Origin of the sequence: Staphylococcus felis, from assembly GCF_003012915.1 — a bacterium.
Classification (GTDB): domain Bacteria; phylum Bacillota; class Bacilli; order Staphylococcales; family Staphylococcaceae; genus Staphylococcus; species Staphylococcus felis.
Genome location: NZ_CP027770.1, coordinates 57672 through 519044 on the forward strand (window position 1 = coordinate 57672; position 461373 = coordinate 519044).

Genomic DNA, 461373 nt, shown 5'->3' on the forward strand with positions numbered 1-461373 from the left:
TAATCAGTCGTTCATTAAACGCTTCAATAGCAATAAATCCAACCTTTTCACCATCTAAAGATAAATTGACGATATCAATTGAACTCCCATCAGAATGTGCACTATATTCCAATTTTAAGGATGAAACGTATTTTGAGTCCAAGTCTAAATAATATAAGCGCTCTTTCCCGAGTGGCCCTTCTTCTTTAGTTGCCGTATGCATAAACCCAGCCCGTTCGTATACATTCCATGCCGCTTCATTTTCAGCATCGACTACTAAAAATAAATGATTAAAGTCTGGGAAAATCGTTTGAACATAAGCAGGTAAATTCATCATAATTTTTGTACCATATCCATTACCTTGATAAGCTTCATTAATCGATAATGAGCGTACATAGACGACCTCTTTAGGTGTATCGTAACCTTCATGTTGATAATGTTTATGCAATACAAAAAAACCAACTACCTCATCTTTGTCGTTAATGACAACATTTGCAACTCTATCACTATCGTCGAGTGCATCATCTAATACATCTTTGGGTAAAGAGGAATAAATCATCTGACGTTCACTTAATTTAAATTGATTTAAGGCATCGCGGTATTGCTCTTCGAATAATTGTATAGTAATATCATCAAAGCGTTCACTTTTTTTCATTGTAGTGTTAGCCATTCCTTTGCTTAATTATTTCTTTTTAATTTTTACACCCTTTGACGTTTTTTAAACACTATTTGATGAATTATATTGTAATAATTAGAATAAATGATGAAGCATTGAAAGTTGACATGATATTAAAATAAATAAAGAAGGGGACTATATGAAAAAAGAAACAAAGCAAAAAAAGAAAAATCGGAATATTGTTTACACTGTATCATTTGCAATTATTTTAATTTTAACGTTATTAGCTGCAGCATTTCCAAAACGCTTCGGCGCATACGCACAATCAATATATGACCTTATTGCTTTAAATTTTGGATGGCTTTTCCTAATGATTGTCTTTGTACTTGATGTGTTTTTAATATTGTTAGCAGCCTCACGCTACGGTCGATTCAAACTAGGCCGTGACCATGAAGAGCCGGAATTTTCATTTATTTCTTGGGTAGGTATGTTGTTTTCGGCCGGATTAGGTGTCGGAATTGTATTTTGGGGTGTTGCAGAGCCACTTACACACTACTTGCACTCGCCATTCCCAAATTCAATAGAAGGACAAACACCTGAAGCCGCTCGCTTAGCAATGGGGTACACTTTCTTCCATTGGGGCATTTCACAATGGTCCATTTTTGCTATGAGTGGTTTAATCGTTGCATATTTCCAATTTAGAAAAGATCGTGACGGTTTAATTTCCACCGCTATGGAACCTGTTTTTGGAGAAACTTATCGTCGTCCATTTCGAAATATTATTGATATTTTAGCTATTATCGCAACAGTGATGGGGATTGCGACTTCAATTGGACTAGGGATTTTACAAATCGCTGGTGGATTAAATCATGTTTTTAAAGTACCTAACAATGCATGGACATTAATCATTATCACTTTACTGATGACATTTATCTTTTTAGGATCCGCTTTGACAGGCATTAATCGTGGAGTCAAATGGTTAAGTAACTTAAATATTTTGATTGGTTCATTGCTTTTAATCTTTATCTTTATATTTGGTGATCTACGCTTTATTGTTGAAACCTTTACAGTTTCAATTAGTGAGTACTTATCTCATTTTATCCAGTATAGTTTGCGGGTTGATCCTTATACAGGTAATAATGCATGGATTCAGCAATGGACTGTATTCTATTGGGCTTGGGTGATTTCATGGTCTCCATTTATAGGTGGCTTTGTTGCCAGAGTTTCAAGAGGACGTACGATTCGCGAATTTGTAATTGGTGTACTTATCATTCCACCCTGTATCTCGTTTGCATGGATTGCTGGATTTGGTGGCACTGCCATCAATTGGGCTCTCAACCATAACGATGGTATTGAAAAAATCGTCGACAAAGATTATACGGTGGCTCTATTCGAACTTTTAAGTAAGTTTCCGTTACATGAAGTGACTAGCGCTTTAGCCATTATTTTAATCTTTACTTTTATTATCACGAGTGCAGATTCTACAACCCACATTGTTTCAGGTATGGCGACAGGTGGCGTTGAAAATCCTAAGCGTAAACACAAAATGGTATGGGGGATATTAATTGGTGCTATTTCTGTATCTTTAACAGTAGCAGGCGGGCTTACAAGTTTACAAACTGCTTCGGTTGTAACGGGATTACCTTTTTCGATTATCCTATTACTGATGGTCTTTTCACTGATGAACGCTTTACGACGTGAACATATCAAACATTTTAAAATGACACACATTGATGATGAAAAAGATTTCTCAAAAACGATTGAAGAACGAGAAAGTGACAACGAAATGTAACACAGTTCACTAAGGTGTCGGGACAAAAACGATTAGAATTTGAGGAGAATCGAGTTTATCGCTTGTTCAGACTAAACATTGTCATACCCTAGTCCCCTCACTGTTTACAATCTTATCTCATTTTTATATTTAACTGATATGCTGTATCCATCTATCTATCACGGTAAATTTTATCTTGTAATTTAATATGTAATCGATATACTAAGGTTGGCAAATTATTTTTTGAGGTGACAAGTCATGCGAATTGGAATCGATGCTGGAGGAACACTTATTAAAGTCGCAATAGAAGATCAAGGCAAACGTCAGTATCACACATATCTTACTACTGAAATTGAACAAGTGGCATCTTGGCTAAATGCGCAACCGTGCCAAGACATTCATATTACTGGAGGAAATGCAAAAGTACTCTCAGATCACCTAAATTGCACGCCTTATTTATACATTGAATTTGATGCAGCAGATAAAGGTATCAACGTATTATTAAAAGAGCAAGGCATTCACATTTCACGTTATATCTTTACGAATGTAGGAACTGGAACGTCGCTTCATTTATCCGATAAAGATGGACAACGTCGCGTTGGTGGTATTGGTACTGGTGGTGGCATGATCCGTGGTCTTGGCTATTTATTAACTGGAATTACAGATTACCAAACTTTAACTCAATTAGCATTAGACGGAAACCGAGACATCATTGACTTAAAAGTAAAGCATATATATAAAAATGATACACCTCCCATCTCTGGAGAATTAACAGCTGCCAACTTTGGCCATGTCCTTCTCAACTTAGACCAAACATTTACAGATGCAGATAAACTGGCCTCTTTAATGGGCGTTGTTGGCGAAAGTTTAACAACCGTTTCTATTCATGTTGCACGTGAACATCAGGTTGAGGATGTTGTATATATTGGTTCATCATTTAATCACAATCCCCTTTTACAAGAGATTGTTACAAACTATACGATTTTAAGAGGATTTAAACCGCACTACCTACAAAATGGTGCTTTTGCTGGTGCGTTAGGAACGCTTTATTTATAATCCATTCTATTTTATAACCTATAGATCACATAAAAGCGAGGAAGCTGGGACATCAATCCCAAAATAATAGCGTAGAGATGGTTCATGATTGAATCACCTCTATGCTATTCTTTTATCAATCATTCGTATTGTTTGGCTCACATTTCCTAGGGGAGATGGGGCGAGCCCCGGTCTCGACGCTCATCCTATTCCCTCAGGCGTCTCGCCAACAATACGACGTGATATACATGTAATTTACACTAAAATACTTTAAAAAAATAAGACACTTTCGTATCATTCAAAAATAAATAAAAAATCAGTAGAACCATTTGGGGATTCAATCGCATATCGGTGCGAGGATTAAGCAAAGTAAAATGAGAACTCGTCTTTGCACTTATGACATTAAATATAAAGAAATGAGTTGTATGTCGCGCGACTAAACATATCATTAAAAGAAAAACTTCGAGATTTTTCGTAATTTCTTACGAAACCCTCGAAGTTTTTCGATTACTGAGGTATTTATGTCACAACCCCACTTATGTTAAATCGTTAATTCATTTGCTAGTTTTTGTGCAGATACAATGGTGCCAATAACACCAGGCTTAACATCAATTGCAACATAGCGGTTGTCGTCTCGTAATTCATCTAACCACTCTGAAAAAACTTCTCCTTCGACATCAATCAGTTCAAATGTTTCAAAATCTTCTTTTGCCACTTTATCCGCACGTTGGCTCAAGCTCCATACAGGTACAAAATGAGATTGCTCAAAATTATCATTCTCATCATATACAACCATAAACTGCTTGTAACCCTTTTTTGTCAGACCATACACTGTATCTGTCTTTGCAATATCTTGAACAAATTCACGAATTCGAATACGATCGAGATCAGACATTAGCTCATTAATAGCGTCAACAATTCTAATTTCGTGACCCTCGATATCTTTCGTTACATTGACTAGTGCTTCATCTTCATCATCAAACATATCATCTAATTCATAAGTCGCGAAACGGTCGATATCCATCGTCTTAATCTTATCATAATCAACATTTAAGTTTTCTAAATACTCTTTTGCTAATGATTCTCTCGTCCAAAAACAAAATAAGTCTTTACCATTATGGCTATGCTTGATAATCTTTTTATCTTTAACAGCCAAAAAGAATTGTTCATTTGTCAAAATGTCTTTGTAAAAGCGTTCATTTTTGTATGACATGGCTAAACTCCTTTTCATTATCAACCTATCTGTGAATATAAACTAGATTGAGTCATTCGTCAATCTCATCACTATTTACAGCTATTCACTTTGCCTAATTTAGTCCTTCAACAAACCTGCTTTCACTTCAAATTCGTGCTCAAGTAATGCAATGTCCTCTTCGTGATCAGCATGCCAAATACCAGCAAATCTTGAATTAACCTGCTCATCTTGGTACCAATCACCATCATAATAAGATAATGGATATAAGACCCCTTTCTCGACATACTCAACGATTGTTTTGAAAAAGCGTTCATTATCTCCGTCAGCGAAATAGCTATAAAACTTGTGATATTTTCCTTTCAATAAAGGGGCTAATAACAACATACTTGTAGAGCCATTTTGTCTGTAATTAAGATCAATTGCATACACATCCCCTTTTGCATCCACTAACAAATCAAAACCAGCAATACCAATAAAACCATGGTCAACACCTATTTGCATAAGTTCTCGACCTGCTTCAATGACTTTGTCGGGTACATCAATAGCATTGATATTTCCATTATAAAACCCGTATGCATTCGTCAATTGTTTTGCTGACCCTATATATACAATACCATGATCAGGATGTAGCGCGTACTGCACGCAATAATTTTCAACTGCATCAATACACTCCTCTATAATCAGTGTGTCTGTTTGATGTTTTGCACGTGCAATTCGTTTCTTAGCTGCTTCTAAGTCTTCACTTGTATAACAAATCATCACACCATATCCGCCTGCAGTCGGTAGTTCATCTCCTGGTTTAATCACAACCGGTAAATCCCATTCTTCAATAACCTCATTGAATGCTTCAATAGGTACGACTTGACGCCTCGGTAAGTATTTACCATTTGTCCATTCAGGAATTTTAGATTTATTATTTAATTTTGTAAAGATATCTTTGTCCATCGCATATTTATCACCTGTAACAATGTCTTCACCGTGTACATATTGAAAGTAAATGTGACGATTTTCCTCGTATGCCAGCTTTTTCAGCAAATTCTCATACGTTTCTTGATTTTTAAATGTATATACATTTTTAGGGATGGTACGCCCAATTAATTGAAATAACGTTTCAAGACGATGCGTCACACTCGCTTCATGTACAATGACTGGAAGATTTGAAATGAGTAGTTCTCTACCAGTTAAAAAGTTTGATTGGTGTTCATTAGTTTCTAGCCATGGATTTGAGACATATGATGGTCTTGAAGTGTAGACTACATTTGTATCGTAAAGATCCCCCATTGTCATTTTCAGATACTTCGTCATTTATAATTTCTCCCTTAATATTTGATGGTGTGATTGAATTGATTTTAATAAATTTTCATCTTGAATCAATGTTGCGCCCATCAATGCAATAATTTTAGCGCCTTTAACAAGTGCTTTATCCCCCATAGGACTTACAGCTGCTTCACGAAAGCGATGTGTATGTCCGACTAAACTTCGTGGTCCTATTTTAATATGTGGATGTATCGTGGGTACGACGTGACTTACATTCCCCGTATCTGTAGATCCAAAACCAAAGTCATCATGGCTGACTTCTTCTCCTAATTCAACGGCATGACGTTCGAATAATGCATCCAGCTCCGGCGTACGTAAAAACTCATTGACACCGTTTTGGATAGGACCAAATTCATAATTACAGCCCGTTTGGATTGCCGCACCTTTTGCAATTTGATGGACACGTTCAGTTAATATATCAAGCTCTTTACGTGTAGACGCTCTAGTATAAAAACGCGCATGGGTAAAGTCAGGAATAATATTAGCTGCGCGACCACCGTCTAAGATCACACCATGCACACGTTCAGATTTTCGGATATGCTGACGTATTTGCGCAACGCCATTGAAGAAACTTAACATAGCATCAAGGGCGTTACGGGCTTCATCCGCATTTTCAGAAGCATGTGCACTTTTGCCAAAAAATTTAATATCGAGTACATCAACAGCTAAAGTCGGAATTGTTGGATAGGTTTCATTCCCCGGATGAATCATGAGTGCTACATCCACATCATCAATAATGCCTTCTTTGACATAAGATGCCTTGGCACTGCCGTTTTCACCACCTTCTTCAGCTGGACATCCAAATACAACCACACTCCCACCAATGTCATCAACGACTTGCTTTAAAGCTATACCTGCTAAAACACTTGCTGTTCCAATAATATTATGACCACACGCATGTCCTAACCCTGGAAGCGCATCATATTCAGCTAAGTAACTGATAGTTGCGCCATCTTTTTCAGATTGATACTCAGCGATAAACCCCGTTGAATGACCTGCAATATCCTTTTTTACTTTGAATCCATTCTCCTTCAAATGATCTATTAATAAGCGTGATGCAAATATTTCTTCATTGCCAATTTCTGGCCGTTCATGTATTTGATGACTCATATCTAAATAAGAAAGCCGATGATTATCGATATAGTCTAAAATTTGTTGTCTCACTGAAACCATGTTTAATATCCCTCCAAAAAGAAAAAAGTTATCCCTCAATGCACCTATGCGCTGAATCAATCAAGCGTGATGATGATGCAAAGTTGATAACCTTAGTTCATGTCATTTATCTTTCAGCATACGTACTGTTGGAATTAGCACCTTTATCGTATCACGATGAGGTTGCAGGGTTTCATAGGGCCAAGTCCCTCCACCACTCTTGATAAATTATATATTAAGTTAGTAATCATTTTAGCTTATTTTAAGCTATTTGTCATTTTAATTTCTAAATTTTCTTAAATTTACTTTTAAACCTTAGTTTTTAACTCATATATCATTCATTTCATCCCTCTTAAAATGTGTTAAAATATAAATAAACATGTGAAGGAGGACTATGATAAATGCCTAAAATGAACGTCGAAAGTTTTAATTTAGATCATACTAAGGTCGTTGCACCTTATATCCGCTTAGCTGGAAAAATGAAAGGGCTAAATGGAGATGAAATATATAAATATGATATTCGTTTCAAACAGCCGAACCAAGAGCATATGGAGATGCCTGGATTACATTCATTAGAACATCTTATGGCTGAAAATATTCGTAACCATTCTGACAAAGTCGTCGATTTAAGTCCTATGGGATGCCAAACTGGTTTTTATGTTTCTTTCATAAATCATGATCATTATGAAGATGTTCTAAATATTGTTGAGAAGACAATCCACGATGTTCTGGCTGCAAAAGAAGTGCCCGCGTGTAATGAAGTTCAATGCGGATGGGCTGCTTCTCACTCATTAGAAGATGCTAAACAAATTGCACAAACCTTTTTAGATAAACGTAGTGAATGGCATGATGTTTTTGGTCATGGCAAAGCATAAATAGACATCAAAAAACGGTTGAAATCCTTATTATGGTTCAACCGTTTTTTAATATATTATAGTTTGCGTATTACATACATCAATACGAATTGCATCGGTAATCTCGCATATAGAACAGGTTTGGATAATTGTTTATCTCCTAATGGAAGCCCTTTTCGAGCCATATATATATTAGCCGGTAAAACAGACCACAAAAAGGCAATAATCCAATGCTTAAGTTGATAAGAAGGTCGCTTTATAAACAGGTTTATTCCAATTACCATTTCACAAATACCAGTCACTAATACCGCTGTTTTACGAAGCGGTAAGTAATGCGGGACGATATTTCGAAATTGACGCTCCTTAATGAAGTGTAAAACACCAATCATCAAAAAGGCAATGCCTAAAACTCGTCTTAATCGCAATTTCATCTTCTCACCCTTTTCGCTTTATTTCGTAATAACTTTATAAATCAATTGTGGTGAATCGGCAGTTTCTGAAATCGTAATGTTTTCATATAATTTTTGTTTGACTTGTTCAACGTCATTTTGGTTGGCATATATCGTTAATAACGATTCACCCGCTTCAACAGCATCGCCTACTTTTTTATGCAATACAAGTCCAACAGCTAAATCAATTTCATCCTCTTTTGTTTGACGTCCTGCGCCTAACATCATAGACGCAATACCTATTTCATTCGCAACCATATCTGAAACTACGCCTGATTTTTTAGCCGGCAATTCATACTGATATTCAGCAGATGGCAATTTCGATGGCTCATCAACAATCGAAGCATCCCCACCTTGATTAGCTAAAAATGTTTTAAATTTCTCAAGAGCTTGACCATTATCGATAACACTTTGTAACATTGCACGAGCGTCTTCTAATGTGTCTGCTTTTTGGGCTAATACAACCATTTGTGCACCTAATGACAGTACTAATTCTGTTAAATCTTCAGGCCCTTCTCCTTTTAAGGTGTCAATAGCTTCTCTCAGTTCGAGTGCATTACCGATTGCATTGCCTAGTGGCTGACTCATATCTGAAATAATCGCCATCGTTTTACGGCCAACTTGATTTCCAATTTTTACCATTGCTTCTGCCAAAGCTTCTGCTTCTTCAACTGTTTTCATAAATGCACCATTTCCTGTTTTAACGTCGAGCACGATAGCATCTGCACCTGCTGCAATTTTTTTACTCATAATTGAAGATGCAATCAGAGGAATAGAATTAACTGTACCTGTCACATCACGTAACGCATAGATTTTCTTGTCAGCTGGAGTTAAGTTACCCGTTTGACCAATTACTGCAATATGGTTTTCATTGACTAGCCGAACGAATTCCTCTTCAGAAATCTCTACATGAAAACCATCAACTGCCTCAAGCTTATCAATTGTTCCACCAGTATGGCCTAACCCTCGACCACTCATCTTAGCTACCGGAATATCAAGTGCCGCTACTAAAGGTGCTAAAACAAGTGTTGTCGTATCACCCACGCCACCTGTAGAATGCTTATCGACTTTGATACCATTAATGTTAGACAAATCAATCTGATCACCAGACTCAACCATAGCCATTGTTAAAGCCGCACGCTCTTCATCTGACATATCTTGGAAAAATATCGCCATCGCTAAACTAGACATTTGATAATCTGGAATATCTCCTTTAGTATATCCGTCAACTACAAATTTAATTTCTTCTTGCGATAGTTCGCCACCATCACGTTTTTTTGATATGATATCTACCATTCTCATAGTTGTCCCTCTTCTCTCATTTTTAATTTTTTGATATTGTTTTCAATTCTATTATAACGATTTATAAAATAGTGGTAAATCAAAACCAATCCGATACACTGTTACAATTAGATGTATCTCTTTAAATATTCCCTAATACACTTTGGCATATCCTATTCGTCGACAATTATACTGTCTTCTGTTATCTTTAGAATGGTTAAATAAATGTAAATATAAAGGAGATGTTATGATGACTCAAGGTACACCACATATCCAACCTAATGGAACAAAAATTGCAAAAACAGTATTGATGCCTGGAGATCCGCTTCGTGCTAAATTTATTGCAGATAACTTTTTAGAAAATGTTGAACAATTTAACGAAGTCCGTAATATGTTTGGCTATACTGGTACATATAAAGGCAAAGAAGTATCTGTTATGGGTTCAGGTATGGGAATTCCGAGTATCGGTATTTACTCATATGAACTTTATAACTTCTTTGATGTTGATACCATTATTCGTATCGGTTCATGTGGGGCAATGCAAGAAGATGTTAACTTGTACGACATTATTATTGCTCAAGGTGCCTCAACAAACTCAAATTATGTGGATCAATTCCAAATTCCAGGACATTTTGCACCATTAGCTGACTTCGATTTAGTCGTTAAAGCTAAAGCAAAATCTGACGAAATTGGCGCACGTACACATGTCGGTAATATCCTATCGTCAGATACGTTTTATAATGCAAATCCTGACTTTAATCAAAAATGGATTGATATGGGCATATTAGGTGTTGAGATGGAGTCAGCAGGTTTATACTTAAATGCAACAAAAGCTGGTAAAAAAGCGCTCGGTATTTTTACTGTCAGCGATCATTTACTACGTGATGAAGCCACAACTGCTGAAGAAAGACAAAATTCGTTTACACAAATGATGGAAGTGGCATTAGAAATCGCTGAATAAAACTATTAAAAATAGTCATGCTATCAACATCATTCAAAATGATTATTTAAAACATATCCAAACATAAAACTGACTAGATTGAAAATGAGCTAGGGGCAAAAGCACTTTGACTTCAAGTAGACTCAAACAGCGCGCAATTCAACAAATAGTTTTTTACATTTTGAAGAATTGTGGCGTTATAGTGAAATGCTACAATTGCAAAGCCACTGTATTTGTCCAGATGAAAAAGTTGCCATGTCCTTGTCACGTTATTCAATCTAGTCAATTTTTTTTATTTTTTAACATATCTGTTTAAAGTACTAAGACTCCTCGTTTGAGTCAATAAAAAATGTTTTTTCATATGCTGTCGGTTTTGCCCATGTCGCATGCCACATTTTATCACGATTGTTAGCAAACAGCCGGTAACCTGTATTACGAATAGGCTTTGGTACTAGCCAAACTAATCCTGCTAGCCATCTATAACCATTCAACGTACTTATTAATTTAATAATTGCTGTAGATTCAAAGGATAAATGTTCACCCTCTTGCAGTACCACACTATTATAGGATTGAACTTCTGGATAATGTTGCTTTAAGTACGTACCAGGTTTACTCTTAAGTGGTACAAATTCATAATTTCTCGGTAATCCATTGCGAATGAGCCAAATCGCATAATTATAGCAATATACACATCGATCATCATAATATATAATTGGCATCTTTTTTCACCTCACATTCATTATACCCACCTATCTTACTTTCTAAATCAAATAAGAGATAGCATAACATACATTGATTTTTACAATAACATGCCTTCTATCCCTTATTTAAACATAATGCTATTAATCTAATGCTTCTTGCTGTTTGAAATATTGCTTTTCTGATTGTGATAGTTTGATAACCTTAAATCCTGTATAACCATAAATAAGTGAAATAATAGGTACAACAAAGTTCAGTATAGCAAATGGTGCATATTGACTGACAGACACACTTAATGTTGAGGCAATAAAAACACCACACGTATTCCACGGCACAAACACAGAGGTTAAAGTACCGCCATCTTCCAATGCTCTTGATAAATTTTTAGGGTGTAAATCATGATCAATAAAAGTTGAAACATACATACGTGCCGGTACAATAATAGAAATATATTGTTCAGAACATGTAACATTTGTCCCTATACATGAAACAATGACAGAGGCTATCAACGATCCTGTATTTTTAGCTACTCTTAACACAATATTAATCATGGCTTTAAGCATACCTGAATATTCCAGTAAACCACCAAAAGTCATGGCCACTAAAGTTAATGAAATGGTATAAAACATTGACTCTAATCCACCTCGGTTAAAAAGTTTATCAATAATTTTATTACCAGATTCCAACTTATATCCCGTTTGTAGTGCTTTAACAGCCTCTAACAATGTATCACCTTGAAAGAAAATTTGTGTTAAAAATCCCAGTACAATTCCAATGACTATCGCTGGTATAGCTGGCACTTTTAATGCCACAATGACAATGACAATCAGAGGCACGAGTAAGAGCCAAGGTGTTATGATAAATGATTGATCAATCGCATTCATAATCGAGTCAATTCTGGATTGGTTTAAATGATCACTTCCATACATTTGGCCTAAAATAAAAAATACAATTAAACTAATTATAAGACCTGGGATCGTTGTGAAGAACATATGTCGTATATGTTCAAACAAATCAACATTCGTTAACCCAGATGCCAAATTGGTCGTATCCGATAATGGACTCATTTTATCGCCAAAATAAGCACCTGAAATAACTGCTCCTGCAACCATACCTGGAGATAGCCCCATACTTATCCCGATTCCCATTGATGCTACACCGACTGTAGCCATCGTGGACCAACTACTACCAATTGCTAAGGCAACGATACCACAAATAATGACAACCACTGACAAAAAGTATGTAGGCGATATGAGTTTTAGCCCATAATAAATCATAGCGGCAACGACACCACTTCCAATCCATGCACCTATGATTAATCCCACAAGCATGATAATAACGACAGCAGGTAACGCATGTCGTATACCTTTGTACATCATTTCTTCTACTTCATCCCATTTATATCCATGACATAATGTAATAATAATTGCCACTGAAGTTCCGATTAGTAATGGAATATGTGGCGCTTGTTGAAGTTTTACAACAGTATATAACATTGTTCCTATCATAACTGCTAAAGTTAACAATGCATACCAAACATTGATTTCTTTCTTTTGACGTTTTGACTTATTCACATTTATTCACTCCCTTTGTCTAACCCCAATGAAAACGGTTACAACCATCATACTATGTATTAATATGCGCATCAAGTCGTTATCGAAAGCGCCTACCGATTCATTTTGTTGTTTATCATGTTCGGAGTTATATTTTTTGCTAATTAATATTATATAAAATTTCATCATTAAGTTAAAATTTTTAATCATATCAAAAAGACAGGGTTGGGACGTAAGTGTTAAAATTTGAGCCTAATTGGATGTCTCAAACGTATAACTTTGAATGTCCCATCCCTGTCTCTTGTTGTAGTATCAGTGCTTTACTTGGATGATACGTGCATATTTTAAAAATTGATTTGAATATTTTTCTTTTACTTCAAGCGGTGTTAAATAAGTCACACCAACGATGCGCCAATTAGGATTGAATCGATAGAACGAATCTTTTTCACGACTCCATTTGATCATACTACCATCTTTATTATAGCGTGGTAATGTGACCTCGTATCCTTCAAGCACATTAATATAGGCTTGAAAAATATCTGCATCAATCCGATTAAATTGATCAATAACTAAAAACTGACGCTCACTTTTCGGCATTAAATCTGTGATAAAGCCTTCTCTATAGTAGAGTGCACCTGCTTCATTCGGTAAATATCGACCGTATAACATCTCCTCTGAAAAATCAGGATGACCTGTCGTAATCACTGATGAGGCATTAGCTTTCTCAACTAATGATTCTGCCGCTTTAAGTCCCTCTTCTTTTTCTTGTACCAATAATAAAATAAAGGGTTTAATATCATCTGATGATTGTTCTGAACTATCATTAGTAATTGACTCAAATTGTTCTTTCATACCACCATTTTGACTCATTTCCATAATCGCATCATATTGAGTGGGTGTAAGGCTAGCGATAGCTTGTTTAGCATTTTCTTGTAGAAAGTATAAATTTTTAAGTTTCGTATGTTTATTCAAGGTCATCAATGAAACAGGATTAATGTCTTCAATATACTTCATTTTTATCGCTGTACTATTTGTACGTCCAGGTTGTGGCGGCAACGTATGAATATGATGTGCCACTTCGGCGCGTCCAATCACAGACTGATTTGTATTTTTATTATAAATAACAATTTGGTCTCCCACTTCAAGTTGTGTATAGTGGTGATACCCATTCCGCTTTATACCATTAATCGTATGGGTAAAAATAGTGTACGTCTCCCCAGGTTCGAATGTTTCTGTTTCAGACATAAAGAAGTATCGTGGTATATTTACTTCACCACTTCCTAATCCTTTTATCAATTCAAATTCCTCATAAGATATTTTGTTGAATAATGTTTCTTTCATATTATTCATACGAAATTCTAATGTTTCACTACGCTTTAAATAATCTGTTGTTAATGGTTTAAATGTTTGGTTGAATTTGAATTGGACGTGAATTTTATTTTGTGCACCAGTCATTACACTCGTGATTTCGCCCCATCCTAACAGTCCTGCATCTGTTTGTACTTGGTAAAAGATGACCTTATCACCAACTTGCGCATTTTTGAAGGCACGAAACCCTTGTGTAGGATTGAACTGTGCCCCCGACTCAAATACAGTAGTTTGACCAACTAATGGTTCATTGTGATTCCATCTATTGTAACCACAGTTCAACCAAAAATAATTTGTTTCTAACGACATGATGTACTTTATCTCCTTCATAAGTTTTATTTTTAGTAAAATTCAATCAAATCATTGCGATATCACTTGAAATAAACCTGCGAGAACTGGAAAAATATTGATAAGTAAACCACCTAATTTTAACATTTTGCTAATGTTAGTATTAGGTAATGTCCATAATACTGCAATAATGCCAATCATTCCTATTATAATTGGGAAAAATAATGATGGAAATAAAGGCACTTGAAAGAAAATAACCATCCCCGATATAACACCACAAACAAGTGCGATATATAGACCTATTTTCATTAAAAACCTCCTCAGTTAAATTTAAACATAGCTAATGATTAAGTTCATTTCACCCTCAAAAACATTGTCTAAGTCTTCAGCAGTTAAAATAAAATGACTTCCTTTTTGGATATGATGTATCTCTCCATCTGTAATAACTTGGCCGTGACCATCTATGACAGAAACTAAAATGAACTCTCTCGGTTTCATATAATTTAAGGTTCCTTTAATTTCCCATTTTACAACTGTAAAGAAGTGATTTTTAACAAAAGTTGTACATTTGTGATTTTCAATAATCTCAGTATGTGGCAAGACATTAGGACTTTCGTCACCAATATTAATAACATCTTTACTTTTTTCGATATGTAAGGGTCTATGTTTTCCTAATTTATCTTTACGATCATAATCATAAATTCGATAGTTCGTATCCGAAGATTGTTGTGTCTCCAAAATTATAATACCGTCACCTATACCATGCACTGTTCCAGATGGTAGAAAAAAGAAATCACCTTTTTTAACTTTGATACGTCTAAATAAGGTATCAAAATGTTTATGATCTAGCTTGTAATCAAGCTCTTCTTTAGAACGAGCTGTCGTCCCATATATGATTTCTGCATCTTCTTTAGCATCTAAAATGTACCAACATTCTGTTTTGCCATATTCCCCATTTTCATGCTCGTACGCATATGTATCGTCCGGGTGTACTTGAACAGATAGTTTTTCAGTAGCGTCTAATAGTTTTGTCAGTAATGGAAACTTATGGGTCGGAAATTCACCAAATAACTTTGGCTGAGATGTCCAAACTTCATCAAGGGTCATATTCGCATATGGACCATTTTTGATACGATTCGCACCATTTTGATGTGCAGATATTCCCCATACTTCTCCAATATGTTCACTTGGTAAATGATAATTATATGCTGCTAAATTGGTACCGCCCCAGATTCTCTCTTTGAAGACAGGTTCTAACATTAGTGGCACTGGAGAATCACCTCTCAATCTTTACTTATAGGTAATGATTACCTATATATCCAACAATCATCTTAATGTGGTTTAATCTATTGTGATTGTATCATATCTCAAATTGTAATGGGTGATATTTCTGGTCGCATTATGACCTTACTATAGAATCCATGATACTTAAACTACTTTTCCACAATAAAATTATCCACTAACGTTTGTCTAATTTCTGCTAAATGTATTGTCATTGTTGAAGTTGCTTCTATTTCATCTTGCGCTTTTATCGCATCTAATATCTGAACGTGTTCATCTAATAATTTTTTCATCGTTTTTTGACGACTGTATATATAGATTTTTCGTGTGCCTTTCATCGTCTGTTGAATTAAATCCGCAATATTATTAAGCAGTTCATAAAGTAATTGATTACGCGATGCTTTTGCAATTGCTAGGTGAAATTTCAAATCTGCCTCTTCACCTGATTCACCTGCTTTTATCGCCTTTTCCATTTCGCATAGAGCTTCTTCCATCGTTTGGATATCTTGATAAGTCCTCCTCATGGATGCAAATTGAGCTGTTGAAACTTCCACAACTTCTCTAAGCTCTAATATTTCTTGAACACGCTTTTTTGTAAGTGTTTGAGAAGAATAGTCAAACAATTGAGGATGCTGTGACTTAATAAACGTTCCAAAACCATGCTTAATCTCCACTAATCCAATCATTCTAAGTGCATTGAGGGCTTCTCGAATTGATGCATTTCTCACACCATATTCCTCAGCCAATTTTTGGATAGATGGCAATTTATCACCCGTATTTAATTCTCCAGATTCAATTTTTTCTATCAGAATATCAGCAATTTGTTCATATATCTTTTGATTTGAAATTTTCATTCTAAATGTGCCCCCTACTCGCCAATACATATACATTCTAACAAATTCAAGTGCATTATAAATACGTTTCAGTTAAAATTTGATTCAGATTCCTAAAAACCATGACCTTTGACTTCCATACCCCTTTTGTATCAGATTTTATTTCACTTTGTGATATATTTAAAAAATTGACTTTATTATGTATTCAACATCACCTTTTTGATTTTCAAATAGGCAACTTTTTGATAATGTAAATGATATGTTGAAAGGAGTGCTCACATTTGTTTAATTTTACAAAATTATTTTGGCACAATTCAAAACCACAAACTGGAAAACTACTTGGTGCTAACTTGATTAACTTAGTTATTATTTTATTGTTATTTTCAATTGCTTTATTGCCCATTCAATTGATCATGAATATGTGGCTCATGTATATGTTTACGGGTCAAGGTAATATGGTTTCAATTGTTTTAGCAACTTTAGGCTCTGTTTTATTGATTTTACTCGTATATCTTTTCGTTGTTTTTCCATTATATACTGGATCAACGCGATCATATCGTAATACTTTATTATCCAATAAGTCTATGACATTGAAAGACTTCTTTGCCAGTTTCAAAGGTCGTATTTGGCGCAAAGCTGTTTTGATTGCGTTATTTACAATTCTGGTACTTTTCATCACTCAGCTGATTAATTTCTTTTTAATTTCAGGAATTTCTAAAGTAGCAGAGCTTATAATTCAAAATGCAGGTATATCCAGTGCCGATCAATCAACAATGATGGTCGTACAAACAATCATTGCAGTTATTACAGGCCTTGTAACGAGCATATTCACTTGGCTTGCTGTGATATACATTACAAATGCAGCCACATCACTTGTACATGACCCAGATTCTAAAGTCAAAGTACATTTGAAAAACGCTTGGTTAAGCATGCGAAACAAAAACAAGACTTTTCTTAAATTTTTCATCAGTATCATCGTATTAAACTTCATCATTATACTCTTATACGGTCCTATTTATACGTGGATTCAGTTAGGACTTTCGGGTATATCTCAAAATGTGGCATCTATCGTAACAGTGGTTTTAAATATTGTATTTTTCATTATTCGATATCTCATTTTCTTTGTGATTATCGGAACAATTGTTCAATACTTCTTAAATCATGGTGAAAAAGATCAACACCTTCACTAAATTAAATAAAATCATACTTAAAAAGGTTTCTAAGCAAGGCCTAGGATACAACAAAAATATCGAGCGAACTCGATCCCCTTTGTACCTACCTCGTTTAGAAACCTTTTGATATTCATAAAAATTAACTTAAAAGATGGGTTTCCATAAATAACGCGGCACCGTCAGCATTGTTATCTTTTGATGTTTCATATTCCGTCAATGACTTAATATGAGGTGCAGCATTTTTCATCGCAACTGTGATCGCACCTACTTCAAACATTGTACGATCATTATCACTATCGCCGATGACCATTGTTTCAGATTGATCAATTTTGAAGTGTTCACACATTTCAAGGATGCCTGTCCCTTTATTAATACGATAAGCCATTGTCTCAACATTATTTGGCGTTGAATTAGAAACTTCAATTTTCAATGTCTCTGATTGTGCCTCCATCTGACTTCTAAAATTTTGAATTACTTGTAGATCAGGATGAAATAAATACATTTTTGAATAACCCAAGTTTGATGGTATACGCGATTGCCATGTTAACTTTTGATCGACCGCTTCCTGACGCGAGAGCCACTCACTCTCGTTTACCGTATCCGGTTTATCCCCTTCTATCATACTTAACATCCACTTTTGATCTTCTATTAATGCAAATCGCTCTTCTGTAAATGGAAAAATTTCATAATAGATGCCTGCCTTTTTCGCTTGAGACACAATTTCAGAAACAGCAGTCACACTTAAATCGTGTTCGAATAGTATTTCACCGTCAATATGACCTCGCGTTCCATTAGACGATATCACACCGTCAAATTTCAAATCATCAGGAATAAGCATTTGTATTTCCTCATATGCTCGACCTGTCGCTAGAAATACTTTGTAGCCCATTCCTCTCAAACGCTTAATCGTCTGAGAAGTATAAGCTGAAGCACGATTATTTTCATGTAAAATTGTACCGTCCATATCTAAGAATATCGCTTTAACTTTGTTCATTTGTTAACTAATCCTTTCCAATTCCTATAACACTAGTTTGTCACTAATAGCTCAAATTAGCAATCTTTCACCTTAGATTCGGACAATTTGAAATCGTCGGTGATGTTGATAAAGCTTGATAGGCATATTAAACAATCTAGATAGATGATGACTTGTCAATACATCTTCAATATGGCCACTACACTGTACTGTTCCTTCTGTCAGCAATAATGCATGTGTAAAGTCAGACGTGACTTCTTCTATAAAATGAGTCACATAAATCACTGCTGTTTGCGGAAAATTCCTATACAGTTGTTTTAAAGTATCTATAAATGACTCTCTTGATACAAAATCTAATCCGTTACACGGCTCATCCAAAATAAGTAACCTCGGAAACCCCATCATTGCACGTGCAATTAAGACTCTTTGTTGTTCGCCCGTAGATAAAAGTCCAAAGTGTTGATGCGCAAATTTTTCAATATTCAATGTAGTTAACATATGATTCGCAGCCTTAATATCTGCTTCAGTGGGTTTTTGGTACAAACCGACTGACTTGTATAAACCGCTCAAAACAATATCAATGACATATTCACCTTCTGCAAACCGTTCTCTAAGGCCACCTGATACAAATCCGATGCGCTCTCGAACAGCATGTGCCGAATACCCTTGTTGACCAGGAATCATTCCAAATAGAGACACTTCTCCTGATGTTGCAAAATCATATGCGTTAATAATGTTAAGTAGTGTTGACTTTCCAGCACCATTTAATCCATACACAAGCCAGCGTTCTCCTTCATTGACCTCCCAGGTGACATCAGAAAGAATCTGTCGCCCAGCCTTTTGTTTCTCTAGCGCTTTAACAGAAAATAACATTGGTATCACCTCCCCTTTGATCATGCATATTAAACTTATCATAACATAAATTGTCTGAAATTTTTAAAATGTAAAAAGAGACAGTGATGGGACGTAAATAGCTCAGTAATCAAAAAACTTCGAGGTTTCGTAAGAATTTACGAAAAATCTCGAAGCTTTTCCTTTCATTAGATGATTCATTCAATGATACGAAAGTGTCTTTTTTAAAAGATTTTTATGTAAAATGACATGTATATCACGTCGTATTGTTGACGAGACTTCTGAGGGAATAGGATGACGACCCATCCCCTAGGAAATGCGAGCCAAACAATACGAATGATTGATAAAATCGAGTAGGAGAGTAGCCATTAATTGACTACTCGTCCTCTCACACCACCGAGCGTACGGTTCCGTACTCGGCGGTTCAATATCTTGCGTAAGCCAACTCTGCAAGCTGGGTTAATGGTATCAGTCCCCACTTGTAGAGTTGTTTTGTTGTAAGTGCACGATGAACCTCGTGCGTGTTTGATAGTCGCCAGTACTTTTTTCGAGACTGTGCGATTTTCATCGCACTTCTATGGTCAAGACCATATTGGCGCAACATCTTATACTTAGTTCTTACTCTTTTCCACCGTTTAAGTATGAGTTGTCTAAGTCGGCGGTTTAACCAAGATTGCGTGTTTTCAATAAATTCTCTGATAAAACCTCTACCAAAGTAATTTATCCAGCCTCTCGTCACTTGGTTAATTTCAGTGATAATGTCTTTAAAGGTACCGGGTCTATTTCGTTTCGTTATTTTCCTTAAGACGCGTATTAAATTTCTTTTTGCTTCCGTAGTCGGTCTGAAACGACAAACCCCATTTACCTTGGTTATTAGACAACTCAAGAACTTTAAACGTGTGACTGCTCCTATTCTGCTTTTATCTTCATTGACAGCCAACTTCAGTTGCTTTTCAATGAATTTCGTTACACTCATCATTACGCGTTCACCTGCACGTTTTGTCCGTACAAAGATGACAAAGTCATCTGCATAGCGTACAAACCGGTGTCCACGCTTTTCGAGTTCTTTATCCAGTTCATGTAGATAGATATTACATAGTAAAGGAGAGATAACGCCCCCTTGTGGTGCACCTATCTTTCTTTCTGCGACTTCGCCAGATAGGTCAATGGCACCTACTTGTAAACTTCTACGGATAAATGTTGAAATTGACTTATCTTGAACATGGCGTTCGAACAAATACATCAGCTTATCATGATTTAACATGTCAAAGCACTGTTTCAAATCACAATCCACGGCTATTTTATAGCCCTCTTCGTAGTAAATAGCGCATTGCTTAAGTGCTGTTCCTGTGCTACGATTAGGTCTGAAACCATGGCTATGATTCGAAAATGTTCGGTCGATGCTGGGTTCAATCACTTGTTTAATCGCTTGTTGTATTACCCTGTCTCTAGCGACAGGGATACCAAGCACACGCATTTTCCCATTTGGTTTGGGAATTTGCACTTTTCGAACTGCTTGAGGTTGGTATGTGCCTTCAAGCAGTTTTTTCGTTATCTGTGAAAAGTACTGCGCAAAGTGAGCACGAAGTTCACTGACTTTCATGCCGTCAATTCCAGGAGCACCTTTGTTTTTCTTAACTTTCTTGATAGCTTTTTCTATGTTGTCTGGTCTTACAACAAGCTCCATCAATGATGGAGACTTACGATACATTTCTTTCATTTCACCTAAGATTTACTGTACACACTTATGTATTCTTTTTTTTCGTTCCACTACTTATCCTTCCATAAGCTGCCGATTAAACCGTATTCTGTACGTCGTAAATCTATAACCTCCAATCTTTACTTTGTATTGAATATTGTTCAGTCCTTCGGTACATTTTCCCTACTATGACTTCTGCTGACTTCTCATCATTCGTTGTTACTACGGTAGAGTACCGCTGATGAGACCTCCCCGGGTAAGATGTAACCTCTTTCCACTCATGTCACCGCATCATTTACTATATAGAACTCGGGTAGTATTGGACTTTATCTTGTTCCGCAGATTCATCCATTCTACATAGCCTTGTATGATGTTTCTGTTCGTCAGTGCGAGTGTTTGCGTCCGACTTCCTTCAGATTCCACTTCGCAATGGACACCCTTGTCTTTCGCTAACAGTTCCTACTACCAAGCCTGTAACGGACTTTCACCGTCAAGATGTTACCCATGCCGGGCGCACGGAAAAGCGTAGAGATGATTCAATCATGAACCATCTCTACGCTATTATTTTGGGATTGATGTCCCAATCCCGTCCCTTAAAAGACTAATTTTATTCAACTGTAACTGATTTCGCTAAGTTACGTGGTTTGTCTACATCTAAATCACGGTGAAGTGCAGCATAGTACGAGATAAGTTGTAATGTTACAACAGAAACGAGCGGCGTTAATAACGCATGAACATGTGGAATGACATAAGTATCGCCCTCTTTTTCTAAACCTTCCATAGCAATGATACAAGGGTTAGCCCCACGTGCTACAACTTCTTTTACATTACCGCGAATAGATAAGTTAACATTTTCTTGAGTTGCTAAGGCAATAACAGGTGTACCATCCTCAATTAAAGCAATCGTACCGTGCTTTAATTCGCCACCAGCAAATCCTTCAGCTTGAATGTATGAGATTTCTTTTAATTTCAATGCACCTTCAAGACTGACATTGTAATCAATCGTACGTCCGATAAAGAACGCATTACGTGTTGTTTCAAGGAAATCTTTGGCAATTTGTTCCATTTTTGGTGCATCATCCACAATGGTTTCAATCGCAGTCGTAACTTTGGCAAGTTCACGAAGTAAATCAATATCTGCTTCACGACCACGTGCTTTTGCTACAACTTGAGATAAAATAGATAAAACGGCAATTTGAGCAGTGTATGCTTTTGTCGATGCAACCGCAATCTCAGGTCCTGCATGTAATAATAACGTATGATCTGCTTCGCGAGATAAAGTAGAGCCTGCTACATTCGTAATTGTAAGTGATTTGTATCCTAACTTAGTTGTTTCAACTAATACTGCACGACTATCCGCCGTTTCACCAGATTGTGAAATATAAATAAATAATGGATTTTCTGATAATAACGGCATATTATAAACAAATTCAGAAGCCACGTGTACTTCTGTTGGAACACCTGCCCATTTCTCAATAAATTCTTTACCTACTAAGCCAGCATGATAGCTTGTACCCGCTGCAATAACATAAATGCGATCAGCAGCTTGCACATCTTTAATAATCGCAGGGTCTATTTTTAAATCTCCATTCTCATCTTGATACTCTTGGATAATACGACGCATCACAGCAGGCTGTTCATGAATTTCTTTTAACATGTAATGGTCATAAACTCCTTTTTCAGCATCTGATGCATCGATTTCCGCAATATAGCTTTCTCTTTCAATGATTTCACCATTTAAATTTTTAATGACAACCCCATCACGCTTTACCAATACGACTTCTTGGTCTTTTAATTCTTTATATTCTTTTGTCACTTGAATCATTGCAAGCGCATCTGAAGCTATCACATTGAAGTTATCGCCAATTCCGACTAATAATGGTGATTTATTTTTAGCTACGTATATCGTATCATTGTCTTCACGATCTAGTAGTCCTAAAGCATAAGACCCGTGAAGTAAGCTCACAACTTTTGTAAAAGCTTCTTCAGTCGAAAGTCCCTCATCTGTAAAATGTTCTACGAGTTGTACAATCACTTCAGTATCAGTATCAGATACTAAATCTACATTAGGAATGTAAGTAGACTTTAATTCTTCATAGTTTTCAATCACACCATTATGAACTAATGTAAAACGTTCACTTGTTGATTGATGTGGGTGAGCATTTTCATAACTTGGGACACCGTGTGTTGCCCAACGTGTATGACCAATACCTGCTGTTCCATCGATGTCATTGTTGGCTTCTTCACGTAAGTCAGCAATACGGCCTTTAGCTTTTGTCACTGTAATTTCATTGTCATCACGTGTTGCAATACCTGCTGAATCATAACCACGATATTCTAGTTTCTCTAATCCTTTTAATAGTAATTCTTTAGCATTTTGATACCCAATGTATCCTACGATTCCGCACATTAATAAATTCCTCCATATTAAAATAACGGTGCTAAAAATCGATTAAAACGTCCATTTAACATTCTGCTATAATGTCAAAATATGACTTCGAATCGCTAGCATCGCTTTATTTTTTTATCTTGGCTATCTTATTAACTTTGTCCGATAAGTCACCTTACCGATTTGATTAATAAGCTAACGAATGAGCCACATCCGGGATAGCATCCGCCGAATGAATTCGATCACTATCCTCCTCGTCTACAAGCCACTCACTTAACCGTCCATATTTTCTCATATTAAAATATCACGTTGATGTTAAGAGATGTACTTGTGCTGGCGCTTTGAATGTTGTTTTATCTATCCTCCTTTTTTCCAACATAACTTATTTTACCCTTTTTGAAACAACGAATGCAAACAAAACTAAAAATGATTCGTTCAACTTCAATTCAAAAGTTAATAACTTTAATTTTGTCACTTTATATGTGACAAAGCTGCATTTTCTTTGCATTGATAATGCTTATTCCCCACCTTAACATAAAGTAAGTAACACAATTTAACTTTAAGGGGGTTATTATCATGTCACAAAAAAACACAAATGAACGTATCCAACGTGGCATTCAATCATTTGGATCATTTCTAAGTAGCATGATTATGCCGAATATTGGTGCTTTCATAGCATGGGGATTAATAACTGCATTATTTATTCCTGATGGATGGTTACCAAACAAAGAACTCGCATCAATGGTTGATCCAATGATTAAGTATCTTATACCATTACTTATTGCTTTTAGTGGGGGACGATTAGTCCATGACCTACGTGGTGGTATGGTTGGTGCTACAGCAACTATGGGCGTTATCTCAGCATTTCCTGATACGCCAATGTTAATTGGTGCGATGGTAATGGGGCCTTTAGCTGGATGGCTCATGAAAAAAGTTGATCAATTTTTACAACCTCGTACGCCAAATGGTTTAGAGATGTTATTTAACAATTTTTCAGCAGGATTTTTAGCATTTTTCATGACACTTTTTGGATATAAACTTTTATCTCCACTTGTTGAAGGTCTGATGAATGTACTGAGCGCTGGTGTAGATGCATTAGTATCTTTACATTTATTACCACTCGTAAGTTTATTAATTGAGCCGGGTAAAATCGTATTTTTAAACAATGCAATTAATCATGGTGTTCTCACGCCTCTTGCTACTGAACAAGTAAGTACAGCAGGGCGCTCAATATTATACACACTAGAGTCAAACCCTGGACCAGGTCTAGGTATTTTACTCGCTTACATGATTTTTGGAAGAGGAACTGAAAAAGCAACGTCTTACGGTGCAGCATTTATTCACTTTATAGGCGGAATCCATGAAATTTATTTCCCATATGTTTTAGCACGTCCTTTGCTCATACTTGCAGCTATTGCAGGTGGTATGACAGGAGTTGCGACATTTAGTGTATTCCATTTTGGCTTGACAGGTCCAGCATCACCAGGGTCAATACTTGCATATTTTGCAGTCACACCTAAAGGATCATACTTGATTATGCTTTTAGGAATTATATTATCCACTTTGGTCAGTTTTATAGTTGCTTCTATTATTTTAAAAGTAACCAGAAACCCTAAAAGAAGTCTAGAAGAAGCTACAACGCATATGGAATCAACAAAAGGTAAAAAATCAAAAATTCGAGATACCGTTATTTTAGAAGAAAAGTCTAAAGAAAATCAAAATAATATTCCCAATCATCAATCTGAAGAATCAACAATTCATCAAGAAGATGCTGAAGAACTCTTACATCGCTACGATACAGAAAATGTGAATGCACATGATTATAGCAATATACAGCAGATTATCTTTGCTTGTGACGCTGGAATGGGTTCAAGCGCTATGGGAGCAAGTATGCTACGTAAAAAATTCCAAAAAGCTGGGCTTCAAAACATGGAGGTGACTAACAAAGCAATTAATCAATTGACTAATGAGGCTCAACTGGTTATTACGCAAAAAAAATTAACAGACCGTGCAATTAAACATGTTCCTAATGCCATTCATATTTCAGTAGACAACTTTTTAAATTCTCCAAGATATGAGTCATTAATCGAAAAAATTAAATCTGATACCAAATAGCAACACATTGATGTCTAAAACTAAAGGGAGTGTGAGACATCATGTATTTAAAAAATCGCGAACGACAGATTATAAATATGATGTTGAAAAATCAAAGCGTACCTTTACGTATATATGATATCGCTCAGCAATTAGGCGTGTCATCAAGAACCGTCCACCGCGAGTTGAAATCAATTGAAAAAAGTCTATCAACTTTGAATATCTCTTTAATACGTCAAAAAAATAAAGGCATATCAATTCAAGGTCCATCATCTTCTATCAGCCATTTACAACAAAGCATTCATTCAAATGGACCAATAGATTTATCAATAGAGGAACAAAAAGTGATACTACTTTATGCCTTAATACAATCTTCAGAACCTTTAAAGCAATTAGGGCTAGCTAGCGAAATAGGTACGTCGTTACAACAACTATCAAAAATATTAGACGAACTCGAAAAAGATTTAGAACAATTTCGAATTCAATTAGTACGCAAACGAGGAAGTGGTGTTTCAATTCAAGGGAGTGAAATGAAAAAAAGAGAATTATTAAGTCAACTCATGATGGAAAGACTCAATAGTTTAAGTGTTTATTCAGTGATTGAAAACCACTTTGTATTTCAATCATTAACACATGAACGCCTACCTATGATGGATGTTAAAGAAATATTTCAAATTGAACGTTTATTAATGGATGATCTAGATAGCCTTCCATATTTATTAACTGAATCCAGCTATTTGAATTTAATTATTCACATTGCGCTCAGTGTTGATCGCATGAAAAAGAAACAATATGTTTCAATCGATTTAAATATTGTAGAAAACATGAAAACTACTCTTGAATTTCAAGTTGCTACATCTATCGCAACACAGTTATCTAAAATGTATCATATTGAATTTAATACAGCTGAAATAAGCTTCATTGCAATTCATCTTCAAAGTTCTAAAAGAAAGCACGAAAAATCAGGCGATCTATCAATTGACATTCATCAATCTATTCAAAAATTAGTTCATTTAGTCGAGTCATCACTCAATATAACATTCAAAAATAGAAGAGAATTAATTGAAGGACTTCAACTTCATATTACGCCAGCACTTAATCGAATTCAATTCAACATTGGAACATATAACCCAATGACACAACGAATTCAAGCAAGTTATCCAAAGTTATTTATTGCTATCGAAAAAAGTGTTCATGTCATTTGGCCTACATTATCGTTTTCAAAACATGAAATTGCTTTTTTAGTCTTGCACTTTGGGGGCGTGATGAAAGCAAATTCTACTCATAGACGTGTATTGGTCGTATGCAGTAGCGGTGTAGGGACAAGTCGTATTTTAACCAATCGGCTTTATGAAGCATTTTCAAATATAGATTCAATTCAACAAGTTTCTGTTGGTGAATTGAAATCATTGTCACTCGACAACTATGACGCTATTATCTCAACAGTCGATTTAGACATTCAGCATCCCTATTTAACTGTCAACCCACTTTTACCTAATTATGAAGTTGAACGCACTTCTCGTTTTTTACAGCAACAATTTTCAAAACATCAAAGTGATTCATTTCAATCCTATAAACAAAATAAATTATCAACTGATGCAAATCATACAATTAATAAGATGCGTGAAAGTTTAAAACTATTAGATGATTTTCAAATTTATGATCTGAATTTTAAAAACAACTGGGCAAGAGAGCTCGCTTATCTATTAAGAAATGATGGCGTCATTAAAGAGTCTGATATCTCTTTATTTGAAGATCAATTAAGAACAAAACATGACACACAGTCATTTGCTTTAAGCCCTTACCCTATTGCAATTCCACATTTTGTGAGCGATATCATTCAAAAGCCATATATCATAGTGATTCATCTTGATTCTCCTATTGATATGAAATCAGATAATGATATTTCAACACTGATTTGTGCTTTTCTACCTTCAAATTCTTTACTTAGTAATTTAATAAGCAATATTTACAGCGAATTAGCATTAAAAATTGAAGATTTGTCATTCATTCACGATGAACATCAGTTATATCAATTTATACAATTACAAATCATCTATTTTAATCAATAATTTAAAAGGAGTAACTCACATGGAAAATTTATTAAGAGACGAAAATGTTTTATTGAATACATCTATTTCTTCAAAAGAAGAAGCAATTGAACAAGTTGGTGCATTATTAGTTAAAAGCGGTGCTGTAACTGAAAAATATATTCAAGCTATGAAAGACCGTGAACAAATCGTATCTACTTATATGGGTAATGCGCTTGCTATTCCCCATGGCACAGATGAAGCAAAGAACGAGGTACTCACATCTGCTTTATCTTTATTGCAAATACCAGAAGGATTAGAATGGGATGGCGAAGAAATCAAAATTGTAATCGGTATTGCTGGTAAAGATGGCGAACACTTAGAATTACTGTCCAAAATAGCGATGACATTTAGTGAGGAAGAAAATGTCGATAAAATTGTAAGGGCAAATGATGCTCAAACCATTCGTCGCTTATTTGAGGAGGCTGATGCGTGATGAAAGCACTCCATTTTGGTGCAGGTAACATTGGCCGAGGATTTATAGGGCTGATACTCTCTGAAAATGGCTACGAAATAACGTTTGCAGATGTAAACGCCCAAATTGTAAAGGCATTGAAGCAAGAAAAATCCTATCATGTCACACTTGCAAACGATGACCAAACTATAAAGAAAGTCAAAAATGTAGATGCTATTCACTCAAATAACGAAAAAGAAAAATTGGAACAAGCTATTTTAGAAGCCGATATCATTACAACAGCTGTAGGTTTAAATGTCCTTAAATTGATTGCACCTTCCATCGCACCTATTTTAAAGAAACGTCAAAAACCAGTCAATATCATTGCGTGCGAAAATGCTATTAACGCAACAGATCAATTGAAAGATGCTTTAGAGTCTGAAGTAGGTCGCTTTGATAAACATATTCATTTTTCAAATGCCGCCGTTGATCGAATTGTTCCGATCCAAACACATCATAATATTTTAGATGTGACCGTAGAACCATTTTATGAATGGGTTATAGACTCTACCAATTGGCACGGACCAAATTTAACTGGAGTGAAATATGTTGATACATTAATACCTTTTATTGAACGTAAATTATTAACAGTTAACACTGGCCATGCTTTCCTTGCCTATGCAGGCCATCATTACAAATATAATACAATTTTAGAAGCTGTACATGATGAATCTATTTTAAATAACTTGAAGGATGTATTAAAAGAAACAAGCAACTATCTTTTATACAAATACGCTTTTAATGAAATAGAATTAAAAGCGTATCGCGAGTCAATCATTGAGCGTTTTAAAAATCCTTATTTATCAGATGATATTACTCGTGTAGGCCGAGGGGTACTGAGAAAATTAGGCCCTAACGATCGAATTATGAAGCCTTTAAACTTTTTGTATAAACATCAAAAAAAATATGATATGTTATTATTGCTTGCCGCTTATGCGTTACAGTATCACGATTCAGACGACAAAGAAGCTATAAAAAAAGATGAACTAATCAAATCTAAAGGCATGCAAACATTCCTAAAAGATTACACTGGTATTGATGAAAAGCTTGTTATTGAACTTACCTCAAAATATCAGTCTATATCTTAATTATAATTGAATGAGGCTAAGACATAAATATCTCAGTAATCGAAAAGCTTCGAGGTTTTCGTAAGAATTTACGAAAAATCTCGAAGTTTTTCCTTTAATTAAAGGATAGTAAAGTGCCTTATTTTTAAAGTATTTAATGTAAACTTACATGTATATCACGTCGTATTGTTGGCGAGACTCCTGAGGAATAGGATGAGCGTCGAGACCGCGGCTCGACCCATCCCCCTAGGAAATGCGAGCCAAACAATACGAATTATTGACAAAAGAAAAGCATAGAGGTGATTCAATGATGTGCACCCCAAAAGTTGGACTAAAAAATCTAACTTTATGGGGTGCATTTTTATGGGTAAACATTATAAATTTGAAATCAAGTTAAAAATAGTTCAGGAATATTTAAATAGTAGTTTAGGATATGAGAGATTAGCTAAAAAATATAGTCTATCTCATTATTCTATACTTCAAAGATGGGTTAACCAGTATTTGGAATTTGGACCAAAAGGATTAGATAAAAAATTGCAGAATAAAGAATATACTAGAGATTTTAAAGTATCTGTTTTAAGATTTAGACAAGAAAATAAATTGTCTTATCGAGAAACAGCCAATCACTTTAAAATTTCTAATCCAGCTATGTTAGCCGTTTGGCAGCGTAAATTTAATGAAGAAGGTATTCTCGGTTTAGACAATAAACAGAGAGGACGTCCTTCTAAAATGAAAAGAAAGCAGACAAAAGTTAAACCAGATAATCATTTACCATTAAAAGAAGATGAACGCGAAGAATTAGAAAGACTTAGAAATGAAAATGAAATGTTGAAAGCAGGTATCGCTTATCAAAAAAAGTTACAACGCTTGACCCAACATTACGGAAGCAAACATCCGAAAAAGTAAAGGTCATTAAAGAATTACATGAAATGTATCAATTTGGGTTAAGCCTTCTGTTTGAAGTTACAGAAATAGCTAAATCCGTGTACTACTACTGGCTTGAACGTTTCAAAAAACCTAAAAAAGATATAGATATAGTTGAATCTATTAAGCAAATTTGTAAAGAAAGTGATTATACTTATGGTTATCGTCGAGTTACTCAAGCATTGGCTAATAAAGGAATGACAGTCAATCATAAGAAAGTAAGACGAATTATGAAAGAACACCATTTAACATGTACGAAATTTAAGCATAAAACAAGAAAATACAATTCTTATAGAGGAACTATAGGTAAAGTAGCTAAAAATATATTAAAACGTCGTTTTAATACAGATCGACCTTATCAAAAAGTGGTTACAGACATTACAGAATTTAAATTACGCGATGGAACAAAGGCCTATTTATCACCTTTTATGGACTTATATAACTTGGAAATCTTAAGTTATCGTATATCAAAGCGTCCTACTATAGATATTGTTATTGAACCTTTAACTGAATTACTAGCAATGAGACCGCAACTTTTTTATCGAATGACAATTCATTCAGATCAAGGATGGCATTATCAAAATAGAAACTATATTGAGTCATTAAAAGAACATGATGTATTTCAAAGTATGTCTAGAAAAGGCAATTGCTTAGATAATGCCTCAATGGAAAACTTCTTTGGGTTATTAAAACAAGAAATGTATTATGGACAATCATTTGAAACATTCCAAGAATTAGAACAATCAATTCATAAATATATCAATTTTTATAACAATACAAGAATTAAAGCAAAATTAAAAGGCTTGTCTCCTACACAATATAGGAAACAAACCTTTGAAATCGTATACTAAACCAAAGTACAACTTTTGGGGTTCAGTACACAATCATCTCTACGCTATTATTTTGAGATTTATCTCCCAGATTCACTTTTATTTTCTATAAAGGAATAAACTATTTAAATGCTCTAAACTTAAAATTTTTAGAGCTTCAAAAATCTATCCTGCTAATGCTTATTAAGACTATAATCCCATTTTCGCTTCAACGACTTTTGCAATTGTTTCTGCATAACGATGTGCATCTTCGTCTGTTTTTGCTTCAACCATAACACGCACAAGTGGCTCTGTTCCAGATGGACGAACGAGAATACGTCCCTCTCCATTCATTTCGCGCTCAACAGCCTCCATGACTGTTTTTACCTCTTGATTTTGCTCAACACCATATTTATCCGTAACACGTACATTAATTAAAGATTGCGGATATTTTTTCATTTGTGCTGCAAGTTCACTTAATTTTTTACCAGAACGTTTGACAACTGCCGCAAGATGAATACCTGTTAACAATCCATCACCTGTCGTATTATAATCCATTAACACGATATGACCAGATTGCTCGCCCCCTAGGTTATAATGACCTCGACGCATTTCCTCAACTACATAACGATCTCCAACTTTTGTTTTGTTAGAGGCAATGCCTTCAGCTTCTAATGCTTTATAAAAACCAAGATTACTCATAACAGTGGAAACAATCATATCATCATTTAATTCTTGATTTTTCTTCATTTCTTGGCCAATGATAAACATGATTTGGTCACCATCGACAATTTGGCCTTTTTCATCTACAGCGATTAAACGATCACCATCTCCATCAAAGGCTAATCCAAAATCACTTTCAGATTCTAACACTTTTTCAGCCAGTGCTTCTGGATGAGTAGATCCAACTTGATCATTAATATTGTAGCCATCTGGACTACATCCAATTGTTTCAGTGTCTGCTTCTAAATCTCCAAATAAAAACGGTGCTAAAGAAGCCGTGGAACCATGCGCACCATCAAGTGAAATTTTGAGTCCTTCTAGATTCACATCTACAGTAGATTTTAAATAACTTAAGTATTTTTGCGTGCCTTCGAAATAATCTGAAGTATGCACAAGTTCGGTGCCTGTTGGTCGAGGTAAATCAGGACTGTCTTGATCTAATAAAGCTTCTATTTCTTTTTCTTGATCATCTGATAATTTAAAGCCATCTGAACCGAAAAATTTGATACCGTTATCAGCTACTGGATTATGTGATGCTGAAATCATAACACCTAATTCCGCTTCCATTTCCCGTGTTAAATATGCTACACCAGGTGTAGATATCACACCTAAACGCATCACTTCTGCTCCAATAGATACAAGGCCGGCAATTAATGCATTCTCTAGCATTTCCCCAGATACACGTGTGTCTTTACCAACAAGAACACGTGGATGTGCTTTATCTTGATTATGTGCTAAAACATAACCACCATATCGTCCTAATTTAAATGCTAATTCAGGTGTTAACTCTTGGTTTGCAATGCCTCTTACACCGTCTGTACCAAAATATTTACCCATAAAATAAATTCTCCTTTACTCCATTCATTATTGCAATGAAATATTTGCTTCTATTTTTTTTGGTTTAATACGTTCTACTTTTTCAGGTATGTTTAATTGTATTTCCCTTTTTGTATTTGTTGTAACCCCATTTAAATCAACGACACCTTTTATTGAATCAATCTCTTTTAAATCATCACGATTTCCGTAGATTACAATTTCTTTTTCACTCGGTTTAACATCAGCCACAGATAACCCATTTTGTGGTTTACCTTTAGTCGTTAAATCCAATTTAACTTTTTTAGAATAAGGTTTGACGCTAATTTTTAGCTTAACTTGTGCAGGGTTAACTTGAACATCCAATTTATTCATGTTTTTATCAAATACAGCTACTGTCGCATTGCCTGTGACTTGATCAGTGATTTGAAAATCATCACTAAAACTTGCTTTGGCATATGCAATACGGTCAAGTTGTTCCTTTCCACCAGTCACTTTTACAGTTGTTGGTGTTACTGTCGCTTCATCTATTTGTTTATCTGGAGCAACAGAATAGCGACTAATATTAGGATCAATCGTCACTTCCCGTGTTTCTTTCTTTTCAATTGATAGGGTCGCTTCTTTAGGATAAACACGATAATTGATATCTTTATCCAAACCATTCACTTGAAAATCTACCGTACGTTCACCAGGTTGTAGATCTGTTGTGTTCAATGTGACTTTGAAATCTTCAATTTTTTGTGCTTGTAACACTTTCGATTGCGGCCCATTGAGCTCAATATCAACACTATCTGGTGCGCCTGATACATATAAATCGTTACTTTTATTAATCACCTGAACTGGTACATTTTTAATTGTTTTATTTCCATTACTTGCAATGTTATCAGTGCTAAATGTTTTGCCAAAAACATTATTAACCGATAAAAATAACAGCAATGCTAAAATCAACGCAAAAAAACGTAATCCCCATTTAGATTCAAACATTTAATTCACACCCTTCTTTGAAAAGTGCGTACCGAACCAATGCTCGGTCAATAATTCCTCAAATACATCTGTACTAATATCTTTTCTAAGTTTTCCATCAAAAGTGACAGATACAGACCCCGTTTCTTCAGATACAATAACTGTAAAAGCATCTGAAACTTCTGAAATCCCAACAGCAGCACGATGTCGTGTTCCTAAACTTTTAGCAATTTTAGGGCTATCAGATAACGGCAAATAACTTGCTGCTGTTGCAATTTTGTCGCCTTGTATAATCATAGCGCCATCGTGTAGAGGGGTATTAGGTATAAATACATTTGTTAATAACTCTTGGGAAATATCTGAATGCATGGGTATGCCGGTTTCAATATAATCCTGTAATCCTGTCTCTTTTTCAAAAACAATCAGTGCTCCAATACGGCGCTTAGCCATATATTGTACTGCTTTAGAAACTGCCTCAACCAGTTTCGGAGCTTCCACTGAAGACGTCATTGAATAGCGCTTAAACAAACTCCCTCTTCCAAGCTGTTCTAACGCTCGCCGTATTTCAGGTTGGAAAATGACGATAATTGCTAAAAATCCCCATTGCATCACTAGATCAAATAACCTTGATGTCGTCGTTAACTGTAAATATTCACTAATCGCTTTACCTACTAATATAAACAAAATCCCTTTTAAAAGTTGTATCGCTTTAGTCCCTTTAAACACAGTAATGAGTAGGTAAATAACATACCATACAATTAATAAATCTAGAATACCAGTTATAATCTCAAGTGTGCTTAAATTTTGAAAGAGGTTTGAAATTCGCATAGCATCTCCTCCGGTAATCTATTCCCATAACGTTTATTATACCAATCATTCTAGTCAGTTGTCATATCCCATTTGAAATTATTTTAAAAATTTAACCTTTTTAAATATCAATGAGTTATTCATTTTGAGATTGACTTGAATACTCAAACCAAAACTTAACTATCGCAATTTTTAAGTGGCTTAAAGAAATGGTTATTTGGGGTTTAATGCAAAAATGTACAGTCATGATGTGTTTGTTGCATCAATCGTTAAAAATATACAACCAAAAAAACCTTATCCCAGTGAAGGAATAAGGTTTTAAAAATGAGCCATAGAGGATTCGAACCTCTGACCCTCTGATTAAAAGTCAGATGCTCTACCAACTGAGCTAATGGCTCTTATGGCTGGGCTAGCTGGATTCGAACCAGCGAGTGACGGAGTCAAAGTCCGTTGCCTTACCGCTTGGCTATAGCCCAAAAATGGTGGAGGGGGGCAGATTCGAACTGCCGAACCCGAAGGAGCGGATTTACAGTCCGCCGCGTTTAGCCACTTCGCTACCCCTCCGTATGTATTCATTTTTTAAAAATGGTGGAGAATGACGGGTTCGAACCGCCGACCCTCTGCTTGTAAGGCAGATGCTCTCCCAGCTGAGCTAATTCTCCAATATAGTAGTGACCCCTACGGGACTCGAACCCGTGTTACCGCCGTGAAAGGGCGGTGTCTTAACCGCTTGACCAAGGGGCCATGGCTCCACAGGTAGGACTCGAACCTACGACCGATCGGTTAACAGCCGATAGCTCTACCACTGAGCTACTGTGGAATAATTGTATACCTGGCACCGTCCTACTCTTGCGGAACGTAAGTCCGACTACCATCGGCGCTAAAGAGCTTAACTTCTGTGTTCGGCATGGGAACAGGTGTGACCTCTTTGCCATTGGCACCAGATAAACATTTGAATGCTTATACATTCAAAACTAGATAGTAAGTAATATCTCACAAGCAAACCTTGTTATGAATTTGATTAAGTCTTCGATCGATTAGTATTCGTCAGCTCCACGTATCGCTACGCTTCCACCTCGAACCTATTTACCTCATCATCTTTGAGGGATCTTATAACCGAAGTTGGGAAATCTCATCTCGAGGGGGGCTTCATGCTTAGATGCTTTCAGCACTTATCCCGTCCATACATAGCTACCCAGCTATGCCGTTGGCACGACAACTGGTACACCAGAGGTATGTCCATCCCGGTCCTCTCGTACTAAGGACAGCTCCTCTCAAATTTCCTACGCCCACGACGGATAGGGACCGAACTGTCTCACGACGTTCTGAACCCAGCTCGCGTACCGCTTTAATGGGCGAACAGCCCAACCCTTGGGACCGACTACAGCCCCAGGATGCGATGAGCCGACATCGAGGTGCCAAACCTCCCCGTCGATGTGAACTCTTGGGGGAGATAAGCCTGTTATCCCCGGGGTAGCTTTTATCCGTTGAGCGATGGCCCTTCCATGCGGAACCACCGGATCACTAAGTCCGTCTTTCGACCCTGCTCGACTTGTAGGTCTCGCAGTCAAGCTCCCTTATGCCTTTACACTCTATGAATGATTTCCAACCATTCTGAGGGAACCTTTGAGCGCCTCCGTTACACTTTAGGAGGCGACCGCCCCAGTCAAACTGCCCGCCTGACACTGTCTTCCAGCACGATAAGTGCTGCGAGTTAGAAATCCAATACAATTAGGGTAGTATCCCACCAATGCCTCCACGTAAGCTAGCGCTCACGCTTCAATGGCTCCTACCTATCCTGTACAAACTGTACCGAATTTCAATATCAGGCTACAGTAAAGCTCCACGGGGTCTTTCCGTCCTGTCGCGGGTAACCGGCATCTTCACCGGTACTATGATTTCACCGAGTCTCTCGTTGAGACAGTGCCCAAATCGTTACGCCTTTCGTGCGGGTCGGAACTTACCCGACAAGGAATTTCGCTACCTTAGGACCGTTATAGTTACGGCCGCCGTTTACTGGGGCTTCGATTCGTAGCTTCGCTGAAGCTAACCACTCCTCTTAACCTTCCAGCACCGGGCAGGCGTCAGCCCCTATACGTCACCTTACGGTTTAGCAGAGACCTGTGTTTTTGATAAACAGTCGCTTGGGCCTATTCACTGCGGCTCTTCAGAGCGTGAACCCTAAAGAGCACCCCTTCTCCCGAAGTTACGGGGTCATTTTGCCGAGTTCCTTAACGAGAGTTCGCTCGCTCACCTTAGAATTCTCATCTTGACTACCTGTGTCGGTTTGCGGTACGGGCACCAACTTTCTAGCTAGAGGCTTTTCTCGGCAGTGTGAAATCAACGACTCGAGGAAGCAATTTCCTCTCCCCATCACAGCTTGACCTTTTGAGTGCCGGATTTGCCTAACACTCAGTCTCACTGCTTGGACGTGCACTCCAACAGCACGCTTCGCCTATCCTACTGCGTCCCCCCATCGCTTAAAACGATTGTTGGTGGTACAGGAATATCAACCTGTTATCCATCGCCTACGCCTGTCGGCCTCAGCTTAGGACCCGACTAACCCAGAGCGGACGAGCCTTCCTCTGGAAACCTTAGTCAATCGGTGGACGGGATTCTCACCCGTCTTTCGCTACTCACACCGGCATTCTCACTTCTAAGCGCTCCACATGTCCTTGCGATCATGCTTCAACGCCCTTAGAACGCTCTCCTACCATTGTCCAAAGGACAATCCACAGCTTCGGTAATATGTTTAGCCCCGGTACATTTTCGGCGCAGTGTCACTCGACTAGTGAGCTATTACGCACTCTTTAAATGATGGCTGCTTCTAAGCCAACATCCTAGTTGTCTGGGCAACGCCACATCCTTTTCCACTTAACATATATTTTGGGACCTTAGCTGGTGGTCTGGGCTGTTTCCCTTTCGAACATGGACCTTATCACCCACGTTCTGACTCCCAAGTTAAATTATTTGGCATTCGGAGTTTGTCTGAATTCGGTAACCCGAGAGGGGCCCCTCGTCCAAACAGTGCTCTACCTCCAATAATCATCACTTGAGGCTAGCCCTAAAGCTATTTCGGAGAGAACCAGCTATCTCCAAGTTCGATTGGAATTTCTCCGCTACCCTCAGTTCATCCGCTCACTTTTCAACGTAAGTCGGTTCGGTCCTCCATTCAGTGTTACCTGAACTTCAACCTGACCAAGGGTAGATCACCTGGTTTCGGGTCTACGACCAAATACTCATTCGCCCTATTCAGACTCGCTTTCGCTACGGCTCCACATTTCCTGCTTAACCTTGCATCAGATCGTAACTCGCCGGTTCATTCTACAAAAGGCACGCCATCACCCCTTAACGGGCTCTGACTACTTGTAAGCACACGGTTTCAAGTTCTCTTTCACTCCCCTTCCGGGGTACTTTTCACCTTTCCCTCACGGTACTGGTTCACTATCGGTCACTAGAGAGTATTTAGCCTTAGGAGATGGTCCTCCCAGATTCCGACGGAATTTCACGTGCTCCGTCGTACTCAGGATCCACTCAAGAGAGAATCAGTTTTCGACTACAGGATTATTACCTTCTCTGATTAACCTTTCCAGGTTATTCGTCTAACTCATTCTTTTGTAACTCCATAAGAGTGTCCTACAACCCCAACAAGCAAGCTTGTTGGTTTGGGCTCTTCCCGTTTCGCTCGCCGCTACTCAGGGAATCGATTTTTCTTTCTCTTCCTCCGGGTACTAAGATGTTTCAGTTCTCCGGGTCTACCTTCTCACATGCTATGTATTCACATGCGGATAACACGACATAACTCGTGCTGGGTTCCCCCATTCGGAAATCTCTGGATCAAAGCTTACTTACAGCTCCCCAAAGCATATCGTCGTTAGTAACGTCCTTCATCGGCTTCTAGTGCCAAGGCATCCACCGTGCGCCCTTAATAACTTAATCTAGACGTGCTAATAAGCGCTCGCATTCTATCTCATTTCTTTCTTCGCTTGCTCATTTACAAAACGTAATCTTCGCTGCACTCATCAAGAAATTCTCTGACTGACAAACGCTTTCATCACGTCAATGACGCAATCACATTTGTCTTGTCAATGCTTTCACACTTATCATCACCAGTTATTAATTATGTGAGTCGTCTGTTGACGACTAGCGATAATTGTTTGTTTCAAGCTTTTCGCTTGTTACTCGGTTTTGCTTGGTAAAATCTATTACTTACTTATCTAGTTTTCAATGTACAATGTTGAATCCTCAATGAATGAGCATTCAAAACTGAATACAATATGTCACGTTAATCCGTCTATCACCTATGGTGATATTCCGTATATTATCCTTAGAAAGGAGGTGATCCAGCCGCACCTTCCGATACGGCTACCTTGTTACGACTTCACCCCAATCATTTGTCCCACCTTCGACGGCTAGCTCCAAATGGTTACTCCACCGGCTTCGGGTGTTACAAACTCTCGTGGTGTGACGGGCGGTGTGTACAAGACCCGGGAACGTATTCACCGTAGCATGCTGATCTACGATTACTAGCGATTCCAGCTTCATGTAGTCGAGTTGCAGACTACAATCCGAACTGAGAACAACTTTATGGGATTGGCTTGACCTCACGGTTTCGCTGCCCTTTGTATTGTCCATTGTAGCACGTGTGTAGCCCAAATCATAAGGGGCATGATGATTTGACGTCATCCCCACCTTCCTCCGGTTTGTCACCGGCAGTCAGCCTAGAGTGCCCAACTTAATGATGGCAACTAAGCTTAAGGGTTGCGCTCGTTGCGGGACTTAACCCAACATCTCACGACACGAGCTGACGACAACCATGCACCACCTGTCACTTTGTCCTCCGAAGAGGAAAACTCTATCTCTAGAGCGGTCAAAGGATGTCAAGATTTGGTAAGGTTCTTCGCGTTGCTTCGAATTAAACCACATGCTCCACCGCTTGTGCGGGTCCCCGTCAATTCCTTTGAGTTTCAGTCTTGCGACCGTACTCCCCAGGCGGAGTGCTTAATGCGTTAGCTGCAGCACTAAGGGGCGGAAACCCCCTAACACTTAGCACTCATCGTTTACGGCGTGGACTACCAGGGTATCTAATCCTGTTTGATCCCCACGCTTTCGCACATCAGCGTCAGTTGCAGACCAGAAAGCCGCCTTCGCCACTGGTGTTCCTCCATATCTCTGCGCATTTCACCGCTACACATGGAATTCCACTTTCCTCTTCTGCACTCAAGTTTTCCAGTTTCCAATGACCCTCCACGGTTGAGCCGTGGGCTTTCACATCAGACTTAAAAAACCGCCTACGCGCGCTTTACGCCCAATAATTCCGGATAACGCTTGCCACCTACGTATTACCGCGGCTGCTGGCACGTAGTTAGCCGTGGCTTTCTGGTTAGGTACCGTCAAGATGTGCACAGTTACTTACACATTTGTTCTTCCCTAACAACAGAGCTTTACGATCCGAAGACCTTCATCACTCACGCGGCGTTGCTCCGTCAGACTTTCGTCCATTGCGGAAGATTCCCTACTGCTGCCTCCCGTAGGAGTCTGGACCGTGTCTCAGTTCCAGTGTGGCCGATCACCCTCTCAGGTCGGCTACGCATCGTCGCCTTGGTGAGCCGTTACCTCACCAACTAGCTAATGCGGCGCGGGTCCATCTATAAGTGACAGCAAAACCGTCTTTCACTGTTGAACCATGCGGTTCAACATATTATCCGGCATTAGCCCCGGTTTCCCGGAGTTATTCCAGTCTTATAGGTAGGTTACCCACGTGTTACTCACCCGTTCGCCGCTAACGTCAAAGGAGCAAGCTCCTCTTCAGTTCGCTCGACTTGCATGTATTAGGCACGCCGCCAGCGTTCATCCTGAGCCAGGATCAAACTCTCCATATTAGAGTAAGCTTGATATAGCTCTTTGATTGTTTAAGTCAATCACTCTATCAGTACGCTAGTACTGTGTTTTATCGGAATTAACGTTGACATATTGTCATTCAGTTTTCAATGTTCATATATTCTTCAAACAACTTAACATAACTTAAAAGTCTTAACAAGTAATCAAAATACTTTTACTATTTTAAATGACTCTTTACAAACAATCAATAGTCATTTTTACACTTTCAAGAAGCTGTTTTGGAATGTCTTGTCGTTTTTCAGCGACTTTTATATCTTATCAAGTCAGCTTAACATTGTCAACAAAAATTTTAATTTTTTTAAAGTTTTTGTTGAGGTCGTGATTTCTTTCGCTCACAAGAATATATTTTAACCAATCTCATTTTAAAAAGCAACCCCTAATTTGATTATTTTTTCATTCTTTGATATTTCTTGTTTTTAGATTACTTTCATGATTCATTTTGAGGTGTGTCCTTTTTATTAATGGTAAATGTAAGTTGCTTTTTAAAAACTAGATTTTATAATTACGGTTTAATGATATGCCTCTTTGGTAACTTTTATTCATGTACTCACTTTTCACCAAATAAAAAAAGCCCCATAGATGGGACAGAATGGGATTCCTCAAATACATTGCTAAAATATGTTTTGACTTCGAGCGGAATAATACAGCAAACAAAGCTTTCATCAATTGATATTAAGTTGTGTTGTTTCATTGGAAAGCCAATATGTGCAGTACCGCTTATTAATATTTTATAAATATACGATGTACTGGCACTGTTCAGTTTATTATCATTTTCAAACTTTTTATACTCGTCGACATTTTAATATTTCTTTTATAGTCTAATCCCTATTTGCTCCATCCCAACTATGCATTGCTTAGATAAATCTGGGCTTCTCTTAATAATTTATACATTGACTTAACACTTTTCTATATAGTGTTAGCTTAGTTAATCATTATTGATTCGTTTTATTGATAATTTTTTGTGCCATTGATTGATATATTTTACCAATTTGGTCTTCTGGTTGATAAACAGATGGTGAAAAATCAGCTGGCTCCCAAGTTGGCTGACCCAGTGGCAGTTGACCTAATAAATCGACTCCAAGCTCTTCAGCTAGTTTTTGGCCTCCACCTTGACCGAATACATATTCTTTATTACCTGTTTCTTTACTCTCAAAGTAAGACATATTTTCAATAACACCTAATATAGAGTGATCAGTGTGTTTAGCCATTGCCCCAGCTCGTGCTGCAACAAATGCTGCTGTTGGATGTGGTGTTGTCACTATAATCTCTTTACTTGAAGGCAACATAGTGTGTACATCTAAAGCAACATCCCCTGTACCTGGTGGTAAGTCTAACACTAAATAATCAAGGTCTCCCCATTTCACTTCAGTAAAAAAGTTCGTTAGCATTTTCCCTAACATCGGTCCACGCCATATGACTGGGGCATTTTCTTCAACAAAAAATGCCATTGAAATCACTTTTACACCGTGACGTTCAACGGGTATAACTGTTTTCCCTTCAATTCCTGGCTTTTCATCTATGCCCATCATATCTGGAACACTAAAACCATAAATATCTGCATCAATCAATCCTACACGTTTCCCTTCACGTGCTAATGATACTGCTAAGTTAACCGCAACCGTCGATTTACCGACGCCGCCTTTACCAGATGCTATTGCAATAAACTCTAAATCGTTCCCACCTGAAAGATGAGATTCTATCGTTTGCTGTTCATTTTGTTGCTGACTACCAAATTGCTCTACTTGTTCTTTCGGTAATTCTTCAAATCGAATGCCGACTGTCTTAGCTCCATTTTCTTTCAGTTTCTCTACTATTGCCATTTGTGTATCAAGTTGTGTTTGCCCACCTAATTGTGCGATAGCCACTTTTACACTCACATGTTCTTTTTCCTCTTTAATAGAAACATTAAGAATCCCCTTCGTTTCTTTCAATGGTACATTTAAAATTGGATCATTAATTTCTCCCACAAGTTGTTCCACTTGTTCTACTGTTAACACTATAGACATCTCCTTTAATTACACATTTGTCTTTAGTTTATCAAAAGAATAAGCGCTTGCATAAGGTAAAACTCAAAATTATGCAAAAGGTAGATACCCGTTTATTCAAATATTATAAAACTCCCTCCAAAATCATTTGATATTTTGAAGGGAATTAATGTGATCTATTTCAATTTTAGCTTAACTTTCTAACATGTTTATGCTTTTTCTCTTTCGTCCGATCGTGTATAAAGAAACTAATCACGAGTCCTAATACTAAAAATCCTGAAGTAACCCAAAACGCGAGGTTAATACCAGATGCCATCGCTTCCCGACTCATAAGATCACTTGACAATTTTTCTGACGGACTATACATCAGTGCCCCAAGTGACATTAATGTAACCATAAGTGCTGTCCCTATTGATCCTGAAATAGTCCGTAGCGTATTCATAATTGCTGTGCCATGAGAGACCATATGATTCGGTAATGAATTGATGCCCGCTGTGTTGAGTGGCATCATAAGTAATGAAATTGCAAATAATCGTACTGTATACATGATTAACACATACAAATATGGTGTATGTGCTGTTAATTGGGTCATCATTACAGTAGCGCCTAATAGAATGATAAAGCCTGGTATGACTAATATTCTCGCACCTACTTTGTCATAAATACGTCCTGTAATGACTGACATCACACCGTTAATAATAGCGCCTGGTAAAATAACAAGTCCTGATAGCATCGCTGATAGTGCTAAAGAATTTTGAATATAGATTGGAATTAATAAAGCTGGTCCGACCATCGAGGTGAAAACAATCATTGACGAAACAGAAGTTAATGTAAAGGTACGTATCCGAAATGCATATAAGTTTAATATCGGATTATCGATACGTAGTTGTCTCTTAATAAAGAAAGCAACAATTACAGCACCTACTAAAATACTAATAATGACTAAAATATCATCAAAACCTCGAGTTCCTGCAATACTGAAGCCATAAAGCATAACACCAAAACCTAAAGTCGATAAGACAACTGATGTTTTATCAAGGACAACTTCCTTAATTTGACTATAGTCACGCATATAAATAAAGCCAAAGATAAATCCAATAATTGCGACAACTACAACTACGATTAAAGGCGCTCTCCAAGAGTAATTGTCAACTAAAATCCCCGATAAAGTCGGTCCAATTGCAGGGGCAAATTGAATGACCAAACCAGAGAGTCCCATCGCAAAACCACGTTGATTTTTAGGAAATAATGTAAAAAGTGTAAATTGCGTTAAAGGCATAATAACCCCCGCGCCCATAGCTTGAATGACTCGAGCTAACATAAGGACGCCAAAGTGTGTCGCAACTGTGGCTACAATAGATCCTATTAAAAATGTCCCCATCGCTGTTAAATATAATCTTCGCGACGGAATGCGATCCATAAAATAAGCTGTTAAGGGAATCATAATACCGTTTACAAGCATAAAGCCTGTTACGAGCCATTGCGATGTACTTTCATGAATATTTAACCCTTTCATAATACTAGGGAGTGCTGTATTTAATAATGTTTGATTTAAAATCGCTATAAATGCACTAATCAACATTACGGCGACTATGATATTACGCTGCTTTTTGTCTATTACATCGTTATAATCCATACGCATCCTCCTATACATTTATTTTCTCTTTATCACAGTCATTTATTGTACGACTATGTAGTTAGCTTAGCAAAATATATGTTTCAAAATGCTCACTTTATTTTATAAACTGCTTTAAACGAAAGTGATTACGAAGGAGGAGGACATACAGTTATTTTTTTTTATTTAAGTTTTCAGAGTCTGGATAAAAAATCTCTTTACATATATATAAGAAACCGATAATCACCATCAAAACCCATAAATGAATATGAATTTTTTCATAGTGAATGTGAACAATGAAGTAAAACATAATAACAATGGTAGTATACGTCATGAGATGAAATGTAACACCTTGAACGTATGGATTGTGAGGCAACTTTTTGCGTATTAAATCCATCACATATTCAACGATAAATGTGACAAAATATCCAAGTACAATATAACTACCATAATATATCAAATTATCGTAAAAGCCTTGATTGTACGTAAAAGTGCCTAGACCGAAGTAAATTAGCAAACGACTTAAACCATAAAGTCCAAAAGCAAGCGCTATTAGAAACGTAGTACCCGAAATAATAAAAATGGAGAGTATGATTAATAAAGATACTAAGTTAAATACATTGAACTTACCCTTCATCATTCACCCCTCCTTCTTTACATATTATTATTTTACCCAATTCAAAATATATATTCATCGATAATGCTATTCCAATCCTTTTTGAGATTGCCTCATCCATATTATAAATAAGACAATAACAACGCCGATACAAAATAACATAATGTTTTGTATTGGCACTTGTGTGATACGCATTTGAAGTGCATAAACATATCCAATCACAGCTGAGCCAATGGAATTCCCTAAATTACGCGTTAATGTAAAAAGTGACATCATTTTTTTCATACTTTCTGGCGATACATGCTCTTGTACTAAAACACTGTCTTTTGTGTAAGCAGTCCCAAAACTCATTCCAGCAAAGAATAAAGTTATTGCAATAATAATAGGATGGAATGCGTTAAATATTAAATTGAGTCCACCGAATACAAGAATGCTGAACGCGACGATGTACAACAGTTTAATAGATAGTTTTGATTCAATTTTATTTAAATTAAAGTTTATGAAGAGCCATCCAATCGATAGTGGAAAAATAATTAAACCGCTTTGTAACGGTGTCAATCCTAATACATCTTGTAGATATGTCGGTATAAATACATTAAAGGCAATTAAAACAACAGCTACTAAAAAGTCAGTTAAAAATGCTAAACGTATCAACGATTTAAATTCTTTAATCGGCAAAAATGTAACTCGCTGTCGTTTCGAATAACGAATGAGATATACCAATCCAATGAAAAACAGGCCTAAAGCTACGATATTCATCCACAAATAATGTGTGTATAATACAGCAAACATTAATAAAGCAATTAATATATAAAACAGAGCCATACCTATATAATCAATAGCCGGCCTCGATATTGTTTCAGAGTCAAATTGGTACGCGTATAGCACAAATGCCATCGCAATAAGTCCAATTGGAATATTGATAAAGAAAAGCCAGTGCCAAGTTGAAACCTCTAATATAAAGCCTCCTAAAAACGGACCTAAAATACTCGAAATCCCCCATACACTACCAACAATTCCCATCACTTTATAACGAAATGGGATTTCAAATGCAAGCTTTGGCACTATTTGAGCAAGAGACATATTTACGCCTGCCCCAACACCTTGAATCAATCTTGCAAACACTAACATCTCAAAACTTGTACTTAATCCTGATAATAAACTAGCACCAATAAATAAGATTAGCCCTAACATCGTCACGTAAATGATTTTCACTCGTGACATCAGCTCACTTAAAATCGGAATAGCTAACACAATCCCCACAAAATAAACTGTAAAGACTAATGAAATAGGTAACTTTGCATTAAGATCATCCCGCATCGTTGGCAATGCTAAAGATACTATCGATGTCTCAATCGCAGACATAAACATGATAAGCACGAGTGAAACGATCACGCTAAGCTGTTTAAACCCCATATATATCGACCTTTCCTTTTTACTTATTTTCACTATACATAATTTTCATCTAAAAATGAAAAAATCGAATTATTATTCACTTAGACCGCGTATAATAATCCGTATTTTTACATTTTATGTTATTTGAAAAAGTTCACCTTGCTATTGCAATGTTGAACAGGGTTATGTCGCACTGTACTTTTTCAGTAAAACAGTCAACCTACGCCAAATAGAAACGACATGACATCAATATCAACGCGCTATCATTCACTTACATAAAATAGAGAATACCTACAAAATGAAACATAGATGCAACTAATATAAAAATATGCCAAATCATATGAAAATAGGGTCTATCTTTTTGAGCATAAAACCATGCGCCGATCGTGTAAGCCACTCCACCTAAAAATATAAAAAGTAAAAATAGCCATAAGCCGTGATGAATAATAATAGGCAAATAAATAACACCTACCCATCCCATCATTAAATAGATGAAGAGGCTTAACTTTGGATTGACGTTAGCGGCTATTGCTTTGTATAAAATGCCCCAAATTGTTGTTGCCCATAATATCACCATAATTGTCCATCCAAGCCATCCACCTACTAATACTATAGAAACAGGTGTGTACGTTCCAGCGATAGCAACGTATATCATACTATGATCGATAATGCGCATAACATATTTATGTGGTGAAGCTTGTTGCATCGAGTGATAAACTGTTGATGATATAAACATCATAAAAATACTGATAACAAAAATTGAAACACTTATGGATAATAACACACCTGAGTGTACATAGCTGTATACTGCTGCATAAGGCAACAAAAAAAGCATGAGTAACGCAGCCACACCATGTGAAACTGCGTTACCGACTTCCTCACCAAAAGTAAGAGGGGCTATATCTTTAAAAGCCTGTCTTTTTTTAGGTCTATTTGTTTTAGCGACTGACATTGTGCCACCCCTATTCAATAATATTCAAACGCTTTAAATCTTGAGTTGCTGTCTCTACGCTATCTTTACCTTCCTTATTTTTCAATGGGCTAAACTCTTCTTCACGAGGAACTTGTAGCGTCATAAATGAGGTTGCATATTGAAATATATCAAAATAAAATAATTCAAATTTTAATGTAGGCAACTTCACGATACCAAAATCTTCATCTAATTGTTCAAGTTCTTTAACTGCCAAATGATAAGGCAAAGGTTTATCAACTGCAGCTTGAATAAATGGCACTCTAAACGCATGGATACCGATATTAGCATTATGCAAATCGTTAGCTACTTCAGGCGTTAACTCTGAATATTCAAGTACCTTATCTTTACCATCATTAACGACAAGACGCCCTACACTTTCAAAAGCCTTAGGTTCAATTGATTTTGTCGTCACGTCCCTATGGTGATGAACTGTAAACCCTGCAAAAACTGGGTCTAGCACACGCACAAGGACATTATCAATATTATTCATAAAAATATATTCATTTTGACGCTCAATCATCTGCTGCAAATAACCTGCGCGTTTTAATGATTTAAAAACACCACCATTCCCATTTGGCGTTTCCATAATTAAGCCTTCCTTATTAAAGATGAGTTGACCATCAGTATTCAGCGCAATGATGTTATCTTGCTTGAAGAAAAAGATGTGCTCTGGGTCGTAGCCAAAATATTGATGCCTTTCAAAATATTGACGTGTGGCCTCATCATTGATTTCACTTGTCATAATATACCAATCAATGTAACGACCTGCGTTATCTGAAAGCGCTCGTAATTGACGTGCTTGTAATTCAAATAAACTCACACCTTCAATTTCGAACGAACCTTTTGGCCCTTTATACCCCAACCGTGTACCTTGACCACCAGCTAATAAAAGCACTGCAAATTGTCCTTCTTTAATAGCTGCCAAGCCTTTTTCATAGTACATGTCATAATCCTCTTGAGATAAACGCGCTTTACGTTCAAAGTGGATTTCTTGAATATCGGAAACATCGTCTATCTTTGTTTGATTGACATATACCTCTTCGTACAAGCTCTTAATTTCAGCCAAATCAAGTTCGTCTAATTTGGATTTTAAACGTTCTTTTTCGTTAGTGCACATCATTTTTTCATATTCTGCTAAATGTGCCTGATTATATTTTTCAAGTTTATTTTTATCTAACATATTTTGATATTCTCTCCTTTAGTTAAAAACTAGGACAAGTCAATCGTTATATTCCTTAATTATATACCTTGATAACGTTATAACATGAATTATAAGAAATAACGTATCAGTTGTTTCATTGTTGATTCGAATAATACAAACATCGTCATGATACTAAACGTTGAGGCTAATGACAAATCCAATATACCACCCGTTTTAAATTGGATTGGAAACCTCACACGAATCGGAAGCGGAAAAAATAATTTTACGCCACGAGGTGTTAACATATCTAATATCACATGTGAAAGCATACCACAAATTACGCCAATCATATAGTAAATTGGTATTTGGAGCATATGTAAAAGAAAAAATATCAATCCCATAAAAATTAAGGAATGCGTTAAGGTACGATGACCAAACATATGTTTTATGAATAAACTTAAAATACGAAAATGTTTCCCAATCTTACTTTGTGTATGACATATGTCAGGAAAAATTGAAGCAACACCGGATATGACAAGGCATGTTACCGCTTCGATTAAATCCAGTTCAAAATGTCTCGCAACTACAGCGCCAATGAGCAAACCAGCTGCAGAATGTGTTTTACCAGTCATTGTGGCCCCCTTTCTTACATAAAAGCATTATAGCATAATCATCCAATAAATGCGAACATGTTTTCGTATACTATTATTTCTATTAGTATGACACATTTATTTATTTAGTATCACATATTACTTGTCAAAACGATTTCAATCAGTTATACTATGAGTAACAAAAAGTTAAAGGAAGTGTCGTATAAATGGCAATGACAGTAAAAAAGAATGATCAAGAAGTTCAAATTCAATGGAGAGTTGCAGATATTCGCATTCCTAACGATAAAATTGTAAATGTAAGTGAAGATAGAGATATTCATGCGGTACCTGAAAAAGATAAAACGGTATCTCGTATCGGCTCTACATTTGGTAAAACGAATCGCGTTATCATTGATACTGATGACCACCAATATATTATTTATACATTTAATGATAAAAAAGTTTATAATGAAGTTACTAAATAGTTGACCTAATCATTAACCCCCACATGCCTCTTTTATGAGCCATGCGGGGGTTAGTTTTGTTTGTTATTAAACTGACTAAAATATGATATGTGCAACCAGTACAATAATAGGCAACGTAATCAATGTTCTAATTAGAAATATCGCGAACAATTTCCACAAACTTACGGGAATTTTCGATCCTAAAATCACACCACCTACTTCAGATAAATAAATTAATTGACATACACTTAATACTCCTACTACAAAGCGGGTCATTTCACTTTCAACCCCTTGTATTAAAATAGATGGTAAAAACATATCTGCAAAACCGATAATCATCGTTTCAGATGCTTGTGTTGCTTCTGGCAAATGCATCCATTCTAAAATAGGTACGAAAGGCATTCCAATAATGGTAAAGATAGGTGTATAGGTTGCTAAAATTGTAGCTAATGTGCCAATCGTCATCACAACCGGAATAACAGCTAGCCACATATCCAGTACCGTCTTGATTGCAGTAATGACATAATCTTTGAAATGTGGCGCATGGTATCCTGTTTGAATGGCGTCGTGATATCCTTCTTTAATTGCTGATTGATATGAAAGCGACTGTTCTTGACTGTTACCAGGCTTATGACCATCAATATAATGATCTTCTACATGTCTCAACGGCCATATTCTTGGCATAATCAACGCTGCTACAAAACAAGCAACAATCACTGTACCATAAAAATACATAAAATAATCCATTAACCCTAATGTATCCACAATTACAATCGCAAACGTAAGTGATACAACACTAAAAGTAGTCGAAATTACAGTTGCTTCTCTTCGTGTATAAAAGCCTCGTTCGTATTGCTTGCTCGTAATCATCACACCTACTGTTCCATCTCCAATAAAAGATGCTAAATTATCAACAGCGGATCGCCCCGGTAACGTAAACAGCGGACGCATAATAGGTCTAAAAATAGGCCCTAAAAACTCTAATAACCCATATTCTAATAGCAATGGTAAAAATAGCGCTGCAAAGAAAAAAACAGCCACAAGCGTAGGCAATAAATCTGAAAAAATGAGATTCCCTGTATCATCAGAATATATCCATTCTGAGCCTACTTTAAAAAATGTTAACCATACTATCAAAACTGCACCGATTCTGACAAGTGCCCAAGGCCAAGTCACTTTAAAAGTATGTGTCATAAAATTTGACTTCATTCGAGATGGTGTAATCAAAAAACTATATACAAATGTCAGTATCCCCGACAATGTTATAATCGCGATAATCATCCAAGGCATCATTGCTCCCACTGTATCTTTAAAAATAGAAGCTAAGTATGCTATAGGTAATGTCGTCATCTTTTCACCATTCTCTGTAACAGGAATAGGAATTAAAAATAAAACAATACCTAATAATGAGAGTAAAACAAATTTTGCTTTACCAATATTTCGTTGCTTTTGAGTTAAATTTTCCATTAAGTGCCTCACCTTTCACTAGGGCCATCGCTATATACATCAAAACGCCTCTTTCTTTTGTCTCATCATTATACAAAGGAAAGAGGCGTTATGCAATATCAAATTGAATTTTTATTCACTTTTACGCATATTAAAAAATCACATTTTACGTAATACATATAAGAAATACGGTGCACCTATGATTGCAATTAAGACGCCAACTGGAATATCAATAGGTGGGGCAATCACACGTGCTAAACCATCTGCAAATACCATGAGTAATCCACCAATCAATCCGGACATGATAATAATATGCAAATGTTTATGACCAACAATACTCCGTGCAATATGAGGGGCAATCAAACCTAAGAAACTCAATCCACCAACAACAGATATAGCCGCCCCTGCTAACATAACAGCAGCTAAAAGCAAGATCATCTTTGTGCGATTGACATGTGTTCCGATAGCCGTCGCAACATCTTCACCCAAATGTAAAACATCTAACTTTCGGCTATTTGCAATAATTAATGGGATTGCAATGATAAGCCACGGTAAAATAGTATAAACATGTTGCATAGAACGCCCAAATAGACTTCCTGTTAACCACACTAATGCAATGTTCGCCTCCATTGGATTTCGAATTAATAAGTATTGAACGAGTGCCATCGCGATTGCACCGATTGCCATACCTATAAGCGCTAATTGTGAGCCTTTAACCCCTTTATAGCTAATGAGTAAGGACAAAATAATACTAATGATAATCGCACCGACAAATGAGGCAACTGGTAGCACAAAAAGAGGCGCTGTTGGAAATACGATAATAACAATGACAGCTGTTAAACTCGCACCTTTAGTAATCCCTATTACGTCAGGAGAAGCAAGTGGATTACGAATAATCCCTTGTATCACCGCTCCCGAAATAGATAAAGCTGCTCCTACTAAAATACCTAAAAACATCCTAGGCAATCGATACTCTTGCAAGATAAAGTTTTGACCAGTCAACACTTCTGACAACACGTCTTGGGGCGAAATATATACCGCACCAGCACCTAGGCTTAAAATCGAACAAACAATGAGCAACAAAATAACGATGATATAGCGCTTTGCATAATTAATATTCATCGTGATTTCACTCCTCTCATTGTAATGAATAAGAAGTACAATGCACCGACAAATGACGTTACAATGCCTATTGGTGATTCAAACGGATATGCAATCAACCGACTCATGACATCCGAAATTAACAAGAGATTCGCACCCATAATCATAGATAATAAAATGATTAAAAAGTAATTTCGACTCACATAGTATTTTACGATATGAGGCACTATTAAACCTACAAATCCTATAGGTCCTGCTACTGCAACACTTGAGCCTGCTAACACAACTACAATAAGGCCAGACAGTGCACGAATTAACTTTGTATTTTGACCTAAACCTGTTGCCATTTGGTCACCTAAATCAAGTATTGCCAATTGTCGGGATAACAATAATGCCGCAGTGAGTCCTCCTATTATCCATGGCAGTATTTGTATAATATTTGGCCATTTAATAGTGTGGATTGCTCCTACTAACCAAAACATAACTGTCGTTGTCGCATCCTCATTCAACAAAATAATACCTTGTGTTAAACTTGTAAAAAATAAATGAATCGTCATCCCTGCTAAAGCAAGCTTAACGGGCGTCATGCCTTTCGTTGCATCCGCTAAGACATACACTGCCAAACCACCCAAGAAGGCGCCTATAAAAGCGTAAATGACAGAATTTGCAGCCAAACCAGGTAGTAAAACTGTAATTAAAACAACCATAAACGACGCACCCGCATTCACACCAAAAATTTGTGGCGATGCGAGAGGATTACGTGTAATAGCCTGCATCAAAACACCTGCAACTGCAAGCGCAGCACCAAGTAGTAAAGCACCAAGCATACGCGGCATACGTACATTATGTATTAAAAATGTTTGTTGTGTCTCTTGAAGGTGAAACACATAATCCACAAGTGACTTAAAATTAATATCTGACGAACCCATTGCAAGATTTAAATACACTGCAAAAATAAGAAAACATACGCTCACAATAAATGTGAGCGTATTACGTTTTCTTTGGTGATGTCCGTCTTGAATTGATGAAGTTGATTTTGACATAAGATATCACCTTTATTTAAACGACGAAACGATTAGTTCTTATTGCTTTCTTCTTTAGAAATTTCAGCAAGCTCTTTTGCAATCTCTTCAGATGAAATTAAACCACGTGACTTCGCCCATGTTAAACGATCAACAACGTGTACACGATTATTTTTGACCGCATCAATATTATTCCACACAGAATCTTCTTTCATTTTAGCATAAAATGGATCATCTTCTCCATTCACCATGATAAACATGCGCTCAGGATTAACTTCTGCTAATTGCTCTGAGTTCATATTTAAATATGGTGCATTTAAATATTCTGGGAGTTGATCTGATACTTCTTTTGTTAATGCTTCTTTAAAACCAAGCTCGTGTAAAAATTGGCCGACATATGATTTGTCTGCATGTGCAAGAAAACCTGATTGAGAAATAACTGCCGGAAGCACTTTTAAGTCTTTATTCATCGTAATATCTTTTTTATAGCTATCTATCTTTTCTTGATGTTCTTTCAAACGTTTGTCAGCTTGATCTTCTTTAGATAAAGCTTTTGCGATTGTTTTGAAAGCTTCGATATTCTCGTTGTAGTCAGAATCTAAACTTGGTAATAAAATAGTTGGTGCGATTTTGTTCAATTGATCGTAAGTCCCTTTATGACGATTGTTATCAGCTATAATTAAATCTGGTTTTAATTCACTAATAACCTCTAAATTAGGTTGTTTACGCGCACCTACTGATTTATAATCTCCTAAATTTTTACGAATTGGCTCAATAATATTATTTTTATCGCCATCATCTGCTATACCAACTGGTTTTACACCTAATGCGACAAGTGAATCAACAAATGAGTACTCAAGTGCTACAACACGTTTAGGTTCTTTCGTAATCTTTGTTGTACCACCATCATGCTGAATTGTCACACCTTTATCTGAACTATTTGAGCTTTCTTTTTTGTCAGAATTTCCTGAATCACTGACACTACCACATGCAGCTACAATAAGCATCACTGCAAGTAATAATGCTAAACCTATAAACTTTTTACCTCTCACTGTGCGTCTCTCCTTTATTATGTATTGAACACTATACACCTATATTAATTGATAACGATTCTCATTGTCAACATTGTTTTGAAAAGTTATTAACTTTTGATCGATAAAATCCTTTCAGTAAGGCTTCTATCCCTTCATCTTTGTGATAACACTTTTTTAACTGAGGCACATGCATACTATGGGCAATGGCATTGTAGCTCATTTTAAATGTAATACGATCTCCTAATTGATAATAATCCGCTATGCCAATATCAATTAACATAATATCACTCGTACTTCCGACTATTTTCAGTTTAGAATCAGTAAGCGCCAATCCTTCGATATGTGTGTCGAGCTGACCAATGTCTACTAATGCTTGCATATAGGACTGATGCGTCTCAATGTTCAGACGAGGTTTAATCTCAATGATACGTCCTTCTAGTAAAAAAGCGTCTTCATAAAGTTGTGATACACGCATACCATAAGAAGTTTCATAACCTCTAAGCCATGTTTCACCAATTCTCAATTGATTAATTCGCCCTAAGTCACTATACATTGCTAAAGTTAACATACTTGAATTACCACCAGAAATAGTGTTAAGACGATATCCCATTCTTTTCTCGATATTATCGATAAAGTGATGTATATACGGCAAATCATCTTCTGATGGTGGTAGCGGACGAAAACACATAAAGTTGAATGCAACCCCTTTTAAATAAATGCCTTTTAGAGGTACAATTTCCTTAATCATTTGCGCTACTTCATATGTCAATACACCTTCTCGACCATCTTTCCAATCAATCATTAATAAAATATGATGCGTGACTCCTTTTGATATCGCAATCTTATTGAGTGCCTTAATCGTCGAAAGTTCAGTTTGAATACTGACCTTACTTTTATCAACGATTTCCTCTAGTTCATCTTGATGTGCTCCTTTTATAATCATATACTTCAAATCATCTCGTTGTTTAATAAGATTGACCCTTGATTCTGCAACACACTCAAACCCTGCATCATGCAACATCGAAACGATAACACTATCACCAGCAACACCTTTAGTTACTGGAATCATTTCGATACCACGTTCACTTAACAATCGCTGTAACATGAGCGCATTGTATTTTAACTTGCTTAAATTAATATGCAGTTGAGCCATCCACTACACCTCACCTTTTAATGGATTATCAAGCTGGATTTGTACATATTTTTTCACCTTTTGTTGCATGCGCATATTTAAAAGTGCTTTCACTGTAATCCTATGCCCAAACAATACCTCTCGTAATGCATCAGCGTGTCTCAAGTGATTTCGAATTGCTCGTTCAGTCGTTTCTTTAACGATTTGATATAAAGCTTCTTCAGAGACATCATACTTATGGTGAAAATGATGGATTAACGTACCAAGTTGATTTTGAATAACGGCGTGTTGGAACTTAGCAATAACATCTTCAATACAATCAGCAACAAGACTTTGATTCGTCACTTCGATATTAGGTACTGTTTGGCTTAATGTGTCTATATCAATACGCGCTCCCCCTAAGTCCCTCACAATGAATGAAAATTCATGTGTATCTTTGTCTAGCTGTAATATTGTATTTTGTTGATGCGCCTCAAGTGCAATACCATATGTTTGAATGTAACCGATAAGCGGTGTAATCAGGCGCTCAGCATAGTGTCGAATAAAGGTTTGAATCGTCGACGAATTCACTTCCCCGTAGATATGTTCAATTAAACTATCTACCGTCACTTGATGATCTACTGGATTATATTGTGTTAACGCCGCTGTTACAATTTGAATGTCCTCTTCTATTTGATGAGACGGTGCATAACGTACAATCATTGCAAATTGACGTGCCAAATCTTTTTCAACATCAACATATGCACCATATGGTTCTGCTGCTACTTTTAATGATGGATATATTTCAAGCATATCTTGAAGCTGATGACTTAACTTCGGACCATCTACCGTCGTCACAGTTGAAACCGTTCTGACTGCACTCGTTGCTTGGATATTGACGGGTAGTTTAATGTGATACGGTTTATGGACAAGTGCCATCGTTCTAAATGATAATGTCGCCTTACTCTCTACAGTATGGGGCGTAGGGATGACAAGATGCTTTTCAATTTCATCTTCAAACTGTTTGACAATCACATTTTCGTATTGCCATGGATGTACAAACATGACTTTATACACCTCTAATGGATAATCGAATGATGCCATAAAATGATGAAGCTGGGTTTTTAACTCTGGTATAATTCGATTTAATACGAAGTCGCTCTCTTCATTCATTGACGTTTCATTCAAGAAAGATTGATGAACGAGTACTACTCTAAGCGGGATGATCTTCATAAATTCAGGTGCATAACGTTTCATCTCATCCTTAGTCAATGGCAATTTCGTTTTAGTAAGAGGATGTGATGGATGACCTTCCCAGACCATTCCTTCTGTATACCCTAAACCAGAAAAGTGTTCATCGTCATTCATATGCAACAACCACGATAAGAAATTGAGCGTATTCGGCATCCTTGAAAACTTCAATGAATGTTGTATCGCTGTTTGACGTTGTGCATATTGTTCATAACTCAACGTTAAGCCGAGACAACTCGAATGAAGCTCATCCATTAGGCGTTCGTGGAAATGAATGTCAAAATGCATTTTGAGCACATCCATCAGTTCATCTAATGACGTGATAGCTTGACTATGTTGACCACATGTATACGTTATGGGTCCATTCAATTCAAATTGATAAAATGCACTTCTTGTTTCATATTCAACATGAATACAATGTTGATGTCTTTGGATTTTGATACTGCCATTTTGAATCGTCGTTCGTGTATCATCAGGGAATAAGGATTCCTTAACACATGCTAATAATACACGATATTGAATATTTTGCTCTGCTTTTTTTTGATGATTAACGCTCATGTTTCACGCCTCCATTAAAACTAATATGAATGATATATCCTACTGTCGCAATCACAATTGTCGCAATACCCATTAATAAAAATGTTTGAATAATGCCTATCGCTTCAGAGATTAAACTCATCAGCATCGCCCCTAACGGAATCATTCCTCTATCCATCATGACCACACTTAATATTTTACCTCTATGTTCAGGATCACTATCATTTTGAAAATAAATACGGTTAGATGTTCTTGCAAGTTGGCCACATAAGCCGACTAAAAATATCACTAAAAATAATGCATACACACCAGCTGGATCGATGAGCACAAGTCCAACACCAAATAGAATCGAGCTGATATAGTAAAGTTGTGTTACCTTAACATGCTTCAACACAGTTGGGATACAGAGTGTCGCCACAATTCCACCCACTGCACTAAACGTCATAGCCGTTCCAAACACTGTAGCATCATTAGGAAATCGAAAATCTGTCAGAATCGGCATTAGTGTCGTATATGAATAACCTGTCGCCATAATTAAAAATGATGTCATCATCAAGCGCCGACCTGAATGATGTTGCTTAAAATAGCGCCATGCAATTGATAATGAAAACTTTGATTTTTCAACGACTTGTTTTGTTTTGATATCAAGGGGCATACTCATGATAAGAGATGCCACATAACAGAGTGACTGTGCGATAAATGCAGCCTTCACTCCAGAAAATGCGATTAGAAATCCGGCGATTGCAGGACCAATTGAACGGCAAATGTTCAAAATAAACGAATGATACGCTACCGCCTTAGAAATCGTTAAACGCTTTGATATATCAGGTAGAATCGCTTGACGAACAGGTGTCTCAATCGCGCTAATCACACCTCGCATTAAAGCATAAATATAAAGTATGTACATTGATACATCGCCTGTTATAATCATTACTGTAAGCGCAGTTGTCGTTACTAATGAACACGTAACACTCACTTTAATTAATGTACTTCGTGAATAACGATCTGCAATAGCACCTGCCCATAAACTTAGAACAAAGATAGGTGCTAACCTAAAAAAGTTAATAAAGGCAAGATCTAAAGCGTTATGATTCACTTGATACGCGTACCAATTTAAAGCAATTTGTCCAGTCCAATTCCCTAAAAATAAGAAAAAAGAACTTGGAAAAAACCACTTTGCCAAAATCAATCACTCCTCTTTAATTGATAATCATTCTCATTTCCGATATTATGGATTATACGAATCATCGTTGCATTTGTAAAATAAAAAGAACGAGGTGCTCTAATGTATTCAAAGGAAAATGTATTAAAAGATGATTTAATAAAATTAACCAAAGATGAAAAAGAATGTTATGATACCTTGATTGAACAAAATGAAGAATGGGCTAACGCCTTTCTCAATCACGTTCAAATCGGTCGCGATAAAATTACCGCTCGACTTGTGAGCTCGATTTATCGCGAAAATTTAGTTCAAGGGTTTGATCACGCGCGCATTATGGGAGCGCATCAAATGACACATTCACCTATTCATTCTGGAGAGGTTTTAACAATTCATTTTACATATACCGATCAAACGATTTGTACACAAATCACTGGACGTCATGCTTTTAACCGCATTGATGTTCAAGGTCCATTTTATTGGAAAAAAGGAAATGCGTATGAACGTATCGCACATCCGAATGACGTTTTAGATATCATTATTCAAGAAGATAAAGCATTGGGTGGAGAAGCGGCAGAACAATTTCAAGATGACCTAGAAAATAGCGCCGCGCATATGATTATGGCAATGAGTTATCAACAATTAAACCGCCGTCCCCATTCTTTAATTGAATATATAGAATCACAAGCTGATCCATACCTTACTTCAGAACAGCTTGTCACTGAAGGACATCCGCTTCACCCAGGCGCTAAATTGCGTAAAGGGATGACAACAAATGAAACCATTCAATATGCGTCAGAGTACGGCCATCCTATTGAGCTCAAATTTATTCTTGTACATCAAGATATTGTTCGTGTGCAAGGCGTACACCAAGCCTACTCAAATACAGTATTCGATATGTTTCAAGGACTTTTGGAATCAGCAGAGCAAGCATTAACAGATAAAGAAAATCTCGATGATTATCAGGTGATGATTGTCCACCCTTGGCAGTATCATCACGTGATGCATAAAGATTATTCAAACGCATTGGCATCGCGACGCATCATACCTATTGATTTGACGCGTACGTATTATGCCGGCTTATCATTCCGCACGTTAATGCCTGAATTACCAGATGTTTCACCACACATTAAGTTATCAACCAATGTGCATATTACAGGTGAAATTCGTACATTGTCTGAACAAACGACACATAACGGTCCACTCGTCAGTCATATTTTGGATGATATTGTTTATCAAGATTGTTGGTTTGATACCGTTGCAGCCACACATGTATCAGAAGTTGCGGGGGCTCACTTTTATGAGTCACAAGCAGACAAAGATGAACAAGAGCGACTCAGCGAGCAATTAGGCACATTGTACCGTAAGAATATATATCACTATGTTGATCAAGATGAATTGCCTTTCATTGCATCAAGTCTAGTAGCATCAAACATCAAGACCCAAACACCACTTGTCATTGACTTGATTCAACGTTATATGCAACAGCACACTGATTTAGATGAAATAGAAGCTATCTGTCAATGGTTTAACACTTATGCGACAGCACTGATTGATTTTGTCGTACCGTTACTCGTCAAATACGGTATCGGTCTTGAAGCACACCTTCAAAATACGATAGCTGTTATCGATCAAAACAATGGCTCGCTTAAAAAAATGCTCGTTCGTGACTTTGAAGGTTTACGAATCGATACAGCTCAACTCGAAAAAGCTGGCTACACAACAAAGGCTTTTCATGAGAAATCACGTATCCTAACAGATAGTCAAACATCTGTATTTAATAAAGCTTTTTATTCAACTGTTCAAAACCACCTTGGAGAACTCGTTGCAGCAATTGTCAAACACTACGTTCACCCAGACTTAGAACAGTTATTATGGAATCAAGTAAGTACACGAATCAAAGCGCTATTTACTGTCTTTTACGATAGTTCACTTGACCCATCACGCATAAAAGAAATAGAGCGCGTTTTCTTTAGCGAAACGATTGATTATAAATGCGTAACTACAATGCGACTCCTTGATGAAGCACATGAATACACGTATATTAAAGTGCAAAATCCATTGCAAATGACGATGCAAACAAACGACTAGTAATATGCCATTTCAATGATTTCAAGTAACGTATTTTATACTTTTGAGTAATGTAACAATAGAGGCTTGGATTTTGATGTATATATCAATAGCATCCAAGTCTCTATTTTGCGTTATTTTTTATTTCAAAACTTCGACACATCAATTTCATTGTGATAAACTTTGTAAGTATGGATTCAATGCGACTCTTATTGATACAGATATTGAATCATGATACGATATTCATCTTTTCTTATTAATAGGTTTTAAAAACCTTTAGCGACATACAAAGGAGTGCAACTTATGACAATCATGCGTACAATTACTTTTATGCTGAGTATTTTTATTGTCGGAATGGTTGAATTGGTTGTAGCAGGGATTATGAATCTGATGAGTGCAGATTTGAATGTATCGGAAGCTTGGATAGGTCAACTCGTAACCATATATGCCTTTACCTTTGCATTAACAGGCCCTATCCTCGTTAAACTCACGTCCAGATATTCACCTAAGGTCGTCTTACTAAGTGCTATCGTCTTTTTTGTCATTGGCAATTTAATGATTGCACTCTCTCCAAACTTTGTCATTTTAATTATTGGCCGCATCATTTCATCAGCCGCTGCAGCATTAATCGTAGTCAAAATACTAGCTGTCACTGTTGTTTTATCAAGACCTGAACATCGAGGTAAAATGTTAGGTATTGTTTACACTGGTTTTAGTGGCTCAAATGTATTTGGCGTACCGATAGGAACATTGATTGGAGACTGGTTAGGCTGGCGTTTTACATTTGGAATGATTATTGCAGTTGGTGTATTAGCAGGGATTTTACTTGCTGTCTATTTACCTAAACAATTAACTACACATCACGAAGAACCTGTTACATCTACAAAACAACCATTGCATCACAAAAGGGAAATTTTCAAGCTGCTCTCCATTACATTTATCGTTTTAACAGCGAATTCTGCAGCCTATATTTATATTAATCCATTGATTTTATCAGGCGATCATACAATTCAATTTGTGTCATTGGCTCTATTAGTGATTGGTATTGCAGGTATGCTTGGAACATCGATGGGTGGCTATCTCACCGATCGACTTTCACCTAAAAAATGGCTATTGATCAGCGTATCTTGCTTTATTGCGATTATGCTTATACTTAATCAGTTGTGGTCTACAAGTATCTGGTTACTCCTCTTTTTATTTATTTGGCACATCATTCAATGGAGTACCAACCCCGCAATACAATCAGGACTTATTGATCAAGCACAAGGCGATCACAGCCACGTAATGAGCTGGAATATGTCCGCTCTTAATGCAGGTATTGGCTTTGGCGCTTTACTTGGTGGTATTATCGTATCACACATCAGTTTATTTGCGACACTTTATATCGCTTCATTATTAGGCGTTATGGCATTAGTAATTGTGATTTCACTTAAATCACCCAAAACACATCGACACTCAGCATAAATTATTTCACAAAAAGGAACTGGGATATAAATATCGGTTCTATAGTAAATCGGACTGGTGTATAAATAATTTCATTTATTTGATTGTTCCATAAAGCCTCGCTTTTCTAGGCACCTCAGAAGTCTCGGCTTAGGAATCAATCAAATGTGCTATATTTATTCACATCCCTAAGTTATAAAATATGACTTACCAACTCAATTTTACTGATTTATGTCGTATTAAAAGAGGCATTAATGTTCAAGACTTTATGATCACACAACGAAAAGGAGTTAAACAATCCATTATTGCATAACGCCTTAATTTAATGCTCTCAGTCCAATTTGACTGAGAGCCAAAATATCTCAGTAATTGAAAAACTTCGAGGTTTTCGTAAGAAATTACGAAAAATCTCGAAGTTTTTTCTTTAATTCAATGATACGAAAGTGTCTTTTTTAAAAGTATTTTAATGTAAAATTATACGTATATCACGTCGTATTGTTGGCGAGACGCCTGAGGGAATAGGATGAGCGTCGAGACCGGGCCCCGACCCGTCCCCTAGAAAATGCGAGCCAAACAATACGAATGATTGATAAAATCGAGTAGGAGAGTAGCCATTAATTGACTACTCGTCCTCTCACACCACCGAGCGTACGGTTCCGTACTCGGCGGTTCAATATCTTGCGTAAGCCAACTCTGCAAGCTGGGTTAATGGTATCAGTCCCCACTTGTAGAGTTGTTTTGTTGTAAGTGCACGATGAACCTCGTGCGTGTTTGATAGTCGCCAGTACTTTTTTCGAGACTGTGCGATTTTCATCGCACTTCTATGGTCAAGACCATATTGGCGCAACATCTTATACTTAGTTCTTACTCTTTTCCACCGTTTAAGTATGAGTTGTCTAAGTCGGCGGTTTAACCAAGATTGCGTGTTTTCAATATGAATCGTCTACACTTAGTTGGACAAATTCTATGAGAATAGATATTGTTAAATTAAGAAAGTAGGCGATTTTTATGACAAGAGAAAGAAGAACTTTTAGTCCTGAATTTAAATTACAAATGGTAAAGCTTTATGAAAATGGTAAGCCTAGAAATGAAATTGCTCGTGAATATGATTTAACACCTTCGGCGTTAGGGAAATGGATTAAGCAACATCAAAATACTGGTTCATTTAACCATCAAGATAACTTAACTAATGAAGAAAAAGAACTAAGAAAATTACGTAAAGAAAATCAACAATTGAAAATGGAAAATGATATTTTAAAGCAAGCAGCGCTGATCATGGGACGAAAATAGATGTCATTCGAAAGAATGCCAATAAATATTCAGTATCAGCAATGTGCAAAGTCCTGCAAATCTCTAGAAGTAGTTACTATTACGAAATTAACAAATCACCCAACGTTGAAAAAGATGATCGAGATAAGGAAATTAGCGATAAAATTATCGAGATTTTCAATTCTAATCGCAAATGTTTTGGAACAAGAAGGATTAAAAATGAACTTATCAAAAATGGTTTAAATGTCTCAAGACGACGTATAGGACGCATTATGAAAGCAAATAAATTAGTATCTTCTTATACGACATCGAAGTATAAATCATTTCCTTCTCGCTCAAGTGAACGCGAAATCAATAATGAATTAAATCAAAGTTTCAATAGAAAAGAACCATTGGAAGTTCTTGTCAGTGATTTGACATATGTAAAAGTGGCTGGAAAATGGCATTACATATGTTTATTTATTGATCTTTTTAACCGTGAGATTGTTGGGCATAGCGCAGGCTCAAAGAAAGATAGCACGCTTGTATCCAAGGCACTTAGTAGCATTAGACACGATTTAAGAGACGTACAAATGTTTCACACTGACAGAGGAAAAGAGTTTGATAATCACATGATTGATGATGTACTAGATACCTTTGGTATCAAAAGATCTTTAAGCATGAAAGGATGTCCATATGACAACGCAGTAGCTGAAAGTACATTTAAAGCGTTAAAAACTGAATTCATTAAACAGTATGATTTTAAATCTATTAATCACTTAAAACTCGAATTGTTTGATTATGTTAATTGGTATAACAACATTCGACCTCATAGTGCATTAAATTATCTGACGCCGAAAGCGTACAAAGATAGTTTCTATAAAAACTGTCTAGAAATCTGTTGACATACCAATAAATTCTCTGATAAAACCTCTACCAAAGTAATTTATCCAGCCTCTCGTCACTTGGTTAATTTCAGTGATAATGTCTTTAAAGGTACCGGGTCTATTTCGTTTCGTTATTTTCCTTAAGACGCGTATTAAATTTCTTTTTGCTTCCGTAGTCGGTCTGAAACGACAAACCCCATTTACCTTGGTTATTAGACAACTCAAGAACTTTAAACGTGTGACTGCTCCTATTCTGCTTTTATCTTCATTGACAGCCAACTTCAGTTGCTTTTCAATGAATTTCGTTACACTCATCATTACGCGTTCACCTGCACGTTTTGTCCGTACAAAGATGACAAAGTCATCTGCATAGCGTACAAACCGGTGTCCACGCTTTTCGAGTTCTTTATCCAGTTCATGTAGATAGATATTACATAGTAAAGGAGAGATAACGCCCCCTTGTGGTGCACCTATCTTTCTTTCTGCGACTTCGCCAGATAGGTCAATGGCACCTACTTGTAAACTTCTACGGATAAATGTTGAAATTGACTTATCTTGAACATGGCGTTCGAACAAATACATCAGCTTATCATGATTTAACATGTCAAAGCACTGTTTCAAATCACAATCCACGGCTATTTTATAGCCCTCTTCGTAGTAAATAGCGCATTGCTTAAGTGCTGTTCCTGTGCTACGATTAGGTCTGAAACCATGGCTATGATTCGAAAATGTTCGGTCGATGCTGGGTTCAATCACTTGTTTAATCGCTTGTTGTATTACCCTGTCTCTAGCGACAGGGATACCAAGCACACGCATTTTCCCATTTGGTTTGGGAATTTGCACTTTTCGAACTGCTTGAGGTTGGTATGTGCCTTCAAGCAGTTTTTTCGTTATCTGTGAAAAGTACTGCGCAAAGTGAGCACGAAGTTCACTGACTTTCATGCCGTCAATTCCAGGAGCACCTTTGTTTTTCTTAACTTTCTTGATAGCTTTTTCTATGTTGTCTGGTCTTACAACAAGCTCCATCAATGATGGAGACTTACGATACATTTCTTTCATTTCACCTAAGATTTACTGTACACACTTATGTATTCTTTTTTTTCGTTCCACTACTTATCCTTCCATAAGCTGCCGATTAAACCGTATTCTGTACGTCGTAAATCTATAACCTCCAATCTTTACTTTGTATTGAATATTGTTCAGTCCTTCGGTACATTTTCCCTACTATGACTTCTGCTGACTTCTCATCATTCGTTGTTACTACGGTAGAGTACCGCTGATGAGACCTCCCCGGGTAAGATGTAACCTCTTTCCACTCATGCCACCGCATCATTTACTATATAGAACTCGGGTAGTATTGGACTTTATCTTGTTCTGCAGATTCATCCATTCTACATAGCCTTGTATGATGTTTCTGTTCGTCAGTGCGAGTGTTTGCGTCCGACTTCCTTCAGATTCCACTTCGCAATGGACACCCTTGTCTTTCGCTAACAGTTCCTACTACCAAGCCTGTAACGGACTTTCACCGTCAAGATGTTACCCATGCCGGGCGCACGGAAAAGCGTAGAGGTGATTCAATCATGAACCATCTCTACGCTATATTTTGGGATTGATATCCCAAACTCTTTTAGAATTATTGTAATCCTTTATTTTCGTTATTGTCTTTATTTTTTTGATTTTTTTGTTGCCATTCTTTAAGTGTCATCACGTCATCAACTTGCATGTTCACTTCAACAACTTCTAAACCAGTAATGTGCTTCACTTGTTCTTTAATAAGTTCAGTGACTTTACGGAAGATTTTTGGTGCTGATTCACCATATTCTAAGATCACTTTTAAGTCGATTGCAGCTTGTTTTTCACCAACTTCAGCGCTTACACCTTGTGTTACATTGTTACCACTAGTGAATGAACCGCTAATGCTATCTACAAAGCCGCCTTTCATATCAAGAATACCTTTAACTTCGCGAGCTGCGATACCTGCGATTTTTTCAACGACTTCATCAGAGAATGTTAAGCTGTTTTTGAACTCAGGTTGTTGAGATTCACGTTCTTGACGTTCTTTCTCATTTACACCTGTTTGATTGTTGTATGATTCTTTCACGTTATTGTTTTCAGTTGCCATAGTCAAAAACTCCTTTTAAATAATTTTAGATCGCAAAACTTAATATATTTTCAAATCTGTCAACTCAATCGATTTAGAAAATTTAAAAAATCTTGTGTACGGTCTTTAATATACCCTACACCAATGCCGATTAAACATAATACGATAATTAAAATGGTTTTCCAAAAGCCAAGTGTTAAAAACAAAATTGCAATAATCAAGAAAAAGAAGAAGCCGATGATACGCCATTTATAGTTATTGAACTTAACTGCAAATTGTTCAACAGCATCTTGACTAGTTTGATTATGTTCATGATTAGCCATAAGACCCCTCCTTTACACAACGCGTGGTGCATTTGGATTTTTTTTCTGATCGCGTACATTAATTTCAAGCTTTCTTACTGGTAGTTCAGCAAAACGTTCGACACTTTCTTTAATATCGGCACGTACTTGTTCATTTAATGTTTGGATATTTGTCGTACTCGTTGGTACTAGATAATCCGCTTTTACATCAATAAAACTATTGTTTTTCTTGTTATATAATTTAGAAACAACATTAGGCTGACGAATATCGTCATATTTTTTGATCGTATCATATACAGTATTTTCGATGGATTTACGAGATACATATATATGACCATCACTATACACTTTGTACAGTCCCGGCTTACGATGGGTCGGTTTAAATGTACTAAAAAATAAAATCAAGCCAATTAAGATTAAAAAAGCAGCTAATCCAATTAACAGTGGTTCAAACCAATTGAATTGATAAAAGTAATCTTGATATTGTGTTATAGGCTTATAATCTATGTACATGAATAATAAGAAGCCCACAATTACAACAATCAATAAGCCTAAAATAAAATTCTTAAGTCTTTTCATCTTTTCTGTCACCTCACATTCTACGTTACACTTAAAAATACCCAATCTTATCAAATAAAAACATATCAAAGATTATTTTTCTGTATGACAACAATATTTTTGTATTGTGCCAAATTGATAAAAAAAGATGAGACATCATAGATATAGGCTTATCTCACTTATGACCTAGTGCGTTTTAAACCTCAATCTTTATATCTCATCCTCATGTATTATGAATCTTTTTTAAGACGTGGTCTTTCAACCGCGAGTGCTTTGAATAACGACCATACCATCAATATAATCACAAAAGAAAATGGTAACGCCGCTATAATCAGCAAGTTTTGGATAGCTTGTGTCCCACCAGTGAGCAACATAATTAATGCAAATAATGCAAGCATTATGCCCCAGCTCACCTTAACTATACTTTTTGGGAAATGATCACCTTTTGTACTCAACATCCCAAGTACATATGTTGCTGAATCAGCAGAAGTGACAAAAAATATCATGACCACAATCAATGTTAATATACTAATAACGTAGCCAAGTGGGAAGTGAGACAACATCGCAAATGTCGCTGTTTCTGTTGCTTCATGCGCGATGTCTGCAATACCATTCGCTTGTAGATAAATTGCTGACGCACCAAATACCGCAAAAAAGATAAAGCATACAAATGCTGGGACAAATAATACACCCACAATAAACTCTTTAATCGTACGTCCTTTTGAAACACGCGCAATAAATATTCCTACAAATGGCGCCCAAGAGATCCACCACGCCCAGTAGAAAACTGTCCAACTTTTCATCCAATTCAACTTTTCATCATTGTCAATCGGCATACGTAAACTCATATCAAAAAAGTTTGCGATATAGTTACCGAGACCATTCGTAAATGTATTTAAAATATATAATGTTGGTCCTACGATAAATACAGTCACTAACACGATAAATGCAATCAACATATTGAGATTACTTAAAATCTTAATTCCTTTACTAATACCTGACCATGTCGACCACGTAAAAAGAATCGTCGCAACAACGATAATCACAACTTGTGTCGTAAAGTTAGATGGCATATTGAATAAAAAATTCAAACCTTCGCCAATTTGGAGTGCCCCAAATCCTAACGTTGCAGCAACACCTGTCACCGTCGCAATAATCGCCAGAATATCAAGCACGTAACCAAACGTCCCAGCCATACGCTTATACCCAAACAAAGGTGTCAACGTCGCACTGACTAAACCAGGATAACCTTTATGATAGTTAAAATAAGCAAACACGAGAGCGACTATCCCATATACCGCCCACGCATGTATACCCCAATGAAAAAAAGCAAATTGAAAACTATCATTAATCGCTTCTTGCGTCCCCAATGGATGGATAGGGGCTGACTTAAAAGCGTGCGAAATGGGTTCAGCTGTTGTCCAAAAAACTAAGCCAATCCCCATCCCAGCACTAAATAACATCGCAAACCAAGATTTTAAAGAAAATTCCGGTTCTTCTCCTTCTTTACCTAGCGTAATCTGACTATATCTTGAAAATAATAAGTAAAGACACACTAAAAAGAGCGCCAAAACTAAAAGTAAATAATACCAACTAAAATATTTGGAAATCCACGCCGTCACCTTCTGCGTCATATTTTCCATATCATTAGGGAAAAGTGCGCCACTTAATACAAAAACGGTACACAATATTAAAGAAACCCAAAAAACGGCACCTACTCGGCTTGTTTTCATAAATTAAAACACCTCTGTATTTGTTTTCCTTCTTTTTCCCTAAATCCTGATCACTAACCTAAAATTTTATGACTAACTTACCAACGTGCGATTGATGCTCCATCTTTTCATGTGCTCGATATACATTCTCAGTTGTTAAGCCTTCTAAGACCTCTGTTAGCGTCGCTTGATACGTGCCATCCTGTAATTTTAAAGCCAAATCATCAAGATACTTTTGATAATATTGCGTTTCAATCTCATAAGTCAATCGTGTAAACATAGATTCGTGCGTTAATGTCACACTTTTTTGTTTCAACGCATTTAAATCTTGTTTTTCTTTAAATGTCACAAGTGTCATAATATGTCCGCGTGGCTTAATCAAATCGATCATCACATCGTAATACATATCTGTATCATACGTACAGAAAATATAATCTGGTTGCGGTAAGTGTTGTGCATCAAATTGTGAAACTAAATCTTCACGATGATTTAACACTATATCAGCTCCCATTTTTCGAGACCACGTCATCGTTTCATCTCTAGAAGCTGTCGTTATGACTTGTAACCCATACGCTTTCGCAATTTGCGTTGCGATGGATCCCACACCGCCTGCACCATTAATAATGAGCAATGTCTTACCTTTATTTTGCTCTGGATTTTCTGAAATACCAAAAACATCAAATAGCGTCTCATATGCTGTAAACGCCGTTAAAGGTAAACTAGCACCTTCTTCAAATGTCAATTGTTCAGGTAAATGCGTCATATACGCTTCATCTAATACTTGATAAGTTTGATTCGACCCTTCCCATTTAGGTGCACCGACAAACATCACACAATCCCCTACTTTAAAACGTGTCACATCTTCACCTACTGCTTCAACAACACCTGCCCCTTCATATCCTAATACACGTGCTTCAGTCTGAAGTGGTGTTTGACGCGTCTTTGTATCAATCGGATTCACACCTGATGCATGAACAGCTATTCCTACTTCATGAGCATTCACTATTGGTTTTTCACGTGTCACTTTTTCAAATAAATTCCCATCTGACAATTTAAAAGCGTGTTTTGCAATAATAGACTTCATCGAACTTCCCCTTTCTTAATAAAATAAAACAATCTTCTCTAAAAAATATTTGACTATATCATTTCATTATATCAATGAAAAGAAAAGACATGTATCATTAAGATTTCTCGATTATTGATTATCAATTGGTCATTCCAGTATTATCATTATATCTAAAAATTCAGAAAAAAATGGTATACTTCATTCTAAATAAACATAGTTCTAAAACTGCGTAGCTTCTTGAGTTTTTCTAAATTCGTTTTACTTCTTTCTAAATAATCATAGTTCTAAAATTATTCCTCTTTTCTTAGTCACATGCTTATGTTTTACTTCTTTCTATATAATCGTAGTTCTAAAACATACTCGACAATTTCATAATTTGCAGAGTTGTTTTACTTCTTTCTAAATAATCATAGCTCTAAAACAACACTTTCCACATTAGCCCAATTTTATCGTTTTACTTCCTTCTAAATAATCATAGCTCTAAAACCCAACTAATTTGTCAGTGATAGGGTCGTCAGTTTTACTGCTTTCTAAATAATCATAGTTCTAAAACGGAAGACCAGTTGAGCAAGAAGTAGTTAAGTTTTACTTCTTTCTAAATAATCATAGTTCTAAAACTTTTCGTCATAAGCTGTACGTGTAATATCGTTTTACTTCTTTCTAAATAATCGTAGTTCTAAAACAAACGTTCTAAAATGAATCGACACGTACTGTTTTACTTCTTTCTAAATAATCGTAGTTCTAAAACTAAGTGGCGCATCAAACAAAACTGGCTCATGTTTTACTTCCTTCTAAATAATCATAGCTCTAAAACGTAATTCGAGAATAAGTATCGAATAAAAATGTTTTACTTCTTTCTAAATAATCGTGGTTCTAAAACACGATCTAACTCTTTTAATTCGTAAGGTAGTTTTACTTCTTTCTAAATAATCGTAGTTCTAAAACGCGCCCATTTTAAGATGCAATTTGCATATGTTTTACTTCCTTCTAAATAACCATAGTTCTAAAACAAGGCGGTGCATTAGAAGGAAAAACAAAAAGTTTTACTTCTTTCTAAATAATCATAGTTCTAAAACTTGTCATAAGTTGACCTAACCAAAAATCAGTTTTACTTCTTTCTAAATAATCATAGTTCTAAAACCGTACCCTTTTTTTGTGTTACATGTTTATGTTTTACTTCTTTCTAAATAATCATAGTTCTAAAACATGTACTCACCAGGTTTTTCAAATTCAACGGTTTTACTTCTTTCTAAATAATCATAGTTCTAAAACTCACCTAATTTCTTTTTGTAATCTTCAATGTTTTACTTCTTTCTAAATAATCATAGCTCTAAAACTTAACTAACGTGATACATGTTTCTTCTAAGTTTTACTTCTTTCTAAATAATCATAGTTCTAAAATTATTCCTCTTTTCTTAGTCACATACTTATGTTTTACTTCTTTCTATATAATCACAGTTCTAGAACAAAGTTTCAGATTTATCTTTTATGAAACGTGTTTTACTTCCTTCTAAATAATCATAGTTCTAAAACTTAAACTTCTAGTTTGTTTAACTTCGACACGTTTTACTTCCTTCTAAATAATCATAGTTCTAAAACTTTATAATACAGCGGTTGCATTAGCACCTGTGTTTTACTTCCTTCTAAATAATCATAGTTCTAAAACTTTACACACCTCACTTATTAAAAAACAACGGTTTTACTTCCTTCTAAATAATCATAGTTCTAAAACATGTTCCGGGTGGTCTGGGTTGGTATCAACGTTTTACTTCCTTCTAAATAATCATAGTTCTAAAACACAACAGTAGTAAAGAATTAATACAAAATAGTTTTACTTCCTTCTAAATAATCATAGTTCTAAAACCTCAATCAACTCTGGTAACGTCATTTCTTGTTTTACTTCTTTCTAAATAATCATAGTTCTAAAACATCATATCAGTTATAACAGCTTTTAGCGAAGTTTTACTTCTTTCTAAATAATCATAGTTCTAAAACCTGTGACGACCATTTAAACAAGGGCATAAGTTTTACTTCTTTCTAAATAATCATAGTTCTAAAACTCAACTTCTGCAGGCATAAATTCAGCTGTAGTTTTACTTCTTTCTAAATAATCATAGTTCTAAAACGACGTAGCCGTTGTATTCGAACGTACAAATGTTTTACTTCCTTCTAAATAATCATAGCTCTAAAACAATAACCCTATACTTTTAATAAGCGCGTATGTTTTACTTCCTTCTAAATAATCATAGTTCTAAAACATTCAACATCTTCAGCAATTAGTCCGGCATGTTTTACTTCTTTTTAAATAATCATAGCTCTAAAACCCGCTAATGTTGTAGTGCATTCCACATTGTTTTACTTCCTTCTAAATAATCATAGTTCTAAAATTATTCCTCTTTTCTTAGTCACATGCTTATGTTTTACTTCTTTCTATATAATCGCGGTTCTAAAACAATTCAAAAATACACACTATAGTTTTTACCATTTTTGAGGTTTTAGCTTTTTAGTTAAGAAGTTAAACATTGAATAAAGCTTGTTGTTTTTAATTTATCATAGTAAATTCAATTATATCTTAATTGTAATCATTAATAAACTCAAAGTATCGTGCTAGTTCTTTTAAATCTGTACCTATGAATTCATGATAAGCAATCATTCTAACCGTTTTGTCATTAATTGTTTCTTGTGGCATAAGAATTTCTAGATCTTCCCTTATATCTTTGATTGAGTGACACTCTTTATTGCTTTTGCATAAATAAACATTTTCTTCCTCAATGATAATAGATGGATGATTTGTAATTATAATGGTTGTGAGTTGATAACTTTTAATCAATTGTAGAAATCTTTGAATATCTTTGAGCCCCAAAAATGCTTCTGGGTACAATATAAGTAATACATTTTCTTTATCATCGTCTTTAAGTAAATCGATAAATAATTTCCTTTTGTTAATTTCACTTAAACTTTCTAAATTATGATGAAATTCAAGACCAAAAACCTTTAGCAATCTTTTTAACTTAAATGATGTGTCTTGTATTTCAATCTGATAAAACGGATCTTTTATTTCTAAAGCATACTTAAATGTATTTAGACTTTGTTCAAACTTTTGAAAAACCATATGCGTATGTTCATCATACATTATTTGATCTTCAAACCTTTTGAAAACTTGGTCCTCAATTACTTTTTCGCTTAAAATATTGAGGATCCCACAATTCAAGATAATAGGTTTGAAATTTTTCGCATTAATCGTATCGTAATGATCTGTGATAAAATGTGCAAAATGATGATCCACTAATGGTTTACGGTTAAGATAATTTAAAAAGCTTTCAATAAATGTTTCACAAAGTGACGTATTAGAAAAACTGATTACATGTGTTTGACCTTCATAAATCTCTAAAACTTCTGTGACATCACTAGCTATTTTCATAGTTCAATCATTCTTTCTGAACTTAATCCTACACGTCCTTTAGGTTGTTCTCCTACTAAATAGTTCATATTTGAGAATTGGTTTTCTGTAACTACGAGCGTTTGCACCATACCACTTGATGGGACATGCGCTTTAAGCTTTTCAATTTGATATTTTAAAGTGTTACTATTGAAGATTAATTTACTATAAATTGAGTATTGCATTCTGACGTAACCTTCATGCGTTAAAAATTTAACAAACTGTCGATAGGCGCGTTTCTCAAGTGACGTTTCTACAGGTAAATCGAACATAATGATTAGCCTCAAAAATCTCACCTCATCACACTTCCTTTAATAGGTCCAAGTTGGAATTCGAATCACTTCAATATCTCCACTTGATAAATATTTGAATAAACTGTCTAGATAAATTTCGATAGCATTTACTAAATAGTATTGTTTAGGTCCTATTTTTAATTTTTTATTTAATATATTAAGTATGGCTCTTTTTTCTTTGGTTTCAAACTTTTCTTTAATATTTTTTAAAACATAATAATCAACAAGTGGTCTAAAAATCTCCATAAAGTCGGATGCTAAGTTATACATGTTAAATTCATTTTTATGCTTTATTCCTAATTCAGTTAAGTAGCCTTTGCTCACTATTGTCCTAGCAAGAATTGCTAATAAGACTTGATATCCATAGTCTAGTGCTGCATTTTGTGCATTATCATATCCTCTATGAAAACCTTCTTCTAATATTTTATTAAAGTGAATCGTCTACACTTAGTTGGACAAATTCTATGAGAATAGATATTGTTAAATTAAGAAAGTAGGCGATTTTTATGACAAGAGAAAGAAGAACTTTTAGTCCTGAATTTAAATTACAAATGGTAAAGCTTTATGAAAATGGTAAGCCTAGAAATGAAATTGCTCGTGAATATGATTTAACACCTTCGGCGTTAGGGAAATGGATTAAGCAACATCAAAATACTGGTTCATTTAACCATCAAGATAACTTAACTAATGAAGAAAAAGAACTAAGAAAATTACGTAAAGAAAATCAACAATTGAAAATGGAAAATGATATTTTAAAGCAAGCAGCGCTGATCATGGGACGAAAATAGATGTCATTCGAAAGAATGCCAATAAATATTCAGTATCAGCAATGTGCAAAGTCCTGCAAATCTCTAGAAGTAGTTACTATTACGAAATTAACAAATCACCCAACGTTGAAAAAGATGATCGAGATAAGGAAATTAGCGATAAAATTATCGAGATTTTCAATTCTAATCGCAAATGTTTTGGAACAAGAAGGATTAAAAATGAACTTATCAAAAATGGTTTAAATGTCTCAAGACGACGTATAGGACGCATTATGAAAGCAAATAAATTAGTATCTTCTTATACGACATCGAAGTATAAATCATTTCCTTCTCGCTCAAGTGAACGCGAAATCAATAATGAATTAAATCAAAGTTTCAATAGAAAAGAACCATTGGAAGTTCTTGTCAGTGATTTGACATATGTAAAAGTGGCTGGAAAATGGCATTACATATGTTTATTTATTGATCTTTTTAACCGTGAGATTGTTGGGCATAGCGCAGGCTCAAAGAAAGATAGCACGCTTGTATCCAAGGCACTTAGTAGCATTAGACACGATTTAAGAGACGTACAAATGTTTCACACTGACAGAGGAAAAGAGTTTGATAATCACATGATTGATGATGTACTAGATACCTTTGGTATCAAAAGATCTTTAAGCATGAAAGGATGTCCATATGACAACGCAGTAGCTGAAAGTACATTTAAAGCGTTAAAAACTGAATTCATTAAACAGTATGATTTTAAATCTATTAATCACTTAAAACTCGAATTGTTTGATTATGTTAATTGGTATAACAACATTCGACCTCATAGTGCATTAAATTATCTGACGCCGAAAGCGTACAAAGATAGTTTCTATAAAAACTGTCTAGAAATCTGTTGACATACCATGCCTTTAAAATGTCTTTATAGAAAGTTATGGAGTGTTTAGTATTTGATACTGAATAAGTAACATGATTTATAGATTGAATCATGAGATAGTCACTCCTTGCTTACAATTTCTAATTTTATCCTATTTGGATCTTCAAAGTAAACAGCATAATGATTCTCACCACCAGCATATGGGTGTTTATCTTCGTACAAAATATTTATGCCGTTATCTAATAAAATATTACTTATGTAATCTACTTTATTTCTATCAGAAACACTGAAAGCTATGTGATTTAATCCAATTCTTTTCCTATGATATCCATACTTTTTATACTCCTCTTCGACTTCTACAAAAACAATATAAGTTTTATCTAATTTGAAACTAAAACCATTTTTCCAATCTTGGTAAAGCATATAACCTAGCTTAGGTAATAACCATTCATAAAAATTTCTAGTTTTATTTATATCTTCTACATATATTTCTAAATGATGTATAGCCCCATTCATTACAATCCCTCACTATTTTTATTAAATTTATCAATTTATAATTCACAGAATATTCTAACATAAATGCGCATAAAAATAACCACCCCGAAGAGTGGCTAAAATAATAAATATTTATTCGTGTTCACTAAAATTAAAAAAGGCTTTAGATATTTTATCAGGTTCTTTGTCAACGTCGCTTGGTAAGACGATAACGCATTAAGCAACGCTATTTTGTTGTTTAATGCTTTTTTATATTCACTTACAAATATCTTAGAAATCGGTAAGAAAATACAATATGGTATTTAATCCATCCATTTTATATGTGCTAAACTCTTGGCTTTATTAACCATAAGAAACCTCTGCTTTCGTTATTAATTTGGCTTGAACACCTTAATTATAACGGTAAACAGGGATTTGTTTAGTATACTTTTATTGCCACTCGCATAGCAGGTGGTTTATTGTTTTGCACGTTTTACGTGCTCAACTGAGTGAAGACATTTATAAAAAGCCCATAATCACGTGGATTATAGGTTCTGTAGTTGTAAATGTAATAATTTGGTATATTTTACTATATAAAGGAGTTAAGAACTTGAAGAAATGGATTTTCACATTTATTTAATAACCTTCATCTCTTTGTATTTTATAATTGTCCAAAATGATTAAGAGATTAATGTTGCAATTCTAGATAGTGGTATAAGTTCCGAGTATATAAAACAGAATATAACCATAATAAACTTTTCTACTGAGAAGCATTCAAAAGATAACCATAATCATGGAACTGCAATCAGTAATTTAGTAACCCAGAACAGAACTAAAGCTAATTACTATCATTTAAAAGTATTGAATACTAATGGTGAAACTACAAAAAGGCTATTGATTGGTGCATCGAGAACAACGTAGACATCGTAAATATGAGCTTTGGTTTTACAAATTATGACCATACACTTTCTAAGAAATTAGACGAATTAGTTAAATCAGGAACTATTGTTATAGCATCTTCAGGAAACAATTTAGGTGGTAAAAGTGATTTCCCAGCAACAAAATCAAACATTGTATCTGTCGGCGGCTTAGATAAAGATTTAAAAATATCAAAGCATTGAAGCTAAATCATCTGCATGCCCATTAATAATATTAGCAGCTGTAGCTAGATATGGTGTGAAATACGCTGTAAAAAATATGGAAAGAAAGCAACTCAAAACGCTATTAAAACTAAAAGCTTTGGTAAAGTTTTACCTTCAATAGCCAATTTAGGAGCTAATAAAAGAAAACACATTCTTACTAGTAAACATAATTGGAGCAAAGTAACTAAAAACAATTGGAGTGACGTTTCTAAAGTAATGTCACATGTTATGAGACATGGAAAGCAAAGCAGATATAAGAAAACTGCATATCAAAAAACACTTACCATGAGTGGTAGAACTGTAGTCGTAACCTATACACGAAAAAACGGTAAAATATATATCGAATGGGTGAGTCAAATAAATGAAGAGTACTAACATTATATTAAATTTATTACCAACTGAATTGCAAAGAATGTTAGAAAACAAAGACTTGGATAATGTTTTAACATACTTTATGTCAAACGACATTTCAGACGAAAAATTAGCATATTATTTATCAAATCTTGCTAATCAAATTAACACGATTGAATATCATGAAATGGTCGCAAACATCTATCATTTTCATTTTAATTATGTGGATAGTGCTTATAATTTAGCTTATTATCATTATTGGCAATCGCTAGAGATTTCACAATTTAAAGATCAAAGTTTGTTGAATGAATTTTTAGAGATTCTGGATGAACCAGGTTTTGATATGATCAGTAAAGAGAATATTGAAATGGTTGCAAATAAAATACTTGAAAAAGACCCTAAAAATGATACAGCAATTAAATATGCTAAATCATAATCAAAACCACCCGTGTGAATGAAGTACACCCCTAAAGTTGAACCTTAAAAACTCAACTTTAGGGGTGCCACTTCAGAATGGCGAGACTCTCACGCTTCATTACTTGTGAATGCTGGGGATAGTGTAATGATTATAGTCCAAAGATTAGGGCATAGCGATACAACAGAAGTGTATAGCCGATACGGTCACTTATATCCTAGTACGCAAAAAGAAGTAGTAAAATATTTGTAAGGAGTAGATATATGATTATTAACGATTGGAAACTTTATCATAATTCGAATCTAAACTTAATTTTTATAAATACTAAAAATAGTATCCTAGCTACTAGTGAAATGACACCAGCTTTTTGGGTTTACTTTGAATATGATTTACAAAAAGAAGAAATAATAGAAATTAATCCAGAGTTATACGCAGAAATAAATAAAGATAATAAAACCTTACTAGCCAAACTTAGAAAGGTAGAAAAAGGGCCATGGAAAAAAGTATATAAAGATGGATACATTGGAAAGAAAAAAGTTTCAGTTCATTATTTCCAAAGTAAATCAGGTTTAGTGTACGATGTAAAAACTAAGTCAGGATGGAGTAATAAATAATGCTAATATTTGAAAACAAAGAACAACTTGAAAAATTCACTTTAATAACTATTCATGGTTTATTTTATCAACTTAAGCACAATCTTATTTCAATAGAAAATGCAGAACATATAATTTTCACCCCCTATATGATGGAGGAACTTTCTTCTTTAAACGTAAATTCAGAAATAATCGATTTAATTCATAAAGGTACAGAACTGGAAGATTTAGAAGCATTTGATTTATCTGTTCAAGAAACTGTTTCTGAATTTATGAAAAAAACAGAAAAGCTATTAAAAAACTATCAGCATGTAGATTTTAATGAAAAGATACTGAAAGATTGGAATATAGAAAGAAATATTTAAGATGCTATACTAACATTTTAAATACAGGTAGCACATCTACCCTTTAATAACAACATATTGCAGATTCCTGATATAAGATGATATAATATAAATATATTAAAGGGTTACCCTTTAAAACACGTATATATTTGTTACCTTTTCGGTAATTAACCATGTAATCTTATAATTATAAGTGGCGTCTGTAGTTTATACAGGCGTCTTTTTTTTATGCAGTTTCATGGGTACTCCTGTACCCTTATTATTTTTTATCTTTTTTGAGGAGGAATGAATAAAATGGCATCATTTACAGTAACAAAACGTAAAAAGAAAGCTTCAACTTCATGGCAATATGACGTTAAACACCCCTCTTTTAAATAAGGCAAGAAACGTAAGTCAGGCTTTAAAACGAAAGCGGAAGCAACTAACGCAGCGCAGCAACTCATACGTGATTTAGAAGATGGTAATGCAATTGACGATAAGACATTTAAAGAATATTATAATGACTGGCTTGTAATAAAAAGAAAGTCGCTAAAAGTCATTTTTACTGGTATAAGCGATCGTTAAACTTATTTTGTGAATATTTTTGGGAAGGTATACTTATTAAAAATATTACACGTTCTGAATATCAAAAATTTTTAAATAATTTTGGAGAAGGCAGAGCAGATGAAACTGTACGTAAAGTGAATGGCTGTTTATCTCAATGTTTTAGAGATGCTGTATATGACGATTATTTAAAGAAAGACCCTTCTTACAATGTGTGGACATTAAAGGTACTAATAAAGCTAAAAATGAGTCTACTAAATTCATGACAATTAAACAATATATAGATATGATTGAATACTTTAAATCACGTAATGAAATGAGTTATATATTTTTGTATATACTAGCAATTACAGGTGCTAGATATAGCGATGTCATTAATATGATTGAATTAGATTTAAATGAAAAAGATGGATTGATTCACCTTAGAGGAACTAATACAGCTAATGCTGACAGATTTGTAGAAGTGACACAAAAAGACGTACAGCTCATTAAATACAAAATATCAAAATTACCTAAACGCCTTGATGGCAAAATTTTTTCTTTAAGTCATAACGCGGTTAAGAAATCTTTTAATCACACTAAAAAACAAATAGGTTTAAAAGATGATGGTATAACACCTTACGCATTACGACACACGCACACATCTTACTTGCTTTCAAAGGGAATACCTATTGAGTATATTAGCAAAAGGTTAGGTTACTACAATGTATCTATCACACTTGATGTTTATTCGCATTTATTAGACGAACATAAAAAAGAGCAAGGTCAACGTGTCAGAGAATTATTTTCTTGACACATATTTGACACTCACTCCTTAAAAACGCTGTCATATCAACGTTTTCCAACTATAAAATATGGAGACGGCGGGATTTGAACCCGCGTCCAGAGGTCCTGATACAAATGTTTCTACGTGCGTAGTCTATCTATTCATTTCACGTCATGCAAGGTGATAGACAACCAACATGACGCTAGTTTGGTTTATCTCTTCTCGTCAGACTTCAAACGGCAGTGACGAGCGTATCCTACTATAGGTTGAATCACGTTAACAGCACATAGGCGATGCTGTTAGGTGATGCAGAGCGCGATTAGGCAGCTACTGCTAAATTATTGTTTGTTTTGCCAGTTATTATAAACTGTGTGTGTTGATACGGAGACAACCCTCCGACACGCTTCATGAGCTCGGGGGACCCCTGTCGAATCCATAAACGCCCCCTTAATTCTAATGTGCCTTCTCTTCAAAGTGAAAGCACATTTAATAATATCAAAACTTTACATTTTTAGCAATGCGTTAATACTTTTGTTTCATCGCACGATCCATATCTCGCTTCACTGCTTTTTCTTTTAATGCTTGACGTTTATCATATTTTTTCTTACCACGTGCTACACCTAATAGAACTTTACAATTACCATGTTTAAGATATAACTTTAATGGAATAATTGAATAGCCTACTTCACGTGTTTGATCGCCTAGCTTTAAAATTTCACGTTTATGCAATAATAATTTTCGCACTCGTCTAGGGTCGTGATTAAAACGATTCCCTTCTTCATAAGGTGCAATATGCATATTGTGAAGAAAGATTTCGCCACGTTTAACTTGTGCGTAACTATCTTTTAAGTTCGCACTTCCACGACGTATCGACTTGATTTCGGTACCTTGTAACGCAATGCCCGCTTCAATCGTATCTTCAATGTTATAATCATGGCTTGCCTTACGATTGACTGCTAAGGTGCCTTTTCCTGTTTTGGGTTTTGGCATTGTGTTTCACCTCGATTTATTTTTTCTTTTTACGTGCTTTATTTTTAACTTTTTTACTTTTATAAAAAGGCTTGTAATCTGTGTTGCCTGATTTTTCACGTTTTCTTGCATTTTTGCCTTTACGCTGCTTACGCTTCTTTTTATCCTTTTTCTTGTTGTCAAACTGTTTGCCTTTTGTTTTCGCTTGAATGGTTGTACCTCTCGCTTTGCGATCACGATGACCACCTAAATCAATTGGCATACCTACAATTTGAAAATCAATTTGTCTCTCATCTATATCAACATGGATGACCTTCACTTTGACTGTATCACCAATGCGATAAACTTGAGCTTTTCGTTCCCCGATTAATGCCATTTGACGCTCATCAAAACGATAATAATCATCTGTCATATTTTGCATATTAACAAGGCCTTCTATAGTGTTTGGCAATTCCACAAACATGCCAAAATTCGCAACAGAGCTAATGATACCTTCAAACTCATCACCAATATGTTGAATCATATATTCAGCCTTTTTAAGATCATCTGTATCTCGTTCAGCATCAATTGCGCGACGTTCTCGGTTTGACGTGTGTTCAGCCATTTCAGGCAATCGATCTTCCCACTGTTGACGTGCCTTACTATCCATCGACTGTTCAATAAGATACTTCCGAATTAATCGATGTACAATCAAATCTGGATAACGACGTATCGGTGATGTGAAATGCGTATAATAGTCAGCAGCTAAGCCAAAATGTCCTAAATTATCGGCATCGTAGTGCGCTTGTTGCATTGATCTCAACATCATTGTCGAAATGACCATATCTTCAGGACGTCCTGCTATTTCTTCACTGATGTTTTGTAAAGTACGCGGATGAATATCTTCACCCGTACCTTTGACCATAATGCCAAAATTAGTAATAAAATCAAAGAACTGCGCCAAACGGTCTGACTTAGGTTGCTCATGTACACGATAAATAAATGGGACTTCCTTTTTATAAAAATGCTCTGCCACTGTTTCGTTCGCTGCTAACATAAAGGATTCAATTAATCGTTCCCCTTCACCACGTTCACGTGTTAACACATCTTGAGGAATGCCTTCATCATTGACAACAACTTTAGCTTCCTTAATATCAAAATCAATTTCACCACGTTGTTTACGCATATCAATCAAACGTTGTGATAAGTCTTTGGCTAAATCCAACATAGGAACGATCTCTTGATATTGTTTACGAACGTTTGGATCTTGATCCGTAATTATTTGATTCACTGCTCGATACGTCATACGTGTGTTAGAATGAATCACGCTATCGAAAATCTCATAATCCACGACTTTAGCTTGCGCATCAAACTCCATACGACAACTTAAAGTCAGTCGATCAACATTTGGATTTAATGAGCAAATACCGTTACTTAAACGATGCGGTATCATTGGAATAACACGATCTACTAAATATACACTTGTAGCTCGATTATACGCTTCTTGGTCTAATGCTGAGCCTTCTTTGACATAGTAACTTACATCGGCAATGCTAACTGTTAGTTCTGTATTCCCATTAGGTAACTTTTTTAGAGCAATCGCATCATCTAAATCTTTAGCATCCGCACCATCGATAGTGATTGTTAAGTCATTACGTAAGTCGCGTCGGCCTTCAATTTCCTCAGGTGCTATTGTTTCTGGAACTGCTTCAGCTTCTTTCATAACAGCTTCAGGAAATTCTATCTCAATACCGTGCTGATAAATAATCGATAAAATATCGACACCCGGATCATTTTTATGTCCTAAAATGGCCGATATGTGACCTTCTGGGTTATTTGTCCCATCTGAATATTTGGATATTTGAACTAGCACTTTATGACCTTCAACAGCACCTAAATCTTGTCCTTTTGGAATAAAAATATCCTGCATAATACGCTTATCATCAGGAATGACAAATCCGAAGTGACGCGCTTCAGAAAACGTTCCTACTACTTGTTTGACAGAGTGGTTTTCAATTGATTTAACTTCGCCTTCCACTTTGCCACTGCGAAAATCACCGCGAGACTTCTTCACTTCTACAATGACCGTATCCCCGTCCATAGCACGGTTAATTTTTGTTGGGGGGATAAATATGTCTTCCATCTCTTTATCGTCAGGTCTCAAAAATGCAAAACCTTTTTTATTTTGGCTGAGCGTTCCTCTGATTAATCCTTTTTTCGACGTTTTCTTTTGATAACGGTCTTGTTTCGTTCTTGTTAATATTCCTGCCTGTTCTAATTCGACGAGCACTTTGATTAAATCACGAAATGAATCAGCACTACTCAGTCCGAGTTCATCTTGAAAGTCTGATACAGACAGTGGCTCATAATCTGAACGTTGGATAATGGCTTTGACATCTTCTTTTAAATTCATTATGCTCCTCCTTTCTATCTATTCTTTCGATTTGTATATCGTTTAATTTGACCAATCTAATGTTTCTAAAAATTGAAATACCTCTTCAAACACTTTTTCCTTTTCTTTATCAATGGTAATCACATGACCTGAGTCATGATACCACGATAAATGTTTGTCATCTGACAACGCTTCATCGTAAATGATATTTGCAGAATCAGGATTGATCATGTCGTCCTTTTCAGATTGTATAACAAGTAAAGGCTCGACGACTTCATCTACTGCTTCACGCACACTTTGAATGGTTTGTTGAAGCTCTTTCAATGTATTTGTCGGATGAAACTGTTCCATTTCTTGATCAATGATTGCATCCGCCTTACCTTCGTATTTTTTGAAGTTTCGTGCATATTCCAATACACCTTCGTACATCGATCCTTCTGTCTTAATGTACATGGGTGTACACATAGTTACAATACCCTTTACACTGCGATTTAAGCTTAATTTAAGTGCAAAGACACCCCCTAATGATAGTCCAGCAACCGCAATTTCATCATAACCTTGTTCTACAAGATAATCATAGCCATCTAGAGCATCTTTGTACCACACGTGTGGGCTAGATTGTAGTATATTTTCAGGTGGTTCTGCATGCCCTTCATAATGTGGTGCATACGATGTGTAACCCTTTTTTTGGAGATAGCGCCCAAGTTGACGCACGTCTGAACTATTTCCAGTAAATCCATGCAATAGCAATACTGCACGACGTCCTTCTTCAAAAAAGAATGGTTTTGGTAGTTGTATTTTCATAACCTTAGTACGTCCTTTCAAAAAGCATATGGTTTCATTTTACCGATTTATTTCACACGTCACAAATAAAAAAGTCCGACTATAATATCGTCGGACTCTTACATGTTAAAATAACTAATACCTAACATTAATACAAAGAAAATAATCGATAGTACAATTGTCAATCTATGCAAAAATAAATCTACACCACGTTGCTTTTGTTTACCGAATAACTGTTCAGCGCCACCACTGATAGCACCTGATAAACCATTACTCTTACCTTCTTGTAGTAAAACAACCGTGATGAGTGCGATACAGTCAATAATCAGTAATACAACAAAAAATGTATGCATCAGATTGTCCTCCATTCATCATATACGAAAGATATTCTACCATAAGTTGTTTGATTTCTCAACAAACCGTTATCGATTAAATGTCGATTTTCGTTTAATACTCACTGTAACCATAAATATAACCATTACTAATGAGCCGATAACGACAAAGAAATAAGGAATAAGTGCAAAAAAGCTTTTAACATTAAAAATAGCTGCATATAAAATAGGTGGATATAATAAAGCGTTAAATATTTGCGAAATAAACACTGCCACTAAAAACCACCACAAATAAGGATGTTGAAATTTCATTGCGACAACACCTGAAGCGTAAGCTAAAATATACAGTATACCTGTATAACGAATACTATTGCTTATAGCGTTGATGGCACTTTCTGTTACGTTATTGCCTGAGTGCTTTAACATATAACTCACGACTTGATCATCTACAATAATCACTTGATGTATCACAAGTGCAACCGCAAATAAAAATGTCATAATGCCCAACAACTTACCTGTTTTTTCTGCTCTTATATCCGCTGTTAATTTTTGAGACATATTGGTTCTCCTTTTTACATAATCATTTCTTATTATAGCAGTTTCCTCGTTCGAATAAAATGAACATTAAATAGACACTTCAAACTTCTGGGCATCCTTTTATTACGAAAAACTATATTGTTGATAAAAAAACTCTCAGTCAAATTGAACTGGTCGCATTAAATTAAGAAGTTATGCAATAATGGATTGCTTAACGCCTTTTTCTGTGAATAAATATAGCACATTTGATTGTTTCCTAAGCCGAGACTTCTGGGGCGCCTAGAAAAGCGAGGCTTTATGGAACAATCAAATAAATGAAATTATTTATACACCAGTCCGATTTACTATAGAACCTAAAAAAATCGAGATAGAAATCTAATACATGCATTAGACTTCATATCTCGATTCCAATTCAAAGCTCACTTGAATGAATTCCAAACTTTAATTATAGCGATTTATTTTTCTAAGTTATAGAAAGATTTTAAACCTTCGTATTTAGCAGTTTCATATAATTCATCTTCAATACGTAACAATTGATTGTATTTCGCAATACGGTCTGTACGTGATAATGAACCTGTTTTAATTTGGCCTGCATTTGTTGCAACAGCAATGTCAGCGATTGTTGTATCTTCTGTTTCACCTGAACGGTGTGATACAACAGCAGTATAGCCCGCTTTTTGAGCCATTTCAATTGCTTCAAATGTTTCTGTCAATGTACCGATTTGGTTCACTTTAATTAAGATAGAGTTACCGATGTTTTCTTTGATACCTCTTGATAAAATTTCAGTATTTGTAACAAATAAGTCGTCACCTACTAATTGAACACGGTCACCGATACGATCCGTTAATAATTTCCAACCTTCCCAATCATTTTCATCCATACCATCTTCAATTGAAATAATTGGATATTTGTTTACAAGTTGCTCTAAGTAGTCAACTTGTTCTTCAGCTGAACGTTTCGCACCATTTTCGCCTTCAAATTTAGTGTAGTCATAAACACCATCTTCGTAAAATTCTGAAGCTGCACAGTCAAAACCAAGGAATACGTCTTTACCTGGTTCTAAGCCTGCTGCTTTAATTGCTTCGATGATTGTTTCAACACCATCTTCAGTACCTTCGAATTTTGGTGCAAAACCACCTTCGTCACCAACTGCTGTCACTAATCCGCGAGATTTTAAGATTTTAGCTAACGCATGGAATACTTCTGCACCCCAACGTAATGCCTCTTTAAATGTTTCTGCACCAACTGGTAAAATCATAAACTCTTGGAATGCAATCGGCGCATCTGAGTGTGAACCACCATTTACAATGTTCATCATTGGTGTTGGTAATACAGTTGAATTAAACCCACCTAAATATTTGTATAATGGTTGGTCTAATAAATCGGCTGCTGCACGCGCAACTGCAATCGATACGCCTAAAATCGCATTTGCACCTAATTTACCTTTGTTGTCTGTGCCATCTAATTGAATCATCATTTTATCGATTGATACTTGTTCTAAAACTGAGAACTCACCTTCAATTAATTCAGGCGCAATGATTTCATTAACATTCTCAACAGCTTTTTCGACACCTTTACCTAAGTAGCGTGATTTGTCACCATCACGTAACTCAACTGCTTCATGCTCCCCAGTTGAAGCGCCAGAAGGTACTAAAGCACGACCAAACGCGCCGCTTTCTGTTAATACTTCAACTTCTACAGTTGGGTTTCCACGTGAATCTAGTACTTCGCGAGCGTATACATCAGTAATAATTGGCATAATTTAAAATCTCCTTTTTAATTAAGATAATACCCTGCATATTGTGTATCAAGGTTAGCGCACTAGCATGCGCACTTTTATTTAAACCTTTTTACACAAGTTTCTTTCACTAATTATTATAACGAGTTTTTGTATTATCTGAAAGTTTTTTAATGTTTGATTAATGATTCGCCTGTCATATCTTCAGGCTGTTTAACACCTAGCAAATCGATTAGTGTTGGTGCTAAGTCACCTAGTCGTCCAGTTTCTCTCAATTCGATATTAGGCTTAGTTACGATAACTGGAACTGGGTTTGTCGTGTGTGTAGTCATCGGTTGATCATCCGCTGTTAAAACTTCATCTGAGTTACCATGATCAGCTGTAATAATGGCATGACCATCCATCTCAAGAATCTTATCAACAACTGCACCTAAGCACTCATCCACCGCTTCAATCGCTTTGATTGTTGGTTCTAACATTCCACTATGACCTACCATGTCTGGGTTCGCAAAGTTTAAGATAATAAGGTCTAAGTCACCTTTATTAAGCTCTTCTAACAATGCATCACGGACTTCGTAGGCACTCATTTCGGGCTTTAAGTCATATGTTGCTACTTTAGGTGAATCAATTAAACGACGACGCTCACCTTCAAATAGCTCATTACGTCCACCACTCATAAAATAAGTCACGTGTGGGTATTTTTCAGTTTCTGCAATTCTAAGTTGTGTCAGGTTATTATCTTGTGCTACTTCACCAATTGTATTTGTTAAGTCTACTTTTTCAAACACAATGTGTGCATCAACTTGATCGTTGTATTTTGTAAATGTCGCGTAGAATAAATCATCCACTTGCTCCACTTCAAAGCCGTCGAATGCTTTATTCGTAAAAATTTCTGATAATTGTGCAGCACGGTCTGGTCGGAAATTATAGAAAATGACTGCATCCCCGTCACTGACACCATTATTTTGACCTTGTACTACGAACGGTTCAACAAATTCATCTGTTAAACCTGCTTCATAGTTCGCTTCCACACCAGCTCGAGCAGAAGTATATTTCACATCACTAAAGTTGCGAATCGCATCATATGCTTTGTGCTCACGATCCCAGCGTTTATCACGGTCCATTGCATAGTAACGACCAGCAACAGAGGCAAATTGACCAACACCAATAGCTTCAAATTGTTGTTCAGTCTCATCAATGTACGTCAATGCCGATTTTTGATCCACATCACGACCGTCTAAAAATGCATGAACATACACCTTTTCCAAGCCTTTTTGTTTAGCTAATTTTAAAATAGCAAATAGGTGTTTGTAGTGACTGTGTACACCGCCATCAGATAAAAGACCGAAAACATGCAATGCTGAATGATTTTTTAAAGCATGGTCTATGGATTGATTTAAAACGTTGTTATCAAAGAAATCTCCATCTTCAATTGCTTTGTTAATGCGCGTTAAACTTTGATAAACAATGCGTCCAGCGCCAATATTCATATGTCCAACTTCTGAGTTACCCATTTGTCCCTCTGGAAGTCCGACATCTAAGCCACTTGCCTCTATTTGAGTCGTCGGATACATCTCATAATAACGATCAAAATTAGGCTTATGTGCTAATTTAACAGCATTCCCGTGAGTCTCTTCACGATTTGCAAAACCATCTAGAATAATAAGTGCTGTCGGTTTTTTTGCCATAATTATTTTGCACCTTCTAACAATTGAACATAATCTTCCACTTTAAGTGATGCGCCACCTACTAATGCACCATCGATATGCTCTTTTGCCATGTATTCTTTAATATTGTTAGGTTTTACGCTACCACCGTACTGAATTCGAACTGCTTGAGATACTTCGTCACTTGTTAATTGAGCAATAGTTTGGCGTACTGCTTGGCACATCTCATTAGCATCTTTAGCTGTTGATGATTTACCAGTACCGATTGCCCAAATTGGTTCATAAGCAATAACAACACGCTTAATTTGGTCGTCTGATAACCCTTCTAGTGCTTTTTGAACTTGACCTTCAACGATTTCATTTGCTTTACCATTTTCACGTTCTTCATCTGTTTCACCAACGCAAATAATAGGCGTCATGTTATGATTAAACACTGCATGTGCTTTCTTATTAATGTCTTCGTCTGTTTCATGGAAAAGTTCACGTCGTTCTGAGTGCCCAATCACAACATATTGAACCCCAAGATCTTCTAACGCGACCGGTGATGTTTCACCTGTAAATGCACCACTGTCTTCAAAGTACGTATTTTGTGCTCCGATTTTCAAACCAGACGCTACACCTTCTTTTGTCAGTGAAATCAACGCATCTAATTGAATTGTAGGCGCACAAATTACTGACTCCACCTCTTCTGTATCTGGCAACGCTGGTAAAGATTGAACAAATTCTTTCGCTTCTTTAACAGTTTTATTCATTTTCCAGTTACCTGCAATAATTGGTTTTCTCAATCCAAACACTCCTTATTTATACTCATACGTATACTTGCAATTTTTTATTCCTAGTTTTAACACATTGACTTTATTGATTTGCGATGGCTTTAATACCTGGTAATGCTTTACCCTCTAAGTACTCTAATGATGCACCACCACCAGTAGAAATATGTGTAAAGTCTTCTTCAAAACCGAGTTGCATAGCCGCTGCAGCTGAATCTCCTCCGCCAATAATCGTAGTGGCATCTTTAAGATCTGCAATTGCTTCACATACACCGATTGTACCTTGGGCAAAATTACTGAATTCAAATACACCCATCGGTCCATTCCATACGACTGTGTTTGCGCCTTCAAGTTGCTTTTTAAATAATGCAACTGTTTCAGGTCCAATGTCCATTGCTTCCTCATCTTCTGGAATTGCATCAATTGAAACAGTAGAGATATCTGCATCATTTGAAAATTCTTTCGCAACCTTTGCATCAACTGGTAAGACAATTTGATCTCCAGCTCTCTCTAATAAATCTTTTGCAAAGTCAATCTTATCCGCTTCTAATAATGACAGACCAATTTCTTTGCCTTGCGCTTTTAAGAATGTATATGCCATTCCGCCACCGATTAATACTTTGTCTGCAATTTTAAGTAAGTTTTCAATCACACCGATTTTGTCTGATACTTTTGCACCACCCAAAATGGCAACAACCGGTTTGTTTGGATTGTCAACAACACCACCGATAAACTTGATTTCTTTTTCCATTAAAAAGCCAGCAACAGCTTCAACATTTGATGCGATACCAACGTTTGATGCATGCTCACGGTGAGCCGTACCGAACGCGTCATTTACAAAAATATCTCCAAGTGACGCCCAGTATTGTCCTAATTCTTTATCATTTTTAGACTCTTTTTTACCATCTACATCTTCAAAACGCGTATTTTCAAACATGAGCACATCGCCTTCATTTAAACCTTTAATGGCGTTTTCTAATTTTTCACCGCGCGTTTCAGGAATAAATGTTACATCTTGTCCTAGTTTTTCTGATAAACGCTTTGCAACGGGTGCTAAAGTTAATTTCTCTTTATCACTTTCTTCTTTCACTTTACCTAAGTGTGAGAATACAACAACTTTACCACCTTGCTCAATAATATACTGTAAAGTTGGTAATGCTTGAACAATACGGTTATCATTTGTGATTTCGCCGTCTTTCATCGGGACGTTAAAGTCAGCACGTACAAGCACGACTTTCCCTTTTAATTCAACATCTGTTACATCTTTTTTTGACATGATAAAGCCCCCTTAAAATCGTAGTGTCTAAAAAAGGCGGAGAAGCGATTGTGCCCCTCCGCCTACTACAAGCTACTAGTTAGTTAGAAGCACATATAGTACTTTCATAACTTATTATAAATGATATTACTTAGCGTGACTTGCTAAATATTCTAAAGTACGAACTAATTGTGCAGTATATGACATTTCATTGTCATACCAAGAAGCAACTTTAACGAGTTGACGATCGCCTACTGTCATAACACGCGTTTGTGTCGCATCAAATAATGCACCGAATGTCATACCAATAACGTCTGATGATACAATTTCATCTTCAGTGTAACCAAATGATTCGTTTGTCGCATCTTTCATAGCTTGGTTTACTTCTTCTACTGAAACTTCTTTATCTAATACAACTGTTAATTCTGTTAAAGAACCTGTTGCAACTGGAACACGTTGTGCACCACCATCTAATTTACCAGCAATTTCAGGAATAACAAGGCCGATTGCTTTAGCTGCACCAGTTGAGTTAGGAATAATATTTTCAGCAGCAGCACGTGCACGACGTTTGTCACCTTTTCTGTGTGGTGAGTCTTGCGTATTTTGGTCACCTGTATAAGCGTGAATTGTAGTCATTAAACCTTCAACGATACCAAATTGATCGTGTAATGTTTTAGCTACTGGTGCTAAAGAGTTTGTTGTACATGATGCACCAGAAACAACTGTTTCAGATCCGTCTAATTCTTCGTGGTTTACGTTGAATACGATTGTTTTAAGATCACCTTTAGCTGGTGCTGAAATTAATACTTTTTTAGCACCTGCTTCGATATGTGCTTCAGCTTTATCTTTATCAGTGAAGAAACCTGTACATTCTAATACAACATCTACACCAAGTTCTTTCCAAGGTAAGTTTTTAGGTTCTGGTTCTGAGAATGATTTCACTTCTTTACCATTTACTCGGAAACCACCATCAATTACCTCAACTTCTTCAGTAAAACGTCCTTGCATAGTGTCATATTTTAAAAGGTGTGCAAGCATGTCGTCGTCAGTTAAGTCGTTAACAGCAACTACCTCGATATTTTCAGATTCTTGAATTCTTCTAAATGCTAAACGTCCTATTCTTCCAAATCCGTTAATTGCTACTTTTACTGCCATGTTAATGGCCTCCTTTAAATGATATTTAAAAAGTGAAGTCACTTTTTATATAATATTTTTTATTTCTCGGTTATCATTTTTGCTGCTGCTTCATCTGTAATTAAGATGGTATTTTTAGGTGCTATCTGCAAGTATGCTTTAATTGCACAACCTTTAGATGAACCACCTGCTACAGCAAAAATATGTGGTTTTGATTGGACTTCTTCAAGTTGAATCCCAATCGTTTTTACTTTGTGAACAATATTACCTTCTTGATCAAAATAATATCCAAAGGCTTCACCTGTTGCATGATGATGTTGAATTTTATCAATCACTTCTTTTGACGATTGTCTTCTTTTCGCCATTTTCAGCGCATCACCAATACCGTGAATAATAAACTGTGACTCTCTAATTCGATTCAATGTTTGAACGACAGACGGTTCACTTAACAAGTTATCATATGTTTTGTCACTCACTTGCTCTGGTACGTAAAGTGTCGTGTAGCTTCCATTTGTATGTTTCGCCATAGACGAGCATATCGTATTGGCTTGAAAAACAACATTTTCACCTAAACCGCCACGTGCTGGAACGAATAAGACCTCATATGGTAACGGAGACATCGATTCACTCACTGATGCCATTGTAGATCCTCCTGTTACAGAGACAATAGCATGCTTGTGTAATCTCTTCTCAAGCGATTGTCCAGCAACTCGTCCAATTTCAACTTTAACATTCGAATCTATATCACTATCACCAGGCACAACATATACTTCTTTAATATCGTATTGATGTTTAATTAATTGTGCTAAATGATGGTAATCAGAATACTGATTAAAATATTCATTGAGTTGATGCACGATATCAATACCTTCTGAAGTAAGTGTCATACCAGTTGATTTGACTAGTATGAGTCCTTGTGTTTTGAGCAAATCTGTTTCAGAACGCAACACCCGTTCTGTCAGTTTCAAAACATCACTTAAAGTACGTCTTCCGACAGGTTGAAGTTGTTGGATAGTCGTCAAAATCGAGTAACGACGATACATTTTGTCTATCAAGTCAGGCACGATTTTTTGTTGTACTTGAATCATATATTTCAAGTTGCAGGCCTCCTTAATAGTGAACAAGATGGTCATCATTAAGCCAAGGTGTGACATTTTAAGTCCCAATGACTTTAAAAAAATTTAACTTGCTTACAAATACATCATACAACCTTTAACGTTAAAATGCAAGTCAAAAACTACCCCACTTTAAATCGTCGCTGGTCATTTAATGTCCAACTTAACACGATGACGCGTCTCTGAAATGACACTTGTAACTGTTCACTATTATTATACACTTGATTACCTTTTTTTAAACATTTCAAATCAAATATTTGATTAACACTTATAACTACTATAAATTGAATTTAACATGTTCAAATGAGGTGATACTATGCGAAATCAAGACCCTGAAGTCATCACTCCTGATGACCCAAGATACCGAAATCCAGATGATTTTAAACACTCACATTCAAATCGCGAGCAATTTCAAAATAGACCAGGTCAATTTCATTATAAAGCTGTCGGATGTGCCCCTATAGGCTGCTTTCCTGGTTGCTTACTGTCTATCTTATTATCCATTATACTTACGATACTACTCAATCTATGGTTATGGTGAACCTCAAAATACAAAAATGACAAGAAGTTAGGAGAATCATTTACTCATATGAAAATTCTCAACTTCTTGTCTAACCCCTCGCACAGCACAAGTGAATTTTGATAAAAATCCAACCTACATATATTTATGACAAAAATGCTTTATTCCATTTTACATTTTAAACACAGTCCACTTTTATCGATTGTTTTCACCTGATTGATTTCGTTGTTGTGATTCCGCTGTACGATTGGATTGCGGTTGTTGTCCAGTTTGATTTTGAGGTGTTGGTACTTCTTGTGTTACTTGAGATGATGATTGATTCTGTTCAGTTGAGGGTGCCGGTCTCTGCTCAGTTGCTTGATCTGTTTGCGCCCTATTTCTTCCCTCTTCTGAACTCGACTCATTTGAAGGCTTTTCTACACTTTTTTCTTCAGTCGATGTTTCCTCTTCTTTAGCACGCTCTTCAGTCCGCTCTCGTGGCTCATTCGATTGTTGTGTATTATTTTGATTTGTATTCATTTGACGGCGTTGTTGATTGATTCTATTCGCTTCTTCTGCTTGAATAGAGGCTTCTTGTGAGCGCTTTGCTTCTTCAATACTCTGAATTCTTTCTCTTTCTTCACGTGCTTTTCTCTCTTTTTCTTTTTGAATTTGCTCATCACGCTTTTTTTGTTGCTCTTCTATAGATTTATCTCTAAGTCTTTCTTCACTTTTATGGGATTGATCTACAAATGAGAAAATAGCAAACACTAAACCACCTAGCAATATGATTAACACCACTATACTTAGACAACCTGTTAGTTTTTTCTTGCTTTTTGAGTCACCATCTCCTCTATAATTAGGACCTTGGTTATTTCTATTTGGGTACGCCATAACTTCCCCCCACTTTAATGTATATATTAATTTATTATAACAACACTTCTACTCGAAAGTGTCATAAAATGTTTCAGATTCATTGTTAAACTACCCTTTTTTCTATATAAACAATCTTATTTTATCTCATTCTCATAGTTTAAAATCACGTCTATAAAGGAATATATAGTCATAATGAAAATTTAAAGGAGAGATTAACTTGAAGCGTATTGTAAATATGATTGTTCGTTTACTCATTTATAGGGGGATTGGCAAATTGATTCGTCGCTTTCTAAATCAACGTGAAAATAAAAATTCAAATTCTTAAGTGGTTATACAAAAAGATAAGGTCTGAATGCTGCATCATTCAGACCTTTACTAAAGGGAGTCAAAATAACCTTCGTTGTGTATTATGGGGTATACTTTTTAATTAAGAGATGTTTTATCTATTTCGAAGGTACTTATATTATAACGCAGTTTGTGAAAAAATAAACATAATAAATCTATTTTATATTGACTATTTATTGACCGTTTTATGTCAAAATATTGAACTGAAAGAGAGGCATCAGATACATGACAAATTATTTAATAAGCGGCGGAACTGGAATGGTAGGACGCCATCTCGTTAACACATTAATTCAAAACAATACGAATCACGTTTATATTCTTTCACGTCAATCTCATCAGTCTGATAATACTCAAGTGTCCTATATCAACTGGCACGAAACGAACTGGGAAACAAAAGTCCCTAACATTGATGTTGTCATCAACTTAGCCGGCGCTACACTTAATAAACGATGGACGAAAGAACATAAACAACTCATGATGACAAGTCGCCTTCAGTCTACTAGAGCACTTTATGAATTATTTAAAAATAGAACACAAAAACCTTCTATTTTATTTAACGCAAGTGCCATGGGGTATTATCCACCCTCTCATACGACTGTGTATACAGAACAGTTTAAAACGTTACCTCATGATATCTTGTCAGAAATTGTATATCAGTGGGAAAGACAAGCAAGTTATTTTGAAAGTTTAGGAACACGTGTTATTTACGGTCGATTTGGTCTTATTTTGTCCCAAGAAGGGGGTGCTTTACCTATGATTCAAATGCCATATCAATTCATGGTCGGTGGCAAAATAGGTAGTGGTAAGCAACCTTATTCATGGATTCATATCGACGATTTAGTACGTGCTATCCTCTTTTTAATTGACAATCCGAATGCATCAGGACCATATAATTTGACTGCGCCTTTACCAGAAGCGCAAAATCAATTTGGTAAAATTTTAGGAAAAGTACTAAATAAGCCTCATTATACTTATGTACCAGCGCTTATAATGCGATTAACACTTGGAGAAATGTCAAAACTTGTTTTAGATACTCAACATGTATTACCCGAACGTTTAACACACGAAGGATTCCGATTTGAATATCCAACTTTAGAAAGTGCTCTGAACAATTTATACCATTCATAGAAAGCCATTTAAAACTAGACCTTGACTGATTCTGTTACAAAGTCAGAAACATATAGCTAAGTATTAAATTAACATATGTTATGTTCTTAATTGGACAACTTGTAACTCATTTCATGGCATGGTGAAAAGCCATAGATCTGAAGAGACCTACGTTTTTATAAACTCTTTGTCAAATAGTACTATGTGTAAAAATATAGAGGCTAAAACATAAATCTTAAAATAAACAGCGCTAAGATGATTTTAACCAAAATGCGTCTTAGCGCTTCCTTTTATGATAAAACTTTATATGATATGACTTTGCTTTCCGAGGGGACAGCAACTAAAAAAGACCCTCTGTATCAGTTTGATTTTAGTATTTATTCCTTCAAGTGCACCATTAGTCAAATGACTATATACAAAAGTGTCTTTTTTTTAAAGTATTTTAATGCAAAATTACATGTATATCACGTCGTATTGTTGGCGAGATGCCTGAGGGAATAGGATGAGCGTCGAGACCGCGGCTCGACCCATCCCCTAGGAAATGCGAGCCAAACAATACGAATGATTGATAAAAGAAAAACTTTTGGCTCTTCATATGGTTGGTATGTCAACAGATTTCTAGACAGTTTTTATAGAAACTATCTTTGTACGCTTTCGGCGTCAGATAATTTAATGCACTATGAGGTCGAATGTTGTTATACCAATTAACATAATCAAACAATTCGAGTTTTAAGTGATTAATAGATTTAAAATCATACTGTTTAATGAATTCAGTTTTTAACGCTTTAAATGTACTTTCAGCTACTGCGTTGTCATATGGACATCCTTTCATGCTTAAAGATCTTTTGATACCAAAGGTATCTAGTACATCATCAATCATGTGATTATCAAACTCTTTTCCTCTGTCAGTGTGAAACATTTGTACGTCTCTTAAATCGTGTCTAATGCTACTAAGTGCCTTGGATACAAGCGTGCTATCTTTCTTTGAGCCTGCGCTATGCCCAACAATCTCACGGTTAAAAAGATCAATAAATAAACATATGTAATGCCATTTTCCAGCCACTTTTACATATGTCAAATCACTGACAAGAACTTCCAATGGTTCTTTTCTATTGAAACTTTGATTTAATTCATTATTGATTTCGCGTTCACTTGAGCGAGAAGGAAATGATTTATACTTCGATGTCGTATAAGAAGATACTAATTTATTTGCTTTCATAATGCGTCCTATACGTCGTCTTGAGACATTTAAACCATTTTTGATAAGTTCATTTTTAATCCTTCTTGTTCCAAAACATTTGCGATTAGAATTGAAAATCTCGATAATTTTATCGCTAATTTCCTTATCTCGATCATCTTTTTCAACGTTGGGTGATTTGTTAATTTCGTAATAGTAACTACTTCTAGAGATTTGCAGGACTTTGCACATTGCTGATACTGAATATTTATTGGCATTCTTTCGAATGACATCTATTTTCGTCCCATGATCAGCGCTGCTTGCTTTAAAATATCATTTTCCATTTTCAATTGTTGATTTTCTTTACGTAATTTTCTTAGTTCTTTTTCTTCATTAGTTAAGTTATCTTGATGGTTAAATGAACCAGTATTTTGATGTTGCTTAATCCATTTCCCTAACGCCGAAGGTGTTAAATCATATTCACGAGCAATTTCATTTCTAGGCTTACCATTTTCATAAAGCTTTACCATTTGTAATTTAAATTCAGGACTAAAAGTTCTTCTTTCTCTTGTCATAAAAATCGCCTACTTTCTTAATTTAACAATATCTATTCTCATAGAATTTGTCCAACTAAGTGTAGACGATTCATGGTTTTAAAAGGAGTTTCCAGTAACGCTTATACTTATTGTACAGACGCTTTTCAATCACTTTGAAACTGTTCATAACTATCACGCGAGTCATACTTAAGGCTTAATTTAAATCCTAAATAATATAGAGCCTATAATAATGTTAGTTTAATACATTACCTATTATAACTAGACCTATTCCACAAATGATGAATAATAATATACAAATAACAGGAGCTACAAATGATCGAGAATCAGCAGCTTTAGTCAACTCATATACTAACAAACTTATTGCCGCTAAAGGAAATACTACTATGCCGATACCAAATAAAGTACCTAAGATTTCTAAAATTTTCATGAAAATCACCTCGCTTTAATACTAATATATAGTGATAGTATACTTCTTTGATTATTTATATCTGAAATAGTCCATATAATATTTCTTTTTGTCACTTTGTTTTTAATGCTTACAAAAATTTTTGAAGGAATACAAGATCTAACCATCGATCAAATTTATGTGCCACTTCCTTTATTACACCAACTTCAACAAAGCCATACTTTTGATGTAACGCAAAACTACCTGAATTGCTAGAATCAATACCTGCGATTAATGTATGATAGCCTTTTTCTTTTGCCTCTTTAATCAAGCGCTCTAATAGTTGTGATGCAATCCCTTTTTGTCTATCTGAAGCACGTACGTATATGGAATGCTCAACTGTGTATTTATATAGTGGCCACGCTCTAAATGGACCATACGTTGCAAATCCGGCAACACGCCCTTCCTCTTCATAAACAAAGATAGGTATCTGCTGAACCTCTTTTTGCCTCATCCATGACCGTCTTTCTTCCATTGTACTGAGCTCATCTGTATAGACTGCTGTAGTATTGGCAATAGCGTCATTATAAATATCCAAAATCTCCGGTAAATCCTGTTCCTTTATTAAACGTATCATAGGCCTCTCCTTTTTAGTTACTGAATATCACTTTATTTACAACTTACTAATTGTGAATTTAAATCATTATGTTATATTACGCTATTTATTTATTTTGTTATATTTAATATATTTCTCTTATAATTATGATATATTTAATTAAATATTATTAGGAGGTTTTTTAATGTTCAAAAAATTATGTTTAAGCTCATTAGTATTAAGTTCTATTATCATTTTCAAAACACCTTCATCTTTTGCGAGTTCTATCACACCTCAAGAAGACTTACATGTTCGTAACCATAGCGATGTTATTAAAGTAGTTAAACAAGTTGTATCACAGCAACAAACAAAAAGTAAATCCCCTTCTTTTAGTATTGAAAACATTGAGACAGACCCACTGAATTACACACACTACACACTTTACCCAAAATATGATAAACATCTTGCAACAGATAAAGAAATCAAAGTACATGTCAATCCTAAAGGAAAAGTTATCCTTATTAATGGTGACTTTGAAGTCTCAACAGTTCGTCCAAGCAATCAAATCAAACTCTCCAAAGAAGAAGCATTAAATCGGGCATTCAAAAGTATCAAAATGAATCGTAAACAAGCTTCAAACGGAGAGAACCAAGTCGTTCAATCTAACCAAGCAGTCATTAATACAGATCAAGAAAAATATATTTATGACATTGAGTTAATTACACTTCACCCAAGTCCAAGTCATTGGCACATTCAAGTCAATGCTGATAATGGCGCTATCATTGAAAAAACCAACCTCATACAATCAGCTGATACAATTGGAACAGGCGTTGGTGTTCGTGGGGATGAAAAACCAATTCATATCAATAAAACAAGCGATGGTTATCGTCTGGAAGATATCTCACGACCATCTACTTTATCCGCTTATCGTCTTGACACATCAACAGGTATCGCTAAAATCATTAAAGATACTGATACACGTTTTGATGCCCCAACTCAACGTGCTGGCGTAGATGCTAATGTATATGCAGGACAAGTCTATGATTATTTTAAAAATACGTTTAACCGCAATTCTTACGATGATAACGGGAGTCCTATTATTTCTATAACACATGTCAATCAATTTCAAGGGGTTAATACGACTAACAATGCCGCATGGATTGGCGACAAGATGATATATGGTGATGGTGACAATTCGACTTATCTTGGTTTTTCAGGCGCCAATGATATTATTGCACATGAATTAACGCATGGTATTACACAAGAAACAGCAAATCTTGATTATAATAATCAACCAGGTGCACTCAATGAGAGCTTCTCTGATGTATTCGCGTATTTTATTGACTTTGAGGATACTTTGATTGGAGAAGATATTTATAAATATCCATCTCCAAAAAAAGCGCTCAGAAGTATGGAAAATCCAACGTTATATAACCAGCCCGCACATATGAATCAATACGTACGAACAAATCAAGATTCAGGCGGCGTTCATGCCAATTCAGGTATTCCTAACAAAGCCGCATACTTAACAACTCAAAAATTAGGCAAATCCAAGGCGGAGCAGATATACTACCGTGCACTTACAAATTATATTACCTCAAACGCACAGTTTATTGATGCTAAGCATGCCTTGGAACAATCAGCGCTTGATTTATATGGTCAAGAAGCAAAACAAGCTGTTACAGCTTCATGGGATGCAGTCGGTGTTAAATAGTCAGTATAATGTTATGTCTTAATTTCCTTTAAACATAATCGTCTGTCATAATAATCGAGCAGATATATGACCGTTATTTGACCATTCTATCACTCGGTATACTTACACTTCCTTATACGAGAGCCCATGCGTAAACAAAACAAACGCTACAAGGTGGATTCATAATGTAGTCCATACTTGTAGCGTCTTTTTGTTGCGATAACGCTATCATTCTTTCTTAACTTCTTGAATGATGACGATACTTCTTGCGAGTCTAATCATCGCGTTGCACTATCGTAGCCTATTATTGAACATTTTATATTTTGTTCCAAGCTTTATCCAATGTTTAAAGATAAGCTGTCTGGTTCTAATTATGTGGTCACGTCCTTTAATTAAGTCACTAATCCTCGATGGTTGCTGTAATTTTTATATTTCTCATTTTTAACACTATCTAACAATATTTGAATGACCTTATAAACATCTATATATGAGTTGTATAGGGCTACTGGCGCCATTCTTATGATATTGGGTTCTCTAAAATCTACTGTAACTTTTGAGTCCTTAAGTACTTGAGAAATTCTATAGGCCTCTTCATGTATTAGACAAACGTGTCCTCCACGATTTTCTGATTCTCTTGGATTGCCTATAGTAAACCCGTACTTTGATAGTGTTTCATCGGTTAAATACATCATATAATCAGTCATTTTTAAGGATTTTTTTCTTATCTCTTCAATTCCAACTTTTTCAAATATACTTAACGCCCCTTCTAAAGGAGCCATCGAGAGTAGACTAGGCGTTCCTATTTGCCAACCTGATGCATTTTTTTCATGCTCGAATTGATTTTTGAGTTGAAATTGCGTTTCATTTTTATTTCCAAACCAACCTGACAATCCCGGTGTTTTATCAAAGTGTCGTTGATTGATATATAGTCCTGCTATCGATCCAGGGCCACCATTTAAATACTTATATGTACACCATACTGCAAAGTCTGGAGATATGGATTCAAAATTGATTGGTATCGCACCTATAGCATGACAAAGATCCCATCCTATTAAAATATTTCTTTTCTTAGCTTCTTTTGTCACCTTATTAATATCTAAAATTTGCGAATTACTATAAAGTACCAATGGCAAAAACACAAGTGCAACATCATCTGTCATGGCATCAATGATATCATCTTCATAAATAAATTGACCATCACGACTTTTGACTAATTTAACTGCATCTTTAGGATCCAGTCCTTTTAATTGAACTTGACTATCAATGGCATATTTATCTGTTGGAAAATTAAGATCATCAATTAATATCTTATATTTAGAATGCGTAGGTTTATACAGCGTGCTAATGGCTTGATGTATATTAGATGTTGTACTTCCAACTATCGCTACCTCTTCAGGCATAGCACCAACTAGCGGAGCCATTTTTGCAGCTAGATTGTTCGAATAGTTGAAATACTTATTATTTTTTATATTCCATAACCCTACACATTCCTTTTTCCATATTTCAAGTATTTCATCTAAAGTTTCACTAGCTTCCTTTGATTTAAGACCTAGAGAGTTGCCACACATATATATTTCTTCTTCATTTATAAAAAAATGCTCTCTCCATTTACCTAATGGATCTATTTTGTCTAGATGAATTGCATATAGCTCATTTTTCTCAAATTTATAGTGCATCGTTATAGCTCCTCAAAAAACTTTTATATTAGTAAAGCGTTATAATAAATCAAAATGTTTATTTTAAATGGGTTTAATATCATAAATATTTGTAAATACCACCTACCATTCTACAATAACTATCGCTCCGAACAATACTAAACGATCCATTTCTCTCCAATTGAAGTATATTAATATTTATATATCAACTTCCTTCGCATTATTTTGCAAGTGATTTTTATTATTATACGCGAGGGTTTTCATTTTTTGAAATAATATATAAAAAGAATCGATTAAGTAAAATGATTTTACTTAACCGATTCTTTGTTTTAGCTAGTCATTATGTCCTAGCTTCATCTATATAGTTATATATTCAGTACGTTTTTAAATTACATTTTAACAACGTTAGACGCTTGATCACCACGGTCACCTTGAACGATGTCAAAGTCAACGTTTTGACCTTCTTCTAAAGTTTTGTATCCATCGCCAACGATAGCTGAGAAGTGCACGAATACATCGTCCCCATCTTGACGCTCGATAAATCCAAAACCTTTTTCTGCGTTAAACCATTTTACTGTTCCACTATACATAAGAATACCTCCATGTGCGAATTGCACGTTATATTTGTAAATAAATGCTTTAATCAAAAGGAGTTATTCTTAAAATAAACTACAATTTAATTCTCGAGCTTTAAATACTATAACCATCACTATACGCTCATATGGGTCTTTTGTAAAGTAAAATCTGTCGTTTATAAACATTCAACTTATTTATTGCCTCATCTTTGCTAAAAAAAATTGCGTGTTGTCCCATTAAAAACATCACACAATAAAGTTCTAATCAATTCGAAACATTTTTAAACACACTAAAAAACTAAATAGCCCCCTCGAGAGGAATCGAACCTCTATTATAAGAACCGGAATCTTACGTGTTATCCATTACACTACGAGGGGTGAATTTAAAAACTAACATTTATTTTATCGCGCAATTTATCATTGGTCAAATATTGAAATAATCTTTATTTGTAAGCATAATTTTTTGACCATTTTTGACTTTTAAGTTAAAATAAACTCATACAAAAGATATTTAGGAGGAAATCTAATATGAATTTAATTCCTACAGTTATTGAAACAACTAATCGCGGAGAGCGCGCATATGATATTTATTCACGTTTATTAAAAGACCGTATTATTATGTTAGGCTCTGCAATTGATGACAACGTTGCAAATTCTATCGTATCACAACTTTTATTTTTACAAGCACAAGATGCCGAGAAAGACATCTATCTCTACATTAACTCACCAGGTGGCAGTGTCACGGCAGGCTTTGCAATTTATGATACGATTCAACATATTAAACCTGATGTTCAAACCATCTGTATTGGAATGGCCGCTTCAATGGGATCATTCTTATTAGCTGCTGGTACTAAAGGTAAACGTTTTGCTTTACCAAATGCTGAAGTTATGATTCACCAACCACTTGGTGGCGCTCAAGGGCAAGCAACTGAAATTGAAATTGCTGCAAACCACATCCTAAAAACACGTGCGAAATTAAACAAAATTTTATCTGAACGTACAGGTCAACCGATTGAAAAAATCGAAAAGGACACAGATCGTGATAACTTCTTAACAGCAGAAGAAGCCAAAGAATATGGCTTAATCGATGAAGTGATGGAACCCGAACATTTATCATAATGATAGATAAAGCGTCTGGGACATCAATCCCAAAATAACAGCGTAGAGATGATTCATGATTGAATCTGATGTGCACCCCAAAAGTTGGACTAAAAAATCTAACTTTATGGGGTGCATTTTTATGGGTAAACATTATAAATTTGAAATCAAGTTAAAAATAGTTCAGGAATATTTAAATAGTAGTTTAGGATATGAGAAATTAGCTAAAAAATATAGTATATCTCATTATTCTATACTTCAAAGATGGGTTAACCAGTATTTGGAATTTGGACCAAAAGGATTAGATAAAAAATTGCAGAATAAAGAATATACTAGAGATTTTAAAGTATCTGTTTTAAGATTTAGACAAGAAAATAAATTGTCTTATCGAGAAACAGCCAATCACTTTAAAATTTCTAATCCAGCTATGTTAGCCGTTTGGCAGCGTAAATTTAATGAAGAAGGTATTCTCGGTTTAGACAATAAACAGAGAGGACGTCCTTCTAAAATGAAAAGAAAGCAGACAAAAGTTAAACCAGATAATCATTTACCATTAAAAGAAGATGAACGCGAAGAATTAGAAAGACTTAGAAATGAAAATGAAATGTTGAAAGCAGGTATCGCTTATCAAAAAAAGTTACAACGCTTGACCCAACATTACGGAAGCAAACATCCGAAAAAGTAAAGGTCATTAAAGAATTACATGAAATGTATCAATTTGGGTTAAGCCTTCTGTTTGAAGTTACAGAAATAGCTAAATCCGTGTACTACTACTGGCTTGAACGTTTCAAAAAACCTAAAAAAGATATAGATATAGTTGAATCTATTAAGCAAATTTGTAAAGAAAGTGATTATACTTATGGTTATCGTCGAGTTACTCAAGCATTGGCTAATAAAGGAATGACAGTCAATCATAAGAAAGTAAGACGAATTATGAAAGAACACCATTTAACATGTACGAAATTTAAGCATAAAACAAGAAAATACAATTCTTATAGAGGAACTATAGGTAAAGTAGCTAAAAATATATTAAAACGTCGTTTTAATACAGATCGACCTTATCAAAAAGTGGTTACAGACATTACAGAATTTAAATTACGCGATGGAACAAAGGCCTATTTATCACCTTTTATGGACTTATATAACTTGGAAATCTTAAGTTATCGTATATCAAAGCGTCCTACTATAGATATTGTTATTGAACCTTTAACTGAATTACTAGCAATGAGACCGCAACTTTTTTATCGAATGACAATTCATTCAGATCAAGGATGGCATTATCAAAATAGAAACTATATTGAGTCATTAAAAGAACATGATGTATTTCAAAGTATGTCTAGAAAAGGCAATTGCTTAGATAATGCCTCAATGGAAAACTTCTTTGGGTTATTAAAGCAAGAAATGTATTATGGACAATCATTTGAAACATTCCAAGAATTAGAACAATCAATTCAAAAATATATCAATTTTTATAACAATACAAGAATTAAAGCAAAATTAAAAGGCTTGTCTCCTACACAATATAGGAAACAAACCTTTGAAATTGTATACTAAACCAAAGTACAACTTTTGGGGTTCAGTACAATCATCTCTACGCTTTTCTTTTATCAATCATTCGTATTGTTTGGGCTCTCAGTCAAATTGGACTGGTCGCATTAAATTAAGGCGTTATGCAATAATGGATTGCTTAACGCCTTTTTCGTTGTGTGATCATAAAGTCTTGAACATTAATTGAATCGTCTACACTTAGTTGGACAAATTCTATGAGAATAGATATTGTTAAATTAAGAAAGTAGGCGATTTTTATGACAAGAGAAAGAAGAACTTTTAGTCCTGAATTTAAATTACAAATGGTAAAGCTTTATGAAAATGGTAAGCCTAGAAATGAAATTGCTCGTGAATATGATTTAACACCTTCGGCGTTAGGGAAATGGATTAAGCAACATCAAAATACTGGTTCATTTAACCATCAAGATAACTTAACTAATGAAGAAAAAGAACTAAGAAAATTACGTAAAGAAAATCAACAATTGAAAATGGAAAATGATATTTTAAAGCAAGCAGCGCTGATCATGGGACGAAAATAGATGTCATTCGAAAGAATGCCAATAAATATTCAGTATCAGCAATGTGCAAAGTCCTGCAAATCTCTAGAAGTAGTTACTATTACGAAATTAACAAATCACCCAACGTTGAAAAAGATGATCGAGATAAGGAAATTAGCGATAAAATTATCGAGATTTTCAATTCTAATCGCAAATGTTTTGGAACAAGAAGGATTAAAAATGAACTTATCAAAAATGGTTTAAATGTCTCAAGACGACGTATAGGACGCATTATGAAAGCAAATAAATTAGTATCTTCTTATACGACATCGAAGTATAAATCATTTCCTTCTCGCTCAAGTGAACGCGAAATCAATAATGAATTAAATCAAAGTTTCAATAGAAAAGAACCATTGGAAGTTCTTGTCAGTGATTTGACATATGTAAAAGTGGCTGGAAAATGGCATTACATATGTTTATTTATTGATCTTTTTAACCGTGAGATTGTTGGGCATAGCGCAGGCTCAAAGAAAGATAGCACGCTTGTATCCAAGGCACTTAGTAGCATTAGACACGATTTAAGAGACGTACAAATGTTTCACACTGACAGAGGAAAAGAGTTTGATAATCACATGATTGATGATGTACTAGATACCTTTGGTATCAAAAGATCTTTAAGCATGAAAGGATGTCCATATGACAACGCAGTAGCTGAAAGTACATTTAAAGCGTTAAAAACTGAATTCATTAAACAGTATGATTTTAAATCTATTAATCACTTAAAACTCGAATTGTTTGATTATGTTAATTGGTATAACAACATTCGACCTCATAGTGCATTAAATTATCTGACGCCGAAAGCGTACAAAGATAGTTTCTATAAAAACTGTCTAGAAATCTGTTGACATACCAATAAATTCTCTGATAAAACCTCTACCAAAGTAATTTATCCAGCCTCTCGTCACTTGGTTAATTTCAGTGATAATGTCTTTAAAGGTACCGGGTCTATTTCGTTTCGTTATTTTCCTTAAGACGCGTATTAAATTTCTTTTTGCTTCCGTAGTCGGTCTGAAACGACAAACCCCATTTACCTTGGTTATTAGACAACTCAAGAACTTTAAACGTGTGACTGCTCCTATTCTGCTTTTATCTTCATTGACAGCCAACTTCAGTTGCTTTTCAATGAATTTCGTTACACTCATCATTACGCGTTCACCTGCACGTTTTGTCCGTACAAAGATGACAAAGTCATCTGCATAGCGTACAAACCGGTGTCCACGCTTTTCGAGTTCTTTATCCAGTTCATGTAGATAGATATTACATAGTAAAGGAGAGATAACGCCCCCTTGTGGTGCACCTATCTTTCTTTCTGCGACTTCGCCAGATAGGTCAATGGCACCTACTTGTAAACTTCTACGGATAAATGTTGAAATTGACTTATCTTGAACATGGCGTTCGAACAAATACATCAGCTTATCATGATTTAACATGTCAAAGCACTGTTTCAAATCACAATCCACGGCTATTTTATAGCCCTCTTCGTAGTAAATAGCGCATTGCTTAAGTGCTGTTCCTGTGCTACGATTAGGTCTGAAACCATGGCTATGATTCGAAAATGTTCGGTCGATGCTGGGTTCAATCACTTGTTTAATCGCTTGTTGTATTACCCTGTCTCTAGCGACAGGGATACCAAGCACACGCATTTTCCCATTTGGTTTGGGAATTTGCACTTTTCGAACTGCTTGAGGTTGGTATGTGCCTTCAAGCAGTTTTTTCGTTATCTGTGAAAAGTACTGCGCAAAGTGAGCACGAAGTTCACTGACTTTCATGCCGTCAATTCCAGGAGCACCTTTGTTTTTCTTAACTTTCTTGATAGCTTTTTCTATGTTGTCTGGTCTTACAACAAGCTCCATCAATGATGGAGACTTACGATACATTTCTTTCATTTCACCTAAGATTTACTGTACACACTTATGTATTCTTTTTTTTCGTTCCACTACTTATCCTTCCATAAGCTGCCGATTAAACCGTATTCTGTACGTCGTAAATCTATAACCTCCAATCTTTACTTTGTATTGAATATTGTTCAGTCCTTCGGTACATTTTCCCTACTATGACTTCTGCTGACTTCTCATCATTCGTTGTTACTACGGTAGAGTACCGCTGATGAGACCTCCCCGGGTAAGATGTAACCTCTTTCCACTCATGCCACCGCATCATTTACTATATAGAACTCGGGTAGTATTGGACTTTATCTTGTTCTGCAGATTCATCCATTCTACATAGCCTTGTATGATGTTTCTGTTCGTCAGTGCGAGTGTTTGCGTCCGACTTCCTTCAGATTCCACTTCGCAATGGACACCCTTGTCTTTCGCTAACAGTTCCTACTACCAAGCCTGTAACGGACTTTCACCGTCAAGATGTTACCCATGCCGGGCGCACGGAAAAGCGTAGAGGTGATTCAATCATGAACCATCTCTACGCTATATTTTGGGATTGATATCCCAAACTCTTTTAGAATTATTGTAATCCTTTATTTTCGTTATTGTCTTTATTTTTTTGATTTTTTTGTTGCCATTCTTTAAGTGTCATCACGTCATCAACTTGCATGTTCACTTCAACAACTTCTAAACCAGTAATGTGCTTCACTTGTTCTTTAATAAGTTCAGTGACTTTACGGAAGATTTTTGGTGCTGATTCACCATATTCTAAGATCACTTTTAAGTCGATTGCAGCTTGTTTTTCACCAACTTCAGCGCTTACACCTTGTGTTACATTGTTACCACTAGTGAATGAACCGCTAATGCTATCTACAAAGCCGCCTTTCATATCAAGAATACCTTTAACTTCGCGAGCTGCGATACCTGCGATTTTTTCAACGACTTCATCAGAGAATGTTAAGCTGTTTTTGAACTCAGGTTGTTGAGATTCACGTTCTTGACGTTCTTTCTCATTTACACCTGTTTGATTGTTGTATGATTCTTTCACGTTATTGTTTTCAGTTGCCATAGTCAAAAACTCCTTTTAAATAATTTTAGATCGCAAAACTTAATATATTTTCAAATCTGTCAACTCAATCGATTTAGAAAATTTAAAAAATCTTGTGTACGGTCTTTAATATACCCTACACCAATGCCGATTAAACATAATACGATAATTAAAATGGTTTTCCAAAAGCCAAGTGTTAAAAACAAAATTGCAATAATCAAGAAAAAGAAGAAGCCGATGATACGCCATTTATAGTTATTGAACTTAACTGCAAATTGTTCAACAGCATCTTGACTAGTTTGATTATGTTCATGATTAGCCATAAGACCCCTCCTTTACACAACGCGTGGTGCATTTGGATTTTTTTTCTGATCGCGTACATTAATTTCAAGCTTTCTTACTGGTAGTTCAGCAAAACGTTCGACACTTTCTTTAATATCGGCACGTACTTGTTCATTTAATGTTTGGATATTTGTCGTACTCGTTGGTACTAGATAATCCGCTTTTACATCAATAAAACTATTGTTTTTCTTGTTATATAATTTAGAAACAACATTAGGCTGACGAATATCGTCATATTTTTTGATCGTATCATATACAGTATTTTCGATGGATTTACGAGATACATATATATGACCATCACTATACACTTTGTACAGTCCCGGCTTACGATGGGTCGGTTTAAATGTACTAAAAAATAAAATCAAGCCAATTAAGATTAAAAAAGCAGCTAATCCAATTAACAGTGGTTCAAACCAATTGAATTGATAAAAGTAATCTTGATATTGTGTTATAGGCTTATAATCTATGTACATGAATAATAAGAAGCCCACAATTACAACAATCAATAAGCCTAAAATAAAATTCTTAAGTCTTTTCATCTTTTCTGTCACCTCACATTCTACGTTACACTTAAAAATACCCAATCTTATCAAATAAAAACATATCAAAGATTATTTTTCTGTATGACAACAATATTTTTGTATTGTGCCAAATTGATAAAAAAAGATGAGACATCATAGATATAGGCTTATCTCACTTATGACCTAGTGCGTTTTAAACCTCAATCTTTATATCTCATCCTCATGTATTATGAATCTTTTTTAAGACGTGGTCTTTCAACCGCGAGTGCTTTGAATAACGACCATACCATCAATATAATCACAAAAGAAAATGGTAACGCCGCTATAATCAGCAAGTTTTGGATAGCTTGTGTCCCACCAGTGAGCAACATAATTAATGCAAATAATGCAAGCATTATGCCCCAGCTCACCTTAACTATACTTTTTGGGAAATGATCACCTTTTGTACTCAACATCCCAAGTACATATGTTGCTGAATCAGCAGAAGTGACAAAAAATATCATGACCACAATCAATGTTAATATACTAATAACGTAGCCAAGTGGGAAGTGAGACAACATCGCAAATGTCGCTGTTTCTGTTGCTTCATGCGCGATGTCTGCAATACCATTCGCTTGTAGATAAATTGCTGACGCACCAAATACCGCAAAAAAGATAAAGCATACAAATGCTGGGACAAATAATACACCCACAATAAACTCTTTAATCGTACGTCCTTTTGAAACACGCGCAATAAATATTCCTACAAATGGCGCCCAAGAGATCCACCACGCCCAGTAGAAAACTGTCCAACTTTTCATCCAATTCAACTTTTCATCATTGTCAATCGGCATACGTAAACTCATATCAAAAAAGTTTGCGATATAGTTACCGAGACCATTCGTAAATGTATTTAAAATATATAATGTTGGTCCTACGATAAATACAGTCACTAACACGATAAATGCAATCAACATATTGAGATTACTTAAAATCTTAATTCCTTTACTAATACCTGACCATGTCGACCACGTAAAAAGAATCGTCGCAACAACGATAATCACAACTTGTGTCGTAAAGTTAGATGGCATATTGAATAAAAAATTCAAACCTTCGCCAATTTGGAGTGCCCCAAATCCTAACGTTGCAGCAACACCTGTCACCGTCGCAATAATCGCCAGAATATCAAGCACGTAACCAAACGTCCCAGCCATACGCTTATACCCAAACAAAGGTGTCAACGTCGCACTGACTAAACCAGGATAACCTTTATGATAGTTAAAATAAGCAAACACGAGAGCGACTATCCCATATACCGCCCACGCATGTATACCCCAATGAAAAAAAGCAAATTGAAAACTATCATTAATCGCTTCTTGCGTCCCCAATGGATGGATAGGGGCTGACTTAAAAGCGTGCGAAATGGGTTCAGCTGTTGTCCAAAAAACTAAGCCAATCCCCATCCCAGCACTAAATAACATCGCAAACCAAGATTTTAAAGAAAATTCCGGTTCTTCTCCTTCTTTACCTAGCGTAATCTGACTATATCTTGAAAATAATAAGTAAAGACACACTAAAAAGAGCGCCAAAACTAAAAGTAAATAATACCAACTAAAATATTTGGAAATCCACGCCGTCACCTTCTGCGTCATATTTTCCATATCATTAGGGAAAAGTGCGCCACTTAATACAAAAACGGTACACAATATTAAAGAAACCCAAAAAACGGCACCTACTCGGCTTGTTTTCATAAATTAAAACACCTCTGTATTTGTTTTCCTTCTTTTTCCCTAAATCCTGATCACTAACCTAAAATTTTATGACTAACTTACCAACGTGCGATTGATGCTCCATCTTTTCATGTGCTCGATATACATTCTCAGTTGTTAAGCCTTCTAAGACCTCTGTTAGCGTCGCTTGATACGTGCCATCCTGTAATTTTAAAGCCAAATCATCAAGATACTTTTGATAATATTGCGTTTCAATCTCATAAGTCAATCGTGTAAACATAGATTCGTGCGTTAATGTCACACTTTTTTGTTTCAACGCATTTAAATCTTGTTTTTCTTTAAATGTCACAAGTGTCATAATATGTCCGCGTGGCTTAATCAAATCGATCATCACATCGTAATACATATCTGTATCATACGTACAGAAAATATAATCTGGTTGCGGTAAGTGTTGTGCATCAAATTGTGAAACTAAATCTTCACGATGATTTAACACTATATCAGCTCCCATTTTTCGAGACCACGTCATCGTTTCATCTCTAGAAGCTGTCGTTATGACTTGTAACCCATACGCTTTCGCAATTTGCGTTGCGATGGATCCCACACCGCCTGCACCATTAATAATGAGCAATGTCTTACCTTTATTTTGCTCTGGATTTTCTGAAATACCAAAAACATCAAATAGCGTCTCATATGCTGTAAACGCCGTTAAAGGTAAACTAGCACCTTCTTCAAATGTCAATTGTTCAGGTAAATGCGTCATATACGCTTCATCTAATACTTGATAAGTTTGATTCGACCCTTCCCATTTAGGTGCACCGACAAACATCACACAATCCCCTACTTTAAAACGTGTCACATCTTCACCTACTGCTTCAACAACACCTGCCCCTTCATATCCTAATACACGTGCTTCAGTCTGAAGTGGTGTTTGACGCGTCTTTGTATCAATCGGATTCACACCTGATGCATGAACAGCTATTCCTACTTCATGAGCATTCACTATTGGTTTTTCACGTGTCACTTTTTCAAATAAATTCCCATCTGACAATTTAAAAGCGTGTTTTGCAATAATAGACTTCATCGAACTTCCCCTTTCTTAATAAAATAAAACAATCTTCTCTAAAAAATATTTGACTATATCATTTCATTATATCAATGAAAAGAAAAGACATGTATCATTAAGATTTCTCGATTATTGATTATCAATTGGTCATTCCAGTATTATCATTATATCTAAAAATTCAGAAAAAAATGGTATACTTCATTCTAAATAAACATAGTTCTAAAACTGCGTAGCTTCTTGAGTTTTTCTAAATTCGTTTTACTTCTTTCTAAATAATCATAGTTCTAAAATTATTCCTCTTTTCTTAGTCACATGCTTATGTTTTACTTCTTTCTATATAATCGTAGTTCTAAAACATACTCGACAATTTCATAATTTGCAGAGTTGTTTTACTTCTTTCTAAATAATCATAGCTCTAAAACAACACTTTCCACATTAGCCCAATTTTATCGTTTTACTTCCTTCTAAATAATCATAGCTCTAAAACCCAACTAATTTGTCAGTGATAGGGTCGTCAGTTTTACTGCTTTCTAAATAATCATAGTTCTAAAACGGAAGACCAGTTGAGCAAGAAGTAGTTAAGTTTTACTTCTTTCTAAATAATCATAGTTCTAAAACTTTTCGTCATAAGCTGTACGTGTAATATCGTTTTACTTCTTTCTAAATAATCGTAGTTCTAAAACAAACGTTCTAAAATGAATCGACACGTACTGTTTTACTTCTTTCTAAATAATCGTAGTTCTAAAACTAAGTGGCGCATCAAACAAAACTGGCTCATGTTTTACTTCCTTCTAAATAATCATAGCTCTAAAACGTAATTCGAGAATAAGTATCGAATAAAAATGTTTTACTTCTTTCTAAATAATCGTGGTTCTAAAACACGATCTAACTCTTTTAATTCGTAAGGTAGTTTTACTTCTTTCTAAATAATCGTAGTTCTAAAACGCGCCCATTTTAAGATGCAATTTGCATATGTTTTACTTCCTTCTAAATAACCATAGTTCTAAAACAAGGCGGTGCATTAGAAGGAAAAACAAAAAGTTTTACTTCTTTCTAAATAATCATAGTTCTAAAACTTGTCATAAGTTGACCTAACCAAAAATCAGTTTTACTTCTTTCTAAATAATCATAGTTCTAAAACCGTACCCTTTTTTTGTGTTACATGTTTATGTTTTACTTCTTTCTAAATAATCATAGTTCTAAAACATGTACTCACCAGGTTTTTCAAATTCAACGGTTTTACTTCTTTCTAAATAATCATAGTTCTAAAACTCACCTAATTTCTTTTTGTAATCTTCAATGTTTTACTTCTTTCTAAATAATCATAGCTCTAAAACTTAACTAACGTGATACATGTTTCTTCTAAGTTTTACTTCTTTCTAAATAATCATAGTTCTAAAATTATTCCTCTTTTCTTAGTCACATACTTATGTTTTACTTCTTTCTATATAATCACAGTTCTAGAACAAAGTTTCAGATTTATCTTTTATGAAACGTGTTTTACTTCCTTCTAAATAATCATAGTTCTAAAACTTAAACTTCTAGTTTGTTTAACTTCGACACGTTTTACTTCCTTCTAAATAATCATAGTTCTAAAACTTTATAATACAGCGGTTGCATTAGCACCTGTGTTTTACTTCCTTCTAAATAATCATAGTTCTAAAACTTTACACACCTCACTTATTAAAAAACAACGGTTTTACTTCCTTCTAAATAATCATAGTTCTAAAACATGTTCCGGGTGGTCTGGGTTGGTATCAACGTTTTACTTCCTTCTAAATAATCATAGTTCTAAAACACAACAGTAGTAAAGAATTAATACAAAATAGTTTTACTTCCTTCTAAATAATCATAGTTCTAAAACCTCAATCAACTCTGGTAACGTCATTTCTTGTTTTACTTCTTTCTAAATAATCATAGTTCTAAAACATCATATCAGTTATAACAGCTTTTAGCGAAGTTTTACTTCTTTCTAAATAATCATAGTTCTAAAACCTGTGACGACCATTTAAACAAGGGCATAAGTTTTACTTCTTTCTAAATAATCATAGTTCTAAAACTCAACTTCTGCAGGCATAAATTCAGCTGTAGTTTTACTTCTTTCTAAATAATCATAGTTCTAAAACGACGTAGCCGTTGTATTCGAACGTACAAATGTTTTACTTCCTTCTAAATAATCATAGCTCTAAAACAATAACCCTATACTTTTAATAAGCGCGTATGTTTTACTTCCTTCTAAATAATCATAGTTCTAAAACATTCAACATCTTCAGCAATTAGTCCGGCATGTTTTACTTCTTTTTAAATAATCATAGCTCTAAAACCCGCTAATGTTGTAGTGCATTCCACATTGTTTTACTTCCTTCTAAATAATCATAGTTCTAAAATTATTCCTCTTTTCTTAGTCACATGCTTATGTTTTACTTCTTTCTATATAATCGCGGTTCTAAAACAATTCAAAAATACACACTATAGTTTTTACCATTTTTGAGGTTTTAGCTTTTTAGTTAAGAAGTTAAACATTGAATAAAGCTTGTTGTTTTTAATTTATCATAGTAAATTCAATTATATCTTAATTGTAATCATTAATAAACTCAAAGTATCGTGCTAGTTCTTTTAAATCTGTACCTATGAATTCATGATAAGCAATCATTCTAACCGTTTTGTCATTAATTGTTTCTTGTGGCATAAGAATTTCTAGATCTTCCCTTATATCTTTGATTGAGTGACACTCTTTATTGCTTTTGCATAAATAAACATTTTCTTCCTCAATGATAATAGATGGATGATTTGTAATTATAATGGTTGTGAGTTGATAACTTTTAATCAATTGTAGAAATCTTTGAATATCTTTGAGCCCCAAAAATGTGAATCGTCTACACTTAGTTGGACAAATTCTATGAGAATAGATATTGTTAAATTAAGAAAGTAGGCGATTTTTATGACAAGAGAAAGAAGAACTTTTAGTCCTGAATTTAAATTACAAATGGTAAAGCTTTATGAAAATGGTAAGCCTAGAAATGAAATTGCTCGTGAATATGATTTAACACCTTCGGCGTTAGGGAAATGGATTAAGCAACATCAAAATACTGGTTCATTTAACCATCAAGATAACTTAACTAATGAAGAAAAAGAACTAAGAAAATTACGTAAAGAAAATCAACAATTGAAAATGGAAAATGATATTTTAAAGCAAGCAGCGCTGATCATGGGACGAAAATAGATGTCATTCGAAAGAATGCCAATAAATATTCAGTATCAGCAATGTGCAAAGTCCTGCAAATCTCTAGAAGTAGTTACTATTACGAAATTAACAAATCACCCAACGTTGAAAAAGATGATCGAGATAAGGAAATTAGCGATAAAATTATCGAGATTTTCAATTCTAATCGCAAATGTTTTGGAACAAGAAGGATTAAAAATGAACTTATCAAAAATGGTTTAAATGTCTCAAGACGACGTATAGGACGCATTATGAAAGCAAATAAATTAGTATCTTCTTATACGACATCGAAGTATAAATCATTTCCTTCTCGCTCAAGTGAACGCGAAATCAATAATGAATTAAATCAAAGTTTCAATAGAAAAGAACCATTGGAAGTTCTTGTCAGTGATTTGACATATGTAAAAGTGGCTGGAAAATGGCATTACATATGTTTATTTATTGATCTTTTTAACCGTGAGATTGTTGGGCATAGCGCAGGCTCAAAGAAAGATAGCACGCTTGTATCCAAGGCACTTAGTAGCATTAGACACGATTTAAGAGACGTACAAATGTTTCACACTGACAGAGGAAAAGAGTTTGATAATCACATGATTGATGATGTACTAGATACCTTTGGTATCAAAAGATCTTTAAGCATGAAAGGATGTCCATATGACAACGCAGTAGCTGAAAGTACATTTAAAGCGTTAAAAACTGAATTCATTAAACAGTATGATTTTAAATCTATTAATCACTTAAAACTCGAATTGTTTGATTATGTTAATTGGTATAACAACATTCGACCTCATAGTGCATTAAATTATCTGACGCCGAAAGCGTACAAAGATAGTTTCTATAAAAACTGTCTAGAAATCTGTTGACATACCAATGCTTCTGGGTACAATATAAGTAATACATTTTCTTTATCATCGTCTTTAAGTAAATCGATAAATAATTTCCTTTTGTTAATTTCACTTAAACTTTCTAAATTATGATGAAATTCAAGACCAAAAACCTTTAGCAATCTTTTTAACTTAAATGATGTGTCTTGTATTTCAATCTGATAAAACGGATCTTTTATTTCTAAAGCATACTTAAATGTATTTAGACTTTGTTCAAACTTTTGAAAAACCATATGCGTATGTTCATCATACATTATTTGATCTTCAAACCTTTTGAAAACTTGGTCCTCAATTACTTTTTCTCTTAAAATATTGAGGATCCCACAATTCAAGATAATAGGTTTGAAATTTTTCGCATTAATCGTATCGTAATGATCTGTGATAAAATGTGCAAAATGATGATCCACTAATGGTTTACGGTTAAGATAATTTAAAAAGCTTTCAATAAATGTTTCACAAAGTGACGTATTAGAAAAACTGATTACATGTGTTTGACCTTCATAAATCTCTAAAACTTCTGTGACATCACTAGCTATTTTCATAGTTCAATCATTCTTTCTGAACTTAATCCTACACGTCCTTTAGGTTGTTCTCCTACTAAATAGTTCATATTTGAGAATTGGTTTTCTGTAACTACGAGCGTTTGCACCATACCACTTGATGGGACATGCGCTTTAAGCTTTTCAATTTGATATTTTAAAGTGTTACTATTGAAGATTAATTTACTATAAATTGAGTATTGCATTCTGACGTAACCTTCATGCGTTAAAAATTTAACAAACTGTCGATAGGCGCGTTTCTCAAGTGACGTTTCTACAGGTAAATCGAACATAATGATTAGCCTCAAAAATCTCACCTCATCACACTTCCTTTAATAGGTCCAAGTTGGAATTCGAATCACTTCAATATCTCCACTTGATAAATATTTGAATAAACTGTCTAGATAAATTTCGATAGCATTTACTAAATAGTATTGTTTAGGTCCTATTTTTAATTTTTTATTTAATATATTAAGTATGGCTCTTTTTTCTTTGGTTTCAAACTTTTCTTTAATATTTTTTAAAACATAATAATCAACAAGTGGTCTAAAAATCTCCATAAAGTCGGATGCTAAGTTATACATGTTAAATTCATTTTTATGCTTTATTCCTAATTCAGTTAAGTAGCCTTTGCTCACTATTGTCCTAGCAAGAATTGCTAATAAGACTTGATATCCATAGTCTAGTGCTGCATTTTGTGCATTATCATATCCTCTATGAAAACCTTCTTCTAATATTTTATTAAAGTGAATCGTCTACACTTAGTTGGACAAATTCTATGAGAATAGATATTGTTAAATTAAGAAAGTAGGCGATTTTTATGACAAGAGAAAGAAGAACTTTTAGTCCTGAATTTAAATTACAAATGGTAAAGCTTTATGAAAATGGTAAGCCTAGAAATGAAATTGCTCGTGAATATGATTTAACACCTTCGGCGTTAGGGAAATGGATTAAGCAACATCAAAATACTGGTTCATTTAACCATCAAGATAACTTAACTAATGAAGAAAAAGAACTAAGAAAATTACGTAAAGAAAATCAACAATTGAAAATGGAAAATGATATTTTAAAGCAAGCAGCGCTGATCATGGGACGAAAATAGATGTCATTCGAAAGAATGCCAATAAATATTCAGTATCAGCAATGTGCAAAGTCCTGCAAATCTCTAGAAGTAGTTACTATTACGAAATTAACAAATCACCCAACGTTGAAAAAGATGATCGAGATAAGGAAATTAGCGATAAAATTATCGAGATTTTCAATTCTAATCGCAAATGTTTTGGAACAAGAAGGATTAAAAATGAACTTATCAAAAATGGTTTAAATGTCTCAAGACGACGTATAGGACGCATTATGAAAGCAAATAAATTAGTATCTTCTTATACGACATCGAAGTATAAATCATTTCCTTCTCGCTCAAGTGAACGCGAAATCAATAATGAATTAAATCAAAGTTTCAATAGAAAAGAACCATTGGAAGTTCTTGTCAGTGATTTGACATATGTAAAAGTGGCTGGAAAATGGCATTACATATGTTTATTTATTGATCTTTTTAACCGTGAGATTGTTGGGCATAGCGCAGGCTCAAAGAAAGATAGCACGCTTGTATCCAAGGCACTTAGTAGCATTAGACACGATTTAAGAGACGTACAAATGTTTCACACTGACAGAGGAAAAGAGTTTGATAATCACATGATTGATGATGTACTAGATACCTTTGGTATCAAAAGATCTTTAAGCATGAAAGGATGTCCATATGACAACGCAGTAGCTGAAAGTACATTTAAAGCGTTAAAAACTGAATTCATTAAACAGTATGATTTTAAATCTATTAATCACTTAAAACTCGAATTGTTTGATTATGTTAATTGGTATAACAACATTCGACCTCATAGTGCATTAAATTATCTGACGCCGAAAGCGTACAAAGATAGTTTCTATAAAAACTGTCTAGAAATCTGTTGACATACCAAATGCCTCTTTTAATACAACATAAATCAGTAAAATTGAGTTGGTAAAACATACTTTATAACTTAGGGGTGTAAATAAATATAGCAAATTTGATCGATTCCTAAGCCGAGACTTCTGAGGCATCTTGCCGTAACCGAAAATCCATTTTAAGATTGGGTAGGTTCAATCTTAAAATGAGGTGAGGTGAGGCGTCTAGAAAAGCGAGGCTTTATGGAACAATCAAATAAATGAAATTATTTATATACCAGTCCGATTTACTATAGAACCATTGTTTGGCTCGCATTTCCTAGGGGGATGGGTCGAGCCTTGGTCTCGACGCTCATCCTATTCCCTCAGGCGTCTCGCCAACAATACGACGTGATATACATGTCATTTTACATTAAAATACTTTTAAAAAAAGCCACTTTCGTATCATTGAATGAATCATCTCATTATAAGAAAACTTCGAGATATTTATGTCCCAGCCTTATTTTATAGCTCAAATTGTTCACCATTCTTAATTTTGGTTGCAATTTCATTAAGCTTTCTCAGTCGATGATTAACGCCTGATTTCGAAATGGTGCCTGTACTAACCATTTCCCCTAGTTCTTTTAATGATACATCTTGGTGTTCAATTCTTAACTTAGCCACTTCTCTTAAACGATCCGGCAATTGATCCAAACCTATTTCATCATCAATGATTTGAATATTTTCGACTTGCTTCATCGCAGCACTTACGGTTTTGTTAAGGTTTGCTGTTTCACAATTAACTAGTCGATTGACTGAATTGCGCATGTCCCTTACAATTCTGACATCTTCAAATTTTAATAAAGCTTGATATCCACCAATGAGACTCAAAAATTCCGCAATACGTTCTGCCTCTTTAAGATAGGTGATCCAACCTTTTTTACGCTCTAAATTTTTAGCATTTAGTTCATAACTATTCATCAACTGTGTTAGGCCTTTAGAGTGACTCTCATATAATGAGAAAATCTCTAAATGATACGACGATGTTTCTGGATTATTGACTGATCCACCTGCTAGAAATGCACCACGCAAATAACTCCGTCTCATCTCATCATCTTTGACCATTGATTCGTCAATCGCATGTGTAAAAATACCGTCTTTTAAAATTCCTAACTCATCTAATATTGCCTGAGCTTTTGATTTAATACGACAAATGTAAATATTATTCTTTTTCAATTTCATTTTCTTTCGTACTAATATTTCAACTTCTACGCGAAAAACGTGCTTGATTAATGAATAGATACGTCTTGCTGTTGTTGCATTTTCTGTTTGAATGTTAATGACAAATTGTTGATTAGACAAACTAAGCGCTCCATTCATTCGTATCAATGCACTGAGCTCTGCTTTGGCATTGTCATTATCAATTTCAATTCGCGTTAGCTCGTTTTTCATGTCAGATGCAAAGCTCATGATTCACCGATTCCTTTCTATATATCTATTTTTTGTTTTTCGGATTAAATTGGATAGTACTAACCTCTTGTAATGCAATTTCATATATTAATGTCGCTAACATCTCAGTATCATGACGCACATAATCATCTTGAGAGATAAGTGCAAGATTTTTGCCCGTTACCACTTTAACACCTTCACGACTTAATTCAGCTTCATCACAGTAAACAGGCTTAGCTCCTTTTGCTTGATATCGATTTAAAATCTTTTGATCAAAATCAATTTGATTCGCAATCACAAAATCTAATGATTTATCACCAAGTTGAGAATGAATCGCTTTGACATGATCGGTTACAGTATAATCATCTGTTTCTCCTGGTTGGGTCATAATATTTGAGACATACAACTTTTTAGCCTCGCTTTGAACGATAGCTTGTGCGATACCTTGCACACATAAATTAGAAATAACACTTGTATATAATGAACCTGGTCCCATTACAATTAGGTCTGCTTCAAGTAATGCTTCAAGCGCCTCATCCATAGGCTCAACATTTGGTGGCTCTAAAAAGACCCGTTTTATTTTTTTATTTTTCATCGGAATATTCGATTCACCAGACACAATTTCTCCATCTTCCATTTCAGCATTTAATGATACACTTGAAATAGTAGACGGAATTACACGTCCTTTTATATTTAAAATTCTACTCAATTCTTTTATAGCATGTCCAAAATCATGTGTTATATTTGTCATCGCTGCAATCAATAGGTTTCCTAGCGAATGTCCACTGATTTTGTCTTCATCAAATCGATATTGAAATAACGCTTCAAGAGTAGGTTCAATATCACTTAGAGCTGCTAAAACATTCCGTACATCTCCAGGCGCAGGCATATCCATTTCATCTCGAATCTTCCCTGTACTTCCGCCATCATCAGCAACAGTTACGATAGCTGTAATATCAATCGGGTAACTTTTTAAACCTCTTGCCAAGACAGACAGACCAGTGCCACCGCCTATCAGTACAATTTTGAGTTGTTTCATTTTTTCTCGCCACTTTCAATATGTGCATCGCGATGATGGACATATATATTATAATCGTATGTTTGTTTAAGTTCTTCTGATAAACGTTGTGCTAGTGCAACTGAGCGATGTTGTCCTCCCGTACATCCGATAGCAATCACAAGTTGAGACTTTCCTTCTTTTTTATAACCGGGAATCATAAATAAAAGTAAATCCAACAATTTTTCATAAAATGTATTCGTTTCCTTCCATTTCATGACATACTTATAAACATCTTCATCCATACCTGTCAATGGCCTTAACTCTTCCACATAATAAGGGTTAGGTAAAAATCGCACATCAAATACGAGATCCGCATCGATTTGTATCCCGTGCTTAAACCCAAAACTAGATACATTTATTGTAAATGTTGATTTATTCGCTGTATTAAAATAGGCGTTCACACGTTTTCGCAATGCTTTAGGTGTTAATTCTGTTGTATCTATAGTATAGTTTGCCAAACTACGCACTTCTGATAACAAATTACGTTCTTCATGAATTGCTTCGACTAATGTTAAGTCTGATTGTTCTTGAAGTGGATGTTTACGTCTTGTTTCTTTATATCTTGAAATGAGTTTACTCGTTTTTGCATCTACAAATATTACATCAACTATAACGTCTTTACGGCTCTGTATTGCATCGATTTCACGTACGAGATATCTGAAAAATTCACGTCCTCGTAAGTCTATCCCCACTGCGACCTTTTGCATTGATGGGTTGCCTTGTTCCATTAATTCAACAAACTTAGGGAGTAAGATAGGCGGTAAATTATCTACACAAAAATATCCTAAATCTTCCAAACTTTGAATCACTAATGATTTTCCGGCACCAGAAAGACCTGTCACAATAAGGAGTTCACTTTTTACGATTTCATTTTTTTCTTCATGTTGCATGTTTATCACCATCCAATATATTCTCTTTTAGTGTACATGAAAACCGTCTCAAGTAGTAGACTCGTATTCCATATTTTATAATTTTAACTTTTGTTCATTTTATCGTTAACACGAAAAGAAATCTATGCATAAAAAAAGAGTGGTTGAGAAATCTTCGGTCGTAAAAATTTCGTCACACCACACTACAAAGGACTTCGAGATCAGGAAGAACGTCTTTTGTTACATATATACTGAATCCAATTTTTTCTCCCATTGATTCAATAATTGCTGACCTCAAATGCCCTTATCATTATTTCTAGATGTTTACTCTGTTTGATCTTTAAGTGCTTCAATATATTCTTGAACACTTTGTGCTGCAATACTACCATCACTTGTCGCTGTGACAATTTGACGTAATCCTTTTTCACGTACATCACCAGCGACATAAATCCCTTTGACTGCAGTACTCATATCAGGGTTAGCGACGATATAGCCTGCTTCATTCGTAATGCCTAAATCTTTAAATGGTTCAGTTAATGGCTTCATACCGATATACACAAACAATCCATCTGCATCTACTGTTTGTTCTGTACCGTCTTCAGTTGATACTAACGTAAGTGAACCTACTTTACCATCTTTTTCATTGACTGATTTAAGTGTATGATTCCAAATAAAGTCAATTTTGTCATTTTTAAAGGCACGATCTTGCAGGATTTTTTGTGCACGTAGTTTATCGCGTCGGTGCACAATTGTGACTTTATCAGCAAACTTAGTCAAGAACGTTCCTTCTTCAACTGCTGAGTCGCCGCCACCTACAACATATACATTTTTGTTTTTGAAAAAGGCACCGTCACAAACTGCACAGTAGCTTACCCCACGGCCACCAAGGGCTTCTTCACCAGGAACTCCGATTTTTTTATACTCTGCACCTGTTGCAATGATTACTGCTGTCGCTTCAATTTGACTTGTTCCTAAGTCAATTAATTTGTAGTCTCCTTTATCTTCAATACCTTTGATATCACCATATTTATATTCCGCACCGAACTTTTTAGCGTGATCAAACATTTTGTTCGACAAATCTGGTCCAGAAATCATTTCAAACCCTGGAAAATTTTCGACCTCTTCAGTATTTGCCATTTGACCACCTGGCATCCCTCGCTCAATCATAACTGTATTCAAGTTAGCTCGAGAAGCGTATACAGAAGCCGTCATACCAGCCGGTCCTGCACCGATAATTGCAACATCATATCTTACATTTTCTGACATGAATCGTTCCTCCTCTTAATATTATCATTCGCATTTTATACTATTTTATCAGTAAGGGCAAACTTATATGCTCAATAGCTCATCTAGTGCCATTTCAAGTTGCTTAACAGTGATATCGAACACTTCTGAAACGTCTAATTGAGAATATGTTGGGTCAGTTGACTTAAAATAAAGATACGTAACTGCCGCAACATATGCCACTACTTTGTCTGTATCCACATGTTTGGCTAACAAACTTTCAGCATAATTAATCCAACTTAAAAATAACGCTGATTCTTGCTTCGTCGTATCGTGCTGATAAAGTTCTAACATACCTAGGTGAATAAAATGGAGCTTTGTCAGTTGTAAATTTTGAATCAAATAGGATAAGTACAATTTTTCATAGTCTCCTAATTCTTCAAGGATGCTCCACACCTCTTTTGTCATGAGTACTTCGTTTCCATTTAATTGTTTAAGCAAAAACAAGCCGTACAAACGTTGATGTTGATCATCACTCGTTAATAAAGGTTTAATCTGTGCATTAAAATATTGAAAACTTTCTTCAATGTCCCATGGTGTGGGCCCTGGATGCACTTTTGAAACTTGAACTAAACGCTCCCAAAAATACTGACTTTGCGCACGATTTCCCAAGTAATAATAATTAAACGCTAATGCATGGAAGAGTTGAAAAGTTTGAAACTTTCCTTTTTTATACAATGGCATTAGTAATTTTTGAGAAGAGGCATATTGTTTCAAGTAACTTAATACAATACCTAACTTAAACGATTCATCGTCATTAATCGGCACAACTTTATTCAACACCTTCAAATAGTGTTTAAATGACGCGACCTCATTCATGTTGTATAGCAATAAAGTATAATGACATAAAGCATGTACATCTGACGAATCCTCTTGAAGAAGTCGCTCAAACATTTCTTTAGCGATTTGGTTTTCGTTAAGATATAAGTAACACATCGCTAAAAGATTCCTAACTATCCTATTGTCTTGAATTGACTCATCTTGCTTTAAGATGTACTTACGAGCATCTAACAAACGTCCCTGTCCAAATAAATACTGAAATATAATTTGAACAACAAATAATTGACTTTCCGTTTCCAACTGGTGTTCAGCATGGATAGTCACTTCAAACATTTTCTCGAGTTCATCTCGATAGTCGTCATCTTGTGCTGTCAATGCATAATTCAAACCGAATAGATAAGCTTTATTCGGTTCATTTAAATCCATATTAAGTTGACTTAATTCATAATAGGCTGCTTCAAGATTCTCTCCTTGGCTAATCTCTTCATAAAAAATGGCTTCTGCACGTTCAGGCATATTGCGCTTAGTGTAACAAGTGGCTAGGTTTTGCTTGGCATCAAAGTTTTCTGGTGACAATTCTAACACTTTTTCGTAATAACGCGTCGCTCTCATATAATCTTGCTGTCTAAATTTCTGTAAAGCTAAGCGTTCATAAACTGAAACATCTGAACCTAATTGTATTATATTTTTGTTTTGTGCCATTATTGTCACCTCACTTTCAATTTTTATATTTAATTTGAATTGGATTGCCATACGCTAATGCATAATCAGGAATATCTTTAGACACGACACTACCCGCACCAATTTCAACGTGACGTCCTATTTTGATACCTGGCAGTACAGTAACATTAGCGCCTACCATCGTATGATCCCCAATCACAACTTCACCATAACGAAATGAATCATTTAAAAATTCATGTGTAAGTATGGTTGCATTATAACCAATGATGACATTTTTACCAATTGTGATTTTTTCAGGGTAAAGCAAATCCGGCACAACTTTATAAGCTAATGCCGTATGAGGTCCAATCGACATTTTAAGAAAGCGTCGGTATACCCATCGTTTCAAACGAACAAATGGAATGTAGCGCGCTATTTCTATGATAACTGTATTCTTCAAAATTTTAGTGAATTGAATATAACGATACATTTGCCAAAGTGTGTTGTAGCGATGTTTGGGAATTATTTTTAGTCTTCTTTTCATTTAACGTCTACCTTTTTGCTGATTTGGCCATGATAATACATTAGCATCTTTGTATAAAGGGATATTGTTTTTTGTACGTCGCCATACAATGATGACGATTCCTATAACAAGTAGTAAAATTGACATCAATTGTGCAACTCGAATCGTTTCTGTAAGCATCAAACTATCTGTACGCAATCCTTCAACAAAGAAACGCCCAACGGAATACCAAATTAAGTACATAAAGAATGTTTCACCTATTCTGAGATGTTTACGTATTGTAATAAGCAAAATAAAGCCTAACACATCCCAAATGGACTCATATAAAAAGGTTGGATGGTAATATATTCCATTAATATACATGTTATCAATAATAAATTGAGGTAAGTGCAAACTTTCTAAAAATGAACGAGATACTGGGCCACCGTGTGCTTCATGATTCATAAAGTTCCCCCATCTTCCTATACCTTGCGCTAAGATAATGCTCGGCGCAACAATATCACCAAGCTGGAAGGGGTGCCAATTTTTTTGATACGCATAATATATCCCCATTGCAAAGGCGCCAATCAATCCTCCATGAATTGCAATACCACCACGCCATATCATAGGAATTTCTACAGGGTTTTGCAGGTAATATCCCAAATTAAATATGACGAAGTATAATCGTGCAGAGACAATCGCTACAATAACACAGACAATTAAGATATTAATCAAATCGTCCTCTTTGAATCCTACTTTTTGTGCGCTTTTTTGAGCAATCCAATATGCAATTAATATCGCTGCTGCAATAATAATACCGTACCATCTAATTTCTAGTGGCCCTAGCGTAAAGGCAACTGGTTCAATATAACTTAAATTCATGATGATGCTCCTTTACCATTTTTCATAATTTCAGCATTTAAACGCTCATTAAATTCCTCCGCTGTATTAATGCCCATAATATTCAAACGATAGTTCATCGCAGCAACTTCAATGATAACTGCAACATTTCGCCCTGGTCTAACAGGAATCGTCTTTTTCGTAATTTCTGTGTCTAAAATTTTTAAAGTTTCTTGCGATAAGCCAACACGGTCATAAAGCTTATCTTCACGCCATGTTTCTAAATTAATATTTAAACGTATTCGTTTTTGAGTCAGTATCGATCCAGCACCAAATAAAGTCATAACGTTTATAATACCGAGTCCACGTATTTCAAGAAGATGTTCAATAATTTTAGGTGGCTTTCCGACTAACTGATCTTTTGTTATCTCTTTAATTTCGACGTTGTCATCCGCAACTAAGCGATGTCCTCTTTTCACAAGCTCTAGCGCTGTTTCACTTTTACCGATACCAGAATCACCTGTAATGAGTACGCCAATACCATAAACATCGACCAAAACACCATGTAAAGATGTTGACTTTGCAAGTTCATGTTCTAAATATGTCGTTAATCGTCCCATAACACGTGTAGTGGCTTCATCCACATAAATCAGCGGTGTATCTGATTCTCTTGAAGCTTGTAGCAATTCTTCCGGTGCTTCATGCCCTCTTGTAATGATAATAGCCGGGGTGTCTGGACGGCATAATTTGCGCATACGGCCATGCCTTTCTTCATCCGGCAATAAATTATAAAATGATAATTCCGTTGTACCAAGCAATTGTATTCGATTCGATGCATAGTGTGAGAAATAACCCGCCATCTCTAATCCAGGTCGGGAAATATCCGTATTATGTATCGGTCGATTTAACCCTTGACTCCCTGAAATAACTTCAAGATTAAATCGCTCTACTAAGTCTTTAGTTGTTAACATGCACTCACCTCAATGTCTAAAGTTATCTTTATAAATTCTAACAAGATCATACCATGTATCTTATTTACTTCAAATCATCTATCGTTTTGAAATGAATTCCGTCCTACATTATACATTATAATCGTTTCAGACCTCATAAAAAAGTTTATCACTCGCTATAGCTCATATTCCTTTATACCATTCCATCACATTATATCGCCACTTTACGTTGTTACTAAATAGTCTATAATAAAAGAACCACTCACGCATGTACGAGAAGTGGTTCTTTCAAATCCATAATGTTTCAAATTTAAGCTATTTCATATTTTTGTATAATTGATCTCTTAACGCTCTAATTGTCTTTTCAATTTCTGTGAATGGATCTTTATTTTCACGTGTATCCTCATTCACTCCATCAATTTTGAACCCTTTTCGCAAGTTGTCTGAGACATCACGCAATGTTTGATAGACAACATCTTCAATTTCTGACGTACGTTCTTGGTTAGATTGATGACCTTGTTGCTGACTACTTTGTTTCGATTGTTTTTGTTGAAACTGATCCGTACCTTCTGATTCACTTGACCCTCTATTCGTATTCATTGCATCAAGTAACGTAACCGCTTCTTCTACTGAAATCTTACCTTCTTGTAATAATTCTAAAACTTTAACACTGCCTTGGTTCATTTCTGCGCCTCCATTCGCTTTTGATCACGCTCTAATATTGCTTTCAAATAACGACCTGTGTAAGAAGATTCATGACGTGCAATTGCTTCAGGTGTACCCGTGGCTATAATTGTGCCACCACCTTCACCACCTTCAGGCCCTAAATCAATTAAATGGTCTGCTGTTTTGATCACATCTAAATTATGCTCAATAATAACGACAGTATCACCATTATCAACAAGCTTATTGATGACTTTTAAGAGTTTATTGATATCATCTACATGCAGTCCAGTCGTCGGCTCATCTAGAATATAAATCGAACGACCCGTTGATCGTTTATGCAATTCCGATGCGAGTTTGACACGTTGTGCTTCACCACCTGAAAGCGTTGTAGCTGGCTGTCCGAGTGTAATATAGCCTAATCCAACATCAACAAGGGTTTGAAGTTTACGCTTAATTTTAGGAATGTTTTCAAAAAACCTAGTTGCATCTTCAACGGTCATCTCAAGTATATCTGCAATATTTTTTCCTTTATATGTTACTTCTAACGTTTCACGATTATAGCGTTTACCGTGACATACCTCACACGGAACATACACATCTGGTAAAAAATGCATCTCAATCTTGATAATACCGTCGCCTTTACATGCTTCACAACGTCCACCTTTGACATTAAAACTAAATCTTCCTTTTTGATACCCTCGAACTTTTGCTTCGTTTGTAGAAGCAAATACATCACGTATATCATCAAATACACCTGTGTATGTTGCTGGATTGGAACGTGGTGTTCGACCGATTGGTGACTGATCGATATCAATAATCTTATCGATTTCTTCAACACCTTCAATCGCATCATGAGCGCCTGGCTTGACTTTAGACTTATTGATCTTTTTCGCAAGTGACTTAAACAACACTTCATTAACAAGGGAACTTTTACCCGAGCCTGATACCCCTGTCACAACATTCATAACAGATAACGGTATATCAACATCTATGTTTTTTAGATTATTGCTTCTCGCACCTTTTATCGAAATTTTTCGGTCAGTCAATTCACGTCTATGTTCAGGGACTTCGATAAATTTTTGACCACTTAAATACTGTCCTGTCAAAGACTTTTTCTTACGCATGACTTGTTTCGGTGTACCGCTTGCTACAATCTGACCGCCATGCTCCCCAGCGCCTGGACCAACGTCAACTAAATAATCTGCTGCAATCATCGTATCTTCATCATGTTCAACAACAATGAGTGTATTTCCTAAATCGCGCATTTCTTTCATCGTATGAATCAAACGATCGTTATCCCTTTGATGAAGTCCTATCGATGGCTCATCCAAAACATATAAAACACCGGTCAAGCGTGATCCAATTTGTGTCGCTAATCGAATGCGCTGCGCTTCACCACCTGATAAAGTTCCAGATGAACGGTTTAATGTTAAATAATCTAGTCCTACATTATTTAAAAATGAAAGTCTTTCAATAATTTCTCGCAAAATCAATTCTGCAATTTGCGCATCTTGTTCAGACAACTCTAGATTTTGATAATAAGTCAATGCTTCATGAATCGACTTTTCAACAATGTCACCAATATTTTGATCACCGATATAAACCGACAACGCCTCTTTACTTAATCGTTTACCATGACACGTTTCACATGGCTGTTCAGCCATATATTTTTGCATCATTTCACGGACATATTCAGATGGTGATTCATGAAAGCGACGTTCAATATTTGGGATGACACCCTCAAACGGCATCGCACGTGTTCGATTTTGTCCATTTTTGGACTCAAACGTAAATGTGATTTCTTTATCACCAGAACCATATAAAATAATATTTCTTTGTCGTTCTGTTAACTTATTAAAAGGTTTATCCATATTAATTTTATACACTTCACATACACGTTTTAATAATGTCGGATAAAAATCAGAGCTTGTCGGCTCCCATGGTACAATTGCCCCCTCATTCAATGTTTTATGTTTATCAGGTACAATTAATTCTAAGTCAGCTGTTAATTTTTGACCTAAGCCGTCACATGTCGGACATGCACCAAAAGGACTATTGAAACTGAACATTCTCGGTTCTAACTCACCTATCGAAAAACCACATATAGGACAAGCATGCTTTTCAGAAAACTCTAATGGCTCACCACCTATTACATCGACAAGTAAGCGTCCTTCAGATAATTCAAGAACCGTTTCAATTGAATCTGCTAACCTCGATTCTATCCCTGGTTTGACAACAAGACGATCAACCACTACTTCAATAGTATGGTTTTTATTTTTATCAAGTTCAGGCACCGCTGTAATATCTACAATATCGCCATCTACACGTACACGTACATACCCTTTTTTACTCATATCATCCAATAGTTTTTCATGTGTTCCTTTACGATGACTCACAACCGGGGCAAGCAATTGAATTTTAGTACGTTCTTCTAATTCTAGTATGCGATCTGACATTTGTTGTACTGTTTGTGATTGAATTTCAATGCCATGATTTGGACAGTATGGTTTGCCGATACGTGCATAAAGCAAGCGAATATAATCATATATTTCTGTCACCGTTGCCACTGTCGATCTCGGATTCTTACTTGTGGTCTTTTGATCAATGGATATTGCAGGAGAAAGGCCTTCAATTGTATCAACATCAGGCTTATCCATTTGGCCTAAAAATTGACGTGCATATGCACTGAGAGACTCAACGTATCGGCGCTGTCCTTCCGCATAAATCGTATCAAACGCTAGCGATGATTTACCAGAACCCGATAATCCAGTCATCACAATCAATTTGTTTTTTGGCAATTCAATATCTACATTTTTCAAATTATGGGCGCGTGCCCCTTTTACCACAATAGACGGTTCTCTCATGTGTTTTTCACCCTTCTGCTTTTAATTCAAATAACAAGTCCCTTAACTCTGTAGCTTTTTCAAAATCAAGCGCTTTTGCTGCTTCTTTCATTTCTTTTTCGATGTTTTGTATCGTTTTTTGACGTTCTTTTTTCGTCATTTTTTGCGGTACTTCTTTACGGTTATCTTCATTCGTTTCATTTGTTTCTACAGTTGCACTAATCACATCGTGTATCCGTTTTTGAATTGTTTTTGGTGTAATGCCGTGCTTCTTGTTATGCGCCATTTGAATATCGCGACGTCTTTCAGTCTCATCAATAGCATGTTGCATGGAGTCTGTGATTTTGTCCGCATACATAATCACTTCACCTTTATCATTACGCGCAGCACGACCAATCGTTTGAATGAGTGAGCGCTCTGAACGTAAAAACCCTTCTTTATCTGCATCTAAAATCACAACAAGTGATACTTCAGGTATGTCAATACCTTCACGTAATAGATTGATACCGATTAATACATCAAATGTTCCCATTCTTAAGTCGCGAATGATTTCAATACGTTCAAGTGTCTTGATTTCAGAATGTAGATAATTTACTTTGACGCCAGCTTCTTTAAGATATGTTGTTAAATCTTCACTCATTTTTTTAGTTAATGTCGTAATTAAGACTCTCTCATTTTTGTCAACACGTTCTTGTATTTCACTTAACAAGTCATCAATTTGATTTTTCGTTGGGCGAACTTCAATTTTTGGATCTAATAATCCAGTTGGTCGAATAATTTGTTCAACCATTTCGTCCGTATGCTCTAACTCGTATGGACCTGGTGTAGCAGACACATAGACAAGCTGATGTGCTTTCTCTTCAAATTCCTCAAACTTTAAAGGTCTATTATCCAACGCACTTGGCAATCGAAAACCATGCTCAACAAGAACGTTCTTACGCGCTTGGTCACCATTATACATACCACGAATTTGTGGTAATGTAACATGGGATTCATCAATCATAATGAGCCAATCGTCTCCAAAATAGTCTAATAATGTGTACGGCGTTGAGCCTAATGGTCGTAACGTTAAATGGACAGAATAGTTTTCAATACCTGAACAAAAGCCCATCTCTCTCATCATTTCAAGGTCATAATTTGTACGTTGCTCTAAACGCTGTGCTTCTAATAATTTATTCTCACTTTTGAGTTTTGCTAATTGTGTATCAAGTTCTTTTTCAATACGTTCAATCGCTACTTTCATTTTTTCTTCGCGTGTAACGAAGTGAGATGCAGGGAATAATGCAAAATGCTCTCGCTCTCTAATGACTTCACCTGTGAGGTAGTTAATTTCACTAATGCGATCAATTTCATCACCAAAAAACTCAACACGTATACATAATTCATCACGTGAAGCCGGAAATATCTCGACAACATCTCCACGTACCCGAAATGTACCACGACTAAAATCAATATCATTACGCGTGTACTGAACATCTACAAGTTTACGTAATAATTCACTACGATCCATTTCCATTCCCACTCGAATACTCACAACTAAATCTCGGTATTCATCTGGATTCCCTAAACCATAAATACAGCTGACACTCGCAATAATAATGACATCATCACGTTCAAAAAGTGCACTTGTCGCAGAGTGTCTCAGTTGGTCAATCTCATCATTGATTGAAGCATCTTTTTCAATAAATGTATCTGTTGATGGGACGTATGCTTCTGGCTGATAGTAATCATAATAACTGACAAAATACTCAACTCTATTGTCTGGAAAAAACTCTTTAAACTCACTGTACAATTGTCCAGCTAGCGTTTTATTATGTGCGATAATGAGTGTAGGCTTTCCTACTTCTTTAATCACATTACTCATTGTAAAGGTCTTACCCGTACCTGTTGCACCTAACAATGTTTGGTGACGCTTGCCTGCTTTAACACCTTTGACTAATTCTGCTATTGCCTTAGGTTGGTCCCCTTGAGGATCAAAATTTGAATTGATTTTAAACGGATAATGCTCCATTTATGTTCGCCCCCTAATAACAGTAATATGTTTATTTTAACAAATTCTATTCAAAAAATACAAACATCCGTTCGTTTCATATACTGAATATAATCTTTTTCTTCTTCTCAATACGAAGAGGATAAGACAGCCATCACGCTATCTTACCCTCTAAAGTTTTCGTTTTTATGCATTTCAAGTTGATCTACAATTATATACCCAGCCAATATTGAAACGACATCCAAAAAGATAATCCATTCGTCATGAAAAAAACCTTTGTAGATCGATGCACCTATTAAAATGAGTGTCACTATTGTTCCAATCCATTTGTTTCGTGTAATAGTGCTAAATATAACAACAAGAACACACGGAAAAAAAGCAGCAAGGATATACCAAATCAATACCATCTAATCACGTCTTTCTATCTTGTAATATACGCATCGTCGTTTCTTTCAATTCTGTACGCGGAATAAATCGTTCTGTTAGCATTTCTGGAATCACATAATCTATAAAATCTTGTACAGCATATAGGTGATCAAATTGCATAATCGTTTCTAAACTCATTTCATATATTTCAAAAAACAATGGTTCCGGATTTCTTTTTTGAATTTCTCCAAATGTTTCGTATAATAAATCAATTTTATCGGCAACTGACAGGATTTGTCCTTCTATTGAATCATCTTTTCCTTCTTGGAGACGTTTTCGATAAATATCTTGATACTGCTTCGGAATATCTTCTTTAATAAACGTATCGACCATCTCTTCTTCAACTTGGGAAAAAAGTTTTTTTATTTCACTACTTGCATACTTTACAGGCGTCTTGATATCTCCTGTAAATATTTCAGCAAAATCATGATTAAGTGCTTTTTCATATAGGCTTTTCCAATCAATTTCTTTTCCATGATATTCTTCAACTGTACCTAAATATTGTGCAATTTTAGTCACCTTAAAGGAGTGAGCAGCTACATTATGCTCAAAATATTTAAACTTTCCAGGAAGTCGAATTAACTTTTCTAAATCTGATAGTCTCTTAAAATACTGATGAACACCCATTCCTAAACCTCCTACATAACACCATTTAATTATTGATTAATATAACACATTTCAAGAATACGATTCACTTTATAAACTAAAATTAGAAAAAGCTTCATATTTTAATCATGAATATATAAATATTGATCTGGGTTAATCATTTTACGTTCGCTCACAATCCCTTCTCCAATCCAATTCATTTCTTTTACTATCATATAACTATTGTCAAGTGCAATTGATTTCACAATAGCTACATGTCCGTGTGCTCCAATTTGAGACGTTAATATCGCTCCCACTTCTGGTGTATGATTGACGTTGTATCCTTCTTTTTTTGCATGATTCAACCAATTTTTGGCATCACCCCAATAGTTAGGAATAGGACGATTGCGTTTTTGTCGTTCTTCAAAGACAAAATGTGTACACTGACCTTTAACGTATAAATTGGGGCTTTTAACAGTTGATACTGGGGTAAGTATTGTAGGCTTGAGTAGTTCTGTAAGCTTAGCATCATCATTATGGTAAGTATTGATGAATGTTTTGTCATTAATGACTGGTTTTGTAGCATTATGAGGTGCTCTAGACAGTCCATTAGCATTCGATTGAGGTGGCAAAGTTAATGATGGATTAATCATATGCGCTAATCCAACATCAGTTTTGGCGAGGAGCCGTTGGGGCACTAATGTATCAATATGATCGTTCCACTCTGCTAATTGCGCCTTAGAAATATGATGCCGCTTCAATATTGATGCTAATGTATCACCAGGTTGGACAACAATCATATCTTGAGTTGGAACTTTTACCTTTTGACGTGCTTTTAATTGGTCTGTTTTGAAGGTGTTATATTGCTGGAGTTGTTGGGTAGTCGTAGCAAACTGATGCGCTAATTCGATTAAAGAGATATCTTTAGGCAATGTATACCACTGTGTATGAGAAAGAAAAGTAGCCAAAAAGAGCATAGCATAATTCATTTTGTACATCACATCACACCTTTTTAAATTCAATAAAAGTGGTGTATAATCTTTACCAGTTCACTCAAGACAATACACCACTTTAGTCAATTATGTTTTAAATCACGCTAAAATAGAGTCATTTTTGCGCGCTGTGACGTTCTATGCGAAGTCAAAGCGCAATTTCAACAACCTTGCGATGATTGTGTTTCACAAGATTTTTATTTCATCAAGCTTCTTAAATATGCTTCGATAAATGGTTCAATCTCACCGTCCATAACAGCATTCACATTACCTGTCTCTTCGTTTGTTCGATGATCTTTTACCATTGAATACGGATGGAATACATAAGAACGTATCTGACTTCCCCATCCAATATCTTTTTGTTCTCCGCGAATTTCTGCTAATTCTTTTTCTTTTTGTTCTATTTCAAGTTGATATAACTTTGCTTTTAACATTTTCATAGCTGCTTCACGGTTTTTAATTTGAGAACGTTCATTTTGATTGTTCACGACAATACCAGTCGGATGATGGGTAATACGAATTGCTGATTCGGTTTTGTTAATATGTTGACCACCAGCTCCAGATGCTCTGAACGTATCAACTGTAATATCATCTGGATTAATTTCAATTTCGATTTTTTCATTATTAAACTCAGGAATCACATCACATGATGCAAAAGAAGTATGACGTCGGCCTGATGAATCGAATGGTGAAATACGTACTAAACGATGAACACCTTTTTCGGCTTTCAAGAAACCATAAGCATTGTGACCTTTAATGACAATTGTCACGCTTTTCACCCCTGCTTCATCGCCGGCCTGATAATCTGCTATTTCAACTTTAAACCCTTTCTTTTCGCAATAACGTTGGTACATGCGCAATAACATGTTCGTCCAATCTTGCGACTCTGTACCTCCAGCTCCTGGATGCAGTTCTAAAATAGCATTGTTCGCATCGTGCTCCCCATCTAATAATAATTGTAATTCAAAATCAGCTAAACGCACTTCAAAATTGAGAACTGTTTCATTTAAATCTTCCTGGACAGCTTCATCTCGTTCTTCTTGAAGCAATTCATAAGTTGCGTCCATATCTTCAATATCAGCTTCTAATGCCTCATATGCATTCACAATAGATTTAAGTGCATTATTTTGATCAATGATAGATTGTGCACGTTCTTGGTTGTCCCAAAAAGTAGGTTCCGCCATCATCTCTTCATATTCTTGAATGTTTGTCACTTTATTTTCTAAGTCAAAGAGACCCCCTAAGTTGTTCAAGTTTTAAAGTGTAACGTTCAATGTATCGTTTAATCTCAGATAGTTCCATCATTTGTGTAAACTCCTTTACGTATTCAATTTATTTGCCGTGGCAGTTCTTGTATTTTTTGCCGCTGCCACACGGACATTGGCCATTGCGTCCTACCTCATTCTCTTTAACGATAGGCTGTGGCTTGACCTTTTCTTTGCCATCATTTGCTGACACATGTTTGCCTTCTAATTCTTTTGTTTTTTCTCGTTCAATTGTATCATCTACTGTGATTACTGATTTTAAAACATACTTACTTACATCTTCTTCAATGCTTTGCATCATAACATCAAATAATTGATGCCCTTCATTTTGATAATCGCGTAGTGGATTTTGTTGACCATAAGAACGTAAATGAATACCCTGACGTAATTGATCCATTGTATCGATATGAGATGTCCAATGTGCATCAATTGAACGCAATAAAATCATTCGTTCAAATTCAGGCATACGCTCTTCAAGTTGCGCTTGTTGTTTTTGATACGTTTCTTCTATTTTAGTCCAGATGACATCATAAATGTCTTCACGGTCTTTGCCCTTAATATCAGAAATATCAAGTTCACCTTCATGTAAGAAAATATCCTCAACTTGATGAATAAGTGGTTCGTAATCAGGATTATCATCATCTTCATTGACATAATTGTCAATCGTTCGTTCAAGCGTGGATTGCATCATCTGTTTCACTAAATCCGAACTATTTTCATCATCAATGATACGATTACGCTCTTCATACATAATTTCACGCTGCTTACGCAATACTTCGTCATATTCTAAAATGCGCTTACGTGCATCAAAGTTATTCCCTTCAACACGTTTTTGTGCTGACTCAACTGCACGAGATACCATTTTAGATTCAATGGGTGTGGAGTCATCCATACCTAAGCGATTCATCATAGCTTGCATTCGTTCTGAGCCAAATCGAACCATCAAATCATCTTGTAATGATAAATAGAATCGACTATCACCTTTATCACCTTGACGACCTGAACGACCACGCAATTGATCATCAATACGTCTTGATTCATGACGTTCTGTACCAATAACTGCTAATCCACCTAGCTCTTCAACACCTTCTCCAAGCTTAATGTCTGTACCTCGACCTGCCATGTTAGTTGCAATGGTTACAGCACCTTTTTGACCTGCTCCTGATACAATTTCAGCTTCTTTCTCATGGTTTTTCGCATTTAAAACACTATGTCTAATACCGCGTTTTTTGAGTAAATTAGAAATATATTCAGAAGTTTCCACTGCTACTGTCCCTAATAGTACAGGTTGGCCTTTGCGATGTTTTTCGATTACTTCTTCAACTACTGCATCAAATTTCCCTTTTTGACTGACATAAATTAAATCCGAACGGTCTACACGTTGAACCGGTCTATTTGTAGGAATTTGAGTAACAGTCATATTATAAATGTTACGAAACTCTTCTTCTTCGGTTTTGGCTGTACCTGTCATACCTGCTAGTTTATTGTACATTCTAAAAAAGTTTTGGAAGGTAATAGATGCCATTGTTTTAGACTCATTTTGAATTTTGACACCTTCTTTTGCTTCAATTGCTTGATGCAATCCTTCTGAAAAGCGACGTCCCGGCATTGTACGACCTGTAAATTGGTCGACAATCAGTATTTCTCCATCAGAAACCATGTAATCGATATCTCTTTGCATCGAATATTGAGCACGTAAAGCTAAATTGATATGATGAATAATGTCTACATGTTTAATATCGTAAAGATTATCAATTTTAAACATACGTTCTGCTTTATCGATACCTTGTTCTGTTAATTGAATACTTTTAGTTTGAACATCATAATTATAGTCATCATCAGCTTTAAGCATTTTTGCAAATACATTTGCTTGTGTGTAGAGTGATGTTGATTTCTCAGCTTCACCAGAAATAATCAATGGTGTACGTGCTTCATCAATTAAAATTGAGTCAACCTCATCAATAATTGCAAAATTAAGAGGCTTCATAACACGATCTTCTTTAAAGTTCACCATATTATCTCGTAAATAATCGAACCCAAGCTCATTGTTAGTACTGTACGTAATATCACGTGCATAGGCATCACGCTTTTGTTCTGTTTTTAAGCTATTTAAATTCAAACCAACTGACAGGCCTAGAAAATTATATAGTTCTGCCATTTCTTCACTTTGAACAGTAGACAGATATTCGTTGACTGTAATAACATGTACACCGCGACCTGTTAATGCATTTAAATATGTTGGCATCGTTGCTGTTAATGTTTTCCCTTCACCTGTTCTCATCTCGGCTATATCGCCTCTATGAATCGCGATACCCCCCATAATTTGAACTTTATATGGTGTCATGTTAAATACACGTTTTGCCGCCTCACGGACTAACGCAAAAGCCTCGGGTAATATTTTCTCTAATTTTTCTTCTTGCTTTTTTATATTTTCAATTTCTTGTACTTCATTTTGAAATGATTTTGTTTTTTCTTTAATTTCATCGTCAGTCAAAATTGACATATCTTCTTCTAATGCAATTACTTTATCTGCTAATTTACTTAAACGTTTGACTTCTTTTTTATTACCGTCAATTAGTTTAGTTAAAAAACTCATTCTGTTCGCTCCTTTAGCTTAAAAAACTCTATCGCTTACAACAACTCATCATACCATTTTTTAGTATAAATTTATACTCATACACTATGAGATTGGAACAAAAACCATTCAAATTCAAGCAAAGCCAAGGTTGGGACAAAAGCGCTTAGAGTTTGAGCATAACTCGAGCAATTCAAAAAATTGTTTCTCAAATTTTGAAGAATTGCGAAGTTATGCCGAAAACTCTGCATGCGAAACACCGTCTATAAAAAGGTTGTTGAGATTGCGCTTTGACTTCGAGCAGAACCTAGCAGTGAACAAAATTGTTCCCCAAATTTTGTGAAACTGTGTAGTTCTGTTGAGAAGTCAGCAATCGAAACACCGTCTATTAAGGTTGTTATTTCTCTTTATCTTCTATTTTAATACCTTTTCAAGTCAAAAAGAAACCTATGGCTCAATTATGTACCATAGGTTTCATTAATTATGACTTTATCTTGTTAATGACTCTTGATTATCGAAATAGTTTCGTTGATAAACAATACTTTACGTTATTATTTAACGTCTCATTTATCTGATGTTCTATCAACTATTCTGTTTCAATTAAGCCATATTTACCATCTTTACGACGGTATACAATACTTGTTCCATCCGTTTCTCGATCGTTAAATACGAAGAAATCGTGACCTAATAAATTCATTTGTAAAACCGCTTCTTCAGAATCCATTGGTTTTAAGCTAAATGTTTTAGAGCGGATGATTTCGATATCTGACTCACTTGTATCTTCTTCATTTTCAGATACATTTGGTACAGTTTCTACAAAAATATCCTCTTCATAGCCACGGTCTCTATTTTTACGATTGACTCTTGTTTTATATTTGCGTACTTGACGCTCTAATTTACTATTAATTAAGTCGATACCTGCATATAAATCGTCATGACGTTCTTCTGCACGTAATGTGACATTTTTTAAAGGAATTGTAACTTCAATTTTAGTACTTGAATTTTGATATGTTTTCACTTTTACATGTGCTGTTGCATTTGGCACATTTGTAAAGTAACGTTCAAGTTTACCAATTTTCTCCTCAATATAATTTCTAATAGCATCTGTGATTGTGAGGTTGTCCCCATGAATTTCAAAGTTAATCATAGTGCTCTCTCCTTTCAACCTCTTATATTTATTTCTTAACTATATTTTAACATGTTTACGCTATCGTGCAAACGTTAACATATTTAATTTTCTGACTTTTTTACTGAATAGTATTCTCGCAGCGTGATGGGCTGTTTCACCAGTAGTGTATATGTCATCTATCAGTAAAATATGCTTGTTTTGGAGATTTATTTCCCCTTTGAAATACATCGGATTTTGAGATATACGCCTTTCGTATTGAGAAAGTTGGTACTGTTTAGGTCGTTTTACCATACCCAAACATTTCAAATAATTTATTTTTTTCAAATCTAAAATCGTCGTAACAGGATTAAAGGTGCGTTCGAAGTCATTATCTTCTGCAGATGGGATGGGCACAATATAGTCATAATTTTGTCTAGGTACAGAGATATAGCGTGCAAAGATATGTCCTAATGCGACATCTTTCATAAATTTGTATTGATGAATCAGTGATTTGATTATGCCGTCATAATGAAAAATGGGCGTGATACATTCAAAAATATTTGTATTTTCAGGTTTTTGACTACAGTTTTTGCAAATACTATGCTCTAGACTCCCTTTACAATACGTACATCGTCCTTCTTCTATAAATTTAAGTCGTTCTAATAAGTTAAGACATTTTTCACACAATATTTCAGGGGGTGTAAAGGCGTTATGCATGTTCAGCTGTTCTCTTATTCTGCTATGACAAATCAAACAATTAATGATCTATCCATCCCCTTTTTAAAGCTAAGTTGTTCATTTTAAAAATTTCGTGTCTTGCTTGATACATCGCAACCGTCCTACCTTCATGGAAATATATCACCGTTCCAGTTGGATCTTCCGCTTTACGTCCAACCCTTCCAGCAATTTGGATTAGTGCACTAGAGGTGTAGGTATGGCTATCCATAACCCATACATCTAAATGAGACATAGTAAACCCTCTTTCCAATATAGTTGTTGTAAGTACAATTGAATATTTCCTTTCACGTAAGGCCGCTACTTTTTCTAACCGATCCGGGTCTTCGCTATAGATGCAACACATCCCTTTTACAACAGATTGATATGTTTTATAAAAAATCAGCATTTGTTGGATATGATTGAAGAAGAGTAAAGTTGTCCGTTGATGACTTTGTTGGTTTTTCAATTGTCTTAACAGTTGATTTTGAATTTGATGATGCTTCACTTTATAAAATTTAAACTTTGGAACGACTAACTTATTACGATGAAATCGGGCAGGCAATATCACAGTATTGGAAGCGCTGAATTGACTTTTAAGGCGGGATGGAGGGGTTGCTGTCATATAAATATGACTTGATTTATCTCGTGATGCTTTAGAAATAGCATTCATTAGTTGTGGATCCATCGAAAGTGGAAAAGCATCCACTTCATCAATAAATACGACATGAAAATGATTTTTGAAACGATATAATTGATGTACAGTTGATACAACAAAATGTCCATCAAAACGTTGCGAGCTCGCTTGATGTAAAACATCGATAGCTTCATCTTTAAATGTTGAAATAATACGTTCACTTACTTCAACAACAACATCTACTCTAGGTGAAACGACTGCAATATTATATCCTAGCTTACGTGCTTGAGAGATAGCTTCAAACATCATTTCTGTCTTGCCTGCGCCGGTAACAGCATGCAATAACAACGAAGTCTGAGATAAAACTGCACGTACAATCTTATCTGACGCATATTGTTGTTGCTCAGAAAGAACAAAAGGCAGCTCGTAATTGCCTTGAGAAATGACGGTATGACTTTGAGTCACAATGCACTTTGATATATTATCCATACGCCCCATATTGATACAATTCCGACAATACACAACATCTTGATGAAGTACCTGACTATAGTATCGATAAAATGCACGCTTAGCATCTATTTCACATCGCGTACAATGATATCCATAGCTCGTCTCTGTCACACCTAAACATTCAGTTGCAATTATTTCGTCAGTGCGTTGATCAACATCATTGATAACTTGTCCGTAATATTTGATACTCGTCCCCCCTTCACTCATTTACACGCTATAATATATTTGCTTACTTTAAAAAATAAGAGCAAAACATGAAAAGACATGCTCTGCTCTTATTGATACATTTTTTATTTATACTTCAATCAAAAAGGGAACTCAATTATTCAGGTTCTATAGTAAATCGGACTGGTGTATAAATTAATTTCATTTATTTGATTGTTCCATAAAGCCTCGCTTTTCTAGGCGCCTCACCTCAACTCATTTTAAGATTGAACTTACCCAATCTTAAAATGGATTTTCGGTTACGGCAAGATGCCTCAGAAGTCTCGGCTTAGGAATCAATCAAATTTGCTATATTTATTCACACCCCTAAGTTATAAAGTATGTTTTACCAACTCAATTTTACTGATTTATGTCGTATTAAAAGAGGCATTAATGTTCAAGACTTTATGATCACACAACGAAAAAGGCGTTAAGCAATCCATTATTGCATAACGCCTTAATTTAATGCGACTAGTCCAATTTGACTGAGAGCCATTATTCATCTACTTTAGGCATCTCAATATGACGGTCCACTATTCCAATACCAAATCCACCTAAACCTAAATGCGAAGAGATAACAGGCCCAAATTCTGAAAACAAAATATTATAATCAGGATACTGCTCAATCATTTCTTTATAAACATTGCGGGATTCTTCTTTGTTGTCTCCACCTATTATGATGATAGTCGGTGTTGTATATTGCTCTGCCACCTCTAGTATTTTATCTTCAATCAATTTAAGTGCACGTTTTTTCGTACGTACTTTTTCATAAGGGACAATCAGACCCTCTTCAAAGGTCAGCACCGGTTTCATTCTCAACAAATTACCGACCCAAGCTTGTGCCCCCGTAATTCGTCCACTCTTATGCAAATTCTTCAAATCATCCACGACTAAATATGCACTATTATTTTGACGCATGTCTTCTAAGTCATCTAATATTTCATCGATATGCTTACCTTCTTCAATCATATCTAGCGCACGGAACACAAATGCGCCTTCAACAAGACATGCAATTTTAGAATCTATTGGGTGAATATTAATGCCTTCAACCATTTGTGCTGCTTGAAGGGCTGTTTGGTATGTGCCACTAATTCCTGCTGAAAGATGCACAACAATAACATCTGTATAACCTTCATCTCGATATGCTTCGTAGGCACGAATCATTTCTCCAATAGCAGGTTGACTTGTCGTTGGTATGGATGAAGCACCTCTTAAAATTTCATAAAACTCATCAGCAGTGATTGTCTCATTTTCTTTATAATTCTCACCATTTTCCAGTGTAATGCTAAGCGGCACTGTACGAATGTTATATTTTTCTAGAATGGGGCGAGGGATATAGCTAGTAGAATCTGTCATTACTGCTATTTTCATATCGATTTCCTCCTCAATGATATGTAAAACGCCATTGTAAAGCCATATGTCGTTATTTTAGAAGTTCAATTATACCGTAAACTTTTTACTGTATCTTCACATTCTTTTATATCAAATTTCCTTTATAAATGCTATTATTTTTGAATAGCTCTAATTTCAGTCATTTCCATATTTGCATTCAAATCTATTACTGTCAATTAATTAAGTATAGTATAATTAAAAATAAATTAACTCGTAAAAAACTATTACAACACTAAATGTGTTTACAAGCTTCTTACTTTAAACAGCTCTATTATTTTTAAAGGAGGACAACAATGGAATCTTCAATTATTACAATAAAAAAAGAACACATTATTGAGAATGTGATCAATAAATCTCGTTTTATCGCTCATATCAAACCTGTCTTCACTGAAGATGAAGCAAAAGCGTTTATTGACGAAAAGAAAAAAGAACATCGTGAAGCCACACATAATTGCTCTGCATATACGATTGGAGACACGATGCATATTCAAAAAGCAAGTGATGACGGTGAACCGAGTGGTACAGCAGGCGTCCCCATGCTTGAAATGCTCAAGAAGCATGATGTACATAATGTTGCAGTCGTTGTGACACGTTACTTTGGGGGGATTAAACTTGGTACAGGTGGTTTGATTAGAGCTTATGGTGGCGCAGTCAGAGATGCTATTCAAGATATTGGAAGAATCGAATTACGACCTGCCATTCCCACGCAAGTCACAATTGATTATGATTTAACTGGTAAATTTGAATACGAGTTACAATCAACTACATTCTTTTTACGAGATACTGTCTACACCGACCGAGTCACATACTATATCGATGTCATTCAAGAAGAATATAATGATTTCATTCAATTTTTAAACCAATATACACAAGGTAACTATGACCTTACTGAAGATGAGGTCAAGCGTTTACCCTTTGATATTAATTAATGTGAATCAATCCTTAAAAATACGCTACCTTAATATCGCACTAACTTACTTTTCAGCTTTTCAAAATAGTATCTTCTCACTTACAAAAATTCACGCTTCAACGCCCAAATTGATCAATTGATAATCAACTTGGCTTGAAGCGTGCTTGTTTAAGGTTTATTTTGCCTTCTCTTTTTGGCAATAAAATTAAGCATCGGACGGTAATCATCATCAATCAGTCCAGTAAATTCAACAATGAGTTCAATTGTAACAATGATTAATATCACTGTTAAAAAAACACCCCATGGTTGCGATAAATAAAGAATTACACTAACGACACTAAACATCACAGCAATTGAATAAATAAGTGTCACTGTCTGCCTATGTGTGTACCCTAACTCCAATAACTTATGATGTAAATGAGATTTATCAGCTTGCATGATATGTTGTCCTTTTTTCACTCGGCGTATCATTGCAAATAACGTATCAATAAATGGCACAGCCAAAATTACAATTGGGAAAAACAACGATATAAAAGTGATATTTTTAAAACCTAATAATGATAGAAAACCAATAATAAAACCTAGTAATAACGCCCCACTATCTCCGAGGAAAATTTTAGCAGGATGGAAATTAAATACTAAAAATCCTATCAGTGATCCAATGAGCACGCTACATATCATCATGATAAAGATATTGCCTTGCAAAATCGCTATAAACCCAATCGTAACAAGGGCTATAGTAGAAACTCCTGCAGCAAGGCCATCTAAACCGTCTATTAAATTGATTGCATTTGTAATCGCCACAATCCAAAAAATAGTAATCGGGATACTTAACCAACCAAAATAAATTGTAGGCCCAATAGGAATTGAGATAAAATCAATTGTCACACCATAATATACAACGACTAAAGCCGCTACGATTTGTCCAAATAACTTTAAAATTGGCTTTAAATCGTACATATCATCAATCAAACCAATGAGATATATCACAATAGCCCCTAATAATAATGGCTTAATTTCACGTTCAATAGGATGACCTAACCATATACCTATAAAAAAAGAAATTAAAATCGCTGATCCACCAAGTACCGATATAGGTTTTGTATGTATCTTTCTAAAGTTGGGTTTATCGACTATGTCTAGCTTTTTCGAAACGGCAATAACAATGGGCGTTATTATCAAACTGACTATCATTGAAATAACAATGAGCTTTAATGTGTACATCAGTTCACCTTCATTAATTCATAATAATAAAAATTTTATAGTTACAGCTATAATCGCATATATAGAACATCTAGTTTGAAACAAGGTAAAAAGCAAGCTAACATTATAGAACTTCACGATGCATCTATATTTAAGCGTGTCATCCACTATCATTCGTGTCTGCTTCTATCCTAACTGCTTTTGTCCAGACTTCATCCTAAATACTAAATGTAGCCTTTACAATAAAACTAAATATTGTTGATATTCTACCATATTCTAACATTTAATGGCTTTAAATAACATTATAAGCCAATATTTAGTCTTTATCATATAAAAATTATTAATGACAAAATGTAACATTTCACTTACAATAACAGTTGCGTAGAAAAGAGGTTTCATATATATGATTGAATCAATTATTTATAATATCTCAGTAACAATTGCAGGAATATACTTATTTCATCGCTTACAGTACGCTGAATCACATGATTTCAGATTCTCAAAAAGTTACATTACAGTTTTAATGATAATCGTGGGCTTATTATTAGCCTTCCACCCTGTACCAATCGATACGTATACCATTCAATTGTCATTTGTACCATTATTATTTTTAGGTCGTTATACGAATTCATTTTATACATTATTGGCTGCTATCATTATCGCACTAGTTGGCTATTTTGTATTAATGACTTCTCTAACTTTCGCCATCTCTCTCATTATTATTGCAGGTGTCGTTAGTGTCATTGGACCTTTCCTAAAACAAAGTCACTTAATTGCCATTCAAATCTTAAACGCTCTCAGTATTTTAATATTAGCTATGATTGCTATGTTTATGCCATCATTTGACATAATGGAAGTCATATATTTAATTCCTTTAGCAATCATTGCCACTTTAGTGACGACCATTTTTTATGTTGATTTGCTTCAATTTTTCTCATTAATTGCACGTTATGAAAATGAAGACACTATCGACTACTTAACAGGCTTAGGCAACGTTAAGGAGTTTGATCGTCACTTAAATAATATGACAACTTTAGCCGAACAAAATCAACAAAGTTTAGCATTATTACTCATTGACATTGATGGATTTAAAAAAGTAAATGATGAGTATTCACATCATTCAGGAGATGCTGTCCTGAAACAAATGTCTCATCTTTTACAGAATTATGTGCCTAAAAAGACAAAAGTTTTTAGAAATGGCGGCGAAGAGTTTTCCATTGTATTAAGCGATTATTCATTAGATGATTGCGTTAAATTAGCTGAAAATATTCGTAAAGCTGTTAAAAAATCAAGTTTTCATTTACCAGACAAGACCGTTATCAAATTATCCGTTTCGATTGGCGTTGGCTACTTAGCACACGATACTTACAAATCTCAACGCAAAGTATTTAAAGATGCAGATGATATGTTACATGTTGCTAAAACTGAAGGGCGTGACAAAGTTATGTTCAACCCCATCATTAAATTGCAATAAATAATCAAATGTTAAGAGGTTTGGACAAAAGCGTTTATCACACGATTGCTGAAAAATCGCTATGTCCCAACCTCTTTGTGCTATTATTTTATCTATTCACTTTTACATTATTAAAATCAAATAGTCGCTTATCTTTAAGATTCGTTTGGTATAATTGCAAGCGTTGAGACAACAAGGTAGACTGACTAATAATCAAACATTTTGGGGGAGGTATATTATGACAGAGTCTCTAACGATAATAGATGAAAATAAAGTCATAGATGTCGTTTTATTAGCAGGAAAGGTCTTACTCGAAAGTGGCGCCGAGACTTATCGTGTTGAAGATACAATGGGACGTATTGCTGCTAGCTTTGGTTTAGATGATACATATGCATTCGTCACATCAACTGCCATTATATTCTCGTTAAACAACCGTACCAATACTCGTTTAGTACGTGTACGTGAAAGAACAACAGATTTAGAGAAAATTGCGCTGACTAATAATATTTCACGTAAAGTTTCACGTGATGAATTAACACTTGATGAAGCAAAAGCCGAATTGATTCATCTAGAGCATGCCTCTTTACAATATTCATTTATTATTAAATTTCTATCGGCTGCTATCGCATCAGGATTTTTCTTATTTATGTTCGGCGGAGTACGCCATGACTTCATTTATGCTGTACTTGCTGGTGCTGGCGCTTTTCTAACTTTTGACCTTGTTCAACGTGTTATACAGATTAAGTTTTTTTCAGAATTCATTAGCTCGATGGTCGTCATTAGTATCGCTGCTTTTTTCACTAAAATCGGTTGGGCCATTAACCAAGATATTATTACGATTGCAGGCGTGATGCCTCTTGTCCCTGGTATTTTAATTACAAATGCGATAAGAGACTTATTAGCTGGTGAATTGTTGGCAGGTATGTCTCGAGGTGTTGAAGCAGCACTTACCTCCTTCGCAATCGGCGCTGGTGTTGCTATTGTATTGTTACTATTCTAGAAAGGTGTGTTAATATGACAACAGTTCTATATTATATTGCACAGTTTGTCATCAGTTTTGTTGCAACAATGCTTTTTTCTATTCTGTTTAATGCACCGAAACGATTACTATTAGCTGCAGGGTTCGTTGGTGCAATGGGATGGATTATTTATAGAATTACCGTTGATTTAAATTACGGGATAGTTATGGCTGCTTTTTTAGGAAGTTTTATTCTTGGTATGATGAGCCATACGATGAGCCGTCGTTATAAGCGACCCGTTATTATATTTATCGTCCCTGGTATTATCCCCTTAGTGCCTGGTGGTGCAGCGTATGAAGCAACCCGCTTACTTGTTACAAATGCCTACACTAAAGCGGTTAACCAATTTCTTGAAGTGACGTTAACATCAGGCGCCATCGCATTTGGTATTTTGTGTGCCGAAATATTTTATTATATTTACACTCGGTTAAAACATCAATATGGTAAACTAAAAGGCAAAACCTATCGCAAAGGGTATCATATGAATAATCGTTTATAAAAAGGAGTGTTAAAAGATGAAATCACAAATCATAGAAAGACTTACGCGTTATGTAAAGATAAATACTCAATCTGACCCAAATAGTTCAGAAACACCATCCACTTCTCAACAATGGGATTTGATCAATTTACTTGAAACAGAATTAAAAGACATGGGTTTACAAACCGATTTAGACCAACATGGTTACTTATTTGCTACTTTAGAGTCAAATATTGAAAAAAACGTCCCTACAGTAGGGTTTTTAGCCCATGTGGATACTTCTCCTGATTTCAATGCTAGCCATGTTAACCCTCAAATTATAGAAGATTATGATGGTGAAACGATTCAGTTAGGTCAATCTGGACGCCAATTAGATCCAAATATTTTTCCGGATATGAAAAAAGTGACAGGTCATACCCTCATGACAACAGATGGAACCTCTTTGCTTGGTGCCGATGATAAAGCTGGCATTGTTGAAATTATGGAAGCCATTCAGTATTTAATCAACCATCCTGAAATCAAACATGGTCCTATACGCATTGGCTTTACACCAGACGAAGAGATTGGTCGTGGTCCTCACCGATTTGACGTCGAACGTTTTGCCGCTGATTTTGCCTATACAATGGATGGTAGCCAATTAGGTGAGTTACAATTTGAAAGTTTTAATGCAGCAGAAGCCATTGTGACATTTGAAGGCGTTAATGTACATCCTGGGTCTGCTAAAGATAAAATGGTCAACGCCCTTCAACTAGCTACTTCATTTAATGCAGAACTTCCTGAACAAGAAGTTCCTGAGCATACAGACGGTTATGAAGGGTTCTATCACCTCATGCATCTGAACGGTGATGTAGAAAAAGCACGGGCACATTACATTATACGTGACCACAATCGTCAACAATTTGAAGCACGTAAAACAACTTTAAAAACCATTCAAGAGCGGTTAAACCAAAATTATCATTATAATCCTATAACATTAGAAATCAATGACCAGTACTTTAATATGGCAGAGAAAATACTACCTCATCAACATATTATTGATATTCCTAAAGCTGTTTTTGAAGAGTTAGGCATTTCACCTAATACAGCACCTATACGTGGTGGTACGGATGGTTCTCAACTATCATTCATGGGTCTGCCTACTCCTAATATTTTTACAGGATGTGATCAATTTCACGGGCCTTACGAATATGCATCCATCGATGTTATGATGATTTCTGTCCAGGTCATCATTGGCATTGTCGAAAAAGTAACCACATTAGACAATGACGTAAAGTAAATTGTAAAACAAAATCATACATGCTTGTCTACTGCTTCAAAAATGCACTGTGGCGTTGATGCAACTTTCTCTTCTATAAAAACTTTTAAAGCGCTTTTCGAGAAGCAGAATTTCCAGGAATTTTGTAATACGCACACTCCCTTATCTTGATATAAAAATAGCGGTGAAGAAATCTACCATCATTGAAATCTTCACCGCACATCTTATTCTATTTTATGCAGGTAGCTGAGCTTGCAGTAATTTTACAGCTTGGCGTGCATAACTACGTAACTGTATGCCCATCTTAAAATCTGTGTATGTTTGAGGCATTTCAATAAAAGTATTAAACATGCCAGTAACACCTAATGTTTCGTATTGGTTAAACTTTGCACTCGTGCCACAAATAGCTACCGCTACTTTATGATGTTTTTGACATAATTCTGCTATCTTCAACGATGACGTCTCAATAATCTGCTCTTTTTCATTGACTCCTTCACCAAATATCACTAAATCCGCTTCTTTAACGAGTCCATCCAGTTCTGTAATTTGATCTACAAGCTCATGACTCGATAAAATTTCAGCACCGAACAATGCGTGCATAGCACTAGCAATACCGCCACCAGCACCACCACGTTCAATAGGACCTAGCGCAAGTTGCAATTGACTTTTGAATAATTCTGCTAAGTACCATAACAGATTGTCAATTTCGACAGCTGTATCTCGAGAGATATCAATAAATTGATATGTTTGCATGATCTCACTCTTTTTACCATACAATTTACTATTAAAATCCGACACCAATTGAATCTGGCACTTTTTTAATCCTTCATGAATATCATTAGTATCCATTTTACGGATGTATTTAATTTGAGTTGCGCCTTTTTTCATATCCAATAGTCTTCCTTCGTCGTCATAAAAGCGACAACCTAATGCTTGTAACATGCCTACGCCGCCATCACTTGTATCAATTGCGCCTAATGAGATGACAATATGCTCAGTTTTTTTATCTAACGCATGATGAATCACTTCTCCTAGACCGTAACTTGTATGGTTTGGACGGAATTGTTGCCCTTTTAAAAACTGTCCAGCCTCAATAATCGTCATGCCATCATCAGTTTGACCATAAGTCACTTCAACCTCATTCATTTCGGCATCGTGTGCTGTAATATGATATTGCGTGCCTGATTTCCATAAGAAAATAGAATTTAATAATTCATGGCGACCATTAAATAATGGCACCTGTACAATGTCTGCTCTCTCAATTTCACTTGCAATTGCCTCTTCTACGTAACGATTGGCATCATAACTTGAAATGATACCGTTAAACTCGTCCATAGCCACTAGTACTTTCATTTATGTCACCTCTACCAATGATCTCATAATGATATCTTCATAACATGAGCTACCGATTACACATCAACATGTATCGTGCTCTTTATTCAATTCATCGTATTTCAACGTCTTTGTGTCTCACTCAAACCCTAGACTTTTTCTGTCTATCTCGTTGTTTCGAAATCGTTCATCATTTAGAATAGGTTTTGAACCTTTAAAAACAACTGCACTTCAATCATGGTTAGGAGTTTGTTGCTTCCGTAAGCATTTGACACTTTCACTATATTATAGCGCTGTTAATAAACTGAATACAAATAAAGAGAATGTTGATGGTAGCATTGTTATGCATCTACTATCAGCATTCTCAAATGATAGTGAATCACTTATTCTTCTGCTTTAGCAAGTGATGAGACATTAATATTTTGGTGGCTATCATGCCACTTTGCCTCGCCATTTACAAAATAAAAAGCTTGAGGAGATTCATGTTTTATACCAGTTTTTTGAGCCATATAATCAGAAAGTTCACGCGCTTCTTGTACAACAACATAATAGCCGTCCATATCACGTTCATATAAAAATTTATTAAATTGATCTAGCGCACTTTCTGAAATAGGGCAAGTATTACTATGCTTTAATATAAATGCATCGTGATTTTGTTCAATAACTTGTTCAAACTGGTCAATCGAACTTAGCTTTATCGCCATTCTCTTCACCTCTAGTTTAAATTTCTTAACAACATGATTCATAGTTTCAATTTTTACATGCTTTTTCTCAATGTTTATCATTATACACATTTAATGCCAGCTTGTTAACCTTTAATTTTAACTTTTATGATAAAATCCCCTCATCAAAATCATACAATTTGATGTATATTGGGTTTTGAAGTGGCTATTTTAACTTTTGATTCGCTTTGATTTGATAAGTACGTTCGTATTTTTCTAACTCTTTCGAAGATGTCACTAAATCGTTCGAATTTATCTTTAATAGCTGCTCATGCAAACGAATCGTTTCTGCACGTTCACGATAGTAATGCTCAAGGTTATAATACATTTCAATCGCATTTTGCCTTGCTTGATTAACTGCCGTATGATGGATGCGTTTTTGATTCATCACTTTGATTTGTTTTTGAATCAATGGGAGCATTTCGTTTTTAATCATCGCTTGTTGTTCTTTATCACTTTGCGTGTCGCTGTATTTTTCGCCTAATTTTTGTACCTCTTGATAATTATCGTTTAACACCGCTTCAAATGACAGACTTTCATTATAACCTGCTTCTGTTGAACGCGCTTGATTCATATAGGATTCTACATTTGCTCTATATGTTTCAAAATGCTGTGCATAAGTGAGCACACTCTCATTCGCTTCAACCGAATCCATACAAAGGCGAATCAATTGTTGTACCTTCTTTATTTCTTTTTCTTTTCCCTCTAAACTTTGCAAATATGTTAATTTAAGACTTTTCAAAGTTTGATTAGTTTCTGGTAATTTCTTTGCTTCTTTTTGATATTTTTTAAACGCTGGCAATATTTTTTGATTCATCTTTTGATTTAAATCTTCAAGTGTACGTTTGTTGATATCCGTAATATTATCGTCGCTCATTTGCTTTAATTGCGCTAAATTAGATCCATCAAACACACGTTGAAATGTCTGTTCTTTCGCTTGAACTTTTTGCATTTGCATCGTGTATTCTTTTTGCTCAGCTTCATTTGTATTTTCACATGCACATATAATGACAGATAATGATAGTATCAAGATGAACTTTAAAATTGGTTTATTCATTAATAGCACCTCTTATCATTTTGTATTATATCGAAACATATTTATATTGAAAAATATTTGTGTTATAGTAGTGCATATTTATGTACAATGAAGACCAATTAATATGGAGGATTGTTATGTACTCGCATGTACAACCTTTTATTACCGAAAATAACACCGTGCCCTTCCACGAATTATACGCGTATTACCAACAATGCTTATTTGACTTACTTGACTCACCTGTTAAATCAACGCAACATATCGGAGGCACGCGCCATTTGAGCTATCCGACTGAACCTATTTTAGACATTTTAGTTGGTGTCGATAACTTGCATGATATCACATCACTGGATGAAAAGCGTTTAAATTATGAAGGATTTTATCGCCTACATCATCAATATCAGAAAAAAGTAATTATGGCTAAATTTAATAATCTGATTGACCTTAAACAAGAGGTTCGTTTACATATTCTTCAAAGAAATACACCTCTTTTTCAACAGTACCAACAAGTTGATCACTTATTGTCGACTCAAATCGAAATTCAAACACGATTTTCAACTCAAAAACAATCAATAGTTCAACTCAATCCTACAATACGTGATTATGAGAATCAAAAGCTTAAAATATTCTCTCAAATTTCACAATACCTTTAAATCTTTAATGAACATTTATTGTTTTTACATGACTTTACAAGATTAAAACAGTTAAAATAGTAATAATGAATCAATAGAAAGGATGTTAATAGTGAAATCTTCTAGCATCTTAAGAGACTTAGAGCAATTAGTTTCTAAATCGATTATTAAAGTCAATGAACCACTGAAACGTTATACCTACACAGAAACTGGAGGAAATGCTGATTTTTATATTTCTCCTTCAACACATGAAGACGTCCAAAAAGTCGTTCAATACGCATATAACCATCACATTCCACTGACCTATTTAGGAAATGGTTCTAATATTATTATTCGTGATGGCGGTATACGTGGCATTGTATTAAGCTTATTAAACCTTGATCACATCGAATCTTCTGATGCCACAATTATTGCAGGGAGTGGCGCAGCAATTATCGATGTTTCTCGAAAAGCACGTGACCTTTCACTATCAGGATTAGAATTTGCGTGCGGTATTCCTGGCTCTGTAGGTGGTGCTGTCTACATGAACGCTGGCGCGTATGGTGGCGAGGTTAAAGATGTTATTGACTATGCCCTTGTCATTAATGAACAAGGCGAGTTGCTCCAATTAACACATAATGAATTAGAATTAGACTATCGCAATAGTATTATTCAAAAAGAACACTACGTCGTACTTGAAGCAGCTTTTACACTCAAACCTGGTCAGCAATCCGATATTCAGTCAATTATGGATGACCTTACTGAACGCCGTGAGTCAAAACAACCTCTAGAATATCCGTCTTGTGGCAGTGTATTTCGTCGACCACCTGGTTATTTCGCTGGTAAGTTAATTCAAGATGCAAAACTTCAAGGTCATCGTATTGGTGGTGTTGAAGTATCCAAAAAGCATGCTGGCTTTATGGTCAATGTCGATAATGGCACAGCAACAGACTATGAAGATTTAATACACCATGTTCAAAAAGTCGTTAAAGATAAGTTTGATATTGAATTACAGCGCGAAGTTCGTATAATTGGAGAACCTTTAAAATCACATGAATAAGGAGTAATTTGCAAATGGTTACAATTCATGGCGCTACTACTGATGACGAGGGAAGATGCGAACATTATCATAGCCCACTTGATGTCATCGCAATTAAATTCAAATGTTGCAATAAATATTACGCTTGCTTCAAATGTCACAATGAAGCGGAACACCACCGTATTCAACGCTGGAATGCAGATGAATTTGATCAAAAGGCCATACTTTGTGGCGTTTGTAAGCATGAAATGACTATTAATGAATATATGATGATTGAATCATGCCCACATTGTGGTGCCCATTTTAATAATCGTTGTAAATTTCATTATCATCACTACTTTACGATTTGATACCGAAACTTATAAAAAGAGGCTCTCAGTCAAATTGGACTGGTCGCATTAACTTAAGGCGTTATGCAATAATGGATTGCTTAACCCCTTTTTCGTTGTGTGGTCATAAAGTCTTGAACATTAATGCCTCTTTTAATACAACATAAATCAGTAAAATTGCGTTAGTAAAACATATTTTATAACTTAGGGGTGTGAATAAATATAGCACATTTGATTGATTCCTAAGCCGAGACTTCTGAGTCATCTTGCCGTAACCGAAAATCCATTTTAAGATTGGGTAAGTTCAATCTTAAAATGAGTTGAGGTGAGACGCCTAGAAAAGCGAGGCTTTATGGAACAATCAAATAAATAAAATCAGTCCGATTTACTATAGAACCTAAAAAGACGAGGCTAAAACCTAAAGTCATACTACTTTAGTTCAGCCTCGTCTTGTTTATTATTTTTCATCAAATATGAAGTCGTCGTCTTGCAATGCTTCAACGTTTAATGCAATTGTATAGCCATCGCCTTTAACAGAGAAGAAATCATGGTTCTTAGTCGAAGTATCTAATGCATTCTCAATAATTGGATTGAACTCACGCTCTTCAAAATAAGGTTCAAATCCTAAATTAGACAATGCTTTATTACCATTATATCGAACATAATTCAATACATCTTCAGCTAAGCCTATTGGCTCATATAACTTACGTGTATAAGATTCTTCATTCGCATATAAATCTTTCAACAATGCATACATTTGTTGATCAGCTTTTTGCTTCTCACTTTCTGACAGTTCTTTACGTAAATCTTGCGCATCTAGTCCTGTAAAGACACCGTGAATAGACTCATCCAATAAAATTTTACGAATAATTTCACCTGATGTTGTCATACGACCTTGGCCTGCAAGATATAAAGGATAATAAAAGCCAGAATAGAATAAAAATGTTTCTAAAAATACACTTGCCACGCGCGCCATGTATTGATCATAAATAGACGCATCTTTCGTCCATAACTTATGATATGTCCCTACAATTTTTTCTGATTTGTACTTTAAATGTGGCTCTTCTAACACCCATCTATCCAACAAATCATTCGTTTCACTTGATGGTAATAAAGTTGTAAAAATATGAGAATAACTTTTAGCATGTATTTGCTCCATCATTCCCATGAATGAATATACAGCTTTTTTACGTAAATCTGTTGTATGTAGCATAATCAGTGGCATGCCATCATCTGCTTGGTGTGTATCTAGTCCTGTTAAACCTGCTAATGCCTTTTTAAAAGCATTTTTCTCTTCATCAGTTAACGTTTTCCAACTTGCAATATCTTTTGAAACTTTGAATTCCGTTTCAACCCACATTTGAGCAATATTTTGTCGCCAAAACATATTTGTCATATCTTCTTGTGTATTCCAATTTACAGCTATCATTGACATATTATTTCTCCTATCTTCTAAATATTGATATAGAACATCCATTTTTGTACATATTTTTAAAACGAGAGATAAGGGGCTGATGTATGCAGATATATCATTATAGACTATGACAAGGTGATTTTTTGGCACTCGGCAAAAAGGGAGCCACCCCATTCAATTTCAAAGATTTTACAATTCAAATAACCAAACGCCTCAAACGACTCCTTATTCCTCGAAAGAGTCCTTAATCATTAATCAACACCAAACCAGCCCGATATGCTTATCTCTTCATAAACAGCAAAGTGAAAAAGCAGGCACAAGGCTGGTCGATAAGTCCCTTTGACTTGTACCATACTTTTAATGCTAATTTTTAACTTTGCTTTTAACTTATGAATTCATTCAAATAGTTATATTTTTATACTGAACAACTTGTACATTCTTCGACGCTTAATAACTTATTACGCGTATAATATAACGATTTTAAGCCTTTATAATGTGCATAAACATAGAGACGTGATAATTCACGTGTTGAAATTTCCGAGTTAACGTACAAAATCGTCGAAATCCCTTGATCAATATGTGTTTGAATTGTTGCGATTAAATCGATGAGTTTCATTTGGTCAGTATTAAACGCTGATTTGTAATACCACATCGTCTGAGGTGATAAGAATGGCATTGGGTAGAATGTTTCTGAGTTACCATACGTACGTCTCTCAATTTGATCCACAATTGGCATTACTGAGCTTGTCGCATTTTGAACATACGAAATACTTTGTGTAGGTGCAATTGCTAGACGATAAGCATGATATAAGCCATATTTCTCTACTTGCTCTTGTAAGTTTTTCCAATCTTCACGTGTCGGTATATCGTGGTGTTCAAAAAGCGCTTTGACTTTATCATATTCTGGTAAAAAGTCTTGTGTTGTATAGCGTTCGAAATAACGCCCATTGGCATAATCAGACTTATTAAAATCTACAAACGTTTCGCCACGCTCTTTGGCAATTTGCATTGAACGCTCAATTGAATAATAGTTCATCATCATAAAAAATACGTTCGCAAAATCTTTTGCCTCTTCTGATTCATAGCCAATTTGATTTTTGGCTAAATAGCCATGTAAGTTCATGACACCAAGTCCTACTGAATGTAATTCACTATTTGCTTTTTTAACACCTGGTGCATTTTGAATGTTAGCCTCATCACTAACAAATGTTAGTGCATCCATGCCTGTGTGCACCGAATCTTTAAATTTATGAGATTCCATTACATTAACGATATTTAATGATCCTAAATTACAAGAAATATCTCTCTTAATCTCGTCCTCTTGACCGTAATCATTGATGATAGATGTTTCTTGAAGTTGGAATATCTCAGTACATAAATTACTCATTTTAATTTGGCCAATATTTGAGTTCGCATGAACACGGTTTGCGTTGTCTTTAAACATTAAATATGGATAACCTGACTGCAATTGTGTTTGCGCGATTGTATTGAGCATTTCACGTGCATCTTTACTTTTCTTCATGATATTAGGATTTTTAACAAGCTCATCATAATATTCGTCTATATTCATGTCATCTAACGTCATGCCATACTCTTGTTCTACTGTATGAGGTGCAAACATGAAGAAATCTTTACCTTCTTTTGCAAGTTCAAAAAATTTAGACGGTACAATCAATCCTGTTGAAATAGTTACTAATCGCAAGTCTTCATCTGCGTTAATTTTTTTAGTATCTAAAAATTCCTCAACATCATAATGGAAAATATTCAGATATACTGCTCCAGCACCTGGACGTTGACCAAGTTGATCTGCATAGCTAAAGCCACCTTCTAAAGATTTCGCAACAGGTAATACGCCTTTCGCTACACCTTTAATGCCTTTAATAGCCTCACCTCGTGCACGTAATTTTGATAAATTGATAGCAACACCGCCACCAATTTTACTTAATTGCTTCGCTGTTGAATCGATAAAATTAATAGAATTTAAGCTATCATCGACTTCTAATAAGAAACATGAAACAAGCTCTCCACGACGCGCGCGACCTGCATTCAAAAATGTTGGCGTGGCAGGTTGGTAGCGTTGTTCAATCATGGCTTCAATAAAGTGTTTCGCCAGTTCAATATTACCTTTAGCTAAGTAAAGTGATACTATGACAACGTGCTGGTGATAATTTTCGAGGAATTGTGATTTGTCATTTGTTTTAAGAGCATAATCTTTGAAAAACTTGCTTGCAGACATGTAACTCGCAAATTTAAATGGAATTTGATTTGCAAAATTAATAATTTCTTGGAGTTGTTCTTCGTTATATTCGTTAAAAACATTGTAATAAAAATTATGATCAACTAAAAAATGTAGACGTTCAATTTCATTGTTAAAATATACTGTTTTTTCTTTAATTTCTTCTAAATAGACATTCAACGCTTCTATGTCTTTTTCTAAATTAAAAAAGCCATCTTCCTTACGCTTTGTCACTTCATTGTTAAGTTCAATATGATTGTAATATTTTTGCTCGATTGTTTTCATGAAAATTTACCACCTTATCTCTAAATTCTATCGTATCTTTTTGTGTGCCATGCAATTCAAATTTCATTAATAAAGGAACGTTATAAGCTTGTGCAATTAATTGACCTGCTTTTGCAAAATTTCGTCCCCAATTTCTGTTGCCACTTGCAGCAACTCCCTGTATATACTCTTGATTGTGATTTAAAAATTCTTGAACAACAGGTGGTATTTCACCAAAACCAATTGTACTTGTCACTAAAATAAATGGTTCTTTCATTTTTTCTGTTAATGTTGAGTTTGTAATTTCAAATGTGTCTTTTAATTTTGTACGTTGAATAAATCGTCTCACGTTACCAGTAAAAGAATAAAAAACGACTTTCATGAGAATAACCGCCTTTCATAAATAGATACACGCTATAATACAAATAGAGTTAAATAATAAGATTCCAAATCTAATATAGTTATTATTTATTAAGATAAAATACGAACATATATTTCTAATTTATCTCTCATCTAAGTATCTCAACACACAAAAAAACATTCCATTTTACTTAATGACACATACCTATTTTTTGATATGTAAAATTGAGATATGACTGAATAGAAAGTGTTAATTTGTGTAATCCTGCAAAGATTTTGTATTTTCTTTTTTGAATTTTAATGTTCCAAACACAATATATTGTGCTTCTCCTAAATCACGCATACTATATTATGTGTTTCATTATAACTAAAACGTATTGACTTTTAAAGTATAAAAAAGGGAGAAATGTCACCTTATGTCGTTTAATATTTCTTCTAAAGCAATAGTGACATACGCTCAAGCAGTTATAATATTTTTTTATAAATTTAATACTTGAACTTTTTTAGAAAAAATGATAAAGGTTCAGTTAGGAACATACGTTCTATATCATTGTACATTTTTCCTTGTCATTTACAAGAGAATAGGCAAAAATATATTTTTGTGCTATTATGTATGCATCAAAATCATATTAAATAAGAGGCGAGTAAATGAATTCAAAAGTGAAAGGCATTATCGCTATCTTAATTTCTGCTGTTGGCTTTAGTTTTATGGCAGTTTTTTTTCGTTTAGCTGGAGATTTACCTGTCTTCCAAAAGTCGCTAGCGCGAAATTTAGTAGCGATGTTTATACCCTTATTTTTTATCATAAAGTATAAACAACCCTTTTTGGGAAAATTAAGTAGTCAACCTTTACTAATGTTACGTTCGACACTGGGTCTACTAGGTGTTTTACTTAACATTTATGCTATCGATCATATGGTTTTAAGTGATGCTGACATTTTGATGAAGTTAAATCCTTTTTGGACAATACTTTTAAGTTTATTTTTTTTAAAAGAGTATATTAAAAAATATCAAATTACAGCAATGCTAATTGCAATTGTTGGGATGTTGTTTATCGTTAAACCTGAATTTTCTTCAGATGTTGTACCTGCTGTTGTTGGATTATTAGCTGGTGTTTTTGCAGCTGCTGCATATACTGCAGTACGCGCCTTAAGTACGAGAGAAGCACCCTATACAATTGTATTTTATTTTTCCTTTTTCTCAGTTGTCGCTTTACTACCATTCGTAATATTTACGTATCAGCCAATGAGTAAACTACAAATGCTATATCTTGTGCTAGCTGGATTGTCTGCTGCTGTCGGTCAAATTGGCATTACTATCGCATACCGTCTTGCCCCTGCTAAAGATATCTCAATTTTTACGTATGCATCTATCATTTTCACCGCAATTATCGGCTTTATATTATTTGGTGAATCTCCTGATTTTTATGCATCAATTGGTTATATTATTATTTTGGGCGCTAGCTACTACATGTTCCAAAAAGCAAGACAACCACAACAACAAAATAAATACTGATTTAATACCCTGAAGGAGGTTTTTGAAATGGCTGAAGGTCGTTCAAAAGAAGAATTACAAGATATTACATTATTAGGCAATCAAAATAATACTTATAACTTCGATTACCGTCCAGATGTTCTTGAAACATTTGATAACAAACATCAAGGTCGCGACTACTTTGTAAAATTTAATTGCCCTGAATTTACATCACTTTGTCCTATTACAGGACAACCTGATTTTGCAACCATTTATATATCCTATATTCCTAACATTAAAATGGTTGAATCTAAATCTTTAAAACTTTATTTATTCAGTTTTCGAAATCATGGTGATTTCCATGAAGATTGCATGAACATTATTATGAATGATTTAATTGATCTTATGGACCCACACTATATAGAAGTATGGGGCAAGTTCACGCCACGTGGGGGGATTTCCATTGATCCATATACCAATTATGGACGTCCAGACACGAAATATGAAAAAATAGCTGAGCACCGTTTAATGAATCATGACCTCTATCCAGAAAAAATAGACAACCGTTAATCATAAGGTTGTGAAAAAGGCAGTTAGCAATTGAGCAGAACTTAACAAAATGAAACATTGTTTTTTATGTATTGTTCTATCTAGGTTCTGCTTAAAATACTGCTACTGAATTAACTTTAAATATTAAAAACTCCCTCTTCATTACTTTAAAGTGTTCGCCTTGCTAATGTTTGATGAAAATAGTTTTGTTATTACTTTCATGGCAAGCCTTCATAGTTAGCACTATCCCTTTTTCGATTACTTCTGTGAGATCTTCTATAACGAATATTAGAAAAGTTTTTCTTTATGATATAAACTCCCTCATATTCTTTGTTATTTTATTTCATTCCGTTTAAGTAATCCTTTTTTCAGAATTTTCTTGTTTAATTGTGATAATAAGTATAAAATAGTTTTAACTTCATGATATTAGGGGGACGTTTAACATGAGCAAGCATTATACTAGAGCGGAAATACTGGATAGTATCCCTCACAAAGGTTTTTTTGGGCATCCAAAAGGGCTTAGCACTTTGTTCTTTACTGAATTTTGGGAACGATTTAGTTACTACGGCATGAAAGCCATTTTAGCATATTACATTTACTATTCGGTAGCTAAAGGTGGTTTCGGCATTGATCAAGGTGTGGCACTTCAAATTGTTTCAATATACGGTGCACTCGTATACATGAGTGGTGTGATAGGCGGTTGGATTGCAGACCGTATTACAGGCACACGCCACGCATTGTTCTACGGTGGTATATTGATTATGATCGGGCATATTTTATTAGCATTACCTAATAGTTTTGTTATTTTACTGATTGCTTTACTATTTCTAATTATCGGTACTGGATTATTAAAGCCAAATATTTCAACAACTGTTGGATTATTATATGAAAAAAATGATCCTCGTATGGATTCTGCTTTCACTATTTTTTATATGTCAATTAACCTTGGTGCATTAGTTTCACCATTGATTATTGGTTGGACTCAAGTACATGTTGGTTTCCATGCAGGATTTGCGATTGCTGCAGTAGGTATGTTCTTAGGTTTATTAATCTATTTTATTACGAATAAAAAATATCTTGGTTTAGCAGGATTAGAGGTTCCAGATCCATTAACACCAGAAGAACGCTCAAAATTAATTAAAATCGTTGCTTCTGTTGTTGTTATTATCGCAGTCGTTTGTATTGCGCTTTCACAAACAGGTCGATTGACAATTTCGATATTTGCTGACTTTATTACAATTCTCGGAATCTTTTTACCATTATTCTACTTTGTTAAAATCATCATTAGTAAAAAGACTGAATCACATGAGCGCAAACGTGTATTTGCATATATTCCGTTGTTCATTGCTTCTGTAGCGTTTTGGATGATTCAAGAACAAGGTTCAACAGTACTTGCACAATTTGCAGATACAAAGACACAATTAAATTTAGCTAAAGTGACAGGCGGATTGATTGATTTTCATATTCCACCTGCTTGGTTCCAATCTCTCAATCCATTATTCATCATTATTCTAGCACCATTGTTTTCAATTCTATGGGTTAAGTTAGGCCGTTTTAATCCACCTACTGTAATGAAATTTGCTATCGGTGTATTTTTAGCGGGGCTGTCTTATCTTATTATGGTTGTACCCCTTTCTGGTGAATTCTCATTAATTAATCCATTCTGGTTAGTGATGAGTTTCTTACTCGTTACTTTAGGGGAACTCTGTTTATCGCCAATTGGATTATCAACGACAACAAAGTTAGCACCTGAAGCATTTACATCTCAAATGATGAGTGTTTGGTTCTTATCTAATGCAATGGCTCAAGGGATTAACGCTCAAATGGTTGAAATATATACTAGCATCAGTGCAAATCATTACTTTTTATCTTCTGGCTTAATTGCTATCGGTATTGGTGTTTTATTATTTATCCTTACACCATTTATTAAAAAGTTAATGTCTGGTGTTAACTAGATAAATTCGCTTGGGACTCATTTATCCAACATCTATTAAATATCTTATTTCAATAAAACAATTCGAACTCAAAAAAGCTGGAACATAAATCTCAAAATAAACAGCGCTAAGATGATTTTTAATGAAAATACGTCTTAGCGCTTTCTATTATTATAGGTATGACTTCGTTTATGCATGTCATGACTCACTGTTATACTTTAAAAGCAAGACACTTTCATTAATCATATAACTAATGGAAAAACTTCGAGATATCTATGTCCCACCCTGTTTGTTATATCAGACTACCTCTTCCTCCACTGCGCGCTCGTTACCGGTCTCCTTCATTTTTGATATTTGCATTTTTAAAGTTTCTAAAATATTAAGTTTATATTTATAAATAAAATATTGAAATAAGGATTTTTTAGGCGTAAACTTGCTATTATACTTTATTTGACATGAGAAAGGTTGTTAAAAATGGCTCATTTATCACATGAAAAAGCGGTGCAAGCTATTCCTCAAAAAGGATTCTTTGGCCACCCACGGGGATTAGGTGTTCTTTATACTGTAGAATTTTGGGAACGCTTTAGTTATTACGGTATGCGTGCACTCCTTATTTATTATATTTACTATAATATTGGGCAAGGAGGATTAGGCCTTGAAAAAACATTTGCTCAATCTTTAATTTCGATTTACGGCTCTCTCATATTTATGACTTCCATATTAGGAGGCTGGGTGGCAGACCGAATATTAGGAACTCGACGTTCGATGGTATATGGGGCAATTCTTATTATTATTGGTCACATCTGTCTAAGCTTACCCTTCGCACTAAGCGGCTTGTTATTTTCAATGTTTTTTATCATCATTGGATCTGGACTAATGAAACCAAATATTTCCAATATTGTCGGACGTTTATATCCTGAAGGTGATGACCGTATTGATTCTGGATTTGTTATTTTCTATATGGCTGTAAATATGGGAGCTTTTGTATCTCCATTAATTTTAGATCACTTCCGAGCGAGCGGTCAATTTCATGGTGGCTTCTTAATTGCTGCAATCGGAATGGCTTTTTCATTACTCATTTATGTTCTATTTCATCGTAAAAACTTAGGACAAATTGGTATGGTAGCACCTAACCCATTAAGCTCTAATGAGAAAAAGAAATATCGTATTCTTTTTGGAGGTTTGACTATCATCATCCTTCTTGTTCTAATCATAGCGTATTTGACACATACATTATCATTTGACTTAGTTAGCTTGATTGTTCTTATTTTAGGTTTAGTTTTACCAATTAGCTATTTTGTGATTATGATTGCAAGCAAAGAAACAACGCCAACAGAACGTTCACGCGTGATTGCTTTCATCCCACTTTTTATAGTAGGTGTCATTTTTTGGGCTATTCAAGAACAAGGTGCCAATGTTCTAAATGTTTATGCAGATGAAAAAGCCAACTTAGCATTTCACTTCTTAGGATTAAGTGGTCACTTCCCTATTACGTGGTTCCAGTCAATTAATCCATTATTTATCGTTATATGTGCGCCAGTTATCTCTTGGTTATGGCGTCGATTAGGACGATTTGAGCCAAACTTGCCTCTCAAATTTGCTTTAGGTCTTTTCTTAGCAGGCCTCTCATTTATATTAATGATGGCTGTTATTTTTTCGTATGGTGACAAAGAGATATGGTTTTTATGGATTATCTTATCGTACTTTATTTGTGTGATTGGTGAATTATGTATATCACCTACTGGTAGCAGCTCTGCAGTTAAGCTAGCCCCTAAAGTGTTCAACGCCCAAATGATGAGTTTATGGCTCTTAACTAACGCAACCGCTCAAGCAATTAATGCACAACTGGTAAAATTACTGCCTATCGTAGGGTATCAAAATTATTTTGGCATTATCGGTGGCATAGCTATCATTGTGGCTATCTTAACTGTTCTAGGATCACCTTTTATCTTAAAGGCAATGAAACTCTAAAGTGCTTCTTAATTATGAAAAGAAATGTTCATGCCTACGATTATATAGAAGAGAATAGAGGTATATACTTAATTATAGTCATCAAAGGAAGGTGATTCCATGACACACCGCTTTAAACATGGCCTTCTCTTTTATCATCAATATAGTGGATTAAACAAAATTCATCAAGGCTTAGGCGAAGTGACTACCGCGCTCACTCAACTCTGTCAGCGTTTTTCGATTCAGTTGAGTGAAAATGAAGGTGATATTGAGGCATATTGTAGTGAAATTAAAGCACATCATAATGCTGAGGGTATTGATGTTTTATTAATATTAGGTGGAGACGGTACAGTCAATGAGTTAGTAAATGGTGTATTACAACATCAGTTAGACATTCCTATTGCTGTCATACCTGGAGGGACATTTAATGACTTTGCTAAAACTTTAAATTTATCACCAAAAGCAGGTCAAGCAAGTAAAGATTTATTAAATGCAACTCCCGAATATTATGATGTTATCAAAATAGGCAATCGTTATGCACTTAACTTTGCTGGTCTCGGACTTATGGTTCAAAATGCTGAAAATGTTGAAGGTCGCTCTAAAGATCTTTTTGGCAAATTGAGTTATATTACTTCAACACTTAAAACATTGGCAGACCCTATTGAATTCAAATACGAACTGAATATAGACGGTAAAACTTATACTGGTACGACTTCGATGATCTTATTTGCTAATGGACGCTTTATCGGTGGGGGCAAAATTCCAATGACTGAGATGTCCCCTTCTGATGGCAAACTTAATACTTTTATATTTAACACACGTAGCATGAGCATTCTTAAAGATTTATTTAGTTTGCGAGACAGTATGACATGGAATGAAATCCCTGAGAACATTCAACACATTCATAGTCATCATATTCAACTTAAAACGACACCACAAATGCGTGTCGACATTGACGGTGAAATCGATATTCAAACACCTATTACTATGGAAGTTATTCCAAATGCAATTCGCATTTTAACCGCTTTACCCCAATCCTAAAAACAAAAGTGCGATATGGGTTTATTTTGCCCTATCGCACTTTTTAAAAGGTCATTGAATTCACACTCTCCCTATCCGATTTCCCTTCTTTTATTTCGAACTCAAGAAGTAGTGTTCAACTTCTTTCCAATTATTCAGACGTTCAAAATCATTGTTCTTTTCGTTGTGTGGTGCTGTAAACATGAGCGGTTTACCTGTATGGATGCCTAATTGTCTAGGGTTGTCATCTATTAGATAGTCAGTAGCTACAATGTTTTTGCGCCCACAGAACACAAACTGTTGTGAATCTAAAAATGGGAAATGTTCCAGTAACCATTCATATTTATCACGAAACGATGTTGGGACATCCATTGCAGCAGTAACAATATAAATATCGTAGTGCTGTACCAGTTTTTGAACTACTTCTTGCGCATCTTTCATTACATCTAGACGTCTAAAAAATCCATCTGATGCTAAAATATCTCGAATCTCTTCCTCATGTTCTGGCATGATATCATAAATTTTTTCACCAATTAGGTCTTGAATTTTAATACCCAGTTGTGTCCGTTGATTTAACTCTTTAATGATTGCTCCAAGTGTATCTGCCAAAACTTCATCCATATCAATCCCAATTGACTCACGCATCATTATATCTCTCCTACTTTTATATTTTCATTTTAATTATATCAAAGCACACATACTTTGCCATAAATCCGATTGCATGTTATATTCAATTGCTAAAAGTTCTTATGTAGTTCTATATCCATCCTTTATCGTAAGCTGTTTTCCATGCATCAAATCTATTGTCTGCCTCCAATTTATCCATAATTGTAGAGATATAATTACGCACAGTACCGTTAGATAAAAACAACGCTTTCGCAATTTCACGATTTGAAAGACCATTACCAATTCCTTTCAGCACCGTTTGTTCTTTTAAAGTAAGTGGATTTCGTTCCGTAAAAATTGAAGACATTAAAACCTCACTGTACTCCTTTTCACCTCTCATGACACGATGAATCGTTTGAACTAACTCTCCTACAGATCTTTCTTTCAATACATATGCATCTACATCATATGTGACTGCTTTTTCAAAATAACCTGGCCTTTTAAAAGTGGTTACGATAATGACTTTGACATTAATAGCTTTTTCACGTATTAATTGCAATATCTCTAAACCTGTTAACCCAGGCATTTCTACATCTAATATCGCAACATCAACTTCATTTTCTTGAATGACACGAAATGCTTCTAAACCATCTCCTACATTTTCAATTATATTAATTTCCTCATGCATTTCCATGAGTTGTACCATTGCTTGGCGTAACATCGTTTGGTCTTCTGCTAAAACCACATTAATCATGACTGAACACCTCTAGGTATTAAAATATAAATATGAAGCCCATTATGATTGCGTACTTCTAGCTCACCGCCTAGTAAATCTACTCTATTTTGAATACTTTGCAGATGAATATTCGGCTGCTCACTCCCTTTACCGTTATCACATATTTTTAGAATGATGCCTTGTGAATCCTGAGATAAAGACGCTCTCACTTCAGTCGCATCTGCATGTTTAATAACATTATTAATGGCTTCACGTAATATCATTGCTAGAAATGATTGCTTAGTTGGACTCATTGAATATGATAACGCTACATTTTCGAAATGAAATTTTAAATTAGCCGTTTTTAACAAATACTCTAAAGACGCCACTTCTTCTTCAAATGATTGTATTTTTAAATTATGAACGATTGCTCTAATTTCTGTGAGAGCTTCTTTCGATAATCTGTTGACTTCTATCATTTCCGCTTTAGCTTGATACTTGTTTTGATCTATTAACTTAATAGCTAACTCTGATTTTAAACTTAAACTGGCAAAAACGTGACCTAATGTATCGTGTAAATCTTGACCTATTCTGTTACGCTCTTGATTCGCAATCAAAACATTAATATACTTATTTTTCTCTTCAAGTCGTTCTTTATACTCTGCTTTCTCAACCGTTTTAAAATTTGAGAACATCATCAAATTAATAATTAAATAAAAAACTACTAACATCATAAAAATAGAAGGTGAATAAAATACATAAGTGATGCTTAAACACGCAATCATCGTTATCAAAAATGCAACATACTCTTTTGACCATAATAATACTTTGAAAGAAAACGGTAATGCAAATGCACTATAAAACAAAAATAGTGAAGTCGTTGGATGGATTGCATATACAAAATAAATAATACCTATGTAATGGATTACAAGTATATTGAATCGTAACCTATTACTTAGCATTTTAGAGCCGATAATTAATATTGTATAAGCGATAGAAAATACCCCAGTTATAATAGTTAAAATGAGAACTGACCCTCTATTGTCATAATAAACTAATGAAATGATAGGAAATAGCAAATAAGCTAGACTTGCTAAATTTCCAAGGTTTAAGTCTAATTTCTTCATGACACGACATCTCTTCTTTTATGAATATATAATGTGATACATAAAAAGACCATACTGTATAGCATTAAGATACTCAAAGAAGTTGTTGTAGCTAATAGATTTTCGCTTCCTTCTATCGCTAATCTTTTCAAATGATACGTTGGCATCACATCAGAAATGGATCTCATCCAAACTGGAAATTGATCTATAGGCATCCACAATCCCCCCATAACGGCTAATACTATATATAATATATTACCGATTCCGCTTGCTTTTTGTAAGTCATTTAACTGTGATAATAGTGATCCCATTGTTAAAAAGAGGGATGCTCCTATCCATAATAATAATCCAGAAACAATCCATTCTAGATATGGCATATGGACGTTCTTAAATAGTGCAGCAACAGTAAATATTATGATGATTGCAATCGCAAATTGAATCATTACTTTTAAAATTTTCACAGTAATATAATAGCTCTTTTTTAAAGGTGTTCTAATTAGGTTTTTGTACCATCCTCTTTTTCTCTCGTCTATGATTTCAAGAGGAAATGAAAAAAGGCAAAAGCTCGTTAAACTAAAAGTTGTCATACTGTACATATACATTTTATTGAACTCGGCCTTTTCCTGTTGTGGTACATCAATAATTGAAGTAAATAGTAAGTAAAAAGCTAAAGGTAACAGTATAGATAAAGCCAATCTCGTTTTGTATCGCACCATCAACTTGATCTCTATCAACAAGTAATTCCAAATCATAATCATTGTTCTCCTTTTCCTTTGTTATCAAAGACAATTTCAAGTAATGATTTTTGATGTACTTCTATACCTTTCAAACTCACATTCGCTGAAATGAGCTCTTTTAATGTTCGATTTATATCACTCGTCTCAATATGCAGTTGGTTATGAGGTTGCGACACGTTCACATTGGTTAAACAATCTCTTAATTTCACTAAATGCTTAGGTAATTTAATAATGGCCGTTTCTTGTTGTTTTTTGATATTCTGAGGTGTATCGTTAAAAATCAACTTCCCTTGATTTAATACTAAAACATGATTCGCCATTCTTTCGACTTCTTCAATATAATGAGATGTATATAAAATAGTGACTCGCTTCTTCTTTAAACGCTGTATTATTTTCCAAAAATGCTGTCTCATTTGAACATCCATCGCGCTCGTTGGCTCGTCTAATATCAAACATTTAGGTTGTCCTATCAATGTTAATGCAAAGTCAAGAATACGTTGCTGACCGCCTGATAAATCTGTCGCATATTGATTCAATTGTTCATTGCTAAAGCGTGTGATTTCTTTAAACCGTTCAATTGATATTGCATTAGGGTAAAAATGTGCAAATAAGTTATAAAGTTCTTTGACTTTAACTCTTTCAGGAAAATGCGTATGTTGAAACATCACACCTAAATGTTTCTTATCTAATATATTTGATGTATCACTTACCTCACCTTGACTGGCGTCTCTATCGCCAATTAATAAATCAATGAGCGTTGTTTTTCCAGACCCATTCGGACCGATGATTGCTGTACATGTCCCTCGATAAACCTTAAAGGATACTTGATTGATCACTTTTTGATAGTGATAGGTTTTAGTCACTTCTTTCACTTCAATCATTATGCTTCACATCCTTAAAATAAGTTATCTTTATTTTAAGGGTTTAAGCGTCACACCGATAGTTGATACTGTCACTCATTTAATATGACATTTGTCACATTATAGAAAAAATGAAGCAGCTAAGGGGATAACGATTTCTACATCACTCAATACCATTTGACGTATTGAGATGTTTTAATCATTTTTACCTTACTGCTTCGGGCTATTATTAAAAATTCTCTAATACGTTCCGAATGACTTCATTTTGTTCTGGGAAGCCCAGAGTCACGCGCACTCCATTTGGCATTGCTCGGGCAATAATTCCATTTTTTAATAATGTATCGTTTAACGCTTGTGATTGTTCTGTTTCAATAAATACAAAATTTGTTTGAGATGGATATATTTTCAAAGTCGAATTCAGATTTTTGAACTTTTCTCGTTCGTCATGATTGATTTTAACAGCTTTTTCAAGATGCGCTTGATCTTTTAGTGCTGCAATCGCTGCTTGTTCTGAAACACGGGTCACATTAAAAGGTGGACGTAAAATATTCAGTTTTTCAACAAGCTCTGGTTGACCTATTAAATAGCCTATTCGTAACCCTGCTAACGCGTATGCTTTTGAAAATGTACGTAACATTGCAATATTAGAATACGTTTGAAATAATGCTAACGTATCAGGATAATCATTAGCAGTAACGTACTCCGCATACGCTTCATCTAAAATCACAGTAACATTTGACGGTACCTTTTGAAGGAAGGCTTCAATGGCTTTGTGATTATGATATGTTCCAGTCGGATTATTCGGGTTACAAATCCATACTAACTCTGTTTCGTCATCTATAGCAGCAGCAATACCATCTAAATCAAACGTGCCTTCTTTTAAGGGGACTTCTACAAAATTTGCATTTTCCACAATAGCATTATGTTTATACTGTCCAAAAGTTCCTTCGCTCGTAATGACTTTTTCATCATTTGCTAATAATGTACGAGAAATAATTAAAATCATTTCATCAAGTCCTGAACCAAAGAGAATTTGATTTTTTTGAATATTATAATGCTTCGAAATCACTTCTTGTAATTCTGGTGCGTTTGGCTCCGGATATAAATATAATTCATCTGCTGCTTGGTTGATAGCCTCTTTCACTTTAGGTGATGGGCCATATACATTTTCATTCGACGCATGCTTGTACAGTTGGCCCTCTATATGATATTTCTTCTTCAAAGCCTCCGAAGATAGCCCTGGTTGATAAGCACTTAATTGACTAATTTGTGACTTCATACATTCCCCTCCTACAAATCTGAAAATTTAGAATACATTATCTATTATATAGCCAAATGCCATAAAACTCTAGAGCAACATTTAAAATGATTCGAACACCAAAAAGTGAGTTAATGTATACAAAAAGATACACCAACTCACTTGATAGCTATTAATCATTATTCTTTTATCAATTGATGTGATTCTAGATAGGCTTTTGCGACGTCGTACGGATCTTCTCCTTTTTCTGCAACGGCATAGTTCATTTCTTGCATATCCTCGTCAGTAATTTGACCTTCTAATTGATTCAAGGCTTTTACAATATCTGGATGCGACTCTATAAATTTTGTCTTAAACAATGGTGCGCCTTGATAAGGTGGAAATACAGTCTTGTCATCTTCTAAGACAACCATATCGTATTGCTTTAATTCTGCATCTGTTGAGTATGCATCAATTAAATTAATATCTCCCTTTTCAATTGCTTGATATCTTAACTTTGGTTCCATTGTTTTGACATTTTGAAAATCCAGATGATACGCCCCTTTAATTGCTTTATATCCATCTTCACGGTCGTTAAATTCTAATGTAAAACCCGGTTTAATTTGATCTTCTACTTTTCGTAAATCACTTATTTTTTTAATATTGTGCTTCTCTGCAAAATCTCGTTTTACAGCTAATGCATAAGTATTATTATATTTCATCGGTTTCAACATTTTCATGTCAAACTTTGATTCTAATCCTTTATTTGCTTGTTGATACACTTGATTTTTATCTTTTGACTTTAATTCTTCTTTCGTCAACTCACCAATCACTGTACCAGTAAATTCTAAGTATCCATCGATTTCATCGGCCTTTAAGGCATTAAATAAGAACGATGTTTTACCCATTCCATCTTTAACATCAACTGTATAATCTGTATTCTCTTCAATTAAAATCTTATACATATTTGTGACGATTGAGGGTTCTGTTCCCAACTTACCTGCTAAAGTCACACGTTCTCCTTTATGTGCAAGTAATGGTGCAACTGTTAATAAGAACATCGCTAATAAAATCACACCTAATGTAATCATCATTTTACGATATGAAATCGTCCCTAAAATGCGTAAAACAACATCAAATAAAATCGCTAATAACGCCGCTGGAATTGCTCCAATTAAAATTAATGACGTATCATTACGATCAATTCCTAATAAGATGAGACTCCCAAGACCACCTGCTCCAATCAGTGCAGCAAGCGTTGCAGTCCCAATGATTAACACCATAGCTGTACGTATCCCTGCCATAATAACCGGCATTGCTAATGGCAATTCTACTTTAGACAATCGACGTAATGGCTTCATTCCAATCCCTTTAGCCGCTTCTACAAGCGAAGGGTCTACTCCAACAATTCCCGTATATGTATTACGCAAAATAGGTAATAGTGCATAAACTACTAATGCGATAACGGCTGGTACTGTGCCGATACCAAATAGCGGAATCATGAGCCCCAATAATGCAAGTGATGGAATTGTTTGTAAGACTGCTGCAATATTAATGACAATCTCTGAAAGCTTTCTCGTTTTAGTAAGTAGTATTCCAATTGGGACACCAATGACGACCGCAATAAGTAATGCAATAAATGATAACTGAATATGTTCAATCAAAGTCGTTAGCAATTCGCCTTTACGTTCACTTAAAGTATTAAAGAAAGTCATCATACGAGTTCACCAGCCTTATTCTGAGATAAGAATTGGAAAATGTCTTGCCTCGATAGTAGCCAGCACCTTTGTTCACCTTCAACAAGTACCGCTTGATGTTTAACTAATTCTCGATAGACATCACTAATCGAATTCGCTTTATCTACAACAGGATAGTTTGGACGATTGTCTGCTGTTAAAGGTTGCCCTACAAGTTCCGCTATTTTACCTAATGTGAAATGATTCATCACTACGCTCGTCATTTCGCCTAAAAATTGGCGTACAAAATCATTTTTAGGATTTTTTATAAAATCATTCGGCGTACCTATTTGTTCTACATGCCCTTGATTAAGCAAACATATACGATCACCTAGCTTAAAGGCTTCCTCGATATCATGTGTTACAAAAACAATGGTCTTTTTTATTTTGGCCTGCAAATCTAATAAATCATCCTGTAACTTCTCTCTTGTGATTGGATCCAAAGCGCTAAAAGGCTCATCCATTAGAATAACAGGGGGATCGATTGCAAGTGCACGGACAACACCTACACGTTGGCGTTGTCCACCTGAAAGTTCATCAGGGCGGCGATTTCTAAATTGTTTTGGCTCTAACCCTACCATATCTAAAAGCTCATCTACACGTTGGTCTATTTTCTCTTTGCTCCAACCTTTCATCATTGGTACTTGCGCAATATTATCACGTATAGTCATATGTGGAAATAATGCGATTTGTTGTAGCACATATCCCATGTCCCAACGCATCTCATAAACAGAATAGTCACTAACGGGACGTTCTTTGAAATAAATATACCCTTCTGTCAAAGGGATCAGGCGATTGATCATTTTCATTGTCGTTGTTTTGCCAGACCCGGATGGCCCGATTAACACGAAAAATTCTCCTTCATTTATTTCGAAATTGACTTGATTAACAACAACTTTATTACCATAGCTTTTTGAGACATTTTTGAATTGTATCATAGGCTCCCTCGTTTATATTATTTCTATTTTTTATACCCAAAACACCTTAAAATACTCACTGTTATATAATCCTATACTACATCACTTACACATATGCCTTGTAATTTTGGATTGCTTCTAAAAATTGAGGACAATAATGCTTCAACTTATAACTTCCTACACCATCAATATGAATCATTTCTTCTTTGGTCGTCGGCTTACGTTTCGCAAATTCTTCCAAAGTATAATCCGAAAAAATATTGATAGGCGGTACGTTTAATTTTTCGCTTATTTTAAGTCTCACTTCGACAAGCTGATCAAATAATTTACGGTCCACGCCTTCAACTGTATTGATATGTACAGTTTCTTTTGACTTTTGACGAAATGGGACAGTATAAATTTGTTCACTACTATTTAACAAAGTTTCTACAGATGCATCACATAACAATATTTCGTCTTGTTCATTTAAAAAACCTTTAAATCGTAATTCATCAATTAAATGGTGCAACTCACTTGTCGTATAATCATGCATAATCCCATAAGTAGATAAGTCTTCGTAGTTTTGATGTTTCACATAATCCGTCTTTTCGCCACGTAGAACTTGTATCACCACTTGATAGGCTTCACTTTGTTTTAAACGTGCCACACAACTAATAATCATTTTGGCTTCTTTCGTCATATTATAGGTTTTACGTTTATCTACACAGTTGCTACATTGCTGACACTCTTCTAAATTCTCGTTCGGCTCAAAATAATGCACGAGCGTCGCCTCTAGACATTTATTCGTTTTAGTATACTGAATCATCTTTGTCAGCTTTTCACCCATGCGTTCCTTGTAATCATCGTCTGCTTTAGATGACGTAATAAAGTATTCATGTAAACTGATGTCCCTATCACTAAATAGCAAAATACATTCACTCTGCAAGCCGTCTCGTCCAGCTCGACCCGCTTCCTGATAATAGGATTCAAGGTCTCCAGGCATATTATAGTGAATTACATAGCGCACATTAGATTTATCAATGCCCATACCAAATGCGTTTGTTGCAACAACGACCCTTGTACGATCATACAAAAAGTCATTCTGAGCCTCATCACGTAACTTGGCAGATAGTCCTGCATGATAATAAGTTGCTGGTATATCAGCGTCATCCAATGCTTCATACAAAGACTCAACTTGCTTTCGAGTCGAACAATAAATAATACCCGCCTCTTTTTCATGTGTTTTGACATAATCTAATACAAATTTTTGTCTTTGATAAGTAGGATTAACTTTAAAAACAAGGTTACGACGTTTAACACTAGTTTTAACAACATGTTGCTTTAGAATATTCAAACGTGACATGATATCCTGTTGTACCTCAGCTGTTGCTGTTGCCGTCAGTGCCACCATCGCAAAATTTTGAGGTATCGCAAATACTTTATGTACAACTGCTTGATAGCTCGGACGAAAATCATGGCCCCATTTGGAGATACAATGCGCCTCATCAAATGCGACGAGTGCAATCGTTGCACGTGTTAACAAGTGCTGGAAATAACCATTTTCAAACCTTTCAGGCGCAACATATAAAAATTTCAACTCACCTTGTGCAAGTAACTTTTCCACCTCTCGCTGTTCATGACTGCTTTGACTACTATTCAAGTATGCGGCAGAAACGCCCATACTTTTTAGTTGATCGACTTGATCTTTCATAAGCGAAATTAATGGACTGATCACAATTGTTGTACCTTTAAGCATCAGACCAGGAATCTGATAACAAACCGACTTACCTCCACCAGTCGGTAAAACGCCTAATGTATGATTTCCACTAAGAATTTGACTAATAATTTCCTTTTGACCAGGCCTAAAAGCCTTATAACCAAAATAATGAGACAATGTCTGTTCCATATAATCCCTCTTATTGTTCTAATATTTCTTCAAGCTCACTCCACCTTGTGATGTCCGATTCATATTGCGACTCGAGCGTTTCCTTTTCTTCATTTAACGCTTTTATTTTTGCATAATCCGAATGCGCTTCAATCATTTCTTCCTCTATTTGTTTTAAGCGCTCTTCTGTTTCTTCAATACGACTCAATAGCATGTCGTATTCTCTTTTCTCTTTATAAGATAAACCTTTTTTCTTTTTAGATTGTTGTATTTCAACAGACCTTTCTTTTTTCTGAATTGTTTCTTGCTCTTGTTGCTTATACGCTAAATAATCTTCAAATTGTCCGAGTATCGTATCTATTTTTCCTTCTCGAATATACCAATAAGTATCTACAACCTTATTTAGAAAATAACGATCGTGACTGACTGTAATCACCGTTCCACCAAATGTTTGGATATAGTCTTCTAGAATTGTCAATGTTTCAGTATCTAGATCATTAGTCGGCTCATCTAACAATAGTACATTCGGCTGATGGACTAATAAACGCAGTAAATATAATCGCTTTTGTTCACCACCGGATAACTTATATACTTTTTTACCATGGGTTGAACTTGGGAACAAAAAGCGTTCTAACAACTGCGTCACCGAGACAACTGTACCGTCTTTTTGATATGCAAGTTCACTTTGTTCACGCAAAAAGTCAATGACACGAACGTCTTCATTTAAACGTTCATCAGTCTGCTTGAAATAGGCAACTTTAACAGTCTGTCCTACTTTAAGAACCCCTTCATAATCATTGTCGATACCAGCTAAAATATTTAATAACGACGTTTTACCTGCGCCGTTCGGTCCTACAATTCCAATACGTGTCCCTTTTTGAATAATTGTCTTTAGATGGGCGAATAATTGCTTGTTGTTAATCGCTTTTGAAATATGATCTAATTCAAATACCTGTTTACCTAATCGTGCATGTGCCATATCTAAATGAGCTGTTTGTTTAGTCACCTGAGATTTAACTTGGTTCTCCAGTTTTTCAAAGCGATCTTTACGTGCTTGTTGCTTTGTCGTTCGCGCTTTAACACCTGCTCTCATCCATGCCAACTCTTGTTTGTACAATGCTTGCTGTTTGGATTGCTGACGTTGTGCAATCTCTTCTTGCTCAGCACGCATTGTAATATAGTCTTCATAATTACCCGGATATGAATGAAGTCGACCGTTTTTAAGTTCAATAATACGTGAAGCAACTTCATTCAAGAAATAGCGATCATGTGTAATCAAAACGACCGTCTTAGGATAATTTTTAATATATTGAATGAGCCAATGAATAGATTCAAAATCTAAATGGTTCGTTGGCTCATCTAAAAGTAATAAATCAGGCCTTTCTATGAGCGTTCTTGCTAGCATGACACGTTTTTGCTGACCACCTGACAGTTCCTTAATCCGTTTTGCCGTTTCATGAATCCCTAATTTAGACAATATTGTTTTGATTTCAGCACTATAATCCCACGCATTCATTGAATCCATAGCGACTTGTGCATGCATCATTTCATCAAAATCACGTTCTAATTGTGTGTTTGTATAGCGCGTAACAGCTTGTTCATAGCGTTTAATTGTTTTAAGTGTTTCAGTTTCAGCACTTAAAACTGCATCATAAACAGTAGAATCCGGATTCAGTTCGTGCTTTTGAGAAGCGTAACGTATTCGATATGTTTTCGGATGTGTTATTTCCCCTTCATAGTCATCGTCTAATCCCGCTATAACTTTAAGTAAGGAGCTTTTACCTGTACCGTTAATGCCTACTAATCCAATACGCTCTCGGTTAGATATAGAAAGTTCCAAATCATTAAATATCACTTTATCTGCATAAGATTTATTTAACTTTTCAATTTTAAATGCTTCCACAAAACATACATCCTTTTTCTTATAGATTTACTTGGATATATCTGTTAACCTTAAATCAGTTCTATATATTATACACTGTTTTCTTTTCAAATGATACTAAGGAGTCATTAAAAATGCTAGATTACATTGCAAGTGCGCCCCCTTTTTTACAAGCTTTGATCGCAGGTATCGTGACTTGGTTATTAACTGCATTAGGAGCGGCCACTGTTTTTATTTTTAAAAATGTTAATCATAAAGTTTTAAGTTCGATGCAAGGTTTTGCGGCGGGCATTATGATTGCAGCTAGTTTTTGGTCATTATTACAACCCGCTATCGAAAGTAGTGCGAGTAGTACACTTCCTTGGCTACCTGCTGCTATCGGCTTTTTATTAGGTGGCGTCTTTATACGTGGGCTTGACTATGTCATACCGCATATTCATCAAAATGCAACTGATCGCACGCAACAAAAAGAAGGTGTCAAAACAAGCCTAAATAAAAATACGTTACTTCTACTGGCTATTACCCTTCATAATATTCCGGAAGGGTTGGCAATCGGAGTCGCATTTGGTGGTGTGGCAACAGGGAATGCTCAAGCAACACTTCTCGGTGCACTCAGTCTCGCTATTGGGATTGGGATTCAAAATATTCCTGAAGGGGCTGCATTGTCATTGCCTATTCATGCTTCAGGTCAATCTAAATGGAAATCATTTAATTATGGTCAAGCTTCAGCACTCGTCGAACCTGTCTTCGCTACAATAGGTGCAGCTGCAGTGTTAGTCGTTACACCGATATTGCCGTATGCACTTGCATTCGCAGCGGGTGCGATGATTTTTGTAGTAGTAGAAGAACTAATTCCTGATTCTCAATCTTCTCAAAACACTGACCTTGCTACTTTAAGTCTGATGCTCGGATTTACAATCATGATGATTTTGGATGTCGCGTTAGGTTAGTCTTATATCACACGTCATTGCCTGGATTTTTAGCCTCTCTTACTTTCTTATCAATTACCAGTCTTTAAAATATACGAAAGACCCTATGCTTCATCATCTTTCTTTGAAGCATAGGGTCTTATTAATATATTTATTTTTGATTCCCTTGAGGTCCTGTTTCATATCGATAATCAGTAGGATTTATTCTTTTGAAATCAGGATTATCATAAAATCTAAACAAATCACCGTTAAGCACTTTATCGCTCATCTCTAAGTCTGTTTCAACTTGGCGTTTGTTTTTTTCTAAATCTGCCGGTGGTTGTTCTAATGGTTGATTGTCTTTATTACTAAAAGCTTTACCATTTACGAACTTGTAGTCACTCGTTACAAAATCACCATTTCTAAATGGAATGACATCGTTATGGTCTTTCGACAACATGTCTGTACCTAGCATCAGATAATTCTTAGTATCAATACCCATCAGGTGTAACAACGTTGGCATCACATCTACTTGACCAGCATATGTTTCATCAACTTCTGGCTCAACGCCTGGTGCTTTTAACCAAAAGCCCGTAGCATTTAAATCTGTAAATTTAGCCGCTGTGATAGGTTCACCTAAAAGTTGTTCCATCGCTTTGTTGTGATTTTCTGAAATACCATAGTGGTCACCATAAATCATAATGACAGAATCATCATATAAGCCACGTTCTTTTAAACCGTTAATAAACTGTTCTAACGACTCATCCAAATAACGCGCTGTTTGGATGTAACCGTCCACCGTAGAGTCACCTGTATCTGTTTTAGGAATTGATGCATCTTCAGGTGATAACGTAAATGGGTAATGGTTTGTTAACGTAATTAAATGTGTATAGAATGGTTCTTTCTCTTTAGATAAATAGTCTAAAGATTCATCAAAGAACTCTTTATCTTTAAGGCCTAAATTTTCTTGATTTTCAGGAGACATATCATAATACGTTGCATCATAAAACTTATCAATACCAAAGTGACGATACACTTGATCACGATTCCAGAATGTTTTATAGTCACCGTGCATCACGCTCGTTGTATAGTTTTGTTTTTGATGTAAAATAGCTGGCAACGATTGATATGTGTTATCTCCTTTTAACGAGAACGCTGAACCTTGTGGCAATCCGTATAAGCTATTATCCATTGTAAATTCAGCATCAGATGTTTTACCTTGGCCAGTTTGATGATAGAAATTAGGATAGTATCTAAAATCATTTTGACCAGATGATAATTGGTTTAAAAATGGTGTCACTTCTTCCCCGTTAATCTTTTTGTTGATTAAAAAAGTTTGGAAACTCTCTAAATGAATTTTAATCACATTTTTGCCTTTCGCTTTACCAAAGTATTCAACGTTAGGCTCTGTGTTCTTCTGTTTAGAGTAGTTCAACACTTCTGTTAAATCGTCTTCAGATGCTAATGCTTTTTGTTGATTGTTTTGAATGGTTTTAACACCATCGTACACAGTGAAGTTATATGGACCTAAATATTTCACTAAATATTTATGGTCAAATGTACGTGTTAATAATTCTGGTCTATCCGTTTCCGCAAAAGCTAAATTCAAGAAGAAAAGTGCAATTGCTGTTGCCATGACAACTGGAATAAACTTCTTATGAAAAACATTTTTACTGAGCCACTTTTGTTTGAAAATTAAAATGAACAAGTAAACAATCGTATCGATAAAATACACAAAGTCATGCCACTTAAATGATGCACTTACAGCACCACCCATTGAATCGACATTCCCTACTTGGTTCAACGTACTAAATGTAATGAAGTCAGAGAAGAATCTAAAATACACTACATTAGCGTAAAGTAAAAATGTAATTAAAAAACCGCCTATGAACATAAACCAATATGCTTTGCGCCCTTTAAAAAATAAAAATACGCTCAAAATAAGTGCCACTAAGCTATATGGATTTAAGAGTAAGATTAAGTTTTGAGTCAGTCCTTTTACACCGAGCGACAAGTCAACGTAGTAGGCAAAATACGTTTTCAAAGCAATGGTTAGCACCATTAAAAGGAAAAACGTGAATATTCCTATTTTCTTTTTATCGTTCTTCATATATGCTCCCCCGTTATACATTCAGTCAAGTACTAAATCTTAATATCATCTATATAATCATAACATTCGTTTTAATTTGTAATCATTTTGTAATATAAACAAGTTAGTTCAATTTAATAATATATATGAAAAAGTGTGAAATTTCAAGTCATACATTACCTTTTAAAGGTAAAGTCGTGCAACACGATAAAATATCGCAGCATCCTAACATTCACAAAATCGCAATAAAAAAGTTACACATTATGACTCACACACTTTGATATTCGAATAAAAATGAGTATAACGTATTCCGCTATATTTGAACTCCAACTAAAGTTGTAATTTCTTAACTCTTTATTTAATCAATTAAAAACAGATAGGGCTTTAACAAAAGCGATTATGGCTCGACCCAAACCCTTTGCGAAAAATTAATCGTTCCTTATCTCTACTTTTTCGCAAATTGTGAACTTCTACCTAAAAACGCTCCTAGGACATTTTGACACTGTCTTAATATCCCTAGCCCCATCTGTTATAATGTCATAAGTATATTTAATCTATTTTTTGAAAATGCTATGATTTTAACATTTCACCCTGCATGCGGTACTCAATACCTTGAAAAAGTTGTTTGCGCCATTTATGGTATTTCACAAGGTTTTGTTCTGCTTGAATAATATCAATAAATTGAAATTTGATTTTTGAACCTTGTCTTTTTTGAGCAATTTTTGATAAATGGTAAGAGGCTATTGTGCCTATTTGAGGATAGCTTCCCAATGTATAATGATCATTTAATAAGACAATAGGCGTTCCATCTTTTTTGACTTGGATAGTACCTCGCTTAACTGAACGGTGCGGTGGCGTATCTTCATAATAAGCCTTGACAGGTGTTCCTTCTAAAATAATCCCCATACGGTTTGCTTTGCTTGAAACTTTATACTCTTCTTTAATAAAACCTTGTAATACTGAAGATTCAAAGTCTTCAGCGCCTTTGCCCGGAATCACATGTACAACGTCAGAGACATAGTTGAATGATAATGCATAACCATCAACACCCCAGTCTGTCTCCTTCAACTCTTCTAGGTTTGCAAACAGTTTGTGATGCCTTGCATTATAAGAGCGCTTCATACTAAGCTCATCTCCAGCTTTAAGCGTTCGACCATAATGGCCTCCCAACTTTGAGTTCGTATCCGTAGAAGTAGAACCCAACCATTCACCCAACTCAAATCCACCAGCAACTGCCAAATAAACTCTTGTTCCACGACGCAACGCATCAAACGTCAATACGTCACCTTTATTCATTAAATAAAGTTTATTAGATCTAATTTGTCGTTCTTCTTGATGTGCTATGACTTGAGCCCCTGATAATGCAATAAGTGTCGGCTCAGTAAAACGGAGTCTCGCCATTTGATTAGTCATTTCGAGAGTAGCTTCATTACGATCATTCCCTACCAGACGATTAGCAATTTCATGTGCCAACATATCCAGTGCACCACTTCGAATCACTCCTAAATGCTCATAGCCTTTGCGACCGAAGTCTTGAAAAGTAGAAAACAGACCGCCTTCTTCGACAATAATTGTCATGACGTGTGACCTCCTCTTTGGATTGGAGAAAATTTCACAGTATCTCCCAACGCGATACGTGTGAAGTCTTTTTGACTTGAATCAAATAGCTTTAATGGTGTATAGCCTATGACTAACCAATCCTCATATAAATCTGTCGTTGTAATACCACACTTATGATTTTCAACAATAATTGAACCTGCAGGAATCATACGCTTTTTGGAAGCTGTATGATTGACAACGATGCGCTTATCCATCTCGGTTAAATATGGAAAGCCTGGTGAGTAGCCCATCATCGAAACAAAATAATTTGGAGCAGTATGGTATTGAATAAATGTTTCTAAATCTAAATCCAATTCGTCAAGCAACTGTGGCAGATGTGGACCGTGTTCATTGTCATAATATACAGGTACTTCGACAAATTTAGGATTCCCTTCTACTAATTCATCCAACTTAATATGTTCAATCATATCTTTTAAATATAAAAATGGTGACGGAATATCAAGATGCTTCATCATCATACGTGCATCATACGAAATAAGCATATCAGTTTCAGTTGGTACGATTTCAGTAATAAATGGTTCATTTTTTTCAAGCAAGTACTGGCGTACGGCTAGTAATTGACGCACCGATGCAGGTGTGACTGGTTCTCGCCCTGATACAATAATTGCTTGATCACCTTGACTATAAACTTTCATCTTCTACACCTCTACTACTCATGATAAAATAATTTTAATATTGAAACGACAGCAGTTATGAAAAACTTCATCAATTGATAAATCAATAGTCCTTCTATAATAAAAATGAGACTTAACCATATCAAAATGACAGACTTTTGAACATTTTGTACAAGCCTCTCTCCTACATATTGGCCAATCCACATCACTAAAACAAATAATACTAGATATAGAATAATCAAAAAGACACCTACTTATTCATTTTATAAGGATAACTGGAACCCATTCTCTCAAACTATTTATCATCCAAAGTTGACCACCTTTTGCCAAAACATGTTTAAGCTCTTCAACCGTAATGCATTTGGTTTGAATCAGCCCTCGGTCAAGCAAAAATTGACGCATACATCCACTTAAAAAATCATGGTTAAATGGTGGTGTGTAATATACGTCTCCAAACTGTAAAACCATGTTTCCAATATCAAATTCTAATATTTTATTAGCTTTATCGTACAATAAAATTAAATCGCTTTCCTTTGAGTGATGCAAATATTCACGATTAGATGTTTTATATAGACGGTGCCAATCTGGGGTATCTTCACTCATCTTGACAAGTCGTGCAGTCATTTCTTTCGTGTGGGGTAAAGCATGACATTCGTAATCCATTTGCCCACTTTCATCCAAGATTACCTTCGTCCGATATAGACCACTAGGATACATAGATGTTAAGTCATCTATACACGATAGCCATCTTGTTGGACTAAATGGTATATTCAATTGAAGACTCGCATGTTGCATACGTTGAAAATGATAATTTTGTCGCAAAATCTTACCGTTTTCTAGTCGCATCGTTTCGAATAAGTACATCATTATCCCTCTAATATTTTGGTTTTAGTTAAAAATTCTTTATATTCTTTTTGCGGATCTGAATCAATCGTAATCCCTGCTCCAACACCATATACTAATCGATTATGAAGTTGTTGCACTGTTCGAATGGGCACATTGAATATAGCCTTGCCATCAGGATGTAATAAACCAATCGTACCACAATATCCATGTCGTGGTGTGGACTCTAATTGATTAATAATATTCATTGTATTCACTTTAGGTGCTCCAGTAATTGACCCACAAGGGAAAAGCGCTTCAAACATTTCATTATATGATGACACATTCTCGACTTGTCCCAATACCATCGTTGTCATTTGAAATACAGTCTTATACGCTTCAATAAGGAATGGATGCTTTACTTCAACTGTCCCTGTACGTGCTATTCTTGCGATATCATTGCGAAGTAGGTCTACTATCATCACATTTTCAGCACGGTCTTTTGCAGATTGTTGAAGTTCTTGAAAATTTTTCTCATCTTCTTCAACCGTTGCTCCTCTTTGTATAGTGCCTTTCATCGGCTTACTCACAATCATTCTCTCATTTGCCTCACCAAACGGGCCTACTTGGAAAAAGAGCTCTGGAGAAATTGAAGCTATTTTCAAATCCTCTGTATCTATCAAAACAGTATAATGACCATTCCCCTTTTGAGTTAAAAAAGCGTATAACGTTGATATACAAACCTTTTCTGCACTTTCAAAACGTGTTGTATAGTTCACTTGATACGTCCAACCTGAAATAATTTCTTGTTGAATCGTACGTATATGCTTTTGTATTTCATCTGACGTATGAATACACGAAAATTTTGGCATTTGAAATTGTGACAGAGGCATAGATTCCCCCTCTTCATCAACAGGATGTTCAAATGCATAATACGCTGCATAGATATGATCTTCTGGCACATTAACTTCAAAACTTTGATTATAGTACGTTGCAGCTTCATACGTTAAATACAAAGCGACGTAATAGCCTTGACGTTGGTAATACTCCGCTTCCTCTACAACACGCCCTACCTCGGTATAATTTGTCGCAATCGCATAGTGAAGCGGATTGTGAAATGTATATTCATACCGGGTTGTATCATCTGGACTGTTATAATAAACATAGTTAAACTTCACAACCATTAACAACCCCCGCCTTCACCAAAAAGTTTCGAAATTGTGCATGCCCATACTCCGATAGTATGGATTCAGGATGATATTGCACACCATATATCGGTCGATATTGATGTTCTATTGCCATGACCATCCCCTCCTCATTTTGTGCTGTTATTTTGAGCGGTGACCGGATGGTTTTGATGTCTGCTATTAACGAATGATAGCGCATCACATTAAAGCGTGTCGGTAATCCACTAAACAAACAAGACTCATGGTGTTCTATTGTTGTCGTATGACCATGCACAGGGTATGGTGCTTTAATAATATCACCACCGTAATATGCGACGATAAGCTGAAAACCTAAACATACACCAAGCATGGGGACAGTCGATTCGAATGTCTGCATTACCTCATATAAAATGGGATAGTCGTTAGGAGCACCTGGACCCGGCGAGATAACAATTGCTTCCGGATTAAGTTGCTGTAATTGTTGAACATTCACATCCTCTATATCAACAACGTGAATCTGTTGACCACTTTCCGTCTCTAAATAATCCACTACATTATATGTAAATGAATCTTTATTATCTATCATTACTATCATTATTGATTGCCTCATTTAATTCATATTATATTCTATTATCACAAATGTTACGCAAATTGACAAAGCAGAATTCATAAAAATGTAAAATGATTCCTATTTTACCGACTTGATTTATAATTACAATTGTATTAGAGTATACAACATATTAAATAGAAAAAGAGGTTCCTAGCGACTAACCCTCTATAAAAAACTAGACCATCCTAACGTGTCTATCTTTTTATAGGGATGGCTTTTTTTATGCCTAAAAGAACCTTTAAAAGGAGAGAATCATTATGTCAGAAGTGCTTCACAACGAAAAAGCACTTGTCGTTTTTAGCGGTGGCCAAGATAGTACGACTTGCTTATTTTATGCTTTAAAACATTTCGAATCAGTTGAGCTAGTGACCTTTGAATACGGCCAGCGTCATGCAAAAGAAATTGAAGTCGCACGTCACATTGCAAAAGATCAAGACTTGAAACACCATGTTTTGGATATGTCTTTACTCTCACAACTTTCACCTAACGCCTTAACATCATCAGATATTGCTATTTCTGATAATGATGGTGTCCCGAACACCTTCGTTCCAGCGCGAAACTTATTGTTTTTGTCTTTTGCAGGTGCACTCGCCTACCAGATTAACGCTAAACATATCGTAACAGGCGTATGTGAAACAGACTTTTCTGGGTATCCCGACTGCCGTGATAGTTTTATTAAATCTATGAATCTTTCATTAAACTTATCGATGGATAGAGATTTTGTTATTCATACACCATTAATGTGGTTAAATAAAAAAGAAACGTGGGCGTTAAGTGATGAATTAGGTGTACTCGATTACGTTCGTTACAATACATTAACTTGCTATAACGGTATTATCGCTGAAGGTTGCGGCACATGCCCTGCTTGTCGTTTACGCCAACGCGGTCTCGAAAGTTATTTAGAAGAGAAAGGAGCTCAAAATCAATGATGCAACAAATTTATCCTTCAGTTGACCACGATTATATGTTCGAATTGAATAAAGATTTCAATTTTTCAGCAGCTCACTTTATTCCAGATGAACGCGCAGGAAAGTGTCAGCGTGTGCATGGACATACGTACTTTGTCAATTTAACAATCGCCGGAGACCAATTGGATGAGCTCGGTTTTTTAATTAACTTTAGCACATTAAAAAGTATGATTCATGATCAATTCGACCACTATTTATTAAATGATTTAACGGCATTTAAAGGTAAAAGTCCATCTACTGAAGTTGTAGCCCAAACAATCTATCACATCATAGAAGCACATCTCTCAAAACTCCCTAATGCGCCAAAATGCTTACAAGTCTTTTTAAGAGAAACACCAACAAGCTATGTTGTTTATCGCCCAAAGCATAAGGAGCATCCAAATGGCTAAAATACCTGTACTTGAAATATTCGGTCCTACTATACAAGGTGAAGGCCGTGTCGTCGGCCGTAAAACCATGTTTGTCCGTACAGCTGGTTGTGATTTTCGTTGTAGCTGGTGTGACTCAAAATTCACTTGGGATGGCAGTATGAAAGACGCAATCCAAATGATGACCGCAGATGAAATATTTGAATCACTCAAACTTATTGGCGGTGATTGTTTTAATCATGTCACAATATCTGGTGGAAACCCCGCATTAATTAAAGGACTTCAATCGTTTGTAGATTTATGTCATAGCCAAAATATTAAAACAGCATTAGAAACTCAAGGCTCTCACTTCAAACCTTGGATGCGCCAAATAGATGATTTGACAATTTCACCTAAACCGCCTAGTTCAGGTATGACACATGACCTTAATATACTAGATGGGGTTATTGATCAATGCGATGAAAGCAAAATCAACCTTAAAGTCGTTATTTTTGATGAAACTGACTATCAATTCGCTAAAATAATACATCACCGCTATCCGGATTTACCATTTTATTTGCAAGTTGGTAACCCTTACCTTGATGATCAAGTTGAACACCACACATCAAAGCTTCTTTCAAGATATGAATGGCTTATTCAATTAGTGATGAAAAGCTCAGATATGAATGATGTTTTTGTTTTACCTCAACTTCATACATTGGTGTGGAGTAATCAAAAGGGTGTATAAATGATTTTAACCATAGAGAAAGTGGTGTCTTTAATACGTACGCATTAGATTTTCTCACTATACACAACCACTTATTCTTTTATTTTTTAAAAGATTAAAACCTTAACATATGCTAACTTTGTGATAGGTTGCTATAATAATAAAATGAATCGATAAAGTTAGGAGAAAATCATGGCGCTTTTTGTAATACTGAATATCATTATTGTGATTGTGACATTATTAATAGATTTATATCGTCATCAATTTCATTCTATAAGTTTCAGTTCAGTTTTGCTCGCAATTACATTAAATAGTATATTTAATCAAATTTTATTAAGTAAGCTGACTTTTATTTCCATATTTACAATGTTGATGTATTGTATATGGCTATTGATACAAATGCTTTTAGACCGATACTATCAGCCTTTTTTAATTCAAAATCAAAAGTTTTTTTCAAGTATAGTAACGATAATGATGAGTATCTCTTTAGTCATAATATATCAAACAGGCGACCAATCCTATTATATGTCTGTCCCTTATTTAGCGCCTGCCATTTTTCTATTAGGTTGTATTGCGTTATGTTCTAATATGATTGGACTTCCACTTCTTGCAAATCTCTATAAGAAACTTAAAGTTCGACATACGCTCTGGATTGGAACAATGATTATTATTCTTTCATTTATTGTGATGACTCTACTAACACCTTTTTGGTATGTTATTTTAGTTGTAAATTTATTATTTTTGACTAATTTGCTTTTAGAAAAAATATTTATTTTAAAAAAAGATGATTAACATCGATAAATTGGTGGTATATATCAATCAGTATAAAGATAAAAGGAGGAAATCTTATGGGTTTCATAATTATGTTAATAGTCGGCGGACTCATTGGTTGGGCTGCCGGTGCAATATTAAGTAAAGATATTCCAGGTGGTATCATCGGAAACATTATTGCTGGTCTTATTGGTTCTTGGTTAGGTACATCATTATTTGGTCACTGGGGTCCATCTTTAGGTGGCGTTTATATCTTCCCAGCATTAATCGGTTCAATTATCTTAATTGCATTAGTATCACTTGTATTAGGTGGATTACGTAAAAAGAAATAATTGAGACAAGCTTAAAATATAACTATCTCAGTAATCGAAAAGCTTCGAGGTTTTCGTAAGAATTTACGAAAAATCTCGAAGTTTTTTTCTTTTATTCAATGATACGAAAGTGTCTTTTTTTAAAGTATTTTAGCTCTCAGTCAAATTGGACTGGTCGCATTAAATTAAGGCGTTATGCAATAATGGATTGCTTAACTCTTTTTTCGTTGTGTGATCATAAAGTCTTGAACATTAATGCCTCTTTTAATACAACATAAATCAGTAAAATTGAGTTGGTAAAACATATTTTATAACTTAAGGGTGTGAATAAATATAACACATTTGATTGTTTCCTAAGCCGAGACTTCTGAGGCATCTTGCCGTAACCGAAAATCCATTTTAAGATTGGGTAGGTTCAATCTTAAAATGAGGTGAGGTGAGGCGTCTAGAAAAGCGAGGCTTTATGGAACAATCAAATAAATGAAATTATTTATATACCAGTCCGATTTACTATAGAACCAGTATTTTAATGTAAAATTACATGTATATCGCGTCGTATTGTTGGCGAGACTCCTGAGGGAATAGGATGAACGTCGAGACCGCGGTTCGACTATCCGAGCCAAACAATACGAAAAGCATAGAGGTGATTCAATCATGAATCATCTCTACGCTATTATTTTAGGATTTATGTCCAGCCTGAGTCTTTTTATCATTAAATTATTAAAATTAATCGTTCCATTTCACTGTTTCGATTTTCTTTGTAAAAAAGACAAACCTTTCTCTATACAAAATAGGCTTGTCTTTAAAGGAGGCAAAATGTCATAATGATGCCTTTTATTTTTCATTATCATTCTATCATATAAAAAGAGCGAAAGGGGTAAAAGCCATTCAGCCTTTTCCTCTTTCGCCCATCCGCTAATCTAAGTTTTCACAAAACCCATTTAATGAGATATTAAATTTGTTGTGAAGCAAGGCGTTGATACTGTTTTTGAGAAAGCGTACCATTACCTTCGAGCTTAGCATCAGCGTTACCAGCTGTTAAGCCTAACGTTGCTGTTAAAAAGCCTACTGTCATAATACTTGTTACAATTACTCTTGTTAGCTTGCTCATAACATTTCACTCCTTCCTTAGATATATTTATTATACCACCGTTTTAACAAAATAAAACTAATATACTTTTATTTTTTTATATTCCGTTTATATCTAAGTAAAAGGATATGATTATATTTAGCTTTATCGATTTAAAAAAATATTTAAATTTCTTTAAATTCCGATTATTTTAATACACTTTCCTTTGATGGCGGTGCAATATTGGCTTCTTGAATAATATATTTAGGTCTTTGCTTGACTTCATAGTATATTCGACCAATGTATTCTCCAACGACCCCTATTGACATTAACTGAATACCACCTATAAAAAGGATGGCTGCTATTGTCGTAAAGTAACCAGGCACAGACACCCCATGCACAATTGTATCAATGAGTAAATAAATAATATAAATCATGCTGACGCCAAAAATGGCCATTCCCAAATAAATCATCGTTCGTAATGGTTTATTATTAAACGAAATCAGCCCATCAATAGCATAATTAAACAAACTTCCAAAAGACCACTTTGATTCTCCTAATTCACGTTCAACATTTTTATAGTGTAGCGTTTTCGTATTGTAACCAATCCATGCGAATAATCCTTTAGAAAAACGATTATATTCTCCCATACTCACTAATGATTGAACGGCACGCTGACTTAACAATCTAAAATCTCCAACACCATCTTCCAGTTCAATATCTTCAACAAAATAATTAATCATTTTGTAATATGTTCGTGTCACCCACTTACGTGACGTGTTTTCGCCATCTCGTGTTCGTTTAGCGATAACTTGATCATATCCCTCATGATAAGCATCAATCATTTTTAAAATCATTTCTGGCGGATGTTGTAAATCTGCATCAATCATGACAACTGCATCGCAATCTACACTATGTTCAAAACCAGCAATCATTGCAGACTCCTTACCAAAATTCCGACTAAATGAAATATATTTAATCTCTTCATGCTTTTGTGACGCTTCTTGTAGGACAAGTAGCGTCTCATCTTGACTTCCATCATCGACAAACAAGATATCATAAGTGTATGAATGATGAATAGCATTTTCTTTGAGTATAGATTGCAATTTATCAATCGTTTGATGCAATACTTCCATTTCGTTATAACACGGAACTATAACTCTTAATTTCATGACATATACCTTCTTTATTTTTTCTCTTTCATTCGACAAAATTGGGACAACTCCCACAAACCATATCACTACTGCATGGATATATTTTAAAGACTATTCAACGCTTCAAACTACATATCTATTGATCTATCTTTAAATACATTAAAAGGTCAGGCTACAAGCATTAATACCACATTGACTCACGAATGATTAGCACTGTTCAAATTTGTCAAACTCGCATTCTTCAACAAAAATGTAACCTATACATAGTGCTTCAATGTACAATTGCTTATACCCCAACCTTACTGATGTAACTCAACTATTTCTTCATATTTTTAAATGTTTGCACTTTTATACATTTACTACACACTTAATCGTCTAACTTTTCTTCATCATCTTCACTGTTTTGTGTACGTGTTTCATGATATTCATAACGTAGTAAGACATGTATAATTTGATGATTTTCTATTTCAGAGATAATCCAACGATCGTATGCTGTATCAACGACGTCATCTTGCTCGATATCCGTATTCTGAGCTTGTAACCATCCTCCAATTGTATCAATATCTTCAGAATCTTTAAACTCAATTTGAAACATCTCTTCAAGATCACTCAACAGTACTCGCCCATTAATTTGAAATGTTTGGTTTTCCAATTCAACGATATCATTAATTTCATCGTCATCAAATTCATCTCTAATCTCGCCAACTATTTCTTCTAAAATATCTTCCATCGTTAAAATACCTGCCGTGCCTCCATATTCGTCAATGATTAAACTCATATGAACATGTTCTCGTTGCATTCTAACAAGGGCGTCACTAATTCTCGTCGATTCAGATATCATCGGTAGCTCATGAATATAATTACTAATTTTAATCGGAACCCCTGAAGCATATTCTGTTAAAAACTCTTTAACATTAATAAACCCTTTGATATGGTCTTTATCTCCATCTTCTGTAATGGGATAACGTGTAAATTGATGCTCCTTAATCGTTTCAAGCAACTCATCAATGTTAAACGGTTCATTTAATGTAATCATTTGCGTTCGTGGTACCATAATATCTTTAGCATGTCGCTCATCAAATGAAAAAATATTTTGCATATATGCTAATTCAGTTTGGTTAATTTCTCCACCATGATAGCTATTGTTCATAATAATTTTTAATTCTTCTTCAGACATCGCATCATTACCTGCATTTGGATCTGCACCAAACATTCTAATAATCAAACGAGCTGAACCATTCATTAACCAAATAAGCGGTTTCATAATGAGCCCAAAGTAATATAGTGGTCGTGCATAAAGTAGCGCAATCTTTTCAGTATATTGAATGGCTAAACTTTTAGGTGCCAACTCACCTATAACAACATGGATATATGTGACAATGATAAAGGCTGTAATCATTGATACTGTTGTCACAATAGGATCTGGTACATTTAACACCTCTATAACAGGATGTAAAATCCGCTCAAATAAAGGCTCTCCTAACCAACCTAATCCTAATGACGTGACTGTAATACCCAGTTGACATGCCGATAAATAGTAATCCAAATTGCTGATCATTTTTTTCACGACACGTGCACTGCCATTTTGCTCAGAAATAAGCTGTTCAATACGAGAAGCTCGCACCTTCACAAGTGCAAATTCTGAACCTACAAATACTGTCGTCAACGCAATTAATGCAAAAAATATAATTAAATAGATAATGGTCGTACTCTCCAATTAGTTCCCTATTAAATAGGGATTCACCTCCGTTATTTTACATCGCTCAAATAGAAAGCGACGGCACTTTAATAATATAAACTTACAATTCAATGCTAAATCCTTCCCATTAGAGCTTCCTCCAGACATAAAAATATTAATTCTATCATATCATATGCATTTGTGAAATGGCACTGTTAACATTACAATTCATAAATATGATACATTCTTAATATTCCTTAAAAAATAAAAAACTGGAACATCAACAGTAGCTAATCTAGGATAACGCTCAATCGTATCCTAAAAAACAGGTTCTATAGTAAATCGGACTGGTGTATAAATAATTTCATTTATTTGATTGTTCCATAAAGCCTCGCTTTTCTAGGCGCCTCAGAAGTCTCGGCTTAGGAAACAATCAAATGTGCTATATTTATTCACACCCCTAAGTTATAAAATATGTTTTACCAACTCAATTTTACTGATTTATGTTGTATTAAAAGAGGTATTAATGTTCAAGACTTTATGATCACACAACGAAAAAGGCGTTAAGCAATCCATTATTGCATAACGCCTTAATTTAATGCGACTAGTCCAATTTGACCGAGAGCCAAAAAACATCGGTTAAGTTCCAGTCTGGTTATTATTTTATTTTTTTATACCAATTGTTCCTTCTTTTTAAGTAATCCATACAATATAGCTCCAACTACAGCTCCAATTAAAATAGCAATGATTGTTAAAACTGCATGTGACGGATCTATACCAAAAATAACAAAGACGCCGCCGTGTGGCGCTTGAATGCGAGAACCGAATAACATTGCAAGACCGCCTGCGATACCTGAACCTATCATCATAGACGGAATCACACGCAACGGGTCTGCTGCAGCAAATGGAATTGCACCTTCTGTAATGAAACTTGCGCCCATAACAATGTTTGGTACAATCGATGCTCTTTGCGCTTTTGTATATTTAGAACGAAAAATCATCATAGATATCGCTATCGCTATTGGAGGTACCATCCCTCCAACCATTGCCGCTGTGATTGGTGCATAGTTACCAGCAGAGAGTGCTGCTGTCCCAAACACGTATGCCGCTTTATTAAATGGGCCTCCCATATCGATGGCCATCATAGCACCTAGTACAATACCTAAAACAACAATATTTGCACCGGATAAGTTGTTCAAACTAGCTGTTAAAGCATGATTGAGCCATGAAGCTGGTGGATTAAATACGTATACCATAAGTAATCCAGTCACTGTGACAGTAATAATTGGATAAATTAACGTCGGTTTTAGGCCTTCCAACATTTGCGGGAAATTTTGGGTCATTGCTTTGATCCCTTGTGTAAGATATCCTGCTAAAAAACCAGCAATAATGCCTCCAATAAAACCGGATCCGCCAGATACAGCTAACATACCACCGACAAGACCTGCTGCAAAACCTGGCTTGTCCGCAATACTTCTTGCAATATACGCCGATAAAATAGGTACAATTAATGCAAAGGCACTTGTATTACCAATTTGCCACAAAACTGCCGCAAATTCATTGAAATGTGAACTTTCAGGTTTCATAGAATCAGGATGTATCATAAACACGATGGCCATTAAAATACCACCAGCTATGACAAGCGGCAACATGTTAGATACACCATTCATTAAATGTTTGTATATCGTTTGGCCTATGCCCAGCTTCTCAGATTGTCTCTCTTGTTGTTGGTGCTGATTGTCAGCTTTAAAGGGGTGTCTTGATGTGTCTAACGCTTGGTTTATTAAATCTTCCGGCCGCTTAATACCATCTGCCACTGGGACTTGAATGACATTCTTTCCATCAAATCGATTCATCTCAACATGAACATCGGCCGCAACAATAACACCTGTAGCACGCGCAATATCTTCATCAGTCAACTTATTTTTGACGCCACTCGCACCATTTGTTTCGACTTTAATTGGTACTCCCATTTGTTCTGCTTGTTTTTTGAGTGCGTCACGCGCCATATACGTGTGGGCAATTCCTGTCGGACAAGCTGTAACGGCTAATACATAAGCATCATCCGCACTGATTTCATTTACTTCTAAAGCACTTTCATCTGTCGCTTCGTCATCCGCTTGATTCATAATCGATAAAATCTCTTCAGGCGTATTTGCTTTTAATAATGCCGAACGCACAGACTCATCCATTAATACACTAGACAACTTTGCTAATGCATCTAAGTGTGTTTTTGCACCTGTTTCAGGCGCTGCTATCATAAAGAAAAGGTGTGCAGGTTGCATATCTAAACTGTCATAATCTACGCCCTCTTTGGACTTACCAAATGCAATTACTGGTGTGGTAACAGCTGCATTTTTAGCATGCGGAATAGCGATTCCTTCACCAACACCTGTTGAACTTTGACGTTCCCGCTCATGAATAGCATCTTTAAATGTTTCAATATCATTTAACTTTCCAGCTTCATTCAATTGTTGTGCTAACGCCTCAATAACCCCATCCTTTGTAGTTGCTGATAAGTCCATGGCTATTGTTTCTTGAGTTAATAATTCAGTAATTCTCATTAAACACCCTCCTCTGTTAATACCTTTACTTCTACTCGTCGCTTAAGTACATCAATTTCTTCTTTATTCGCCAAATCATCTTTAAAGGCTGTCGCAGAGCCCGATGCTATCGCCAATTGTAAAGTACCTTCTAGTGTTTGATGGGTTGCCAATCCTGCGAGAAACCCTGCTACTGTACTGTCACCAGCTCCTACTGTGTTTATAGCTTCTCCCTTTGGTGCAACAATGTGATATGCGCTATCTTGGTCAACATATATTGCGCCATCTCCACCCAATGAAACAAGGACAGACTGGGCACCTTGTTCAATCAGCTTTTGCCCATAGTGAAGAATATCTTGATGGGCCTCAATCTTAACCCCAAACATCTCTTCCAACTCTTTTAAATTAGGCTTAATCATTAAAGGTCTATAGGGCAAAATGGATTGCATTAAATGTTTTTCTGCGTCTACTACAAGCTGTGCCCCTGTTTGCTTAACGATTTCTGCCATTTCCGCGTAGATATCACTAGATAAGCTCGAAGGAATGCTCCCAGCTATAGTGACTATATCTTCCGCTTGCGTCTGTTTAATTTGATTGAATAAAAGGTTACGTTGTTCGTCCGTTACTTTAGGGCCCGGCGCATTAATCTCTGTTTCACAATGATCTTTTAATTTGACGTTCATTCGGGTATCATCATTGACTTGAATAAAATCCGTCTTGATTCCTGCTTCGCCTAACGCTTTTTCTATCATTGCACCGGGATATCCCCCAATAAAACCAAGTGCAGTTGCGTCTACACCTAACTCATGCAAAACCCGTGAGACGTTAATTCCTTTACCGCCCGGAAATTTTTGCGTCGTTTGAGCACGGTTGAGTTCCCCTTCTTCAAACCCTTCCATGTACATGACATAATCAAGTGATGGATTTAATGTAATGGTATATATCATATTTGACCTCCTAAAAATTCATAACGCTCTTCAAAGGCTTGAAATTGTTCTAATTCCATTGTGCTTGGATTGGTTATAATAATCGGTGCCTCGTCAGTTTCATGAATTGATGCAAAGTAAACTTGATTAAACTTTGATTTGTCCGCTAAAACATACGTTTGCTGACCTTGCTTCATGGCCATTTCTTTAATAGAAGCTTCACGTTCATCAGGCGTCGTCAAGCCTCTAACTGGATCAATGCCATTAACACCTAAAAATACTTTGTCAAAGTGATAATTTTGAAGAAAATGAATCGCACGTACACCCACTATTGCAAGCGTATTAGGTTTAACCTCTCCACCAATCATCAGCGTCTTTATATTTTCTGATAATAGCTTTTCAATATGTGTCAATCCATTAGTAACAACAGTAATGTCATGAGCATCAATGTATGAAATCATTTCGAGTGTAGTGGATCCTGCATCCAAATAGATACAATCCCCATCATTAATTAACTCAGCAGCTTGTTGTGCAATTAAAATCTTATCTTCTATATTTTGGGTACGTTTTGCTCCTAATTCGGGCTCTTCTGTATAATGTACTAATTTCGCCCCACCATGAACACGTGTTAATTTTCCTTCCTTTTGAAGCTTTGTTAAATCACGTCGTATCGTTGAAGCACTACTATGTGTGTTATTCATTAGTTGTTGTAATGTTAAAAATTGATGCTGTGATAAAGCATCCAAAATCAGTTTATGCCGTTTATCTGTTAACATAAATCCACCTCATTTCACCCCAATTATAATGAATGCGTTTTCAAAAATCAATCAATTTCACTCAACTTCAATCATTTTCATTCTCATTTAACTAAAAAATATTATATTTCAATCATTTTCATCCAAATATTCTAATATCATATACGTGTATGCCTTTTGATTAAGATAAACCTCATACAAAAAACGTTAGTGATAAAAGGTGTATCGAGATTGTCTCGTTTAAACCTTCACTAACGTTCTTTTTTCATTAATATTCATTTGGCACTATCACAGATGCTACTTTTGCTTTGCTCATTTCAATTAAATTCTGTGGCGCTAATCCCATCTGAACACCTCTATGTCCACCGCTAACAAACACTTCTTCTAATTGAACGATTGTTTCATCAATAACTGTTGGAAAGTGTGTTTTCATCCCAATAGGCGAACACCCACCTCTAATGTATCCCGTCACTTTTTTGAGATCGTGCATAGGCATTAATTGCAATTTTTTCTCATTAACTGTTGCAGCAGCTTTTTTCATATCTAAATGTGCTAAAATCGGAATGACAAATACAAAATGTTCATGCTTATCATTTTCTAATACTAATGTTTTGAAGATATGATTTACGTCAACTTGAATTCGCTCTGCTACCTGTAGTCCTTCTAGGTGAGTCTCTGCATCAACGTCAAACGTGCGCATGTCGTATTTAATTTTAGCTTTGTCGAGTTGGCGCATCGCATTTGTTTTTTTCGTCTTCATCGATTTACATCCTCTCTACACTTATAATGTCATCATTCGTTTAGCGACTTGTTCATCTGTTTGTGGCTGATCATACCCCATTAATTGTTGCGTCATCGATTGATGATTCACATGCTTTTTATTTAAAATGACATCACTAACTGTCTCTGCATTTGAAGCAACCCGGTCGATATTTGAAAGTGATTCAATATCAAAGTAAAAACCAACTTCTTGTTTATAATCATCCACATCTTCTGTTAACACAATAATCGGACAATTCAGGTGTGCATAATCAAAGATAGCAGAAGAATAATCGGTAATTAAAGCATCAGAAATTATATATAGCTCTTGAATATCAACAAGGCTATTGTCAAAGCAGTGTATGCGCGGATGCATATTTTGGTAGACTTTTTGCATGTGTCCTTCATTCGGATGGAGTTTAACAAGGATATCATAATTTTCAGGTAATAGACCTACTAGCGCCTTTAAATCTAGTTCAGAAACAGTATGTCTCTCCCCTTTACGCCAAGTTGGACAGAAAAGAATATAGCGTTTAGATGTGTCTTTGGTCAATAAATATTTTTCTTGAATATTTGAACGCTTTTCTTCATCATTTTGAAGTAATACACTATTCCTAGGTGCTCCATCATTCCAAATTACTAATTGCGGATGTTGCTTTAAGTTAAAGGCTGATGTAATCAGTGATTCATAATACTGCGATGACGATAATACGACATCCCATTTTAGCATTCTAGGTTGAAACATTTTTGATTGGTTCATACGTTCAGTCGAATCATTTAAATCATTGACCATTCGTTTCATTGGAAAGCCATGCCATGTTTGAATGACTTTTTGATCTGGGTGTTTTGTCAATCTATCCCATAAATTGCCATTGATTACGATATATCGACATTGTTCAAAAGCTTTAACATATGCTTTAGATCCGAACCGTACTGGTGTCATTTGATATGATCTAATCTCCATATCTACAAGTGCGTTAACTGAGCTCACGTAGATATGAGTATCAGGATAAAGACGTTGTACAGCTAAAGCAATATACTTAGGGTCTCCCGAAAAATTCTTCCCATGAAAAGACTCAATAAACACATGCTTTGCCGAGACCTGTCGCTTACGGTTTCGATATGTTTTGATGTTTGATTCAACTTTAAATAAAACGCTTCTCCCTTTTTGATATCCTTTGAATAATAAATTGTTTTGGGGTTTCGGGATATGGGGCGTTAAACGTTTCATACGTTTAATCGTACGTCCAATCACTCCTAAATAATAATAACGGTTAGCGCTCTTTTGAGGCTTTGTTATAGCGTCTTGATGGTGCTCTTCAGCTAATGACATGGTACGTTGAATCAAATTTTCCACACTATTATCCTTTGAAAATTGACGCTTAAACTGTTCAACGTCTGCTGTACGTTCAGATTGACTGTATGTTTTTTCAAACATCTCTTTTAATATATGGTAATCATCGTCAAGGTTTTTATTCATAAAACTTACAGCATAAAATGATTTATAAATAGATGCCAATACGCCGTCATCACCAGGATAAATGCACGCTCTATTGCCACTTCCTATTGCTTCTAATATTGAATACCCTAACGTTTCATAGAAAGACGTAGATAGATAAATATAGTCTTTCGGTATCGGTGTGTTAATATGAACATTGGTTTCTAATTGATAATATTGAATTAAGGTTTCATATAGCTCTAATGACGGCCCATAACCTTGCAAGTACAAATGCACTTGATGCTCACCCTTAATATGAACGATATACCTCATTAATCGAAGCGCATAAGATATGTCCTTCACTTGATCCTCAAACCGAGCTTTAATCATTAAATTTTGAGTGCGTTCCACTGGAAAAGGATTGAGTTCAATGTGATTGGTATTGACATACATTGGAAAAACAAATGGATATTCAAATCGCGCCTTAAATGCTTCAGCAATCTCAGGTGTACTCACACGTACCGCATCGATTGTCTCTAAAGCAAGATCTTCAGATTCCGCTATCATATTCAGCGGACCGTGTATTTCCCCTAAAATCGTTATATGATTTTGATAATACTTCACCTCTCGAGATAAATGAAAGAAATCTTCTCTCGTTAAAATGAGCATATCTGCATCAACAATAGATTTTAAGCCTTTGAAAGTAATCATATTGACTTTTTTTAGAAATGCGCCTGATTCCGAAACAAACTTATTAAGGTGACTTTGTCGAAATCCAACATAATTGATGTAAGTCACTTCATGGCCTGCTTCTATCAATGCTCGCATCATATTGAGATTACTGCGACTCGTCCCTCCTTTTTGGAAGATATGATAGCCTAATATTTTGATATGCATATTTTATCCGCCTCTCAATCTTGTCATGACGTATCCGTCTAGTCTATGTCGTTTTATTTCGATTCAATCCTTTTTCTATCCAAATGACACCACAACCTAATAACATAAATAGAATAGACATCATTAAAGGATATTCAATATTCACATCATATAAACCGCCTGCAATGAGCGGTCCAATAAAATTACCCATACTCGTAAAAGTTGAATTAAGTCCTCCTGCAAAGCCTTGTCTATGACCCGCAATATTTGAAAAGTAATTGGTCAACGCTGGTCTTATTAAATCAAACCCAATAAAAACAATAAAACAAATCAGCATGACATGCCAATACGCATGTGCATAAATCAATAAAAGTAAAATGACCGCTGAATAAATAAGCGCATATACAATGAAAGTGAGCTCACTCATAAATTGAATTAACTTATCAAATAAGAAGATTTGAAAGATGGCCCCCACTATACCTCCTCCTGTAATTGCAATTGAAATATCAGCAGGTTGAAAATTCATTTTATCTGCAGTATATAATGGAAATAAAGTCTCAAAAGCAGATAATCCAAATGCTAAGATTAGCGTTAATATGGCAGGTGTAATAAACATTTTAATGTTCAGCTTTTCAAGATGATGACTATCAAATTGTGGAAACCCTTGTGTTGTTTCACGCTTTGATTTATGCACAAAAGCAACTGTCCCAATAAAAGCTAAAAGCCCTAAAATCCCTGCAAATAAAAAGGGCAGACGATGTGAAATTTCGCCTAGAAAACCTCCTGCACCAGGACCTAATATAAAGCCAGCTGAAATAATGGCAGACATATAGCCAAAGTTTCGTGCTTTATCTTTTGCAGGCGATAAATCAGCAATCAAACCCGTTACACCAGGCATAACCATTCCCGCACTCATCCCGCCTAATACACGAGAAATGATAAGCAAATTAAAAGTATCTGCTATAGCAAATAAAAACTCCGACACACTAAATAAAATCAGTCCTATACAAATAATTAACTTCTTACCAAGTTTATCTGCAAGTGTACCTCCAAATGGGGAAATAATCATTTGTGCAAGTGCAAATGCTGCGACTAACACACCCAAATCTGTTCCCGTTAATCCTAAATCTTTCAAATAGACTGGCAATACCGGAATGACAAGTCCAATACCGAGGAACACTAAAAAGATGTTTAAATATAAAACAATAAATTGTTTGTTCACACAATCATCCTCCTCTATTAGACATTAAAATATTAGAACATTATATAACATCTCAAACATTTAATAAAGTTCACAACTCAAAAATGTAAAAACAACTATAAAATAGAATATGGTACATAGATTAACTTCAAACTATGAAAATATTTGAAACTTATAAATTATCATTGTATGCTAAAAGCCTCATCGCTTGAGGAGGTGTTAATCGTGAGAGCACGACATATCGTTCGTCTCATGTATATTATACTATTAACTACTATTTTTATTTTACCTAATTATTTCAAGTTCACATTGTTAAATATGACACTTGCCTATATTCCATTAGAGCTCGCTTTTTTATTAAGACTCTTTGTGCCACGACGTTGGTTCGAATGGCCGCTCTTTATCATTTATCTTTGTATTTTTACTTTAATGTTGCCGAATACGTTTTACATGCTCACCGATTTAATTCATTTAAATCAATTTAATTTCGCCTTTTTATCAGGGCTTGTTTTAACAGAATGGATTCACTTTACGATACCTATTACTTGCCGTAATGTTTGCAATGCTTTGTTATGTTCTAACAATCAATGAATTAAACCAACTCCCCTTTTCAAAAAGGACACGTATCAGTATCGTTACTATGATTCTGTTTTTAAATGGTCTAGGCATCTATGTCGGACGTTTTCTACGTTTTCACAGTGTGCATATCATTAATAATCCCTTTTCAATAATATGGTCTACTTTAAAATCGATTCATGCAGAGGCTATCTTATTTATTTTGATGATAACACTTTTACAAGCCTTTCTTTTATTATGTGCGAAAGGAGTACGTATGAAATCATGAATACGCTATTCATTTTTATATGCATGATAATGGCATTACAACTTTGTATAAGCTTTTTACTTTATCAAATTGATTGGCCTTTAATGTGGTGTTTGTTGTTAATTCTTTTACCTTTTGGAATAGGATTGTTTCTCATTCAAATCTTTTATTACGAACGTTATTATCCAAATTGGAAAGTCCCTTTCAAAACAAAAATACTTTTGAAATACATGTATATATTGACACTTTTTCAGTTTGTTGGCTTGTATTTAATGCTATTTGTTTTTTAAATTATCATAGACCTATTATTTTTTGTTATAAAATACGACATCATACTTTGTTCTTAACACAATTAAAAGTATACTTGTACAATATACAGTATTAAAAAATTAAGTTTATTGACTTAAAGGAGGTCAACTATGCAACGTTTTCATTCAGATAAGGTCGCTTGGCGAGATTTATGGGCATTTTTAGTTTACGTTATAGTTAGTGTTTTTTTGATTCCATTCATTTTTCATCTCTTTAGACCCTCTAGCCAAAGTCTTTCGAGTCCACTCATTCTAAATATGATGGGGATTATGACCGCACTTGCTGTGATTTCATACTTGGCATGGTCTCATAGACATCAACTACGTGAACAGATCAAAGTTCATTTAAGATATTTAAAAGGATCTTTTAAGCTGATTATTTTAGCTTACATACTTTATATGGTTGCTAATGCAATCACTACAGCGTTAATGAACTTTTTACCTGAACAATGGCAATTCACTAACACTGGTAATCAAGAGGCAATCAAAATCTTATTTGAAGATCCTAAAATTTTGCCTGTTGTTTTCATTAACATTGCTATTCTCACACCTATTATGGAAGAGTTATTATTTAGACATATTATCATCGGAGAATTAGGTAAGAAATTAGGGTTTATTGTCATGGGAGTTGTTTCAATCATCTTTTTTGCTGGCATGCATCTCATTCTAGCAGTTTCCCCATTTGAAGCTATACCATACTTATTAATGGCAACAATGTTTGTGGTGATTTATATCAAAAGTGGTCGTAACATTGCAGTTTCAATTGCTTCACATATGCTTGTTAATACGGTAGCGTTTATTGCCCTTGTTGTGCAATCCTATAGCTAAATAAATGAAGAGTATGATCGTAAAACGTCTCTTTTGAATCGACAATTTTGCATCTTACTCTTCATTTAAGTTATTATCTTTCTTTTGATTCACCTTTTAATGTTGCTCTTACTTTTTCCACTGCTTTTGCTGAATCTTGGAATTGTTTTTGTTCTGACGCGCTTAATTCTAATTCAATAATACGTTCTACACCTTTTGCGCCTAGTATGGTTGGTACGCCAATGTATAGACCGTTTAATCCATACTCCCCATCACAATAAGCAATTGTCGGTATCAATCGCTTCTGATCCATTAATATAGCTTCAATCATTTCATAAATGGCTGCTGACGGAGCATAATAAGCTGAGCCATCTCCAAGTAGTTGAACAATTTCAGCACCACCTTTTCGTGTACGGCTGACAATCTGATCAATATTATCTTGCGACATGAGCTCATGAAGCGGGACTCCATTGACATAACTATGTCTCACTAGAGGTACCATTGTATCACCGTGACCTCCTAAGACGATGGCTGTTACATCAGTGACTGCAATGTTTAAATCTTTTGCAACAAAAGTTCTAAATCTCGCTGTATCGAGGACCCCTGATTGTCCTATGACACGATGACTCGGAAATCCTGATGCACGATATACTGCATATGTCATAGCATCAACTGGATTAGTTAATACGATAATCGTACAATGCGGCGAATATTGAACAATCTTTTCTGTTACCTCTTTCATTACTTGCTCATTCGTTTGCACTAAATCATCACGACTCATTCCAGGTTGGCGCGGTACTCCTGCTGTAATAACAACTATGTCTGAATTAGATGTGTCACTATAGTCAACCGTCGCCTTAACATCTGTCTTAAAACCTAAAATAGCACTACTTTGTAAGATATCTAACGCCTTACCTTTCATAGCATTTTCATTTTTGTCTCTATCTACTAAAACGACATCAGCTATCCCTCTCATCGCCGTAATAAATGCTAACGTTGCACCCGTATGCCCAGAACCTATAATGGATACCTTTTTACGTTTCATATGTTTCAATCCCCCTATCATTTAATCAATTCTATTATAACATTAAAACGTAAAGAAAACGCCTTCAAAATGAAAGCGTTTCCCTAGTCTTTATTATGGCATTTTAAACATCATATATAGTAAAAAAGCAACTGCTAAAGACATGCATAATGTCATTACTAATAAATACAAAGTCGTACGTCCATATTTAAATAAAAAGGCAATAAACATTGCAATGACATTGTATACTGTAAAAATAGCAAAAAAGGTAACAAGCACAACTGGGATCGGTGAAAAAATGAAAACCAGTGCAATAATGATGCCGAATATGATATACGGTATTGCTATTAAATTACGCTCAAACCGACTTCTTTTTAATCTCTCAGTGTCATTCATTAAAATTTCTCCTTTTGATATACTGGCATGATTGATCTATATGATTATTACGAGTGTGATTTACGGAATATCATAACCTTGTGCTGCTGTATAAATATCAAACCACTCTTGATCATGCAAATCAATATCAAGTCCTTCAATAGCTTGTTCAACACGTTCAATTTGACTGGTTCCTAAGATTGGCATTATTTGAGCAGGATGTCTTTTGAACCATGCACTGATAATAGCACCTACCGATGTACTATGTGCCTCAGCAATCCTTTTAAGCACAGGCATAACTCGTTTTGACTTCTTATCTTGGCTGTCAAATAATTTTCCTCCTGCAAAAGGTCCCCACGCCATAATCTTCACATTTTCTTTATACATATCGTCTAGCAATCCGTTTTGGAATGCATCGAGATGATAAGGTGACATTTCAATTTGATTCACCGCAATATGGAACTTATCATCTTTGAGGCAGTTATTTAATAACTCATACTGTGAACGCTGAAAATTAGAGACCCCGAATGATAAAATTTTACCTTCTTCAACCAAATCTTTTAACGCATCCGTAATTTGACAAGGTTGCATGAGTGGGGACGGTCTATGTATGAGCAAACTATCAATATAATCCACATTCAATTGTTTCAACGAACGTTCAACTGAGCGCTTTATGTGACTTTTACTTACATCATATCGGTGGCTTGATTGATCTTTAAAAATCGTATTAGGCTGTACAATCCCACACTTTGTCACAATTTCTATCTCTTCTCGTAAATGAGGCGAATGTTTTAATGCATCACCAAACATACCTTCTACAGTGTAATGACCATAAATATCCGCATGATCCATCGTTGTAACACCATTTTCAACCAGTTGATTCAAAAAACGATTCATTTCTTGGCTCGCCATTTTCCATTGTTCTGCATGGAAAAAACCTTGAATGATTCTAGAATATTCAACATGTTGGTTAATTTGAATACGTTCCATAGCTATACACCCCTTTATATTCAATCTTTAGCTAAATTGTAACATATCTAGTTGATTTCTTAACTTAGCGGTATCAAGATGTTCACCAATAATCACAATTGTGCGAGGCTTATCCGTCTGTCCAACTGTATCAAATAAAGGTACTTGGTTCGCAAATTGTACTAAAATGGTCTCATTTGGCATATTTCTAAATGTCACAAAGCCTTTAAGTCTTAAGATATTGTCTGGTAAATTTAATATAAATTTCACAAATTCATCTTGATTGATCGGATTCTCAAATGCATACTTCAAACACTGATATTGAGCGTGAGCATGATGTCTATGATCCGACGTCACTTTCTGTAACTGCCCCATCTCCCCATTATCAATTGATTGTTGTATTTCACCAAATTGTGTGAGCGAAATAGCACAGTTTGGTGAAATTTTTCTTACTTCTTCAATGACCTTTTGACATTGTGCATCGTCTACGAGTTGATCCACTTTATTAATCATAATACGTTGGCTTGCACGTATCTGGTCTTCCATGAGTTGTTCTGTTTGTGTCGTTAGAGTATGTCTTGATAAAAATCTTAAACTATCAACAATACAAATCGCTTCCGGATAACGTACTATCCCTTCCAATGAATTATCTTGGCATGCCATTATAATATCGATTGGATTTGCAATTCCAGTCGCTTCGATTACGATTCGATCAACATTTTGCTGAACAAGTTGATGAATTTGAGCAACAAGGTCTTGTTGTAAATCACAACATATACAGCCTTGAGTCATTGATAATTGGATATCATATTGGTCTAAAATATGGCTATCTACATCAAAATCTCCAAATTCATTTACAATTAGGGCAACTTTCTCATCTTTTTTTAATAATGACGTCATATAATGTTTTAGGAATGTGGTTTTTCCGCTTCCTAAAAACCCATTAATAAGAATAATTTCGATTTGTTTTTTGAACATTTTATTGTACCTTTCATAAATAATCTACAAATTTGTTATAATGTATGTGTAAATCTGACTTTTAGCTTGATTAACTTTGCATAATCTTCTAAAATTACTGCATGCTATAATTTTAAAATAGCATAGATTTAAGAGGGAGCGACTTAAATCAACTCAATTATGGACGGATTCCCCATCCGTGATAAAGAGAAATACGGATCAAATGTTTGGAGGAGAACTAATATGTCTGACCATTTAAACTTAAAAGAACAAGTATGCTTTAGTTTATATAACGCACAACGTCAAGTTAACCGTTATTACTCAAATGCTATCTTCAAAAAGTATAACTTAACGTATCCTCAGTTTCTTGTTTTAGAAATATTATGGGATGAGTCACCCGTTAACGTCAAAAAAGTAGTTACGGATTTGGCACTAGATACTGGTACTGTTTCGCCATTGCTAAAGCGTATGGAACAAATGAATCTAATCAAAAGGGAACGTTCTGAAATTGACCAACGTGAAGTTTTTGTTCACTTAACGGATAAAAGTAAAGAGATGCAACCTAAACTTAGCAATGCATCACAAGAAGTGGCAGAAGCATCATCGTTAACTCCTGATGAAATCAAAGAATTAAATCGTTTACTTGAAAAAATCATTACTGCTTTTAGTGAATCGAAGTAATTCTTAAAGCATTTCAATAGCATTTATCAATGAAGTGCATGCTATTAGCTTTACTATAGATTTCCATTAACAGGGCAGTGTTAATTGATTCAAAATGAAGTTGGGACAAAGTTATTTAGGGCATGAGCAACATTCAAATGATAAATAAAAGATTTTTTTATTCTTAAGTTACGAATACGCTTTCAATAACCCTCTTTCATATCAATACGCGTTTTAAAGTATAAATACTTTGTCCCAGTTTCATCGCACTTAAGGTCATCTCCCTCTATTTAATATCCATCTTACCATTCTTTCTTTTTTTTAATTCTGACGGTGTGACGTCTTGAACGATACGACCTTCCTTTATCTCAATAATACGATCAAAACGATCTATATATTCAATGTCATGCGTTGCGACAACCAGTGTCTCAGCACGTTCATGCAAAAGGTTTATTATCATTTGTGTACGTGTGTGATCAAGACTATTCGTTGGTTCATCTACTAACCAAACGGATGCTTTTCGAATGAGGAGCCGTGCAATCGCTAGACGTTGAAACTCTCCCCCTGATAATGCTGTTTTGTCCATCGTGATAAGACGATTCAACCCAATATGAGAAAGTCCGACTTGATCTAATGCCCACCGACATGTATCGTCGTCAACTTCAGTTAACAAATTATCTTTAATTGTTCCATCAAAGTAGTGTGGATCTTGAAGTAAGATATTCATTTGTTGAAGATAATGTCTTTCATCTATTTCATCAACTTCCTTTTCACCAGCGTATATTGTACCTTCAGATACGTTATATAAGCCCATCAAAACATGTAATAGCGTCGACTTACCAGACCCTGAGCTTCCTACAAGTGCAACATGTTCACCTTTTTTAATCGTTAAGTCTATATTTTTAAGAATTGGTCGCTCACGGTAAGTATAATATAAGGCAACGTCTTTTAGCGTAAACAAAGGGTCACCTATTGTTATATGACTCATTTGATAATACGTTTGACCGCCCCTATTATGACGATATTTCGTAATTTCCTCAATTTGTTTTTGCGCTAAATCTGTTTCTCCCTTATAGTATGGAACTTGTGACATCGCGACCAATTGTTCTAATAACGTTAAAACCATTAAGATGATACTTGTCATATATATCGGATCTAGAACTTGATGTTTAATTTGATAAACACCTAAAATAATGCTCATCAAAAGTGCAATCATAGATACTAAATTCAGTATATAATTATAAAGGATATGAAAATTTCGCTCTCGGTGTTCTGCTTGATTCAATTGCTGTTCGGCTTTTTCTACACGCTGCTGAAAAAGCGCTACACTATTAAAGCGACGCAAGTCATGTTGTCCTTGAACTTGATTATAATAATGACTCATAAGGTGTTGCTGTTGGCGATTGACTTCCTGCTTAACCAATCGTGCTTGATATGCAACAAGTTTCGGCATGATAAGCAATGTCAGTAACATTGTAACACCAATAATCAGACTGTGTCCCCAACTGATATAGTAAAAAACAATCATCGACATCAGTGAGATAATACTAATTACAACAGGCGGATAATACACTCGCAAATAAATATTTTGTAGTGTTTCCACACTTGTCACCATACGGCCTAATAAATCACTTGCTCTGAAATGTCGAAACACATCCGGCACAATTGGACTGAGTGCTTGATACATAGTGACACGTACATCTCTCAACATTGTAAAAGTAGCCCGATGAGAATATAAACGTTCAAAATAACGTGTTATCGCCCTTAAAAACCCAAATAGTTTAACCGTCACAATGAGTCCCATTAAAGCGTATAAAGGCGCACCTAAAGCACTTTGAGTAATCATATAGCCACTTAAAAAGAACATCCCTAAGACAACCATCCCACTCAAAACACCTATCACAATAGCTATCAAAAGATCTCTATCCCATTTGACATTGATTTTTCTTTCATTGCTCTTTTCGTTCATGATTACAATCCTCCCTTCCTCCACTATGACTCTGGCCTTAAATCGACGCTAATCTTTGTATCGTCAGCATCAATACGGCCTTCTTTTAAATAGATTCGACGGGTGGCATTTTGAATTGTTTGTTGACGATGCGCAACCGTTAATCGTGTCGTGTCTATAAAATGCGTTGTTAATGTATCTTGAATCACCATTTCAGTTTCCATATCCAAACCAGTAAAAGGCTCATCTAATACAAGAAAATCTGGATTCATAATCAGTAGGCGAGCCAGTTCAAGTCGTCTCATTTCACCACCTGATAAAGCTTCCCCACCTTCTCCTATATACGTATCAATGCCGTTTTTTAATTGGTCAATCAAATGCATTAGCCGTACTTCTTCTAAAGCTTTATAAATAATAGTCTCATCTATGTCATGAAACATTGTTATATTTTCAGCTATTGTCGCATTAAATATATAAGGATGTTGTGATAAATAGCCAGTCCGTAAATGCGCTGTACTATAGGTGACAGTCCCTGAGTTTGGTGTGAGTTCTCCAAGGATTAACTGTACTAGTGTTGACTTCCCTGCACCACTTGGTCCTACTAAAGCGATATGATCACCTTCATAAATATCTAAATGAATATCTTGAAGTTGCCAATCACGGCTTTCAGAATAACTATAACGAACATCGTTAACACGTATCAAAGACGGTTGATTCGTCTGAGTCATTGGGCGTTGAATGTCATATCGTGGCAACTGTAAAGCTTCATCAATAACTTGACTTGCGCCTTCACTTTCTTTGCCCGTATGAAAAGCTTGTCCTAAATCTTTAATGGCATTGTAAAATTCAGGCGCCATAATGACAGCGATAGCAGCCACCTTAAAATTAATTGATTTAAAAACAATTAAGCTTAATCCGACCTCCAAAGCGACAATCCCAATACCCAGCATACTAATAAACTCTAGCATCAAACTCGATAAAAAGGCACTCTTCAGAATAATCATCGTTTTATCTCGAAATGTCGTACTTTCACGATGTACTGTTTCTACAGCTTCATGTGTACGATTGAATATTTTGAGCGTCACTAAACCTTTTGTTAAATTTAAAAAACGCTGACTAAATTGATTTAAAAATGTCATCTGATCTCTCGCATCATCACGCGTTTTAAGACCAAATATAATATAAAAAATTGGAATAAAAGGTGCTGTAATCATCATAATTAATGCAGTTTGAATATGTACAAACCACATCGTTACAATAATTGCTAAAGGTATCATCATCGATTTAAAAACTTGTGGTAAATAGACCCTATAAAATGGAAGCATCTCAGACAATGTATGTGTCGCTGTAGTAAGTCTTGCTGCCACATGCTCCTTATTTTTTTGTGTTAATAAAAGATGTCTTATTTTTGTACGAACACGATGACTAAGTCTTTCACCCATCAAATCATTTAAAAATGTAAATGTTGCACGCATCAACAACGCAACACACAAGATTAAAATAAGCCCCATCCAATCTGAATGTTGATCAAATAATAAGCGATCGAGTATCGTGCCAATCATAATATTTTGAGTGATTACTGATAACGCTAGAGCGATACATATTACCGCCATAAATATTGGGTAAATATAAAATTGACCCATCCATTTATAAAGATGTTTCATTTTGTTATATCACCTCTTTATAAGTAGTCATAACCATTATTGTACATGTTATAGGATAGTGTTTCACTCAAATGTACCTCTATAAGCACTAGAAAAGCATGTAATTTTGTCAGACTTTTGACCGAAATTATGATTTATTTTAAGACAGTTTTTGGGGAATTGTGCTATGATATGCTATATTGTAATTGAAAATTTAAATATAAAGAGGTTAATTTTATGCTATTTTTTGAATTGATTAAAGCCCTTATATTAGGGATTGTGGAAGGGTTAACAGAATTTGCTCCTGTCTCATCAACAGGTCACATGATTCTAGTTGATGATATGTGGCTAAAATCCAAATCGTTTTTGGGGCCTGAGTCCGCTTTTACATTTAAAGTTGTCATACAATTAGGGTCTGTGTTTGCCGCTGCTTGGGTGTTTCGACACAAGTACTTTGAAATGTTACATATTGGACAATATGCACCTGAGAAACAAGAGGGATTCCGTTCTAAACCTCGTCGCTTGAAGTTAACACATATTTTAGTTGGGATGCTTCCTGCTGCGATATTGGGCTTTTTATTTGATGATTTAATCGAAAAATATTTATTCAGTGTCCCTACTGTCTTAATCGGCTTATTTTTAGGTGCTGTTTATATGATTATAGCTGACAAATTCAGTCGCAGTGTACGTAAACCTATTAAAGTTGATAACATCACATATTTCCAAGCTTTCGTTATCGGTTTGTCTCAAGCGATTGCGATGTGGCCAGGTTTTTCTCGTTCTGGTTCGACTATTTCAACAGGGGTTTTAATGAAATTAGATCACAAATCTGCCTCTGACTTTACATTTATGATGGCAGTTCCTGTCATGTTAGGTGCAAGTGTCTTATCAATTGTGAAACACTTCAATTATATTGAACCATCTCATATTCTATTTTACATTTTTGGTTTTATCGCTGCATTTATCGTTGGCTTTATCTCAATCAAAACATTTTTAAAATTAATCCAAAACGTCAAATTATTACCATTTGCGATTTATCGTATCGTTCTTGTTGTTGTCATTGCCGTTGTTTATTACGGTATTATTAAATAACTTCAATAACGTATGTCATCACTAGACCATTTTTTGAACTGATGCACTTTATCACATGTATCAGTTCTTTTTTATAGCCATTCTACTAAAAATGTAGATTCAAAAATCACCAGTCGTTTGATGACATTACAAAATGGGTAGAATATTTAAAGTATCTCAACAATTGGAGGCAACGTTTATGAATAAAACAATCAAAACTATAATTAACGTCATACCTATTTTTTTAGTCCCTTTAATATTAGAACGTCAAAAAGCTAAAGCGCATCCAGATGTTCAAAACGTCAAAAACGCCACAATACGTACTTCAAAAACAGTTGCTCATAAAACTAGTGCATTCACATCTCATGTTAAAGATAAAGTTGTGACAAACTCAAGCGAAATCAAAGAAACCATGATGATGCGAAAACGACGTCACGATTACAATAAAGCAATGAAACAAGAAGCCGACCGTCAACGTGAACTTCGCCCTGAAAACGTACGCAAACGTGGTCAAAAATTGCAAAAAGAAAACCGTAATGAAATCAGCAAAATGAATAAAAAACTTCAAAAATCGATTGACAAGCGCCATAAAGAGGAACAAAAAGACATTGATAAGCGTCATAAGCAACTTCAGAAAAATATGGAGAAAATGCAAAAATATGAACGCAAAGTCGGCTATACCCCACATTCGCTCGATCAACAAACAGAAATTCTTGGCGAAAAACTTGAAAAACAGAATAAAAAAGAAGTTCAAAAAATGAATAAAAAACTTCAAAAATCAATAAAAAAACGTCATAAAGCAGAAGAGAAAGCAGCTCAAGATCGCCAAAAGCAACTCAAAAAAGATATGGAGAATAGCCATAAACACGATACTAAATCCAGTCATCATAGCACTCTTGATTCAAATCACCACACTACTCAAGAAGGTGCACACCGCATCAAAACATTATCAGAACTGAAGACTATCGAAGCACAATCCGGCGAAAAGCCGTATAGTCATTCACCTAAAACAAATCAGCCAACATCAAAGCTATCCAATCATCAGCACACTACTTCTGATGATGGTCTTGATCATGCTTCATTATTTGAAACACATTACCAAAATATGGCACAACATATAGCAGAAACTCAGCACACAGATCAGGATGAAGCGTTGAATCGTACATCTAAAAACTCTGTCAAAAAGCAAGAGCGCTAATGCGTATTCTTATCGATGGAGATGCCTGTCCTGTCATTGAATCGGTCGTAAGATTGACTTCAGGGACGGGCATTTTAGTTTATCTTTTCCGAAGTTACGATCACTATTCACTTCATATATATCCTGATCATGTACGTACGAAATATATCGATGGTGGACGCGATGCTGTCGACTTTACCCTTATTCAATATGTAACCTCACAAGACATAGTCATTACACAGGACTATGGTTTAGCCAGTTTAATTTTAAATCGAGCTCAATATGTCATGCATCACAATGGGCGACGATATACTCAAGACAATATCGAGCAATTATTAGCCCAACGCTACCACAACCAACAAAAACGCCGGAAAACTAAGCGTTATGGTAAAGGTCCAAAAGCATTTGATGACTCACAACGACGTCATTTTGAAGCTCAATTTCTAAAATTAATCCACGCAAATTAATCATTAACGTATCAATATATAGATGATATGTTATGATTTGAAGTGACTGATTAAATTATTTAGGAGGTTTTTGAATATGATCAAACGCGTAGCAGTATATTGTGGTGCAAGTAAAGGTAAAAATAAACACTATGTAGAAGAGGCTTATCAATTAGGGAAGTACTTCGCTGAACAAAACATCGAGCTCGTATTTGGAGCTGGGTCGATTGGTATTATGGGCGCTATTCAAGATGGTGTATTAGACAACGGTGGAACTGCAATTGGTGTTATGCCAAAACTATTAGATCAACGTGAAATTACAAGTCAAAAAGTGACTGAGCTCATACTAGTCGATAGTATGCATGAACGTAAACAAAAAATGGCTGACCTTGCAGATGCTTTCGTTATTGCACCTGGTGGGGCAGGATCTCTAGAGGAGTTTTTTGAAGTATATAGTTGGGCTCAAATTGGACTTCACCAAAAGCCTATCGCAATTTATAATATCAATCAATTTTATACCCCTCTCTCTCAACTCCTTCAGCATATGATTGAAGAAGGGTTTATTGATAAAAAATATGAACATTTAGCCGAACTTTACGACACACCTTCAAGCTTGTTAGAAGGGTTAAAAGAAGCTAAACCTTTTACGACTCGCACATATGATTAAGCCGTTTGGGACAATGTCATTGATGACTTTCAGTAAAAGCTAATATTGTTGCGAAAGCGATGAGCGTTTGAGCAGAACTTGAGCGATTCAAGATAATATTTCACAATTCTCAAAGAATCGCAAAGTTCTGTTGACTGCTTTCGAAACATTGTGTTGAAGTCCGCTTATTTGCTCCTAAAATCCGACTCACCCTACCATTTATAACACTTTTTGATACCTTACTTGTTTTTTTAGCGGATGGTAAGCGTTTAATTTAGGCTTTTCAAATTCATCATATTTTGACATACCAATTTTTTCCATCACTCGTATTGACGCGCGGTTTGATTGTGCTGCTATCGCATAAACTTCTGAGATTCCTTGTGATTGCGCATAGTCTAGTACTGCTAATGCGCCTTCTGTAGCTAACCCATTTTCCCACACTTCAGGGATTAAACGCCACCCAATTTCATAAAAAGGCAGTTCTTTAAAAGCATAATCGCTCGCTTTTGGAATATAATTCAAACCGATAAACCCTATCCAACTGTGCGTCGCCTTTAATTCGACTGCAAATAACCCTATTTGATGTTGTTCCAACGCTTGTTTCATAGCATGAAAATCCAATTCTGATTTCCGATAACTTAATAAACTAGGAAAATATTGCCGTGCTTTTTTATTAGCATTTAATTGTTGTAACCATAGCAAGTCATTCATTTCCCAGTCACGCAAATTTAAGCGTTCTGTTTCGATGTAGACTGTCACAGCCTCATCCCTCCCAAAACAAAACTAATATAATAAATAGGAGTAGGTTAAAATTCCGTTTTACAAACAGATTTTACTTCCCACCCCTATCACCTCATAGTACATCAGTTTAATTTTCATCGTACTGATATTTATATTTCTTTCAAAGCTTAAACAATTATGCTCTTGAAATATAGCTAATTAATTGCACTTTAACTGGGATTTCTTTGATACGATCCAAATTTTGACCTTTTTTCGTTGTAAACACTACATCAATCAAATCGCGTTTATGATTCAAACGATATGTCGCAACGTATGTTTCCCAGTCATGTTCAAAGTTAGGCTTTAACGCGATAGATCGATTGACTTCACTTGTTGAATCAATCATCGTGTAACCTGTAATATTTTCAAATTCACGGCCTAACTCAACTAAATTCATCTCACGACCTTCTAACTTTTCAAAACTTTTTTCATGCATACTTGTGTCCCTCTTTTCTCTACGTTCATATATGTGTTTTTTTACCCTATCTTTTAAATAATCAAACGCAATCATTTCGTTCAAGATTGCTTCTATTATTCTGTTGATACATCTTTTTTGTCATCCGTTTTTGAATTGCTATTTTGATGTTCATCTTGACTAGATTCTTTTGATGAATCCGAATCTTCATGCTGATTTTCTTTATCATCACTTTTTTCTTTGTCTGTTTTTGACTTTGAAGATTGACCGTGTTCTATGGCCTCTTCTGTATTTTTGATTTCTGAATCTAACTTTTCACTTTTTTCTTTAAGCTGTTTATTTTCTTCTTGCAGCTCTTTTTGTTCTTTTTCTAAAGATTTGATTTCTTCTTGTAGTTTATCTTTTTCATTGTTGCCACAGCCAGCTAAAACAAATACAGTTAGTATACAAATTATCCATATTTTCTGCATATTTTCTCTCCATTATTTCACTCAGTTACTTTTCATTTTAGCATGTTTCAATTGTCTTCGCATAACGATATTAATCTTCAATAATCTTAGTCATAATCACCTTTTGAGCAGTGTATCCTAGCTTTTGATTTAATTGGCGCATTTCCTCATTATCTACACGCACCGTACTCATAATCTGTTTTGCACATAATGATTGCGCCCATGATTCTATTTTCCGCTTCAACTGATATGCTATACCTTTTTGGCGATGCTTTGGATGGACATAGAGCGATTCAATGATTACTTGTTGCATTGGGGAATCAAAATGGGACCAAATGTAGGCTATCATCTGATGATTTTCGTCTAATTTTACTTGAATTAAATCGGTGGCGTATTTAAGTCGATGAATCATCATTTCTTCATACAACTTCACTGTTAAGCGTGATGATTTCACGGCTGTTGTGGGGTCATCATGTAATAAAGCAGCGTGTTTTTGTGCTATTTCATGGATGATATGTCTGTCACTTGATTGAAGGGTAATCATTCTATCACCTCCCTTGTTGATTTATCGTAAAATAGCCGTCATAATAGATACATCTTTAATCGTATCATTTATGAAGTGGGGGTGCTTACTATGAAAACAACAAACGAATTAACGAAAGAAAACAACGTCAAATCATTGCGTTTAAATAATACAGACCGACAAATTTTTGAAAGTTATATGACTTATGTTCGAGCGGACATGCGCGTCAATGCCCATGATTCAGAAATTGTTTTACAACGTATTTTAAGTCATTTATTAGAGGCTGAGGATAAAGGGATGCATGCGATGGACTTTTTTAACCACAATCCCAAAAAACATGCAATAGAAACAATCAAAGCACTACCTAACCAAACATTTATTAATATTTTTCGCTATATTTATAAGCATATTCTCTTTCTTTTCGCTATTTTTTGTTTCTTGAAAGGATTTTTAGGCTTTTTCATACAAGATACCCGCATCTTTGTATATACTTTCCCTATCACTTTTTTAATGGGGCTTTTTGCAACATTTCTATTTATATGGGGTTGCTTTAAAATGGTTCAACTCCAAGCCTTTAGTTATACAAGATGGTCTTGGTGGGCGGGATATATCATTTTAATTATGATGGTGATATTTATTTTTAACATCTTTTTCTTTCCACAAACATATCTACAATTTGGACCATACATCCATATTCATCATTGGATTTTTATAATTGTCTCCATTTTGATTATTCCTTTAGCAATGATTCAAGAAAGTCATATTCAAAACGATCCTGGCGCCTCTTGGAAATAGTTTGTATGCCTTTATACTAACAGACGGCTGAATTGAAGACTATGTTATCCCCTTCAATTCAGCCATCTCATCATTCTAATTAATCATGAATGCATCTATTACAAACCATATGATCATTAATAACATTACTAAGCCTTGTGCGAATACGCTTGAAAAAAAGGCTACTAATGACCCTACACTCGCTTTAAGTGCAAAGGGTATATCTTGTTTTTGAATCATCTCTATCACAAAAACAAGTATAAAAGGAATGACGATAACACCAAAGGGTGGAATAACAAAAGAGCCGATAATCACTCCTAATAAAGCCGCCCATTCTCCTTGTTTACTTCCACCAAATCTCTGAACAAAAAAGCGATTCATCATTAAATCAGATATAAATATAAACGCAGTCAACAAAATCATCGCAATCCAAAATATCCAAGAGAGCGTACCGTGATTGATGCCTAAGTCATATATTAAAAATCCTATCCATACAAATAAAACAGAAGGAATAACAGGCTTAATTAGGCCTATAAACGCTATTACAAATGAAATGATGATCAGTACGCTATAAATGAAGTTCAATACTGTAACTCTCCTTTCCTATGTTTGAACACGTTTTCGCGTAAATAAAATTAATACAAAACCGCATATAAGTGATAGTGCAGAAGCATAAAACACATTACCTAAACCTATCCAGTGACTCATTGCTCCACCAAGTAAATTACCTAATAATTGGCCCACTACCATTGCATTGGCAAATAATGTGGATGCATAACCTGGAAAACGCGGTAAAATGTCCTGAAAATAACTAATACCTATCCCTAATAAAACAGCTAAAAAGGCCGCCAAGAATATCTGTCCTAGCAACATCATCGCAACACTTTCAAAAATGCCTATACTTAAAAAGAAAAGACTACCTGATATTGCAGCATAAGCTAAAAGTGTTCGCGTTTGTACTTTGCTTGCAATCATACCTAATATAATCATAAATGGCACCTCTAAGCCCGCACATAAACTCGCAAGATGTCCGACATACTTCTCATCTTCACCTAAATATCTTGTAACATAAAGTGGCATATTTAACGTGTACATCCATTGGCCAATATGCAATAAGATAAAAGCAATAAATGGTACAATCAGATACGTTTGACGCAACATTGAAGGTGCGTTATCTTCTGTTGCTGCGTTACCTCTGACATGTGCTGTTGTTTTAACATCTTTAAAAAAGAACACTTGCAAAATCAGTGTCGTCAATATAATCGCAATCGTCCCCCCGAACAACCCGTTATATCCCCAACTTTGATTGAGTAAGTTTCCAACAAGCGGTCCAAATAAAAAGCCAAAAGAAAACATCGAACGAAGCACTGAGTTCGCAAATATGGCACGATCACTTGATGTAGACTGATTAATAGATTCTCGAGCCGATGCGTATAATTGCGGCATAGCTGGAGCGAATAAGCCTTGGAACACGGCATATAAAATAATAAATAACGTAATTGAATCAATAAAAAATGGCAAACTAAAACTTAAAGCGCCCATGAATAGTGAGAAAATGATAATCACTTTTCGATTAATAGGATGCGTATCTGAGAAGCGTGCTACAATTGTATTCATCGTAAATTGACTTAATGCTGCCAAAGCTAATAATAAACCAAATTGATTCGTACTCATGCCTAAAGCATTCGTAGCAAACAAAATAAAAAACGGGACCGTTACAGCTATCCCCATCCCAATAAACATCATATTTACAACAAACAATTTGTAGTTTTTAATCGTTAGTAATTCACGAAACATGTATTTCTCCTTCACTTTTTGACATCTGTTTATAAACCATAATTATGGTCATTAGATTGAACGAATGCTTTAAGAATACTAATAAATGAGCTTACCTGTGGTAATTGCAACATACTCATATCATAACTTAAATATGTTGAACGAATGAGCGACTGTTCCTCAATATCAACCTTTAACATTGTAAACTGCTCCGAATCCAAATCCTTAACCATAATTTCAGGTAGAATAGTCACACCTACCCCTGTAAGTAACAACGCTTTACAAGTCGCAACTTGATCCACTTTAATACGCGCATGATAATCTTGTGACATATGGTGGCGATACCATGTCTTAATTTGATTGATATAAACTGGATCCGCTTGAAATTCAATAAAAGGCAACTTATGTAACACATTTTCTTTATTTTTAGGATAAATAAAGTAATGCTTATCATCCATCAAATGATCATTATGCATATTCAATAATTGATTGCCTCGCACTATCATCATATGGTAATCGTTATGATGCGCTTTAATGTGCTCACTAGACCCTACTTGTAGTTGAATTTCAACATTCGGGTATTCTTCAGTATAGCGACTCAAAACTTCAGGCATCACAGTTTGTCCAATTAAAGAAGAACATCCAATTGACAGTGTTCCATTAATCGCACCTACATGCGCTTTAATTTTATCTTGAAATAAACGCTCTTGTTTTAACATTGTTCTTGCATGTTCAATAACCATTGCACCCTCAGTTGTTGTAATGAGTTGCTTTTTCGTTCGTATAAAAATATCCACACCAAAATGGCGCTCGATTGACTTTAAACGTTGTGTCACGGCAGGTTGTGAAATATACAAGCGCTCTGCCGCTTTTCTTAATGTTCTCGTTTCGTCCAAAGTAGTAAGCAAACGGTAATCATCAATTTTCAAAGCTTATCCTCCTCTACACAAAGAAACACTAGACTTTTGTCCAGTGTGCAGTTTTGACCTCTATTTTACACGCTGATTGACCCACATCAGTTTGATGCATTATCAAATGGCAAATTATTTATCCTTTTTTATGTGCTTGCGATTGATTTTTTTGTAGCAATATAGTGCCTTTTCCTGAATACTATTAAAATCTTCAAAAATTTGAACCATTAATTGATGCGCAATGATATAAGCTTCGTGATATTGTTTTTGTGTAATTTGTTTCGTTCTAAGTGCACGTTTTAAATCGTCTTCATCGACTAGCTCATATTGACCATTAGGTAAAACAAGCACATCCAAACATAAGTCTACCGTACGCGCTTTACCCTTTTGTGTAATATTTTTAAGATTAATATCAAAATAATATTGCAATGGCTGGCCTCGATCATTAAACATCACAGTCATACTGTAACGTTTCTTTTCTGGCAAAATCTGTAACCATTGATAATGATCATCCGCAACAATCATCCGTTCTCCTACAACAGTCACCTCTAAAGGTTCTCTTACTTTATGCATTGTAATTAAACCGATAATACCTTTGAACTTGTTATTATTGACCTTCACTTCAATATAATCATGATCTAAGAGGCGACGCCAGTGACGTTTATCTAAATATTTAATTTTCACAGTCACGATCCCCCCTTTTATTTTATTATATAAAAATAGAAGTTTAATGTCACTTCATCTATTCAATGACGACTCTTTTATGACGACTATAGCACGCCATACTTTTCAATATGCTTAATATCCTTCTTTGTTTAGCTATCCTTTTTCACAAAAAGCCCTTCAAAGTTATCACATATACGTGTCACCTTGAAGGGGCATCAAACTTCTCAATACTATTTATGATAATTCTACATTATGAAAGACATGCTGTACATCTTCTAAGTCTTCAAGTACATCTACTAACTTTTCGAATGTTTCTTGATCTTCTTGTGATAATTGTACTTCCGTCTGTGGTAACATTTCGAATTCAGCAACTTCAAAATCTTGAACACCTAATGTTCTTAATGCTTGTTGGACTGTGGCGAATTGATCAGGAGCTGCATAGACAATTGTTAAATGCTCATCATCTAGAACGTCACGTACATCAATATCTTGTTCCATCAAATGTTCTAAAACTGTATCTGCATCAAACGCTTCAAATGCAAACGTAGCTGTATGATCGAACATATATGCTACGGATCCAGACACACCCATGTTTCCACCATTTTTACCAAATGCGGCACGTACGTCTGACGCAGTACGGTTTACATTATTTGTGAGCGCATCAACAATTACCATCGAACCACTTGGGCCAAATCCTTCATATCGAAGTTGATCATAATTCTCTTCTCCGCCACCTTTTGCCTTTTCAATGGCTCTATCAATAATATGATTTGGTACATTATATGTTTTTGCACGTTCTAAAACGAGTCTTAATGATTGATTTGATTCTGGATCTGGTTCACCCGACTTAGCTGCTACATAGATTTCTTTACCAAATTTCGCATAAATTCGACTCGTGTTTTTATCTTTTTGAGCTTTTTTCTCCTTGATGTTATTCCATTTACGTCCCATGATTCCATCTCGCTTTCGCATACTTTTTTCAATATGCTTTATTATACATTGTTTTTTTTCATTTAATCAACAGTCTCAATGATGTACGCTTTTAAAAATATAAGGAATCATCTCTTTCGCATATTCACTATTGTCAACATTGTATATCAATAATCGTCCATCTTGATATAATGTCATATCGTAATCTTTATATCTTAATCGTTTGATAAAAGGATTTTGGATTAACGTAGATACCTCTTCTTGCAGAGGGGCTTCAAAATAGTCAGCCTTTAATCGAATTTGATACACACCGCCGCATAACAGACGCATCTCATCTAATTTCGTTTGTGCAAGTCGTTGATAAATATGTTGGCCACACACTGCACAGTCTTCCTCTTTAAGTGATTGTATCGAAGTTCTGCGCATTGTTCCTTTAAATATATCAGTTGTAACCATTGTATATGAGAATGTGTCATGCATGAGATAATAAAATAACTCAGACACAACAAAACTACTTGCCAAATGTACAGCAGGTGGCAGTACGCCATATACATCACAACTTTCCATCGTTTCTGGAACATCTGGCATCACGCAATGTAGACACGGACCATCTTGATCAATCGGAAATACACTGACCTGACTTCCAATCACAGCCCCATATATATAGGGAATATTTAATTGGCGTGTTGCTTCATTGATTAAATAACGTGTTTCGAATTGATCGAGCCCATCAAGCACAATATCTGGCTTTACTTCTTCTAGTATCCCAATAATATTTCGGGCTGTGATTTCTTCATTTAAAGGATCGATTTCTACTTCATGATTCATCGCAACTAATCGCTTCTTTAATGCGAAAACTTTCGGCATCATCTCCTCTACATCAGCTTCAGTATAGCCGCTTTGTCGATGCAGGTTGGTTAAAGATACAATATCTTTATCAACAATTGTCAGCTTTTTAATTCCACTACGCACAAGTTGTTCAGCTATACCGCTTCCCAATGCTCCAACTCCTATAATAAAGGCATGTAGTTTTTGAAGTTTTTGTTGTCCTTGCTGACCAAATGGCGGAAATTTAACTTGTCTATCGTATCTATCCATTAAAGAAACCCTAACCCCTCAGAAGGACTAGATTGTACTGCATTATATTTGATAGGAATTCGTCCTGCTTCATAACTTAAACGTCCCGCTTCAATCCCCTTTTTCATTGCCTCAGCCATTTTAGCTGGATCTTTAGCACGCGACACTGCAGAATTTAATAAAATAGCATCTGCACCTAACTCCATCGCTTCAGCACAGTCTTTAGCAGAGCCAATCCCTGCATCAACAATAACCGGAACTTGGCTTTTTTCAACAATATATCGTAAGTTAAGCGGATTAGAAATTCCTCGTCCTGTCCCAATCGGAGAAGCTAACGGCATAATCGCATGTACACCTAGTTCTTCTAAACGTTTCGCCAAGACAACATCATCTGAAATATAAGGACAAACAATATATCCTTTTTCTAATAAAATTTCACAGGCTTTATATGTTTCAATAGGATCAGGTAATAAAGTATCATCATCTCCAATGACTTCAACTTTTATCATGTCACAAATCCCAGCTTCTTTCGCTAATTCAGCTATACGTACCGCTTCTTCTGCTGTTTTTGCTCCGGCTGTATTTGGAAATGTAATAAATTTGTCAAGGTCAACATTAGCTAAAGGATTCGGTAAACTTTTGTCATATAAACTCATACGTCTAACCGCAAATGTCAGCACTTCTGTTTCCGAAGCTTTTATCGCTTCTTCCTGAACTGTCTCATTATCAAACTTTCCAGTACCTAAAAACAATCTTGAATTAAACTCTAAATCTGCAATTTTAAACATCTTATCCGCCTCCAACAAATTCTAAAAGTTCTAATCTATCATTTGGTCTTACTTTTGTAGTTGACCATTCTGAACGCTTAACAACCTTCGCATTCAGCTCAACAGCCATACGTTTCGCTTCGATTTCAAAATGATTTAATATATCTTGTATCGTTGTATGTTCTTGAAATGTTTGTACTTCTCCGTTGACAATGACTTCCACCTTCATCCCCCTCTCTCATTCCATAATTTCGATAATTTTTGCACATTTTCAAAATTCTCGTTAAAAATACTCCCGATGCAAGCAATACCTCTAAATCCTTCCGATAATCGTTGCACTGTTTGGCAATTAATCCCACCAATCGCAACCAGTGGCAAACCTACTTTAAGCGCTTGTTCTACTTCTATTAACGTCCTCGGTTGTTGATTTGGTTTGGAAGCTGAATGGAATAAATGACCAAACATGCCAAAATCAATATGATGTTGCATCGCTTGTTGTATAGATTCAACTCGATGCACAGACATACTAACGGAAAAATCGGGATGTCGTTTTTTGGTTTCAAAAGCAGCTGGATCCATTTCTCTAAAATGAATACGTCTCACACCTAATTTTAATGCTAGTAAGAGATTAGAGTGGATGATGATTTTTTCTTTAGGAAACCCTTGTTGCATAAGGCCTCGTACCCAACTTAAAAGATCATCTTGTTCCATTGGCGTTCTTAATATGACGCCATCAATGAATGGCTCGACCTCCTTGAGACGATATTGATGTATTTGTCTTAATGTTTGAAAAGGTGTGACTGCTATCATCACTTTGACACCTCCTTGAATACAAATAAAAAAGCTACTTCTCTAAATAAATAGAAAAGTAGCTGAAAGCACGACGAAATGCCACTTTCCTACGCCAGTGCGAACTGGATCAGGTTCAGGAATTTCGAAATAACACATTTCGATCTCAGCCATTAATAATGGCACTTCCAGTGGTTTAATATATGTTTATAAAATTTACCTTTTGACCATACGAGCTAATTTTAACACGTATCGTATAATACGGAAAAGGTTTAAGAACAAATTAAATCCCATTTCGCGAGGAGAGAATTGCCCTCTTTTTAGACGATTAAAATCATATAATGTATATAACAAGAAGAGTAACACACCTACTATCGCTATCACAGTATGCAACATTGGATTATGTATAAACCAACTGATTATACTCATGACAATCAATACGATGAATGTTACAAACAAATATTTTCCCATATTAGAAGCATCTTTAATGAAAAAATAACCGATGAAACCAAATACGATAAATCCTAAAACAGCTATAATGACATTTTGAATCAATAGATTAGATCCTAAATCTTCTATAGTATACATCAATGTAGCATATGATAATAAACCTGAAATAATTGTATAAATATGAGACATAATAATACCACTAAATCTCGCACGTTGAACTACCATTGTGACCAAAATCAAAACCAATAATCCTATAGATAACGGCTTCCGCCATTCTATAGGTAAAAACTGCCCTAAATAAACAAAAACACCAAAAATCATCCAATAATACATAAAATAAAGCCAAACCTGACTATACTTCTTTTTTTGATTCTCATTGCGCATAACATGTCACCTTCCTTTAAAATAATACCCTTCATACAATATTACAAACTGTTTAATGTTCTGTTATGGGTTATCTATCATTCATTACCAAAACACTTATAAAATCAATTTAAGTTAGAGATTCAATTACAAAAAATATTTATTACAATATTACATATTTGTAACAACTCCCACAAATATAAAATTCTTTGTTATGATGAAAAAGAATATTTTAACGAATCAACGTAATTGCAAAACAACTTTTAAGGAGGCAATACATTGAAAAAATTAGCATTCGCACTTACAGCTACTTCTGGTGCTGCAGCATTACTTACGCAGCACGACGCTGAAGCATCCACGCAACATACCGTACAATCGGGTGAGTCTTTATGGAGCATTGCTCAAAAGTACAATACATCAGTTGATCACATTAAACAATCAAATGATTTATCAAACAACCTTGTATTCCCTGGACAAGTCTTAACAATCGGAGGCGAAGGACAAGGGTCAAACGAAGCATCACTTAATTCCAACGGTACACATGTTGTTTCACCTGGCGAATCTTTAAATGTGATTGCTTCAAAATATGGTGTCACTGTCCAAGATATCATGAACGCTAACCAACTTAGCAATTATTTAATTCACCCTAATCAAACATTAACCATTCCAGGTGGATCAGGTGGGGCCTCACCTTCTATTTCAAATGGCCCTTCTAACGAAACAGTTCCGTCACCTGGAGGGTATACAACACCGACATTCAATGATCAAAACCTTTATGATTGGGGTCAATGTACATGGCATGTATTCAATCGTCGTGCTGAAACAGGACAACCTATTAGCACTTATTGGTGGAACGCCGATCATTGGGCAAATAACGCTGCTAAAGATGGTTACAGTGTTGATCATAATCCAACAGTAGGTTCTATTATGCAAAATTACGAAGGTCCAGTGGGTCATGTCGCATACGTTGAACGCGTAAACAGCGATGGCAGTATTTTAATATCAGAAATGAATTATAATACACCGCCAGGTACAATGGATTATCGTACAATCCCAGCATCTGTAGCTTCTTCTTATAATTATATTCATTAATCATTATAAAAATGGTAACAGAACGACCTTCATCGTTGTGTTGCCATTTTTTATACTTCAAAATTATTACAATATTAATCCTCTTTTAATAAACACCTATTTTTTACAAAGTTTATAGTTTTATCGAGTATTAACCTAATATCAATCCCTATATATATTTTCTTTAATCATCATCATATTTTTAATATTAATTTTTATAAAAATTACAGAAATAATAAAAAATATATTGAAAATCTTTTTTATTATTAGTATTCTTATGATACTGGGACATGGCTCGTTATATCTCAAAAACTAACATGTTGTTTTCAGTCAATAGGTGTTCAATAGCTTTATTTGCTGTTCAAATTCTACATGTTTTTGTCCCAGCAAAAAATAAACAAAAGATAAGGATGATGCAATCTATGTTTACGAAGAGGCAAAATGATCATTTAACACGAAAGCGTTACGCGTTACGAAAGTGTGCTTGGGGCTTAGGTTCTTGTATCATAGCTACTCAACTTTTCTTATTTGTTTCGCCTGCTAATGCTTCCGCACAAACTACTGATCCTATCATGACAAACACAGAGCAAAATTCAAAGTCTTTAGAAAATAATAGCACTCATGAAAATACGGTTTTCAATCAAACTACTGATTCAGAATCTACAGTTGAAAACCCCCAAAACGATACAACGAAAAACCTAGATGATTCTCAATTGCGAGAGGCGTCAACATCTGTTGATAACACTTCTGAACAGAGTGAATCGTCTTCTGATACACCTGTTGAAAATCAAAATGATACTGACAATTCTTCTGCTGATGCTTCTGTTGAAAATCAAAACGACACTCCTAGCAATGATGAGTCTTCTGATACACCTGTTGAAAACCAAAATGACACTCCTAGCAATGATGATTCTTCTGCTGATACATCTGTTGATAACCCAAATGACACTCCTAGCAATGATGATTCTTCTACTGATACACCTGTTGAAAATCCAAATGACACTCCTAGCAATGACAATTCTTCTGATACATCTGTTGAAAATCAAAATGATTCTCCTAACCATGATGATGAGTCTTCTGATGCATCTGTTGATAATCAAAATAATTCTCCTAATCATGATGCTGAGTCCGATGTTAAAGATCATGATAAGGAACTATCAAATATTGAAGACAATCAAAAACCCGCTAACAATGATACTTCACAAGTCAAAAAGACTGTCGAATCAAATTTAAGAACTGCAACTCAAAACAACACAACCGATGAGAATAAAGAAGAAAAAGTAGAAGAGAATAAGGTACAACAACATCAAAACAAATATCCGATTATTTTTGTTCATGGGCTAGCAGGCTTCTCTTCTGACAATCGCCCACTCGGTTATCCAAGTTATTGGGGTGGTTCGAAATATCAAGTGATTAAACGTTTACGCGAAGAAGGTTATGACGTGCATGAGGCCAGCGTTAGTGCGTTTGGTAGTAATTTCGATCGCGCTGTCGAATTATACTACTACATTAAAGGTGGTACGGTAGATTACGGTGCTGCACATAGTCAAGAAAAAGGACATGAACGCTATGGTAAGACATATGAAGGGGTCTATAAAGACTGGAAGCCAGGCCATAAAGTCCATTTGATTGGCCATAGTATGGGGGGAACAACAATACGTATGCTTGAAGAACTTTTACGTAATGGCTATGACCCTGAAAAAGACTACGGAAAAACAAACAACTCTGAAGTGTCCGAACTCTTCCAAGGCGGACATGATAATATGATTGCATCTATTACGACACTAGCTACACCTCACAACGGTTCCCAAGTTGCCGATAAATTAGGCAATAAGGACTTCATTCGCTCCCTCGTATTCAGACTAAGTAGCCTTGTAGGGACAAAACATAACACGTTTGACATTGGTTTAGGGCAATGGGGGCTTTCGCAAAAAGAATCAGAGTCTTTAATTGATTATCTTAAACGCATTGAGAATAGCAACTTATGGGATTCAGACGATAATGCCTTTCATGATTTAACAGTAGAAGATACTGTAAACCGATTTAATAATCAAACATCAATTAACCCCAATATTGTCTACAATACGTACACAGGATCAGCAAGTAAAGAATCACCTATTACACATCACCATCGCGCTACACCTTATATGTTTGGATTACTACATGCGGTAAGTTTCCTCATAGGTAACGATAAAGACCCAAAATGGCGCGAAAATGACGGAATTGTTCCAGTTATTTCTGCATTAGCGCCATTCACACAACCTTTTGTGAAAGCTGGTAGTACGATTCAAAAAGGCGTGTGGCAAGTCCATGATGTAATGAAAGGCTGGGATCATGCTGACTTTGTTGGATTAGACTTTTTTGACATTCGTCGCACAGGTGCTGAATTAGAAAAGTTCTATCATAGTCTCATGGATAATATCAAACAAATTGAAGCCATTGACACACCTGCACGTCAATTAATGTCAGCTTGATTTAGGAGCTGGGACATAAATATCCCAGTAATCGAAAAACTTCGAGATTTTCGTAAGCATTTACGAAAAATCTCGAAGTTTTTCCTTATTCTTAATATGTTTAATTTTATAAAAATACATTTAAAATCAAATAAAAAATACCTGCAATAATAGCAGTAATCGGTAAAGTAATGACCCAAGTAACAATCATGCGTTTAGCTGTATTCCAATGCACACCTTTAATACGATTAGATGAACCTACACCTAAAATTGATGATGAAACAACGTGTGTTGTAGAAAGTGGAAAATGCAACCAAGATGCTGTGAAGATTGTCAATGCTGATGCTAAATCAGCTGATGCGCCATTAGCGGGACGAATCTTCATAATATTGCCACCCACTGTTTTAATAATTTTCCATCCTCCAATTGCTGTACCGAGCCCCATTGCAGCTGCACAAGAAACTTTAACCCATAGCGCCGGCTCTACACTCGTTTGCATATTTGCAACAATTAATGCCATAGTGATAATCCCCATTGATTTTTGGGCATCGTTCGTACCATGTGAAAATGATTGCAATGATGCAGTAAAGATTTGGAAAAAACGAAAATTACGATTGGCACGTGTTAGGTTTGCGTTTTTAAATACCTTTTTGACAATTGTGTAAATAATAAATCCTACAATAAAAGCGATAACAGGTGATAATATGAGCACTAACACTATTTTTGTAAATCCTTGATAGTGCAAAATATTAAATGATCCCGCTGAAGCGATTGCAGCACCTGCGATAGCACCGATAAGCGCATGCGATGATGAGCTTGGTATGCCATAATACCAAGTCAATAAATTCCAAACAATGGCCGCTAATATAGCCGCTAACACAACTACTAATCCATTATCTAAAGTAAACGGGTCGACTATTTCTTTTGTAATGGTTGAGGCAACACCTGTAAATGTCAATGCACCAATAAAATTCATGACAGCTGCTAAAAGAATCGCATGCCTCGGTGATAATGCACGAGTGGACACCGCAGTAGCCACCGCATTTGCCGTATCATGAAACCCATTGATAAAATCAAATACTAACGAGAATATGATAATCGCTACAGTTATAAGCATTAAAAACTCCATGTATAAGGACTCCTTAGCTATTTTTCATTATGATTGTTTCAAAGTTATTTGCAACAGCTTGACAACGATCTGCAACATTCTCTAAGCTCTCATATATATCTTTGATTTTGATTAGCGTCATTGGATCTGTTTCACTATTAAAAATATGTTTAATAGATTGACGTAATATGCCATCACAATTTGTTTCATATTCTTTAATATTAATAGAGTGCACACGCATATGAGATAATTTTTTCTCAGTCAATAACCCAATGGCAAGTTTCATTTCACCGATTGCCTTTTGTATATTGTCAACAAATTCAGCCATATACTCATCTGTATATTCTATTGAGTACATTTCAAACATAGCTGATGTTTCTTCCATAGCATCTAAGACATCATCAATTGCATTGCATAAAGACATAATATCTTCGCGTTCAATTGGTGTGATAAACGTTTGGTTTAAATCTGTAATCACTTGATGCATTAAATCATCGCCATGTGATTCATAGGTTTTAATATTATCAGCATAAGCTCTTAAATCAAGATGAGTATTGAAATCCATTTTTCCAAACTCTATTGCCGCTCGATCTAGATTAAAAATCATATCCTCAAGGCGCTCCATGAACTTATCCTTTTTTTTCCTAATCATTCGAAATCCTCCGTTCAGTGATTCAAAGACCACTATTTGTAAATAGACTGTTTCTTTAATTATAATTCAATATTAAATTTTTGTTAACTTATACATTGCTACTTTCTTTATAGATGTCCCATAAACGCCTATATATTAATAACAAATGCGCTGTCTTAATACCTATTTGAAAATATCACAATTTTTCTTTATCTACAATTATATTTACAAAAAATTAACATTTTGTTTTCTTAACATATAAATTCTCTAATTTAAGATGACTATTTTCATCATTTCGTATATTTATTATAATAATTGTTAAATCTTCATGTCTTATATATCAAGCTATTTAAATATTTATATACTATTTAAAGCATATTTTTAAATTACACTTATTTTGAGTTTTTTATATTTTTAACTGTTTAAAGCGTGATAAGTTAATATTATCGTTTGTCCACTGAACAATATGAAAAATAAAAGCAGGACTGAAAATCAAATTCGATTTTGTAATCCTGCTCTAACAATTATTAAATTTTACTTAGACTTCAAAGTCATACATTAAACACGAAATTTAACAGTTCTTTTAGTATGCACATAGGCTATAAGTGCAAAGATAAAATAGATAGCTGAATATATGCCTATCGCTATATATACTAAGTTCAACGTAGGCGTAAAAGTTAATGTACTAAATGCTCGCGCTGCAAAATAAGCGTGGCCGATACCTACAAGAAGAGGTAACCCAAAATTAAAAGTCGTTTTTAACACAAATCCTTTTGTCATATCTTGGTCTGTATAACCTAACTTGCGAAGAATTCTAAAATGATCAATTTCATCTTCAATTTCATCCATTTGTTTGATATAAATAATACATCCTGCTGCAATTAAGAATACAACTCCTAGGAAACTAGTAATGAATAAAAAGATATTCGCACTTTGGTTTTGTGTATGCATTAACTCTGTTCTTGATTGTGCTTGATGTTTACCTAATGATGCATTGATTTGCTGCGCTTCAGCTAATTGGTTGTGGTTTTTAAGTTCATAACCGACTTGGACATTCACATGTTCACTGTCATTTGGTATTTTTGACTTAAGCGCTTGGTAAGTATCATCATTAACGATTCCTACTAACATGCCATAAGACGCTTCGTACGAAAAGTTAAACTCTTGTGAAACATCACTGACATTTACATGTTTAGTCATATCTTTAGTGCCTATTTCTAAGTCTTCACCTTTTTTTAATTTGCTATACATCAACTCAATCTGTGATACATTAACTAATTTAATCTGATTGGCGTTCATCGATTCATGTGGCATACCTTGGTCACTTACGATTTTGATTGATCCAATATTTTGATCAGAATGTTTGTGCTTAAGCTCTGGTACCGTAATAAGTTCATTTCTAATTTTATCAAATGCGATTCCTTTTTGAGTCAATTTCTTTTCGAACTGATTTGCGACATGATCATCGTAATACGTAAATTCATGCGGTGCTAATGCATTTGTATTATTTTCAATGCTCGCTTTAGTAAGGGTAGCAAAGGCAAGTATCGACATTGTAACAGCAGAGATAATCGCAATAATCGTCAGTGATAACGCATTTTTCTTCATACGATACATTACAGAAGATGTAAATATAACATCAGTAATGTTAACTCTTCCATCCTTAGAAAGTTTTAATGTTTTAAATATAATTGAAACTGTGCTTCTAAAGAAAAAGTATGCGCCTAATACCGTTAAAAATAATATCACAAATATAAGAATGAATAATAATTGAATCACTCCTCTATTAAACATAACAGTCGATAGGTAGTAACCCGCTACCATCATCGTTATACCTAATACTCCTAAAACAACCTCCATTTTAGACACTTTAGAATGTGTTGCTTCTGATTTATGTTGAACGTTTAACATTTGCACAATTGAATGTTTACGCAAGAATAGCGCACTTTGATACATTATTAAAATCAAAGCAACTATCATTAATATTAAAGTCATCCAAAATGACATCGGTTGAAAAGTAAAACTGACATTTACCGGTAATGAAAGGACTTGCTTTAGTATAAGCAATAAAAAACGCGAACCTAATGTTCCTAGCAAACTCCCTATACACAACGTCGCAATAAATATAGCAACTTGTTCTAAAAATAGCATTCTCCAAATATCCCGTCGTGTTAGACCTATGAGTTGGAATAAAGCAAAGCTTCGCGTACGACGCTTTAAGAACAAGCGATTCGCATACATTAAGAAAATAACGATAATAACAAAAAGAAATTTTTCACCAATCCCCGCTGCTGTCACAATCATTTCCGTATCTGTTCCTTTTGATACACTTTCAGAATATTTCAGTGTATCAAAACTAAAAAACATACCTACACTAATGATTAGAGAGAGTAAATAGATACTATAATGTCGTAAATTTTGACTTAGGTTTTTTAAGACAATATGATTAAAACTCATATTTAACACCACCAAGTACACTTTGGTTTTGAATAATTTCTTCGTAAAAATGTGAAATATCCTTATCACCTTGGTAGAGCTCTGTGTGAATTTGACCATCTTTTAACATAATCACTCTATTTGAATAACTAGCAGCAACAGGATCGTGTGTAACCATTACAATTGTCGTATTCATCTTTTGATTAATATCTTCTAAACGCTTCAAAAGATCTCTTGCACTTTTAGAATCAAGTGCTCCTGTTGGTTCGTCGGCAAAAATAATAGCAGGATTTGAGATGATTGCACGTGCTGCTGCTGTTCTTTGCTTTTGTCCTCCAGAAATATCACTTGGATATTTTCCACTCAACTCTGTTATACCGAGCGCTTCTGTCACAGCTTTGTATCTTTCTTCTTGCTCTTTAGTACTTAATTTTTGAATAGACAATGGCAACATGATATTTTCACGTACTGTCAATGTATTCAAAACGTTATAATCTTGAAATATAAAGCCTACTTCTTCTTTTCTAAGATTGGCTAGCTGACGATTTGACATCCGCGTTATGTCTTGTTGATTGATTTCTATTTTACCACTTGAAGCGTAATCGATAGAGCTTAAAACATTAAGCAAAGTTGTCTTCCCCGATCCAGATGGTCCCATAATAGACACAAATTCTCCTTTAGACACTTCGAAATTAATGTCTTTTAATACTTCAAACGATTGTTTAGCATTGCCGTAAACTTTTGTTAAATGACGCACTTTTAATACTGACATCGTGTCACTCCTTCTTTAATATGTTAATTATATTTTAGAGGATTCATTACCATTTATCGTTTGAATGACATGACAAAACGCACATCCAATGTGACAATGTTGTCACTTGGACATGCGCGCTATCATGTCGTTAGGTTTAGAAAATGTAATGGTCACTATCGTCCCTACATTTACTTGCGATTGCACATCAATTTGCAGTCCCAATTCATCTCGTACTTGGTCAACAAGGTAAAGGCCCATACCTGATGCAGTGGCTTCATATTTTTCCCTTGTTGTTGTAAACCCATGTTGAAAAATCCGTGGTAAATCATGTTTTGGAATACCACATCCACGGTCTTCAATATAAAGTGCAACATGCTCATTTTGGCACATACTTTGTATCGTAATAATGTCATTTTTCGAATATTTAATTGCATTTGAAATAAACTGCCGAATCACCATACGAAACCATCGTTTATCAGTATCAATCGTAACATCTTCTGGTATGTCAATTTCAAAGCCAATTCCTTTATTCATGCTAATATGTCTCGTTTTACTTACTTCTTCTATGACAAGTGGTTTTAGGGCTGTTTTTTCAAAATATAAATCTCTTGATTTTTGATTAATTCTTGAGAGGTATAATTGTTGGTCAAGCATATAATCAATACGACTCCATTCATACATTAATTGTTGACGTCTCACATTGTCTTTTTCCTTCTCTATTAATAGCTTTAAAGCAGTAACAGGCGTTTTGATATTATGTATGAATTCTGTCAAACTATGCTGATTTAAATTCAACCACTCTTGTTGTTCCATTAGTGTTTGTTTTTGTACAGAAAGCTTAAAATCCAAATATGTAACCACCTTTTTCTCGAAAGGTGTTTCTGCAAAAGCGTGATGTTTCAGTGCCTCAATTTCTATTTTTTCATCTAATTTTTTAAAAAATCTCGTTTCCTTCAAAAAAATGCTAATCAAAAAAATAGCTATTATAATCCATTGTACTAAACATACATATAACACACTATTCAAACTCAAATCATCGTCTAACCAACCAAATCCCAGTGTCATGAACGTCACAACAAACAGTAAAATGAGCCATAGCTTTCTTTCTCTTAAAAATGCTAAAATCCACATTAGATTAGTCATGTGCAATATAACCTCTCCCTACTTTGGTTTCAATAGCTAGTTCTAATTGGAGGTCACTTAGTTTTTTTCTTAATCGATTTACATTGACGGTTAATGTATTATCACTTACAAATGCTTCATCATCCCAAAGTGCAGTCATTAACGCATCTCTAGAAACAATTTGATTTCGATGATTAAGTAAAACTTCTAAAATCAGCATCTCCGTTTTAGAGAGATATACTGTTGTATGATTGTTATAAATACAATCTTTCGTTAAATCAACTGTACAATGATGCCACAATAATGTACGACTAGCTTGATTCGTATATTGGTGAACACGCCTATATATAGCTTGTATTTTAGCAATAAGTATAGGCATGTGAAAAGGCTTTTGGATATAGTCGTCTGCACCGAGTTCCATACTCATCACTTGATCCATTGGGTTATCTCTTGAAGATAAAAATATAATTGGTACATTAGAAAAACGACGTATCGCACGAGTCCAATAGAACCCATCATATTTAGGAAGCGTAATATCCATCAATATAATATCATGTTTATCTGTATCAAAAGTTTGAATCACATTATCAAAATTTTCTACAGTTTGTACATCCATATCCCATTTTGATAATACCGATTTGATTTCATGACATAAGCTTTCATCGTCTTCAACTAATAATATATTCATGAGCCTCAGTCCTTTGTATAATGTAAGTTCTCTCCTTTTTGTAACCGCTCTTGATACGTTTGAATGCGACATTTCGTATCAAATCCACGAATGAGCATAATCAAATAAGGCACTTGTATAAAGTATGCAATAGGCCAAATCACACGCGGGACATAATCAAATAGATGTATCATAACCCAATTCGTTTGAGGAATATGACGAAACTCTATAATGGTATTTTTTCCAGCCACACTACGTGATAATCGCCCTTTAACCATCACAAGCCGATATAACTTTTCATCAATAGACTCGATGCGAAATATCGCAAGTAGCTTTCCTTTTTTCTTTTGATAAACTTTAATCTCATTTCCTTTTTTATAAGCGACTAAACGCGTTCCTTTAGTTTGGGTCAACCATTTCACAAATTGATCGATAACTTGTTCTAGTCCCCAATCTAATGGTTTAGGAATATGGTGTACGATACGTATATCATTATGCTTGGCAACTTGAAATTCGACGGATATATGAGGTCGGTTCATTTTTTGAGAAGTCGTGCGAACCGGGGTACCATATGCCCTAAGTTGACTCACTGTTTCATGATCAAACTTACTACCACTTATATACAGTATTTCTTTTACATTTTGCGCAAACGCTGCTCGGGCAAAATTATCTGCAGCAATTAAATTTAATTCTCTTGCTAACGCACGTGTCATTTTAGCAGAGTGCTTTGTAGGATCAATATAAAACACAGCAACATCTATACCATTCATTGCGTTTAAAACATCACTATAGTTGTAAATATCGCCCCTAATCCAATTGACATCTGGTTGTTTTTGCCGCTTCGGATACTTTGAAATGGTATATAACGTATAATCAGAGGCTAGTGAAGCAACTAAAGATTGACCAATATATCCCGTTACACCTGCTAATAAAACCTTTACATTCATAACATAACTCCTTTTATATTCAATGAAGTATTACCAAACCTTCTTTATGCATTTCCCATCTTCCATCATGTGCGATACAATTAGATTGATTATCTATCATTACACGTGTAAAATGTAAATCACACGATCGGAGATGACGATATGGTTATAACAATAAGAGAAATTCGAATCAAAGATGTTCAAGCACTAATATCATTAATGCAACAAGTTTTTGAAGCCTCAGAATACATGTTATATGATCCCGGTGAATATATTCCTTCATTAGAACGTGCAACGTCTAAAATAGAAAAAGTGATTACATCCCCTCACTTGGCGATACTTGTTGCTGAAGACAACGACCAACTTGTTGGTTATTTAACAATTAAGACCACACCGCTTAAGAGAATTAAACATACAGCCAAAATTTCAATGGGCGTATTGCAAGCTTTTCAAAAGCGTGGAATTGGTTTTGAATTGCTCAATTTTTGTAAAAAATGGTGCAAAGCTCATGACATATCACGTATAGAACTCAATGTCGTGACTCAAAACACCGCAGCCTATCAATTTTATAAAAAAGCTAACTTTACAGTAGAAGGTGAAATACGCCATTCTATCAAAATTAATGATCATTACTTTAATGAGTATATCATGGCATATCTTTTAGAATAAATGCTTTTAACACTCATAGTGTACCATTTCTCATCATCAAATCGCACAATAAAAGTTATTTTACACTATAAAAACTCCCTTATGATACGCATTAAGACTAAAACGTGTCATCGTCTTAATTTTTAAAATAAGGGAGTCCATTTGATTTAATTATTTTCATAAGGATTTAAATTAATCTCTGTATGAGGTGTATCACTAATTTCTGTATTAATTCGAGTTGTCGACGTATTTCTACTCAGAAAACTTAAGACTTGTTTAATATTTTCTTTGGATTCAGGCTTTTCCAAATGAAATTGATATTGATGTTTTAACCCGTGCGAACCATCGAAAAAGAATGTATCTACGGGAACCTCTTTTGCCTCAAGCTTTCTTGCAAATGTCTCATTTTGACTCATAAATGGATCCTTATCACCTACTGATAAATACGTAGGCGGATACTGAGATGTAACTTGATTTGCCGTTGACATCTCCGTAATATTTTTAAAGTTTTTTTCCCATTTTGAAACCCCTGTATAACTCTTCATAAATAAGTCAATACGCGGAAATTCCGTCGCACGCACAGTTTTCATATCATAAAATCCACCAAAAAACACGGCTCCTTTTAATTGATCCGGTGTAAATTGCTGCTCAAAATTCATTTGCTCTCTTAATTTTTGATTTGTTTGGATTGCAACAAATTGACTATTAATTTGTGCTCCAGCTGAATCACCACCTATAATCACTTGATTCATATCAATAGGTAATGCTTCTTCATTTTCTTTTATGAATGAAATAGCATGATTCATCTGAATCAATGGCGTCGGATACTTATAAGCCGGTGCTAATGCGTAGTTAACATTAACGACAACATAACCTCTTTCAACAATTTGTGATAACAACGGATTTTTATATTGCTTATCTCCTGCAATAAATCCTCCGCCATGTGCCCAAAAAATAACCGGTAACTGTTCACCTTGTTTTATATTTTTTGGCATTAGAATGTCTAACTGACTACTCGGTAAACCTTCCATATATGTAATATCTGTAAACGCTGTAACATTGTTATTTTGGATTGCAACTTTTTTATCTTCTTGCCTTGAAACATGTGGTTCAAAAAAATAGCCGGCTATCAGACCGACTATAACAAGCAAAATTACAAGTGTGATAACAACCCATCTTTTTTTATGTTTAGTCATTATAGCAATCTTTCCTTTCGAAAAAATTGTAACACATCTTGTTAATTAAGCAATAAACTTCTTATCTTGAGATTTTCGATATAAATATTTAACGATTACAGCAACGACAATCATTAATCCAATAACTCCCATTGCTGGATATACGTATTTGATTAAACCTTCAAATCCAATAAAGCTTAATCCGTAGCCTAAAGGCACAATAATTGAAATGAGAATATAATATTTTTTAGCATACGGTGTTGTAAAACGCGCTGCGAAAGAATAACTTAACCCTAATATCGTATTATACATTACCGCTAACATCACAATCGAAAATACGAATGCTAAAATTGGATGAATCATATTCGCAAGTGCTAATGTAGGGATATCTGAATCTTTTATTGTTGGATATTCTGAATGAAGCGCAAAGTTAATTAAACCTAATAAAACTAAATAGACAACTCCACCAATTAATCCTCCTAGGCCAGACACTAATCGTTTAGAAGCATCTCCACCAATTGCAACCAGTGTACTAAATCCAACAGCAAATGCTAAACCACCATAGTTAAACCCATTCCATATCGCTAAACCAAGGCTTGGCTGTTCAACAACACTATCAATTTGGAAGAAAGAAACGTTTCCCTTAAATAAAAATACGGCTGCTACAATAATAACCAATACAATAAGCACTGGGGTTACCATCCCTAATGCTCTCACAATTTTATTGAAATCCATCAATAATGTGATGTACACAATGATACACATAATCAATGCGCCTAACCATACGGGCACGCCAAAACTTTCATTAAATGTTGAGCCTGCTCCGGCAATCATAGTAATAGTTACCGCATAAAGTGATAATATCAAAACATAATCAATGATAATTCCTAACTTTTTACCAAATAAATACTCTAATGTTGAACCGTGATTGGCCGCGTCGAATGCTGTTCCTATTTTAGCAACTTGACGACCAATAAATGTAAGTATTAATCCTGAAATAATGACACCTACGTATGACCAAATACCAAAAGTACTAAAGAATTGTTTAACTTCTTGTCCAGTTGAAAATCCGGCCCCTACTACAACACCCACGTAGGCGAAAGCTATTTTAATAGCTTCATTTAAATTTTTCATACTGTGTTGACCTCCTCATTTGCAAACACGTTACACATTAAACCATAATATGCGATTTATTTCAAATTTCACCGGAGTTCTAGAAGCGACAAACCCCTTGTTACACAAAGGTTTAATGGGGAATTAGCCTTATTTTAATCATATTATTTATACTTTAAAATGCATTAAAATTCACATTGGCACATAAATACTGTATAAACATAAGCTTTAAGTCCATTCATTTTAAAATAACAACAAATCTTTAGAAAACATTAACAACATTAATTGTGAAAATCAGTTTAAAAACTTTGATACAATTTGCATTTTATCATTTTAATCAGCAACTATTCGAGACACATATTGTCCTCACTTTCTAGTTGATTTCAATTCTTATTTTGTTTTTCTTTCGTCGCATTTGTCACTGTAAAAGCAGTTATAATCGCAAATATAATGAGAACTATTGCAAAAACATAAGCCGCATGCATACCAGAAGTCATAGCATGATCCACATCATTTTGAGTGACATGACCGATGTTTTTTAATTTGGCATTTTGTACCCCCGTTACAATCGCAATAAATATTGCTACTCCCATCGCACCTGCAATAGGTTGCAACATATTAAATATCGCACTACCATGCGGGTAACTTTCTTGAGGTAATGCATTTAAACCATTTGTACTGACAGGCATCATAATCGCTGATATACCGATCATTAAAATGATATACGCTAAAATAAAGAGTGCTACTGGAACCCCCGGATGAATCGTCGTATAGAATATAGCAACCATTAATAACAATAATAAACCTGGTATCACCAATTTTCTAGGTCCAAACTTGTCAAAAAGCCCTCCCATAAAAGGTGATAAAAATCCGTTTAACAATGCGCCTGGCAACAAAATGAAACCAGCTAATTTTGCTGAAAATCCCATTGGTCCTTGAAGATACATTGGCATGACAATTTCTGAAGCAAACATACTCATTAATACAATCACAAAAATAATAATACCTTTACGATAGTTATGATACGATAATACACCGAAGTCTAATATCGGATCTTCCAATTTGAACTGCCTACGAATAAATAGATAGATAAAGATAATACCAATCATAAACACAGCACCAAGCAACGGCGTTATTGCTATACCATTACTTTGGCTTACACTTGATATACTATAAATCAAACTTGTAATACCTATCGTTGAGAAAACAATTGAAGTGATATCCACTTTTGGTCGTGTGACTTCACCAACATTTTTCAAAAACAATGCTGCAAAGGTAAATGTGAATATCATAAATGGCACGACAATAAAAAATAACCAACGCCATCCTAATTCATCTACAATTACGCCAGATAACGTTGGCCCTAAAGCCGGAGCAAACATAATGACAAGACCAAATGTCCCCATGACCTTACCACGAACGGTTTCGTCAAATAATAGTAACATTGTATTCATAATCAAAGGAATCATTAGCCCTGTTCCTATAGCTTGAATCATACGCCCTGTTAGCAACATAGGAAAATTAACAGCGAAACCTGAAATCAGTGATCCTACTGTAAAAATAACGATTAAACTCAGAAACAGTCGTCGCGTAGTAAACCATTGAATGACTAAAGCTGACAATGGTGACACAATTCCCATCATCATCATAAAGCCACTCGCCATCCATTGAACCGTCGTTCTAGATAAATCAAAATAACGCATTAGTTCTTGCAAAGCAATATTGAGTAAAGTCTCATTCAATATCATAAAAAATGCACCAATCATAAAAACGGTCATAATCATTTTATTATAATTGTGTTGAACACTCACTTATTCCATCTCCTTCATATCAAATCATACCTATTATACACATATCTTACTGAATATGTATTAATTAAATTTTAATACAGCATTAAAATGACTAAAAAACTTATTCATTTGCACTCTACGCAAAAAATGGGGTTGACAGATAAATATCTTAGCAATCGAAAAACTTCGAACCTTTCGTAAGAATTTACGAAAAAATTTCGAAGTTTTTCTTTAACGATATGTTTAGCCGCACCACGATGGTGTTTGAATTCATTTTCAAGTATTAATTTCAACCCTATCATTCTATATAAGGCATCTCGTTAATTTAGTTTTGTTGTGATGATTAAATGATACGAAAGTATCTTTTATTTAAAGTATTTTAGTGTAAAACTACATTCATATCACGTCGTATTGTTGGCGAGACGCCTGAGGGAATAGGATGAGCGTCGAGACCGAGGATCGACCCATCCCCTAGGAAATGCGAGCCAAACAATGGTTCTATAGTAAATCGGACTGGTGTATAAATAATTTCATTTATTTGATTGTTCCATAAAGCTTCGCTTTTCTAGGCGCCTCACCTCAACTCATTTTAAGATTGAACTTACCCAATCTTAAAATGGATTTTCGGTTACGGCAAGATGCCTCAGAAGTTTCGGCTTAGGAAACAATCAAATTTGCTATATTTATTCACACCCCTAAGTTATAAAGTATGTTTTACCGACTCAATTTTACTGATTTATGTTGTATTAAAAGAGGCATTAATGTTCAAAACTTTATGATCACACAACGAAAAAGGCGTTAAGCAATCCATTATTGCATAACGCCTTAATTTAATGCGACCAGTCCAATTTGACTGAGAGCCCAAACAATACGAATGATTGATAAAATCGAGTAGGAGAGTAGCCATTAATTGACTACTCGTCCTCTCACACCACCGAGCGTACGGTTCCGTACTCGGCGGTTCAATATCTTGCGTAAGCCAACTCTGCAAGCTGGGTTAATGGTATCAGTCCCCACTTGTAGAGTTGTTTTGTTGTAAGTGCACGATGAACCTCGTGCGTGTTTGATAGTCGCCAGTACTTTTTTCGAGACTGTGCGATTTTCATCGCACTTCTATGGTCAAGACCATATTGGCGCAACATCTTATACTTAGTTCTTACTCTTTTCCACCGTTTAAGTATGAGTTGTCTAAGTCGGCGGTTTAACCAAGATTGCGTGGTTTCAATAAATTCTCTGATAAAACCTCTACCAAAGTAATTTATCCAGCCTCTCGTCACTTGGTTAATTTCAGTGATAATGTCTTTAAAGGTACCGGGTCTATTTCGTTTCGTTATTTTCCTTAAGACGCGTATTAAATTTCTTTTTGCTTCCGTAGTCGGTCTGAAACGACAAACCCCATTTACCTTGGTTATTAGACAACTCAAGAACTTTAAACGTGTGACTGCTCCTATTCTGCTTTTATCTTCATTGACAGCCAACTTCAGTTGCTTTTCAATGAATTTCGTTACACTCATCATTACGCGTTCACCTGCACGTTTTGTCCGTACAAAGATGACAAAGTCATCTGCATAGCGTACAAACCGGTGTCCACGCTTTTCGAGTTCTTTATCCAGTTCATGTAGATAGATATTACATAGTAAAGGAGAGATAACGCCCCCTTGTGGTGCACCTATCTTTCTTTCTGCGACTTCGCCAGATAGGTCAATGGCACCTACTTGTAAACTTCTACGGATAAATGTTGAAATTGACTTATCTTGAACATGGCGTTCGAACAAATACATCAGCTTATCATGATTTAACATGTCAAAGCACTGTTTCAAATCACAATCCACGGCTATTTTATAGCCCTCTTCGTAGTAAATAGCGCATTGCTTAAGTGCTGTTCCTGTGCTACGATTAGGTCTGAAACCATGGCTATGATTCGAAAATGTTCGGTCGATGCTGGGTTCAATCACTTGTTTAATCGCTTGTTGTATTACCCTGTCTCTAGCGACAGGGATACCAAGCACACGCATTTTCCCATTTGGTTTGGGAATTTGCACTTTTCGAACTGCTTGAGGTTGGTATGTGCCTTCAAGCAGTTTTTTCGTTATCTGTGAAAAGTACTGCGCAAAGTGAGCACGAAGTTCACTGACTTTCATGCCGTCAATTCCAGGAGCACCTTTGTTTTTCTTAACTTTCTTGATAGCTTTTTCTATGTTGTCTGGTCTTACAACAAGCTCCATCAATGATGGAGACTTACGATACATTTCTTTCATTTCACCTAAGATTTACTGTACACACTTATGTATTCTTTTTTCGTTCCACTACTTATCCTTCCATAAGCTGCCGATTAAACCGTATTCTGTACGTCGTAAATCTATAACCTCCAATCTTTACTTTGTATTGAATATTGTTCAGTCCTTCGGTACATTTTCCCTACTATGACTTCTGCTGACTTCTCATCATTCGTTGTTACTACGGTAGAGTACCGCTGATGAGACCTCCCCGGGTAAGATGTAACCTCTTTCCACTCATGCCACCGCATCATTTACTATATAGAACTCGGGTAGTATTGGACTTTATCTTGTTCTGCAGATTCATCCATTCTACATAGCCTTGTATGATGTTTCTGTTCGTCAGTGCGAGTGTTTGCGTCCGACTTCCTTCAGATTCCACTTCGCAATGGACACCCTTGTCTTTCGCTAACAGTTCCTACTACCAAGCCTGTAACGGACTTTCACCGTCAAGATGTTACCCATGCCGGGCGCACAGAAATGCGTAGAGATGGTTCAATCATAAATCATCTCTACGCTATTATTTTGGGATTGATGTCCCAGCCTTTTTCGCTTATTGATTAAGTTTAATTCACATCTTTATAACGATTTAACTCTTCAAAGTCAACAACTACTTGATCCATGCGCTTGGCAGTCTCTTTTAATGCATTTCGTGCCACCTTGTTATTCGGGTCAAGCTTTAAGATTTGTTTTGATATATCAAATGCTTTTTTATCTGAAATAACAGGATTAGGGATAGCATGTAATAAAAGCATCTGTAATAAACTTTTAACCACTTTTCCATCTGTTAGTTCGATTGATGATTGAGCATGATAATATGCTGCATCTAAAGCGCCTGGCACATCACTCAATGGATACACTAATAACAAAAAAGCTAAGTCGTGAATCTCTGGCGTCTCTTTACCTTTAATCATATCTAACAAACAAGTGTAATAAAGAACACTTTCTTCTTCGTGCGCACTTGAAATATAAGCCTCTTCAAAATCAAGAAAATCTGTAGCAGACATTAAATTTTTCACTGACTCAAATTCGCCGTTTAAGACATGTTTTTTTATTAAATCTTGCATAGCCAGTCCTCCTAAACGTACTCCGTCAAGTTCGATAAAATCATTTTATCATATTATGGATTATTTTGCTCAAATTCATAATAAATAAATTTTCTATATGTAAAAATTCATCATAGAATTATAGAAATGATAATACCATATTATTTAAAGTCTCCCATCAGGCTTAAGCATGATAATATACTACACTGAACGCGTACGATACATTAAATATAAGAAATAAGGTGCTCCAATCACAGCAACCACAATGCCTGTAGGTACACCGCTCGGTTGTAAAATCATTTGACCTATCGTATCAGAAATAACCATTAATATTGCTCCGATTAAAATCGCAATAGGCAAAAACATTTGATGTCTTGGACCAATAAGAGATTTTGCGATATGAGGGCCCATCAAACCAATAAATCCTATTGCACCAGCCACCGACACCGCTGCTGATGACAATGCTACTGATACAATCACAAGTATAAAACGCTCTCGATTCAAGTTAACCCCTAAACTAATTGAACTTAATTCATCTGTATTAAGGATATTCAAAACGTCTGAACGATAAATTAAAAAAGGAATTAAAAGTACTACCCACGGCAAAAATACCCAAACAAATGGCCAACTATCTCCCCAAATATTACCAGCCAACCAAGTCGCGATAAATTCAGACTGATCTCGATCAAATGTTGACATTAAGGTTAATGCACCGCCCGATAATGCTGCTGAAAGACCGACACCTACAAGTACCATACTTGCTGGAGATAGTCCTTTTTGTCCACTGTAACTAAACACGAATATAAATAATGCAGTTGCTAAACCGCCGAGTAAGCTGATTAATGGTAAAATATAAATGAATTGATCAGCATTAATTTGACCAATTGAAATAAACAATGCAATCGCAAAACCGCTGCCTGCATTAATACCTAATATGCCTGGTTCTGCAAGAGGGTTTTTAGTGACACTTTGCAAAATAGCACCACTTACACTTAAGGCAACACCAGCAAGCAAGGTAATGACTACTCTTGGTGCACGGAAATCAATCAAAATTAACTGATCTGCCCCTTCACCTTGACCCATTAGTGTTTTGAGTATTTGACTATAAGACATAGGATACTCACCAGTCGTTAAATTCCATATTACTGCTAAAATCAATACGCCCAATGCCACTAAAAATATAAGACGCTGTTTCCATTTTAATTGAGGATTAATCATATGGTACGGCCCCCTTTACGTATCAAATATAAAAAGAAAGGCACACCAATAAATGAGATAATCGCACTCATCGGCGCTTCACCAAGTAGTCTTGCTATAGTATCAGCCATTAAAACAAACGTCGCACCTAAAACAAGTGACATTGGAATCACTTTTATATAATCTGTTCCGACTAAATAACGCACGATATGCGGTACAATTAGCCCTACAAAAGCAATTTGTCCAACGATTGCAACGGATATGCCCGCCAATAGCATCGTAATAAGTAAACTAAATCCACGAATCACTTTAATGTTTTGGCCTAATCCTGTTGCAAGAGCGTCCCCTAAACTCAGTATTGTTAAATGCTTGCTCATCACTAGCAATATCACGATTGAGACAATAATCATTGGTCCACTAATCAAAACGTGTTGCCAACTCGTACCTGACACACCACCAGCTATCCAAAAATAAATAGATTGATTAAGTCGAAAAGCAAGAGCTACACCTTGACTCAGAGCAGTTAACAAAGCACTAACAGCAGCACCAGCTAAAATTAAACGCATTGGATTAAATCCATCACGTCTTGACGAACCAATAATCATCACCATTGTGCCACCTAAAATAGCACCGATAAAACTTGCTAAAATCAGTAAAATAAATGATATTCCAGGAAATAAAGCGTAGGTCAATGCCAAAGTGAATGCTGCACCAGCATTTAATCCAATTAAGCTTGGATCTGCTAACCCATTTTTTGTAACACCTTGTATGACAGCACCACCAGTTGCAAGCGCCATCCCTACCAACATCGCACCAACATCACGTGGAATACGTATTTCCACAATGACGTTATGCGCTTGATTTGAAGCATCGTAGTGTAATATCGCTTCAATAATCGTTTTCAAATCAACCTGAGCATCCCCTAATAAAATTGATAATATCACTACAATCAGTAATAACATAAGTGACAATATCAACTGAAATCCATATCGAATGTGGCCTATTTTTTTGTCATTCATTTGTCCATTCATCTTTCACAGTTAAATTTTTTCATAATGCTTACATAACAGATTGTATGTGACTAACATTGGTTTGCCAGTACGAGGATCTGTACTGAGTTCAGCATCAATATTAAAGACTTCCTCTAAAATTTGGTTTGTTAAAACTTCATGCGTTTCACCTTGTTTGACAATATTGCCTTTCTTCATCGTAATTAAATGATCTGAAAAGCGAATAGCCTGATTAATATCATGAAGTACCATGACAATAGTTGTACCATGTTCTTGATTTAACTCTTGTACTAATTCTAAAATCTCAAGTTGGTGCGATATATCTAAATATGTTGTTGGTTCATCTAAAAAGATAATATCCGTTTTTTGAGCAAGTGCCATCGCAATCCATACACGTTGACGTTGACCCCCACTCAAATCATTTACTGCACGATATTTAAATTCAATAGTCCCCGTAACACGTAAGGCCCATTCAATTTCTTGCTTATCTTTTTCACTTAAACGTCCAAACCCTTTTTGATGTGGAAATCGACCATACGATACAAGCTCTCCAACAGTTAAACCATCAGCCACCTCAGGAGATTGAGGTAAAATAGCTATCTTCTTAGCAACTTCCTTTGTAGATTGTGTATGAATATTTTTACCATCTAAACAAATTTCGCCTTTTTTTGTGCTTAACAACCTTGAAAGTGCTTTGAGTAATGTTGATTTACCACAGCCATTCGGACCAATAATTGACGTGATTTGACCATCAGGGATTTCCACATTTAACTTATCAACTATTACGCGATCCCCATATCCAATTGTAACTTCTTTTCCTGTTAATCTACTCATCGTCATCCTTCTTTCCTATATCTCATACGCTTTATAAAACGCTTAATTTATATTGACATTATATTACATGCGATTGAGAATCATTATCATACTTAAGCATTATATCATCTTTTATGTACAATTTCTAACACATCAATCACTTTTTCTGGTTTAAGTTTAACAGATGATTTTTGATTATAAATCTAAAAAGCATCTTATGAATGAATACAGTCCATTCTGATCTTCATATCAATGATACAATTGAAAAAATGATAAAAATAAAAACATAAAAGTTAGAATATAAAGGTTTGGTTAACCGTTAGCACTCCAATTCCAACTTTTATGTTTCTAAATTTAAAAACTACTCTTTAATCCTCTACTAAAAATCCGTTTCCATAGACATCTCGAACATCATGAACAACAACAAATGCATTTTCATCAATTTTTCGTATTAAGCGTTTTGTACGTGAGACTTGTGTTTTACTAATTACAGCGTACAATATATCTGTTTCTTTTTTCGAGAAATAACCACGACCGTTTAAAATAGTAACACCACGACCAATATCTTCATCTATCATCTTGGCAATACGATCAGGATCTTTCGATATAATTGTAACTGCTTTTTTAGGATTTAAACCTTCAATTACAAAATCCATGACTTTAGTACCAATATATAAACTTATAATTGTGACTAACACCCGATCCACTGAAATAACTGTTAACGAAGCTAAAACGATGATCAAATCAAAAAAAAGCAACGCATACGGTGTACTCACATCTAGGTATTTATTCGCAATACGCGCTAATATCGTTGTACCCGCTGTTGTACCACCTGCTAATACAATAACACCGATACCTAAACCAACACTAAATCCACCAAAAACAGAATTAATAATGATGTTATCTGTATGAATCTGCCACGTTTCAGTAAGACTCAGAAAGACAGAAATCAGCACTGTTGCAACTATCGTTAAATACATGCTTCTTTTGCTTAAAAATTTATATCCAACTAAGATTAATACAGCGTTAATAGCAAAGTTAGTAATAGCTGGTGAAATATGAAATGCATAATACAATATAAGTGATAAACCTGTTACCCCACCTTCACCTAAGTCACCTGCAATAATAAAAGTATTTACACCTGCAGAGAATATAAATGAACCTATAATAACTAATATTAAATCCCTAACCGTTCTTTTCACCCAACCATTCCTTTCTGTCCATAAATTTTATTCAGCATCATCTGTCATGTTATCACAAATTGGACACAAAACGTACCCTCTAATTTGTTCTATTGCTTATGACAGATTTACCATTTTAAAATTTCTGAATTTTTAGTTTACTTAACTTAATTCACACTGTATAATGTTGATTAAGGTTGAGATAACTATCATCGTTTATACATTAAGCTATGATATCTCAACCCTAATCTCCTTTGTGTTGTTTATAATTTTTGCTCAAAGATTGATATGTTTGCTCGCATATCAATCAGTGATTCATTTCCCGTCTCAGAGTGAAAACAAAACCTCATCATTTTTAATATTTTCACTCTAGAAAAAGCAATTAGGTTTCTAGGTGCTTTTTCCTAGAAACCTAATACCTTTTTATTTTCGAATCCATTTACCATGCAAATAATCCGACAAAAGCAGCAGTAAGCAATGACACAAGTACTCCAGCTAATAACATCATTGGCACGTATTTTGAAATAAAGTCGGACGTTTTCTCTTGAACAATCCCTTTTAATGTACCAATAATCATACCAATCGTCGAAAAGTTCGCAAATGAAATCAAGAATGTTGAAATAATTGCTCTGCGGTGCGGTTCATAACTATTCACCTCTCCAGCAATTTCACCCATTACTACAAATTCATTCGTGACTATTTTCTTCGCCATGTGCTTAGCAACATCCCACACTTGATCAAGTGGCAATCCAAGCAGGAATGCAAACGGCCACATCACTGCTCCTAAAATTTGATCAAGTCCAAAGCTACCTTTAATACCTAATAAATGCGCAAATCCTCCTGTAATTAAGTTGATTAGACGATCTGCTAATTCAGCTAGCGCTACAAAGCTAATCACAAATGCAATAATAATAAGTACTAACTTACCAGCATTTAACACTGAATCTCCCAAAAACGAGAAAAACGGTTGACGTGCTCCATTTGCTCTTAAGTCATAAATCACATCTTCACTTGCATCAATTCGTACTGGATTTAAAATAGATGACACAATCATCGCATTAATAATATTGAGCGGAATAGCAGTTAAAACTAACTCTCCCGGTATCATCGTAACGTATGCACCAACGATTGCCCCTGATACAGAACTCATAGACATCATCGCAATAGTTAGTACACGTGCATCGTTCATACGTTTAAGCTGTTCGCTTGAAACAGCTAATGCTTCAGTATTACCTAAAAACATCATCTCAATGCCAAAAAACGCTTCAAATTTAGGTTGTCGCGTAATTTTAGCAAGCACCCAACCAATTCCACGCATAATCCACGGTAAAATGCGTAAATACATTAAGATATCAAAGAGTGGTACCACTAATAGTATCGGAAATAAGGCAGCAACAGCCATATCTAAATTGCCAGATGCTGTCCAGCTTTTGAAGGCAAAGCCAATCCCTTCAAAAGCCGCATCTATAACCCAGGAAATACCGTCAGCAGCTAATTTTACGACCTTTGTGCCTGCCGGAAAATAGACAAAAAACCACGCTAAAATCAAATTTAATACGACTAAAACGCCAATTGATCCCCATTGGATATTTTTACGATCTCGCGAAAACAGAAAGGCGATTCCTAAAAATACAAGTAGGCCAATGATGTTGATTATTAAATACATATTTTCTCCCTCTTATCTTCATTCGTTTTTTCATTCCAAGTATACCATGTGCCTATGTGAGAGAGAACATTTTTTTAAAGATATATTCTGTTTATTATTTTTTAAATAATGTTTATTCAAAATGGCTTTTATCTATCAATTAGAAAGGCTTTTGTCCTTGTACATCAAAGATTCACTCTTTTCACACAATTTATGCCATCTAACTATTGTGCAAAATGTTTTTTAGCAGTATGATTATTAATGAAAATGATTATCATTAATGATTGTAAAAGTGGGTGTTTTTATGGTTAATATCGCTAACGCCGAAATCGGTGTCACTTATCGTATTGTCTCATTGAAAACTAATAATTATTACTTAAAGCATCGTCTAAGAGCATTAGGATGTCGAGAAGGTTCTGAGCTTTCTATCCATCAAAAAGGGTTGTTTAAAGGGCCTTGCACTATTAACATTAAAGGTCAGCACATCTGCATTAGAAATTGTGATGCCTGTGATATACATTTGGAGAACGCTTATGAGTAATGCATATTGTATTTTAGGTAACCCTAATGTAGGTAAGACCTCATTGTTTAATGCGTTAACTGGTTCATATGAATATGTTGGTAACTGGAGCGGCGTCACTGTAGAAAAGAAAGTCGGCCAACTGAGACAACATGCCGGTCAACTTGTAGACTTACCCGGTATTTATGACTTAGTTCCTATTTCAAGGGATGAGACAGTTGTGACTGATTATTTGCTCAACGAAAAGTTTGACGGCATGGTTAATATTATTGATGCTGCTCAAATCGAGAGAAATTTAAATTTAACTATCCAATTACTAGAATTTGGTGCCCCTCTTTTGATTGGATTGAACATGATTGATGTTGCTCATAAACGCGGTATCAAAATCGATCATCAAAAATTAATGCATCATCTCCGCGTTCCAATTATTCCTGTTATAGCACGTACTGGAAAAGGGAGTGATGATGTACTCAAAGCTTTATCAGACCGTAATATATCAGCACGTAGCCCTCTTAAAATTAATTACGATGCCCAACTTGAGAAATTAATACAACTTTTAACGATGCATTTACCTAATCATCTAAGTTTACAGCAGAAACATTATCGATTCTTGATTATTCAGTATTTACTTGACAATCCTTCTGTTCATCGCTATTTAGATCAAGATATTATTAATCAATTAAATCATATTAAATCAGAATTCCTAGAAATGCATGCTATCGATATAGAGCATGATATTTTGCAATACAGACAAGCATATATAGATAAACTACTTGAAGATACAGTACGTTATCCGCTTCAACACGAACAGTTTGTATCAGAAAAAATTGACACATTATTAACGCATAAATATCTAGGTATTCCTATCTTTTTAGGGATTATGTGGCTTATTTTTCAAGTTACATTCACTTGGATTGGCACACCGTTGTCTGATCAATTAGACGCATTCATCGGAGGGCCTTTGACTGATTTCATTAAACAAGTTATGAATCAAATGAGCATTTATCCCGCGCTACAAGATTTAGTGACTGACGGGATTATAGCTGGAGTTGGAGGCGTCTTAGTGTTTGTCCCTCAGATCCTAGTGCTATTCTTTTTTATTTCCCTTCTTGAAGATTCGGGATATATGGCCAGAATTGCAGTCATTATGGATCGTATTATGGAATATTTTGGACTTAACGGAAAATCTTTCATCCCTATGATTATTGGGTTTGGATGCAATGTGCCCGGTATTATGGCTGCACGTAGCATTGAAGAGAATAAGGAGCGCCTTACAACTATACTCGTCGCACCATTTATGTCATGTTCAGCTCGACTTACAGTATATGCTTTATTTGTCAGTGTCTTTTTTAAAAAACATCAAGCCATCATTGTCCTAAGCCTGTACGTAATTGGAATTATTGTTGCATTATTGATTAGTTTTATTTTATCAAAAACACTATTAAAAAAAGACAACTCTGTGTTTGTGATAGAGTTACCACCCTACCGTTTGCCATCTCTAAAAACACTTTGGCGAAGCACTTGGGAAAAAAGCAAAGGATTTGTTAAGAAAGCGGGTACTTTTATTTTTGCAGGTTCCGTTATAATATGGCTTCTTAATTATGCTGGACCAACAGGGTTTAATGTTCCAATCGAAAAAAGCTTTTTACACGGTATAGGTGCATTAATTGCTCCGATACTTGCTCCGCTTGGGTTTGGTACTTGGCAAGCCGGTGCTACTTTAATACCCGGATTTTTAGCGAAGGAAGTCGTTGTTAGTGCAATGGCTATCATCTATGCAGTCAATGATGATGCCTTAGTTAACATGATTTCTTCTCAATTCTCAGCATTGTCCGCATATGCATTTATGATTTTTATATTGCTTTACATTCCATGTCTAGCTACAGTAGCTGCCATTCGTAAAGAAACATCATCTTGGAAATGGACGATACTTGCTGCAACATATCCTTTAGCAACAGCGTACGTCCTTGCGTTAGCAGTATATCAGATTGGTTCATTATTTGTTTAAGGGGAGATTTTTATGGTTCTATTTATCAACTTAGCTCTTATTGTACTCATTATTGGCTATTCCACTTTCGTCATAAAACGTTATATTCAAAAGTCAAAGCAAGGTAAATGCAGTTCATGTGGCTCAAACCATTCTTGCCCAACAGATCAATTACCGAAACATTTGCAATAAAGGAAGCAACATAGCGCGTTAGTCACACCAATTCATACAAGAGAATGAGGAGGTTAAAAGCCGATGCTGGCATTTTAACCTCCTCATTTTCATTTATATCTGTAATCCATTTTTTAATGGCTTTGTGTTAAATTTTGAGTGTTCACAAATTGTTGATATTTAACGTGCTCTTTCATTAATGTTTCGTGACGTCCTCGTCCTGTAACATGACCTTGATCCAGAAATATAATTTGACCTGCTTTTTTGATTGTTGACAATCGATGCGCAATGACTATAGTTGTACGATTTTCCATAAGTGCATTGAGTGCGTCTTGAATTTTCTGTTCACTTTCACTGTCTAAATTCGCAGTCGCTTCATCTAACAATAAGATATCAGGGTTTTTAACAAAGCTACGTGCAATATCAATTCTTTGGCGTTGTCCTCCAGATAACTTTAAGCCACGTTCTCCGACAAGCGTATCATAGCCCTGTTCAAATTCCATAATAAAATCATGACAATTTGCTAGTTTGGCATAATGCATCAGCTCATCATCAGACACACGTCGTTCAATACCATACAAGATATTATCACGAATTGTACCATTCATCATTGCATTGCTTTGCATCACATATCCTATCTTACGTCGCCAATCTGTTAGCGGTAAATGGTAAATTGATTTTTGGTTAAACGTAATATCGCCACTACTGATCTCATACATGCGTTCGATTAGGCTGAAAATTGTACTTTTACCTGAACCAGAAGGACCTACAAATGCTGTAACTTCTCCTCTAGCAATATTAAATGAAACATCTTGCAAAATAGGCTTAACGTCATAACTAAAATGAACATGGTCGAAAGTTAAGTCGCCATTTGGAATTGTTTCACTCTGCTTAGGTGCATCAATCTCTTCTAAAGGCTCTTGCAATATCTCATAAATTCGACTGCTTGCACCCACTGCTTTTTTATAATCAGTCACTAAAGTTGACAAATTAATCAGCGGCATAGATAAATTCAGCACATAAAAAATCATAGCTACTAAAGTACCTGCAGATATAGCACCTGACGCAATTCGTAATCCACCAAATCCTAAAATAATCCCAATTGTTATCAGCATAATAATTCCTGAAATAGGTTGCACAACTGCTGCGATTTTAGCTTGTTTTAAACCTAAACGATAGATTGCTGAGAGGTTATGATGCGCTTTTTCAAGTTCAAGTTTTTCAGTATTTGCCACTTTCACTAGACGCATCTCCGTCAAAACACGACCTAATAAACCGCTAAAATTAGCTATTTCAGATTGTGTATTTGAAGAAATTTTTTGCATTAATTTGCCTAAAGGAATCATAATGAGCGCAAAGATTGGAATAGTTATAAAAGTGAGCAGTGTCATTTGCCAATCTAAAATAAAAAGCATAATTAATGACCCAACTAACGTAATAACAGATGGAAAAAAATTAGGTAATTTTTGAGAAATAAAATTATTAATAACTTTAGTATCATCTGTAAGACGGCTCATTAATTGTCCACTTTCATTTTGATCAAAGAAAGGCATTTTTAAATGTATGATATGATGCCACAATACTGAACGAATAGCATAAATCACTTTTTCCCCAATTTTATTGAGTAAATAGTAACCGATACCCCCTAAAACCGCATTAAATAAAAAAACAGCAATTAATAGAATGATAAAGGTTGGATTAATAGAATCCAATGTAAATTTATCAACCATCTGACCCGTAAAAAGCGGAACCAACAGGCCACTAACACTTCCTAATGAAGCTATAACAACCGCTATAATGATCAACTTTGTTGGCCAAGATATTTTCTTTAACAAGAAAAACAATGGATTACTTTCTTTCATAGTTGGATACCTCTTTAAAAAAGTTTTCAATCACAATATTGAAGCTAAAAGCCTCCACGCACTCTGAAGTCAGTTCCCAGTTAGTCTTACTTTATGAGGTTAAGGGGGTTGTAGAACATGATTCTATACAACCTATTGACAGTGACTCAACCTCTATTCCCCTCATCAATTAAGTGTGAAATGATTTATGTTAGTTATATAATATGGTAAAATACGTCTGTTATTTTAGCACACTAAAGTTTTAGATTGAGGGAATATATATGAAAAAAGTATTATTAGCTATTGTTGTAGTATTCTTCGCTACAGCAATTATAACACCTTTTGCTAAAGCATACACACTGACACCGGTTCAAATTGCACAACAATATGGATATCCCGTTGATGAGCGCTATCAACCAGAAGGATTAATTAATATGAGTGAAACTGGACAAATTTTATATGATTATAAGAGTCATACAAAATGGGATCCTGCATCTATGACTAAATTAATGACCATGTATTTAACGTTAAAAGCTGTTAAATCTGGTGACCTATCACTCGATGACCAAATACCTATTACACAAGAACATTATCGTATGTCGACCTTACCGGAACTGAGCGATACTAAACTTTATCCTGGTGAAACTTATACTGTTGCTGAACTATTACAAATCGCTGTATCTGCATCAAGCAATTCTGCAGCACTTATCTTAGCCAAGGAAGTATCAGGTAATACGTCTGACTTTGTTGATCTAATGAATCAAACTGCAAAAGAACTCAATATGAAAGATACACATTATGTGAATCCTACCGGCGCTGAAAACCGTCTCCTTCAAGATTTCGTACCTAAACGATATCAAAATGAATCCGCTGCAGTCACGACACCACATGATTATGCTATTTTAGCCCAACATGCTGTTCAAGATACACCAAAGATTTTACATTTCACAAAACAAATCGCACCGACACAACACGGCGTTACATATTATACTTTCAATGATTTATTAGAAGGGGGCAATATGAGCCTAGAAGGTACTGATGGTTTAAAAACAGGCTCGAGCGACTTAGCAGATTACAATAACAGTTTAACCACAAAGCGAGGGAAGTTTCGTATCATCCATATTATCATGGGTGCTGGTGACTATGTCAATTTAGGTGGCGAAAAGCAAAGAAATATGATGAGTGCTAGTACAATCAATAATGTATTTCAATATTACGAGTACAAAAAAGTATTATCTAAAGGCGTTCAAACAATTAATGGTAAAAAATATTATATTAACGATGATCTCTATGATGTTGTCCCTAAAGGATTCAAAGATTACCATTTTACGATTGAAAGAGGACATGTTCATATAGACTACGATAGACAATTTATCAATGACCATTACGGCCCACCTTCTGTTAAAATTGAACGTCCATTCATTCATGATACTAAATCAGTAGTTATCACAAGCTGGAAGGAACACCCCGTTCTTACAACAATTGGCCTTGGTTTAATTGTAGTTATTTTTTCAATGCTATTCTATTCATTGTTGAATTCATCGAGAAGGCATTAACATTATCATTGCAAATGCTGTTTAAATATTAACACGCTTTAAGAGTCTTAGACATATATCTCAGTAATCGAAAAAACTTCGAGGTTTTCGTAAGAATTTACGAAAAATCTCGAAGTTTTTCTTTCAATTTAGATATTCATTAAATGATACGAAAGTGTCTTGTTTTTAAAGTATAACAGTGAGTCATGACATGCATAAACGAAGAATTGATGACGAAACTCCTGTTACAAGATGAGGCTGTTCTCCTCGGAAAGCGAAGTCATATCATAATAAGGAAGCGCTAAGACGCATTTTTATTAAAAAGCATCTTAGCGCTATTTATTTTGAGTTTTATAGCCCAACTTCTTAGAGGTTGTATTTGGATAGTTACTTGAAAATGAATGACTCTTACTTAACGTCATTTCCATATAATTCGCGCTTAATTTGCGTCGTCGAAATACCTTCTGTGCGTTTAAGGTAAATTACTTCACATTTATCTTTAAGAAAATCGAATTCACCTTCCCAGTCATGTCCCATCACAAAAGTATCTATTTCGTATTTCTCAACGTCTCTTTCTTTTTGTCCCCAATCATTTTCAGGAATAACTAAATCGACATATCGGATGGATTCTAACATCATTTTTCGTTGTTCGAAATTATAATATGATTTTTTATTTTTGATTTGATTAAACTCATCACTTGAGAGTGCAACAACTAAATAATCGCCCATTTCTCGTGCACGTCGCAACAATTCAATATGGCCATAGTGTAAAAGATCATACGTTCCATATGTAATGACACGCTTCATCTTTACACCTCCTTAACAATATTAATATAAAATTCACATTTGTTAAGCAGTATAGCATAACTCTTAAGAGATTAACACTGAAACCCTAATACGTTACTAAATTCGCACAAGCTTTTGGACATAATTAACTACCTGATTTAAACTTTCAGGCGTATTAAATTGATGCCATTCTTTGAAAAGCGGTTCTATATGCCCTTGCTGAATGCGTTGATATAAAGCGCGTTCATCATACACTTTATAATTTTGAGGAATTTCTTGATAATAAAACTGATTCAAACCTCGAACCTTATCGTATTCAACCTCATCATAGACATAAAATAACGCTGGTGTATCAATAAGGCTTGCCTCAATTGCAAGCGAACTGTAATCAGTAATAATCAAATCTGCTACTACTAGCAAATCCAAAGTACACATTTTGATATTTTGTTCTACTGGCGCTACAGTTGGATGGTACTTACTTAATAATGTATATTCAGGCAGTGCCGTTTCAAAAGCAGCCTTATCAAGAATTCGATTGTTTTGACGTTGTTCACGATAGGTAGGTAAATAAACTGCAATTTTGTTTTTTATTCCAAGTTGCTTTTTGATTTTTTGCTTGTGCTCTTTCAAATCAAGCTTCAAATACGTTGTTAGTCTAGGGTTACCAAAACATAGTAATTGGTTGTATTCCGCACCAAACGATCGTTCAAAACACGTTGACATATTATAACCGCCGACAAGATATTTGTCTGTTGCACTGTAAACCGCTTTATATTGGTCAACAGCCTTTTTATTTTTCAGATGAAGCGCATGATCTTCAAGTCCGAATTTTTTTAAAGCTCCCGCGGCATGCCATGTTTGTATTACCGTTTGCCCTTCTTTCTTCTCAAAACCTGCCATTAATAAATAATACGTATCTATAAAAATAATTTTTGCCATAGATAGTTCGTCTATTTTTCTGAACATGTTCTTATATGATAATGAGTAATACTTAATATTTTTCCTGTTCTTCAAGTATTCAAAGTCTTTAGGTCGTGCAAATACAGTCACTTGATAACCTTTTTGGCTCAATTCATACACAATAGGAAGTATATCTTCTTTAAAAGTCATTAACGCAACGATGTGATTCGCATCTATACGCCTTTTTTTGAATAATATATTAATCAATCGAATGGTTTCAATGTATATCGCTTTAATAAGATATTGGATCACGGTGTTGTATCCCCCTTTAAATTGGTTGTAAAAAAACCTCCAACACAAATCACTGTATTGAAGGCATGTAAAAAATTACATAAAATCTGCAAAGTGATCTCTGTAGCGCATATGCAACATCGATCCAACCACAAAAAATAGAATAACAACTGCTACGTTATATAGCGCAAGTTCCCAATGCTCTATAAAATACCATTCTTTAAATAATATTGCTGCCCGATAACTTTCTGCAATAAAGTAAATAGGATTAAACATTAAAACCTTTTCTGCAAGTGACCCTTCTGGAGGATTCCAAAGAATAGGCGACATGTAGAAAAGAACCCTTAATAAAGCTTGCATAGCCATTTGCGTATCTCTAACTAACACACCTAATGTGGACGTCAGTAAAGTCACTGATGCTGTAAATATAAATGCAAATGGAACATATAAAACTAATTGTATAATATGAACAGATGGCATAATCCCAAAGAGGGTACATAGTAAAATGATTGCTCCTACAAGTACGAGATGCCCATAGAGTTTACTCGTAACAATGTATGTCGGAATAATTGAAAGTGGAAAATTCATCTTAGCCACTTGTCCGTATTTCATTGTAATCGACTTTGTACCTTCTAAAATACCTTGGTTAATAAAGAACCACATGCTTATACCTACTAGTAACCAATAAATAAAAGGTATACCCTCAACCGGTGTATTGCTACGGATTCCAAACCCAAACACAAACCAATAAACCATGATTTGAATAATCGGATTAATAATCTCCCATGCCAATCCTAAATAATTATTATGGTTTGTGATTTTTAATTGGAACTGTGCTAATCGTTGAATTAAATAAAAACTTTTGACGTGTTCAGTCAACACGGTCATAATAGATTTCATAACTTACCACGCTTTCACATGTAAGATGAAAAATAAAATGTCGTCTCACTACAATTCAAAGCCCCCACTTCGACTTTAGTTTGACTACACTCCTATCATCTCATATTCTTGGATTGAAAACATCTAACAACCTAAGCTTTGTCTCTTTTTCATTTGAAATTGAATGTGTCGACATACTCTCTTATCAAACTCATTTTGTCACTCTAATACTTTACAATAGGTTTACAAGTTTAACAACCTCTTAGTAATATATTATAATCTATATGTATAGTATGATGAAAGTAAAATCATAAAAATAACATAAATCTTAAAGTACGAGGAATGTTTATATGAATCCAACAGTTAATATCAATGAAGTTACTAAAGAATATCGTATTTATCGTAACAATAAAGAACGCATTAAAGATGCTTTATTCCCTAAAAATAAAAATAAAACCTTTTATGCACTCAAAGACGTCTCCCTTCAAGCATATGCAGGTGATGTCATTGGATTAGTGGGGATTAATGGTTCTGGTAAGTCAACGTTAAGTAATATGATTGGTGGTTCATTGTCTCCTACCCGCGGCCTGATTGAGAGAAAAGGTGATGTGAGTGTTATCGCAATCAATGCAGGCTTGAACGGTAATCTAACAGGTATGGAAAATATTGAATTCAAAATGTTATGCATGGGATTCAATAAACACCAAATCAAAGAACTCACTCCCCAAATTGTAGATTTTAGTGAACTGGGTGAGTTTATTTACCAACCAGTCAAAAAATATTCTAGCGGTATGCGCTCAAAATTAGGTTTTTCAATCAGCGTTACGATCGATCCTGAAATCTTAGTCATCGATGAAGCCCTTTCTGTAGGTGACCAAACTTTTACCCAAAAAAGTTTGAAAAAGATTTATGAATTTAAAGAAGCTGAAAAAACTATCTTTTTTGTAAGCCACAACTTAAGACAAGTGAAAGATTTCTGTACTAAAATTGCTTGGATTGAAGCCGGAAGATTAAAAGCATTCGGTTCTGTTGAAGACATCTTGCCTCAATATGAGACATTTCTAAAAGATTTTAAAAAGAAATCTGTAGCTGAACAAAAAGCCTTCCGTCGAAAGCTTGACGAAAATAGATTCGAAATCAAATCCTAAACATTGTCAAAACATCCTTGTCATAAACAATGTTTCGAAAACAGAGTATTCAAGCATAACTTCGAGATTCGAAATCAATTGAAAAGACCTTTTGGAGTCATTGGAGTTATGCTCAAACTCTAAGCATATTCACTCAAGCCGTCATCATAAATGATGTTATCCAAAATCAAAAATAATCGTTTCGACCGCAAAAAACAGACTGGGACACAAATATCTCGAAGGTTTCTTATAATGAGTTGGCGAGACTCCTGAGGGAATAGGACGAGCGTCGAGACCGCGGCTCGACCCATCCCCTAGAAAATGCGAACCAAACAATACGGATTATTGATAAAAGGAAAGCGTAAAGATGGTTCATGATTGAATCATCTCTACGCTATTATTTTGGGATTGATGTCCCAGACTCCTAAAATGATGCTAGCAAAAATTGGATTCTTTCAACACTAGCTCCCTCTTAAAGCTTGCTTATAAACTTCCCATAAAAATTTAGGAATACGTTTAATTCGATGTATCCTTTTCATATCTTTAATACATCGATAAGCCCACTCTAAGTTCAACGTTCTCCAAAAATAAGGTGCGCGTTTAACCTCGCCACTAAAGACATCTATCGAACCCCCAACACCCATCATCATCGTGTGATCAAAGTGATGTCTATGATGTTGAATCCATTGTTCTTGCTTAGGATAACCCATGCCCACAAAAATAAAGTCCGGGTTGAAACGACGAATTTGCTCAGTGACAGTTGCATCATTCATCTCTATAAATCCATGATGGGTTTGTATTTCTAAATTAGGATATTTTTGCTTAATTTTTCGTGCTGCTTTTTCCACTATTGGAGAAGTAGCACCAAGCAAAAATACTTTTTTATGCTTAATATTGGCAATATCCAAACAGGCATCCATCAATTCAATACCAGGTAAACGTTCTTGTAAAGGCGTATCCAACATCCGCGCTGCTTTAATGATACCTGTCCCATCTGGAATAACATAGTCTGCACTGTTGATTATTTTTTGGTATTGTGGGTTTTCAAAGGCATAGTGTACAATTTCTGGATTGGCCGTAACAACAAACAAATTATGTTTTGTATCTGTATTCAAATATTGAATGATATTACGATACATATCATTGAGTCTTACATTATCAAACATAACGTTCAAAACATTGACTTGTTCTTTTTCTCTCAATACAATGTATCCTTGTTCATTATCCGTATCTTTCGTTGTGACGATGCTATCACGATTTAAACTAGGCATTAACTTAGCCATAGTCTCACCTTCATTCTTTCCACTTAAATTTATCTCTTTACATTTATTTTACATTATTTTTATGTTACTTTAACACAATTCCTAAGATATTCAAGTATATTAACATGATTTAAGTCAAAAGTTTGAGCGCCTTATTTGTTACATTTTTAATTTGACTCCGTCTTAAGTCCATAGTTTATAGCACTTTATTTCGCTATACTTGAAGACAAAATACTCTATGAAAGGCGCGAATTAAAAATTATGCATTATTGGATTGCATCACCATTACCAATTTCACTTTATTTATTATGCTTGATTACATTCATATATTTAGTTTGTCATTATTATCAACATAAATTTCCATTTTCAGTTTTAGACATTGCTTTAAATTATATCCCCGTCTTGACGCATGAGTTTGGTCATGTGTTTTTTAACCGTATTAGCGGTGGTCGTGTTGTTGATCTAGTCATTGTTGCTACACGTAGAGAACGCAATGCAACTGGCCAACAAGGGTATGCAGTAACACAAAGTAAAAGTCGCTTAAGTCAAATTTTCACAACAATCGGCGGCTATATTATGCCTCCCCTTATGTTAGTGATTGGTATTATGCTTCAACATAAAGGTCAAGGTGCTGTATTTATCATTATCTATATATTTATTTTTATATATTATACGTTAGTCACTTCCCGAAAGCTTATCCCTATTTCTATTATTGCTTTTTTATGTTTCATTAGTTATCTAGGAATTCACTCTGAGAATCTAAGCAACTATTCATTTATGTATATGCTAGTCTATCATTTTTTATTAGGAACACTATTAGGTGAAATCATACAGTCTAGTATGACGATATTTAAATTAACGTTTTCATCTCCTAAACCTAATTGGGACGGAACAGCTTTGAGCCATCTCACTCGTTTTCCGACTTTTTTGTTCTCTAGCTTTTGGATTTTAATTAATGGTTTAAGTTTATACTACGCAATACATCAATATTTCATTATATAAATGGATTTGAGCCAACTATTCCTCCAAATAATTGGGCATTGCCTTTCAATTGGAATATATTCACAAACTGAAAGACAATGCCCAAAATAATGAGATATATTAAGTATGTTTAACCTACTCGATTCGTTCAGCAAAAATATAATTTGCATTTTGATAACTTAAAATAATCGTATCTGTATCATTTTTAAGTTCGATCATTTGATTGATGTCATCTTTTTTAGAGATAGTCACTTCGTCACCAATTTTGATAGATTTACTAGATAAATAGACGAGTAATTCCGTTTTATCACGCACACGACGTATCACTACACGTGTACCTGTCTCAAATTCTAGTATTGGCGTTCGATGAATTTCCTCATATTGATTATTTCGAGGAATAACACCCCCATGCGGACATGTCTTAGGACGTTCCAACAATTGATCAAGTCGTTCAACAAACAAGCTTGACACACGGTGCTCTAATACTTCTGCTTCAGCATGAACTTCTTCCCATGTGTAATTTAGTACTTCAATTAAAAAGAGTTCAATAAGACGATGTCGCTTAATAATATCTAATGTGTGTGTCAGACCTTTTTTTGTCAATTTAACACCTTTATATGGTTTGGTCTCAACATATCCCTCTTTTTCTAATCGCCCTAACATCTCACTTACAGAAGGTGGCTTTATATTTAAAAATTGTGAAATTGTTTTATTTGAAACATAGAAATGTGTACCATTATGACTCAGTATTGTTTTGAGATAATCTTCTTTTTCCTCAGTTAGCATAAGTTCACCTCTTCAATAGATTCACTTTATTGTATCATGAACCCACTTGACATTGACAGTTTTCATTATATAATATATTTTAATTAGGGCAACCTAAAAATAAAAGAAGGCGGTATGAATATGTTATCTATAGATAATATGAATTTATTCTTAGGTCATAAACACGTCCTTAAAGACATCACTTTAAAATTGCCTCTTGATGGAGAAATAATAGGCATTATGGGACCAAACGGTAGTGGTAAGTCATCACTTATTAAATCAATTATTGGCGAAATTCCAGCAAAAGGTCAAGTTACATTAAACCAAAAACCTACACATCAGTCACTTACCCAAATCACTTATATTCCACAAAAATCTGTATTGGATTTAGATTTTCCAATAAGTGTAGAGGATTTAGTACTTTCGGGATGTTATCAAGAAATAGGTTGGTTTAAGCGTGTTCCTAAACCAATTAAGGTCAAACGTGACACATTACTAAAAGAGCTTGAATTATATGATTTACGTAAAAGACAATTAAACGCATTAAGTGGCGGACAACTCCAACGTGTGTTTATCGCGCGTGCACTTATGTCAGACAGTGTGGTTTATTTACTTGATGAGCCATTCGTAGGTATTGATTTCAAAAGCGAGCAAATTATATTAGCAAAACTTCAACAACTGAAACAATCTGGAAAACTTATTGTAATCGTACATCACGATCTATCAACGGCAGCCGATTACTTTGATCGCATACTACTCTTAAACCAGACAGTTATGTTTTTAGGGGATGCTCAAGAAGCTTTGAAAACTGAAAATATTGAACGTGTTTTCTTGAACCAAACGTCTCAGATGCCATCGTTATCAACCCAAAGAAAGGAGTCCACATCTCATGTCATTCATTCAACATCTGTTTGAGTATCAATTTTTGTCTAGAGCTTTATTGACAGCTATGTTAGTAGGTATTGTTTGCGGTGTAATGGGATGTTTAATCATTTTAAGAGGCTTATCTCTTATGGGAGATGCAATGAGTCATGCTGTATTACCAGGTGTAGCGATATCTTTTTTCCTTAACATTCCTATGTTTATTGGCGCACTAATCACCGGAATGCTAAGCAGTACTATCATTGGTTATATTTCCGATGCATCAAAGACTAAGAAGGATGCGGCTATCGGCATCACTTTTACCACTTTCTTAGCACTGGGTATCGTATTAATTAGCTTAATTCACTCAGCTACTGATTTATATCATATTCTATTTGGTAATATTTTAGCAATTACACAAACTGCTTATTATACTACATTGACTGTAAGCATTATTGTCGTTGCATTAGTACTCATTTTATACCGTCCTTTAAAAATGTCGACATTCGACCCAGTCTTTAGTCGAATGAGCGGTCTCAATACCACATTCATTCATTATTTTGTGATGTTGTTGCTTGCACTCGTTATTGTCGCAAGTGTGCAAACTGTAGGTGTCATATTAGTTGTTGCGCTTTTAATTACACCTGCTTCCACAGCATACCTCATTACGCGAAAGCTCTCGACAATGATGCTTGTTTCATGCGTATTTAGTATGGTGAGTTCTACACTTGGTATTTACATCAGCTTTAAATTCAATCTACCAAGTGGCGCTGTAATTGTACTCATTGCCGCATTTATTTATGCAATTGTATTTATTATTACACAAATTAAATTTATCTTTCGTAAAGGAGCTTATTAATCATCATGATGAAACGAATTTTAGCGATACTTTCTATTTTAATTATTTTATCAGGTTGTGGTCTTAATTCGAACAACGATAAAAATGAGAAACTCAAAATTGTAACTACGAACTCTATTTTATATGATATGACTAAAAATATTACTGGTGATCATGCTGAAGTCCATAGTATTGTACCAATCGGACAAGATCCACATGAATATGAAATTAAACCTCAAGATGTCAAAGCATTAACAGACGCAGACTTAATCATATATAATGGTTTCAACTTAGAAACAGGAAACGGTTGGTTTAATAAAGCATTAGAGCAAGCTGGCAAATCTTTAGATGATAAATCTGTTATCCAAGCTTCTAAAGATGTGACACCTATATACTTAAAAAATAGTGAAAAATCATCTAAAAACATTGACCCACACGCTTGGTTAAGTTTAGACAATGGTATTCAATATGTTAAAAACATCAAAACAGCTGTTGAGTCAAAAGATGATGCACACCGAAAAGATTATGAGAACAACGGACAAAAATACTTAAGCAAGCTTGAAGAATTAAACAAAGATAGTAAAGACCGCTTCAATGATATACCAAAATCTCAACGCGCTATGATTACAAGTGAAGGTGCTTTCAAATACTTTGCAAAACAATATGATGTAACTCCTGGATATATTTGGGAAATCAACACTGAAAACCAAGGTACACCTGAACAAATGAAACAAGCTATCGACTTCGTTAATCAGCACCATATCAAAAATCTTTTACTCGAAACGAGTGTTAGTGATAAGAGTATGAAGAGTCTTGGAGAAGAAACAGGCGCTTCTATTTATGGTCATGTTTATACAGATTCGATTGGTAAAAAAGGTAGCGATGGTGATTCATACTATAATATGATGAAATCAAATATCGATACGATTCATGGAAGCATGAAATAATAACAAAACAAGTCTGGTATATATCAGTAATCGAAAAAACTTCGAGACTTTCGTAAGAATTTACGAAAAATCTCGAAGTTTTTCTTTTAATTTAGATAATTCATTAAAGGATTTGAAAGAAGCTTATTTTTTGAAATATAACAGTGAATCATAACATGCATAAACGAAGAATTTATGACGAGACTCCTGAAGGAATAGGATGAGCGGAGAGGTGATTCAATCATGAATCATCTCTCCGCTTTTCTTTTGAGATGTATGTCCCAGACTTATTGACTATGATTAATCTTGATCTAAACGTGAATATATCTTTTTACGTCTTTTCTTTCTTTTCTCGATACGTATTTTTCTTTTGGTTTCTTCATCAATATGTTCTTTATTTAAATCTGTATTCTCAAGGTGCATTTCTTTTTGATACATATACGCGCCCGTTCGATAGGCCGCTCTTGAAATCAAATGCCCTCCTACCGGTGCTGTAATATTAATAAACACCAAAGCAAGTAATGTTCTAACACTGACATACCCTTGAGCTATCACAAAATAGATAAAGACACCGACAAGTGTTAACAGTACTGCTGCTGTCGATGATTTTGTCGCAGCATGTATCCGCAAAAATACATCCTTAAATCGCACCAATCCAATCGCACTTATTAATGAAACAATACTTCCAACAAATACTAAAAGCGCCGCAATTAATAAAAGAACCTCATTAATCATCTTCATAAAAGACACGGCCTCCCTCAATAAAACGCGATATCGTGACAGAACTTAAAAATGAAATAATAGCAATCAGCAAAACAGAATCTAGAAATGAAAATGTTTCAAAAACTAAACTCAATGCCCCTACCGTACACATCAATATAGCACTCATTGCATCAAAAGCGACAACACGATCAGCAGTAGTAGGCCCTTTAATCAAACGAAATAATACGACGACTAACGATATTGCAAATATAATCAATGCCGCTGACAATAAATAATGCGTTACGACTGTCATCATTTTGTCACCTCCATAATGAGTTCCTCATATTGTTTAATACTTTTAAGTAAGCTTTTCTTTTCCTTTTCTGTAATATCAATTGCATGGATTAAAAATAAATTCGGATTTCGATTAACGTGAATAACAGTGGATCCTGGTGTAATAATAATCAAAATCGTCAAAAAAGCTACTTGCCAATCGGTGTTTAATTTTGTTTCGTAACGTATGAGCCCTGGATTCATTTTAGGTGCTTTAAATAATACATAATTCATGATAGATACAGTCGATGTCAATAATTGATAAAGATAGACAACTAAAAATTTAAAAGAAACCCACACCTTTTTAGGATAAAATTCTTGATTAAAAAACTTATGCAGCAAATAAATAATCATAATCCCAATTACATACCCTACAATAAACGTTTGAAAATGAAAGGCATCTTCATCTTGAAAAAGCACCCATAAAATAGCAATCATTATATTTAAAGCAATTTGTCTCATTAATTATCACCCCTCAAATCAGGGTTAACACTTTTCACATATGTTTCAGCATCTAAATTCATCTTTGCAGCAAGATTTGTTGCATTTATAATAATAGGTGTTGCTAATCCAATAACGAGAACTACGATTGACATCAACATGACTACGTGCTTTCTTACTGGCTTAACAGATTGATAAGCTATCTCTGCCCCGCATAACGAATCACCTGCATACATATAAAAGAATACACGAAATAAGCTATACATAGCGATTAGACTCGTTAAAATCATCAATGTGAGTCCAATGTAATGTTGATGTTCTAATGCGCCTAAAAAGATTAATAATTTCCCAGGAAATCCACTTAGTGGTGGAACGCCTCCAATTGCTAATGTCACAACAATAAATGCCACCCCTAACCAGGGCTCTCGCTTTGCTAGTCCTTTTAATTGTCTATAGTTTCGATATCCTGTGATATAAACAATAATACCTATCACAAAAAAGAGTAACGCTTTGACAATCATATCATTAAACAAATAAAATATAGCCCCATTCACACCATTCAACGTATTTGTACTTAATCCAAAAATAATAAATCCAATTGATAATATCACTTGATATGCTGCTATTTTTTTGATGTCTCTAAAACTGATTGTTCCGATAGCACCAATCACCATCGTTATGCACGACATGACAACTAATAATGGTTCTATTACCATTCCACTTTGATTAAAGATTAATGTGAAAAATCGAATCAGTGCATAAGCGCCAACTTTAGTCATAAGAGAAGCAAATAATGCCGCGAGCTCTGTATTCAAAACAGCATAAGCTTTAGGAAGCCACATAAATAATACAAGTGACGCTTTGGCACCAAATGCCACAACAAAAGACGTTGCAATCATGTGAATCGCAGTGGGATCGTCCATTTCATGGATGCGCATTGCAATATGAGAAAAATTTAAACTTCCAATTCTCCGATATAACATTGCAATTCCTACTAAGAACACCCATGAAGCCACAATATTCAAAACAACATAAATAATACTTGCCCGTAATTGCTCAACGGATTGTCCTAAAGTAACAAGAACAAAAGATGCAAGCAACATGATTTCAAACATAACATATAAATTAAATAAATCCGCTGTTAAAAACGAACCTATTACCCCTGTCTTTAAAAATAATATAAAGGATAATAAATAGTAGCGATTAGCCCGCCTTTCCCCACGTCCGAATCCAAATAATACAATCATAAATACAACAAAAAATGTAGTTGTTACTAATAATAAGCTTAGGGCATCCCCTACGTATTGAATACCAAATGGCGCTTCCCATCCACCAAAGTTAAGTATAATAGGACGATTTTTTACAACATAAATGAGCATTAATAGTGATATCGTAAATGATGATATTAAGACAAATAGAGCGATATTTCGAGAAAGCCGTACTTGTTTATTTAACATCACCATTATTAAAGCACCTACAAGTGGTAATAATAATGGAACCGCTAGCAAATTACTATTCATCTTGATCATCCCCTGTCAACACATCAATTTCATCTTCTTGAGTTACTTTATAGGTACGATAAACAAGTACAAGTAAAAAAGCTGTTATCGCAAAACCTATCACAATCGCCGTCAGTACAATTGCTTGCAAAAGGGGATCAACAAAATTCTCCTGGCCATTAACGATGAGTGGTTCATGCTTATTTGAAGCATAATTCCCCATACTCATCACAACTAAGTTTCCAGCATGTGTATATATCGCAATCCCAATCACAATTCGAATGAGGTTTTTAGATAAAATCATATAGGTTCCAATAAACACTAAAAAACCAATTGCAATTAATAAGATAATATTCATGTTCGCCCTCCACTCAACGAAAGAATGGTTGTGACTACAACACCCACAACTGTAATCATAATCCCCGCTTCAAACAGCGTAATAGATGAGACATGTACCTCTCCAAAATAAGGTAAATGTACATACCAATCCGATTGATACAGTATGTTTTTACCGAAAAAGACTGGCACAACCGCAGTAACAATCGATATCATTGCACCTATAATCATTATTTTACGAAAATCAATAGGTAATGCTTCTAGAACTTGTACAACATCAAATGCTAAAAACATTAATATAAATGCCGAACTTAGAATTAGTCCTGCAATGAATCCACCACCTGGATTATGATGTCCCGCAAAAAAGAGATAGAAGCCAAATGTTAATATTATAAAAACGACGACTCGTGTGATTGTTTTTAAAACTAAATCATTCTCTTTCATCTTGACCTCTCCTATCTCTATAATTTAATAATGTAAATATTCCTAACCCTGCAATGATTAAAACAATACCTTCTGACAGTGTATCAAGTGCTCGAAAATCACCTAAAATCGCATTCACAATATTTTTACCACCTGATTTTTCATATGCATCATGATAAAAAATAGAAATAGTTTCATAGCTGTTTGTCTGCTGAACCATAAAAATAAATCCAACGACTGTTAATGCCATTATGAGTGACACACTTATCTTAATGAACTCTACTTTAGGTTTAAATTGCCCTCTTGGAATATTCGGCAATCTGGAAAAACTAACAATAAATAATACTGTCGTAATGGTCTCTGTCACAAGCTGTGTTAAAGCTAAGTCTGGAGCACGCATTAGAATAAAGAACAGTGCAACAGTATAACCTATACCTCCCGTTAATATAACCATTGTCAATCGTTGACGTATGAATATAAGCGCAATTCCAATAATCATAACTGTCAGTAACAAAATAATATGAAAAATATGGTATTCATATACATCAATTTGATAGAGCTCTGGAATTCCGACTATAGCCAAAGCATAAATATTCAACGCAATATAAATGATCAATGTTATCATAAGATACGTATTCAAACGATTATTCATCACAGATTTCAATCCGACACTAGATGTGAACTCAATCGAGCGATACGCCCTCTCCAAAAATATGTGTAAAGCCCATTTCTCTCTTCCTGACGTCCCCCATTTCGTCCAATCTATAAAGTAAACACTGATAAATCCCACTATCATAATCACTATACTCATGATAAACGCCCCATTGATACCGTGCCATTGCTTTAACGTCGGTACAAATGATATTAACTGATTGGATCCAGTCACACTTAAAAATGCAGGTTCAATCAGATAATGACCTATCCATTGCGGAAATATAAAAATAGTAGGTAATAAAAGTGACATCAATACCGCAGGAGCTATCAATCGCTTAGGTTCCTGTATTTTATTTTCGAATGAATCATCACCTAAAAAAGAAACTTTTATCATATTGAGCGAATAGATACACGTAAAGAGACTTGCGATAAAACCAACACTAACAATCACTATGCCCATTGCAAGAGGGAATAGTTCGAATCGATGGACATGAATTAAACCTTCAAAAAACATCTCTTTACTGATAAAGCCATTTAAAAAAGGAAATCCTGCCATTGCTAAAGCAGCTAAGGTCATCACAATCATTGTAATAGGAAATACACGGATTAACCCACCTAATTGACGTATATCACGTGTTTGGGTTTCATGGTCAATCAAACCCACTCCCATAAACAACATGCCTTTAAAAAGCGCGTGATTACATAAATGAAACAAACTCGTCAATAATATAGCCGCATACATTTCTATCATGACGTGACTGTTTGCTTGTACAATCCCGCCTCCTAGACCAACCATCGACATGATCATGCCTAATTGACTGATTGTCGAATATGCTAAAATACCTTTTAAATCATATTGTCGTACCGCTGTAATAGCACCATATAACATGGTCAACAGACCAACCATTGTCACGATATTAATATACATCTCACTATGTCCTAATATCGGCGTATAACGGAGCAATAAAAAGATACCCGCCTTCACCATCGTTGCAGAATGTAGGTACGCACTCACTGGCGTTGGAGCAGCCATCGCCATAGGTAACCAAAAATGGAATGGCCATTGTGCAGATTTAGTGAATGCGCCAAGTAGCAACGTTAAAACAATAGGAATCCACAAAGGACTTTCAATAATCGCTTCATATTTCTCAAATTGCAATGTAATCGTATTAGTTCCCGTGACAAGGTAAAGCATCAAAAAGCCTACGAGCATTGCTAAACCACCGAGGACAGTTACAACCAAAGAAGTTATAGCCCCTTTTTGACTTTCTTTTTTATCATACCAATAACTGATTAATAAAAATGAAGAAACACTTGTAAGCTCCCAAAAAACATATAAAAGAATGGTATTATTAGATAACACAATCCCAAGCATGCTCATCATAAATAAAACCAAATAACAGTAAAATCGTGGTAATGCATCAGTCTGAGATGATAGATATTGCGTTGCATAATAGAATACTACTACACCTATTAAAGAAATGAGTAAGGCAAAAAATAGCCCTAAACCATCCAACCTAAATGCAAGGTTAATATCATAAGCAGGCAACCATTCCAACGTTTCTATAACAGGCTGTCCATTTAATACAGTAGGAAGAAGCAACATAAATACAACTACAGCACTCACAGGCGCAAGTAATGCAACTCCCCCAACAAAACGCTGAATCTTCCACTTCATCATCATTAAGAGCATTAATAAAATAATGAATAATACAGTAAATAAACCTATTATCATCGAATAACTCCTTTTTTATAAGTTCAAAGCGATAGTCGTATTGACCTCTTGTTTGGAAATACCAATAAACTTCATCGTTTCATAAGATGTCTGATGCCCAAGATATTTTTGAATAATCGAAATAGAAATTCCAGCCTTATACGCGTGATATGCAAATGTTTTTCTTAGTGTAGTAAGTCCAACATGCTCAATACTTGAATCATTTGCAGCACGATTAATAATGCGATACGCTTGCTGTCGGCTCAAGCTATTATGCGTCCGCTTAGATTGAAACAATAAATCATCACAATCCAGATTTTCGCTTGTCACGTAATCTTTTAACTCTTGGCGTAAAGTTTCCGGAATCATGACGCGAATATGTTGTTCTGGATGTTTATCCCAAAAATGTATCACCTCAAATGAATCATCTACAATATCTCTCACAAATAGCGATAGTAAATCGTTTAATTTAATGCCTGTATGAATTGCGAATTTAAAAAATAAATAATCTCTTTCCGAACGTTTTGATAGATAATCATACATTTTATAAATATCTTCAATATATCGAATAGGTTCGACATAATTCATGATTCACACCTCATTCAAAAGTTTCATATACACCATTATAATATATTTATGTAACATAAACATATCTTTTTGTACTTTTTTCAAATTAAGGTGTCCTTTTTCTATATTATTTTCGATATATATAGTGAAAGGAGGTCAGAACTATGACTACAACAAATTTATCACTTATTCTGACGCAAACTACAATTACATCTGGAGGTAAAAAAACAAAAACATCAAGACGCTTTAGTCAACTTAACCCTAACGCTTCGAATGAATCCCTCATACGCTTTGCTAAAGCCATTGAAATTTTGACTGGGGAACAATACGATTCAATTGAAGTTGTAAAAACTGAACTTATTGGATAATAAAGGAGACCATTAAAATGAATACTAAAACATTAGAAATCACTTTCGAAACTGAAACACAAAAGCCATTCAAACTGACTATTCCAAATCTATCAACTGCAATTACAAAAGAATTAGTCGCTACACAAGCTCAACACATTATCAACACTCGTGTCCTATCCGTATCAGGTCGTGTCATCAAACAAGCTAAATCTGCAAAAATGATTGATAAAGCAATTACCGTTCTTGAATTAACCCCTTAATTTTGATAAATGCAAACAACATTCAATACTTGTACGCTTTATGTCATCCATCTTTTGACTTATTCACAGTTAAACATTTGAGTATTTCATAGTAGTTATTTTATGTATACTATATTGTATAAAGAAATAAGGATGATGGGTCATGTTGCTTTTATTATTAGGGCTTGGATTATGTGCGGGATTTGCTGTGCCTATACAAACCGCTATCAATTCAAAACTCAGCTTATATACCCGGTCACCGTTTTATGCTGCCACTATTTCGTTTGGTACAGGTACGATTGGGCTATTATTAATAAATATTGTCTTTTATCCGCAACTGTTTAATGTCATTTTTTCTTCTCAAATCCAGTACACTTGGTTTTTAGGCGGGATGATGGGTGTAATCTTTTTATCAGGTAACCTATTACTTCTCCCCCGCATTGGAGCATCATTAACAGTTGTAACAACCGTATCAGGACAAATTGCTATGAGCGTTGTGATAGATACTTTAGGTTTGTTCAATGTCTCATATCAACCCTTTTCTACCTTGAAGGGTATTGGTTTGTTACTTTTATTTTTAGGTGTCGTATTAATGAATCTCAATCGACAATCCTTATTAGACAAACAGCGATCATCACGCACGACGTTTTGGTTATGTATTGGTGTCATTTTAGGATGTGCTCCTCCAATTCAAACAGCTATTAATACACAACTGAGTCAAAATATCCATTCACCTTTATTTGCATCGTTTATCTCTTTCTTAGTAGGAACGCTTGTACTCATTATCATTACATCTATAATTCATCGAAATTTCCGTATCTATGTGTATCATGATATACACGGTCCCATACGTTGGTGGCATTTTATCGGTGGAATGTTAGGCGTTATTTTTGTAACTGCTAATATTATACTGACACCTCATTTAGGCGTTGCATACACGATTATCATTGTCATGATTGGCCAAATCATTATGGGACTGATCATTGACCATTTCGGATTATTAGGATTGCCTTCTATTAAGATTAGTCATCAGCGCTTACTGGGATTTGCCTTAATTATCGTAGCGATTATCATGATTCAACTTAGCTGACGTACGATGATATTGCAAACCACTCAAAACGATATATAGTCAAAAACCACTTCGATATGTAGCATTTCCAGTTACATGTTGAAGTGGTTCTTTTAAATCACATATATCACGCTGACTTTAGAATCATTACGTCAAATTTTGACCTATTGTGTCGCACTCACTCATGCGAATACTTTATAATCATGCTATATGTTATGAATGGATATTTTTTAAACCCTTTGATTATTTATCACAAGACTTCAGTATTTTTTATTGTCAGAACAATCTGAATTATGTATAATAAATGTAATTCTATCTGAAGGAGCTACCTATGTTCAAAAAGTTTTATATCATTCTCCCTCTTTTTATACTTCTTCTTATTTCTTCTTTCTTCATATACTTTTGGCTTAAACATAAACATACGCCTGCATTTCAAACAATTCATGCCGAACTTAGTGCCCCACAACATTTAGATGGCATTGTGCAACCTGATCATGTTTTTTCACTTCAGTACGCTGCAAGTGACGGAAACTTACATGAAATACACGTTAAAAACACCAATACAATTGTAAAAGGCACTCCATTAGTAACCTACTATGATTACTCAAAAGTCAATCTTATCAATGCTTTGCATAAGCTATCCGAAAAAAATCTGCCGACTGAACAATCATATGACCTCGCAATTAAAATGACAGAGCTTCAATCTCAACTCTATAAAACTATTAAAAGTCCTATCTCAGGAATCGTGCATTTGCATAAAAATAGTCATTTGCAAAAAGGTTATAAAATACTAGATATTGTATCCCAAACTCAACATATTCAAACGAGAATCCCCGAAAATTTATTACCCCAATTTAAGCTTAAACAGTCCATTCAACTGACAAATAGAGTCACTCAAGAACATATTAAAGGAACTATTAATCATATTGATCTCCAACCCATCCAACCTACTCCTTCTTCAAAACTTTCGTCATATATAATGACTATAAAAACCAAAAAAACATACCCTCTAGGCACGCATTTCAACGTAATAATAGAGCCCGCTCACATCATACTCCCTGCTGATGTGCTTTTAGATGAAAATACAGTTGTTCTATATAAGAAGCATAGATTTATTAAACGTAAGGTTAACTATGATAAAATAAATGAGAAAATTATAATTAAAACAGGTATATTTGACGGTGAAAATATTGTTCGAAACCCTAAAATGGTTCTGTAATACAGAAATTGATTTCTGATTTTGCCGTTTAAATTTTACATTTTAATTGATTTTCTTAGTTATATAAATTATTCTTTAGGTATATTTAATAGTTAAAACACTACGCTTCAATATGGTATATCTTGTAATTCAATTCATAATATAAATTTTTCACTTAACTTTTTATGATTATATCTAAAAATTTTTCACAAGCTAAGTGATGAGATGTGAATGCAATTTGTACTTTTTAAATTATTAAGTGTTTAACTATATGTTTTTATAGTATAAAGCATTAAAGTTTTGCTATAATACTAGCTATAAACAAATATATTTTATTGTTTAATGACATGCCATAATTATCATTAAATATTAGTGAATTTATAAGGGTAATTATAATGGGAGGTTTAAGTGTATGGCTGTAACTCGTGTGAAAGATTGTTTTGAATTACTATCTATGGTTACTTACGCAGATAGATTAAAAAGTGTGATTAAGAAGGAATTCCAAATTAGTTTTGAAGAATTCGCTGTTTTAACACATTTAAGTTATAAGGTTGAAGACGAATACTTTTTAAAAGATATCATCAATAATTTAAACTATAAACAACCTCAAGTTGTTAAAGCTGTTAAAAACTTATCACAAGAAGGTTATTTTGATAAGCGTCGTAATGAGCAAGATGAGCGTACTGTTTTAATTCTTATTAATGATCAACAAAGAAAAAAAATAGATGAATTGTTATCACGTGTGAACGAAACAATTAAATCTACAGATGTAAAACCACAATAATGATTGGTTAAAATAAAAATATTCTAATTTAACTTCTATATTAAAAGGGGTCATATTTATCGCAATATAAACTCTACCCCTTCCTATTTTTAAGTTCATATAGATTGGGACAAAAGCGGTTAGCGTTTAAGCAGACTCAAATAATTTAAATCATCATGAAGTTCTGTCGGCAACTCTGCTTTCTAGGGTATGAGTCAACTATTTAATTATAAGTACTTCTTTCATCTTCCCCTTTCCCAATCTTTGCTTTTTAATTTCTTTTCTAACAAAGTTCTCTTCTATATTTTCGTTCATTTTTCCCTACAATTCTAATTTGATCAAAAAAATCGAACAATGATATTCACCTATCAATTCATAACATGTACTTATAGTACTCGAGGTTTTCATCATCATTCGATTATTAAAATAAAATTGTGACTAGTGTCTTATTCTTATGGAAAACAATAAACAGTTCCCACCCTTTACTCGCTTATTTATTATTTGTTGATAAAAGATGGTATTGCTGTAAAAATTGTATATATGCTTCTTTAAACGCTGTACCTTAGCATTGCACTATAGGAGGTCTAGCTATTACTAGGCTTGTTTTCGAGATGAAAGCTCAATCGTATAAAAAATGATAAATATTAATATCATAATCCATATCGCAATTGAAACCAGTTGCGCTATCTGTCCATCCCATATGACTGCATCCACTGTTTTTTGTAAAAATATTAGTCCCATACCTGTATATTCTAAACGCTTAGCATACAAACCATAAAATGCGATACAAAACCCAATTATGAATACTAATATATGAGCATATCGTGTAATAACATAGATGCCTAAATCTAAATCATAAGCATTCATCAGTATCACAATTATCGCCATAATCGCTAAAATAACACCTGTATAACTTTCCATCTTATTACGATATAAATAGTTTTTCTTCATAATTCTTGAATAAATCAGAACGGATATTGGTAAGATTACAACCATATAAACAATCGAGAGACCTGTTGCTGCCCCAAATGAAACAAGCTGTTTATCATATAAATAGGACATTAAAATAAAGTTAATAATAAAAAATACAACAGGATTAAATTGTAAGGTAAAAATATTTTTTTGAATGGTTAGTATAATTTCAGCAGGAGATTTTTGTCGATATTCAATATAATCAATGTTCTCTTTTTCTGATTTTTGTATATCTTTACGAAGACTTTCTTTAACATCATCTATCAAGTTTGGAGAAATGCCTTTATATGTAAGGTAATCTTCAACATTATCAAGTAGTACTCTGTCATTTGCTCTCATAAAGTCCTCCATTCTTCTGAGCTTAAATGCTTAGGTTCATTTAGCGTTATGTATACAATCTATCACGTGTTGAATGATATCATTTATCAATTTGGCACAAAGCTAACAAGACTTGCTTATTGCCTGTCTTACAGCGAAGGACCAAGCTAACCCCTCATTCATAAAAGTTTAGCTCAGTCCTATATTTACCTTATGTCCATACATGAAGTCTTAAGATTTATGCTTCAATATCAACTCGATATAATTTTAACACTTTATCTGCTGGGTTCTGAGTTGTAAATTGGTATGAAACTTTATCGTCTTGAATGTAACCATGATTTCCAGTGATATTGTTGTAATGTTCACGTGTTGTTGCTTGATGTCCTACTAACGATTTCACATCTTTGTAAGTCGCACCTTTGATATCATTATAGCTCATCGCAATACGTTTAACTTTAGCATTTCTATGGTTACTCTCTGTAGTAATCACTAATAGACCTTCATGTAAGTGATATTCATAATAATGCTCGTGACTATAGGCTGATTGTGTATGAATTCCTTTTCCATATTGCTTTTCTACATGGTACAATGAATCACCAATTTTAACATTCTGGATACTTTTTGAACCATTTTGTAATTCTTGAACAGATTTTAGTGTATTTCCTTCAGCCGCATGAACACTACTCGCACTTATTCCAAAAAACATCATCGTTATGATTAAAATAGCACTTACGAGTTTTTTCATAATAATGGCACTCCTTCGATATTTGTCTTAGAAGATTCATGATTATTATACCCTAAATTTCAATAAAATAACAATAACATTACATTATGATTACAAATCCATGTTTTTAGTTGTTTTGTGCATAAATGTTTTAACAGCTTTTAAAAATCTATCTGTTTCTTCTACAAATGGATAGACACCAGATTTTTTAAAAAGTTGATATTCCGCGTTCGGTAATTGTTCAGCTACGTATTCTGACTCAATACGAGAAACGCGCTCATTTGCTTGACCTCCGATAACAAGTGTTCGTACGCTAATATCTTGCAAAAATGATTTAATATTTGTATTTAAAAACGATTGATCTACTGCATTCTTCTCATAATCAGTCAGAAGCGCTGCTGAATCATTAACACTTTTCAAAAATTTACGCACTTTATGGTTGGAGTAATATAAATGCTTTTCTAAAAACTTTTCTTGATCACTTTCATCCCATGTTCTTATTTTTTCAGCATATTTTCTAAATAATCGTTCATGTGGTAATAAATCATCCATAGCAGTGGGGTTAATCAGTATGAGTTCAGATACTTTCTGCGGATAGCGTAAACTTAAATCTAATGCAATTGATCCCCCCAACTCATTTGCAATAATTGTAGCCGAATCAATATACAAAAAGTCCATGAGTTCATAAACATCTTGTGCATATTGATGAAAATCAATACTTAGTGGTTTATCAGAATAACCATGTCCTCTCATATCAATTAAAATCACTTGAAAATAACGTGCTAGACGTTTCGCAACCTTTTCAAACACTGTATGGTTCATATAAATAGAATGTAACATTACGATAGGATAGCCCTTTCCCATTGATCGATAATTAAGCGCTGTCCCATCTGTTGTACGAAATAATTGCATTAATTTTCAGCCTCCTTTGTCAAATTTAAAATATCCAGCAACTCTTCCAACGTCTGAATTTCAAAATCCATTTCCGAATCAAATGGTCTTAAATCTTCATCTTGATTGTGATGACAATACCAAACACTCACCATTCCCATTGCTCTTGCTGGTGCAACATCATTTAAAGGATCATCACCCACATAGATAATTTCTTCTGGTTTAACATCCAACTTTTCAATAATATCTTCATAAATTCGAGGATGTGGCTTTCGATAACCCACTGTTTCAGAAGTTGAAATATGATTAATATAATCTTCAATACCTAAAGCATAGATACGGTACTGTTTGATTTTAGTTTTACCGTTCGCTATAACTCCGATCTTGTATCCTGCTTTCTTTAAAGTTTTTAACGTATAATTTGTATCATAAAACGGAAAAACATAGCGATAAAAATGCATTTCGAAGTCATGAAATAAATCTTTCCAACTTAATCGATCAATATTAAACTGTTTAATAATTTCTTTATATACATCCGGCTTGTCATGATCTTCATCATCATCTAATTCAATAAATTTAGCCTTGAAGTCTGGCGCTTGTACACGTACTAAATAATCATGAAAACGCTCATACTGCTCTTCTATAAATTTTTCACGTGATTTTTGGCGGTCTAACAATGTTCCTTCTAAATCAAAAATAATCGCTTTAATCTCTGTTAAGTCCATTTTTTTAACCTCATTATATTCTCTTTAATTTTGACTTATTACTATATTAGTCAATCCTTCTCTCACGTTCAACTATCATTAAATAAAACATCATAGGTATACCAATTAAAGCTAAAATAATACTCGCCGGTAATTGTATAGGTGCTAAAAGTTGCGCTCCAACTGTATCCGCAAGTACCATTATTGTACCACCAATAATGATATTTAATATCATTTTATATGACAAGGTATGCTCTGTAATACGTTGGACAAACTGAGGTATGACAATACCAATAAAGCCTATTACGCCAGTAAAACCTATAATAATCGTTGACAAGATGGTTGCAAGTATTAAAACCATTACAGAAAGCCTTTGGACATCAATGCCTAAAGCCATGCTCGAATATGCATCAACTTGTAGCAACTTTATTTGAGACACTTGCAAAAACAAGCAGATAACAATAATCACAAAAGCTATTGCTATATATACAACTTCTCGATATTCAGCAGATGAAAAACCACCAAACATGTAATTCATGACGCTCTGCAGTCGCTTAGGATTCATCTGAACCATCAAAAATATAATTGCATTAAATAATGAACCAATCATGATACCTGACAATATTAAAGAGCGTTTGAAACCACCGTTTGCTATCAACTTTGTCATCATTATAACGATTACTAATGTACTAAAACCCACTACCATCGCAAATGGCGCTATCCACACAAACGACAATCCTAAAAATGTAGCAATAGCAGCTCCCACAGTCGCACCGCTCGCAAGTCCTAGAGTAAAGCTATCCGCTAAAGTGTTATTTAAAATAATTTGAAACATTTGACCCGCTAGCGTCAATCCCATACCTGCTAATAATGCAAGTAAAACTCTCGGAAGCCTCACATTCACGACTAATGTATACGTAATAGACGCTGACCAATCGAGATAACTGAATAAACTATAAACGACACTTGCAATCAAAAGAAGACTCCATACCACCACAGTTATGAAGCCTTTGTTTTGTTTATTTTTCATAAATCGCATCTCTCAATTTTTTAAGTCCATCGTCCAAGCGTGGACCCGGACGTGATAATAAGTCGTCATTGACTGCGACTACACGCTGATTTTTCACAGCATTGACTACTTCAAATCCACTACGCCCTTCAACTTCCTTTTGATACTCTTTATTTGACGTGCCAGATATAGAAACCATAACATCCGGATTTTTCTGAATCACTTGTTCTTTACTCACTTTCGGCCAGTTATCTACATCACTGAATACATTTTTAGATTTAAGTTGTTTTAACATGTCATTTAAGAACGTATGATTCCCAACTGTGTATATTTCTGGTTCAGATGATACTTCTATAAAGACAGAGGGCTTTGTTTGAGCTTGAGGTATTTCTTCAACAACAGCTTTAATATGATTTTGTGTCTCTTTCACTAAAGCATCCGCTTCTTTTTCTTTGCCTGTTAATTGACCAATATCTTCAAATGTGTCATACATCTCATGGATAGACTGTGCATCTTTCACATATTCTACATGTATACCACTTTTCTCAAGGCTCTCGAGCACCTTCCCTTGTGAAGCCTTTTGTGTTTCATGTGCCAAAATCAAATCCGGTTGTGCTTTAATTAACGCTTCTTTATCTAAGTTCATCGCATCAAATTGCATTTTATCTTTAACTTCTTTTGGATAATCATCCACCGTAGAAACACCTATAACCGCATCACCTAAGCCTAGCTCATATAAAATTTCTGTATTACTCGGCATCAGTGAGATAATACGTTGTGGATCTTTATCTGAAGACTCTTTTGTATCTCCAGGTTGCTCCCCTTTAAAATTACAACCAGCTAATATTATCATAGTCATTAACACGATAATTCCAAATTGCCTTATCTTCATTGCTTTTGACTCCTCACTTCAGATTTCGATTCTATCATAACATTTTTGTATGTAGAGACGTAGACTTTTTTATGATTATGACGCTTCCATGCTATCTCTAAAAACATACTAAGATTAGCTGTGAAAGAAATTAAGACATCTATGTGATAAATTACTTAAATCTATGCATGAAAAAGATTTGTTTGATAAAGAGATGATTAAATGAGCTAAGACAACTGATGCGTTTGAAAATATCGTTTCTATTCCTGGGTTAGGAGAATTAACCACTGCTTTACTGATTGGAGAGCTTGGAGATATTACACATTTTGAAACAAACAAACAACTCAATGCGTATGTCGGAATTGATATAAAACGTTATCAATCAGGTAATTCTATGAGCAGAGATACAATTAATAAAAGAGGTAATAAGAAAGCTAGACGCTTATTGTTTCTAATTATTATGAATATCATTAGAGGACGAAATCGTTATAAAAATCATGTTGCAGACTATTACTACAAATTAAGAAAGCAGCCAAATGAGAAACCTCATAAGACTGCAGTCATAGCTAGTGTGAATCGTTTGTTAAAAACCATTCATTATCTTATTACTAACAATCAATTATATGATTATCAAAAAGCACCACACTAATGTAACCATATAATCATATACATCATAACACCTTATTCAAAAAATAGAAATTGAACGGTTTAGTTCAATGATGTTAATTTTAGCGCCCAAGTACTTGACTAATCGTAGGAATGGGGCTGGGACATCAATCCCAAAAGAAAAGCGTATTGTTTGGCTCGCATTTCCTAGGGGGATAGGTCGAGCCCCGGTCTCGACGCTCACCCTATTCCCTCAGGCGTCTCGCCAACAATACGACGTGATATACATGTAATTTTACATTAAAATGCTTTAAAAAAAGACCCTTTCGTATCATTGAATGAATCATCTCATTATAAGAAAACTTCGAGAGTTTTCGTAAATACTTACAAAAACCTCGAAGTTTTTCGATTACTGAGATATTTATGTCTCAGACTCTACATCCTTATTAAAAAATCATTATTTTTTACATCGACTCTGGCGCTGTCACACCTACTAAACGTAATGCATTTCTTAAAGTGATACGCACAGCTTCAACCAATGCCAAATGTGCTTTTGTTTTCTCTTGATCTTCCGTCAATACTTTTTCCGCATTGTAGAACTTATGAAAGTGAGCAGCTAAATCTTGAATATAGTTCGTTACACGATGAGGTGCTCTTGCTTCTGCTGCACTTTCAATCATAGGCTCAAACTCAGCTATTTTTTTCAATAATTCAATTGCTTTATCATTCGTAATCAGACGATAATTCGCGCCTTGTTGTACTTGATAACCTTGCTCTTTTGCCTGACGTAATATAGAACAAATACGCGCATGAGCATATTGCGCATAATATACGGGATTATCTTGAGATTGTGTTTTAGCCAATTCCATATCAAAATCAAAATGTGTGTCTGGACTACGCATTGTTAAGAAGTAACGCGCTGCATCAACGCCCACTTCGTCCATAATTTCACGTAACGTAATCGCATTGCCTGTACGTTTACTCATTTTTACTTCTTCACCATTCTGCATCAATCGTACCATTTGCATGATTTGAATCTCTAAACGTTGACTATCTACACCAAACGTTTCAAGAGATGCTTTTAATCGATTGATATAACCATGATGATCTGCACCAAACAAGTTGATAAGTTGATCATTGCCGCGTTGAATCTTATCATAGTGATAAGCGATGTCTGGCAAGAAATACGTATATGTGCCATCTTTTTTAATAAGCACACGATCTTTATCGTCCTTAAAATCTGTTGTGCGTAACCACGTTGCACCATCTTCTTCGTATGTGTAACCAAGCGCAGTCATTTTATCTAATACTGCTTTGATTTCATGATTTTCGTACAAACTTGTCTCACTAAACCATGTATCAAAATGTGTATTGAAATCTGAAAGGTCTTGCTTCAATTTTTTCATTTCATACTCAACACCAAGTTGTCTAAACGTTTTAAGGCGTTCTTCGTCTGATAATGTTTGTAAGTCAGAGCGCGTTTGAGCAAGGTCTTGACCGATATCTTTAATATCTTGACCATAATAGCCATCTTTAGGCATCTCCGCATCTTGACCTAAACTTTGTAAATAGCGCGCTTCGATAGACAATGCTAAGTTTGTAATTTGGTTCCCGGCATCATTAATATAATATTCGCGTGTCACGTCATAACCAGCTGCATCCAAAATATTACTTAATGTATCACCCACTGCTGCATTGCGAGCATGACCGATATGTAAGTCACCTGTTGGATTAGCTGACACATATTCTATTAATGTTTTTGTATTTTTAGGTGTCTCAACTCGACCAAACTGTTCACCCTTACGTAATACATCATCAATTGTGTCATTTAAATAACTCGCATCTAAATAAAAATTGATAAAACCAGGTCCTGCTATATCAATAGATTTGACATGCGCTGCGTCTTGATCAAAATGATCAACAATCGCTTGAGCAATTTCTCTAGGATTACGCTTAGCAATTTTTGTTAGTACCATTGCAATATTCGTAGAGTAATCCCCATTTTTACTATCTTTTGGAATCTCGATTTTAATATTTGGAATCTCGTCAGCGAGTTGTGCACTTTTAATGCTTTTCTCAATTTCTTGAATGAGTGTTTGTTTCACTTGTTCAACAATATTCATCATATTGCTCCTTTCACTATGCTTGATAGTTCATTTCATATTGATAAATGCCCATCTTTTCATCACCTTGATATAACTCGTAATGGACTTTAAGCTTGCCACCTTGATCTGTAACAAAATGAAGGATGCTTAACGTATGTACCGATAATACCATCTTCCCTTCTGGTATATGATAGTACGTCATTGTGTCTTGTCCTTCCACAAAATGTAATGTCATATGAATGTCGCCTTTACGAATGATTTTGACACCATCATCAACAAACTTAATTGTAACATTCACTTTCGTGTCTTCAATCTGTTCTTCATAGCGAATGTATTCAGATTTTCTCTTTATCCAAAAACCTTGTGTTTTATGGACAAACTTGTCTTTTTGGTCATTTTGTTTCACAATTTGCTGTGTCGTAATGTTAACATGTTTTTCCACAGGTCCACTCACCTTACTCCTTAAAATAATACACATTATTATAACATAAATATATTTTTAAGCGTATGCATCGCTTGATATATTTACTTAAAGTTTGATTATAAGTATAGGATATAAATCCCAAAAGAAAAGCGTATTGTTTGGCTCGCATTTCCTAGGAGATGGGTCGAGCCGCGGTCTCGACGCTTATCCTATTCCCTCAGGCGTCTCGCCAACAATATGACGTGATATGCATGTAATTTTACATTAAATACTTTAAAAATAAGACGCTTTCGTATCATTGAATGAATCATCTCATTATAAGAAAACTTCGAGATATTTATGTCCCAGCCTGAACATAAACTCTTCAATTGAATACCATCCCAACGCTTATCTATGAGATTGCTGTTTTTCATTTTATTTATTGTCGATACATACTCTAGTAGGTTAAGGCTACCGAATCACTAATTCTATCACGTATATACCTTATTATCATCACAATCATAAGAGATCATAGTCGTAAGAAAACTGTTACAGTGCCATTGTCCGCCTCTATTTGGAGAAGAATATCTACAATATTTTAACTAATTTCCCTTTGTTTGATGATTATTCATAATTTGAATATAAAGCGCAATCCATAGTAATTTTGGGTATTCAAAACACTCGAACACCTTTATGTCGTGTACTTCACCCCTACGTTTTGTTATGGCATTTGTCTTTAAATCCAAGAAAGAGCGATTTCCAACTAATATATTATGTTGATCTTTTTGAATTGTGGTTTGCTTGGATAGATACGCATTATGGAAACTATATTCATCGTGTGAACTTTTAAAAATATATGGAGCTTGTTGTTTGATGCCACCTTTAAAAATAGACTTCATAGTTAATATGCCTATTTTGTGATTATTAATAAAGACCGCATAATAAGGTCGTAATGACCAAATCTTAATGCGTCTTATCAAGATATCGTTTTCAGGTGATTTGACACGTAAGCCATGCATCCAAACCATTCCGCAAGCGTTGAGCATTTTATGAAATTGATTATGAAAGTATAAACTCCAAAATGTATCTGTAAATCCATGAAGTTTTATGTACATATCATCAAACAAATATACAGGAGCTTGGTAGAAGTATTCATTTTCCTTTAATGTTGGACTTTTTTCGTTCTCTAGATTTTCTTTTTTATACTTACTTTTATAGAATTGTTTCAGTAAAATCGTTATGATTAAAATTAAAAGACTTGCTATCCAAAACATAATCAGAACTGCACTGGATACAGGTATGTATACAATATTTAAAATGTTCGCTATCGTTACCACTGTTAATACAACAGTCGTCATCAAAATTGCTAAACTTTTCATTCTGTACCTCCTCTACATCCGAGTATATTATTATGCCTCAGTCATTACTAATGAAAACATACCATTCATTCTATAAAATTTTAGTATGCCTATAATGTCATTATTGTATTTCTTTCTAGTAAAGTCACACATAATCATACAATACGCTCATACCAGAACATGATTCTTTGAAATGATTACTTTATTTACTTGCGATAGATTACTAATCACCCATAGATATTTGACGCTCTCTTATTCAATTATGTTAGTATAAGATTCCGTCATACATTGAAGGAATGTCACAGTTTAAAATATAGCAATCTCAAGACAATTGATATTTAGAAATGTCAGCACCTATTTGTTACGCAATATAAAAAGGGAGAAATGTAAGAGCTGTTCTTTTACGCTTTACACTCCATCCCCGTTTGTCAATGCGAGCTATCTTGTTAATGCATCACGTAATTCGTCGCTTGAATTTTTCCACATGTCTTCATTATGTGATTTTAAAAAGTCTGCTAACACTTTACGGTTTTCTGCACCAATTTGGTCGATCACGATTTTATGTTTTAATGATTTGTCCATCATATTGACATGTTCAGGCATGCTTTTATACCCTCGTTTAATCGACTTATTGACTAGTAAATAAGCGGCTGTAAGACCAGCATAATATGGTCCTTTTTCACCTCTTTCAGTTGTAACCCAGCATAACCAATAAGGTTTTGCGCCTTCAACGTCTACAGTTTCAATCTCATTAATCCATTTAACACGTCGCTCTACTTCGGCACGTGCATGCATAGCACCAATATCTATAAACGCTTCTTGTTCATGTATATCAATAAAAACAGGCGCGATATTATCTAGACTTATCGACCCAATATTCGTGCCTTTATGTCCATCCAATGGGTCTTTTTTGATAATATTGAAATTAAATCCTTTTTTTTGAGTCATTGATGTGCCTCCTTTTTTGTAAGTATTGATAATAATGATATGTCGCTAATCTAATTCGTTCAATAAGTTTATGATTGAACCTTTTACTTCAGGATTTTTGATATTTAAAATCAATTCTTTAGGATAATATAACTTATAGTCTTCACGTTTAATCCCAGTAATACTTGAAATAATGAGCGACTGACTACTAATCTCTCTAATATTACCGCTGCTTTGTAACAAGTGAATAGGTTGACGATTTGAACCTGGTCGATCGTAATCATAAGGCAAATCAGAAAAAGAATCACTGACAAAATAATATTCAGGATCAATATTAGCTTTTCTAAATAAATCTTCAAGCTCAGTAATTGTAATAATCGAGCCATCAAACGGCAAATATTTGAACAAGTCTCTATTAATAAATCGACGCGATAAGTCTCTTAATATGGAATCGTCCTCGTTCATCCATTCTTTGATGTAAAAGGTAACGTCTGTTTCATCTAACTTAATATACTCATCAACAGTAGCCCGTTTTTCAAAAAATGGCACAAAGTCACGTGGTGATACTTTAAATTGGTAACCACTTTCGTAAAGATATTTAGCACGTTTGAAACAGTTGTTAAGTAAAACCTCTCCACCACGACTTACCGGGTGGAAGTAAATTTGCCAATACATTTGATAGCGACTCATAATAAAGTTTTCAACTGCATGCATGCCACTTTCTTTAATAAGCACTTCATCCTTGGAAGGACGCATCAATCTCAAAATCCGTTCCATATCAAACATGCCGTAAGATACACCTGTAAAGTAGGCATCTCTTTGTAAATAATCCATGCGGTCTGCATCAATTTGAGACGATATCATTGAAATAACTAATTTGTTATGATGCGATTTATTGATAACTTCAGCCACTTGCTTTGGAAAATCATCACTGACGCGTCGCAAAACGGCATTCACCTCAGTATCCCCCATAATAATAGCCTGTGTATATGCTTCGTGATCCGTATCAAAAATCTTTTCGAAACAGTGTGAGAAAGGCCCATGACCTAAATCGTGAAGGAGTGCCGCACACATGGCTAGTGGTCGATCGTTCGGATCCCAATCTTTGTGGTCTTTAAATGTTTCGTCAATCATCCGCCTCACAATCTCGTACACGCCTAATGAATGTCCAAAGCGGCTGTGCTCTGCTGTATGAAATGCTAAATTTAACGTCCCTAGTTGCTTAATTCGACGCAACCTTTGAAATTCCTTAGTTTTGATTAAGTCCCATATCAGTCGATCTTGAACGTGTATATATCGATGTATTGGATCTTTAAAAACTTTTTCCTCTGATAACTTGCAATGAACATAGGCTGGATCTTTCAATGATAAAATCCTCCTTATCTACACATTATCTTAATTGTTTTTTCATCAATGCTAAATTCATTGTTTCGCCATACATCACATGCTCGTATGTACGTGCAATACTAAAGCCTTCTTGCTCATAAAACGCTATAGCTTTTTGATTATATTGATCTACCTCGAGGTACAGCGCATCATACTTTTCTTCTAGATACGTTAGTCCTTTTTCTAATAACAAACGTCCATAACCTTTGTTTTGAGAATAAGGGCGGACATAATGCGCTGATAAAAAGACATCTTTGCCTTGTATAAAATTCGCAAATCCGACGACCTCTTCATCTTCAACAGCTACTAAAAATAACTGTTCATTTAAACGTTTTAATAAGTGTTCTTCATTATATGAAGCTGCAAGTAATTCATTCACAGTTGTTGCAGCATAAATATTCAAATACGTATTGTACCATGCTTTGGTCGCTACATCTCGAATACCTATAACATCTTCTGGTGTAGCTCTTCTTACTTCATACATAATAAAACCGCTCCTTATCGACTTATAACAGGACAAACATCTCATGTTCACTTAGAGAAGTCAATATCTTAAACACTTCTATTACAGGGTGAAGCTCAATATACGCCCTTCCATCTTGCTATTTAGATAAAACAGTAGATTTAAGGTTCATCTATTTTTCCTTTTATATGTCTGTTATTTTTTATTATTAAAATGATACTCAAATACTTTAAATATCAAGTTAAATGGAATTATTGGAATACCTTTAATTATACCATAAAGCCATCTAAACATAGATGACTGACGCCTTAATTTTCAAAACGCTGCTATCCAATGATACACTTCATTGGATCTGAACGCTTTATATGATTACACGCTGTTCACAGGCATTTTACTTTTTATTCATGAAAATAGATCTGTTTAGTAAATGGATATACTAATGAAATTAAAAAAGAATGAGACCTTTAGCATTTATTAGATACCGATTCATGGCATCTTGCTTTAATCTCACTCTTTTGTTATCTATATCATCTGAATTATTGTGATTGTTTACGTTTGGAAAGCTTTTCTTTAAGTTTACGATCTTGTTCTTCTTTTCGACGTTTTCGTTCTTCATTGCGCTTTCTGAGGCGTTCTTCTTCTTCAGGATCACGTGGTTTTTGCAATTGTTTTTCGACCTTTTCCATCAGTTCCTCTTCAGTGAGTGCAGCAAGTGGACGGTTGTTTACAAATGCAAATGTTTTACGTCGACCAGGCCCACAATAGGATTGGCAGCCAATTTCAATGTCAGCATCTGGATCTAATTTTTTTAATTTTTGTGTGACGCTTTTGACATTAACAGCCTGGCAATCATCGCAAACCAAAAATTTATTTTTCACCTAACTTCCCACCTCTCATAGATTTTAACTCTACTTATTTTACTCTTTTTTAGGATATTTTCAAGTTGTACAGTTTGAAAATAAGTATCGAGTGTGAATATACCGAGCAAGAGAGGTTATTTTTGAGTTGGTATACTTTGTGTTATATCAATGCCTAATACTGTTGGGAGTACAAAATACACGACTAAAATAATGACAACAATACTAATCACATTCATCACAAATCCTTTTAACGCCATTTCTTTAATTTGAATTTTACCGGTACCAAATACAATCGCATTTGGTGGCGTTCCAACAGGTAACATGTAGGCACAATTGGCTGCCATCGCTGCTGGTGCCATAAGCAACAATGGATGCACATTAATGGCTACAGATAAAGTTGCTAATATAGGCAAAATCATTGTTGCTGTCGCAGTGTTTGACGTGATTTCAGTTAAGAATAAAATAAACGCTGTAATCACTACTACAATAATGATTGGGCTCACACCATTTAATAACGTAAGTTGCTTTCCTAACCAAGTCGCAAGGCCACTTTCTTGTATTCCTTTAGCTAACGCAAGGCCCCCACCGAATAGAATTAAAACACCCCATGGTAATTCTTTTGCAACAGACCAGTCGAGTATACGTTTGTACTGATGTTTAGCGGGTATTAAAAACAAAAGTATCGCGACAAACATTGCGATTGTCCCATCTGCAACAAGCTCTGTATATTGCCATTTTGATAATAAAAATTCTCTCGAAATCCATAAAAAACTGGCTAATAAAAATATAAGAAAGACCACTTTTTCTTCGTATTTTACTTTTCCAAGTGATGCTAATTTAGTTTCAATCACTTGACGGCCACCGGGCAAAGTTTTCATATCATGACGAAAAGCAACATATTTAAAATAAAGCCACGCTAAAACAATCAGCAAAAATACAGTTGGAATACCCACAATCATCCATTTTGCAAAGCTTAATTCTGCTCCAAAATGCGCCGCGTATTGTCCTTTTAAAATGATTAAGGGAGGCGTTCCGATCAGTGTTCCTAACCCACCAATTGTTCCAGCATACCCAATCCCAAGCACTAATGCTCGTTCAAACTTACTTAATGCACGATCCTCTGAATGATCTTTTTTCAGGTCGTGCGCCTCTTTAATAATAGCGATACCAATAGGAATCATAATCATAACAGCAGCTGTATTCGAAACAAACATCGATAGACCTGCTGTTGCCACCATAAAGCCGAGTAAAATCCGTCCGGTACTTGTTCCAATATTCTTTATAATATTTAAAGCTATTCGCGTATGCAAATCCCATCTCTCCATAGCAATCGCTAATATAAAGCCACCTAAAAATAGATAAATAATATCATTCCCATATTGTGCAGAAACCGTTGCACTATCCATAACATGACCCAGTGGCAACAAAATAAGCGGCAGTAAACTTGTAGCTGGAATTGGAATCGCTTCTGTAATCCACCATAAAGCAATCCAAACAGCGATACCTAAAACATAGACCCCTTTAAATGATAAATCATCGGGCCTAACCCAAAGTACAATTATCAAAAACAATAATGGCCCAAGTATTAATCCTACCAACTGACTCAGCGTATAGGAAGGATCCTTTTTCTTCTGGTTGTAAAATGTTAGTACACGTGGTTCTTTTGGATGTACCATATGTATTCCCCCTTCTCATCATCCCCATTTTGTTATACTTTTTTTAAATAGTATATCACATTTGAATTCATTTTTCTTATGATTCTCAATATTCCAAATTATTTTTTTGCTCTTCTAACCTAAAAAAACAGAATACCTTTCACCTTTATAGGCTTCATGTATTCTGCTCAAAATGCTATTTTAAATGGTTTTTGCTAAAACTTTGCTTAATGCGTGCTGTAGGGCTTTTGAAAAATGATTTGGCTAATTGATTTGAAAATAATAGCCCCACTGCTATTGCACCTGCTATCAGCGTCGCGCGAACAAAAATATCATTAGCTTCATTAAACTCAAGTGTTAATACCTTTTGTGCCCCTTTGAAGAATATACTTCCTGGTACTAGCGGAATAATCCCGGGGACCATAAATAAAATCACAGGGGCTTTACATACTCTTGCCATCATATGACTCATTAAGCCAACTACAAAACTACCGCACAAACTTGCATAAATACTATCAATCGCAAATGTATCGCTCGTTATAAAAAACATTAAATAACCTAGTCCTCCGCACAATCCAGCCGGTAAAAATAAGCGTTGAGGTGCATCATATATAAATGCAAAGCCAAATGAGGTTAAAAAACTAAATATAAATATTAAGAATAACGTCATTTTTTAACCTCCTATAAAAGAATAAATGCAGTTGTGATACCAGCCCCTATTCCAAATGAAGTCACAATCGCTTCTAAAAACTTGGCAGTAAACATCAGCATGTGACGTTCAAACAAATCTTGAATAGCTGTCGTAATGAGCACACCAGGAACGATCGGCATGACTGCAGCAGTAATAGTTGCGCCTAAGTTAGGATTGCCGAGCCAACGATTTAACAGTATTGCGACTATACCAATCACAATCGCACCCAACAAATCGGGAATAAATAGCGTCAAGTGCTTCTCCTTCATCCATTCTGTCACAAAATACCCTAATGCTCCGGCTAACACAGCAGGAAAAAGGTCAATCCAACTGGCATCTTGTAAATATAAGAACCCCATCGAAATCATACCGGCAAACAACATTTTATGCCATAGCTTATGACGCTCTGACTGTTGATCAATCCGCTTTAACATTTGATAAGCCTTTTCATATGTCAACTGCCGCTTCGAAATCTGCCTCGAAATTTCATTGACTAAATAGACGTTGCGCAAATTCGTATCATTTTTTTTAATTTTAACCATCCGTGTATCATGATCTGGAGATAATGAAAAGTTAATAAAAATATTCAATGCATAACCTTGTGTGTCATGATAACCATAACTGCTAGCGATACGGTTCATTGTATCTTCTACACGTGACGCCTCAGCTCCACATTCAAGTAAAATACGGCCTGCTAAAATCACAATATTGGTTACCTCTACATCTGTGCGTTGATGATCTTTCAATCTTGTCACCTACTTTAGAGAACGTTGTTGACGTCGAACCTTTAATAAATAAATGGGAATACCTGCTAAAAGTCCAACTATTGCAATACCTGCACCTAATGGATCTGATATAAAAGTGTTGATAATAATAAACAAGCCGCCTAACATCGCTAAAATTGGTAAAACTGGATAAAGCGGAACAGAGTATGAACGTTTTCTATCCTTATACCTACGACGTAAAACAAACAAGCCTACAAATGAAGCAAGATAGAAAAAGTAAATGACGAAAATAGTAATCTCAGATAAATAATCCGCATCAAAAATCTTAGGAAATACGATGCTTAATATTAAGATCATCACTGTCAATACTGTCATGACAAGATGTGCGCCAATTGGTGTTTCAAACTTTTTACTAATATATTGTACATATCTTGAACCCGGCAACAAATTATCTTGTGCCATTGCAAAAGGAATCCGCGGAAATGTCATGACCTTCCCATTTAATGTTCCGATAATAGAAACGATTAAACCAATGTTAACAATTTTGGCTCCTAAACTTCCAAAAATCACAGTCGCCGCTTCAAAGCTCACACTATTACCTAATAAATACACTTCTGAAGCTGGTAGTATTTTAAATATCGCGACATTGATAAGTACATAAACCAATGTCACAACCAAAATCCCGATTAACATCGCAAGTGGTAAATCTTTTTGAGGGCGCTTCATCTCACCTGACATTGTCGTTAGCATAATCCATCCATCATATGCAAATAACGTCGCAAGCACCGCACGTCCAAAGTTGACTGTCCCATCATTATCGAGAATGATTTGGGTCACATCATGACCAAAAACCCCTTCACTCCCAAAAATCAAGCCAAATACGACAATGGCAAAAATAGGGATCAACTTCGCAAGTGTTGTAATATTTTGCACACTATTGGCATAATATGTCCCTACCATATTAATTAAAAGTAGAGCGATAAAAATACCAGCTCCTATTGGAATCGTCCATGTCGCACTAATCGAAAAAAAGCTCGTAATCAAAATGCCTAAAAACAGTATAAGCGATACGATAATGGCTGGACCGTATAAAACAGTCAATGCATAGCCTGTCAAAAACCCCCAAAAAGAACCATATATATCTTTTATGTATGCATATAGCCCGCCTGTACGTGTAATTTGTGCACCTACCTCAGCAATCGTCAGGCCGGATGCTAAAGTTAAAAATCCACCTATGAGCCAAGCCCATAGCGCCATATTGTTCGTACCCGCATATTCAAGTACAGAACTCGGCTTAACGAAAACGCCTGATCCTATAATCGTTCCCACAATAATCGTTACTGCTGTGAACAATCCAATCGTCGGCTTTAACTTTTGTTGCTCCGAATTCATTTGTGACTCCCCTTATCGTGTTAGTTTTAATGATATAACTATAACATGAGTACAGGGCAGAAATCTGTTTTTTAAAGAAAAGATTTTGCACATCTTTGATAAACCGATTAAAACCTTCTTAATCGGCTTCTCCCTCCCCATGTCCGTGCACCGCCTTCAAATCCCAGAATACACATATAACAAGAACATCCATTACACTATTCTCTATGCTAGCCCCTCAAGTGTATCGCTTCACCCATTTCGAGTCTGTCTTATCATTTTGAATATATCAATATCAAAAAAGGCGAGAAAGTCAAATTTCAAAAAATCACTTCTCGCCCAGATACTATATCTTCGCTATGATTGAATCTAGCTTCAATAACTACAGCTCATTTTATTGTGTGTTCATTTCAAATAATGTTGCCAATCGCTCTACTCGGTGGCCAATGAAGAAGCTTCCGAACTCACCGTAGCGCGCTGTTGTTTCATCAAAACGCATCTCATAAACAATCTTCTTAAATTGAAGTACATCATCTGCGAATAGCGTAACACCCCATTCATAGTCGTCAAAACCAACTGATCCAGTGATGAATTGTTTAATTTTACCGGCATACTTACGACCAATCATGCCGTGGTCATACATTAACTTTTTACGTTCTTCCATAGAAAGCATATACCAGTTGTAAGTTTCATTACGACGCTTGTTCATCGGGTAGAAACAAATATATTCTTTTTCAGGCAATTCCGGATATAATCTTGCTCTTACATGAGGATTTTGGTAAGGATCTTCATTAGAATCGCCTGCAAGATAATTACTCAATTCAACGACTGATACATACGAATACGTTGGAATAAAGTGGTCTGCAATTGGTAATTTATTGATTTCTGTTTCAATATCAGTAAGATTTTTCATTTCAGGGCGTAAGAACCATAACAATAAGTCAGCTTTTTGACCGGTCACATTATATAGAACATGATCCCCTTCACCATTTGCTTTTGCACCTTTGAATCGTGTTAATAAAGACTCCAGTTGTTCTACCATTTCTTGACGATCTGCTTCAGGTACTAATCTCCATGATGCCCAATCTATTGCATAAAATAAATGTAAGCTATACCAACCATCTAAGGTTTCTGCTGCATGACTCATGAAAAACACTCCTTAACTCTTATTATTCATTTCAAGTTAAATATTAACATATAATGAGGACTTGAAGCTGTATAAACCCTTTGTATTTTCTTAACACCTCCCTCACTATTTATCAATCAAATGTCACTATCCTATTCCCTTCAAAATATTAACACTTTCCTATATAAATCTGCCTGCATTCCAACAATTCTAGTCTTGGAAATCAAACATTAAATAGCGTATAATAATATATGGAAATTTATGATGAAGGAAAGTAGAGGAGGACCATTATGTCTAGTTTATTAGATGTATTAAAAGACAAACTTTCAGGAAAAAATGTACGTATCGTACTACCAGAAGGTGAAGATGAACGTGTATTATCAGCTGCTGTTGAATTACAAGCTTCTGACTATGTTCAACCTATTGTTTTAGGCAATGAAGCTAACATTCAATCATTAGCATCTGAAAAGGGGTTAAATATTGAAGGTATCGAAGTGATTCAACCTGACACAAGTGATTTAAAAGCAGATTTAGTTGCTAAATTTGTTGAACGTCGTAAAGGGAAAGCAACTGAAGAGCAAGCTCAAGAATTACTTAATAACGTTAACTATTTTGGTACAATGCTCGTTTATACAGGTCAAGCTGACGGATTAGTAAGCGGTGCAGCACATTCAACAGCTGACACTGTAAGACCTGCTTTACAAATCATCAAAACAAAACCAGGTGTATCTAAAACATCAGGTGTCTTCTTTATGATTAAAGATGACAAACAATATATCTTCGGCGATTGTGCAATCAACCCAGAGCTTGCCGCACAAGACTTAGCTGAAATCGCTATCGAAAGTGCTAAAACAGCTCAAAGCTTCGGCATGGACCCACGCGTTGCAATGCTTAGCTTTTCAACAAAAGGTTCAGCAAAATCTGACGACACTGAAAAAGTATCAGAAGCTGTTAAACTAGCACAAGATAAAATTGAAACTGAACAATTATCAAACGTTGTCATCGACGGTGAATTCCAATTTGATGCTGCTATGGTACCTGAAGTAGCTCAAAAGAAAGCACCTGGTGCTCAAATTCAAGGCGATGCTAACGTATTTATCTTCCCAAGCCTAGAAGCTGGTAACATCGGCTATAAAATTGCTCAACGTTTAGGTGGCTTTGATGCAGTAGGACCTGTTTTACAAGGACTTAACTCACCTGTTAATGACTTATCACGTGGTTGCTCAACTGAAGACGTATACAACTTATCTATTATTACAGCAGCACAAAGTTTACAATAATGGATTTGTCATCTAAATACTTTAACGATGTTGCTTGGCGCTATATTGATCATTCAACAGGTCTTGAGCCCATGCAGTCATTTGCTTTTGACGATACGTTTTCCGAACGCGTAGGCAATGATTTATCTCCTAACATCGTTCGTACATGGGTACATCAACATACAGTCATTCTTGGCATTCATGATTCTCGTCTTCCTTTTTTAAAAGACGGCATACACTATCTCACAGATGAACGAGGGTATAATGCTATCGTTCGTAATTCTGGGGGATTAGGTGTTGTATTGGACCAAGGCATCCTAAACGTATCTTTAATTTTCAAAGGTAAAACTGAAGTTTCTATTGACGAAGCATTTACTGTGATGTATCTGCTGATTTCTAAAATGTTTGAAGATGAAGATGTCGAAATAGATACGCATGAAATTGTACATTCATATTGTCCGGGTAAATATGACTTAAGTATAAATAATCAAAAATTTGCCGGTATTTCACAGCGTCGTGTTCGTGGAGGTATTGCTGTACAAATTTATCTATGTGTTGAAGGATCCGGTAGTGAACGCGCACAACTGATGCATGACTTTTATCAACATGCTTTAAAAGGGGCTCAAACAAAGTTCGCCTATCCTGATATTCACCCAGACTGCATGGCATCACTCGAAACACTATTAGGCCGTGAAATCACAGTTCAAGATGTCATGTTCAAGTTGCTCTATGCTATTAAAGACTTAGGTGGGCAGTTGAATATGGATCCTATTACGACTGATGAAATGATATTGTATGACAAATACTATGAACGCATTGTTGAGCGCAACGCTAAAATGAATGCTCAAATTGAATAAACATACCATTTTAACTGTCGATAAGGCTTATACTTTGTCGACAGTTTTTTGATTCTGTAGATTAAAGTCACATTAAAAATCTTACAATAGTATTTCTTGAGTATAGTTGAAATATGTTACATTTGATATACGTTATAATCAATTTATAGGTAACAATGAAAAACGTATAATATAACATGAATAGTAGCATCATATTTTCAATGTTAGCGTACTGTTTTAAGGAGGAATGCTCATGAAACGTCAAAATTATCCTAGAATTGAGAAAATTTTAGATGATGGAACGATTATAGCATATGATAAATACAATCAATTAAATACAGATCTGAACATCAATTCATTAACCGATGAACAACAGTATCAAGTATTTGGAGGGCTATTAATACAGCCTAAACGTCATAGCGAATACAATGAACGTGATTATAGACGCGAAAGAGCACTAGAAGAAGCACATAGAAAAGAAAAAAGCAAAAAGAAATGGTTTATGTTAGGATTTTTCATCGTGCTTATTATCGCTGTTATACTCGCTGTTAAATCTTGTGCTAACCCCACTAATGATATTGAAGAAAATCAATCTGACCAACAAGTTAACCAGCAAAATCATCAATATGACAGATTAGAAGAGCAAAATCAAGATATTCAAGACCAAATCAAACAAACACAAGACACTATCCAAAATGAAAATGAAACCAGTAAAGCCGAATCTGAAATAGCTAAACTCAAAGATGAAGTAGCCAAATTAAAAGAAAATTTCAACCAAAGTGAATCTCAACAAGCAGCAAACCAATATGAAGATAGCATTGACAATTTAGAAAATGCGAAAGACGCGAAAGAAAATGGTAATACTGAAAAAATGCAAGAAGAATTAGACAAAGTTGGCAATAAGCTTGAAGCGTTAAAAACAAAACTTGAGGAATGGTTTAATCAAAATAAAGAAACAGAGAACTAGGACTATTTATCATCAAAGTGAAATTCAGCTAATGTTCATCCTAAAAAAGAGATATGGTGTATGATAATAGACAAGCTCCCTACAAAGCTTTCACTTTTGAAGTGTTTACTTTATAGGGAGCTTATCAAATTGAATTAAATGACTTCTTCCGCACTATTCTCCTGATATATAATGAGATTTACCTCGTAAGAAAAAGCTCAAAATAAGTGCAAGTCCACTGAGTGCAGTGGCTACCCAAAATGCACTGTTAACGCCATCAACTGATGCAAGTTGATTGATAAAACGGATTATTGCAGACGTGGCTTGGGATTCTCCTCCCATTTGTTGCGCCATAGCTTGTAATTGATCTTTGATAAATGGATCCGTACGATCTAAATCTTGTTGGAATGTTGCTAAATGTGATTCTGTTTGCTGTGTCATTACCGTTACTAGAATAGCCGTACCGATTGATCCTGCTAATTGACGCATTGTATTGACCAGTGCATTACCGTGAGAAATTAAACGAGAAGGTAACGCATTCATCCCTGCAGTCATAATAGGCATCATAATAAAGCTCATTCCAAATGATCGGACAATATAAATCATCAAAATACTAGAATATGGTGTGTCCATTGTGAGTTGCGTAAGCTCCCACGTTCCGTAAGTTGTGATGGCCAAACCGATAATTGCCAAAGGTTTAATACCAATTGTATCAAGCAACTTACCAGCAATAGGTCCCATAACACCCATAATTAATGCGCCTGGGAGAAGTAACAACCCAGAATCTAAAGCAGAGAACCCTCGCAAGTTTTGTAAATATAGCGGCAACAAAATCATACCCCCAAATAAACTCATCGTCACAATCATATTAATCACAGCTGTCAATGTATAACCTGAATACTTTAATACTTCAAAATTAAGCATAGGCACTTTCATTGTGACTTCTCGTATTACAAATGCTGCCGTAAATATGATACCGATAATGAACATCACAATTATTTTAGTAGATGTCCAACCATCGTTCCCCGCTTCACTAAATCCATACAATAACGCACCGAAGCCTATTGTACTCAAAATAATACCAGCTACATCCGCTTTAGGATTTGTTGTTTTTTGATAAATACCAAACCAACCGTACGCAATCACAAAAGAAATGATTCCGACGACAAACATTCCGAAAAACATCGTATGCCAATCATAGTTTTCGACTATATAACCTGACAGCGTTGGCCCGATAGCTGGTGCTAATATCATCGCAATACCAAGCGTCCCCATTGCCATACCTCGTTTATGTGGCGGGAAAATGGTCATAAACACATTTGTCCCTAGCGGCATCAGAATACCTGCCCCAATGGCTTGAAATATACGCCCTGTCATCATTACAGGGAAATTCCAAGCAAAGCCACATATTAAAGAACCTATTGTAAAAACAAACATTGAAAATAAAAAGAGTCGTCGATATGAATATTTATTAAATAGAAACGCACTAATTGGAATTAAAATTCCATTCACTAACATAAAACCAGTCATTAACCATTGACCAGTTGATGCCGTAATATTAAAATCCGTATTGATTTTCGGAAGTGCTGTATTGAGCAATGTTTGATTCAAAATGGCAATGAACATCCCAAAAATCATCGCTAACAAAATTTTATTTCGTGTAACCCCTTTTTTAAATATATAGTCTTGCGCCGCATCTTTCACTTGGCTTTGACTTGTCGCTTGACCGCTGGAATCACGCTCAACCTCATTCGTTTCTTCCAACATTTTATTATCATCATGTGTCTTTGCTTCGATATTCGATTGTATATTGCGCTTTGTCATTTTACGTTTACGACTACGCTTTATCAAAATAATGTTTAACAATACAACTATACTAAGGGCAATCACACTATATATGACTACAAACATATGGTGTCCCCTCCTTAGTTTTTGTGTATACTGACTTCTGCATTCATTCCTGGAACTACGCCATTTGAAGGCTGATTATCTAATTTGATAGTGACCGGAACAACCTGTGTCACTTTTGTATAGTTGCCATCGCTATTCGATGATGGCATGAGTGAAAAACTAGATGCCGTAGCTTTACCAATCTGATCAACTTCACCTTTAATTTTAGCGTCTTGACCATCAATTGAAACGTCAACGGCCTGACCTTTTTTTACATCTTGAATTGCTGTTTCGTCAATATTAGCCGTAATATATAAATCATCCATATTGTATGCGTATGCTATCGGTTGACCTGCTTGTGCAACCCCTTCTGATTGAGCATCTAATTTGGCAATCGTTCCATTCGAAGGCATCTCAATAGTCATAGATTGTGATCCACCTTCTCCAGATTGTGATTGTACTTGAGCGACTGTATCACCTTTATTTAATTTGTCTCCTTCTTTGACATCTAATTTCGAGATTTGGCCTGATGCTGGACTTGCTATTTTAATTTGTTGTCCATCAACTTGTGCATTATCCGTTTTGATATAGTTCACTGATTGATTGTAAAAGTAAAAACCCACTATCCCGATAATGACTAATAGTACTATCGATATAATATTAATCATGATTATTTTTTTCATAAATGACTTCCTTTCATTAAAAATTAACATTCACTATTATATGACGAATCCCCTCTATATTTATACAAACAATCTTTTTAAATGTGTCGGATTTTATTTTATATTATACTCAAGTGGGTGATACTATGAATCGAGCTAAAGCGCGTATTAAAATATTTAAAGCCATGGTCAAACTGTTAGAGACCGAAACATTTGAATCCATTACAATTAAACAACTCTGTGCTGAAAGTGGTGTTCACCGCTCTACTTTTTATGCACATTTTGAAGATAAATACCAATTATTTGATACGATGACAGCTTTTCATATGTCGAAATACAAAAAATTAATGGACTATCTTTCACAAACCGTTCAAAACTGTGAATTAGATGAAGTGAAATATAAAGTGTTAAAAACCTTTCAACTGATGTTCCGTTATATTAAACGCTATCAAGCCTTTTTTACTGCAGTCATTGTGACACATCCTCAAGTTCATTTGATTCAAGCGTATATCAAACTAACTAAGGATGCCTACAAAAAGATGCTTAATGATTTACCTAACCTAAATGATGCCGATCATTTTATTCAATATACTATTGGTGGACAGCTTTCACTTATTTACGCCTGGCTTGCGGATGACTGCAAGGAGCCTACACGAAGAATGGCACGAATCTTATATACAAATATTTTGAAAACAGATCGATAAATTTGAAAATTTTTTATATAGTGACCATATACATGAGGTTTATTTCAACGCGCTTGAATTCTTAGTTAAAGTCTAAACAGGATTACAAAGAAAATGGCGAAAGAAGTACCAGTATCTATGCAAATACAGCCAATAAAATGCAAGCATTTAAATAGACTTTGCAAAACACATGGAATTCCTCTCCATCATTTATACAATTTATTGTTACTAATATACAATCAACTGGTACTTATTTAAATATGATAATAAATCCAAGCATATGCGAACTACTGAAGTATATACGAAGTTTAAAAAACTATGTAATCCTCTTAAACAAGGTCGTATAAATATCGGGCTATTGCAAAGTTGATTTTATAAGTGTAATTTTAACAACAAAGGAATCTGTTATATGAGCTATTTTAGATATAAGCAATTCTATAAGGATATTATCACTGTAGCCTTCGCTACTACTTAAGATATAGTGAGATATCTGAAATATTAAGAAAACGTGGTGTTAATGCTCATCATTCAACAGCCTATCGTGGGTAAGTTGGTTTAAGAATATGCTCCTATTTTGTATCAACTTTGTAAGAAAAAGAATAAAAAAGCGTATTATAAGTGGTGTATTGACGAAATATATCAAAGTCAAAAGGAAAAATGGTGTTATTTGTGTCGCGTGATTGATACAGCTAGTCATACATTAGAGATTTGGTTATGTAAAAACGAGATAATCGCTTTGGCAAACCTCTACAGATCAAGCACTTTCAACGAAGTAATCATGTCTAAATTAAAGAAAGTTTTCAAAATTAAATCCAGTTACTATCATTCATCTAAATATATTATTAACCTCATTAAACAAGACCGCTATTATATTAAGGTGAGAAGGACAAAGTATCAATATGACAAAGAATACTCTCAAAGATATTAAATGTATTTATAATCTATATAAGAAGAAAATAAATCTAATATCATTGGATATTATGGTCGCAGTAATATAAGTCTATATTTTTGTTTGTTTACAAATCAGTTAATAAACAGAGAAAAATCTAGCAATATAATCCATAAAAGAATGGATGCTAGAAACGAAAAAGAAGGATATTTTATGATAAGGATTGAAATAGTGTTTATCAACATTATTCTATTCTTATCATTCATTATAAAATTAATGATTAACATATTTTCTAGGTTGTTTATTTTTACTTACAATAATATTAATAATCATCCAAATAATTTGAACAATGAATGGAAATAGAAAAGCTACTACTAACACAATAAAAGCAGCTAATTTAGCATCGTGGATTTGTGTTATGCCTGCAGCATCAACGCTCCTTGTCCAAATAAAGATTGTACTAGCAATAAATATAACTAACCAAAAAGCATTCAGTATCCACCAAAGTATCCATGATAATTTCATAGCAATATCTCCTTTTCAGTTTTTTTACTATAACATCAATTTAATTATAAATCTATATCTTTACTTTGTATATAATATTTTGAATGTATACAAAAAGTATTATCAATATATTATAAACAAACTCTAATAAGTTAGAAAATTTTGTTGCAAAGCAATAAAAAAGAATGCCGATTTTTTTATTGCTAAAAGAAGAAGAGTGTATTGAATATAAAATCCCTAACAATATACCAAGACGAGCAATTAATTCTTCATAGCGAATCCAATTATCTTCAAAAACATTTCTAAAATCAAATTACGTTTTCCAAATTTTTTAAAAGTGATTTGCTTATTTCAAAAGAAATAAAGCTTTTATCATGGTCTGCAACAAACAAGTTCCTATAATATACATAAATATATCGTTAGAGAAGCATATTAACACAGGGGCATATTAAAGGCAAAATCGTTTCTGTATAAACAAGTAACTATGTATGGACTAAAGTGATGTTAGCCTATGCAAACGGGCCTGTATCCTCTTTTATAGTCGCTACGCTATAAAGACGATCAGGCCCTTTTATTGGAGAACTTTTTGAAAATGAAAAACACAAAATAATATGTATCTACTCAACATATCTTTTGCTTAACTCTAATGTATCATGTTTTCATTCATTTGGGGATAGGAATATTTAATTTTTGTTGATTTTTTATTAAAATGAAACACCATTCATTTTTTCTGTCACAATTTGTTCACATTTAGCACTTAAGTCAATTTTTCTTTGAGCAATTCATAATACTTCAAATCGACGTACGCTTCTTTACTTTTACGATATATGTGCTGTTCCATAGTGCCGACATATCTAAAGCCGCATTTCATAGCGACTTGTTGACTTGCATGATTATCGGCTTCCGCTCTCAAAGTTACTTTGTTTAAAGCTAAATCTTGAAACGCAATTTTACAGATTGCCTTGACCACTTTTGTCATAATACCTTGGCCTGTATATTTCTCAACGAGCCAATACCCTATTTCAGCAAATCGTCCCTCTTCATTAAATTGATGTAAGTCTACTGTCCCTATCAACTCATTTGCTTTATAAATAAAATATAATTTTGCCTTTCCTTCTGCCTGTAAAGATAATATTGTTTTTAGAAATTTCTGTTCATCTTCTACAGATGTCGTCATATCGACCCAATCTAGAAATTGTCTTAAATGCGCTCTATTGCAATCCACAGCTTCAAACATTTCGTTTGCATGTTGTATTGTTGGAGCCACTAAGCTCACATCATCATATAGATGAAGTTTAAACTGATGCATCTCACCACTCCCATATCTAAATTTTCTGATTATTTTAGATGAAACCATCCTTTTTGTCAACATACGATATATTCAATAAAAGAGATGAGGTCAGGACTCGAACCTCGTTGTCCTAACTTCATCTCTTTATATCACTCGATAACAGTACTATTCGTCTATCATACGATCGACTTCTTTTTTATTTGTATCCAATATTAATTGTGTGAGTTCCTCTTTATCCATCTTTCTTAATTTTGGCAAACGTATAAAGAAGAAAATAAGTCCTAAAATCGTCCATCCTGCAAGTGCAATGTGCGATGGAAGTGAAAGTGCTGCCGGTGAAATTGGTAATAACAATAACATTAAGAAGATAAATGCAATGATTGAACCGATGATTGCAAACACTTTATAAACCGGTCCATATGTTTTACTATTTTTGTCAAAACTAAATAATCGTGCAGCTGCTAAACATGTAACAAAGTATGCAATCGATACACCTGTTGAAGACATGTCCACAATCCATGTCAGCGCAGTTCGTCCTAACCACGGTGCAATCAATGTTAATGCGACTAAGAAAATAATCGCGACGTACGGCGTTTTATATTTAGGATGTAATTTACTAAATACAGTCGGCATGATACCAGAGCGACCCATAGAAAAGAGTAAACGGCTCGAACTTAATAAGAAACCGTTAAGTCCTGTAAAAATACCCATAATAATCGCAATTGCGAGCACACCTAATCCTATTGAACCAAACGCTTCACGCGTAACAGAACCTGTCAACCATAGATCGCTACCACCACTACTTAACCAACCTGTATATAAAATCATCAATACATAAGTCGCCCCCGCAGCAACCAAACTGTATACAATGAGTTTAAATGTTTTATTAGGCGAAAAGTCAAATTCTTCAGCTGTTTGAGGAATATTATCAAAACCTACATACGCCCATGGTGCCACCGCTACTATCATAATAATCGCTTGAAACCATCCATATTGTGGCCCATTATATGGCTTTAAATTCTCTAAATCAAAATTTGTACCAAAAAATGACCCTATAAACATAAGAACTACTACAATAACCATCGCGATGCAAAAATAATATTGCAACGTTCCTGAAACACTTGCGCCTTTAATAGCAATAAACATAAATATTAACAATAAAAATGACGCAATTAGTATTTCGGTGATATAGACATCCCAACCCGCAATAGTATATAATTTCCCAAACTCAATAAAATCTGGAATTAAAAACTTAATCAACAGACTAAACGCTGTCGCATTCAATGCAACGACACAAATATAACCGAAAGTTAGAAACCATGATGAGAAGAAACTCACATAGCGTCCAAACCCTAAAAAACTAAAAGCAAATCCTCCACCCGAAACTGGGAAACGTTCGACTAGTGCCCCATAACTAACAGCAATAATAATCATCAATAGTGCACCAATAAATATACCTATCGATGCTGCAATAGGTCCAGATGCTTGAATCCAGTCACCAGGGAGTATAAAAGATCCCCATCCAATACAAGAGCCATACGCAATAGCCCATACAAATTTTTCAGACAGATTTTGTTGTAAATCCCCGCGATCTGGCTTTTTATTTTCTTTTTGCATTATTTTCTTCACCCCTGAGTGATTATATACCCTATTTTTAATTCTCAAATACTTTTAAGTTCAATATAAATACTTATAGAGGTATAAAGGTTATTCAAATATCATTCATCTGTCAATAGTTAGTCTTTTAAATACATTTATTTTCCGATACTTTCTCAACTATATGCTTTTAAAAAACGAGTAGAAAAGATTTTGAAGTTCTTTTTCTACTCGTAAGTATCATTGGTTTATTAAATTTTGAATGCGGCAATTGCAAGCATGAGCCAGCCTACAACAAACAACACGCCGCCTATCGGTGTAATAGCACCTAATACACTTACTTGTGTAAGCGATAAGATATAAAGCGAACCACTAAAGAAGACTATACCTAAAAACATGAGCCATCCAGCCCATCCTACATTAATGTGAAGCGTACTTCCTATGATACCAATCAAAATCAAACCTAAACCATGATACATTTGATACGTTGTCGCTTTTTCCCATACTGATAAATAATGTTCAGAGAGCTTACCGTCTAATGCATGTGCACCAAACGCTCCCGTTCCAACTGCTATAAGTGCATTCAGCGCACCTAATATAATAAAGACCTTCATCATCATACCTCCTTAAAAGTCAAATATGGATTCACCGTTTCCTATTTCGTCATCTGTTACCATTCTTTGGTTATTCGATTGAGCGCTGTTTGTTGATGGTGGTGTTTTGCCTCCCATACGTCTTATTTCTTCTTGTGTTACTTTTGATTTTGATATCGATTGATTTTGCATTGCACTGGGGGGCATTTCCGTAACTTTAGTATTTTGGCTCAATGACCTTTCAGACTCGGAATATAAAGATGTTAATTTATATATCGCATAAATATGTTTGTCAAATGCAGCATCTGTCTTGGCTGCATCTGCTTGAACAAGTTCCTCTTCTAATAATTGAATGAGTCGTTCTTTATTCATTGCTTTCTTCCTTTCGTTCACACCACTGAATCGGTGTCTTCCCTTGCTCCACTAGATATTGATTCGCTCTAGAATATGGTTTCGAGCCAAAAAAGCCTCGAAATGCTGATAATGGACTAGGGTGCGGCGATTTGATAATAAAATGTTTTGAGCGATCAATTAAGCGTTCTTTTTCTTGGGCTGGTTTTCCCCATAAAATAAACACAACCCCTTCTTTGTATTCAGAAACAGCTTGAATGATTTCATTGGTAAATACTTCCCAACCAATCCCGCGATGAGAATGTGCTTCTCCTTTTCGTACAGTCAATACTGTATTTAATAATAATACACCTTCTCTCGCCCAATCTTGTAAATGTGGAGATCGGCGTATACACCCTATATCATCTGCCAATTCCTGATACATATTACGCAATGAAGGTGGGAATTTCGCGTTAGGCTGTACTGAAAACGCTAAACCGTGTGCTTGATTAGGGCCATGGTATGGATCTTGACCTAAAATGACCACTTTAATATTTTCAAAAGGCGTTAAATCAAAAGCTTGATAAATATTTTTTCGTTCAGGATACACAATCTCTGTCGCATATTCCTTTTCTAAAAAATCATGCATTTCTTTAAAATCGTGTTTTGACTTTATGTTATGAAATATTGTCGACCATTCCATCCACTTCACCTCAGCTCATATTTTAACATAACTTGTTTTTTAGCACTGTAAAATTAAACCATTTCTATCTGAATCTTTATCATGATATTATAATAATTAAGTAGAAATGAAGTCTGTCACTGATAACTCAAACACATCATGTGGTGAGCAAGTCAATCTATAGCATAAACAGACGGACAAAGGAGTGTACAAATAATGGGATTAAAAAAAGTACTAACAATCGCTGGTTCTGATACGAGTGCCGGAGCAGGGATGCAAGCCGATTTAAAAACATTTCAAGAGCACGACACATACGGTATGGTCGCGCTAGCAGCCATCGTTACAATGGATAAAAAGACGTGGTCACATGACGTGACACCTATTCCTTTTGACGTCTTTAACAAACAGCTTGAAACGGTCATTAGCATTGGTCCTGATGCAGTGAAAACAGGAATGCTTGGGACTCAAGAAGTGATTAAACGTGCCGGTGAAGCTTTCATTGAATCAGGTGCAAAACATTTCGTTGTAGACCCAGTGATGGTATGTAAAGGCGAAGATGAAGTTTTAAATCCAGGTAATACGGATGCAATGATTGAGCATTTATTACCTAAAGCAACTGTAGTCACGCCAAACCTTTTCGAGGCAGGGCAACTGGCTGGATTAGGTACTTTAAAATCGATAGATGATATGAAAAAAGCTGCTGAAATCATCCACAAACAAGGTGCTAAGCATGTTGTTATCAAAGGTGGTAAAGCTTTAGATCAAGATAAATCATACGACTTATACTATGATGGTGAACACTTCTATCAATTAACAACTGACATGTTTCAACAAAGCTATAACCATGGCGCTGGATGTACATTTGCAGCAGCAACAACAGCTAACCTTGCAAATGGCCAAAGTGCTAAAGACGCTGTCATTAATGCAAAAGCATTTGTAGCATCTGCCATTAAAAATGGTTGGAAAATGAATGACTTCGTTGGCCCAGTTGATCACGGTGCGGCCAATCGCATCGAAAAAATTGAAGTAGCAGTTACTGAAATTTAATGATAGTGAACGGAGCTGAGACATAAATATCTCAGTAATCGAAAAACTTCGAGGGTTTCGTAAGCATTTACGAAAAATCTTGAAGTTTTTTCTTTAATGACATGCATAAATGAAGTATTGATGACGAGACTCCTGAGACTGTCCCCCTCGGAAAGCGAAATCATATCATACAAAGTTTTATCATAAAAGGAAGCACTAAGACGTATTTTTATTAAAAATCATCTTAGTGCTGTTTAATTTGGAATTTATCTCCCAGCTTCGTTCTTTTAATCTATTCTAAATTGGCATGGTTTTGTTGCATCGTACTTTCATCAACATGAAGCGCTTCTTGCATGTTTAAGACTAAACTATCTAACATGATTAACGCACTCTGCTCAAACAAACTTCCTAATGGCTGTTGAGACCCTTTCGCATCATGCTTAGTTCCTGCCGGCAATTCAATCGCTAAATCTGCTAATTGACCTATAGGAGAGTCCAGTTTTGTCGTTACTAACACAACTTTTGCATCAACTTCTTTTGCTTTTTCAGCGAGCAATTTTAGATGTGTAGTCGAGCCAGAACCAGAGATAATGACAAACACATCCCCTTTTTGAATGGCGGGTGTTGTCGACTCTCCTACAACATATGCACGTTGGCCAAGCTGATTCAAACGCATCGCAAAGCTGTTCGCTACAAATCCTGAACGGCCTTTTCCAGAGACAAATACTGCTTTTGCATCCATAATTTGTTCTTGCAACGACTGTACTTGTTCATCTTGTATATGACTCAATGTATTTTGGAGTTCATCTAAAATCAATTGATAATGAAGTGATGCCATATTATTTACCTTCAATCGCTTCACGGCAAAGTTTCGCTGCTTCACGTGGGTCATCGGCATTTGCAATACCCCCACCAACAATCACTAAGTCAGGATTCTCAGCCACAACTTCTTTGATTGTATCTGGCTTAATACCACCCGCTACTGCTACTTTTGAATTTTGAATGACTGCTTTTACTTTTCTTAAGCTTTCTAATGGTGATTGACCTTGTGCTTGAAGATCATAGCCAGTGTGTACAGCAATATAGTCAGCGCCCATATCATCTAATTCTTTCGCACGCTTTTCAATATCTTGAACGGCAATTAAGTCAACAAGTAATTGTTTGCCGTGTTTATGTGCTTCTTCAACAGCAGCTTTAATTGAAGCATCTTCTGCAGCTCCTAAAATTGTAACGACATCAGCACCAAATTTAACAGCTTGGCTTACTTCATAGTCTGCAGCATCCATAATTTTTAAGTCTGCTAGCACTTTAACGTCGTCATCTTTTACGTTGTCTTTTAAATGTTGTACTGCTGGTAATCCTTCATTGATAACGATAGGTGTTCCGATTTCTACGATGTCTACATAATCCGTTACTTGTTTGGCAAGTTGCGCCGCTTCTTCTTTATTTAATAAATCAATTGCTAATTGTAGTTCCATTTTTAAAATCAATCCTCCGTTATAATAATCTGTATCCATACAGTAACACATATACCCTGGATTCATATCATCAAACGCTCGGAACCCCTTTAACGCATACAGTCTGGCATTGCTTCGTCATCAACATAAATATCAACATGAGGATGCGAACGTAAAATAGACGCAGGCATATCTGGTGTGATTTCACCCTTTGCCAGGTGAGTTATCGCATCTTTTTTTTGTTGGCCAAAAGCTAATAAAATAATACGCTTAGCCTTCATAATAGACTGAAGCCCCATTGATATAGCTTGTCTTGGAACGTCTTCTTCATTTTCAAAAAAGCGACTATTTGCTTGAATGGTACTTTCAGTTAAATTAACACAGTGTGTTGTACTCTCAAAAGGTGTCCCCGGCTCGTTAAATCCAATGTGGCCATTTTCACCAATTCCTAAAATTTGAATGTCTACTGGCCCTTTCTCATCTAAGAGATTTTCATAACGCTTAGACTCCGCCACAACATCTGTTGCCATTCCGTTTGGCAAATGCAATTGAGATTCAGAAAAGTGAGGATAACGATCAAATAATATATGATGCATATAATAATTGTAGCTTTCAGGGTGATCAGCTGGCACACCTTTATATTCATCTAAATTAAATGTTTCAATGTGCGACACGTCTAGCTTATTTTTTCTAAGTAAACGCACCAAATCACCATACATATCCACCATTGTTCCACCTGTCGCCAATCCTAAGACACTATGTGGATGCTTTAACATTTGGTGGTAAAGTTCACATGCTACATAAAAAGATGCATTTTGACTTGATCCCAAATTTGTAATTCTCATGTTCCATCAATTCTCCTTTATCATATTGACAAATCGTTTTGTAATATCACGAGGACGCGTGATTGCACCACCTACAACAGATGCATAAACGCCTTTGTCAAATACTGCTTTCAACATGTCAGGTGTGATGACATTCCCCTCTGCAATCACTTTCCGATTGACGCTATTTAAGACATCTGTCAAAAATTGAAAATTATTTTCATACAAAAGATGCCCTTTCGTCTCTTCTGTATATCCATATAACGTTGTGCCAATGTAATCAAAACCTAAATCATCTGCATTTTGAGCCTCTTCAATGGTTGCAATGTCTGCCATAATCTCAACTTTGGGTGCCTTTTGACGAATATATTTGACGAGTGTTTTCAAATCTTCATCTGGACGCTTACGTAACGTTGCATCTAATGCAATCACTTCACATCCACTTTCGATAAGCTCATCAATTTCTTTTCGTGTGGCTGTAATGAATACAGACGAATTCGGATAGTCTCTTTTCACAATTCCAATAACAGGTAAATCGACTTCTTTTTTGATTGCTATAATATCTTCTTTTGTATTAGCTCTAATCCCTACAGCGCCACCTTCTTTTGCAGCTAACGCCATCTTGCTCATAATAAAAGATGAATGTAGTGGCTCATCTGGTAGTGCTTGACACGATACAATTAATCCTTGTGGTAAATTCATAACATCGCTCCTTTAACAACATTCAATTTAAATATAACACCTTGAAAATTTACGTCAATATAAAAACTTGTTTTGAAAAGTTTTTTCAAATATACTTCATATAAAGGAGTATATTTATGAAATTTGAAAACCGTATTCAACATCATTTGCATGATTTCACTAAAATTGATCATCATATTAAAAATTATATTTTATCATTGCCACCTGATACTGACTTAGGGTCTATTCAGTCACTTGCTGACACAATGGATGTTTCACCTTCAAGTGTATCTCGTTTTGTACATAAGCTAGGGTACGCCAATTTTCAATCCTTTCGCTTTGCGCTTCAACAAGAATTACAAACACAACATATCGACAATAGTCCTTCCATCCAAATCATGCACCGTCACTATATGTCTATTTTAAATCATACAGGTGAGTTTATCGTAGAAGATGATTTGATGTATCTTGTTGATGCGATACAACAAAGTTCAAAGGTCATCTTTATCGGTATTGGCAGCTCAGGACTCAGTGCACAAGAGTTATACTTTCGAACTTCAAGAATGGGCTTAAATACGATTGCTATCACAGATGCCCATCTGATGACAGTTGTAGGTCACATGTGCGATAAACATACAACCATTGTGGTTTTGTCAAATAGCGGGCAAACAAAAGAAATTGTGCAAAGTATTGCTCATGGCTTTCATAGTGGCGCAGAAGTGATTGCTATCTCGCATTTTCGGACGGCATCACTCGAAAAATATTGTAGTCGTATTATCATGACCGTCGATAAAAACCGTGCTCATGATTCCCAGTTCGTCAATTCACAATTATCGACATATTTTATTATTGATTTAATTAGCTATCATTTGTTGCAAAACACTTCGTTGTACCAGCATTATACTCAAAGTTGTGAAGAAATCATTGCTTTACGGGATAATGAGGCAAAACCCTTTAAATAGCGCTAGCATTTATCCCTCAATAATATGAGCAGACCTATATTAATTTATTGCTTTTTTTAGTAAAATGAAGAGATAATCATATCAGGAAGGCAGTGAATGTTTTGCAACCGATTATAAAAGACGTAGTGCAATCATTACTTGATCAATATACAAATGAACCTGTCTATATCCATGTTGAAACTACAAACGGAGCTTACGCCAATCACTTCGATCAACGTGTTTTTAATGCAGGAACATTTTTACGAAATATACAAATCACTTATACACACGCGCAACTTAAAGGTGGCGTTAAAGACCCTTTTAGAGTTGGACTCAAACTCAATCAAAATGGTTGGGTTTATGTGCAAGGATTAACACATTATGAAATTAATGAAAATGAAGAGTTTTTACTTGCTGGCTTTAATTATGAAGGACAACTTGCAGCCGCACTTCAAATAAGCCGAAAGCCATTTCAAGCATAGAAAGGAGATTTCAATACCGATGACAGAAGAGACGCATATTCTTGTAATTTTTCCACATCCTGATGATGAAACTTTTTCTTCAGCGGGCACACTTGCACAATATAGTGATCAAGGTGTGCCTATTACCTATGCTTGCTTAACGCTTGGACAAATGGGGCGTAATTTAGGTAATCCTCCAATAGCAACACGAGAATCTTTGCCGCATATTCGGGAAAAAGAACTCGAAAAGGCTGCGCATGCTATTGGAATTACGGACTTACGTAAAATGGGATTACGTGATAAAACTGTAGAGTTTGAACCCCATGATGAAATGGATCAAATGATTCAAAACCTTATAGATGAGACGAACCCGTCAACAATCATTTCGTTTTATCCAGGATATGCTGTGCATCCTGACCATGAAGCAACTGCAGAATCAGTTGTGCGCACAGTTGAACGTATAGATACGCATAAACGTCCAAAATTACATCTCGTTGCTTTTAGTAATGATGCTGTTGAGGCGCTTGGCGAACCTGATATTGTGAATGATATTTCCGCATACAAAACGCGTAAATACCATGCTTTCAAAGCACATCAATCACAAACAGGCCCATTCTTAGAGCAGTTGGCAAATCCAAAAGCGAATGCTTCAGGCGCTCCAAAAGAAGCTGAAGCATTTTTAACGACTGAAACATTTTGGACGTATCAATTTAATGATTAACACAGATACAGTATTAAACCTGTGACTTTTATAGTGGAGGAAAAAAGATGACTGAATTTGATTTATCAACACGTGAAGGTCGCTGGAAACATTTCGGTTCGGTAGACCCTATTCAAGGGACAAAACCAACAACAAAAGCTGAAATGACAGACCTTCAAAGTACACATAAAAACTTTTTATTTGAAATAGAAGAAGTTGGGATTAAAAACCTTACTTACCCTGTCTTGATTGACCAATATCAAACAGCAGGAACTTTTAGTTTTTCAACAAGTTTAAATCAAGATGAAAAAGGTATTAACATGAGCCGTATTTTAGAATCTGTAGAAGCTGAATACGATAACGGGATTCGATTAGAGTACGATGCACTGACACAACTTTTAAATCGCTTAAAAACAAATATGAAACAGCATAGTGCAGGAGTCGATGTCTCAGGTAAATGGTTTTTTGACCGCATCAGTCCTATCACTCATATTAAAGCAATCGGTTCAGCCGATGTGACTTATGGCTTAGCGATTGAAGGCGATACCATTACTCGTAAAGAGTTGACACTTACAGCAGCAGTAACGACGCTCTGCCCTTGTTCGAAAGAAATTAGTGAGTATTCTGCACATAATCAACGTGGTATCATCACTGTTAAAGCCCTAATTAATGCACAAGCAACATTACCTGAAGACTACAAAGACATCCTACTTGATGCTATGGAAGCTAATGCAAGCTCAATGTTATATCCAATTCTTAAACGACCAGACGAAAAGCGTGTCACAGAGCGTGCTTATGAAAATCCACGTTTTGTAGAAGATTTAATTCGCCTAATCGCAGCTGATTTAGTAGAATTAGACTGGCTAGATGGCTTCGATATTGAATGTCGTAATGAAGAATCCATTCATCAACACGATGCATTTGCTAAACTCAAATATCGAAAATAATTGAGGGGCTAGGAACATCAACCCCAAAATAAATAGCGCTAAGATGATTTTTAACAGATAATCCGTCTTAGCGCTTTCTTTTATAATAAAACTTTGTATGAGATGGCTTCGCTTAATTAAAAGAAAAACTTCGAGATTTTTCGTAAATGCTTACGAAAACCTCGAAGTTTTTCAATTACCAAGATATTATATCCCAGCCCCATTTTCATCCTTATTTCAAATGTTCATATGGGCTATTTTCTGCAAATGATAAAATTTGGTCGACAAATAATCGTGCACGTAATTGGAACTCGTCATCTGACAAATAATATGTGCCGTCTTCTAATTGTTTGTAGTCTGAATCGTGTGTCGCAATTTGTGTAGGTACGGCAATACCAAGTAATGAACGTACAATAATCCGTAAATGTGATAATGGTTCAGCACTTACAATGCCACCACTGTTATTGACCAAACCGACCGGCTTCATTTTAAATTGATCCATTGTTAAGTGGTCCAGCGCATTCTTCAAAATACCAGAGTACGATCCATGATAATTGGGCGTTCCTAATATAATGAAATCCGCTTCATCCGCAAGTTTCTTTAATTCTTCTGCATTTTGGTTAAATGCATCGATGGTTGGATTTTGACCTGTAAAATCAAGTGTATGCAATGGACGCTCTGCTAAATCAAAAACGTTAACCTCTTGATTTTTCTCTTCTATTTGACCTTTTAAATACTGTGCAAGAGCATGTGTGTGTGAGCCTCTCTTAGCACTTCCAATAATAATTAAACCTTTCATTCTATTATGTCACCTCTTGATTTATTCATTATTTTCTAATACTTTATAAATCGCTTTCGCAACACCACTATTTTCATTTGTGTCTGTTACAAATTTTGCATGTTCCTTTAATTCTGGAATCGCATTCGCCATAGCAACTGGATAACCTACCCGCTCGAGCATTGATTTGTCGTTTAAGTTATCACCTATAGCCATCGTATCTTCCAAACTAATCCCTAACTTTTCCGCAATAGATGCAACTGCAGTTCCTTTTTGGGCATCAGCATGGGTAATTTCAATATTGCCTCTTGATGATGATGAAACCTCTAAATTACTTTTTTCTGACAACCGCGCTTTAACACGCTCAATTTTTTCCAAATCTGTGTCAAACGCGAGTACTTTCATAATGAGTTCCCCAGGGATATCTTCTAGATGGTCATAATTTTCAACGATTTTTAACGTTCCAATGTCAATGCGATGCTGAATGTGCTTTCGAATTTTTTCGATATCTGCTTTTTGACCTGAACGTTCTGCAATATCAATGTATATTGCTAAATCACGCTCTGGATCTTCTGTATAAATCCCCATATTGGTATACACTTGATAATAAATATGATGTCGATCCAGTTCTTGACGAATACGTTGATATAATTCATGATTTAAGCTCGACGTATGAACAATATCGAAGCTCTCATCACGTACTTCTGCCCCATTCAAACAAATATAAGGGACTTTTAACCCGGTTGGTGCAATGGGGTCTTGTGCCTCATAAAATGCACGCCCTGTCGCAATGACTACCGTTACGCCTTGAGATTGTGCATATTGAATCGCTTTAATATTTTCATCAGACACTTCATGAGCAGCATTTAATAATGTTCCGTCCATATCAGTTGCTATTAATTTCACCATGTTATTTCCTCACTTTTCAATTGATGTCCTTATTTCAAACACAATCTTGATAATTCTATTACGATAGATTCATTTTAACAAAATTAAAATCAAAAGTATTTCATTTTGTTCACGCATACACTTTTGAAATTCTTCACATTTTATTTTTCCGTTTTAACCTTAACGCTTGAAAAAATTGTTTTAACAGCTGTCCACAAGAATAGGCCAAGACCCCTGTAATCAACTGTGCACGGTGATTCATTCGCCGGTCTTGAATTAAATTCATTAAACTGCCACTACATCCCCCTTTAGGGTCTGTTGCACCGTACACGACTGTATCAATTCGACTCATCACAATAGTCCCAGAACACATCACACAAGGCTCTAACGTCACATAAAGTGTACATCCTTCTAAACGCCACGTCCCAAGTTTTTCAGCTGCTCGTTCAATCGCAATATGTTCAGCATGAGCCATAGGAAGTTGGGTTGTTTCTCTAAGATTATGTGCACGCGCGATAATTTGATGCTCTTTAACAATCACTGCCCCTATTGGTACTTCTCCTATCGACGCCGCTTTTTTCGCTTCATCTATTGCTATTGACATATAATATTGATGGGTTCTCATTCAGAAATAGCCTCACTTATGTTAGAATTTGTAATGTTAACTAAAAAAAATGGAGAGAACAATTATGAAAAAACCTTTTATCGCTATAGAAGGTCCAATTGGTGTAGGCAAATCGTCACTGACACACATGCTAAGCCAATCGTACCATTATTACGAAGCTAAAGAAATTGTCGATGAAAACCCCTTTTTATCTGATTTTTATGATGATATATCCAAATGGAGTTTTCAAACTGAAATGTTTTTCTTATGTAATCGATATAAAGCATATCAAGATCTGGCACAAATTAATGACGGTATTGTCAGTGATTATCATATTTATAAAAATAAAATCTTTGCACAAAACACATTATCTCCAAAAGAGTTTAATAAATTTTCAAGAATTTATGATATTTTGACTGAAGATTTAATTTCGCCAGATTTTATTATTTTTTTAGATGCTGATTTAGAAATTTTAAAAGAACGCATAGCAAAGCGTGAGCGTAGCTTTGAAAATCAAATTGAAGATGATTATCTGTTAAAACTTAAAAAAGATTATGCAGATTATTACGATTCGCTGTCTCAAACACATAACAATATTTTGTGGATTGATACAACACATATTGATTTTATCAAAAATCCTGATGATTATGATTATATTTTAGCACGAATCAACGAATTAATTGGAGGCACAATCAATGAATAACTATAATATTCCAGAAAATGCAATTATTACAATTGCTGGAACGGTAGGTGTCGGTAAATCGTCACTAACACGTGCATTAGCAGAAAAATTAAATTTTAAAACGTCTTATGAAAATGTCGATCATAACCCTTATCTTGATAAGTTTTATGATGATTTTAAGCGCTGGAGTTTTCATTTACAAATTTATTTCCTTGCTGAACGTTTTAAAGAACAAAAGCGCATGTTTGAATATGGAGGTGGTTTTGTTCAAGACCGCTCTATCTATGAAGATGTTGAAATTTTTGCCAAAATGCATGAAGTGGAAGGGACTATGAGTGAAGATGACTTTCAAACATATTCTAATTTGTTTGAAGCCATGGTAATGACGCCTTACTTCCCCAAACCTGACGTATTAATCTATCTCGAATCAGACTATGAAGATGTCATCCAGCGCATTCAAGCTCGTGGCCGTCAAATGGAAATTGATACAGACCCAGCATATTGGAGAAAGCTCTTCAAACAATATGAAAATTGGATTAATCATTTTAATGCTTGTCCAGTTGTACGTGTTAATATTAATGATTATGACTTATACGAAAACCCTGACTCTATTGAACCTATACTTCACAAAGTTGGGCACGTCATCCAAACACATCGTCAAATTGACACACGTTCATAATCATGAAACAGTCTAGGACATAAATCCCCAAATAATAGCGTAGAGATGATTCATGATTGAATCACCTCTATGCTTTTCTTTTTCAATCATTCGTATTGTTTGGCTCGCATTTCCTAGGGGATGGGGCGAGCCCCTGTCTCGACGCTCATCCTATTCCCTCAGGCGTCTCGCCAACAATACGACGTAATATACATGTAAATTTACATTAAAATACTTTAAAAAAAGACACTTTCGTATCATTGAATGAATCATCTCATCATAAGAAAACTTCGAGATATTTATGCCCAAGCCTGTTTTTATTTTCAATCTCTAATTCTATTGCTTAATACATTGGGCAATTCATTAACGCTGTCGATAACGAAATCTGCCTCCTCAAATTGAGCAGCTTGACCAAGGCCAGTTCGAACACCAATGCTTAATAAGAGGTGGGCATTTTTCCCAGTCAGTATATCATTATCTGTATCTCCAACAATGATGACTTCATCTTTTTTGATACCTTTATCCCATAAAGGCTGTAAAATACGTGAATCTGGCTTTTCATAACCATCACCATTTGTAGAGATGACACATTCAAATAACGCTTCTGTGTCTGTTTGCTTCAAAAATTGTGTGACCCCCTCATCGTTATCGCTCGTGACAATCCCGAGATGATACCCTTCATTTTTGAGTCTTTCTAACATTTCTTTTACTCCTGTATACATGATATTCTCAGGCACACGCTGACGAATTAATTCCTGACTTCGATTTGATGTCCAGTTTGCTGTATCTTGATTTGCAAATTGGTTAAATATACCTATCATATCTTCTAGTGTTCCAGAAGCCATGATACTTCCTTCTTTAAATTGTTTATCTATAACGCCTAGCTTTTGATAAATATCTTCTTTATTTTTAATTTTAAAATGGTAACACACATCATCAATCAATTGTATTCCGATTTTTACCCAACTTTGGTCAAATTGAATAAGTGTTCCGTCCTTATCAAACATAATCCATGAAAGTGCCATTTTGGATAAGCTCCTTTTAATTAAAATAAGGGACTGGGAGATCAATCCCAAAATAAATAGTGCTAAAATGATTTTTAATAGAAGTACGCCTTAGCGCTTCTTTTTATGATATAACATCGCTTTCCGATGGGACAGCCTCAACCTATAGTCTTCGGCTAGTCCTGTTCGTCATCAATACTTCATTTATGTATGTCATCATTCACTATTATATTTAAAAACCAGACACTTTCGTATCCTTTAATGAAAGGAAAAACTTCAAGATTTTTTGTAAATTCTTACGAAAACCTCGAAGTTTTTCGAATGCTGAGATATTTATGTCCCAACCCCTTCCTACGATTAGTCAAGTCTTTATGTTTAAAATAAGCATTACTAAATTAGCCCGTTCAATTTAATTTTTTTGAATAAGGTGTTACACTGTATTTGATTGTACGGTTGGCTAATGTGGGGACATTTGATAATCGTACAATTTCTGATTCATTACTAAATAATGAATCGTTTTTAAGAGACGATTAATACAAGCGATGACGGCAGTCTTGTGAGCTTTCTCATGAGGCTGCTTTCTTAGCTTATAGTAATAATCGACGACATGATTGTCATAATGATGCTGCCCTCTTATTATATTCATAACCACCCAAAATAATAATCTTCTTGCTTTTTTATTGCCACGCTTATTAATTGTGTCTCTACTTTGCGTACTACCTGATTGATATCGTTTGATATCGATGCCTACAAATGCATTTAATTGTTTATTCGATTTAAATCGCGTAATATCTCCAAGTTCTCCAATAATCATAGCTGCAGATAGTTTTCCAATGCCTGGTATTGAATGAATATGTTCAAAACAATCAAGTTGTTGCGCTAATTGAATCATGTCTTCATCTAATTGTTTAAGATGTTGTATAGATTGTTTTAATTGTCTAATTAACAACCGTGCTTTTTCTACAAGGAATGAATGTCTATCGACATTCGGATAGCTTTCCCGAGCAATGTTAACCAATTGGTGTGCGTGATTTTCAGCTTTATTCATAGATAGACCTTTATCAGTCGAATTGAATATATAAGAAATAAGGGTATCAATATCCATATTTCTCACCATATCTGGATGAGTAAATCGTTCTGCGATGTTAAGTGCAATGATAGAATATCGACTACTAAATAATTTTTCTAAACCAGGAAAAGTTTGATGAAGCTGTTCAACAATTTCAAATTTAAGCCGATTTTGTTTATTTTCAATTTCCAGATGAAAACGTACACGCTCTCGCAACTCAAAGAAGATAGCTTCATACATAGGTAAGGTTTCCATTCCTTTTAAAGTAGGTGCTAATTGCGCAAGTTTATGTGCGTCTGACTTATCAGTTTTCCATGATCTTAAAGAACTTGTTCTGAATTTAGCTTCTAACGGGTTCATCTCAATATAATTAATTTGATTTACGCGACAAAATCGAGTCATACCTCTTGAATAAATACCAGTAGATTCAAAAATGATTTGTAGGTGGTCTAAATCATTCAAATACTTTAATAAATAATTATAACCATTTTTATTATTTTGAATGGTAAATTCTCTTTGAAATTGATCGTTATGATAATGAGCTACGACACTACTTCTTTTACTAATATCAACACCTAAGTAATTGATAAATATAGCCTCCTTTAAAGAATTGAGAAGCTTTGAACTTTACTTAGCCTTTTTCATCTCATTTTCCTATACACGGTTTCAAGAACCCAACATACTTCAATCGAATTTCAAAAGGAGAGTAAAGCTGATCAGTTTAAATTGCGGATTCAAAGATCCAAGGGACTGCTCGATCTACTTCTCTCTACAACTATAAAAAATAGCTGTGAAGAAATCTATCGTCATAAATTTCTTCACAGCTAATCTTAGTATGTTTATTGTGCTATATATTGATTAGAAATTAAAGTATCAATTTTGATGATACATCGCTCTATCTTTCATAATGTGGAACGACTACTCGCCAACCATGAGGGTCCTCTAATTTGCCACTTTGAATCCCTGTGTAATGATCATATAATTGTTGTGTCACTGTGCCTGTCTTATTATGGTTGATCACGATTTTTTCTCCTTTGAATTGCAATTCACCAACCGGAGAAATAACAGCAGCTGTACCTGTCCCGAAAATCTCTTCAAGTTCGCCACGTTCATATAATTCGAAAACCTCTTCAACCCCAATACGACGCTCTTCAACATCATATCCTAACATTTTAGATAATTCGATTACAGTTTTACGTGTAATACCAGGTAAAATACTACCATTTAATTCTGGTGTGACAATTTTACCATTAATTACGAAGAAAATATTCATACTACCTACTTCTTCAACATACTTTTGTTCCACACCGTCTAACCATAACACTTGGTCAAATCCTAGCTCATTTGCATTGGCTTGAGCAAGTAAACTTGCAGCATAGTTTCCTGCTACTTTCGCAAAACCTACGCCCCCACGTACTGCTCTCACATATTCGTCTTCAACATAAATTTTAGTAGGACTCAGTGAATCACCACCATAATATGAGCCTGATGGTGATAAAATAATAAGTAAACGATACTCATGTGAAGCATGGACGCCTAAAACGCCTTGTGTCGCAAATACAACCGGACGGATATATAAAGACTGACCTTCTCCATCAGGAACCCAGTCACGATCTACATCGACTAACTGTTTTAATCCCTCTAGTAAAAGCGCTTCGTCAACTTTTGGCATTTTTAAACGCTCGAGCGATTGGTTAATACGCTTGAAATTTTCCTCAGGTCTAAATAAAACGACTTCGCCTTCATGTTTGTATGCCTTTAACCCTTCAAAAACTGACTGGCCATAATGGATACTTTGTGCAGCAGGTGACAATTCAATTGGACCATAAGGAATAATCTTTAAATCGTGCCATCCTTTTTCTTTTGAATATTCAAAGCTTAACATGTAGTCTGTAAACACTTCACCAAATGTAAGTGATGACTGATCTGGTTTTGCTTGTAACGGTTTACGTTCCTCCAAATGGATAAGTTCTGACATGATTATTCCCCCTGTATTTAAATGATTAAATGCATTATATCAGTATCTTTCAAACAATTCAATTCAAAATTCGGAAAATTTAAACAATATAAACTATACGATTTTTGATAGATCGCATTTTCCAGTTCAATAGTATACCGAAATAGAATGCGAAGTACGTCTATTGATATCGACATACTTCGCACTAAACATTTTTATATTTATGAATGATTAGATTTTAAACGTCTATTCCTTCTTTGTTACGAATCCCTTCAAGCATACGTCTTGTCATCGCTTCTAAATCATATTGAGGGTCAAATCCCCACTCGCCACGTGCACAACTCGTATCGATGCTATCTGGCCAGCTCTCAGCAATCCCTTGTCGCACAGGATCCACGTCATAGTCTAATGTAAAGTTTGGATCATGCTCTTGAATCGCCGCCTTAATCATTTCAGGCTCTATGCTCATTGCACTTAAGTTATACGCATTTCGATGAATTAACTTACCACCATCTGCTTCCATCAGTTTGATAATCGCATCAATGGCGTCATCCATAAACATCATATCCATGTACGTACCTTGATCAATATAGCTTGTATATTGTCCTTGACGAACTGCTTGGAAATAAATATCAACAGCATAGTCCGTAGTTCCTCCGCCTGGCTCTTTGATATATGAGATTAAACCAGGAAAACGTACACTACGCGTGTCTACACCAAATTTTGTAAAATAATAATCACATAATAATTCGCCAGATACTTTGTTAACCCCATACATTGTATTCGGACGTTGAATCGTCACTTGTGGCGTATTCTTTTTAGGTGTATTAGGTCCGAATGCTCCTATTGAACTTGGTGTGAAAAACTGTAATTCATATTTGCGTGCTACTTCTAAAGCATTGACTAAACCACCCATATTTAAATTCCATGCTAATAAAGGCTTTTGTTCAGCAGTTGCTGATAATAAAGCCGCCATATGCATTAATGTGTCAGGCTTGAACGCTTCAATTAATTGCTCCATACGTTTTGCATCGGTCACATCTAAAATTTCAAAAGGCCCTTCAGATACTATTGAATCTTGCTCTGGTTCGCGAATATCTGTTGCTAGAACATTTTCATTACCATAAATTTCTCGACATTTTGCAACAAGTTCCGTTCCAATTTGACCTAGTGCACCAGTAATCATTATCTTTTTCATAAATCATCATTCTCCTAACTGTCTTTCTCATAAAAACATATGTATTTCTCAAATGATCATTCATTCACAATGCACGTATATTATAACAATTAAGCGCTTTCTTGTACATTGAACACACACATACTTAGAATTTTTTTAATTTCTCAATAATTAAAAAAGTGGAATGTTTTCAACACTTACGGTATCGAAGTACTCATTCCACTTCATATTTAAATTAAATAACGTCTAATTCTTTACCAATGCGCTCATAAACGGCTAAAGCTTCATCTAACATTTCTTTAGTATGTGCAGCAGTTGGCATATTACGTACACGCCCTGTGCCACGAGGTACTGTTGGGAATACGATAGATTTAACATAGACCCCTTCATCCATTAAACGTTTACTAAATGCTTGCGTTTTCTTTTCATCACCGATAATGACTGGTGTGATAGGTGTTTCAGACTCACCTGTATTAAAGCCTAAACGATTTAACCCTTCTTTAAGGTATTTAGCATTATCCCATAATTGATCGTGCAATTCTGTTGACGCCATTAACTTTTTCACTGCCTCTGTAATCGCTTTAGTATCTCCAGGTGCAAGTGACGTCGAGAAAAGAAATGGACGTGATTGCACTTTTAACCAATCGATTAATTTTTGAGTTCCTGCAACATAACCACCAACGACACCAATCGCTTTTGATAATGTTCCAATTTGGAAGTCTACTTTATCTTGTAAACCGAAGTGCTTCACTGTACCTGCACCTTTCCCCATCACTCCTGAGCCGTGTGCATCATCAACATAAACCATAATACCGTATTCTTCACAAATTTCTACAATTTCTGGTAATTTGGCAACATCACCATCCATACTAAATACACCGTCTGTAATATACATGACTTTGTTGTATTGTCCTGATTCAACTGCTTCTTTTGCTTTTTGACGCAAATCATCCATGTCTGAATGATTAACACGAATAATTTTAGCTTTTGATAAACGACAGCCATCAATAATTGACGCGTGATTTAATTCATCTGACAGAATCGCATCATTTTTATTCATAACTGCTGAAATGGCTGCCATGTTACAATTAAAACCTGACTGATAAGCAATAGCTGCTTCTGTACCTTTAAACTCTGCAAGTGTTTTTTCAAGTTCGTCATGCACATCTAATGTTCCATTGATTGTGCGAACAGCACCAGCTCCTACACCGTGTGAATCAATTGCACTTTTAGCAGCTGCTTTTAAATCTTCATTTGTTGCCAATCCTAAGTAGTTATTTGAAGATAAATTGATGTATGTTTTACCATTAATTTTGATTTCTGGGCCATTTGCACCTTCAATTGTATCGATTTCGTTGTATAGCCCATTTTCTTTTAAGTCATTAATATTTTCATCAAGAAAATCATGTAACTTCTGTACCACGATTTATTCCCCTTTCATTTTTATAACTCAACCTTATCATAACGCATTTTGAACAAACTTCAAAGCAAGTGTATAATAAATCTATTACACTACAAGGAGAGATTGAAATTGACTGATTGGTTTCAAAAAGCCTACGAAAAAGAACCGTTTATGATTCAAACACGTCGTTACTTGCATCAATACCCCGAATTGTCATTCCAAGAACATCACACGCATCAATTCATTGTACAACACCTTGAAAAACTCAACTTTGAAATGAACGATCAAGTGGGTGAAAATGGGATAATTGCTAGAATAAAAGGTCAAGAAGATGGGCCTACTATTGCATTTCGAGCAGATTTTGACGCACTGCCAATTGAAGATTTAAAAGCAGTGCCTTATAAGTCAAAGATTCCAGGTGTGATGCATGCGTGCGGACATGACGGGCATACTGCTATTTTACTCGCAGTCGCAGAGCTACTTCACGAACACCAAGCACAATTAAAAGGAGATGTCGTTTTAATATTTCAATATGGCGAAGAGCTGATGCCTGGTGGCGCACAACAAATGATTGCAGATAATGCTCTTGTCGGTGTTGACCGAATATATGGCAATCATTTATGGAGTGGCTACCCTACAGGAACCATTCATACCCGTTCTGGCCCTATGATGGCACAACCTGATGAATTTAATATTACTATTCATGGTAAAGGTGGACACGGTGCTAAACCTCACGAAACAATTGATCCCATCGTCATTTTAGCCGAATTCATATTGAGCACACAAAAAATTGTTTCACGTACATTGGATCCAGTCAAACAAGCTGTGATTTCATTCGGGAAAATTGAAGCGGGTGAAGCTGACAACGTCATTCCTGATTTTGCTTTTTGTAGAGGAACCGTACGCACTTTTGAGCCTGAAGTCCAAGAGCATGTTCATTATAAAATGGATAAACTTTTACAAGGTTTGGCACTTGCTAATGACATAACATATGAATTCGATTATGTAAAAGGCTATCTCCCGGTCTACAATCATGAAAAACCTGTTGAGCATATTCAAAATGCAGCAAATGCTCTAAACTTTAGGTTCAATAAAGCGGACTTAATGATGGTAGGTGAAGATTTCTCTTTTTATCTCAAAGCACGTCCAGGGGCTTTCTTTCTGACTGGATGTGGTAATCATGAGAAAAACAGTGATTGGCCACATCATAGTCCATATTTTGATATTGATGAGTCCGCGATGAAATATGCCGTAAGCACTTTTATGAAAATACTCGAATCTGAAAATGTCTTAGTATAATCTCATTTTAATTGATACGAATATAACATAAAATCTTCTATCATCTTCGCATATGCTTTAAAACAAAATATAAGTACAAAAAAAGAGTTGGCATTAAGCCAACTCTTTTTAGTAAAGATAGAGATTATTCGTGGATTTCAGTAACAACGCCTGATCCTACAGTACGTCCACCTTCACGGATTGAGAAACGTGTACCGTCTTCGATAGCGATTGGAGAAATTAATTCAACTTCCATTTCAACGTTATCGCCAGGCATAACCATTTCTGTACCTTCTGGTAAGTTAACTACACCAGTTACGTCAGTAGTACGGAAATAGAATTGTGGGCGGTAGTTAGAGAAGAATGGCGTGTGACGTCCACCTTCGTCTTTTGATAATACGTAAACTTCTGCTTTAAATTTTGTGTGTGGTGTGATTGAACCAGGAGCAGCTAAAACTTGTCCACGGTTGATGTCTTCACGAGCAACACCACGTAATAATGCACCGATGTTGTCACCAGCTTCAGCGTAGTCTAATAACTTACGGAACATTTCTACACCAGTAACAGTTGTTTTAGAAGATTGTTCAGTTAAACCGATGATTTCAACTTCTTCACCAACTTTGATTTGACCACGTTCAACACGGCCTGTTGCAACAGTACCACGACCAGTGATTGAGAATACGTCCTCAACTGGCATCATGAATGGCTTGTCAGAATCACGTTCTGGAGTTGGAATGTAAGTGTCTACAGCTTCCATTAATTCTAAGATTTTAGCTTCGTATTCAGCGTCGCCTTCTAAAGCTTTTAATGCTGAACCAGCGATTACAGGTACGTCATCACCTGGGAAGTCGTATTCAGATAATAAGTCACGAACTTCCATTTCAACTAATTCTAATAATTCTTCATCGTCAACCATGTCAACTTTGTTTAAGAATACAACTAATGCTGGTACACCAACGTTACGTGATAAAAGGATGTGTTCACGAGTTTGTGGCATTGGACCGTCAGCAGCAGATACTACTAAGATACCACCGTCCATTTGAGCAGCACCAGTGATCATGTTTTTAACGTAGTCAGCGTGACCTGGGCAGTCAACGTGAGCATAGTGACGTTTGTCAGTTTGGTACTCAATATGTGATGTATTGATTGTGATACCACGTTCTTTTTCTTCTGGAGCGTTGTCAATCATGTCGTATGATTGTGCTACAGTGTCACCATTTTTCGCTAATACAGTTGCGATAGCAGCTGTTAATGTTGTTTTACCATGGTCAACGTGACCGATAGTTCCGATATTGGCATGTTCTAATGAACGATCGAATTTTTCTTTAGCCATTATAAAATCTCTCCTCTTCAATTAAGAATTAAATTATTATCACTCATGAAAGTTACTCACCAACATGAGATAGATTATCTTTATTCCTTTATAAATCATTTTACAGTAAAAATCAATTTATAAACAAGGATAATATAGCTTAACAAATAGATAAACTATTACTCACCTTTGTTCTTTTTAATGATCTCTTCAGAAATTGATTTAGGAACTTCTGCGTAATGATCAAAGTACATTGTGTACGTACCGCGACCTTGAGTGTTTGAACGTAATGAAGTTGCATAACCGAACATTTCTGAAAGTGGTACAAAAGCGTTAACCACTTGCGCGTTACCACGAGGTTCCATACCATCTACACGTCCACGACGAGCAGTAACGTCACCCATGATGTCACCCATGTATTCTTCAGGCATTTCGATTGTAACTTTCATCATTGGTTCTAAGATGACTGGATCACATTTTTTAGCGGCTTCTTTAAGTGCTAATGATGCAGCAATTTTGAAGGCCATTTCAGATGAGTCGACATCGTGGTATGAACCATCAAATAATTTAGCTTTAACATCGATTAACGGATAACCTGCTAATACACCGTTTTCCATTGCATCTTTAAGACCTTGTTCAACTGATGGAATGTATTCACGTGGAACTACACCACCAACGATAGCGTTTTCGAATTCGAAACCTGCACCTGTTTCGTTAGGTGTGAATTCGATATGAACGTCACCGTATTGACCACGACCACCAGATTGACGAGAGAATTTACCTTGAACAGATGCACCTTGTTTGAATGTTTCACGGTAAGATACCATTGGTGCACCTACGTTAGCTTCAACGTTGAATTCTTTTTTCATACGGTCAACAATGATGTCAAGGTGAAGCTCACCCATACCACCAATGATAACTTGACCAGTTTCTTCGTCAGTATGCGCTTTAAATGTTGGGTCTTCTTCTTGAAGTTTAACAAGCGCTTGAGTCATTTTATCTTGGTCAGCTTTAGATTTTGGTTCAACTGATAAGTGAATAACTGGCTCTGGGAATTCCATTGACTCAAGGATGATGTCATTTTTCTCTCCGCAAAGCGTATCACCTGTACCAGTCTCTTTAAGACCTACTGCAGCAGCAATATCCCCTGAGTATACTGTGCTGATTTCTTCACGTGAGTTCGCGTGCATTTGTAGGATACGACCTACACGTTCACGTTTACCTTTAGTTGAGTTCTTAACGTAAGAACCTGAAGTTAATGTACCTGAGTACACACGGAAGAATGTTAACTTACCAACATAAGGGTCAGTCATAACTTTAAATGCCAATGCAGCAAATTCTGCATCGTCATCTGCTTTAGCGATAACTTCTTGTTCAGGGTCATCAGCGCGGTGACCAACGATTGGCTTAACATCTAATGGAGATGGTAAGTAGTCGATTACTGCGTCTAACATTAATTGAACACCTTTGTTTTTGAATGCTGTACCACATAATACAGGGTAGAATTCAACATCAGTTGTTGCTTTACGAATCGCATCTTTAAGTTCATCAACAGTGATTTCTTCTTCACTGAAGATTTTTTCCATTAATTCTTCGTTTGTTTCAGCAACAGCTTCAATTAATGTTTCACGTGCTTCTTCTGCACGCTCACGATGATCTTCAGGAATTTCAATTTCTTCAATTTCTGTTCCTAAGTCATTGTTATATTTAAAACATTTCATTGTAACTAAGTCAATGATTGCTTCGAATTCATCTTCAGCACCGATTGGTAATTGGATAGGAGCAGCATTTGCATTTAAACGATCGTGTAAAGTGCTAACTGAATATTCAAAGTTTGCACCCATTTTGTCCATTTTGTTGACAAATACGATACGTGGTACACCGTAAGTTGTTGCTTGACGCCAAACTGTTTCAGTTTGAGGTTCTACACCTGATTGTGCATCAAGTACTGTTACAGCACCATCAAGTACACGTAATGAACGCTCAACTTCAACAGTGAAGTCTACGTGTCCAGGTGTGTCGATGATGTTTACACGGTGGTCATTCCATGCAGCTGTAGTTGCAGCTGATGTGATTGTAATACCACGGTCTTGCTCTTGTTCCATCCAGTCCATTTGTGAAGCACCTTCATGTGTTTCACCAATTTTGTGGATACGTCCAGTGTAATAAAGAATACGTTCAGTAGTAGTCGTTTTACCAGCATCAATGTGCGCCATGATACCGATATTACGCGTGTTTTTCAAAGAAAAGTCTCTTCCCATGGGTATTCTTTCTCCTTCCAAAATATAGGATAATATAAATAGATATAGCTCTACCCTAAGCATTCACGGGATAACACATCAATAAGTTATGCAACGTGTTGATGAGAACCATTTAAGTGATAACTGCTCAGGGATTTAGCTTTTATCTTACCAACGATAATGAGCGAATGCTTTGTTAGCTTCAGCCATTTTGTGAGTGTCTTCACGTTTTTTAACTGCGCCACCAACGTTGTTTGCTGCGTCTAAGATTTCGTTAGCTAAACGCTCTTCCATAGTTTTTTCACCACGAAGACGCGCATAGTTCACTAACCAACGTAAACCTAAAGTAGTACGACGCTCTGGACGAACTTCTACAGGTACTTGGTAGTTAGAACCCCCTACACGACGAGCTTTAACTTCAAGTACTGGCATAATGTTGTTGATTGCTTCTTCAAATACTTCTAATGCGTCACGACCTGAGCGTTCTTGCACTAAGTCGAATGCAGAATAAAGAATACGTTGAGCTGTTCCACGTTTACCATCTAACATAATCTTATTGATTAATTTTGTGACTAACTTAGAGTTGTGAATTGGATCTGGTAACACATCTCTTTTAGGTACTGATCCTTTACGAGGCATAACACAAGTCCTCCCTTCCTATTATAGTATATTTATAATCTATCAGTCATGGCATATTGTATATATTTACAATATTTTAACCTTATTTCTTAGGTTTTTTAGTACCGTATAATGAACGGCCTTGCATACGTCCTTCAACACCTGAAGTATCTAATGCACCACGTACGATATGGTAACGTACACCAGGTAAGTCTTTTACACGTCCGCCACGTACAAGTACAACACTGTGCTCTTGTAAGTTATGGCCGATACCAGGAATGTATGCGTTGATTTCGATGTTGTTAGATAAACGAACACGTGCATATTTACGTAATGCTGAGTTCGGTTTCTTTGGTGTCATTGTACCAACACGAGTACATACGCCACGTTTTTGTGGTGAATTTAATTGAGTAAATTGTTTTTTCTGACTGTTAAAACCTCTGTTTAAAGCTGGTGAGTCAGATTTTTTAGTTTTACTTCTTCTTGGTTTACGTACTAATTGATTAATAGTAGGCATTTCAAATTCCTCCTCTCTTCATTTCTTAATCCCACACATCCAGGTGGTTCATTTTTAGGTTAAATAAAATTTAGTAAGCGTATACTTACTAAGTTCATTTTAACAAAGCAACAACGGTTGCCTTTACATTTATACCAAAACATTCTCCAAGCGCATGTTGACTTGAAAAGAACTCAATAGGTATCTTGTTTTGATTGGCAAAGCTTAACACGCGCGCCAGTAAATGAATATCGACATTTTTTGCAATAATCAATTGACTGACACGTTGTTGCTTTAATGCTTTTAAAGTTTCCTTTAAGCCAACAACGTAAGCTTGTTTGTTTAAGCGTGCGACTTTTTCATTAGACATTTACATATCCTCCAAAGTACTGCTTGCATCAACCTTTACTATATTACCATTGACAGAAGTTCACGTCAATAGTTTATATCAAAAATCGACAAACTCATTTTTGAAAGATGAAGGCATGAGAACATGAAAATGCTCATGCCTTCACCTAGTATTAATCTACAATGACTTGTTCAAGTTCTTCAGTTTTTTTCTCTTCTTCTAATTCTACGCCACTGTAACGTTTCATACCTGTACCAGCTGGAATTAGCTTACCGATAATAACGTTTTCTTTAAGTCCAAGTAAATCATCACGCTTACCTTTGATAGCTGCATCTGTAAGTACACGCGTTGTTTCTTGGAATGACGCTGCTGATAAGAAACTTTCTGTCTCAAGAGACGCTTTTGTAATACCTAATAATACTGGTTTTGCTGTTGCAGGGCGTTTACGCTCTTTAAATGCTTCGCGGTTTGCATCTGTAAAGTTGTGAATATCAACAAGAGAACCTGGTAATAATTTTGTATCGCCAGCTTCGATAATACGAACTTTACGTAACATTTGACGTACCATGACTTCAACGTGTTTGTCGTCAATTTCTACCCCTTGCATACGGTAAACTTTTTGAACCTCTTTTAATAAGTACGTTTCAGTTGCTGTTAAACCAGCGACTGATAAGTAATTTTTAGGTTCAATTGACCCTTCTGTTAATGCTTCACCGCGCTCTACAGATTGACCAATTTCAACTTTAAGACGTGAAGCACCCGGAGCCATATAAGACAGTGTTTCGTTAGCACCTTTAACAACAATCTCTTGTTGTCTGTCTTTACCAACTGTAATGTTATCGATAACACCTTCGATTTCAGTAATAACAGCTTGTCCTTTAGGATTACGTGCTTCAAAAATCTCTTGAATACGCGGTAAACCTTGCGTGATATCGCTACCGGCTACCCCACCAGTATGGAATGTACGCATTGTTAATTGTGTACCTGGCTCACCGATAGATTGAGCAGCAATAGTACCAACTGCCTCACCCACTTCAACTTTTTCACCAGTTGCTAAGTTTTTACCGTAACATTTTTCACATACACCATGACGTGTGTTACATGTGAAGGCAGATCGAATGTACATTTCTTCAATACCTGCATCTGTAATCTCTTTTGCGATATCTGGTGTAATAAGTTCATCAGGACGAATAATCACTTTATCAGTTTCTGGGTGACGAACTGTTTCTTTTGAATAACGTCCTTCAATACGCTCGATAAATGGTTCGATCATTTCTGTACCTTCTTTAATATCAGATACAAGTAATCCGCGATCTGTACCACAATCTTCTTCGCGGACAATAACATCTTGTGCCACATCAACAAGACGTCGAGTAAGGTAACCTGAGTCCGCTGTTTTAAGAGCTGTATCGGCAAGACCTTTACGCGCACCGTGTGTTGAGATGAAGTACTCTAATACTGTTAAACCTTCACGGAATGACGATGTGATTGGAAGTTCGATAATTTTACCTGATGGTGCCGCCATTAAACCACGCATACCTGCAAGTTGCGTAAAGTTAGATGCGTTACCACGGGCACCAGAGTCACTCATCATAAAGATAGGGTTTGTTTTATCAAGGGATTTCATCAGTTTCTCTTGAATTCTATCTTTTGCATTTGTCCAAATTTCAATAACAGCATTGTATCGTTCTTCTTCTGTTAAAAGACCACGGTTAAATTGCTTTTGAACACTTTCAACGCGCTTTTCTGATTCATCTAAAATTTCTTGTTTGTCTGGTAATACAACGATGTCTGCAACACCTACTGTAATACCTGCTTTAGATGAATACTTGAATCCTAAGTCTTTCATTAAGTCAAGCATCATTGACGTATCAGTGATACTGAATCGGTTAAATACTTCAGCGATAATTTTTCCTAAGAACCCTTTATTAAATGGCTTAACTAATTCAAGGTTTTCGAAGTACTCAGCTAGACCACCTTCACCTAGTTCTGAAGGATCAACAAAGTACTTATCTGGCGTACTATGTTCTAAGTTTTCAGCCGTTGGTTCGTTAATATAAGCAAACGAATCCGGAATGATTTCATTGAATATAATCTTACCTACAGAAGTCATTAAAAGTTTGCGCTTTTGTTCTTCTGTAAATGTTGGGTTGTTGAATGATGCAGCATGTACACCGATACGAGTGTGTAAGTGTACATGACCATTTGCATAGGCTTTTAACACTTCGTTCGTATCATTGAAAATCATACCTGTATTGACAGCGTCTTTACGCTCTAATGTTAAATAATAGTTACCTAATACCATGTCTTGTGATGGTGTTACAACTGGCTTACCATCTTTAGGGTTCAAGATATTTTGTGCAGCAAGCATTAACATACGCGCTTCAGCTTGTGCTTCTTTTGACAATGGTACGTGAACAGCCATTTGGTCACCATCAAAGTCGGCGTTATAAGCTGTTGTTACAAGTGGATGTAAACGGATTGCACGGCCTTCTACTAATGTTGGTTCAAAGGCTTGGATACCAAGTCTGTGTAATGTTGGCGCACGGTTAAGTAATACTGGGTGTTCAATAATCACGTCTTCTAAAACGTCCCATACTTCATCTTCCGTACGTTCGATTTTACTTTTAGCATTTTTGATATTCGTTGCAATTTCACGTTGCACTAATTCTTTCATTACAAATGGTTTGAATAGCTCTAATGCCATTTCTTTAGGCAAACCACATTGGTACATTTTCAGGCTTGGACCTACTGCGATAACAGAACGACCAGAATAGTCAACACGCTTACCTAATAAGTTTTGACGGAAACGACCTTGCTTCCCTTTTAACATGTGTGATAACGATTTTAATGGACGGTTACCTGGTCCAGTTACCGGACGACCACGACGACCGTTATCAATCAGAGCATCTACCGCCTCTTGTAGCATACGCTTTTCGTTTTGAACGATGATGCCAGGCGCACCTAAATCAAGTAAACGTTTCAAACGATTGTTACGGTTAATCACACGGCGGTATAAATCGTTTAAGTCACTTGTCGCAAAACGACCTCCATCAAGTTGAACCATTGGACGGATTTCAGGTGGGATAATTGGAAGTACATCCAAAATCATCCACGCAGGATTGTTCCCTGAATTACGGAATGATTCTACAACTTCTAAACGCTTAATGGCACGTGTTAAACGTTGTCCTGTTGCAGATTCAAGTTCTTCACGTAAAAATTTAAGCTCTTCATCTAAATTAATTTCATTTAGTAAGTCTTTAATTCCTTCTGCACCCATTTTGGCAGTGAATTGACCAGGGAATTTATCGTAGTACTCACGGAATTCAGCTTCTGATAGTAATGTTTTCTTTTCTAACCCAGTTGGGCCTGGATCAACAACAACGTAAGATGCAAAATAAATGACTTCCTCTAATGCACGTGGTGACATATCTAAAAGCAATCCCATACGACTTGGGATTCCTTTAAAATACCAAATATGAGATACAGGTGCAGCAAGTTCAATGTGCCCCATTCTCTCACGACGTACTTTAGATTTTGTAACCTCCACACCACAGCGGTCACAAATCATACCTTTATAACGTACACGTTTGTACTTACCACAACTACATTCCCAGTCTTTAGTCGGCCCAAAAATTCTCTCACAGAATAGACCGTCTTTTTCAGGTTTCAAAGTTCTATAGTTAATTGTTTCAGGTTTTTTTACCTCACCATATGACCAAGAACGGATTTTTTCAGGTGAAGCGAGTCCTATTTTCATGTAATGGAATTTATTTACATCAATCAAGGAGCCTACCTCCTTTAGTTTAAATTAGCTGAGCTATTTGATTGATTCACTATATATCAATGCGATTGATGTAGGATGTCGAGATAAGGTCATGCTTTAGCACGAACCCTTACCTCTTCCTACACTGTCTCGGGTATACACTATTATTCGTTTGTTTCAATTTGTGATTCTGGAACACTTGACTGTTGAACATTGATTTTGCGATCTGGTACATCATCATCACCTAAGTCGCGCATTTCAATTTCGTTGTCTTGTTCATCCATCACTTTAACGTCAAGACCTAAACTTTGTAATTCTTTCATCAATACTCGGAATGACTCTGGAACGCTTGGTCTTGTAATGTTTTCGCCTTTAACAATAGCTTCGTAAGTTTTCACGCGTCCTACAGTGTCATCAGATTTGTAAGTTAAGATTTCTTGTAATGTGTATGCTGCACCATATGCTTCAAGTGCCCATACCTCCATCTCACCAAATCTTTGACCACCGAACTGCGCTTTACCACCTAATGGTTGTTGTGTGACGAGTGAGTACGGTCCAGTTGAACGCGCGTGAAGTTTATCATCAACCATGTGCGCAAGTTTCAACATGTACATCACACCAACAGAGATACGGTTGTCAAACGGCTCACCAGTACGACCATCGTATAAAACGGTTTTACCGTCACGTGCCATACCTGCTTCTTCAATTGTTGACCATACGTCATCATCGTTAGCACCATCAAATACTGGAGAAGCAACATGAATACCTAAGTTTTTCGCGGCCATACCTAAGTGCAACTCTAATACTTGTCCGATATTCATACGAGATGGTACACCAAGTGGGTTTAACATGATGTCAATCGGGCGTCCGTCTGGTAAATAAGGCATATCTTCTTCTGGTACGATTTTAGAGATGACACCTTTGTTACCGTGACGACCACACATCTTATCCCCAACATGGATTTTACGTTTTTGTACGATATAAACGCGCACGAGTTGGTTCACACCTGGTGATAATGAGTCGTCGCCTTCTTCACGATTAAACACTTTAACATCTAGCACAATACCACCGGCACCGTGTGGTACACGTAATGATGTATCACGTACTTCACGTGCTTTCTCACCGAAGATAGCATGTAATAAACGTTCTTCAGCCGTTAATTCTGTCACACCTTTTGGCGTTACTTTACCAACAAGAATATCTCCATCTTTGACTTCAGCACCGACATAAACAATGCCTCGATCGTCTAAGTTTTTCAACGCACTTTCAGATACGTTAGGAATATCGCGCGTGATTTCTTCAGGCCCTAACTTTGTATCACGTGCCTCAGATTCATACTCTTCAATATGAATAGATGTGTATACGTCATCTTTCACAAGACGTTCACTCATAATAACAGCATCTTCATAGTTATAACCGTCCCATGTCATGAAGCCAACAACAACGTTACGACCTAACGCCATCTCTCCAAGTTCCATAGAAGGTCCATCAGCTAAGATTTCGCCTTTTTCAACGATATCTCCCGCTGCAATAATCGGTCTTTGGTTATAACATGTCCCTGAGTTAGAACGTTTAAATTTAGCTAAAGGATAACGATCTAATTCACCGTCAACTTCTTGTCCATTATCATCAATAAGACGACGTACTAAGATTTCGCTCGATTGCACATGCTCAACGCGACCACGGTTTTTACAGATAACTGCAGCACCAGAATCACGTGCAGCAACGTGTTCCATTCCTGTCCCAACAAATGGTGATTCGGGATTCATTAAAGGTACAGCTTGACGTTGCATGTTCGCACCCATTAATGCACGGTTAGAGTCATCGTTTTCTAAGAATGGGATACATGCCGTCGCAGCAGAAACGACTTGCTTAGGCGATACGTCCATGTAGTCCATTTTTTCTTTGGCCATCGTTGTATTGTTTCCGCGGAAACGACATACAATCTCGTCATCCAAGAAACGGCCTTCTTCGTCTAATCGTGCGTTTGCTTGTGCAACAACATAACTATCTTCTTCATCAGCTGTAAGATAGTCAATTTGGTCTGTAATTTTATTTGTCTCAAGATCGACTTTACGATATGGTGTTTCGATAAATCCAAATTCGTTAACACGTGCATAACTTGATAATGAGTTGATTAATCCGATGTTCGGCCCCTCTGGCGTTTCAATAGGACACATGCGACCATAGTGAGAGTAGTGAACGTCACGCACTTCCATCTGTGCACGTTCTCTCGTTAAACCACCAGGTCCTAATGCGGATAGACGACGTTTATGCGTCAACTCAGCTAGCGGGTTAGCTTGATCCATGAATTGAGACAATTGAGAACTACCAAAGAACTCTTTAATAGACGCAATTACAGGGCGAATATTAATCAACTGCTGTGGTGTAATAGAGTCAGTATCTTGAATAGACATTCTTTCGCGTACGACACGTTCCATTCTTGATAAACCAATACGGAATTGGTTTTGTAGTAACTCACCAACAGAACGAAGACGACGATTTCCAAGATGATCAATGTCATCCGTATAACCGATACCATGTAATAAATTGAAGAAATAAGACATTGAAGCAACGATATCAGCTGGTGTGATACATTTGACAGCAGAGTCTGGAAATGCGTTTCCGATCACTGTTGTTGTACGCTCTTCATCATCATTTGGTACATAAACTTTGATAGATTGAACTTCAACTGGTTCATCTACAATACTATTTGGAAGTTCGTAAACTTGCGCATTTGCATTTGACTCAAGCACATCCATGATTTCGTCTAATTTGCGACGATCTAACACTGTGCCTTCCTCAGCCACAATTTCCCCAGTTTCAGTATTAACGATAGGTTCAGCAAGTTTTTGATTAAACAAACGATGCTTTAAGTGTAATTTTTTATTTGTTTTATAGCGTCCTACACTTGCTAAATCATAGCGCTTTGGATCGAAAAAGCGTGAATATAATAAGCTCTTCGCGTTTTCAACTGTAGGTGGTTCACCTGGACGTAAACGTTCATATATTTCTAATAAAGCTTGCTCTGTATTTTCAGTATTATCTTTTTCTAATGTGTTACGTAAGTATTCGTTATCACCAATAAGCTCAATGATTTCTTGGTCAGTTGAATAACCTAATGCACGTAATAAGACTGTTAATGGTAATTTACGTGTTCTATCAATGCGGACGTATACGACATCTTTTGCATCAGTTTCATACTCTAACCAAGCACCACGGTTAGGGATGACAGTTGCATCATAATTCACACGCCCATTTTTATCTAATTTTTCATTGAAGTAGACTGATGGTGAACGTACTAATTGCGATACGATAACACGTTCAGCCCCATTAATAACGAATGTTCCTGTCTCAGTCATCAATGGGAAATCACCCATGAATACTTCTTGATCTTTAACTTCGCCTGTTTCCTTAATAATAAGGCGTACTTTTACACGTAATGGTGCAGCATAAGTCGCATCACGGTTTTTTGATTCTTCTAAATCATATTTAGGCTCGCCTAGTCGATAATCAACAAACTCTAGCGAAAGATTTCCAGTAAAGTCTTCAATCGGTGAAATGTCTCTAAACATTTCCAAAAGACCTTCTTTTAAAAACCAGTCATAAGATTTAGTTTGAATCTCTATAAGGTTTGGTAACTCTAAAACTTCTGAGATTCTTGCATAGTTTCTACGTTTACGATGTCTTCCATATTGGACAAATTGACCTGCCAAACAGATTCACCCCTCGAAAATTGTGTCATACTTGTTGGTAACGTTCATGTAACAAGACAAAAAGAAAACGGTAGCACATGAAATACGATGACACCATTTTCTATTCTGACAGTTTATTTATGAATGTTACAATGAAACTTTAACCGTAAAAGTACACACTTATTGAACATAATTTTTTCATCTTAATACTTTATCATAACTACAAAATAAAATCAAGGTTTTACGCTTTTTAATATATGATAACCTTTTTGGTTGGCAATTGATTCTACGTTACCAAATACTTCGTCCATTTTCTTTTTAGCAGATGGCATACCTTGTTTCTTTTGAATCACAACATATAACGCACCTTGTGTTTTTAACTTTATAAAAGCATCTTCTAAAATTTGATGTACGACCTTTTTTCCAGCGCGTATAGGCGGATTAGTCAAAATGTAATCACACGATGCTCTTTCAATTGCTGTTAATCCATCACTTTCTTGAATCGAAACGTTTTGAATTGCATTGTGGCTAGCATTTTTTTGCGCTAAGCCTAATGCACGTCTATTAACATCCAACAAGGTCACATGATCATGTGGTGCAACTTTTGCTAACATTAAACCAATTGGACCATATCCACAGCCAACATCTGCAATCTCTTTAGTTTGACCAGGCGGATGTTCACGCAAGAAAGTTTGAATTAATAAGTCTGAACCAAAATCAACCTTATCTCTTGAGAAAACACCTGTATCTGTTACAAGGTTCAAAGTATGTTGATGATAATGGTATTGTATGTTTTTTTCGTTCGTTTCTACATCAGGATGTGCATCATAATAATGACTCATATGTCACACCTCTTTTATATTGTTGTATATATTCAAAAACCCGCTATCACTTAAGAATAGCGGGTTTTTCACTTATCAATGAATTATTTTAATTCTACAGAAGCGCCAACTTCTTCTAATTGTTCTTTAAGTTTTTCAGCTTCTTCTTTAGGCATAGCTTCTTTGATTACGCTTGGAGCGCCGTCAACTAATTCTTTAGCATCTTTTAAGCCTAAACCAGTTGCTTCTTTAACTGCTTTAACAACTTTGATTTTTGATGATCCAGCTGAAGTTAATTCAACATCAAATTCAGTTTTTTCTGCTGCTGCGTCTCCGCCTGCTGCACCTGCTGCTGCAACTGGAGCTGCTGCTGTTACACCAAATTCTTCTTCGATTGCTTTAACTAAGTCATTTAATTCTAATACTGACATTTCTTTAATTGCTTCAATGATTTGCTCTTGATTAGCCATTTAAAATTCCTCCAATTTTTTTAGGTTTTTTATAAATTATTCAGCGTTTTCTGCGTTTTCTTTGTCTTCTCCAACAGCTTTAACCGCATAAGCGAAGTTGCGGATTGGAGCTTGTAATACAGAAAGAAGCATTGATACAAGACCTTCGTGTGATGGTAGTGAACCCACTGTTTTAACTTCTTCAGCAGAGATAACGTTACCTTCCATTACACCTGTCTTAATTTCTAAAGCTTCATGTTCTTTTGCAAAACCAGCAATAACCTTAGCTGGCGCTACAACGTCTTCAGTAGTGAATGCTACTGCTGTTGGACCAGTTAAAAACTCATCTAATCCTTCAATACCAGCTTGTTCAGCTGCACGACGTAACATTGTGTTTTTGTATACTTTGTACTGAACGCCAGCTTCACGTAATTGCTTACGTAATTCTGTTACTTCAGCAACTGTTAAACCACGGTAGTCAACAACTACTGTTGATACAGAGCTTTTAAGTTGTTCAGCGATAACATCAACATGTTGTTTTTTCGCTTCGATAATCTTAGACATTTAGACACCTCCATAGATAAGTTTTGGTGCTTTATCTATCCGAGTATTCACTCAAATAAAAAAGCACTTTTTACCCTCGGCAAAAAGTGCTTGAATGTTTTTCACGTTCAAGTCAATTTAGCCTCGGTAGGATAAGCGTTTAAGTTCAATAAAGAACTCCTACTGTCTTAGGTAAAATATTCAACAAAATTTAATATACCGGTTTTCGTGTAATATGTCAACCGTTTTTGATAGTTTTAATGCAATATATTATAATTTAAAGCTAGCTGTATCAACTTTAACACCAGGACCCATTGTCGTTGTCACTGCAACAGATTTAAAGTAAGTACCTTTAGCTGATGCTGGTTTAGCTTTAGTTAATACATCTTGTAAAGTTTTGAAGTTTTCTACTAATTTGTCAGTATCAAATGATACTTTACCAATAGAAGCGTGAACAATACCTGCTTTTTCTGCACGGTATTCTACTTTACCAGCTTTGATTTCTTCGACTGCTTTTTTAACATCCATCGTCACTGTACCAGTTTTAGGGTTTGGCATTAAACCTTTAGGTCCTAATACACGACCTAATTTACCAACTTCACCCATCATGTCAGGTGTTGCAACAACTACGTCAAAATCAAACCAACCTTGTTGGATTTTGTTAACGTATTCTGCATCGCCAACATAGTCAGCACCTGCTGCTTCTGCTTCTGCAATTTTATCACCTTTAGCAAATACTAATACACGTTGCGATTTACCAGTACCATGTGGTAATACAACTGCTCCACGGATTTGCTGATCGTTTTTACGTGTATCAATTCCTAAACGGAACGCCACTTCAACTGAAGCATCAAAGTTAGCAATTGATGTTTCTTTAGCTAAGCTGATTGCTTCTTCAACTGAATAGACTGCTTGACGATCAATTTTGCTAATTGCTTCTTGATACTTTTTACCTTTTTTAGCCATCTTTTTTCCTCCTTTAGTGGTTTTATCGGAATGTCCTCCCACATTTGGAACGGGATAGAATTGTTTCATTCACAAAATGTGAGTCCCGTTCATAATATGTAGCACCTCTTTGATGCCACATATTACCTTTTATCGCTATACATTTTTATGGATGGGATTGTTGGTCCCATCCTCTTTGCGCTAAACATGAAGTTAGACTAAAACTGATTATCAGCTTTCAAAGGAGTCCTTTTGAGTCGTAACCTCGTTTGTTACAAAGTCATGCGCGATTTACGTTTAAAATTTATAGTTTCAATTGGTTGTGTATGTGTCGAGATTACTCAACAACAATACCCATGCTACGTGCTGTACCTTCAACAATACGCATAGCCGCTTCTTCATCAGCAGCGTTTAAGTCAGGCATTTTTGTTTGAGCAATTTCACGTACTTGATCTTTAGTTACAGTAGCAACTTTGTTTTTGTTTGGTTCACCTGAACCTTTTTCAATACCAGCTGCTTTTTTAAGTAATACTGCTGCAGGTGGTGTTTTTGTAATAAATGTAAATGAACGATCTTCATATACATAAATTTCAACTGGAATGATTAAACCTGCTTGCTCTTGAGTACGTGCATTAAATTCCTTTGTGAAAGCCATAATGTTCACACCGGCTTGACCTAATGCAGGACCAACTGGTGGTGCTGGGTTTGCTTTACCTGCTGGAATTTGTAATTTAACAACTTTTTCTACTTTTTTAGCCACGATGTGCACCTCCTTGATATCGTGATGTGGTCACAGGGCTCATTATTGCCCTCCCACTCATAACATTTCGTGACGAAATGTAGCGCTATAAATGCGCGACCTCGTTATTATAACACTTACATTGTCATATTACAACATCATTTTTGAATTCTTTTTCTTCATGCTCAATTTTAAAGTTTCTCAATTTGGTCAAATTCAACTTCGACAGGTGTTTCTCTACCGAACATATCAACTAAAACCGTTAACTTAAATTTATCTGCTTCGATTTCGCTAATTTCACCAACTTGATTTGCAAATGGACCTGATGTAATACGAACTTGTTCACCTAAATCAACTTCAACATCGATTGTTTTTTCCTTCATTCCCATTTGCTTTAAGATAAATCTCACTTCATCTGGTAAAAGCGGATTGGGTTTTGATCCTGCTCCAGCTGAACCAACAAAACCTGTTACACCTGGTGTATTTCGAACAACATACCAAGACTCATCTGTCATAATTAATTCAACAAGTACATATCCTGGGAATGTCTTTTTCATCAATTTCTTCGCTTTACCATCTTTAACCTGTGTTTCTTCTTCTTCAGGAATCACAACTCTAAAGATTTGTTCAGTCATATTCATTGATTCAACACGTTTTTGCAAATTTTGTTTTACTTTATTTTCATAGCCAGAGTAGGTATGAACTGCATACCAACGTTTAGCCCCTAACTCTTCAGACATGTTGACAACTCCTCACTCTATTTTATCATTTCGATTAGCTGGCCAATTCCAACATCTAATCCATAGAAAAAAACTAAAAAGAACAATACTGTAAAAACTACAATAGTTGTATATTTAACCAATTCCGGACCAGTCGGCCAACTTGTCTTTTCCATTTCAGACTTAACACCTTGGAAGAAATTTTCCTTTTTCGCCATAGTCATTTTCCCTCCATCTATTTAGATTCTTTATGCAATGTGTGCGTGTTACAAGTCATACAAAATTTTTTAAGCTCAAGTCTCTTATTACGATTTGGAGATTTTGGTACATGATAGTTCCTGTTTCCACACGTTTCACAATTTAAAGGTACTTTTTTCAAACCAACTCACCTTACTCCCATAATACCAATTTACTATACATAAGTTTACATTCAATTGTCAAACAAGTTTTCAGTTCTTAAAACCTTCTTTAATTTACGACGTATTCGATATATTGCATTGTATACTTGCTTATTTTTGACATTCAAATGTGTTGCAATCTCAATAGGCGTCCATTCTTTCACCAAATAATTAAATACTTGTGTTTCAAATGAACTCATTTCATTAAAATGACGCTCAATACACGCTTTAATATCATCAGCATATAATTGATCTTCGGTACTATAAGATTGGCTTTGCATTTTTAAATATAATTGCGTTGACTGCTCATTAACATAATCCGTATGGCGCTCAATATGGCGTAACTTTCGACGTCGATAATCTACTTTTCTCATATGAACCGCCCTGTTAATGTAATGGTCAATTGGAATGTCATTGTGAAAATTCTTTTGCTTTAATTTTTCATAAATGGCCCATACTGCTTCTTGAACCATGTCATCATAATCACAAGGTCGTATACTGTAGTCTTTCATACCTTTTTGGGCAAGTATCGCAATATGCTTAATTAAAAAGTCATATTGATATGGGTCGGAATCAGATGGAAGGTGGCGATCAAAATACCGGAAATATGTCATCAAGTTTCCTCCGCTTTAATCAATTTTTACTATCATATCTATTAAAGCATTGAAAAATCAAGGCTACTAAATGACTATTCTTGATGGCGACCTCGTCTGATTTTCTCAAATTCAGTCAGCACGTCTTCTGTGAGTTGAATACGTGTTCTTGGCTTTGTAGACTCAATATTTGTCATCGATTTTGAAACGGTATCTTTGTTTTCTTTGAGGTGTCTCCACATTTCACGTGATGATAATCGATAAGCGCCTGTTCCGAAAATAGCATGCTGCTCGCTCATATCACTTGTTACAACTGTAATATGCGTTGTGTGTTTATTATAAGTATTGTAGACGAAGCGCTCAATAAAGCTATCTGCTGTTTCATTTTCTTTCGTAAATATGACCTGCACACCGTGATACACCGTTTCAGTTTGAGGGGTTCCTTGCTCATAAGCATCGAATACACAAATAATTTTGCCTTTAACGACTGCATTGTAATTAGCAATTTCGATCAAAAGCTGTTCACGTGCTTCTTCTAAACTTTCTTTTGCCACCGCAGTGAGCTCTTGTGAATGCCCTATCATATTATAACCATCAATAATGACGTAATAATCCTTCATCGTTTAATTTTCACCACCAATGGGCTGACGTTTACGCAAGACTTCATACATCATTAAGCTTGCTGCAACAGATGCATTCAGACTATTCACGTGACCTACCATTGGAATTTTAATGTAAAAATCACATTTCTCTTTAACCCGTCGACTCATGCCATGACCTTCGCTGCCAATGACAATAGCTAGTGGCATATCTACTTGCATCTGTCTATAATCTGTAGCATGATTTGCCTCTGTCCCAGCAATCCAGTAACCCTTCTCTTTCAGTTCATCTATTGTTTGTGAAAGGTTCGTTACCCTTATAACTGGTACATGTTGAATGGCTCCTGTGGATGCTTTTGCAACAACCTGTGTCAAGGCCACCGAGCGACGTTTTGGAATAATAATTCCATCAACGCCAGTAGCATCTGCTGTCCTTAATATGGAGCCTAAATTATGCGGATCTTCTAATCCATCTAAAATTATAACTGTAGATAAACTTTCTTTTTGTGCTGTTTCGTTTAAGAAGTCTTGCAACGCCTTATATTCATATGGCGCAATATACGCAGCGACACCTTGATGTGGGGCATCTGAGATAAAATCTAATTTAGATTTCGGCACAGTTTGGACAACAAGTTTTAGAGATTTTGCTTTTTTTAAAATATCATCAATCTGTTGTTTCTTAACGCCTTCTTGAATTAAAATTTTATTGATCGCATGTCCACTCATTAGTGCCTCTTTGACTGCGTGACGTCCTACAATTATTTCTTGATCCATTGACACTTTCAACCCCTTTCTTCTACATACTTTATGATGGTTTGTAACAATAATTCTAAACGTTCTGAGCGTTCGTCCAAATATAAAAAGCCAATAATCGCTTCTAAACCTGAACTTTTACGATACGTTTGAATGTCTGTATTTTTAGCTTTTGTGTAACTTTTCGCATTACGACCACGCTTGATAATATCCAATTCTTCTTCTGTAAACCATTGATTGTCCATGAATTGTGCTAATGTTTTCGCCTGACTTTTAGCTGACACATATCGCTTAGCTTCTTGGTGCAAACGATTAGGTTTACTTTTTAACTTTAAAACGATATATTTTCTCACATATTGATCAAGTACGGCGTCACCCATATACGCTAAAGATAACGGGTTTAATAATTTATAATTTAATGATTTATCCACGTTTAAATCTCACACCTTGAGGCGTATCTTCTAAAATAATATTTTGCGCTTTGAGTTGGTCTCGAATCTCATCTGCACGCGCAAAATCCTTATTTTGACGCGCTTGATTACGCTTTTCAATCAGTGCTTCGATTTCAGAATCAACCAAACTTTCTGTTGCACGGTTCTCAAGTGGCACTCCTAATACATCACTAAAAATAGCAAAGACGTCTTTAAAACGTTGAATGACTTTTGTTGCTGTATTATCTTCCAATACGTATTTATTAGCCAATTTCGCCAAGTCATACCACGCTGTAATCGCGTTAGCTGTATTAAAATCGTCATCCATAACTTTCTCAAATTGTGCTAAAATAGCGTCAATTTGATGCACATACGTATCATCAACCTCGATATCTGTAGCAATTGACTCACGTGCCTTTAACGCTTCATAGCTGTTACGGATTCTTTCCAATCCACGGCGTGCTGACTCCACAAGTTCGAGATTGTAGTTAATCGGACTTCTGTAGTGAACACTAATCATGAAGAAACGCAATACGTCTGGATCAACTTCTTTGATAATATCGTGTACTAATATGAAGTTCCCAAGAGACTTACTCATTTTTTCATTGTCGATGTTAATAAAACCATTGTGCATCCAATAGTTTGCAAACGGTGCATGGTTGTGCGCCTCAGACTGTGCAATTTCATTTTCGTGGTGTGGAAATTGTAAATCGCTTCCACCTGCGTGGATATCAATGGTTACGCCTAACTTTTCATAAGCCATTACAGAACATTCGATATGCCAACCTGGGCGACCTTGACCAAATGGACTCTCCCAACTAATTTCGCCTGGTTTGGCTTTTTTCCATAGTGTAAAGTCTAAAGCATCCTCTTTTTGTTTACCTTGTTCAATACGTGCCCCGACCTTCAAATCATCTATCGACTGATGGCTCAGCTTGCCATATCCTTCAAATTGCCGTGTCTTGAAGTAAACGTCTCCACCACTTTCATAAGCAAATCCATCATCAACTAATTTTTTAATAAATTTGATGATGTCATCCATATGATCCATGACACGTGGGTTAGAAGTTGCTTTTTTCACATTCAATGCCCCAGTATCTTCATAAAATGCTTGAATATAACGATCTGCAATCTCAGGCACACTCTCTCCCAACTCTTGAGCACGTTTAATCAACTTATCATCAACATCGGTAAAGTTTGAAACGTAATCGACTTCGTACCCTTTATATTCGAAGTAACGTCGAACGACATCATAGTTTATAGCCGGGCGCGCATTACCAATATGAATGTAATTGTACACTGTAGGTCCACAAACATACATTTTTACTTTTCCTGGTTCGATAGGTTGAAATGGCTCTTTCTGCCGTGTCAGTGTGTTATATAATGTAATCATCTTTAATCTCTCCATTTTTAGTTTGTTCAAGTTGTTTTTCGAGTTGCTTCAATTGTTCATAAATTGGATCTGGTAAATTAAGGTGGTCAAATGTTTTCCCAATACGTTTGCCATCTTGTTTCACAATACGACCAGGTATACCCACTACTGTTGTATAACTCGGAACATTTCTGAGTACAACTGAGTTGGCACCGATATTCACATTGGATTCTACTTTGATATTCCCTAAAACTTTAGAGCCCGCTGCAATGAGTACATTATCACCGATATCTGGGTGACGCTTGCCTTTTTCTTTACCAGTTCCACCAAGCGTCACACCTTGATAAATTGTGACATTATCACCAATTGTACATGTTTCACCAATGACCACACCCATACCATGGTCAATAAACAAACGCCGTCCTATTTTAGCACCTGGATGAATCTCAATTCCTGTAAAAAAACGAGAAACTTGCGAAATCATACGTGCTAATGTATATTTTTTCTGTTTATATAGTTTATGCGCAATAAGGTGACTCCATACCGCATGTAAACCAGCATACGTTGTAATGACTTCAAAAGTCGAACGCGCAGCTGGATCTTGTTCAAATACCATTTTAACGTCATCCATCATTCGTCTAATCACTCATCATTCCCCCATTCTCTAAATAAGCCATCTGGTTAGGACAAAAATGTTGATTCCAATGTTGTATCGAAAGTGCCTCAAATTCAGGCTGTACCTCAATGTCAGAATCCACTTTCAAAACGACGTTCGTTCATTTCTAGAAGACCTTAGCATCATGTCCCAGCCGCTATTAAAAAAGCACCTCTAACAATCATGTCAGAGGTGCTTTTGGCACGGTTCCACTCTCAATTAGTATGGTTCAATGATAGCTCATTGAACGACAATACTCACTTAATTTGTATTCAATTTCAATATTAAAGGTGCATTCGACAAACATTGTGGTGCACTCCCAGCAACCGTACACTCTCTGAAACACGCCATTTGCTTACTATTCCTTTATTAAAAATTACAACTTTATAGTAGATGATTTGAAGAAAGATATCAAGTTAAATCATCTTAATCATTTAAAGCAACTGATGAATACGACGAAGGACTTTATCCTTACCTAGAACTTCCATTGTATTCGGGAGTTCTGGTCCATGCATTTGTCCCGTTACAGCAACCCTGATTGGCATAAACAATTGTTTCCCTTTTATGCCTGTTTCTTTTTGTACTGCTTTAATTGTCTTTTTGATTTCTGATGCTTCAAATGGCTCTAATGCTTCCAACTTACTATATAAACTGTTCATTAATTCCGGCACTTGTTCACCGTTAATAACTTCTTGTGATGCTTCGTCTAATTCTTTTTCATCTCTGAAGAAAAGTTCAGATAACGGCACGATTTCACCTGCATAACTCATTTGCTCTTGATATAAAGCGACTAGTTTGCGTCCCCACTCTAACTCTTGTTCAGATGGTGATTCAGGCAATAATCCAGCTTTAATCATATGAGGAAGTGTCATTTCAAATACGGTATCCGTATCTTTTTCCTTCATATATTGATTGTTAATCCACTCTAATTTTTGTTTATCAAAAAAGGCGGGTGATTTTGAAAGACGCTTTTCAGTAAAAATATCGATAAATTCTTGTTTTGAAAAGATTTCTTCTTCGCCTTCTGGTGACCAACCTAATAATGCAATGAAATTAAATAAAGCTTCTGGCAGATAGCCTAAATCACGATATTGCTCGATAAATTGTAAAATCTGACCATCACGTTTACTTAATTTTTTACGTTGTTCGTTGACAATTAATGTCATATGACCAAATCTTGGTGGTTCCCATCCGAAAGTTTCGTAAATCATTAATTGTTTTGGTGTATTTGAAATATGGTCATCTCCACGAATAACATCTGTAATTGCCATTTCATGATCATCCACGGCTACAGCAAAATTGTACGTTGGAATACCGTCTTTTTTCACGATAACCCAGTCCCCAAAATTGTCCGACTCAAATGATACCTCACCTTTAACCATATCATCGAAACGATACGTTTTATTTTGTGGCACACGGAATCGAATAGAAGGTTGACGGCCTTCTTTTTCAAACTGCTCACGCTCTTCAGCAGTTAAGTGCGCATGCTTTCCGCCATATCTAGGCATTTCACCACGAGCAATTTGCTCTTGGCGTTCTGCTTCTAATTCTTCTTCTGTCATATAACATTTGTAAGCTTTATCTTCAGCTAATAGTTGCTCGATTAGCGGTTGATAAATATGTCCCCGTTCAGATTGGCGATAAGGTCCGTATCCTTTATCATTATCTACAGATTCGTCCCAATCTAAACCTAGCCATTTCAAGTTATCAAATTGAGAAGACTCACCATCTTCTAAGTTTCGCTTCGTATCTGTATCCTCAATTCGGATAACAAAATCACCATCATAGTGTTTCGCATATAAATAATTAAACAATGCTGTACGCGCGTTTCCAATATGCAAATACCCTGTTGGACTCGGTGCATATCTTACTCTTACTCGATTACTCATCTCGTTCACTCCTGTTATAGTTTCAATTCTTATATTATAGCATGTGCCATTCGCTTATGCATATGTGTAAAAATTTATTTTTCAGTAGCAATCAATGACACAATAGCTTGTGCTGCGATCCCTTCTTCTCTACCTACAAATCCTAACTTTTCACTTGTTGTCGCTTTAACATTCACTTGCCTCACATTGATATCAAATAAATTTGCGATGATTTGTCTCATTTCATCAATGTGTGGTCTGAATTTCGGTCGTTCTGCAACAATTGTCGCATCCACATTATTAATGATATATCCTTCAGATTGAACTTCTTTATATGCTTCTGTTAATAACATTTTAGAGTCTGCATCTTTAAATTTCGCATCTGTGTCCGGAAATAATTTACCTATATCTCCGAGTGCACAAGCACCTAGCATCGCATCCGTAATGGCATGTAGCAAAACATCCGCATCACTATGCCCTTTTAATCCGTGCGTATGAGGTATGTTCATCCCGCCAATGATTAACGGGCGATTCTCATCAAAAACGTGTACGTCATAACCTAAGCCCACTCTATACATGACCTACATCTCCTTTTTCATTCAATATTGCTTGAGCATAAAGTAAATCTTCTTCCGTTGTCACTTTTATATTATCGTATCTCCCTTCAACCACAAAAACACGATGGCCTGCAAACTCTAATAGCGACGCATCATCTGTTCCTTGAAATTTTTGATTTTTGGCATAATCATAAGCTGCCTTTAAATTTTTAAATGTCGCACCTTGAGGCGTATAAACAAGCCACAAATATTGGCGGTCTAACGTTTCTGACACGTATTGATCTTGGACAACCTTAATGGTATCTTTTGATTTGACACCAATAATTGCTGCGCCGTGCCTGTCAATCGCTAATAATAACTGATGAATGGCGTCTTGTGTGATAAATGGACGAGCACCATCATGTACAATCACAATCGTATCATCTGTTAACGTTAATGCATTTAAAACATTATGTATACTTTCTTGACGTTCTGCACCACCATCGATAAGCGACTTCAACTTATGGTACGGGCGAAGTAAACTTGAAAAATGCGCACGATCTCTAGGATGGATGGCTAGATGAATCCCTTCGCAAGACGCATCATTTTCGAACACCTCTATCGTGCGTTCTAATATCGTTTGACCGCCCATTTTAATTAATAATTTATTATATTCTCGCCCCATGCGCGTTCCTTTACCCGCCGCTGGTATCACTACATGGTATTTTTTCATTTTTGTGCATCCACCTTTTTTGCAAAGATAATACGACCAGACGCTGTTTGCAATATGCTCACCACTTCTAATCTTAATGTTTCATTGATGTGCTTTTTAGCATCATCCACTACCACCATTGTACCATCGTCAAAGTATCCTACTCCTTGACCAGGCTCTTTGCCTACTTTTGTAATTAATAAATCAAATTGTTCACCTTGATGAAGTTCTGGCCGAATAGCATTCGATAGATCATTGACATTTAATACTTTGATGCCTTGAATATTGCTTACCCGATTTAAGTTGTAATCAGTCGTAATCAAGTGTGCTCTGTAATGTTTCGCAAGTTTTATTAAGAGATCGTCAATGTGATGATGATCTTTTTGAGGGTGTATAATGCGCGTTGGATGTTGAGAAACATGGATTGCATTTAAAATATCTAGTCCTCTACGTCCCTTATCCCTCTTTACACTATCATTTGCATCAGCGATAATTTGCAACTCGTTAATCACACCTTGAGGAATAAGAAGTTCGCCATCAATAAATCCTGTTTTAATGACATTTAAAATACGTCCATCAATAATAGCGCTTGTATCAATAATTTTGGGCACTGCATTTCGTGCATTAATCGACATCGAACGCGCCATGTTCTCAGGCAAAAAGAGTAGCATTTCATCTCGTTTTTTCAAACCAAATTGAAACCCTAAATAACATAACAATAACGTCACAATGATTAACACAATATGATTTAAAAATCCGCCACCAATTAACTCCAAAATAAAAGAAACCATGACAGAAATCACAAGGCCGATAACTAATCCAATCGTCGCAAAAATAATTTCGATTGCACTATAACTGAGTATCATTTGTTCAAGTTCTTTAATACCACAAGCTATTTTGGGAATTAACCAACCCAATAGTAAAAATAATACAACCATTCCAATCAATGCAGAAATATAATTATTTTCGAGTATAACCGGGTGCGATAAGTGAAAATCTGTTAATATTTCAGGAATCAGAAAAACACCTAAAACACTCCCAATAGCAATAAAAGCGATGATAACGAGTAATTTAACTAATTTCATCCCACCCCTCCTTTACTTTGATTTAAAGGCTTTTTGAAGTGCTTCGTGAACAGATGTCACACCGATAACTTCAATTTGTTCTGGATAAGTCCAACCGCCAATATTGGTTTGTGGTAAAATAACACGTTTAAATCCTAATTTGGCCGCTTCTTGAACACGTTGTTCTATTCGTGACACACGGCGTACTTCACCAGTTAGACCGACCTCTCCTATAAAACAGTCTAAACCATCAACGGCTTTATTTTGAAAACTAGACGCTGTTGCAATCACAATCCCTAAATCAACAGCAGGCTCAGTTAACTTGACACCACCAGCTACTTTTATATAAGCATCTTGCTGCTGTAAGAGATAGCCTTCTTTCTTTTCAAGCACGGCCATTAATAAGCTTAATCGATTATGGTCAATGCCCGTGGCCATACGTCTTGGATTGTTAAATGTAGTCGGAGTCACAAGCGCTTGTACTTCAATCAAAAGTGGTCTTGTCCCTTCCATAGTCGCTACAATCGTCGAACCTGGGACATTAGTTGATCGCTCTTCCAAAAACATTTCAGATGGATTGGGCACACTTTTTAAACCTGTTTGCTTCATTTCAAAAATACCCATTTCATTGGTCGAGCCAAAGCGGTTTTTAACCGCACGTAATATTCGATAAGCATGATGTTCGTCACCTTCAAAATACAAAACTGTGTCGACCATATGCTCAAGTAAACGTGGTCCTGCAATTTGACCTTCTTTTGTAACATGCCCCACAATAAACGTAGCGATATTCATTTGCTTTGCGATATGCATTAAACTTTGTGTACTCTCTCTAACTTGTGAAACTGATCCAGGTGCTGAACTAATTTCTGGATGATAGATGGTTTGTATCGAGTCCACTACAATCAGTTGCGGCTCTACTTTTTTCACTGTTTCATGTATGATTTCTAAATCTGTTTCGGCAAATACATTGAGTTGACTTGCATCTTCATCAAGCCGATCTGCACGTAATTTCGTTTGATTTAAAGATTCTTCACCGGTAATATATAAAACACGTTTATGCTGAGAAAGTGCAGCACACATTTGTAACAATAATGTGGACTTTCCAATACCTGGATCGCCTCCAATTAAGACGAGTGATCCTTCTACTATACCTCCACCAAGCACACGATTAAATTCATCACTATTTGTAAGAATTCGGGGTGACTGTTCTTGTTTAATGTCGCTCAGTTTTTGCACTTTGGCTACATTGGCCTTTTGTGCCCTTACACCATGTTTAGGCTGTGCTGATTTTTGCATAATAGATTCTTCCAGTGTATTCCACGCACCACAATTAGGACATTTGCCCATCCACTTAGGTGATTGATACCCACACGCTGTACATTCAAATATGACTTTTTTCTTTGCCACAAGGCCACCTCCGAATCTTGATATAACACATCTATTTTATACTTGTCATAGCATTATGACAAATGTTCACTATTACTGATGTTATCGATTATTACTGTAGCTTAATCTATCACTGTATTAACCATCACTTTATGCAAAAAACTAGGACAAACGCTCACGCGAATGTCCTAGTTCGAAAAGTACTTATTATTTTTCTACTTCTGCTTTTGTTTCATCTGAATTGCGTTCTGATACTTTGTATTGATAAGATTCTCCATCATAGTCAACTGTTACATTTTTACCTTCTAATTCTTTACCTTCTAAGATAAGCTCACTAAGATTGTCTTCTACAGTCTTCTGAATTGCTCGAATCAATGGACGTGCCCCATATTCTGGGTCATATCCTTCATCCGCAATTTTATTTTTAGCTTCTTCTGTCACTTCAACGTGAATGTTTTGTTCTGACAAACGTTGTGTGAGTTTGCCGACCATTTTCGTAACAATTGCTTTTAATTCGTCTTTACTTAATTTATGGAAAACAATGATATCATCCACACGGTTTAAAAATTCTGGTCGGAATGCATTTTTCAATTCTTTCATCATTGTATTGCGAATTGTTTCATAATCATTGCCTTGTACTGTGCCACCAAAACCAGCAAAGCGTTGATCTTGTAACTCTTGTGCTCCGACGTTAGATGTCATGATAATGACCGTATTACGGAAATCAACACGACGACCTTTCGTATCAGTTAAATGACCATCATCAAGTACTTGTAAAAGGATATTGAAAACATCAGGATGTGCTTTTTCTATCTCATCAAATAAAATCACTGAGTATGGTTTACGGCGTACTTTTTCCGTTAATTGTCCTCCATCGTCATGTCCTACATATCCAGGAGGAGCTCCGACCAAGCGACTCACAGCATGTTTCTCCATAAATTCACTCATATCCACACGAATCATTGCATCTTCTTCACCAAACATAGATTCAGCAAGGGCACGAGCGAGTTCAGTTTTACCGACACCAGTTGGTCCTAAGAAGATAAAACTACCGATTGGGCGTTTCGGATCTTTGAGTCCTGCACGGGCGCGGCGAACCGCTTTCGAAATAGACGTTACTGCATCTTTTTGACCAATCACACGCTCATGTAAAGTTTCTTCTAGATTAAGCAAACGATCTGATTCCGTTTCATTTAATCTTGTTAATGGAATACCCGTCCATCCAGCAATGACTTCCGCAATATCTTCTGCAGTCAATGAAGTGTGACGACCACCTTGATTATTTTTCCATTCATTTTTGGCTTCTTCATATTGTTGTTCAAGCTTTGATTGTTTATCACGTAAATTAGCTGCATTTTCAAATTCTTGTGCGTGCACAGCTGCATCTTTTTCATTTTTAACTTGTTCAATTTGTTGTTCAATCTCTTTTAAGTTTGAAGGTGTCGTATGACTTTTTAGACGTACTTTTGAACTTGCTTCATCGATTAAATCTATCGCTTTGTCCGGCAAGAAACGGTCTTGAACATAACGATTACTTAATTTTGCTGCAGCTTCAACCGCTTCATCTGAAATGTTAATACGATGATGTGCTTCATAGCGGTCACGTAGACCTTTTAAAATTGCAATCGTATCTTCAACAGATGGTTCATCCACTTGTACAGGTTGAAAACGACGCTCTAATGCTGCATCTTTTTCAATGTTTTTACGATATTCATCTAAAGTTGTGGCACCTATACATTGTAATTCCCCACGTGCAAGAGCAGGTTTTAAAATGTTCGATGCATCGATAGCACCTTCTGCACCACCTGCGCCAATAAGTGTATGCAATTCATCAATAAATAAAATAACATTACCTGCTTGATGAATTTCTTCCATTACCTTTTTCAAACGTTCTTCAAATTCACCACGATATTTTGTTCCGGCAACAACTGTGCCCATATCAAGTGACATTACACGTTTATCTTTTAATGTTTCTGGTACCTCATTGTTGACGATAGCTTGGGCTAATCCTTCAGCAATTGCTGTTTTACCAACCCCTGGCTCACCAATGAGTACGGGATTATTTTTTGTACGACGGCTTAACACTTCAATCACACGCGTAATTTCTTTATTACGCCCTACAACGGGATCTAACGTTCCATCTTTCGCAATCACTGTTAAATCTCTTGCTAAGCTATCTAACGTCGGCGTGCTATTGGCTTTATTCGTTTGACCTGCTTTATTCGCAGATTCTGGACTTCCAAGCGCTTTGACCACTTGTGCTCTCGCTTTTGTAATGTTCAAATCTAAGTTAGCAAACACACGTGCTGCCACACCTTCATTTTCACGAATTAAACCTAATAAAATGTGTTCTGTTCCTACAAAGTTGTGTTGTAATTTTCGCGCTTCATCCATTGAGAGTTCAATGACCTTCTTCGCACGTGGTGTATAATGCAACGCACCTACGTGATCTTGACCGTGACCGATTAACTTTTCAACTTCTGCTACTACTTTGTCTTCTGTAATATCAAAACTCTCAAGCACTTTTGCAGCAATGCCTTCTGGTTCTTTCATAAGTCCTAGTAGTAAATGTTCTGTTCCAATATTGGAATGGTTTAAACGGATTGCCTCTTCTTGTGCATGGGCTAAAACACGTTGTGCACGTTCTGTAAGTCTACCAAATAACATATATTAACCTCCTAATTATATATATCTTCTTAAAATTTCAGCTCTTTTTTCTTCAATTGAATGTTCTTCAGTTTCATCTATTAAAAATGGGGACTGTATAGCAATAATCAACTCATTAAAATTAAAATCATCTATTTCAATAATCCCTAAATCAATACCCAGTTTGATGTCGCTTAATCGATAAGACGCTTCTTCTACTGATATGAGATGACTATACTTTAAAATACCAAGTGAACGATAAACACGGTCGAGTGTTTCGACTGTTTTGTGCTCGTGTAAGCGTTCGCGCAACTCTAACTCTTCATTAATAATTTGTTGGACTAGTTCTGTTAATGCATCTATGATTTCTTGTTCACTCTTACCTAACGTCAGCTGATTGGATACTTGATACACATGTCCATAGACTTGAGATCCTTCGCCGTAAATACCGCGAATCGTAAATCCAAAACGATTGATTGTCTGTGCGATACGATTCATCCTCTTCATAATGGATAAACCAGGTAAATGCAACATCACACTTGCTCTCATTCCTGTCCCAACATTTGTCGGACATGTAGTGAGATAACCCAGTTCTTCGTCATAGCTAATATCTGTATGCACATCAAGCTGATCATCAACTTCTGAAGCTCTTTCAAAAAGTGTACTAAGTGATAAGTCTGTCCCCATTGCTTGAATTCTGACATGATCTTCTTCATTAACCATAATACTGATAGATTCATCATCATTCAGTAACACTGCAGATGCTGGTTGCTTTGTGAGCTCCGGACTAATCAAATGCTTTGCAACTAATTTATATTTGCTTTGTTGATCCAATTCATCTAAACGAATCACTTTTAAATCTGGCAATGCATCTTGAACTTCATTCACCACTCGGTAACCTTCTTCTTCATTTGAAAACATCAGAGGATGTACATGATTTTCGAGATTACGTGCAAGTCTAATACGCGACGACATGATAACAGGTTGAGTTGTTGCGTTTTGCATCCATTGTCCAATAGGTTGGTTAAGTTCCTCAGACATCACGTTTCAACTCCTCACTCTGTTGTTCTAGCGCTTTGATTTCGTCACGAACAACAGCTGCTTGTTCAAATTCTTGCTGAGACACAAGTACATCGAGTCGTGCTCGCTTTTCATCGATTTGCTTTTTTAATGCTCGCTTTTGCTGTGACGATTTAGGGCATTTACCTGAATGCTCCGTATGTCCACCTTGAACACGCCTAACGATATCGTACACATCATCTTTAAATGTTTGATAACAATCATGACATCCGAATTTGCCAACATGCGCAATATCTTTTAATGTCATTTGACAAGTTGGACAGCGTTTTTCTTCGCGATATACAACTTGATCAACATTAATACCATGCTTTGCTGCAAGATGTTGAAGGATTTGTTTAATGACAAATGTGCCCTCTACATCATCACCTTCATGCCAATTTTCTTCAGCGTGATTATTCATAGACTCGTGAAACAAACCGACATGTGGTCGTTTTTCTTCATTGAGATTACGTTGGTCAAGTTTTTGCTTATCGCTATACATAGCACATCACCTTCTAGTAATAATTAATGACCGGTAATAGTCTTTTAAGAATGTTAGCGCGTATAATATCCCTTGCTGCTACATCCATTTTTAATGTTTCTCTATCGATTACAGCAGAAATCATTTTTGCTTCACGCTCAGTAATCAAATTATTTTCAAATAAACCATCAATAATATAGTATGCTTGCTGTTGAGAAATCGATGTACCAATCAGTCCCATCAAACGCTTAATATAATCAGCGTGATTTTTTGTCTCTATTTTAGTGATGCGAATATATCCTCCGCCACCACGTTTACTTTCAATTTCATAGCCATGTTCGTTTGTAAATCGTGTTTTGATGACATAATTCAACTGAGATGGTACACAATCAAAACGCTGGGCAATGTTAGCGCGCTGAATTTCTACAACATCGTCTTTAGCTTCTTCAAAAAGTTGCTTAATATACTGCTCTATGATGTCAGACATATTATGCATGTTATCACCCCTTTTGACCATCTTTGACTATATTATATGACCAACTTTGACCTTTTTCAAACAATTTGATTTTCTTTTCATCAATTTATTGTGTTACTGATTCTACTTTTGGTGTATCATATTCTTAGTGAGCATTTAAATTAAAAAAAGGTGTGAGATAGATGCATATTTTAATTGGGATTATTGGAATTATCTTCTTCTTAGCACTTGCATTAGCCGCAAGTTCTGATAAGAAAAATGTACGTTGGAAATATATTGGCATTATGCTTGTAATCCAACTTGTGCTGGCTTACTTCCTACTAAAAACAACAATTGGGATTAAGATTGTAGGAGGCATTGCCACAGGTTTTGGTTATTTATTAAAACAAGCCGCAGTAGGTGTTGATTTTGTTTTTGGGGGAATGGTTAACGAAGGTGCTATGTCTTTCTTCTTAAGTGTATTATTACCTATCGTTTTCATTTCAGCTTTAATCGGGATTTTACAATACTTAAGAATTTTACCGTTAATCATCAATGTACTAGGCTTTTTAATTTCTAAAATTAATGGTATGGGGCGCTTAGAGTCTTACAATGCCGTAGCTTCTGCCATTTTAGGACAATCTGAAGTATTTATTTCATTAAAAAAACAATTACCTTACATACCGAAGCATCGTCTGTACACATTAACTGCTTCAGCAATGTCAACGGTATCGGCATCAATTATTGGTGCTTACTTTACACTAGTAGAACCAAAATATGTTGTAACAGCAGTGGTACTTAACTTATTCGGCGGTTTTATCATCGCTTCAATTATCAATCCATACAAAGTAAATGAAGAAGACGATAAGCTTTTGATCTCAGAAGATAAAAAAAGACAATCTTTCTTTGAAATGCTTGGGGAGTATATACTTGATGGTTTTAAAGTCGCTGTAATCGTCGGTGCAATGCTTATCGGATACATCGCATTAATTGCGCTATTAAACGGTCTTGTAGGTGGATTATTTAATTTAGCATCTGGTGGTGCTATTAATTGGAACTTCCAAACACTCATCGGATTTGTTTTTGCGCCTCTTGCCTTTTTAACAGGTATTCCGTGGAGTGACGCAGTAGATGCCGGTTCAATTATGGCTACAAAACTATTATCAAATGAGTTTGTTGCAATGACTGAACTTGGCAAAGTAGATGGTTTATCCGAACGTGCAATGGGTGTCGTTTCAGTTTTCTTAGTCTCATTTGCAAACTTTAGTTCAATTGGGATTATCTCAGGTGCCATTAAATCATTAAACGATGAAAAAGGTGACATTGTTGCCCGCTTTGGCATTAAATTGTTATTCGGTGCAACACTTGTTTCATTTATTTCTGCAACAATCGCTGGCTTTTTCTTATAAACACTAAAAGAAGAGGTTGTGAGAAAGTAAAACTGCTTTCTCACAACCTCTTTTCGATATCATTTTTTTGAAGGTGCAACCACGTTGTGAATAAAATAATTAATGATACTGTAGTCATCTGTTAATTCGGGATGAAAAGAAACACCTAAATATTGGTCTTGACGAACAGCGATGATTTTTCCATCAATTTCGCCTAGTACCTCAACAGCAGGTTCAACAGATTGAATGTGTGGTGCGCGTATAAATACACCTTCGACAGATTGCTGAATACCTTTAATGTTTAAATCTGCTTCGAAACTATCCACTTGGCGCCCAAATGAATTACGTTCCACTGTAATATCTAACTTTTGAAGATATCCTTCTTCGCCTACAATATCCTTCGCAAGCACTATTAAACCTGCACATGTGCCAAACATCGGTAAATCAGATTGCTGAAGTGCCTTTTTAAATCCATATAAATCCATTAATCGACGTAATGTTGTCGATTCACCACCAGGAATGATTAATCCATCAATTTCCTCAAGTTGTTCAATCTTTTTAATATAAACGCCTTCGTGACCACTTTCTTCGATATGTCTAATATGTTCACGAACAGCACCTTGTAATGCTAGTACACCTATCTTCATCTTACCAACCACGCTCTTGCATACGTTCTTCTAAAGAAAGTTGATTAATATCTAATCCTTTCATCGCTGTTCCTAATTCTTTAGCGAGCTTACCAATAAACTCATAATCTTGATAGTGTGTTGTCGCTTGTACTATTGCTTTTGCAAATGTTTCTGGATCTTCTGATTTAAAAATACCTGATCCTACAAAGACGCCATCCGCACCTAATTCCATCATTAAAGCTGCATCTTGAGGTGTCGCAACACCACCTGCTGCAAAGTTAACCACTGGCAAACGACCATGCTTTTTAATATCTTTTAAAATATCATACGGCGCACCTAAGTTTTTCGCCTCTGTCATTAATTCATCATCACTCATGACAGTAATACGATTCACTTCCTGATTCACTTGACGAATATGACGAACAGCCTCAACAATATTTCCAGTACCAGGTTCACCTTTCGTACGTAACATTGCTGCACCTTCTCCAATACGACGCGCCGCTTCACCTAAATTACGGCAACCACATACGAATGGAACAGTGTAGTCACTTTTTTTCAAATGAAACACTTCATCCGCTGGTGTTAATACTTCTGATTCATCGATATAGTCCACACCCATTGCCTCTAATACTCTTGCTTCTGTAATATGACCTATACGACATTTCGCCATGACTGGAATAGATACGGCGTTCATGACTTCTTCTACAATTTTAGGACTACATGCACGTGCTACTCCTCCAGCTTTACGGATATCTGAGGGTACACGTTCTAAAGCCATGACTGCAACCGCTCCTGCTTCTTCAGCGATTTTAGCTTGCTCTGCATTGACGACATCCATAATTACGCCGCCTTTTTGCATTTCTGCCATTCCTCTTTTGACACGATCTGATCCAACTTGTTTTGACATTATTAATAAGCCCCCTTTAATTATTTACACTAGTAGATTATACTAATATCTGAACTGTTAAAAGTGTCAAAAACATCAAAAATCTAGTGGTCAGTTTGAGGGATTATCAATGGAAATGTTAATGTTTAATATTCAAAAATCAAATCATCAGCCTATATATATTCAGCTATATGAAAAGATTAAAGAGCATATTATCAATGGGACTATTCATGAAGGTGAAAAATTACCATCTAAACGTCAACTTAGTCATTACTTATCAATGAGTCAAACAACAATTGAAAATGCATATGCACTCCTTATAGATGAAGGTTTTATCTTTAGCAAACCTAAATCAGGCTATTATGTGAGTGATATCGAATCCTTACCTTTCGTTTTATCTAAACCCGATGATTCCAAAAGTGTGAGTCCTCTTGAAAGTCAACAAGAGCGTACGCCACGTTATCGTTTTCAATTGGGCGCTATCGATAAAAGCCATTTCCCATTTGAACAATTTCGCAAATATGCTAAAGAGTCCTTTGAAGACTTACAATATGATTTAGTTGAAACTGGACACATTCAAGGCGATTACCGTTTACGTTTTCAAATTAATCAATATCTTTTTCACAGCCGTGGCGTCCAATCAACGCCTGATCAAATCGTTATTGCTTCTTCTACTGAGCAACTTTTATCAATTATTACCGATATTTTACCAAAACGTCATCAATTCATCTTAGAGGACCCTATTTACCGGCAAGTACGTCAATTGCTTAAGCGTAAACACATTACTTATGACTTTTTACCTGTATGTGGAGATGGGATTGATATTCAAAATATAGATGCTTTAAAGCAAAATATACTTTATATCACACCAAGTCATCAATTCCCGACAGGTGCCACAATGAAATTAAAAAAGCGTGTTCAACTTTTAAAGTGGGCAAGTCAAGATTTACGTCGCTTTATTATTGAAGACGACTATGATTCTGAGTTTCGATATGAAGGAAAGCCAATTCCAGCGCTACAAAGTCTTGATCAGACAGGGAGTGTTATTTATATTAGTACCTTCTCAAAATCTATCTCACCGACAATTCGAATCGCGTATGCCGTTTTACCTGAAAGTTTAATTGTGCGTTATCGTCAAAAAACAAATATTGAAGGCGGAACTGTACCCCGTCATACACAATATATGGTAAGTCGCTTTATGGAAACCGACCAGTTCGAACGCCATCTCAATCGTATGCGTAAAATATACCGACAAAAACGCGATATCTTATTGGCACAATTACAAGCTCATCCGGATTTATTTCAAATCTCAGGTGAGCAAACAGGAATGCATTTTGTGATTCAAATTGTTAACGGACTAACAGAATCAGAGTGTATCTCACGATTTAAACAATTTGATATTCAAATACGCCCTATTTCTGATTATCTCTTTAAATATCACTATCAGCAATCACCTGCCTTCGTTTTAGGGTTTGGTGGTATCCCTTTAGAACAACTTGAAAACCATGCACAACAACTCGTTCGAAGTTTACAATAGACAAAACAATCTGAGACATTATATCATTAAAGGAAAAATCTCGAAGTTTTTCTTTTAATGATATGTTTAGTCGCACGGCGTACAACTCATTTCCTTATATTTAATGCCATAAGGACAAAGCCGAGTTCTCATTTTACCTTGCTTAATCCGCTCACCGACATTCGATTGAATCTCAAAATGGTTCTACATCAACATGACCAATAGCCAGTTTTGAGTATTAAATAATCACCTTTAAATTTTGGGGTGTTATCTTTAAGAAACATGCCCTAGATAATTAATTAAAAAATAAGGGAGTACCTTATTTTTTTACGTAAACCGTAATTGATTACATGTATATAACGTAGTATTGTTGGCTCGACCCATCTGTGAGCCAAACAATACGAATGATTGATAAAATAAAAGTGTAGAGGTGATTGAATCGTCTCTACACTTTTATTTTGGGCATTATGTTCTAGCCTGTTTATGTCGTCATTAATATTTATATAAATTAGGATTACGTTCATTTTGATAATCATATAATTCAATTTCCTGTAATTGCATTAAAGAACGTCTAATTTGTGCATAATAAGGTAGCGCCGGTAATTCAATAATGGTTTGATGATGCTTTCCTCGATCAAAATGTTTTGCAATATTTTCAAAAGCAATTAAATACTGACCCATCGTATGCGTATCTAGATAATATCTTCGCGGATCATACAACAATTGCGTCAATTGAAAGTTAATTTGCTCAAGTAAAAACATTGCTGGATAAAAGTACTGTGTCCGCTTAGGATTAGAGGTTAATTCTCCATATGCATGTCGGTACATCATATTCATATTTTCAACGCTTAATTTTAAACGTAACTTATCACGCGTTTGAAAAGTATCACGGTCATATGCATTATCTGAAAAGACAAAATGAAATATTTGAGATTCTATTCTAGCTACCTCACCCATCGTCTCAGGAAGATTTTTAGAGGCTAATTGACGCCCGATAATCATGACACCTATCACAGCAATTAATATACCAATAGTCGTATCTAATAATCTAGGTATAGCTATCATAATGGATAAACTGCCTTGTGCTAAGCCACTTAATAGTATGACCTGAACAGTAATTGCAATCATAGCTAAAGCATAATTTGCCCCTATCATTACTTCTGTAATCGCACCACTTAGGCCCATCACCAAGACAATGATTAATAAATTGGGATTAAAACTTAAAATCAACGTGGCTATACCAACACCTATAAGTGTGCCAATCCAACGTGCGCCTCCACGTTCAATACTCGCTACGGTTGTTCCACCTATTAAAACTGTATGCGCACTTAATGGAATCCAATAAGCACGCTCAAAATCAAACAATAGCGCGATCAAAATAGCACTTCCTAAAATAACCGCATATTTTAGTGTTGATATAAAATTCATAGATAACGGTGTTAAATGATAAAGCAATCGCTGTGTGTAGCGAGGGGAACGAATGCTCACTTTTTTACGCACTTGATCTATAGGTGCTTCTAAAATTTCATCTAACTTGAATATAAGTGCTACTAAGCTCTTAAAATCTTCAGAAACATCTACAGGTTTGTCCCATTTCTTTTGAACAGTGTGAGAATGAAGTATGCGTTCAGTCATATAATCCATCATCTCTACAATCACTTTTGGCATTGGACGGTGACCTTTCGCATTCAGCTCAAGTAGCTCCGAGTAGATACCTTCAGCAACATAATGTAGCAAGGTTAAACGCTGATAATCGCACGATTTTTTTTGAAGTGCTGATCCCGTTGTATTTAAGATTTCAGACGAGTTAATCAGAACTTTAACAGCAGACTTAGTTAAATCATTAAACTCCGATTGATGATTAAATTGACGTACTAACCTTTGAATATGTACAAAATCTTCATGAACAGCTTCAATTTCAGGCGCTTCACCTTTAATTTGAAATTCAATATAAACTAATACAATCCCTAGTAATCCTCCTAATCCTACAATGAACCCTCGATACAAAAACGCTTCTGGCTGTTCTGGCATGACACTTGCCAAGCTAAAAGCAATGATAAAAAAAGTAGACGATGGCCCAGGAATATTTAAAGTATTAAAAACATAATAAGGGATAACTGCAACAATCAATAAAAAAATGCCAAATAATAAAGGCGACCACATGGTAAGTGTACCTAACATCATGGCAAACATAAGACCTAATGTAGCAAAAGTCACAGCACGCATACGCGATGTGAATGTTCCTTTAAACACATAAATATGCGCAAATGTACCAATTGTCGCTAACAAAGCTGTTGCAAAATGATTGGAAATCAAACCATACATTAAAGGGATAAGCATTAATACACCTTGTCTGATCCCTCGATTAATATCAATCTTAGAAGTATTGACATAAGCTAAATTTTTAATATATTCTTTCACGCTAAATCACCTTTTATTCAATTTGAATTAAAGTCCGAAGAGAACAAATTTATTCTATACCAACTTCATATAAGATAAAAGCTAAATGCATCCATACCTTAATAAACAAAAACCCTCTTAAAGCTGTTCAAACAACTTTAAAAGGGTTTCAATTCGGCTCATCGCATCCTATACGATTATGTATTTACCTGGCATCGTCCTACTCTTGCGGAACGTAAGTCCGACTACCATCGGCGCTAAAGAGCTTAACTTCTGTGTTCGGCATGGGAACAGGTGTGACCTCTTTGCCATTGGCACCAGATAAACATTTGAATGCTTATACATTCAAAACTAGATAGTAAGTAACTTCTCACAAGCAAACCTTGTTATGAATTTGATTAAGTCTTCGATCGATTAGTATTCGTCAGCTCCACGTATCGCTACGCTTCCACCTCGAACCTATTTACCTCATCATCTTTGAGGGATCTTATAACCGAAGTTGGGAAATCTCATCTCGAGGGGGGCTTCATGCTTAGATGCTTTCAGCACTTATCCCGTCCATACATAGCTACCCAGCTATGCCGTTGGCACGACAACTGGTACACCAGAGGTATGTCCATCCCGGTCCTCTCGTACTAAGGACAGCTCCTCTCAAATTTCCTACGCCCACGACGGATAGGGACCGAACTGTCTCACGACGTTCTGAACCCAGCTCGCGTACCGCTTTAATGGGCGAACAGCCCAACCCTTGGGACCGACTACAGCCCCAGGATGCGATGAGCCGACATCGAGGTGCCAAACCTCCCCGTCGATGTGAACTCTTGGGGGAGATAAGCCTGTTATCCCCGGGGTAGCTTTTATCCGTTGAGCGATGGCCCTTCCATGCGGAACCACCGGATCACTAAGTCCGTCTTTCGACCCTGCTCGACTTGTAGGTCTCGCAGTCAAGCTCCCTTATGCCTTTACACTCTATGAATGATTTCCAACCATTCTGAGGGAACCTTTGAGCGCCTCCGTTACACTTTAGGAGGCGACCGCCCCAGTCAAACTGCCCGCCTGACACTGTCTTCCAGCACGATAAGTGCTGCGAGTTAGAAATCCAATACAATTAGGGTAGTATCCCACCAATGCCTCCACGTAAGCTAGCGCTCACGCTTCAATGGCTCCTACCTATCCTGTACAAACTGTACCGAATTTCAATATCAGGCTACAGTAAAGCTCCACGGGGTCTTTCCGTCCTGTCGCGGGTAACCGGCATCTTCACCGGTACTATGATTTCACCGAGTCTCTCGTTGAGACAGTGCCCAAATCGTTACGCCTTTCGTGCGGGTCGGAACTTACCCGACAAGGAATTTCGCTACCTTAGGACCGTTATAGTTACGGCCGCCGTTTACTGGGGCTTCGATTCGTAGCTTCGCTGAAGCTAACCACTCCTCTTAACCTTCCAGCACCGGGCAGGCGTCAGCCCCTATACGTCACCTTACGGTTTAGCAGAGACCTGTGTTTTTGATAAACAGTCGCTTGGGCCTATTCACTGCGGCTCTTCAGAGCGTGAACCCTAAAGAGCACCCCTTCTCCCGAAGTTACGGGGTCATTTTGCCGAGTTCCTTAACGAGAGTTCGCTCGCTCACCTTAGAATTCTCATCTTGACTACCTGTGTCGGTTTGCGGTACGGGCACCAACTTTCTAGCTAGAGGCTTTTCTCGGCAGTGTGAAATCAACGACTCGAGGAAACAATTTCCTCTTCCCATCACAGCTTGACCTTTTGAGTGCCGGATTTGCCTAACACTCAGTCTCACTGCTTGGACGTGCACTCCAACAGCACGCTTCGCCTATCCTACTGCGTCCCCCCATCGCTTAAAACGATTGTTGGTGGTACAGGAATATCAACCTGTTATCCATCGCCTACGCCTGTCGGCCTCAGCTTAGGACCCGACTAACCCAGAGCGGACGAGCCTTCCTCTGGAAACCTTAGTCAATCGGTGGACGGGATTCTCACCCGTCTTTCGCTACTCACACCGGCATTCTCACTTCTAAGCGCTCCACATGTCCTTGCGATCATGCTTCAACGCCCTTAGAACGCTCTCCTACCATTGTCCAAAGGACAATCCACAGCTTCGGTAATATGTTTAGCCCCGGTACATTTTCGGCGCAGTGTCACTCGACTAGTGAGCTATTACGCACTCTTTAAATGATGGCTGCTTCTAAGCCAACATCCTAGTTGTCTGGGCAACGCCACATCCTTTTCCACTTAACATATATTTTGGGACCTTAGCTGGTGGTCTGGGCTGTTTCCCTTTCGAACATGGACCTTATCACCCACGTTCTGACTCCCAAGTTAAATTATTTGGCATTCGGAGTTTGTCTGAATTCGGTAACCCGAGAGGGGCCCCTCGTCCAAACAGTGCTCTACCTCCAATAATCATCACTTGAGGCTAGCCCTAAAGCTATTTCGGAGAGAACCAGCTATCTCCAAGTTCGATTGGAATTTCTCCGCTACCCTCAGTTCATCCGCTCACTTTTCAACGTAAGTCGGTTCGGTCCTCCATTCAGTGTTACCTGAACTTCAACCTGACCAAGGGTAGATCACCTGGTTTCGGGTCTACGACCAAATACTCATTCGCCCTATTCAGACTCGCTTTCGCTACGGCTCCACATTTCCTGCTTAACCTTGCATCAGATCGTAACTCGCCGGTTCATTCTACAAAAGGCACGCCATCACCCCTTAACGGGCTCTGACTACTTGTAAGCACACGGTTTCAAGTTCTCTTTCACTCCCCTTCCGGGGTACTTTTCACCTTTCCCTCACGGTACTGGTTCACTATCGGTCACTAGAGAGTATTTAGCCTTAGGAGATGGTCCTCCCAGATTCCGACGGAATTTCACGTGCTCCGTCGTACTCAGGATCCACTCAAGAGAGAATCAGTTTTCGACTACAGGATTATTACCTTCTCTGATTAACCTTTCCAGGTTATTCGTCTAACTCATTCTTTTGTAACTCCATAAGAGTGTCCTACAACCCCAACAAGCAAGCTTGTTGGTTTGGGCTCTTCCCGTTTCGCTCGCCGCTACTCAGGGAATCGATTTTTCTTTCTCTTCCTCCGGGTACTAAGATGTTTCAGTTCTCCGGGTCTACCTTCTCACATGCTATGTATTCACATGCGGATAACACGACATAACTCGTGCTGGGTTCCCCCATTCGGAAATCTCTGGATCAAAGCTTACTTACAGCTCCCCAAAGCATATCGTCGTTAGTAACGTCCTTCATCGGCTTCTAGTGCCAAGGCATCCACCGTGCGCCCTTAATAACTTAATCTAGACGTGCTAATAAGCGCTCGCATTCTATCTCATTTCTTTCTTCGCTTGCTCATTTACAAAACGTAAACTTCGCTGCACTCATCAAGAAATTCGCTGACTGACAAACGCTTTCATCACGTCAACGACGCAATCACATTTGTCTTATCAATGCTTTCACACTTATCATCACCAGTTATTAATTATGTGAGTCGTCTGTTGACGACTAGCGATAATTGTTTGTTTCAAGCTTTTCGCTTGTTACTCGGTTTTGCTTGGTAAAATCTATTACTTACTTATCTAGTTTTCAATGTACAATTTAAATGGTGGGCCTAAGTGGACTCGAACCACCGACCTCACGCTTATCAGGCGTGCGCTCTAACCAGCTGAGCTATAGGCCCATTTTTATAAACACTCAATGAATGAGCATTCAAAACTGAATACAATATGTCACGTTAATCCGTCTATCACCTATGGTGATATTCCGTATATTATCCTTAGAAAGGAGGTGATCCAGCCGCACCTTCCGATACGGCTACCTTGTTACGACTTCACCCCAATCATTTGTCCCACCTTCGACGGCTAGCTCCAAATGGTTACTCCACCGGCTTCGGGTGTTACAAACTCTCGTGGTGTGACGGGCGGTGTGTACAAGACCCGGGAACGTATTCACCGTAGCATGCTGATCTACGATTACTAGCGATTCCAGCTTCATGTAGTCGAGTTGCAGACTACAATCCGAACTGAGAACAACTTTATGGGATTGGCTTGACCTCACGGTTTCGCTGCCCTTTGTATTGTCCATTGTAGCACGTGTGTAGCCCAAATCATAAGGGGCATGATGATTTGACGTCATCCCCACCTTCCTCCGGTTTGTCACCGGCAGTCAGCCTAGAGTGCCCAACTTAATGATGGCAACTAAGCTTAAGGGTTGCGCTCGTTGCGGGACTTAACCCAACATCTCACGACACGAGCTGACGACAACCATGCACCACCTGTCACTTTGTCCTCCGAAGAGGAAAACTCTATCTCTAGAGCGGTCAAAGGATGTCAAGATTTGGTAAGGTTCTTCGCGTTGCTTCGAATTAAACCACATGCTCCACCGCTTGTGCGGGTCCCCGTCAATTCCTTTGAGTTTCAGTCTTGCGACCGTACTCCCCAGGCGGAGTGCTTAATGCGTTAGCTGCAGCACTAAGGGGCGGAAACCCCCTAACACTTAGCACTCATCGTTTACGGCGTGGACTACCAGGGTATCTAATCCTGTTTGATCCCCACGCTTTCGCACATCAGCGTCAGTTGCAGACCAGAAAGCCGCCTTCGCCACTGGTGTTCCTCCATATCTCTGCGCATTTCACCGCTACACATGGAATTCCACTTTCCTCTTCTGCACTCAAGTTTTCCAGTTTCCAATGACCCTCCACGGTTGAGCCGTGGGCTTTCACATCAGACTTAAAAAACCGCCTACGCGCGCTTTACGCCCAATAATTCCGGATAACGCTTGCCACCTACGTATTACCGCGGCTGCTGGCACGTAGTTAGCCGTGGCTTTCTGGTTAGGTACCGTCAAGATGTGCACAGTTACTTACACATTTGTTCTTCCCTAACAACAGAGCTTTACGATCCGAAGACCTTCATCACTCACGCGGCGTTGCTCCGTCAGACTTTCGTCCATTGCGGAAGATTCCCTACTGCTGCCTCCCGTAGGAGTCTGGACCGTGTCTCAGTTCCAGTGTGGCCGATCACCCTCTCAGGTCGGCTACGCATCGTCGCCTTGGTGAGCCGTTACCTCACCAACTAGCTAATGCGGCGCGGGTCCATCTATAAGTGACAGCAAAACCGTCTTTCACTGTTGAACCATGCGGTTCAACATGTTATCCGGCATTAGCCCCGGTTTCCCGGAGTTATTCCAGTCTTATAGGTAGGTTACCCACGTGTTACTCACCCGTCCGCCGCTAACGTCAAAGGAGCAAGCTCCTCTTCAGTTCGCTCGACTTGCATGTATTAGGCACGCCGCCAGCGTTCATCCTGAGCCAGGATCAAACTCTCCATATTAGAGTAAGCTTGATATAGCTCTTTGATTGTTTAAGTCAATCATTCTATCAGTACGTTAGTACTGTGTTTTATCGGAATTAACGTTGACATATTGTCATTCAGTTTTCAATGTTCATGTCATTTCTTTTTGACTCGACAAGAATTAATTATATATAATTCTTTTTTAAAAGTCAACACTTTTATTTTGTTTTTTCAAAGAAAAAATGACCTAATGGTCATCATAAAAGCTTACCTGGCACCGTCCTACTCTTGCGGAACGTAAGTCCGACTACCATCGGCGCTAAAGAGCTTAACTTCTGTGTTCGGCATGGGAACAGGTGTGACCTCTTTGCCATTGGCACCAGATAAACATTTGAATGCTTATACATTCAAAACTAGATAGTAAGTAACATCTCACAAGCAAACCTTGTTTGAATTTGATTAAGTCTTCGATCGATTAGTATTCGTCAGCTCCACGTATCGCTACGCTTCCACCTCGAACCTATTTACCTCATCATCTTTGAGGGATCTTATAACCGAAGTTGGGAAATCTCATCTCGAGGGGGGCTTCATGCTTAGATGCTTTCAGCACTTATCCCGTCCATACATAGCTACCCAGCTATGCCGTTGGCACGACAACTGGTACACCAGAGGTATGTCCATCCCGGTCCTCTCGTACTAAGGACAGCTCCTCTCAAATTTCCTACGCCCACGACGGATAGGGACCGAACTGTCTCACGACGTTCTGAACCCAGCTCGCGTACCGCTTTAATGGGCGAACAGCCCAACCCTTGGGACCGACTACAGCCCCAGGATGCGATGAGCCGACATCGAGGTGCCAAACCTCCCCGTCGATGTGAACTCTTGGGGGAGATAAGCCTGTTATCCCCGGGGTAGCTTTTATCCGTTGAGCGATGGCCCTTCCATGCGGAACCACCGGATCACTAAGTCCGTCTTTCGACCCTGCTCGACTTGTAGGTCTCGCAGTCAAGCTCCCTTATGCCTTTACACTCTATGAATGATTTCCAACCATTCTGAGGGAACCTTTGAGCGCCTCCGTTACACTTTAGGAGGCGACCGCCCCAGTCAAACTGCCCGCCTGACACTGTCTTCCAGCACGATAAGTGCTGCGAGTTAGAAATCCAATACAATTAGGGTAGTATCCCACCAATGCCTCCACGTAAGCTAGCGCTCACGCTTCAATGGCTCCTACCTATCCTGTACAAACTGTACCGAATTTCAATATCAGGCTACAGTAAAGCTCCACGGGGTCTTTCCGTCCTGTCGCGGGTAACCGGCATCTTCACCGGTACTATGATTTCACCGAGTCTCTCGTTGAGACAGTGCCCAAATCGTTACGCCTTTCGTGCGGGTCGGAACTTACCCGACAAGGAATTTCGCTACCTTAGGACCGTTATAGTTACGGCCGCCGTTTACTGGGGCTTCGATTCGTAGCTTCGCTGAAGCTAACCACTCCTCTTAACCTTCCAGCACCGGGCAGGCGTCAGCCCCTATACGTCACCTTACGGTTTAGCAGAGACCTGTGTTTTTGATAAACAGTCGCTTGGGCCTATTCACTGCGGCTCTTCAGAGCGTGAACCCTAAAGAGCACCCCTTCTCCCGAAGTTACGGGGTCATTTTGCCGAGTTCCTTAACGAGAGTTCGCTCGCTCACCTTAGAATTCTCATCTTGACTACCTGTGTCGGTTTGCGGTACGGGCACCAACTTTCTAGCTAGAGGCTTTTCTCGGCAGTGTGAAATCAACGACTCGAGGAAACAATTTCCTCTTCCCATCACAGCTTGACCTTTTGAGTGCCGGATTTGCCTAACACTCAGTCTCACTGCTTGGACGTGCACTCCAACAGCACGCTTCGCCTATCCTACTGCGTCCCCCCATCGCTTAAAACGATTGTTGGTGGTACAGGAATATCAACCTGTTATCCATCGCCTACGCCTGTCGGCCTCAGCTTAGGACCCGACTAACCCAGAGCGGACGAGCCTTCCTCTGGAAACCTTAGTCAATCGGTGGACGGGATTCTCACCCGTCTTTCGCTACTCACACCGGCATTCTCACTTCTAAGCGCTCCACATGTCCTTGCGATCATGCTTCAACGCCCTTAGAACGCTCTCCTACCATTGTCCAAAGGACAATCCACAGCTTCGGTAATATGTTTAGCCCCGGTACATTTTCGGCGCAGTGTCACTCGACTAGTGAGCTATTACGCACTCTTTAAATGATGGCTGCTTCTAAGCCAACATCCTAGTTGTCTGGGCAACGCCACATCCTTTTCCACTTAACATATATTTTGGGACCTTAGCTGGTGGTCTGGGCTGTTTCCCTTTCGAACATGGACCTTATCACCCACGTTCTGACTCCCAAGTTAAATTATTTGGCATTCGGAGTTTGTCTGAATTCGGTAACCCGAGAGGGGCCCCTCGTCCAAACAGTGCTCTACCTCCAATAATCATCACTTGAGGCTAGCCCTAAAGCTATTTCGGAGAGAACCAGCTATCTCCAAGTTCGATTGGAATTTCTCCGCTACCCTCAGTTCATCCGCTCACTTTTCAACGTAAGTCGGTTCGGTCCTCCATTCAGTGTTACCTGAACTTCAACCTGACCAAGGGTAGATCACCTGGTTTCGGGTCTACGACCAAATACTCATTCGCCCTATTCAGACTCGCTTTCGCTACGGCTCCACATTTCCTGCTTAACCTTGCATCAGATCGTAACTCGCCGGTTCATTCTACAAAAGGCACGCCATCACCCCTTAACGGGCTCTGACTACTTGTAAGCACACGGTTTCAAGTTCTCTTTCACTCCCCTTCCGGGGTACTTTTCACCTTTCCCTCACGGTACTGGTTCACTATCGGTCACTAGAGAGTATTTAGCCTTAGGAGATGGTCCTCCCAGATTCCGACGGAATTTCACGTGCTCCGTCGTACTCAGGATCCACTCAAGAGAGAATCAGTTTTCGACTACAGGATTATTACCTTCTCTGATTAACCTTTCCAGGTTATTCGTCTAACTCATTCTTTTGTAACTCCATAAGAGTGTCCTACAACCCCAACAAGCAAGCTTGTTGGTTTGGGCTCTTCCCGTTTCGCTCGCCGCTACTCAGGGAATCGATTTTTCTTTCTCTTCCTCCGGGTACTAAGATGTTTCAGTTCTCCGGGTCTACCTTCTCACATGCTATGTATTCACATGCGGATAACACGACATAACTCGTGCTGGGTTCCCCCATTCGGAAATCTCTGGATCAAAGCTTACTTACAGCTCCCCAAAGCATATCGTCGTTAGTAACGTCCTTCATCGGCTTCTAGTGCCAAGGCATCCACCGTGCGCCCTTAATAACTTAATCTAGACGTGCTAATAAGCGCTCGCATTCTATCTCATTTCTTTCTTCGCTTGCTCATTTACAAAACGTAATCTTCGCTGCACTCATCAAGAAATTCTCTGACTGACAAACGCTTTCATCACGTCAATGACGCAATCACATTTGTCTTGTCAATGCTTTCACACTTATCATCACCAGTTATTAATTATGTGAGTCGTCTGTTGACGACTAGCGATAATTGTTTGTTTCAAGCTTTTCGCTTGTTACTCGGTTTTGCTTGGTAAAATCTATTACTTACTTATCTAGTTTTCAATGTACAATGTTGAATCCTCAATGAATGAGCATTCAAAACTGAATACAATATGTCACGTTAATCCGTCTATCACCTATGGTGATATTCCGTATATTATCCTTAGAAAGGAGGTGATCCAGCCGCACCTTCCGATACGGCTACCTTGTTACGACTTCACCCCAATCATTTGTCCCACCTTCGACGGCTAGCTCCAAATGGTTACTCCACCGGCTTCGGGTGTTACAAACTCTCGTGGTGTGACGGGCGGTGTGTACAAGACCCGGGAACGTATTCACCGTAGCATGCTGATCTACGATTACTAGCGATTCCAGCTTCATGTAGTCGAGTTGCAGACTACAATCCGAACTGAGAACAACTTTATGGGATTGGCTTGACCTCACGGTTTCGCTGCCCTTTGTATTGTCCATTGTAGCACGTGTGTAGCCCAAATCATAAGGGGCATGATGATTTGACGTCATCCCCACCTTCCTCCGGTTTGTCACCGGCAGTCAGCCTAGAGTGCCCAACTTAATGATGGCAACTAAGCTTAAGGGTTGCGCTCGTTGCGGGACTTAACCCAACATCTCACGACACGAGCTGACGACAACCATGCACCACCTGTCACTTTGTCCTCCGAAGAGGAAAACTCTATCTCTAGAGCGGTCAAAGGATGTCAAGATTTGGTAAGGTTCTTCGCGTTGCTTCGAATTAAACCACATGCTCCACCGCTTGTGCGGGTCCCCGTCAATTCCTTTGAGTTTCAGTCTTGCGACCGTACTCCCCAGGCGGAGTGCTTAATGCGTTAGCTGCAGCACTAAGGGGCGGAAACCCCCTAACACTTAGCACTCATCGTTTACGGCGTGGACTACCAGGGTATCTAATCCTGTTTGATCCCCACGCTTTCGCACATCAGCGTCAGTTGCAGACCAGAAAGCCGCCTTCGCCACTGGTGTTCCTCCATATCTCTGCGCATTTCACCGCTACACATGGAATTCCACTTTCCTCTTCTGCACTCAAGTTTTCCAGTTTCCAATGACCCTCCACGGTTGAGCCGTGGGCTTTCACATCAGACTTAAAAAACCGCCTACGCGCGCTTTACGCCCAATAATTCCGGATAACGCTTGCCACCTACGTATTACCGCGGCTGCTGGCACGTAGTTAGCCGTGGCTTTCTGGTTAGGTACCGTCAAGATGTGCACAGTTACTTACACATTTGTTCTTCCCTAACAACAGAGCTTTACGATCCGAAGACCTTCATCACTCACGCGGCGTTGCTCCGTCAGACTTTCGTCCATTGCGGAAGATTCCCTACTGCTGCCTCCCGTAGGAGTCTGGACCGTGTCTCAGTTCCAGTGTGGCCGATCACCCTCTCAGGTCGGCTACGCATCGTCGCCTTGGTGAGCCGTTACCTCACCAACTAGCTAATGCGGCGCGGGTCCATCTATAAGTGACAGCAAAACCGTCTTTCACTGTTGAACCATGCGGTTCAACATGTTATCCGGCATTAGCCCCGGTTTCCCGGAGTTATTCCAGTCTTATAGGTAGGTTACCCACGTGTTACTCACCCGTCCGCCGCTAACGTCAAAGGAGCAAGCTCCTCTTCAGTTCGCTCGACTTGCATGTATTAGGCACGCCGCCAGCGTTCATCCTGAGCCAGGATCAAACTCTCCATATTAGAGTAAGCTTGATATAGCTCTTTGATTGTTTAAGTCAATCACTCTATCAGTACGTTAGTACTATGTTTTATCGGAATTAACGTTGACATATTGTCATTCAGTTTTCAATGTTCATTAATTAAAATGGTGGAGACTAGCGGGATCGAACCGCTGACCTCCTGCGTGCAAAGCAGGCGCTCTCCCAGCTGAGCTAAGCCCCCATTTTTAAAGAGTCGGGAAGACAGGATTCGAACCTGCGACCCCTTGGTCCCAAACCAAGTGCTCTACCAAGCTGAGCTACTTCCCGTATTTATTAAGCGCGCCCGATAGGAGTCGAACCCATAGCCTTTTGATCCGTAGTCAAACGCTCTATCCAGTTGAGCTACGGGCGCATATTTTAATGATAATGGTGCCGAGGACCGGAATCGAACCGGTACGGTGATCTCTCACCGCAGGATTTTAAGTCCTGTGCGTCTGCCAGTTCCGCCACCCCGGCATTAATGGAGCAGAAGACGGGATTCGAACCCGCGACCCCGACCTTGGCAAGGTCGTATTCTACCGCTGAACTACTTCTGCTTATATCACCGAAAGTAATGAGCCATAGAGGATTCGAACCTCTGACCCTCTGATTAAAAGTCAGATGCTCTACCAACTGAGCTAATGGCTCAAAATGGTGCCGGCCAGAGGACTTGAACCCCCAACCTACTGATTACAAGTCAGTTGCTCTACCAGTTGAGCTAGGCCGGCAAATGGTGGAGAATGACGGGTTCGAACCGCCGACCCTCTGCTTGTAAGGCAGATGCTCTCCCAGCTGAGCTAATTCTCCGATATATTTATATTTAATATATATGATACATTTCGCCTGGCAACGTCCTACTCTTGCGGAACGTAAGTCCGACTACCATCGGCGCTAAAGAGCTTAACTTCTGTGTTCGGCATGGGAACAGGTGTGACCTCTTTGCTATAGCCACCAGACAATGATTCGCAGCATTTTTTGCTACCTTAATATAATACATCGCTTATAACTTGATTTCAATAGTTAATTTTACACTTTTGAAAGTTATTTTTTAAAAATTTAATAACAATTTTTAAAAGTGACGACCCTTAATATATTACACGATATCGTTCGTCATGTCAACAAAAACTTTAAAGCATTTATTTCAAATATAAACTTAAATCAATCGTTTAAGTTCACGCTCATATCGTACTTGAAATATTGTAAATCTTAATCGCAAAAATAGCAAGTCTTTTTTTACAAAAAATCATTTTCTTTAATTATAATCAACAAACGATATTTGTTTTTATCTTTCCTTAAATAAAATCATTAATTCACCTTTAAGTTTTACTTGTCAAATGTGTAAAAAAGAGCTAGGGCTTCTATCAAAACAAGCCCTAGCTCTTTGACTTATGCACTGTTTTATGTTTCCTGCGATTATTTTTGGCGCATATAAGGGAATAAGAGTACATCTCGAATTGACGGTGAGTTTGTTAATAACATAACAAGACGATCAATACCGATACCTAATCCACCTGTTGGAGGCATACCATATTCTAGTGCTTCAATGAAATCTTCATCCATTTCATGTGCCTCATCATTGCCTTGTTCTTTTTCAACTAGTTGTGCTTCAAATCGCTCACGTTGATCAATTGGGTCGTTAAGTTCAGTAAAAGCATTAGCATGTTCTCGACCAACGATAAAGAGCTCAAATCGATCAGTAAAGCGCGGATCTTTAGGGTTTTTCTTTGCTAATGGTGATATTTCAATTGGATGACCATATATAAATGTAGGTTGAATTAATGTTTCTTCTACTTTTTGCTCAAAAAATTCATTCAAAATATGACCATACTTCATATTTTTATCGACTTCAATACCATGTTCTTTTGCAAGAGCATGTGCTTCTTCATCAGATTGTACTTGGAAGAAATCAACACCTGTTGCTTCTTTGACAGCGTCTACGATATGTAAACGACGCCATTTCGGTTCTAAATTAATTTCTTGATCACCGTATTGCACAGTTGTAGTTCCTAAAACTTTACGTGCTACATGTGCAACTAACGATTCTGTTAAATTCATAATGTCTTCATAGTCTGCATATGCTTCATATAATTCAATCATCGTAAATTCAGGGTTGTGGCGTGTCGATACACCTTCATTACGGAATACACGACCGATTTCATATACTTTTTCTAATCCGCCTACAATTAAACGTTTAAGGTGTAATTCAATAGCGATACGCATATAGAGTGTTGCATCTAATGCATTATGGTGTGTCACAAATGGACGTGCAGCAGCACCACCAGCAATTTGATGCATCATTGGCGTCTCAACTTCTAAAAAGCCTTGTTCGTTTAAATATTGACGCATCTCTTGTAAGATGCGGCTACGGTTAATAAATGTTTCTGCGCTTTCTTCATTCGTAATTAGATCAAGGTATCTTTGACGATAACGTTGCTCTATATCTTGTAAGCCATGGTGTTTATCCGGTAAAGGGCGCAATGCTTTTGAAAGTAGTTTGAATGATTTCGCTTTAACAGATAACTCACCTGTATTGGTCTTAAACATAACACCTTCAATACCTACAATGTCACCTAAGTCTGCACTTTTCCAAATATCAAATTGTTCTTCTCCGACTTGATCTTTTCTTACATAAATTTGAATTTGCCCTGAAAGGTCTTTGATATGCGCAAATCCTGCTTTACCTTTTCCTCTTTTAGTCATCAAACGACCTGCAATGACAGTTTGACTTTCCCCTTCTTGCTCTGAAAGCTCTTCTTTTGAAAATTGATCCCAATCAATTTTTAAGGTCGCCGCATTGCTTGTACGTTCAAACTTCTCACCAAATGGATCGATACCTAAATCGTATAATTCTTGTAGTTTTTGACGACGCACCTGCATCTGGTCATTCATTTCTTCTGTCATGCTCTAAACGCTCCTTTATATTTAAGCTTCTACTTTTTGATTTTTTTCGAGTATTTCATCACGGAATTGCGTTAAAATCTGAATCATTTCCGCTTCTGTTTCGGATTGATTTAACGCTTTTCTCGCTTTACCGTTTCCACGGACGCCTTTCAAGTACCATGATGCATGTTTGCGCATTTCCATTACGCCTACTTTTTCACCTTTCAACTCGACTAGACGACGTAAATGTAATAATGCGATATCTATCTTCTCATCCACGCCTGGTTCTTCTATCAGTTCGCCCGTTTCTAGGTAATGGACAGTTCTATAAATCATCCAAGGATTTCCTAATGCCTCACGCCCGATCATGACAGCATCTACGCCTGTTTCTTCTAACATTTTTTCAGCGAGTTCTGGACTTGTGACATCTCCATTACCAATAACCGGAATATTCACCGCTTCTTTGACTTGACGTATGATATCCCAATCCGCCTTGCCTTCATACATCTGAACACGCGTACGGCCATGTAGAGATATCGCTGCTGCACCTGCGCGTTCTGCTGCTTTCGCATTTTCTACTGCATAAATATGATCTTCATCCCAACCGATGCGCATCTTACAAGTCACAGGCTTACTTACACGTTCAGTAACTGCAGATACCATCTCATAAATTTTATTCGGATCAAGCAACCAGCGCGCACCTGCTTCACAGCGAATAATTTTGGATACAGGGCACCCCATATTGATATCAATAATATCAGCAGTTGTGTTCTGATCTACATACTCTGCTGCTTCAACAAGCGTTTCTTTTTCTCCACCGAATATTTGTAGCGATAGTGGGCGCTCGTTTTCATCTATATACAACATTTTCATTGTTTTAGGGTTATTAAATAAAATGGCTTTGTCACTCACCATTTCTGCACATACTAAACCTGCACCGAACTCTTTGACCGTGAGCCTAAACGCTGAGTTGCATACCCCTGCCATAGGTGCTAAAACAACTCTATTCTCTATTTCAACGTCTCCAATTTTCCACATATTGTGGTTCCTCCAATCAAGCTATATCATATCTTAACAATGTATGGCATCATTTATACTTTACTACAGAATCATCAGGCTGTACTAATGTACGAATCAATTTGTTTGAGCGTGGTTCTATCACATCTGATGCAATGTCGTTTAAAGGTATCATAACAAAAGCACGCTCAGACATGCGAGGGTGAGGGATTGACAAGTGCTCATCTTCAATAATCGACTTGCCATATAACAAAATATCGATATCTATTGTCCTCGGCCCCCACCTTTCTTTCCGAACACGGTGCAAACGCGTTTCAATTTCTAAACACGCTTGAAGCAATTGAAATGGTGGTAGGTTGGTTTCAATAGATACACATAAGTTCAAAAAATCAGGTTGATCTACATATCCGACAGGTTTTGTTTCATATATTGGTGAGACACGCTTAACCCTAATGCCTGGTGTCATGTTCAATTGTTCTATAGCTAATTGAAGTTGTGTTTCACGTTCGCCTATATTACTCCCTAAACTTAGATATGCATCTACCATTATGATTTCACCCTTACGATTTCAACACCAACACCGTTGTAATATCCAGGTATCGGTGGATTTTTCTTAGTAATTCTGACTTTCGTTTCCATTACACGATTATAGTGTGAATTTATACGATTTGCAATACGTTCAGCCAGATGTTCTAATAAATTTACAGGTTGATCTAGCATAATCGCTTGGATATCTTCATAGACTTCACCGTAGTGCACTGTATCTTCAACACGATCAGAATGACCTGCTTTTTGTAAATCTACTTTCATTTCAACATCAACAATAAAAATCTGGCCTATTTCATTTTCAGCTGATAATGCACCATGATAAGCGTAAAATTCTAATCCTTCTAAAAATATTTTATCTGTCATTTTCGTATCCTTTCAAACAATCCATCGCTTTTGCTAATCTCGCGTTCATCAGCACATTGTGCACACGTACACCTCGAACACCTTTCATGATACCATATGCAGTTGTTGCTGCAGTTGCTTCATCACGTTCATCAACACGAGAGTCCCCGCCTAATATTTCATTAATAAATCGCTTACGGCTTGTTGCAAGTAAAACTTTGTATTCCGTTGCAACCAATTCATCTAAGCGAGCCATCACTTCTTGTTCCTCTTTTCGAGATTTAGCAAATCCTATACCTGGATCAAGCCATATTTTATCATGTGAAATACCTGCTCGTTCCGCTCGATTAGCTTGCTTTAATAGCGTCACAATCATTTCGTCCATCACAGGTTGGTCGCGTTGCCCGTCACCATTATGCATAAGTACGATAGAAGCCCCATATTGTGCTGCGATATCAAATATTTTGGGATCATATAACCCTGCCCACTGATCATTAATTATCGAGGCACCCGCTTCAAGTGCTGCCTCTGCAACTTCACTTCGAAATGTATCAACTGAGATTTCTGCTTTAATTCCTTTTAACGCTTTAACAACCGGGATAACACGGCGCAACTCTTCCTCTATTGTCACCTCATCATGACCTGGACGCGTCGAAACACCACCAACATCTATGATATGCGCCCCTTCTTTAACCATTTCTTTAGCGCGTTTGACCGCTTGTTCTACACCGTTATATTGATTACCGTCAGAAAATGAATCGGGCGTTACATTTAAGATTCCCATAATTTGCGTTTGTTGCACTATCGGATCACCCTTTCTAATTAGATTCTATCACTCAATTATTGTGAATTGAACAGCCTTATTATAGCAAATTTTGACACTCAATTGATGTAGATAAGTTTATGTAAAAGTAAGATATAACTCAAAACAAGGCAACTTGCTTTATGAGACATAGACACACCATCAAAAAAACAACTGAGATATTCATCCAAAAGGGCAAATATCTCAGTTATCGGATTAGAACTATTCTTCTATTAAATCATTAAATCCATTTCAATCATTGTTATTTTCACTAGAGTTACATCGCTCGCTAAATACTGAGAGTCTGTGTTTGAACTCTAATTAAATCTTAATCATTTTATTGTCATCCTACTTATTCGAAATTGTAAAGTGGCGTTGATAAGTAACGTTCACCGTTACTTGGCAGTACTGTAACCACAGTCTTGCCTTTACCAAGTTCTTTTGCTTTTTGAATCGCTGCATAAATTGCTGCACCTGAAGAAATACCACCAAGTATTCCTTCTTCTTTAGCTACGCGACGTGATGTTTCCATTGCAGTTTCATTAGCCACTTTAATCACTTCACCATAAATTTCAGTGTTTAATGTATCTGGAACAAACCCAGCTCCTAAACCTTGTAATTTATGTGGGCCAGGCTCTCCACCACTTAATACTGGAGAAGCTTCTGGTTCAATCGCGACAATTTGAATATCAGGATATTTTGCTTTAAGCACTTTTCCTGCACCTGATAATGTACCACCAGTTCCTACACCTGCTACAAAGGCATCAATGGTTTTACCTTCAAATTGTTCAACGAGTTCAGGTCCTGTCGTTAATTCATGAACTCTAGGGTTGGCTAAGTTTTCAAATTGTTGTGGTTCAAAGTAACCGTGCTCTTCTTTTAATTCTTTTGCTTTTTTTATAGCACCTTTCATCGCTTCTGCACCTGGTGTTAATACGACTTCTGCACCATAAGCTTTTAATAAATTGCGACGTTCAATACTCATTGTTTCTGGCATTGTAAACACAGCTTTATAGCCTTTTGCCGCAGCTACGAATGCTAAACCGATACCTGTATTCCCACTTGTTGGTTCTACAATCGTGTCACCCGGTTTAATTTTACCGTCTTTTTCTGCTTGTTCAATCATCGCTAATGCAATACGGTCTTTAACAGAGCCAGCCGGGTTTTGATACTCTAATTTCACATAAATGTCAGCAGCATTCTCATCAGTTTGATGGCGCAACTTAACAACTGGAGTTTGTCCAATTAATTCAGTAATATTTTCTACAGGTTTTCTAACCATATTATCTAACCTCACTTTATTATTTTTTAAAACATAGTTACAAAATCGGATATAGTTTTAGTCTACCATTTTTCAGATAATTTCAAAAGTATAATTTTAATTATCTTGTACACTTTAAAGATTCTGTAGTTTATTTTATATTTCTAGTAACATTATATACTATATCCACCGACTATTTCATTTCTTCTAGCAGCGCTGTCAACTCAGCTTCTGTATACTGATACTTTGTACGACAAAAATGACATTCTGCTTCAGCACCATGGTCCACTTGAATCATATGCTCTATTTCCGCTTCTCCTAATCCTTTGATTGCATTCAAAAATTTATCATGTCCACAATGACATTCGAATGCAACAGGTACTGTTTCTAAAAACACGACATTTTCAGAACCTAAAATCGCTTCTAACATCTCTTCAGGAGTAAGCCCTTCATCTATCATTTGAGATACAGGTTTCATGGCTTGAATTGCAGCCTCAAGTTTATCAATGGTTTCATCTTTTGCACCAGGCATCACCTGAATGATAAAACCACCTGCTGCCTTAATTGAATTATCAGGATTAACAAGCACGCCCACACCTACTGATGAAGGGACTTGTTCGCTATTCGCAAAATAATACGTAAAATCTTCCCCTAATTCACCTGAAACAATAGGGCTATTTCCGGTATAATAATCGCGCATACCCACATCTTTAACCACATTAATCGCACCGCTCGTTCCCACTGCACGTCTGACATCTAATTTACCTTGTTCATTCAAAGGAAAATGGGTTTGTGGGTTAGTAACATAACCTCTCACCTTTCCTTTCGCATCAGCGTCAGCTATAATTTTGCCAATAGGTCCTCCACCTTCAACTGTCACCGTTAATTTTTGGTCACCTTTTAACATCGCTCCCATCATTACAGTAGCAGACATTGTACGTCCTAACGCCGCAGATGCTGTAGGCCATGTATAGTGCCTAGATTGTGCTTCTTGAATTGTATCTGTCGTCTTAGCACTGTACGCACGTATTTCCCCACCGAATGCAAGTGCTTTAACTATATAATCTTGCGTCATTCATTATCGCTCCTTCAAATTACCTATCTATCCATAATATAGTCTATGTTGCATTATCATAACCGCCTCATGACGATGAAACAACTAATATGACTTTAACTATGCATTCCTTCCACCCTCCATTTTAACAACATCAACTTATTTAATCATGCATTTAATGCATAAGGTTGTTGAGATTGCGCTTAGAGTTTGAGCATAACTCGAGCAATTCAAAAAATTGTTCCTCAAATTTTGAAGAATTGCGAAGTTATACCGAAAACTCTGCATGCGAAACACCGTCTATCACAAGGTTGTTGAGCAAGTGTTTAGGATTCAAGCAGAATGGAATGACGAGCAAAATTGTTCCCCAAATTTTGCCGAGCCATGACATTCTGTCGAGAATCCTACTTGCGAAACACCGTCTATCACTAGGTTGTTGAGATTGCGCTTTGACTTCGAGCAGAACCTAGCAGTGAACAAAATTGTTCCCCAAATTTTGTGAAACTGTGTAGTTCTGTTGAGAAGTCAGCAATCGAAACACCGTCTATCAAGGTTGTTGAGCGTGGAGGTTGGGACAAAAGTGCTCAGGATTCAAGCAGAATGGAATGACGAGCAAAATTGTTCCCCAAATTTTGCCGAGCCATGATATTCTGTCGAGAATCAATTGACTCCATTCATCTCGCCACACCTATCTTTTCTTAATGCAAAAAAGTACTACACATTCATATTTTAAATGTGTAGTACTTTACGATATTAATCATTATCGTTGTGAATCGTCCTTGCCTGGGCGATCAATATTCGGTTCACCTTCATAACCTGTCGTATCTTTATCTTCTGTTGACTGGTCATCTTTTTGAGATTCTGATGATGTTTCTTTATGACCCTCTTGATGTGCTCTTTCCGTTAACTCTTGTTGTTCACGTCGAATTTCATCATAAGATTTACCATATTTGCCTTCGCGGAATTCTTCATTCTCGTTTTGATCAACCACTTTAGCATCATCATAATTCACTACTGGTAGATGTCCTTCATGGAATAATGATTGAATTTGTTCCGCAACTAACGTTTCTTCAGTTAACAACGTTTCTGCAATCAAACGTAGCTGTGATTCATGTTCTAATAAAATTTGTTTACAACGCTCGTATTGTTCTTTGATGATACGTTGTACTTCTTTATCAATTTCAAAAGCAATTTGACCAGAGTATTGTGGCTCACCAGACATATCTTTACCTAAGAAGACTTGGCCACCACCGCCATGAGAAAACTGTAATGGACCTAGTTTTTTACTCATACCATATTCTGTAACCATTTCACGTGCGAGTTTAGTGGCACGTTCAAAGTCATTTGAAGCACCTGTAGACACTTCATTAAAGATAATATCTTCTGCTACTCGTCCACCTAAAAGACCACAAATCTTGTCTAACATTTCTGGCTCTGTCATTAAGAAACGGTCTTGTTTAGGTAACATCATCGCATAGCCGCCTGCTTGTCCGCGCGGTACGATTGTTACTTTGTGTACCACTTCCGCCTCATCAAGCACCATACCGATAACCGTATGTCCTGCCTCATGATGTGCAACAATATTTCGTTCTTTGTCCGAAATCACGCGAGACTTTTTGGCTGGACCTGCAATGACACGGTCTGTTGCCTCTTCAATGTCTCTCATATCAATTTTCTTCTTGTTACTACGTGCAGCAATAAGCGATGCTTCATTAAGTAAATTTTCTAAATCTGCACCAGAAAATCCTGGTGTACGTTGAGCGATTGCTTTTAAATCAACAGTTTCATCAAGTGGCTTGTTTTTCGCATGAACGTGTAAAATCGCTTCACGTCCTTTAACATCTGGACGTCCCACTTGAATTTGACGGTCAAAACGACCTGGGCGTAACAACGCTGGGTCTAAAATATCTGGACGGTTTGTTGCGGCAATCATAATGATACCTTCATTTTCACCAAATCCATCCATTTCGACAAGTAATTGGTTAAGCGTTTGTTCACGTTCATCGTGTCCTCCACCAACACCTGCACCACGTTGACGACCTACTGCATCAATCTCATCTATAAAAATGATACACGGCGCATTCTTTTTCGCATTTTCAAACAAGTCACGTACACGGCTTGCACCAACACCGACAAACATCTCAACGAAGTCAGAACCACTGATTGAGAAGAACGGCACACCCGCTTCCCCTGCTACAGCTCGTGCAATTAATGTTTTACCTGTTCCTGGAGGGCCTACTAATAAAACACCTTTAGGGATACGTGAACCCATTTGTTTAAATTTGTTATTATCTTTCAAGAAGTCTACAATTTCAATCAATTCTTGTTTTTCTTCATCTGCACCGGCAACATCAGAAAAACGTACACGACCTTTTTGACTATCGTACATTTTGGCTTTGGATTTACCAAAGTTCATCATACGACCGCCACCGCCGCCGCCTTGTGCTTGGCTTAAGAAGAACATGAAAAGTAGTGCTATGACTACAATCGGAATTAATGTTGATATAATACTTACAAATACACTTTGTCCTTCTTCTTCTTTAACCGTAAAGTCTAGTCCATCTTGGTTTTGCGCTGTTTCAGTTACTCGCTCTAATTCTTGATTATTATTAAACAGAATTGTTGAAGCGTAATCGTCATTGTTTTGTAACTTACCACTCACTTTATATACATTGTTCTCAGGTTGAATTTCAAGTGACTTTAACTCGCCACTCTCTAAGTTTTGCATAAATTGCTTATAAGTTAACTCTTTAGGTACATTTCCATTACCATTAATCCAAGAAAATAACCCAAATATAACAACGCCGATAATCGCTATAAACAGCACATTACGAAAAGCTTTCTGCATGCGTCGTTTCCTCCTACTTCAAATATAAAACTAATAAAAATTTTACCATAATATGATCGTTACTGGCTAGTAATTGACATCTATGAGATTTCACGCAATTCAATAAAAATAAAAATTTTATGAGTTATAGATTTCTGGCTTTAACGTTCCAATATATGGAAGGTTACGATATTTTTCACCGTAATCCAGACCGTAACCCACTACAAACTCATCCGGTATTTTTCGTCCTACATATTTAGCTTCAATGTCTGCTTTACGACGATTCGGTTTGTCTAAAAGCGTCACAATTTCTAACGATTTAACACGACGTGACTCTAAAAGCTCTGTAATCGATTTCAACGTTGTGCCTGTTTCAAGAATATCTTCAATAATTAAGACATCTTTATTTTCAATCGATGTACTTAAGTCTTTAAGAATCTGAACCTCTCCTGTTGATTCAGTGCCACCATGATAGCTTGATACATCCATAAAATCAATGGCTAAAGGGACGTCAATGCGTTTGATTAAATCAGTCATAAACAAAACGGACCCTTTCAAAATTCCTACACATAATAAGTCTCTACCTTGGTAATCTTGTGTGATTTGTTCACCTAATTGAATGCATAAGTCTTGGATGTCTTGCTCTGTTAGCACTATTGCCTTTAAATCATTTTTCATTTATGTCATCTCCCAAATATTGAATGTGAATTGTATTAGCATATCTATCTCGAATATACAAATGGCCTACCGCTAAAATACGATTACTCGCATCCACGACAATTGGCATTCGTTCTCTCAATAATGTAGGTACTTTAGCATCGATCATGAGTCGCGATACTTTTTTGTGATGTCCTGAATGTAATACCACACGGTCACCATTATATCGTGTGCGAATCCAAAATGCATCATTTGTCTCAAATAATTGTGGCATAATATGTATGCGATAATCACCAAAATCATACCATCCTGGCTTAGTTATATGAACTTTCTGAGTTGTAAATTCTCGTGCATCATTTGCCGTTAGGATTAATTTATCATAGACAATGTAGGCATGCCATTTGTTTGTGTGCATCAATGCGGTTTGAGCAACTTGACTATCTAATTTTTCGAACCAGTCATGATAGGCTTTTTCGGTGATTGATGTCACTTCATCAAATTGCGAAATACAATAATCCAGAATTTTCATTTTAACATGTATTAATTCTTGATTAAACTCATTTCTTGAAATGATGATTCGGTTTAAATCTTTTTTGACATGTTCATCGATAAATCGAAATGCTTGCTGACGTATCAATACCTGTGCCGAAACTTGCATATCATATAATTTTAACAGTTGCTCATTTTGTAATTGTGGATTTTTTGCAATGGTGGGTAGTATACGATTTCGAATGTCATTGCGCACGTAATCATTGCTTTGATTGCTTTCATCTTCATAATAAGGAACGTGATATTGAGATTGATAATCGCATATTTGTTGCTTAGTTGTATGAATCAGTGGCCGAATTAATTGATAACCCTTTCGCTTTTCATGATCATTCATCCCTAAAGGGCTTCTCGTACTCCTTCCAGTAAAAATACGATAAAAAATAGTTTCTAATTGATCATCTTGATGGTGTGCAGTGAGTAAACAATTGCCTTCTAAACGTGCCATCATAGCATCAAACCAAGCATATCGACGTTTTCTCGCTTCGTTTTGGATACTACGCCCCGCTATGACAACATCCTCTAAGTCAAGATGATGGATATAGATAGGGATGTGATGCGCTTGACAATAACGCTCTATAAATGCCGCTTCATGATCAGACGCTTCTCGCAAACCATGATGAACATGTACACATGACAATTGACGATACGTTTCTCGATAGTGATGTATCAATTGATGCAGTAAAACCATACTATCAATACCCGTTGAAACTGCAAGTACTAAATGATCCGTATTTTTCCAAACTGGCTTTATCATCCAAACACTCCTACACTAAAAAATAGAGGCTGAGATTCAAAGTTATCCTTCGTTTCTCAACCTCTTAACAGCTCTTAACGACGTGAACCTCTTCCGCCACGTCTTGATTCTGTTTGACGTTTAATAGAAGTAAGTTTATCTTCACTATCTTTTAAGAAATTAGATAGTTTCTTTTCGAAATCTTCCGGTTTTTGCGCCGGCTTTTGTTTTCGTGGGCGATCTTTTGCTTTTTTAATAGATAGACTAATTTTGCCATCATCTGCAATAGATAGCACTTTTACTTCCACTTCATCTCCTACTGATAGATGCTCTTCTACATTTTCTACATAGTTATCTGCTATCTCACTAATGTGAACTAGCCCACTTTTCCCCTCAGGTAATGACACAAATGCGCCAAACTTTTTGATCCCTGTGACTTTACCTGTTATCTTACTTCCTACTTCGATTGACATTTTTTTAATGCATCCTCCCGATTTTGTTCGATATTTAATTCTATTATACTTTTGTTTGACTATTTTCACAATGACTAAAATTAGAAACCTTTACTTGAATTGAATTTTACCATGCTCGCTTTTACCGATGTACTACTTTGTTATAAACTTTATTTGTTGTGCTGATCCTCTTTAGATTGTTTGCTGTCTTCAGGCAATTTAAAAATAATCTCACCGTCATTACTTAAATAGTATTCATCTCGTGCAATTTTCTCTATATATTCATCATTATTTAGGTTATTCAACTGTTCTTTAAGTTGAATCTCTTGATCTTGTAGTTTCTGATACTGTTCTTCTTTAGCCGAACGCTCAGAAGATGCTTCATGATTACTTTTAATCTGTACCAATAATAAAATTAAAAGCGTAACAATAATAGCTAAAAGCATACCTCCAAAAACAGAAATTCGTTTTTTAACAACTTTTTTTCGGAGCTCATGCCGCTTCTTCTTTTCATTCTTTTTAGATGTATACTGATTGCCGATATTTTGAATCTTGTCACTCATGCAGCATCACCTTTCCTTTAAAGTAACGTATAGTGTTACAAACGTGCTTCTTTGACGAGTTCGTACATCCCTTTTGCATTTTCTTTCGTTGCATGTTCATTTAATGCAGTGACTTGAATTGTAACTATTTTTTGACCAAATTGAATCACCAGCTCATCACCCACTTTCACATCTGTTCCTGCTTTAGCCGTATGCCCATTAACCGCTACACGTCCCTGATCGCTAAGCTCTTTTGCTAATGTGCGTCGTTTGATTAATCTAGAAACTTTTAAATATTTATCTAATCTCATGATGTCCCTCCTTGTGCTAAATATACCTTCAACGTCTCTTCTGTAAAATCTTCATGCTGATTTTTGACTTCATCATACAATTTTAAGAAATGTGTCGCAAATACTTTTTCAAATTTTACGCGCTCTTTTTTGCCTTCAAGTGATTTTTCTTTTTGCCATATTGCTTTAACATCATCAACGGATTGTGCTTCTTCGTTTTTGAAAATGTGAGGGTGTCGTCGAATCATTTTTTCAGATAGACTATGTACGACTTCTCTAGTGTCCATATAACCTTCTTTTTGACCGATATTTGTATGCAGTAACACTTGCAATAATATGTCCCCCAACTCTTCAACCATATGCCAATCATCTTCATGGTCAATGGCTTCAAACAGCTCAAACGTTTCTTCTAATAGATAACGTTTTAACGTCTCATGCGTTTGGACTTTATCCCATGGGCACCCTTTTTCATCATCAACGAGTCGATTGATGACTTGATCTGCAAAATCAAAATCATTATAGAGCAACGTATCATCTGTTATTTTCGGAATAAACACACTCGTCAAATTTGTAAAGCAATCGTCGTGATCCAGCTCAAACAACGGGCATGTTGTAACGTTTGCACCAGATTGACGCGCACCATCTACAATCATCACTTCATAATCGTCTGGATATCTTGACATCAACGTTAACTTTAAATCACCAGCGACCATTTGACTATAGACCTGTGTAATAATTGTTCCAGTTCTTGGATTTAATGCTGCTTCTGATAGCGCCGTTGCATCTAACATTGTAAAACCATCATTAGGGTCGATATTGACCGCTGTAAATATGTCATCTATAAAACTACGGCCACCTAAAATTTGAACGTCCACATCTACTTCGCGCGCACGGGCTAACAAATATGCAGTTGTTGTTTCGGCAACTCGTGGATGCCCTGGTACAGCATATACGACAGACTCTGATTTTGCGATATTAAGTAATGTCTCCGTAATCGCTTCATACACAGGTTCAAAAGAATCGAACCGTTCATATACCTCATCAAAACTTTGAATCTCTACACCTGTCAATTGCGCCACAACCGGGTGGTGTTTTGTTCTGACGTATATACGTTTTTGTTCTTGAATACAGCGATATATTTTCAATGGTAATTCATCTAACCCATAATTACCTAGACCTATAATTGTCAATTGAGGCGTCATTATTTTCTTCCTTTCTTCATCCGATAGACTTTGTCTCCAAATGGTAAATGCATCCATTCTTCTTCGCTTAAGATATCCAACATAATCGTGACTGCTATGACACCAACTACGCCAAGCAATGCACCTATCAACAGTTCAAACAAGCCCCCGAGTCGCGTATGTGACTGCATCAGATACAAACCAAATTGAACTAGTAATGTCATCACTATTAATGCGATTATTAGTTTTAAATAAAACAAGGACAATGCATCTAAACGATACTGTTTGAGTACTTTAAGATGTAATACAATCACAAAAATGAGCAATGATCCCACTGTAGCAAGACTTGCCCCAAATATCTCAAATATCGGGATTAAACTTATATTTAAGAGGATTTTACTCACTATCCCTAAGAACAGTGCGCTAAAAATAGTCTTAAATTGATGCTGCACTTCCAATAAAGCAATATACATCATAATGAGCGACACACCAATTACCGTTAACATATAAAGAGATAACGTATATGTCAATGCATCACTTTTAAAAAAGACACGATTCAAAAGTGGCAATAAATTAATCAATCCTATACTACTTGCACTACTCATCATCATTGTCATTTTTAATGATGCATTCGCGTAACTGTTCATTTTAGTCGTATTCCCTTGCTTTTGAGTGTCGGTTAGAAGCGGAATAAGCACAAAACAAAAGGTAGTCGTAACAATGAGGCCCATTTGAATAAAAGACGCTCCTCTATCATAAATACCCTTTTGCTCTATTGCATGACGAAATGCGACTTGCGCACCATGTCGCAATGCATTGACCACTGTAAAGCTATCAACGACTTGCCATAAAATAACAATTAAATGGCTAATAGCAAAGATAATCACCGCACTAAAAAATTGTCTCCACGGCAATGATGCACGCGCTTTCGACTTAGGCATCGGGTATTTCCACCATAAAAAGAGTGTTGCAACTATAAATCCTATTGTGGAAGCCATGATAGCCCACATCCCTGCTTCATAGATTGATCCACCCAAGTTGTCGAACAAAATAATCACTATACCAATCCCGCTTACCCTCACAATTTGTTCGATGACTTGAGAATAGGCAGGAATTGACATTTGAAAACGTGATTGAAAGTGCCCGCGTAAAACCCCGAGAATACCCACAACAACAAAGCAAACACTTGCTGAACGTAACATAGGTGTCAGCATAACATCCCCCATACTATAAGCTATGAAGCGTGCGCTTAAAAATAATAAAATACTTATCCCTAAACCTATCAACGTTAACACACGATTTAATCGTTTAAATGTAAATGCTGTCACATTAGTATGACTGACAAGTTGGCTGTACGCACTAGGAATAGCATTACTCGATAATACGACCCCTAGTGCAACGATAGGGTAAATTTGCTGATATGCATAAAGCCCTTCATCACCTAATATATTCTGATAAGGAACGCGGTAGAGTGCACTTAAAATTTTAACAATCAGTAGCGCAAAAGTGAGTACGACAACGCCATTAAAAGCTGTTTTAGAGGTCATGGGGCAGTCGCATACTTTCTTCTAAAATTTTTGCTAAAAATTTTAAGTTATCTAACCATACTTTCCCTTTTGTTAGGCTTACTTTCATGCATTTGTTTTCCACGCCCACTTTCATACTGCGACCGAACGCTTCGGAATTTTTAAAGAGTGCTTCTCCGTCTATATTCTCAGTCCCTTGTGGTGTTAGTAAAATGTCTATTGCTTTTCCATTATCTTTGACGTGTTGTACACCGACATGCAGTAAATGTATCTTAATTTCTACAGAGTCTAATAACCGTGCCACTTCAGTTGGATAGTCATTGAAACGATCCATCAATTCATCTTTAATGTCTCGCAACTGATTCATTGACTCTGCAGCGCGTAGTTTTTTATAGATTTCAATTTTAGCTTGCTCATTGCGAATGTATTCAGCAGGGAGATATGCATCTAAGCGTAAATTCATTTCTATATCTGGTGCTTGCGTTTCTTCTTTGATTCCTCGTTTTTCATTCACTGCTTCTTCTAACATTTGTGCATATAAATCAAAGCCGACTGAGTCAATAAAGCCATGCTGTTGTTTACCAAGCAAATTACCCGCACCACGGATATTGAGGTCTCGCATTGCAATTTTGAATCCACTACCTAATTCAGTAAATTCTTTAATCGCTTGTAACCTTTCTTCAGCCACTTCATTGAGTACTTTATTCATCGGATGAAGGAAATACGCATAACCTATACGACTTGAGCGCCCTACACGGCCACGCAATTGATAAAGCTGACTCAAACCAAATCGATCTGCTTCTTCAATAATCAATGTGTTCGCATTAGGAACATCAACACCCGTCTCAATAATAGTTGTCGTTACAAGAATATCATATTCTCCATTGATAAAATCTAGCATCGCCTCTTCTAAGTCTCTTTCGCTTAGTTGACCATGCGCAACGCCAATCGAAGCATCCGGCATCAACATTTGAAGTTGTGCCCGTTTCTCATAAATCGATTGCACGCGATTATACAGATAAAAAACTTGTCCATTTCTTGAAAGTTCACGCTCTAGCGCTTCTTTGATAAAATTGCTATTTTGTTCTAAGACATAGGTTTGCACTGGAAAGCGATTTTCAGGTGGGGTTTCAATCACTGATAAATCCCGAACGCCCAACATACTCATATGCAATGTACGCGGTATCGGTGTCGCCGTTAAGGTCAGCACATCTACATTCGCCTTCAAAGATTTAATACGCTCTTTATGACGCACTCCAAATCGTTGCTCCTCATCGACGACTAACAATCCTAAATCTTTATATTCAATCGTTTTTGCGAGTAATTTATGTGTCCCCACGACAATATCAACTTTCCCTGATTTGAGCCCTTCTTTCGTTTCTTTGACTTCTTTAGCAGTACGAAAACGACTCATGAGTTGGATATCTACAGGAAAGTCTCGCATGCGCTCTATTAAAGTTTCATAGTGCTGTTGCGCTAGAATAGTCGTTGGGACCAAAAAGGCTACTTGTTTTCCTGACATAACCGCTTTGAATGCAGCACGGACAGCCACTTCTGTCTTCCCGTATCCAACATCTCCACATAAAAGGCGATCCATGGGTTTGGCACTTTCCATATCTTCTTTAATTTCTTTAATCGATTTCGCTTGATCTTCAGTCAGTTCATATGGAAAATCCATTTCAAATACATGCTGTTCTTCGGTATCTGGTGCAAATGAATAGCCCACCGATGTTTCACGTTCTTTATACAGTGAAATCAGCTCATCAGCAATGTCTTCAACACTACTTTGAACTTTGGCTTTCGTCTTTTTCCATTCGCTTCCGCCCAGTTTATAAAGTTTGGGTGTTTTATCTTCAGAACCAACGTATTTTTGGACTTGTTCCATCTGATCAACCGGTACATAAAGTTGATCTGTCCCTTTGTATTGAATTTTCATATAGTCACGATGAACATCGCCAACCTCTAACGTCTCTACACCTAAATAGCGTCCTACGCCATGATGAACATGAACAACATAATCGCCTACATTTAACTCTTGGTATGACTTAATCTTTTCAGCATTGCTAATCGTTTTACGTCGCTTTTTCGACGCCTTTTTCTGTTTAGATTGAAAGAGTTCTCGTTCAGTGACTACGACTAAGGACATATATGGTAACTCAAAACCTTCAGATAGACTTCCTTCTACAATTGCAGCGTGCCCTGATTCAAAGCTACGAATATCCGGATCTAAAAGTGTGGGAATATGCATTTCACTTAACATTGACTGAATACGTTCTTTTTTAGTCTGTGTCTCCGCAATAACCACAACTTTGTAACCTTGTCTCATATAACGTTGAAACTCAGACGTCATCATATCATATTGACCGTAAAACTGTTGGACAGGCTTACATGAGAACTTCATCATATCACTCAATTGAATCGTCATTGATGCTGTAAATAACGTAAAAAATGTGATTTTATAATTGTGTAATAACATATTCAAGGCGTCATCATTCATAAAACGCTGACCTATAAACCCTTTTCCACTTTCAATTAAGCTTTGTAAAAAAGCTTCTGTTTCAGCAGTTAATGATGCTTCTGTTTCTTTTACACGATTAAATTCATCAACTAAAACCACTGCATTATCCTTAACATAATCCATAATTGTTTCCGGTTGTTCATACATAAATGCAATGAATCGACGCAAAACTTGTGGATCAAAACGCTCATCCAAAACATTATTAAAACTATCATAGGTGTCTTTGATATCTTGGCGTACCGATTTATCGATTTTCGGCCTTGTTGTTTCATAAGCTTCTTTCAAACGCTGAATTAAATGATGCCGTACATCTTCTGTAATAATGTAGTCGTGCGCAGTCGTAATCTCTACTTTTTGAAGGTTTTCGAAAGAACGTTGTGTTTCAACATCAAATTGACGAATAGAGTCAACTTCTGTGTCGAACAATTCGATACGTACTGGTTCTCCAAGCAATGGATAAATATCAATAATACCTCCACGCACAGAAAACTCTCCAATATTTGAAACAACACTCTCTCGTCGATAACCCATATTAATCAGTTGTTTCAAGTATGTTTCTAATTCAATATCATGACCTACCTCAAAAGTCATTTGGTGCTCTTGCCACAACGCTTTTGGGGTAAGCAATTTTTTCAAGCCATTTAACGGAACGATAAATAACCCGCGTTTTTCCTTCGCGAGTGCCGTCAAAGTCCGAACACGCTCACTCATAAATTCCGGGCTTTGTGTTGAAAACTCTTCAGTCATAATATCTTGTACAGGATACTTGTAAAGTTCATCATCTGGAACGAACTGTAATAAATCTGATTCTAACTTGTCCGCTTGATACAAATTATTTGTGACAAGTATCACTTGTCTATGATCGGCTTGATACATTTCAGCTATGATAGAAGCTTTAGCTGAAGGTGTAAGCCCTGTCACAAGCATGTTTTCACTACCATTTTTCTCTAATACTTCATTAAATCTACTATCTCTATTTATAATTTCATTAATTATTGTTTTCACTTAACCTCACCATTATATTGATTCATTACATTTTCAAACTTTTCTTGATTAATAAATGCTTCAACAGCATCAGCGACATGTGTAATAACAGGACGCATCACTTCCATCTCCGCTTTAGAAAATCTTTGTAATACGTAATCAGGTACTGACATCCCATTTGTAGGTCGATCGATACCAATGCGAATACGCTTAAAATCAGTAGTTCCTAATGCTTTAATAAGCGATTTCATCCCATTATGCCCACCAGCGCTGCCTTTTTGACGCAACCGTACCTGACCTTGTGCTAAATCCAAATCATCATACAATACTAATAAATCTTCAACTTTAATGTTATAATATGCCATCAAAGGGCCCACCGCTTCACCCGATAAGTTCATTAATGTCATAGGTTCTATGAGCATCACCTTTTCGCCATGAATACGTTCTACTGTGTAAGCACCACGATATTTTTGCTTATCCAATTTAAGTTGATGTCTAGACAATAATGCATCAATCACCTCAAAACCAATGTTATGTCTTGTCAGCTCATACTTTTTTCCAATATTTCCCAATCCTACTATACACTTCATGATTTACCTCCGACACTTTATGATTCATACACGTGATGAAATGTAACTCCATTATATTATTACTATATCTTAACATATTTACCATTGAGGAGGGTGTATGACCTCAATCAGATAGATACATCATACATAATAGACATAAAATTTAAAAAATAACAACAAAATTAAATATTAATATTTAAAAAGGGATATTAAGTCCCAAAAAGTTAGTGTGCAGTTGCAATAAGTATAAGTGTGATAATGTAACTTTAATACTATAATATTCACTCTATCACTTTATTTAGCGATTAAAAAAAGAACGAGGCCGGGACATCAACCCCAAAATAAATAATGCTAAGATGCTTTTTAATAAAAATACGTCTTAGTGCTTCCTTTTATGATATAACTTTGTATAATATGACTTCGATTTCCGAGGGGATAGCCTCAGGAGTCTCGTCATCAATACTTCGTTTATGCATGTAATCATTCACTATTATACTTAAAAAACAAGACCCTTTTGTACCATTCAAAACAAATAAAAAATCATGAGAAATGATAATTGGGAGTATTTTAAAGTGCAATTGAATCAAAAGCGTTCTAAACCAGAAACGCAAAAAATCTACAAACAAAGAAAAATGAATGTAGAACCTGTTTTTAGATTAATGAAGACTATTTTAGGGTTCAATCAAATGTCGGTGCGAGGATTAAATGAGGTAAAACGAGGACTCGGTTTTGTCTTTATAGCATTAACTATAAGAAAATGAATTGTACGTCGTGCGACTAAACATATCATTAAAGGAAAAACTTCGAGATTTTTCGTAAATTCTTACGAAAACCTCGAAGTTTTTTCGATTACTGAGATATTATGTCTCAGCCTCACTACGGAATAAAATAAATTATTCTTCTTCTTTTTCTTCTTTGTCAGCTTCTTCGCCTACAACTTCTGGCTCTTCCGTTTGAGTTTCGCCTTCCATTTCAGCGATTTCTTCTTCTGTTGGTTCTTCTGTTGGTGCTACAACTGAAGCAACAGCATCTTCTGGGTTATTTTCGATTGTGAAATCTCCAGAAACTTTAATTTCGCTCACTGAAATACTGTCACCAATTTCTAATCCACTGATATCTACTTCAAGATATTCAGGAATGTTGTCTGGTGTTGCAGTAATTTCTAAGTCGAAAATTGGTTGTTCAACTACGCCACCTTCTTTAGCACCAGGCGCTTCACCAATTAAGTGAACTGGTACTTCAACAGTACGCTCTTCGCTCATGTTGATAGCTAAAAAGTCGATGTGTGTAATTTGGTTTTTCAATGGATCGAATTGGTAGTCAGAAACCATGACTTTAATTTCTTTAGAACCTACGCCTAATTGAATAACCCCGTTACGGCCAACTTCACGAATCACTTTGATGAATTCTACTTCATCGACTTTAACTGATACGTTTTTTGTACCATAACCGTATACTACTGCAGGTACTTTACCTGCTTCACGGATTTTACGTAAATCTCCGCGTGTTTGTTTACCTTGACGAATAATAGACTTTAATGAAGTCATATTCATTTTCCACCTTTCTATTGAGGTTGAGATAAAAGTATCAATCGCTGTTTCAAACGAACATTGACTCTATCCTAGCCTCGCACCTGCCCATCAACCGGTAAGTTGCTTGCAAGTGTTTATTTGTTCGATTTTGTACGAACAGAAGTATTTTACACAAAAAAGTAACAAAAGTCAATGCTCACTTTTAATCAAATAATACACTTACTGATTCTCTTTCATATACACGAACAATGGCTTGTGCTAATAGTTCAGCTACTGTTAACTCTTTAATATTACTTGGTTTTTGATCTTCTTTAAGCTGAATTGAATTTGTCACAATTAATTCTTTAATCGCTGAATTTTCGATACGCTCTTTAGCTGGACCAGATAAAACTGGGTGTGTACAACATGCATAAACTTCTGTCGCACCTTTATCTTTTAAAGCTTGTGCTGCTAATGTAATCGTACCAGCCGTATCAATAATATCATCAATAATAATCGCTGTACGCCCTTCAATCTCACCTACAATATTCATGACTTCAGCTACATTAGGCTTCGGACGACGCTTATCAATAATCGCGATTGGTGTTTTTAAAATATCCGCTAGCTTACGCGCTCTTGTAACACCGCCGTGGTCTGGCGAAACAACAACACATTGCTCGGGGTCAATATCTTTATTGTTTAAGAAGTACTCTGCTAAGATAGGCACACCCATTAAATGGTCAATCGGAATATTAAAGAAGCCTTGGATTTGCGGTGCATGTAAATCTAACGCAATCATACGATGGGCACCAGCTGTTTCAAATAAATCTGCTACTAATTTAGCTGTGATAGGTTCACGGCTACGTGCTTTACGATCTTGTCGCGCGTATCCATAGTATGGCACAACTATTGAAATATTAGCCGCTGAAGCACGCTTACACGCATCTATCATAATTAACAATTCCATTAAGTGTACGTTTACTGGATTTGAAGTCGGTTGAATAATAAACACATCACAACCACGAATACTTTCCTCGATATTGATTTGAATTTCACCGTCACTAAAGCGTTTAACAGTACATTTACCTAATTCTACGCCCACATGTTCAGCAACTTCTTGTGCAAGTGGCTCATTACCTTTCAACGAGAAAATTTTCATAGACGAATTTTTATATTCGGTGTTTAACATTATAAATCCTCCAATTTTTATTTGGTCACTATTTAAGTAGACCTCTTTTATCCTACATATTATTTAGAATTGTTTTGATTTAAATATCCTTCTTTAGTGACTTGTCTTGCACGTGCCAGTGCTAAGCTTGATTCAGGCACATCATCTGTAATTGATGATCCCGCAGCAATCATCGCACCATCACCTATTGTTACAGGTGCGATGAGGTTTGTATTGCATCCGATGAAAGCGTCTTGACCAATCGTCGTTTTAAACTTATTGACACCATCATAATTAACCGTGATTGTACCTCCACCTACATTTGTACGTGCACCAATTTGAGCGTCACCAATATAACTTAAATGTGGGACTTTCGCACCGTTTTCAATTTGAGATTTTTTAATTTCGACGAAGTTACCGACTTTTGAACCTTCACCTAAATCAGCACCTGGTCTAAGTTGTGCAAATGGACCAACTTTAACTTTTGAGCTGACGTGCGCATCCGTTACTACCGATTGTCGAATATGCACCGCATCACCAATTTGACTATTATGAATTTCTGAATATTGTCCAATAACAGTGTCGTCACCAATTTGCGTTTGGCCTGTCAACTTTACCCCTTGTTCGATAGTTGTATCTTGTCCAATGATAACATCAACACCGATGTAAGTTGTTTCAGGATCGATTAATGTAACACCATTTTTCATATGGTATTCATTAATACGTTGACGATATTTTTTCTCGGCTTGGCTTAATGCTACACGATCATTTACACCCATAATCTCATCAAAATCATCTGTATGGTATATCGCTAGTTTGCCTTTTTGAGCTTTGATTAATGTAAGCACTTGAGGTAAATAGTATTCGCCTTGTGCATTATTGTTATCGACTTTTTCTAACAATGTAAACAGGGTTTGATTATCAAATGCAAAGATGCCTGAGCTAATCTCTGTAATTGCTTTTTGCGAATCATTTGCATCTTTTTCTTCTACAATTTCAACAAGCTCATTTTGATCACTACGAACAATACGCCCATAACCAAAAGGTGTTTGTGTCGTGGCTGATAATACCGTTGCAACAGCTTTTTCACGTTCGTGATGTTCGATTAACTTCGACAAAGTCTCACCCGTAATAAGTGGTGTATCTCCACATACTACGAGCGTAATTCCTTTTTTTTGTGCTAAATGTTCAGATGCTTGCTTAACAGCGTGTGCTGTACCAAGCTGTTCTTCTTGAAAACTATACTTTGATGTTTCACCCAGTGCTTCTTTGACGCTATCTGCACCATGACCAACAATGGTTACAAGTTCATCAACGCCCGAATGACGGACTTGATCAATAACATGCGCAATCATTGGCTTACCTAACACTTCATGTAACACCTTATACTTTTTCGATTTCATTCTTGTGCCTTTTCCCGCTGCTAAAACAATTGCATGTTTTTGCATTGCAATGAACCCTCCAGTATTTTTACGCTTCTATATAATTATAATTTAAGCTTGCACATACTTTCAACAGTTATTCCAATAAATACAAGTTCATCAAATGATTACTTCTAAAAAAGGGGCTTACAACACACAATTGTCAGCTTTTAGACAATATGATTTGAAAAAAGAGCTTTGCGATTGAACGACATGTCCAAGTGCAAAGCTCTTTCATAAACTATCACAAGTATTTAAGCTTCTTCATCAGTTGTTGCTGAAGCTTCTGTATTGTCTTGATTGTTTGGTACAAATACTTCATCAGTTTCTTCATATACTTTCATTACTGCATCCTGTATTTCTTGTCTCATTTCAGAATTGATTGGATGCGCAATGTCACGGAATTCACCATCTGGTGTACGTTTGCTAGGCATTGCGACAAACAGGCCTGAATTCCCTTCAATTACACGTAAGTCATGGATGACGAATGCTTCCTCAAGTGTAATTGATACTAAAGCCTTCATTCTACCATCAGTTTGTATTTTTCTTAGTCTGACATCTGTCACTTTCATGTAGTGAGCCCCCCATAAGCATATAATTTGTTGTTGTGTAGTAAGAAGCCTAAAAAGAACCTTTATGATTATACATTTTTGACTTCAGCAATAAGTTCTATTTCAACTTTAACATCTTTTGGTAAACGTGCAACTTCTACAGCACTTCTGGCTGGTTTATGAGTATCAAAATATGAACCATAAACTTCATTCACTTTTTGAAAATTTTCCATATCTGAAAGGAAAATTAACGCTTTTACGACATGTTGCAAGTCTGATCCTGCTGCATCAAGTACTTCTTTTAAATTTTCAAGTACTTGTTTAGTTTGCTCTTGCACATCTTCACTTACAATGTCACCATCTAGATTTAATGGTATTTGACCTGATGTATAAACGAGACCATTCACCACTGTTGCATGTGAGTATGGCCCTAATGCTTCAGGCGCTTTGTTTGTGTTAATTACTTTCATGCTGTAACGCTCCTTTTACAATTAAAATTTAGATAAACTATTGCCTTCTTCAACTTTGAATTCCTGATTATATTCATCTACGTCAGATAAACGTACTAAGGAAGTATAATCCTCAATCAGCCTTTGTTTGACTTCTTTTGATTCTACAAGTACTGATACCCCTTTTACATGCGCTTTAAACTCATTCATGAGATTCATTACACCATTAATTGAACCACCTGCACGCATGAAATCATCAACAATCAGTACGTTTGAATGTTCTTTAAGCGTACGTTTGGATAAGACCATCGTCTCAATCTTCCTTGTAGAACCAGAGACATAGTTAATTGAAACGGTTGAACCTTCCGTTACTTTATTGTCTTTACGTATTACAACTACTGGTAAGTTTAAAACGCTTGCCACTGCATTGGCAAGAGAAATGCCCTTAGTCGCTATCGTTACGATTGCGTCTAACTCTTCTTTCATATAAATCGTTGCAATCAATCGTCCTACTTTATTCAGTAATCTCGGATTTCCGACTAAATCGGATAAAAACAAATAGCCTCCTGGAAGCAAACGCTCTTTCTCTTGCAGCAATGAGATGACTTCATTGACAACAGCCACCGCTTCTTCTTTTTGCATCTGAGGCCTATATTTCACGCCTCCACTTGCGCCAGCAACAGTTTCAATTGTTCCGAGTTGTTCTTTTAGGAATGTTTCTTTAATAATTTGAACATCTTCGCTAATTGATGACTTAGCCTGCTTAAACTTATCTACAAAATAAGTGAGGGGCACAAGTTTGTTGGGATTGCTAATTAAATACTGGGTCATAAAAACGATTCTTTCACTTCTTTTATATCTCACCTATGACATCCTCTCTTTTTATCCTAACGTTCTTACAACGTAAACATCATTACAACAACCACTGACAGCATTATAAATATGACGCGCCTGACGTTCTTTATGCGCTAATCCATAGACAGTCGGGCCACTACCGCTCATCAGCGCCCCATCTGCTCCATTATTGATCATGTTTACTTTTAGCTTTTCAATATCTTTTTGTAAAGCCATAGATACCGGTTCTAAGCGGTTTGATAAACTTTGGCACATCAAGTCATAGTCACCTGCTTCTATAGCTTCTAGACATTGTTTAGTGCGTACTTCATATGGTTTTGACAAATCTAAATGACCATAAATCTCTGGCGTTGATAATCCTGCATCAGGTTTTGCAATAACAACCCATGAAGAAGGTGGTTTTGGTAGTAATTCAATCACTTCTCCGCGCCCACGACATATTGCCGTTGTACCATATACACAAAATGGGATATCCGATCCGATTGCTGCTGATAAATCACTCAACTCTTCTAATGAGATATTCAACCCGAATAATCGATTCATCCCTCTCATTGTAGCCGCTGCATCACTTGATCCCCCTGCGAGTCCAGCTGCAACTGGAATATTTTTATCCAATGTAATCGTGACACCTTGTTGAATGTCATATGTTTCTTTCATCAATAATGCTGCACGATAAGCTAAGTTCCTTTCATCTGAGGGAATGAATGTTTCATCAACATGCAAAACAATCTTATCATCTTGACGTTTTTCAAAAGATAAACGATCATTTAAATCAATTGTGGTCATGATCATTTCAACTTCATGATAGCCATCATCTCTTTTATAAAGGGTATCTAATGTTAAATTGATTTTAGCTGGCGCCGTTTCATAAATCATCACAATTTTTGCCTCTTTCAAATTGGTATTATAGTGATTTTAACATATAACGCTTAAATCAGTCGCCTGTTTTTAACTTATCTCACTTATTAAACAAGTCGTATGATCAATGTATGTATTGTTTTATGGCTCTCAGTCAAATTGGACTGGTCGCATTAAATTAAGGCGTTATGCAATAATGGATTGCTTAACGCCTTTTTCGTTGTGTGATCATAAAGTCTTGAACATTAATGCCTCTTCTAATACAACAAAAAATCAGTAAAATTGAGTTGGTAAAACATACTTTATAACTTAGGGGTATGAATAAATATAGCAAATTTGATTGTTTCCTAAGCCGAGACTTCTGAGGCATCTTGCCGTAACCGAAAATCCATTTTAAGATTGGGTAAGTTCAATCTTAAAATGAGTCGAGGTGAGATGCCTAGAAAAGCGAGGCTTTATGGAACAATCAAATAAATGAAATTATTTATACACCAGTCCGATTTACTATAGAACCTGTTTTATTATCATCGTGATATTCTTCTCATTAACAGCATAAACATAAAGAAAAGCCACCTAATTCCATATGAAATCAAGTGGCTTACCTATGTACGTTCTATAATAAATCCCATTCAATGATTTTATTGTGCAGTCACTTCTAGTTGACGTTCATCATCTACAAATAATACGTGTACATTTTCTGTCAGTACATCCGTATACGTATATGATACGCGTTCAAAATTATGTTTATCTGAGTCAAGCTCAACAATGAACACTGACGGATATGTTTCAGCTAGCACTCCGCAACGTTCTATTGTTTTTTTGCGTCCTCCGTTAGCCTTAAGTACAATACGATTTCCTAACTGACAATCAAGACGATTTTTGATGTCTACAATAGATTTTGGCATATTGCTCCACCTCGCTACAAGTGTATTATAACACATTCCAAGCAAAGCGTCAAATAAAATTTCAATTTTATCAAGGTAATGGATGAAAGTCAATATTTTTATAATGTCAATTTCGGGAAATTTTTCAATTCATTATATAATCGTGCATATTCGTGTATTGACAGCGTTTCCCCACGTCTTTTAGGGTTAATTTCAGCACTTTCTAACCATTTAATTATATATTCTTTATGCTGCTTACCCTCTATAAATAAATTTTGATAATTATTTAATATTGTTTTTCGACGTTGGCTAAATGCACCTTTCGTCATTTTGAAAAATTCCTTTTCGTTATCAATGGCAACAAGTGGTTCGCTTCTTCTCATGAGTTTTATCACAATTGAATCCACATTGGGTGGAGGCATAAACACAGTTTTCGGAACGGTTGTCACCTTAGATGTTTCGGTGTAATATTTTGCTACGATTGAGAGTGAACCATATGCCTTAGTACCCACATCAGCATTCAAGCGTTCTCCAACTTCTTTTTGCATCATCACAACATAACCATCAATATTTAAATGTTCTTCTAATAAAGTTAGAAGAATGGGTGTCGTGATATAGTATGGCAAATTAGCTACTACTAAAATTTGATCACACCCACTTAAATGTCGCTTAATCGCTTGGGATACGTCCGCTTTTAAAATATCTTCGTTGATGACAGTGACATTATCATAAGGCGATAATGTCTCAGTTAATACAGGTATTAGACGTTGATCAATCTCAAAAGCAACCACACTTTTAGCATGCTTGGCAAGTTGCTCTGTAAGCGAACCCATGCCTGGTCCGACTTCGATAACACCTGTATTTTGATCAATTCCGCTCGCTTCAATAATTTTGTTAATGATATTGACATCTATTAAAAAGTTTTGCCCTAAGCTCTTCTTAAAACTAAAACCATGTTCTTCAAGTAACGCACGTGTTCTTGATGGTGTAGCTATATCTTTTTCATGCATTAATTTGATTCCTCTTTTCCTAATGCTTGGCGTACATCCTTTTCAGTAAAGCCAAAAGCATTGAGTTTCTTTAATAATTGTTTTCCATTTGAATGGCCGATATGTAAACGTCGCCCTAATATTTCGCGTTGTCGTCTAGCATCTGGACCTATTATAAGCCCTAAATCAATTAATACTTCCTTACGAATGGACTCTTCTCCTTCAGAAAAAGGCGTTGATACATACGTCAACGCCTCACGTATATCCTCTAAACTTGCATGTTCCACCCCAATTTTGCCACGTTTACTTTTGGCCTTTTCACGGTCAATAAATGCGTGTTTCACTCCTGGAACAGCTTGTCTAATAATCGTGCGAATCTTATCACCCGGGAAATCAGGATCCGTTAATACGATAACCCCTCTTGTCTCTTGTGCTTGACGTATCACTTCAATAATGGATTCGTCAATGGCACTTCCATTCGTTTCAATCGTTTCACAAGAGACTGCTCGCTTCACGCGTTCGGTGTCATCACGCCCTTCCACTACAATAAACTCATTAATTTTCACAATGTCACCTTCTCTATTTTAAGTTGAATAACCGCTCGGCATTTAAAGTCGTTTGTTTAGCAACTTCTTCATAAGAAATCCCTTTAAGTTCGGCTATTTGTTCAGCTACAAGTGTGACGCGTGACGGCTCATTACGTTTACCACGATAAGGATGCGGTGATAAAAATGGCGCATCTGTTTCAACAAGTAAGCGATCTAGCGGTACATGTTTAGCGACTTCTTTCGGTTGCTTAGCATTTTTAAATGTGACTGGTCCACCTAATGAGATATGAAAATTTAATTTATGAATTAAAACATCTGCAATTTCAGGAGATCCGCTGAAACTATGCATAATACCGCCCACTTCTTCAGCATGCTCTTCTAATAAAATATCCACACAATCTTGAGTTGCTTCTCGGTTGTGAATGACAATCGGTAATTTGACACGTTTAGCTAATGCAATTTGCTTTCTGAAAAGCGCTTTTTGCACATCTTTTGGCGATTTATCCCAATGATAATCCAATCCCATTTCACCAATACCAATCACTTTAGGGTGTGAAGCTAACGTTTCAATCCACTCTAGATCTTTTTCCGTGCAATCAATCGCATCAACAGGATGCCAACCGACTATCGCGTATAAAAAGTCATATGTTTCAACAAGTTGCATTGCTCGTTGAATCGTTTTCGTATCAAAACCGACTACAAACATACGATCAACACCTGCTTCTAATGCACGATCAATCACCTCTTGTAAATCCTCATCATACTGATCTGCATTCAAATGCACATGCGTATCAATTAACATGCATTATTCCTCCTTATTCATAACCTAAATGTATTCATGTAGCTATTTCTATCATCTTACCCTGAATCGTATTTCTTTAAAATAGCCACTCGAAAGAAAAGAGGTGAGTCGTACTTCCATGACTTCACCTCTTCTTTCCTTATTTAATAACCGCGCCATTCGGAATTGCACTTGGTAGACTCACAAGTGTCAAAACTTTATCTTTTTCAGCAGATAGAATCATACCCTCTGATTTTTCACCCATTAATTTTGCAGGCTTCAAGTTCGTCACAACGGCTACTTTTTTACCAATGATGTCTTCTGGCTGATAGAACTTTGCAATACCAGAAATAATTTGTCGTTGTTCATATCCTAAATCTACAACTATTTTAAGTAGCTTGCTTGATTTTTCAACTTTTTCAGCGTCAATAATGGTTGCGGCTTTGATTTCTACTTTATCAAAATCTTTAATATCAATCGCTGCTTTAGAAGGGACTTCTTCTTCTACTTTTGGTACTTGCATTGATTTTTTAATATATTCTACTTCCACCTCTACATCTAAACGCGGGAAGATTGGCGTTGGCTTAGCCGTAACTGTAATTGGAGTTGAAAGTTGACCATATTGTTCAAGACTTTCAAATCCATGTAACGCCTCACTTTGAATATTCAATTGCTCAAAAATTTGGTACGGGGCATGTGTTAAGAATGGGCGCAACAATACAGCTGCAAAACGTATATTTTCAACTAAATGTGCCATCACATTGCCTAACATATCCTTTTGACTTTCATCTTTTGCAAGCATCCATGGTGTTGTTTCATCGATATATTTATTAGTACGCGAAATTAACTTCCAAACTGTTGAAAGTGCAACCGAAAATTGTAAACTATCCATATTTTCATGGTATGCAGCAACTGTATCGAGTGCAAGTTGCTCCATCTCCTGGTCAAGTTCATGTTTGGGTCCTTCATACGCCGGTAATTGACCATCAAAGTACTTGTTAATCATTGAAATTGTACGATTAACTAAATTCCCTAGGTCATTCGCTAAATCATAATTCGTACGATCTACAAAGGCTTCAGGCGTAAAGACGCCATCCGATCCAAATGGCAATTCGCGCATTAAATAGTAACGCGTCGCATCTAGACCATAGCGTTCAATGAGCACATTAGGGTCCATCACATTGCCTTTAGACTTACTCATTTTGCCGTCTTTCATCAATATCCAACCATGTGCAAATACTTTTTTAGGTAATGGTAAGTCTAATGCCATTAAAATAATCGGCCAAATAATTGAGTGGAAACGCACAATTTCTTTTGCCATTAAATGAATATCTGCTGGCCAATACTTTTGGAATAGTGCATCTTCATCTGTTAAGTAACCTAACGCAGAAATATAATTGACAAGCGCATCTAACCATACATATACGACATGCTTCGGATTAGATGGTACTTGTACACCCCAGTTAAATGACGTACGTGAAACCGCTAAATCAGATAATCCAGGTTTAATAAAGTTGTTAATCATTTCATTTTTACGTGAAGGAGGTTGTATAAACTCTGGATGTGCATCATAAAAAGCTAACAAGCGATCCGTATATTTAGATAACTTAAAGAAATAGCTTTCTTCTTTGACAAGCTCAACTTCATGTCCCGAATCCGGACTTTTACCGCCGACAATTTTGCCATTTTCGTACACAGGCTCCACTAACTGAGTTTCAGTGTAGAACGTTTCATCTGGCACAGAGTACCAACCTTCGTACTCCCCTAGATAAATATCACCTTGCTTTAAAAGTTTCTCGAAGATTTTTTCGACTACGACTTTATGTCTGCTTTCAGTTGTACGAATAAAATCATCGTTCGAAATATCTAGCTTTTTCCATAAAGATTTAATACTCTCAATCATTTCATCTAAATATTCAAGTTCTGATTTCCCAGCTTTTTGTGCTTTCTCTTGTATTTTCTGACCGTGTTCATCCGTTCCAGTTAAATAACGTACGTCATACCCTTGAAGGCGTTTGTAACGTGCAATGACATCTCCTGCTACGGTTGAGTACGCATGTCCAATGTGTAAGTGACCACTTGGATAATATATAGGTGTCGTAATGTAAAATGTTTCTTTCACCATTAGCGTTCCTCCTCATTTCTTATCTTATTAAATATATCTAAATTTGAATTAGTTTTCAATATACTAAGTTGTTTGTTTCGATGATCAATCAATATGATGATATAGATTGTATACCTTTTGTGTTGGCATATCACGATCATCTGCTACCTTTTTAATCGCTTGTTTCGGCTTCATATTTTGATTAATATAACGCGTCACATGTTCGTCTATCGTCAATCCTTCATACCACTGATGACCTACTTCGGGCATTGCGCCTTCAATAATCATAACAAACTCACCTTTCAAAGGAATATCTGTCTCAAGCTGTGATAACAACACCTCAACAGTTTGCGTTGTAATTTGCTCAAATTTTTTTGTCAACTCTCGACCTAACGTAACGCGACGTTTACTATCAATTTTGGCGATGACTTGCAATGTATCTTTGACCCGAAATGGTGATTCATATAATAACAATGTACTATCTTGAAACATACGTTCTTTCAAAATAGCTTCTTTTTCGCGTGCTTTTCTTGGCAAAAACCCTAAAAATGTATATGTAAATGAAGGTAAACCACTGGCCATCAATGCAGTCAATCCCGCATTTGGCCCCGGAATAGGGATGATATGAATCCCCTCTTCTCGCGCTCTTACGACAAGCTCATATCCAGGATCAGATATCAACGGTAACCCTGCATCTGACACGAGTGCGATACTTTTTCCTTCTTTTAATATTGTGATTAACGTTTCAGTCATTTGCACTTTATTATGTTCGTGGTATGACTTTAACGGGGTCGTTATTTCAAAATGGTGGCACAATTTCTTAGTGACGCGTGTATCTTCACACGCAATAACATCAGCCGACTGCAACGTTTGAATCGCTCGAAATGTCATATCATCCAAGTTGCCAATTGGTGTACCGACTAAATATAAATCTGCCATAGTGTCATCCCTTCATTAATTGCAATTTTTGTGCGCGCGTTAATTGTTTAATAGCATACTCTCTTTTAAGCGCTTCAGATTTTGAATCGTAAACTTCATGATACAGTAGGTGTACAGGCCGCCTACATTTGGTATATTTAGCACCTTTACCCTCATTATGCTTTATCATTCGGGCATTTAAGTCATTGGTATATCCTGTATACAATGAATTATCATTACATTGAACTATATACGTATAATGTTTAGCCATAATATATACGCCTCATTTCATCTGTATATGCATTATTTTGGTCATAAATATAAAAAGGTGATGCAATTTTCAAGCCTTGACGTCCACCTTTACGCCCTTCTACTACAATTGTTTGCGCCTCTTTATGCTGTTTACTATAAATCATATTTAACTTTTTAGGTTCAATTTGGTAACGACGCATCGATTCGAAAATATCTAGCATTCTTTCAGCACGATGCACCATTACAATACGACCTCCCTCTTTAAGGGCATGATTCGCAACTCTTAAACAATCATCTAACGTACATAACACTTCATGACGAGCAATTTTATGTGCTTCAAGTTGATGTTGGTGTACTTGATTCATTTTGAAATAAGGTGGGTTGCATGTAACTAAGTCAAATTGCGACGGCTTAAACTGACTTGGAATTTCATTAATGTCCATGTGCATGATATTAATTCGTGTCTCAAGCTGATTATACGACACACTGCGTCGAGCCATATCTACAAGTTCTGATTGAACCTCTATACCTGTAATTAGATTTTCGCCCTTATCTGATAAAATTAATGGAATGACGCCGTTGCCTGTACACATATCTAAAATACGATCACGTTGACGCACTTCCGTAAAATGACCTAATAATAAAGCATCGGTCGAAAATGAAAAATACGCGTCATTTTGAATAATATGCAAATCTTCTTTAATTAAATGGTCAAATCTTTCATTCTCCTGAAGCATGAATGCACCTCTATTCCATCTTATTTAGCACATTCAAACAGAACATACAGTCTTCACCTTTGCGATGCTTTCCAAATACATCATGGCAAATATGAAACCCTTCATTATAGAGTTTGGCAAAATATTCACGACTTTGCCTTTGTTTTTTAATTGGTTGTTTATCAACAGACTGTGAATCTTGAACATTTTGAGCCACTCGCGCTTCTTTTTGTTCATGGATTAAAGATTTTAAGTTATCATTTTCAATTTGTAATGCCACATTCTCTTCAACGAGCTCGACAGTTAAAGTTTTCAACTCTTGCATGTCATTGTAAATATTTGTGACATTTTGCTCTAATTGCGTTAATCGGTCGAATAGCTCATTTCGATTCAATCGTGTATCCTCCTTATTTCAAAGTTTCTAATTCTTCAATGTGATACTCCATCAATTGTTCCATTCCTTCTAATCGAACTTGCATAGAAATATTAATCATATTTAAGCCGACAACCTCACCCTGACCTTCTGGTGTTTGAATATAATCGCCTATATCAGGTAGCTGCTCACGCGCCTCTTCATAATGGTCGTTCTCATACTTTAAGCAACACATCAAACGACCGCAAGCACCTGAAATTTTGCTCGGATTTAATGAGAGATTTTGGTCTTTTGCCATTTTGATTGAAACAGGCTCAAAGTCACCTAAAAATGTAGCGCAACATAATGAGCGCCCACAAGGACCAATACCCCCTAAAATTTTAGCTTCATCTCGAACACCAATTTGTCTTAATTCGATTCTCGTTTTTAATTTTTGAGCAAGCATTCTGACTAATTTTCTAAAGTCAATTCGTTCATCTGCTGTAAAGTTATAAATAATCTTAGCTCTATCCAGTGTGTACTCACAATTGACAACACGCATATCAAGGCCTAATTGCTCTACAAATATCTTACATAAATCAAGAGCATGATCCGCAGCTATTTCATTTTTGGCATATTGTGCTATATCTTCCTTTGTTGCGGTGCGCAATATAGGTTGAAGTGGTAATGATATATCCCCTTCTTCAACTTCTCTTGTGCTATATTTAACAACGCCTAATTCACTGCCTCTTTTTGATTCGACAATGACCTTTTCACCTTCTCGAACTTGGAGTGACATTGGTGAATAATATTCCAGTGCATTCGACTTTTCAAAATATACGCCTACAACGGTATGCATAAATATCACCCTTTCACTTTTATTGCGATTTGCTCAAATACAAGTGTAGGATTCACATTTTGATTGAGCTTTTTATGTGCTTCTGTGATTTGTTCCATAATATATACTAAATGACGGTAACTTAACTGTGTTGCTGTATTTTGATAATGGTCATGAAGCTCTGAAAATGTTAGACGCGCTTTCATGCCCACTTTTATGTACAGTAAGTCTTGAAAATACGCATTAATACCCGACAGTGTTAACAACTGTAATCTACGGTTTTTAGCTTGTTTTAATAACTCAACAATCCCTATCAGCGCCATTTCACTTGAATTTAACAAGCGATCACACCACTGCAACATTGTTTTACGTAAAGCTGCTAACTCAAACTCTTCATTGAGTTGATGTGCGACTTCATATTGAGTCGTATAAGTACTGATGAATTCAGCTATTGGCTGAGTCATCCCTTCTCGTTCTGCCAAACGTTGTACAAAAGAATCGCGTTGTATCGGTTTGAAATAAACATGCTGACAACGTGAATGAATCGTGTCCAAAATTTGTTCGGGCTTCGTTGAAATCAAAATAGCAACTGTATTTTGAGGAGGTTCTTCTAAAAACTTTAAGATACTATTTTCACCTTGTGCCGTTAATTTCTCAAAATCTTGGATAATATAAACCTTATATGCACCTTCTATAGGCAACTGATTCATATGATGGACTAATCGCTCAATTTGTTCTTTTTTGATTGTGGCTTCATCTGTTGCGATATATTGAAAATCTGGATGATTCTGTTGCATTACTTTTGCACTACACTGCGCTTCATTTTGACACAAAATAAGTTGTGCAAATGAGCGCGCTGTAGATGTCATCGCTTCAGCATCATCACCTTCAAATAGATAGGCGTGAGATAATTTTTGATTGTGATACGCTTTAGTAAGTTGTTCAAGTTCTAACATAACACACGCTTCCTTCTATTATTTTAAATCTAGACTTTATAAATAAACCAAAATACGATAAAAAGGTTGAGACAGTATGCTCATGTAGTTACACACATCAACTGTCACAACCTCGCAATTACACTTAAAACTGATGAAATGATTCAACCGGCATTACAAATACTGTTGCACCGCCAACTTCAACTTCAACCGGATAAGGAATATATGAGTCTGCACTACCGCCCATCGGTGTGATTGGGGATACTAATTGTTCTCTATTACCACATGTTCCGCCAATAACCTCTAAAATCTCATCTACTCGATCATCATCAACACCACATAAAAATGTTGTATTTCCAGCTCTTAAGAAGCTACCAGTCGTTGCAAGCTTTGTCGCACGAAAATTATTTTTAATTAATTTATCCGAAAGTTCTTGGCTATCTTGATCTTGAACAATCGCGATTATCATTTTCATTGTTTATACACCTCTTAGGATTCATTATATCATATCTCATTATAGGTCTAAATTATCATTTTCTAGATTATAACATAGTGTTACTTATATTTAATGTACTTTATACCTTCTAAAAAGACCTACTTTTGATGTAATCGCTTTTCAATGATGTGTACAGCCTCTTCTACGACACGTTCAATGGATTGAGTGGCATCAACCACTTCAAATCGTTGTGGGTGTGCCTCGATCAACATGCGATAACCCTCAATCACACGCTCATGAAAAGTTAAATCTTCTTTATCTAGACGATTTTGCGCTCGCATATTATCGTGAATCCGTTGACGCCCCACTTCAGCTGGAATATCTAAATATATTGTTAAATCTGGGTAACGCCCTTCAATTGCAAAATCATTAATCATTTGTACTTGTTTCACTCCAATTTCACGGGCATACCCTTGATATGCTAACGAGCTATCAATAAAACGGTCGCATATCACTATTTTTTGTTGCGCTAACGCTGGTAATACTTTTTCAACAAGATGCTCTCGTCGCGCTGCCGCAAATAGTAATGCCTCTGTGCGTGAATCCATATCAGATCCCTCTAATAAAATTTGACGAATCGCCTCTGCAGTTTGCACACCACCCGGTTCACGTGTCGTAATGAAATCATACGACCGCGATAATTGCGACACAATTCCTTTTAATACTGTTGTTTTTCCTGAACCTTCTGGACCTTCTATTGTAATAAATAGAGACACTACAAATCATCCTTCACTTTAATTTTACCATTGCGCATACCCTCTACTCGCATTTTTTGAGTATGCCAATAACGTATTAATTCTATCATATTTTTTGTGATGATTTCCCCTTTATACATTGTTGGTACACCTGGCGGATAAGGGATTAAATGCTGTGCTAAAGTACACCCTAAAGCCTTCTCATAAGGAATCGTTTGAATTTCTGACATATCTTCAGGCGTATACCTTCCCTTTTCTGTATATAACTTTGCTTGCTTATGATTTTGCGACTGACCACTTCTCTCGATATGAATATGAGTGATACATTTTAATAATACCTTAAATGGGAAGCGGTCATGAGTATACCATAATGGTAAGACCCACAATACCGATTGAGCGTCCGCTAATTCAACAAAAATAGACTGAGCTTCCATTGCTGATTTCAACAACTCTCCGGAGACGCCTCTTTTACGAATGACCAATTTAAGCGGATCATCCACTTCTAAAACAGTATAGCCACAGTCTTTTAAATGCTTTATAAGTATTTGGCGCTTTTCAAAAAATACGTCACTTTGATATGTTTCATAAAATCCTTGTGCCTGTTCAAGACTTGCCATAAACAAATAAGAGGGACTTGAAGATTGAAAGGTCTGCAACCAATGCTTCACACGTTCTTGATATGGCGCATTTTTATGTATGAATAACATTGAAGTCATCGTTAAACTAGGTAAAGTCTTATGATAAGATTGAACAACATAATCCGCTCCATACTCTAGCGTCGATTTTGGAAATCCTTCAATTCCAAAATGGGCACCATGCGCCTCATCGACTAATACTGGAATATGTGCTTCATGAAATTGCTGTATCAGCTTTTGAACATCAAATGTTTCTCCATAGTAATTAGGGTACGTCACAACGCCAAGCTTTCCTTTTTTAGCCAATTCAGAAGACCATTCAGGCTGATTGTATTGTCCTGTTTGATGACTCACTTGAGTATGCATAATGTGTGCACATTGACGACCTAAATCTAGTGCGTTAAAAACAGACTTATGTGAATGGCGCCCAATACAAACGTCTCCTTGTATAGATTGGAACGCTTGTATTACCGCAAGAATACCGCTCGTCGTTCCATTTACAAGAAAAACTGCCTCATAATCCTCATGCTTTTGAATACACTTCATACTATCGTAAAGAACCTCTTCAGGATGATGTAAATCATCGAACCCTGTAATTTCGGTAATATCATATATCGGATTAATAAAGTTCATGTCACCAATCGTACCATTTTTATGACCTGGTACATGCATCGAAATCGGTTGCATCTTAGACCAATTATTTAGTTTCTGCCATAGTTTACGTTGCATGATTCACACTCCATCACTAATGATTTTATTTTATAACAGTTCGCATTCGTTCAGCATTAAGTACATATTCCTTTAAAAATACGCACATATGTTCTAAAATTAAGTTGAGGTGTTTTTAATGGTTATTGACATCATATTAGATTGGGATAAGCCTTTTCAAGAGTACCAAGACATTTTAAATTGTGGTATTCATCCTAAGTGGCTTTATGCAGCAACAACAAACATGATTCTTGAACCTGCATATACAGGGCAAGGCAAACAATTTTTCTACACTAAAGATATCATTAAAGCCAGTCAATTAATGCCCTTTTTCTAATCATATATAAAAAATAGCGGTGCTGTATTCTATTCTCATAGAAATACAGCACCGCTATTCATCTTACCTGGCACCGTCCTACTCTTGCGGAACGTAAGTCCGACTACCATCGGCGCTAAAGAGCTTAACTTCTGTGTTCGGCATGGGAACAGGTGTGACCTCTTTGCCATTGGCACCAGATAAACATTTGAATGCTTATACATTCAAAACTAGATAGTAAGTAACTTCTCACAAGCAAACCTTGTTATGAATTTGATTAAGTCTTCGATCGATTAGTATTCGTCAGCTCCACGTATCGCTACGCTTCCACCTCGAACCTATTTACCTCATCATCTTTGAGGGATCTTATAACCGAAGTTGGGAAATCTCATCTCGAGGGGGGCTTCATGCTTAGATGCTTTCAGCACTTATCCCGTCCATACATAGCTACCCAGCTATGCCGTTGGCACGACAACTGGTACACCAGAGGTATGTCCATCCCGGTCCTCTCGTACTAAGGACAGCTCCTCTCAAATTTCCTACGCCCACGACGGATAGGGACCGAACTGTCTCACGACGTTCTGAACCCAGCTCGCGTACCGCTTTAATGGGCGAACAGCCCAACCCTTGGGACCGACTACAGCCCCAGGATGCGATGAGCCGACATCGAGGTGCCAAACCTCCCCGTCGATGTGAACTCTTGGGGGAGATAAGCCTGTTATCCCCGGGGTAGCTTTTATCCGTTGAGCGATGGCCCTTCCATGCGGAACCACCGGATCACTAAGTCCGTCTTTCGACCCTGCTCGACTTGTAGGTCTCGCAGTCAAGCTCCCTTATGCCTTTACACTCTATGAATGATTTCCAACCATTCTGAGGGAACCTTTGAGCGCCTCCGTTACACTTTAGGAGGCGACCGCCCCAGTCAAACTGCCCGCCTGACACTGTCTTCCAGCACGATAAGTGCTGCGAGTTAGAAATCCAATACAATTAGGGTAGTATCCCACCAATGCCTCCACGTAAGCTAGCGCTCACGCTTCAATGGCTCCTACCTATCCTGTACAAACTGTACCGAATTTCAATATCAGGCTACAGTAAAGCTCCACGGGGTCTTTCCGTCCTGTCGCGGGTAACCGGCATCTTCACCGGTACTATGATTTCACCGAGTCTCTCGTTGAGACAGTGCCCAAATCGTTACGCCTTTCGTGCGGGTCGGAACTTACCCGACAAGGAATTTCGCTACCTTAGGACCGTTATAGTTACGGCCGCCGTTTACTGGGGCTTCGATTCGTAGCTTCGCTGAAGCTAACCACTCCTCTTAACCTTCCAGCACCGGGCAGGCGTCAGCCCCTATACGTCACCTTACGGTTTAGCAGAGACCTGTGTTTTTGATAAACAGTCGCTTGGGCCTATTCACTGCGGCTCTTCAGAGCGTGAACCCTAAAGAGCACCCCTTCTCCCGAAGTTACGGGGTCATTTTGCCGAGTTCCTTAACGAGAGTTCGCTCGCTCACCTTAGAATTCTCATCTTGACTACCTGTGTCGGTTTGCGGTACGGGCACCAACTTTCTAGCTAGAGGCTTTTCTCGGCAGTGTGAAATCAACGACTCGAGGAAGCAATTTCCTCTCCCCATCACAGCTTGACCTTTTGAGTGCCGGATTTGCCTAACACTCAGTCTCACTGCTTGGACGTGCACTCCAACAGCACGCTTCGCCTATCCTACTGCGTCCCCCCATCGCTTAAAACGATTGTTGGTGGTACAGGAATATCAACCTGTTATCCATCGCCTACGCCTGTCGGCCTCAGCTTAGGACCCGACTAACCCAGAGCGGACGAGCCTTCCTCTGGAAACCTTAGTCAATCGGTGGACGGGATTCTCACCCGTCTTTCGCTACTCACACCGGCATTCTCACTTCTAAGCGCTCCACATGTCCTTGCGATCATGCTTCAACGCCCTTAGAACGCTCTCCTACCATTGTCCAAAGGACAATCCACAGCTTCGGTAATATGTTTAGCCCCGGTACATTTTCGGCGCAGTGTCACTCGACTAGTGAGCTATTACGCACTCTTTAAATGATGGCTGCTTCTAAGCCAACATCCTAGTTGTCTGGGCAACGCCACATCCTTTTCCACTTAACATATATTTTGGGACCTTAGCTGGTGGTCTGGGCTGTTTCCCTTTCGAACATGGACCTTATCACCCACGTTCTGACTCCCAAGTTAAATTATTTGGCATTCGGAGTTTGTCTGAATTCGGTAACCCGAGAGGGGCCCCTCGTCCAAACAGTGCTCTACCTCCAATAATCATCACTTGAGGCTAGCCCTAAAGCTATTTCGGAGAGAACCAGCTATCTCCAAGTTCGATTGGAATTTCTCCGCTACCCTCAGTTCATCCGCTCACTTTTCAACGTAAGTCGGTTCGGTCCTCCATTCAGTGTTACCTGAACTTCAACCTGACCAAGGGTAGATCACCTGGTTTCGGGTCTACGACCAAATACTCATTCGCCCTATTCAGACTCGCTTTCGCTACGGCTCCACATTTCCTGCTTAACCTTGCATCAGATCGTAACTCGCCGGTTCATTCTACAAAAGGCACGCCATCACCCCTTAACGGGCTCTGACTACTTGTAAGCACACGGTTTCAAGTTCTCTTTCACTCCCCTTCCGGGGTACTTTTCACCTTTCCCTCACGGTACTGGTTCACTATCGGTCACTAGAGAGTATTTAGCCTTAGGAGATGGTCCTCCCAGATTCCGACGGAATTTCACGTGCTCCGTCGTACTCAGGATCCACTCAAGAGAGAATCAGTTTTCGACTACAGGATTATTACCTTCTCTGATTAACCTTTCCAGGTTATTCGTCTAACTCATTCTTTTGTAACTCCATAAGAGTGTCCTACAACCCCAACAAGCAAGCTTGTTGGTTTGGGCTCTTCCCGTTTCGCTCGCCGCTACTCAGGGAATCGATTTTTCTTTCTCTTCCTCCGGGTACTAAGATGTTTCAGTTCTCCGGGTCTACCTTCTCACATGCTATGTATTCACATGCGGATAACACGACATAACTCGTGCTGGGTTCCCCCATTCGGAAATCTCTGGATCAAAGCTTACTTACAGCTCCCCAAAGCATATCGTCGTTAGTAACGTCCTTCATCGGCTTCTAGTGCCAAGGCATCCACCGTGCGCCCTTAATAACTTAATCTAGACGTGCTAATAAGCGCTCGCATTCTATCTCATTTCTTTCTTCGCTTGCTCATTTACAAAACGTAATCTTCGCTGCACTCATCAAGAAATTCTCTGACTGACAAACGCTTTCATCACGTCAATGACGCAATCACATTTGTCTTGTCAATGCTTTCACACTTATCATCACCAGTTATTAATTATGTGAGTCGTCTGTTGACGACTAGCGATAATTGTTTGTTTCAAGCTTTTCGCTTGTTACTCGGTTTTGCTTGGTAAAATCTATTACTTACTTATCTAGTTTTCAATGTACAATGTTGAATCCTCAATGAATGAGCATTCAAAACTGAATACAATATGTCACGTTAATCCGTCTATCACCTATGGTGATATTCCGTATATTATCCTTAGAAAGGAGGTGATCCAGCCGCACCTTCCGATACGGCTACCTTGTTACGACTTCACCCCAATCATTTGTCCCACCTTCGACGGCTAGCTCCAAATGGTTACTCCACCGGCTTCGGGTGTTACAAACTCTCGTGGTGTGACGGGCGGTGTGTACAAGACCCGGGAACGTATTCACCGTAGCATGCTGATCTACGATTACTAGCGATTCCAGCTTCATGTAGTCGAGTTGCAGACTACAATCCGAACTGAGAACAACTTTATGGGATTGGCTTGACCTCACGGTTTCGCTGCCCTTTGTATTGTCCATTGTAGCACGTGTGTAGCCCAAATCATAAGGGGCATGATGATTTGACGTCATCCCCACCTTCCTCCGGTTTGTCACCGGCAGTCAGCCTAGAGTGCCCAACTTAATGATGGCAACTAAGCTTAAGGGTTGCGCTCGTTGCGGGACTTAACCCAACATCTCACGACACGAGCTGACGACAACCATGCACCACCTGTCACTTTGTCCTCCGAAGAGGAAAACTCTATCTCTAGAGCGGTCAAAGGATGTCAAGATTTGGTAAGGTTCTTCGCGTTGCTTCGAATTAAACCACATGCTCCACCGCTTGTGCGGGTCCCCGTCAATTCCTTTGAGTTTCAGTCTTGCGACCGTACTCCCCAGGCGGAGTGCTTAATGCGTTAGCTGCAGCACTAAGGGGCGGAAACCCCCTAACACTTAGCACTCATCGTTTACGGCGTGGACTACCAGGGTATCTAATCCTGTTTGATCCCCACGCTTTCGCACATCAGCGTCAGTTGCAGACCAGAAAGCCGCCTTCGCCACTGGTGTTCCTCCATATCTCTGCGCATTTCACCGCTACACATGGAATTCCACTTTCCTCTTCTGCACTCAAGTTTTCCAGTTTCCAATGACCCTCCACGGTTGAGCCGTGGGCTTTCACATCAGACTTAAAAAACCGCCTACGCGCGCTTTACGCCCAATAATTCCGGATAACGCTTGCCACCTACGTATTACCGCGGCTGCTGGCACGTAGTTAGCCGTGGCTTTCTGGTTAGGTACCGTCAAGATGTGCACAGTTACTTACACATTTGTTCTTCCCTAACAACAGAGCTTTACGATCCGAAGACCTTCATCACTCACGCGGCGTTGCTCCGTCAGACTTTCGTCCATTGCGGAAGATTCCCTACTGCTGCCTCCCGTAGGAGTCTGGACCGTGTCTCAGTTCCAGTGTGGCCGATCACCCTCTCAGGTCGGCTACGCATCGTCGCCTTGGTGAGCCGTTACCTCACCAACTAGCTAATGCGGCGCGGGTCCATCTATAAGTGACAGCAAAACCGTCTTTCACTGTTGAACCATGCGGTTCAACATATTATCCGGCATTAGCCCCGGTTTCCCGGAGTTATTCCAGTCTTATAGGTAGGTTACCCACGTGTTACTCACCCGTCCGCCGCTAACGTCAAAGGAGCAAGCTCCTCTTCAGTTCGCTCGACTTGCATGTATTAGGCACGCCGCCAGCGTTCATCCTGAGCCAGGATCAAACTCTCCATATTAGAGTAAGCTTGATATAGCTCTTTGATTGTTTAAGTCAATCACTCTATCAGTACGTTAGTACTATGTTTTATCGGAATTAACGTTGACATATTGTCATTCAGTTTTCAATGTTCATGTCATTTCTTTTTTTGACTCGACAAGAATTAATTATACATAAGTTGTTTTCGAAAGTCAACAACTTTTTTTGATTAATTTTTCTTGTTTTGTTTTGCAACCATTTGTGTCGCTCAACAAGATATAACTATACAGGGGTTTGATGATTTTAACAACACCAAAATTTACACTCTTTACAATCCTTTAACACTTTAGCACTTAATTTACATCATTTATTTGACTATCAAACAATAAAACAGGTTGGGACATAAATATCTCGAAGTTTTCTTATAATGAGATGATTCATTCAATGATGCGAAAGTATCTTTTTTAAAGTATTTTAATGTAAAATGACATGTATATAATGCAGTATTGTTGGCGAGACGCCTGAGGGAATAGGATGAGCGTCGAGACCGCGGCTCGACCCATCCCCTAGGAAATGCGAGCCAAACAATACGAATGATTGATAAAGGAAAAGCGTAGAGGTGTGATTCAATCATCTCTACGCTATATTTTGGGATATGTCCCAAATTCTTTGGACGCACATTTGATTCATCTTTCATTTATTCAGTACCTGCTCATGTTGATTGAATACACTACTTATTATTTCAGCGTGTACATATAAAAATCAATCGACTAAGAAGGATATAACTCCAAGATTCATAACAGTAAAATGCATAACGCTTTATCAGATGCCATCTACATTTCTGTACGACCTGTAATCGCTTTAGAAAGCGTCACCTCATCAGCATATTCCAAATCTCCGCCTACCGATAGCCCTTGAGCTAAACGTGTAACACGAATTCCTAAAGGTTTAACCAATCTAGAAATATACATAGCTGTTGATTCGCCTTCTAAGTTAGGGTTCATTGCGAGTATCAATTCTTTGATGTTTTCATCTTTTAAACGATCGACCAAACTTGGAATATTAATATCTTCAGGCCCTATCCCATCCATTGGAGAAATCGTACCATGTAGAACATGATAAAGCCCCTTATATTCTTTCATTTTTTCCATGGCAATCACATCTTTATCACTTTCAACCACACAAATAATAGAGCGATCTCTCTGTTTATCCTCACAAATATAGCAAGGATCCTGTTCAGTGATATGGCCACAAATACTGCAGTACGTTAACTCTCTTTTAACATCTACGAGTGCTTTTGCAAACTGTACGACATCGTCTTCTTTCATATCTAATACATGAAAAGCCAGACGTTGAGCCGTCTTTGGACCAATGCCTGGCAATTTCATGAAACTATCGATAAGTTTAGATATTGGTCCGGGATAATGCATATTACATCATTCCTGGAATGTTAAGACCTTTAGTATGCTTACCTAAACGTTCTGCTGTCAGTTCATCTGCTTTGTTCATCGCTTCGTTTGTCGCTGCTAATACTAAATCTTGTAACATTTCTACATCTTCTGGATCTACTACTTCCTCATTGATGACAACATCAACAACTTCTTTATGGCCTGTTACAACAACTTTGACCATACCGCCACCAGCAGTACCTTCTACTTTTTCTTCTTTGAGCTTTTCTTGTTCATCAGCCATTTTCTTTTGCATTTTTTGCATTTGTTTCATCATTTGTTGCATATTACCGCCACCGCGCATAATACATTCCTCCTTAATGTTCCATTATATCTATTTATAATGTGTAGAAGTAGACATTTTCAGATGAGATTCTCAACTTGAAAGACAAACGGTCATATCATGTCCTATAACCAACCTTTGTGATCATCCGCTTCTGTCTACTCACTTAAATTCGTTTTCAATTATACATACCTTTGTCACTATTGTCATGTTTCATCATCTACTAGATGCACCAATGATTCACCAAACATCTCTCTTGCCTTTTGGACGACATCTCCCTCTTCAGATGCGGAGGTTGATGATTGTGATGCCGCTTGTGAACGCCCTTGTTTACGTTGGTCTATATAATCTTTACGTACTTGCATCCATTTATCAGCAGGCACCCCTACAACTTCAATTGATTTATTAATGATATCTTTAATGACATTTTCGACACTATGCCGCTTTGTTTCATCTTTTTTTAAGATTTCACAGTGTATCTCATCCTCAAACTGAATTAAGACTTTATCTTCACTTGCTGCAACAGGTTGAGAATTTTGCAATAAGCTTACAAGCGCTTTTTGGTCACGATCTTTGGCATATTGTATAACATCTGCCCAGCGTTCTCTAATAAGCGCAATATCCTCTTTATTCGCTTTGTCTAAAACTTTTGCAATATGTTCCAAAGAAAATGTGGAGCGTCCACCTCGGCGTTTCGTCGGTTTAGCTTTTGTAGGGGATTGTGTTGGTAAACCTTGTGATTTTATCGTTTTAAGTTCTGACTCCAATGCTTCCATACGTCTTAGTAAAGCTTCATCCCCTTCAGATGATGCATGATTGACAACAACTTCACCCGTTGATTGCGCTTCTTTAACCATTTCAGAAATTTTGACGATTAACACTTCAAAATGAACGTTTTGATTCACACTAAAACGTATTGACACTAATGTATCATTGATAACATCTATCATTTTATAAAGCGTGTCAAAATCAAATTGGTTAAGTGCGTCAAACTCGAATGGTTGCTGTGTGGTTTTCGCCATAATAGTGTTTCTAACAAAATAAATCATGTCGTTTATAAGGCGATTAACTTCTTTACCTTGACTAATAAAATGATGGTAGTGTTCAAAAGCACTATGGACATTATTTTCCACAACATATTTAAACAGCGTATTAATGTCTGATTCATCTAAGCTCCCCGTAACATCCAGTGCATCTTTTAAAGTGAGGCGATCATCCCCAAATGCGATAGCTTGATCCATAATACTTAATGCATCACGCATCCCACCTTCAGATACCTTAGCAATAAAATTAAGCGCATCTTCATCATAAGCAATATTTTGAGTTGTTGCGACGTGTGCGAGACGATCAACAATTTGATTCATATTAATTGCCTTAAAATCAAAGCGCTGTGCACGTGAAATAATAGTCGGCGGTATCTTATGAGGCTCAGTTGTCGCTAATATAAAAATGGCATGTGAGGGTGGTTCTTCTAACGTCTTCAAAAGTGCATTAAACGCACCCGTCGTTAACATATGAACCTCATCAATAATATATACTTTATAACGTGATTCACTCGGTGCGTATTTGACCTTATCTCGAATATTACGAATTTCATCTACACCATTATTACTTGCTGCATCAATTTCAATAACATCAGAATTAGTTCCTTGTGTAATGCCTTTGCATATAGGGCATTCATTACAAGGCTCGCCATCATCACGAACTTCACAGTTAATTGCCTTAGCAAAAATTTTCGCAATACTTGTTTTACCTGTACCTCTAGGACCACTAAAGATGTAGGCATGTGATTGTTTATTTTTGGCAATGGCATTTCGAAGCGTTCTTGTAACATGTTCCTGTCCGACAACATCGTCAAAACTTTGAGGTCGAAACATACGGTATAATGCTTGATAATTCACACTTGCACCTCCGAATTTGCAATGATTTTATTATACCATGCCTATGATATTTTGTATGACTGAAAACATAATCTAAAAGATAGCTGACTCCATTAGTTGTCCATGAGGTGGATCTTCCAGCGTATCCCACAAAAATTTAACTTTAAAATCATCCTCTTTCATATTAAGAGGTGGCTTAATATTGAAATTTAAAATGGGTTCATAGCCAAGTTTTTGAAAGTAGCCATAATGGTCTAATACAACGATAGCCGTGTATTCTTCATTTAACGCTCTTTCTTCTAGAGCTTGAACGAGTGCTTTTCCAATCCCTTTTGACTGATATGGTGTCGCTACTGCTAATGACAGAAGTGCAAGAACTTGATACGACAACTCAGCACCCTTTATTGTAATCTCAGAACACATGGCATGACCAATCACTTGACCTTCACTTGTTTTAGCAATGACCTCTAGCTCATATCTATAATCGTTCGCATACCTGAGCCGTTTGATGCGCTCTAATATTTTAGATACGGGAATAGACGTTTGTTCAAATGCCTGTTCAACCATTTCCAGCGATGCTTCGTATTCATTTTCAGTTAATGTACTTAAAAATATCGACATTTGCATCCCCCCCTTTGTTGTAACTGATATGTTTATTGTATCAAAAATACTAAACGATTCATTCGATTTCGATATATCCCTTAAATTTATTAAATGTATTCCTCTTGTGCCTTTGTCATAATCACATTATATTATGATTGATAAACCCAACAAAAAAAGCTAGAACAATGACGTTCCAGCTCATCCACATTTATATTGATTATATATCTTTATATGTTTTGAAAATAAAAAACCATGCACCTTTGTGTTGAATGTGTATCATAAACGTTACCAGAATCGACAGCTAAATCTCGGCTACCCCACGGCACATATGAGAATCCACTTAATGCTGCTTCCGTCAGGACCTGACATGGTTCATGGGTTCATATTGCATGGGACCGAAATCTTCAAACACCTCGTGTTCTGGGCAGACTTCACAAAAACACATCCGCGACAAAGGAATTCAGCCTCGCATAAAGCGGATTTCGAGTACAGGGAACCGCTACCTCCCCGCTTAGCACGGTAGAATTAATAATACTATATTTTTGATAGAGAATGCAAGTCTTAGTTGCACATATTAAGCATAAAGTATACCTTAAATGCATTGACTGGCGTTCGAAAACCATATTACGATAAAAAATCAGTAACTTTGTCGACAGTCTAAACGAAACAACCACATTTGTAAGAACCTTGATCTAATCAAAATCGTTTCTATGTTTGTTTAATCTGAAATACTAATCTCTTTCACCACAGCACCTTCTAGCGCCTTGAAAAATCAGTAAATTTAAACTCCGTTGCAATATGTTTAGATATATTATATTGAAAGCGGCTCGTATCTTTCAAATGGACAATGCCTCGAATTGTCGCGGTATATTCTGGTATAACCTCTCCAAAAGCCAAGTGTTCTAATGCGCCAAATGGTTCGAAAGTAATAGACTTACTCGAAAATCCTATTTCATATCCTTGTTGCTCAATATATTCATACAAAGAATCTTGAACAATCTCTTGCGTTAAGCTTGGAAGCATCTCAGCTAAACAATAATCTTCATCAATAATTTTAGTTATTCCATCTAATTGACGATAGCGAATAAAGTGCCATAATTTTGTATCAGCTGTTAGATCTAATGCTTCTTTTACTCTTGGGACTGCGCTTGCTTTTATTTGTTCAAAAACTGGCACAATCGTTTCGTACTGCATACCTAATTGTTTTTGCACTTCTTTAAAACTCACGAGCTCAGCAAAAGGGAACTCTGTCATACCTTGATAGATTACGACAGACCCCTTTCCTCGAATTTTTTGAATTAAACCTTCTGACACAAGCATATTCAAGCTTTTTCGCACTGTTTCACGTGACACGTTGTATGTTTTAACTAACTGATGTTCCGATGGTAACTGTGAGCCAATTGGATATTCGCCATTGAGAATGAGCTGCCGTACTTGTTCATAAATGTACTTAAACTTAATTTGTTCCACTATATCTTCCGCCTCTAATTTTCTATTGACATCACTATAGTAGCATAAGGTTCAAGATAATCATCTAATAATTGTCCACTTTGGATGATAACAGCTCCTTTTCGTTCAATATCAGAAGGGAGCTGTGCTTTCTGATTTGTCATATTAGCGATAACCAACCAGCGTTCCCCTTTATACTGACGCTCATAAACAAATAGCTGTGCATGTTCCATATAGCGCGGCACAATATTGCCATATGTGATAATTTCTTTTTGATGTCTTAACGCAATCAATGTCTTATACGTATAAAAAATGGAATCCGGATTATTAATTGCTGAAGCCACATTAATATGACGGTAGTTTTTAGCTACATCTATCCAAGGTGTTCCTGTCGTAAAACCGGCATGTTCATTCGCATTCCATTGCATCGGCGTTCTTGAGTTATCACGGGACTTCTGACTTAATATTTCTAAAGCCGCTTCATCGTCCAATCCTGAGTCTATCAGCATCTGATATGCGTTCAATGACTCCACATCTCGATATTGATCAATCGATGTAAAATGGGGATCCGTCATCCCAATTTCTTCACCTTGATAAATATAAGGCGTTCCTTGTAATAAATGCAAAACAATAGCTAGCGTTTTAGCGCTACGTTCACGTAAAACTTCATCTTTATCTGTGCCAAAGCGTGATACAACACGCGGTTGATCGTGATTACACCAAAAGATGGCATTCCAACCGCCACCTTCATAAATACCCATTTGCCATTTCATTAGGATATCTTTAAGTTGCAACAAATCAAACTTTTGATTCGTCCATTTTTCACCATTTTGATAATCCACTTTTAAATGATGAAAATTAAACACACTTCTCAACTCTTGGCGTTCTGGGTGTGTGTACTGAATACAATGATCAATGGTTGTTGAAGACATTTCACCGACTGTCATCATATCTCGATTGCCAAAGGTATGTTGATTCATTTCATGTAAAAACTCATGAACGTACGGACCATCTGTATAAAACTCTTTGCCAATCTTTTCAGAATCCCTAAATTCACCTTTAGAAATAAGATTAATCACATCAAATCGAAAACCATCCACACCAAAATCAATCCAATAATTCACAATATCATACAAAGCATGGCGTACAGATTCATTCTCCCAATTCAAATCTGCTTGCGTAATATCAAACAAATGCAAATAATACTCACCCGTTACCTCATCATATGCCCATGCATTACCGCCAAACTTAGATTCCCAATTCGTGGGTGGCCCGTCTGAAGAAGATTTGAAAAAATAATAATCGCGATATGGATTGTCTTTGGACTTACGTGCTTCTTGAAACCAGTGATGTTCAGTTGATGTATGGTTGATTACAATATCCAGCATAATTTTAAGATTTCTCTTGTGTGCTTCATCGATTAAGTCACGTAAGTCTTCATCACTGCCAAATTGCGTGTTTACTTTATAGTAATCGCGTATATCATAACCATTATCATTCATAGGAGAATCATATATTGGCGTTAACCATAAATAATCGACACCTAAAAATTGAAGGTAATCCAATTTTTCAATAATGCCTCTTAAATCTCCTTGACCATCTCCTGTAGTATCATTAAAGGACTTTGGATAAATTTGATAGACGACAGACTGACGCCAGTCCTTTTGTCTCATACTATAAAACCACCTTAACTTTTATTTTTCTCCAACGATTGATTTTGCCTTTTCTTTACTAAATTTCGAAAAAATAATTGTCAAAACAAACGGCAAAATTGCCGAAATCAACGTTCCTAAAGCATAGACACCCCAGAACTGTTGTTCAATAGATAAAATAGCAGGCAATCCACCTACACCTACTTTACCGATAACGCCTGATCCCCCAATTAAAGCCCCTACACACATTGACGTGACAATCGCAGCTATGAATGGATATTTTAGTGGTAAATTCACGCCAAACATCGCAGGTTCCGTCACTCCTAAAAAGCCTGAAACACCTGAAGTAATAGCCAAACCTTGTTCCTTTTCAAGTCGACGCTTTTTATAAATATACCATGCACCAAAAGCCGCTGACCCTTGTGCAATATTAGACATCGCCAAAATAGGCCATAAATATGTTCCACCAATATCACTGCCCATCAGTTGGAAATCGACTGCTAAGAACATATGATGCAACCCTGTAATCACAAGTGGTGCATAAATCAGACCATAAATCGCACCACCAAACCAACCGGCATTTTGGAATAAAAATGTCACTGCATCAGTAATACCTTTACCAATCACTAAAGCAACTGGACCAATAATCAAGAATGCTAAAAATCCAGTTATGAGTAATGCAACTGGACCCACTACTAACAATTTAATAGAATCATGCACTACTTTGTTTAAACCTTTTTCAATTTTCGCCAATACGTAGGCTGCTAAAAGAACGGGTAATACTTGTCCTTGATAATTCAATTGCTCAATTTTCAAGCCAAAAATGTTCCATGTTGGAATCTGATCTACTTTGCCAATATCATACTGTGACAGTAATTGAGGATGCATCAAAACGAGCCCCAAAACTAAACCAAGTACAGGATTCCCTCCAAACACTCGCATCGCACTCCATCCTACAAGTGCTGGTAAGAAAATAAATGCTGTTGTCGCAATCACATTAATAATATTCGCAAAATCGGCAATTTGCGGCACACGTTCAATAATTGACGGCGACTTATTGATTAAAGGCATTGTCAAAACATTATTAATCCCAAGTAATAAACCTGCTGTCACAATCGCAGGCAAAATCGGAATGAAAATATCACCTAACAACTTAATAAGCCGCTGTAAAGGGTTCCCTTTTTTCGCTGCTTGTGCTTTAGCTTCATCTTTAGATACTTCATCTGTGCCTGTCTCATTTATTAAAACTTTATACACTTCATCCACAGTGCCCGGACCAATCACAATTTGGTACTGATGATCTGCTTTAAACTGTCCTTTCACCAGTGGATTTTGGTCTAACTTCTCCTTATCCACCTTACTATCATCATTTAATACTAATCGTAAGCGCGTCACACAATGCGTCGCTGATTGAAGATTGTCTTCACCACCAATTGCTTTGACAATATCACGCACATCCGAAACTTTAACTGCCATACCCCTATCACTCCCTTAAACCTATACTTGTACACACAAATTATAAGTTGTATGTACAAGTTTTGCAAAGGTTTTCATTTAGTGCTTTATCAATTGATTAAAAAAGCACGCATATCTCTTCTTTGCCAAAGAAATATGCGTACTTTAACAACCTTATTTACGGCGTATAGTGTTTTTCTTTTGAAATGACTCTGACATTCATCAAGTAACATATGAACGGCACAATAAGAAGCGCAGAACACGCAATAAAAGTAACAGTATAACCCACCTTTAAAATAACGTATCCAAAGATAACCCCCGAAAGAATCTCTCCAAATGCTCCTGAAGCACCATTTAAAGAAAATATAGTTGCCATACTAGAAGATTTTTGAGACATTTCTTGATTCAAAGCATTATTGATTAAAACATTCATTAAATCGTCCATAACAGTTACAAATGAAATACTTATAAAGGTCACTAACTTTTTACCAAGCGCTATTAATACAATCAATATAATTGTCAACATCACGATTAATAGATTAAATGCTTCAGGCAACTGATTGATTTTAGCATTGAATTGGGAAAAAGTATGCAACATCACCAACAATACGATACCACCAGTCATCGCAACAAACCCAAACTTCGATTCATCAATACCAATATATTGAAAGTAAGGTTGCCAATATCTGTCAATCGTATCGATAACAAAAGCAAAAAAGAAACTAGCTATGATGATGTTGAATGCTCTTTTGTTATTGAATAAGACAGCAGTGGCATTTTTAATGATTAAAAGAACTGAAAATGGAGTACTTTCACTTTCAGCTTTAGGATTTGATCTGATCTTTATAAATCTAATGATAAATATTATTAAAATCATAGAAATCAATCCCGCCAAAACAAACGGAATCACTTTATTGATGTGATATAAATATCCCGAAATAGGAGCTATTATGATAATGCATAATATGTAAAGTTTACTATTATTCAAAAGTACCTTAGAAAATTGTTCCTCGTTCACAACAGAGCTAATCCATGCCTCAAACGTTCCTGAAAACAACGTTTCTGATAATGTCCATGTCAGCAACAAAGCCATCAATATTAACCAGTTCGAGGAAAAAGGAAATAACAGCCAAGTCATCGAAAGACATATGGCCGAAATCGATAAATTGACTTTCACTCCAAATTTATCAGCAATTGCCCCTGAAGGAACTTCAAATACAAATTTTGCAATCTCAAAAATTGTTCCAATTAACCCCAACAAAAAAAGATTATAGCCTGAATGATATAAAAATAAAATCCACAAAGGCGCGTATAAACCCACTACGCCTCCTCTCAAAAGCGAAATCACATAAAACGGCTTCACCTAAAATCATCCCCCCTTTACCTTCACAATTTAATATTTTTCTAATTAGATGCATTAATCATTTTTAGAAAAATATCACAAGTGAGGCTATTCTGTTATTTTCAAGTATAGCACCTTTAAAAGTAGTAAAAAATCCCTATTACGCAAATAAAAAAGCCAAATGTTTAAAACGTGTTAAACATTTGGCTTTTATATCTATTAGTCTTGGATTTTACTTATAATGGCGGAGGAAGAGGGATTCGAACCCCCGCGAGCCGTTAAGCCCCTGTCGGTTTTCAAGACCGATCCCTTCAGCCAGACTTGGGTATTCCTCCGTGTTACGAGCACAATAATTATAATATTATAGCTCGCTAACAATGTCAACAATTAATTTACAAAAATTAAACAAAGCTTTTTACATTTAAATATTCATGCACACTTTTCGCGACTTCTCGACCTTCTCGGATAGCCCAAACGACTAAACTTTGTCCTCTTCGTGCATCTCCTGCTGCAAAATATTTGTGTTGATTTGTATGATAATCTTCTGTACTCGCTGCAATTTTTTGATGCTTTAATTGAATACCCAATTTCTGAGTGAGATGTGGTTCGACCCCTTCAAATCCAATAGCCAACAATACTAAGTCAGCTGGGATAAAAATTTCTCTATCCCCGCTCAGCATATCCAATTCATTACGATCGCTTTGAACACGTTGTACGTAAACACCTCTTACATTATGATCACTATCATAATCAAATCGCATCGTTTGAATGCCATATGCACGTGGTTCTTGGCCAAACTTCGCTTCATATTCTTGATGTGCGTAATCTTTTTTCAAAATCGGCTCAGCATGTGGCCAACTCGTATTCATTTCAAATTGTTCTGGCTTTTTCGCTCTTCTATTAAATTGCACCACAGAAGCACATCCATCTCTGAGGGCTGTTGCAACACAATCCGCACCTGTATCACCATCACCGATTACGATAACACGCTTACCTTGAGCCGAAATAGTTTGATGTGATTTTTCTTTCAGTAAGCGTTGCGTTTGCTCTGCGAGGTAATCCATCGCAAAGTGTATCCCCTCGCTCATGCGCCCTTCCAGTTGTAAATCACGTGGCTTTTCAGCACCTATACATAAAACAATCGCATCATATTCAGATTCCAATGTCTGTTGATCCATATCGACACCTACATTTATATTACATTGAAAGGTAATGCCCGCTTCTTCCATTAATCGAACACGTCGAAATACGATGGATTTATCCAACTTCATATTTGGAATACCATACGTCAATAGGCCCCCCGGCTTGTCATTTTTTTCATAGACTGTCACTTGATAGCCAAACGTATTCAACTCTTCTGCTGCAGCTAATCCCGCAGGACCACTTCCAATAATCGCGACTTTTTGTGCTAACCGTTTGGACGGCTTTTTGACTTTGACCCACTCTTTTTCGAACGCTTCATCGATAATAGTACGCTCTATACCTTTAATCGCGACTGATTCTCGATTAATCTTCATCACACAAGATGATTCACAAGGTGCTGGACAAACATAACCTGTAAAATCTGGAAAATTATTTGTTTCTGCTAAACGTTGATAAGCATATTCAAAATCTCCTCGATAGACTAAATCATTCCACTCAGGAATATAATTTCCTAATGGACAACCTATCGTTTCACGCCCTACTTCTTCACCTGTTTGACAAAAAGGTGTACCACAATCCATACATCGTGCACCTTGTTGTTTGGCATCTTCATTCGTAAAACGTGACTGATACGGGTTAAAGTTTTCAATTCGTTCCATTAACGGTGTTTCATCTAGCTTACGTTTTGAATATCTCATAAAGCCTTTAAATTCACCCATGACGATTCCCCCTTTTCCTTAATTCAAGCGATTAAAGTGACACAAGAAGCTATAATCCATTTGACTCTCGCTAATGTGTCACTATAATCTTTTTTCAAATTATGCTTGTTGAACTTGTGTATGATCATTGAATGCGGCTAAAACTGCTTTTTCTCGTGCTCCAAATTGTTTTTGATAGTCGTCAATTCTTTGTGTCATAACTTTATAATCTTTTGGAATGATTTTAATACATCGATTAATCTCCGTTTCAAAGTGATCAAGAATCTTTTGTCCTTTGATACTATTCGTATAGCTAACATGGTTTTCAATCATGAATCGCAACTGACTTTGCTCTTTCGGATCTTTAACTGTATCAAAATCCAACGTATCTAATTGGCATTGTTCTATAAATGTTTCTACTTGCGATGGAAAAAGGTAACACACACCACCACTCATCCCTTGTCCGAAGTTTTTACCTACATCACCTAAAATGACTACGCGCCCGCCAGTCATGTATTCTAAGCCGTGATCGCCTACCCCTTCTACAACAACGTTAGCACCACTGTTCCGAATACAAAAACGTTCACCTGCACGTCCGTTAATATAAGCTTCACCCTTTGTCGCGCCGTAAAAGCAAACATTACCTACAATAATGTTGTCTTCTCTCGATGGATTCGGTGCATTAATGACTAGTTTACCACCTGATAACCCCTTACCAACGTAGTCATTTGCATCTCCAGTATGTTTAATTGTTAATCCTTTCGGTATAAAAGCACCTATACTTTGTCCGCCATGTCCTTCTGTCTCTATAGTAATCGTATCGTCTGCTAACCCTTCTAAGCCATGAACTTTTGTAATTTCACTACCAGTCAGTACACCTACATTACGTTGTACGTTACCGACTTTATAACGCCCTACGAATGTTTCCCCTTTTTCAATAGCTGTTTGCGCTTCGGATACGATAGCTGTCGCATCAAGGTTACTTAATACACCATGTTGCTGTGAAATTGTTTTGATACGCTCGCCTTCGTAACGATGTAACAACTTATCGAGTTGCATATCCCGTGCTTTTGGATGGTTTGAGACACGCATAGCACGCTTTAATAAATCTGTACGTCCAACGAGTTCATCAACTGACGCTACACCAAGCTGTGCCATGATTTCTCGAAGCTCTTGTGCAACAAAATGCATGTAATTCACAACATGTTGCGCTTTACCTGTAAACAATTGCCTGAGTTCACCGTTTTGCGTTGCGATACCAACAGGACACGTATCTTTATGACAGACACGCATCATGATACATCCGAGTACAACCAAAGGCGCAGTTGCAAAAGCAAATTCTTCCGCACCTAACATACAGGCAAAAGCAACGTCACGTCCTGTAAGCAGTTTTCCATCCGTTTCTAATCTGACTCTCGACCTTAGTCCATTAAGCATTAATGTTTGATGTGTTTCAGCCAGGCCTAACTCCCACGGCAAACCTGCATGTTGGATGCTCGTTTTAGGTGAAGCCCCTGTACCGCCGTCATAGCCACTTATCACAATTTTATCGGCGTACGCTTTGGCAACACCTGCAGCAATAGTACCGACACCTGATTTTGAAACGAGTTTCACTGTGATATCAGCCTGATGATTCGCATTTTTTAAGTCATGGATTAATTGCGCTAAGTCTTCGATAGAGTAGATATCGTGATGTGGTGGTGGCGAGATTAATCCGATTCCTGGAGTAGAGCCACGCACTTCAGCAACCCATGGATAGACTTTACCTCCAGGCAATTGTCCACCTTCTCCAGGTTTCGCACCTTGAGCAACTTTAATTTGAATTTCAGAAGCATGATTTAAGTAATAGCTCGTTACACCAAAACGTCCTGAGGCTACTTGTTTAATCGCGCTATGATAGTCACGTCCATCACTTTGAACGTGATAACGACTTAAAGACTCTCCGCCTTCCCCACTGTTGCTTTTTCCACCGATTTGATTCATTGCTTCGGCTAACGTTTGATGCGCTTCTTGAGAGATTGATCCATAACTCATCGCACCTGTTTTAAAACGTTTCACAATACGATCAACCGTTTCTACATGTTTAATATCAATAGGTTGAACCTTTTTAAACTCAAACAAATCTCGGATATGACTCGTTGTATGCTCATTCGCTACACTTGAGAAAGCTTTGAATTTATCATAATCATTTTCTCGACAAGCCTGCTGCAATAAACGAATCGTAGTTGGATTGAATGTATGATACTGGCCTTGTTGGCGCCATTGGAACGTACTTCCTGCGCTAAGTACATCACCCTTATTCGACTGACGCGCCTTATTTTCAGCATCTAACGTTTCAAGAGAAATTCCCGACAATTTTGACGTTGTCCCTGTAAAGTAACGTGCTATAACATCCTCTCCTATCCCGACCGCTTCAAATATTTGTGCGCCATGATAACTTTGAACTGTCGAGATGCCCATTTTGGCCATGACTTTAATGAGCCCTTCAGCTAACGTCTGATTATACGTTGTCACATTGTCATGAATCGTGCCGTCCAGTCGACCTTGCTCTGTTAAATCGGCAATCGTCCGTTGTGCAAGATACGGTAAAACAGCATTTGCACCATATCCAATCAAGCACGCAATATGGTGGACTTCACGCGCTTCACCTGAAGAGGCTACAATACTCGTTTGCATTCTTAAATTTTCACGAATCAATAGTTGATGAATATGACTCACAGCAAGTAAGATCGGCATCGCATATTGTTTTGATGCTAAAACAGATTGATCTTCAAGAACGATAACCTCTGCACCTTCTTGGACTGCCTGAATGACCTTACGACCTAAAGCTGTTAATGCCGACTCTAAGCCATCGCTATAACCCGTTGAGAAATAAGCACACTTTAAAGCTTCAGCTTCGATAACATCTAATTGATTTTGCGTTAATATCGGGTGCTTAAGTTGCACACGATTTAGCGCTTCTTCATCCGGGCTAAGCAAGTTACCTTCACCACCCAAATACGTTAATTCACTTGTCACTATTTTCTCACGGTATGCATCAATAGGTGGATTCGTCACCTCTGCAAAGAGCTGTTTAAAGTAATTAAATAAGGATTCAGGCTGTTCACTTAAAACTGCAAGAGGCATATCATAGCCCATTGCACCGATAGGATCTTTTTGTGCAGTCACTAATTCTGTAAGATATTTATCAATTTCTTCTCGTGTATAGCCAAATCTTTGTTGATCATTCAATAACGCGACTCGGTCGAATGATTCAGCTTGGTAAAGGACTTTCTCTAAATCAAGCGCCTCATCTTTTGATTGAAGCCACGCTTGATAAGGGTTTTTCTTAGCAATAGACAATTTCAATTCGTCATTATCAACGACTTTGTTTTGTGTAAAATCAACGAGCAATAACTTGCCCGGGTTAAGTTGTCCTTTATATACAACATCTGATTCCGAAACATCAACCACACCAACTTCTGATGAAAAGATAATTTCATTTTGCTTTGTAATCGTATATCGGCCAGGTCTCAGTCCATTCCGATCAGTTAGCGCACCTAGCTTGTCACCATCACAAAAAGAAATCATTGTAGGTCCATCCCAAGGCTCCATTAAATAACTATAAAATTCGTAAAAGGCACGAACATCTGGATGATTGCTATGGTTATACAGCCATGGTTCAGGTATCAGTAACATCGCTGCTTGTTCAGGTGGCATGGCTAAGCTTAAAAACTCAAGCGCGTTATCAACAATAGCCGAATCACTACCAGATTGATTGACGATGTCGTGCACTTTATATGCATCGTCTCCAAAGAGTGTTTCTACCAACTTCTTTTGTCGTGCTCTCATCCAATTCACATTACCTTGAATTGTGTTAATTTCACCGTTGTGCATGAGTAAACGGTTCGGGTGAGCACGTTCCCAACTTGGAAATGTATTCGTACTAAACCTAGAATGAACAGAGCCAAACTTTGACACATAATCCTCTTGTTGAAGGTCAATGTAAAGACTTTGAATTTGATCAGATCTCAACCACCCTTTATATACAATTGTTCGTCTCGACAAACTCGCAAAGTATAGCGTAAGTCCTTGTTCACTACTATATTTTTCAATCTGTTTTCGTGCGAGGTATAATGCCTGATCAAAATGTGAGGCTGTCGCATTAGTCACAAAGACTTGCTGAATAACTGGCATCGTCTTTGCAACATGCGGTGCAAGACACCCTACATCAACAGGCACCGACCGATACCCTTCGACATGCAATCCTTCATTTGAAAAACGTGTTGCAATTTCTTCTTCGTGGACTGTGCCAGAAATGGTTTCGCTTGAAAATATCATCCCAACCGCATATTCACCTTCATTGGGTAAGTTGAAAGATGTCACTCGCTCAAAATAAGCATATGGAATTTCCGTCATGATACCTGCACCATCACCTGTAATGCCGTCAGCGCCTATTCCACCACGATGATCTAAACGACGGAGCATCTCTAAAGACTTCTCAACTATTTGATGCGACCTTTTATTATTCATATTGGCATAAAACCCAATCCCACACGCATCATGTTCTTCGCGCTCATCATATAATCCATAGGTATGCTTAAATAAGTTTTTTGACATTTCTGACACCTCTTTTCTGTAATGTTTTTACTATATAGAATATAATTAATCTCATCAATATATGTATGAGATTAAATCATTCTCTTTTTGAGATACTTTAATATAAAGGAGATTAAAAAATGGAGATTAAACAGTTAAAATACTTTGTAGAAGTAGCCAAACGCGAACATATATCTGAAGCTGCCCTCGAATTGAATATTGCGCAATCTGCAGTGAGTAAGCATATACGTCAATTAGAAAAAGAGTTAAATACCACTTTGTTTTATAGACGTGGCCGTAATGTCTTTTTAACATCAGAAGGTAAACGTTTATTAAATGATGCCGAACGTATTTTAGAGCAAGTGCATTTTACAGTGTCTCAGTTTCAATCATATGCCGATACTGAGCGCCACACCATTCGTATAGGTTATTCAAATGGATCTGTCACACAAATATTACCAACCATTTTGGCTTTGATTGAAAACACTCTTGAAGTCACTATCATCCCGAACATGATTGAAGACGCATTGATTTTACGTGCGTTACATGAGCAATCCATTGACATCGCTTTAACTACACACTCAGATTCTCAATCAGAATATCGGAACATCGCATTATACGAAGAAGCGTATGCTATATACGGCCATAAAGATACGCCTTTATTAAACATTCCCAATCCCCCACTCAAAGATTTATTAAAACAAACGCTGTATATTTACGAGCCTTTACCATATGACTTAAAAACATATTTACATCAACATGCAATACATCCCGTCTATACCATTAATAACCCTCAATTCGCTCGATTTATTTTGCAAAATCAAAAAGGGTTTGTACTTGCACCAACTTACTTGAACTTATATAGTCGGAATGAACAGTGGAAACAAGTTTTACTGTCTCACACTGATTTCAAAAAGAGTGTTTACCTCATTTACCGCAATGAATTACAAAAACCATTGCTTGAAGATGTCATTCATATTCTCACTAAACATATACAACAACACACGACGTATCATTAAGGAGTTTGATTTTATGCTCAACAAATATATCAAAAGCAATTGGACCTATATGATTCTAGCAAGCATTATCATTGCAATAGGTTGCATCATATTTACGCGTTTTAACGCACAATTTTACCAGTCCCCGCTAGGAGAGGTCACAAAAGTCACATCACATCAAAGTCAAAAAACAACGGATGAGCACCATAATCAAGATGTGATTTATACAGACACACTACATATTAAGTTACTTAATACAAATGACAAAGGGCAAATCGTCACAGTCAAACATCGCTATAACGCATCTAAATCTGAAGCCCAAGCATACCACCAAGGTGATCGCGTATTACTACATATAGGGCAGTCTGAGCAATCTATATATATTACTGAGAAAAAACGCGATACTTTAGTGGTCACTACAATCAGTATCTTTTTTATCTCACTTTTACTCGTTGGGAAGAAAGTAGGGTTACAATCGATTGCTTCATTAATAATTAATACCATGGCCATTATCTTGGCAATTATGATATATCAATATAATCCAAACTTGAACCTTTTTTTGATGATGTCACTAGCAGTCATACTTTCAACCAGTTTGACACTAATATTCGTTATAGGGTGGACGAAACGAACAGTTATTACGATTTTGAGTACATTGTTAGGGACATTTATATGTGTCGGTATTGCTTGGCTTGTGATTACACTCACCCATAGTCAAGGCATTAAATATGAAACGATGAACTTTTTGACCATTCAACCTCAAATCGTCTTTTTTGCATCCGTTTTAATCGGGACATTGGGTGCTGTTATGGACGTGGCAATCACGATTTCAAGTGGTATGCACGAAATCTTACAACGTTCACCGCACATTTCAACAGAGCGGTGGATCAAGGCCGGACGAAATATTGGCCGAGATATTATGGGGACGATGACAAACATTTTATTATTTTCATACTTAGCAGGGGCATTACCGATGTTCTTAATATATCTCAAAAATGGCAATACTCTAACCTATAGCATCTCAATGAATTGGTCACTTGAAATTTCCCGGGCAATCACTGGCGGTATCGGCATCGCTCTGACAATTCCAATTACAATTGTACTGATGCAAGTTTGGCAAAAATGGAAAGGAGCTTTTCTCTCATGAATGCTGTTTTAATTTTAGGGCTGATATTACTCATACTTATGACAGTATTTGGTGGTAAAACAGGCTTTATTTCTTTTTTGACACTATTTTTAAATGTCGTTATCTTAATTATCGCATTGATTTTAATGTTATTTGGCATCCCAATATATCTTGTCACTTTTGTCTTTTGCATTGTCATTGCCGCCATTAATCTCTTTGTATTAAATCAATTTAATATCAAAACTTTTGCCGCTTTCATTTCTAGCATCGTCACAACTATTTTAATGCTAGGTGGGATCTACTGGTCTGTACATACTGGCCATTTACAAGGTTTTACGACTGAAGAACAAGATGAGACTTATATTTTCTCACTTAATATCGGGATGGATATCGAGCAATTTATGATATTCACGGTAATCCTAGCAGTCATTGCAGCATTGATTGATTTAGCAATAACCATTAGCTCGCCTATCTATGAACTGAATGAAACTAATCCAGACTTAAGTCAACATGATTTATTTCACTCTGGCATGCGCGTAGGTCGTGAAATATTAGCGACATCTGCTAATACAATTTATTTGGCATTAATAGGAGGATCTTTAACGCTTGTTTTTTGGTTTTTCAATTTACATTATTCATTAGGCCATCTAATTAACGCTAAATTATTGACTCAAGAGCTCATCACTATTGTCCTTGGAGGTATTGCGATTGCAGTTTGCATCCCTATTACAGCAATGATTACCGCATGGCTCGTTAAAAACGCTCATCGTTTACCCATTCAATTTAACGACTTTGAGACAGATCCTCATATTCAAGAAGCTGCATCTTCAAATGAAAAAGAGGGTAAAGGCTAAACTGGAGGCGATCAATCATGGCAGATATCCAAATACAAGGCGCTCGACAAAACAACTTAAAAAATATCGATGTTTCGATACCTAAATATCAACTTACCGTCGTCACGGGTCGATCAGGTTCGGGAAAGTCTTCACTCGTTTTCAATACGATTGCAGCTGAATCTGAACGATTACTAAACGAAACTTATTCAAGTTATATACAGCATCAACTAACACAATATGAAAAACCCGATGTAGACCATATCAAAAACTTACCTGTTGCTATGATTATCAATCAAAAACGGTTAGGCGGGAATTCACGGTCGACAGTAGGTACCATTTCAGATATATATGCATCTGTCCGGCTTTTATGGTCACGTATCGGGGAACCTTTTGTAGGCTATTCTGACGTCTTTTCATTCAACAACCCAAATGGAATGTGTCAAACGTGCCAAGGCCTAGGCTATGTAGAAGATATCGATTTACAAGAACTCATCGATTTTGACCGCTCTTTAAATGAAGGTGCTATTAACTTTCCATCTTTCAAGCCGGATAGTTGGCGTGGGAAGCGGTATCGCTATTCAGGGCTTTTCGATAACGATAAAAAGTTAAAAGACTATACTCAAAAAGAACTCGACACCTTCTTGTATACTAAACCTACCAAACTTAAGAACCCTCCATCAAATTGGCCAAAAACAGCTAAATTTGAAGGATTAATACATCGTTTTCGTCGTTCTTTTTTACTGAATGATAACTTCGAGAAAAAGCGATTTTTAAAAGATGTCGAGCGCGTCGTCACAAAACAACAATGTCCGACATGTCACGGCCAACGACTCAATCAAAAAGTATTAAGTTGTAAGATTCACAACTTAAGTATTGCAGATTTTACTGCGCTCACCATTGAGGAGACCATCCCTTTTTTAGAATCCATCGAAAGTGAAAAGGCAAAGACAATTATCGAACCTCTTTTGCATCAGCTTAAAGCATTAAACCATATCGGCCTAAATTACTTAACATTAAGCCGAGAAACAACAACGTTATCTGGTGGCGAATCTCAGCGTATTAAACTGATTCGTCATCTCAACAGTCCATTAACAGACTTAGTTTATATCATCGATGAACCTAGCGTTGGCCTTCATCCAGAAGATATTGAAAAAATTAACGATATTATGCTTAGTATTCGTGACAAAGGCAATAGTGTCATTATCGTTGAACACGACCCAGACGTCATCAAAATTGCAGACCATATTATCGACATAGGTCCTAAAGCGGGTCAAAATGGTGGACGCATCATTTTTCAAGGGAGTTATGATGAATTACTACAATCCAACACTGATACAGGACAAGCATTACTACGAAACCATCAGCTGAATCAACCTAGTACACAAGTATATACTGAATGGTTTCATCTAAAGGACATTTCAAAACACAATCTAAAAAATGTGTCAGTCGACATCCCTAAATATGCATTGTCCATCATTACAGGCGTCGCTGGTTCTGGCAAAAGCTCTCTTATTCGCGCAGGATTTGAACGTGATACCGACACCATTTTTATTGATCAAAAGCCTATACACGCCTCTAATCGTTCTAATTTACTAACTTATATGGACGTTTTTGACGATGTAAGAAGTTTCTTCAGTCAAGAAACAGGCCTTAAGAAAAGTTTGTTTAGTTACAACTCTGAAGGCGCCTGTCCGAATTGTAATGGTAAAGGCGTTTTAAAAACTGAACTTGCGTTTATGCCGGACTTTTCACAAGTTTGCGAAGTATGTCATGGGATGCGATACAAACCCGAAGTTCTCAAAGCGAAAGTAAATGGCCAATCCATTGCAGACGTACTCGCTTTAACAGTTGAAGAAGGCATTGACCTTTTTGAGGAAAATGCTAAAATAAGCACCCATCTTAAAGCATTACAATCTACAGGACTGTCCTATATGACGCTTGGCCAATCTTTAGACACATTGTCTGGTGGTGAAATTCAACGCGTCAAATTAAGCCGATATCTTACGGAATCTGTAACCGGAAAAACATTTATCTTTGATGAACCTACAACCGGATTACACGAAGATGATATACCGATTTTACAAGAACGATTTAAGTCGCTTATTCATGATCACAACACTGTTATCTTAATTGAACATAATTTAACTATGATGACTCAAGCAGATTGGCTTGTAGATATCGGTCCGGGAGCTGGAACGCAAGGGGGGCATATTTTATTTAGTGGTCCACCACAAGACATTTTGAACATTGAATCATCTGTAACAGCTAAACATCTCAAAATGTATATTCAAACTTAAAAAGAGCGGTGAGACATAAATATCTCGAAGTTTTCTTATAATGAGATGATTCATTCAATGATACGAAAGTGTATTTTTTAAAGTATTTTAAAGTAAGATTACATGTATATCACGTCGTATTGTTGGCGAGACGCCTGAGGAAATAGGGTACGGCTCGCCCCATCCCCCTAGGAAATGCGAGCTAAACAATACGAATGATTGATAACAGAAAAGCGTAGAGGTGATTCATGATTGAACCATCTCTACGCTATATTTTGGGATTGATGTCCCAGCCTGTTTCATTTATCATATATTATTTTTGACTAATTGTTTTAGACTTAATCACTATTGAATTACCACGATAAAATGCAACATACGTTGAATCCGTGTCATATACTTCGCCTTTTTTAACGTGACTCGCCATATCTTGGCTACTATTTTTCACTTTATCAACTAAAAGTGTCAAATCCACTAGTTTTCCATCTTTAATACCGACAATAATGTCATTTCTTTCATAATACATAATGCCTTTTTCTTGATAATATTTTTTCAAGTTTGAACCCAACGCATTTTCAACATCTTCTTGAGTGGATTCACCCACTTTAAGGTTTTCATATTTAAAATTGTCATTTTTTAATGCATTATAAAATGTTTTGTCTCTTAATGCATTATTATCTTGATAATTGAAAACACCTTTATATGTGTAATATGGTTTTTGATATTGAGTGGCTGCTTGTGCAGAATCATCACTTTGCGTTACAGTAACCGCGCCCAACATCATTGTTGCGGACAAACTTGTTGCTAACATTATTTTCGAAAATTGATTCATTAAATTCACTCCTTAGTGCTGTTCCATCTTTATTAATATTTATAAAAATATTAAACAAATAAACACAAATTATATACATGTCTATGCATATTAATCATAACAAAATTACATTTATGTTTCATCTATTACATGTTCATGAATTGGTATGATTTTTTCTCAGCCTTAAGTTGTAGTAAGCAACATACACGACAGATATATCAAAAATGTTATACTAATAGCAATGATGATTTCAGTTTAAGGGAGCGATATTAAATGGCAAAAAAATCGAATAAGGGATTAAGTGCATTATCTATGATTTTATCGGGCGCATCTATGACTGTTGATGTCTACAATGCGTATGTATATCGATCAAAACACAAAAAATTGAGCTATGCTTCAATTGTGATTGGCCTAGCAGATGTTGTATTAGACACTTATCTTTCACTTGGTTCTAAAAATAAATTTGTGAAAGCATGGTCTCTTTTTTCTTTAACTCGCCAAGTCACATCATCAATTAAAAAAATCAAAGCGATTCAATCACGTTAAGATGACCTGAGAAACCCTAATCAAAAATGAAGAGGATACTGTTAGAATAAGCATTTTGGAATGTAGACATGTCTTTTACACCGAGAGATTACACATGCTCAACTCCAAAGATTTGCTGTACTAACTTTATCCTCTTTTTTATATTTGCGATATATTACTAATGAATGTATTTATATGAGCCGACAGCATAAGCCGGTATCGTACGATATGTCAAAATGCCTGGTCCCGCACTATAGTTCATCTCTGAAACGAGAATACTACCATCATAATTAACACGTTCAACAAAAGCAACATGACCTAAATATCCTAAATCAGATTGTAAAATCGAACCTACTTCTGGTCTATTGTCAATTGTATAACCATCACGTAATGCATTGTCGTCCCACGTATTTGCATTCCACCAATATGTACTAATACCTTTCCCAATTGATTGGCGTTTGTTAAATACATACCATGTACATTGTCCCCAATCATAATAATTCATATGATTGAATATAGGCGAATAGTAACCACTAGCAGTTGATGTATTCGAAATGGCAGTTTGTGTTGTCGTTTGCGTTTTTGTTCCAGTCACTTTAAGTTGTTGACCTGGATAAATAAGGAATGACGTCAGTCCATTAAGTTGCATAATACTTTGATAAGTTGTGCCATATTTTGATGCAATTAATGATAACGAATCGCCAGCTCTAACCGTATAATATGATGAACTTCCACTATTAGTTCTCGCTTGTTGCGTAGGTTGTGCTGGTCGGGTAACAGTTGATGAACCACTTACTTTTAATTGTTGGCCTGGGTAAATTATAAAATTAGATAAACCATTTAACTGCATAATATTTTGATATGTTGTCCCGTAACGTGCAGCAATTTGAGATAATGTGTCTCCACTTCTAACTGTGTAAACAGTTGATGTGTTACTTGACGTATTAGTATTGCGACTAGTTTGTGCGCGTCCAGAAATGGTTAAAATTTGATTCGGAAAAATAAGGTTAGATGTTAAGTTGTTGTTTGCTTTTAATTGGCTAATAGTAATACCGTATTGGGCTGAAATAGACCACAGCGAGTCTCCCGCTTTAACACGATACGTTGTCGCTGCATCAGCATCTACTGCTGCTAATGTTGCTAACGCAGATGTCCCAACGATTGCTGCTAATAATTTTTTTTGCACAAAGGGTCCCTCCTTAATTAATGAATTAGTGACTAAAATATTCTAAAAACATTATACACCTTGCCTCATGAAATAAATATATCGGTTATATAACATTATGATTACAAATAACAAAACACAATATAATTATTAAGTATTAGTTATGCAAATAAAACATTAGAAAACATTCAAGTTTTTATTTTTTCTTCTAAAAATTCTCACTACATAATTGTATTAGAATAAGCCATGTAATATTCAGTCAAATATTTTGAGATACATCTATTTATCCACATTATAAAAAACACCTCAAAAGTTAGCTTCATCATCCAACTTTTAAGGTGTACTCAATGTAACATTATTTTTTATTGTCCGCTTTATATAATTGTTTCTATAATGTGTCCAATGCTTGTTTTAAATCTGCAACAATATCTGCCGTATCTTCAATTCCTAGTGATAGTCGTACTAATCCATCGGCAATCCCTTCTTTAGCTCGAATTTCAGCAGGTATTGAAGCATGTGTCATGAGACTTGGCACAGAAATCAAACTTTCTACAGCACCTAGACTCTCTGCAAGTGTAAAATATCGTGTTTGCTTGACAAGATGCTTGGCTTTTTCAACATCTGCAACTTCAAATGAAACAATCCCCGGTGTTCCTTCTGATTGAGATTGATGCACCTCATAGTTTACATGTGACGGTTGACTTGGATGGTACACACGTACAACACTATCATGTTCATTTAACATCGCTACTACTGCTTCTGCATTACGTTGAATCTGGTCTAAACGTAATCCTAATGTTTTAATGCCACGTACAAGTAAATAACTGTCTTGTGGTCCAAGTACGCCGCCAGTTGAGTTTTGAATAAAACCAATACGTTCCGCTAATGCATCATCATTCAATGCAACAAGTCCAGCCACTACATCACTATGCCCCCCTAAATATTTTGTCGCAGAATGAACAACAATATCTGCACCTAATGTTAAAGGTGTTTGGAAATAAGGTGTCATAAATGTGTTATCCACTACTGTAATCAAATCGTGTTGTTGTGCAAGTTGACTGACTGCTTTAATATCAGTCACACGTAACAACGGATTAGAAGGCGTTTCAATAAAGACCATCTTCGTATTGTCATTAATTTTAGCTTCAATATTTGCAACATCTGTCGTATTAACAAAATCAAACAAAATGCCATAACGTGTAAATACTTTAGTCATTGCACGATAAGTGCCTCCATAAACGTCTGAACCAACAATAATGTGGTCACCTTGGTCTAACAACATGATAACAGCACTAATCGCGGCCATTCCTGACCCAAACGCAAACCCATGTTGGGCTTCTTCTAAATCAGCAATTACAGACTCTAAAGATGAACGCGTTGGGTTAGCAGTTCTTGAGTACTCATAACCTTGTCGCAATTCACCAATCGCATCTTGCTTATATGTGCTTGTTTGATAAATAGGTGTTGTTACAGCACCAGTATATGGATCTGTCGTTTGACCTCCATGTACCATTTGTGTTTTTTTCTTCATGATTATTCGCTCCCATATTCAAATATTTTTTGAGACATATACCGATCGCTCCCATCCGGGAATACGACAACAATCTTACCTTTTCGGATTCGTTTTGCTTCACGAATTGCCCCTTCAAGCGCTGCACCAGAAGAGCTTCCAACTAGAATACCTTCATATCTTGCAATATCTTTGACATGTTGAAAAGCAACCCTATCCGACACAACTTCTATCCTATCAATCCAGACTTTGTTTAAAAAACGTGGCCATTCTTCTACGCCAATCCCTTCTATGTCATGTGACCCTTTAGGTTGACCACTTAATATTGATCCAGTTGGCTCTACAACTAAACATTTAATCTGGTGTTTAGAGAAAACTTCTGACACACCTGAAAACGTTCCCCCAGACCCTGCGCCTGCTACAAAATGTGTGATATCAGGTACTTCTTTTAGTATTTCTTCAGCTAATGTCTGTTGATATGCAGCGGGATTATCATTCGTCTCAAACTGATTCGTATAATAAGCTTGATGTTCATCAGCATAACATTTTGCAGCTTGACGTGCACCCATCATCCCCTCAGATTTTGGAGTGCGATATATTGTTGCACCTAGCGCGCGCATAATCCCAATTTTTTCCTCTGAAAATCCTTCCGGTGCAAAAATGATACAGTTGAGATGATAGTGATTGGCTACGAGCGCTAAGCCTATACCGGTATTGCCTGCTGTTGCTTCGACAATTGTGTCACCTTCATGGATTTTACCTGACTCTATCGCTTGCTCGATTAAATGTTTAGCAAGCCTGTCTTTGATACTTCCCCCTGGATTGTACATTTCCAGTTTTGCATAAATTTGAATGTTTTCATCACTGTAATGTTCTAACAAAACCAGTGGTGTATAACCTATTAAATCAAAGTTTTTCAACAGTGATCCTCCCGTCCTCATTATAAAGCTTAGTTTAACAATAAGAATTATAAGTTATTTTATACACCGTTTCAATAGCGTTTGATGAATTGCCTTATATTTTTACTTTACAATCGACTGATGTAACATAATGATAAATATGTAAAATAGAAGGTGAAAAAATGTGTCTTGTACATACCAAACTCGGATATGTTAAGGGCGAACGTCACACTGGGTACGACTGTTTCAAAGGGATTCCTTATGCTAAGCCGCCAATCGGTGCTTTACGCTTTTTGCATGCGCACCCCATCGATCAATGGCAAGGTGTGCTTGATGCGACACAGTGGTCTGACATCCCTATCCAACCTCATAACTCACTCGAACGCTTTTTTGCAGTGACAGACCACCAATACACACAAAATGAAGATTGCTTATATTTAAATATTTGGCGACCTAATCGTAAAGTGACGCATCCTCTTCCTGTCATTATCTATATCTATGGTGGAAGCTTTCTAAATGGTCACAGCGCACAAGACTTATATCAACCACATGAAATGGTTAAACAAGAAGATGTGATAGTAGTCACACTGAATTATCGTATAGGGGCTTTAGGCTTTTTAGATTGGTCTACTGTGAATAGTGATTGGGATAAAAATAATGGTCTATCTGATCAAATATGTGCTATCCAATGGGTACACCAATATATTGAGGCGTTTGGTGGTCATCCTAACCATATCTCACTCATGGGACAATCAGCTGGAGCTATGAGTATCGAAGCACTTTTACGAATATCAAGCGTACGTCCACTCATTAAAAATGCCATCTTACTCAGTGGCATCCTAAAAATGGACAGTTTAGAAGATGGCAATCAGAAGGCCCATGAATTTTCCGCGCTCAAAACAAAACATTTAGGTGCGCGAGACTTCGAAACACTCTCAAGTTCAGAAATGCTTTTCTTAATGGAGAAACACCAAGAACACTACGGGAAATCAAAAGGATTAGAGTTATTGTATCAACCCATTGAAACCGAACACATCGATTCGACTTATCACAATGTCCGCATCCCAATATTACTTAGTATCACAAAATCAGAAGGAGATATTTATATCGCGAATGAGCATAAACGCCTACTACCAGCACAATTTCAAGCTGTTATTCAAAGAGCTGGTCTTAAAGTGCCACAAGAAAGCGAGATTCAAACAGCACAGCAACAACGTGACTTTATTACAATGTACTATTTTAAAAAGCCTTTTCAAAACCTTTACGAAACCTTATCACAATATACAACTGTATGGACATACGAATTTACATGGGCCCATCCAACACATCCCGATTTTGCCACACCTTACCATATACTAGATGTTATCTTTTGGATGGGACGTTTGGACATATTAACAGCGCATGGCGCATATGTATCAGACCGTGACAAACAGTTAAGTCGTCATATGATGAGAAAACTGTGTCATTTTGTACAAACTGGTAAATTTTAACCCTTTTGCCCCACGTTTGATACTCATTAGATTATTAAAAAAGTGGCATTGAAATCAATATGTCTGGATACTCACATCTAGTCTCCACAATATGGTTTCAATGCCACTTTTATGATTTTGATTATCTATTAGAATAATTGTAAAACAAAAACAAGTAATATAACAAAGGGTAATACGAATTTCACAAGAATATACCATGGATAAAATAACTTAAACCGATCGGCACCGAAACCTCTCTTTAAGATCGTTTTATCTAAAACCTGTCCGACGACTAATGTAGTCGCAAGTGCACCTAAAGGCATTAAAATATTAGAAACTAAATAATCCATATTATCAAATATCGTTCCTGCACCAAACTTTAACTCACTTAATGAGCCAAATGACAACATCGCTGGGACACTGATAATCAGAACAGCAATACTTATCAACAGCGACACTTTTAATCGCTTTGAGTTATCATTTCGCGTTAAATTAGACACATTCAATTCAAGAAGTGAGATAGACGACGTTAGCGCAGCAAACAAGAATAAAACTAAAAATACTGCATAAAAAAACGTTCCAAATTGCATCTTCTCAAAAACTAAAGGCAACACTTTGAATAGTAACCCTGGCCCTTCTTGTGGTTCATAACCAAACGCATTAAGTGCTGGGAATATCGCAAGCCCTGCTAAAATAGATATAAATATATTCATTACGACAATGGTTAGCGCTGATGATTTGATTGTCATTTCTTTTGGCGCATAGCTCGCATAGGTAATCATACCTGTCGTCCCTAATGACAAAGCAAAAAATGATTGGCCTAATGCGAATAACATCGACTCCATTGTTATTTCTGAAATTCTAGGCTCTAATAAATATCGAACCCCTTCAAAAGCCCCGTCCAAAGTGAGTGCTTTTCCGACAATGACTAACAAGAAAATAAATAACAAGGGAATCATAATTTTAGATGCTTTCTCCAAACCTTTCTCAACACCTAGCATCACAATAACACATGTTAAGCCAATAAAAATAAATTGCCCGAGAATTGTATAGATAGGATTACTAATAATCGTTTCAAAGTGAATTGTACTCAGCCCTTGAGGCAATACATTTATTAATTGCATCAAGACGATACCGATGTATATCACAATCCATCCACCAATAACACTGTAAAAACCAAATAAAACAAATACGGCAATATTACCATTCCATCCTATAATATTAAGCCATTTTTTTCCCGTAAGCTTTTCGTATATCTCTGTAGTATATGTACGTCCAACTTTGCCGACTGTAAATTCCATAACTAATAGCGGCAAACCTATTAAAATCGTAAAGATTAAAAACATTAATAAGAATGCACCGCCGCCGTATAATCCTGCCATATAGGGAAATTTCCACATAGCTCCGAGCCCTATCGCAGAACCAGCACTAGCGAGAATAAACCCAGTTGACGTCTTCCACTGTGATCGCTGTGACAATTTCGTTCTCCCCTTCCACTTTAAAGCGGTAAAGTATCTGTAATTTTATTGTCGTAAATATACCATACTCCAAACCATCAAGCAATAGTATAAACGTTTTTAATTTATAAATATTTATAACCTTATATATATCAGTATTGAATATTTTAGCGGTTTTGATATGATTAAATTGAATAAAGAGGTGAAAAAAATGACTCAAAAATCTAAAGACACAGTTTATCTTATTGCTATTATTTTGAGTACATTGTGTGCTCTATCATCTGTACTATTTAATCTCAGTCCTACCATAACTGCAATTGTAACATTTTTTTCTGTCATTGTATTTGCAGTCTTATATTTTTTAGTACCTACTACAAACAATCGAGGACGACGCATTAAATAACTTCTATAGATCAGAACTGGGCTAGAACATCGTTCATAGTCCAAATAAAGAATCGATTAAATAAAAATTAACTTTTACTTAATCGATTCTTTTGGTGTATTATTTATCGAGATATTCGCAACTTCTTACCTCGCATCTTTAGCATTGTCAAATTTATTATAACTAAAAGTAAACAAATACATATGAACATATCCCATGCATAAAAGATATTTTTTTGTTGTGATACATATCCGTTTAACGGTAACAAGGACATAGTTATAACAGATTCTATAGTGTAAAATGACGATATAAATGAAGACCTTATACTATCGCTTTTAACTAAACCTCTATGCATATACACATTTATTTTAATACTAATAATAGTAAATATAATAATATGTAACATAAAAAATACAATAGAATATTCACCAAGTGTGATAATAAATATAATAATCATATCTATGCATATATATATACAATGATTTCTTTAAGACCACTGAAAATTTTAGGAATTTTCGGAATAATTAGGTTTGTTATCATCCCAATCAATGAAATTCCTACCCATAAATAGGTGATGTTACTTTTAAAAGCGACCTGCCATTGGTTCGATGGACCGATGTCAAGAATAGTAGGTACGACTAATATAATTAATATCAATACTAAAGATTTATCTCCACTAAATACCAACAAAAGTTTCTTAAAGTTTTCATACCATAACGATTCTACTTTCTTAACTCCATCATTAAGGGTTTCAACCTCTGATTTAACCTTTCTTTCTGGTAAAATAATGTATATCAAATACGATAACCCAATGAAGTATACAGCACTTAATATTATCGGAAGAGTAGTATGCATTTTAAATAAAAACTCAGCACTAATGAAACCTATTATTAAAGAGAATAAAGAACCAAATAATGCTACTTTAGAAAATACACGCTCTAAATTCACACTTTTTTTCTCTGCTAGTTGGTTCATGTACCAGCTCCCTAAACTCCCCGACAACATAGCTTCGGCTACCCCTGTTAAAATACCCGATAGAATTAATACAAAAAAGCTTTCATTTACTAGAAGTATTAATCCAAATGCTCTCATTAAACAACTATATATAACTATTCTTTTTTGTCCTATGGTATCCGCCAATATTCCAGTAGGTAATTCACTGATAGCTGCCGCACCCCAAAAAATAGACAAATACAGTCCAGCTTCGATAAAAGTATAACCTAAGTTAATTAAAAAGATATATATAATAGGTGAAAAAAGTGCAATACCCGATAAAATCGACGTATTAAATATAATAAACAATTTATTTAACCTAGCTTCATACATCTTCTTTAATTCCTTTATTTCTGGCTGTTAATTGGTATCCCTTACCTTCCTTATCTCTAGATAATAATGCATAGTCTATCATATATCGTCTCAATAACGCATAATCATCATAAAAAGACTGTAATATTAAATTTATTTCTTTCTCACTATAAATTCTTTCCCTTTCAAATTCTAAAGTAATCAACTCCATTAGTGCTTTTTTATCTATCTCTTTTCTAGGTATCGTATGAATTCTATTATTTTTCATAAATCTTGCTTTAATTTCGTTCATTTTTTTCCTCCAATATATTTTCTCAAAATAAAAGATTGATTCTACCTATCATTGACATAACATGATCATTTATTGTTAGGAATGCTTCTATCGATAGTATCAATTGAGTCATGTTATATTCTTTATACATAAGGTACATCAGAAAATTTAGTTTAGTGGCATTTATTAAATTATACGAAAGTGCCTTACTTTTTTAAAGGACCAATACGTCACTATATAATCATATTTATGACAAGACTCCTGAGGGAACAGGACTAGCCGAAGACTACAGGCTGAGGCTGTCCCGCAGCCATAAATACAAAATACTATAATAAAAAAGAAGCTCTAAGACAATTTTTTTATTAAAAACCATCTTAGAGCTGTTTATTTTTTGTGTATATCTAACCTATTTTTATAAAAACTTTTCTATATAAAAGGCTGATTCTTCAATAGATCTGTATTCTGTATTAATGACCGTTGCGCCTAATTTTTTAAAGATTTCTTCAGCATATGCAAGTTCTTCTTTGATTCGATCTAAATTATTATATGTCGCACGACCGGTAATGCCTAACGTTTTCACACGTTCTGTACGTATATTCATAATGTATTTTGGACTGGCTGTGAGTCCAAATACTTTCAAGTCAGGATGTTGATAGACTGTTTCAGGAATAGCTACTTCTGGAACAAGTGGAATATTTGCGATTTTGTACCCTTTATTCGCTAAATACATGCTCAAAGGGGTTTTAGAAGTTCGTGATACGCCTAATATTAAAGCATCTGCTTCTCCAATATCTGTAAAATGTTTACCATCATCATATTTTACAGAATACTCTATCGCTTCAATTCGCTTAAAATACTCTTCATCTAATTTTCGAATCATACCCGTTTCTTCTGTCGGTATAATCCCTGATTTGTCTTCAACAATTTTCATTAATGGAGACATATAATCGACATATTGAATACCTTTTTCCATCGCATAAGCTTTTCCGGCTGATTGATATTCTTTTAATGCAAGTGTTGTGACAACAACTGCGGATCTGTCTTTTGCAAGGTCTAATATATTGATTAACTCTGCTTTATCTTTTATAAATGAAAATTTCTTAATCTCGACTTGTTCGAGCGTTGGAAACTGACTCATTACGGCATGCACCATACGTTGTGCGGTTTCGCCTAATGAATCTGATACGATAAAAATACTTAAGTGGCGTTCTGTCACGCTATCTCCTACTTTCTGCTTCGCTTTGTGCTGTTGCTAAGATGGCACCAGGTACTCTAAATGGTGAACATGACACGTAGTCAATTTGGAGACCGTTAAAGTGATGTATTGATTTTGGATCGCCACCTAGTTCTCCACATACTCCTATTTTAATACTTGGATTAACTGTTTTGGCTTGTGCTACAGCTGTACGAATCATAGCCCCTACACCGTCAACATCTATCGTTTGGAATGGATCTACCTCTAAAATATTGTGATTTAAATAGTCATTAATGAATTTTCCAGCGTCGTCACGTGAAAATCCATATGTGAGTTGTGTTAAATCATTTGTACCAAAACTGAAGAAATCACATACTTCAGCTAATTGACCAGCAATCATACACGCACGTGGCGTCTCAATCATTGTTCCAATTAAGTATGGTAATTTTTGATTATTCTCTGTTTCAAGTGTATGAATTGCATCTGTAATTTGCGATTTCAAAATATTAAACTCTTCAACTGTTGATATGAGTGGTATCATAATCTCTGGCTGACATATGACACCTTCTTCTTTTAAACGAAGCACACTAGTCATAATCGCTTCAACTTGCATCACATAAAGCTCCGGATACGTAATAGCCAAACGACAGCCACGATGTCCTAACATTGGGTTTGTTTCATGTAATTCGTCAATACGCTGTTTAAGTTGTATATCAGATATGCCCAATTGTTGTGACACATTTTGGATTTCTTCTTCAGATTTCGGTAAAAACTCATGTAATGGTGGATCTAATAAGCGTACAATCGTTGGACGTTCACCAGACAAGCGGAAAATGGCTTCAAAGTCTTCCGTTTGATAGCTTCGAATTTGATTTAACGCTTGTATACGTGTAGTGTCATCTGAAGATAAGATAAAGCGTCTCATTTCAATCAATCGTTCCGCCCCGAAAAACATATGTTCTGTACGTACAAGACCAATACCCGTCGCATTAAATTGATATCCCATCTTAATGTCAGGTTTCGTTTCAGCATTCATGCGTACTTTGAGTCGAGCAATCTCCTCAGCCCACTGCATCAACTGCTCAAAAGATGGACTATGTTCGGCATTTGTTGTCTCGACTTCTCCAAGGTAAATATCACCTTTAGAACCATCTACAGACACGACATCATTTTCATGTAAAGTGTGTCCTTGATAAGTGATTGTTTTTTCAATTGTATTGATATCAAGATCTGAGCACCCCGTCACACAACATTTTCCCATACCTCTTGCGACAACTGCTGCATGAGATGTCATACCCCCATGCGTTGTCACAATGGCCTCACTCGCAATCATACCTTCAATATCTTCAGGAGACGTTTCAGGGCGCATGAGGATGACTTTTTCTCCTGCACTTGCTCGTAATTTAGCTTCCTCAGCTGAAAAGACAATTTTGCCTGTTGCTGCACCTGGACTTGCAGGTAAACCAGCTTTCGATACCACTTCTGCGACTTCTAACGCTTCTTCTTTAAACGTCGGATGTAACAATGTATCAATCGATTTCACGTCCACTTTCGCTACAGCTTCTTCTTTTGTCAAAATACCTTCCTCAACTAAATCCACGGCAATATTGACTGCCGCTTTAGCTGTACGTTTGCCATTTCGCGTTTGAAGTATATATAATTTTTCATTTTCAATCGTGAATTCAATATCTTGCATATCTTTATAATGCGTTTCGAGTTGCTGTGAAACCTCTACAAACTCTTGATGTACGTGTGGCATTTGATCTTTTAATGTTGAAATATCTTGTGGCGTCCGAATACCTGCAACAACATCTTCGCCTTGCGCATTGAGTAAATATTCACCAAATAATCGTGCCTCTCCTGTACCAGGGTCACGTGTAAATGCAACACCTGTCCCACTTTTAGGACCACTATTTCCAAAGACCATCTCTTGAATATTCACTGCTGTTCCAATATCATGAGGAATTTCATTTAGGTCACGATATACGCGGGCACGGTCGTTATCCCATGATCTAAACACAGCCTCTACTGCTTCAAGTAATTGCTTTTTCGGATCTTGCGGGAACGGTTTGTACACTTCTTCTGTATAAATGGCTTTGTAACGTTCACAAATATCTTGTAGCCCTTCAGCAGAGATGTCTGCATCATTATCGTAGCCATGTTGCGCTTTAAATGCATTAAAATATGTATCAAATGCTGACATTGATATGCCATACACAACCTCACCAAACATTTGTAAAAGACGGCGATAACAATCGTATGCAAAACGTGCATCTCCAGTTTTGTCAGCTAGTTTTTTAACATTCTCATCATTTAAACCTAAGTTCAAAATCGTATCCATCATACCTGGCATCGAAATTTTAGCACCACTTCTCACAGATACGAGTAACAGATTCTCATCTGACGAAAAAGATTTACCTGTTCGATTCGAAAATGCATCAAGCTGTTTTGTTAATTGTTCAATCACTTCACTTGATAACGTTTCATTTTGTTTTAAATAATCAATACAAGCTTCTGTCGTAATCGTCAATCCATCAGGTACTGGTAAGCCAAGGCGTTTCATTTCTGATAAGTTGGCACCTTTACCACCGAGCAAATCTTTCATATCTTTTTGCCCTTCATCAAAAGCATATACGTATTTCGTCATTTTTATACACCTCACATTTATTATGTCATACTATTTATAAAGAGTATGTCACATTAAAACTAAAATGACAATAAAAAAGGGCTAAAATATAAATTTATTATGATTTACGTCACAAAATTGTAGCATTTCAATCTTCAAATTGCCTGATGTTTAACCTTTATCAATTAAACAAAAGAGCAGCAAAGCACCCTATCACTATAGATATGCTTTACTGCTCTTTTGAACAAGCTTATATATAGATGTTCCACCTCTAGTTAGGTAACATCTTGTTTAAACGATTGTATTTTCTTTTTCTGTAATCATTTGAACGATTTGATTATGCTCATTCATCACTGCTACTTTAGGGCTGTGTGTCATGATTTCAGTTTCGTTGAGTTGTGCGTACGTCATAATAATGACAACATCTCCTACTTCGACTAATCGTGATGCTGCACCATTCAAACAAATTTTACCACTACCGCGTTCACCCGCAATAACATACGTTTCAAAGCGCGCACCGTTATTATTATTTACGATAGCTACTTTTTCATTAGGTAAGATATCAACTGCATCTAAAATATCCGAGTCAATTGTGATGCTCCCGACATAATTCAAGTTAGATTCTGTCACACGTGCACGATGGATTTTGGCATTCATCATAGTTCTAATCATTCTTTTTCATCTCCAAAGTATTTTGATTGATTCATCATACTGCATTTAAATCTATTTTTCAACAGTTCAATAATCTTCTTATTTTGATGCTTGAGATGTGTCGTTTGGATCAATAATCACATTATCGATTAAACGTGCTTTTGAGAATTTCACAGCTAATGAAATGAAAATACGCCCTTCAATTTCATGTTGTTCTCGTAATTCTGGGTAGCTATACACCGCTACTTCTTCAATTCGACCACTCGTATGCGTTTCCAAATAATTTTTGACCTCATCAATAATCACTTGACTGTGTCTTTCCCCTTGCTGATATAACTCATAAGCCATGTTCAAACTTCGGCTTAAATGTACCGCTTCTTGACGTTCTTTCGCTGTTAAATATACATTACGTGAACTTTTAGCGAGGCCATCTGGCTCTCGAATAATATCTACACCATGAATGTGTATAGGATGATTAAAATCCCGAACCATTTTTTCAACAATTGCTAACTGTTGCGCATCTTTTTTACCAAAATAAGCATGGTGCGGTTGAACGATGTTAAATAATTTATTAACTACTGTGACAACACCTTCAAAATGACCTGGACGTTTGGCTCCTTCTAAAACTTGCGCTAATCGCCCAACTCTTAGCTCAATCCCTAGTTCATCAGGATACATTTCCTCTGTTGTTGGATAAAAAACATAATCCACCCCAATTGCTTCCACGGCTGCAACATCTTTTTCTATTTGTCTTGGATACGCATCAAAGTCCTCATTGGGTCCAAACTGTAGCGGATTAACGAATACACTTATCACTGTGATGTCATTATCACGAATTGATTGTTGCATCATTGTGAGGTGACCCTCGTGCAATGCTCCCATAGTTGGGACAAAGCCAATAGTCTTTCCTTCTAAACGATGTCTTGATGTCAATTTTTGCATATCTTGAATTGTTGTTATGACTTCTGTCATGCTTCTACCTCACTCATAATTTGTTTTTTATACGTATATGCTTCTGATGGGAATACACCGCTTTTGACTTCACCATTATATTGCTCTAACGCCGCAATACCGATTGAAAAATCATCGTATTGTTTGACGAATTTGGCTTGTCGATCAACACCATAATTAAGCATGTCGTGATAAACGAGCACTTGACCATCCGTATCTTTACCTGCACCAATGCCAATGACTGGAATAGTCAGTTGTTCACTCACTACCTTTGCCAAATCACTTGGAATCGCTTCTAATACTAATGCAACAGCACCTGCACGTTCAACAGCTTTGGCATCCTCAATGAGTTGTTGCGCCGCTTCTTTTGTAGCGCCTTGTAATTTATAGCCCATTACACCGACACTTTGTGGTGTCAGACCAAGGTGTGCAACGATTGGAATTCCCATTGCTGTAGCTTGTTGCATAAACTCTGTCAGATGCGCCCCTTCCACTTTTAAAGCATTCCCGTTGCTTTCTTGATAAAGCTTGATTGCGTTTTCAATGTCTGTTTTACGATCAATTCCAACTGTACCAAAAGGCATGTCCACCACAACAAATGTATTGGGCGCACCACGACGTACTGCACGACTATGATGAATCATATCCTCTAACGTTACGTCTACTGTACTCTCGTAACCCAAAACAGTCATACCTAATGAGTCTCCAACAAGTATCATGTCAATCTGTGCCAACTCAACTTGTTTAGCACTCGGATAATCATATGCTGTCACCATAGAAATTTTTTCGCCGTCTTGTTTCATTTGTTGAATATTACTTAAAGTTTTCACTCAGCTTCACCCTTTTTGTTATACTATAATACATGCATTAGTATAAACAAAAATTGAACGGGGAAGAAGTTATATGACTAAAATTGCGATTATTGGTGCAGGTGCTGTAGGTACATCACTTGCTGTAGCACTACAAAAACATAGCTCTGTCACTTTATTAGGCCGCCACACTACCTCTATAACATATGAAGAAGCACAAACGTCAAAAAAGCAAGATATAAAAGTACATGCATTATCATCTGAATCTGGACAATTTGACGTTATTTGGATTGCCGTCAAAACATATCAACTAAGTCACGTGATACCACATCTCAATCGTATTGCACACCCAAATACAATCGTTATCTTAGCCCAAAATGGTTATGGTCAATTGGATCAATTAGCCTCCTATCGCGCATATCAAGCTGTCGTATATATCAGCGGACAAAAAAAAGACAATCACGTCGTACATTTTAGAGATCAAACGATCCATATTCAACGTGATACACATACTGAACAACTGGCTGAAACGTTATCTCATACCGAACTCACATTACACCTTGAAGAAAACATCGAATGCAAAATTTGGTATAAATTGCTCGTAAATTTAGGCATTAACACAGTCACCGCCCTTGGTCGAGATACCGCTCGTGTCCTTAAACATCATGAGATGCATACGCTATGTCGCAAACTCCTAATCGAAGGACAACATATCGCGCAGGCTGAAGGGATTACGTTTCACTCTACACTTGTAGATGAGATTATGGCAATCTATCAGGGCTATCCTGATGAAATGGGGACAAGTATGTATTATGACACAATCAATCATCAACCTTTAGAAGTTGACGCCATACAAGGATACCTTTATCACCGTGCACAACACCATCAAATCCATACCCCTTACCTCGAAACAACCTACACACTACTAACATACCAAAATAAAAAACAAGGTTGTTGAGCATGCGGTTAGAGTTTGAGCATAACTCGAGCAATTCAAAAAATTGTTCCTCAAATTTTAAAGAATTGCGAAGTTATGTCGAAAACTCTGCATGCGAAACACCGTTTACCAAGGTTGTTGAGCAAGTGTTCAGGATTCAAGCAGAATGGAATGACGAGCAAAATTGTTCTTCAAATTTTGCCGAGTCATGATATTCTGTCGAGAATCCTACTTGCGAAACACCGTTTATCACAAGGTTGTTGAACAAGTGCTCAGGATTCAAGCAGAATGGAATGACGAGCAAAATTGTTTCCCAAATTTTGCCGAGTCATGATATTCTGTCGAGAATCCTACTTGTGAAACACCGTCTATCACAAGGTTGTTGAGTTTTCGCTTTGACTTTAAACAGAACCTAGTAAATATAAAAAAGCCATTGTGAAATGGCGCCGACCTTCAAATTCACCTTAAGGTTTGGCTTCGATATTAAATGGTCTAATAAGTTATATAAAACCGTGAGCTAATACTTACTAGGATAACCTTAATGATTAGCTTAATAACACAACTTTTTATTCTTGGATCTCTTTAGTTGTTTTATTTTTAATATCTTGTTCCGCTTGAATAAATTGTAATTCATATATTGATTTTTGATTATAACGATTAAAAATATCAATTTGACTATTCAGTACGGTTTCTTTCGTTTTTCGGCTGACATTATGTTTATACATTATTTTAATTTGCAAATCTGATTCATATCCATTATTTTCAATTGTACGTTCCAATTCGTTAAAAACATCTCGATTAATAGGTAATAAATAGCTCTCTTTACTTGGAAGAATACTGATATATTTTCGTTGTAAAAGTTGACCGCCATTTAGATAAATCTCAACAATGATTTCCTTAGCAGCTCCAGCACCTAAATTATACAACTTTAGAAAATCATCACCTAATTCATTTTTGACATCATTCGTCGCATTTTTAAGTGTAAGGCGATTACCATCTCGTATCATCAATATCTGATTAAATCCTAATGCGGGTAAAAAACTCATCTTCATTTGATACAACTGGACAGAGACTGAAATGAAATAAAATAATGCCATGATAAATGTACCGATAGAGCCAATCGCTGAGATAATATTAATCATTTATTTGCTCCTTTCTTCTTTACATATAAATAAGGCAGCTGTTCGTGTTTACCACTAACAACTGCCCCTGAAACTTTGCTTATTCAATTTTATCGGGTACGATGATCTTTCATACGATTTCTTAATGTAAATGGCACAATTGGATGAAAGGTCCACGCAATTAATACCCCCAACAATACAGATATGCTTACAATTTGAAATATTGCAATATCATTTGCAATAAAACTAGCAATTAAAAACAAGACAAAACTTACGACTGTCACACCGACAAACAGTTTAAACATCTTCACAACTCATATCTCCTTTATCCCTGTAACTCAACAATAATACGGCCGCTATTGTTTACTCAATCAAAATAGACACCATCGAGTACTGTAACATACTTTGTTGCAGTATAGAAATAATGTGTTCAAGATTTTCAATAGATATATCATGACGCGCACTTTTGTTTATAAATGTATATCGGCACACCTGCTAGAGTAATGAGAATCCCTGTTAATGCAAGAAAAGGTTGTGTCAATATCGTATTGATTAATACAAAAACGCCAGACACTAACGCAATAATTGGAACAATTGGATAAAGTGGCACTTTGTAAGGACGTACCATTTCCGGCTCTCGCTTTCTAAGCCATATTACCGCAATAAAAGCCATACTATAGAAAGTCCAGATGACAAAGACTAACATATTCGTAATCGTATCAAATGCACCTAATAGCATCATAAAAACAGCAATAATCACTTGAACCACGCCACTCATCCACGGTGCACCAGCCCGAGTTAAACTTAAAAATAACTTTCGAAATGGCAATTGATTGAGCTCTGCCATGGCATAAGGAATACGCATCCCCGTCATCATATAGCCATTCATCGTACCATATACTGAAATTAAAATACCAATTGTAATGAGTTTACCTCCATGATGGCCAAATAATATTAATGATGCATCACTTGCCGCATTTAAATTACCTGCAATATGACTAATCGGTATCGTCATTAAAAAAGTCGCATTAATCAACAAGTATATGACCATAATACAACCTATTCCGAGCGCAATGGCTAAAGGTAAATCCTTCTTAGGTCGCTTTAACTCTCCTGCAATATTTCCCACATGTATCCAACCATCATAAGCGAACATTGTCGCTAGCAAACCACTGCCAAGTGCAGTCAAAAAGCCAGATTGCGTGCCACTTTGAACAGGAAATAAAGAAAATGAGACGTCTTGATTTTGAAATAGTCCTGCCACTACAATGACTATAATTGGAATCAGTTTTATGATCAGCGTTAATTTTTGTAATGTACTTGCCGCCTGTGAGCCCATACAATTAATCAGCAGAATAGATACTGCACTTCCTACTGCAATCGGAACAGTATATTCAGGGGCAAAGTGAAATAAATTCACCACTTGTGTCGCAAAAATAATCGCTAGTGCTGCAATATTTGCAGGAAAATAAATAAAACTTTGTGCCCATCCAGACAAAAAGCCCCAAAAATCACCATATGTATATTCAATATATTTCGTAAGCCCGCCAGTCTCTGGTATGGCTGCTGCGAGTTCTGCTCCAGTTAAACCTGCACAAATTGTCATCAGCCCACCTAAGAACCAAACAAACATTGTTAAACTCGTCGATCCTGTCACTTCAGTAATGTTTGAAATTTTGAAAAACACCCCTGAACCAATGACCGATCCCATCACTATGGACAGTGCTGAGAAAAAACCAAGATTTCGTTTCAGACTTGCATTTTCGATTTGCATCAGCCTCCATTTTTATTAAAATAACCCATTCCAATCGTATCTACATAGCCTTTAACCTTCGACCATTCTAGACTCAAATCCTTGGTTTTATGACACTAAATGACATTAACGTATCGGTATACAAAAGTCAATGTACGTATTAAAAATAGCACATATCAAAACACACAATAGAATTGCGTTTCATCAAACAAATATGAAATCCCAACTGTTATTTTTTGTTTTTGATATAAACAAATAGGACTGTAATTGATTAAAGTAAGAAAAATCCAACTATTTTTATAAAAATCGCTTTATACTGACATTAATTCAAATATAGGAGGTGAGTTCTCATGTCATTCATCGTGAACTTAATCAAAAAAGCTATCGAATTCTTCAGTGGTTTATTCAACAAATAATTGGTAACGCCTTAGGTTAGGGCTAAAGCATGGTAAGTACCGCTAGTCGGTTACCCTTACGTATCAGTGCTTTATGCCCTAACTTTTTTCTATTAAAAGCCTTCAACTCATTAAATAACCCCTTCATCACATCTCCTTATATTTCATTACACCCTTTTTATTATTTTAATATATGTTTCAAAATAAATTAAAAATCCTCTTTTAAGTCACAATCAAACTGGGTATTTAAATAGTGTGTAAGGAGGTATATATTATGAATCTATGCCATCAAGACAAATTATATAAAATTAGTGAGAATCAGGATATTACCATATACAAAAACAACGAGTGGAAGACGTACACCATTTTAAAGCGCATTGGACATTTAGAAACGCAAACATATTGTGTCTTAAACTATATCAAAGTACTAGACGACCAAACAGATGTCTTTGAATCAAACTTTCTGAATAAAGATTCACACATCAAACAGTTAGATGGTTTCGTTGCTTTAAGAATACTAAGACCTAAACATCCTGATAACTACTATCTCATCATCACACTATGGGAATCAGAAGCACACTTTAAAATGTGGTGTCAATCTAAACAGTATCAAGATTCTTATCGCAACACAAACATACTCAGTCAAAAACAATATAATGTAATTGATCCTGATATTTCTTACCGAATCAAATTTAATATTGCATGAAAGCAAAGTACTTTTTCCGTTGGTATTAAAAGATGTTTAAAAAGTGATACAGCCTAGTAAAATCTAACTCAATTTTGCTAAGCTGTATTATTATGTTGAAACCTTTTTTGCCAGCAACTCTATTTTTTCTACACAGGAGGAAAGCTAAATGACTATTAAAATTGAAAGTTATAACCCCAATTGGTGTACTCAATACCAAATTGAACAATCACTATTGCAGTCAATTTTAGGGAGTGAATTACTCGAAATCCACCATATTGGAAGTACATCTATTCCTCAACTTAAAGCCAAGCCTATTATAGATATTTTATGTGTCGTTTCGGATATACGCCTGATTGATGTCTTTAATCAAGATATGCTTAACATAGGTTATAACCCTCTCGGAGAATATGGATTATCCGGGCGTAGGTTTTTTGTTAAAACTGCGAATAGTCAAAACGAGCACACGCACCATTTACACATATTCGATGTACACAATCAAAATCAAATCATAAGACATTTGGCCTTTAGAGATTATCTTCGTGAACATCCTAAAGATGCTAAACGCTATGAAGAATTGAAAGAACGTCTCGCGTGTATACATTCTCAAGATAGACATGCCTACACAAATGGTAAATCTGCTTTTATCAAAGAAATTGAACAACAAGCTCAACGCTATTTTAATTTAACTTATTAAAAACGTTAACTATTGCGTTTGAAATCGAGACATTTTGGTCCAATCTTTAAAAGTTTGACTTACATTTGATTATAATGATATTGAACTAATTCAAAAAATTGATGCATATCATAGCCCCATCTTGCATAATAT

The 461373-nt window shown here is 36.1% G+C and carries 404 protein-coding genes, 17 tRNA genes, 13 rRNA genes, 2 other RNA genes, 11 pseudogenes, 2 CRISPR repeat arrays, 2 riboswitches and 1 other annotated feature (2 of these 452 running past the window's edge); of the genes and pseudogenes, 106 read left to right on the forward strand and 341 right to left on the reverse strand.

What is annotated here, in order from left to right; genetic code table 11:
• Positions 1 to 634, reverse strand: the 5' portion of a protein-coding gene (locus C7J90_RS00320) for a GNAT family N-acetyltransferase (protein ID WP_103207383.1). The gene continues 227 nt to the left of window position 1, outside the view; only the first 634 of its 861 coding nucleotides appear in the window; it begins with the start codon at positions 632 to 634; its stop codon lies off the left edge, out of view.
• Positions 635 to 794: 160 nt separating this feature from the next.
• Between C7J90_RS00320 and C7J90_RS00325 the strand changes: the two genes are divergently transcribed.
• The gene (locus C7J90_RS00325) at positions 795 to 2387 is read left to right on the forward strand and encodes a BCCT family transporter (protein ID WP_103207348.1); all 1593 of its coding nucleotides are present in this window, start codon (positions 795 to 797) and stop codon (positions 2385 to 2387) included.
• 237 nt (positions 2388 to 2624) lie between these two features.
• The gene (coaW, locus tag C7J90_RS00330; protein WP_103207350.1) at positions 2625 to 3422 is read left to right on the forward strand and encodes a type II pantothenate kinase; all 798 of its coding nucleotides are present in this window, start codon (positions 2625 to 2627) and stop codon (positions 3420 to 3422) included.
• A 520-nt stretch (positions 3423 to 3942) separates the two neighbouring features.
• Here the strand turns inward: coaW and C7J90_RS00335 are convergent.
• The 3 genes from C7J90_RS00335 to C7J90_RS00345 all read right to left on the reverse strand — a co-directional run bounded on the left by C7J90_RS00335 (position 3943) and on the right by C7J90_RS00345 (position 7086).
• A complete protein-coding gene (locus C7J90_RS00335; RefSeq protein WP_103207351.1) occupies positions 3943 to 4614 on the reverse strand; it encodes a DUF2750 domain-containing protein in 672 nt (223 codons plus the stop codon).
• Positions 4615 to 4713: 99 nt separating this feature from the next.
• Entirely contained in the window at positions 4714 to 5901 is a 1188-nt protein-coding gene (gene ldmS / locus C7J90_RS00340; RefSeq protein ID WP_103207353.1) for an L-aspartate--L-methionine ligase LdmS, read from the reverse strand.
• A complete protein-coding gene (locus C7J90_RS00345; RefSeq protein WP_103207354.1) occupies positions 5902 to 7086 on the reverse strand; it encodes a M20 family metallopeptidase in 1185 nt (394 codons plus the stop codon).
• Positions 7087 to 7189: 103 nt separating this feature from the next.
• Positions 7190 to 7295, reverse strand: a riboswitch (SAM riboswitch).
• Positions 7296 to 7466: 171 nt separating this feature from the next.
• On the opposite strand from C7J90_RS00345, the gene C7J90_RS00350 reads away from it, so the two are divergent.
• Positions 7467 to 7940, forward strand: coding sequence for an S-ribosylhomocysteine lyase (locus tag C7J90_RS00350; protein ID WP_103207356.1), 474 nt, complete (start codon positions 7467 to 7469; stop codon positions 7938 to 7940).
• Between the two features lie 56 nt (positions 7941 to 7996).
• Here C7J90_RS00350 and C7J90_RS00355 read toward each other — a convergent pair whose 3' ends face one another.
• Together C7J90_RS00355 and C7J90_RS00360 are read right to left on the reverse strand one after the other, a co-directional pair.
• Positions 7997 to 8350, reverse strand: a complete 354-nt coding sequence (locus C7J90_RS00355) for a DoxX family protein (RefSeq protein WP_103207357.1) — start codon at positions 8348 to 8350, stop codon at positions 7997 to 7999.
• A gap of 18 nt (positions 8351 to 8368) precedes the next feature.
• A complete protein-coding gene (locus C7J90_RS00360) occupies positions 8369 to 9670 on the reverse strand; it encodes a pyrimidine-nucleoside phosphorylase (RefSeq protein ID WP_103207359.1) in 1302 nt (433 codons plus the stop codon).
• A gap of 229 nt (positions 9671 to 9899) precedes the next feature.
• On the opposite strand from C7J90_RS00360, the gene deoD reads away from it, so the two are divergent.
• Complete coding sequence (gene deoD, locus C7J90_RS00365) at positions 9900 to 10610, forward strand: purine-nucleoside phosphorylase (protein WP_103207361.1); 711 nt, start codon at positions 9900 to 9902, stop codon at positions 10608 to 10610.
• Positions 10611 to 10909: 299 nt separating this feature from the next.
• Here deoD and C7J90_RS00370 read toward each other — a convergent pair whose 3' ends face one another.
• The 6 genes from C7J90_RS00370 to C7J90_RS00395 all read right to left on the reverse strand — a co-directional run bounded on the left by C7J90_RS00370 (position 10910) and on the right by C7J90_RS00395 (position 16632).
• Positions 10910 to 11308, reverse strand: coding sequence for a thiol-disulfide oxidoreductase DCC family protein (locus C7J90_RS00370; protein WP_103207362.1), 399 nt, complete (start codon positions 11306 to 11308; stop codon positions 10910 to 10912).
• 123 nt (positions 11309 to 11431) lie between these two features.
• Complete coding sequence (nhaC, locus tag C7J90_RS00375; protein WP_394802150.1) at positions 11432 to 12796, reverse strand: Na+/H+ antiporter NhaC; 1365 nt, start codon at positions 12794 to 12796, stop codon at positions 11432 to 11434.
• 357 nt (positions 12797 to 13153) lie between these two features.
• Complete coding sequence (locus C7J90_RS00380) at positions 13154 to 14518, reverse strand: EVE domain-containing protein (protein WP_103207365.1); 1365 nt, start codon at positions 14516 to 14518, stop codon at positions 13154 to 13156.
• A 51-nt stretch (positions 14519 to 14569) separates the two neighbouring features.
• Entirely contained in the window at positions 14570 to 14806 is a 237-nt protein-coding gene (locus tag C7J90_RS00385) for a hypothetical protein (RefSeq protein WP_103207367.1), read from the reverse strand.
• A 21-nt stretch (positions 14807 to 14827) separates the two neighbouring features.
• Positions 14828 to 15766 carry a mannose-6-phosphate isomerase, class I gene (manA, locus tag C7J90_RS00390; RefSeq protein ID WP_103207369.1) on the reverse strand — a complete coding sequence of 313 codons (939 nt, stop codon included), beginning with the start codon at positions 15764 to 15766 and terminating at the stop codon, positions 14828 to 14830.
• 164 nt (positions 15767 to 15930) lie between these two features.
• Positions 15931 to 16632 carry a FadR/GntR family transcriptional regulator gene (locus tag C7J90_RS00395; protein ID WP_103207371.1) on the reverse strand — a complete coding sequence of 234 codons (702 nt, stop codon included), beginning with the start codon at positions 16630 to 16632 and terminating at the stop codon, positions 15931 to 15933.
• Positions 16633 to 16892: 260 nt separating this feature from the next.
• On the opposite strand from C7J90_RS00395, the gene C7J90_RS00400 reads away from it, so the two are divergent.
• Positions 16893 to 17801 carry a hypothetical protein gene (locus tag C7J90_RS00400; RefSeq protein ID WP_103207373.1) on the forward strand — a complete coding sequence of 303 codons (909 nt, stop codon included), beginning with the start codon at positions 16893 to 16895 and terminating at the stop codon, positions 17799 to 17801.
• 121 nt (positions 17802 to 17922) lie between these two features.
• Here the strand turns inward: C7J90_RS00400 and C7J90_RS00405 are convergent, their stop codons facing one another.
• From C7J90_RS00405 to glmS, 4 genes are all read right to left on the reverse strand, one after another.
• Positions 17923 to 18777: a Cof-type HAD-IIB family hydrolase gene (locus tag C7J90_RS00405; RefSeq protein WP_103207375.1), complete on the reverse strand. Its 855-nt coding sequence runs from the start codon at positions 18775 to 18777 to the stop codon at positions 17923 to 17925.
• A gap of 72 nt (positions 18778 to 18849) precedes the next feature.
• Complete coding sequence (locus tag C7J90_RS00410; protein ID WP_103207377.1) at positions 18850 to 19629, reverse strand: ABC transporter ATP-binding protein; 780 nt, start codon at positions 19627 to 19629, stop codon at positions 18850 to 18852.
• A 403-nt stretch (positions 19630 to 20032) separates the two neighbouring features.
• Entirely contained in the window at positions 20033 to 21319 is a 1287-nt protein-coding gene (gene ltrA, locus C7J90_RS00415) for a group II intron reverse transcriptase/maturase (protein WP_106465067.1), read from the reverse strand.
• 595 nt (positions 21320 to 21914) lie between these two features.
• On the reverse strand, positions 21915 to 23717 hold the full coding sequence (gene glmS, locus C7J90_RS00420; RefSeq protein WP_103208905.1) for a glutamine--fructose-6-phosphate transaminase (isomerizing): 1803 nt from the start codon (positions 23715 to 23717) through the stop codon (positions 21915 to 21917).
• Positions 23718 to 24272: 555 nt separating this feature from the next.
• Between glmS and C7J90_RS00425 the strand changes: the two genes are divergently transcribed.
• From C7J90_RS00425 to C7J90_RS00450, 6 genes are all read left to right on the forward strand, one after another.
• On the forward strand, positions 24273 to 25811 hold the full coding sequence (locus C7J90_RS00425; RefSeq protein ID WP_103208903.1) for a PTS mannitol transporter subunit IIBC: 1539 nt from the start codon (positions 24273 to 24275) through the stop codon (positions 25809 to 25811).
• A gap of 41 nt (positions 25812 to 25852) precedes the next feature.
• The gene (locus tag C7J90_RS00430) at positions 25853 to 27862 is read left to right on the forward strand and encodes a BglG family transcription antiterminator (protein ID WP_103208902.1); all 2010 of its coding nucleotides are present in this window, start codon (positions 25853 to 25855) and stop codon (positions 27860 to 27862) included.
• Positions 27863 to 27881: 19 nt separating this feature from the next.
• On the forward strand, positions 27882 to 28316 hold the full coding sequence (locus tag C7J90_RS00435; protein WP_103208900.1) for a PTS mannitol transporter subunit IIA: 435 nt from the start codon (positions 27882 to 27884) through the stop codon (positions 28314 to 28316).
• The gene (locus C7J90_RS00440) at positions 28316 to 29422 is read left to right on the forward strand and encodes a mannitol-1-phosphate 5-dehydrogenase (protein ID WP_103208899.1); all 1107 of its coding nucleotides are present in this window, start codon (positions 28316 to 28318) and stop codon (positions 29420 to 29422) included. Before C7J90_RS00435 ends, C7J90_RS00440 begins: the two co-directional genes overlap by 1 nt.
• A gap of 342 nt (positions 29423 to 29764) precedes the next feature.
• Complete coding sequence (locus tag C7J90_RS00445; protein ID WP_232618807.1) at positions 29765 to 30307, forward strand: transposase; 543 nt, start codon at positions 29765 to 29767, stop codon at positions 30305 to 30307.
• Between the two features lie 23 nt (positions 30308 to 30330).
• Positions 30331 to 31176 carry an IS3 family transposase gene (locus tag C7J90_RS00450; RefSeq protein WP_116093958.1) on the forward strand — a complete coding sequence of 282 codons (846 nt, stop codon included), beginning with the start codon at positions 30331 to 30333 and terminating at the stop codon, positions 31174 to 31176.
• A gap of 168 nt (positions 31177 to 31344) precedes the next feature.
• Here the strand turns inward: C7J90_RS00450 and glmM are convergent, their stop codons facing one another.
• The 19 genes from glmM to C7J90_RS00545 form a co-directional block, all read right to left on the reverse strand.
• Entirely contained in the window at positions 31345 to 32694 is a 1350-nt protein-coding gene (gene glmM / locus C7J90_RS00455; protein ID WP_103209636.1) for a phosphoglucosamine mutase, read from the reverse strand.
• 27 nt (positions 32695 to 32721) lie between these two features.
• The gene (locus C7J90_RS00460) at positions 32722 to 33654 is read right to left on the reverse strand and encodes a CdaR family protein (RefSeq protein WP_103209634.1); all 933 of its coding nucleotides are present in this window, start codon (positions 33652 to 33654) and stop codon (positions 32722 to 32724) included.
• A complete protein-coding gene (gene cdaA / locus C7J90_RS00465; RefSeq protein ID WP_103209632.1) occupies positions 33655 to 34461 on the reverse strand; it encodes a diadenylate cyclase CdaA in 807 nt (268 codons plus the stop codon). It abuts the gene before it with no gap.
• A 304-nt stretch (positions 34462 to 34765) separates the two neighbouring features.
• Positions 34766 to 34838, reverse strand: a tRNA-Lys gene (locus C7J90_RS00470).
• A gap of 3 nt (positions 34839 to 34841) precedes the next feature.
• A tRNA-Gln gene (locus C7J90_RS00475) sits at positions 34842 to 34916 on the reverse strand.
• A 4-nt stretch (positions 34917 to 34920) separates the two neighbouring features.
• Positions 34921 to 35004 (reverse strand) — tRNA-Tyr (locus tag C7J90_RS00480).
• A 22-nt stretch (positions 35005 to 35026) separates the two neighbouring features.
• Positions 35027 to 35102: transfer RNA gene (locus tag C7J90_RS00485), tRNA-Val, on the reverse strand.
• Positions 35103 to 35112: 10 nt separating this feature from the next.
• Positions 35113 to 35184 (reverse strand) — tRNA-Glu (locus C7J90_RS00490).
• Between the two features lies 1 nt (position 35185).
• Positions 35186 to 35260: transfer RNA gene (locus C7J90_RS00495), tRNA-Asn, on the reverse strand.
• Positions 35261 to 35270: 10 nt separating this feature from the next.
• Positions 35271 to 35385: ribosomal RNA gene (gene rrf, locus C7J90_RS00500) — 5S ribosomal RNA — on the reverse strand.
• A 72-nt stretch (positions 35386 to 35457) separates the two neighbouring features.
• Positions 35458 to 38379, reverse strand: a 23S ribosomal RNA gene (locus C7J90_RS00505).
• A 392-nt stretch (positions 38380 to 38771) separates the two neighbouring features.
• Positions 38772 to 40322, reverse strand: a 16S ribosomal RNA gene (locus C7J90_RS00510).
• Together the 16S, 23S and 5S rRNA genes with 6 tRNA genes alongside form the textbook arrangement of a ribosomal RNA operon.
• Before the next feature lie 951 nt (positions 40323 to 41273).
• Positions 41274 to 42338 carry an Mrp/NBP35 family ATP-binding protein gene (locus tag C7J90_RS00515; RefSeq protein WP_103207968.1) on the reverse strand — a complete coding sequence of 355 codons (1065 nt, stop codon included), beginning with the start codon at positions 42336 to 42338 and terminating at the stop codon, positions 41274 to 41276.
• A 175-nt stretch (positions 42339 to 42513) separates the two neighbouring features.
• The gene (locus C7J90_RS00520) at positions 42514 to 43962 is read right to left on the reverse strand and encodes an MDR family MFS transporter (RefSeq protein WP_103207966.1); all 1449 of its coding nucleotides are present in this window, start codon (positions 43960 to 43962) and stop codon (positions 42514 to 42516) included.
• A 151-nt stretch (positions 43963 to 44113) separates the two neighbouring features.
• A complete protein-coding gene (locus C7J90_RS00525) occupies positions 44114 to 44578 on the reverse strand; it encodes a SepA family multidrug efflux transporter (protein ID WP_103207965.1) in 465 nt (154 codons plus the stop codon).
• Between the two features lie 66 nt (positions 44579 to 44644).
• A complete protein-coding gene (gene sdrM, locus C7J90_RS00530) occupies positions 44645 to 45973 on the reverse strand; it encodes a multidrug efflux MFS transporter SdrM (RefSeq protein WP_103207963.1) in 1329 nt (442 codons plus the stop codon).
• Between the two features lie 250 nt (positions 45974 to 46223).
• Positions 46224 to 46904 (reverse strand): PAQR family membrane homeostasis protein TrhA, encoded by a 681-nt coding sequence (trhA, locus tag C7J90_RS00535; protein ID WP_103207961.1) that lies wholly within the window; start codon positions 46902 to 46904, stop codon positions 46224 to 46226.
• Between the two features lie 10 nt (positions 46905 to 46914).
• The gene (locus tag C7J90_RS00540) at positions 46915 to 48105 is read right to left on the reverse strand and encodes a UTP--glucose-1-phosphate uridylyltransferase (RefSeq protein ID WP_103207959.1); all 1191 of its coding nucleotides are present in this window, start codon (positions 48103 to 48105) and stop codon (positions 46915 to 46917) included.
• 89 nt (positions 48106 to 48194) lie between these two features.
• Positions 48195 to 48698 (reverse strand): metal-dependent hydrolase, encoded by a 504-nt coding sequence (locus tag C7J90_RS00545; protein ID WP_103207957.1) that lies wholly within the window; start codon positions 48696 to 48698, stop codon positions 48195 to 48197.
• Between the two features lie 185 nt (positions 48699 to 48883).
• On the opposite strand from C7J90_RS00545, the gene C7J90_RS00550 reads away from it, so the two are divergent.
• On the forward strand, positions 48884 to 49141 hold the full coding sequence (locus C7J90_RS00550; protein ID WP_103207955.1) for a SunI/YnzG family protein: 258 nt from the start codon (positions 48884 to 48886) through the stop codon (positions 49139 to 49141).
• 75 nt (positions 49142 to 49216) lie between these two features.
• Here the strand turns inward: C7J90_RS00550 and C7J90_RS00555 are convergent, their stop codons facing one another.
• The 7 genes from C7J90_RS00555 to C7J90_RS00585 form a co-directional block, all read right to left on the reverse strand.
• On the reverse strand, positions 49217 to 50587 hold the full coding sequence (locus C7J90_RS00555; protein ID WP_103207953.1) for a YjiH family protein: 1371 nt from the start codon (positions 50585 to 50587) through the stop codon (positions 49217 to 49219).
• A gap of 138 nt (positions 50588 to 50725) precedes the next feature.
• Positions 50726 to 51688 (reverse strand): FecCD family ABC transporter permease, encoded by a 963-nt coding sequence (locus tag C7J90_RS00560; protein ID WP_103207951.1) that lies wholly within the window; start codon positions 51686 to 51688, stop codon positions 50726 to 50728.
• Positions 51685 to 52710, reverse strand: a complete 1026-nt coding sequence (locus tag C7J90_RS00565) for a FecCD family ABC transporter permease (RefSeq protein ID WP_103207949.1) — start codon at positions 52708 to 52710, stop codon at positions 51685 to 51687. Before C7J90_RS00565 ends, C7J90_RS00560 begins: the two co-directional genes overlap by 4 nt.
• Before the next feature lie 32 nt (positions 52711 to 52742).
• A complete protein-coding gene (locus C7J90_RS00570) occupies positions 52743 to 53741 on the reverse strand; it encodes an ABC transporter substrate-binding protein (protein WP_103207948.1) in 999 nt (332 codons plus the stop codon).
• A 67-nt stretch (positions 53742 to 53808) separates the two neighbouring features.
• A complete protein-coding gene (locus C7J90_RS00575) occupies positions 53809 to 54876 on the reverse strand; it encodes an alanine racemase (protein WP_103207946.1) in 1068 nt (355 codons plus the stop codon).
• A gap of 3 nt (positions 54877 to 54879) precedes the next feature.
• Positions 54880 to 56643, reverse strand: coding sequence for an IucA/IucC family protein (locus C7J90_RS00580; protein ID WP_103207944.1), 1764 nt, complete (start codon positions 56641 to 56643; stop codon positions 54880 to 54882).
• On the reverse strand, positions 56633 to 57805 hold the full coding sequence (locus C7J90_RS00585) for an MFS transporter (protein WP_103207942.1): 1173 nt from the start codon (positions 57803 to 57805) through the stop codon (positions 56633 to 56635). Before C7J90_RS00585 ends, C7J90_RS00580 begins: the two co-directional genes overlap by 11 nt.
• A 102-nt stretch (positions 57806 to 57907) precedes the next feature.
• Between C7J90_RS00585 and C7J90_RS00590 the strand changes: the two genes are divergently transcribed.
• Positions 57908 to 59872, forward strand: a complete 1965-nt coding sequence (locus C7J90_RS00590) for an IucA/IucC family protein (RefSeq protein WP_103207941.1) — start codon at positions 57908 to 57910, stop codon at positions 59870 to 59872.
• Positions 59873 to 60154: 282 nt separating this feature from the next.
• Positions 60155 to 61315: an MFS transporter gene (locus C7J90_RS00595; protein WP_103207939.1), complete on the forward strand. Its 1161-nt coding sequence runs from the start codon at positions 60155 to 60157 to the stop codon at positions 61313 to 61315.
• Positions 61316 to 61964: 649 nt separating this feature from the next.
• On the opposite strand, the pseudogene C7J90_RS00600 reads toward C7J90_RS00595, so the two are convergent.
• Positions 61965 to 62234 (reverse strand): annotated as a pseudogene (locus C7J90_RS00600) (group II intron reverse transcriptase/maturase); the annotation flags it as partial.
• Positions 62235 to 62302: 68 nt separating this feature from the next.
• Between C7J90_RS00600 and C7J90_RS00605 the strand changes: the two are divergent.
• A protein-coding gene (locus C7J90_RS00605; protein WP_103209691.1) for an IS3 family transposase occupies positions 62303 to 63447 on the forward strand; the annotation gives its coding sequence in 2 pieces (ribosomal slippage) (positions 62303 to 62549 and positions 62549 to 63447; 1146 coding nt in all).
• Positions 63448 to 63453: 6 nt separating this feature from the next.
• On the opposite strand, the pseudogene ltrA (C7J90_RS00610) reads toward C7J90_RS00605, so the two are convergent.
• The 9 genes and pseudogenes from ltrA (C7J90_RS00610) to cas1 (C7J90_RS00650) all read right to left on the reverse strand — a co-directional run.
• Positions 63454 to 64479: pseudogene (gene ltrA / locus C7J90_RS00610) on the reverse strand (group II intron reverse transcriptase/maturase); the annotation flags it as partial.
• A gap of 583 nt (positions 64480 to 65062) precedes the next feature.
• On the reverse strand, positions 65063 to 65551 hold the full coding sequence (locus C7J90_RS00615) for an Asp23/Gls24 family envelope stress response protein (protein ID WP_103209233.1): 489 nt from the start codon (positions 65549 to 65551) through the stop codon (positions 65063 to 65065).
• A 59-nt stretch (positions 65552 to 65610) separates the two neighbouring features.
• Positions 65611 to 65853: a DUF2273 domain-containing protein gene (locus tag C7J90_RS00620; RefSeq protein WP_103209234.1), complete on the reverse strand. Its 243-nt coding sequence runs from the start codon at positions 65851 to 65853 to the stop codon at positions 65611 to 65613.
• A 12-nt stretch (positions 65854 to 65865) separates the two neighbouring features.
• Positions 65866 to 66411 carry an alkaline shock response membrane anchor protein AmaP gene (gene amaP, locus C7J90_RS00625; protein ID WP_103209236.1) on the reverse strand — a complete coding sequence of 182 codons (546 nt, stop codon included), beginning with the start codon at positions 66409 to 66411 and terminating at the stop codon, positions 65866 to 65868.
• A 209-nt stretch (positions 66412 to 66620) separates the two neighbouring features.
• A complete protein-coding gene (locus C7J90_RS00630) occupies positions 66621 to 68123 on the reverse strand; it encodes a BCCT family transporter (protein WP_103209237.1) in 1503 nt (500 codons plus the stop codon).
• Between the two features lie 58 nt (positions 68124 to 68181).
• Positions 68182 to 69186, reverse strand: a complete 1005-nt coding sequence (locus C7J90_RS00635) for a zinc-binding alcohol dehydrogenase family protein (RefSeq protein WP_103209239.1) — start codon at positions 69184 to 69186, stop codon at positions 68182 to 68184.
• Between the two features lie 172 nt (positions 69187 to 69358).
• Positions 69359 to 71621: a CRISPR direct-repeat array (repeat unit 36 nt; unit sequence GTTTTACTTCTTTCTAAATAATCATAGTTCTAAAAC).
• Positions 71622 to 71740: 119 nt separating this feature from the next.
• Entirely contained in the window at positions 71741 to 72589 is an 849-nt protein-coding gene (locus C7J90_RS00640) for a hypothetical protein (protein WP_106465070.1), read from the reverse strand.
• Positions 72586 to 72879: a CRISPR-associated endonuclease Cas2 gene (gene cas2 / locus C7J90_RS00645; RefSeq protein ID WP_103210814.1), complete on the reverse strand. Its 294-nt coding sequence runs from the start codon at positions 72877 to 72879 to the stop codon at positions 72586 to 72588. Before cas2 (C7J90_RS00645) ends, C7J90_RS00640 begins: the two co-directional genes overlap by 4 nt.
• A 39-nt stretch (positions 72880 to 72918) precedes the next feature.
• A complete protein-coding gene (cas1, locus tag C7J90_RS00650) occupies positions 72919 to 73338 on the reverse strand; it encodes a type II CRISPR-associated endonuclease Cas1 (protein WP_106465071.1) in 420 nt (139 codons plus the stop codon).
• Positions 73339 to 73406: 68 nt separating this feature from the next.
• Between cas1 (C7J90_RS00650) and C7J90_RS00655 the strand changes: the two genes are divergently transcribed.
• Positions 73407 to 74551 (forward strand): IS3 family transposase gene (locus C7J90_RS00655; RefSeq protein WP_103209691.1). Its coding sequence is split into 2 segments (ribosomal slippage): positions 73407 to 73653 and positions 73653 to 74551, totalling 1146 coding nucleotides; the frame shifts between segments, so codons are not numbered across the junction.
• Positions 74552 to 74649: 98 nt separating this feature from the next.
• Here C7J90_RS00655 and C7J90_RS00665 read toward each other — a convergent pair.
• Complete coding sequence (locus C7J90_RS00665) at positions 74650 to 75045, reverse strand: VOC family protein (protein ID WP_103210571.1); 396 nt, start codon at positions 75043 to 75045, stop codon at positions 74650 to 74652.
• Between the two features lie 890 nt (positions 75046 to 75935).
• Here C7J90_RS00665 and C7J90_RS00670 point away from each other — a divergent pair.
• From C7J90_RS00670 to C7J90_RS00700, 7 genes and pseudogenes are all read left to right on the forward strand, one after another.
• The gene (locus C7J90_RS00670) at positions 75936 to 76124 is read left to right on the forward strand and encodes a S8 family serine peptidase (protein WP_103207135.1); all 189 of its coding nucleotides are present in this window, start codon (positions 75936 to 75938) and stop codon (positions 76122 to 76124) included.
• Positions 76117 to 76520 (forward strand): annotated as a pseudogene (locus C7J90_RS00675) (polymorphic toxin type 35 domain-containing protein); the annotation flags it as partial. The gene C7J90_RS00670 and the pseudogene C7J90_RS00675, both read left to right, overlap by 8 nt.
• Positions 76507 to 76932 carry a hypothetical protein gene (locus C7J90_RS00680; protein ID WP_103207137.1) on the forward strand — a complete coding sequence of 142 codons (426 nt, stop codon included), beginning with the start codon at positions 76507 to 76509 and terminating at the stop codon, positions 76930 to 76932. The pseudogene C7J90_RS00675 and the gene C7J90_RS00680, both read left to right, overlap by 14 nt.
• Before the next feature lie 75 nt (positions 76933 to 77007).
• Positions 77008 to 77163, forward strand: a pseudogene (locus C7J90_RS00685) (site-specific integrase); the annotation flags it as partial.
• Positions 77164 to 77174: 11 nt separating this feature from the next.
• Positions 77175 to 77525 carry a hypothetical protein gene (locus tag C7J90_RS12125; protein ID WP_232332004.1) on the forward strand — a complete coding sequence of 117 codons (351 nt, stop codon included), beginning with the start codon at positions 77175 to 77177 and terminating at the stop codon, positions 77523 to 77525.
• Positions 77525 to 77869, forward strand: coding sequence for a DUF3969 family protein (locus C7J90_RS00695; protein ID WP_103207139.1), 345 nt, complete (start codon positions 77525 to 77527; stop codon positions 77867 to 77869). Before C7J90_RS12125 ends, C7J90_RS00695 begins: the two co-directional genes overlap by 1 nt.
• A gap of 273 nt (positions 77870 to 78142) precedes the next feature.
• Positions 78143 to 79184 (forward strand): annotated as a pseudogene (locus C7J90_RS00700) (tyrosine-type recombinase/integrase).
• A 59-nt stretch (positions 79185 to 79243) separates the two neighbouring features.
• Here the strand turns inward: C7J90_RS00700 and ssrA are convergent.
• The 12 genes from ssrA to C7J90_RS00760 all read right to left on the reverse strand — a co-directional run bounded on the left by ssrA (position 79244) and on the right by C7J90_RS00760 (position 91811).
• Positions 79244 to 79604, reverse strand: a transfer-messenger RNA (tmRNA) gene (gene ssrA / locus C7J90_RS00705).
• A 75-nt stretch (positions 79605 to 79679) separates the two neighbouring features.
• Positions 79680 to 80147, reverse strand: a complete 468-nt coding sequence (smpB, locus tag C7J90_RS00710; protein WP_103207140.1) for an SsrA-binding protein SmpB — start codon at positions 80145 to 80147, stop codon at positions 79680 to 79682.
• Positions 80148 to 80163: 16 nt separating this feature from the next.
• Positions 80164 to 82518: a ribonuclease R gene (rnr, locus tag C7J90_RS00715; protein ID WP_103207142.1), complete on the reverse strand. Its 2355-nt coding sequence runs from the start codon at positions 82516 to 82518 to the stop codon at positions 80164 to 80166.
• Positions 82519 to 82560: 42 nt separating this feature from the next.
• On the reverse strand, positions 82561 to 83301 hold the full coding sequence (locus tag C7J90_RS00720; RefSeq protein ID WP_103207144.1) for an alpha/beta hydrolase: 741 nt from the start codon (positions 83299 to 83301) through the stop codon (positions 82561 to 82563).
• Between the two features lie 98 nt (positions 83302 to 83399).
• Entirely contained in the window at positions 83400 to 83633 is a 234-nt protein-coding gene (gene secG, locus C7J90_RS00725) for a preprotein translocase subunit SecG (protein ID WP_016424546.1), read from the reverse strand.
• Positions 83634 to 83702: 69 nt separating this feature from the next.
• On the reverse strand, positions 83703 to 84170 hold the full coding sequence (locus C7J90_RS00730; RefSeq protein ID WP_103207145.1) for a hypothetical protein: 468 nt from the start codon (positions 84168 to 84170) through the stop codon (positions 83703 to 83705).
• A 434-nt stretch (positions 84171 to 84604) separates the two neighbouring features.
• On the reverse strand, positions 84605 to 85909 hold the full coding sequence (gene eno, locus C7J90_RS00735; RefSeq protein ID WP_103207147.1) for a surface-displayed alpha-enolase: 1305 nt from the start codon (positions 85907 to 85909) through the stop codon (positions 84605 to 84607).
• 149 nt (positions 85910 to 86058) lie between these two features.
• Positions 86059 to 87576 (reverse strand): 2,3-bisphosphoglycerate-independent phosphoglycerate mutase, encoded by a 1518-nt coding sequence (gpmI, locus tag C7J90_RS00740; protein WP_103207148.1) that lies wholly within the window; start codon positions 87574 to 87576, stop codon positions 86059 to 86061.
• Positions 87577 to 87578: 2 nt separating this feature from the next.
• Positions 87579 to 88340, reverse strand: a complete 762-nt coding sequence (tpiA, locus tag C7J90_RS00745; protein ID WP_103207150.1) for a triose-phosphate isomerase — start codon at positions 88338 to 88340, stop codon at positions 87579 to 87581.
• A gap of 70 nt (positions 88341 to 88410) precedes the next feature.
• Positions 88411 to 89601 carry a phosphoglycerate kinase gene (locus C7J90_RS00750; protein WP_103207151.1) on the reverse strand — a complete coding sequence of 397 codons (1191 nt, stop codon included), beginning with the start codon at positions 89599 to 89601 and terminating at the stop codon, positions 88411 to 88413.
• 126 nt (positions 89602 to 89727) lie between these two features.
• Positions 89728 to 90735 (reverse strand): type I glyceraldehyde-3-phosphate dehydrogenase, encoded by a 1008-nt coding sequence (gene gap, locus C7J90_RS00755; RefSeq protein WP_103207153.1) that lies wholly within the window; start codon positions 90733 to 90735, stop codon positions 89728 to 89730.
• A 59-nt stretch (positions 90736 to 90794) separates the two neighbouring features.
• A complete protein-coding gene (locus tag C7J90_RS00760; RefSeq protein WP_103207154.1) occupies positions 90795 to 91811 on the reverse strand; it encodes a sugar-binding transcriptional regulator in 1017 nt (338 codons plus the stop codon).
• A 334-nt stretch (positions 91812 to 92145) separates the two neighbouring features.
• Between C7J90_RS00760 and C7J90_RS00765 the strand changes: the two genes are divergently transcribed.
• Complete coding sequence (locus tag C7J90_RS00765; RefSeq protein ID WP_103207155.1) at positions 92146 to 92370, forward strand: hypothetical protein; 225 nt, start codon at positions 92146 to 92148, stop codon at positions 92368 to 92370.
• Positions 92371 to 92544: 174 nt separating this feature from the next.
• Here the strand turns inward: C7J90_RS00765 and C7J90_RS00770 are convergent, their stop codons facing one another.
• Entirely contained in the window at positions 92545 to 93222 is a 678-nt protein-coding gene (locus tag C7J90_RS00770) for a DUF4887 domain-containing protein (RefSeq protein ID WP_103207157.1), read from the reverse strand.
• A gap of 552 nt (positions 93223 to 93774) precedes the next feature.
• On the opposite strand from C7J90_RS00770, the gene C7J90_RS00775 reads away from it, so the two are divergent.
• A complete protein-coding gene (locus tag C7J90_RS00775) occupies positions 93775 to 94677 on the forward strand; it encodes a TIGR01777 family oxidoreductase (RefSeq protein ID WP_103207158.1) in 903 nt (300 codons plus the stop codon).
• Positions 94678 to 95263: 586 nt separating this feature from the next.
• Here the strand turns inward: C7J90_RS00775 and C7J90_RS00780 are convergent.
• The 3 genes from C7J90_RS00780 to C7J90_RS00790 form a co-directional block, all read right to left on the reverse strand.
• Positions 95264 to 96408 (reverse strand): IS3 family transposase gene (locus C7J90_RS00780; RefSeq protein WP_103209691.1). Its coding sequence is split into 2 segments (ribosomal slippage): positions 95264 to 96162 and positions 96162 to 96408, totalling 1146 coding nucleotides; the frame shifts between segments, so codons are not numbered across the junction.
• 214 nt (positions 96409 to 96622) lie between these two features.
• Entirely contained in the window at positions 96623 to 96817 is a 195-nt protein-coding gene (locus C7J90_RS00785; protein WP_103209711.1) for a hypothetical protein, read from the reverse strand.
• A 109-nt stretch (positions 96818 to 96926) separates the two neighbouring features.
• A complete protein-coding gene (locus tag C7J90_RS00790) occupies positions 96927 to 97412 on the reverse strand; it encodes a GNAT family N-acetyltransferase (protein WP_103209709.1) in 486 nt (161 codons plus the stop codon).
• Between the two features lie 163 nt (positions 97413 to 97575).
• Here C7J90_RS00790 and C7J90_RS00795 point away from each other — a divergent pair, with 163 nt between their 5' ends.
• Positions 97576 to 99084, forward strand: a complete 1509-nt coding sequence (locus tag C7J90_RS00795) for a M4 family metallopeptidase (RefSeq protein WP_103209708.1) — start codon at positions 97576 to 97578, stop codon at positions 99082 to 99084.
• A gap of 371 nt (positions 99085 to 99455) precedes the next feature.
• Here C7J90_RS00795 and kynU read toward each other — a convergent pair whose 3' ends face one another.
• The 3 genes from kynU to C7J90_RS00810 form a co-directional block, all read right to left on the reverse strand.
• Entirely contained in the window at positions 99456 to 100739 is a 1284-nt protein-coding gene (kynU, locus tag C7J90_RS00800) for a kynureninase (protein ID WP_106465072.1), read from the reverse strand.
• 368 nt (positions 100740 to 101107) lie between these two features.
• Positions 101108 to 101308, reverse strand: a complete 201-nt coding sequence (locus tag C7J90_RS00805) for a cold-shock protein (protein WP_103210290.1) — start codon at positions 101306 to 101308, stop codon at positions 101108 to 101110.
• 291 nt (positions 101309 to 101599) lie between these two features.
• Positions 101600 to 101671, reverse strand: a tRNA-Arg gene (locus C7J90_RS00810).
• Positions 101672 to 101821: 150 nt separating this feature from the next.
• On the opposite strand from C7J90_RS00810, the gene clpP reads away from it, so the two are divergent.
• The 4 genes from clpP to C7J90_RS00830 all read left to right on the forward strand — a co-directional run bounded on the left by clpP (position 101822) and on the right by C7J90_RS00830 (position 105341).
• Entirely contained in the window at positions 101822 to 102412 is a 591-nt protein-coding gene (gene clpP, locus C7J90_RS00815) for an ATP-dependent Clp endopeptidase proteolytic subunit ClpP (protein ID WP_103210288.1), read from the forward strand.
• 121 nt (positions 102413 to 102533) lie between these two features.
• Positions 102534 to 103076 carry a helix-turn-helix domain-containing protein gene (locus tag C7J90_RS00820; RefSeq protein ID WP_232618805.1) on the forward strand — a complete coding sequence of 181 codons (543 nt, stop codon included), beginning with the start codon at positions 102534 to 102536 and terminating at the stop codon, positions 103074 to 103076.
• Between the two features lie 23 nt (positions 103077 to 103099).
• Positions 103100 to 103945 carry an IS3 family transposase gene (locus C7J90_RS00825; RefSeq protein ID WP_244905080.1) on the forward strand — a complete coding sequence of 282 codons (846 nt, stop codon included), beginning with the start codon at positions 103100 to 103102 and terminating at the stop codon, positions 103943 to 103945.
• Positions 103946 to 104196: 251 nt separating this feature from the next.
• Positions 104197 to 105341, forward strand: a protein-coding gene (locus tag C7J90_RS00830) for an IS3 family transposase (RefSeq protein ID WP_103209691.1) whose coding sequence is annotated in 2 segments (ribosomal slippage) — positions 104197 to 104443 and positions 104443 to 105341 — 1146 coding nt in all. Because the reading frame shifts where the segments join, the coding sequence is not laid out codon by codon here.
• Positions 105342 to 105347: 6 nt separating this feature from the next.
• Here the strand turns inward: C7J90_RS00830 and ltrA (C7J90_RS00835) are convergent.
• From ltrA (C7J90_RS00835) to C7J90_RS00860, 6 genes and pseudogenes are all read right to left on the reverse strand, one after another.
• A pseudogene (gene ltrA / locus C7J90_RS00835) lies at positions 105348 to 106373 on the reverse strand (group II intron reverse transcriptase/maturase); the annotation flags it as partial.
• Between the two features lie 583 nt (positions 106374 to 106956).
• Complete coding sequence (locus C7J90_RS00840; protein ID WP_103209233.1) at positions 106957 to 107445, reverse strand: Asp23/Gls24 family envelope stress response protein; 489 nt, start codon at positions 107443 to 107445, stop codon at positions 106957 to 106959.
• A gap of 59 nt (positions 107446 to 107504) precedes the next feature.
• The gene (locus C7J90_RS00845; RefSeq protein ID WP_103209234.1) at positions 107505 to 107747 is read right to left on the reverse strand and encodes a DUF2273 domain-containing protein; all 243 of its coding nucleotides are present in this window, start codon (positions 107745 to 107747) and stop codon (positions 107505 to 107507) included.
• Positions 107748 to 107759: 12 nt separating this feature from the next.
• Positions 107760 to 108305 carry an alkaline shock response membrane anchor protein AmaP gene (gene amaP, locus C7J90_RS00850; protein ID WP_103209236.1) on the reverse strand — a complete coding sequence of 182 codons (546 nt, stop codon included), beginning with the start codon at positions 108303 to 108305 and terminating at the stop codon, positions 107760 to 107762.
• 209 nt (positions 108306 to 108514) lie between these two features.
• Entirely contained in the window at positions 108515 to 110017 is a 1503-nt protein-coding gene (locus C7J90_RS00855) for a BCCT family transporter (RefSeq protein ID WP_103209237.1), read from the reverse strand.
• A gap of 58 nt (positions 110018 to 110075) precedes the next feature.
• Positions 110076 to 111080 carry a zinc-binding alcohol dehydrogenase family protein gene (locus tag C7J90_RS00860; protein WP_103209239.1) on the reverse strand — a complete coding sequence of 335 codons (1005 nt, stop codon included), beginning with the start codon at positions 111078 to 111080 and terminating at the stop codon, positions 110076 to 110078.
• 172 nt (positions 111081 to 111252) lie between these two features.
• Positions 111253 to 113515: a CRISPR direct-repeat array (repeat unit 36 nt; unit sequence GTTTTACTTCTTTCTAAATAATCATAGTTCTAAAAC).
• A gap of 488 nt (positions 113516 to 114003) precedes the next feature.
• Between C7J90_RS00860 and C7J90_RS00870 the strand changes: the two genes are divergently transcribed.
• Positions 114004 to 115148, forward strand: a protein-coding gene (locus C7J90_RS00870; protein ID WP_103209691.1) for an IS3 family transposase whose coding sequence is annotated in 2 segments (ribosomal slippage) — positions 114004 to 114250 and positions 114250 to 115148 — 1146 coding nt in all. Because the reading frame shifts where the segments join, the coding sequence is not laid out codon by codon here.
• Here C7J90_RS00870 and C7J90_RS00875 read toward each other — a convergent pair.
• The 3 genes from C7J90_RS00875 to cas1 (C7J90_RS00885) are packed head-to-tail and all read right to left on the reverse strand — an operon-like array spanning position 115121 to position 116460.
• The gene (locus tag C7J90_RS00875) at positions 115121 to 115711 is read right to left on the reverse strand and encodes a hypothetical protein (RefSeq protein WP_106465074.1); all 591 of its coding nucleotides are present in this window, start codon (positions 115709 to 115711) and stop codon (positions 115121 to 115123) included. The genes C7J90_RS00870 and C7J90_RS00875 overlap by 28 nt on opposite strands.
• Positions 115708 to 116001 (reverse strand): CRISPR-associated endonuclease Cas2, encoded by a 294-nt coding sequence (gene cas2, locus C7J90_RS00880; protein WP_103210814.1) that lies wholly within the window; start codon positions 115999 to 116001, stop codon positions 115708 to 115710. The genes C7J90_RS00875 and cas2 (C7J90_RS00880) overlap by 4 nt, the downstream gene beginning before the upstream one ends.
• Positions 116002 to 116040: 39 nt before the next feature.
• Positions 116041 to 116460, reverse strand: a complete 420-nt coding sequence (gene cas1 / locus C7J90_RS00885) for a type II CRISPR-associated endonuclease Cas1 (protein ID WP_106465071.1) — start codon at positions 116458 to 116460, stop codon at positions 116041 to 116043.
• Positions 116461 to 116528: 68 nt separating this feature from the next.
• On the opposite strand from cas1 (C7J90_RS00885), the gene C7J90_RS00890 reads away from it, so the two are divergent.
• Positions 116529 to 117673, forward strand: a protein-coding gene (locus tag C7J90_RS00890) for an IS3 family transposase (protein ID WP_103209691.1) whose coding sequence is annotated in 2 segments (ribosomal slippage) — positions 116529 to 116775 and positions 116775 to 117673 — 1146 coding nt in all. Because the reading frame shifts where the segments join, the coding sequence is not laid out codon by codon here.
• Positions 117674 to 118150: 477 nt separating this feature from the next.
• Here C7J90_RS00890 and whiA read toward each other — a convergent pair.
• The 20 genes from whiA to fakB1 all read right to left on the reverse strand — a co-directional run bounded on the left by whiA (position 118151) and on the right by fakB1 (position 141905).
• On the reverse strand, positions 118151 to 119095 hold the full coding sequence (gene whiA, locus C7J90_RS00895; protein WP_103210583.1) for a DNA-binding protein WhiA: 945 nt from the start codon (positions 119093 to 119095) through the stop codon (positions 118151 to 118153).
• A 25-nt stretch (positions 119096 to 119120) separates the two neighbouring features.
• Positions 119121 to 120113, reverse strand: a complete 993-nt coding sequence (locus tag C7J90_RS00900; RefSeq protein WP_103210584.1) for a gluconeogenesis factor YvcK family protein — start codon at positions 120111 to 120113, stop codon at positions 119121 to 119123.
• Positions 120110 to 121024: an RNase adapter RapZ gene (gene rapZ, locus C7J90_RS00905; RefSeq protein ID WP_103210696.1), complete on the reverse strand. Its 915-nt coding sequence runs from the start codon at positions 121022 to 121024 to the stop codon at positions 120110 to 120112. The genes C7J90_RS00900 and rapZ overlap by 4 nt, the downstream gene beginning before the upstream one ends.
• Before the next feature lie 303 nt (positions 121025 to 121327).
• Complete coding sequence (gene trxB / locus C7J90_RS00910) at positions 121328 to 122269, reverse strand: thioredoxin-disulfide reductase (protein WP_103210586.1); 942 nt, start codon at positions 122267 to 122269, stop codon at positions 121328 to 121330.
• 63 nt (positions 122270 to 122332) lie between these two features.
• Complete coding sequence (locus C7J90_RS00915) at positions 122333 to 123769, reverse strand: tetratricopeptide repeat protein (RefSeq protein WP_103210587.1); 1437 nt, start codon at positions 123767 to 123769, stop codon at positions 122333 to 122335.
• A gap of 16 nt (positions 123770 to 123785) precedes the next feature.
• Positions 123786 to 124271 (reverse strand): acyltransferase, encoded by a 486-nt coding sequence (locus tag C7J90_RS00920; RefSeq protein ID WP_103210589.1) that lies wholly within the window; start codon positions 124269 to 124271, stop codon positions 123786 to 123788.
• Positions 124272 to 125117, reverse strand: coding sequence for a prolipoprotein diacylglyceryl transferase (gene lgt / locus C7J90_RS00925; RefSeq protein WP_174688363.1), 846 nt, complete (start codon positions 125115 to 125117; stop codon positions 124272 to 124274). It lies immediately after the preceding gene.
• Positions 125108 to 126040 carry an HPr(Ser) kinase/phosphatase gene (gene hprK, locus C7J90_RS00930; RefSeq protein WP_103210593.1) on the reverse strand — a complete coding sequence of 311 codons (933 nt, stop codon included), beginning with the start codon at positions 126038 to 126040 and terminating at the stop codon, positions 125108 to 125110. The genes lgt and hprK overlap by 10 nt, the downstream gene beginning before the upstream one ends.
• A 294-nt stretch (positions 126041 to 126334) precedes the next feature.
• Positions 126335 to 126703: an SHOCT-like domain-containing protein gene (locus C7J90_RS00935; protein WP_103210595.1), complete on the reverse strand. Its 369-nt coding sequence runs from the start codon at positions 126701 to 126703 to the stop codon at positions 126335 to 126337.
• Positions 126700 to 129549 (reverse strand): excinuclease ABC subunit UvrA, encoded by a 2850-nt coding sequence (gene uvrA / locus C7J90_RS00940; protein ID WP_103210597.1) that lies wholly within the window; start codon positions 129547 to 129549, stop codon positions 126700 to 126702. Before uvrA ends, C7J90_RS00935 begins: the two co-directional genes overlap by 4 nt.
• A 7-nt stretch (positions 129550 to 129556) precedes the next feature.
• Positions 129557 to 131539 (reverse strand): excinuclease ABC subunit UvrB, encoded by a 1983-nt coding sequence (gene uvrB / locus C7J90_RS00945; protein ID WP_103210599.1) that lies wholly within the window; start codon positions 131537 to 131539, stop codon positions 129557 to 129559.
• 143 nt (positions 131540 to 131682) lie between these two features.
• On the reverse strand, positions 131683 to 131919 hold the full coding sequence (locus tag C7J90_RS00950; RefSeq protein WP_103210698.1) for a CsbA family protein: 237 nt from the start codon (positions 131917 to 131919) through the stop codon (positions 131683 to 131685).
• A gap of 10 nt (positions 131920 to 131929) precedes the next feature.
• A complete protein-coding gene (locus tag C7J90_RS00955; RefSeq protein ID WP_103210601.1) occupies positions 131930 to 132571 on the reverse strand; it encodes a YfbR-like 5'-deoxynucleotidase in 642 nt (213 codons plus the stop codon).
• A 101-nt stretch (positions 132572 to 132672) separates the two neighbouring features.
• Positions 132673 to 133527 (reverse strand): CHAP domain-containing protein, encoded by an 855-nt coding sequence (locus tag C7J90_RS00960; protein ID WP_103210603.1) that lies wholly within the window; start codon positions 133525 to 133527, stop codon positions 132673 to 132675.
• Between the two features lie 191 nt (positions 133528 to 133718).
• Positions 133719 to 134823 (reverse strand): peptide chain release factor 2 gene (gene prfB / locus C7J90_RS00965; protein ID WP_179947986.1). Its coding sequence is split into 2 segments (ribosomal slippage): positions 133719 to 134750 and positions 134752 to 134823, totalling 1104 coding nucleotides; the frame shifts between segments, so codons are not numbered across the junction.
• 30 nt (positions 134824 to 134853) lie between these two features.
• Entirely contained in the window at positions 134854 to 137382 is a 2529-nt protein-coding gene (gene secA, locus C7J90_RS00970; RefSeq protein WP_103210604.1) for a preprotein translocase subunit SecA, read from the reverse strand.
• A 565-nt stretch (positions 137383 to 137947) separates the two neighbouring features.
• Positions 137948 to 138508 carry a ribosome hibernation-promoting factor, HPF/YfiA family gene (gene hpf, locus C7J90_RS00975; RefSeq protein WP_103210606.1) on the reverse strand — a complete coding sequence of 187 codons (561 nt, stop codon included), beginning with the start codon at positions 138506 to 138508 and terminating at the stop codon, positions 137948 to 137950.
• Positions 138509 to 138568: 60 nt separating this feature from the next.
• Positions 138569 to 139186: a ComF family protein gene (locus tag C7J90_RS00980; RefSeq protein WP_232618912.1), complete on the reverse strand. Its 618-nt coding sequence runs from the start codon at positions 139184 to 139186 to the stop codon at positions 138569 to 138571.
• 40 nt (positions 139187 to 139226) lie between these two features.
• Positions 139227 to 140537: a DEAD/DEAH box helicase family protein gene (locus C7J90_RS00985; RefSeq protein WP_103210610.1), complete on the reverse strand. Its 1311-nt coding sequence runs from the start codon at positions 140535 to 140537 to the stop codon at positions 139227 to 139229.
• 492 nt (positions 140538 to 141029) lie between these two features.
• Complete coding sequence (fakB1, locus tag C7J90_RS00990) at positions 141030 to 141905, reverse strand: fatty acid kinase binding subunit FakB1 (RefSeq protein WP_103210612.1); 876 nt, start codon at positions 141903 to 141905, stop codon at positions 141030 to 141032.
• 314 nt (positions 141906 to 142219) lie between these two features.
• Between fakB1 and C7J90_RS00995 the strand changes: the two genes are divergently transcribed.
• Entirely contained in the window at positions 142220 to 142855 is a 636-nt protein-coding gene (locus tag C7J90_RS00995; RefSeq protein ID WP_103210614.1) for a YigZ family protein, read from the forward strand.
• A 149-nt stretch (positions 142856 to 143004) separates the two neighbouring features.
• Here the strand turns inward: C7J90_RS00995 and C7J90_RS01000 are convergent, their stop codons facing one another.
• Complete coding sequence (locus tag C7J90_RS01000) at positions 143005 to 144060, reverse strand: glycosyltransferase family 4 protein (RefSeq protein ID WP_103210616.1); 1056 nt, start codon at positions 144058 to 144060, stop codon at positions 143005 to 143007.
• Between the two features lie 382 nt (positions 144061 to 144442).
• Between C7J90_RS01000 and gdpS the strand changes: the two genes are divergently transcribed.
• The 4 genes from gdpS (at position 144443) to pepT (ending at position 148265) form a co-directional block, all read left to right on the forward strand.
• Positions 144443 to 145513: a GGDEF domain-containing protein GdpS gene (gene gdpS, locus C7J90_RS01005; protein WP_103210618.1), complete on the forward strand. Its 1071-nt coding sequence runs from the start codon at positions 144443 to 144445 to the stop codon at positions 145511 to 145513.
• A gap of 217 nt (positions 145514 to 145730) precedes the next feature.
• Positions 145731 to 146492, forward strand: coding sequence for a threonine/serine exporter family protein (locus C7J90_RS01010; protein WP_103210620.1), 762 nt, complete (start codon positions 145731 to 145733; stop codon positions 146490 to 146492).
• A gap of 14 nt (positions 146493 to 146506) precedes the next feature.
• The gene (locus C7J90_RS01015) at positions 146507 to 147010 is read left to right on the forward strand and encodes a threonine/serine exporter family protein (RefSeq protein WP_103210622.1); all 504 of its coding nucleotides are present in this window, start codon (positions 146507 to 146509) and stop codon (positions 147008 to 147010) included.
• A 16-nt stretch (positions 147011 to 147026) separates the two neighbouring features.
• Positions 147027 to 148265 carry a peptidase T gene (pepT, locus tag C7J90_RS01020; RefSeq protein WP_103210624.1) on the forward strand — a complete coding sequence of 413 codons (1239 nt, stop codon included), beginning with the start codon at positions 147027 to 147029 and terminating at the stop codon, positions 148263 to 148265.
• Between the two features lie 213 nt (positions 148266 to 148478).
• On the opposite strand, the gene C7J90_RS01025 is transcribed toward pepT, so the two are convergent.
• From C7J90_RS01025 to C7J90_RS01035, 3 genes are all read right to left on the reverse strand, one after another.
• A complete protein-coding gene (locus tag C7J90_RS01025) occupies positions 148479 to 149597 on the reverse strand; it encodes a glycerate kinase (protein ID WP_103210626.1) in 1119 nt (372 codons plus the stop codon).
• 362 nt (positions 149598 to 149959) lie between these two features.
• Positions 149960 to 150280 (reverse strand): bacillithiol system redox-active protein YtxJ, encoded by a 321-nt coding sequence (gene ytxJ, locus C7J90_RS01030; RefSeq protein WP_103210628.1) that lies wholly within the window; start codon positions 150278 to 150280, stop codon positions 149960 to 149962.
• A gap of 184 nt (positions 150281 to 150464) precedes the next feature.
• Entirely contained in the window at positions 150465 to 151355 is an 891-nt protein-coding gene (locus C7J90_RS01035; RefSeq protein ID WP_103210631.1) for an EMYY motif lipoprotein, read from the reverse strand.
• Positions 151356 to 151471: 116 nt separating this feature from the next.
• On the opposite strand from C7J90_RS01035, the gene C7J90_RS01040 reads away from it, so the two are divergent.
• The 3 genes from C7J90_RS01040 to C7J90_RS01050 all read left to right on the forward strand — a co-directional run bounded on the left by C7J90_RS01040 (position 151472) and on the right by C7J90_RS01050 (position 153334).
• On the forward strand, positions 151472 to 151987 hold the full coding sequence (locus tag C7J90_RS01040) for a GrpB family protein (RefSeq protein ID WP_103210633.1): 516 nt from the start codon (positions 151472 to 151474) through the stop codon (positions 151985 to 151987).
• 82 nt (positions 151988 to 152069) lie between these two features.
• Positions 152070 to 153005, forward strand: coding sequence for a UDP-N-acetylmuramate dehydrogenase (murB, locus tag C7J90_RS01045; RefSeq protein WP_103210634.1), 936 nt, complete (start codon positions 152070 to 152072; stop codon positions 153003 to 153005).
• A 14-nt stretch (positions 153006 to 153019) separates the two neighbouring features.
• Positions 153020 to 153334, forward strand: coding sequence for a CHY zinc finger protein (locus tag C7J90_RS01050; RefSeq protein ID WP_103210637.1), 315 nt, complete (start codon positions 153020 to 153022; stop codon positions 153332 to 153334).
• Between the two features lie 436 nt (positions 153335 to 153770).
• On the opposite strand, the gene nrdF is transcribed toward C7J90_RS01050, so the two are convergent.
• From nrdF to nrdI, 3 genes are all read right to left on the reverse strand, one after another.
• Positions 153771 to 154742 carry a class 1b ribonucleoside-diphosphate reductase subunit beta gene (nrdF, locus tag C7J90_RS01055; RefSeq protein WP_103210702.1) on the reverse strand — a complete coding sequence of 324 codons (972 nt, stop codon included), beginning with the start codon at positions 154740 to 154742 and terminating at the stop codon, positions 153771 to 153773.
• Positions 154743 to 155142: 400 nt separating this feature from the next.
• Positions 155143 to 157248, reverse strand: a complete 2106-nt coding sequence (nrdE, locus tag C7J90_RS01060; RefSeq protein ID WP_103210639.1) for a class 1b ribonucleoside-diphosphate reductase subunit alpha — start codon at positions 157246 to 157248, stop codon at positions 155143 to 155145.
• The gene (nrdI, locus tag C7J90_RS01065; protein ID WP_103210641.1) at positions 157211 to 157609 is read right to left on the reverse strand and encodes a class Ib ribonucleoside-diphosphate reductase assembly flavoprotein NrdI; all 399 of its coding nucleotides are present in this window, start codon (positions 157607 to 157609) and stop codon (positions 157211 to 157213) included. The genes nrdE and nrdI overlap by 38 nt, the downstream gene beginning before the upstream one ends.
• A 626-nt stretch (positions 157610 to 158235) precedes the next feature.
• Here nrdI and C7J90_RS01070 point away from each other — a divergent pair.
• The 5 genes from C7J90_RS01070 (at position 158236) to C7J90_RS01090 (ending at position 164534) form a co-directional block, all read left to right on the forward strand.
• Positions 158236 to 159102 (forward strand): DMT family transporter, encoded by an 867-nt coding sequence (locus C7J90_RS01070; protein ID WP_103210643.1) that lies wholly within the window; start codon positions 158236 to 158238, stop codon positions 159100 to 159102.
• 27 nt (positions 159103 to 159129) lie between these two features.
• Positions 159130 to 159630: a preQ(1) synthase gene (gene queF, locus C7J90_RS01075; RefSeq protein WP_106465075.1), complete on the forward strand. Its 501-nt coding sequence runs from the start codon at positions 159130 to 159132 to the stop codon at positions 159628 to 159630.
• Positions 159631 to 160052: 422 nt separating this feature from the next.
• Positions 160053 to 161564, forward strand: a complete 1512-nt coding sequence (locus C7J90_RS01080) for a peptide MFS transporter (RefSeq protein WP_103210644.1) — start codon at positions 160053 to 160055, stop codon at positions 161562 to 161564.
• A gap of 453 nt (positions 161565 to 162017) precedes the next feature.
• Positions 162018 to 163514, forward strand: coding sequence for a peptide MFS transporter (locus C7J90_RS01085; protein WP_103210646.1), 1497 nt, complete (start codon positions 162018 to 162020; stop codon positions 163512 to 163514).
• 99 nt (positions 163515 to 163613) lie between these two features.
• Complete coding sequence (locus C7J90_RS01090) at positions 163614 to 164534, forward strand: diacylglycerol/lipid kinase family protein (protein ID WP_103210648.1); 921 nt, start codon at positions 163614 to 163616, stop codon at positions 164532 to 164534.
• Positions 164535 to 164624: 90 nt separating this feature from the next.
• Here C7J90_RS01090 and C7J90_RS01095 read toward each other — a convergent pair whose 3' ends face one another.
• From C7J90_RS01095 to C7J90_RS01140, 10 genes are all read right to left on the reverse strand, one after another.
• Positions 164625 to 165161: a 5' nucleotidase, NT5C type gene (locus C7J90_RS01095; protein WP_232618910.1), complete on the reverse strand. Its 537-nt coding sequence runs from the start codon at positions 165159 to 165161 to the stop codon at positions 164625 to 164627.
• Positions 165162 to 165270: 109 nt separating this feature from the next.
• On the reverse strand, positions 165271 to 165873 hold the full coding sequence (locus C7J90_RS01100) for a response regulator transcription factor (protein WP_103210650.1): 603 nt from the start codon (positions 165871 to 165873) through the stop codon (positions 165271 to 165273).
• Positions 165870 to 166961, reverse strand: a complete 1092-nt coding sequence (locus C7J90_RS01105) for a sensor histidine kinase (protein ID WP_103210652.1) — start codon at positions 166959 to 166961, stop codon at positions 165870 to 165872. The genes C7J90_RS01100 and C7J90_RS01105 overlap by 4 nt, the downstream gene beginning before the upstream one ends.
• Complete coding sequence (locus C7J90_RS01110; RefSeq protein WP_103210654.1) at positions 166958 to 167692, reverse strand: ABC transporter permease; 735 nt, start codon at positions 167690 to 167692, stop codon at positions 166958 to 166960. The genes C7J90_RS01105 and C7J90_RS01110 overlap by 4 nt, the downstream gene beginning before the upstream one ends.
• Before the next feature lie 2 nt (positions 167693 to 167694).
• Entirely contained in the window at positions 167695 to 168558 is an 864-nt protein-coding gene (locus C7J90_RS01115) for an ABC transporter ATP-binding protein (protein WP_103210656.1), read from the reverse strand.
• A gap of 208 nt (positions 168559 to 168766) precedes the next feature.
• Positions 168767 to 169816: a histidinol-phosphate transaminase gene (gene hisC / locus C7J90_RS01120; protein WP_103210658.1), complete on the reverse strand. Its 1050-nt coding sequence runs from the start codon at positions 169814 to 169816 to the stop codon at positions 168767 to 168769.
• Positions 169817 to 169974: 158 nt separating this feature from the next.
• Entirely contained in the window at positions 169975 to 171492 is a 1518-nt protein-coding gene (locus C7J90_RS01125) for an ABC transporter permease/substrate-binding protein (protein WP_103210660.1), read from the reverse strand.
• On the reverse strand, positions 171489 to 172448 hold the full coding sequence (locus tag C7J90_RS01130) for an ABC transporter ATP-binding protein (RefSeq protein ID WP_103210662.1): 960 nt from the start codon (positions 172446 to 172448) through the stop codon (positions 171489 to 171491). Before C7J90_RS01130 ends, C7J90_RS01125 begins: the two co-directional genes overlap by 4 nt.
• 85 nt (positions 172449 to 172533) lie before the next feature.
• The gene (gene recQ, locus C7J90_RS01135; RefSeq protein WP_103210663.1) at positions 172534 to 174312 is read right to left on the reverse strand and encodes a DNA helicase RecQ; all 1779 of its coding nucleotides are present in this window, start codon (positions 174310 to 174312) and stop codon (positions 172534 to 172536) included.
• 10 nt (positions 174313 to 174322) lie between these two features.
• Entirely contained in the window at positions 174323 to 176194 is a 1872-nt protein-coding gene (locus tag C7J90_RS01140; RefSeq protein ID WP_103210665.1) for an ABC-F family ATP-binding cassette domain-containing protein, read from the reverse strand.
• A gap of 113 nt (positions 176195 to 176307) precedes the next feature.
• Here C7J90_RS01140 and C7J90_RS01145 point away from each other — a divergent pair, with 113 nt between their 5' ends.
• The gene (locus C7J90_RS01145; RefSeq protein ID WP_103210667.1) at positions 176308 to 177123 is read left to right on the forward strand and encodes a ZIP family metal transporter; all 816 of its coding nucleotides are present in this window, start codon (positions 176308 to 176310) and stop codon (positions 177121 to 177123) included.
• Positions 177124 to 177253: 130 nt separating this feature from the next.
• Here the strand turns inward: C7J90_RS01145 and ltaS are convergent, their stop codons facing one another.
• The 7 genes from ltaS to C7J90_RS01180 form a co-directional block, all read right to left on the reverse strand.
• Positions 177254 to 179191 (reverse strand): polyglycerol-phosphate lipoteichoic acid synthase LtaS, encoded by a 1938-nt coding sequence (gene ltaS / locus C7J90_RS01150; protein WP_103210669.1) that lies wholly within the window; start codon positions 179189 to 179191, stop codon positions 177254 to 177256.
• A 549-nt stretch (positions 179192 to 179740) separates the two neighbouring features.
• Positions 179741 to 180748, reverse strand: a complete 1008-nt coding sequence (locus C7J90_RS01155) for a 5-oxoprolinase subunit C family protein (RefSeq protein WP_103210671.1) — start codon at positions 180746 to 180748, stop codon at positions 179741 to 179743.
• Positions 180745 to 181425 (reverse strand): carboxyltransferase domain-containing protein, encoded by a 681-nt coding sequence (locus tag C7J90_RS01160; RefSeq protein WP_103210674.1) that lies wholly within the window; start codon positions 181423 to 181425, stop codon positions 180745 to 180747. Before C7J90_RS01160 ends, C7J90_RS01155 begins: the two co-directional genes overlap by 4 nt.
• A 14-nt stretch (positions 181426 to 181439) precedes the next feature.
• Entirely contained in the window at positions 181440 to 181646 is a 207-nt protein-coding gene (locus C7J90_RS01165) for a hypothetical protein (RefSeq protein WP_103210676.1), read from the reverse strand.
• Positions 181647 to 181662: 16 nt separating this feature from the next.
• Positions 181663 to 182268: an aminotransferase class IV gene (locus tag C7J90_RS01170; protein WP_103210677.1), complete on the reverse strand. Its 606-nt coding sequence runs from the start codon at positions 182266 to 182268 to the stop codon at positions 181663 to 181665.
• Positions 182269 to 182270: 2 nt separating this feature from the next.
• On the reverse strand, positions 182271 to 183410 hold the full coding sequence (locus C7J90_RS01175; protein ID WP_103210679.1) for a chorismate-binding protein: 1140 nt from the start codon (positions 183408 to 183410) through the stop codon (positions 182271 to 182273).
• Entirely contained in the window at positions 183394 to 183987 is a 594-nt protein-coding gene (locus tag C7J90_RS01180; RefSeq protein ID WP_103210681.1) for an anthranilate synthase component II, read from the reverse strand. Before C7J90_RS01180 ends, C7J90_RS01175 begins: the two co-directional genes overlap by 17 nt.
• A gap of 272 nt (positions 183988 to 184259) precedes the next feature.
• On the opposite strand from C7J90_RS01180, the gene queC reads away from it, so the two are divergent.
• The 5 genes from queC to C7J90_RS01205 all read left to right on the forward strand — a co-directional run bounded on the left by queC (position 184260) and on the right by C7J90_RS01205 (position 187147).
• Positions 184260 to 184931: a 7-cyano-7-deazaguanine synthase QueC gene (gene queC / locus C7J90_RS01185; RefSeq protein ID WP_103210683.1), complete on the forward strand. Its 672-nt coding sequence runs from the start codon at positions 184260 to 184262 to the stop codon at positions 184929 to 184931.
• Entirely contained in the window at positions 184928 to 185359 is a 432-nt protein-coding gene (gene queD / locus C7J90_RS01190) for a 6-carboxytetrahydropterin synthase QueD (RefSeq protein WP_103210685.1), read from the forward strand. The genes queC and queD overlap by 4 nt, the downstream gene beginning before the upstream one ends.
• Positions 185352 to 186065, forward strand: a complete 714-nt coding sequence (queE, locus tag C7J90_RS01195; protein ID WP_103210687.1) for a 7-carboxy-7-deazaguanine synthase QueE — start codon at positions 185352 to 185354, stop codon at positions 186063 to 186065. Before queD ends, queE begins: the two co-directional genes overlap by 8 nt.
• 171 nt (positions 186066 to 186236) lie before the next feature.
• Positions 186237 to 186836, forward strand: a complete 600-nt coding sequence (locus tag C7J90_RS01200; RefSeq protein WP_103210689.1) for a hypothetical protein — start codon at positions 186237 to 186239, stop codon at positions 186834 to 186836.
• A gap of 56 nt (positions 186837 to 186892) precedes the next feature.
• On the forward strand, positions 186893 to 187147 hold the full coding sequence (locus C7J90_RS01205; protein WP_103210691.1) for a GlsB/YeaQ/YmgE family stress response membrane protein: 255 nt from the start codon (positions 186893 to 186895) through the stop codon (positions 187145 to 187147).
• A 931-nt stretch (positions 187148 to 188078) separates the two neighbouring features.
• On the opposite strand, the gene C7J90_RS11845 is transcribed toward C7J90_RS01205, so the two are convergent.
• From C7J90_RS11845 to norA, 9 genes are all read right to left on the reverse strand, one after another.
• Entirely contained in the window at positions 188079 to 188237 is a 159-nt protein-coding gene (locus C7J90_RS11845; protein WP_158701886.1) for a hypothetical protein, read from the reverse strand.
• Between the two features lie 164 nt (positions 188238 to 188401).
• Positions 188402 to 189367: a glycosyltransferase family 2 protein gene (locus tag C7J90_RS01210; RefSeq protein ID WP_103210692.1), complete on the reverse strand. Its 966-nt coding sequence runs from the start codon at positions 189365 to 189367 to the stop codon at positions 188402 to 188404.
• A gap of 349 nt (positions 189368 to 189716) precedes the next feature.
• The gene (locus tag C7J90_RS01215) at positions 189717 to 191066 is read right to left on the reverse strand and encodes a hemolysin family protein (RefSeq protein WP_103210694.1); all 1350 of its coding nucleotides are present in this window, start codon (positions 191064 to 191066) and stop codon (positions 189717 to 189719) included.
• Positions 191067 to 191698: 632 nt separating this feature from the next.
• A complete protein-coding gene (locus tag C7J90_RS01220; RefSeq protein ID WP_103209622.1) occupies positions 191699 to 193591 on the reverse strand; it encodes a PTS fructose transporter subunit IIABC in 1893 nt (630 codons plus the stop codon).
• On the reverse strand, positions 193591 to 194517 hold the full coding sequence (pfkB, locus tag C7J90_RS01225) for a 1-phosphofructokinase (RefSeq protein WP_103209624.1): 927 nt from the start codon (positions 194515 to 194517) through the stop codon (positions 193591 to 193593). Before pfkB ends, C7J90_RS01220 begins: the two co-directional genes overlap by 1 nt.
• Positions 194514 to 195272 carry a DeoR/GlpR family DNA-binding transcription regulator gene (locus C7J90_RS01230; RefSeq protein ID WP_103209626.1) on the reverse strand — a complete coding sequence of 253 codons (759 nt, stop codon included), beginning with the start codon at positions 195270 to 195272 and terminating at the stop codon, positions 194514 to 194516. Before C7J90_RS01230 ends, pfkB begins: the two co-directional genes overlap by 4 nt.
• Positions 195273 to 195519: 247 nt before the next feature.
• Positions 195520 to 196011, reverse strand: coding sequence for a Cys-tRNA(Pro) deacylase (ybaK, locus tag C7J90_RS01235; RefSeq protein WP_103209628.1), 492 nt, complete (start codon positions 196009 to 196011; stop codon positions 195520 to 195522).
• A gap of 21 nt (positions 196012 to 196032) precedes the next feature.
• On the reverse strand, positions 196033 to 198345 hold the full coding sequence (locus C7J90_RS01240; protein ID WP_103209629.1) for a CDP-glycerol glycerophosphotransferase family protein: 2313 nt from the start codon (positions 198343 to 198345) through the stop codon (positions 196033 to 196035).
• Between the two features lie 43 nt (positions 198346 to 198388).
• Positions 198389 to 199546: a multidrug efflux MFS transporter NorA gene (norA, locus tag C7J90_RS01245; RefSeq protein WP_103209631.1), complete on the reverse strand. Its 1158-nt coding sequence runs from the start codon at positions 199544 to 199546 to the stop codon at positions 198389 to 198391.
• 204 nt (positions 199547 to 199750) lie between these two features.
• On the opposite strand from norA, the pseudogene C7J90_RS01250 reads away from it, so the two are divergent.
• Together C7J90_RS01250 and C7J90_RS01260 are read left to right on the forward strand one after the other, a co-directional pair.
• Positions 199751 to 200369: pseudogene (locus C7J90_RS01250) on the forward strand (DUF1361 domain-containing protein).
• 398 nt (positions 200370 to 200767) lie between these two features.
• Complete coding sequence (locus tag C7J90_RS01260; RefSeq protein ID WP_103207425.1) at positions 200768 to 201484, forward strand: CPBP family intramembrane glutamic endopeptidase; 717 nt, start codon at positions 200768 to 200770, stop codon at positions 201482 to 201484.
• A gap of 73 nt (positions 201485 to 201557) precedes the next feature.
• Here C7J90_RS01260 and mdh read toward each other — a convergent pair whose 3' ends face one another.
• From mdh to C7J90_RS01280, 4 genes are all read right to left on the reverse strand, one after another.
• Positions 201558 to 202508, reverse strand: coding sequence for a malate dehydrogenase (mdh, locus tag C7J90_RS01265; protein WP_103207424.1), 951 nt, complete (start codon positions 202506 to 202508; stop codon positions 201558 to 201560).
• Between the two features lie 93 nt (positions 202509 to 202601).
• The gene (locus C7J90_RS01270) at positions 202602 to 202883 is read right to left on the reverse strand and encodes a hypothetical protein (RefSeq protein ID WP_103207422.1); all 282 of its coding nucleotides are present in this window, start codon (positions 202881 to 202883) and stop codon (positions 202602 to 202604) included.
• Positions 202884 to 202943: 60 nt separating this feature from the next.
• Positions 202944 to 203852, reverse strand: a complete 909-nt coding sequence (locus C7J90_RS01275) for an aldo/keto reductase (protein WP_103207420.1) — start codon at positions 203850 to 203852, stop codon at positions 202944 to 202946.
• A 27-nt stretch (positions 203853 to 203879) separates the two neighbouring features.
• Positions 203880 to 204809 carry a CobW family GTP-binding protein gene (locus C7J90_RS01280; protein WP_103207418.1) on the reverse strand — a complete coding sequence of 310 codons (930 nt, stop codon included), beginning with the start codon at positions 204807 to 204809 and terminating at the stop codon, positions 203880 to 203882.
• Positions 204810 to 205031: 222 nt separating this feature from the next.
• Between C7J90_RS01280 and mgrA the strand changes: the two genes are divergently transcribed.
• Complete coding sequence (gene mgrA, locus C7J90_RS01285) at positions 205032 to 205469, forward strand: global transcriptional regulator MgrA (protein ID WP_103207417.1); 438 nt, start codon at positions 205032 to 205034, stop codon at positions 205467 to 205469.
• 265 nt (positions 205470 to 205734) lie between these two features.
• Here mgrA and cydC read toward each other — a convergent pair whose 3' ends face one another.
• Complete coding sequence (gene cydC, locus C7J90_RS01290) at positions 205735 to 207417, reverse strand: thiol reductant ABC exporter subunit CydC (protein WP_103207415.1); 1683 nt, start codon at positions 207415 to 207417, stop codon at positions 205735 to 205737.
• A gap of 23 nt (positions 207418 to 207440) precedes the next feature.
• A complete protein-coding gene (locus C7J90_RS01295; RefSeq protein ID WP_103207414.1) occupies positions 207441 to 209060 on the reverse strand; it encodes an ABC transporter ATP-binding protein/permease in 1620 nt (539 codons plus the stop codon).
• A gap of 216 nt (positions 209061 to 209276) precedes the next feature.
• Here C7J90_RS01295 and C7J90_RS01300 point away from each other — a divergent pair, with 216 nt between their 5' ends.
• The 4 genes from C7J90_RS01300 (at position 209277) to C7J90_RS01315 (ending at position 212400) form a co-directional block, all read left to right on the forward strand.
• Positions 209277 to 210131, forward strand: coding sequence for an undecaprenyl-diphosphate phosphatase (locus C7J90_RS01300; protein ID WP_103207412.1), 855 nt, complete (start codon positions 209277 to 209279; stop codon positions 210129 to 210131).
• 178 nt (positions 210132 to 210309) lie between these two features.
• Positions 210310 to 211308, forward strand: coding sequence for a hypothetical protein (locus C7J90_RS01305; RefSeq protein WP_103207411.1), 999 nt, complete (start codon positions 210310 to 210312; stop codon positions 211306 to 211308).
• The gene (locus C7J90_RS01310; RefSeq protein WP_103207409.1) at positions 211308 to 211754 is read left to right on the forward strand and encodes a YaiI/YqxD family protein; all 447 of its coding nucleotides are present in this window, start codon (positions 211308 to 211310) and stop codon (positions 211752 to 211754) included. The genes C7J90_RS01305 and C7J90_RS01310 overlap by 1 nt, the downstream gene beginning before the upstream one ends.
• A gap of 79 nt (positions 211755 to 211833) precedes the next feature.
• Positions 211834 to 212400 (forward strand): LOG family protein, encoded by a 567-nt coding sequence (locus C7J90_RS01315; protein ID WP_103207429.1) that lies wholly within the window; start codon positions 211834 to 211836, stop codon positions 212398 to 212400.
• 198 nt (positions 212401 to 212598) lie between these two features.
• Here C7J90_RS01315 and C7J90_RS01320 read toward each other — a convergent pair whose 3' ends face one another.
• The 4 genes from C7J90_RS01320 to C7J90_RS01335 all read right to left on the reverse strand — a co-directional run bounded on the left by C7J90_RS01320 (position 212599) and on the right by C7J90_RS01335 (position 214567).
• Positions 212599 to 213138 carry a GNAT family N-acetyltransferase gene (locus C7J90_RS01320; protein ID WP_103207408.1) on the reverse strand — a complete coding sequence of 180 codons (540 nt, stop codon included), beginning with the start codon at positions 213136 to 213138 and terminating at the stop codon, positions 212599 to 212601.
• Between the two features lie 157 nt (positions 213139 to 213295).
• The gene (locus tag C7J90_RS01325; protein WP_103207406.1) at positions 213296 to 213595 is read right to left on the reverse strand and encodes a hypothetical protein; all 300 of its coding nucleotides are present in this window, start codon (positions 213593 to 213595) and stop codon (positions 213296 to 213298) included.
• Positions 213596 to 213690: 95 nt separating this feature from the next.
• Positions 213691 to 214044, reverse strand: a complete 354-nt coding sequence (locus tag C7J90_RS01330; RefSeq protein WP_103207405.1) for an SA0632 family lipoprotein — start codon at positions 214042 to 214044, stop codon at positions 213691 to 213693.
• Positions 214045 to 214114: 70 nt separating this feature from the next.
• Positions 214115 to 214567, reverse strand: a complete 453-nt coding sequence (locus C7J90_RS01335) for a GNAT family N-acetyltransferase (protein WP_103207403.1) — start codon at positions 214565 to 214567, stop codon at positions 214115 to 214117.
• 90 nt (positions 214568 to 214657) lie between these two features.
• Here C7J90_RS01335 and C7J90_RS01340 point away from each other — a divergent pair, with 90 nt between their 5' ends.
• Entirely contained in the window at positions 214658 to 215341 is a 684-nt protein-coding gene (locus C7J90_RS01340; protein WP_103207401.1) for a DUF1129 domain-containing protein, read from the forward strand.
• A 75-nt stretch (positions 215342 to 215416) separates the two neighbouring features.
• Here the strand turns inward: C7J90_RS01340 and C7J90_RS01345 are convergent, their stop codons facing one another.
• The 10 genes from C7J90_RS01345 to C7J90_RS01390 all read right to left on the reverse strand — a co-directional run bounded on the left by C7J90_RS01345 (position 215417) and on the right by C7J90_RS01390 (position 223070).
• Positions 215417 to 215905 (reverse strand): DUF456 domain-containing protein, encoded by a 489-nt coding sequence (locus C7J90_RS01345; RefSeq protein ID WP_103207400.1) that lies wholly within the window; start codon positions 215903 to 215905, stop codon positions 215417 to 215419.
• Positions 215906 to 215923: 18 nt separating this feature from the next.
• Positions 215924 to 217117, reverse strand: a complete 1194-nt coding sequence (locus tag C7J90_RS01350; protein ID WP_103207398.1) for a sugar efflux transporter — start codon at positions 217115 to 217117, stop codon at positions 215924 to 215926.
• Positions 217118 to 217146: 29 nt separating this feature from the next.
• Positions 217147 to 218025 carry a LysR family transcriptional regulator gene (locus C7J90_RS01355; RefSeq protein WP_103207397.1) on the reverse strand — a complete coding sequence of 293 codons (879 nt, stop codon included), beginning with the start codon at positions 218023 to 218025 and terminating at the stop codon, positions 217147 to 217149.
• A gap of 114 nt (positions 218026 to 218139) precedes the next feature.
• A complete protein-coding gene (locus C7J90_RS01360; RefSeq protein WP_167388983.1) occupies positions 218140 to 218691 on the reverse strand; it encodes a ribonuclease FAU-1 family protein in 552 nt (183 codons plus the stop codon).
• A 216-nt stretch (positions 218692 to 218907) separates the two neighbouring features.
• The gene (locus tag C7J90_RS01365; RefSeq protein ID WP_103207394.1) at positions 218908 to 219624 is read right to left on the reverse strand and encodes a YebC/PmpR family DNA-binding transcriptional regulator; all 717 of its coding nucleotides are present in this window, start codon (positions 219622 to 219624) and stop codon (positions 218908 to 218910) included.
• A 75-nt stretch (positions 219625 to 219699) separates the two neighbouring features.
• Positions 219700 to 220701, reverse strand: coding sequence for a ThiF family adenylyltransferase (locus tag C7J90_RS01370; protein WP_103207392.1), 1002 nt, complete (start codon positions 220699 to 220701; stop codon positions 219700 to 219702).
• On the reverse strand, positions 220701 to 221468 hold the full coding sequence (locus C7J90_RS01375) for a thiazole synthase (protein ID WP_103207391.1): 768 nt from the start codon (positions 221466 to 221468) through the stop codon (positions 220701 to 220703). Before C7J90_RS01375 ends, C7J90_RS01370 begins: the two co-directional genes overlap by 1 nt.
• A gap of 1 nt (position 221469) precedes the next feature.
• Positions 221470 to 221670, reverse strand: coding sequence for a sulfur carrier protein ThiS (thiS, locus tag C7J90_RS01380; protein WP_174688353.1), 201 nt, complete (start codon positions 221668 to 221670; stop codon positions 221470 to 221472).
• A 2-nt stretch (positions 221671 to 221672) separates the two neighbouring features.
• A complete protein-coding gene (locus C7J90_RS01385; protein ID WP_106465076.1) occupies positions 221673 to 222257 on the reverse strand; it encodes a thiamine phosphate synthase in 585 nt (194 codons plus the stop codon).
• 69 nt (positions 222258 to 222326) lie between these two features.
• Positions 222327 to 222436, reverse strand: a riboswitch (TPP riboswitch).
• Between the two features lie 16 nt (positions 222437 to 222452).
• Positions 222453 to 223070, reverse strand: a complete 618-nt coding sequence (locus tag C7J90_RS01390) for a Bax inhibitor-1/YccA family protein (RefSeq protein WP_103207386.1) — start codon at positions 223068 to 223070, stop codon at positions 222453 to 222455.
• A gap of 258 nt (positions 223071 to 223328) precedes the next feature.
• Here C7J90_RS01390 and C7J90_RS01395 point away from each other — a divergent pair, with 258 nt between their 5' ends.
• Both C7J90_RS01395 and lip read left to right on the forward strand, forming a co-directional pair.
• A complete protein-coding gene (locus tag C7J90_RS01395; protein WP_103207385.1) occupies positions 223329 to 224141 on the forward strand; it encodes a CHAP domain-containing protein in 813 nt (270 codons plus the stop codon).
• A gap of 551 nt (positions 224142 to 224692) precedes the next feature.
• Positions 224693 to 226594, forward strand: a complete 1902-nt coding sequence (gene lip, locus C7J90_RS01400) for a YSIRK-targeted triacylglycerol lipase (protein ID WP_158701887.1) — start codon at positions 224693 to 224695, stop codon at positions 226592 to 226594.
• A gap of 106 nt (positions 226595 to 226700) precedes the next feature.
• Here the strand turns inward: lip and C7J90_RS01405 are convergent, their stop codons facing one another.
• The 7 genes from C7J90_RS01405 to C7J90_RS01435 form a co-directional block, all read right to left on the reverse strand.
• On the reverse strand, positions 226701 to 227702 hold the full coding sequence (locus C7J90_RS01405; RefSeq protein ID WP_103209345.1) for an inorganic phosphate transporter: 1002 nt from the start codon (positions 227700 to 227702) through the stop codon (positions 226701 to 226703).
• Between the two features lie 13 nt (positions 227703 to 227715).
• Complete coding sequence (locus C7J90_RS01410; RefSeq protein WP_103209347.1) at positions 227716 to 228333, reverse strand: DUF47 domain-containing protein; 618 nt, start codon at positions 228331 to 228333, stop codon at positions 227716 to 227718.
• Positions 228334 to 228870: 537 nt separating this feature from the next.
• Positions 228871 to 230769, reverse strand: coding sequence for an ABC transporter permease (locus C7J90_RS01415; protein WP_103209348.1), 1899 nt, complete (start codon positions 230767 to 230769; stop codon positions 228871 to 228873).
• Entirely contained in the window at positions 230759 to 231520 is a 762-nt protein-coding gene (locus C7J90_RS01420) for an ABC transporter ATP-binding protein (RefSeq protein WP_103209350.1), read from the reverse strand. Before C7J90_RS01420 ends, C7J90_RS01415 begins: the two co-directional genes overlap by 11 nt.
• A 102-nt stretch (positions 231521 to 231622) precedes the next feature.
• On the reverse strand, positions 231623 to 232645 hold the full coding sequence (locus C7J90_RS01425) for a sensor histidine kinase (RefSeq protein ID WP_103209351.1): 1023 nt from the start codon (positions 232643 to 232645) through the stop codon (positions 231623 to 231625).
• Positions 232638 to 233312, reverse strand: a complete 675-nt coding sequence (locus C7J90_RS01430) for a response regulator transcription factor (RefSeq protein ID WP_103209353.1) — start codon at positions 233310 to 233312, stop codon at positions 232638 to 232640. Before C7J90_RS01430 ends, C7J90_RS01425 begins: the two co-directional genes overlap by 8 nt.
• A gap of 5 nt (positions 233313 to 233317) precedes the next feature.
• Complete coding sequence (locus C7J90_RS01435; RefSeq protein ID WP_103209354.1) at positions 233318 to 234238, reverse strand: NAD(P)H-binding protein; 921 nt, start codon at positions 234236 to 234238, stop codon at positions 233318 to 233320.
• A gap of 141 nt (positions 234239 to 234379) precedes the next feature.
• On the opposite strand from C7J90_RS01435, the gene C7J90_RS01440 reads away from it, so the two are divergent.
• Entirely contained in the window at positions 234380 to 234886 is a 507-nt protein-coding gene (locus C7J90_RS01440) for a GNAT family N-acetyltransferase (RefSeq protein ID WP_103209356.1), read from the forward strand.
• Between the two features lie 146 nt (positions 234887 to 235032).
• Here C7J90_RS01440 and C7J90_RS01445 read toward each other — a convergent pair whose 3' ends face one another.
• From C7J90_RS01445 to C7J90_RS01490, 10 genes are all read right to left on the reverse strand, one after another.
• Positions 235033 to 236061, reverse strand: a complete 1029-nt coding sequence (locus C7J90_RS01445) for an alpha/beta hydrolase (protein ID WP_103209357.1) — start codon at positions 236059 to 236061, stop codon at positions 235033 to 235035.
• Between the two features lie 45 nt (positions 236062 to 236106).
• Entirely contained in the window at positions 236107 to 237174 is a 1068-nt protein-coding gene (locus C7J90_RS01450) for a YkvI family membrane protein (protein WP_103209359.1), read from the reverse strand.
• A 362-nt stretch (positions 237175 to 237536) separates the two neighbouring features.
• Positions 237537 to 238937, reverse strand: coding sequence for a DHA2 family efflux MFS transporter permease subunit (locus C7J90_RS01455; protein WP_103209360.1), 1401 nt, complete (start codon positions 238935 to 238937; stop codon positions 237537 to 237539).
• 968 nt (positions 238938 to 239905) lie between these two features.
• Complete coding sequence (gene ltrA / locus C7J90_RS01460; protein ID WP_106465077.1) at positions 239906 to 241192, reverse strand: group II intron reverse transcriptase/maturase; 1287 nt, start codon at positions 241190 to 241192, stop codon at positions 239906 to 239908.
• Between the two features lie 593 nt (positions 241193 to 241785).
• The gene (locus C7J90_RS01465) at positions 241786 to 242286 is read right to left on the reverse strand and encodes a hypothetical protein (protein ID WP_103208145.1); all 501 of its coding nucleotides are present in this window, start codon (positions 242284 to 242286) and stop codon (positions 241786 to 241788) included.
• A gap of 180 nt (positions 242287 to 242466) precedes the next feature.
• On the reverse strand, positions 242467 to 243483 hold the full coding sequence (locus C7J90_RS01470) for a FecCD family ABC transporter permease (RefSeq protein ID WP_103208144.1): 1017 nt from the start codon (positions 243481 to 243483) through the stop codon (positions 242467 to 242469).
• Positions 243480 to 244493 (reverse strand): FecCD family ABC transporter permease, encoded by a 1014-nt coding sequence (locus tag C7J90_RS01475; protein WP_406688141.1) that lies wholly within the window; start codon positions 244491 to 244493, stop codon positions 243480 to 243482. Before C7J90_RS01475 ends, C7J90_RS01470 begins: the two co-directional genes overlap by 4 nt.
• A gap of 9 nt (positions 244494 to 244502) precedes the next feature.
• On the reverse strand, positions 244503 to 245306 hold the full coding sequence (locus tag C7J90_RS01480; RefSeq protein WP_103208147.1) for an ABC transporter ATP-binding protein: 804 nt from the start codon (positions 245304 to 245306) through the stop codon (positions 244503 to 244505).
• Between the two features lie 347 nt (positions 245307 to 245653).
• A complete protein-coding gene (locus tag C7J90_RS01485; RefSeq protein ID WP_103208141.1) occupies positions 245654 to 246487 on the reverse strand; it encodes a YitT family protein in 834 nt (277 codons plus the stop codon).
• A gap of 418 nt (positions 246488 to 246905) precedes the next feature.
• Complete coding sequence (locus C7J90_RS01490; RefSeq protein ID WP_103208139.1) at positions 246906 to 248132, reverse strand: NupC/NupG family nucleoside CNT transporter; 1227 nt, start codon at positions 248130 to 248132, stop codon at positions 246906 to 246908.
• A gap of 259 nt (positions 248133 to 248391) precedes the next feature.
• On the opposite strand from C7J90_RS01490, the gene C7J90_RS01495 reads away from it, so the two are divergent.
• From C7J90_RS01495 to C7J90_RS01505, 3 genes are read left to right on the forward strand one after another with little or no spacing between them, the layout of a single operon-like run.
• Positions 248392 to 248652 carry a FeoA family protein gene (locus C7J90_RS01495; RefSeq protein ID WP_372514450.1) on the forward strand — a complete coding sequence of 87 codons (261 nt, stop codon included), beginning with the start codon at positions 248392 to 248394 and terminating at the stop codon, positions 248650 to 248652.
• Positions 248645 to 250639 (forward strand): ferrous iron transport protein B, encoded by a 1995-nt coding sequence (gene feoB, locus C7J90_RS01500; RefSeq protein WP_103208136.1) that lies wholly within the window; start codon positions 248645 to 248647, stop codon positions 250637 to 250639. The genes C7J90_RS01495 and feoB overlap by 8 nt, the downstream gene beginning before the upstream one ends.
• Positions 250640 to 250651: 12 nt before the next feature.
• A complete protein-coding gene (locus C7J90_RS01505) occupies positions 250652 to 250810 on the forward strand; it encodes a FeoB-associated Cys-rich membrane protein (protein WP_103208135.1) in 159 nt (52 codons plus the stop codon).
• A gap of 113 nt (positions 250811 to 250923) precedes the next feature.
• On the opposite strand, the gene C7J90_RS01510 is transcribed toward C7J90_RS01505, so the two are convergent.
• Positions 250924 to 252651 carry an ABC transporter ATP-binding protein gene (locus C7J90_RS01510; RefSeq protein WP_103208133.1) on the reverse strand — a complete coding sequence of 576 codons (1728 nt, stop codon included), beginning with the start codon at positions 252649 to 252651 and terminating at the stop codon, positions 250924 to 250926.
• Positions 252652 to 252911: 260 nt separating this feature from the next.
• Between C7J90_RS01510 and pbp4 the strand changes: the two genes are divergently transcribed.
• Complete coding sequence (gene pbp4 / locus C7J90_RS01515; protein WP_103208131.1) at positions 252912 to 254186, forward strand: penicillin-binding protein PBP4; 1275 nt, start codon at positions 252912 to 252914, stop codon at positions 254184 to 254186.
• A 387-nt stretch (positions 254187 to 254573) separates the two neighbouring features.
• Here pbp4 and tagD read toward each other — a convergent pair whose 3' ends face one another.
• The 3 genes from tagD to C7J90_RS01530 all read right to left on the reverse strand — a co-directional run bounded on the left by tagD (position 254574) and on the right by C7J90_RS01530 (position 257042).
• Positions 254574 to 254972 (reverse strand): glycerol-3-phosphate cytidylyltransferase, encoded by a 399-nt coding sequence (gene tagD / locus C7J90_RS01520; RefSeq protein ID WP_103208130.1) that lies wholly within the window; start codon positions 254970 to 254972, stop codon positions 254574 to 254576.
• Between the two features lie 96 nt (positions 254973 to 255068).
• Positions 255069 to 256163 (reverse strand): teichoic acid glycerol-phosphate primase TarB, encoded by a 1095-nt coding sequence (gene tarB / locus C7J90_RS01525; protein ID WP_103208128.1) that lies wholly within the window; start codon positions 256161 to 256163, stop codon positions 255069 to 255071.
• Between the two features lie 75 nt (positions 256164 to 256238).
• Positions 256239 to 257042 (reverse strand): ABC transporter permease, encoded by an 804-nt coding sequence (locus C7J90_RS01530; RefSeq protein WP_103208126.1) that lies wholly within the window; start codon positions 257040 to 257042, stop codon positions 256239 to 256241.
• Positions 257043 to 257371: 329 nt separating this feature from the next.
• Here C7J90_RS01530 and tagH point away from each other — a divergent pair, with 329 nt between their 5' ends.
• On the forward strand, positions 257372 to 258169 hold the full coding sequence (tagH, locus tag C7J90_RS01535; protein ID WP_103208125.1) for a teichoic acids export ABC transporter ATP-binding subunit TagH: 798 nt from the start codon (positions 257372 to 257374) through the stop codon (positions 258167 to 258169).
• A 440-nt stretch (positions 258170 to 258609) separates the two neighbouring features.
• On the opposite strand, the gene tarA is transcribed toward tagH, so the two are convergent.
• Positions 258610 to 259431: an N-acetylglucosaminyldiphosphoundecaprenol N-acetyl-beta-D-mannosaminyltransferase TarA gene (tarA, locus tag C7J90_RS01540; protein WP_103208123.1), complete on the reverse strand. Its 822-nt coding sequence runs from the start codon at positions 259429 to 259431 to the stop codon at positions 258610 to 258612.
• A gap of 240 nt (positions 259432 to 259671) precedes the next feature.
• Between tarA and C7J90_RS01545 the strand changes: the two genes are divergently transcribed.
• Positions 259672 to 260412 carry a M50 family metallopeptidase gene (locus tag C7J90_RS01545; RefSeq protein ID WP_103208122.1) on the forward strand — a complete coding sequence of 247 codons (741 nt, stop codon included), beginning with the start codon at positions 259672 to 259674 and terminating at the stop codon, positions 260410 to 260412.
• A gap of 114 nt (positions 260413 to 260526) precedes the next feature.
• On the opposite strand, the gene C7J90_RS01550 is transcribed toward C7J90_RS01545, so the two are convergent.
• On the reverse strand, positions 260527 to 261177 hold the full coding sequence (locus tag C7J90_RS01550) for a metal-dependent transcriptional regulator (RefSeq protein WP_103208120.1): 651 nt from the start codon (positions 261175 to 261177) through the stop codon (positions 260527 to 260529).
• 120 nt (positions 261178 to 261297) lie between these two features.
• Here C7J90_RS01550 and C7J90_RS01555 point away from each other — a divergent pair, with 120 nt between their 5' ends.
• The 3 genes from C7J90_RS01555 to mntC are packed head-to-tail and all read left to right on the forward strand — an operon-like array spanning position 261298 to position 263802.
• Positions 261298 to 262071 carry a metal ABC transporter ATP-binding protein gene (locus C7J90_RS01555; protein ID WP_103208119.1) on the forward strand — a complete coding sequence of 258 codons (774 nt, stop codon included), beginning with the start codon at positions 261298 to 261300 and terminating at the stop codon, positions 262069 to 262071.
• On the forward strand, positions 262046 to 262876 hold the full coding sequence (locus C7J90_RS01560; protein WP_103208117.1) for a metal ABC transporter permease: 831 nt from the start codon (positions 262046 to 262048) through the stop codon (positions 262874 to 262876). Before C7J90_RS01555 ends, C7J90_RS01560 begins: the two co-directional genes overlap by 26 nt.
• Before the next feature lie 8 nt (positions 262877 to 262884).
• Positions 262885 to 263802 carry a manganese ABC transporter substrate-binding lipoprotein MntC gene (gene mntC, locus C7J90_RS01565; protein ID WP_416060877.1) on the forward strand — a complete coding sequence of 306 codons (918 nt, stop codon included), beginning with the start codon at positions 262885 to 262887 and terminating at the stop codon, positions 263800 to 263802.
• Positions 263803 to 264081: 279 nt separating this feature from the next.
• On the opposite strand, the gene C7J90_RS01570 is transcribed toward mntC, so the two are convergent.
• The 8 genes from C7J90_RS01570 to C7J90_RS01605 are packed head-to-tail and all read right to left on the reverse strand — an operon-like array spanning position 264082 to position 270471.
• Positions 264082 to 264522 (reverse strand): Na+/H+ antiporter subunit G, encoded by a 441-nt coding sequence (locus tag C7J90_RS01570; protein WP_103208114.1) that lies wholly within the window; start codon positions 264520 to 264522, stop codon positions 264082 to 264084.
• Positions 264509 to 264799, reverse strand: a complete 291-nt coding sequence (locus tag C7J90_RS01575; RefSeq protein WP_103208112.1) for a monovalent cation/H+ antiporter complex subunit F — start codon at positions 264797 to 264799, stop codon at positions 264509 to 264511. The genes C7J90_RS01570 and C7J90_RS01575 overlap by 14 nt, the downstream gene beginning before the upstream one ends.
• Entirely contained in the window at positions 264796 to 265278 is a 483-nt protein-coding gene (locus C7J90_RS01580; protein ID WP_103208110.1) for a Na+/H+ antiporter subunit E, read from the reverse strand. Before C7J90_RS01580 ends, C7J90_RS01575 begins: the two co-directional genes overlap by 4 nt.
• Positions 265278 to 266777 carry a Na+/H+ antiporter subunit D gene (locus C7J90_RS01585; protein ID WP_103208109.1) on the reverse strand — a complete coding sequence of 500 codons (1500 nt, stop codon included), beginning with the start codon at positions 266775 to 266777 and terminating at the stop codon, positions 265278 to 265280. Before C7J90_RS01585 ends, C7J90_RS01580 begins: the two co-directional genes overlap by 1 nt.
• Positions 266770 to 267114: a Na+/H+ antiporter Mnh2 subunit C gene (gene mnhC2 / locus C7J90_RS01590; RefSeq protein ID WP_103208107.1), complete on the reverse strand. Its 345-nt coding sequence runs from the start codon at positions 267112 to 267114 to the stop codon at positions 266770 to 266772. Before mnhC2 ends, C7J90_RS01585 begins: the two co-directional genes overlap by 8 nt.
• Positions 267111 to 267536, reverse strand: coding sequence for a monovalent cation/H+ antiporter subunit B (locus C7J90_RS01595; protein WP_103208106.1), 426 nt, complete (start codon positions 267534 to 267536; stop codon positions 267111 to 267113). Before C7J90_RS01595 ends, mnhC2 begins: the two co-directional genes overlap by 4 nt.
• The gene (locus tag C7J90_RS01600; RefSeq protein ID WP_103208104.1) at positions 267523 to 269904 is read right to left on the reverse strand and encodes a DUF4040 family protein; all 2382 of its coding nucleotides are present in this window, start codon (positions 269902 to 269904) and stop codon (positions 267523 to 267525) included. The genes C7J90_RS01595 and C7J90_RS01600 overlap by 14 nt, the downstream gene beginning before the upstream one ends.
• Positions 269905 to 269919: 15 nt before the next feature.
• Entirely contained in the window at positions 269920 to 270471 is a 552-nt protein-coding gene (locus C7J90_RS01605; protein WP_103208102.1) for a tyrosine-type recombinase/integrase, read from the reverse strand.
• 143 nt (positions 270472 to 270614) lie between these two features.
• Here C7J90_RS01605 and sroA point away from each other — a divergent pair, with 143 nt between their 5' ends.
• The 5 genes from sroA to sarA all read left to right on the forward strand — a co-directional run bounded on the left by sroA (position 270615) and on the right by sarA (position 274090).
• Positions 270615 to 270818, forward strand: coding sequence for a sigS mRNA-stabilizing protein SroA (sroA, locus tag C7J90_RS01610; RefSeq protein WP_103208101.1), 204 nt, complete (start codon positions 270615 to 270617; stop codon positions 270816 to 270818).
• Between the two features lie 17 nt (positions 270819 to 270835).
• Positions 270836 to 271060 (forward strand): DUF2922 domain-containing protein, encoded by a 225-nt coding sequence (locus tag C7J90_RS01615; RefSeq protein ID WP_103208099.1) that lies wholly within the window; start codon positions 270836 to 270838, stop codon positions 271058 to 271060.
• Between the two features lie 142 nt (positions 271061 to 271202).
• A complete protein-coding gene (locus tag C7J90_RS01620) occupies positions 271203 to 272129 on the forward strand; it encodes a DMT family transporter (RefSeq protein ID WP_103208097.1) in 927 nt (308 codons plus the stop codon).
• Between the two features lie 310 nt (positions 272130 to 272439).
• Positions 272440 to 273327 carry an efflux RND transporter periplasmic adaptor subunit gene (locus tag C7J90_RS01625; RefSeq protein ID WP_103208095.1) on the forward strand — a complete coding sequence of 296 codons (888 nt, stop codon included), beginning with the start codon at positions 272440 to 272442 and terminating at the stop codon, positions 273325 to 273327.
• Positions 273328 to 273718: 391 nt separating this feature from the next.
• Complete coding sequence (gene sarA / locus C7J90_RS01630) at positions 273719 to 274090, forward strand: global transcriptional regulator SarA (protein ID WP_103209694.1); 372 nt, start codon at positions 273719 to 273721, stop codon at positions 274088 to 274090.
• A 573-nt stretch (positions 274091 to 274663) separates the two neighbouring features.
• On the opposite strand, the gene C7J90_RS01635 is transcribed toward sarA, so the two are convergent.
• The 6 genes from C7J90_RS01635 to C7J90_RS01660 all read right to left on the reverse strand — a co-directional run bounded on the left by C7J90_RS01635 (position 274664) and on the right by C7J90_RS01660 (position 279579).
• Positions 274664 to 275380 (reverse strand): hypothetical protein, encoded by a 717-nt coding sequence (locus C7J90_RS01635; RefSeq protein WP_103209696.1) that lies wholly within the window; start codon positions 275378 to 275380, stop codon positions 274664 to 274666.
• 217 nt (positions 275381 to 275597) lie between these two features.
• Positions 275598 to 276104 carry an SA0570 family protein gene (locus tag C7J90_RS01640; RefSeq protein ID WP_103209697.1) on the reverse strand — a complete coding sequence of 169 codons (507 nt, stop codon included), beginning with the start codon at positions 276102 to 276104 and terminating at the stop codon, positions 275598 to 275600.
• Between the two features lie 90 nt (positions 276105 to 276194).
• Positions 276195 to 276995, reverse strand: coding sequence for an alpha/beta fold hydrolase (locus tag C7J90_RS01645; RefSeq protein WP_103209699.1), 801 nt, complete (start codon positions 276993 to 276995; stop codon positions 276195 to 276197).
• Complete coding sequence (locus C7J90_RS01650) at positions 276995 to 277699, reverse strand: HAD family hydrolase (protein ID WP_103209700.1); 705 nt, start codon at positions 277697 to 277699, stop codon at positions 276995 to 276997. The genes C7J90_RS01645 and C7J90_RS01650 overlap by 1 nt, the downstream gene beginning before the upstream one ends.
• Positions 277700 to 277745: 46 nt before the next feature.
• The gene (locus C7J90_RS01655; protein ID WP_103209702.1) at positions 277746 to 278708 is read right to left on the reverse strand and encodes a FecCD family ABC transporter permease; all 963 of its coding nucleotides are present in this window, start codon (positions 278706 to 278708) and stop codon (positions 277746 to 277748) included.
• Positions 278698 to 279579, reverse strand: coding sequence for an ABC transporter substrate-binding protein (locus tag C7J90_RS01660; RefSeq protein WP_103209703.1), 882 nt, complete (start codon positions 279577 to 279579; stop codon positions 278698 to 278700). The genes C7J90_RS01655 and C7J90_RS01660 overlap by 11 nt, the downstream gene beginning before the upstream one ends.
• Positions 279580 to 279703: 124 nt before the next feature.
• Here C7J90_RS01660 and C7J90_RS01665 point away from each other — a divergent pair.
• Positions 279704 to 280207 (forward strand): annotated as a pseudogene (locus C7J90_RS01665) (transposase); the annotation flags it as partial.
• 421 nt (positions 280208 to 280628) lie between these two features.
• Here C7J90_RS01665 and argS read toward each other — a convergent pair.
• The 12 genes from argS to hemQ form a co-directional block, all read right to left on the reverse strand.
• A complete protein-coding gene (argS, locus tag C7J90_RS01670) occupies positions 280629 to 282287 on the reverse strand; it encodes an arginine--tRNA ligase (RefSeq protein ID WP_103207252.1) in 1659 nt (552 codons plus the stop codon).
• A 16-nt stretch (positions 282288 to 282303) separates the two neighbouring features.
• Positions 282304 to 282711: a YwiB family protein gene (locus tag C7J90_RS01675; protein ID WP_103207255.1), complete on the reverse strand. Its 408-nt coding sequence runs from the start codon at positions 282709 to 282711 to the stop codon at positions 282304 to 282306.
• Between the two features lie 563 nt (positions 282712 to 283274).
• Positions 283275 to 284051: a hypothetical protein gene (locus C7J90_RS01680; RefSeq protein WP_103207250.1), complete on the reverse strand. Its 777-nt coding sequence runs from the start codon at positions 284049 to 284051 to the stop codon at positions 283275 to 283277.
• A 417-nt stretch (positions 284052 to 284468) separates the two neighbouring features.
• Positions 284469 to 284978 carry a YwhD family protein gene (locus tag C7J90_RS01685; RefSeq protein WP_103207249.1) on the reverse strand — a complete coding sequence of 170 codons (510 nt, stop codon included), beginning with the start codon at positions 284976 to 284978 and terminating at the stop codon, positions 284469 to 284471.
• Positions 284979 to 285023: 45 nt separating this feature from the next.
• Positions 285024 to 286322, reverse strand: a complete 1299-nt coding sequence (locus C7J90_RS01690) for an HD domain-containing protein (RefSeq protein WP_103207247.1) — start codon at positions 286320 to 286322, stop codon at positions 285024 to 285026.
• A 25-nt stretch (positions 286323 to 286347) separates the two neighbouring features.
• Positions 286348 to 286827 (reverse strand): GNAT family N-acetyltransferase, encoded by a 480-nt coding sequence (locus C7J90_RS01695; protein WP_103207246.1) that lies wholly within the window; start codon positions 286825 to 286827, stop codon positions 286348 to 286350.
• Between the two features lie 515 nt (positions 286828 to 287342).
• Positions 287343 to 287684, reverse strand: coding sequence for a YuzB family protein (locus tag C7J90_RS01700; RefSeq protein ID WP_103207244.1), 342 nt, complete (start codon positions 287682 to 287684; stop codon positions 287343 to 287345).
• Between the two features lie 116 nt (positions 287685 to 287800).
• Positions 287801 to 289342, reverse strand: coding sequence for an SLC13 family permease (locus C7J90_RS01705; protein ID WP_103207243.1), 1542 nt, complete (start codon positions 289340 to 289342; stop codon positions 287801 to 287803).
• Between the two features lie 175 nt (positions 289343 to 289517).
• Entirely contained in the window at positions 289518 to 289991 is a 474-nt protein-coding gene (locus tag C7J90_RS01710; RefSeq protein ID WP_103207241.1) for a threonine/serine exporter family protein, read from the reverse strand.
• 11 nt (positions 289992 to 290002) lie between these two features.
• A complete protein-coding gene (locus tag C7J90_RS01715; RefSeq protein WP_103207253.1) occupies positions 290003 to 290716 on the reverse strand; it encodes a threonine/serine exporter family protein in 714 nt (237 codons plus the stop codon).
• Between the two features lie 51 nt (positions 290717 to 290767).
• Positions 290768 to 292129, reverse strand: coding sequence for an APC family permease (locus C7J90_RS01720; RefSeq protein WP_103207240.1), 1362 nt, complete (start codon positions 292127 to 292129; stop codon positions 290768 to 290770).
• Between the two features lie 373 nt (positions 292130 to 292502).
• Entirely contained in the window at positions 292503 to 293255 is a 753-nt protein-coding gene (gene hemQ / locus C7J90_RS01725; RefSeq protein ID WP_103207238.1) for a hydrogen peroxide-dependent heme synthase, read from the reverse strand.
• Between the two features lie 269 nt (positions 293256 to 293524).
• Here hemQ and pta point away from each other — a divergent pair, with 269 nt between their 5' ends.
• The 3 genes from pta to C7J90_RS01740 all read left to right on the forward strand — a co-directional run bounded on the left by pta (position 293525) and on the right by C7J90_RS01740 (position 296296).
• The gene (gene pta, locus C7J90_RS01730; RefSeq protein ID WP_103207237.1) at positions 293525 to 294514 is read left to right on the forward strand and encodes a phosphate acetyltransferase; all 990 of its coding nucleotides are present in this window, start codon (positions 293525 to 293527) and stop codon (positions 294512 to 294514) included.
• The gene (locus C7J90_RS01735) at positions 294514 to 295350 is read left to right on the forward strand and encodes a lipoate--protein ligase family protein (RefSeq protein WP_103207235.1); all 837 of its coding nucleotides are present in this window, start codon (positions 294514 to 294516) and stop codon (positions 295348 to 295350) included. Before pta ends, C7J90_RS01735 begins: the two co-directional genes overlap by 1 nt.
• Positions 295351 to 295582: 232 nt before the next feature.
• Positions 295583 to 296296: a hypothetical protein gene (locus tag C7J90_RS01740; protein ID WP_103207233.1), complete on the forward strand. Its 714-nt coding sequence runs from the start codon at positions 295583 to 295585 to the stop codon at positions 296294 to 296296.
• A gap of 153 nt (positions 296297 to 296449) precedes the next feature.
• On the opposite strand, the gene C7J90_RS01745 is transcribed toward C7J90_RS01740, so the two are convergent.
• Complete coding sequence (locus tag C7J90_RS01745; RefSeq protein ID WP_103207232.1) at positions 296450 to 298186, reverse strand: DHA2 family efflux MFS transporter permease subunit; 1737 nt, start codon at positions 298184 to 298186, stop codon at positions 296450 to 296452.
• A 14-nt stretch (positions 298187 to 298200) separates the two neighbouring features.
• Positions 298201 to 298848 (reverse strand): HlyD family secretion protein, encoded by a 648-nt coding sequence (locus C7J90_RS01750; protein WP_103207230.1) that lies wholly within the window; start codon positions 298846 to 298848, stop codon positions 298201 to 298203.
• 125 nt (positions 298849 to 298973) lie between these two features.
• Here C7J90_RS01750 and C7J90_RS01755 point away from each other — a divergent pair, with 125 nt between their 5' ends.
• The 3 genes and pseudogenes from C7J90_RS01755 to C7J90_RS12285 all read left to right on the forward strand — a co-directional run.
• Positions 298974 to 299531 carry a TetR/AcrR family transcriptional regulator gene (locus C7J90_RS01755; RefSeq protein ID WP_232618907.1) on the forward strand — a complete coding sequence of 186 codons (558 nt, stop codon included), beginning with the start codon at positions 298974 to 298976 and terminating at the stop codon, positions 299529 to 299531.
• 388 nt (positions 299532 to 299919) lie between these two features.
• Positions 299920 to 300231: pseudogene (locus C7J90_RS12280) on the forward strand (IS6 family transposase); the annotation flags it as partial.
• 51 nt (positions 300232 to 300282) lie between these two features.
• Positions 300283 to 300508: pseudogene (locus tag C7J90_RS12285) on the forward strand (IS6 family transposase); the annotation flags it as partial.
• A 164-nt stretch (positions 300509 to 300672) separates the two neighbouring features.
• Here the strand turns inward: C7J90_RS12285 and C7J90_RS01765 are convergent.
• From C7J90_RS01765 to C7J90_RS01790, 6 genes are all read right to left on the reverse strand, one after another.
• On the reverse strand, positions 300673 to 300924 hold the full coding sequence (locus C7J90_RS01765; protein WP_103210784.1) for a DUF3923 family protein: 252 nt from the start codon (positions 300922 to 300924) through the stop codon (positions 300673 to 300675).
• A gap of 736 nt (positions 300925 to 301660) precedes the next feature.
• A complete protein-coding gene (locus C7J90_RS01770) occupies positions 301661 to 302212 on the reverse strand; it encodes a GNAT family N-acetyltransferase (protein WP_158701888.1) in 552 nt (183 codons plus the stop codon).
• A 147-nt stretch (positions 302213 to 302359) separates the two neighbouring features.
• Complete coding sequence (locus C7J90_RS01775; RefSeq protein WP_103209533.1) at positions 302360 to 303811, reverse strand: APC family permease; 1452 nt, start codon at positions 303809 to 303811, stop codon at positions 302360 to 302362.
• Between the two features lie 230 nt (positions 303812 to 304041).
• Positions 304042 to 304404 carry a DUF423 domain-containing protein gene (locus tag C7J90_RS01780; RefSeq protein ID WP_103209531.1) on the reverse strand — a complete coding sequence of 121 codons (363 nt, stop codon included), beginning with the start codon at positions 304402 to 304404 and terminating at the stop codon, positions 304042 to 304044.
• A 12-nt stretch (positions 304405 to 304416) separates the two neighbouring features.
• Positions 304417 to 304755, reverse strand: a complete 339-nt coding sequence (locus tag C7J90_RS01785; protein ID WP_103209529.1) for a DUF5327 family protein — start codon at positions 304753 to 304755, stop codon at positions 304417 to 304419.
• Complete coding sequence (locus tag C7J90_RS01790; protein ID WP_103209527.1) at positions 304748 to 305416, reverse strand: uracil-DNA glycosylase; 669 nt, start codon at positions 305414 to 305416, stop codon at positions 304748 to 304750. Before C7J90_RS01790 ends, C7J90_RS01785 begins: the two co-directional genes overlap by 8 nt.
• Before the next feature lie 195 nt (positions 305417 to 305611).
• Here C7J90_RS01790 and thiD point away from each other — a divergent pair, with 195 nt between their 5' ends.
• A complete protein-coding gene (gene thiD, locus C7J90_RS01795) occupies positions 305612 to 306442 on the forward strand; it encodes a bifunctional hydroxymethylpyrimidine kinase/phosphomethylpyrimidine kinase (protein WP_103209526.1) in 831 nt (276 codons plus the stop codon).
• A gap of 271 nt (positions 306443 to 306713) precedes the next feature.
• On the opposite strand, the gene hxlB is transcribed toward thiD, so the two are convergent.
• The 4 genes from hxlB to C7J90_RS01815 form a co-directional block, all read right to left on the reverse strand.
• Positions 306714 to 307259, reverse strand: coding sequence for a 6-phospho-3-hexuloisomerase (hxlB, locus tag C7J90_RS01800; RefSeq protein WP_103209524.1), 546 nt, complete (start codon positions 307257 to 307259; stop codon positions 306714 to 306716).
• A gap of 1 nt (position 307260) precedes the next feature.
• The gene (gene hxlA, locus C7J90_RS01805) at positions 307261 to 307899 is read right to left on the reverse strand and encodes a 3-hexulose-6-phosphate synthase (RefSeq protein ID WP_103209536.1); all 639 of its coding nucleotides are present in this window, start codon (positions 307897 to 307899) and stop codon (positions 307261 to 307263) included.
• A gap of 89 nt (positions 307900 to 307988) precedes the next feature.
• Positions 307989 to 308723 carry a glucosamine-6-phosphate deaminase gene (gene nagB, locus C7J90_RS01810; protein ID WP_103209523.1) on the reverse strand — a complete coding sequence of 245 codons (735 nt, stop codon included), beginning with the start codon at positions 308721 to 308723 and terminating at the stop codon, positions 307989 to 307991.
• A 6-nt stretch (positions 308724 to 308729) separates the two neighbouring features.
• Entirely contained in the window at positions 308730 to 309404 is a 675-nt protein-coding gene (locus C7J90_RS01815) for an N-acetylmannosamine-6-phosphate 2-epimerase (RefSeq protein WP_103209521.1), read from the reverse strand.
• 116 nt (positions 309405 to 309520) lie between these two features.
• On the opposite strand from C7J90_RS01815, the gene C7J90_RS01820 reads away from it, so the two are divergent.
• The 4 genes from C7J90_RS01820 to folE2 all read left to right on the forward strand — a co-directional run bounded on the left by C7J90_RS01820 (position 309521) and on the right by folE2 (position 312432).
• The gene (locus C7J90_RS01820) at positions 309521 to 310345 is read left to right on the forward strand and encodes a MurR/RpiR family transcriptional regulator (protein WP_103209520.1); all 825 of its coding nucleotides are present in this window, start codon (positions 309521 to 309523) and stop codon (positions 310343 to 310345) included.
• 101 nt (positions 310346 to 310446) lie between these two features.
• Entirely contained in the window at positions 310447 to 310806 is a 360-nt protein-coding gene (locus tag C7J90_RS01825) for a YojF family protein (RefSeq protein WP_167388984.1), read from the forward strand.
• A 19-nt stretch (positions 310807 to 310825) separates the two neighbouring features.
• On the forward strand, positions 310826 to 311506 hold the full coding sequence (gene bshB2, locus C7J90_RS01830; RefSeq protein WP_103209517.1) for a bacillithiol biosynthesis deacetylase BshB2: 681 nt from the start codon (positions 310826 to 310828) through the stop codon (positions 311504 to 311506).
• A 47-nt stretch (positions 311507 to 311553) separates the two neighbouring features.
• On the forward strand, positions 311554 to 312432 hold the full coding sequence (gene folE2 / locus C7J90_RS01835) for a GTP cyclohydrolase FolE2 (RefSeq protein WP_103209515.1): 879 nt from the start codon (positions 311554 to 311556) through the stop codon (positions 312430 to 312432).
• Positions 312433 to 312643: 211 nt separating this feature from the next.
• Here folE2 and C7J90_RS01840 read toward each other — a convergent pair whose 3' ends face one another.
• The 3 genes from C7J90_RS01840 to tadA form a co-directional block, all read right to left on the reverse strand.
• Positions 312644 to 313210 carry an NADPH-dependent FMN reductase gene (locus C7J90_RS01840; protein ID WP_103209513.1) on the reverse strand — a complete coding sequence of 189 codons (567 nt, stop codon included), beginning with the start codon at positions 313208 to 313210 and terminating at the stop codon, positions 312644 to 312646.
• 21 nt (positions 313211 to 313231) lie between these two features.
• Complete coding sequence (locus tag C7J90_RS01845; RefSeq protein ID WP_103209512.1) at positions 313232 to 314098, reverse strand: Cof-type HAD-IIB family hydrolase; 867 nt, start codon at positions 314096 to 314098, stop codon at positions 313232 to 313234.
• A 133-nt stretch (positions 314099 to 314231) separates the two neighbouring features.
• A complete protein-coding gene (tadA, locus tag C7J90_RS01850; RefSeq protein ID WP_103209510.1) occupies positions 314232 to 314702 on the reverse strand; it encodes a tRNA adenosine(34) deaminase TadA in 471 nt (156 codons plus the stop codon).
• Between the two features lie 64 nt (positions 314703 to 314766).
• Between tadA and C7J90_RS01855 the strand changes: the two genes are divergently transcribed.
• Together C7J90_RS01855 and C7J90_RS01860 are read left to right on the forward strand one after the other, a co-directional pair.
• Positions 314767 to 315384, forward strand: coding sequence for a deoxynucleoside kinase (locus C7J90_RS01855; protein ID WP_103209508.1), 618 nt, complete (start codon positions 314767 to 314769; stop codon positions 315382 to 315384).
• Positions 315377 to 316042, forward strand: a complete 666-nt coding sequence (locus C7J90_RS01860) for a deoxynucleoside kinase (RefSeq protein WP_103209506.1) — start codon at positions 315377 to 315379, stop codon at positions 316040 to 316042. The genes C7J90_RS01855 and C7J90_RS01860 overlap by 8 nt, the downstream gene beginning before the upstream one ends.
• Before the next feature lie 302 nt (positions 316043 to 316344).
• Here the strand turns inward: C7J90_RS01860 and C7J90_RS01865 are convergent, their stop codons facing one another.
• From C7J90_RS01865 to C7J90_RS01885, 5 genes are all read right to left on the reverse strand, one after another.
• Positions 316345 to 317046, reverse strand: coding sequence for an HAD family hydrolase (locus C7J90_RS01865; protein ID WP_103209504.1), 702 nt, complete (start codon positions 317044 to 317046; stop codon positions 316345 to 316347).
• A 436-nt stretch (positions 317047 to 317482) separates the two neighbouring features.
• Complete coding sequence (locus tag C7J90_RS01870; RefSeq protein WP_280522916.1) at positions 317483 to 318682, reverse strand: IS110 family RNA-guided transposase; 1200 nt, start codon at positions 318680 to 318682, stop codon at positions 317483 to 317485.
• Between the two features lie 307 nt (positions 318683 to 318989).
• Positions 318990 to 320072, reverse strand: a complete 1083-nt coding sequence (locus C7J90_RS01875; protein WP_103207213.1) for a branched-chain amino acid aminotransferase — start codon at positions 320070 to 320072, stop codon at positions 318990 to 318992.
• Positions 320073 to 320289: 217 nt separating this feature from the next.
• Positions 320290 to 321249, reverse strand: coding sequence for an NAD-dependent epimerase/dehydratase family protein (locus C7J90_RS01880; protein WP_103207212.1), 960 nt, complete (start codon positions 321247 to 321249; stop codon positions 320290 to 320292).
• 214 nt (positions 321250 to 321463) lie between these two features.
• Entirely contained in the window at positions 321464 to 322651 is a 1188-nt protein-coding gene (locus C7J90_RS01885; protein WP_103207210.1) for a glycine C-acetyltransferase, read from the reverse strand.
• A 108-nt stretch (positions 322652 to 322759) separates the two neighbouring features.
• On the opposite strand from C7J90_RS01885, the gene C7J90_RS01890 reads away from it, so the two are divergent.
• A complete protein-coding gene (locus C7J90_RS01890; protein ID WP_103207209.1) occupies positions 322760 to 323929 on the forward strand; it encodes an amidohydrolase in 1170 nt (389 codons plus the stop codon).
• A gap of 124 nt (positions 323930 to 324053) precedes the next feature.
• Here the strand turns inward: C7J90_RS01890 and tuf are convergent, their stop codons facing one another.
• The 30 genes from tuf to C7J90_RS02040 form a co-directional block, all read right to left on the reverse strand.
• Complete coding sequence (gene tuf / locus C7J90_RS01895) at positions 324054 to 325241, reverse strand: elongation factor Tu (protein ID WP_103207207.1); 1188 nt, start codon at positions 325239 to 325241, stop codon at positions 324054 to 324056.
• Between the two features lie 158 nt (positions 325242 to 325399).
• Positions 325400 to 327481 carry an elongation factor G gene (gene fusA / locus C7J90_RS01900; protein ID WP_103207206.1) on the reverse strand — a complete coding sequence of 694 codons (2082 nt, stop codon included), beginning with the start codon at positions 327479 to 327481 and terminating at the stop codon, positions 325400 to 325402.
• A 147-nt stretch (positions 327482 to 327628) separates the two neighbouring features.
• Complete coding sequence (gene rpsG, locus C7J90_RS01905) at positions 327629 to 328099, reverse strand: 30S ribosomal protein S7 (protein WP_103207204.1); 471 nt, start codon at positions 328097 to 328099, stop codon at positions 327629 to 327631.
• An 82-nt stretch (positions 328100 to 328181) separates the two neighbouring features.
• The gene (gene rpsL, locus C7J90_RS01910; RefSeq protein ID WP_103207203.1) at positions 328182 to 328595 is read right to left on the reverse strand and encodes a 30S ribosomal protein S12; all 414 of its coding nucleotides are present in this window, start codon (positions 328593 to 328595) and stop codon (positions 328182 to 328184) included.
• 94 nt (positions 328596 to 328689) lie between these two features.
• Positions 328690 to 328944: a ribosomal L7Ae/L30e/S12e/Gadd45 family protein gene (locus C7J90_RS01915; RefSeq protein WP_103207201.1), complete on the reverse strand. Its 255-nt coding sequence runs from the start codon at positions 328942 to 328944 to the stop codon at positions 328690 to 328692.
• A gap of 151 nt (positions 328945 to 329095) precedes the next feature.
• The gene (gene rpoC, locus C7J90_RS01920; protein WP_103207199.1) at positions 329096 to 332710 is read right to left on the reverse strand and encodes a DNA-directed RNA polymerase subunit beta'; all 3615 of its coding nucleotides are present in this window, start codon (positions 332708 to 332710) and stop codon (positions 329096 to 329098) included.
• Between the two features lie 143 nt (positions 332711 to 332853).
• A complete protein-coding gene (rpoB, locus tag C7J90_RS01925; RefSeq protein ID WP_103207198.1) occupies positions 332854 to 336405 on the reverse strand; it encodes a DNA-directed RNA polymerase subunit beta in 3552 nt (1183 codons plus the stop codon).
• Positions 336406 to 336617: 212 nt separating this feature from the next.
• Positions 336618 to 337226 (reverse strand): class I SAM-dependent methyltransferase, encoded by a 609-nt coding sequence (locus C7J90_RS01930; protein ID WP_103207196.1) that lies wholly within the window; start codon positions 337224 to 337226, stop codon positions 336618 to 336620.
• 83 nt (positions 337227 to 337309) lie between these two features.
• On the reverse strand, positions 337310 to 337675 hold the full coding sequence (gene rplL, locus C7J90_RS01935) for a 50S ribosomal protein L7/L12 (protein ID WP_103207195.1): 366 nt from the start codon (positions 337673 to 337675) through the stop codon (positions 337310 to 337312).
• A 36-nt stretch (positions 337676 to 337711) separates the two neighbouring features.
• Positions 337712 to 338218, reverse strand: a complete 507-nt coding sequence (gene rplJ, locus C7J90_RS01940) for a 50S ribosomal protein L10 (protein ID WP_103207193.1) — start codon at positions 338216 to 338218, stop codon at positions 337712 to 337714.
• A 48-nt stretch (positions 338219 to 338266) separates the two neighbouring features.
• Positions 338267 to 338408, reverse strand: a sequence feature (ribosomal protein L10 leader region).
• Between the two features lie 59 nt (positions 338409 to 338467).
• On the reverse strand, positions 338468 to 339163 hold the full coding sequence (gene rplA / locus C7J90_RS01945; RefSeq protein ID WP_103207192.1) for a 50S ribosomal protein L1: 696 nt from the start codon (positions 339161 to 339163) through the stop codon (positions 338468 to 338470).
• A gap of 316 nt (positions 339164 to 339479) precedes the next feature.
• Positions 339480 to 339902: a 50S ribosomal protein L11 gene (gene rplK / locus C7J90_RS01950; protein ID WP_103207190.1), complete on the reverse strand. Its 423-nt coding sequence runs from the start codon at positions 339900 to 339902 to the stop codon at positions 339480 to 339482.
• Positions 339903 to 340072: 170 nt separating this feature from the next.
• Complete coding sequence (gene nusG / locus C7J90_RS01955; RefSeq protein WP_103207189.1) at positions 340073 to 340621, reverse strand: transcription termination/antitermination protein NusG; 549 nt, start codon at positions 340619 to 340621, stop codon at positions 340073 to 340075.
• 17 nt (positions 340622 to 340638) lie between these two features.
• Positions 340639 to 340818 carry a preprotein translocase subunit SecE gene (gene secE, locus C7J90_RS01960; protein WP_103207187.1) on the reverse strand — a complete coding sequence of 60 codons (180 nt, stop codon included), beginning with the start codon at positions 340816 to 340818 and terminating at the stop codon, positions 340639 to 340641.
• A 17-nt stretch (positions 340819 to 340835) separates the two neighbouring features.
• Positions 340836 to 340979 carry a 50S ribosomal protein L33 gene (rpmG, locus tag C7J90_RS01965; protein ID WP_103207186.1) on the reverse strand — a complete coding sequence of 48 codons (144 nt, stop codon included), beginning with the start codon at positions 340977 to 340979 and terminating at the stop codon, positions 340836 to 340838.
• 51 nt (positions 340980 to 341030) lie between these two features.
• The gene (locus C7J90_RS01970) at positions 341031 to 341612 is read right to left on the reverse strand and encodes an RNA polymerase sigma factor (protein ID WP_103207184.1); all 582 of its coding nucleotides are present in this window, start codon (positions 341610 to 341612) and stop codon (positions 341031 to 341033) included.
• 74 nt (positions 341613 to 341686) lie between these two features.
• Positions 341687 to 342211 carry an NYN domain-containing protein gene (locus C7J90_RS01975; RefSeq protein ID WP_103207183.1) on the reverse strand — a complete coding sequence of 175 codons (525 nt, stop codon included), beginning with the start codon at positions 342209 to 342211 and terminating at the stop codon, positions 341687 to 341689.
• 3 nt (positions 342212 to 342214) lie between these two features.
• On the reverse strand, positions 342215 to 342964 hold the full coding sequence (gene rlmB / locus C7J90_RS01980) for a 23S rRNA (guanosine(2251)-2'-O)-methyltransferase RlmB (RefSeq protein WP_103207181.1): 750 nt from the start codon (positions 342962 to 342964) through the stop codon (positions 342215 to 342217).
• A gap of 8 nt (positions 342965 to 342972) precedes the next feature.
• Positions 342973 to 343323 carry a Mini-ribonuclease 3 gene (locus tag C7J90_RS01985; RefSeq protein WP_167389007.1) on the reverse strand — a complete coding sequence of 117 codons (351 nt, stop codon included), beginning with the start codon at positions 343321 to 343323 and terminating at the stop codon, positions 342973 to 342975.
• A 43-nt stretch (positions 343324 to 343366) separates the two neighbouring features.
• Positions 343367 to 344767 carry a cysteine--tRNA ligase gene (gene cysS, locus C7J90_RS01990; protein ID WP_103207178.1) on the reverse strand — a complete coding sequence of 467 codons (1401 nt, stop codon included), beginning with the start codon at positions 344765 to 344767 and terminating at the stop codon, positions 343367 to 343369.
• Positions 344751 to 345380 (reverse strand): serine O-acetyltransferase, encoded by a 630-nt coding sequence (gene cysE / locus C7J90_RS01995; RefSeq protein ID WP_174688364.1) that lies wholly within the window; start codon positions 345378 to 345380, stop codon positions 344751 to 344753. Before cysE ends, cysS begins: the two co-directional genes overlap by 17 nt.
• Before the next feature lie 455 nt (positions 345381 to 345835).
• The gene (gene gltX / locus C7J90_RS02000) at positions 345836 to 347290 is read right to left on the reverse strand and encodes a glutamate--tRNA ligase (protein WP_103207176.1); all 1455 of its coding nucleotides are present in this window, start codon (positions 347288 to 347290) and stop codon (positions 345836 to 345838) included.
• Between the two features lie 74 nt (positions 347291 to 347364).
• On the reverse strand, positions 347365 to 347847 hold the full coding sequence (ispF, locus tag C7J90_RS02005; protein WP_103207175.1) for a 2-C-methyl-D-erythritol 2,4-cyclodiphosphate synthase: 483 nt from the start codon (positions 347845 to 347847) through the stop codon (positions 347365 to 347367).
• Positions 347840 to 348538, reverse strand: a complete 699-nt coding sequence (ispD, locus tag C7J90_RS02010; protein ID WP_103207174.1) for a 2-C-methyl-D-erythritol 4-phosphate cytidylyltransferase — start codon at positions 348536 to 348538, stop codon at positions 347840 to 347842. The genes ispF and ispD overlap by 8 nt, the downstream gene beginning before the upstream one ends.
• Positions 348535 to 349602: a PIN/TRAM domain-containing protein gene (locus C7J90_RS02015; protein WP_103207173.1), complete on the reverse strand. Its 1068-nt coding sequence runs from the start codon at positions 349600 to 349602 to the stop codon at positions 348535 to 348537. Before C7J90_RS02015 ends, ispD begins: the two co-directional genes overlap by 4 nt.
• Positions 349603 to 349614: 12 nt before the next feature.
• Positions 349615 to 350988: a DNA repair protein RadA gene (gene radA / locus C7J90_RS02020; RefSeq protein WP_103207172.1), complete on the reverse strand. Its 1374-nt coding sequence runs from the start codon at positions 350986 to 350988 to the stop codon at positions 349615 to 349617.
• Between the two features lie 186 nt (positions 350989 to 351174).
• A complete protein-coding gene (locus C7J90_RS02025; RefSeq protein ID WP_103207171.1) occupies positions 351175 to 353634 on the reverse strand; it encodes an ATP-dependent Clp protease ATP-binding subunit in 2460 nt (819 codons plus the stop codon).
• Between the two features lie 15 nt (positions 353635 to 353649).
• Entirely contained in the window at positions 353650 to 354654 is a 1005-nt protein-coding gene (locus tag C7J90_RS02030; RefSeq protein WP_103207170.1) for a protein arginine kinase, read from the reverse strand.
• A complete protein-coding gene (locus C7J90_RS02035) occupies positions 354647 to 355174 on the reverse strand; it encodes a UvrB/UvrC motif-containing protein (RefSeq protein WP_103207169.1) in 528 nt (175 codons plus the stop codon). The genes C7J90_RS02030 and C7J90_RS02035 overlap by 8 nt, the downstream gene beginning before the upstream one ends.
• A gap of 13 nt (positions 355175 to 355187) precedes the next feature.
• Positions 355188 to 355649, reverse strand: a complete 462-nt coding sequence (locus tag C7J90_RS02040) for a CtsR family transcriptional regulator (protein WP_103207167.1) — start codon at positions 355647 to 355649, stop codon at positions 355188 to 355190.
• Positions 355650 to 355810: 161 nt separating this feature from the next.
• Here C7J90_RS02040 and C7J90_RS02045 point away from each other — a divergent pair, with 161 nt between their 5' ends.
• On the forward strand, positions 355811 to 357016 hold the full coding sequence (locus C7J90_RS02045) for a NupC/NupG family nucleoside CNT transporter (protein ID WP_103207166.1): 1206 nt from the start codon (positions 355811 to 355813) through the stop codon (positions 357014 to 357016).
• Positions 357017 to 357075: 59 nt separating this feature from the next.
• Here C7J90_RS02045 and pdxT read toward each other — a convergent pair whose 3' ends face one another.
• Positions 357076 to 357642 carry a pyridoxal 5'-phosphate synthase glutaminase subunit PdxT gene (gene pdxT, locus C7J90_RS02050; RefSeq protein WP_103207164.1) on the reverse strand — a complete coding sequence of 189 codons (567 nt, stop codon included), beginning with the start codon at positions 357640 to 357642 and terminating at the stop codon, positions 357076 to 357078.
• A gap of 1 nt (position 357643) precedes the next feature.
• Positions 357644 to 358531, reverse strand: a complete 888-nt coding sequence (gene pdxS / locus C7J90_RS02055; protein WP_103207163.1) for a pyridoxal 5'-phosphate synthase lyase subunit PdxS — start codon at positions 358529 to 358531, stop codon at positions 357644 to 357646.
• A 109-nt stretch (positions 358532 to 358640) separates the two neighbouring features.
• On the opposite strand from pdxS, the gene pdxR reads away from it, so the two are divergent.
• Positions 358641 to 360047 (forward strand): MocR-like pyridoxine biosynthesis transcription factor PdxR, encoded by a 1407-nt coding sequence (pdxR, locus tag C7J90_RS02060; RefSeq protein ID WP_103207161.1) that lies wholly within the window; start codon positions 358641 to 358643, stop codon positions 360045 to 360047.
• A gap of 471 nt (positions 360048 to 360518) precedes the next feature.
• Here the strand turns inward: pdxR and C7J90_RS02065 are convergent, their stop codons facing one another.
• From C7J90_RS02065 to pth, 34 genes are all read right to left on the reverse strand, one after another.
• On the reverse strand, positions 360519 to 362447 hold the full coding sequence (locus C7J90_RS02065; protein ID WP_103207159.1) for an FUSC family protein: 1929 nt from the start codon (positions 362445 to 362447) through the stop codon (positions 360519 to 360521).
• 186 nt (positions 362448 to 362633) lie between these two features.
• Positions 362634 to 362748 (reverse strand): 5S ribosomal RNA (gene rrf, locus C7J90_RS02070).
• A gap of 72 nt (positions 362749 to 362820) precedes the next feature.
• A 23S ribosomal RNA gene (locus C7J90_RS02075) occupies positions 362821 to 365742 on the reverse strand.
• A gap of 302 nt (positions 365743 to 366044) precedes the next feature.
• Positions 366045 to 366121 (reverse strand) — tRNA-Ile (locus C7J90_RS02080).
• Between the two features lie 100 nt (positions 366122 to 366221).
• Positions 366222 to 367772: ribosomal RNA gene (locus C7J90_RS02085) — 16S ribosomal RNA — on the reverse strand.
• Between the two features lie 230 nt (positions 367773 to 368002).
• Positions 368003 to 368117: ribosomal RNA gene (rrf, locus tag C7J90_RS02090) — 5S ribosomal RNA — on the reverse strand.
• Positions 368118 to 368188: 71 nt separating this feature from the next.
• Positions 368189 to 371110, reverse strand: a 23S ribosomal RNA gene (locus tag C7J90_RS02095).
• Positions 371111 to 371502: 392 nt separating this feature from the next.
• Positions 371503 to 373053 (reverse strand): 16S ribosomal RNA (locus tag C7J90_RS02100).
• A 125-nt stretch (positions 373054 to 373178) separates the two neighbouring features.
• Positions 373179 to 373254, reverse strand: a tRNA-Ala gene (locus C7J90_RS02105).
• 12 nt (positions 373255 to 373266) lie between these two features.
• Positions 373267 to 373340, reverse strand: a tRNA-Pro gene (locus C7J90_RS02110).
• Positions 373341 to 373351: 11 nt separating this feature from the next.
• Positions 373352 to 373425 (reverse strand) — tRNA-Arg (locus C7J90_RS02115).
• A 15-nt stretch (positions 373426 to 373440) separates the two neighbouring features.
• A tRNA-Leu gene (locus tag C7J90_RS02120) sits at positions 373441 to 373529 on the reverse strand.
• A 5-nt stretch (positions 373530 to 373534) separates the two neighbouring features.
• A tRNA-Gly gene (locus C7J90_RS02125) sits at positions 373535 to 373609 on the reverse strand.
• Positions 373610 to 373627: 18 nt separating this feature from the next.
• Positions 373628 to 373700, reverse strand: a tRNA-Lys gene (locus C7J90_RS02130).
• Between the two features lie 4 nt (positions 373701 to 373704).
• A tRNA-Thr gene (locus C7J90_RS02135) sits at positions 373705 to 373780 on the reverse strand.
• Positions 373781 to 373783: 3 nt separating this feature from the next.
• Positions 373784 to 373859 (reverse strand) — tRNA-Val (locus C7J90_RS02140).
• Between the two features lie 34 nt (positions 373860 to 373893).
• Positions 373894 to 374008 (reverse strand): 5S ribosomal RNA (rrf, locus tag C7J90_RS02145).
• A 457-nt stretch (positions 374009 to 374465) separates the two neighbouring features.
• Entirely contained in the window at positions 374466 to 375953 is a 1488-nt protein-coding gene (gene lysS, locus C7J90_RS02150) for a lysine--tRNA ligase (protein WP_103207783.1), read from the reverse strand.
• 21 nt (positions 375954 to 375974) lie between these two features.
• Entirely contained in the window at positions 375975 to 376970 is a 996-nt protein-coding gene (gene dusB / locus C7J90_RS02155) for a tRNA dihydrouridine synthase DusB (protein WP_103207781.1), read from the reverse strand.
• 49 nt (positions 376971 to 377019) lie between these two features.
• Positions 377020 to 377496: a 2-amino-4-hydroxy-6-hydroxymethyldihydropteridine diphosphokinase gene (gene folK / locus C7J90_RS02160; RefSeq protein WP_103207779.1), complete on the reverse strand. Its 477-nt coding sequence runs from the start codon at positions 377494 to 377496 to the stop codon at positions 377020 to 377022.
• Positions 377496 to 377861 (reverse strand): dihydroneopterin aldolase, encoded by a 366-nt coding sequence (gene folB, locus C7J90_RS02165; RefSeq protein ID WP_103207778.1) that lies wholly within the window; start codon positions 377859 to 377861, stop codon positions 377496 to 377498. The genes folK and folB overlap by 1 nt, the downstream gene beginning before the upstream one ends.
• Positions 377851 to 378642: a dihydropteroate synthase gene (gene folP / locus C7J90_RS02170; protein WP_103207776.1), complete on the reverse strand. Its 792-nt coding sequence runs from the start codon at positions 378640 to 378642 to the stop codon at positions 377851 to 377853. The genes folB and folP overlap by 11 nt, the downstream gene beginning before the upstream one ends.
• 352 nt (positions 378643 to 378994) lie before the next feature.
• Positions 378995 to 379924 (reverse strand): cysteine synthase A, encoded by a 930-nt coding sequence (gene cysK, locus C7J90_RS02175; protein WP_103207774.1) that lies wholly within the window; start codon positions 379922 to 379924, stop codon positions 378995 to 378997.
• 172 nt (positions 379925 to 380096) lie between these two features.
• A complete protein-coding gene (hslO, locus tag C7J90_RS02180; RefSeq protein WP_103207772.1) occupies positions 380097 to 380978 on the reverse strand; it encodes an Hsp33 family molecular chaperone HslO in 882 nt (293 codons plus the stop codon).
• A gap of 739 nt (positions 380979 to 381717) precedes the next feature.
• Positions 381718 to 383805 carry an ATP-dependent zinc metalloprotease FtsH gene (ftsH, locus tag C7J90_RS02185; protein WP_103207770.1) on the reverse strand — a complete coding sequence of 696 codons (2088 nt, stop codon included), beginning with the start codon at positions 383803 to 383805 and terminating at the stop codon, positions 381718 to 381720.
• A 117-nt stretch (positions 383806 to 383922) separates the two neighbouring features.
• Positions 383923 to 384462: a hypoxanthine phosphoribosyltransferase gene (hpt, locus tag C7J90_RS02190; RefSeq protein ID WP_103207768.1), complete on the reverse strand. Its 540-nt coding sequence runs from the start codon at positions 384460 to 384462 to the stop codon at positions 383923 to 383925.
• Entirely contained in the window at positions 384452 to 385744 is a 1293-nt protein-coding gene (gene tilS, locus C7J90_RS02195) for a tRNA lysidine(34) synthetase TilS (protein WP_103207767.1), read from the reverse strand. The genes hpt and tilS overlap by 11 nt, the downstream gene beginning before the upstream one ends.
• A gap of 74 nt (positions 385745 to 385818) precedes the next feature.
• The gene (locus C7J90_RS02200; RefSeq protein ID WP_103207765.1) at positions 385819 to 386196 is read right to left on the reverse strand and encodes a S1 domain-containing RNA-binding protein; all 378 of its coding nucleotides are present in this window, start codon (positions 386194 to 386196) and stop codon (positions 385819 to 385821) included.
• Between the two features lie 149 nt (positions 386197 to 386345).
• Positions 386346 to 386738 carry an FtsB family cell division protein gene (locus tag C7J90_RS02205; protein ID WP_103207764.1) on the reverse strand — a complete coding sequence of 131 codons (393 nt, stop codon included), beginning with the start codon at positions 386736 to 386738 and terminating at the stop codon, positions 386346 to 386348.
• Between the two features lie 35 nt (positions 386739 to 386773).
• Positions 386774 to 387028 (reverse strand): RNA-binding S4 domain-containing protein, encoded by a 255-nt coding sequence (locus C7J90_RS02210; RefSeq protein WP_103207762.1) that lies wholly within the window; start codon positions 387026 to 387028, stop codon positions 386774 to 386776.
• The gene (locus C7J90_RS02215) at positions 387025 to 388209 is read right to left on the reverse strand and encodes a MazG nucleotide pyrophosphohydrolase domain-containing protein (RefSeq protein WP_103207761.1); all 1185 of its coding nucleotides are present in this window, start codon (positions 388207 to 388209) and stop codon (positions 387025 to 387027) included. The genes C7J90_RS02210 and C7J90_RS02215 overlap by 4 nt, the downstream gene beginning before the upstream one ends.
• Positions 388209 to 389735, reverse strand: a complete 1527-nt coding sequence (locus C7J90_RS02220) for a polysaccharide biosynthesis protein (protein WP_103207759.1) — start codon at positions 389733 to 389735, stop codon at positions 388209 to 388211. Before C7J90_RS02220 ends, C7J90_RS02215 begins: the two co-directional genes overlap by 1 nt.
• A complete protein-coding gene (gene mfd / locus C7J90_RS02225; protein ID WP_416060876.1) occupies positions 389725 to 393225 on the reverse strand; it encodes a transcription-repair coupling factor in 3501 nt (1166 codons plus the stop codon). The genes C7J90_RS02220 and mfd overlap by 11 nt, the downstream gene beginning before the upstream one ends.
• Positions 393226 to 393233: 8 nt before the next feature.
• Positions 393234 to 393806 (reverse strand): aminoacyl-tRNA hydrolase, encoded by a 573-nt coding sequence (gene pth / locus C7J90_RS02230; protein ID WP_103207755.1) that lies wholly within the window; start codon positions 393804 to 393806, stop codon positions 393234 to 393236.
• Positions 393807 to 394321: 515 nt separating this feature from the next.
• On the opposite strand from pth, the pseudogene C7J90_RS02235 reads away from it, so the two are divergent.
• A pseudogene (locus C7J90_RS02235) lies at positions 394322 to 394546 on the forward strand (transposase); the annotation flags it as partial.
• Positions 394547 to 394678: 132 nt separating this feature from the next.
• On the opposite strand, the gene C7J90_RS02240 reads toward C7J90_RS02235, so the two are convergent.
• The 21 genes from C7J90_RS02240 to C7J90_RS02340 all read right to left on the reverse strand — a co-directional run bounded on the left by C7J90_RS02240 (position 394679) and on the right by C7J90_RS02340 (position 412470).
• On the reverse strand, positions 394679 to 395332 hold the full coding sequence (locus C7J90_RS02240; protein ID WP_103207754.1) for a 50S ribosomal protein L25/general stress protein Ctc: 654 nt from the start codon (positions 395330 to 395332) through the stop codon (positions 394679 to 394681).
• Between the two features lie 187 nt (positions 395333 to 395519).
• Positions 395520 to 396485: a ribose-phosphate diphosphokinase gene (locus C7J90_RS02245; protein ID WP_103207752.1), complete on the reverse strand. Its 966-nt coding sequence runs from the start codon at positions 396483 to 396485 to the stop codon at positions 395520 to 395522.
• Between the two features lie 59 nt (positions 396486 to 396544).
• A complete protein-coding gene (gene glmU, locus C7J90_RS02250; RefSeq protein WP_103207750.1) occupies positions 396545 to 397912 on the reverse strand; it encodes a bifunctional UDP-N-acetylglucosamine diphosphorylase/glucosamine-1-phosphate N-acetyltransferase GlmU in 1368 nt (455 codons plus the stop codon).
• Positions 397913 to 398139: 227 nt separating this feature from the next.
• A complete protein-coding gene (spoVG, locus tag C7J90_RS02255; RefSeq protein WP_103207748.1) occupies positions 398140 to 398457 on the reverse strand; it encodes a septation regulator SpoVG in 318 nt (105 codons plus the stop codon).
• A 68-nt stretch (positions 398458 to 398525) separates the two neighbouring features.
• Positions 398526 to 398906 carry a RidA family protein gene (locus tag C7J90_RS02260; RefSeq protein WP_103207746.1) on the reverse strand — a complete coding sequence of 127 codons (381 nt, stop codon included), beginning with the start codon at positions 398904 to 398906 and terminating at the stop codon, positions 398526 to 398528.
• A 21-nt stretch (positions 398907 to 398927) separates the two neighbouring features.
• Positions 398928 to 399749, reverse strand: a complete 822-nt coding sequence (gene purR, locus C7J90_RS02265; RefSeq protein WP_103207744.1) for a pur operon repressor — start codon at positions 399747 to 399749, stop codon at positions 398928 to 398930.
• 18 nt (positions 399750 to 399767) lie between these two features.
• Entirely contained in the window at positions 399768 to 400616 is an 849-nt protein-coding gene (gene ispE, locus C7J90_RS02270; protein WP_103207784.1) for a 4-(cytidine 5'-diphospho)-2-C-methyl-D-erythritol kinase, read from the reverse strand.
• Between the two features lie 620 nt (positions 400617 to 401236).
• Positions 401237 to 401503, reverse strand: a complete 267-nt coding sequence (locus tag C7J90_RS02275) for a Veg family protein (RefSeq protein WP_103209025.1) — start codon at positions 401501 to 401503, stop codon at positions 401237 to 401239.
• 98 nt (positions 401504 to 401601) lie between these two features.
• A complete protein-coding gene (gene rsmA, locus C7J90_RS02280; RefSeq protein WP_103209023.1) occupies positions 401602 to 402492 on the reverse strand; it encodes a 16S rRNA (adenine(1518)-N(6)/adenine(1519)-N(6))-dimethyltransferase RsmA in 891 nt (296 codons plus the stop codon).
• A complete protein-coding gene (gene rnmV / locus C7J90_RS02285) occupies positions 402492 to 403037 on the reverse strand; it encodes a ribonuclease M5 (RefSeq protein ID WP_103209022.1) in 546 nt (181 codons plus the stop codon). Before rnmV ends, rsmA begins: the two co-directional genes overlap by 1 nt.
• Positions 403038 to 403050: 13 nt before the next feature.
• Positions 403051 to 403821 carry a TatD family hydrolase gene (locus tag C7J90_RS02290; protein WP_103209020.1) on the reverse strand — a complete coding sequence of 257 codons (771 nt, stop codon included), beginning with the start codon at positions 403819 to 403821 and terminating at the stop codon, positions 403051 to 403053.
• A 139-nt stretch (positions 403822 to 403960) separates the two neighbouring features.
• Positions 403961 to 405925 carry a methionine--tRNA ligase gene (gene metG / locus C7J90_RS02295; protein ID WP_103209019.1) on the reverse strand — a complete coding sequence of 655 codons (1965 nt, stop codon included), beginning with the start codon at positions 405923 to 405925 and terminating at the stop codon, positions 403961 to 403963.
• An 84-nt stretch (positions 405926 to 406009) separates the two neighbouring features.
• Positions 406010 to 406843 carry a 16S rRNA (cytidine(1402)-2'-O)-methyltransferase gene (gene rsmI / locus C7J90_RS02300; protein ID WP_103209017.1) on the reverse strand — a complete coding sequence of 278 codons (834 nt, stop codon included), beginning with the start codon at positions 406841 to 406843 and terminating at the stop codon, positions 406010 to 406012.
• Positions 406844 to 406847: 4 nt separating this feature from the next.
• Positions 406848 to 407093 carry a GIY-YIG nuclease family protein gene (locus C7J90_RS02305; RefSeq protein WP_103209016.1) on the reverse strand — a complete coding sequence of 82 codons (246 nt, stop codon included), beginning with the start codon at positions 407091 to 407093 and terminating at the stop codon, positions 406848 to 406850.
• A complete protein-coding gene (locus tag C7J90_RS02310) occupies positions 407086 to 407811 on the reverse strand; it encodes a tRNA1(Val) (adenine(37)-N6)-methyltransferase (RefSeq protein WP_103209014.1) in 726 nt (241 codons plus the stop codon). The genes C7J90_RS02305 and C7J90_RS02310 overlap by 8 nt, the downstream gene beginning before the upstream one ends.
• 10 nt (positions 407812 to 407821) lie before the next feature.
• Positions 407822 to 408184 carry a DNA replication initiation control protein YabA gene (gene yabA / locus C7J90_RS02315; RefSeq protein ID WP_103209012.1) on the reverse strand — a complete coding sequence of 121 codons (363 nt, stop codon included), beginning with the start codon at positions 408182 to 408184 and terminating at the stop codon, positions 407822 to 407824.
• A gap of 13 nt (positions 408185 to 408197) precedes the next feature.
• The gene (locus C7J90_RS02320) at positions 408198 to 409001 is read right to left on the reverse strand and encodes a PSP1 domain-containing protein (RefSeq protein ID WP_103209011.1); all 804 of its coding nucleotides are present in this window, start codon (positions 408999 to 409001) and stop codon (positions 408198 to 408200) included.
• A gap of 5 nt (positions 409002 to 409006) precedes the next feature.
• On the reverse strand, positions 409007 to 409936 hold the full coding sequence (locus C7J90_RS02325) for a DNA polymerase III subunit delta' C-terminal domain-containing protein (protein ID WP_103209009.1): 930 nt from the start codon (positions 409934 to 409936) through the stop codon (positions 409007 to 409009).
• Positions 409937 to 410060: 124 nt separating this feature from the next.
• A complete protein-coding gene (locus C7J90_RS02330) occupies positions 410061 to 410390 on the reverse strand; it encodes a cyclic di-AMP receptor DarA (RefSeq protein WP_103209007.1) in 330 nt (109 codons plus the stop codon).
• A 119-nt stretch (positions 410391 to 410509) separates the two neighbouring features.
• Positions 410510 to 411127: a dTMP kinase gene (gene tmk / locus C7J90_RS02335; protein WP_103209005.1), complete on the reverse strand. Its 618-nt coding sequence runs from the start codon at positions 411125 to 411127 to the stop codon at positions 410510 to 410512.
• Positions 411127 to 412470 carry an aminotransferase class V-fold PLP-dependent enzyme gene (locus C7J90_RS02340; RefSeq protein WP_103209002.1) on the reverse strand — a complete coding sequence of 448 codons (1344 nt, stop codon included), beginning with the start codon at positions 412468 to 412470 and terminating at the stop codon, positions 411127 to 411129. Before C7J90_RS02340 ends, tmk begins: the two co-directional genes overlap by 1 nt.
• A 124-nt stretch (positions 412471 to 412594) precedes the next feature.
• Here C7J90_RS02340 and C7J90_RS02345 point away from each other — a divergent pair, with 124 nt between their 5' ends.
• Positions 412595 to 412786, forward strand: coding sequence for a hypothetical protein (locus C7J90_RS02345; protein ID WP_103209026.1), 192 nt, complete (start codon positions 412595 to 412597; stop codon positions 412784 to 412786).
• A gap of 65 nt (positions 412787 to 412851) precedes the next feature.
• Here C7J90_RS02345 and rrf (C7J90_RS02350) read toward each other — a convergent pair.
• The 15 genes from rrf (C7J90_RS02350) to gltB all read right to left on the reverse strand — a co-directional run bounded on the left by rrf (C7J90_RS02350) (position 412852) and on the right by gltB (position 434415).
• Positions 412852 to 412966 (reverse strand): 5S ribosomal RNA (gene rrf, locus C7J90_RS02350).
• A 72-nt stretch (positions 412967 to 413038) separates the two neighbouring features.
• Positions 413039 to 415960, reverse strand: a 23S ribosomal RNA gene (locus tag C7J90_RS02355).
• Between the two features lie 392 nt (positions 415961 to 416352).
• Positions 416353 to 417903 (reverse strand): 16S ribosomal RNA (locus tag C7J90_RS02360).
• 793 nt (positions 417904 to 418696) lie between these two features.
• Positions 418697 to 419293 (reverse strand): recombination mediator RecR, encoded by a 597-nt coding sequence (gene recR / locus C7J90_RS02365; protein ID WP_103208613.1) that lies wholly within the window; start codon positions 419291 to 419293, stop codon positions 418697 to 418699.
• Position 419294: 1 nt separating this feature from the next.
• The gene (locus tag C7J90_RS02370; protein WP_103208616.1) at positions 419295 to 419615 is read right to left on the reverse strand and encodes a YbaB/EbfC family nucleoid-associated protein; all 321 of its coding nucleotides are present in this window, start codon (positions 419613 to 419615) and stop codon (positions 419295 to 419297) included.
• A gap of 185 nt (positions 419616 to 419800) precedes the next feature.
• Complete coding sequence (gene dnaX, locus C7J90_RS02375) at positions 419801 to 421495, reverse strand: DNA polymerase III subunit gamma/tau (RefSeq protein WP_103208618.1); 1695 nt, start codon at positions 421493 to 421495, stop codon at positions 419801 to 419803.
• A 72-nt stretch (positions 421496 to 421567) separates the two neighbouring features.
• Entirely contained in the window at positions 421568 to 422095 is a 528-nt protein-coding gene (locus tag C7J90_RS02380) for a GNAT family N-acetyltransferase (RefSeq protein WP_103208620.1), read from the reverse strand.
• A gap of 232 nt (positions 422096 to 422327) precedes the next feature.
• Positions 422328 to 422597: signal recognition particle sRNA large type (gene ffs, locus C7J90_RS02385), an RNA gene on the reverse strand.
• Positions 422598 to 422833: 236 nt separating this feature from the next.
• Positions 422834 to 423550, reverse strand: a complete 717-nt coding sequence (gene treR / locus C7J90_RS02390) for a trehalose operon repressor (RefSeq protein ID WP_103208621.1) — start codon at positions 423548 to 423550, stop codon at positions 422834 to 422836.
• Between the two features lie 11 nt (positions 423551 to 423561).
• Positions 423562 to 425199: an alpha,alpha-phosphotrehalase gene (gene treC, locus C7J90_RS02395; protein WP_103208623.1), complete on the reverse strand. Its 1638-nt coding sequence runs from the start codon at positions 425197 to 425199 to the stop codon at positions 423562 to 423564.
• A gap of 21 nt (positions 425200 to 425220) precedes the next feature.
• The gene (gene treP, locus C7J90_RS02400; protein ID WP_103208625.1) at positions 425221 to 426654 is read right to left on the reverse strand and encodes a PTS system trehalose-specific EIIBC component; all 1434 of its coding nucleotides are present in this window, start codon (positions 426652 to 426654) and stop codon (positions 425221 to 425223) included.
• Between the two features lie 157 nt (positions 426655 to 426811).
• Entirely contained in the window at positions 426812 to 427996 is a 1185-nt protein-coding gene (locus C7J90_RS02405; RefSeq protein ID WP_103208627.1) for an MFS transporter, read from the reverse strand.
• A gap of 221 nt (positions 427997 to 428217) precedes the next feature.
• Positions 428218 to 428310 (reverse strand) — tRNA-Ser (locus C7J90_RS02410).
• Positions 428311 to 428376: 66 nt separating this feature from the next.
• On the reverse strand, positions 428377 to 429837 hold the full coding sequence (locus C7J90_RS02415; RefSeq protein ID WP_103208628.1) for a glutamate synthase subunit beta: 1461 nt from the start codon (positions 429835 to 429837) through the stop codon (positions 428377 to 428379).
• Between the two features lie 99 nt (positions 429838 to 429936).
• A complete protein-coding gene (gene gltB / locus C7J90_RS02420; protein WP_103208629.1) occupies positions 429937 to 434415 on the reverse strand; it encodes a glutamate synthase large subunit in 4479 nt (1492 codons plus the stop codon).
• 119 nt (positions 434416 to 434534) lie between these two features.
• On the opposite strand from gltB, the gene gltC reads away from it, so the two are divergent.
• The 4 genes from gltC to C7J90_RS02440 are packed head-to-tail and all read left to right on the forward strand — an operon-like array spanning position 434535 to position 439651.
• Complete coding sequence (gene gltC, locus C7J90_RS02425; RefSeq protein WP_103208631.1) at positions 434535 to 435413, forward strand: glutamate biosynthesis transcriptional regulator GltC; 879 nt, start codon at positions 434535 to 434537, stop codon at positions 435411 to 435413.
• 13 nt (positions 435414 to 435426) lie between these two features.
• A complete protein-coding gene (locus C7J90_RS02430; protein WP_103208632.1) occupies positions 435427 to 436539 on the forward strand; it encodes a YibE/F family protein in 1113 nt (370 codons plus the stop codon).
• The gene (locus tag C7J90_RS02435) at positions 436536 to 437372 is read left to right on the forward strand and encodes a YibE/F family protein (protein WP_103208634.1); all 837 of its coding nucleotides are present in this window, start codon (positions 436536 to 436538) and stop codon (positions 437370 to 437372) included. The genes C7J90_RS02430 and C7J90_RS02435 overlap by 4 nt, the downstream gene beginning before the upstream one ends.
• 17 nt (positions 437373 to 437389) lie before the next feature.
• Complete coding sequence (locus C7J90_RS02440; RefSeq protein WP_103208636.1) at positions 437390 to 439651, forward strand: ATP-binding cassette domain-containing protein; 2262 nt, start codon at positions 437390 to 437392, stop codon at positions 439649 to 439651.
• 292 nt (positions 439652 to 439943) lie between these two features.
• Here the strand turns inward: C7J90_RS02440 and isaB are convergent, their stop codons facing one another.
• Positions 439944 to 440459, reverse strand: coding sequence for an immunodominant staphylococcal antigen IsaB family protein (gene isaB, locus C7J90_RS02445; RefSeq protein ID WP_103208637.1), 516 nt, complete (start codon positions 440457 to 440459; stop codon positions 439944 to 439946).
• 252 nt (positions 440460 to 440711) lie between these two features.
• Between isaB and C7J90_RS02450 the strand changes: the two genes are divergently transcribed.
• A complete protein-coding gene (locus tag C7J90_RS02450) occupies positions 440712 to 440984 on the forward strand; it encodes a hypothetical protein (RefSeq protein WP_103208639.1) in 273 nt (90 codons plus the stop codon).
• A 157-nt stretch (positions 440985 to 441141) separates the two neighbouring features.
• Here C7J90_RS02450 and C7J90_RS02455 read toward each other — a convergent pair whose 3' ends face one another.
• The 3 genes from C7J90_RS02455 to C7J90_RS02465 all read right to left on the reverse strand — a co-directional run bounded on the left by C7J90_RS02455 (position 441142) and on the right by C7J90_RS02465 (position 444558).
• Complete coding sequence (locus C7J90_RS02455; protein WP_103208640.1) at positions 441142 to 442149, reverse strand: LysM peptidoglycan-binding domain-containing protein; 1008 nt, start codon at positions 442147 to 442149, stop codon at positions 441142 to 441144.
• A gap of 367 nt (positions 442150 to 442516) precedes the next feature.
• Entirely contained in the window at positions 442517 to 443659 is a 1143-nt protein-coding gene (locus C7J90_RS02460; protein WP_103208642.1) for a bifunctional cystathionine gamma-lyase/homocysteine desulfhydrase, read from the reverse strand.
• Between the two features lie 2 nt (positions 443660 to 443661).
• Entirely contained in the window at positions 443662 to 444558 is an 897-nt protein-coding gene (locus C7J90_RS02465; protein WP_103208644.1) for a PLP-dependent cysteine synthase family protein, read from the reverse strand.
• A 161-nt stretch (positions 444559 to 444719) separates the two neighbouring features.
• Here C7J90_RS02465 and C7J90_RS02470 point away from each other — a divergent pair, with 161 nt between their 5' ends.
• Positions 444720 to 446027: a carboxylesterase family protein gene (locus C7J90_RS02470; RefSeq protein WP_103208645.1), complete on the forward strand. Its 1308-nt coding sequence runs from the start codon at positions 444720 to 444722 to the stop codon at positions 446025 to 446027.
• Positions 446028 to 446155: 128 nt separating this feature from the next.
• Here C7J90_RS02470 and C7J90_RS02475 read toward each other — a convergent pair whose 3' ends face one another.
• Entirely contained in the window at positions 446156 to 447484 is a 1329-nt protein-coding gene (locus C7J90_RS02475) for a sodium-dependent transporter (RefSeq protein ID WP_103208647.1), read from the reverse strand.
• Between the two features lie 190 nt (positions 447485 to 447674).
• Here C7J90_RS02475 and C7J90_RS02480 point away from each other — a divergent pair, with 190 nt between their 5' ends.
• Positions 447675 to 447866 carry a hypothetical protein gene (locus C7J90_RS02480; protein ID WP_103208649.1) on the forward strand — a complete coding sequence of 64 codons (192 nt, stop codon included), beginning with the start codon at positions 447675 to 447677 and terminating at the stop codon, positions 447864 to 447866.
• Between the two features lie 438 nt (positions 447867 to 448304).
• Here the strand turns inward: C7J90_RS02480 and C7J90_RS02485 are convergent, their stop codons facing one another.
• From C7J90_RS02485 to panB, 7 genes are all read right to left on the reverse strand, one after another.
• On the reverse strand, positions 448305 to 449171 hold the full coding sequence (locus C7J90_RS02485) for an MFS transporter (RefSeq protein WP_103208651.1): 867 nt from the start codon (positions 449169 to 449171) through the stop codon (positions 448305 to 448307).
• Positions 449164 to 449442, reverse strand: a complete 279-nt coding sequence (locus C7J90_RS02490) for a DUF2087 domain-containing protein (RefSeq protein ID WP_167388985.1) — start codon at positions 449440 to 449442, stop codon at positions 449164 to 449166. The genes C7J90_RS02485 and C7J90_RS02490 overlap by 8 nt, the downstream gene beginning before the upstream one ends.
• A 391-nt stretch (positions 449443 to 449833) precedes the next feature.
• Positions 449834 to 450637: a pyruvate, water dikinase regulatory protein gene (locus C7J90_RS02495; protein WP_103208652.1), complete on the reverse strand. Its 804-nt coding sequence runs from the start codon at positions 450635 to 450637 to the stop codon at positions 449834 to 449836.
• A 1-nt stretch (position 450638) separates the two neighbouring features.
• Complete coding sequence (gene ppdK / locus C7J90_RS02500) at positions 450639 to 453263, reverse strand: pyruvate, phosphate dikinase (protein WP_103208653.1); 2625 nt, start codon at positions 453261 to 453263, stop codon at positions 450639 to 450641.
• Positions 453264 to 453533: 270 nt separating this feature from the next.
• Positions 453534 to 453914, reverse strand: a complete 381-nt coding sequence (panD, locus tag C7J90_RS02505) for an aspartate 1-decarboxylase (RefSeq protein ID WP_103208654.1) — start codon at positions 453912 to 453914, stop codon at positions 453534 to 453536.
• A 78-nt stretch (positions 453915 to 453992) separates the two neighbouring features.
• Positions 453993 to 454865 carry a pantoate--beta-alanine ligase gene (panC, locus tag C7J90_RS02510; protein ID WP_103208655.1) on the reverse strand — a complete coding sequence of 291 codons (873 nt, stop codon included), beginning with the start codon at positions 454863 to 454865 and terminating at the stop codon, positions 453993 to 453995.
• A complete protein-coding gene (panB, locus tag C7J90_RS02515; protein WP_103208657.1) occupies positions 454862 to 455674 on the reverse strand; it encodes a 3-methyl-2-oxobutanoate hydroxymethyltransferase in 813 nt (270 codons plus the stop codon). The genes panC and panB overlap by 4 nt, the downstream gene beginning before the upstream one ends.
• A 73-nt stretch (positions 455675 to 455747) precedes the next feature.
• Here panB and C7J90_RS02520 point away from each other — a divergent pair, with 73 nt between their 5' ends.
• A complete protein-coding gene (locus C7J90_RS02520) occupies positions 455748 to 456611 on the forward strand; it encodes an oxidoreductase (protein ID WP_103208658.1) in 864 nt (287 codons plus the stop codon).
• A 545-nt stretch (positions 456612 to 457156) separates the two neighbouring features.
• Here C7J90_RS02520 and C7J90_RS02525 read toward each other — a convergent pair.
• From C7J90_RS02525 to C7J90_RS02535, 3 genes are all read right to left on the reverse strand, one after another.
• Positions 457157 to 457732 (reverse strand): hypothetical protein, encoded by a 576-nt coding sequence (locus tag C7J90_RS02525; RefSeq protein WP_103207788.1) that lies wholly within the window; start codon positions 457730 to 457732, stop codon positions 457157 to 457159.
• Between the two features lie 89 nt (positions 457733 to 457821).
• A complete protein-coding gene (locus C7J90_RS02530; RefSeq protein WP_103207790.1) occupies positions 457822 to 458022 on the reverse strand; it encodes a hypothetical protein in 201 nt (66 codons plus the stop codon).
• A gap of 140 nt (positions 458023 to 458162) precedes the next feature.
• Entirely contained in the window at positions 458163 to 459485 is a 1323-nt protein-coding gene (locus tag C7J90_RS02535) for an APC family permease (protein WP_103207792.1), read from the reverse strand.
• A 329-nt stretch (positions 459486 to 459814) separates the two neighbouring features.
• Between C7J90_RS02535 and C7J90_RS12290 the strand changes: the two genes are divergently transcribed.
• The 3 genes from C7J90_RS12290 (at position 459815) to C7J90_RS02550 (ending at position 461241) form a co-directional block, all read left to right on the forward strand.
• On the forward strand, positions 459815 to 459880 hold the full coding sequence (locus C7J90_RS12290; protein ID WP_103207856.1) for an epsilon family phenol-soluble modulin: 66 nt from the start codon (positions 459815 to 459817) through the stop codon (positions 459878 to 459880).
• A gap of 253 nt (positions 459881 to 460133) precedes the next feature.
• Positions 460134 to 460565, forward strand: a complete 432-nt coding sequence (locus tag C7J90_RS02545; protein ID WP_103207793.1) for an antibiotic biosynthesis monooxygenase family protein — start codon at positions 460134 to 460136, stop codon at positions 460563 to 460565.
• A 148-nt stretch (positions 460566 to 460713) separates the two neighbouring features.
• On the forward strand, positions 460714 to 461241 hold the full coding sequence (locus C7J90_RS02550) for a GrpB family protein (protein ID WP_103207795.1): 528 nt from the start codon (positions 460714 to 460716) through the stop codon (positions 461239 to 461241).
• A gap of 59 nt (positions 461242 to 461300) precedes the next feature.
• On the opposite strand, the gene C7J90_RS02555 is transcribed toward C7J90_RS02550, so the two are convergent.
• Positions 461301 to 461373: the final stretch of a peptidoglycan recognition protein family protein gene (locus tag C7J90_RS02555; protein ID WP_103207797.1), read on the reverse strand. 704 nt of this gene lie beyond the right edge of the window; 73 of the gene's 777 nt are visible here — the last part of the coding sequence; its start codon lies beyond the right edge, outside the window; it ends in the stop codon at positions 461301 to 461303.

Excerpts from the sequence above, each read along its gene's own strand:
- C7J90_RS01545 (WP_103208122.1), top strand. The coding sequence starts at position 259,672 with ATGCATTATTGGATTGCATCACCATTACCAATTTCACTTTATTTATTA.
- C7J90_RS00680 (WP_103207137.1), top strand. The coding sequence starts at position 76,507 with ATGAAGAGTACTAACATTATATTAAATTTATTACCAACTGAATTGCAA.
- C7J90_RS00590 (WP_103207941.1), top strand. The coding sequence starts at position 57,908 with ATGTATTCAAAGGAAAATGTATTAAAAGATGATTTAATAAAATTAACC.
- C7J90_RS01160 (WP_103210674.1), bottom strand. The coding sequence starts at position 181,425 with ATGAAAGTTTATAGTCAAGGTGATCAAGCAATTATTGTATCAGGGCGA.
- C7J90_RS01090 (WP_103210648.1), top strand. The coding sequence starts at position 163,614 with ATGACACACCGCTTTAAACATGGCCTTCTCTTTTATCATCAATATAGT.
- deoD (WP_103207361.1), top strand. The coding sequence starts at position 9,900 with ATGACTCAAGGTACACCACATATCCAACCTAATGGAACAAAAATTGCA.
- C7J90_RS01775 (WP_103209533.1), bottom strand. The coding sequence starts at position 303,811 with ATGCAAAAAGAAAATAAAAAGCCAGATCGCGGGGATTTACAACAAAAT.
- C7J90_RS01350 (WP_103207398.1), bottom strand. The coding sequence starts at position 217,117 with ATGTTTCGTGAATTACTAACGATTAAAAACTACAAATTGTTTGTTGTA.
- panC (WP_103208655.1), bottom strand. The coding sequence starts at position 454,865 with ATGACAGAAGTCATAACAACAATTCAAGATATGCAAAAATTGACATCA.
- sdrM (WP_103207963.1), bottom strand. The coding sequence starts at position 45,973 with ATGGGGTTTAAACAGCTTAGCGTGATCGTTTCACTCGTGCTTATCATG.
- tarA (WP_103208123.1), bottom strand. The coding sequence starts at position 259,431 with ATGGCTAAGTTAATGCCTAGTTTAAATCGTGATAGCATCGTCACAACG.
- gltX (WP_103207176.1), bottom strand. The coding sequence starts at position 347,290 with ATGAGTAATCGAGTAAGAGTAAGATATGCACCGAGTCCAACAGGGTAT.
- C7J90_RS02035 (WP_103207169.1), bottom strand. The coding sequence starts at position 355,174 with ATGTATAGCGATAAGCAAAAACTTGACCAACGTAATCTCAATGAAGAA.
- C7J90_RS01275 (WP_103207420.1), bottom strand. The coding sequence starts at position 203,852 with ATGGAACGTATTCAAATTAACCAACATGTTGAATATTCTAGAATCATT.
- tilS (WP_103207767.1), bottom strand. The coding sequence starts at position 385,744 with ATGATAAAGCCAGTTTGGAAAAATACGGATCATTTAGTACTTGCAGTT.
- pta (WP_103207237.1), top strand. The coding sequence starts at position 293,525 with ATGTCTAGTTTATTAGATGTATTAAAAGACAAACTTTCAGGAAAAAAT.
- rlmB (WP_103207181.1), bottom strand. The coding sequence starts at position 342,964 with ATGGATCAAGAAATAATTGTAGGACGTCACGCAGTCAAAGAGGCACTA.
- rapZ (WP_103210696.1), bottom strand. The coding sequence starts at position 121,024 with ATGCAACATGAAGAAAAAAATGAAATCGTAAAAAGTGAACTCCTTATT.
- C7J90_RS00425 (WP_103208903.1), top strand. The coding sequence starts at position 24,273 with ATGTCACAAAAAAACACAAATGAACGTATCCAACGTGGCATTCAATCA.
- C7J90_RS02450 (WP_103208639.1), top strand. The coding sequence starts at position 440,712 with ATGGCAAAAAAATCGAATAAGGGATTAAGTGCATTATCTATGATTTTA.
- C7J90_RS01035 (WP_103210631.1), bottom strand. The coding sequence starts at position 151,355 with ATGAATAAACCAATTTTAAAGTTCATCTTGATACTATCATTATCTGTC.
- C7J90_RS02260 (WP_103207746.1), bottom strand. The coding sequence starts at position 398,906 with ATGAAAGTAATTAACACAAACAAAGCGCCTGAAGCATTAGGGCCATAC.
- C7J90_RS01555 (WP_103208119.1), top strand. The coding sequence starts at position 261,298 with ATGTTATCTATAGATAATATGAATTTATTCTTAGGTCATAAACACGTC.
- C7J90_RS01335 (WP_103207403.1), bottom strand. The coding sequence starts at position 214,567 with ATGATTACCCTTCAATCAAGTGACAGACATATCATCCATGAAATAGCA.
- C7J90_RS01605 (WP_103208102.1), bottom strand. The coding sequence starts at position 270,471 with ATGAATTATGTCGAACCTATTCGATATATTGAAGATATTTATAAAATG.
- mdh (WP_103207424.1), bottom strand. The coding sequence starts at position 202,508 with ATGAAACGTAAAAAGGTATCCATTATAGGTTCTGGGCATACGGGTGCA.
- C7J90_RS00770 (WP_103207157.1), bottom strand. The coding sequence starts at position 93,222 with ATGGCGTACCCAAATAGAAATAACCAAGGTCCTAATTATAGAGGAGAT.
- lysS (WP_103207783.1), bottom strand. The coding sequence starts at position 375,953 with ATGACAGAAGAAATGAATGACCAGATGCAGGTGCGTCGTCAAAAACTA.
- C7J90_RS01230 (WP_103209626.1), bottom strand. The coding sequence starts at position 195,272 with ATGTTAACAGATAAACGGCATAAACTGATTTTGGATGCTTTATCACAG.
- C7J90_RS02015 (WP_103207173.1), bottom strand. The coding sequence starts at position 349,602 with ATGAAATTAGTTAAATTACTCGTTATCATCGCTTTTATTGCTATTGGG.
- tagD (WP_103208130.1), bottom strand. The coding sequence starts at position 254,972 with ATGAAGCGTGTCATTACATATGGAACGTATGATCTTTTACACTATGGC.
- C7J90_RS01930 (WP_103207196.1), bottom strand. The coding sequence starts at position 337,226 with ATGAGTCATTATTATGATGCACATCCTGATGTAGAAACGAACGAAAAA.
- C7J90_RS02045 (WP_103207166.1), top strand. The coding sequence starts at position 355,811 with ATGCATATTTTAATTGGGATTATTGGAATTATCTTCTTCTTAGCACTT.
- C7J90_RS01915 (WP_103207201.1), bottom strand. The coding sequence starts at position 328,944 with ATGTCTAATGAAAAAGTCGCACGCTTAAACAAACAAGCTTACGTTGTT.
- C7J90_RS01975 (WP_103207183.1), bottom strand. The coding sequence starts at position 342,211 with ATGAAGGATTATTACGTCATTATTGATGGTTATAATATGATAGGGCAT.
- C7J90_RS01100 (WP_103210650.1), bottom strand. The coding sequence starts at position 165,873 with ATGATTAATGTGGTTTTAGCAGAAGACCAAACGATGTTACGCCAAGCA.
- murB (WP_103210634.1), top strand. The coding sequence starts at position 152,070 with ATGTTAATAGTGAAATCTTCTAGCATCTTAAGAGACTTAGAGCAATTA.
- C7J90_RS01820 (WP_103209520.1), top strand. The coding sequence starts at position 309,521 with ATGAAATTTGAAAACCGTATTCAACATCATTTGCATGATTTCACTAAA.
- C7J90_RS00410 (WP_103207377.1), bottom strand. The coding sequence starts at position 19,629 with ATGTTATTTTCTGTTAAAGCGCTAGAGAAACAAAAGGCTGGGCGACAG.
- C7J90_RS00960 (WP_103210603.1), bottom strand. The coding sequence starts at position 133,527 with ATGTACAAAATGAATTATGCTATGCTCTTTTTGGCTACTTTTCTTTCT.
- C7J90_RS01815 (WP_103209521.1), bottom strand. The coding sequence starts at position 309,404 with ATGAATTTACCACAAGGATTAATTGTATCGTGTCAAGCACTACCAGAT.
- gpmI (WP_103207148.1), bottom strand. The coding sequence starts at position 87,576 with ATGGCAAAAAAACCGACAGCACTTATTATTCTAGATGGTTTTGCAAAT.
- C7J90_RS01430 (WP_103209353.1), bottom strand. The coding sequence starts at position 233,312 with ATGAATATATTATTAGTTGAAGACGATGAAAGCTTATGTCATGAAATC.
- feoB (WP_103208136.1), top strand. The coding sequence starts at position 248,645 with ATGAGTAATGCATATTGTATTTTAGGTAACCCTAATGTAGGTAAGACC.
- pfkB (WP_103209624.1), bottom strand. The coding sequence starts at position 194,517 with ATGATATATACCATTACATTAAATCCATCACTTGATTATGTCATGTAC.
- rplJ (WP_103207193.1), bottom strand. The coding sequence starts at position 338,218 with ATGTCTAAGATTATCGAAGCGAAAAAACAACATGTTGATGTTATCGCT.
- mgrA (WP_103207417.1), top strand. The coding sequence starts at position 205,032 with ATGTCTGACCATTTAAACTTAAAAGAACAAGTATGCTTTAGTTTATAT.
- argS (WP_103207252.1), bottom strand. The coding sequence starts at position 282,287 with ATGAATATTGTTGAACAAGTGAAACAAACACTCATTCAAGAAATTGAG.
- isaB (WP_103208637.1), bottom strand. The coding sequence starts at position 440,459 with ATGAATCAATTTTCGAAAATAATGTTAGCAACAAGTTTGTCCGCAACA.
- folE2 (WP_103209515.1), top strand. The coding sequence starts at position 311,554 with ATGACTGAATTTGATTTATCAACACGTGAAGGTCGCTGGAAACATTTC.
- C7J90_RS00405 (WP_103207375.1), bottom strand. The coding sequence starts at position 18,777 with ATGAACAAAGTTAAAGCGATATTCTTAGATATGGACGGTACAATTTTA.
- C7J90_RS00540 (WP_103207959.1), bottom strand. The coding sequence starts at position 48,105 with ATGTTAGATAAAAATAAACTTGAAAAATATAATCAGGCACATTTAGCA.
- C7J90_RS01480 (WP_103208147.1), bottom strand. The coding sequence starts at position 245,306 with ATGAGTAGATTAACAGGAAAAGAAGTTACAATTGGATATGGGGATCGC.
- C7J90_RS00875 (WP_106465074.1), bottom strand. The coding sequence starts at position 115,711 with ATGAAAATAGCTAGTGATGTCACAGAAGTTTTAGAGATTTATGAAGGT.
- C7J90_RS00995 (WP_103210614.1), top strand. The coding sequence starts at position 142,220 with ATGGAATCTTCAATTATTACAATAAAAAAAGAACACATTATTGAGAAT.
- C7J90_RS01370 (WP_103207392.1), bottom strand. The coding sequence starts at position 220,701 with ATGGATAGATACGATAGACAAGTTAAATTTCCGCCATTTGGTCAGCAA.
- C7J90_RS02205 (WP_103207764.1), bottom strand. The coding sequence starts at position 386,738 with ATGAGTGACAAGATTCAAAATATCGGCAATCAGTATACATCTAAAAAG.
- C7J90_RS02490 (WP_167388985.1), bottom strand. The coding sequence starts at position 449,442 with ATGAACGAAATTAAAGCAAGATTTATGAAAAATAATAGAATTCATACG.
- C7J90_RS01305 (WP_103207411.1), top strand. The coding sequence starts at position 210,310 with ATGAATAAAACAATCAAAACTATAATTAACGTCATACCTATTTTTTTA.
- C7J90_RS01040 (WP_103210633.1), top strand. The coding sequence starts at position 151,472 with ATGTACTCGCATGTACAACCTTTTATTACCGAAAATAACACCGTGCCC.
- C7J90_RS01000 (WP_103210616.1), bottom strand. The coding sequence starts at position 144,060 with ATGTACACATTAAAGCTCATTGTTATTTCAATGATAGTCAGTTTGATA.
- C7J90_RS01695 (WP_103207246.1), bottom strand. The coding sequence starts at position 286,827 with ATGTATGAAGTAAGAAGAGCTACACCAGAAGATGTTATAGGTATTCGA.
- C7J90_RS01440 (WP_103209356.1), top strand. The coding sequence starts at position 234,380 with ATGGTTATAACAATAAGAGAAATTCGAATCAAAGATGTTCAAGCACTA.
- secE (WP_103207187.1), bottom strand. The coding sequence starts at position 340,818 with ATGGCGAAAAAGGAAAATTTCTTCCAAGGTGTTAAGTCTGAAATGGAA.
- pbp4 (WP_103208131.1), top strand. The coding sequence starts at position 252,912 with ATGAAAAAAGTATTATTAGCTATTGTTGTAGTATTCTTCGCTACAGCA.
- C7J90_RS01330 (WP_103207405.1), bottom strand. The coding sequence starts at position 214,044 with ATGCAGAAAATATGGATAATTTGTATACTAACTGTATTTGTTTTAGCT.
- C7J90_RS02215 (WP_103207761.1), bottom strand. The coding sequence starts at position 388,209 with ATGACGCCTCAATTGACAATTATAGGTCTAGGTAATTATGGGTTAGAT.
- C7J90_RS02430 (WP_103208632.1), top strand. The coding sequence starts at position 435,427 with ATGCTCAACAAATATATCAAAAGCAATTGGACCTATATGATTCTAGCA.
- C7J90_RS02380 (WP_103208620.1), bottom strand. The coding sequence starts at position 422,095 with ATGTCGATATTTTTAAGTACATTAACTGAAAATGAATACGAAGCATCG.
- recQ (WP_103210663.1), bottom strand. The coding sequence starts at position 174,312 with ATGGAACAGACATTGTCTCATTATTTTGGTTATAAGGCTTTTAGGCCT.
- C7J90_RS11845 (WP_158701886.1), bottom strand. The coding sequence starts at position 188,237 with ATGAGCAAGCTAACAAGAGTAATTGTAACAAGTATTATGACAGTAGGC.
- spoVG (WP_103207748.1), bottom strand. The coding sequence starts at position 398,457 with ATGAAAGTGACAGATGTCAGACTAAGAAAAATACAAACTGATGGTAGA.
- nhaC (WP_394802150.1), bottom strand. The coding sequence starts at position 12,796 with ATGATAGGAACAATGTTATATACTGTTGTAAAACTTCAACAAGCGCCA.
- C7J90_RS01790 (WP_103209527.1), bottom strand. The coding sequence starts at position 305,416 with ATGGAATGGTCGACAATATTTCATAACATAAAGTCAAAACACGATTTT.
- lip (WP_158701887.1), top strand. The coding sequence starts at position 224,693 with ATGACAAACACAGAGCAAAATTCAAAGTCTTTAGAAAATAATAGCACT.
- amaP (WP_103209236.1), bottom strand. The coding sequence starts at position 108,305 with ATGAAAAGACTTAAGAATTTTATTTTAGGCTTATTGATTGTTGTAATT.
- ltrA (WP_106465077.1), bottom strand. The coding sequence starts at position 241,192 with ATGTATCGTAAGTCTCCATCATTGATGGAGCTTGTTGTAAGACCAGAC.
- C7J90_RS01785 (WP_103209529.1), bottom strand. The coding sequence starts at position 304,755 with ATGAATAAAGAACGACTCATTCAATTATTAGAAGAGGAACTTGTTCAA.
- rsmA (WP_103209023.1), bottom strand. The coding sequence starts at position 402,492 with ATGCATGAAAAAGATATAGCTACACCATCAAGAACACGTGCGTTACTT.
- C7J90_RS01620 (WP_103208097.1), top strand. The coding sequence starts at position 271,203 with ATGTTGCTTTTATTATTAGGGCTTGGATTATGTGCGGGATTTGCTGTG.
- C7J90_RS01300 (WP_103207412.1), top strand. The coding sequence starts at position 209,277 with ATGCTATTTTTTGAATTGATTAAAGCCCTTATATTAGGGATTGTGGAA.
- trhA (WP_103207961.1), bottom strand. The coding sequence starts at position 46,904 with ATGTCAGTCGCTAAAACAAATAGACCTAAAAAAAGACAGGCTTTTAAA.
- C7J90_RS01735 (WP_103207235.1), top strand. The coding sequence starts at position 294,514 with ATGGATTTGTCATCTAAATACTTTAACGATGTTGCTTGGCGCTATATT.
- C7J90_RS01865 (WP_103209504.1), bottom strand. The coding sequence starts at position 317,046 with ATGGCACTTTCATGGATTATGTTTGATAAGGACGGAACACTTATTCAA.
- nrdE (WP_103210639.1), bottom strand. The coding sequence starts at position 157,248 with ATGAAAACAATCGAGCAAAAATATTACAATCATATTGAACTTAACAAT.
- gltC (WP_103208631.1), top strand. The coding sequence starts at position 434,535 with ATGGAGATTAAACAGTTAAAATACTTTGTAGAAGTAGCCAAACGCGAA.
- C7J90_RS01125 (WP_103210660.1), bottom strand. The coding sequence starts at position 171,492 with ATGATGACTTTCTTTAATACTTTAAGTGAACGTAAAGGCGAATTGCTA.
- C7J90_RS02290 (WP_103209020.1), bottom strand. The coding sequence starts at position 403,821 with ATGTTAATTGATACGCATGTGCATTTGAATGCAGATCAGTATGATGAG.
- C7J90_RS00840 (WP_103209233.1), bottom strand. The coding sequence starts at position 107,445 with ATGGCAACTGAAAACAATAACGTGAAAGAATCATACAACAATCAAACA.
- C7J90_RS01435 (WP_103209354.1), bottom strand. The coding sequence starts at position 234,238 with ATGAATGTAAAGGTTTTATTAGCAGGTGTAACGGGATATATTGGTCAA.
- C7J90_RS02040 (WP_103207167.1), bottom strand. The coding sequence starts at position 355,649 with ATGCATAATATGTCTGACATCATAGAGCAGTATATTAAGCAACTTTTT.
- C7J90_RS02460 (WP_103208642.1), bottom strand. The coding sequence starts at position 443,659 with ATGAAGAAAAAAACACAAATGGTACATGGAGGTCAAACGACAGATCCA.
- C7J90_RS01085 (WP_103210646.1), top strand. The coding sequence starts at position 162,018 with ATGGCTCATTTATCACATGAAAAAGCGGTGCAAGCTATTCCTCAAAAA.
- hprK (WP_103210593.1), bottom strand. The coding sequence starts at position 126,040 with ATGTTAACAACTAAAGACTTAGTAGAGCGATTTAATCTTGAAGTTATT.
- metG (WP_103209019.1), bottom strand. The coding sequence starts at position 405,925 with ATGGTGAAAGAAACATTTTACATTACGACACCTATATATTATCCAAGT.
- hpf (WP_103210606.1), bottom strand. The coding sequence starts at position 138,508 with ATGATTAACTTTGAAATTCATGGGGACAACCTCACAATCACAGATGCT.
- mntC (WP_416060877.1), top strand. The coding sequence starts at position 262,885 with ATGAAACGAATTTTAGCGATACTTTCTATTTTAATTATTTTATCAGGT.
- cas2 (WP_103210814.1), bottom strand. The coding sequence starts at position 116,001 with ATGTTCGATTTACCTGTAGAAACGTCACTTGAGAAACGCGCCTATCGA.
- C7J90_RS01570 (WP_103208114.1), bottom strand. The coding sequence starts at position 264,522 with ATGAAGATGATTAATGAGGTTCTTTTATTAATTGCGGCGCTTTTAGTA.
- ftsH (WP_103207770.1), bottom strand. The coding sequence starts at position 383,805 with ATGCAGAAAGCTTTTCGTAATGTGCTGTTTATAGCGATTATCGGCGTT.
- C7J90_RS00445 (WP_232618807.1), top strand. The coding sequence starts at position 29,765 with ATGGGTAAACATTATAAATTTGAAATCAAGTTAAAAATAGTTCAGGAA.
- bshB2 (WP_103209517.1), top strand. The coding sequence starts at position 310,826 with ATGACAGAAGAGACGCATATTCTTGTAATTTTTCCACATCCTGATGAT.
- treC (WP_103208623.1), bottom strand. The coding sequence starts at position 425,199 with ATGAGACAAAAGGACTGGCGTCAGTCTGTCGTCTATCAAATTTATCCA.
- C7J90_RS01855 (WP_103209508.1), top strand. The coding sequence starts at position 314,767 with ATGAAAAAACCTTTTATCGCTATAGAAGGTCCAATTGGTGTAGGCAAA.
- C7J90_RS01470 (WP_103208144.1), bottom strand. The coding sequence starts at position 243,483 with ATGATTAATCCTCAATTAAAATGGAAACAGCGTCTTATATTTTTAGTG.
- C7J90_RS01840 (WP_103209513.1), bottom strand. The coding sequence starts at position 313,210 with ATGAAAGGTTTAATTATTATTGGAAGTGCTAAGAGAGGCTCACACACA.
- glmS (WP_103208905.1), bottom strand. The coding sequence starts at position 23,717 with ATGTGCGGAATCGTAGGATACATTGGGTATCAAAATGCTAAAGAATTA.
- clpP (WP_103210288.1), top strand. The coding sequence starts at position 101,822 with ATGAATTTAATTCCTACAGTTATTGAAACAACTAATCGCGGAGAGCGC.
- C7J90_RS01025 (WP_103210626.1), bottom strand. The coding sequence starts at position 149,597 with ATGAAAGTACTAGTGGCTATGGACGAGTTTAACGGTATCATTTCAAGT.
- C7J90_RS00460 (WP_103209634.1), bottom strand. The coding sequence starts at position 33,654 with ATGTTTGAATCTAAATGGGGATTACGTTTTTTTGCGTTGATTTTAGCA.
- C7J90_RS01180 (WP_103210681.1), bottom strand. The coding sequence starts at position 183,987 with ATGATAGTAATGATAGATAATAAAGATTCATTTACATATAATGTAGTG.
- C7J90_RS02415 (WP_103208628.1), bottom strand. The coding sequence starts at position 429,837 with ATGGGTGAATTTAAAGGCTTTATGAGATATTCAAAACGTAAGCTAGAT.
- pdxR (WP_103207161.1), top strand. The coding sequence starts at position 358,641 with ATGGAAATGTTAATGTTTAATATTCAAAAATCAAATCATCAGCCTATA.
- C7J90_RS02480 (WP_103208649.1), top strand. The coding sequence starts at position 447,675 with ATGACTCAAAAATCTAAAGACACAGTTTATCTTATTGCTATTATTTTG.
- C7J90_RS01115 (WP_103210656.1), bottom strand. The coding sequence starts at position 168,558 with ATGATTGAAGTGAAAGAAGTGACTAAAACCTATCACTATCAAAAAGTG.
- hxlB (WP_103209524.1), bottom strand. The coding sequence starts at position 307,259 with ATGGCATCACTTCATTATCAATTGATTTTAGATGAACTCCAAAATACA.
- mnhC2 (WP_103208107.1), bottom strand. The coding sequence starts at position 267,114 with ATGAATATTATCTTATTAATTGCAATTGGTTTTTTAGTGTTTATTGGA.
- C7J90_RS01510 (WP_103208133.1), bottom strand. The coding sequence starts at position 252,651 with ATGAAAGAAAGTAATCCATTGTTTTTCTTGTTAAAGAAAATATCTTGG.
- C7J90_RS01600 (WP_103208104.1), bottom strand. The coding sequence starts at position 269,904 with ATGATAATAGGTTTATTTACTGTATTATTCATTATTTTATTAATGCTC.
- C7J90_RS00635 (WP_103209239.1), bottom strand. The coding sequence starts at position 69,186 with ATGAAGTCTATTATTGCAAAACACGCTTTTAAATTGTCAGATGGGAAT.
- kynU (WP_106465072.1), bottom strand. The coding sequence starts at position 100,739 with ATGCACTATAAATTTGAGAAAAATGAGCTATATGCAATTCATCTAGAC.
- C7J90_RS00825 (WP_244905080.1), top strand. The coding sequence starts at position 103,100 with ATGTATCAATTTGGGTTAAGCCTTCTGTTTGAAGTTACAGAAATAGCT.
- rsmI (WP_103209017.1), bottom strand. The coding sequence starts at position 406,843 with ATGGCAGATTTATATTTAGTCGGTACACCAATTGGCAACTTGGATGAT.
- C7J90_RS01685 (WP_103207249.1), bottom strand. The coding sequence starts at position 284,978 with ATGACTCAAAAAAAAGGATTTAATTTCAATATTATCAAAAAAGACCCA.
- C7J90_RS00775 (WP_103207158.1), top strand. The coding sequence starts at position 93,775 with ATGACAAATTATTTAATAAGCGGCGGAACTGGAATGGTAGGACGCCAT.
- C7J90_RS00935 (WP_103210595.1), bottom strand. The coding sequence starts at position 126,703 with ATGAACCAAGGCAGTGTTAAAGTTTTAGAATTATTACAAGAAGGTAAG.
- C7J90_RS00720 (WP_103207144.1), bottom strand. The coding sequence starts at position 83,301 with ATGAAAATACAACTACCAAAACCATTCTTTTTTGAAGAAGGACGTCGT.
- C7J90_RS00795 (WP_103209708.1), top strand. The coding sequence starts at position 97,576 with ATGTTCAAAAAATTATGTTTAAGCTCATTAGTATTAAGTTCTATTATC.
- glmM (WP_103209636.1), bottom strand. The coding sequence starts at position 32,694 with ATGGGTAAATATTTTGGTACAGACGGTGTAAGAGGCATTGCAAACCAA.
- C7J90_RS01705 (WP_103207243.1), bottom strand. The coding sequence starts at position 289,342 with ATGGTACATCCAAAAGAACCACGTGTACTAACATTTTACAACCAGAAG.
- ispF (WP_103207175.1), bottom strand. The coding sequence starts at position 347,847 with ATGTATAGAGTGGGCTTAGGTTATGACGTACACGTTTTTGATGAGAAT.
- C7J90_RS00620 (WP_103209234.1), bottom strand. The coding sequence starts at position 65,853 with ATGGCTAATCATGAACATAATCAAACTAGTCAAGATGCTGTTGAACAA.
- C7J90_RS01200 (WP_103210689.1), top strand. The coding sequence starts at position 186,237 with ATGGCGCTTTTTGTAATACTGAATATCATTATTGTGATTGTGACATTA.
- C7J90_RS02320 (WP_103209011.1), bottom strand. The coding sequence starts at position 409,001 with ATGCATACCGTTGTAGGCGTATATTTTGAAAAGTCGAATGCACTGGAA.
- cas2 (WP_103210814.1), bottom strand. The coding sequence starts at position 72,879 with ATGTTCGATTTACCTGTAGAAACGTCACTTGAGAAACGCGCCTATCGA.
- C7J90_RS02545 (WP_103207793.1), top strand. The coding sequence starts at position 460,134 with ATGAATCTATGCCATCAAGACAAATTATATAAAATTAGTGAGAATCAG.
- sroA (WP_103208101.1), top strand. The coding sequence starts at position 270,615 with ATGACTACAACAAATTTATCACTTATTCTGACGCAAACTACAATTACA.
- C7J90_RS01050 (WP_103210637.1), top strand. The coding sequence starts at position 153,020 with ATGGTTACAATTCATGGCGCTACTACTGATGACGAGGGAAGATGCGAA.
- C7J90_RS00430 (WP_103208902.1), top strand. The coding sequence starts at position 25,853 with ATGTATTTAAAAAATCGCGAACGACAGATTATAAATATGATGTTGAAA.
- C7J90_RS01860 (WP_103209506.1), top strand. The coding sequence starts at position 315,377 with ATGAATAACTATAATATTCCAGAAAATGCAATTATTACAATTGCTGGA.
- C7J90_RS01455 (WP_103209360.1), bottom strand. The coding sequence starts at position 238,937 with ATGATTATGACCGTTTTTATGATTGGTGCATTTTTTATGATATTGAAT.
- C7J90_RS01270 (WP_103207422.1), bottom strand. The coding sequence starts at position 202,883 with ATGAATGACACTGAGAGATTAAAAAGAAGTCGGTTTGAGCGTAATTTA.
- C7J90_RS00920 (WP_103210589.1), bottom strand. The coding sequence starts at position 124,271 with ATGAAAAGAAGACTAAAAATAATTCCCAAACATCGCTACAACACACTT.
- C7J90_RS00845 (WP_103209234.1), bottom strand. The coding sequence starts at position 107,747 with ATGGCTAATCATGAACATAATCAAACTAGTCAAGATGCTGTTGAACAA.
- nrdF (WP_103210702.1), bottom strand. The coding sequence starts at position 154,742 with ATGATAGCTGTAAATTGGAATACACAAGAAGATATGACAAATATGTTT.
- gap (WP_103207153.1), bottom strand. The coding sequence starts at position 90,735 with ATGGCAGTAAAAGTAGCAATTAACGGATTTGGAAGAATAGGACGTTTA.
- queF (WP_106465075.1), top strand. The coding sequence starts at position 159,130 with ATGGCTGAAGGTCGTTCAAAAGAAGAATTACAAGATATTACATTATTA.
- C7J90_RS00385 (WP_103207367.1), bottom strand. The coding sequence starts at position 14,806 with ATGAAAATAGGTCTATATATCGCACTTGTTTGTGGTGTTATATCGGGG.
- C7J90_RS00355 (WP_103207357.1), bottom strand. The coding sequence starts at position 8,350 with ATGAAATTGCGATTAAGACGAGTTTTAGGCATTGCCTTTTTGATGATT.
- C7J90_RS01575 (WP_103208112.1), bottom strand. The coding sequence starts at position 264,799 with ATGATGACAGTCGTAACGCATTATTTATTGTCAGCGGCATTGATTATA.
- C7J90_RS00915 (WP_103210587.1), bottom strand. The coding sequence starts at position 123,769 with ATGGCACAAAACAAAAATATAATACAATTAGGTTCAGATGTTTCAGTT.
- C7J90_RS00670 (WP_103207135.1), top strand. The coding sequence starts at position 75,936 with ATGAGCTTTGGTTTTACAAATTATGACCATACACTTTCTAAGAAATTA.
- ldmS (WP_103207353.1), bottom strand. The coding sequence starts at position 5,901 with ATGACGAAGTATCTGAAAATGACAATGGGGGATCTTTACGATACAAAT.
- amaP (WP_103209236.1), bottom strand. The coding sequence starts at position 66,411 with ATGAAAAGACTTAAGAATTTTATTTTAGGCTTATTGATTGTTGTAATT.
- C7J90_RS01970 (WP_103207184.1), bottom strand. The coding sequence starts at position 341,612 with ATGACATATTTCCGGTATTTTGATCGCCACCTTCCATCTGATTCCGAC.
- pdxT (WP_103207164.1), bottom strand. The coding sequence starts at position 357,642 with ATGAAGATAGGTGTACTAGCATTACAAGGTGCTGTTCGTGAACATATT.
- secG (WP_016424546.1), bottom strand. The coding sequence starts at position 83,633 with ATGCATACATTTTTTGTTGTATTACTGATTATTGACTGTATCGCACTC.
- C7J90_RS02330 (WP_103209007.1), bottom strand. The coding sequence starts at position 410,390 with ATGAAAATGATAATCGCGATTGTTCAAGATCAAGATAGCCAAGAACTT.
- C7J90_RS01770 (WP_158701888.1), bottom strand. The coding sequence starts at position 302,212 with ATGCATCAGTTTAAACTTCATCTATATGATGATGTGAGCTTAGTGGCT.
- C7J90_RS01550 (WP_103208120.1), bottom strand. The coding sequence starts at position 261,177 with ATGCTAACTGAGGAAAAAGAAGATTATCTCAAAACAATACTGAGTCAT.
- C7J90_RS01680 (WP_103207250.1), bottom strand. The coding sequence starts at position 284,051 with ATGAAAAGTTTAGCAATTTTGATGACGACTGTTGTATTAACAGTGGTA.
- C7J90_RS02275 (WP_103209025.1), bottom strand. The coding sequence starts at position 401,503 with ATGCCAAAATCTATTGTAGACATCAAAAATCGTCTTGATTGTCAGTTA.
- C7J90_RS00805 (WP_103210290.1), bottom strand. The coding sequence starts at position 101,308 with ATGTATAGTGGAACAGTAAAATGGTTTAACGCAGAAAAAGGTTTTGGA.
- dusB (WP_103207781.1), bottom strand. The coding sequence starts at position 376,970 with ATGTGGAAAATTGGAGACGTTGAAATAGAGAATAGAGTTGTTTTAGCA.
- nrdI (WP_103210641.1), bottom strand. The coding sequence starts at position 157,609 with ATGAAAGTCGTTTTTTATTCTTTTACTGGTAACGTGAGACGATTTATT.
- C7J90_RS02325 (WP_103209009.1), bottom strand. The coding sequence starts at position 409,936 with ATGTTAGAACTTGAACAACTTACTAAAGCGTATCACAATCAAAAATTA.
- C7J90_RS00750 (WP_103207151.1), bottom strand. The coding sequence starts at position 89,601 with ATGTCAAAAAAAGATGTAACAGATGTTGAATTAAAAGGGAAAGTCGTG.
- tagH (WP_103208125.1), top strand. The coding sequence starts at position 257,372 with ATGAATCCAACAGTTAATATCAATGAAGTTACTAAAGAATATCGTATT.
- C7J90_RS00955 (WP_103210601.1), bottom strand. The coding sequence starts at position 132,571 with ATGGGTGTTCATCAGTATTTTAAGAGACTATCAGATTTAGAAAAGTTA.
- C7J90_RS02370 (WP_103208616.1), bottom strand. The coding sequence starts at position 419,615 with ATGCGCGGTGGCGGTAATATGCAACAAATGATGAAACAAATGCAAAAA.
- eno (WP_103207147.1), bottom strand. The coding sequence starts at position 85,909 with ATGCCAATTATTACTGATGTATACGCTCGCGAAGTACTAGATTCACGT.
- C7J90_RS00550 (WP_103207955.1), top strand. The coding sequence starts at position 48,884 with ATGGCAATGACAGTAAAAAAGAATGATCAAGAAGTTCAAATTCAATGG.
- C7J90_RS00350 (WP_103207356.1), top strand. The coding sequence starts at position 7,467 with ATGCCTAAAATGAACGTCGAAAGTTTTAATTTAGATCATACTAAGGTC.
- C7J90_RS01110 (WP_103210654.1), bottom strand. The coding sequence starts at position 167,692 with ATGATTTGGAATTACTTGTTGATAGAGATCAAGTTGATGGTGCGATAC.
- C7J90_RS02210 (WP_103207762.1), bottom strand. The coding sequence starts at position 387,028 with ATGAGATTAGATAAATATTTAAAAGTTTCTAGATTAATCAAACGACGC.
- C7J90_RS01985 (WP_167389007.1), bottom strand. The coding sequence starts at position 343,323 with ATGGGTGACGCCGTACTTGATCAATATGTGAGAAAATATATCGTTTTA.
- C7J90_RS01560 (WP_103208117.1), top strand. The coding sequence starts at position 262,046 with ATGTCATTCATTCAACATCTGTTTGAGTATCAATTTTTGTCTAGAGCT.
- C7J90_RS01010 (WP_103210620.1), top strand. The coding sequence starts at position 145,731 with ATGACAGAGTCTCTAACGATAATAGATGAAAATAAAGTCATAGATGTC.
- pth (WP_103207755.1), bottom strand. The coding sequence starts at position 393,806 with ATGAAGTGTATAGTAGGATTGGGAAATATTGGAAAAAAGTATGAGCTG.
- ispE (WP_103207784.1), bottom strand. The coding sequence starts at position 400,616 with ATGATTTATGAAACGGCGCCAGCTAAAATCAATTTAACATTAGATACC.
- C7J90_RS00435 (WP_103208900.1), top strand. The coding sequence starts at position 27,882 with ATGGAAAATTTATTAAGAGACGAAAATGTTTTATTGAATACATCTATT.
- pdxS (WP_103207163.1), bottom strand. The coding sequence starts at position 358,531 with ATGTCAAAACAAGTTGGATCAGATCGTGTCAAAAGAGGAATGGCAGAA.
- C7J90_RS02030 (WP_103207170.1), bottom strand. The coding sequence starts at position 354,654 with ATGTCTGAGGAACTTAACCAACCTATTGGACAATGGATGCAAAACGCA.
- C7J90_RS00580 (WP_103207944.1), bottom strand. The coding sequence starts at position 56,643 with ATGAGCGTTAATCATCAAAAAAAAGCAGAGCAAAATATTCAATATCGT.
- C7J90_RS01015 (WP_103210622.1), top strand. The coding sequence starts at position 146,507 with ATGACAACAGTTCTATATTATATTGCACAGTTTGTCATCAGTTTTGTT.
- C7J90_RS01475 (WP_406688141.1), bottom strand. The coding sequence starts at position 244,493 with ATGAATGGACAAATGAATGACAAAAAAATAGGCCACATTCGATATGGA.
- cdaA (WP_103209632.1), bottom strand. The coding sequence starts at position 34,461 with ATGCGAATTTCAAACCTCTTTCAAAATTTAAGCACACTTGAGATTATA.
- C7J90_RS01325 (WP_103207406.1), bottom strand. The coding sequence starts at position 213,595 with ATGCATGAAAAAAGTTTTGAAAAGTTAGAAGGTCGTGAGATGAATTTA.
- C7J90_RS00525 (WP_103207965.1), bottom strand. The coding sequence starts at position 44,578 with ATGAAGGGTAAGTTCAATGTATTTAACTTAGTATCTTTATTAATCATA.
- C7J90_RS01495 (WP_372514450.1), top strand. The coding sequence starts at position 248,392 with ATGATTGTAAAAGTGGGTGTTTTTATGGTTAATATCGCTAACGCCGAA.
- C7J90_RS01780 (WP_103209531.1), bottom strand. The coding sequence starts at position 304,404 with ATGAAGGTCTTTATTATATTAGGTGCGCTGAATGCACTTATAGCAGTT.
- C7J90_RS01220 (WP_103209622.1), bottom strand. The coding sequence starts at position 193,591 with ATGAGAATTACTGAATTATTAACTCAAGAAACAATAGCCATGGACTTA.
- C7J90_RS01340 (WP_103207401.1), top strand. The coding sequence starts at position 214,658 with ATGAAAACAACAAACGAATTAACGAAAGAAAACAACGTCAAATCATTG.
- C7J90_RS01645 (WP_103209699.1), bottom strand. The coding sequence starts at position 276,995 with ATGCAATTATTTCGTACAACAGATGGGACAGCGCTTAATTATCGATCA.
- ispD (WP_103207174.1), bottom strand. The coding sequence starts at position 348,538 with ATGAAAAAATACCATGTAGTGATACCAGCGGCGGGTAAAGGAACGCGC.
- C7J90_RS00560 (WP_103207951.1), bottom strand. The coding sequence starts at position 51,688 with ATGAATATTAATTATGCAAAGCGCTATATCATCGTTATTTTGTTGCTC.
- C7J90_RS00520 (WP_103207966.1), bottom strand. The coding sequence starts at position 43,962 with ATGGATTATAACGATGTAATAGACAAAAAGCAGCGTAATATCATAGTC.
- C7J90_RS00860 (WP_103209239.1), bottom strand. The coding sequence starts at position 111,080 with ATGAAGTCTATTATTGCAAAACACGCTTTTAAATTGTCAGATGGGAAT.
- treP (WP_103208625.1), bottom strand. The coding sequence starts at position 426,654 with ATGGCAGTTAAAGTTTCGGATGTGCGTGATATTGTCAAAGCAATTGGT.
- C7J90_RS01845 (WP_103209512.1), bottom strand. The coding sequence starts at position 314,098 with ATGGTGAAATTAATAGCAACTGATATGGACGGAACATTATTAAATGCT.
- cysS (WP_103207178.1), bottom strand. The coding sequence starts at position 344,767 with ATGATTACATTATATAACACACTGACACGGCAGAAAGAGCCATTTCAA.
- cysE (WP_174688364.1), bottom strand. The coding sequence starts at position 345,380 with ATGATGGATGACGTTAAAATGGTATTTGAACAAGATCCAGCTGCGCGT.
- hxlA (WP_103209536.1), bottom strand. The coding sequence starts at position 307,899 with ATGGAACTACAATTAGCAATTGATTTATTAAATAAAGAAGAAGCGGCG.
- C7J90_RS01385 (WP_106465076.1), bottom strand. The coding sequence starts at position 222,257 with ATGATAGCAGTCACACCTTTTCAAACATTAAGACAAATACATCAATAT.
- C7J90_RS01405 (WP_103209345.1), bottom strand. The coding sequence starts at position 227,702 with ATGGAGTTTTTAATGCTTATAACTGTAGCGATTATCATATTCTCGTTA.
- C7J90_RS02245 (WP_103207752.1), bottom strand. The coding sequence starts at position 396,485 with ATGTTAAACACCGAATATAAAAATTCGTCTATGAAAATTTTCTCGTTG.
- C7J90_RS01170 (WP_103210677.1), bottom strand. The coding sequence starts at position 182,268 with ATGTACTTATTCGAAACGATGCGACTAGAAAACGGTAAGATTTTGCGA.
- C7J90_RS01595 (WP_103208106.1), bottom strand. The coding sequence starts at position 267,536 with ATGAAAGAGAATGATTTAGTTTTAAAAACAATCACACGAGTCGTCGTT.
- C7J90_RS01415 (WP_103209348.1), bottom strand. The coding sequence starts at position 230,769 with ATGAGTTTTAATCATATTGTCTTAAAAAACCTAAGTCAAAATTTACGA.
- panD (WP_103208654.1), bottom strand. The coding sequence starts at position 453,914 with ATGATTAGAACTATGATGAATGCCAAAATCCATCGTGCACGTGTGACA.
- C7J90_RS00640 (WP_106465070.1), bottom strand. The coding sequence starts at position 72,589 with ATGAAAATAGCTAGTGATGTCACAGAAGTTTTAGAGATTTATGAAGGT.
- C7J90_RS00395 (WP_103207371.1), bottom strand. The coding sequence starts at position 16,632 with ATGAAAATTTCAAATCAAAAGATATATGAACAAATTGCTGATATTCTG.
- C7J90_RS01660 (WP_103209703.1), bottom strand. The coding sequence starts at position 279,579 with ATGAAGATAAGGCAATTTGGAATTATCGTGTTAATGACTATGATAATA.
- C7J90_RS00900 (WP_103210584.1), bottom strand. The coding sequence starts at position 120,113 with ATGAAACAACTCAAAATTGTACTGATAGGCGGTGGCACTGGTCTGTCT.
- queD (WP_103210685.1), top strand. The coding sequence starts at position 184,928 with ATGATGCAACAAATTTATCCTTCAGTTGACCACGATTATATGTTCGAA.
- cysK (WP_103207774.1), bottom strand. The coding sequence starts at position 379,924 with ATGGTTAGAAAACCTGTAGAAAATATTACTGAATTAATTGGACAAACT.
- C7J90_RS00595 (WP_103207939.1), top strand. The coding sequence starts at position 60,155 with ATGACAATCATGCGTACAATTACTTTTATGCTGAGTATTTTTATTGTC.
- C7J90_RS01490 (WP_103208139.1), bottom strand. The coding sequence starts at position 248,132 with ATGTATTTAATAATCAACATCATTGGCCTACTTGTATTTTTAGGAATC.
- C7J90_RS01655 (WP_103209702.1), bottom strand. The coding sequence starts at position 278,708 with ATGAAAAATAAACAAAACAAAGGCTTCATAACTGTGGTGGTATGGAGT.
- C7J90_RS01465 (WP_103208145.1), bottom strand. The coding sequence starts at position 242,286 with ATGCAAGATTTAATAAAAAAACATGTCTTAAACGGCGAATTTGAGTCA.
- glmU (WP_103207750.1), bottom strand. The coding sequence starts at position 397,912 with ATGCAAAAACATGCAATTGTTTTAGCAGCGGGAAAAGGCACAAGAATG.
- C7J90_RS01390 (WP_103207386.1), bottom strand. The coding sequence starts at position 223,070 with ATGCGCAATGAGAATCAAAAAAAGAAGTATAGTCAGGTTTGGCTTTAT.
- sarA (WP_103209694.1), top strand. The coding sequence starts at position 273,719 with ATGGCTGTAACTCGTGTGAAAGATTGTTTTGAATTACTATCTATGGTT.
- C7J90_RS00785 (WP_103209711.1), bottom strand. The coding sequence starts at position 96,817 with ATGAAAATTTTAGAAATCTTAGGTACTTTATTTGGTATCGGCATAGTA.
- uvrB (WP_103210599.1), bottom strand. The coding sequence starts at position 131,539 with ATGGAGCATTATCCGTTTAAAATCAATTCAAATTTTGATCCTCAAGGG.
- C7J90_RS01625 (WP_103208095.1), top strand. The coding sequence starts at position 272,440 with ATGTTCAAAAAGTTTTATATCATTCTCCCTCTTTTTATACTTCTTCTT.
- nusG (WP_103207189.1), bottom strand. The coding sequence starts at position 340,621 with ATGTCTGAAGAGTTAGGGGCTAAACGTTGGTATGCAGTTCATACCTAC.
- C7J90_RS01755 (WP_232618907.1), top strand. The coding sequence starts at position 298,974 with ATGAATCGAGCTAAAGCGCGTATTAAAATATTTAAAGCCATGGTCAAA.
- tuf (WP_103207207.1), bottom strand. The coding sequence starts at position 325,241 with ATGGCTAAAGAAAAATTCGATCGTTCATTAGAACATGCCAATATCGGA.
- C7J90_RS01720 (WP_103207240.1), bottom strand. The coding sequence starts at position 292,129 with ATGAATTCGGAGCAACAAAAGTTAAAGCCGACGATTGGATTGTTCACA.
- C7J90_RS01095 (WP_232618910.1), bottom strand. The coding sequence starts at position 165,161 with ATGATGCGTGAGTCAATTGGGATTGATATGGATGAAGTTTTGGCAGAT.
- C7J90_RS01155 (WP_103210671.1), bottom strand. The coding sequence starts at position 180,748 with ATGACAATTATTGTCGAAGAAGGCGGTCTGTTTTCTACTTTTCAAGAC.
- C7J90_RS02470 (WP_103208645.1), top strand. The coding sequence starts at position 444,720 with ATGTGTCTTGTACATACCAAACTCGGATATGTTAAGGGCGAACGTCAC.
- fakB1 (WP_103210612.1), bottom strand. The coding sequence starts at position 141,905 with ATGAAAATAGCAGTAATGACAGATTCTACTAGCTATATCCCTCGCCCC.
- C7J90_RS01260 (WP_103207425.1), top strand. The coding sequence starts at position 200,768 with ATGCAACGTTTTCATTCAGATAAGGTCGCTTGGCGAGATTTATGGGCA.
- whiA (WP_103210583.1), bottom strand. The coding sequence starts at position 119,095 with ATGAGCTTTGCATCTGACATGAAAAACGAGCTAACGCGAATTGAAATT.
- C7J90_RS01505 (WP_103208135.1), top strand. The coding sequence starts at position 250,652 with ATGGTTCTATTTATCAACTTAGCTCTTATTGTACTCATTATTGGCTAT.
- C7J90_RS01105 (WP_103210652.1), bottom strand. The coding sequence starts at position 166,961 with ATGAAGAAATTAGACTTAAACCTTGGAAATTTAGCAAGTCTAGCTTAT.
- C7J90_RS01875 (WP_103207213.1), bottom strand. The coding sequence starts at position 320,072 with ATGTCAGAACTTATCCATTTGGAGGAACGTAAACCGTTACAAGCAAAA.
- C7J90_RS01310 (WP_103207409.1), top strand. The coding sequence starts at position 211,308 with ATGCGTATTCTTATCGATGGAGATGCCTGTCCTGTCATTGAATCGGTC.
- C7J90_RS02305 (WP_103209016.1), bottom strand. The coding sequence starts at position 407,093 with ATGGCTAAACATTATACGTATATAGTTCAATGTAATGATAATTCATTG.
- C7J90_RS00345 (WP_103207354.1), bottom strand. The coding sequence starts at position 7,086 with ATGGTTTCAGTGAGACAACAAATTTTAGACTATATCGATAATCATCGG.
- C7J90_RS00325 (WP_103207348.1), top strand. The coding sequence starts at position 795 with ATGAAAAAAGAAACAAAGCAAAAAAAGAAAAATCGGAATATTGTTTAC.
- coaW (WP_103207350.1), top strand. The coding sequence starts at position 2,625 with ATGCGAATTGGAATCGATGCTGGAGGAACACTTATTAAAGTCGCAATA.
- C7J90_RS00730 (WP_103207145.1), bottom strand. The coding sequence starts at position 84,170 with ATGTCTCAAAAATTAACAGCGGATATAAGAGCAGAAAAAACAGGTAAG.
- folB (WP_103207778.1), bottom strand. The coding sequence starts at position 377,861 with ATGACAGATAAAATATTTTTAGAAGGATTAGAATTTTACGCTTATCAT.
- rnr (WP_103207142.1), bottom strand. The coding sequence starts at position 82,518 with ATGAATTTAAAAGAAGATGTCAAAGCCATTATCCAACGTTCAGATTAT.
- C7J90_RS00765 (WP_103207155.1), top strand. The coding sequence starts at position 92,146 with ATGCGAAATCAAGACCCTGAAGTCATCACTCCTGATGACCCAAGATAC.
- C7J90_RS00980 (WP_232618912.1), bottom strand. The coding sequence starts at position 139,186 with ATGCATAACGCCTTTACACCCCCTGAAATATTGTGTGAAAAATGTCTT.
- C7J90_RS00335 (WP_103207351.1), bottom strand. The coding sequence starts at position 4,614 with ATGTCATACAAAAATGAACGCTTTTACAAAGACATTTTGACAAATGAA.
- ltrA (WP_106465067.1), bottom strand. The coding sequence starts at position 21,319 with ATGTATCGTAAGTCTCCATCATTGATGGAGCTTGTTGTAAGACCAGAC.
- C7J90_RS00545 (WP_103207957.1), bottom strand. The coding sequence starts at position 48,698 with ATGACTGGTAAAACACATTCTGCAGCTGGTTTGCTCATTGGCGCTGTA.
- C7J90_RS00380 (WP_103207365.1), bottom strand. The coding sequence starts at position 14,518 with ATGTCGTTAGAAACAAATTATTTTTGGTTGAACTGTGGTTACAATAGA.
- C7J90_RS01745 (WP_103207232.1), bottom strand. The coding sequence starts at position 298,186 with ATGTTTGTAGTCATATATAGTGTGATTGCCCTTAGTATAGTTGTATTG.
- C7J90_RS00370 (WP_103207362.1), bottom strand. The coding sequence starts at position 11,308 with ATGCCAATTATATATTATGATGATCGATGTGTATATTGCTATAATTAT.
- recR (WP_103208613.1), bottom strand. The coding sequence starts at position 419,293 with ATGCATTATCCCGGACCAATATCTAAACTTATCGATAGTTTCATGAAA.
- C7J90_RS01240 (WP_103209629.1), bottom strand. The coding sequence starts at position 198,345 with ATGCATATCAAAATATTAGGCTATCATATCTTCCAAAAAGGAGGGACG.
- thiD (WP_103209526.1), top strand. The coding sequence starts at position 305,612 with ATGGGATTAAAAAAAGTACTAACAATCGCTGGTTCTGATACGAGTGCC.
- C7J90_RS00575 (WP_103207946.1), bottom strand. The coding sequence starts at position 54,876 with ATGGCTCAACTGCATATTAATTTAAGCAAGTTAAAATACAATGCGCTC.
- C7J90_RS01750 (WP_103207230.1), bottom strand. The coding sequence starts at position 298,848 with ATGAAAAAAATAATCATGATTAATATTATATCGATAGTACTATTAGTC.
- C7J90_RS02220 (WP_103207759.1), bottom strand. The coding sequence starts at position 389,735 with ATGACCTCTAAAACAGCTTTTAATGGCGTTGTCGTACTCACTTTTGCG.
- hisC (WP_103210658.1), bottom strand. The coding sequence starts at position 169,816 with ATGAAGTCACAAATTAGTCAATTAAGTGCTTATCAACCAGGGCTATCT.
- C7J90_RS00450 (WP_116093958.1), top strand. The coding sequence starts at position 30,331 with ATGTATCAATTTGGGTTAAGCCTTCTGTTTGAAGTTACAGAAATAGCT.
- C7J90_RS01445 (WP_103209357.1), bottom strand. The coding sequence starts at position 236,061 with ATGACTAAACATAAAAAAAGATGGGTTGTTATCACACTTGTAATTTTG.
- C7J90_RS01175 (WP_103210679.1), bottom strand. The coding sequence starts at position 183,410 with ATGGTTGTGAAGTTTAACTATGTTTATTATAACAGTCCAGATGATACA.
- C7J90_RS00555 (WP_103207953.1), bottom strand. The coding sequence starts at position 50,587 with ATGGAAAATTTAACTCAAAAGCAACGAAATATTGGTAAAGCAAAATTT.
- C7J90_RS01210 (WP_103210692.1), bottom strand. The coding sequence starts at position 189,367 with ATGAAATTAAGAGTTATAGTTCCGTGTTATAACGAAATGGAAGTATTG.
- C7J90_RS02535 (WP_103207792.1), bottom strand. The coding sequence starts at position 459,485 with ATGCAAATCGAAAATGCAAGTCTGAAACGAAATCTTGGTTTTTTCTCA.
- rpsG (WP_103207204.1), bottom strand. The coding sequence starts at position 328,099 with ATGCCTCGTAAAGGATCAGTACCTAAAAGAGATGTGTTACCAGATCCA.
- C7J90_RS02200 (WP_103207765.1), bottom strand. The coding sequence starts at position 386,196 with ATGTCAATCGAAGTAGGAAGTAAGATAACAGGTAAAGTCACAGGGATC.
- uvrA (WP_103210597.1), bottom strand. The coding sequence starts at position 129,549 with ATGAGAGAACCGTCTATTGTGGTAAAAGGGGCACGCGCCCATAATTTG.
- C7J90_RS00790 (WP_103209709.1), bottom strand. The coding sequence starts at position 97,412 with ATGATACGTTTAATAAAGGAACAGGATTTACCGGAGATTTTGGATATT.
- C7J90_RS02025 (WP_103207171.1), bottom strand. The coding sequence starts at position 353,634 with ATGTTATTTGGTAGACTTACAGAACGTGCACAACGTGTTTTAGCCCAT.
- C7J90_RS01765 (WP_103210784.1), bottom strand. The coding sequence starts at position 300,924 with ATGAAATTATCATGGATACTTTGGTGGATACTGAATGCTTTTTGGTTA.
- C7J90_RS00985 (WP_103210610.1), bottom strand. The coding sequence starts at position 140,537 with ATGAGTGAAGGGGGGACGAGTATCAAATATTACGGACAAGTTATCAAT.
- folK (WP_103207779.1), bottom strand. The coding sequence starts at position 377,496 with ATGGTAGATGCATATCTAAGTTTAGGGAGTAATATAGGCGAACGTGAA.
- C7J90_RS01420 (WP_103209350.1), bottom strand. The coding sequence starts at position 231,520 with ATGTCAGTATTAAAAGTGCGTCATTTAACAAAAGTTTACGGCAATGCT.
- hemQ (WP_103207238.1), bottom strand. The coding sequence starts at position 293,255 with ATGAGTCATGCAGCAGAAACCTTAGATGGTTGGTATAGCTTACATTTA.
- C7J90_RS01650 (WP_103209700.1), bottom strand. The coding sequence starts at position 277,699 with ATGGACTTAACAGAGATTAAAGCGATTATTTTTGATTTAGAAGGAACA.
- C7J90_RS02485 (WP_103208651.1), bottom strand. The coding sequence starts at position 449,171 with ATGTATGAAGCTAGGTTAAATAAATTGTTTATTATATTTAATACGTCG.
- gltB (WP_103208629.1), bottom strand. The coding sequence starts at position 434,415 with ATGTCAAAAAACTTATTTAAGCATACCTATGGATTATATGATGAGCGC.
- smpB (WP_103207140.1), bottom strand. The coding sequence starts at position 80,147 with ATGCCAAAACCCAAAACAGGAAAAGGCACCTTAGCAGTCAATCGTAAG.
- C7J90_RS00630 (WP_103209237.1), bottom strand. The coding sequence starts at position 68,123 with ATGAAAACAAGCCGAGTAGGTGCCGTTTTTTGGGTTTCTTTAATATTG.
- C7J90_RS01530 (WP_103208126.1), bottom strand. The coding sequence starts at position 257,042 with ATGAAATCTATTATGACCGTGTTGACTGAACACGTCAAAAGTTTTTAT.
- C7J90_RS01615 (WP_103208099.1), top strand. The coding sequence starts at position 270,836 with ATGAATACTAAAACATTAGAAATCACTTTCGAAACTGAAACACAAAAG.
- ybaK (WP_103209628.1), bottom strand. The coding sequence starts at position 196,011 with ATGAAGACGAAAAAAACAAATGCGATGCGCCAACTCGACAAAGCTAAA.
- C7J90_RS01205 (WP_103210691.1), top strand. The coding sequence starts at position 186,893 with ATGGGTTTCATAATTATGTTAATAGTCGGCGGACTCATTGGTTGGGCT.
- pepT (WP_103210624.1), top strand. The coding sequence starts at position 147,027 with ATGAAATCACAAATCATAGAAAGACTTACGCGTTATGTAAAGATAAAT.
- C7J90_RS01375 (WP_103207391.1), bottom strand. The coding sequence starts at position 221,468 with ATGTTTAAAATTGCAGATTTAGAGTTTAATTCAAGATTGTTTTTAGGT.
- C7J90_RS00360 (WP_103207359.1), bottom strand. The coding sequence starts at position 9,670 with ATGAGAATGGTAGATATCATATCAAAAAAACGTGATGGTGGCGAACTA.
- C7J90_RS01425 (WP_103209351.1), bottom strand. The coding sequence starts at position 232,645 with ATGACTAATCTAATGTGGATTTTAGCATTTTTAAGAGAAAGAAAGCTA.
- C7J90_RS01710 (WP_103207241.1), bottom strand. The coding sequence starts at position 289,991 with ATGACGTTATTCTTAATATTTATATTTAGTTTTTTAACCTCATTTGGC.
- cydC (WP_103207415.1), bottom strand. The coding sequence starts at position 207,417 with ATGAACGAAAAGAGCAATGAAAGAAAAATCAATGTCAAATGGGATAGA.
- hpt (WP_103207768.1), bottom strand. The coding sequence starts at position 384,462 with ATGAAAAATGATTTAAAGGCAATAGTGCTAACAGAGCAAGACATCCAA.
- C7J90_RS01585 (WP_103208109.1), bottom strand. The coding sequence starts at position 266,777 with ATGAATAGTAATTTGCTAGCGGTTCCATTATTATTACCACTTGTAGGT.
- C7J90_RS01130 (WP_103210662.1), bottom strand. The coding sequence starts at position 172,448 with ATGATACAATTCAAAAATGTCTCAAAAAGCTATGGTAATAAAGTTGTT.
- C7J90_RS02240 (WP_103207754.1), bottom strand. The coding sequence starts at position 395,332 with ATGACTTCATTAAAGTCTATTATTCGTCAAGGTAAACAAACACGCGGA.
- C7J90_RS02340 (WP_103209002.1), bottom strand. The coding sequence starts at position 412,470 with ATGCAACGTAAACTATGGCAGAAACTAAATAATTGGTCTAAGATGCAA.
- C7J90_RS00615 (WP_103209233.1), bottom strand. The coding sequence starts at position 65,551 with ATGGCAACTGAAAACAATAACGTGAAAGAATCATACAACAATCAAACA.
- C7J90_RS02520 (WP_103208658.1), top strand. The coding sequence starts at position 455,748 with ATGACTAAAATTGCGATTATTGGTGCAGGTGCTGTAGGTACATCACTT.
- C7J90_RS01880 (WP_103207212.1), bottom strand. The coding sequence starts at position 321,249 with ATGAAAAAGATAATGATTACTGGTGCACTAGGTCAAATTGGAACGGAA.
- fusA (WP_103207206.1), bottom strand. The coding sequence starts at position 327,481 with ATGGGAAGAGACTTTTCTTTGAAAAACACGCGTAATATCGGTATCATG.
- C7J90_RS12125 (WP_232332004.1), top strand. The coding sequence starts at position 77,175 with ATGATTATTAACGATTGGAAACTTTATCATAATTCGAATCTAAACTTA.
- ppdK (WP_103208653.1), bottom strand. The coding sequence starts at position 453,263 with ATGACGAAATACGTATATGCTTTTGATGAAGGGCAAAAAGATATGAAA.
- nagB (WP_103209523.1), bottom strand. The coding sequence starts at position 308,723 with ATGAGAATTACAAATTTGGGATCAAGTCAAAATGCATCTTTTTATGTA.
- C7J90_RS00565 (WP_103207949.1), bottom strand. The coding sequence starts at position 52,710 with ATGTCAAAATCAACTTCATCAATTCAAGACGGACATCACCAAAGAAAA.
- C7J90_RS01365 (WP_103207394.1), bottom strand. The coding sequence starts at position 219,624 with ATGGGACGTAAATGGAATAACATCAAGGAGAAAAAAGCTCAAAAAGAT.
- ytxJ (WP_103210628.1), bottom strand. The coding sequence starts at position 150,280 with ATGGCGATAAAGCTAAGTTCGATTGACCAGTTTGAACAAGTTATTGAA.
- C7J90_RS01145 (WP_103210667.1), top strand. The coding sequence starts at position 176,308 with ATGCTAGATTACATTGCAAGTGCGCCCCCTTTTTTACAAGCTTTGATC.
- C7J90_RS00855 (WP_103209237.1), bottom strand. The coding sequence starts at position 110,017 with ATGAAAACAAGCCGAGTAGGTGCCGTTTTTTGGGTTTCTTTAATATTG.
- trxB (WP_103210586.1), bottom strand. The coding sequence starts at position 122,269 with ATGTCAGAAAATGTAAGATATGATGTTGCAATTATCGGTGCAGGACCG.
- C7J90_RS00440 (WP_103208899.1), top strand. The coding sequence starts at position 28,316 with ATGAAAGCACTCCATTTTGGTGCAGGTAACATTGGCCGAGGATTTATA.
- C7J90_RS01640 (WP_103209697.1), bottom strand. The coding sequence starts at position 276,104 with ATGAAAAAACTCGTAAGTGCTATTTTAATCATAACGATGATGTTTTTT.
- C7J90_RS01740 (WP_103207233.1), top strand. The coding sequence starts at position 295,583 with ATGAAACGTCAAAATTATCCTAGAATTGAGAAAATTTTAGATGATGGA.
- gdpS (WP_103210618.1), top strand. The coding sequence starts at position 144,443 with ATGATTGAATCAATTATTTATAATATCTCAGTAACAATTGCAGGAATA.
- C7J90_RS01450 (WP_103209359.1), bottom strand. The coding sequence starts at position 237,174 with ATGAAAAATTTAAATGAAGCTATTAAAATAGCTTTCGCCTACGTGGGT.
- C7J90_RS00820 (WP_232618805.1), top strand. The coding sequence starts at position 102,534 with ATGGGTAAACATTATAAATTTGAAATCAAGTTAAAAATAGTTCAGGAA.
- rpsL (WP_103207203.1), bottom strand. The coding sequence starts at position 328,595 with ATGCCTACTATTAATCAATTAGTACGTAAACCAAGAAGAAGTAAAACT.
- C7J90_RS01580 (WP_103208110.1), bottom strand. The coding sequence starts at position 265,278 with ATGAGACAAATTGCTTTAAATATAATGATTGCTATTTTATGGGTGCTT.
- C7J90_RS02435 (WP_103208634.1), top strand. The coding sequence starts at position 436,536 with ATGAATGCTGTTTTAATTTTAGGGCTGATATTACTCATACTTATGACA.
- C7J90_RS00695 (WP_103207139.1), top strand. The coding sequence starts at position 77,525 with ATGCTAATATTTGAAAACAAAGAACAACTTGAAAAATTCACTTTAATA.
- C7J90_RS02550 (WP_103207795.1), top strand. The coding sequence starts at position 460,714 with ATGACTATTAAAATTGAAAGTTATAACCCCAATTGGTGTACTCAATAC.
- rplA (WP_103207192.1), bottom strand. The coding sequence starts at position 339,163 with ATGGCTAAAAAAGGTAAAAAGTATCAAGAAGCAATTAGCAAAATTGAT.
- C7J90_RS01080 (WP_103210644.1), top strand. The coding sequence starts at position 160,053 with ATGAGCAAGCATTATACTAGAGCGGAAATACTGGATAGTATCCCTCAC.
- queC (WP_103210683.1), top strand. The coding sequence starts at position 184,260 with ATGTCAGAAGTGCTTCACAACGAAAAAGCACTTGTCGTTTTTAGCGGT.
- queE (WP_103210687.1), top strand. The coding sequence starts at position 185,352 with ATGGCTAAAATACCTGTACTTGAAATATTCGGTCCTACTATACAAGGT.
- C7J90_RS02310 (WP_103209014.1), bottom strand. The coding sequence starts at position 407,811 with ATGCTTCAGGAGAATGAAAGATTTGACCATTTAATTAAAGAAGATTTG.
- C7J90_RS01635 (WP_103209696.1), bottom strand. The coding sequence starts at position 275,380 with ATGAGAGCAAATGACAGAGTACTACTTGATAATGTTGAAGATTACCTT.
- C7J90_RS02525 (WP_103207788.1), bottom strand. The coding sequence starts at position 457,732 with ATGATTAATATTATCTCAGCGATTGGCTCTATCGGTACATTTATCATG.
- C7J90_RS01410 (WP_103209347.1), bottom strand. The coding sequence starts at position 228,333 with ATGATTAGGAAAAAAAAGGATAAGTTCATGGAGCGCCTTGAGGATATG.
- rplL (WP_103207195.1), bottom strand. The coding sequence starts at position 337,675 with ATGGCTAATCAAGAGCAAATCATTGAAGCAATTAAAGAAATGTCAGTA.
- secA (WP_103210604.1), bottom strand. The coding sequence starts at position 137,382 with ATGAGTTTTTTAACTAAACTAATTGACGGTAATAAAAAAGAAGTCAAA.
- C7J90_RS01295 (WP_103207414.1), bottom strand. The coding sequence starts at position 209,060 with ATGAAACATCTTTATAAATGGATGGGTCAATTTTATATTTACCCAATA.
- C7J90_RS02440 (WP_103208636.1), top strand. The coding sequence starts at position 437,390 with ATGGCAGATATCCAAATACAAGGCGCTCGACAAAACAACTTAAAAAAT.
- C7J90_RS01280 (WP_103207418.1), bottom strand. The coding sequence starts at position 204,809 with ATGTTCAAAAAACAAATCGAAATTATTCTTATTAATGGGTTTTTAGGA.
- tadA (WP_103209510.1), bottom strand. The coding sequence starts at position 314,702 with ATGAGAACCCATCAATATTATATGTCAATAGCAATAGATGAAGCGAAA.
- C7J90_RS01070 (WP_103210643.1), top strand. The coding sequence starts at position 158,236 with ATGAATTCAAAAGTGAAAGGCATTATCGCTATCTTAATTTCTGCTGTT.
- ltaS (WP_103210669.1), bottom strand. The coding sequence starts at position 179,191 with ATGAAGAACGATAAAAAGAAAATAGGAATATTCACGTTTTTCCTTTTA.
- C7J90_RS00665 (WP_103210571.1), bottom strand. The coding sequence starts at position 75,045 with ATGAATGGGGCTATACATCATTTAGAAATATATGTAGAAGATATAAAT.
- hslO (WP_103207772.1), bottom strand. The coding sequence starts at position 380,978 with ATGACGCAAGATTATATAGTTAAAGCACTTGCATTCGGTGGGGAAATA.